Annotated in this window: 335 protein-coding genes and 4 pseudogenes (1 of these 339 only partly in view); 173 read left to right on the forward strand and 166 right to left on the reverse strand. The window is 63.0% G+C overall.

The features are described from left to right. Positions 1 to 146 precede the first annotated feature (146 nt). On the reverse strand, positions 147 to 800 hold the full coding sequence (locus tag HBF25_RS02925; RefSeq protein ID WP_166946458.1) for a TetR/AcrR family transcriptional regulator: 654 nt from the start codon (positions 798 to 800) through the stop codon (positions 147 to 149). Positions 801 to 914: 114 nt separating this feature from the next. Here HBF25_RS02925 and HBF25_RS02930 point away from each other — a divergent pair, with 114 nt between their 5' ends. After that, positions 915 to 2,435, forward strand: coding sequence for an MDR family MFS transporter (locus HBF25_RS02930; RefSeq protein ID WP_208392391.1), 1,521 nt, complete (start codon positions 915 to 917; stop codon positions 2,433 to 2,435). 3 nt (positions 2,436 to 2,438) lie between these two features. Here HBF25_RS02930 and HBF25_RS02935 read toward each other — a convergent pair whose 3' ends face one another. Continuing rightward, complete coding sequence (locus HBF25_RS02935; protein ID WP_166946459.1) at positions 2,439 to 3,140, reverse strand: response regulator transcription factor; 702 nt, start codon at positions 3,138 to 3,140, stop codon at positions 2,439 to 2,441. A gap of 205 nt (positions 3,141 to 3,345) precedes the next feature. Between HBF25_RS02935 and HBF25_RS02940 the strand changes: the two genes are divergently transcribed. From HBF25_RS02940 to HBF25_RS03000, 13 genes and pseudogenes are all read left to right on the forward strand, one after another. Further along, the gene (locus HBF25_RS02940; RefSeq protein WP_166946460.1) at positions 3,346 to 4,590 is read left to right on the forward strand and encodes an efflux RND transporter periplasmic adaptor subunit; all 1,245 of its coding nucleotides are present in this window, start codon (positions 3,346 to 3,348) and stop codon (positions 4,588 to 4,590) included. An 18-nt stretch (positions 4,591 to 4,608) separates the two neighbouring features. Then, positions 4,609 to 5,364 carry an ABC transporter ATP-binding protein gene (locus HBF25_RS02945; RefSeq protein ID WP_166946461.1) on the forward strand — a complete coding sequence of 252 codons (756 nt, stop codon included), beginning with the start codon at positions 4,609 to 4,611 and terminating at the stop codon, positions 5,362 to 5,364. Further along, positions 5,361 to 7,799, forward strand: a complete 2,439-nt coding sequence (locus tag HBF25_RS02950; protein WP_166946462.1) for an ADOP family duplicated permease — start codon at positions 5,361 to 5,363, stop codon at positions 7,797 to 7,799. Before HBF25_RS02945 ends, HBF25_RS02950 begins: the two co-directional genes overlap by 4 nt. 9 nt (positions 7,800 to 7,808) lie before the next feature. Next, positions 7,809 to 9,182, forward strand: a complete 1,374-nt coding sequence (locus HBF25_RS02955) for a sigma-54-dependent transcriptional regulator (RefSeq protein ID WP_166946463.1) — start codon at positions 7,809 to 7,811, stop codon at positions 9,180 to 9,182. 946 nt (positions 9,183 to 10,128) lie between these two features. Then, positions 10,129 to 10,488 (forward strand): annotated as a pseudogene (locus tag HBF25_RS22075) (sensor histidine kinase); the annotation flags it as partial. A 171-nt stretch (positions 10,489 to 10,659) separates the two neighbouring features. Then, complete coding sequence (locus HBF25_RS02965) at positions 10,660 to 12,183, forward strand: CoA-acylating methylmalonate-semialdehyde dehydrogenase (protein ID WP_166946465.1); 1,524 nt, start codon at positions 10,660 to 10,662, stop codon at positions 12,181 to 12,183. A gap of 11 nt (positions 12,184 to 12,194) precedes the next feature. Continuing rightward, positions 12,195 to 13,358, forward strand: coding sequence for an acyl-CoA dehydrogenase family protein (locus HBF25_RS02970; protein ID WP_166946466.1), 1,164 nt, complete (start codon positions 12,195 to 12,197; stop codon positions 13,356 to 13,358). Next, positions 13,355 to 14,149 carry an enoyl-CoA hydratase gene (locus HBF25_RS02975; RefSeq protein ID WP_166946467.1) on the forward strand — a complete coding sequence of 265 codons (795 nt, stop codon included), beginning with the start codon at positions 13,355 to 13,357 and terminating at the stop codon, positions 14,147 to 14,149. Before HBF25_RS02970 ends, HBF25_RS02975 begins: the two co-directional genes overlap by 4 nt. Further along, positions 14,146 to 15,318, forward strand: a complete 1,173-nt coding sequence (locus HBF25_RS02980) for an enoyl-CoA hydratase/isomerase family protein (protein ID WP_166946468.1) — start codon at positions 14,146 to 14,148, stop codon at positions 15,316 to 15,318. The genes HBF25_RS02975 and HBF25_RS02980 overlap by 4 nt, the downstream gene beginning before the upstream one ends. Next, positions 15,315 to 16,205: a 3-hydroxyisobutyrate dehydrogenase gene (mmsB, locus tag HBF25_RS02985; protein ID WP_166946469.1), complete on the forward strand. Its 891-nt coding sequence runs from the start codon at positions 15,315 to 15,317 to the stop codon at positions 16,203 to 16,205. Before HBF25_RS02980 ends, mmsB begins: the two co-directional genes overlap by 4 nt. Beyond that, positions 16,202 to 16,861 (forward strand): epoxyqueuosine reductase QueH, encoded by a 660-nt coding sequence (locus HBF25_RS02990; protein WP_166946470.1) that lies wholly within the window; start codon positions 16,202 to 16,204, stop codon positions 16,859 to 16,861. Before mmsB ends, HBF25_RS02990 begins: the two co-directional genes overlap by 4 nt. Before the next feature lie 241 nt (positions 16,862 to 17,102). Beyond that, positions 17,103 to 18,746 carry a Na/Pi cotransporter family protein gene (locus HBF25_RS02995; RefSeq protein WP_166946471.1) on the forward strand — a complete coding sequence of 548 codons (1,644 nt, stop codon included), beginning with the start codon at positions 17,103 to 17,105 and terminating at the stop codon, positions 18,744 to 18,746. Positions 18,747 to 18,905: 159 nt separating this feature from the next. Next, positions 18,906 to 19,979 (forward strand): sterol desaturase family protein, encoded by a 1,074-nt coding sequence (locus tag HBF25_RS03000; protein WP_166946472.1) that lies wholly within the window; start codon positions 18,906 to 18,908, stop codon positions 19,977 to 19,979. A gap of 7 nt (positions 19,980 to 19,986) precedes the next feature. Here HBF25_RS03000 and HBF25_RS03005 read toward each other — a convergent pair whose 3' ends face one another. The 4 genes from HBF25_RS03005 to HBF25_RS03020 form a co-directional block, all read right to left on the reverse strand. Next, complete coding sequence (locus HBF25_RS03005; RefSeq protein ID WP_166946473.1) at positions 19,987 to 20,931, reverse strand: glycerophosphodiester phosphodiesterase family protein; 945 nt, start codon at positions 20,929 to 20,931, stop codon at positions 19,987 to 19,989. Positions 20,932 to 20,945: 14 nt separating this feature from the next. Continuing rightward, positions 20,946 to 23,735, reverse strand: coding sequence for a TonB-dependent receptor (locus HBF25_RS03010; RefSeq protein ID WP_166946474.1), 2,790 nt, complete (start codon positions 23,733 to 23,735; stop codon positions 20,946 to 20,948). A 97-nt stretch (positions 23,736 to 23,832) separates the two neighbouring features. Beyond that, the gene (locus HBF25_RS03015; protein ID WP_166946475.1) at positions 23,833 to 24,963 is read right to left on the reverse strand and encodes an ROK family transcriptional regulator; all 1,131 of its coding nucleotides are present in this window, start codon (positions 24,961 to 24,963) and stop codon (positions 23,833 to 23,835) included. Continuing rightward, the gene (locus tag HBF25_RS03020) at positions 24,960 to 26,219 is read right to left on the reverse strand and encodes an MFS transporter (RefSeq protein ID WP_166946476.1); all 1,260 of its coding nucleotides are present in this window, start codon (positions 26,217 to 26,219) and stop codon (positions 24,960 to 24,962) included. Before HBF25_RS03020 ends, HBF25_RS03015 begins: the two co-directional genes overlap by 4 nt. Before the next feature lie 282 nt (positions 26,220 to 26,501). Here HBF25_RS03020 and HBF25_RS03025 point away from each other — a divergent pair, with 282 nt between their 5' ends. Together HBF25_RS03025 and HBF25_RS03030 are read left to right on the forward strand one after the other, a co-directional pair. After that, on the forward strand, positions 26,502 to 27,383 hold the full coding sequence (locus HBF25_RS03025) for a glycoside hydrolase family 18 protein (RefSeq protein WP_166946477.1): 882 nt from the start codon (positions 26,502 to 26,504) through the stop codon (positions 27,381 to 27,383). Between the two features lie 328 nt (positions 27,384 to 27,711). Further along, the gene (locus HBF25_RS03030; protein WP_166946478.1) at positions 27,712 to 28,662 is read left to right on the forward strand and encodes a hypothetical protein; all 951 of its coding nucleotides are present in this window, start codon (positions 27,712 to 27,714) and stop codon (positions 28,660 to 28,662) included. 53 nt (positions 28,663 to 28,715) lie between these two features. Here the strand turns inward: HBF25_RS03030 and HBF25_RS03035 are convergent, their stop codons facing one another. Both HBF25_RS03035 and HBF25_RS03040 read right to left on the reverse strand, forming a co-directional pair. Further along, a complete protein-coding gene (locus HBF25_RS03035) occupies positions 28,716 to 30,899 on the reverse strand; it encodes an RICIN domain-containing protein (RefSeq protein WP_166946479.1) in 2,184 nt (727 codons plus the stop codon). Positions 30,900 to 30,997: 98 nt separating this feature from the next. Then, positions 30,998 to 32,557 carry a methyl-accepting chemotaxis protein gene (locus tag HBF25_RS03040; RefSeq protein WP_166946480.1) on the reverse strand — a complete coding sequence of 520 codons (1,560 nt, stop codon included), beginning with the start codon at positions 32,555 to 32,557 and terminating at the stop codon, positions 30,998 to 31,000. A 464-nt stretch (positions 32,558 to 33,021) separates the two neighbouring features. On the opposite strand from HBF25_RS03040, the gene HBF25_RS03045 reads away from it, so the two are divergent. Continuing rightward, a complete protein-coding gene (locus tag HBF25_RS03045; protein ID WP_166946481.1) occupies positions 33,022 to 35,625 on the forward strand; it encodes a TonB-dependent receptor in 2,604 nt (867 codons plus the stop codon). Between the two features lie 150 nt (positions 35,626 to 35,775). After that, positions 35,776 to 38,238 carry a S9 family peptidase gene (locus HBF25_RS03050; protein ID WP_166946482.1) on the forward strand — a complete coding sequence of 821 codons (2,463 nt, stop codon included), beginning with the start codon at positions 35,776 to 35,778 and terminating at the stop codon, positions 38,236 to 38,238. A gap of 127 nt (positions 38,239 to 38,365) precedes the next feature. Here HBF25_RS03050 and HBF25_RS03055 read toward each other — a convergent pair whose 3' ends face one another. Continuing rightward, on the reverse strand, positions 38,366 to 41,353 hold the full coding sequence (locus HBF25_RS03055; protein WP_166946483.1) for an autotransporter domain-containing protein: 2,988 nt from the start codon (positions 41,351 to 41,353) through the stop codon (positions 38,366 to 38,368). Between the two features lie 271 nt (positions 41,354 to 41,624). Continuing rightward, positions 41,625 to 44,462, reverse strand: a complete 2,838-nt coding sequence (locus tag HBF25_RS03060; protein ID WP_166946484.1) for a TonB-dependent receptor plug domain-containing protein — start codon at positions 44,460 to 44,462, stop codon at positions 41,625 to 41,627. A gap of 183 nt (positions 44,463 to 44,645) precedes the next feature. Here HBF25_RS03060 and HBF25_RS03065 point away from each other — a divergent pair, with 183 nt between their 5' ends. Continuing rightward, complete coding sequence (locus HBF25_RS03065) at positions 44,646 to 44,855, forward strand: hypothetical protein (protein ID WP_166946485.1); 210 nt, start codon at positions 44,646 to 44,648, stop codon at positions 44,853 to 44,855. Here HBF25_RS03065 and HBF25_RS03070 read toward each other — a convergent pair. Together HBF25_RS03070 and HBF25_RS03075 are read right to left on the reverse strand one after the other, a co-directional pair. Then, complete coding sequence (locus HBF25_RS03070) at positions 44,837 to 47,677, reverse strand: TonB-dependent receptor plug domain-containing protein (protein ID WP_166946486.1); 2,841 nt, start codon at positions 47,675 to 47,677, stop codon at positions 44,837 to 44,839. The genes HBF25_RS03065 and HBF25_RS03070 overlap by 19 nt on opposite strands. Positions 47,678 to 47,989: 312 nt before the next feature. Next, positions 47,990 to 50,830 (reverse strand): TonB-dependent receptor plug domain-containing protein, encoded by a 2,841-nt coding sequence (locus HBF25_RS03075; RefSeq protein WP_166946487.1) that lies wholly within the window; start codon positions 50,828 to 50,830, stop codon positions 47,990 to 47,992. A 465-nt stretch (positions 50,831 to 51,295) separates the two neighbouring features. Here HBF25_RS03075 and HBF25_RS03080 point away from each other — a divergent pair, with 465 nt between their 5' ends. Next, a complete protein-coding gene (locus HBF25_RS03080) occupies positions 51,296 to 52,207 on the forward strand; it encodes a LysR family transcriptional regulator (protein ID WP_166946488.1) in 912 nt (303 codons plus the stop codon). Positions 52,208 to 52,422: 215 nt separating this feature from the next. Here the strand turns inward: HBF25_RS03080 and HBF25_RS03085 are convergent, their stop codons facing one another. From HBF25_RS03085 to HBF25_RS03105, 5 genes are all read right to left on the reverse strand, one after another. Continuing rightward, complete coding sequence (locus HBF25_RS03085) at positions 52,423 to 53,190, reverse strand: ABC transporter ATP-binding protein (RefSeq protein ID WP_166946489.1); 768 nt, start codon at positions 53,188 to 53,190, stop codon at positions 52,423 to 52,425. Beyond that, a complete protein-coding gene (locus tag HBF25_RS03090; RefSeq protein WP_250877034.1) occupies positions 53,187 to 54,266 on the reverse strand; it encodes a FecCD family ABC transporter permease in 1,080 nt (359 codons plus the stop codon). Before HBF25_RS03090 ends, HBF25_RS03085 begins: the two co-directional genes overlap by 4 nt. Next, positions 54,263 to 55,357: an ABC transporter substrate-binding protein gene (locus HBF25_RS03095; protein ID WP_208392392.1), complete on the reverse strand. Its 1,095-nt coding sequence runs from the start codon at positions 55,355 to 55,357 to the stop codon at positions 54,263 to 54,265. Before HBF25_RS03095 ends, HBF25_RS03090 begins: the two co-directional genes overlap by 4 nt. Before the next feature lie 173 nt (positions 55,358 to 55,530). Further along, entirely contained in the window at positions 55,531 to 56,211 is a 681-nt protein-coding gene (locus HBF25_RS03100) for a Fe2+-dependent dioxygenase (RefSeq protein WP_166946491.1), read from the reverse strand. A 13-nt stretch (positions 56,212 to 56,224) separates the two neighbouring features. Continuing rightward, the gene (locus HBF25_RS03105; protein WP_166946492.1) at positions 56,225 to 58,600 is read right to left on the reverse strand and encodes a TonB-dependent receptor; all 2,376 of its coding nucleotides are present in this window, start codon (positions 58,598 to 58,600) and stop codon (positions 56,225 to 56,227) included. Positions 58,601 to 58,793: 193 nt separating this feature from the next. Here HBF25_RS03105 and HBF25_RS03110 point away from each other — a divergent pair, with 193 nt between their 5' ends. The 8 genes from HBF25_RS03110 to HBF25_RS03145 all read left to right on the forward strand — a co-directional run bounded on the left by HBF25_RS03110 (position 58,794) and on the right by HBF25_RS03145 (position 69,643). Continuing rightward, complete coding sequence (locus HBF25_RS03110; RefSeq protein ID WP_208392393.1) at positions 58,794 to 59,540, forward strand: response regulator; 747 nt, start codon at positions 58,794 to 58,796, stop codon at positions 59,538 to 59,540. Next, positions 59,533 to 60,951 (forward strand): ATP-binding protein, encoded by a 1,419-nt coding sequence (locus HBF25_RS03115; protein ID WP_166946493.1) that lies wholly within the window; start codon positions 59,533 to 59,535, stop codon positions 60,949 to 60,951. Before HBF25_RS03110 ends, HBF25_RS03115 begins: the two co-directional genes overlap by 8 nt. Positions 60,952 to 61,243: 292 nt before the next feature. Next, complete coding sequence (locus HBF25_RS03120) at positions 61,244 to 62,518, forward strand: HlyD family secretion protein (protein ID WP_166946494.1); 1,275 nt, start codon at positions 61,244 to 61,246, stop codon at positions 62,516 to 62,518. Beyond that, complete coding sequence (locus HBF25_RS03125; RefSeq protein ID WP_243853014.1) at positions 62,518 to 64,746, forward strand: peptidase domain-containing ABC transporter; 2,229 nt, start codon at positions 62,518 to 62,520, stop codon at positions 64,744 to 64,746. The genes HBF25_RS03120 and HBF25_RS03125 overlap by 1 nt, the downstream gene beginning before the upstream one ends. Before the next feature lie 92 nt (positions 64,747 to 64,838). Next, the gene (locus tag HBF25_RS03130) at positions 64,839 to 65,429 is read left to right on the forward strand and encodes a hypothetical protein (RefSeq protein ID WP_166946495.1); all 591 of its coding nucleotides are present in this window, start codon (positions 64,839 to 64,841) and stop codon (positions 65,427 to 65,429) included. A 151-nt stretch (positions 65,430 to 65,580) separates the two neighbouring features. Beyond that, complete coding sequence (locus HBF25_RS03135; protein WP_166946496.1) at positions 65,581 to 66,834, forward strand: aspartyl protease family protein; 1,254 nt, start codon at positions 65,581 to 65,583, stop codon at positions 66,832 to 66,834. A gap of 109 nt (positions 66,835 to 66,943) precedes the next feature. After that, entirely contained in the window at positions 66,944 to 68,161 is a 1,218-nt protein-coding gene (locus HBF25_RS03140) for a retroviral-like aspartic protease family protein (RefSeq protein ID WP_166946497.1), read from the forward strand. Positions 68,162 to 68,317: 156 nt separating this feature from the next. Further along, positions 68,318 to 69,643 (forward strand): retropepsin-like aspartic protease, encoded by a 1,326-nt coding sequence (locus HBF25_RS03145; RefSeq protein ID WP_166946498.1) that lies wholly within the window; start codon positions 68,318 to 68,320, stop codon positions 69,641 to 69,643. A gap of 23 nt (positions 69,644 to 69,666) precedes the next feature. Here HBF25_RS03145 and HBF25_RS03150 read toward each other — a convergent pair whose 3' ends face one another. After that, positions 69,667 to 71,190: a hypothetical protein gene (locus HBF25_RS03150; RefSeq protein WP_166946499.1), complete on the reverse strand. Its 1,524-nt coding sequence runs from the start codon at positions 71,188 to 71,190 to the stop codon at positions 69,667 to 69,669. A 36-nt stretch (positions 71,191 to 71,226) separates the two neighbouring features. Beyond that, the gene (gene ilvA / locus HBF25_RS03155) at positions 71,227 to 72,828 is read right to left on the reverse strand and encodes a threonine ammonia-lyase, biosynthetic (protein ID WP_166946500.1); all 1,602 of its coding nucleotides are present in this window, start codon (positions 72,826 to 72,828) and stop codon (positions 71,227 to 71,229) included. Positions 72,829 to 72,864: 36 nt separating this feature from the next. On the opposite strand from ilvA, the gene HBF25_RS03160 reads away from it, so the two are divergent. Next, a complete protein-coding gene (locus HBF25_RS03160) occupies positions 72,865 to 73,050 on the forward strand; it encodes a hypothetical protein (protein ID WP_166946501.1) in 186 nt (61 codons plus the stop codon). A gap of 86 nt (positions 73,051 to 73,136) precedes the next feature. Continuing rightward, positions 73,137 to 75,242, forward strand: a complete 2,106-nt coding sequence (locus HBF25_RS03165; protein ID WP_166946502.1) for a hypothetical protein — start codon at positions 73,137 to 73,139, stop codon at positions 75,240 to 75,242. Positions 75,243 to 75,387: 145 nt separating this feature from the next. On the opposite strand, the gene HBF25_RS03170 is transcribed toward HBF25_RS03165, so the two are convergent. The 6 genes from HBF25_RS03170 to HBF25_RS03195 all read right to left on the reverse strand — a co-directional run bounded on the left by HBF25_RS03170 (position 75,388) and on the right by HBF25_RS03195 (position 79,816). Then, on the reverse strand, positions 75,388 to 76,608 hold the full coding sequence (locus HBF25_RS03170) for an arabinose transporter (RefSeq protein ID WP_166946503.1): 1,221 nt from the start codon (positions 76,606 to 76,608) through the stop codon (positions 75,388 to 75,390). 350 nt (positions 76,609 to 76,958) lie between these two features. Further along, a complete protein-coding gene (locus HBF25_RS03175; RefSeq protein ID WP_166946504.1) occupies positions 76,959 to 77,246 on the reverse strand; it encodes a helix-turn-helix domain-containing protein in 288 nt (95 codons plus the stop codon). Between the two features lie 2 nt (positions 77,247 to 77,248). Then, positions 77,249 to 77,515 (reverse strand): hypothetical protein, encoded by a 267-nt coding sequence (locus HBF25_RS03180; RefSeq protein ID WP_341778025.1) that lies wholly within the window; start codon positions 77,513 to 77,515, stop codon positions 77,249 to 77,251. 180 nt (positions 77,516 to 77,695) lie between these two features. Then, entirely contained in the window at positions 77,696 to 77,995 is a 300-nt protein-coding gene (locus HBF25_RS03185) for a hypothetical protein (protein ID WP_166946505.1), read from the reverse strand. 2 nt (positions 77,996 to 77,997) lie between these two features. Then, positions 77,998 to 78,285: a hypothetical protein gene (locus HBF25_RS03190; RefSeq protein WP_166946506.1), complete on the reverse strand. Its 288-nt coding sequence runs from the start codon at positions 78,283 to 78,285 to the stop codon at positions 77,998 to 78,000. 688 nt (positions 78,286 to 78,973) lie between these two features. Continuing rightward, positions 78,974 to 79,816 (reverse strand): SAM-dependent methyltransferase, encoded by an 843-nt coding sequence (locus tag HBF25_RS03195; RefSeq protein ID WP_166946507.1) that lies wholly within the window; start codon positions 79,814 to 79,816, stop codon positions 78,974 to 78,976. A 390-nt stretch (positions 79,817 to 80,206) separates the two neighbouring features. Between HBF25_RS03195 and HBF25_RS03200 the strand changes: the two genes are divergently transcribed. The 4 genes from HBF25_RS03200 to HBF25_RS03220 all read left to right on the forward strand — a co-directional run bounded on the left by HBF25_RS03200 (position 80,207) and on the right by HBF25_RS03220 (position 88,206). Further along, positions 80,207 to 85,510: an RHS repeat protein gene (locus HBF25_RS03200; protein WP_166946508.1), complete on the forward strand. Its 5,304-nt coding sequence runs from the start codon at positions 80,207 to 80,209 to the stop codon at positions 85,508 to 85,510. A 14-nt stretch (positions 85,511 to 85,524) separates the two neighbouring features. Then, on the forward strand, positions 85,525 to 86,487 hold the full coding sequence (locus HBF25_RS03205) for an RHS repeat-associated core domain-containing protein (RefSeq protein ID WP_166946509.1): 963 nt from the start codon (positions 85,525 to 85,527) through the stop codon (positions 86,485 to 86,487). A gap of 13 nt (positions 86,488 to 86,500) precedes the next feature. After that, positions 86,501 to 87,073: a hypothetical protein gene (locus HBF25_RS03210; protein ID WP_166946510.1), complete on the forward strand. Its 573-nt coding sequence runs from the start codon at positions 86,501 to 86,503 to the stop codon at positions 87,071 to 87,073. Between the two features lie 770 nt (positions 87,074 to 87,843). Further along, positions 87,844 to 88,206: a hypothetical protein gene (locus HBF25_RS03220; RefSeq protein ID WP_166946512.1), complete on the forward strand. Its 363-nt coding sequence runs from the start codon at positions 87,844 to 87,846 to the stop codon at positions 88,204 to 88,206. A 150-nt stretch (positions 88,207 to 88,356) separates the two neighbouring features. On the opposite strand, the gene HBF25_RS03225 is transcribed toward HBF25_RS03220, so the two are convergent. Then, a complete protein-coding gene (locus HBF25_RS03225; RefSeq protein ID WP_166946513.1) occupies positions 88,357 to 89,208 on the reverse strand; it encodes a hypothetical protein in 852 nt (283 codons plus the stop codon). A 241-nt stretch (positions 89,209 to 89,449) separates the two neighbouring features. On the opposite strand from HBF25_RS03225, the gene HBF25_RS03230 reads away from it, so the two are divergent. The 4 genes from HBF25_RS03230 to HBF25_RS03245 all read left to right on the forward strand — a co-directional run bounded on the left by HBF25_RS03230 (position 89,450) and on the right by HBF25_RS03245 (position 92,928). Continuing rightward, positions 89,450 to 89,905, forward strand: coding sequence for a DUF2975 domain-containing protein (locus HBF25_RS03230; protein ID WP_166946514.1), 456 nt, complete (start codon positions 89,450 to 89,452; stop codon positions 89,903 to 89,905). A 4-nt stretch (positions 89,906 to 89,909) separates the two neighbouring features. Beyond that, complete coding sequence (locus HBF25_RS03235; RefSeq protein WP_166946515.1) at positions 89,910 to 90,149, forward strand: helix-turn-helix domain-containing protein; 240 nt, start codon at positions 89,910 to 89,912, stop codon at positions 90,147 to 90,149. 6 nt (positions 90,150 to 90,155) lie between these two features. Beyond that, positions 90,156 to 91,373 (forward strand): hypothetical protein, encoded by a 1,218-nt coding sequence (locus HBF25_RS03240; RefSeq protein WP_166946516.1) that lies wholly within the window; start codon positions 90,156 to 90,158, stop codon positions 91,371 to 91,373. Between the two features lie 139 nt (positions 91,374 to 91,512). Beyond that, entirely contained in the window at positions 91,513 to 92,928 is a 1,416-nt protein-coding gene (locus HBF25_RS03245; protein ID WP_166946517.1) for a trypsin-like serine peptidase, read from the forward strand. A 9-nt stretch (positions 92,929 to 92,937) separates the two neighbouring features. On the opposite strand, the gene HBF25_RS03250 is transcribed toward HBF25_RS03245, so the two are convergent. Continuing rightward, positions 92,938 to 93,870: a LysR family transcriptional regulator gene (locus tag HBF25_RS03250; RefSeq protein WP_166946518.1), complete on the reverse strand. Its 933-nt coding sequence runs from the start codon at positions 93,868 to 93,870 to the stop codon at positions 92,938 to 92,940. A gap of 221 nt (positions 93,871 to 94,091) precedes the next feature. Between HBF25_RS03250 and HBF25_RS03255 the strand changes: the two genes are divergently transcribed. From HBF25_RS03255 to HBF25_RS22505, 7 genes are all read left to right on the forward strand, one after another. After that, positions 94,092 to 94,856 (forward strand): response regulator transcription factor, encoded by a 765-nt coding sequence (locus tag HBF25_RS03255; protein WP_166946908.1) that lies wholly within the window; start codon positions 94,092 to 94,094, stop codon positions 94,854 to 94,856. A 13-nt stretch (positions 94,857 to 94,869) separates the two neighbouring features. Further along, complete coding sequence (locus tag HBF25_RS03260) at positions 94,870 to 98,328, forward strand: hybrid sensor histidine kinase/response regulator (protein WP_166946519.1); 3,459 nt, start codon at positions 94,870 to 94,872, stop codon at positions 98,326 to 98,328. 225 nt (positions 98,329 to 98,553) lie between these two features. After that, positions 98,554 to 109,329 (forward strand): VCBS domain-containing protein, encoded by a 10,776-nt coding sequence (locus HBF25_RS03265; protein WP_166946520.1) that lies wholly within the window; start codon positions 98,554 to 98,556, stop codon positions 109,327 to 109,329. Positions 109,330 to 109,384: 55 nt separating this feature from the next. Further along, complete coding sequence (locus tag HBF25_RS03270; RefSeq protein WP_166946521.1) at positions 109,385 to 111,277, forward strand: TolC family protein; 1,893 nt, start codon at positions 109,385 to 109,387, stop codon at positions 111,275 to 111,277. Positions 111,278 to 111,285: 8 nt separating this feature from the next. Further along, positions 111,286 to 112,017: an efflux RND transporter periplasmic adaptor subunit gene (locus HBF25_RS03275; RefSeq protein ID WP_166946522.1), complete on the forward strand. Its 732-nt coding sequence runs from the start codon at positions 111,286 to 111,288 to the stop codon at positions 112,015 to 112,017. Positions 112,018 to 112,021: 4 nt separating this feature from the next. Next, positions 112,022 to 113,401, forward strand: coding sequence for an efflux RND transporter periplasmic adaptor subunit (locus HBF25_RS03280; protein WP_166946523.1), 1,380 nt, complete (start codon positions 112,022 to 112,024; stop codon positions 113,399 to 113,401). After that, complete coding sequence (locus HBF25_RS22505) at positions 113,398 to 115,515, forward strand: site-2 protease family protein (RefSeq protein WP_341778026.1); 2,118 nt, start codon at positions 113,398 to 113,400, stop codon at positions 115,513 to 115,515. The genes HBF25_RS03280 and HBF25_RS22505 overlap by 4 nt, the downstream gene beginning before the upstream one ends. 4 nt (positions 115,516 to 115,519) lie before the next feature. Here the strand turns inward: HBF25_RS22505 and HBF25_RS03290 are convergent, their stop codons facing one another. From HBF25_RS03290 to gstA, 11 genes are all read right to left on the reverse strand, one after another. Continuing rightward, positions 115,520 to 117,619, reverse strand: coding sequence for a TonB-dependent copper receptor (locus HBF25_RS03290; protein WP_166946524.1), 2,100 nt, complete (start codon positions 117,617 to 117,619; stop codon positions 115,520 to 115,522). 59 nt (positions 117,620 to 117,678) lie between these two features. Next, entirely contained in the window at positions 117,679 to 118,038 is a 360-nt protein-coding gene (locus HBF25_RS03295) for a DUF2946 domain-containing protein (RefSeq protein WP_166946525.1), read from the reverse strand. 231 nt (positions 118,039 to 118,269) lie between these two features. Next, positions 118,270 to 119,169 (reverse strand): patatin-like phospholipase family protein, encoded by a 900-nt coding sequence (locus tag HBF25_RS03300; protein ID WP_208392394.1) that lies wholly within the window; start codon positions 119,167 to 119,169, stop codon positions 118,270 to 118,272. Between the two features lie 64 nt (positions 119,170 to 119,233). Beyond that, positions 119,234 to 121,882 carry a M16 family metallopeptidase gene (locus HBF25_RS03305; RefSeq protein WP_208392420.1) on the reverse strand — a complete coding sequence of 883 codons (2,649 nt, stop codon included), beginning with the start codon at positions 121,880 to 121,882 and terminating at the stop codon, positions 119,234 to 119,236. A 72-nt stretch (positions 121,883 to 121,954) separates the two neighbouring features. Then, on the reverse strand, positions 121,955 to 123,199 hold the full coding sequence (locus HBF25_RS03310; RefSeq protein WP_166946528.1) for a type III PLP-dependent enzyme: 1,245 nt from the start codon (positions 123,197 to 123,199) through the stop codon (positions 121,955 to 121,957). After that, on the reverse strand, positions 123,196 to 124,944 hold the full coding sequence (locus HBF25_RS03315) for an IucA/IucC family protein (RefSeq protein ID WP_166946529.1): 1,749 nt from the start codon (positions 124,942 to 124,944) through the stop codon (positions 123,196 to 123,198). The genes HBF25_RS03310 and HBF25_RS03315 overlap by 4 nt, the downstream gene beginning before the upstream one ends. Further along, positions 124,922 to 126,094 carry an MFS transporter gene (locus HBF25_RS03320; RefSeq protein ID WP_166946530.1) on the reverse strand — a complete coding sequence of 391 codons (1,173 nt, stop codon included), beginning with the start codon at positions 126,092 to 126,094 and terminating at the stop codon, positions 124,922 to 124,924. Before HBF25_RS03320 ends, HBF25_RS03315 begins: the two co-directional genes overlap by 23 nt. Then, positions 126,091 to 127,869, reverse strand: a complete 1,779-nt coding sequence (locus HBF25_RS03325) for an IucA/IucC family protein (protein WP_166946531.1) — start codon at positions 127,867 to 127,869, stop codon at positions 126,091 to 126,093. The genes HBF25_RS03320 and HBF25_RS03325 overlap by 4 nt, the downstream gene beginning before the upstream one ends. Then, positions 127,866 to 129,089 (reverse strand): ATP-grasp domain-containing protein, encoded by a 1,224-nt coding sequence (locus HBF25_RS03330; protein ID WP_166946532.1) that lies wholly within the window; start codon positions 129,087 to 129,089, stop codon positions 127,866 to 127,868. Before HBF25_RS03330 ends, HBF25_RS03325 begins: the two co-directional genes overlap by 4 nt. Positions 129,090 to 129,120: 31 nt before the next feature. Next, positions 129,121 to 129,855 (reverse strand): HpcH/HpaI aldolase family protein, encoded by a 735-nt coding sequence (locus tag HBF25_RS03335; RefSeq protein WP_166946533.1) that lies wholly within the window; start codon positions 129,853 to 129,855, stop codon positions 129,121 to 129,123. A 189-nt stretch (positions 129,856 to 130,044) separates the two neighbouring features. Continuing rightward, positions 130,045 to 130,677 (reverse strand): glutathione transferase GstA, encoded by a 633-nt coding sequence (gene gstA, locus HBF25_RS03340; protein WP_166946534.1) that lies wholly within the window; start codon positions 130,675 to 130,677, stop codon positions 130,045 to 130,047. 127 nt (positions 130,678 to 130,804) lie between these two features. Here gstA and HBF25_RS03345 point away from each other — a divergent pair, with 127 nt between their 5' ends. The 9 genes from HBF25_RS03345 (at position 130,805) to HBF25_RS03385 (ending at position 146,665) form a co-directional block, all read left to right on the forward strand. Continuing rightward, positions 130,805 to 131,143 carry a winged helix-turn-helix transcriptional regulator gene (locus HBF25_RS03345; protein WP_166946535.1) on the forward strand — a complete coding sequence of 113 codons (339 nt, stop codon included), beginning with the start codon at positions 130,805 to 130,807 and terminating at the stop codon, positions 131,141 to 131,143. Positions 131,144 to 131,244: 101 nt separating this feature from the next. Next, a complete protein-coding gene (locus HBF25_RS03350; protein WP_166946536.1) occupies positions 131,245 to 133,356 on the forward strand; it encodes a phosphocholine-specific phospholipase C in 2,112 nt (703 codons plus the stop codon). Positions 133,357 to 133,418: 62 nt separating this feature from the next. After that, a complete protein-coding gene (locus HBF25_RS03355; protein WP_166946537.1) occupies positions 133,419 to 134,348 on the forward strand; it encodes a M14 family metallopeptidase in 930 nt (309 codons plus the stop codon). A gap of 247 nt (positions 134,349 to 134,595) precedes the next feature. Next, positions 134,596 to 137,322 (forward strand): RHS repeat domain-containing protein, encoded by a 2,727-nt coding sequence (locus HBF25_RS03360; protein WP_166946538.1) that lies wholly within the window; start codon positions 134,596 to 134,598, stop codon positions 137,320 to 137,322. Positions 137,323 to 137,454: 132 nt separating this feature from the next. After that, positions 137,455 to 141,213, forward strand: a complete 3,759-nt coding sequence (locus tag HBF25_RS03365; RefSeq protein WP_166946539.1) for an RHS repeat-associated core domain-containing protein — start codon at positions 137,455 to 137,457, stop codon at positions 141,211 to 141,213. Next, on the forward strand, positions 141,210 to 141,848 hold the full coding sequence (locus tag HBF25_RS03370; RefSeq protein WP_166946540.1) for a hypothetical protein: 639 nt from the start codon (positions 141,210 to 141,212) through the stop codon (positions 141,846 to 141,848). The genes HBF25_RS03365 and HBF25_RS03370 overlap by 4 nt, the downstream gene beginning before the upstream one ends. A 271-nt stretch (positions 141,849 to 142,119) precedes the next feature. Continuing rightward, on the forward strand, positions 142,120 to 143,907 hold the full coding sequence (locus HBF25_RS03375; RefSeq protein WP_243853015.1) for a S8 family serine peptidase: 1,788 nt from the start codon (positions 142,120 to 142,122) through the stop codon (positions 143,905 to 143,907). Continuing rightward, positions 143,907 to 144,542, forward strand: coding sequence for a hypothetical protein (locus HBF25_RS03380; RefSeq protein WP_166946541.1), 636 nt, complete (start codon positions 143,907 to 143,909; stop codon positions 144,540 to 144,542). The genes HBF25_RS03375 and HBF25_RS03380 overlap by 1 nt, the downstream gene beginning before the upstream one ends. Positions 144,543 to 144,766: 224 nt before the next feature. Next, positions 144,767 to 146,665: a CocE/NonD family hydrolase gene (locus HBF25_RS03385; protein ID WP_166946911.1), complete on the forward strand. Its 1,899-nt coding sequence runs from the start codon at positions 144,767 to 144,769 to the stop codon at positions 146,663 to 146,665. A gap of 85 nt (positions 146,666 to 146,750) precedes the next feature. On the opposite strand, the gene HBF25_RS03390 is transcribed toward HBF25_RS03385, so the two are convergent. From HBF25_RS03390 to HBF25_RS03425, 8 genes are all read right to left on the reverse strand, one after another. Beyond that, positions 146,751 to 146,915 carry a hypothetical protein gene (locus HBF25_RS03390; protein ID WP_166946542.1) on the reverse strand — a complete coding sequence of 55 codons (165 nt, stop codon included), beginning with the start codon at positions 146,913 to 146,915 and terminating at the stop codon, positions 146,751 to 146,753. Continuing rightward, positions 146,912 to 148,036, reverse strand: coding sequence for a PepSY-associated TM helix domain-containing protein (locus tag HBF25_RS03395; protein ID WP_166946543.1), 1,125 nt, complete (start codon positions 148,034 to 148,036; stop codon positions 146,912 to 146,914). The genes HBF25_RS03390 and HBF25_RS03395 overlap by 4 nt, the downstream gene beginning before the upstream one ends. 7 nt (positions 148,037 to 148,043) lie before the next feature. Next, positions 148,044 to 150,473 carry a TonB-dependent siderophore receptor gene (locus HBF25_RS03400; protein ID WP_166946544.1) on the reverse strand — a complete coding sequence of 810 codons (2,430 nt, stop codon included), beginning with the start codon at positions 150,471 to 150,473 and terminating at the stop codon, positions 148,044 to 148,046. Positions 150,474 to 150,540: 67 nt separating this feature from the next. Continuing rightward, a complete protein-coding gene (locus tag HBF25_RS03405) occupies positions 150,541 to 151,521 on the reverse strand; it encodes a FecR family protein (RefSeq protein ID WP_166946545.1) in 981 nt (326 codons plus the stop codon). Then, positions 151,518 to 152,072, reverse strand: a complete 555-nt coding sequence (locus HBF25_RS03410; RefSeq protein WP_166946546.1) for a sigma-70 family RNA polymerase sigma factor — start codon at positions 152,070 to 152,072, stop codon at positions 151,518 to 151,520. The genes HBF25_RS03405 and HBF25_RS03410 overlap by 4 nt, the downstream gene beginning before the upstream one ends. Before the next feature lie 55 nt (positions 152,073 to 152,127). Next, positions 152,128 to 154,512 carry a TonB-dependent receptor plug domain-containing protein gene (locus HBF25_RS03415; RefSeq protein WP_166946547.1) on the reverse strand — a complete coding sequence of 795 codons (2,385 nt, stop codon included), beginning with the start codon at positions 154,510 to 154,512 and terminating at the stop codon, positions 152,128 to 152,130. Between the two features lie 291 nt (positions 154,513 to 154,803). Then, positions 154,804 to 155,481 (reverse strand): polysaccharide deacetylase family protein, encoded by a 678-nt coding sequence (locus HBF25_RS03420; RefSeq protein WP_166946548.1) that lies wholly within the window; start codon positions 155,479 to 155,481, stop codon positions 154,804 to 154,806. A gap of 6 nt (positions 155,482 to 155,487) precedes the next feature. Beyond that, positions 155,488 to 156,681 carry a glycosyltransferase family 2 protein gene (locus HBF25_RS03425; protein WP_166946549.1) on the reverse strand — a complete coding sequence of 398 codons (1,194 nt, stop codon included), beginning with the start codon at positions 156,679 to 156,681 and terminating at the stop codon, positions 155,488 to 155,490. Positions 156,682 to 157,010: 329 nt separating this feature from the next. Between HBF25_RS03425 and HBF25_RS03430 the strand changes: the two genes are divergently transcribed. Together HBF25_RS03430 and HBF25_RS03435 are read left to right on the forward strand one after the other, a co-directional pair. Then, positions 157,011 to 157,700, forward strand: a complete 690-nt coding sequence (locus HBF25_RS03430; RefSeq protein ID WP_166946550.1) for a class I SAM-dependent methyltransferase — start codon at positions 157,011 to 157,013, stop codon at positions 157,698 to 157,700. 27 nt (positions 157,701 to 157,727) lie between these two features. Next, positions 157,728 to 158,957 (forward strand): MFS transporter, encoded by a 1,230-nt coding sequence (locus tag HBF25_RS03435; protein WP_166946551.1) that lies wholly within the window; start codon positions 157,728 to 157,730, stop codon positions 158,955 to 158,957. 60 nt (positions 158,958 to 159,017) lie between these two features. On the opposite strand, the gene HBF25_RS22000 is transcribed toward HBF25_RS03435, so the two are convergent. Next, positions 159,018 to 159,425 (reverse strand): hypothetical protein, encoded by a 408-nt coding sequence (locus HBF25_RS22000; protein ID WP_208392395.1) that lies wholly within the window; start codon positions 159,423 to 159,425, stop codon positions 159,018 to 159,020. Between the two features lie 201 nt (positions 159,426 to 159,626). Here HBF25_RS22000 and HBF25_RS03445 point away from each other — a divergent pair, with 201 nt between their 5' ends. The 5 genes from HBF25_RS03445 to HBF25_RS03465 all read left to right on the forward strand — a co-directional run bounded on the left by HBF25_RS03445 (position 159,627) and on the right by HBF25_RS03465 (position 169,102). Then, positions 159,627 to 159,956: a hypothetical protein gene (locus HBF25_RS03445; RefSeq protein ID WP_166946552.1), complete on the forward strand. Its 330-nt coding sequence runs from the start codon at positions 159,627 to 159,629 to the stop codon at positions 159,954 to 159,956. Between the two features lie 115 nt (positions 159,957 to 160,071). Then, a complete protein-coding gene (locus HBF25_RS03450; protein WP_166946553.1) occupies positions 160,072 to 161,286 on the forward strand; it encodes an efflux RND transporter periplasmic adaptor subunit in 1,215 nt (404 codons plus the stop codon). Between the two features lie 9 nt (positions 161,287 to 161,295). Beyond that, the gene (locus tag HBF25_RS03455; RefSeq protein WP_166946554.1) at positions 161,296 to 164,400 is read left to right on the forward strand and encodes an efflux RND transporter permease subunit; all 3,105 of its coding nucleotides are present in this window, start codon (positions 161,296 to 161,298) and stop codon (positions 164,398 to 164,400) included. Further along, positions 164,397 to 167,693 (forward strand): efflux RND transporter permease subunit, encoded by a 3,297-nt coding sequence (locus tag HBF25_RS03460; RefSeq protein WP_166946555.1) that lies wholly within the window; start codon positions 164,397 to 164,399, stop codon positions 167,691 to 167,693. The genes HBF25_RS03455 and HBF25_RS03460 overlap by 4 nt, the downstream gene beginning before the upstream one ends. Further along, on the forward strand, positions 167,690 to 169,102 hold the full coding sequence (locus tag HBF25_RS03465) for an efflux transporter outer membrane subunit (protein ID WP_166946556.1): 1,413 nt from the start codon (positions 167,690 to 167,692) through the stop codon (positions 169,100 to 169,102). Before HBF25_RS03460 ends, HBF25_RS03465 begins: the two co-directional genes overlap by 4 nt. Before the next feature lie 47 nt (positions 169,103 to 169,149). Here the strand turns inward: HBF25_RS03465 and HBF25_RS03470 are convergent, their stop codons facing one another. From HBF25_RS03470 to HBF25_RS03480, 3 genes are all read right to left on the reverse strand, one after another. Then, on the reverse strand, positions 169,150 to 171,015 hold the full coding sequence (locus HBF25_RS03470; protein WP_166946557.1) for a beta-ketoacyl-[acyl-carrier-protein] synthase family protein: 1,866 nt from the start codon (positions 171,013 to 171,015) through the stop codon (positions 169,150 to 169,152). Positions 171,016 to 171,214: 199 nt separating this feature from the next. Continuing rightward, a complete protein-coding gene (locus HBF25_RS03475) occupies positions 171,215 to 172,753 on the reverse strand; it encodes a S41 family peptidase (protein WP_166946558.1) in 1,539 nt (512 codons plus the stop codon). Positions 172,754 to 172,841: 88 nt separating this feature from the next. Further along, a complete protein-coding gene (locus HBF25_RS03480) occupies positions 172,842 to 174,596 on the reverse strand; it encodes a M61 metallopeptidase family protein (protein ID WP_166946559.1) in 1,755 nt (584 codons plus the stop codon). Between the two features lie 195 nt (positions 174,597 to 174,791). Between HBF25_RS03480 and HBF25_RS03485 the strand changes: the two genes are divergently transcribed. From HBF25_RS03485 to HBF25_RS03495, 3 genes are all read left to right on the forward strand, one after another. Continuing rightward, positions 174,792 to 175,139, forward strand: coding sequence for a hypothetical protein (locus tag HBF25_RS03485; protein ID WP_166946560.1), 348 nt, complete (start codon positions 174,792 to 174,794; stop codon positions 175,137 to 175,139). Positions 175,140 to 175,147: 8 nt separating this feature from the next. Then, positions 175,148 to 175,549: a hypothetical protein gene (locus HBF25_RS03490; protein WP_166946561.1), complete on the forward strand. Its 402-nt coding sequence runs from the start codon at positions 175,148 to 175,150 to the stop codon at positions 175,547 to 175,549. 71 nt (positions 175,550 to 175,620) lie between these two features. Next, complete coding sequence (locus HBF25_RS03495; protein WP_166946562.1) at positions 175,621 to 176,028, forward strand: hypothetical protein; 408 nt, start codon at positions 175,621 to 175,623, stop codon at positions 176,026 to 176,028. 7 nt (positions 176,029 to 176,035) lie between these two features. Here the strand turns inward: HBF25_RS03495 and HBF25_RS03500 are convergent, their stop codons facing one another. Both HBF25_RS03500 and aceE read right to left on the reverse strand, forming a co-directional pair. After that, positions 176,036 to 177,301, reverse strand: coding sequence for a 2-oxo acid dehydrogenase subunit E2 (locus HBF25_RS03500; RefSeq protein ID WP_166946563.1), 1,266 nt, complete (start codon positions 177,299 to 177,301; stop codon positions 176,036 to 176,038). Between the two features lie 15 nt (positions 177,302 to 177,316). Continuing rightward, positions 177,317 to 179,989: a pyruvate dehydrogenase (acetyl-transferring), homodimeric type gene (aceE, locus tag HBF25_RS03505; RefSeq protein ID WP_166946564.1), complete on the reverse strand. Its 2,673-nt coding sequence runs from the start codon at positions 179,987 to 179,989 to the stop codon at positions 177,317 to 177,319. Positions 179,990 to 180,154: 165 nt separating this feature from the next. On the opposite strand from aceE, the gene HBF25_RS03510 reads away from it, so the two are divergent. From HBF25_RS03510 to HBF25_RS03530, 5 genes and pseudogenes are all read left to right on the forward strand, one after another. Continuing rightward, the gene (locus HBF25_RS03510) at positions 180,155 to 180,604 is read left to right on the forward strand and encodes a MarR family winged helix-turn-helix transcriptional regulator (protein WP_166946565.1); all 450 of its coding nucleotides are present in this window, start codon (positions 180,155 to 180,157) and stop codon (positions 180,602 to 180,604) included. Between the two features lie 150 nt (positions 180,605 to 180,754). Continuing rightward, positions 180,755 to 181,045: pseudogene (locus HBF25_RS22620) on the forward strand (RebB family R body protein); the annotation flags it as partial. Between the two features lie 378 nt (positions 181,046 to 181,423). Beyond that, positions 181,424 to 181,594: a hypothetical protein gene (locus HBF25_RS03520; protein ID WP_166946567.1), complete on the forward strand. Its 171-nt coding sequence runs from the start codon at positions 181,424 to 181,426 to the stop codon at positions 181,592 to 181,594. Between the two features lie 87 nt (positions 181,595 to 181,681). Then, positions 181,682 to 183,259 carry a macrolactam cyclase family protein gene (locus HBF25_RS03525; protein ID WP_208392396.1) on the forward strand — a complete coding sequence of 526 codons (1,578 nt, stop codon included), beginning with the start codon at positions 181,682 to 181,684 and terminating at the stop codon, positions 183,257 to 183,259. Between the two features lie 36 nt (positions 183,260 to 183,295). Further along, positions 183,296 to 184,321: an acyltransferase gene (locus tag HBF25_RS03530; RefSeq protein WP_166946568.1), complete on the forward strand. Its 1,026-nt coding sequence runs from the start codon at positions 183,296 to 183,298 to the stop codon at positions 184,319 to 184,321. A 41-nt stretch (positions 184,322 to 184,362) separates the two neighbouring features. Here the strand turns inward: HBF25_RS03530 and HBF25_RS03535 are convergent, their stop codons facing one another. Further along, a complete protein-coding gene (locus HBF25_RS03535) occupies positions 184,363 to 185,577 on the reverse strand; it encodes an SGNH/GDSL hydrolase family protein (RefSeq protein ID WP_166946569.1) in 1,215 nt (404 codons plus the stop codon). Between the two features lies 1 nt (position 185,578). Then, complete coding sequence (locus tag HBF25_RS03540) at positions 185,579 to 187,969, reverse strand: glycosyl hydrolase family 95 catalytic domain-containing protein (RefSeq protein WP_166946570.1); 2,391 nt, start codon at positions 187,967 to 187,969, stop codon at positions 185,579 to 185,581. A gap of 508 nt (positions 187,970 to 188,477) precedes the next feature. Here HBF25_RS03540 and HBF25_RS03545 point away from each other — a divergent pair. Further along, on the forward strand, positions 188,478 to 190,196 hold the full coding sequence (locus HBF25_RS03545; protein WP_166946571.1) for a beta-1,3-glucanase family protein: 1,719 nt from the start codon (positions 188,478 to 188,480) through the stop codon (positions 190,194 to 190,196). A gap of 143 nt (positions 190,197 to 190,339) precedes the next feature. Here HBF25_RS03545 and HBF25_RS03550 read toward each other — a convergent pair whose 3' ends face one another. Both HBF25_RS03550 and HBF25_RS03555 read right to left on the reverse strand, forming a co-directional pair. Further along, positions 190,340 to 190,996 carry a hypothetical protein gene (locus tag HBF25_RS03550; RefSeq protein WP_166946572.1) on the reverse strand — a complete coding sequence of 219 codons (657 nt, stop codon included), beginning with the start codon at positions 190,994 to 190,996 and terminating at the stop codon, positions 190,340 to 190,342. A gap of 137 nt (positions 190,997 to 191,133) precedes the next feature. Next, positions 191,134 to 192,021 (reverse strand): AraC family transcriptional regulator, encoded by an 888-nt coding sequence (locus HBF25_RS03555; protein ID WP_166946573.1) that lies wholly within the window; start codon positions 192,019 to 192,021, stop codon positions 191,134 to 191,136. Between the two features lie 167 nt (positions 192,022 to 192,188). Between HBF25_RS03555 and HBF25_RS03560 the strand changes: the two genes are divergently transcribed. Beyond that, positions 192,189 to 193,028: an oxidoreductase gene (locus HBF25_RS03560; RefSeq protein ID WP_166946574.1), complete on the forward strand. Its 840-nt coding sequence runs from the start codon at positions 192,189 to 192,191 to the stop codon at positions 193,026 to 193,028. A gap of 111 nt (positions 193,029 to 193,139) precedes the next feature. Here HBF25_RS03560 and HBF25_RS03565 read toward each other — a convergent pair whose 3' ends face one another. Then, on the reverse strand, positions 193,140 to 195,053 hold the full coding sequence (locus HBF25_RS03565; RefSeq protein ID WP_243853018.1) for a glycoside hydrolase family 76 protein: 1,914 nt from the start codon (positions 195,051 to 195,053) through the stop codon (positions 193,140 to 193,142). A 440-nt stretch (positions 195,054 to 195,493) separates the two neighbouring features. Between HBF25_RS03565 and HBF25_RS03570 the strand changes: the two genes are divergently transcribed. Continuing rightward, on the forward strand, positions 195,494 to 197,284 hold the full coding sequence (locus HBF25_RS03570) for a peptide-N4-asparagine amidase (protein ID WP_166946575.1): 1,791 nt from the start codon (positions 195,494 to 195,496) through the stop codon (positions 197,282 to 197,284). 37 nt (positions 197,285 to 197,321) lie between these two features. Here the strand turns inward: HBF25_RS03570 and HBF25_RS03575 are convergent, their stop codons facing one another. The 6 genes from HBF25_RS03575 to HBF25_RS03600 form a co-directional block, all read right to left on the reverse strand. Next, positions 197,322 to 200,237, reverse strand: coding sequence for a beta-galactosidase (locus HBF25_RS03575; RefSeq protein ID WP_166946576.1), 2,916 nt, complete (start codon positions 200,235 to 200,237; stop codon positions 197,322 to 197,324). 249 nt (positions 200,238 to 200,486) lie between these two features. After that, the gene (locus HBF25_RS03580) at positions 200,487 to 202,121 is read right to left on the reverse strand and encodes a S53 family peptidase (protein WP_166946577.1); all 1,635 of its coding nucleotides are present in this window, start codon (positions 202,119 to 202,121) and stop codon (positions 200,487 to 200,489) included. Between the two features lie 227 nt (positions 202,122 to 202,348). Next, the gene (locus HBF25_RS03585) at positions 202,349 to 202,732 is read right to left on the reverse strand and encodes a VOC family protein (protein ID WP_166946578.1); all 384 of its coding nucleotides are present in this window, start codon (positions 202,730 to 202,732) and stop codon (positions 202,349 to 202,351) included. A 218-nt stretch (positions 202,733 to 202,950) separates the two neighbouring features. Next, positions 202,951 to 203,724: a LytR/AlgR family response regulator transcription factor gene (locus tag HBF25_RS03590; protein ID WP_166946579.1), complete on the reverse strand. Its 774-nt coding sequence runs from the start codon at positions 203,722 to 203,724 to the stop codon at positions 202,951 to 202,953. Continuing rightward, positions 203,721 to 204,806: a sensor histidine kinase gene (locus HBF25_RS03595; RefSeq protein WP_341778028.1), complete on the reverse strand. Its 1,086-nt coding sequence runs from the start codon at positions 204,804 to 204,806 to the stop codon at positions 203,721 to 203,723. Before HBF25_RS03595 ends, HBF25_RS03590 begins: the two co-directional genes overlap by 4 nt. Before the next feature lie 51 nt (positions 204,807 to 204,857). Beyond that, a complete protein-coding gene (locus tag HBF25_RS03600) occupies positions 204,858 to 205,709 on the reverse strand; it encodes a DUF2306 domain-containing protein (protein ID WP_208392398.1) in 852 nt (283 codons plus the stop codon). Between the two features lie 281 nt (positions 205,710 to 205,990). Here HBF25_RS03600 and HBF25_RS03605 point away from each other — a divergent pair, with 281 nt between their 5' ends. After that, positions 205,991 to 207,718: a M61 family metallopeptidase gene (locus tag HBF25_RS03605; protein WP_166946580.1), complete on the forward strand. Its 1,728-nt coding sequence runs from the start codon at positions 205,991 to 205,993 to the stop codon at positions 207,716 to 207,718. 59 nt (positions 207,719 to 207,777) lie between these two features. On the opposite strand, the gene HBF25_RS03610 is transcribed toward HBF25_RS03605, so the two are convergent. Next, complete coding sequence (locus tag HBF25_RS03610; protein ID WP_166946581.1) at positions 207,778 to 207,930, reverse strand: hypothetical protein; 153 nt, start codon at positions 207,928 to 207,930, stop codon at positions 207,778 to 207,780. Here HBF25_RS03610 and HBF25_RS03615 point away from each other — a divergent pair, their 5' ends adjacent. From HBF25_RS03615 to HBF25_RS03625, 3 genes are all read left to right on the forward strand, one after another. Continuing rightward, on the forward strand, positions 207,931 to 208,467 hold the full coding sequence (locus tag HBF25_RS03615; protein ID WP_166946582.1) for a helix-turn-helix domain-containing protein: 537 nt from the start codon (positions 207,931 to 207,933) through the stop codon (positions 208,465 to 208,467). It abuts the gene before it with no gap. A gap of 124 nt (positions 208,468 to 208,591) precedes the next feature. Then, positions 208,592 to 210,427 (forward strand): aspartyl protease family protein, encoded by a 1,836-nt coding sequence (locus tag HBF25_RS03620; protein WP_166946583.1) that lies wholly within the window; start codon positions 208,592 to 208,594, stop codon positions 210,425 to 210,427. Between the two features lie 105 nt (positions 210,428 to 210,532). Then, complete coding sequence (locus HBF25_RS03625; protein WP_166946584.1) at positions 210,533 to 211,318, forward strand: DUF899 domain-containing protein; 786 nt, start codon at positions 210,533 to 210,535, stop codon at positions 211,316 to 211,318. Positions 211,319 to 211,322: 4 nt separating this feature from the next. Here HBF25_RS03625 and HBF25_RS03630 read toward each other — a convergent pair whose 3' ends face one another. Continuing rightward, positions 211,323 to 212,039 (reverse strand): SDR family oxidoreductase, encoded by a 717-nt coding sequence (locus HBF25_RS03630; RefSeq protein WP_166946585.1) that lies wholly within the window; start codon positions 212,037 to 212,039, stop codon positions 211,323 to 211,325. Positions 212,040 to 212,149: 110 nt separating this feature from the next. Here HBF25_RS03630 and HBF25_RS03635 point away from each other — a divergent pair, with 110 nt between their 5' ends. After that, complete coding sequence (locus HBF25_RS03635) at positions 212,150 to 212,992, forward strand: helix-turn-helix transcriptional regulator (protein WP_166946586.1); 843 nt, start codon at positions 212,150 to 212,152, stop codon at positions 212,990 to 212,992. Positions 212,993 to 213,354: 362 nt separating this feature from the next. Continuing rightward, on the forward strand, positions 213,355 to 214,680 hold the full coding sequence (locus tag HBF25_RS03640) for a ComEC/Rec2 family competence protein (protein ID WP_166946587.1): 1,326 nt from the start codon (positions 213,355 to 213,357) through the stop codon (positions 214,678 to 214,680). A gap of 388 nt (positions 214,681 to 215,068) precedes the next feature. Here HBF25_RS03640 and HBF25_RS03645 read toward each other — a convergent pair whose 3' ends face one another. The 5 genes and pseudogenes from HBF25_RS03645 to HBF25_RS03665 all read right to left on the reverse strand — a co-directional run bounded on the left by HBF25_RS03645 (position 215,069) and on the right by HBF25_RS03665 (position 222,133). Then, positions 215,069 to 216,532, reverse strand: coding sequence for an argonaute/piwi family protein (locus HBF25_RS03645; protein WP_166946588.1), 1,464 nt, complete (start codon positions 216,530 to 216,532; stop codon positions 215,069 to 215,071). A 7-nt stretch (positions 216,533 to 216,539) separates the two neighbouring features. Next, positions 216,540 to 218,399, reverse strand: a complete 1,860-nt coding sequence (locus HBF25_RS03650; protein WP_166946589.1) for an SIR2 family protein — start codon at positions 218,397 to 218,399, stop codon at positions 216,540 to 216,542. 87 nt (positions 218,400 to 218,486) lie between these two features. Beyond that, entirely contained in the window at positions 218,487 to 219,572 is a 1,086-nt protein-coding gene (locus HBF25_RS03655; RefSeq protein WP_166946590.1) for a hypothetical protein, read from the reverse strand. Between the two features lie 4 nt (positions 219,573 to 219,576). Further along, positions 219,577 to 220,749: a hypothetical protein gene (locus HBF25_RS03660; protein WP_166946591.1), complete on the reverse strand. Its 1,173-nt coding sequence runs from the start codon at positions 220,747 to 220,749 to the stop codon at positions 219,577 to 219,579. A 302-nt stretch (positions 220,750 to 221,051) separates the two neighbouring features. Next, positions 221,052 to 222,133 (reverse strand): annotated as a pseudogene (locus HBF25_RS03665) (site-specific integrase). On the opposite strand from HBF25_RS03665, the gene HBF25_RS22625 reads away from it, so the two are divergent. Both HBF25_RS22625 and HBF25_RS03675 read left to right on the forward strand, forming a co-directional pair. After that, positions 222,132 to 222,380, forward strand: coding sequence for a DNA-binding protein (locus HBF25_RS22625; RefSeq protein ID WP_166946592.1), 249 nt, complete (start codon positions 222,132 to 222,134; stop codon positions 222,378 to 222,380). The pseudogene HBF25_RS03665 and the gene HBF25_RS22625 overlap by 2 nt on opposite strands. Continuing rightward, positions 222,329 to 222,904, forward strand: a complete 576-nt coding sequence (locus HBF25_RS03675; protein WP_166946593.1) for a hypothetical protein — start codon at positions 222,329 to 222,331, stop codon at positions 222,902 to 222,904. The genes HBF25_RS22625 and HBF25_RS03675 overlap by 52 nt, the downstream gene beginning before the upstream one ends. A 348-nt stretch (positions 222,905 to 223,252) precedes the next feature. Here HBF25_RS03675 and HBF25_RS03680 read toward each other — a convergent pair whose 3' ends face one another. Next, the gene (locus tag HBF25_RS03680; RefSeq protein ID WP_166946594.1) at positions 223,253 to 223,606 is read right to left on the reverse strand and encodes a hypothetical protein; all 354 of its coding nucleotides are present in this window, start codon (positions 223,604 to 223,606) and stop codon (positions 223,253 to 223,255) included. Positions 223,607 to 223,765: 159 nt separating this feature from the next. Here HBF25_RS03680 and HBF25_RS03685 point away from each other — a divergent pair, with 159 nt between their 5' ends. The 12 genes from HBF25_RS03685 (at position 223,766) to HBF25_RS03740 (ending at position 235,768) form a co-directional block, all read left to right on the forward strand. Then, positions 223,766 to 224,743 (forward strand): glycosyltransferase family 9 protein, encoded by a 978-nt coding sequence (locus HBF25_RS03685; RefSeq protein WP_166946595.1) that lies wholly within the window; start codon positions 223,766 to 223,768, stop codon positions 224,741 to 224,743. 408 nt (positions 224,744 to 225,151) lie between these two features. Next, positions 225,152 to 226,042: a prolyl hydroxylase family protein gene (locus HBF25_RS03690; RefSeq protein WP_166946596.1), complete on the forward strand. Its 891-nt coding sequence runs from the start codon at positions 225,152 to 225,154 to the stop codon at positions 226,040 to 226,042. A gap of 25 nt (positions 226,043 to 226,067) precedes the next feature. Then, positions 226,068 to 227,270, forward strand: a complete 1,203-nt coding sequence (locus HBF25_RS03695; RefSeq protein WP_166946597.1) for an HEXXH motif-containing putative peptide modification protein — start codon at positions 226,068 to 226,070, stop codon at positions 227,268 to 227,270. 16 nt (positions 227,271 to 227,286) lie between these two features. After that, positions 227,287 to 227,481 (forward strand): hypothetical protein, encoded by a 195-nt coding sequence (locus tag HBF25_RS03700; RefSeq protein WP_166946598.1) that lies wholly within the window; start codon positions 227,287 to 227,289, stop codon positions 227,479 to 227,481. A gap of 74 nt (positions 227,482 to 227,555) precedes the next feature. Next, positions 227,556 to 228,728, forward strand: coding sequence for a radical SAM protein (locus HBF25_RS03705; protein WP_166946599.1), 1,173 nt, complete (start codon positions 227,556 to 227,558; stop codon positions 228,726 to 228,728). After that, positions 228,725 to 229,219, forward strand: a complete 495-nt coding sequence (locus tag HBF25_RS03710) for a hypothetical protein (RefSeq protein ID WP_166946600.1) — start codon at positions 228,725 to 228,727, stop codon at positions 229,217 to 229,219. The genes HBF25_RS03705 and HBF25_RS03710 overlap by 4 nt, the downstream gene beginning before the upstream one ends. Continuing rightward, positions 229,216 to 231,381 carry a peptidase domain-containing ABC transporter gene (locus HBF25_RS03715; protein ID WP_166946601.1) on the forward strand — a complete coding sequence of 722 codons (2,166 nt, stop codon included), beginning with the start codon at positions 229,216 to 229,218 and terminating at the stop codon, positions 231,379 to 231,381. Before HBF25_RS03710 ends, HBF25_RS03715 begins: the two co-directional genes overlap by 4 nt. Further along, a complete protein-coding gene (locus tag HBF25_RS03720; RefSeq protein ID WP_166946602.1) occupies positions 231,378 to 231,977 on the forward strand; it encodes a 2OG-Fe(II) oxygenase in 600 nt (199 codons plus the stop codon). Before HBF25_RS03715 ends, HBF25_RS03720 begins: the two co-directional genes overlap by 4 nt. Then, positions 231,974 to 232,534, forward strand: coding sequence for a DUF6817 domain-containing protein (locus tag HBF25_RS03725; protein WP_166946603.1), 561 nt, complete (start codon positions 231,974 to 231,976; stop codon positions 232,532 to 232,534). The genes HBF25_RS03720 and HBF25_RS03725 overlap by 4 nt, the downstream gene beginning before the upstream one ends. After that, on the forward strand, positions 232,531 to 233,148 hold the full coding sequence (locus tag HBF25_RS03730) for a hypothetical protein (RefSeq protein ID WP_166946604.1): 618 nt from the start codon (positions 232,531 to 232,533) through the stop codon (positions 233,146 to 233,148). Before HBF25_RS03725 ends, HBF25_RS03730 begins: the two co-directional genes overlap by 4 nt. A gap of 48 nt (positions 233,149 to 233,196) precedes the next feature. Further along, positions 233,197 to 234,528 (forward strand): ABC transporter permease, encoded by a 1,332-nt coding sequence (locus tag HBF25_RS03735; protein ID WP_341778029.1) that lies wholly within the window; start codon positions 233,197 to 233,199, stop codon positions 234,526 to 234,528. 7 nt (positions 234,529 to 234,535) lie between these two features. Then, positions 234,536 to 235,768, forward strand: a complete 1,233-nt coding sequence (locus HBF25_RS03740) for an FtsX-like permease family protein (RefSeq protein WP_166946605.1) — start codon at positions 234,536 to 234,538, stop codon at positions 235,766 to 235,768. A gap of 216 nt (positions 235,769 to 235,984) precedes the next feature. Here the strand turns inward: HBF25_RS03740 and HBF25_RS03745 are convergent, their stop codons facing one another. After that, the gene (locus tag HBF25_RS03745; protein WP_341778030.1) at positions 235,985 to 244,387 is read right to left on the reverse strand and encodes a glycoside hydrolase family 94 protein; all 8,403 of its coding nucleotides are present in this window, start codon (positions 244,385 to 244,387) and stop codon (positions 235,985 to 235,987) included. A gap of 469 nt (positions 244,388 to 244,856) precedes the next feature. On the opposite strand from HBF25_RS03745, the gene HBF25_RS03750 reads away from it, so the two are divergent. Next, entirely contained in the window at positions 244,857 to 245,063 is a 207-nt protein-coding gene (locus HBF25_RS03750; RefSeq protein ID WP_166946606.1) for a DUF3606 domain-containing protein, read from the forward strand. A gap of 294 nt (positions 245,064 to 245,357) precedes the next feature. Here HBF25_RS03750 and HBF25_RS03755 read toward each other — a convergent pair whose 3' ends face one another. Continuing rightward, positions 245,358 to 245,780 carry a hypothetical protein gene (locus HBF25_RS03755; protein ID WP_166946607.1) on the reverse strand — a complete coding sequence of 141 codons (423 nt, stop codon included), beginning with the start codon at positions 245,778 to 245,780 and terminating at the stop codon, positions 245,358 to 245,360. Positions 245,781 to 246,041: 261 nt separating this feature from the next. Between HBF25_RS03755 and HBF25_RS03760 the strand changes: the two genes are divergently transcribed. Continuing rightward, on the forward strand, positions 246,042 to 247,163 hold the full coding sequence (locus HBF25_RS03760) for an acyltransferase family protein (protein WP_166946608.1): 1,122 nt from the start codon (positions 246,042 to 246,044) through the stop codon (positions 247,161 to 247,163). Here the strand turns inward: HBF25_RS03760 and HBF25_RS03765 are convergent. Next, positions 247,160 to 248,104, reverse strand: coding sequence for an alpha/beta hydrolase (locus HBF25_RS03765; protein ID WP_208392399.1), 945 nt, complete (start codon positions 248,102 to 248,104; stop codon positions 247,160 to 247,162). The genes HBF25_RS03760 and HBF25_RS03765 overlap by 4 nt on opposite strands. A 297-nt stretch (positions 248,105 to 248,401) precedes the next feature. Between HBF25_RS03765 and HBF25_RS03770 the strand changes: the two genes are divergently transcribed. Together HBF25_RS03770 and HBF25_RS03775 are read left to right on the forward strand one after the other, a co-directional pair. Continuing rightward, positions 248,402 to 249,340 carry a GlxA family transcriptional regulator gene (locus HBF25_RS03770; protein WP_166946609.1) on the forward strand — a complete coding sequence of 313 codons (939 nt, stop codon included), beginning with the start codon at positions 248,402 to 248,404 and terminating at the stop codon, positions 249,338 to 249,340. A 93-nt stretch (positions 249,341 to 249,433) separates the two neighbouring features. Next, positions 249,434 to 250,432, forward strand: a complete 999-nt coding sequence (locus tag HBF25_RS03775) for a VOC family protein (protein WP_166946610.1) — start codon at positions 249,434 to 249,436, stop codon at positions 250,430 to 250,432. A 57-nt stretch (positions 250,433 to 250,489) separates the two neighbouring features. Here the strand turns inward: HBF25_RS03775 and HBF25_RS03780 are convergent, their stop codons facing one another. Continuing rightward, on the reverse strand, positions 250,490 to 251,230 hold the full coding sequence (locus HBF25_RS03780) for a hypothetical protein (protein WP_341778031.1): 741 nt from the start codon (positions 251,228 to 251,230) through the stop codon (positions 250,490 to 250,492). A gap of 399 nt (positions 251,231 to 251,629) precedes the next feature. Here HBF25_RS03780 and HBF25_RS03785 point away from each other — a divergent pair, with 399 nt between their 5' ends. The 10 genes from HBF25_RS03785 to HBF25_RS03830 all read left to right on the forward strand — a co-directional run bounded on the left by HBF25_RS03785 (position 251,630) and on the right by HBF25_RS03830 (position 258,592). Continuing rightward, positions 251,630 to 251,941 carry an FAD-binding monooxygenase gene (locus HBF25_RS03785; RefSeq protein ID WP_166946611.1) on the forward strand — a complete coding sequence of 104 codons (312 nt, stop codon included), beginning with the start codon at positions 251,630 to 251,632 and terminating at the stop codon, positions 251,939 to 251,941. Positions 251,942 to 252,106: 165 nt separating this feature from the next. Then, the gene (locus HBF25_RS03790) at positions 252,107 to 252,421 is read left to right on the forward strand and encodes a RebB family R body protein (protein ID WP_166946612.1); all 315 of its coding nucleotides are present in this window, start codon (positions 252,107 to 252,109) and stop codon (positions 252,419 to 252,421) included. A gap of 35 nt (positions 252,422 to 252,456) precedes the next feature. After that, on the forward strand, positions 252,457 to 252,957 hold the full coding sequence (locus HBF25_RS03795) for a RebB family R body protein (RefSeq protein WP_166946613.1): 501 nt from the start codon (positions 252,457 to 252,459) through the stop codon (positions 252,955 to 252,957). A gap of 65 nt (positions 252,958 to 253,022) precedes the next feature. Further along, complete coding sequence (locus tag HBF25_RS03800; protein ID WP_166946614.1) at positions 253,023 to 253,370, forward strand: hypothetical protein; 348 nt, start codon at positions 253,023 to 253,025, stop codon at positions 253,368 to 253,370. Further along, positions 253,367 to 253,678 carry a hypothetical protein gene (locus HBF25_RS03805; RefSeq protein WP_166946615.1) on the forward strand — a complete coding sequence of 104 codons (312 nt, stop codon included), beginning with the start codon at positions 253,367 to 253,369 and terminating at the stop codon, positions 253,676 to 253,678. Before HBF25_RS03800 ends, HBF25_RS03805 begins: the two co-directional genes overlap by 4 nt. Then, on the forward strand, positions 253,678 to 253,881 hold the full coding sequence (locus tag HBF25_RS03810) for a Ras family protein (protein ID WP_166946920.1): 204 nt from the start codon (positions 253,678 to 253,680) through the stop codon (positions 253,879 to 253,881). Before HBF25_RS03805 ends, HBF25_RS03810 begins: the two co-directional genes overlap by 1 nt. Positions 253,882 to 253,884: 3 nt before the next feature. Next, entirely contained in the window at positions 253,885 to 254,106 is a 222-nt protein-coding gene (locus HBF25_RS03815; RefSeq protein WP_166946616.1) for a hypothetical protein, read from the forward strand. Between the two features lie 4 nt (positions 254,107 to 254,110). Further along, positions 254,111 to 254,806, forward strand: coding sequence for a hypothetical protein (locus tag HBF25_RS03820; protein WP_166946617.1), 696 nt, complete (start codon positions 254,111 to 254,113; stop codon positions 254,804 to 254,806). A 96-nt stretch (positions 254,807 to 254,902) separates the two neighbouring features. Next, on the forward strand, positions 254,903 to 255,973 hold the full coding sequence (locus HBF25_RS03825) for a hypothetical protein (RefSeq protein WP_166946618.1): 1,071 nt from the start codon (positions 254,903 to 254,905) through the stop codon (positions 255,971 to 255,973). A gap of 222 nt (positions 255,974 to 256,195) precedes the next feature. Continuing rightward, on the forward strand, positions 256,196 to 258,592 hold the full coding sequence (locus HBF25_RS03830; RefSeq protein ID WP_166946619.1) for a di-heme oxidoreductase family protein: 2,397 nt from the start codon (positions 256,196 to 256,198) through the stop codon (positions 258,590 to 258,592). A 46-nt stretch (positions 258,593 to 258,638) separates the two neighbouring features. Here HBF25_RS03830 and HBF25_RS03835 read toward each other — a convergent pair whose 3' ends face one another. The 4 genes from HBF25_RS03835 to HBF25_RS03850 form a co-directional block, all read right to left on the reverse strand. Then, entirely contained in the window at positions 258,639 to 260,138 is a 1,500-nt protein-coding gene (locus HBF25_RS03835; RefSeq protein WP_166946620.1) for a serine hydrolase domain-containing protein, read from the reverse strand. Between the two features lie 55 nt (positions 260,139 to 260,193). Continuing rightward, positions 260,194 to 261,768 carry a M56 family metallopeptidase gene (locus tag HBF25_RS03840; protein ID WP_166946621.1) on the reverse strand — a complete coding sequence of 525 codons (1,575 nt, stop codon included), beginning with the start codon at positions 261,766 to 261,768 and terminating at the stop codon, positions 260,194 to 260,196. Further along, positions 261,768 to 262,142 carry a BlaI/MecI/CopY family transcriptional regulator gene (locus tag HBF25_RS03845; protein ID WP_166946622.1) on the reverse strand — a complete coding sequence of 125 codons (375 nt, stop codon included), beginning with the start codon at positions 262,140 to 262,142 and terminating at the stop codon, positions 261,768 to 261,770. Before HBF25_RS03845 ends, HBF25_RS03840 begins: the two co-directional genes overlap by 1 nt. Before the next feature lie 163 nt (positions 262,143 to 262,305). Then, entirely contained in the window at positions 262,306 to 262,770 is a 465-nt protein-coding gene (locus HBF25_RS03850; protein WP_166946623.1) for an Lrp/AsnC family transcriptional regulator, read from the reverse strand. 129 nt (positions 262,771 to 262,899) lie between these two features. Between HBF25_RS03850 and HBF25_RS03855 the strand changes: the two genes are divergently transcribed. Beyond that, positions 262,900 to 264,570 carry a thiamine pyrophosphate-binding protein gene (locus HBF25_RS03855; RefSeq protein WP_166946624.1) on the forward strand — a complete coding sequence of 557 codons (1,671 nt, stop codon included), beginning with the start codon at positions 262,900 to 262,902 and terminating at the stop codon, positions 264,568 to 264,570. A gap of 8 nt (positions 264,571 to 264,578) precedes the next feature. Here HBF25_RS03855 and HBF25_RS03860 read toward each other — a convergent pair whose 3' ends face one another. Next, positions 264,579 to 265,415 (reverse strand): enoyl-CoA hydratase/isomerase family protein, encoded by an 837-nt coding sequence (locus HBF25_RS03860; RefSeq protein ID WP_166946625.1) that lies wholly within the window; start codon positions 265,413 to 265,415, stop codon positions 264,579 to 264,581. A gap of 127 nt (positions 265,416 to 265,542) precedes the next feature. On the opposite strand from HBF25_RS03860, the gene HBF25_RS03865 reads away from it, so the two are divergent. Continuing rightward, positions 265,543 to 265,929 (forward strand): winged helix-turn-helix transcriptional regulator, encoded by a 387-nt coding sequence (locus HBF25_RS03865; RefSeq protein ID WP_166946626.1) that lies wholly within the window; start codon positions 265,543 to 265,545, stop codon positions 265,927 to 265,929. Positions 265,930 to 265,941: 12 nt separating this feature from the next. Here the strand turns inward: HBF25_RS03865 and HBF25_RS03870 are convergent, their stop codons facing one another. Genes HBF25_RS03870 through HBF25_RS03880 form a run of 3 tightly spaced genes read right to left on the reverse strand, consistent with a single transcriptional unit; the run spans position 265,942 to position 270,967 of the window. After that, the gene (locus HBF25_RS03870) at positions 265,942 to 269,055 is read right to left on the reverse strand and encodes an efflux RND transporter permease subunit (protein ID WP_166946627.1); all 3,114 of its coding nucleotides are present in this window, start codon (positions 269,053 to 269,055) and stop codon (positions 265,942 to 265,944) included. Positions 269,056 to 269,058: 3 nt separating this feature from the next. Next, positions 269,059 to 270,186 (reverse strand): efflux RND transporter periplasmic adaptor subunit, encoded by a 1,128-nt coding sequence (locus HBF25_RS03875; protein ID WP_166946628.1) that lies wholly within the window; start codon positions 270,184 to 270,186, stop codon positions 269,059 to 269,061. Between the two features lie 4 nt (positions 270,187 to 270,190). After that, the gene (locus HBF25_RS03880; RefSeq protein WP_166946629.1) at positions 270,191 to 270,967 is read right to left on the reverse strand and encodes a class I SAM-dependent methyltransferase; all 777 of its coding nucleotides are present in this window, start codon (positions 270,965 to 270,967) and stop codon (positions 270,191 to 270,193) included. A gap of 103 nt (positions 270,968 to 271,070) precedes the next feature. On the opposite strand from HBF25_RS03880, the gene HBF25_RS03885 reads away from it, so the two are divergent. Then, positions 271,071 to 271,928: a LysR family transcriptional regulator gene (locus tag HBF25_RS03885; protein ID WP_166946630.1), complete on the forward strand. Its 858-nt coding sequence runs from the start codon at positions 271,071 to 271,073 to the stop codon at positions 271,926 to 271,928. 31 nt (positions 271,929 to 271,959) lie between these two features. On the opposite strand, the gene HBF25_RS03890 is transcribed toward HBF25_RS03885, so the two are convergent. Further along, positions 271,960 to 272,697: an SDR family oxidoreductase gene (locus HBF25_RS03890; protein ID WP_166946631.1), complete on the reverse strand. Its 738-nt coding sequence runs from the start codon at positions 272,695 to 272,697 to the stop codon at positions 271,960 to 271,962. A 192-nt stretch (positions 272,698 to 272,889) separates the two neighbouring features. On the opposite strand from HBF25_RS03890, the gene HBF25_RS03895 reads away from it, so the two are divergent. Further along, positions 272,890 to 273,828: an AraC family transcriptional regulator gene (locus HBF25_RS03895; RefSeq protein ID WP_208392400.1), complete on the forward strand. Its 939-nt coding sequence runs from the start codon at positions 272,890 to 272,892 to the stop codon at positions 273,826 to 273,828. Positions 273,829 to 273,914: 86 nt separating this feature from the next. Here HBF25_RS03895 and HBF25_RS03900 read toward each other — a convergent pair whose 3' ends face one another. Further along, complete coding sequence (locus tag HBF25_RS03900; protein WP_166946632.1) at positions 273,915 to 276,755, reverse strand: TonB-dependent receptor domain-containing protein; 2,841 nt, start codon at positions 276,753 to 276,755, stop codon at positions 273,915 to 273,917. A 546-nt stretch (positions 276,756 to 277,301) separates the two neighbouring features. Here HBF25_RS03900 and HBF25_RS03905 point away from each other — a divergent pair. Next, positions 277,302 to 277,958: a GTP cyclohydrolase II gene (locus HBF25_RS03905; protein WP_166946633.1), complete on the forward strand. Its 657-nt coding sequence runs from the start codon at positions 277,302 to 277,304 to the stop codon at positions 277,956 to 277,958. Here the strand turns inward: HBF25_RS03905 and HBF25_RS03910 are convergent. From HBF25_RS03910 to HBF25_RS03920, 3 genes are read right to left on the reverse strand one after another with little or no spacing between them, the layout of a single operon-like run. Further along, positions 277,919 to 280,960, reverse strand: coding sequence for an efflux RND transporter permease subunit (locus HBF25_RS03910; RefSeq protein ID WP_243853022.1), 3,042 nt, complete (start codon positions 280,958 to 280,960; stop codon positions 277,919 to 277,921). The genes HBF25_RS03905 and HBF25_RS03910 overlap by 40 nt on opposite strands. 5 nt (positions 280,961 to 280,965) lie before the next feature. Further along, positions 280,966 to 282,006 (reverse strand): efflux RND transporter periplasmic adaptor subunit, encoded by a 1,041-nt coding sequence (locus HBF25_RS03915; protein WP_166946635.1) that lies wholly within the window; start codon positions 282,004 to 282,006, stop codon positions 280,966 to 280,968. Beyond that, positions 282,006 to 283,337, reverse strand: coding sequence for a TolC family protein (locus HBF25_RS03920; protein ID WP_166946636.1), 1,332 nt, complete (start codon positions 283,335 to 283,337; stop codon positions 282,006 to 282,008). The genes HBF25_RS03915 and HBF25_RS03920 overlap by 1 nt, the downstream gene beginning before the upstream one ends. A gap of 280 nt (positions 283,338 to 283,617) precedes the next feature. Here HBF25_RS03920 and HBF25_RS03925 point away from each other — a divergent pair, with 280 nt between their 5' ends. The 3 genes from HBF25_RS03925 to HBF25_RS03935 are packed head-to-tail and all read left to right on the forward strand — an operon-like array spanning position 283,618 to position 287,343. Further along, the gene (locus HBF25_RS03925; protein ID WP_243853024.1) at positions 283,618 to 285,894 is read left to right on the forward strand and encodes a TonB-dependent receptor; all 2,277 of its coding nucleotides are present in this window, start codon (positions 283,618 to 283,620) and stop codon (positions 285,892 to 285,894) included. 43 nt (positions 285,895 to 285,937) lie between these two features. After that, the gene (locus tag HBF25_RS03930; protein WP_166946638.1) at positions 285,938 to 286,624 is read left to right on the forward strand and encodes a Fe2+-dependent dioxygenase; all 687 of its coding nucleotides are present in this window, start codon (positions 285,938 to 285,940) and stop codon (positions 286,622 to 286,624) included. Beyond that, the gene (locus HBF25_RS03935) at positions 286,621 to 287,343 is read left to right on the forward strand and encodes a tetratricopeptide repeat protein (protein WP_341778032.1); all 723 of its coding nucleotides are present in this window, start codon (positions 286,621 to 286,623) and stop codon (positions 287,341 to 287,343) included. Before HBF25_RS03930 ends, HBF25_RS03935 begins: the two co-directional genes overlap by 4 nt. 18 nt (positions 287,344 to 287,361) lie before the next feature. Here HBF25_RS03935 and HBF25_RS03940 read toward each other — a convergent pair whose 3' ends face one another. Further along, positions 287,362 to 287,601: a hypothetical protein gene (locus HBF25_RS03940; RefSeq protein ID WP_166946640.1), complete on the reverse strand. Its 240-nt coding sequence runs from the start codon at positions 287,599 to 287,601 to the stop codon at positions 287,362 to 287,364. Between the two features lie 14 nt (positions 287,602 to 287,615). Further along, positions 287,616 to 287,804, reverse strand: coding sequence for a DUF3606 domain-containing protein (locus HBF25_RS03945; RefSeq protein WP_166946641.1), 189 nt, complete (start codon positions 287,802 to 287,804; stop codon positions 287,616 to 287,618). 151 nt (positions 287,805 to 287,955) lie between these two features. Here HBF25_RS03945 and HBF25_RS03950 point away from each other — a divergent pair, with 151 nt between their 5' ends. Beyond that, on the forward strand, positions 287,956 to 288,291 hold the full coding sequence (locus HBF25_RS03950; RefSeq protein WP_166946642.1) for a hypothetical protein: 336 nt from the start codon (positions 287,956 to 287,958) through the stop codon (positions 288,289 to 288,291). Between the two features lie 10 nt (positions 288,292 to 288,301). Here the strand turns inward: HBF25_RS03950 and HBF25_RS03955 are convergent, their stop codons facing one another. Then, a complete protein-coding gene (locus HBF25_RS03955) occupies positions 288,302 to 289,867 on the reverse strand; it encodes a PAS domain-containing sensor histidine kinase (protein WP_166946643.1) in 1,566 nt (521 codons plus the stop codon). Positions 289,868 to 290,076: 209 nt separating this feature from the next. On the opposite strand from HBF25_RS03955, the gene HBF25_RS03960 reads away from it, so the two are divergent. The 5 genes from HBF25_RS03960 to HBF25_RS03980 all read left to right on the forward strand — a co-directional run bounded on the left by HBF25_RS03960 (position 290,077) and on the right by HBF25_RS03980 (position 295,708). Continuing rightward, positions 290,077 to 290,535, forward strand: coding sequence for a MarR family winged helix-turn-helix transcriptional regulator (locus tag HBF25_RS03960; RefSeq protein WP_166946644.1), 459 nt, complete (start codon positions 290,077 to 290,079; stop codon positions 290,533 to 290,535). Beyond that, positions 290,532 to 290,852, forward strand: coding sequence for a hypothetical protein (locus tag HBF25_RS03965; RefSeq protein ID WP_166946645.1), 321 nt, complete (start codon positions 290,532 to 290,534; stop codon positions 290,850 to 290,852). The genes HBF25_RS03960 and HBF25_RS03965 overlap by 4 nt, the downstream gene beginning before the upstream one ends. A 283-nt stretch (positions 290,853 to 291,135) precedes the next feature. After that, on the forward strand, positions 291,136 to 292,263 hold the full coding sequence (locus HBF25_RS03970; RefSeq protein WP_208392425.1) for a phosphatidylinositol-specific phospholipase C1-like protein: 1,128 nt from the start codon (positions 291,136 to 291,138) through the stop codon (positions 292,261 to 292,263). A gap of 51 nt (positions 292,264 to 292,314) precedes the next feature. Continuing rightward, on the forward strand, positions 292,315 to 295,047 hold the full coding sequence (locus HBF25_RS03975) for a TonB-dependent receptor (RefSeq protein WP_166946647.1): 2,733 nt from the start codon (positions 292,315 to 292,317) through the stop codon (positions 295,045 to 295,047). Positions 295,048 to 295,171: 124 nt separating this feature from the next. After that, on the forward strand, positions 295,172 to 295,708 hold the full coding sequence (locus HBF25_RS03980) for a YaeQ family protein (RefSeq protein WP_166946648.1): 537 nt from the start codon (positions 295,172 to 295,174) through the stop codon (positions 295,706 to 295,708). Here HBF25_RS03980 and HBF25_RS03985 read toward each other — a convergent pair. Next, positions 295,639 to 297,360, reverse strand: coding sequence for an ATP-binding cassette domain-containing protein (locus tag HBF25_RS03985; protein WP_243853027.1), 1,722 nt, complete (start codon positions 297,358 to 297,360; stop codon positions 295,639 to 295,641). The two genes, HBF25_RS03980 and HBF25_RS03985, sit on opposite strands and share 70 nt — an antisense overlap. A 10-nt stretch (positions 297,361 to 297,370) precedes the next feature. Then, positions 297,371 to 298,399: a serine kinase gene (locus tag HBF25_RS03990; RefSeq protein ID WP_166946650.1), complete on the reverse strand. Its 1,029-nt coding sequence runs from the start codon at positions 298,397 to 298,399 to the stop codon at positions 297,371 to 297,373. A 198-nt stretch (positions 298,400 to 298,597) separates the two neighbouring features. On the opposite strand from HBF25_RS03990, the gene HBF25_RS03995 reads away from it, so the two are divergent. Continuing rightward, positions 298,598 to 300,070, forward strand: a complete 1,473-nt coding sequence (locus HBF25_RS03995) for a B12-binding domain-containing radical SAM protein (RefSeq protein ID WP_166946922.1) — start codon at positions 298,598 to 298,600, stop codon at positions 300,068 to 300,070. Between the two features lie 38 nt (positions 300,071 to 300,108). Next, positions 300,109 to 301,326, forward strand: a complete 1,218-nt coding sequence (locus tag HBF25_RS04000; protein WP_166946651.1) for a nucleotidyltransferase family protein — start codon at positions 300,109 to 300,111, stop codon at positions 301,324 to 301,326. Here HBF25_RS04000 and HBF25_RS04005 read toward each other — a convergent pair. From HBF25_RS04005 to HBF25_RS04075, 15 genes are all read right to left on the reverse strand, one after another. Next, positions 301,323 to 302,426, reverse strand: coding sequence for a glycosyltransferase family 4 protein (locus HBF25_RS04005; RefSeq protein WP_166946652.1), 1,104 nt, complete (start codon positions 302,424 to 302,426; stop codon positions 301,323 to 301,325). The genes HBF25_RS04000 and HBF25_RS04005 overlap by 4 nt on opposite strands. Further along, complete coding sequence (locus tag HBF25_RS04010; protein WP_208392401.1) at positions 302,423 to 303,550, reverse strand: glycosyltransferase family 4 protein; 1,128 nt, start codon at positions 303,548 to 303,550, stop codon at positions 302,423 to 302,425. Before HBF25_RS04010 ends, HBF25_RS04005 begins: the two co-directional genes overlap by 4 nt. Beyond that, a complete protein-coding gene (locus HBF25_RS04015) occupies positions 303,547 to 305,049 on the reverse strand; it encodes a B12-binding domain-containing radical SAM protein (protein WP_166946653.1) in 1,503 nt (500 codons plus the stop codon). Before HBF25_RS04015 ends, HBF25_RS04010 begins: the two co-directional genes overlap by 4 nt. 14 nt (positions 305,050 to 305,063) lie before the next feature. Beyond that, positions 305,064 to 305,762 carry a methyltransferase domain-containing protein gene (locus HBF25_RS04020; RefSeq protein ID WP_166946654.1) on the reverse strand — a complete coding sequence of 233 codons (699 nt, stop codon included), beginning with the start codon at positions 305,760 to 305,762 and terminating at the stop codon, positions 305,064 to 305,066. After that, entirely contained in the window at positions 305,759 to 306,901 is a 1,143-nt protein-coding gene (locus HBF25_RS04025; protein ID WP_243853071.1) for an amidohydrolase family protein, read from the reverse strand. Before HBF25_RS04025 ends, HBF25_RS04020 begins: the two co-directional genes overlap by 4 nt. Positions 306,902 to 306,964: 63 nt before the next feature. Continuing rightward, on the reverse strand, positions 306,965 to 307,831 hold the full coding sequence (locus HBF25_RS04030) for a class I SAM-dependent methyltransferase (RefSeq protein ID WP_166946656.1): 867 nt from the start codon (positions 307,829 to 307,831) through the stop codon (positions 306,965 to 306,967). Between the two features lie 24 nt (positions 307,832 to 307,855). Then, positions 307,856 to 308,713, reverse strand: coding sequence for a Wzz/FepE/Etk N-terminal domain-containing protein (locus HBF25_RS04035; protein ID WP_166946657.1), 858 nt, complete (start codon positions 308,711 to 308,713; stop codon positions 307,856 to 307,858). A 2-nt stretch (positions 308,714 to 308,715) separates the two neighbouring features. Then, complete coding sequence (locus HBF25_RS04040; protein WP_166946658.1) at positions 308,716 to 309,861, reverse strand: hypothetical protein; 1,146 nt, start codon at positions 309,859 to 309,861, stop codon at positions 308,716 to 308,718. Next, the gene (locus tag HBF25_RS04045) at positions 309,858 to 310,787 is read right to left on the reverse strand and encodes a glycosyltransferase (protein ID WP_166946659.1); all 930 of its coding nucleotides are present in this window, start codon (positions 310,785 to 310,787) and stop codon (positions 309,858 to 309,860) included. The genes HBF25_RS04040 and HBF25_RS04045 overlap by 4 nt, the downstream gene beginning before the upstream one ends. Then, positions 310,784 to 312,040: an O-antigen translocase gene (locus tag HBF25_RS04050; RefSeq protein ID WP_166946660.1), complete on the reverse strand. Its 1,257-nt coding sequence runs from the start codon at positions 312,038 to 312,040 to the stop codon at positions 310,784 to 310,786. Before HBF25_RS04050 ends, HBF25_RS04045 begins: the two co-directional genes overlap by 4 nt. Further along, positions 312,031 to 313,149, reverse strand: a complete 1,119-nt coding sequence (locus HBF25_RS04055) for a DegT/DnrJ/EryC1/StrS family aminotransferase (protein ID WP_166946661.1) — start codon at positions 313,147 to 313,149, stop codon at positions 312,031 to 312,033. The genes HBF25_RS04050 and HBF25_RS04055 overlap by 10 nt, the downstream gene beginning before the upstream one ends. Then, the gene (locus HBF25_RS04060) at positions 313,146 to 314,081 is read right to left on the reverse strand and encodes a GNAT family N-acetyltransferase (RefSeq protein ID WP_166946662.1); all 936 of its coding nucleotides are present in this window, start codon (positions 314,079 to 314,081) and stop codon (positions 313,146 to 313,148) included. The genes HBF25_RS04055 and HBF25_RS04060 overlap by 4 nt, the downstream gene beginning before the upstream one ends. Next, a complete protein-coding gene (locus HBF25_RS04065; protein WP_166946663.1) occupies positions 314,068 to 315,030 on the reverse strand; it encodes a glycoside hydrolase family protein in 963 nt (320 codons plus the stop codon). Before HBF25_RS04065 ends, HBF25_RS04060 begins: the two co-directional genes overlap by 14 nt. Next, positions 315,030 to 315,695 carry an acetyltransferase gene (locus HBF25_RS04070; protein ID WP_166946664.1) on the reverse strand — a complete coding sequence of 222 codons (666 nt, stop codon included), beginning with the start codon at positions 315,693 to 315,695 and terminating at the stop codon, positions 315,030 to 315,032. Before HBF25_RS04070 ends, HBF25_RS04065 begins: the two co-directional genes overlap by 1 nt. Further along, complete coding sequence (locus HBF25_RS04075) at positions 315,692 to 316,117, reverse strand: sugar 3,4-ketoisomerase (protein ID WP_166946665.1); 426 nt, start codon at positions 316,115 to 316,117, stop codon at positions 315,692 to 315,694. The genes HBF25_RS04070 and HBF25_RS04075 overlap by 4 nt, the downstream gene beginning before the upstream one ends. Positions 316,118 to 316,294: 177 nt before the next feature. On the opposite strand from HBF25_RS04075, the gene HBF25_RS22080 reads away from it, so the two are divergent. From HBF25_RS22080 to HBF25_RS04110, 7 genes are all read left to right on the forward strand, one after another. Further along, on the forward strand, positions 316,295 to 316,861 hold the full coding sequence (locus HBF25_RS22080; RefSeq protein ID WP_341778033.1) for a cytochrome b: 567 nt from the start codon (positions 316,295 to 316,297) through the stop codon (positions 316,859 to 316,861). A gap of 37 nt (positions 316,862 to 316,898) precedes the next feature. Next, the gene (locus tag HBF25_RS04085; RefSeq protein ID WP_166946667.1) at positions 316,899 to 318,233 is read left to right on the forward strand and encodes a cytochrome C; all 1,335 of its coding nucleotides are present in this window, start codon (positions 316,899 to 316,901) and stop codon (positions 318,231 to 318,233) included. 35 nt (positions 318,234 to 318,268) lie between these two features. Further along, on the forward strand, positions 318,269 to 318,655 hold the full coding sequence (locus HBF25_RS04090) for a c-type cytochrome (RefSeq protein WP_166946668.1): 387 nt from the start codon (positions 318,269 to 318,271) through the stop codon (positions 318,653 to 318,655). Positions 318,656 to 318,711: 56 nt separating this feature from the next. Beyond that, positions 318,712 to 319,419 (forward strand): hypothetical protein, encoded by a 708-nt coding sequence (locus HBF25_RS04095; RefSeq protein ID WP_166946669.1) that lies wholly within the window; start codon positions 318,712 to 318,714, stop codon positions 319,417 to 319,419. 72 nt (positions 319,420 to 319,491) lie between these two features. After that, the gene (locus tag HBF25_RS04100) at positions 319,492 to 320,076 is read left to right on the forward strand and encodes an RNA polymerase sigma factor (RefSeq protein WP_166946670.1); all 585 of its coding nucleotides are present in this window, start codon (positions 319,492 to 319,494) and stop codon (positions 320,074 to 320,076) included. Beyond that, positions 320,073 to 320,729 (forward strand): zf-HC2 domain-containing protein, encoded by a 657-nt coding sequence (locus tag HBF25_RS04105; RefSeq protein WP_166946671.1) that lies wholly within the window; start codon positions 320,073 to 320,075, stop codon positions 320,727 to 320,729. The genes HBF25_RS04100 and HBF25_RS04105 overlap by 4 nt, the downstream gene beginning before the upstream one ends. Beyond that, positions 320,726 to 322,030 carry a S8 family serine peptidase gene (locus tag HBF25_RS04110; protein WP_166946672.1) on the forward strand — a complete coding sequence of 435 codons (1,305 nt, stop codon included), beginning with the start codon at positions 320,726 to 320,728 and terminating at the stop codon, positions 322,028 to 322,030. Before HBF25_RS04105 ends, HBF25_RS04110 begins: the two co-directional genes overlap by 4 nt. Positions 322,031 to 322,045: 15 nt before the next feature. On the opposite strand, the gene HBF25_RS04115 is transcribed toward HBF25_RS04110, so the two are convergent. Further along, the gene (locus tag HBF25_RS04115; RefSeq protein ID WP_166946673.1) at positions 322,046 to 323,449 is read right to left on the reverse strand and encodes an aminotransferase-like domain-containing protein; all 1,404 of its coding nucleotides are present in this window, start codon (positions 323,447 to 323,449) and stop codon (positions 322,046 to 322,048) included. Between the two features lie 95 nt (positions 323,450 to 323,544). On the opposite strand from HBF25_RS04115, the gene HBF25_RS04120 reads away from it, so the two are divergent. Further along, a complete protein-coding gene (locus tag HBF25_RS04120) occupies positions 323,545 to 324,453 on the forward strand; it encodes a DMT family transporter (protein WP_166946674.1) in 909 nt (302 codons plus the stop codon). Between the two features lie 38 nt (positions 324,454 to 324,491). Here HBF25_RS04120 and HBF25_RS04125 read toward each other — a convergent pair whose 3' ends face one another. Genes HBF25_RS04125 through HBF25_RS04155 form a run of 7 tightly spaced genes read right to left on the reverse strand, consistent with a single transcriptional unit; the run spans position 324,492 to position 328,250 of the window. Next, positions 324,492 to 325,385 (reverse strand): Fic family protein, encoded by an 894-nt coding sequence (locus tag HBF25_RS04125; protein WP_166946675.1) that lies wholly within the window; start codon positions 325,383 to 325,385, stop codon positions 324,492 to 324,494. Continuing rightward, entirely contained in the window at positions 325,378 to 325,608 is a 231-nt protein-coding gene (locus tag HBF25_RS04130; protein WP_166946676.1) for a hypothetical protein, read from the reverse strand. Before HBF25_RS04130 ends, HBF25_RS04125 begins: the two co-directional genes overlap by 8 nt. Then, positions 325,592 to 326,245, reverse strand: coding sequence for a DUF6817 domain-containing protein (locus HBF25_RS04135; protein WP_166946677.1), 654 nt, complete (start codon positions 326,243 to 326,245; stop codon positions 325,592 to 325,594). Before HBF25_RS04135 ends, HBF25_RS04130 begins: the two co-directional genes overlap by 17 nt. Continuing rightward, the gene (locus tag HBF25_RS04140) at positions 326,190 to 326,957 is read right to left on the reverse strand and encodes a hypothetical protein (protein ID WP_166946678.1); all 768 of its coding nucleotides are present in this window, start codon (positions 326,955 to 326,957) and stop codon (positions 326,190 to 326,192) included. Before HBF25_RS04140 ends, HBF25_RS04135 begins: the two co-directional genes overlap by 56 nt. Before the next feature lie 9 nt (positions 326,958 to 326,966). After that, positions 326,967 to 327,221: a hypothetical protein gene (locus HBF25_RS04145; protein ID WP_166946679.1), complete on the reverse strand. Its 255-nt coding sequence runs from the start codon at positions 327,219 to 327,221 to the stop codon at positions 326,967 to 326,969. Then, positions 327,218 to 327,823, reverse strand: coding sequence for a 2OG-Fe(II) oxygenase (locus tag HBF25_RS22630; RefSeq protein ID WP_425483431.1), 606 nt, complete (start codon positions 327,821 to 327,823; stop codon positions 327,218 to 327,220). Before HBF25_RS22630 ends, HBF25_RS04145 begins: the two co-directional genes overlap by 4 nt. Beyond that, positions 327,810 to 328,250 (reverse strand): hypothetical protein, encoded by a 441-nt coding sequence (locus tag HBF25_RS04155; RefSeq protein WP_166946681.1) that lies wholly within the window; start codon positions 328,248 to 328,250, stop codon positions 327,810 to 327,812. The genes HBF25_RS22630 and HBF25_RS04155 overlap by 14 nt, the downstream gene beginning before the upstream one ends. Before the next feature lie 569 nt (positions 328,251 to 328,819). Between HBF25_RS04155 and HBF25_RS04160 the strand changes: the two genes are divergently transcribed. Next, the gene (locus tag HBF25_RS04160) at positions 328,820 to 331,213 is read left to right on the forward strand and encodes a TonB-dependent receptor (RefSeq protein ID WP_166946682.1); all 2,394 of its coding nucleotides are present in this window, start codon (positions 328,820 to 328,822) and stop codon (positions 331,211 to 331,213) included. 49 nt (positions 331,214 to 331,262) lie between these two features. Here HBF25_RS04160 and HBF25_RS04165 read toward each other — a convergent pair whose 3' ends face one another. The 3 genes from HBF25_RS04165 to HBF25_RS04175 form a co-directional block, all read right to left on the reverse strand. Continuing rightward, positions 331,263 to 331,706 carry a PACE efflux transporter gene (locus tag HBF25_RS04165; protein ID WP_166946683.1) on the reverse strand — a complete coding sequence of 148 codons (444 nt, stop codon included), beginning with the start codon at positions 331,704 to 331,706 and terminating at the stop codon, positions 331,263 to 331,265. 158 nt (positions 331,707 to 331,864) lie between these two features. Continuing rightward, entirely contained in the window at positions 331,865 to 341,386 is a 9,522-nt protein-coding gene (locus HBF25_RS04170; RefSeq protein WP_243853031.1) for an autotransporter-associated beta strand repeat-containing protein, read from the reverse strand. A 474-nt stretch (positions 341,387 to 341,860) separates the two neighbouring features. Beyond that, complete coding sequence (locus HBF25_RS04175) at positions 341,861 to 342,760, reverse strand: glycoside hydrolase family 19 protein (protein WP_166946685.1); 900 nt, start codon at positions 342,758 to 342,760, stop codon at positions 341,861 to 341,863. Between the two features lie 443 nt (positions 342,761 to 343,203). Here HBF25_RS04175 and HBF25_RS04180 point away from each other — a divergent pair, with 443 nt between their 5' ends. Together HBF25_RS04180 and phnX are read left to right on the forward strand one after the other, a co-directional pair. Continuing rightward, complete coding sequence (locus HBF25_RS04180) at positions 343,204 to 343,827, forward strand: hypothetical protein (protein WP_166946686.1); 624 nt, start codon at positions 343,204 to 343,206, stop codon at positions 343,825 to 343,827. 100 nt (positions 343,828 to 343,927) lie between these two features. After that, positions 343,928 to 344,761 (forward strand): phosphonoacetaldehyde hydrolase, encoded by an 834-nt coding sequence (gene phnX, locus HBF25_RS04185; RefSeq protein ID WP_166946687.1) that lies wholly within the window; start codon positions 343,928 to 343,930, stop codon positions 344,759 to 344,761. Between the two features lies 1 nt (position 344,762). On the opposite strand, the gene HBF25_RS04190 is transcribed toward phnX, so the two are convergent. The 5 genes from HBF25_RS04190 to copC form a co-directional block, all read right to left on the reverse strand. Continuing rightward, positions 344,763 to 346,133: an amino acid permease gene (locus HBF25_RS04190; protein WP_166946688.1), complete on the reverse strand. Its 1,371-nt coding sequence runs from the start codon at positions 346,131 to 346,133 to the stop codon at positions 344,763 to 344,765. A gap of 100 nt (positions 346,134 to 346,233) precedes the next feature. Beyond that, positions 346,234 to 347,046 (reverse strand): copper resistance protein B, encoded by an 813-nt coding sequence (locus HBF25_RS04195; RefSeq protein ID WP_243853033.1) that lies wholly within the window; start codon positions 347,044 to 347,046, stop codon positions 346,234 to 346,236. Beyond that, entirely contained in the window at positions 347,043 to 348,842 is a 1,800-nt protein-coding gene (locus HBF25_RS04200; RefSeq protein WP_166946689.1) for a copper resistance system multicopper oxidase, read from the reverse strand. The genes HBF25_RS04195 and HBF25_RS04200 overlap by 4 nt, the downstream gene beginning before the upstream one ends. Before the next feature lie 18 nt (positions 348,843 to 348,860). Further along, positions 348,861 to 349,760 (reverse strand): copper homeostasis membrane protein CopD, encoded by a 900-nt coding sequence (gene copD / locus HBF25_RS04205; protein ID WP_166946690.1) that lies wholly within the window; start codon positions 349,758 to 349,760, stop codon positions 348,861 to 348,863. Between the two features lie 4 nt (positions 349,761 to 349,764). Next, entirely contained in the window at positions 349,765 to 350,151 is a 387-nt protein-coding gene (copC, locus tag HBF25_RS04210; protein ID WP_166946691.1) for a copper homeostasis periplasmic binding protein CopC, read from the reverse strand. Between the two features lie 223 nt (positions 350,152 to 350,374). Between copC and HBF25_RS04215 the strand changes: the two genes are divergently transcribed. Together HBF25_RS04215 and HBF25_RS04220 are read left to right on the forward strand one after the other, a co-directional pair. Continuing rightward, positions 350,375 to 351,061 (forward strand): heavy metal response regulator transcription factor, encoded by a 687-nt coding sequence (locus tag HBF25_RS04215; protein WP_166946692.1) that lies wholly within the window; start codon positions 350,375 to 350,377, stop codon positions 351,059 to 351,061. Continuing rightward, on the forward strand, positions 351,061 to 352,398 hold the full coding sequence (locus HBF25_RS04220; protein ID WP_166946693.1) for a heavy metal sensor histidine kinase: 1,338 nt from the start codon (positions 351,061 to 351,063) through the stop codon (positions 352,396 to 352,398). The genes HBF25_RS04215 and HBF25_RS04220 overlap by 1 nt, the downstream gene beginning before the upstream one ends. A gap of 9 nt (positions 352,399 to 352,407) precedes the next feature. Here the strand turns inward: HBF25_RS04220 and HBF25_RS04225 are convergent, their stop codons facing one another. The 3 genes from HBF25_RS04225 to HBF25_RS04235 are packed head-to-tail and all read right to left on the reverse strand — an operon-like array spanning position 352,408 to position 358,818. After that, on the reverse strand, positions 352,408 to 354,543 hold the full coding sequence (locus tag HBF25_RS04225) for a TonB-dependent receptor (RefSeq protein ID WP_166946694.1): 2,136 nt from the start codon (positions 354,541 to 354,543) through the stop codon (positions 352,408 to 352,410). A 40-nt stretch (positions 354,544 to 354,583) separates the two neighbouring features. Further along, entirely contained in the window at positions 354,584 to 357,937 is a 3,354-nt protein-coding gene (locus HBF25_RS04230) for an ABC transporter permease family protein (protein WP_166946695.1), read from the reverse strand. Next, entirely contained in the window at positions 357,934 to 358,818 is an 885-nt protein-coding gene (locus tag HBF25_RS04235) for an ABC transporter ATP-binding protein (protein WP_166946696.1), read from the reverse strand. The genes HBF25_RS04230 and HBF25_RS04235 overlap by 4 nt, the downstream gene beginning before the upstream one ends. Positions 358,819 to 359,060: 242 nt before the next feature. Between HBF25_RS04235 and HBF25_RS04240 the strand changes: the two genes are divergently transcribed. From HBF25_RS04240 to HBF25_RS04310, 15 genes are read left to right on the forward strand one after another with little or no spacing between them, the layout of a single operon-like run. After that, positions 359,061 to 365,570 carry a non-ribosomal peptide synthetase gene (locus HBF25_RS04240; RefSeq protein WP_166946697.1) on the forward strand — a complete coding sequence of 2,170 codons (6,510 nt, stop codon included), beginning with the start codon at positions 359,061 to 359,063 and terminating at the stop codon, positions 365,568 to 365,570. 47 nt (positions 365,571 to 365,617) lie between these two features. Continuing rightward, complete coding sequence (locus tag HBF25_RS04245) at positions 365,618 to 371,083, forward strand: non-ribosomal peptide synthetase (protein WP_166946698.1); 5,466 nt, start codon at positions 365,618 to 365,620, stop codon at positions 371,081 to 371,083. Continuing rightward, positions 371,080 to 372,837 carry an ABC transporter ATP-binding protein gene (locus HBF25_RS04250; protein WP_166946699.1) on the forward strand — a complete coding sequence of 586 codons (1,758 nt, stop codon included), beginning with the start codon at positions 371,080 to 371,082 and terminating at the stop codon, positions 372,835 to 372,837. Before HBF25_RS04245 ends, HBF25_RS04250 begins: the two co-directional genes overlap by 4 nt. After that, positions 372,837 to 374,579 (forward strand): ABC transporter ATP-binding protein, encoded by a 1,743-nt coding sequence (locus HBF25_RS04255; RefSeq protein WP_166946700.1) that lies wholly within the window; start codon positions 372,837 to 372,839, stop codon positions 374,577 to 374,579. Before HBF25_RS04250 ends, HBF25_RS04255 begins: the two co-directional genes overlap by 1 nt. After that, complete coding sequence (locus HBF25_RS04260; RefSeq protein WP_166946701.1) at positions 374,576 to 375,697, forward strand: saccharopine dehydrogenase NADP-binding domain-containing protein; 1,122 nt, start codon at positions 374,576 to 374,578, stop codon at positions 375,695 to 375,697. The genes HBF25_RS04255 and HBF25_RS04260 overlap by 4 nt, the downstream gene beginning before the upstream one ends. Further along, entirely contained in the window at positions 375,694 to 376,830 is a 1,137-nt protein-coding gene (locus HBF25_RS22510) for a methyltransferase (protein WP_166946702.1), read from the forward strand. Before HBF25_RS04260 ends, HBF25_RS22510 begins: the two co-directional genes overlap by 4 nt. Beyond that, a complete protein-coding gene (locus HBF25_RS04270; RefSeq protein WP_166946703.1) occupies positions 376,827 to 378,257 on the forward strand; it encodes a class I SAM-dependent methyltransferase in 1,431 nt (476 codons plus the stop codon). The genes HBF25_RS22510 and HBF25_RS04270 overlap by 4 nt, the downstream gene beginning before the upstream one ends. 8 nt (positions 378,258 to 378,265) lie before the next feature. Continuing rightward, complete coding sequence (locus HBF25_RS04275) at positions 378,266 to 379,453, forward strand: cytochrome P450 (RefSeq protein WP_166946704.1); 1,188 nt, start codon at positions 378,266 to 378,268, stop codon at positions 379,451 to 379,453. Further along, entirely contained in the window at positions 379,450 to 380,556 is a 1,107-nt protein-coding gene (locus tag HBF25_RS04280; protein WP_208392403.1) for a Gfo/Idh/MocA family oxidoreductase, read from the forward strand. Before HBF25_RS04275 ends, HBF25_RS04280 begins: the two co-directional genes overlap by 4 nt. Before the next feature lie 2 nt (positions 380,557 to 380,558). Beyond that, complete coding sequence (locus HBF25_RS04285) at positions 380,559 to 381,281, forward strand: VOC family protein (protein WP_166946705.1); 723 nt, start codon at positions 380,559 to 380,561, stop codon at positions 381,279 to 381,281. Further along, positions 381,271 to 382,878 carry a (2,3-dihydroxybenzoyl)adenylate synthase gene (locus HBF25_RS04290; protein WP_166946706.1) on the forward strand — a complete coding sequence of 536 codons (1,608 nt, stop codon included), beginning with the start codon at positions 381,271 to 381,273 and terminating at the stop codon, positions 382,876 to 382,878. Before HBF25_RS04285 ends, HBF25_RS04290 begins: the two co-directional genes overlap by 11 nt. Further along, on the forward strand, positions 382,875 to 383,615 hold the full coding sequence (locus tag HBF25_RS04295) for a thioesterase II family protein (RefSeq protein WP_166946707.1): 741 nt from the start codon (positions 382,875 to 382,877) through the stop codon (positions 383,613 to 383,615). The genes HBF25_RS04290 and HBF25_RS04295 overlap by 4 nt, the downstream gene beginning before the upstream one ends. A 4-nt stretch (positions 383,616 to 383,619) precedes the next feature. Next, positions 383,620 to 383,934: an isochorismate lyase gene (locus tag HBF25_RS04300; RefSeq protein WP_284732851.1), complete on the forward strand. Its 315-nt coding sequence runs from the start codon at positions 383,620 to 383,622 to the stop codon at positions 383,932 to 383,934. Further along, the gene (locus tag HBF25_RS04305) at positions 383,931 to 385,343 is read left to right on the forward strand and encodes an isochorismate synthase (protein ID WP_166946708.1); all 1,413 of its coding nucleotides are present in this window, start codon (positions 383,931 to 383,933) and stop codon (positions 385,341 to 385,343) included. Before HBF25_RS04300 ends, HBF25_RS04305 begins: the two co-directional genes overlap by 4 nt. 60 nt (positions 385,344 to 385,403) lie before the next feature. Next, complete coding sequence (locus tag HBF25_RS04310; RefSeq protein ID WP_166946709.1) at positions 385,404 to 387,509, forward strand: gluconolaconase; 2,106 nt, start codon at positions 385,404 to 385,406, stop codon at positions 387,507 to 387,509. A 144-nt stretch (positions 387,510 to 387,653) separates the two neighbouring features. Here the strand turns inward: HBF25_RS04310 and HBF25_RS04315 are convergent, their stop codons facing one another. Further along, positions 387,654 to 388,820, reverse strand: coding sequence for an acyltransferase family protein (locus HBF25_RS04315; RefSeq protein ID WP_166946710.1), 1,167 nt, complete (start codon positions 388,818 to 388,820; stop codon positions 387,654 to 387,656). A gap of 61 nt (positions 388,821 to 388,881) precedes the next feature. Between HBF25_RS04315 and HBF25_RS04320 the strand changes: the two genes are divergently transcribed. The 4 genes from HBF25_RS04320 to HBF25_RS04335 all read left to right on the forward strand — a co-directional run bounded on the left by HBF25_RS04320 (position 388,882) and on the right by HBF25_RS04335 (position 394,195). Beyond that, complete coding sequence (locus HBF25_RS04320; RefSeq protein WP_166946711.1) at positions 388,882 to 389,607, forward strand: 4'-phosphopantetheinyl transferase family protein; 726 nt, start codon at positions 388,882 to 388,884, stop codon at positions 389,605 to 389,607. Positions 389,608 to 389,689: 82 nt separating this feature from the next. Beyond that, positions 389,690 to 390,598 carry an NAD(P)/FAD-dependent oxidoreductase gene (locus tag HBF25_RS04325; RefSeq protein WP_166946712.1) on the forward strand — a complete coding sequence of 303 codons (909 nt, stop codon included), beginning with the start codon at positions 389,690 to 389,692 and terminating at the stop codon, positions 390,596 to 390,598. Between the two features lie 17 nt (positions 390,599 to 390,615). After that, positions 390,616 to 391,047 (forward strand): Rrf2 family transcriptional regulator, encoded by a 432-nt coding sequence (locus HBF25_RS04330; RefSeq protein ID WP_166946713.1) that lies wholly within the window; start codon positions 390,616 to 390,618, stop codon positions 391,045 to 391,047. Between the two features lie 73 nt (positions 391,048 to 391,120). Next, a complete protein-coding gene (locus HBF25_RS04335; protein ID WP_166946714.1) occupies positions 391,121 to 394,195 on the forward strand; it encodes a sensor histidine kinase in 3,075 nt (1,024 codons plus the stop codon). A gap of 15 nt (positions 394,196 to 394,210) precedes the next feature. Here HBF25_RS04335 and soxR read toward each other — a convergent pair whose 3' ends face one another. Further along, positions 394,211 to 394,672: a redox-sensitive transcriptional activator SoxR gene (gene soxR / locus HBF25_RS04340; protein ID WP_166946715.1), complete on the reverse strand. Its 462-nt coding sequence runs from the start codon at positions 394,670 to 394,672 to the stop codon at positions 394,211 to 394,213. A 134-nt stretch (positions 394,673 to 394,806) separates the two neighbouring features. On the opposite strand from soxR, the gene HBF25_RS04345 reads away from it, so the two are divergent. Continuing rightward, the gene (locus HBF25_RS04345) at positions 394,807 to 395,961 is read left to right on the forward strand and encodes an efflux RND transporter periplasmic adaptor subunit (protein WP_166946716.1); all 1,155 of its coding nucleotides are present in this window, start codon (positions 394,807 to 394,809) and stop codon (positions 395,959 to 395,961) included. A 10-nt stretch (positions 395,962 to 395,971) separates the two neighbouring features. Then, positions 395,972 to 399,115: an efflux RND transporter permease subunit gene (locus tag HBF25_RS04350; RefSeq protein WP_166946717.1), complete on the forward strand. Its 3,144-nt coding sequence runs from the start codon at positions 395,972 to 395,974 to the stop codon at positions 399,113 to 399,115. Between the two features lie 96 nt (positions 399,116 to 399,211). Here HBF25_RS04350 and HBF25_RS04355 read toward each other — a convergent pair whose 3' ends face one another. The 9 genes from HBF25_RS04355 to HBF25_RS04395 form a co-directional block, all read right to left on the reverse strand. Continuing rightward, entirely contained in the window at positions 399,212 to 400,612 is a 1,401-nt protein-coding gene (locus tag HBF25_RS04355; RefSeq protein ID WP_166946718.1) for a sugar porter family MFS transporter, read from the reverse strand. Positions 400,613 to 400,670: 58 nt separating this feature from the next. Then, positions 400,671 to 401,306, reverse strand: coding sequence for a nucleoside/nucleotide kinase family protein (locus HBF25_RS04360; RefSeq protein ID WP_166946719.1), 636 nt, complete (start codon positions 401,304 to 401,306; stop codon positions 400,671 to 400,673). Positions 401,307 to 401,391: 85 nt separating this feature from the next. Continuing rightward, the gene (locus tag HBF25_RS04365; protein ID WP_166946720.1) at positions 401,392 to 402,489 is read right to left on the reverse strand and encodes an alpha/beta hydrolase family protein; all 1,098 of its coding nucleotides are present in this window, start codon (positions 402,487 to 402,489) and stop codon (positions 401,392 to 401,394) included. Between the two features lie 132 nt (positions 402,490 to 402,621). Beyond that, positions 402,622 to 404,031: a family 4 glycosyl hydrolase gene (locus HBF25_RS04370; RefSeq protein ID WP_166946721.1), complete on the reverse strand. Its 1,410-nt coding sequence runs from the start codon at positions 404,029 to 404,031 to the stop codon at positions 402,622 to 402,624. Further along, on the reverse strand, positions 404,009 to 404,956 hold the full coding sequence (locus tag HBF25_RS04375) for a carbohydrate kinase family protein (protein WP_243853035.1): 948 nt from the start codon (positions 404,954 to 404,956) through the stop codon (positions 404,009 to 404,011). The genes HBF25_RS04370 and HBF25_RS04375 overlap by 23 nt, the downstream gene beginning before the upstream one ends. Next, the gene (locus HBF25_RS04380) at positions 404,935 to 406,287 is read right to left on the reverse strand and encodes an APC family permease (protein ID WP_166946722.1); all 1,353 of its coding nucleotides are present in this window, start codon (positions 406,285 to 406,287) and stop codon (positions 404,935 to 404,937) included. Before HBF25_RS04380 ends, HBF25_RS04375 begins: the two co-directional genes overlap by 22 nt. Then, positions 406,284 to 408,158, reverse strand: coding sequence for a beta-galactosidase (locus HBF25_RS04385; protein ID WP_166946723.1), 1,875 nt, complete (start codon positions 408,156 to 408,158; stop codon positions 406,284 to 406,286). Before HBF25_RS04385 ends, HBF25_RS04380 begins: the two co-directional genes overlap by 4 nt. A gap of 2 nt (positions 408,159 to 408,160) precedes the next feature. Further along, positions 408,161 to 410,929, reverse strand: a complete 2,769-nt coding sequence (locus tag HBF25_RS04390; RefSeq protein ID WP_243853083.1) for a TonB-dependent receptor — start codon at positions 410,927 to 410,929, stop codon at positions 408,161 to 408,163. Between the two features lie 202 nt (positions 410,930 to 411,131). Beyond that, positions 411,132 to 411,302, reverse strand: coding sequence for a hypothetical protein (locus tag HBF25_RS04395; protein ID WP_166946725.1), 171 nt, complete (start codon positions 411,300 to 411,302; stop codon positions 411,132 to 411,134). Positions 411,303 to 411,740: 438 nt separating this feature from the next. Between HBF25_RS04395 and HBF25_RS04400 the strand changes: the two genes are divergently transcribed. Next, on the forward strand, positions 411,741 to 414,638 hold the full coding sequence (locus tag HBF25_RS04400; protein ID WP_166946726.1) for a TonB-dependent receptor: 2,898 nt from the start codon (positions 411,741 to 411,743) through the stop codon (positions 414,636 to 414,638). A gap of 178 nt (positions 414,639 to 414,816) precedes the next feature. Here the strand turns inward: HBF25_RS04400 and HBF25_RS04405 are convergent, their stop codons facing one another. After that, complete coding sequence (locus tag HBF25_RS04405; protein WP_166946727.1) at positions 414,817 to 415,743, reverse strand: alpha/beta fold hydrolase; 927 nt, start codon at positions 415,741 to 415,743, stop codon at positions 414,817 to 414,819. A gap of 292 nt (positions 415,744 to 416,035) precedes the next feature. Here HBF25_RS04405 and HBF25_RS04410 point away from each other — a divergent pair, with 292 nt between their 5' ends. Continuing rightward, a complete protein-coding gene (locus tag HBF25_RS04410; RefSeq protein WP_166946728.1) occupies positions 416,036 to 416,803 on the forward strand; it encodes an SDR family oxidoreductase in 768 nt (255 codons plus the stop codon). An 80-nt stretch (positions 416,804 to 416,883) separates the two neighbouring features. Here the strand turns inward: HBF25_RS04410 and HBF25_RS04415 are convergent, their stop codons facing one another. The 4 genes from HBF25_RS04415 to HBF25_RS04430 form a co-directional block, all read right to left on the reverse strand. Next, on the reverse strand, positions 416,884 to 417,525 hold the full coding sequence (locus HBF25_RS04415; protein WP_166946729.1) for a glutathione S-transferase family protein: 642 nt from the start codon (positions 417,523 to 417,525) through the stop codon (positions 416,884 to 416,886). Between the two features lie 242 nt (positions 417,526 to 417,767). Next, complete coding sequence (locus tag HBF25_RS22090; RefSeq protein WP_341778035.1) at positions 417,768 to 418,760, reverse strand: HNH endonuclease; 993 nt, start codon at positions 418,758 to 418,760, stop codon at positions 417,768 to 417,770. Positions 418,761 to 418,763: 3 nt separating this feature from the next. After that, complete coding sequence (locus HBF25_RS04425; RefSeq protein ID WP_166946730.1) at positions 418,764 to 419,138, reverse strand: nucleotide pyrophosphohydrolase; 375 nt, start codon at positions 419,136 to 419,138, stop codon at positions 418,764 to 418,766. A 131-nt stretch (positions 419,139 to 419,269) separates the two neighbouring features. After that, the gene (locus HBF25_RS04430) at positions 419,270 to 419,968 is read right to left on the reverse strand and encodes an O-methyltransferase (RefSeq protein ID WP_166946731.1); all 699 of its coding nucleotides are present in this window, start codon (positions 419,966 to 419,968) and stop codon (positions 419,270 to 419,272) included. Between the two features lie 138 nt (positions 419,969 to 420,106). On the opposite strand from HBF25_RS04430, the gene HBF25_RS04435 reads away from it, so the two are divergent. Then, complete coding sequence (locus tag HBF25_RS04435; RefSeq protein WP_166946732.1) at positions 420,107 to 420,916, forward strand: AraC family transcriptional regulator; 810 nt, start codon at positions 420,107 to 420,109, stop codon at positions 420,914 to 420,916. Positions 420,917 to 420,933: 17 nt separating this feature from the next. Here HBF25_RS04435 and HBF25_RS04440 read toward each other — a convergent pair whose 3' ends face one another. After that, positions 420,934 to 421,980 carry an SDR family oxidoreductase gene (locus tag HBF25_RS04440; RefSeq protein ID WP_208392405.1) on the reverse strand — a complete coding sequence of 349 codons (1,047 nt, stop codon included), beginning with the start codon at positions 421,978 to 421,980 and terminating at the stop codon, positions 420,934 to 420,936. Positions 421,981 to 422,074: 94 nt separating this feature from the next. On the opposite strand from HBF25_RS04440, the gene HBF25_RS04445 reads away from it, so the two are divergent. Next, positions 422,075 to 422,998, forward strand: a complete 924-nt coding sequence (locus HBF25_RS04445) for an AraC family transcriptional regulator (protein WP_208392406.1) — start codon at positions 422,075 to 422,077, stop codon at positions 422,996 to 422,998. A 61-nt stretch (positions 422,999 to 423,059) separates the two neighbouring features. Here HBF25_RS04445 and HBF25_RS04450 read toward each other — a convergent pair whose 3' ends face one another. Then, a complete protein-coding gene (locus tag HBF25_RS04450; protein WP_166946734.1) occupies positions 423,060 to 424,829 on the reverse strand; it encodes an oleate hydratase in 1,770 nt (589 codons plus the stop codon). Between the two features lie 254 nt (positions 424,830 to 425,083). Beyond that, positions 425,084 to 426,838 (reverse strand): CocE/NonD family hydrolase, encoded by a 1,755-nt coding sequence (locus tag HBF25_RS04455; protein WP_208392407.1) that lies wholly within the window; start codon positions 426,836 to 426,838, stop codon positions 425,084 to 425,086. 121 nt (positions 426,839 to 426,959) lie between these two features. On the opposite strand from HBF25_RS04455, the gene HBF25_RS04460 reads away from it, so the two are divergent. Next, on the forward strand, positions 426,960 to 427,844 hold the full coding sequence (locus HBF25_RS04460) for a LysR family transcriptional regulator (protein WP_166946735.1): 885 nt from the start codon (positions 426,960 to 426,962) through the stop codon (positions 427,842 to 427,844). Between the two features lie 131 nt (positions 427,845 to 427,975). Here the strand turns inward: HBF25_RS04460 and HBF25_RS04465 are convergent, their stop codons facing one another. The 4 genes from HBF25_RS04465 to HBF25_RS04480 all read right to left on the reverse strand — a co-directional run bounded on the left by HBF25_RS04465 (position 427,976) and on the right by HBF25_RS04480 (position 431,511). Beyond that, positions 427,976 to 428,884, reverse strand: coding sequence for an alpha/beta fold hydrolase (locus HBF25_RS04465; RefSeq protein ID WP_166946736.1), 909 nt, complete (start codon positions 428,882 to 428,884; stop codon positions 427,976 to 427,978). Beyond that, on the reverse strand, positions 428,881 to 430,020 hold the full coding sequence (locus HBF25_RS04470; protein WP_166946737.1) for an epoxide hydrolase family protein: 1,140 nt from the start codon (positions 430,018 to 430,020) through the stop codon (positions 428,881 to 428,883). Before HBF25_RS04470 ends, HBF25_RS04465 begins: the two co-directional genes overlap by 4 nt. Positions 430,021 to 430,181: 161 nt before the next feature. Next, positions 430,182 to 431,144, reverse strand: a complete 963-nt coding sequence (locus HBF25_RS04475) for a zinc-dependent alcohol dehydrogenase family protein (protein WP_166946738.1) — start codon at positions 431,142 to 431,144, stop codon at positions 430,182 to 430,184. Between the two features lie 64 nt (positions 431,145 to 431,208). Continuing rightward, positions 431,209 to 431,511, reverse strand: a complete 303-nt coding sequence (locus HBF25_RS04480; RefSeq protein WP_166946739.1) for an ArsR/SmtB family transcription factor — start codon at positions 431,509 to 431,511, stop codon at positions 431,209 to 431,211. A gap of 169 nt (positions 431,512 to 431,680) precedes the next feature. Between HBF25_RS04480 and HBF25_RS04485 the strand changes: the two genes are divergently transcribed. Beyond that, positions 431,681 to 433,663, forward strand: a complete 1,983-nt coding sequence (locus HBF25_RS04485; RefSeq protein WP_243853037.1) for a beta-L-arabinofuranosidase domain-containing protein — start codon at positions 431,681 to 431,683, stop codon at positions 433,661 to 433,663. 49 nt (positions 433,664 to 433,712) lie between these two features. Here the strand turns inward: HBF25_RS04485 and HBF25_RS04490 are convergent, their stop codons facing one another. Then, positions 433,713 to 434,861 carry an aldose epimerase family protein gene (locus HBF25_RS04490; RefSeq protein ID WP_341778036.1) on the reverse strand — a complete coding sequence of 383 codons (1,149 nt, stop codon included), beginning with the start codon at positions 434,859 to 434,861 and terminating at the stop codon, positions 433,713 to 433,715. 132 nt (positions 434,862 to 434,993) lie between these two features. Continuing rightward, entirely contained in the window at positions 434,994 to 435,734 is a 741-nt protein-coding gene (locus HBF25_RS04495) for an SDR family oxidoreductase (protein ID WP_166946741.1), read from the reverse strand. 205 nt (positions 435,735 to 435,939) lie between these two features. Between HBF25_RS04495 and HBF25_RS04500 the strand changes: the two genes are divergently transcribed. Further along, the gene (locus HBF25_RS04500; RefSeq protein WP_208392409.1) at positions 435,940 to 436,749 is read left to right on the forward strand and encodes an AraC family transcriptional regulator; all 810 of its coding nucleotides are present in this window, start codon (positions 435,940 to 435,942) and stop codon (positions 436,747 to 436,749) included. 102 nt (positions 436,750 to 436,851) lie between these two features. On the opposite strand, the gene HBF25_RS04505 is transcribed toward HBF25_RS04500, so the two are convergent. Beyond that, positions 436,852 to 438,579 carry a right-handed parallel beta-helix repeat-containing protein gene (locus tag HBF25_RS04505; RefSeq protein ID WP_166946742.1) on the reverse strand — a complete coding sequence of 576 codons (1,728 nt, stop codon included), beginning with the start codon at positions 438,577 to 438,579 and terminating at the stop codon, positions 436,852 to 436,854. 180 nt (positions 438,580 to 438,759) lie between these two features. Next, the gene (locus tag HBF25_RS04510) at positions 438,760 to 439,179 is read right to left on the reverse strand and encodes a MerR family transcriptional regulator (protein WP_166946743.1); all 420 of its coding nucleotides are present in this window, start codon (positions 439,177 to 439,179) and stop codon (positions 438,760 to 438,762) included. An 89-nt stretch (positions 439,180 to 439,268) separates the two neighbouring features. On the opposite strand from HBF25_RS04510, the gene HBF25_RS04515 reads away from it, so the two are divergent. The 3 genes from HBF25_RS04515 (at position 439,269) to HBF25_RS04525 (ending at position 441,070) form a co-directional block, all read left to right on the forward strand. Beyond that, the gene (locus HBF25_RS04515; RefSeq protein ID WP_166946744.1) at positions 439,269 to 440,186 is read left to right on the forward strand and encodes an alpha/beta fold hydrolase; all 918 of its coding nucleotides are present in this window, start codon (positions 439,269 to 439,271) and stop codon (positions 440,184 to 440,186) included. A gap of 66 nt (positions 440,187 to 440,252) precedes the next feature. After that, on the forward strand, positions 440,253 to 440,783 hold the full coding sequence (locus HBF25_RS22095) for an isopentenyl transferase family protein (RefSeq protein WP_166946745.1): 531 nt from the start codon (positions 440,253 to 440,255) through the stop codon (positions 440,781 to 440,783). A 29-nt stretch (positions 440,784 to 440,812) separates the two neighbouring features. Continuing rightward, positions 440,813 to 441,070 (forward strand): hypothetical protein, encoded by a 258-nt coding sequence (locus tag HBF25_RS04525; RefSeq protein WP_166946746.1) that lies wholly within the window; start codon positions 440,813 to 440,815, stop codon positions 441,068 to 441,070. A 93-nt stretch (positions 441,071 to 441,163) separates the two neighbouring features. Here the strand turns inward: HBF25_RS04525 and HBF25_RS04530 are convergent, their stop codons facing one another. Together HBF25_RS04530 and HBF25_RS04535 are read right to left on the reverse strand one after the other, a co-directional pair. Beyond that, complete coding sequence (locus HBF25_RS04530; RefSeq protein WP_166946747.1) at positions 441,164 to 442,933, reverse strand: hypothetical protein; 1,770 nt, start codon at positions 442,931 to 442,933, stop codon at positions 441,164 to 441,166. 18 nt (positions 442,934 to 442,951) lie between these two features. Next, positions 442,952 to 443,989, reverse strand: coding sequence for a hypothetical protein (locus HBF25_RS04535; RefSeq protein ID WP_208392410.1), 1,038 nt, complete (start codon positions 443,987 to 443,989; stop codon positions 442,952 to 442,954). A 242-nt stretch (positions 443,990 to 444,231) separates the two neighbouring features. Between HBF25_RS04535 and HBF25_RS04540 the strand changes: the two genes are divergently transcribed. From HBF25_RS04540 to HBF25_RS04560, 5 genes are read left to right on the forward strand one after another with little or no spacing between them, the layout of a single operon-like run. Next, the gene (locus HBF25_RS04540) at positions 444,232 to 445,149 is read left to right on the forward strand and encodes a hypothetical protein (RefSeq protein WP_166946748.1); all 918 of its coding nucleotides are present in this window, start codon (positions 444,232 to 444,234) and stop codon (positions 445,147 to 445,149) included. A 51-nt stretch (positions 445,150 to 445,200) separates the two neighbouring features. Further along, positions 445,201 to 446,616, forward strand: coding sequence for a hypothetical protein (locus HBF25_RS04545; RefSeq protein WP_166946749.1), 1,416 nt, complete (start codon positions 445,201 to 445,203; stop codon positions 446,614 to 446,616). Then, positions 446,613 to 447,587: a phage exclusion protein Lit family protein gene (locus tag HBF25_RS04550; protein ID WP_166946750.1), complete on the forward strand. Its 975-nt coding sequence runs from the start codon at positions 446,613 to 446,615 to the stop codon at positions 447,585 to 447,587. The genes HBF25_RS04545 and HBF25_RS04550 overlap by 4 nt, the downstream gene beginning before the upstream one ends. A gap of 18 nt (positions 447,588 to 447,605) precedes the next feature. Further along, complete coding sequence (locus tag HBF25_RS04555) at positions 447,606 to 448,109, forward strand: GIY-YIG nuclease family protein (RefSeq protein WP_166946751.1); 504 nt, start codon at positions 447,606 to 447,608, stop codon at positions 448,107 to 448,109. Between the two features lie 3 nt (positions 448,110 to 448,112). Then, the gene (locus tag HBF25_RS04560; RefSeq protein WP_166946752.1) at positions 448,113 to 448,631 is read left to right on the forward strand and encodes a hypothetical protein; all 519 of its coding nucleotides are present in this window, start codon (positions 448,113 to 448,115) and stop codon (positions 448,629 to 448,631) included. Positions 448,632 to 448,797: 166 nt separating this feature from the next. On the opposite strand, the gene HBF25_RS04565 is transcribed toward HBF25_RS04560, so the two are convergent. The 3 genes and pseudogenes from HBF25_RS04565 to HBF25_RS04575 all read right to left on the reverse strand — a co-directional run. Beyond that, on the reverse strand, positions 448,798 to 449,019 hold the full coding sequence (locus HBF25_RS04565) for a DUF2274 domain-containing protein (protein WP_166946753.1): 222 nt from the start codon (positions 449,017 to 449,019) through the stop codon (positions 448,798 to 448,800). After that, positions 449,016 to 450,293, reverse strand: a complete 1,278-nt coding sequence (locus tag HBF25_RS04570; RefSeq protein ID WP_166946754.1) for a TraB/TrbI/VirB10 family type IV secretion system protein — start codon at positions 450,291 to 450,293, stop codon at positions 449,016 to 449,018. The genes HBF25_RS04565 and HBF25_RS04570 overlap by 4 nt, the downstream gene beginning before the upstream one ends. A 2-nt stretch (positions 450,294 to 450,295) precedes the next feature. Beyond that, a pseudogene (locus HBF25_RS04575) lies at positions 450,296 to 450,655 on the reverse strand (TrbG/VirB9 family P-type conjugative transfer protein); the annotation flags it as partial. Positions 450,656 to 450,915: 260 nt separating this feature from the next. Between HBF25_RS04575 and HBF25_RS04580 the strand changes: the two are divergent. Continuing rightward, a complete protein-coding gene (locus tag HBF25_RS04580) occupies positions 450,916 to 452,034 on the forward strand; it encodes a hypothetical protein (protein ID WP_166946755.1) in 1,119 nt (372 codons plus the stop codon). 224 nt (positions 452,035 to 452,258) lie between these two features. Here the strand turns inward: HBF25_RS04580 and HBF25_RS04585 are convergent, their stop codons facing one another. From HBF25_RS04585 to folD, 6 genes are all read right to left on the reverse strand, one after another. Then, the gene (locus HBF25_RS04585) at positions 452,259 to 453,137 is read right to left on the reverse strand and encodes a PDDEXK family nuclease (protein WP_166946756.1); all 879 of its coding nucleotides are present in this window, start codon (positions 453,135 to 453,137) and stop codon (positions 452,259 to 452,261) included. A 16-nt stretch (positions 453,138 to 453,153) separates the two neighbouring features. Continuing rightward, entirely contained in the window at positions 453,154 to 454,026 is an 873-nt protein-coding gene (locus HBF25_RS04590) for a phage exclusion protein Lit family protein (RefSeq protein ID WP_166946757.1), read from the reverse strand. A 16-nt stretch (positions 454,027 to 454,042) separates the two neighbouring features. Then, positions 454,043 to 454,963, reverse strand: a complete 921-nt coding sequence (locus tag HBF25_RS04595; RefSeq protein WP_166946758.1) for a hypothetical protein — start codon at positions 454,961 to 454,963, stop codon at positions 454,043 to 454,045. A gap of 624 nt (positions 454,964 to 455,587) precedes the next feature. Next, complete coding sequence (guaA, locus tag HBF25_RS04600; RefSeq protein ID WP_166946759.1) at positions 455,588 to 457,144, reverse strand: glutamine-hydrolyzing GMP synthase; 1,557 nt, start codon at positions 457,142 to 457,144, stop codon at positions 455,588 to 455,590. Positions 457,145 to 457,264: 120 nt separating this feature from the next. Continuing rightward, positions 457,265 to 458,719, reverse strand: a complete 1,455-nt coding sequence (gene guaB, locus HBF25_RS04605) for an IMP dehydrogenase (protein ID WP_166946760.1) — start codon at positions 458,717 to 458,719, stop codon at positions 457,265 to 457,267. Positions 458,720 to 458,916: 197 nt separating this feature from the next. Beyond that, positions 458,917 to 459,765, reverse strand: coding sequence for a bifunctional methylenetetrahydrofolate dehydrogenase/methenyltetrahydrofolate cyclohydrolase FolD (gene folD, locus HBF25_RS04610; RefSeq protein ID WP_166946761.1), 849 nt, complete (start codon positions 459,763 to 459,765; stop codon positions 458,917 to 458,919). On the opposite strand from folD, the gene HBF25_RS04615 reads away from it, so the two are divergent. Continuing rightward, a complete protein-coding gene (locus tag HBF25_RS04615) occupies positions 459,764 to 460,477 on the forward strand; it encodes a GNAT family N-acetyltransferase (protein WP_166946762.1) in 714 nt (237 codons plus the stop codon). The genes folD and HBF25_RS04615 overlap by 2 nt on opposite strands. On the opposite strand, the gene moeB is transcribed toward HBF25_RS04615, so the two are convergent. Further along, positions 460,438 to 461,373: the 3' portion of a molybdopterin-synthase adenylyltransferase MoeB gene (gene moeB / locus HBF25_RS04620; protein ID WP_166946763.1), read on the reverse strand. 234 nt of this gene lie beyond the right edge of the window; only the last 936 of its 1,170 coding nucleotides appear in the window; its start codon lies off the right edge, out of view; it ends in the stop codon at positions 460,438 to 460,440. The two genes, HBF25_RS04615 and moeB, sit on opposite strands and share 40 nt — an antisense overlap.

Consider the following 461,373-nt stretch of genomic DNA (forward strand, 5'->3'; position numbering starts at 1 on the left):
ATCGATGACCAGTCGCACGGCCTCGACCTTGATGGCCGCGGATATTTTTCTATGACCCATGAATCACCTCGTAGGAGAAGTTTGCTCCTATCGGTGGTCCTGAAAAACCCGGCCACTACAGGCGCGCTCCTACAGGGAGCGTCGTGTCATGGGGCCAGGCCATGCCCCAGCAGCGCCACCGCATGCCGGGTGATGTCCTCGGGGGTTATGTGCTGGCGTAGCGGGTCGTCCTTCCAGCGGCGCATCGCGGTCATCGGAAGAATCGTGAGGCTCAGGATGCTGGTCATGATCAGCGTGGGGTCGAGGCCTGCGTTGAGCTTGCCTTCGGCCTGCCATGCCTGGATGTGGCCGAGCAGGCGGGCATGCCGGCTGCTGTCCATGCGCTGCTTCATGTGCTTCTTGAACATGTCGTTTTCGCTCAGCAGGTCGCCGAAGAACACCGGGCCGATCCAGGGCTTCTCCGCCGCCAGCTCCACGAAACGCTCGGCCAGCCGGGTGAAGGCGAGGGCCGGGTCGTTAGCGTTGGTCTGGAAGACCTCGTCGATGCTCTGGCGCATCGGCGCGATGTACTCGTCGAAGACGATGTCGAACAGCTGCTCGCGGGTCTTGAAGTAGTAGTGCACGGCAGCCGGCGTCATGCCGGCTTCGCGGGCGATGGCCGCCAGCGTGGTGGCCTCGTAACCCTTGCGGCCATAGAGCTCCAGGGCGAGGTTGACCAGGCGTTCGCGCTGGTCCGGGCCATCGGGTTGGGCCGGGGGGCGGCCGGGGCGGCGCCCGCGGCGGGGAGTCGTACTGACCACAGGGTCTCCGTCGGAACTTAACAGGGGGATGGATACCACGAGAGGCCTCCCATTGACGATGGCCACGATCGGCCCATATATTAACTAACCACTTAATTAATTATCGGTACTCCCGTGTCCGCGACCTCGACGCCCTCGCTCCGCGTGTTATTCCCCGCGCTCATGCTGGTCATGCTGCTGGCGGCGCTCGACCAGACCATCGTCTCCACGGCCCTGCCTACCATCGTCGGCGACCTGGGCGGCTTCGACCGCCTGTCGTGGGTGGTCACGGCCTACCTGCTGACCTCGACGGTGGTGGTGCCGCTGTACGGCAAGTTCGGCGACCTCTACGGGCGCAAGGTGGTGCTCCAGGTCGCCATCGGCATCTTCCTGGCCGGCTCGGTGCTTTGCGGACTGGCCCAGGACATGACCCAACTGGTGCTCATGCGAGCCTTGCAGGGGCTGGGTGGCGGCGGCCTGCTGGTGATCACCATGGCGGCCATCGGTGACGTGATCCCGCCTGCGGAGCGCGGCCGCTTCCAGGGGCTGTTCGGCGGTGTCTACGGCCTGGCCACGGTCATCGGCCCCCTGATCGGTGGCTTCATGGTCGATCACCTTTCATGGCGCTGGATCTTCTACGTGAACCTGCCGCTGGGCGTGCTCGCGCTGCTGGTGATCGCGGTGGCGTTCCATCCGCACGCGCGGCACGTGAAGCACCGTATCGACTACTGGGGTGCCGCCTGGCTGACCCTCGCGCTGGGGAGCCTCGTCATGTTCACCACCGAGGGTGGCAACGTGCTGCCCTGGTCCTCGGCGGAGCTGTGGTTCATCCTCGCGTTCGCCGTGATCGGCGTGGTGGGCTTCATCTACGAAGAGCGCATGGCGGAGGAGCCGATCATCCCGCTGCACCTGTTCCGTCACCGCACCTTCTTGCTGAGCTGCCTCATCGGTCTTTTCGTGGGTGCCGCGCTATTCGGTTCCACCACGTTCCTGCCGCTGTACCTGCAGGTGGTGAAGGGCGTGTCGCCCACCGCCGCCGGCATGCAGCTGCTGCCGCTCATGGGTGGCCTGCTGGTAACGTCCATCATCTGCGGGCGCCTCATCAGCCGCATCGGGCGTTATCGCATGTTCCCCATCGTGGGCACCTTCCTGTCCACCGTGGCCCTGGTTTTGATGGGAACGTTCCGCGAGGACATGCCGCTGGAAATCCTCTACGGATATTCCGCGCTGCTGGGTGCAGGACTTGGCATGGTGCTGCAGGTGCTGATCCTCGCCACGCAGAACAGCGTCGACATGAAGCTGCTGGGCGTGGCGACTTCCGGCGTAACCATGTTCCGCTCCATCGGCGGCTCGATCGGCGTGTCGGTGTTCGGGGCTATCTTCACCCACGGCCTGCAATCGCGCGTGGCCGAACTGGCACTGCCCATGCCGGTATCAACCCACGGCCTTGGCCCGGAAGCCTTGCGCAAGCTGCCGCCCGCAGCACACGAGGCGTATATCCACGCCTTCGGCTCGTCGCTGCACACCGTTTACCACGTGGCCGCCTGCGTACTCGCCGCCGCATTCTGCCTGGCCTGGCTGCTGCGCGACGTGCCGCTGCGCAAGATACATCCGGCGCCGAAACCCACGGAGACCCCGGAGCCTGCCGCCGGCTGATACTCAGGGTGGCAGCAGGCCCATGGAGCGGGCTTCGAAAACGGCGGCGGTGCGCGAGCGCACCGCCAGCTTGCGGTAGATCGTCTTCGTATAGCCTTCGACGGTGAAGTGCGACAGGCCGCTCAGGCCGGCGATCTCGCGATTGCTGAAGCCCTGCGCGACCAGTCGCAGCACGTCGATCTCGCGCGATGACAGCAAGGACTGTCCTGTGGCTGATTCCTGCGCAGGCGCCGGGTCCGCAGGGGCACTGACGGGAATATCCATGCCGCGCAACAGGCGACGCGCAACGAATGGATCGATGGGCACGCCCCCACGCCTGACGCTGCGCAGGGCCATCACCAGTTCCACGTCGTCGCGTTCCTTGAGCAGGCAGCCGTGTGCGCCGGCACGCATGGCCCGCACGAGGTCGTCATCGTCACCGCCGGTCGCCACGGCGATGGTCATGGCATCGGGTCGCTGTGCGGTCATCCAGGTAATCAGCTCGCAGGCCTGTCCACGCGGCAGTCCCGCATCAACCAGCACCACGGAGACATCGCGAAAGGCAATGCCGGCCAGTGCATCGGCGAGACCGTCGGCCACGCGAACGATGGACGGCTCGTAGCCGGCGTGGCGCAGCAGCTGCCGCAGGCGCACCTGGGCCGAAAGGTCGCGTTCGACGATGAGCACGTCGCCGGTAACGGCGCATGCTTCCTGTTCCCTCATCATGGACTTACCCCGGCCCCGCCCCCTGTGGTCGCGCATTCTACGGCATACCTGCGGACGTAGCATGCTGCACCCGCGCCCGTGCTTTCACATTCGTGTGCACGTACGCCAGCGGACGCGGGTTGTCCGCTGGCGTACAGCAAGCGCCTTTCGATGGCGCCTTCAGGCGGCTTTCCCGGTGTGGCACGGCTCATGCACTGCGTCCGGCATGGACATTCCGAAGCCCTCCCATTCCATCCGTTACTTTCCCCTGTGGATGCTCGCCGCCTGCGTGGGAGGCGTCGCGCTCATTGGCCTTTCCGCTACGCGAGGCAAGGCCTCTCCCAGCGTGGCCCGCACAGAGCTGTGGATCGGTACGGCACAGCGAGGGCAGATGAACATGGAAATCCGCGCCGGCGGCACGCTGGTGCCACGACGGTTGCGCTGGATTACGGCGGGCACCACGGCCACCGTGCAGGAGGTACTGGTGGAGCCGGGTGCTCGCGTAGAGGCCAGCACGGTCATCGTGCGGATGACCAACCCGGAGTTGCAAGCCAACCTGCAGAAACAGCAGGCGGCACTGGCCGGTGCGCAGGCCAGCGTATCCGCCGTGCGGACCTCGCTCGATTCGCAACTGCTCGATCTGCAGGCAACCGTCGTGCAGGCAGAGGCCGACCTGCATATGGCCGAGGTGAAGAAGCGGGCAAACGAGGGCGCTTTCCGCTCGGGCGCCACCACGGCCATCGAGGTGGAGCAAAGCCGCATCACGGTAGCGCAGGATGAGCGCAAGCTGGCCATACAGCGGCAGCGGGTGAGCGCGCTGCGCGCGAACATGGTGGCCCAGCAGCGATCTTCGGAGGCCCTGCGCGACCAGGCGGCCAGCGCACTGGAGATCGCAAGGCAGCAGGTGGACGCGATGACGGTACGCGCAGGCATCGACGGCATCCTCCAGCAGGTGGACGTGGAGCCCGGCCAGCAGATCGCAGCGGGGGCGAAGCTGGCCCGTGTGGCGCGCCCGGATGACCTGATGGCCCGCCTGCAGGTACCTGAAACGCTCGCCGCCGCGCTCATGCTCGACCTGCCGGTGGATGTGGACACGCGCAATGGCGTGGCACGGGGCAGCGTCATCCGTGTGGATCCGTCGGTGCGCAACGGCAGCGTCACCGTCGATGCCGCCTTCGACGCTCCCTTGCCGAAGGGCGCACGTCCCGACCTGTCGGTGGATGGTCGCATCGTGCTGGGTACGCTGCCTGACGTGGTGAATATCGGCCGGCCCTATGCCTCCGCGCCCGACACGACCGCCACCGTGTTCGTGATCCATCCGGGTGAAAGCATGGCGCGTCGTGTGCCGGTACGCTTCGGCAAGATGTCGAGCGATCGCACGGCGGTCAGCGAAGGCCTACGCGTCGGGGACCAGGTGATTCTTTCCGATACGAGCCGCTGGAGCGGCTACGACACTTTGCAGCTGCGCTGAAATGAGAGGATTTGCGCCATGAACATCACCACCGGGCCACTCATCCGCCTAGAAGGACTGGGCAAGGTCTTTCATACCGACGAGGTGGAAACCCATGCGTTGTCCGACGTGGCCCTGGATATCGCCGCAGGCGACTTCGTCGCGATCACCGGCCCGTCGGGCTGTGGCAAGTCCACGCTGCTTTCCCTGCTTGGACTGCTGGACACGCCCACGAGCGGGCGCCTCCTGCTCGACGGCGCCGATGTGGCCGCACTCGATCTGCGGAGCCAGGCCCGCGTTCGCAATGCCAAGATCGGTTTCATCTTCCAGGCATTCAACCTCATCGCTGACCTCACCGTGGAAGAGAACGTAGCCCTTCCACTCACTTTCCGCGATGACTACCGTCGCGATATCGCGCAACGCCGCGTGCGCGAGGTACTCGACCAGGTAGGCATGAGCCATCGCCAGCGGCATTATCCCGGACAGCTGTCGGGTGGACAGCAGCAGCGTGTGGCGGTGGCACGTGCACTGGTGGGTGAGCCGCGCATCCTGCTCGCGGACGAACCGTCGGGCAACCTGGATTCGCGCAATGGCGAGGCCGTGATGCAGTTGCTCGAACAGCTCAACCGGGATGGCGCCACCTTGTGCATGGTAACCCACGATCCTGCTTTTGCCCGTCGGGCGGGACGTATCGTACATATGCTCGATGGTCGGATCGTGGATGAGGACGCGCTCGAACGCCTGCGCGGTGCGGATGACATGCCGCTGCCGGTACTACGGGAGGCGTCAACGTGATCGCCGCTTCCGTTGCGCTGGGCGAGGGCATGCAGGCATGGCGCGGCCTGCTGCGCCGTCCCGGGTTCCTCACCCTGGCCGTATTCACGCTCGCGCTGGGCATTGCCACGGTTACCGCCGTGTTCGCCATGATCGACCAGGCCCTGCTGAAGCCCTTGCCATTCCCGGACGCGGGGCGACTGGTCACGCTGGGCTCGGTCGATGACGTCAACGAGAACATCGCCGCACCGGGCTATTACGCCCCGTTGAAGCGGCTGCCCGGGATCGAATCGGCAGGCATGCTGATGAACTCGGTCATCAACGTGAACATCGCACCGGGAGGTCATCCGGAGGTTGCGCTGGCGCTGCGGGCCGATGGCGGTTTCTTCCGCACCCTGGGTATGCCCATGGCGCTGGGCCGAAATTTCGATGAGGCAGAGGATCTGCCGCACGGCCCTCGCGCCGTCATCCTCTCCGATGCGTTCTGGCGTTCGCGTTTCCGTGCGGATCCGGCCGTTGTGGGTGGCAGCCTTCAGGTAGAAGGTCGTCCGGCACAGATCGTGGGCGTGTTGCCGAAGGACTTCGCGTGGCCGCGACCCTTCGACCTGGCCATGTCGCTGCAACCGGATCTCAATGATACGGACCTGTCGGTGAACCAGCTTATCGTGGGACGCCTGCGGCCGGACACGACGGTCTCCAGCATGTCGGCACAGGTTGCGGCCACGCTTACGCCCCTGCTGCTCGCAGGCCGCCGCGATGTCGACCGCGTACGCGGTTACCTTGCGGCGTTTCCGCCAAACGCATTGCCACTGATGACCAGCGTCTTTGCGGCCAGCACCGGCAAGACGGTCTGGTTGTTCATGGGTGCCGCCGTGTGTGTACTGCTGATAGCGGGGATCAATCTGGCGAGCCTCATCCTGCTGCGCTCTCTGTCGCGGACCCATGCCACGGCGGTACGCGCCGCACTAGGTTCCTCGCCAGGGCGCCTGAGCCTGCCCGCGCTTGCCGAAGGACTGCTGATCGGCACGCTCGGCGCGGTGGGCGGCCTGCTGCTGGCATGGATGGGGCTGCGCATGCTCGAAGGTGTCATCCCGCCGGAATGGCTACGCGGGGCAACGATACGCCTGGGCGCCACCAGCATTGCTTTTGCATTCCTGGCCGGACTCGTCGCTGCCCTCGCGGCTACCCTGCTGGCGATACTGCGCGCACGCCGCCGTGACTGGCGAGGGGAACTGGTCAGTGGCGGGCGCACGGGAATGAGCAGGGAAGACAGCCGCACCGGTCGCGCGCTTGTCGTGGCCCAGGTAGCGGTAGCGGTTGTCCTGCTGATGGGCGCGGCGCTGTTCACCCGCACTGTGCAGAAGCTCGAATCGGTGCCCATGGGATTCACCAGTCATGCCGTCGGCACCTTCACCTTGTCGCCGGTCCGTGAGCGCTATGTCAGCGTGGCCGATGCCACGACCCTGGCCAGGCGCGTGGTGGAACGATTGCAGGCGCTGCCGGGTGTGGTGCAGGCCGGCTTGTCCACCAACCTGCCGACGGGCAACCAGCTCAACTATTCACTGACGATGCCGGACGGACGCAACTTTTCCGCCCAGTACCGGCTGGTGAGCCCTGGATTCCTGGATACGGTGGGCGTGCCCCTGCTGGCCGGACGTGGCATCGTGGATACCGACGCGGGAAGCGCCGATCCCGTATGCGTGGTGAGCATGACGTTCGCCCGCAGGTACCTCGGCGACGAACCGCTGGGCAAGCGGGTGTCCATCCCGACCGGCGACGACACGATGATGGCAATGCGGGTGGTGGGCATCGTGGGTGACGTGCGCCAGTACGGGCCGGCCGAGGAAGCGCCGGGCATCCTTTACGCACCGGTGGCGCAGATGCCGGCGTCGATCTGGTCCGTGCTGCGCGAGTTCGGCCCCTTCAGTTTCGCGGTCCGGCGCCAGCCTGGGGTGCCGATGGACGAGACGGCACTGCGTGACGCCGTGGCCGCGGTAGACAACAGCCAACCCATCGCCAATGTGCGCTCCCTGGATGCCGTGGTGGCGGGCACCACGAGTGCCCAGCGGCTCAACCTGCTGCTGGTCGGCTTGTTTGCCGGGCTGGCCTTGCTGCTGGCGTCGGTGGGGTTGTACGCGGTGATGTCCGTGGTGGTCGCCTCGCACCGTCATGAATATGGCGTGCGTGCCGCGCTGGGGGCCACGCGATCGCGGCTACTGCAGACCGTGCTGCGCGCAGCATCGATTCAATTGGGTCTCGGCCTTGCGATCGGCCTCGGTGCCGCACTCGCCTTGTCGCGCCTGCTGGAGAGTTTCCTGTTCGGCATCGCAGCGGTCGATCCACTGGCCATCGCTGCGGTGCTGCTGGTACTCGGCGTGTCCGGCGTGCTTGCGAGCCTGCCGCCCGCATGGCGTGCCGCGCGCGTCCGGCCGATGCAAGCATTGCGCATGGACTAGACTCCCGTCATGGCCGAAACCTCCCCCCACATCCTCGTGGTCGACGACCAGCCTGCGGTGCACGACGCCTTGCGCCTGTTGCTGAAGCACTCCGGATACCGCACGAGCGGGGCGGAGTCGCCGGCCCAGGCGCTGGCCATGTTGTCCGGCGACGAATACGCGGCGGTGTTCGTCGACATGAACTACGCCACCGATACCACCTCTGGCGAGGAGGGCCTGGCCCTGATCCGCGAACTGGCATCGCGTTGGCCGGAGCTTCCGGTCATAGCGATGACGGCCTGGGCCAGCATCGGGCTTGCCGTCGAAGCCATGCGCGAGGGGGCGGTGGATTTCGTCGAAAAGCCCTGGCAGAACGCGCGCCTGCTGAGCGTGCTGGAGGCACGCGTATCCTTGCAGCGTAGCGAGAAGGACAACCGCAGGCTGCGGGCTGCCCAGGCGATCCTTCTCGATGACGCTGACTCGGGCTTTGTCGCCGAATCGCCTGCCATGCGTCGCCTGATGGACGACGTGAACCGCGTGGCCATGAGCGACGCCTCGGTCTTGCTGCTGGGCGCCAACGGCACGGGCAAGAGTGTGCTCGCTCGACGCATCCACCAGTTGTCCCCACGTCGCGCCCGCGCCTTTGTCAAAGTGGATATCGGCGGACTGGCGCCGACGCTGTTCGAGTCCGAACTGTTCGGGCACGTCAGGGGGGCGTTCACGGATGCGCGTCAGGACCGGGCAGGGCGTTTCGAAGTAGCCGACGGGGGCACGCTGTTCCTCGACGAGATAGGCAACCTGCCATCCGCGCAGCAGCCCAAGCTGCTGCGCGTGCTGGAAGACGGCGAGTTCGAGCGACTGGGTGCGTCGCGCACGCAGCGCGTGGACGTGCGTGTGATCGCCGCCACCAATGCCGATCTGGACGCCGAAGTAGCGGCGGGCCGCTTCCGCGAAGACCTACTCTACCGGCTCGGGGTCTTCCCGCTGCGCGTGCCGGACTTGCGCGAACGCCGCGACGACATCCTGCCGCTTGCAAGGCATTACCTTGCCGGGGCCAGCCGCCGCTATCGGCGCGAGGCTCCTGCCCTGGAGTCCTCCGTCGAGCGGGCGCTGCTCGACTATGCGTGGCCAGGCAACGTGCGTGAGCTGGCCCATGCGATGGAGCGTGCCGCTTTGCTGGGTGGCAGTCGCGTCGATGTGGCCGATCTTCGTCTGCGTCCGGCCGCGAAGACGCGTGACGTGCAGGACATGACGCTGGACGACGCGGAGGCCATGATGCTGCGTGGTGCATTGGATCGACACGAAGGCAACCTCGTACGCGCGGCCGAACATCTCGGCATCACCCGGCAGAGCCTGTATCGGCGCATGGAAAAGTACGGCCTGCAACGCGATGATGCGGATTAAAACCTTTCCCGGTCACATGTTGCTCGTGGCGCTGCCCTCGCTGGCAGCCCTGGCCAGCGTGCTTGTCGCTGGTACGCCGGCACCGGCCGAAGCCTGTGGCCTGCTGCTGCTGGTCGCGCTGCTCACGCTGGCCGCGTTGCGTTTTGCAGGAGAGCGTCCTTCGCGCATGCGTACGGTAGCCAACCTCATCGAAGCGCTGCGCGAGGGCGACTACGGCGTGAGAGCGGTGGAGGTCGCACATGATCCGCTGTTTGCCGATCTTGCGCACCGTTTCAACGAACTTGCGCAACGACTACAGGACGAACAACGCAGCGTGCAGGAAAACCTGCAATTGCTGAGCAAGACGCTGGCGGCGCTGGATGGCGCCGTATTCGCCTTCGAGCAGGGCGATCGCCTGCGCCTGGTCAACCCGGCGGCCGAGCGGTTGCTCGGCAGGGATGCCGGCGAACTGCTGGGTAACGACGTGGCATCGCTGGGGCTCGACGCGTTATTTGACGTGCCTTCCGGCGACATCGTAGCGCATGGCTTTCCCATGGCATCCGGACGCTGGCAGATCGTGCACGGTAATTTGCGCAGCCGCAGCCAGGAGGGACGCCTGCTTGTCGTCCAGCCTATGGAACGCGCATTGCGTGAGGAGGAAGCGCAGGCCTTCCGTCGCCTGCTACGCGTGCTCAGTCACGAGATCAACAATTCCATGGGGCCCATCGCCTCGCTGGTAGATACCTTGCAGGGCGTGCTTCCGCCCCCGGGCCTGCCGCTGGGCGATGAGTTGCACGACGATCTGCGGCATGGGTTGCAGGTTATCGCCCGGCGCAGCGATGCGTTGCAGCGCTTCATCGGCGGTTATGCGCGGCTCGCGCGCCTGCCCCCACCACAAAGTACGCCCGTGGACGTGGAGACGTTGTGCCATCGAGTCGCTGCATTGTTCGACGACAGGCGGATCTTTCTGGCGGGTGGCCCGGCGCTGCAGTTGAACGGCGACGCCGATCAGCTCGAACAGGTACTTATCAACGTGTTGCGCAATGCCATCGAAGCGGGCGGCGATGCTGAGGTGAGGCTTGCCTGGTCATGCCAGGCACGGCGCGCGTGCATCGTGGTGAGTGACGGGGGGCCGGGTCTTCCGGCGAGCGGCAGTCTTTTCGTGCCTTTCTTCACCACCAAGCCCCATGGCGCTGGTATCGGACTGGCCTTGTCGCGGCAGATCGTGGAAGCCCAGGGCGGCAGCCTGGAGCTGATTTCGCGCGAGGATGCGCAAGGCGCGGTAGCCCGCATCACACTGCCATTGTGGCCTGCGACGCCGGATTGATACCGCAGTGCAGCTTGAGGGTCACGGGCGCGGCGCTACACTGGGAAGATCACAGGTTCCCGGGCGTCGCGGAGGCACCTGGCGAGCTGATCCGTCATGGCTCCGGCTGTCTCGATCGTCTTGTCCGTTCCGCACGCCCATTTCGCGGGTAAGCGTTTCGGAGGCTGCACAATGAACAAGCTGGACACCGTGGCGACTGGCGTCAAGACAGTCAAACTCCTGATCGACGGCGAGTTCGTCGAATCCACCACCACCCAATGGCGCGACGTGGTCAACCCGGCCACCCAGGCGGTCCTCGCCCGCGTGCCGTTCGCCACGCCCGCCGAAGTCGATGCCGCCGTGGCGGCGGCGAAAACCGCCTTCCGCACCTGGCGCAAGACGCCCATCGGCACCCGCGCGCGCATTTTCCTGAAGTACCAGCAGCTCATCCGCGAAAACATGACGGAGCTGGCCGCCATCCTGAGCGCGGAGCAGGGCAAGACCCTGCCGGACGCCGAGGGCGATGTCTTCCGTGGCCTGGAAGTGGTGGAGCATGCCGCCGCCATCGGCAACCTCCAGCTGGGCGAACTGGCCAATAACGTGGCCACGGGCGTCGATACCTTCACCCTGCTGCAGCCGCTGGGCGTGTGCGCGGGCATCACGCCGTTCAATTTCCCGGCGATGATTCCGCTGTGGATGTTTCCGATGGCCATTGCCACCGGCAACACCTTCGTGCTGAAGCCGTCCGAGCAGGACCCGATGGTGACCATGCGCCTCGTGGAACTGGCCATCGAGGCCGGCATCCCGAAGGGCGTGCTCAACGTGGTGCACGGCGGCGAAGAGGTGGTGAACGCCATCTGCGATCACAACGACATCAAGGCTGTATCCTTCGTGGGCTCCACCAGGGTCGGCACGCACGTGTATAACCGCGCCTCGCTGGCCGGCAAGCGCGTGCAGTGCATGATGGGCGCAAAGAACCACGCCGTGGTGCTGCCCGATGCCAATCGCGAGCAGACCCTCAACGCACTCGTGGGCGCGGCGTTCGGCGCCGCGGGCCAGCGTTGCATGGCCGCTTCCACCGCCGTGCTCGTGGGTGAGGCGCGCGAGTGGATTCCCGATCTCGTCGCCAAGGCGAAGACACTGCGCGTCAATGCCGGCAACGAAGCCGGCACGGACGTCGGTCCGCTGATTTCCTGCGCCGCGCGCGAACGTGTCGAGGGCTTCATCGCCTCGGGCGTGGAGCAGGGTGCCACGCTGGATCTCGATGGCCGCAAGCCGAACGTGCCCGGTTATGAGGACGGCAACTTCGTCGGCCCCACGATCTTCTCGAACGTGAAGCCGGGCATGCGCATCTACGACGAGGAAATCTTCGGCCCGGTGCTGGTGATCCTGGGCGCCGAATCGCTCGACGAAGCCATCGACATGGTCAATGCCAACCCCAACGGCAACGGTACGGCGGTGTTCACCCAGTCGGGTGCCGCAGCCCGCCGCTTCCAGGAAGACATCGACGTGGGCCAGGTGGGCATCAACGTGCCGATCCCGGTGCCGGTGCCGCTGTTCTCGTTCACCGGTTCGCGCGCGTCGAAGCTCGGCGACCTGGGCCCTTACGGCAAGCAGGTGGTGATGTTCTACACGCAGACCAAGACGGTGACCCAGCGCTGGTTCGATGACGACACCCTGCATGTCGGCGTGAACACCACCATCAGCCTTAAGTGACGGACGCTGCCATGGATATCCAGGCACACGACCTGACGGAAACCCAGGCCGCCATCCGCGAGGCCGCGCGCGATTTCGCGCTGGCCGAGATGGCGCCATACGCGGCTCACTGGGATGCAGAAGGCGAGTTCCCGCGCGAGGCGATCCGCAAGGCCGGCGAACTCGGCTTCTGCGGCTTGTACATCGGCGAAGACGTCGGTGGCTCGGGCCTCACCCGCCACGACGCCACCATCGTGTTCGAGGAACTGGCGGCGGTGGATCCTTCCACTGCCGCCTATATCAGCATCCACAACATGGCGAGCTGGATGCTCGCCACCTTCGGCACACCGGCCATCCGCGAGCAGTGGGCCAGCGAGCTGGCCAGTGGCGGCAAGCTGGCGTCGTATTGCCTGACCGAACCCGGTGCGGGTTCGGATGCCGCGTCGCTGAAGACGCGGGCCGAACGCGATGGCGATCACTACGTGCTCCACGGCGCCAAGGCATTCATTTCCGGTGCCGGTGCCACCGACATGCTGGTGGTGATGGCCCGCACGGGTGGCGAAGGCGCGCGTGGCATCAGTGCGTTCGCCGTGCCGGCGAATGCCGAAGGCGTGGGCTATGGCCGCAACGAGGAAAAACTCGGCTGGCATAGCCAGCCCACGCGGGCGGTCACCTTCGATGGCGTGCGCGTGCCTGTCGATCATCGCCTGGGCGAGGAAGGCGAGGGCTTCCGTATCGCCATGAAAGGCCTGGATGGCGGCCGCCTGAACATTGCCGCCTGCTCGCTGGGTGCCGCACAGGGCGCGCTCGATGCGGCGCGTCGTTACATGGGCGAACGCACCCAGTTCGGCCGCAAGCTGGCCGACTTCCAGGCTTTGCAGTTCAAGCTGGCCGACATGGCCACCGAACTCGTGGCCGCACGGCAGATGGTGCATACGGCGGCGCGCAAGCTCGATGCCGGTCGTGGCGATGCCACGGTCTGGTGCGCCATGGCCAAGCGCTTCGCCACCGATGCCGGCTTCTCGATCTGCAACGACGCGTTGCAGATCCATGGCGGCTACGGCTACATCCGCGAATACCCCGTCGAGCGGTTGCTGCGTGACGCACGCGTGCACCAGATCCTCGAAGGCACCAACGAAATCATGCGCGTGATCGTGGCGCGCCACCTGCTGAACACGGAAGAGGAATTGCGATGAGCCTTGCCGGCAAGACGTACACCGGCCTGAAGCTGGAAGTGGACGGTCATACTGCGATCGTCACCCTCAACAACCCACCGGCGCATACCTGGACACGCGACAGCCTTTCGGCCCTGCGCGACCTGGTGCGCGATCTCGATGCGCAGCGCGACGTGTACGCGCTGGTCATCGTGGGCGACGGCGAGAAGTTCTTCTCGGCCGGCGCCGACCTCAAGCAGTTCGCCGATGGCGACAAGGCGCTGGCCCGCGAGGCGGCGCGTCGCTTCGGTGAAGCCTTCGAAACGCTGTCCGCGTTCCGGGGCGTGAGCATCGCCGCGATCAACGGCTACGCCATGGGCGGCGGCCTGGAATGCGCGCTCGCCTGCGACCTGCGCATTGCAGAGGAACACGCGCAGATGGCATTGCCCGAGGCCAGCGTCGGCCTGCTTCCGTGTGCCGGTGGCACGCAGAACCTGGCACGCCTGGTCGGTGAGGGCTGGGCCAAGCGCATGGTGCTGCTCGGCGAGCGTGTCGACGCTGCCACCGCACAGCGCATCGGCCTGGTCGAAGAGGTGGTGCCGAAGGGCGAGGGCAGGGCGAAGGCCATCGCCTGGGCCAAGCAGGTCGAAAAACAGAGCCCGACCAGCGTGGCGGCCAGCAAGCGCCTGATCCAGTCCACCCGCAGCCAGACCCATGTGGCGTCGCTGGTGGCCGAGCGCGAGGCCTTCGTCGATCTGTTCGACAGCCAGGACCAGCGCGAAGGCGTAGCCGCCTTCCTCGAAAAGCGCGCTCCGGTATGGAAGAACGCATGAACGCGCCCGGGGCCATCGAATCGCCGGTTCTTTTCGAGGAACGCACGGCGAACAACGGCAAGCGCATCGGCATCGCCACGCTCAATGCACCGAAGACGCTCAATGGCCTGTCACTGGACATGGCCCTGCTGCTGACCGAACGCTTCGATGCGTGGGCAGCGGATGAGGACATTGCATTGGTGGTGTTGCAGGGCGCGGGCGAGAAAGCTTTTTGTGCAGGTGGCGACCTGCATGGCCTGTATCGCTCGATGCGCGATTACCGGGAAAGCGGTGCCAGCGACGTCAGCAGCAATGCCTATGCCGCGCAGTTCTTCGAGGTGGAATACCGCCTCGACCATCGCATCCACACCTATCCCAAGCCGGTTCTCTGCTGGGGGCATGGCATCGTCATGGGTGGTGGCATCGGGCTGATGTCCGGCGCCAGCCATCGCGTGGTCACCGAGCGCTCGAAGCTGGCGTTCCCGGAGATCACCGTGGGCCTGTATCCGGATGTCGGCGGCAGCGGCCTGCTGAGCCGGTTGCCGGATCATGGCGGCCTGTTCCTGGGTCTTACCGGTGCCCTGCTCAACGCGTCGGATGCCATCGCCGCGAAGCTGGCGGACTGGCAGCTTGCCGAAGCCGACAGGGATACGGTGTATGCCGAACTGCTGTCCACCGCATGGAAGGACGACGAGGCCGTCAATGCGACCCTGCTGGCCGACTTGCTCGGCGGCCGCGCGGTTGCAGGTGAACCGGGTCCGTTCCAGCGCCATGCCGGGCACATCGCCACGCTGTGTTCCGGGAACGATCTCGACACGATCGTCGCAACCATCCGCGCCGACACCAGCGACGATCCCTGGCTCAAGACCGCACGTGACACATTGGCGGCCGGCTCGCCGGGCTCCGCGCGACTGGCCTTCGAACTCCAGCAGCGTGCACGCCAGATGCCGCTTGCCGACGTCTTCCGCATGGAATACATCGTGTCGCTGCATTGCGCGGCCCATGGCGATTTCCAGGAAGGCATCCGCGCCCTGTTGATCGACAAGGATCGCAGCCCGCACTGGAACCCCTCCGCACAGAAAGAGGCCGACGCTCGCTGGAGCGAGGGCTTCTTCAAGGCACCCTGGGCCGACGGCACGCATCCGCTCGCCGACCTGACTGACACGGTTACCCAAAGGACATTCGCATGAGCCATATCGCTTTCATCGGCCTGGGCAACATGGGCGGCCCGATGGCCGCCAACCTCGCCAGGGCCGGTCACTCTGTCCGCGTCTTCGACCTGGTGCCCGCCGCCGTCGCCCATGCCGTCGAGGCTGGGGCCGTAGCCGCGAAGGATGCCGTCGACACACTCGCCGGTGCGGAGGTCGTCATCACGATGCTGCCGGCCAGCCGCCATGTGGAGGGCCTGTTCCTGGGCGAGCAGGGCATCCTGTCGCATATACCGGCAGGCGCTCTCGTGATCGATTGCAGCACCATCGCCCCGGCCAGCGCCCGCAAGGTGGCCGAGGCGGCGGCTGCGCGAGGCCTGTCGATGATCGATGCGCCGGTGTCCGGTGGCACGGCCGGTGCTGCCGCCGGCACGCTCACCTTCATCGTCGGTGGCGACGATGCCTCGTTCGACCGTGCGAAGCCCGTGCTGTCGGCCATGGGCAAGAACCTGTTCCATGTCGGTGCCAGTGGCGCCGGGCAGGTGGCCAAGCTGTGCAACAACATGGCGCTGGGCGCCATCATGGCCGTCACCGGTGAGGCCATTGCCCTCGGCGTGGCCCATGGCCTCGACCCCAGGGTGCTCTCGCAGATGATGGCCGTGAGCACCAGCCGCAGCTGGGCCACCGAGGTGTGCAACCCGTGGCCGGGCGTGCTGGAAAACGCCCCGGCATCGCGCGGCTACACGGGTGGCTTTGGCAACGATCTCATGCTGAAGGACCTCGGCCTCGCCGCCGAAGCGGCGATGAGCGTGGGCGCTTCCATTCCGCTGGGCGAGCTGTCGCGCAATCTCTACGCCATGAACAGCAAGGCGGGCAATGGTAAACTGGACTTTTCCAGCGTGGTCAAGCTGTTGTCCGGAGAGAAATGAGTTCAGCCGTACGCGAAAAACTGGAACTGCCCAACGGCGGCCACAAGCTGTTGATGCACTCGTGCTGCGCGCCGTGTTCGGGGGAGGTCATGGAGGCCTTCCTCGAATCCGGCATCGATTACACCGTGTTCTTCTACAACCCCAATATCCATCCGGTGAAGGAGTACCTCCTGCGCAAGGAGGAAAACATCCGCTTCGCCGAGAAGCACGGGGTGCCCTTCATCGATGCGGACTACGACACCGACAACTGGTTCGCCCGCGCCAAGGGCATGGAGAACGAACCGGAGCGCGGCATCCGCTGCACGATGTGCTTCGACATGCGTTTCGAGCGTACGGCGCTGTATGCCCATGAGCACGGCTTCCCCGTGATCACCAGCTCGCTTGGCATCTCGCGCTGGAAGAACATGGCGCAGATCAACGACTGCGGCCACCGCGCCGCCGCACCCTACGACGGCCTGGCCTACTGGGACTACAACTGGCGCAAGGGCGGCGGTAGCCAGCGCATGATCGAGATCAGCAAGCGCGAGAACTTCTACCAGCAGGAGTACTGCGGCTGCGTCTACTCCCTGCGCGACACCAACCGGCACCGCCGGGCCCAGGGCCGCGACCGCATCCATATCGGCGTGAAGTTCTACGGCGACGACGACGCGGGTTGACGCGTTTCCCCCGCAGGACGAGAATGCGCCGGCCCGTGGCGCATTCCGTGCCGCGGTATTCCTGTCCGATTCCACCGAGGCATATGGACGTTCACCCTTGCGGTGACGCCGGCCCCAGGCCGATGTCGCCCTTTACATCGATAGCCTTCGGCGCACGCGCCGGACAGGTCGCCGTAGCCCGCTAGGCACGGCCGGCCCGCTCCGCGTGGCCGCCGCTGGCGCCGCAATAAGGAGATGGGCCATGAAGGGCACCTTCGCACTGCTCGACATCGCCGGCTACGTGGCCCTGCTGCTGTGGGGCACACATATGGTCACCAGTGGCGTATTGCGCGGCTACGGCAGCGCGCTGCGTCGCTGGCTGGGGCGTTACCTCGCACACCGGCCGGCGGCATTCGCCTTCGGCGTATGCCTCACCGCGATCCTGCAAAGCAGTACCGCCACCGGCCTCATGGCTACCTCGTTTGCCGCCAGCGGCTTCCTGGGTCTCGCGCCCGGGCTGGCCGTGATGCTGGGCGCCAACGTGGGTACGACGCTGATCGTGCAGGTGATGTCATTCGACATCTCGATCATCGCCCCGGTGCTGGTGTTGCTGGGCTTTGCCATTCATCGGCGCAGCGACGATGCGCGCTTTGAAAACCTTGGCCGCGTGTGCATTGGCCTGGGCCTGATGCTGCTGGCCCTGCACCTGCTGGTGGTGTCGCTGGCCCCCGTGGAGAACGCGCAGGCCCTGCGTGCGGTGCTCAACGCGCTGGAGAGCGAGCCGGTGCTGGCCCTGCTGTCGGCCGCCTTGCTGACCTGGCTGTTCCATTCCAGCGTGGCGATGGTGCTGCTGGTGACCTCACTCGCCACGGCCGGTGTCATCGATGCCCCCGGGTCGCTCGCACTGGTGCTGGGCGCCAACCTGGGCGGTACGTTCCCGGCGCTGCTCGAAGCCCATACGCCGGTGGCACGCCGCCTGCCGCTGGGCAACCTGCTCGTGCGCCTGGCCGGTTGCATCGTCTGCCTGCCGCTGCTGCCCTACATGGCTCACTGGCTGGCACCGCTGGGTGATTCGCCGGCACGCATCGCGGTGAATTTCCATACGGCCTTCAATCTCGCCCTTGCCTTGATCTTCCTGCTGCCGGTGGAGCGCATGGCGCAGCTGCTGGTGCGCTTGCTACCTGATCCGCCGCGCCCGGACGACCCGGGCGTGCCGCAGTACCTCGACGAAGGCGCGCTCGACGCCGCCAACGTGGCGCTGGCCAATGCGGCGCGCGAAGCGATGCGCATGGCCGACATGGTGGAAGGCATGCTCAAGGGACTGGTGGAGGTATTCGGCAAGGACGACCGCGTTCGTGCGGCCGCCATCAGCCGTGTCGACCCCTGGCTCGACCGCCTGGGCATGGCCATCCGTGAATACCTCACGGAGCTGGGCAATGAAGCCCTGAACGAGGAAGACGGCGAGCGCAGCCAGGAGATCCTGGCCTTCGTGATCAACATCGAGCACATCGGCGACATCACGGCGAACAACCTGATGGAATTCGCTGCGAAAAAGGCGGAGCGCGGCCAGGATTTCTCGGCCGAGGACATCCAGGATCTCGCTGCAATGCATACCCTCGTGATGGAAAGCCTGCGCCTGGGTCTCACCGTGTTCCTGCGTGGCGACCTGCGTGCGGCCCAGCAGCTGGTGTCGCGCAAGGAAACCCTGTGGCGGCTGGAAAATGAGGCCTCCGAGCGGCACATCCGTGGCATCCGCGAGCGCCGCGACGGCAGTGGCGATGTGTACCTGCGGATCCTGCGCGACCTGAAGCGCATCCACTCGCACCTGGCAGCGCTGGCTTACCTGCCGCTGGAGCGGGCCGGACTGCTCCAGGATCGCCTGATCCGAGAGCACGCCGCACCCTGACGGGTGGGCACCACGCCGGCCTGCATCCATGCGGCCGGCGTGGTATGAACACGAGCAGGACGATAGACGGCGGCGTTGCCCGGAGACGACCGCGCTGAAAGGTTGGCGAAGGTCTTCGGGCATAGATTCCCGATTTTTCGTAGTACGACCTGATCGACCATGCACGCACTGGAAGCCCTTTGGTTCACCACGGTGAACTGGCTATCCGCCCACCTGATTGCGCCGGCCCTGGCGTCGGTGCATCTCACGAAACTGGTGGACGATCCGCAGGAAATTGCGCAGTACTTCCTGTTGACAGGCATCCAGGTGGCGATCATCGCCTTCGTGTTCCGGCCCATGGAAACCCTCTGGCCGCTGGAAGCATGGAGCGAGCGCAAGGGCACACGCATTGATCGCGCCTATACGCTCATCAAGCTGTTCGGCCTGCTGCCGCTGGTGACTTACCTGGTGATCTCGCCGCTGGGCCACCTGTTTGGTGGCGGTGGTGACGATGACCCCACGGGGCTGTTCAGCCTGCAAGGTGCGTTTCCCTGGCTGGGCCATCACCCGGTGGTGTTGTTCCTGATCTATTACGCGATCTACGACTTCGTGTATTACGTCGTGCATCGCCTGCAGCACAAGATTCCCTGGTGGTGGGCGCTGCACAGCCTGCATCACAGCCAGAAGCAGCTGAACTGCTGGTCGAACGACCGCGATCATTACCTCGACGACCTGCTCGAAGTGGTGTGCGTATCCACGGTGTCGGTGCTGATTGGCGTATCGCCCACGGAGTACGCGTTGCTCGTGCTGATCGGCGAGCTGTTGCAGAACTTCGACCACGCGAACATCCGCGTGCGCTTCGGACCGGTGCTGGACAAGATCCTGGTCGATCCGCGCTACCACCGCCTGCACCACATGATCGTGGACCCGGATCGTCCGGGCCTGCACGACTGCAATTATTCGTTTGTCTTCCCCATCTGGGACATCCTGTTCGGCACCGCTCTGTATGGTGAACCGGCACGCGCCACGGGTGTGGGCGACCCTACGGTAAACGCGGACAATGATCGCGGCATCGTGGGGCAGCAGCTCGGCGTGATGAAGCGCTTCTGGGCGTCCGTGCGCTGCAAGGCGGGATGGCGGCCGGGCGATGTCGCTTTCGATGAAAACCATCGCCCGGTATCCGTCGACGAATTCGACCTGCACGCACTGGAGGCGAGCCAGACACCACTCGCCGCCGTGCGCGAGCCGCACTGAACAAGGCTTACTTCGCCATGCCGGCGAAGTAAGCGGCCAGTGCCTCGGGCTCATCGGTCTGGAAGACCGTCACGCCGTCCTTGTACAGCCGCCCCCACACTGCGGACGGATCGCGCAGTGCTTCCGCATCGCCGCCATAGCCATTCACGAAGCCCTGGCCCAGCGTGTTCACCCACAGGCGCCCGTGCGCCTGCTTGGCCGCCGCCGAGAGTTCACCGAACACGTCCGGGTCCATCACCGGTAGTTCGTATCCCCATGGACGCCGCTTGCCGCTGGCCTGGGTTTTCAGCACCTGCGGGAGGTCCTTGCCGTCGGGCGTAGTGGCCGAAAGGATGGGCATGAAGGGTACGCGGTCGTAAGGGGCCATCGCGGCCAGCGGTGGTGTGCCTGCACCGGCCACGGTTTTCACGATCACGCGATGGGTGGCACCAAGCCGCTCCACGGCAGCAATCACTTCCGGATAGATCGCTTCCTTGATATCCAGGTTGACCATGATGCGGTTGCCCGCATGGGTGAGCAGCTCATCCATCGTGGAGACCGTCTGCTCCGTGAGAGGTGCGGACGGGCCACCCTGATTGGCACGCAGGTGCAGGGCCTTCAGCTGGGCCAGCGTCAGGTCGGCGACGGCGCCGTGGCCATCGGTCATCCGGTCCACGGTGGCATCGTGCATGATCACCAGATAGCCGTCGCGGCTGCGGCGGATATCGGTCTCCATGACGTCGACGCCCAGGGTGACGCAATGATCTAGTGCGGCGAGGGAGTTCTCCGGCGCGGCGGGCAGGGCATGCGTGGGAGCGGCGTTGTGGCAACCGCGGTGCGCTACGACGACGATGCCAGCATCGGGGTTGGCCAGGCGCGTGGCGATGGCCGTGGCGCGGTCGGCGGCGACGACGTGGGAACAGGCAAGTGCGCTGGCAAGCATCGTCAGGGTAAGGACGAGGGTTCTCTTCATGGGGACGCGATCCTTCAGAACTTCGGCGTGAAGCGCACGCCGAACCAGTAGGTGGTGGGTACGGAGTAGCTGTCTTTGAGCAGGTTGAGCCCGGGACCGGTGACCGTGGTGATACGGCTGTGGCCGACGTTGCTGACCTGGCCGATGAGGGCAAGGTCACGACTGATCTGGTATGTGGCGGACAGGTCCACCTGCGAGCGCGGAGCCCAGTAGAGGTCCTGCCAGCTTACGTCGCTGACGACGGAACGTAATGCACGTCCCTGCTTGTTGTAGGCGGCTCGCAGCTCCAGGCCGTTGTGGTTGTAGAACACGGTGGCGTTGACGATGTAATCGGGCTGGCCCACCAGGCGGTCCACGGCGCGCGTACCTCCGGCGGACAGCGGCACGGCAAGCCGTCCGTCCAGGAACGACACATTGGCGCTGGCGCCGAACGAGCGCAGCCACGGTGCGATGCTTCCGAAGGAATTCACGATGCCGCTCAGCTCCGCGCCACGAATGCGTGCGCTGGAGGCATTTACCGGCGTGCTGACGATGGCGTTCTTGTAGAAGACACCGCTGGATGGATCGGTAAAGCCGAGATCGGAGACGGTGAAGATCTCATCGTGGATCTGCTTGTCGAACAGCGCTACGGATACGAGGCCGCCGGTCTGTTCGGGCAGGCGCCAGTCGAACGAGAGATCGTAGTTGTCGGATACACGCGGCTTGATGGCCGGGTTGCCGATGGTGACCGACACACCCGTGGCGTTCGGGTTGCCCACATCGCTGCTGTTGACGAAATTGATCGAGCTGCGCGCGGCATACGAATCATACGGTGGGCGACCCAGCGTGCGGCTGTAGCCGGCGCGGATGTCGAAATCGTCGGTGAGGTTGTACCGGCCGAGCAGCGACGGCAGAAGGTGACGGTAGTCCGATGAGGTGCGGACGGGGCGATAGACCTTGTCGGTACCGCGGATATACCCCACGGTGGACTGCAGGGCGCCGTCGTAATGCAGGCCGCCCTGGAGGTAGAGCTGGTCCGTGGCGTAGGTGACGAGGCCGTAACCACCGAAGATGCGTTCCTTGTGCTCGAAATTGTCCTGGTTATTGAAGTCGTTCTGGCTGGTGCTGTTGAAATCGCTTTTCGGCAGGCTGTCCAGAAACGCCTTCACCTTCGACGGATCGATCGTGAGCAGGTTCAGTCCGGGGTTGTACGGCAGGCTCGCGCCCAGGGGGCCGGCAAAGTCGGCGAGGTTGATCGGTGGCGCCGAGGTGTTGGGATCGTATTCGTCACGATGCACGCTGTACGACGGGCGGTCGTCGGTATACATGGCGCCCGTGGCAAAGCCGAAACCCCGGTCCATCTCGCCCTGGTTGAAGCGATAGTCCAGCCGTGCGGTACGGATCGAGTCGGCGGCATTGCGGCCGTAGTCGGGGCGCCAGTAGAACAGGCCGTAATTGTTGAGGTTGTAGTACGACGACGGATCGATGGGAAACGCCGCATTGAAACGACTGGTGTCATAGGTGAAGCCGAACGGAGCAGACGGCGTGACCGTAGCGCCGCTGGACCCGGGCGCCGGCCGCGTGGCGCCCGCGATGAACTTCACCATGTAGATCGGTTCGTCGTACGTCGCATCGGAATACGACGCACGCGCCGACAGCTCCTGCCGGTCGTCCGGATGCCAGTTGAAGCCGGCCTGTCCCACCTTGGTACGCGTGGTGATCTGCTGGTTGGAGTACCCCACCTCGACGTCGCCCACCGGATAGGTACCCGAGGTGGCCCCCTGGTTGACCACCGGCCCGTTGCGCCCGTCGATGATGTTCTCGTTGCGGGTCATGTTGTCTTTGAAATAGTAATAACCACCAAGCAGGTAGGCGTCGAAGGTGTCGGACGGACGTGCCTCGAACTTGCCGGTGATGCCGTAGCGGTCGCGCTTGTCTTCCACATACCAGCTCTTGTCGTTCTGCGGCACGGGCAGGCCGTTGCCCAGGTTGTTGCCCGACTGCAACTGGCCGGCCGCGTTGTAGAAGTTGTAGAAGACCGTGTCCGAGGTCATGTGTGTGTACGTGTAGCTGCTCAGCGTCTGGTAGTTCGCCGAAACCACGACGCCATACTGATGATCGCTGCCGAAGGTGGTGCTGCCCGTACCGCTCACACGGTAGCCCGGGTCCATCTGCGACGAAGGTTCGCCGTTGTCGCTGGCGTGGCCCAGCGAGGCTTCCATGGTGAAGAACGGCTTGTTGCCGTTGTCGAAGGCACTGCGCGTGCGCAGGTCGATGGCGCCGCCGACGGCATTGGGGTCCTGGTCGGCGGTGAAGGTTTTCACCACGCCGATCTCGCTGATCATCGACGAGGGCAGGATATCCAGGCGCACGCCACGGGTGACCGAGCCCAGGTTGCCGTTCGGCGTGCCCGGCGAGGCCACGGTAAGGCCGTCGATGGTGACATTGTTGTAGCTGGAGCCCAGGCCGCGGATCACCGGCGTGGAGGCCTCGTCACGCGGATGCTCGTTGTCGATGGCCGGCAGCACCGAGAGGCCGGGCACGCGGCGAAGGGCTTCCACGATGGTCAGGTCGGGCAGGGCGCGCGCATCGGTGGCGCTCACCACGTCGCTGATGGTGTTGGCGGCCAGCTTGCTCTCGATGGCGGCCTCGTTCGCGCGACGGATGCCGGTAACCTGCACCGAGTCGAGGGTGGTGGGTTTGTTGTCGCCATCCGTGGTCTGCGTGGCAGGCTTTTCCTGCGGCGTGTCCGCCGATTGCGCGGTGGCGGTGCTGGACAGGGCCGCGGTTGCCAACGCGGTCCCCAGCGCCAGGAGCTTCTTCATGTGACGGTTTCCCCAGATCGCCGGCGTGAGTGCCGGAGCCGGCGCAACGTTAGGCAGAGGGGGTGACGGATTTATTTATTTCAGCGGAAATAAATCGTCATTCCGTTGAGGCCGACAGAATCTCGTGGATGGGCAGCAGGGCCGCGCCCACCGCAGCGGCCGAAGCGCCGAGGCGCGACACGTACAGGGTCGGCAAGGGCAGCCAGGACAACTCGCTCATCCATGGGGACTGGCGCAGGCGTTCGCCAAGCGCATCCAGGATGGGCTGCGGCAGCGGCCCGGAAAGAATCACGGCACCCGGGTCCAGCCAGGCGACGCCGCTGTGGGCCGCCACGGCCAGCTGGTCACCTGCGCGCACCACCCATGCATCGATCACGGAGCGGTGGCTGGCGAGGCAGGATTCCACGTTGAAGAGCGACGGGATGTCCGCGCCGGCAGCCTGAAGGCAGGCGAGCAGGTCGATGCCCGATGGCCTCGGGTCCTCGGCGGGGAACATACGCCCGATGTCGCCGGAGTTGCCGAACTCCCCGCGAAGGATCTCGCGCTGATGGATCACACCGCCGCCCACGCCATGACCCACGAAGAACACGATGGCCGAGGTGCAGCTCATGATCAGGCCGCTGTCGTAGAACTCGGCCAATGCCGCCAGCGTGGCGTCGTTCTCGATATACACGGGAAAACCGAAGTAATCGGCGAAATAGTGGTCGTAGTCGATGTCCCGCCATGCCTTCAGCCAGTTCACGGTGCGCCGCCGTGACGGAGTGCCGGCCACGATGGGGCCCGGCACCGCAATGCCAAGGCCCAGGAAGCGCGAACGCATCAGGTTGTGCTCCAGCGCCAGCTCCCTGAGGCGACGATCCACTTGTTCGGCAAAGTCGCGAGGCTCCGGGCTGGAGAACGCCACCACATCCGTCACGATGGTTTCGCCGGTGAAATCGACCAGGGCAATTTCAAGCCACCCCGGATGCACGATGGCACCCGCTGCATAGCCTGCGCGGCCAGACAGCGCAAGCGGCACCGTGGGCCGGCCGCGCGCCACGCTCTGTGTCTGTTCTCGTTCTTCCACGACGCCGAGCATGAGCAGTTCGCGGATGAGCCGGGTCAGGGCGCCATTGTGGAACCCCAGCCGGTTCGCCAGTTCGATGCGTGCGGTGGGGCCGGTCGTGCGCAGATGCCAGACGATCCGCCGATGCTCGGCGGAGAGTTCGATCTCGGGGCGTCGCTTCATCGCACGGCCTCTTGCTTGCCCACGAGGGTGAAGCGATCAGATAGCAGCACGAGGATATAGACGAGGCCGCCGCATGCGGCGATAACGGCCAGTCCCGCGAGTGTGTCGGGTTGCCGCATGCGGAAGCCGTCCAGGTAATGACCCAGGAGGATGTTGGATAGCGCGATGGTCATCTTGATCGTCATGGTGAGCAAGGCAAAGCAGGTGAGATCGGTACGCTGCCCGGTACGTGCCGCGTGGTCGCGCACCACGCCCGCCACGTCATTCCACACCACCACACTGGTGCCGCCGAGGCCCACGCCGTAAAGAAGGGCCATGGTCAGCTGAAGCGGAAATACCGGTATGGCCATGAGCAGCATCGCGGTGCCGATGGATAATCCCCCGAGCATGACGATGGCGCGCTGGCGTCCCGTCCGCACCATGTGAGTCGCCACGAAGGGGCCCGCCACGGAACCGAGCACCATGGCGAAGGTGAGCATCGCACCTGCGCAATACCCGGGCACCGTATCCGCGGTGAACGGCAGAAAGCGCCCCGGCAACGCCAGCAGGCAGGTAGCCACCGTCGCGATCAGCAGGGGCGACATCCGGGCAGCGGGAAATTCGGATAGCCGTCGTACCGCCCGCTCACGCGCATCGGGGGCAGGTCGTTGACGCCCCAGGAGCCACGCGCTCATCACGATCATGATGCCGATGGCAATCGCGGCCGTGGTCTCGTGGCCCCAGGTCCGTGACGCGGGTTCACCGATGAGCAGGAAACCGAAGCCCGCCATGCACAGGCGCGCTGCCGGCGCGACGATGGCCCGCAGGGCGGCAAATCGGGTCAGTTCCGCCGCATTCCTCGGAAGCAGGGAAATGAGTGCGTTCTGCGAGAGGTCGTAAAGCGCGTAGCTGGTACGGAACAGTACCGACGTGACGATCATCCAGGCCAGGGCATGCGACAGGCCCCCGGGTACAGGAAGGAACAGAAGCACGCCACTGATGGCGGTCGCGACACCTCCCGCCAGCTGCAACCGTGGCACCCGTCGGTGCTGTGCCGTCATGCGTACGAAGGCAAAGGCGAGCACCAGGTCGAGCACGCTGCTGTAGGCCAGGGAAGTGGAGAGCAGGATGCCGGTATCCCAGGCACTGAGGCCCAGGCGAATGTGTGCGTAGTAGCCCAGCAGCAGGTCACTGAAAGACCAGATCAGGCTCCGGGAAAAGTGCCCGAAGCCGAAGGCTGGCAACGAAGCGGACGCACGCAGGTAAGGCAGCCCCATGATGACGGTGTTCGGTGCGGTGGACGGACCTCTATACCGCGTCCAATGACAGCCTTGATGACAGCGGGCCGCATTATGTTGCGACGCCGCGTGCGCCAGGGAAGTCACGCGGTAAATAATTCATCCGGGGAAATTAGATCGATCTAAATCGTCTTGATCCGTTGCTTCATGGAGGACACCGGGATGGTCGCTTCGAAATGGCCGGAAGCGGCATCAGTCGTACGCTGGTACTCGGGCAAATGCACCGAGGCAGTTATCCAAAACCATCATGGAGATTATCCGATGTCCTGCAAATCCATTTCCCTTGCGCTGTGCCTGGGCGCCTGCCTTGCAAGCGGGGCGGCTTCGGCCGCGAACAATGTCGTGTTTCTCAATAATCCTTCACTGCAGGATGTGAAGGACGTGGGCAACTTCACGGTGCACGGAACGGGCAAGCCGTTCTTCAACGAACTGGTGCTGTTTGCCGCCAACATCAACGGTGCCAGCGCCGATAAGCCGGTGCTCTACTACAACACCGAGATGAGCAACATCCTGAGCAAGAACATCGACACCGTGAAGGCGTTGCAGAAGAAGGGGATCAAGGTCCAGATCGCCTACCTTGGCAATCACCAGAACGCCGGCTGGTCGTGCAACATGAGCAAGACGGTAGCGACCGGTCTTGCCGACCTCATGGTGGCCGATGTGGTGAAGTATGGCCTCGACGGCATCGACGTCGATGACGAATATTCCTCGTGCAGTGGCAATACCACGGCTTTTTACAATGTCCTGAGCGCGATCAAGAGCAATCCGGACTTCGACGGCAAGATACTCAGCAAGGCCCTGTGGTCGGATAGCGCCTACTTCAAGTCGACCACGAACGTCGCGAAGCTGCTGACGGAAGGCTATGAAATGACGTACAACGAGAACGTCACGAACCTTGCGTTCTATAACACGGCCGGCATGGGGAAGAACCAGTTGCTTCTGGGTATCGATCCGGGTAACACACCGTCTTCCAGGGTATATGACGTCGCCAAGAGCGTTGCCAGCGGTGGTTATGCGGGTGTGATGATCTGGGCGCCCAACGGCCGGCTTTCCACGTCCAGTGCTGCCACGTATTACACCAACATCCTCAAGGCGCAGACCGGTAGTACCGACTCGGCCGTGGACTACGTGTCTTCTCCGTAAGCGGCAAGACGATTGCTTCATTGATCCATGGACATGCTGTCCGCTGCGGTAACCAGCTTCGCAACAAACGAGCAGAGCCTTTCGCAAGATATGACGTTTTGCGTCGCAGCGTGCTTTGCGAACGGTCGTCATATAACGTTTGCGTGGTTGGAGTTGGATCGATCTAAATAACGGTAAAGCGGAGCTTTCCTTTAGGTCGGCCTGGCCAGCGGGAAACGACGCGCCCATCGTTCGGCGCCGGGGCGAATGCTTCGATATCGAACGAAGGTGGGGGCACCCTGGGCGTCACGTCGGTACACATACAGCAGCATCCATCGGAGCAGGATTCATGAACCAGCTGTCCCGTTTCAACCGCACGCGCACGCGTCTTGCGGCCGCCTTGCTTTGCTCGGTCATCGGCATGGCCGCCTCGTCGGCTTCGTTCGCCGCGACCACCGGCTACACCGGTATCTTTGGTGGCGGCCCGATCTACAAGAAACTCAACAACAACATCAAGGAACTCAGCCAGTCGGGCTTCACCGAAGTGATCGTGTGGAGCGTCGAGGTGAAGTCCAACGGCGACCTGAACCTCAATGGCGAATTTCCCATCGTGTCCAACGGTGCCTATGTCGGTAACCAGACGTACCCCGATTTTGCATCCAACCTCGCCAGCCTCAAGGCGGCGGGCGTAAAGCGCATCACCTTCAGTATCGGCTCGTCGAACGTGGGCGACTTCCAGGACATCAAGGCCCTGGTCAACAGCACCGGTACGGGTGGCGGTACCGGCACCACGAGCACGCTGTACAAGAATTTCCAGGCACTGAAGAATGCGATTCCGTCCATCGATGCCATCGATCTCGACGACGAGAACGGCTACGACGCAGCCTCCACCGTGAAGTTCTCGGTGATGCTCGGCAAGCTCGGCTATCACGTGATGCCGGACGCCTACACCAATGCGTCGTACTGGACGTCCGTCACCCAGCAGGTCAACCAGCAACGTCCCGGTACCGTGGACGGTGTGCACCTTCAGGTCTATTCCGGTGGCTCGGGCAACAACCCCTGCTCGGGCTGGAACTTCGGTGGCGTGCCGGTGTATCCGGGCATCGCCGATACCACGGTCGGTGGCGGCGTGTCCGTGCCGGCGGCACAGAGCACCGTGGCGAACTGGGCGGGTAGCTGCGGTATCACCGGTGCCTTCCTGTGGCTGTACGACGACGTGGCCGGCAAGACCTACAACGGCAAGACGCTCACGGCAGCCTATGCCGGTGCGATCGATGCCGGCCTGACGCCGACCAACTGACGACATGCGATGAAGCCGTCCGGGATGCAGACACCCCGGACGGCTTCTACGTGTCAGGGGATACCCAGGCCGCTATTGCCGCGCGACACGATGCTGAAGGTCTTCGGCGATCCGTTGCTGAAGGCCGCCTGGCCGGCGCCGGGCTGGTCCAGGGTGTTGTAGAGCAGGGTGGCGTTGCCCTGTGTATTCGTCGGCACCACGTAGCCGTTGAGACCCGGGGACAGCATGGTGGTGTTCTCGATGACGCCATTGGTCTGCGACGAGATGCGCATGCCATCGAACATGGCGCTCACCACGGTGTTGCCGCGGAAGGTGATGCTGGCGACGGTAGTCGGTGTGCCGGAGATGCCCAGGCCGATGGCCGCGTGGCGGCTGCCGTAACCGAAGCTACCGCCGCGGATCACGGTATTGCCCTCGATCGTGGCCGAGCCCAGCGGACCGAAGTTGCCGAACACGCCGGCACTCAGGCCGTATTCCTTGCCCGAGTCGTGGGCGAGGTTGTTGGCCACGATATCGTTGTTGCCGCCATAGATGCCGATGTTGTTCGCCCACCACGGCGCTACGGAGGTGTTCTGGATCACGGTGATGTCGTGCATCGGCTGGGTGCCGTTGCCACCGTCGTTGATCGCAAGGCCGTCGTCACCGGTGCCGCGCACGAAGTTGTTGCGGGCAGTCAGGCGGTTGCCGGTGTCGTTGCCGGGTACCGTGTTGCCATTGTTGAGGTTGATGCCGTCGGCCCAACTGTTGTTGATGCGGCAGTTTTCCACCAGGCCATCCTGGCCGTTGGCCCATACGGCCGCACCTTCATGCTGGATCCACAGGCTGTCGATGATCCAGTTGCTGCCCTTGATGTTGATGCCGCTGCGATTGCCGCCCTGCGGCGTGCGGTCGATCGCATTGCCGTCGATGGCGAAGTTGCGCAGCACGGTGGACGTGGGCTGGATCACCGCATCGGTGGCGGTCGTGCCCAGCGGCACATTGGAATAGAGGGTGCTGTACCACATGCCCGCGCCCTGGATCGTCACGCTGTTCGCCGTGAGGCCATGGGTGGTGTAGAAGGTGCCCTGCGGAATCCACACCACCTTGTTCTGCGCACGCCCCTTGTTGAAGCACGACTGGATCGCCGCCGTGCTGTCCACCGAACGGTCGTTGGGCACCGCACCGCAATCGGCGGTGAGCGAGAGCGAGCCGGCGGGCTGCGCCAGCGGGGCAGGCGGCGCTTCGAGTTCGATCAGGTCGATGTCGTACCAGGCGGCCGTGTTGCCTGCATCCTTGCGCACGGTCACCACGTCACCGGGCTGGATGGGCGCGCCACTGACGAAGGCATGCACCTCGTCCCAGAACACGTGTGGCTGTCCCGTGGACGGGTCCTGCGACATGCCGTTGTAGTTGGCCTGGGTCTCATAGATCCAGGTCTGGCGCGATGTTACGGGTACGACCTGGCGCAGTACGCCGTTGACGTAGAGATCGATGCCCGAGTCGATGCCACCGCCCTGTGGCGCATCGGGAATCGAATAGCGCAGGTTGATCGCCGTCATCGGCTTGCCGGTCGTATTGGACCAGCTCACCTGCTGGCTGTTGGCCGCAAGGTGGACGTAGGCGTGGCCGGAGGCTTCCAGTGCTGCGCTGGAGAACAGCGTGGTGGGTGGTGCGGTCAGCGCAACGATGGACGCGCCGCCCAGCAAGGATCCCTGTTCGGCCTCGAAGGTGGTAAAGGGCGTGAGTGCGCCGATCTGCACGGGCGTCACTGCCCATAGCTGGTTGGGGTTACCGGCAATCACGTCCCATTGCTTGACCGTGTCGCCGGGCGTGCTGCTGCCGCCATTGTCCAGGGCCTTGTCGCTGGCCACGTTGATCACCTGCGAATAACCACCGCCCGCATCCACGATGCGCCACTGCTGGCCGGCATCCGAGATCGACGGCAACGCCTGCGTGAGGAGCGCGCCGGTGGCGGTGGAATCGCCATTGCTCAGGGCAAGGCCACTGGTGAGGCTGACGAGCAGGTAGGCACCGTTGCCGGCATCCACGGGGCGCCATTGCTGGTTGGTGTTGCCGTCGTTGCGCGACCACTGGCCGATCTGGCCGGCGTCGGTCAGTCCACGGTTGTCGAGTACCTGGCCACCGGCCTTGACGGTGAACAGGTAAGGCTGACCTGTCGCGACATCCGCATGAGCGGCAGCCGTGGCGAGCAGGGAGGTCAGGGCGAGGGCAAGCGGACGAAGGCCGGGACGGCGCATGGCGGTGCCTTTGGCAAGGGAAGGGGAAAGAGCCGGAGCGCCGCCATGCTAGAAAGATCCCGCCGCATACTCTTGGACGTATGCGGGCGGGATGACCCTCAGGATGTGACCTGGCTCACACCCGTGAAAACACCGGCCGTATCGCGCAGCACGCGCGCCTGCCCGTGCAAGGTGCCGACGGCTTCGGCGGCCTGGTCAACCATCTGCGCGTAATGCTGCGTATCGCTGTCGAGACTGGCCATGGCCTGGTTGATCTGCTCCGTGCCACGACCCTGCTCGCGTGCAAGCTGGCCAATGGCCGTGACCTGCTGCGCCACGCGGGCCACCGACGCCTGGAGGGTGAGGTTGCTGTCCTCGATGGCGGTGGCCTGTTCCACGCCGTTCTCGATGGCCTCGACCGAGCGCTCGATCAGATCCTTGATATCACGGGCCGATGTCGCCGAATGCTGGGCGAGCGCGCGCACTTCGCCGGCCACCACGGCAAAGCCCCTGCCGTGGCTGCCGGCACGCGCCGCTTCCACGGCGGCATTGAGTGCAAGGATATTGGTCTGGAAGGCGATGCTTTCGATGGCGCTGGTGACGTCGCGGATACGGTGGGCATGCGCGGCGATCTCCTGCATGACGCTGCCCATGTATTCCACGGCACGACCACTGCGGCGGGCTTCCTCGGCCATGGCACCGGCAACGGTCGTGGCATCCACGGCGCGCTCTGCCGTGTGCCGGGCGGCTTCGGTCAGCTCCGCCACGCTGGCCGAGGTTTCCTCAAGCGCCGCGGCCTGGCGCATCGTGCGTTCGGAGATGTCGCGGTTGCGATCCACGATATGGCTGGCGACGGAGTGCACGGTGTCGCTGGACGACTGCACCGTGCGCACGGTGTCGGCGATGCGGCCCAGCAGGGTGTTCAGGGCTTCGGCTGTCAGGCCGATCTCGTCGTGGCGGCCGATCTCGGCGCGCAGCGACAGGTCGAGCGTGGCGCTGACCGATTGCAGGGTGCCCTGGAGCTTTCCCAGGCCGCCCTTGATCAGGCGGTAGAGCCGGCCACCGAACCAGCCCATGCCCAGGGCAGCTGCCACGATGGCGAGCACGGTAAGGATCAGCGAGGTGCGGTAGGCGGCGGCATTGAGCTCGGCCTGTGCATCGGCCTGGGTCACCACATAAGCCAGGTGGTCGTGCAGGCCATGGTTGAGATCCAGGGCGGCGTCATGCACCTGCCCATGGTTGTGCAGCATGCCCAGGGCGCTGTCGCGCTGGTTGCCGTCGTAGCGCCTGAAGAAGGTGTCCCGGGCGGCCAGGTAGGCTGCCATGTGGGCGCGGTCAGCGGCGAGCATGGTCGTGTCTTTGGTATCTCCGGCGGCATGGGCCTGGTAGGCGGCCATGTGGCGTACGAAGCCGGCATCCAGTGCGTCGATCTCCTGGCGCATCCCGTGGCGGGCGGTCTCGTCGATGCCGTCGACGACATAACGGTACAGGGCCAGGCGAAGGGCGCCGACATCGTCCTGGGCTTCGCTCAGGGCCTGTAGTCCGGGAAGGGTGGTAGTTTCAAGCCGGCGGATGCGGGCCTGGGATGCGTCGAGCTGGAATAGTCCGTAGCCGCCGACGGCGAGAAGGGCGATCAGTCCGGCGATCAGGACCACGGCGAGGCGTCGCACGAGGGTCATCGTAAGTTCCATATGGAGCGGGGCGGGTATCGTTCGCGCGCGCGACCGGGCTGTCTAGGCGGTTTCTATCGCGGCCATCGCCGAAAACAGTTGACATGATCCTGCGTCAGGCGTTAGAAATTGCGCATTGCAACAAGCCGAGTCCTTCGGTTTGTCCTTCTAGGGGTATAGACGCTTGGACTTCCAAACGGCCAGGAATCACATCAACGGCACCATGCATCGCCCGATGGCGATGTGTTGTTGTCGCTGATTCCCGCCGCGTCCAGCCCCCCCCCGCGCCTGATCCGTCATGTCGCCCCGGCTTCCGGGGCGAGCATGCCTGTCGCGTCACCGCTGAATCGCCTTCGCGACTTTCCAACGCCGTAGCGGGCTTTCCCCGGCCCCTGCGGACACACCCACGGCATTCCCCCGCTCCGCGTCCTGCGCGGTGGCGTTGCCGCATCCACCCACATCGAAAAACACCCATGCATACCCGCTCACTACTCGCCGTGGCCATCGGCGCATCCCTGGCCGCTTCCGTGATCCAGGCGCAATCCGCGCCCACCGACACGTCTCCCGCCTCGCTCGACGCGGTGGTCGTGACAGGGTCCAACATCAAGACCACCGACAGCGAAGGACCCAGCCCTGTCCAGGTCATCTCGTCGCAGCAGATCATCGCCAGCGGCAAGACCAACCTTCCCGACGTGCTGCGTTCGATCTCCGCCAACAGCGGCAACAGCTTCAACGAGCAGTACACCGGGAGTTTCTCCGCCGGCACGTCCAGCATGTCGTTGCGCGGCCTCGGTGCAAAGAACACCCTGGTCCTCGTCGATGGCAAGCGCGTGGCGAACTACGCCACCGCCAATGATCTCCAGGACACCTTCGTCGACCTGAACTCGCTGCCACTGGTGGCCGTGGATCGCATCGAGGTGCTGAAGGATGGCGCATCGGCCGTGTATGGTTCCGACGCCATCGCAGGCGTGGTCAACATCATCCTCAAGCAGAACTACCAGGGCGTGGAAGCGGGCGCCGGTTACGGCCAGAGCACCGAAGGCACGGGCCAGACGGAGCGCACCTTCAGCTTCCAGGCGGGCCATGGCGACCTGAAGAAGGATCGCTACAACGTCTACTTCGCCGTTGACGGACAACAGCGCGATCGCCTCCAGCAGGATGACGTGAGCTGGATGCGCAACAGCGACTTCCGCAACAAGCAGGGTGGCACGCTCGCCTGGTCGCCTACGGACTATTACAACAACAAGGCCACGGATCGCTTCGCGCAGGGCGTCGGCCCGGTAGAGCTACAGCCTTATGGCGCCATCAGCCCGGGCAAGACAGGTGATGTGTGGGCCTACAATCCTGCGCAATACACCACGCTGGTGCCCAAGATCGAGCGCTATCACAGCGTGCTGCGAGGCACGTTCCAGCTCACCGACAACGTGCAGGCGTTTGGCGAATGGATCTACACGCGTAGTACCACCAGCTTCACCTTCGGGCCGCCGTTGTCCATCGCCACGGGCCTGCGTGCGTGGAACGACGCCACGCAGTCGCTGACCAATATCGACAGCACCCTGCCTGTCGGTAACCCGGCGAACCCAAATGGCAAGCCCACGCCCGTCACCACGAACCTGTGGCAGGTCGGGCCGCGCAACAAGCGTGACCGTCAGATCTTCGATCGCATCCTGTTCGGGCTGCGCGGCCAGGTGGCCGGCTGGGACTGGGAAGCATCGGCCCTGCACTCGGAGAGCCGTCTCAGCGAGCGCGTGACCAACTTCGGCAATCGCTACGCCTTCCAGTCGCTGCTGGCAAACGGCGGATACAACCTGGCATCCACGTCAAACCCGGAGTCTGCCGTGGATGCCCTGCGACTGGCGACGCTGCGTCCGGCCGTGTCCAAGCTCGATAGCGTGGACCTGACCGCCAGCCGTTCGCTGTTCGACCTGCCCGCTGGCACGGTCGGCTTTGCCGCAGGCGCGCAGTTCCGTCGTGAGTCCATCGATTCGCAGACCTCCGATGCCGTGCTTTCCGGCACCGAGCTGCGTCCGGCGCTGGACATCATCCACGGCTCGCGCCATGTCACCGCCGGTTACGCGGAATTCAACGTGCCGCTGCTGACGACCCTGGAAGCCAACGTTGCGGGCCGCATGGATCACTACAGCGACTTCGGCAATGCCTTTGCACCGAAGTTCAGCCTGCGCTGGCAGCCGCTGGACTGGTTGCTGGTGCGTGGTTCGTTCTCGCGTGGCTTCCGTGCGCCGTCGCTGCCGGAGGTCACCAATAGCACGGCCGTGAGCTACAGCTCGGTCATCGATCCGAAGGACCCGATCACGGCCGGTAGCCTGCGCAGCGTCACCAACATCTACAGTGCCAATCCGAAGTTGAAGCCGGAGCGCTCGAAGAACTACAACGTGGGTTTTGTCGTGGCGCCGACGCCGGATACCAGCATCGGCGTGGATTACTTCCATATCGTGCAGAACGGCCTGATCGGTCCGGACAACCTGACCTATATCGTGGCCCATCCGGAGATCTACGGCAGCCGCATCGTGCGTGACAACACGGGTGCGTTGCAGACCGTATACAACCAGTACCTCAACCAGCAGGGCCGCACCACGTCGGGCGTGGATGTCGATGCCAGCCATACGCTGCATACGGATGGCTACGGCAGCTTCACGCTCGCGGCAAGCTGGAGCCGCCTGTTGCAGTACCGCCAGGCCCAGGTGGCCGGTGAGGCGAGCGTCAACGCGGCAGGCACCAACATCTTCGGCGCGCTGCCCAAGTGGCGTGGCTCGACGAGCCTGCGCTGGGCGCTGGCGGATTTCGACAGCACCATCACCTGGTACCACACCGGGGGCTACCGGCAGAATCCGGACAATATCCCGTCCAACCGTGACTTCCCGAAGAAGGTGGATGCCTGGAATACGGTCGACCTGAGCGTGGCTTACCGCGGCATTCCGAAAACCACGCTGACGCTGGCCGCACAGAACGTGCTGAATCGCCGCCCGCCGTGGGACCCGGCCAACACGTACTACGACACCACGCTGGCGAACCCGCTGGGTCGCATCGTATCGCTGAAGGCCGACTACCGCTTCTGACCGGATGCGTCGCAAGGTGTAGGTGGAAAGGGCGGGGCAGGCCGGGAGGGGCCTGTCCCGTCGTTTCTTTTCATGAAACGTGACTTTCAGCAGGGGGTGCGATGAAGTCCTCATCGTAATGTCCTGTTGTCCATCCACAGGAAGATACCGATGCGTTCTCCCGCCCTGAAGCGGCTGTCCCTGGCCTGCGCCCTGTCCCTGTCGCTGCCCTTCGTTGCGCAGGCGGGCTATGACAAACCTCCCGAACCGCTGCTCAGCGTCATGCATGCGCCGCTGCCTGCCATACCGGTGCTCGACCCGACCCGGCAACGCATGCTGCTGGTCGAGCGGGCGCAGTATCCGTCGATCACCCGTGTAGCCGAGCCTTACGTGAAACTCGCCGGCCTCCGTATCGAGCCGGCGAACCACAGCCGCCATGATGCTTCCAACGGCTATGGCATTCGCAGCTGCCTGAAGAGCTTCGCGATCGAAGACGTGACCAGCCACAAGCAGCTGCCGGTGACGCTGCCGGCCGATGCCTGCCCGGGTGTGCCGCAGTGGTCGCCGGATGGCCGCCGCTTCGTCTTCACCAATACCACGCGTGAGCGTACGGAGCTGTGGCTGGGCGATGCATTGACCGGCCAGGTTCATCGCGTGGAAGGCGCCTCGGTGAATCCGGTGCTCGAAGACGACGTGCAGTGGCTGCACGACAGCGATTCGCTGCTGGTGAAGCTGGTACCTGCCAATCTCGGCGCGGCGCCGTCATCCGGAGTCGAGGCAGGTCCCGAAATCAAGGAATCCATCGGCGGCAAGGGCGAGAGCAGCACCTACGAGGACCGCGATACGTTGTCCAGCCCGCAGGACGAAGCCTTGTTCGATTACTACGCCACTTCGCAGCTGGCCGTGGTGGATGCCGCCAGCGGCAAGGTGCGTCCGGTCGGCAAGCCGGCGGTCTACTCGTTCGTCAGCGGTGCACCCGATGGTGTGCACGTGCTGGTGGAGGCGCTGAAGAAACCGTATTCGTACGTTACGACCTATGAGCGCTTTGCCCATGACGTCTCCGTGCTGGATACGGGCACGGGCAAGTACACCGCGATCGCCTCCCTGCCGGTTGCCGATCGCGTTCCCGTGCATGGTGTGCCCGAAGGCCCGCGCAGCTTCGACTGGCGGGCCACGGCGCCTGCCACCCTGGTCTGGGCCGAAGCGCTCGACCACGGCGACTGGAAGGTCACGGTACCGCAGCGCGACAAGGTGATGATGTCGAGCGCGCCGTTCACGGACAAGCCGAAGGAAATCGCCCGCACCACCCAGCGTTTCAGCGGCCTGCGCTGGTTGGCCGATGGCAACGAACCTTTCATGTACGAGTTCGATGCGAATCGCCACTGGATCCACGTGAGCCGGGTAGATGTCGGCAATCCGTCGAAGGCGGCCCGCACCGTATGGGACTACTCGGCGGACGAGAAGTATCGCGATCCGGGTACGCTGGTGATGGAGCGTCTGCCGAATGGTTCGCTCGTCGTGCGTCAGGATGGCGATGCCGCCTATCTCGTGGGCGTGGGTGGCAGCCCGGCGGGTGACCGTCCGTTCCTGGATCGTTACTCGCTGTCCACGGGGCGCACCGAGCGTCTGTTCCGCAGCGATGCCGCGCATTACGAGTCACCGGCGGCGGTGCTGCCGGGTGGCCAGCGCTTCATCACGGCGCAGCAGTCGCCGACCGAGCCACCGAACCTGTTCCTGCGCACGCTGGGTGCTGCCGACGCTGGGGCGAAGGAGGGCGAGGCGGCGTTTGCCTCCACCAGCGAGCCGATCACGCATATCGCTGACCCGACGCCCCAGGTGCGCGGCATCGGAAAGCGCCTGGTGACCTACAAGCGCAAGGATGGCGTGGAGCTCTCGTTCACGCTGTACACCCCACCGGGCTACAAGGAAGGCACGCGCCTGCCGGCCGTACTCTATGCCTATCCGCTGGATTACGCCGATCCGGCGCAGGCCGGGCAGGTGAGCGGATCGCAGCAGCGCTTCGACATCCTGCGTGGCTACCGCCTGTTGCTGCTCTCGGGTTACGCGATCATCGACAACGCGTCGTTCCCGATCGTCGGCGATCCGCGCTCGGCTTATGACACCTATATCGACCAGCTCGTGATGGATGCACAGGCGGCCGTGGACAAGGCCGTTGAACTGGGCGTGGTGGATCGCGACCGCATCGGTGTTACCGGCCATAGCCACGGCGCACTCATGACCGCCAACCTGCTTGCGCACACCAACCTGTTCAAGGCGGGCGTGGCGACCAGCGGCAGCTACAACAAGACATTGACTCCGTTCGGCTTCCAGAGCGAGCGCCGTTCGCTGTGGCAGGCGCCGAAGGTGTACGAGGATGCCTCGGCCTTCTTCCACGCCGACCAGATCAAGACACCGTTGCTGCTGATGCACGGCATGGACGACGCAAACCCCGGTACGGAGCCCATCCAGTCGCCGAAGCTGTTCCAGGCCATTCGTGGCCTGGGCGGCACCACGCGCCTGGTGATGCTGCCGCACGAGCCGCACTGGTATTCGGCGATGGAGTCGAACGAGCAGGAGGTCTATGAAATGCTGACCTGGTTCGACCGCTATGTGAAAAACGCACCGAAGAAGTGAGGCCGTGACAGCCACGGCAACGGCATGATGTCCTGTAGGAGCGCGCCTTGCGCGCGACCGGATAGGTAGAATCCCTCAAAGGCTCTATTCCAGCCGGTCGCGCGCAGGCGCGCTCCTACAAAGGCTTTTACCAGCGGTAGTTGGCGCCCAGCATCACGCCTTGCTCCCGGTGGCGGCTGGCGAAGTCGCCTACGTAATCCACCGTAAATGCCACGTGCTGGCTACGCTTTGCGCTCAGGCCCACGTTCACCACGGCATGGTTCAGCCCTTCGCTGGGCCCGGTGACCTGGAAGATGCCTTCCGGATAACCCTGCAGGTTGCCCAGGAACGCATTCTCGTGGCTATTGAAGCGATGCTGGAACAGCACCCGCGCATGCGGCGTCCACGTGCCGGTAGCGCCCCACGCGAATACCTTGTAGACCTGCACGCCCACGCCCAGCCGTGTATCGGTGGCGGACTTCGCACGCACGTCGAGGCCGGCCGCACCCAGTCCCTTGTCGCTGAAACGGCTTTCGGGCAGGCGCGTCATGTCCAGGCTGGGCAGGATCGGCTGCCAGACGATGTCGTGGCGATCACGCAGGGTCAGGCCGTGTTCGAGATGCAGCGACCAGGCATTGCCGTTGTCGTTTGAATGGCCACGCGCGGCAAACAGGGGCAGGTCGATGCCGCGATTAACGGTCTGGCGTAACCGCGTGTAGCCGAGCGAGGCATCGAGATAGCCGCCGTCGTAGCGGTAGTCGGCATAGAAGCGCGCATCCAGAGCACGCACGCGACCCTGGAAGGCACTCCCGCTGTCATTGGCGCGCAGCTTGCCGTAGCCAAGCGATCCGCCGATGACGACGTTGTCTTTCAGCGGCACATCCACGCCCAACATGGCGCCCGTGGTGCGCTCACGCAGGCCGGCAGCATCGCCCTGCGAATCAAGGCGGCCATGCGTTCCCAGCAGGCGGCCCCACACGGCGGTATGCCCGGCGTTGTCGGCACCAGCGACCTCATCCGGCGCCACGAGGTAGCGCATCATCGAGGCGACATCGGTACCGCGACGTGTGCCGTCGAGGCCCATGCCGGCAGCACCGTTCATGAAGGCAGCGGTAGCGCCATCGTCGGAGCCCGGGGAGACGGCGCGCACATGTTGGTCAAGCGTGCCACTGAAGTCGCTCAGCAGGCCGAGTGTCGCCGTGCGCAAGGCGGCATAGCCCTCGCCACGGATCTGGCCGGCCGCGTGGGATGCCTGGGCGACAGTGGAGAACTGCAAGGCGCCGAGCAAGGGAGTCAGCGGCGTATCGGGTCGCGTGGATGCGACGCTCAGCGCATCGCCCAGGCCGCAGCCATCGCGTCCGCAGAAGGCAGACTGGCCCTTGAACGCGTCATTGGCCTGGAGCCAGATGCCGTTGTCCTTCTGGATGAGGCTGTAGCCGATGAGGGTGCCATCGAACGGGCGGAACACCGCCTTGGATGCGTCGGTCGACGTAGGGTCGATGTCGTATCCCGCGATGGGGTGGCCATCGGCGTCGCTGCGGACCAGGTGGGTGAATCGACGGATGATGATGTCCGTGTCATCGGGGGTATTGCCGGCGGCCTTGGCTGCGGCAAGCTGCTTGTCGATGTCCGCCGAGTATCCGACGAGGGCGACCGTGTTACCCGCGGGATAGAAGCCAGGGGTGATGTTCAGGCCAAGCTGGGCTGTAGGACTGCTGATGGTCAGCCCGCTCATGCTGGTGTAGCTTCCCCCGTTGTACAGGCCGAAGCGGAGCAGGGCAGGCTGGCCGGCCTGTCCGGGGGCTATATCAAATGAGAGCGCCGCGTGACCCTCGAGTCGCGGATTGCCTGTCCAGTCGATGCCGCGCCCACCGGGGTGCAGAACGGCATTGTCCAGGAAACGTATCCTCGACCAGAGCGTCGTTTCGCCGAGCTGGCCTTCACCCGACAACGTGCTGCGGCCATTCACCTGCGCGTCGGTGATGTCGACGATGCCGCCGCGCAGGCGCATGTCGCTATCGGTGAGCAGCAATGCACCGGTCGCAGCCCGTTCGCCCGTCGACAGGGTCCATGAGGAATTCACCAGTCGCACGATGCCCCAGGCATCCCCGATCGAAATGGCTCGCGTATCGACAAGGGGGTTGCCGCTATCCTGGTTGATCATGGCGAGGTACTTCGCCGTGGCCGCTTTCGAGAAGCCCTGCGCCAGGATGATGTTCGTCAGCGCGGTCTTGCGATCCGCCGGCGACAGGGCGTTGTAGGCGGCCAGCTCAAGGTCGACGAATTCAGACGTGGAAGAAAGTGCGCCGGTGGGGGGATTGTCCAGCAGGATCGGCCCCAGGAGCGCATTGTAGAGACGGTTGGTGATGCCGACCTGTCCCGTGGCGGGATCGTACTTGTTGTAGTAGTTCGGATTGATGTTGCCGGACACGGATCGCCCCTGGATCGTCAAGGTGTCCGTGGCCATCTCGGGCGTGTGCTGGGTAACGAAGCCGGTGTTGTACACATCGTCACCGGCAAAGACCTGGTAAGCCTTGGTACCCGCGGTACCCCAGTAGACGGAGGGGTTCTTGCCGAGGGCGGGGTCCCATAGCAGGGCCAGGGTGGTGCTGCTGAACGCCTTGTCCAGGAGCGCGGCATCCGTCTTGCTCAGGTCGCCATTGGCGATGGCATCCACGAAGTGCTTGTAGAACTCCGTACCCCGGGTCGAATCGACATATTTGCCGCCGTTGCTCTGGCCATGGATCTGGATGTTCTGCTGGCCCACGACATCCTTGTTCGGGCCGCCATCGAAGGCGCGCTCGGCACCTCCGACGAACATCATCGAGCAGGCTGAAATGCAGTAGCCCGACGCAACCGTCTTCAGGTGCTGGCGTCGGGCGAGTTCCGCGATGTCATAGCCACCAACGACGGAGCCGCCGTTGGAGTTGCGCATCACGAGGGTGTCGATGGTGCGCCCCTGGGCCTGGAGTCGGGAAAGCAGGTCCGCGAGGACAAAACCATCCGCGCGCGTCACATCGCCGGACAGGATGATCTGATGCCCGTTGACGTGGAAATCCATGGCTTGCGCGGACGGTGTCGCTCCCAGTGTGCCTAGCGCCGAGGCCGTCATCGCGGCCAGCAGTTTCAACTTCATTTGGTCACCCTTCGATTGGTCATGGTGCGTGGTCGAAGGGGTGCCTTTTCCCGGGCACAGCCGCCCCCGTGGCCGTCGACGTGCATCGCGGCCCTTCTTTCGGTAACGGATGGAGATTGCGTTCCTGACCCTCCCCCTTGTCATAAGAACGCAATGCAATGGAAGTCCCCTACCAGGACTTTCGGCATGTCTAAACGGCAAAAAACAACGGCCGCCGGAGCGGCCGTTGTTCAGGCTCGGATGAGCAGGCCGGCCGAAGCCGGCCGATGGATCAGAACTTCTGGTCGTAGCTGACGTAGAAGAAGCGATCCGCGTCGAAGCCCGAGTAGTACGGCGGGACACCGGCGGTGGCCGCGTCGTAGTAGAACGGACCCTTGCGATTGAAGATGTTGTTCACACCAAGGGCGAAGGTGCCGTTCCACGGTGCGCGGTAACGCACCTGGGCATCGTTGAACGTGACCGAGCCCTTCTTGGCGATGCCCGGCGTGCCGGTATCGTTGTTGATGGCGGTCGGGTTCGAGCACTCGAAGCTGTCGACGCAGACGTCCTTCAGGCCCGAGTAGTAGCGCATGGTCCAGCTGGCACCGAAGGCCTCGTAATCCCAGTTCACCGACAGGTTCGAACGAACGCGGAACTCGCCTTCGGTCGAATTGGTGGCAACGGCCTGGTTGACCATGTAGCCCGCGAGGTGACGCACCGACGAACCCGGGCCGGCCGTTTCGTCGTACTGCTTCAGGTAGGTGCTGTCCGAAGCGATCGCGAAGGTACCGATCGAGGTTTCCGGCAGGCGGTAATGGATGCCGAAGTCGTAGCCCTGGGTCTGCAGCTTGCCGATGTTGGCCGGGCTTTCGACCAGGCCCGTGATCGTGCCGGCACCATTGCGGGTGATGCGCGAGCAGAACGACGGGATGTTCTGCACGTAGCAGAAGTTCAGCACGCCGTTGGCGGTGAGGTTGGTGATCGCGTTGTCCACCTCGACCTTGTAGTAGTCGAGGGTGAAGTCGAGGCCCGGCACATAGTGCGGGCTGTAGACCAGGCCCGCGGTGCGGGTGATCGACTTCTCGGGCTTCACGTTCACGTTGCCGCTCTGGGTAAACGGCTGCTGGCCGGAATCACCGTTGGCGCTGGTGATCGGCGTACCGTTCTGGTTGACCTGGCGGAAATTGGCCGGTACGCCCTGCGCGGCGCAGGCGCCACGGGCCGAGGCGGAGCCGAACACGGCGTCGCACGGATCGAGGTAGTTGTCGAAGGTCTGCGCCGAACCCTGGAAGAGATCCTGGATGCTCGGGGCGCGGAAGCCTTCGGCGTACGTACCGCGGACAAGCAGGTCGTCGAACGGACGGTAGCGGAAGCTGTACTTGTTGTTGGTGGTGCTGCCGAAGTTGCTGTAGTGCGAGTAACGGCTGGCGACGTTGACACCCAGCTCCTTCGCACCCGGCAGGTCACGCAGCAGGGGCACGTCGAGTTCGAGGTAGGCCTCGTTCACGATGTAGCCGCCGTTGGTCGGCTGGGTGGCCGGGTTGGTGGTGAGCTGCTGGGCATCGATGGCGTCGGGCGTGAAGCTGCCTTCTTCCTTGCGATGCTCGATACCGCCCGCGATGCTGACCGTGCCGCCCGGCAGGTCGAACAGGCCGCCGCCGACGTTGGCGCTGAAGTCATTCGTCTTCGACGTGGAGCGATCCGTGGCAAGGTAGCCCAGGTAGTTCCACAGGGCCGGGCTCATGGCCGACGGGCCACCGGCGATGTTCCACGGCAGGCAGCCGGCTGCGCGGTCGGCGGCGTTGGCGCAGGCCACCTGGCCGTTGATCACGCTGGTCGGGCCCAGTGCGGCCTTGGCGTTCGGCAGGTAGACGTTGTTGTTATAGACCTGCTTCACCTTCGACTCGGAATAGGTGTAGGTCGCGTCCCAGTTCCAGTCGTGGTTGAGGAAGGTGAAGAAGCCTTCCGCGCCCACGTCGAGGTGGGCCATCTTGTCCTTGTTGTACGTCTCACGCGGGAACTCGGTGAGGCGACGGGCGAAGTCGACATCCTGGCCCGGGAACGGGTTGTAGGCGTTCTGGCCCGAGAGCTGCAGACCGGTGGCACTGGTGCTGAACGGATAGCCGGACACCTGCGAATCGGAATCGCGCACGCTGTAGCTGCCCGTGGCGTGCAGGATCACGTTGTCGGTCAGGTTGTAGCGGTCGGTGACGAACAGGTTGCGAAGCTTGGTACCCGTGCGGAACGTGGTGTCCTTCTGGGTGTTGTAGCCCGGTGCGTCGCCCTGCGTGTAGTCGGCAAGGCTGGCGGCGTTGCCACCCGGACGCAGCACGTAGGTGTTGCCGTCCGGGCCAGTGACCGTGCCCTTGTTGGTGAGACCCAGGCGGCTGGTCGGATGACGCGGACCCTGCGGATACGTGGTGAAGTTGCGCTCGTCGCTCATCATCGGGTCGGTCTGCTGCTGCGTCGCCGACAGGATGATGGAGTTGTTCTTCGTGCTGTGGCCCCAGGTGAACTCGGCGTTCTTCTGCTTGCCGTCGCCCTTGCCGTTCTGGCCGTAGTAGACGTTGGCTTCGGCGCCGTCGAACTTCTGCTTGGTGACGATGTTGACCACGCCGCCGATGGCGTCGGAGCCGTAGATGGACGACGCGCCGTCCTTCAGGACGTCGATGCGATCGATGATGGAGACCGGGATCGTGGAGATGTCGGTCAGGCCGGAGAGGTTGGTGCTCCAGCGACGGCCATTGACCAGCACCAGGGTGCGCTTCGAGCCGAGGTTGCGGATGTTGACGCAGTTGCCGCCGACACCGTCACCGTTGGCGAGCGGGTTCTGGTTGGTGATGTCCGGGGTGCCGGCCGAGGGAAGGCGGGCGAGGATTTCGTTGACGTTGGTGAGGCCGGTGGCCTTGATCGCCTGCTGATCCATGGTGAAGACAGGCTGTGCCGTCTCGACGTCCACGGAGCGGATGCGCGAGCCGGTGACGGTCACGGTTTCCAGGTTTTGCGTCTTGGCCGGTGCGGCTGCCGGAGCGGCATCCTGGGCGTAGGCCGCCGCCGAAAGAAGACACGCGCTCAGCGCAACGACAAGTGCGGTGCGCTTGGGAGCGCTCCGGAAGGAATGCGAATTCATGCTGGTTCTCCGCGTCCCGCCTCGCGACGGAACGGCAACTTCGGAAGACGGCGCCTTGGGCCGTCGGTGGGGTAACGCGGGGAAGGGTGGGGAAACCCGGGCCGTCCATTCCCCCTGACATGACGGCGTAACAACAACATAACGCGCGCGTCACTTGTCCTACAAGATGGTTTTGTCCAATTTGTGAAGTTTCGCAAGTTCTTGGAAGGGCGCGCCTTGCGTGCGACCGGTCATATCGCGGAAATCGGTCGCGCGCAGGCGCGCTCCTGCAAAAAAATGCGAGGCATAAAAAAACGCACCGCACCCGTTTCCGGATGCGATGCGCAAAAGAACCCGGCATGGAATGGCGCCATGGCGACGCCATCCCGGCAGGATCAGAACTTCTGGTCGTAGCTCATGTAGACGTAACGATCCACGTCGAAGCCCGGGTAGTACGGCGGCACGCCACCGGTTATCACGTCGTTGTAGAACGGCCCCTTGCGGTTGAAGAGGTTGTTTACGCCGACGGTGAAGGTGCCCTTCCAAGGTGCCGTGTAGTGCACCTGAGCATCGTTGAACGTCACCGAGCCACGGTTGATCACGCCCGCGTTGCCCGAATCGTTGTTGATTTCGCTCGGGTTGGAGCACTCGAAATCATCAACGCAGGTGTCCTTCAGGCGCGAGAAGTAACGCATGGTCCAGCTGGCACCGAACGCACCCTTCTCCCAGGAAAGCGTGAGGTTGGAACGCACGCGGAACTCACCCTGCACGGAGCTGGTGGCAACCGCCTGGTTGACCACGTAGCCCGCCAGGTGACGCACGGCGGCGCCCGGACCGGCCGTTTCGTCGTACTGCTTCAGGTAGGTGCTGTCCGAAGCGATCGAGAACGTACCGATCGAGGTTTCCGGCAGGCGGTAATGCACGCCAAAGTCGTAACCCTGCGTCTGGATCTTGCCGACGTTGGCCGGGCTCTCGATGACATTGGTGACCGTGCCGGCCGCGTCACGCGTGATGAACTGGCAGAACTGCGGCAGGTTCTGGATGTAGCAGTAGTTCAGGATGCCGGCGGCGCCCTGCGAGGTGATGGCGTTGTTCACCTCGATCTTGTAGTAGTCGAGCGTGAAATCCAGGCCCGGCACGAAGTGCGGGCTGTAGACGAAGCCGGCCGTGCGGGTGATGGAGGTTTCCGGCTTCACGTTCGGGTTACCCTGCTGCGTGAAGGGTTGCGTCGTCGGCGCACCCGCGGCGTTCGTGATCGGTACACCCGTCGCGTCTGCCTGGCGGTAGTTAGCCGGCACGCCCTGTGCTGCGCACAACGGCTTGGCCGAAGCTGCGCCGAACACGGCATCGCACGGGTCGAGGTAGGTATCGAAACTTTGCGCCGAACCCTGGTACAGGTCGGCGATGCTCGGGGCGCGGAAGCCCTGGGCGTAGGTGCCGCGAATGAACAGGTCTTCGAACGGACGATAGCGGAAGCTGTACTTGCTGTTGGTGGTGCTGCCGAAGTTGCTGTAGTGCGAATAACGGCTGGCGACGTTGACGCCCAGCTCCTTTGCGAACGGCAGGTCACGCAGCAGCGGTACGTCGAGTTCGACGTAGCCTTCGTTCACGATGTAGCCACCGCTCGTCGGCGACGAGGCATTGTTGCTGGTGAGGCCTGCCGCGTCGTTGGCGTCGGGCGTGAAGCTGCCCTGTTCCTTCCGATGCTCGTAGCCGGTAGCGATGCTGACCGTGCCGCCCGGCAGGTCGAACAGGCCCCCGCTGACATTGGCGGAGAAATCATTGGTTTTAGCGTGGGTGTACGAGACCGAATCGTAGCCGATGTACTTCCACAGGGCCGGTGTCATGCCGGCATTGCCCGCTGCGAAGTTCCAGGGCGTGCAGCCTGCAGCGCGGTCGACGGCATTGGCACAGGCGATCTGGCCGTTGATCATCGTCGTCGGGCCAAGAGCCGCCTGTGCGCGCGGCAGGAAGATGTTGCCGGCGTTGGTCTGGCGAACGTTCGAGTCGGAATAGGTGTAGGTCGCGTCCCAGTTCCAGTCGTGGTTGAGGAAGGTGAAGAAGCCTTCCGCGCCCACGTCGAGGTGGGCCATCTTGTCCTTGAAGTAGCTGTCACGCGGCTCGTCGATCAGGCGGCGCGAGATGTCCACGTCCTGGCCCGGGAACGGGTTGTAGCCGTTCTGGCCAGACAGGTCGAGACCGGTGTTGCCGGTGGTCACCGGGAAGCCGGCCACCTGCGAATCAGAATCGCGCACGCTATAGGTGCCAGTGGCGTGCAGGATGATGTTGTCGGTCAGGTTGTAGCGGTCACTGACGAACAGGTTGCGCAGCTTGGTACCCGTGCGGAACATGGTGTCCTGCTGGGTGTTGTAGCCGGCCGGGTTGCCCACCGAGTAATCGGCGAGGTTGGCGGCGTTGCCGCCCGGGTTCAGCTGCAGCTTGTCGCCGTTGTTCGGATTGATGATCGAAGCAACGCCCGACAGGCCAAGGCCGGTGCCCTGGTGACGTGGGCCGTTCTGGAAGCTGGTCAGGTAGCGGTCACGGCTCATTAGCGGATCGGTCTGCTGCTGCGTGGCCGACAGGATGAGCGAGTTGTTGGCGGTGCTGTGACCCCAGGTGAAATCGGCGTTCTTCTGCTTGCCGTCGGCCTTGCCGTTCTCACCGAAGTACACATTGGCTTCGGCGCCGTCGAACTTCTGCTTGGTGATGATGTTGACCACGCCACCGATGGCATCGGAGCCGTAGATCGAGGACGCGCCGTCCTTGAGGACGTCGATGCGATCGATGATCGATACGGGGATGGTCGAAAGATCGGTCAGGCCATTGATGGACGTGCTCCAGCGGCGGCCGTTCACCAGCACGAGGGTGCGGGCGGCGCCGAGGTTGCGCAGGCTGACGAAGTTGCCGCCGACGTCCGAACCTTCAGCAAGCGGGTTCTGGTTGGTGATGTCCGGGGTGCCGGCCGAAGGCAGGCGGGCGAGCACGTCGTTGACGTTGGTCAGGCCGGTGGCCTTGATGGCCTGCTTGTCCATGGTGAACACGGGCTGCGAGGTCTCGATGTCCACCGAACGGATGCGCGAACCGGTGACCGTGACGGTTTCCAGGTTCTGCGTCTTCGAGGCGTCGGCCTTGTCGCCGTTGTCATCGGCAAATGCTGCGGTCGAGAGCAAACACGCACTCAGGGCGACAACAAGCGCGGTGCGCTTCGGCGCGCTCCGGAAATTGAACGAATTCATGCTGGATCTCCATGCCCGGCCTGGCTACAGGACGAACGACTACTTAAGCGGCGCTTGTGGCGCCACCGATGTGAGGTTGGTTTGGCGGGGAGGGCGGGGAAACCCGGGCCGTCGATTCCCCCTCGACATGACGGCGTAACACGAACATAACGCTCGCGTCACAGGCCCTACAAGGCTGTTGCGTCTACTAAATGACGATTCGAAAGAGATTGTGGCAGCAACGTCTATCCGGCGATATTTTCGTCCAAAAAAAACCGGGGCCGGACTTGCGAATCGCAAGGATTCGCGAGCCCGGCCCCGGCTTCAGGACGATCAGAACTTCTGGTCGTAGCTCACGTAGAAGAAGCGATCGATGTCAAAGCCCGAGTAGTACGGCGGAATACCGGAGCTGGCAGCGCGGTAGTAGAACGGACCCTTGCGGTTGAAGACGTTGTTCACGCCGACCGAGAAGGTTGCGTTCCACGGTGCGCGGTAACGGAACTGCGCATCGTTGAAGGTGACCGAACCCTTCTTCGCCACGCCCAGCTGACCGCTGTCGTTGTTGACTTCCGTCGGGTTGGAGCACTCGAAGGAGTCATAGCAGCTGTCCTTCAGGCCCGAGAAGTAGCGCATGGTCCAGCTCGCGCCGAACGACTGGTAATCCCAGTTCAGCGAAAGATTGGAACGCACGCGGAACTGGCCTTCCACGCCACCGGTGGCTACCGACTGCTTGACCATGTAGCCGGCGAGGTGGCGCACGGCCGAACCCGGTCCCGGGGTTTCGTCGTACTGCTTCAGGTAGCTGCTGTCGGAGTAGACGGCGAACGTACCGATCGAGGTTTCCGGCAGGCGGTAGTGCACGCCGAAGTCGTAACCCTGCGTCTGGATCTTGCCGACGTTGGCCGGCGATTCCACCAGGTTGCTGATGGCACCGGTCTTGTCGCGGCTGACGTACTGGCAGAACTGCGGCAGGTTCTGGATGTAGCAGAAATTGAGGATGCTGTCGGAGCTGAGCGTGGTGATCGCGTTGTTGATCTGGACCTTGTAGAAGTCCAGGGTGAAGTCCAGGCCCTGCACGTAGTGCGGGCTGTAGACGATGCCCGCGGTGCGGGTGATCGACTTCTCGGGCTTCACGTTGCGATTGCCGGCGATGGTGAACGGCGTGGCGCCCGCATCACCGTTGGCACTGCTGACCGGCTGGCCGTTCTGGTTGATCTGGCGGAAGTTGGCCGGCACGCCCTGGGCGGCGCAGGCACCACGACCGGCGGACACGCCGAACTTGCTGTCGCAGGGATCGAGATAGCTCTCGAAGGTCTGCTCGGCACCCTGGTAGAGGTCGGCGATGCTGGGGGCGCGGAAGCCTTCGGCATAGGTACCGCGGATCAGCACGTCTTCGATCGGACGGTAGCGGAAGCTGTACTTGTTGTTGGTGGTGCTGCCGAAGTTGCTGTAGTGCGAGTAGCGGCTGGCCACGTTCACGCCCAGCTCCTGCGCACCCGGCAGGTCACGCAGCAGGGGCACGTCGAGTTCGAGGTAGGCCTCGTTCACGATGTAGCTGCCCTTGGTCGGATCGGACGACGGGTTGGTGGTGAGCTGCAGCACGTCGTTGGCGTCGGGCGAGTAGCTGCCCGATTCCTTGCGGTGCTCGACACCGCCGGCGATGCTGACCGTGCCGCCCGGCAGGTCGAACAGGCCGCCGCCGACGTTGGCGCTGAAGTCGTTGGTCTTCTGCTGCGAACGGTCGGTGGCCTGGTAGCCCAGGTAGTTCCACAAGGCCGGGCTCATGGCCGACGGACCGGCCAGGATATTCCACGGCAGGCAGCCGGCCGCACGGTCGGCGGCGTTGGCGCAGGCCACCTGGCCATTGATCACGCTCGTCGGGCCCAACGCCTTGCGGGCGTTCGGCAGGAAGACGTTATTGGTGGCGACCTGCTTGAACTTGGACTGCGAGTAGGTATACGTCGCGTCCCAGTTCCAGTCGTGGCTGAGGAAGGTGAAGAAGCCTTCTGCGCCCACGTCGAAGTGCGCCACCTTGTTCTGGAACTTGGTCTCGCGCGGGAATTCGGTCAGGCGACGCGCAAAGCCCACGTCGTTACCCGGGAACGGGTTGTAGGCATTCTGGCCCGACAGGGCCAGGCCGGGGGCCGAGTTCGAACCGAACGGATAGCCGGCCACGACCGAACGGCTGTCGCGCACGCTGTAGTTGCCCGTGGCGTGCAGCGTGATGTTGTCGGTGAGGTTGTAGCGATCGGAAACGAACAGGTTGCGCAGCTTGGTGCCGCCGCGGAAGGTCGAATCCATCTGCGTGTTGTAGCCCGGTGCGCCGCCCGCGGTGTAGTCGGCGAGGTTCGCGGCGTTGCCGCCCGGGTTCAGGGTGTACGGCTTGCCGGCCGGGCTGGTGACCACGCCCAGGCCGCTGCGGCCGTAGCCGTCGTTCGGATGGCGCGGGCCCTGCGGATAGCGGGTCAGCGCGCGGGTGCTGCTGGCCATCGGGTCGGTTTCCTGCTGCGAGGCAGCCAGGATCAGCGAGTTGTTCTTGGTGCTGTGACCCCAGGTGAACTGGGCATTCTTCTGCTTGCCGTCGCTCTTGCCGTTCTCCCCGAAGTACAGGTTGATGTCGGCGCCGTCGTACTTGTGCTTGGTGATGATGTTCACCACGCCGCCGATGGCGTCGGAGCCGTAGATCGACGAGGCGCCGTCCTTCAGGACGTCGATGCGCTCGATGATGGCGACCGGGATGGTCGACAGATCGGTCAGGCCGCCCAGGGTGGAGCTCCAGCGGCGTCCGTCCACCAGCACGAGGGTGCGCTTGGAACCCAGGTTGCGGATGTTGACGTAGGTGCCGCCAGCGCCGTCACCGTTGCTGAGCGGGCTCTGGTTGGTAAGGTCCGGGGTGCCGGTGGACGGCAGGCGGGCCAGGATCTCGTTGACGTTGGTCAGGCCGGTGGCCTTGATGGCCTTCTGGTCCAGCGTGAACACCGGCTGGGCCGTCTCGACATCCACCGAACGGATGCGCGAGCCGGTGACCGTGACGGTCTCGAGGTTCTGGGTCTTGGCGGGGTCGGCCGCCGGAGCGGCGTCCTGGGCGTAGGCCGCCGCCGAAAGCAGACAGGAGCCCAGGGCAATAGCAAGAGCGGTGCGCTGGAAGGCGCCCCGATGGTTGAACGTATTCATGGTTGATCTCCGCGCCCTGCCTCCCGGCAGGCCGTGCAACGACTACGACAGTGCGTTGGCACCGTCACGTGGGTTGTGGTGCGGGGAAGGGGTGGGGACCCCACGCCGTCGATCCCCCTCGACATAGCGGCGTAACCGCAACATAACGCTCACGTCACGCTCTGCACAAGATCTTCCGCTAAGAAAATCCTCATTTCGTCCTAAGTTGCGCTTTATTTGGACAAAACGTGCAAATTTGATGCTTTGCACAAAAAAGAGCGAGATATCGCGACATTTTCTGACGATTTACTGCTTAGATGAGCTTCACCGATGAATTATGCTCAGTGGCATGGTGAGTGCGAATCAGTCTATTACCATTTAAAATCAGTCAATTGCAATCTATCTTTCATGTCGATTCCTTGTTCATCAAATGAAGGATACTCAGCGGAAGCCATCCGCCCAGACGACTAACGAGGCAATCCCCGCATGGCAGGTTTTTCACGCTCCGATCTCGCCGATCTGAACGTCTTCCTCACCATCGCCCGGCGCGGAAGCTTTCGCCAGGCGGCGACGGAGCTGGGGCTTACGGCATCGGCCTTGAGCCATACGATGAAAAAACTCGAGGATCGCCTCGAGGTGCGCCTGCTCAACCGGACGAGCCGGTCGGTGTCGCTGACACCGGCCGGCACCGATCTGGCCGACGCCCTGTCCGAAGGACTGGAAACCATCAGTAACGGCCTGAGTGCACTGGAGGCCTATCGCGATCACGCGGTGGGTCGCCTGCGGATCAACGTGCCGCACGATGCGGCACGACTGCTGGTGTCACCGGTGCTGCCGCAGTTTTTCGAGGCGTTTCCACAGGTGCATCTCGACCTTGCGGTGGAGGATCGCCTGATCGACGTCGTGGCCGAAGGGTATGAAGCGGGTATTCGTTACGGTGCGTCTACGCCAAAGGACATGGTCGCGGTACCGCTCACGCCGCCGCTGCGCTGGGTCATCGTAGGCTCGCCGGCTTATCTTGCACGGCATGGGCGTCCGTCACGTCCTGACGATCTTCTTCAGCACTCGTGCGTGCAGATGCGTCTTGGCGACCAGACGGCGTATGCGTGGGAGCTTGGCGACGGCGATGCCATGGTACGCATCGATTGCCCGGGCAGCATCCGGGTGAACGAAAGCGCAGCCGCCATCGAAGCCGCACTCAACGGCATCGGCCTGGCCTATTGCCTCGAGTGGCGTGTGCGCGATGAGCTGGCTTCTGGGCGCCTGGAACTGGTAATGCCCGAATGGTCGTCCATGGGCCCGCCTTTCGTCATGTACTACCCCAGCCGCCGCCAGTCGCCCCCCGGCCTGCGCCAGCTGGTAGAAATGATCCGCCACCACACCGAAACCACCCTGTAGGAGCGTGCTTGCCCGCGACCGCCCTGTGCGAGGCCCTGTCGCGCGCGAGGCGCGCTCCTACAAAAGCCCACCCCTGTAGGAGCGTGCTTGCGCGCGACCGCCCTGTGCGAGGCCCTGTCGCGCGCGAGGCGCGCTCCTACAAAAGCCCACCCTTGTAGGAGCGTGCTTGCGCGCGACCGCTCTTCGCGAAACCCGGGTCGCGCGCAGGCGCGCTCCTACATGCCGGATAGTGCGTTATCGACGATGAGCTGGGGGCGGCCTTGGGAGCAGGGTTCCAGGCGTGCGGTGACGCGGTAGACGCGCTCTACCGTGGCGGGAGAGATCACATCACGCGTGTGACCAGCCGCTTCGATGCGGCCGCCGCGTAACATCGCCGTCTCGTCGCAGAAACGCAGCGCGGTGTTGAGATCGTGCAGCACGACGACCGTAACCATTGCACGCGCCCGTGTCTCCTCGACCACCATGCGCATCACCTGCAACTGATGATTAAGATCCAGCGCACTCAGCGGCTCATCGAGAAGCAGCACCGAAGGGCGTCGCACAAGCGCCTGGGCGAGCCCTGCCAATTGCCGCTGGCCTCCCGACAGCTGATCGAGAAAATGCATCGCAAGCGGATCAATGCCAAGACTCGCCAGCAACGCCATGGCTTCTTCCGGACTTGTTTTACGCCCCGATCCTGCCTGCGCCGCGGCAATCACGGACTCAAGCACACGCAGATGTACACCGGCGGGCAACGCCTGCGGCAGATAAACGGTATCGCTGCGCGCCGCTCGCCCGGAAACCACGGCAGATCCGAGCTGGATATGCCCGTGCATCGGCACCAGCCCGGCAAGCGCCCTCAGCAAGGTGGACTTGCCACTACCGTTCGGCCCGAGCAACGCGGTGACCTCGCCAGCCTGCCACGGACCGACATCCAGCCCATGCAGGATGTCACGGCCACCCAGGCGCACCTGCAAGCCACGGGCAAGCAACCCCTGGCTCATGACATCCTCCCGCTCGCCCGTACGACGATCACGAGAAAGAACGGAATACCCACCAGCGCCGTCACGATACCCACGGGAATGATGACGCCCGGCAGGATGCCCTTGGAGGCGATGGAGGCCAGCGACATCACCAACGCACCGACGGTGACGCAGCCAGGCAGGTAGAACCGGTGGTCTTCACCGAACAGCGCCCGCGCGATATGCGGCGAGATCAGGCCGATAAACCCGATCGTTCCGACGAAGGACACCGTCAGCGCGGACAGTGCCGAGACGCGAAGCAGCGTACCCAGGCGCAGTCGTTTCACATCCACGCCGAAGCTCGCCGCACGATCTTCACCAAGGCGCAGCGCCGTCATGGCCCATGACTGACGCAAGGCCAGGATCAACCCGAACAACAGGGCAATGGCGAGCACGGCCAGCTTGGTCCAGTCCGCGCGCACGAGACTGCCGAGTGTCCAGAACACCAGCCCCTGCAAGGCGTCTTCCGTCGCCACGAATTGCAACAGCGACACCAGTGCGTGGAACACGAAGACCAGCGCGATACCCATCAGCACCACGCCCGCCGTGGGCAGGGCACGCCAGCGCGCCACGCCATCGAGGATCAACGCGCTGGCAAGCGCAAACGCGAATGCATTGATCGGTACCTGCCACGACACCGGCACGCCGGGGATGTGCATGTCGAGCACGATGGCCAGTGCCGCACCGAAGGCTGCTGCTGCGGAAACACCCAGCGTATAGGGGCTTGCCAGCGGATTATTGAGGATGGTCTGCATCTCGCCGCCGGCCAGGCCGAGGCAGGCGCCCACCAGCACGGCCATCAACGCATAGGGCAGGCGCACCTGCCAGACGATGACGCCGACCTCCGGCGAGACCTTGCCGGGCGACACCAGGGCGCGCCACAGGTCACCCAGCGCGAGCGGTGACGGCCCGTGAGTGAAGTCCATCGCCACGGCGATGACGATCAGGGCCACGATGCCGAGCAGGCCCAGCACGCGCAACGCATTGAGCCGGCGATAGCGCCGGCTCGCGTCCGCATGCACCGGATCGAGCCCTTCGGAGGGAACCGGGCGCGTCACGGCTTGTCTCCGTCCACCCAGTATGTTCCGCCTGGCGGCACGGCAAGGAAGCGCTTGTACAGCTCGGCCTGCGTGGCGGCGGGATCGATGCCGGGGAAGCGCCCCGGATAGAACCAGCTCAGGAAGGCTTCGACGGCGACGATGTTGTACGGCGAGTCGTAGTAGTTGTGCCACAGGCCGTGGACATGCCCCTCGCGAATGGCCTTGATCGCCGTCAGCCCCGGGCGGGTAAGCAGTGCATCGAGCGAGCGCCGCGACTCGTCCACCGGGGTCTGCGCGCCGATGTGAAGCGCCGGGCGATCACCCTCGCGACGGCTGCCGGTGGCGACATATACCTCAGGTGCGGATGCGATTACCTGTTCCAGGTTGAGATCGCCGATCACGCCCGGCAGCAGGTCCGCCGCGATGTTGACACCTCCCGCTGCCTGCACCAGTTCACCCAGGTTGCCCTTGCCGACCGTATGGCAGCATCCGCCCCATACCCCGGCCAGCAGTTCGACGAACACCCTGGGATGCTCGCTGGCTGGCACGGATGCGACGGCGGCCTGCACGCGCGCCATGTGCTGCCGGTAGAAATCGATATAGGCCTGCGCCTGCGTCTGTCGCTGCAAGGCCTTGCCCATCAGTTCGATGCTGGGCAGCGTGTCCTTCAGCGGACTCTGGCGGAAATCCACGAACACGACCGGCACACCTGCCGCCTCGAACCGCTGCACCAGCGCGTTGTGACGACTTGGCCCATGGCCGCCGACACTGAAGATCGCCAGGTCCGGCTTCAGCGAGAGCGCCTTCTCGACACTCACGGTCGCTTCGGATGACTTGCCGATGAGCGGAATGCGGTCGATACCGGGAAAGGCCTTCTGGTAAGTAGCCCAGGTCTGCGGATCGAGCGCTTGCAGGTCACCCTGCCAGCCGACGATACGGTGCAGGGGATCCTTGCCTTCCAGCAGCGCCATTGCATATAGCAGGCGGCCTTCGCCCAGCAGCACGCGATCGACATGATCGGGCAGCGTGACGCGACGCCCCGCCATGTCGGTCACCGTCTCGCCGGCATGGGCAAGCGGGGAGACGAGGGCGAGCAGGAGGAAAGGCATGGCGCAAAGCAGGCGCCGCAGGGTGGATCGAAGGGATAGGGAGGGGATCATCGGTAGTCACTCGCGGGAGCAGGGGATTGAAAACCCCCGTGTCAGCCGCCCATTGTGTGGCGGCAACGTATTGCTGCGGTGTCGTGGATGCACGACGGCGTGTCGTGGTGTATCGGCACGTATCACACGTCGGCCCATTGCCTGAGCAGGTTGTGGTAAACGCCGGTGAGTTCCAGCAACGAGGCCTTGTCGGCCTGTTGCGCGGTGAGTCGCTGGATGGCCACGTCCATGTCGAACAGCATGCTGCGCCAGGCGTCCTGCCTGACCAGGCTCTCCACCCAGAAGAAGCTGGCCCAGCGCTCGCCTCGCGTTACCGGTTCCACCCTGTGCACGCTGCTGCCAGGGTAGACCACCATGTCGCCCGCGCCGAGCTTTACCGGATGCGTGCCGTAGGTGTCGCGGATGACCAGCTCGCCACCGTCGTAACTGTCGGCATCCGCAAGAAACAACGTACACGAGACATCGGTGCGCACGCGTTCTCGCACGCCCTTGATGCCGCGCACGGCGTTGTCCACATGAAAACCGAAGGATTCGCCATTCGCATAACGATTGAACAACGGCGGATAGATGCGGCGAGGCAGCGTGGCCGACATGAAAACGGCATTGGCCGTGAGGCGACGCATGATCTCGTCGCCCAGTGAGCGGCCGACCGGGTCGTCCTCATGTACCTGGCGGTTCTCCTTGACCGCCATGGACTGCATGCCGGCCGTGGCCTTGCCGTCGCCCCACGCAGCCCCGGCAAGGCGTTCACGCATCTGCGCTGCTTCTTCGGGGGTGAATACACCGGGGATCGTGAGCATCATGGTTGGCGATTCCTCAGAACGACAGGTCCGCGCTGACTACCGTGGTGCGTCCTGCACCGGGTACGCCATAAAGCTGGAAGCCATCCAGCGAGGCGCCGATGCGCGCGTAGTAGAAGGTGTTGAAGAGGTTGTTCACACTGAGGTTCAGGTGAAGATGGTCGTTCACGCGGTAGCGCGCGGCGAGGCTGTGCACCCAGTACGACGGCGCCTTGTCCGTATCGAGCACATAGATCGGATACACACCCGATGGCCCCACGGCATAGCTGCTGTTGTTGTTCTGGCCACCGACATAGCGGTTATCGCTGAAGCGCTGCTTGCCGACGTACTGTGCGCCGTAGCTCAGCGACAGGTCCGGGGTGACGGCATACGTCGTCCACAGGTTGCCTGACCATCCCGGCACGTTCTTGGCAGCGAGGCCTTCATTGGCTCCCTTGGTCTGGCGGCTGATGAGGCGCGACAACCCCGCGAAAATCGACCACCGATCGCTGAGCTGGCCTTGTGCGCCCAGCTCGAAGCCATCGACCCGCTTGGCCGGCAATGCGCGAACGGGCGAGGTTTCACCCTCCTGGTATTCCCACGAGTTGCTCAGCTGCGTGCGGAACACGGCGCCGGTAAGGCCCAGTTGTCCGTCGAGAAGATCCCACTTGCTGCCCAGTTCCCAGGTGCTGGACTTGGCCGGGGTGTAGGCATTGGTGCTGACCGAGCCGTAGATGAGGTTGTTGGTGGTGGCGCCCAGCGCGGACGGCTCGGCGGCCTGGCTGTAGGACACATAGATGCTGCCCGGCTCCACTGGTTTGTAGACCACGCCAGCGCGCCCGCTCCAGGCGCCATCGTCGCTGCGCGTGGGCTTGGTACCGACCTGGGTGGTGCGTGCCTGCCAGTAGTCGTAGCGCAGCGAGGCGAGGGCCTGCCACTGCGGTGCGAGCGTGATGGTGTCCGATACGTAAGCCGCAGCATCCGTCACCGTGGAACGCGGCTGGCCGAGGCCCTTGCGCGTCCAGGTGCCCGGAAAATCATGCGACGGGTCGGAGAGGTTGAACCACAGGTCGCCGGCGGGTACGTAGGCGTTACGTGCGAGGCCGCCGTAGCTTTCGCGATAGAGCTCGATACCCGTCACCAGATCGTGTTTCCACGTACCCGTGTTGAAATGCAGGGTCACGTCGCTCTGGTTGTCCAGCATCGTGTAGCGCGTGGACGTACCGAAGTCGTTGCCGCGCAGGATGCCGTAGTCCTGGTTATCGAGATTGGCAAAGCCGGTATATGACGGCACGCCCGAGGCATTGGATAGCGGGCCCACGCCGATGTAACCGAGCGTTGCGCAGCGTGGCCCGGTACAGGTCTTCTTGCCGTTCGCGCCGGCCGAGAAGAAGCGGGCAGGCGACAGCGCCGAGAAGTTATCCGTGCGCTGCCAGCGCGTCTGGTTGCGCAGGTGTACGTCATCGCTGGCTTCGTGCTCGATCTTCAGCGTGAGCGAATCGCTGGCGGTCTGCTGCGTATAGATGCCGGCCGCGCCATACCATGCCGATCGCGGTACGCCCGGCATCGGATCACCGTGGGTGCCGCGCTGGATGGGTATGCCGCCATCGGGCACGTTGCGGTCGCGCTGGTGAAAGCCATCGATATAGACGTGGGTCGGGCCATCCAGCCCGAAGCCCAGTGATGCCGCCACGCCGCGCCGGTCGTAATCGGTCGTGTCTCGATCGACCACGCCGTTGCGATGGCCCATGACATTGATGCGCAGGGCGGTGCCGTCGCCCAGCTTGTGGTTGATGTCGGCGGTGAGGCGGCGGTATTCCGCGGACCCGGCACCGATGGACACATGGTTGAAGTCGGCAAGCTTTGCTTCCTTGCTCACCAGGTTCACGCTGCCGCCGACGGCTGCCACGCCGGATTCGACCGAGCCGGTGCCCTTGTAGACCTCGACCTGATCGAGGTCGAACGTGTCAGTGCGGCTGGACATGCCGCCGTCGCGCACGCCGTCCACGGTGAGACTCTGCTCCGACGAAAAGCCACGAATGGTGAACAGGTCACCCCAGCCCAGGTTGCCTTCGCCCGACATGAAGGTGATGCCCGGCACGTTGCGCAGCACATCCTGCAAGGTCTGCGCGTTCTGCTCGTCGAGCACGGCCTTGGGCACGATGGTGATGCTCTGCGGGGTATCGCGCAGCGGCTGGGTGAACCTGGGCGACGACACCTCGTCGATCTTGTAAGGTGTGGCCGCCTGTGCATCCACCTGGATCGACGGCAGGTTCGACGTCTGCTTTTTCGGCGTATCCGCATCGTTTTCCGCGGCATGCGCCCCAGGGGCAAACGTGGCCAGCGCCCCGAAGGCAAGGCCGAGGGCGAGGGAGGCGGAGAGGTTGGGGCGGTCGGCGTGCGGCTGGAACATGGGGTCTCCCTGTGGCGAGCGATTGCGTCACGAAGCTCGCTTCCACAGGTGGTGGTGCTGGCTTGGAACAATTCTCATTTCGATGTGGATAGACTAGGTCCCGGATGTTTTGCACGATTGTCGGAACCGACATGACTCGTATCGATATGTATTGGAATGTATTGACGCCAGCCTTTCCCGGGAGGTGCCTGTGATGCAGATGCGCGCCCGCTCACTGCTCGTGGTCGACGACGACCCCGACATCCGCGCACTGCTGGGCGAATACCTCGCCGACGCCGGCTTCCGGGTAAGTGCCGCCGCCGATGGTCCGTCCATGTGGGCGGCGATGCGCGAGGAGATGCCGGATGCGGTGATCCTGGACCTCATGCTGCCGGGGGAGGACGGCCTCAGCCTCTGTCGCACGTTGCGTGCCACCACCCAGGTGGGCATCGTGATGCTTACGGCGCGCGGCACCTTGCTCGATCGCATCGTGGGGCTTGAGGTCGGTGCGGACGATTACCTGCCCAAGCCGTTCGACCCGCGCGAACTGCTTGCGCGCGTGAAGGCGGTATTGCGCCGCCATGATGCCGTGCAGGGCGAAGGTATCGCGCGTCCGGCCGAACCATCCACCGAGGCGCCATTCCTCGTTTTTGCGGACTGGCGGCTTGATGTCGTGGCCCGGCAGTTGCTATCGCCCGAGGGCAAGGCAATCAGCCTGGGCGGCTCGGATTTCCGCACGATGAAAACCCTGCTGGATCATCCGCGCCGACCTCTGTCGCGCGACTTCCTGCTCGATCATGTGTTCGGTCGCAACGCGGCGCCGAATGATCGTGCCATCGATGTCTGCGTGAGTCGTCTTCGCCAGCACTTCGACGGCCGCACGCGTGGCGCGGAGATCATCCGCACCGTGCGCAACGAGGGTTACATGCTCAACGCGGAAGTCACGCGCGCCCATGCCTAGGCTCTGGCCGCAGTCACTGTCCGGGCGCATCGCGATCATCCTCGTGGTGGGCATGATCGTGTCACAGCTGATCACGGGCACGGTCTGGTACGACGCGCGCTACGGTAGCCTTGCCGATGTGCCGGTGCGCAGTGGCGCGGCCCATGTTGCCGATGTTGTACACCTGCTCGATGCGATGCCTGTTGATTCACGCGCCACCTGGGCCGCCCAGCTCATCGAGGGCGGCGTCGAGGTGCATCCCATCACGGCGCCTGGCGAGGCCATGGCCCGCAAGCACCCGCATCCGGCCGACGGCCTTCTGGCCGATATGCTTCGTTCGCAGCTGGGGCATCGCGCACTCGTGGTGCGCCCGGTGGATCTGCGCGGCGACGACGACCACCCCCTTGGCCCGGTATCCGTCTTCTTCGCGCGCATGCCCGTTGCACGGCTGGACGTGGACGCGCAGCTACGTGACGGCTCCTGGGTGAATATCCGTCTTTCGGCCGGACAGGAGGGCAGGGACGTGCGCTCGGGCCTCGCTGCGGCCGACTATTTCCTGCGCATCTACCTGCTTCGCCTGCTGGCGGTGGTGTTGCTTTCCTTCCTTGCCGTGCGCCTCGCCGTGCGCCCGCTGGAAATCCTTTCGGCGGCTGCCGAGCGCCTGGGGCGCAACCTCAACGCGGCGCCGCTGGAACCGAAGGGGCCTCGGGAGGTGCGCCAGGCGGCTCAGGTCTTCAACCTCATGCAGCAGCGCCTGCTGGATGGCATCCGCGAGCGTGCGCGCTTTCTTGCCGCCGTCTCGCATGACTTGCGTTCACCCATCACGCGCCTGCGCCTGCGTGCGGAGCGTATCGAGCCGGTTGAACTGCGCGAGAAGTTCCGCCATGAACTGGCCGAGATGGAAGCCATGATCGCAGCGACACTGGACGTGGTCAGCGGCGCGAACGTGGAAGAGGATCGCCGGCAGGTGGATGTCGATACGCTCGTGCATGCCGTTGCCGAAGATGCGATCGAAGCCGGCGGTGTCGTGGAAATCCATGGCACGACCACGGCGGAAATCTGGGGCTACCCGCGCTCGCTCCGGCGTTGCCTGCAAAACCTGATCGAGAACGCGATGCGCTATGCCGGTGGTGCCTGCACGGTATCTGTGGGTCAGGAAGAACGACATGGCCTGCAAGGAATCGCCATTATCGTCGCCGACCACGGCCCGGGGATTCCCGAGGCTTCGTTGCCCATGGTCTTCGAGCCGTTCTATCGCGTGGAAAGCTCGCGCAATCGCGAAACCGGTGGAACAGGGCTAGGCCTGGCCATCGCCCGCACCATCGCCCAGGCCCATCAAGGTGAACTCGACCTGCGCAATCGCGAAACAGGTGGGCTGGAAGCCCTGCTGTGGCTTCCGCTATCGGCTATGAACGACGTCAGCTTACCTTGATCGCGACATCGTTATTACAAGTAAACGCCTGTCACCCATTGTTTATCGCATCCTTGGCGTCGTCGTCGATCAAGGCGGCCACCTCGACGGCTGGAAATCCTACCTTCGTTGAATAGGCCACAAGTCATGTGGGGGGCGGATCGTCCCTGACGTTTATCAGGAATCAGACGTTCTCTTTCTGATCATCACGGCGGGCAACGCCTATCGTGATCATGAGTGCGCTCTGAGATTTCGCAAGAAACAATACAAGGATCGCAAGAAACTGCGATTTATCCATTAACTAAGGATGGTCATGGCGTCGTCAGAAACACTGTTCCGCGAAGGCGTGGCGCAGGCCCGTCGTGTCTCATTGAAAGGTAGCGTACGTCTTGCTTCCCCGGTCTCGCATGCTGCCTGGACGCTCGCGTCCCTGCTCGTCGGTGGCACCATCATCGGATGGTTGCTAGCTGGCCACTATACCCGGCGTGAACATGTCACCGGCACCCTGGTCCCACAGGCCGGGCTCATTGACGTGTATGCACGTGCCGCGGGACAGGTGACTCATGTCGCCGCACGCGAAGGCATGACCGTAAAGGCGGGCGATCCCTTGATCGTGTTGTCTGGCGAACGCAGCAGTGAAGCCCTGGGGGACACCTCGGCACAGATCAGCACGTTGCTGCAGGGACAACGTGAGCGCCTTCAGATCGATATCAAGGATGCCCAGCACCTGTCTGATGAGCAGGCGGCGGGTTTTCGCAACCAGCAGCGTCTCCTACAAGACCAGGTGGCACAAATCGATGCGCAGCTGGCCATTCAGCACCGGCAGGTAAGCAGTCAGCTTGCATTGCTCGAAAAGATTCGCCCACTGCTGGTCAAAGGCTACATTTCCTCCCTGCAAGTCCAGCAGCAGGAATCCCAGGAGCTGGATGCGGAAGCGCAGGTGAAAGCATTGACCCGTCAACGCTACGAGACATCACTGCAGATCGACAGCGTGATCCACCAGCTTGCCCAGCTCCCCCTTACCAGTGAAGCCAAGCTCAATGAGCTGCACCGCCAGATGGCCCAAGGGGATCAATCCCTCGCGCAAAACGAAGCAGAACGATCCGTTGTCTTGCGTGCACCATACGATGGAACGGTTTCCTCGGTCCTGATCAAGCCGGGGCAAGCTGTAAGCGCCGGGCAAGCGCTGTTGTCGCTGGTACCACGAGGGTCAGCATTGCAAGCGCAATTACTGGTACCCAGTCGGGCGATAGGCTTTGTCCATGACGGGACCGATGTGGCGCTGCATTACCAGGCTTTTCCTTACCAGAAATTTGGAGTGCATCACGGCAGGGTGACCGGTGTCTCGCGTAGCGCATTGACACCCGCCGAAGTCACTACCTTACTGGGCCAGCAGGCCACCAATGAGCCCATGTATCGCGTACAGGTGGCCTTGTCCGCGCAGAGCATCGATGCCTACGGCAAAGGCGAAGCACTCAAGCCGGGCATGGCACTGGACGCCGATTTGCTCCTGGATCGTCGGCGCCTCATTGAGTGGGTATTCGAACCGCTGTATGGCATGCGTCGTCGTGCCGAGGGCACCCGTTGATGCGCCGCCTGTCTGAATCTGCGAACGATGTGCCCACGACCGGGACCGGAGAAGGTGTCGACATGGAGTGCTCGGCCTCCGTGGACGCGAAAGCACGCCTGCATTTTGGCAGCGGCCGGCGGTTACCGCTGATACGCCAGGTCGAATCTGCGGAATGCGGCCTGGCCTGCCTTGCGATGATTGCAGGCTACTACGGTCACCATACCGACTTGCCTGCTTTACGCCGGCGTTTCTCGCTTTCCCTCAAGGGCGTCACGTTGGCGCGCCTCGTGGACATGTCGCAGTCACTTGGACTCACCGCCCGCCAGCTCCGGCTGGAGATGGACGAGCTTGGCCAGCTCCAGACGCCGTGCATCCTACATTGGGACCTGGATCATTTCGTGGTACTGCGTGAGGTCCGACGCAAGCATGTAGTGATTCATGACCCTGCGGTGGGTGAACGGGTGATATCGCTGGCCGATGTCGACCGTCACTTCACCGGAGTGGCCCTGGAACTCAGCAAGGGGCCGGATTTTCAGCGTAAGCGACCCGAACCGCCCGTGTCGCTGCGCCTCCTGGCAGGTTCCATTCAAGGACTGGGGCGAAGCCTTGCGCAGATTTTCGCGCTGGCCTTGGTGCTGGAGTTATTCGCCCTCGCAGCGCCGCAGTTCATGCAGATGGTGGTCGATCAGGTGCTCGCTGATGGTGACCGGGATTTACTGTCTTTCCTGGGGCTGAGCTTTTTATTGCTCCTGGTGCTGCAGACTACTGTATCAGCGCTGCGCACCTGGATAGTGATGTGGCTGGGGACACATATCAGCCTGAACTGGACAGGTAACGTATTCCAGCATTTGCTTCGACTTCCGCAGGCGTATTTCCTGAAGCGACATCTGGGTGACATCGTTTCGCGCTTTGGTGCCATCGATACGATTCAGCACACACTGACCACGCAGTTCATCGGCGTCATCCTTGATGGACTGATGGCCGGATTCACCTTGGTCGTGATGCTTCTCTACAGCTCCTTGCTCGCCGGACTTACAGCACTGGCATTACTTGTCTACGCGGCTTCACGAGTACTGTATTTCAGGGTTTATCAGGCATCCAACCTCAGCCAGATCGTGGTGAGCGCCAGGCAACAGAGTTGCTTCATGGAAACGGTTCGCGGAGTCCAGACCGTCCGCCTTCATAATCAGGGCCCTGCACAAGCCTCCCGGTATCTCAATGCCACGGCGGACACGCTCAACACCTCCATCGCAGTGCAGCGGCTCAACTTGTGGTTTGGATCACTCAACAGCCTGACCAGTGGCGGGCAGCGGGTAGGAATTCTGTGGCTTGGTGCATGGCTTGCCCTGAAAGGAGAGTTCAGTGCGGGCATGTTGATGGCTTTCGTGGCCTACGCAGATCAGTTCACCAGTCGCTCGGCCAGCCTGATCGACTACCTCATTCAGCTTCGGCTGATGCGCCTGCAGGGCGAGCGGCTGGCCGATATCGTACTGACCCCAGCCGAGCCCTTTACTGAGGGGAGCTACGTCGGCCCCTCACCCGAGCCTTCGATCCATTTTGAGAACGTCAGTTTTCGCTATGCAGAGGGAGAGCCATGGGTGTTGAAGGATTGTTCCTTCAGCATCGGCCCGGGCGAGTCAGTGGCCATCGTGGGGCCCTCGGGATGTGGCAAAAGCACGTTGGCCCGACTGATGCTGGGACTACTGGATCCCCAGGCCGGCACGATCCGTATCGGAAACCTCGATCTCAGGCAGCTCGGAAAGCGAAGCTATCGCGAGATGGTGGGTAGTGTAATGCAGGACGATCACCTGTTTGCGGGCTCGATCGCCGAAAACATCAGTTTCTTCGATGAGGCTGCAACACCTGAGCGCATCGAAGACGCCGCACGCCAGGCCCAGCTGCACGACGACATCATCGCCATGCCCATGGGCTACCACAGCCTGGTTGGTGATATGGGATCCAGTTTGTCCGGAGGACAGCAACAGCGCCTGCTGTTGGCTCGCGCCATCTACCGGACCCCTCGGATCCTGGTGCTCGACGAAGCCACCAGCCATCTTGATATTCCTCGAGAACGGGCGATCAGCGCCACGCTTGAGCGCATGGCCATCACGCGCGTGATGATCGCTCACCGTCCGGAGACCATTGCCAGTGCGGAGCGCGTTCTGGTGGTGCACTCGGCTCAGGTGATGGAGGCGCGACCCGCCGCTAAGCCCCTGCATTCCAGCGAGACCCATCTCCCCGACTGACACACCCAAGGAGAACGTAAGCACGACCGAACCTGAAGATAGTGTTCTGACATCAGTACAGGCTTTCCCACTGACCACAAAGGAATAGGATCATGCGATTGATTACACGAGAAGAAGCCAATCAGGTAGGCGGCGGTATCACCAAGATACCCGTGACGACCCTTCCGCCGACCGGCGTGACGGGTTACTACACCGCACCGCTGAACCCTGGTGAGATCATCGTGGGAAATTACCACCAGCCGGGTATCGGCGGTTCGATGACCGGTAGAAGTAGCAGCCCGTTTGGTTCTACCAATCCCGAGTCTGCCAAGCTCTATCTGCCTTATCATTCACCGGACGGATTGACTTATAACCCAGATGTCTTTTCGGGACTAACCATCAGTGCAGATATGAGCGGCACAAATCTTGTGGCGTCGGCGTCTTTGAGTTCAAGCATTTCAACTCATGCCTTCAATGTTACCTTGAGCGGGACTCTTGATCCAGCATCGGGCAGTGTAAGCACGGCTATCAATGGTAGCTATACACATAATGGCGTCGAAGCTACGTTTCACTTTGACCAGGCTGTTTTGAAGGGTGCTACGCAGTTTACGTTTGGGCCGCATAACGAGTATTACCTTGGCTTGCTGATCGAGAAGAAGGCAGACAAGGGGTGGGATGGAATGTTGACGCTGGGTGCCAAGTAAGCGGCATCCCAATACAATCAGCAAAGCGCGGGTGGTTGTGCTGCCCGTGCTTTGTTCTCTGTAGGTTGAAGCGGAAAAGATCATGAGGCGACTAGGAATTCTATTGCTGGGAGTATCGTTGTCGTCTGCTGCCACGACATCCGTGCCCCATATGAATCTTCACGACGGAGCCGGGAGTCTCGATGCCATGCGCGCAGGCGACCTGGAAAAAATCGAAACCATTCGAAGGGCCGCGCATGGCCCTGATTTCTATATTTCAGATGTCATTTATTCGCGAATGACAGGTGACCTGGAGGCGTCGGATAGTAAAGCGCGGGAGTGTGTACGCCAAGCTGAGTTGCAGGACGGACCATCAACGGCGTTCATTTGCAAGGCCTTGATGGCGGGTAACAATCTAATGCACGGTAATATCGCCGAATGGGCGACGAAGCTTGCTCAATTAAAGTCATCCAGTGGCGAGTTTATTGAAGGTACGCGCTTGCCTGTGCGTAGCGTTCTAGATGATGTGGATGATTTTTCCAGGTGGACGCATATTCCTGTTGCATCTATCCTGAATTCGCCGAAAAGGCCTTATCGACTCCCGTTCAAGCACGTCTTTTCACCTGGTGGCATGGATGATATATCCGGCGTTTTCCTGGACATTCAGATGAACGGGCATCCCGTTACTCTGAGCTTTGACACCGGTTCATTTTCCACGATTATTTCCACGGCCGATGCTCGCGCGGCAAAGATTCCGCTTCAGCAGGGATGGGTTGTCGTGCAGGGAACCACTGGCGCGAATACCTCTTCATCCTTGGGTATCGCAAAGCAGGTTCATATTGGAGACATTGCTCTCAGCCAATGGCCCGTTGTCAGTCTTCCTGATGCGCGGCTTGGCGCGATAGGTCTGGACGTTATGTCGCATCTCGGACCTATGTTGATTACATATGACGGCGTTCAATTGCTGTCCCGCGACGAGATGGAGGCTATTTCATGTCAAAAGCCTATCGCGTTGTCTTCGTTGCTTACCGGGTGGGTCGGAGGCCTTCGTTTTCCGGTCACTATCGATGGTGCGCCGCACATGGCCCTTTTAGATACGGGATCATCGAGCTACCTGACGAAAATGGGTGGCCAGACGGACGAGATGTCACCGGCCAGACAGAAAGATATCCAGACAGCGAATGGAAGATTTACAACGAACTACTCAGAAAAAAAGGTGTCGCTTATCGCGGGGCCCATTCGTACTTCCGTGACTGCCGAGATACTACCAGTCCCCAAACTCGACTATGAGTACTCGCTGGGCTCAGGTTTTTTGAAGGACGCAAATGTCTTCATTGATTTCTCTTCCCGCAGGGCTTGTATCCTGTCAAAGGATATAACAAAGTCAGATGTCTCGGTGATCCGCCCTGACGCTCCGCAAGGCTGATAAGGCGATGATCCTTAGGTTTTTACTGCTTGGGGTTTCGTTATCGTCTGTGGTGACAACGCCTCGGCATCACGTAACTTTGCGCGACCCTGCCGGTGCCCTGGAGGCGATGCGTTACGGCGACCTGGTAAAAGTGAATGCAATTCGTCAAAACTCACAGGGGGGCGAGCATTATGTAGCCGACGTCATTTATTCGCGTATGGTCTATGATTTGGATGCTTCGGACCAGAAAAGCCAGGAATGCATTCGGCAGGCAGAGTTGCAAAATGGTCCTACAGTGGCTTTTATTTGCAGAGCGCTGGCCGCCGGCAATGATTTATTGCGCGGTAATATCTCGGGCTGGGCGAGCAAGCTCGCGCAGTTGAAATCATCCAGTGGTGAATTCATAGCGGGAACGTCCCTGCCTGTGAGTGATGTTCTGGATGATGTAGAAGACTATGCCAGGTGGTCGCATATATCCGGTACGTCAACGCTAAGTCTGCCGCATGGATCCTATCGCCTTCCTTTCAAGCATGTATTTATGCCCAATCGGACATCTGAAGTCGCGGGTGTCTTTGTAGACGCCAAAGTCAATGGGCGCCCCATCTCACTTTTTTTTGATACGGGGGCCGCCTCGACATATCTGTACGAGCCCGATGCGCGCGCAGCCAAGGTGCTGCTCCAATCGGGCTGGACGCCTGTAACGGGAACCACGGGTGCGGATTCCGCATCTTCCCTTGGCATTGCAAATCAGATTCAGCTAGGTGACATAACTCTACGCCATTGGCCCATCGTCGCCTTAAAAGGCGCACGGCTAGGTGCCATTGGCTTAGATGTCATGTCTCGCTTGGGCCCCATGCTTATCACCCATGATGGTGTGCAATTGCTATCTGCAGATGCATCGGCCATACCATGCGAGCAGCCTATTGTTCTAGCTTCGCCGCTAACCGGGTTTGGTGGAGGGCTTCGTTTTCCCGTAACCATTGACGGTCAACCTGAATTTGCAGCTCTGGATACAGGGGCATCCAACTATCTGATGAAAGTAGGGGCGGCAGAAGGGGAGATGGAATCGAGCAAGAAGAAAGATATCCAGACGGCAAACGGGGTGACCACCGTTACCTATGCTGAGAAACGCGTATCCCTCATCGCAGGCCCCATTCGTTCTGCGGTCACTGCCCAGATATTTGCGGGACATAAGCTCGACTTCATGTACTCGCTCGGCTCAGACTTTCTGAAAGACGCCAATGTCTTCATTGACTTCTCTTCCCACAGGGCCTGCATTCTACCCAAGGAAGGAGGGGCGGCGGATGCCTCGACAAACCACCGTGACGTTTCGCAATCGAAGTGATTCGGGAGGCGTATCAAATCCATAAAACCGCCAACTAGGAAGGGAAGGTATATTAACGTCAGCGGCCAGGTAAGCACGGGTTTCAGATAATGTGCCGGACTCAGGTGGGTCGACTTCATGAGCTCTGCTCTCTAAATAAATGAAGATAGCAATATAATGAAGCGGTTTGGATTTCTCTTGCTCGGCGCCCCACTCATATCACTGGCTGCCGCGCCAGCAGAAAGGATCACGCTGCACGATGGGGCAGGGAGCCTGGATGCGATGGCCTCCGGTGACCTAAAAAAGGCTGAGGACGCGCTTAGATTCAGCCAAGGTGCCAATCACTACATTGCAGATGTCGTTTACTCGCGGATGACATACGACCTGGATGCCTCGGACCGAAAGTCCGAAGAATGCGTCAGGCAGGCTGGATTGCATGATGATCCGTCAACCGTGTTCATCTGCAGGGCGCTGGCGGCCGGCAATGATTTGATGCGAGGTGATATCGCGGGTTGGGCGAACAAGCTCGCTCAATTGAAGGCGTCGAGTGGCAAGTTGGTTCCAGGAACGTCGTTTGCGACACGCAATGTACTTGCCGACGTCGAAGACTATACAAGCTGGGTTCGCACACCCCATTCATCAGTACTGGATCCGTTGAAACGAAGCTACAACCTTCCGCTAAAGCATGCCTTCGGGCCTGCCTCGGCATCTGAACTGCCTGGTGTTTTCGTCAACGTACTGGTGAACGGGCATCCGCTCACCTTGAGTTTTGATACAGGGTCATTCATGTCCATCCTGTCTGAATCCAGCGCCAGTGCTGCCAACATCTCGATTCAATCCGGATGGTTCACGATTCGAAGCACTAACGGCGCAGAGGCATCATCTTCCCTTGGTATTGCCAGGAAGATCAGTATCGGAGGGATAACTCTCAATCAATGGTCTATGGCCGTTCTTCCGGGAGCGCGGTTCGGCGCAGTTGGACTGGACGCGATTTCGCGCCTGGGACCCATGCTTATTACCTATGATGGCGTGCGACTTCTTTCTCGGGAAGCGACGGCAGCGATACCGTGTCAACAGGCCATCATTTTGTCCTCCCTCCTTACTGGCACGGTGGGTGGCCTCCGCTTTCCTATCACGATCGATGGACAGCCGCATATCGCCATGCTGGATACAGGATCGTCTGGTTATTTGACCAGAGTAGGTGGCGAGGCAGATGAGGTGACAGATGCCAGACTAAAAGATATCCAGACAGTGAATGGTAGATTCACGGTGAGCTACGCGGAGAAGAGGGTTTCGTTGATTGCAGGCCCTATCCATACCTCCGTGACTGCCGAGATACGACCGGGCCCCAAGCTCGACTATGAGTACGCGCTGGGCTCCGGTTTTCTTAAAGACGCCAATGTCTTCATCGACTTCTCTTCCCACAGGGCCTGCATCCTGCCGAAAGAAGCGGGTAAGTCAGATGCTTCGGCTACCTCCCCTGATCCCTCGCAATCGAAGTGACTCAGGATGGCCGATAACGAGCGTCAGTTCGCCTTGATGGCGCCCACACTGGAAACAAGCCCGGTCATCGCGTGAACGCGATCCAACGTAGCCTGCGATACCGCGGGCGGCTGCGCATCGTCGCCCTTCTTGCGTGGTGGATCGAGCAGGCTGAGCAGGTCTTCCGTATGGCTGCGCTGCGCCGGCGAGGTGGTTTCGCTGACCATCTGTCCCATGATGTATTTCTTGTCATGGGTGGCCTGGTTTGCCGACTGGGTGACGCTTGCAGCCACCAGGCGTCCCTTGACGTAGGCCATATGGGTGTTGGTGGTGGCCGAGTCGTCGATCTGCCGGTAGATGTAGTTCTGCAGCTCCGGCTTCCCGCCCATCTGCATCGAAGCGCCCGGTGATGGCGCCGTGTGATAGCTCGCCTTCAGGTGTGACGACTGCTGCTGGTCGATGGTGCGGTCGTTTGCGCCGATGCCGCCGAGCCGGGTCTGCTGCGAGAGCTGGTACGAGAACGTATCCAGCTCCTCGGGGTGCATGGGATTGGGCGCGCTGCTGGCCTGGCCGATCGTGGCCGTGAAGTCGGCCAGCCCGGTCAACACGGCATGATCTTTCGCGTTGAGGTTGCGTACGCCATCGCTGGGCGTCGTGGCCGCTGCGGGCGGATACGAGGCATTGAGCTGGCTGAAGGCATCCTTGAACAGGCCCGCCAGCTTCTTGTCGCCCTGGCCACGACTGGTCGCCGCGTCGATCTGGTCGAGGTAGTTCGAGATGGCGGCCTTGCGCTGGTTCTGGTTGCCCCAGAGGGCGGTGTTGCGCATGTCCATGGCAACATCGATCTTGCCGCCGGGGCCATCGACCTTCACGCTGCGTGTGTCGGTGCCCGCATGGAAGTCGATGGTCTGCGCCGCACCGCCCAGGGTGGGCACATTGGCCTTGAAGTCCACGGAAGCGATCCGCGAATCGCCTTCGGTCAGGCCTTGCAGCGATAGCTTCGGCGGCGTGGAGCTCATGCCGTCCAGCATGTCCTGGAAGGCACCGCCAAGCCTGGCGACCGACTGGCGATCTTCCGCGCTCAGGGACTGGCTGCTGCTCATATCGATGGACAGGCCATCCTCGCCTGAGTGCAGCGTGATCTTGACGCTCGCACCACTGGTCAGCTTGACCGACAGCGAGGTATCGCTCGGCGGCGTATCCACGGGTGGTGCGACAAGGCCGGTCTGCGTCGTCGCGGTCGGTGCGGCGGACGTGAGCTTCACGTCCGAGCCGTCCGCACCCAGGCGCGAGAGAAGGGCCTTGCCGAGGCCGGCGAACAGGCCCGACGCCGATGCCGCGCCTGCGTTGCGCTCAAGCATCGCGCCCAGGGCACTGTTCGAATAGCGTTCGGCCGCACTTTGCCCACCCGGCGCATAGGTGTCGTCGGTGGCCGTGGACGCGCCAAGCGTGACCTGCACCGACGGCTGCGCCGCAGCGGCTGCCTTTCGCGAGGAAAGGGCCATGAGGCGATCCTGCCAGCCAGTGCTGGCGGCTGCGTTCGTACCGGTCAGGCTCAGTGGATTCATGCGTCGGTGTCCTTGGGAACGGCTCCTTCGACGTCTTTAGCGGCCGACCTCGCAATTACTTGAGTCCTGTTCACGAAGGAAAAGCCGGTACGCAGGATTGGCCGTTTCCTCGCGACAGGGGTAGCCCAGTCCATCGAGGAACCGGTCCAGTGCCGGGCCGTCTGTCGCGGGCACCTGGATGCCGACCAGCGTGGAACTGTAATCCGCTCCCTGGTTGCGGTAATGGAACAGACTGATATTCCACTCCGGTGCCATGGAACGCAGGAAGGCCATGAGCGCACCGGGTCGCTCGGGGAACTCGAAACGGAACAGGCGCTCGTCGTTGGCGGCCAGCGAACGGCCGCCCACCATGTGCCGGATGTGCTCGCGCGACAGTTCGTCGCCACTGAGGTCCACGGTAGGAAAGCCCGCGCCTTCGAACACGGCCTTCAGCTCTCCGGCCTCACGACGATCCTCGATCTGCAAGCCCACGAACAGGCGCGCACGATCGTCGCTACCCATGCGGTAATTGAACTCGGTGACGCTGCGCTGGCCGATCAGCTGGCAGAAATGCAGGAAACTGCCTCGCTCCTCGGGAATGCTCACGGCAAACAAGGCCTCCCGCGCACCGCCAGCTTCGGCGCGCTCGGCGATGAAGCGGATGCGATCGATATTGAGGTTGGCGCCCGAGGTGATGGCGACAAAGGTGCCTCCCTGCGAAGCAAGCCGCTTCGCATATTGCTTCGCACCGGCCACGGCCAGCGCGCCGGCAGGCTCCATCAACGTACGCGTGTCCTGGTAGATATCGTGGATCGCCATGCAGACCTCATCGGTATCCACCAGCAGCATATCGTCGAGATACGCCTGGCAGAGTCGGAAGGTTTCCTCGCCTACCAGTTTCACGGCGGTGCCGTCGGAGAACAGCCCCACCTCGGAGAGCGTCACGCGGTGCCCCGCATCGATCGAGCGAGCCATGGCACAGGAGTCACGGGTCTGCACACCGATGACCTTCACCTGCGGACGCACCGCCTTTACATAGCTGGCGATACCGGCCGCGAGACTGCCGCCGCCGATGGGCACGAAGATCGCATCGAGATCGCCCTGGTGCTGGCCCAGGATCTCCATGGCTACCGTGCCCTGGCCTGCGATGACGTCGGGATCATCAAAGGCCGGCACATACGTCATGCCCAGCCGGCGTTGCAGCTCCAGGGCATGGGCATGCGCATCGGTATAGGACTCCCCGGCCAGCACCACGTCCACCGTCGGGCCGCCGAAGCGCCGCGTGGCATCCACCTTCACCCGGGGCGCCGTCTGCGGCAGCACGATGGTGGCCCGCACACCCAGCCGGGCAGCCGACCAGGCCACGCCCTGGGCATGATTGCCCGCTGAGGCGGTGATGACACCGCGCTCCAGTGACGCCGCATCGAGCTGGCTGATCCGGTTATAGGCACCCCGCAGCTTGAACGAGGCCACCGGCTGGGTGTCCTCGCGCTTCAGGAAAAGGCGGTGACCGAGCTGGTCCGAGAGGGAGGTGGCCTCCTGCAGGGCGGTTCGCGTGGCGACGTCGTAAACCCGGGCCGTGAGAATCCGGCGCAGATAGTCCTGGAGATCGGGCGAGGGCAGTGCGGGACTGGCGTGACGCAGGGCGGTGGACGGCATGGACACTTCTCTCCGTGAGGTTCTGGGAGGAGGGCCATGAAAAAACCCGCCTCCTGGGGCGGGTTTCGGTCACCTGACGTGCGCGATCAACCCACCATCGTTGGGATGGGGGTAATAATCGAGACGATGCGGGCGGTGATGATGTTCACGGCGCTGATGCTCGTGCCCGGAGCGGCGGTTGTCAAGACTGCCCACGGCACCTATCGTAGCCAATACTGTTAAATGCCGCCGGGGGAGGCGCGCACGGCTAGTATGGTGATGAGCCTCGCAGTTGGACGTACGTCGCAATCCCAGGGAGCAAGTAGCCAATGATGAAGAAAGGAATGCTCCGGGCTCGTTCGCTGAGCCCGCGCCTAATGTCCGTGCTCTATATAGGCGCAGGGCTTATCGTTTTTGGCGGAAAAGCCTGTGCCGCAAGCGTTATATCTCTTGCAGCGGGTGAATGCATGCCTGCTCGCATATCGGATGGCAATTCGACTCCCATGCTTCCGTTGTACCAGCCGCCGGTACTGCCCGAAGGCCTAGACCAGGTGGTTAAAAGCCCTCCCAATTTACCGCAAGATCGTGTGCTTAGCGTATGGGATGCCTGGGATAGCGGCGAGCCTCCTATCGTGCCAATTAATAGCTGGTGGTTAGGGGAGTTCACCGGAGTAACGAGCACCATTGCACTGGGTTCTTATCAGCGAGGCCATACCGATCAATACGGGTATAGCGGTGTACAGGTTGCAGGAACCACGGTGGGTCTCTGGCTAAACTCAATGGACCCGGGCGCTAAGCTTTACTATGATTCGAACGCGCTGGGTATGGGCTGCTGGTATGAGGCATCGCCGCGCCCAAGCCTGTTTCCGTCCATGGCACATCAGCTTGATATTTCGTTCATCACGGGTGTCAAGTACGACGAATCGATAGCCGCGGCAACTGCCCAGGCGTATTTCGAGTTTGTTGCCATCGACGGAACCGGCGGATGCGTGGTGAACGATCAGAAGTGCGGATTGACATTTCAGGTCGGCTACTACAGTCGCAACCGGTCATATTCTCGTATAGAGCTTGCTCACAGCGATATCACGGGCACTACTCCACATCCCATTGTGCAAGCCGCCATAGAATCACCCAACTGGCTGCATCGAGTTCCAGGTGATGGGTCGCTTGATTTTCAATCCGAAGTGTTTTCACCAGGTCTGATACATTTCCGGGTCAGCCCAGAGGAATTTATCAAGGCCATTGAAGCAGTCAGAATGCTCAAGGTGAAATCATCCCAGAATGATGGCGAGTATACCTATCCATATGCGGGTATCTCGATCAATCCCTTGGACTATGAATTCTCGTTAATTGGCGCTGATGGAGAGATTTATGCTCCGCAGGGCAGTCATGGTCAGCTTGGGATGTCAATTTCCAATCTGAGGGTTACGTCTACCATCCCCCACCACGTGTCTGGTGAGATCGCTGGCTTCAATGAACCGCTGCCCGGTGTGGTCTTTCGTGATGGTATGGATATCAAGCTACTCATTAGTAACCTCGATGGTAAACCGAACAGACTGCTGAACCTGGCGTCGGGTTCAGCGGAGGGCGATCCGGTGGGCTACTATGCGGGAAATGCAGCCCGTGTGATTTACCGCGATTCAAGCCACCATCTCAGGGAGATTTTCGAGAGTCAGACTGGCTGGGCTGAGTGGGATATGACAAGCACGCTGGGCCTGCCTGTGCTGGGTGCCGATCCTCGACCATTCGTTGGCGTTGATGGCTCCGCGAACGTGGTTTACCGCGATGAGGCCGGTGACGTGCATCTTCTATCGTTGGATGCCTCTGGGTGGCATGACACGAATGTTTCAGCCGCCAGCCTGCCAAGAGGAAGTGCTGCACTTGGGTCACCCGAGGGGTACATTGCCAACGGCGTGAAACGCATTATTTATAGGGACACAAACGCCGGGATTGTCGAGCTCTATTATTTCAATGGTGCCTGGAATCAATGGCAGATGACGAGTATTACGGGCTCGGCCCCAGCTTTCTCCGACCCCACTGGCTACGTTGATTCGTCTCAGCGTCCACATGTGATCTATAGAGACAGCGCCGGTGATATCCATGAATTTCGCCTGGATTCTGATGGCTGGACTCATACGGATGTGACGGCGGCGACAGGCGCACCTTCCGCACAGGGTAAGGCCTCAGGAATATTGGCAGGCGACGCTCCCAGAGCCATATATCGTGGAGTCGATAACCATCTTCATGAGCTCGTGTGGTGGATGAACTCGTGGTCCCACAACGACCTGAGCCAGACACGTGGCGCCGTTCTTCTGGCTGGCGATCCCCGTGAATTTGTGGGATCAGACGGCGTGGCGCGCATCGATTACATGGGTGTTGACAATCAGGTCCATGAACTTTTCTACGGTAATGGTTGGATCCATCGTGACATGTGAGTCATCGCCTGCGAGGCAGTGACGGTCGCATGACTATTTCTGAGAGTACATAGCTGCCCAAATGAGTGATCCGTTCGCCCTGACCCATGACAACTACTGTCCCAGGATGATTAGTGTCCTTCGGCGCAACTTCGCTCGCTGGATTTCATCGAGGTGGCTCGGTGAGCATCAACCGTAGCGCGACGACCATCGCCAGGCCAACGGCGACGGCCCCGGCCAGATAGACCGATGCAATGCCGCGCACTTCTGCGAGGCCACCTGCCAACGGGCTGGTGATCCCCAGGGCAATGTCGAGAAAGGCGACATAGGCACCCATCGCGAGACTCCGCGTCTGGGGCGGCGCGCGTCGTACGGCTTCAACACCAAAGCCAGGAAAAGCCAGCGAATAACCGAACCCGGTGAATGCCGCGCCCAGGCAGGCGGCGTCGGCGGTATCCGCGCTCCAGACCAGCAACAGGCCAAGGCACTCGATGGCCACGCTCACCAAAGCAACCTTTGCGCCACCGATCTTGTCCGGCAGATGCCCGAAGAAGATGCGTGCCGCAATGAAGGCAAAACCGAACGCCACGAACGCAAGCGATGCATTGCCCCAGGCCTTGGTGGTGAAGAGCAGAGCGATAAATGCGGTGATCAGGCCAAAGCCCGTGCTCGACAACGCCAGTCCCAGGCCCGGACCCATCACCACGCCAAGCACTTTGTAAAAGGGTGTCTTGCGTGTCGCTGAGGGCGCCACGGCACGCAGGCGGGATATCACCGCCATGGCTGGAAACGGAATGAGCACGATGACTGAAGCGATGCCCGTAAAGCCCCAATGATTGTTTACCAGTACACCCAGCGGTGCACCAAGCGCATATGCGGCGAACATGGCGATACCAATCCAAGCCATGCCCTTGCCCGCATTCTGCGGACCAACCAGCGCTATGGACCAGCCGAACGCACCGGTAACGATCAGGCTTTCGCCCAGTGCCAGCATGATGCGTCCAAGCAGGACCAGCCAGGTTGATGCTCCGGCGTTGGCGACGAAAGCGGTGGATAACAGATAGACAAGGCCAGAGCTGCCGGCAAAGAGCAGGCCCGCAACAACGGCGCGCTTGGCGCCGCGCATGTCGGCGAAGTTACCCGCCCAGGATCGCGAAAGCAGGGCAGCGAGGAATTGCGCGCCGATCACTATGCCGACAATCAGCGTACTCATACCGAGTGTTTCGTGGAGGTACACCGGCAGCACCGGCATTTGCAGGCCGATGGCGAGAAAGCTGATGAAGACGGCAAGGGTGATTGGCAGTAGCGTGAGGAATACTTTGCTGCTCGATGGCAGGGATGTCGGCGTGCCAGGGGATGATCCTGTGAGATCTGGATGCTTTGACATAGAGAGAAATAGTTATGGAAAGGCCTGAGCCATGGACTCTCGCGCACCCGGAGCTTGCCCATGAAAGGCAGCGGAAGGCGAAGAGGTATGGAGTATTTGGAATCGGGGCGGTATTGAGTAACCGACCTTAAGCAAATGTCGGATTACGTTGACCGGAATGATAGGGTCAATTGACCGGATCGACTATTCGCATTGGAGATCGCATTTTCCGCGCCTCCCGGATATCGTCAGGATTCGGTAAATAAGGCCTGAAATAGACGAAAGCCGGATGTGGCCGGCTTGTTCCGTGACGTCAAGTTCAGGTTTTTATTCAAGGAAACGCCTGGTAATGACGTCATCCGGAGAGGGTTTCAGGCCAGTGCCTTCAGCACATTCACAGGATCATTCCGGATAGCGCGCAGTAGCGCTCGTGCAGGGCCGGTAGGCTCACGGCGACCTTGTTCCCAGTTGCGGAGCGTTCCCACATCGACGGAAAGCATCTGCGCGAATTTTGGCTGCGACAGACCGGTAGCCTGCCTGATTTCCCTGATACCCGCCGGGTCTACATGAAACTCCCGGGAAGGCTTGCGCTTGCCCCGGACGATCTCGTCCATCTGACTGACGCTTTCCATCAGTTCTGCGAAAAGCTGCTTATCCATGGCTATCTCCAGGTGTCGATCAGATGTTTCAGGGATTTCTTCTGAGATTCAGTCAGATCGCCCATGGCGTTCTTTGGATAGACCAGGAGCATGGCGATATGGGATCTTCTGACGAAGTGGTAGTAAATGACCCTGGCCCCGCTGCGTTTTCCCTGACCACCGCAAGCCAGGCGGATTTTGCGCAGACCGCCCGTATTCTGTATGACGTCGCCGGCCTCCGGATGCTGGGCCAGCCATTGTTGAAAGGCCGCATAGTTGTCGTGGCCCACCAGTTCAGTGATAAGCCGGGTGAAAACTGGCGTCTCGCGCAGTACTTGGCTTTGCGCACAGAAAGTCTCCGACTTTGGCTGGGCCGGTTACATTAGCTTGATCCGGATAGTGGCGTCAGTCGCCAGGCTGAAAAAGGCCGCTGCATAGGAAGGTCAATCGTCACTGCCTAGCTTCTTGCCTCAGGAATCCAGCCGTGCGGCCACACAAAATCCCATTGCCGACGCCGTTGATATCGCCAGACCGCCGCCCGCGCTTTTGAGTATGGCCAGTGCCAGGCTTTCTTTCGGATCAACCCAGACCTGTGTAGTCAGGTCAAGCAAAGCGGCGCTCGCCACCAGGAAGAACCCGAACGACACCGCGCAGAAATCGCGTGCGCTACGGCATGCACGTGTCCGCCCATGCATGCGATCGATGTAAACGAGGATATTGGCGGCCAGTAACGCCATGCCACCGGCGAGGATGAAGTAGGTCGGAAGCACGCTCAGCCACCTCCCAACATGGCGTGCGCATCCCACATCCGCCGCACCTTCGCTTGCTGGATGCACTGGCCCACCATGCGACTCATCACGGAAAGATTGCCGATAAGTCCTATCAGCTGGCGACGGTTCAACAGATCGGTGTCGGCTGCCATTTCTGCCAGCATCTCGACGATGGTCTCGGCGTAGGCGTGGTATTCGCCAGCGTCGTCGATCAGCGTATCGAGGCTGGTTTCCGGATCGAGCACATAGCTGCCTTCGCCGATGCGGCACGGATCGTGTGGTTTATTCATTGCGGTTTCTCCCATGGCGCCCTTCCTGCCGAGCGGGGTACGCCTCTCGACGCACCCCTCGTCACTCGACCGGCGAGGCGCATTGCCCCACGCCTCCCCTCGATGGGGTGGCGGACGTTTTGTTAGCGCGATGAATCGGCGTCAGTCGGCCTCATCCGGGCCACACGGCAACGCGCCGGGTGAAAACGGCAGGGCAAAAGGCATGAGATCGACGGATGCCGAGTGGCTTCAGTCGCGTCCGGTGTGGTACCGGAACGCCCGGGTATCGTCGGGGGGAATGCCGCGTCCAAGCGGTGGACGGGGGAATGCCGTAAACTTCGACATAGCTTCAGCCTTCTTTAGCGAGGTTGAGGTCAGTGGAGAGGGCAAGGGCTGCAACCCGAACCCTCTCTGCGCTTTCACCATGATGGTGAGTAACGGTTGCCGGTGCTTCTTCTTCGCATCCGATCCATCGGCAACTGGCGGAAAACGTATCAGATCGTCTCCGGATTGTCTGTAGTCCTGAGCATGCGTTGCGACATTTGGTTGCGATGTTTCTTGCATCAGCACCGCATCACGCCTGTCAATGGCGAACCCTCTCATTCCCCATGTAGGAGCGCGCCTTGCGCGCGACCCCTGCAACGCGCTCACTTCACTGTACATCACGGCTCTGCACAGGTCGCGCGCGAGGCGCGCTCCTACATGGGGGTTAGCGTTTTTGGGCGTAGACGCCGTCGAGGGCCGGTTCGGCCTTGAAGCCTGATTTTTCCAGGCGCTTTGCCACTTCGCGTGGCACATCGCGGCCGCTGGTGAGTTTGTTGGGGCTGCCGGTGTAGTGGAACAGCCTGCCACCGCGACGCAGTACGCGTGCGATCTGGTCGTAGAACGACTGTGCGTAGAGCTCGCCTGCGATGCCGAAGCGTGGCGGATCGTGCAGCACGGCGTCCACCGATGCATCCGGCAGGGCGCGTATCGCTGCGGAGACGTCCGCATTGCTGAAATCGAGCCGGCCACCACTGGAGGCCGCGTCCGGGTCGGGCGACCAGGGATTGATCGTGCGCAGCCACATCACGTCAGGATTCTTCTCGAACGAGATGATGCGCGCAGCCCCTGCGTCAAGACAGCAGGTCGCGAAGTAACCCATGCCCCCGCAGGTATCGAGCACGACCTTCCCCGACGGCTGCACAAGCGCAACCTTGCGCCGGGCGTCGTCCAGCGGTGACTCCTTCGAAGTGGGCAGCATCTTGATGCCGTCGATTTCGAAGGTGGGCACGCCCCACTCGGTGGGCACGAGCTTGATCAGCGAGCCGGAGAAACGGGCGGCGCGGTCGTAGCCCTCGCCATCCCAGTAGTAGATGGTGCGGTCCTTCAGCCCCTCGGGGTAGGGATAGCTTTTGTCGTGCCAGCGCCAGGCATCCGCTGCGAGCGTGGCCACGCCCGTGCCGCGGCCCAGGTCCAGCGAGCCGGTCCACGTCGTTTCACCGGCATCGCGTGCGGCGAGCAGCGCGGTGGCGGTGTCCGAGGTAAGGAGGGGGCCGGAATAATGGGGCACGGGGAAGGGCTCTTGAGGCGGGTGGACCGCCGATTATCCCTTACTTGGCGCAATGCGGTGCTCACGGCTTGTGCGGGGGCACGCATAGCCATCCGGAAATAACGGGGATACTGAAAAAAAAAATGCCATCAATATATTGCGAACAGACGACTCAGCTTCCGCCGGCTCATTGCCGTTATTTATAGCGAATTTGAAGCGTCAATTTCACCCCGGCCCCGATCAGGCCTGCCGGAAGTACCGAAAGTCGCAATATATTGCCGCTACGTCTTCACGACCGTTTAAGCAATGCCTTCCGATGCTCCGCCTGTCGGTCGCCATGATCGGCCAGGGGCAGGCGGATTGCCTTCGATGGACCGCCTGGACAATACGAGCAGGACCAGGGGACGAGGGATGTCGAACGTCGAAGTGCGTGGCTGGGCAGCGCGGTCTGCGCTTGCCCTGGTGGTGGCGTGCATGAGCGGCCAGCTACTGGCCCAGTCCTCGGCAGTCACGCCTGAGAGTGAATTCCAGAAGCGCATCAAGGTATCGGAAGAAATCCAGCCGGTTGGCGAGCATCCGTTTGGCGAGAGCATCAGTCTCTATAACGGTGCGTTATCGTTCGAAGAGAACGACATCAAGTTGACGGGGCAGGGGCCGGACATCGAGCTGACACGTTCATTTCACTCCGCCGATGCCCCGGCACAGTCGGTCTACTACGACTTTATCGACAATGCGTTCGTCGATTGGTCACTGGAGACGCCGCGCATCGAGACCCTTTCGGCCGCGAGTGGCACCGCCAATGTCGATCCCCCGGCCACGGCGCGATGGTTTTTCATCTCCGACGCGCAGCGTTGCAGCTCTTCCGGGGGCGCCCCGGACGAGTTCGTGAGCTTCAAGGGTACCGTGATTACCTACAAGGCCGATGACTGGTGGCATGGTTACCAGCTCGTCGTTCCCGGTAGCGGAAGCCAGGATCTGCTGACCCGTGACGCTGGCAATGCTCAGGTACCCGCCATGACGGGCTCCGATGGCAATCCCGTGACGTTTCCCCTGGTGACGAAAGCGCGCTGGGCCGTGGGCTGTACACCGGCCACGTCCAATGGACAGCCCGGCGAGGGATTTGTCGCCGTATCGCCGGACGGCACGAAGTACTACATGGACGTGCTGCTCTATAAGAAGACCGACTACATGGCCACGGGCGGCGGCGGCGCGCTGCATCGCCGGCTGGCGACGATGAATGTATCGCGCGTGGTGGATCGTTTCGGCAACTCGCTGACCTACTCGTACGACGGCAACGGCAACCTCACCGAAATCGATGGCAGCGATGGACGGAAAGTGACGCTGGCCTATGAAACATGGCAGAACCCGGCCAAGGATCCGTTCGGCAACTACTACGACCCGGTGGCTTATCGCGTCCACAGCATCATCGTGCAACCCTCCAGCGCGGCACCGCGTACCTGGACCTATAGCTACGACACGAATCCCGTGATTCCGAGACTGAATCGCGTCCAGTTGCCCGATGGCAGCGCCTGGACGTTCAACCTCGGTGGCTTCGCGCCGTTGCCCGCCGACGGGGCGCTTATCGTCAACCAGGGCTGCACCTATCAGCTGCGTCCCCAGGATGCGGTGACGTCGACCGGTTCGATCACGCACCCGGCAGGCGTCACAGGTACGTTTACCTTGCAGACCACGATTCGCGGCCGTTCCTACGTGCCTGCCGTATGCCTGCGAGTGAACGGCGCCGACGAGAATCGTTTTCAAGCCGTGTACAAGCAGAATTCGCTGATCCAGCGGACGCTGAGCGGTGCGGGCATCGGTACGCAGAGCTGGACCTACAGCTATTCGTCGCCCAATGACAGCTGGTCGACCTGCACCACGGGTTGCCCCACGACGGTCACCACGGAAATGGTCGACCCGTCCAATCGAACCACCCGTTATACCTTCAGCAATCGCTTCGATGCATCGGAAAGCCTGCTGCTGCAAAGCGATTACTTCTCGGCCGGCGATACGTCCGCCATCGTGCGCTCGGAAGCATCGGCGTATGCATTGCCGGCGGCGGATGGTTCATCGCCCTGGCCCTGGCCGGCGATGCTGGGCCGCTCGCAGATACTGGCCGTCAATGCCGACCAGATGGGCAGGTTGACCCCTGTAACGACGCGGACGACAGTACAGGATGGCGACACCTATACCTGGGCCGCTCAGTCGTTCGATGCCTTTGCCAATCCGGCGCAGGTGACACGGTCGAACAATGTCGCCGGCCAGACTGCTATTGTCGAGTCCACCAGTTACCTCAACGATGCGGCGCTCTGGGTGCTTGGATTGCCCGTGCAGGTGACCAATGTTTCCACGGGTGAAACGGAGTCGGTTAACGGTTATACCGCGCAGGACCAGCTTCAGAGCCGCGCCCGTTTCGGCCAAACCCTCATGACCTATACCTATGACGGGGCGGGACAGCTGGCCAGCTATACCGACGGCAACGGGCATGCCACGTCTCTTGCGGGATATCAGCGGGGCCTGCCGACGACGGTGACCTATCCGGACCAGACGACCGAGCATATCGGCGTCGATGATTTCGGCCAGGTGGCTTCGGTAACGGACCAGGCTGGCAATACGACGAGCTTTGCGTATGACGCGGTAGGTCGTCTCGCGCAGATATCCTACCCGGGCGGCGATTCGGTGGCGTGGGCACCGCGGGTTTTTTCGTATGCCTTCGTCGCTGCCGCCGAGCGCGGCATCGATGCCAATCACTGGCGCCGCACGGTAACGCAGGGAAGCCGGACAGACACGACTTACTTCGACGCCCTGTTGAGGCCCATGCTGACCGGGCGCTATCGCAGCGGCGACGGCGCCTTGCAGACCACGACGGTGACGACGCACGACTGGCATGGCAATACCGTGTTCCAGTCCTATGCCGTGGATGGCGCGCCGAACTACGGCGACGTCACCGGCGGCATCACGACGAACTACGATGCCCTGTCGCGTGCCATACAGACCATCCAGCCGTCGGAAACCGGCGCCGCGCTGACGACCACCACCTCCTATCTGTCCGGCGCCCGCAAGCAGGTGACCGACCCCAGGGGCAACACGACCACCACGTCCTATCAGGTATTCGACGAGCCGACGCTGGATCATCCGGTACTGGTGCAGGCGCCTGAAGGCGTCGTCCAGTCGATCGCACGCGACCTGTATGGCAATCCGACGCAGATAGCCCAGGGCGGCGTCACGAAGACCCTGGTGTATGACGCCTTCCACCGCCTGTGCCGCTCTACCGAGCCGGAGACGGCCAGCACGGTCACGGCCTACGACGCCGCCAACAACGTGATCTGGAGCGCGAAGGGCCTGTCCCTCGGTGGAACAGGGTGCGCGTCGGACCAGGTGCCGGCCGCGGCGCAGGTATCACGCAGTTACGATGCGCTCAACCGAGTGACGCAGGTCACGTATCCGGGGACCACGCCAGCCAGCAGCTTCACGTATACCCCGACCGGCAAGCTCCTGACCGAATCGACGGACGGGATCGTCTGGACCTTCGTGTACAACAAGCGCGACCTGCCCACGGGGCAGAGCCTCTCCGTGGACGGGCACATCTGGCCGGTAGGCTTTGGTTACGACACCAATGGTGCTTTGGGTGCGGTGAGCTATCCGGACGGCAAAGCCCTGGTGTTGTCACCCGATGCCCTGGGGCGCCCGACCCAGGCAGGAGCCTATGCCACCGGTGCCACGTACTTCCCGGACGATCAGCTGCAGCATGCCACGCTGGGCAACGGGGTCGATTACCTGGGGCAGCGCAATGCGCGGAACCTGCTTTCCAACGTCTCGTACGCCCATGCCGGCGCGCTACAGCTGAGCGAAGACTTCATCTACGACAACAACGGCAACATTACCGCGATCAATGACCTGACCAGTGGTGCAACGCGCTCGAAGTCGTTCCAGTATGACGGGCTCGACCGGTTGCGCTCGTCATCATCGGCGTTATGGGGAACGGAAACCTACGGGTACGACACGCTCAACAATATTGTGAGCATGGCCACCGGCGGCACCACCAACACATACAACTACGATGCGAGCAATCTTTTGCGCAGCATTTCTGGCGGAAGCCTCGCACGCAGTTTCAACTACGATGCACGAGGCAATGTCGTCCAGAACGGCAGTGCGCAGTACACGTTCGACCAGGCTGACAGGCTGGTGGCTGTCGTGGGTGCCGACACCTACCGGTACGATGCCGAAGGTCGCCGGGTGAAGGCGGTGACCACGGCAGGAGCCACTACCTATTCGCTTTACAGCCACGATGGTCAGCTCCTGTGGCAGTTCGATCCGGCGACCAACAGCGGTACGGATTACATCTACCTGGGCAAGAAGCTGGTGGCGCGTACGAACAACGTGCTCGTTCCCAGCGCCGCTCCAGTGCTCACTGCCCCCGCTTCGGCACAGGCCAGCAGTGCCTATATCGTATCGTGGACATCCACCGCCGCCACGACGGGTTACGAACTCCAGGAGCAGCCCGATGGAGGCGCCTGGAGCGATATAGCAAATACGGCACAGCTTTCCCAGTCGATCACGCACCCGGCAGCAGGAACGTTTCATTACCAGGTGCGTTCGTGCAATGCAGGGGGATGCGGACCCTGGAGCGGCATCGCCACGACCGTGGTGTCGCCTCCGCCCTCGGCACCGAACCCGCCTGCGGCCGTCACGACGACGCTGGCCGGCGATCTCTCATCCATTGGCATCACATGGTCGGCCTCGGCGACCGCCACGTCGTACGGCTTGCAGCAATCCGTGAACGGCGGGGCATGGACCGACCTTTACTCGGGTAGTGGCACGTCGTCGAGCGTGGCCAACCCGGGCGACGGCACGTATGCCTATCAGGCGCATGCCTGCAATGCGAACGGATGCAGCGCCTGGGTGGCGGGCAATACCGTCAGGGTCGCGCACATCCCTCCGGCACCTGCCTCGATCAGCGTACCCGGCAGCAGTACGGGAGTGGTCGGCGTCAGCTGGTCCGCTACGGCGTATGCCACCAGCTACAGCCTCGAACAAAGCGTCAATGGCGGCGGCTGGGGTGCGATCTACAACGGCGGCGCCACGTCGTTCAGTCTTCAGGCCGGCGCCTCGGGGAGCTATAGCTACCGGGTGAAGGCCTGCAATGCCAATGGCTGTGGCGGCTACGCCACCAGCGGGGCCGTAGCCGTGACGCTGCCGCCTTCGGGTGCGCCGTCCATCAGCGCGCCAGGCAGCAGCAACAATGGCGCCTGGACCGTCAGCTGGACCGGCGTGGCCGGTGCCACCAGCTACCTGTTGAGTGAAAGCGTCAACGGTGGCGGCTGGACGGTGGTGCAGTCCAACGGCTCGGGAAGCTGGAGCACGAGTGGCCGGGGCGATGGCAGCTACACCTATGTGGTTGCTGCCTGCAACGTGGCCGGCTGCGGCCCTAACAGCAGTGCGGTGACCGTGAGCGCCGCGAGTATTCCTCCGGTACCGGCCAATCCTCGTTATACGAAGACCTATCCCAACCGCAAATTCGAGAATCTGATCTTCCTGTGGGATGCCTCGCCGGGGGCCTCCCGATACGAGGTCCGCGGTCTGGACACGCCCGACACGTGGACGATTCTTCCGCCGACCACGTCAGTCAATGTTTTGCTTTCTCCGTTTGGTGAGACGCCGCCTTATCGCTACCAGGTACGGGCTTGCAACGCTGTTGGCTGCTCGGCATGGATATGAGGGGAGGTATCGTTATGAAGCATCGTACGCTTGTGCGTGACCTGTTCCGATTCGTCGTGATGGTGTTGGCCCTCGGATGGGGCCTTGCCGCATCGGCAGCGGGCGCCGAAACGGTTACCTATTACTACACCAGCCCACAAGGCACGGTGCTTGCGACGGCGGATGCGGCAGGCAATCTGCTGACGACGACGGACTATCGGCCCTATGGTGCGCAGGCGCTGGGAAGTCCGGCGCCTGGGCCGGGCTATACCGGGCATGTCGGCGACCCGGATTCGGGGCTGGTGTACATGCAGGCGCGGTACTACGAGCCTGCCGTGGGACGCTTCTTGAGTACGGATCCCGCAGGCGCAGGCCCAGGAGACATTCTGGCGTTCAATTCCTTCGCCTACGCGCACAACAACCCTGTCGGTAACGTCGATCCGGACGGTCGCCAGACGGTGCCAGGATCGATCAACTGGCAAGCGCCCGGGATGATGGAAGCGTGGAAGACCACCGGTCGGAACGTCACGCTGCCGGTGCTACTGGACACGGTCGTGCCCGGGGGCGGTCTGATCAACTGCGCCTCGCAGGGGTGCAGCGGGGGTGAATGGGCCATGGCGGCCCTACCCATGGTGGGCGAGGTGCGCGGGGCGGGTCGCGTCGCTATCGCCGGGGAACGCATGGCGCAGGCAGCTGCGAAGGGGGCTCGGGGAGAAGCCGCCGTCAAAGAGACTTACAATATCGGCGAACGCCTCCGGTTCGAGATTAACGGTTCAAGGCGCATATCTGACGGCTTTAGGCAAGATGTCTCTATTAGCGAGATTAAAAATGTCAGTCTCCAAGGACTGACGTCGCAAATCAAGGATTACATGCAATTTGCGCAGAAGAGCGATTTACGATTCGATCTGTATACGAACGAAAGCACAAAGCTATCCGCGCCGCTGCAGCAGGCTGTCGATGCGGGAGCAATTAACCATATACGCGTCCCCATGCAATGATCACGAGGTTGCTATGTTGACACCTGAAGGGCGGGCCCGGCGTGAAGCCCAGGATGAGCGGATCAAAAAGCGTATAGAAGGCTTTAGAGTGGAGCAGCGCGAATTGCTCGATGAACTCGCGGCTGCAGGCGTGTCGCTAGAGATAGTGAACGACTTGCCTAATTGGCCTTCGTCGGACTACGTCCACACCTTACCCATCCTGGCACGGCACCTTCATCGTCCCTATTCGCAGGGGACGCTCGCATCGCTGGCCCGAAGTATGGGGATGAAAGAAGCCGCGCCGTACTGGGACGAGTTGGTGACGCTTTACCGTCAGCAACCGGAGAAGAGTGATCCCGATGTGAGCGATTTTGGTATGGGCTTGGCGGTTGCCATCTCCGCCAGCGTGCCACCTAGCCGTCTCGACGAGTTGGTCGAGTTAATCAAGACTCCTGGGCTACCCAACCGCGTGCTGCTTCTTGGGCCCATCCAGCGACGACGGTCGCGTAACCGCAAGTATGCCGAGTTGATCGAAGAACTCCGGCACGATCCGGTGTTTTCCCGGGAAATACAGCGCTGGAAAGGTATGAGGCGCAAATCGCATTGAGTGCGTCGACGAGTCTGGAAAAGAGCACATGGACTCACAGAGCATGAATGGGGACGCGGGAACGATGAGCCATATACGGATCCCCATGTAATGATCGAAAAGTTGCTATGTTGACACCTGGAGGGCGGGCCCGTCGCGAGGCGCAGGATGAGCGGATCAAAAAGCGCGTTGAAGGCTTCAAAATCGAGCAGTGCGAACTACTAGATGAGCTGAAGGCGGGGGCGTGGATGTCGAGTACGTCAACGGGGTGCCCATGCGGCCTGCGTCGGCGTATGCCCACACACTGCCTATTCTGGCGAGGCATATTCATCTGCGGTCACGGAAACCACGGAAGGAACTCGCGTAGTCTCATCGAGCGAAGGAGTTTTACGCCCTGCGGCGTGAGCCGTACTCGTGGACGGCGAAACTGCCGTTAGGGGGCAGTTGGAACTCATGCCGAAATCAACGGTATATAAGGGGCGCGCGATTTAGGACTGACTCGACAGCCCCAGGAATTTGAGTAACCGCCTGGTTTCGAGTACGACATACCCATCCGGGAAACCCACCCAGGGAAAGCAGTGCCGTCCTACGGGCAAGCCCCACGGAAACATTCCTCGCCCTAATGTAAATGAATGGGAACCAAATATTGCGCCAGATGGAAAAGGGCATGGCGGAGCGGGCAAGGTCAGGCCACCCCGGGCCGATGAAATTCCATCTTGCCCACCGCAGGCGCCGCCGCCACAAAAAACTGAAGAGGGCTGAGCGTGGAGATTTTCCGACTGGTCTATTGGATGAAATACGTTGTTCCGACATTGCAGAATGTGGACGGATATATCTTCTTTGACAAAGATGACATCGGATCCGAAAGAATAAGGGCAGAAGCTCTGCAAGGATATGCTTCTCTGCGGGAGGCGCAGTCTTGGATGAACATCATTCTGCTTGATGAGTTCATTTCCGAGGTGGCTGGCGATGACTGGGACGTCGATGAACCCCTGATCAATCAGTTGCTATCGATCTTCCAGGAGACTTGGTCATTTCAGATAAAAGCCAGATTCCCAGGGGTAGACTTCAGCATTGAGAAGGTCGTTGATAACGAGTACGGGGATATTGGCTTACGTATTGCCCAGCCAGCCCCTCCACTGCCAATGGAATGAATGGTCGAAGATTCTTATCCAAGCTCCGTATGAGTCATGAACAATCAATATCAACTGGTATTGCAATGGAGAGCGGAAGCGCAGCCTCCTCGTGATAATTTAATCGACTTAGAGGACGCGCTAATCTTCGGTCGCGCGCGAGGCGCGCTCCTACAAGGGGTGGGGTGTTGGGTGTATGGACCATCGCCAGCTGGCGATCACGCCGCTGACCAGCACGACGCTTTCCAGGGTGAACTGGAACAGGCTCATGAAGGCGGAAGGCCACGGCAGCGGCTCGAAGAAGCTCCATAGCAGCGGACTGACGATTCGCCCAATGAGAAAGGCGTAGATGACGACGAGGGCGACAAGCGCTTTCCTGGGTGCTGCGGTCACGCCCATCAGCCAGCAAAGCAGCACCGTGCCGATCACGGGCTCAAGGTAGGTGATGAATGCCCATGTCAGTACATGCGCCCCATAAGGCTGCCGATAGACTTCTTCATGGCTGGGAAGGCCGAGCGCCTGGATCCATGCCTCAAAAGGGGCTGTCACCAGCGGCTGCCATGCGAACTGGGCTATGGCAGCGATTGCCACCACACCAATGATCAGTGCCGGCGGATGCCGGAGCAGCTTCACGGCAAGGCCGGTCAGCCCGCACATCGCAAGGCTTGTGGCTATCTTCGGCAGGGCGAGCATCAGGTAGATAGCATAGGTCTCCGTGACCACGCCCGACATGATGGCGCTGCGCAGGGTTTCCTTGACCAGCACATAGACAAGGCCAGTGAGCAGCCAGCTGGCCAGCCACGAACGCTGCGGTGATCGGCGCCGGATGACCATCCAGATGGCGGCCATGGCACCCCATACACCGCACTGATTGATGAACATGGCCCACGATGGAACGAGATGTACATCGGGGTAATGAACGCCGAGTACTTGTTGCAGTACCACGTGTGTCCCCAGGCCCAGTGCACCCGCCACAAGCACCCCGATGGCCAGCCTGGCTGGACTTGCCGCGATCTTCGACATGTTCATTTCCATATCTCCGTTGTACTCATCGGTTTCCCGTACGCGGCACGCCTCATCGTACGAGGCGAAGCTTGCAAAGCACGGGAATCTCCGACACTGTGGGCCCAACAAGACTCTAGCGGAGAAAGTTTACTGTTTAACAGTAAACTTTGATCACTTGACAATGATTATTGATTATTCTAGGGCCAAGAAAAAAGCCCGTTGGCTCCGCTACGGCATTGCCTGCGCGATGGTTTTCATCGTGCTCAACGGCCTTCTGCTGGCCCTGCCGGACGGCGTTGTTCCGGGTGGTCCCATGTTCGATTTCCGGCAACGCCCGCCCGTGGCGCTTGCCGATCATCCCCACCTGTTCCTGATCGCCAATTCCCTCATCGCGCTCATCTACCTGGCCGGCCTGTTCCGGTTGATCAAGCTGATGCGGCTGTTCGAGGAAGGGGAGTTCTTCAGTGCGCGAGGCGTTCGCCACCTTCGCGCATTCGCACTGTCCCTGCTGCTTGCCTCGATAGCCGGCTGCGTACTGCCGCCACTGCTGCTCATGGGGGCTCGCATGCTGGGTGTCGATCACGTGACGGTGTTGAGGGTCGGCTTCGAGAATTCGGACATGTGGCAGGGCTTCATCAGCGCCGTGTTCTTCGTCGTCGCGATGATTCTCGGCGAAGCCAGGCAGCTGGCCGAAGACAACCAGCTCATCGTGTAACGCCGTGCCCATCATCATCAACCTCGACATCATGCTCGCACGCCGCAAGGTGAAGTCGCGCGCACTCGCCGCTTACGTCGGCATTACCGAGCAGAATCTCTCCTTGCTCAAATCCAGCAAGGTCCGGGGCATCCGCTTTGCCACGCTGGAGCGCATCTGCGAGTACCTCCAGTGCCAGCCCGGCGATCTTCTCGAATACGTTCCGGGGGAATCGTCACCGGATGACGGCCATGACATGGATTGACAAGACATGATGCTTAAACAAGTGTTCCTGGCCGCGTTAAGCCTGGCGTCCGGCATGGCAATGGCAACCTCGGCGCAGGCTGGCGAACCGATCGCCTGGGTAAGTGCCGGGTTGCCTGAGGCGGCCGCTATCAATGATGCGTTTTCCCGCATCATGAACGCCGATCCGGATATTGGCCGGGCGGTAGATGATATGGAGCGGAGCACGCGTGCGGCGGGGATGCCCTGGGAGGCTGCGCAACTACTTGCTACCGCATATGAGGTCGTAGGCAGGTATGCCGATGCGCGGGCGATTCGTGACGCCCACCGGAAGCGGATTCCACAATGTGTTTTTCCGGGAGAGCCCTGGCCGCAGGGCTTGCAAAAACTGTCGAAAGCAGTGTCGGTGCTCTTGATCAACGAAGACCACCTGGACGCTACAACGCGCGCAAACGTTGTCGAGGCCCTTCCGTTATTGCGGTCGATGGGCTTTACCGAGCTGGCGATGGAAGCGTTGCCTGATGCTTCCGTTGAAAAGAATGTTTCCGGCGGCCAGGTTCCCGACGATGCGTCCAGTGGCGCCTATTTGCGTGATCCCGTGGCGGCAGCCCTGGTGCGATATGCCGTCGAGCTCGGATTTCACCTGCACGCGTATGACTCTCCGGAAGACTATGGTGTCCGCGAGCAGGCGCAAGCACGCAAGCTTACCGACATCGCCAGAAAATCGACCGGTCGCTTGATGGTTCTTGCCGGTCCCGGACATGTACAGCTGGAAGGGCAATGGATGGGGCAGTTTCTAGCTCAGGACCTGGGCAGGAAGCTCTACACGATCGATCAGGCAAGTGGGGCCGGAGCCGATTGCGAAGGGCCTGGCGACAGGCGCCTTGTCATTCGTGATCGCGATCGACCAGGGCACGTTCTTGGAATGAAGACCGATGCTGCGCTGATCAGCCCAGCCGTTGCACTGAAACCCGATGAGCGCGCAACGGCGGAGTCTTGGCTCAGGCTGGGATCGCTCCGGAAGCCTGTCCTGATCACCTCGGCGCAAGTGTGTCCTGATCGTCCGATGCGCTGCCTTATTTCTGCGCGACGAAAAGACAGTGCACCTGCCAGCGTGCCGGAAGATCGGTATCTCGCCCGGGGAATCTGGCGGGGCTATCTCTTTGTACGATCCGGAACGTACGAGGTTGAGGGATTCGATGACATGGGGCGGAAGCATTTTATCAGCGTGGTGGTGAAGCCTTAACAGACAGTGTGAACCCCATCATGTCTTGAAAGTCATGCCGATTTTGTAGGGTGGGATTGCGGAAGGTATCGCGTTGCATTTGAAGCGGGTAGGGGAAAAGGGCCCGCATCCTCTTCAATGAACGCCATGGGGTAAACCAATGCGTAAGAAGACGTTCCTCAGTATGTGCCTGAGCCTCGCGCTGGGCCTTGGTGCCGGCGCGGCTGTCGCGCAGTCCGGACCGCAGCGTACCGGGTCCGCACCCACCGAGATGGCTGGCGATGTCGCCATCGAACAGGCCAGCCCGGCCAGTGTCGGTCAGGCCCGCCTCGCCAATCCACGCGCCTTGCCATCCTCGGTAAGGCTCCAGCTTGCCGCGCCTGATACGCGCACGCTGGCCGCCGCGCGCACGGCCTCGGTCCAGCGCGAGCCCGGGGCGCCGCTCCAGGTTGCCCTGGGTCTGAAGACCGCGCGCCCGGATATCGATCTGGCCGGCCTCAACTGGGTGGACCTGCCCGACGGCCGGCATGTGGCGCAGTTCCCTGTCGCCGCCACCGGGGCCGCCGGCCTGCGTGCCGCCATCCACCTGGAGACGAACGCGGGTCGCGTGCCCGACGGGGTCGTGCTGCACTTCGTGGGTGCGGGTGCCAATGTCTTCGAGGCGACGGGCAAGGATGTCACGGCGGATACGCTCTACTGGACGCCGGCGGTGGAGGGCGACACGCTCACGATCGAGCTGGTGTTGCCGCGTGACAGCCATTCGGGCGACTTCCACCTGAGCGTGCCGCAGGTGTCGTACTTCGGTGGGTCGCCGTACAAGGCCGGCTATAGCGATGGCTTCGGCAACAGCGGCAGCTGCGAGAACGACGTGGTGTGCAGTGCCAACTCGGGCAAGGCCGCCTACGACAACGCCACGCTGGCCGTCGCCAAGATGCTGTTCACCGACTCGTCGGATGGCAACAGCTACATCTGCACGGGTACGCTGCTCAACAACAGCAATTCGCCCAAGCGCCAGCTGTTCTGGTCCGCGGCCCATTGCATTGCCGACCAGACCACGGCCAGCAGCCTGCAGACGATCTGGTTCTATAACACCACGCAGTGCCATGGCTCGGTGTCGAGCATCAACAGCAATGTCACCGTACTCACCGGTGGCGCGACCCTGCTGCATCGTGACGCCTCGCGCGACACCCTGCTGCTGGAGCTGAAGAAGACGCCGCCGGCCGGCGTGTTCTACCAGGGCTGGAATTCCACCTCCATCGCGAACAACTCGTCGACCACGGATATCCACCATCCGGCAGGCGATGCGAAGAAGTACTCGCTGGGTACGGTGGGCGCGGTCAACGTGAACTACAGCAGCCGCACCCATATGACCAAGGTCAACTGGACTTCGAGCGTCACGGAAGGCGGTTCGTCCGGTTCGGGCCTGCTGACCATCGCCACCGACGGCAGCTACCAGCTGCGCGGCGGCCTGTTCGGTGGCCCGTCGAGCTGCAGCGCGTCCAGCGCCAACAAGAACGACTACTTCTCCGATTTCGGCGGCGTTTATTCGCAGATTGCGTCGTATTTCGGCCCCTGAGCAGGATGCTCAGGCACGGCGTGCCACGTCGTGGTCCGGCACGCTCTGCCTCGCCAGCGAGGCAAAGCGTTGCTGGACGAAGCGGATGAGGTGGAGGGTCGCCTCGGTAACGACGCGACCCGACATCGTCAATGCATGCAATGAGAGCGGTGCCGCCTCGTGCGTCTCCAGCAAGGTGCGCAGGCGGCCTTCGGCCAGGTCGTCCTGGCACAGCGGCAACGGCATCTGCGCGATGCCCAGGCCCGAACGCACGGCGGACAACAAGGCGGCCGTGTCGCCGCAGGTCATCCGCGCACGCGGACGCCATGTCGGGCGCCCGGAGAAACTCCACGGCACCGTCGCTTCGTGCGTCGCCAGCGCAAGGCACTGGCCATCCTGCAATTGCCAGGGATCGGCAGGCGCGCCATGGCGCTCCAGGTAATCCACGGAGGCCACCGTCACCATACGCATCTCGCCTAGGTCGCGCGCCACGATATCGGTGCTGTCGGGCAAGGTCATGCGCTCGGCCAGCACCACATCCAGCTGTTGGCGGAGCAGGGCGCTCACGTCCGTGCGTCCGGAGCCGATGCGCAGGCGGATACGCGGGTGGGTGGTGGCGAAATCCGGGAGCCAGCCGGACACGATGGCTGCGAGCCAGCCCTGTGCCTCGATGCGAACCAGGCCGTTGGGCGAACCGGCGGCGGTAGCGGCCTGTTCGGCGGCCATGGCGGCGGCGCACATCAGCGCGGCATGCCGGTATACCTCTTCGCCCACGGCGGTGATGGCGAACTGGCGTGCATTGCGATGGAGCAGGCGAACGCCCAGGCGTTTCTCCAGGCCGATGATGCGGCGGCTGAGCAGCGAGCGCGTGGTGTTCATGCGCCCGGCCGCGGCGGAAAAGCCGCCGGCATCCACCACCTGCACAAACAGGAAGAAGTCGCTGAGATTGTTGATCCTGTCCATGCCCCTGCCTGCATCGGTGACGCACCGTGCGAGACGCTTCGTCATGCTTGGCATGACATGGGCGATGGGGTGCGGCCGGCAGTCTAGCCCTGCGCTCGGGAAGCGGCCTTTGCACGGGGGGATGTTACTTTTGTCGCAGGGGAATGGCGGCAGGATCGTCCTATACTCGCCCGCTTCGGCCTGAGCAGGCAGGCCGCGCAAGGGGGAATACCGTGTCCGTGATGGACTCGCCGCACATCCTGGTGATTGACGATGCGCCGGAGGATATCCGGACGTTGCTCAATGCGCTGCACGCCGAGCGTTGGCGCGTGAGCCTGGCTACCAGTGGGCGCCAGGGCTACGAGCGTGCGCAGCTGCTCGCGCCCGATCTGATCCTGCTGGATGTACGCATGCCCGGCATGGATGGCTTCGCCTTGTGTCGCCTGCTTCGGGAGCTGCCGGCGGAACGGCAGTGCCCGATCCTCTTTCTTACCTCGGCCGATTCCCCGGACGAACGGCTGGAAGGGCTGACCCACGGCGGTGTGGACTACATCCTGAAAAGCTGCGCACCGGAAGAGCTGTTGGCGCGCGTACGGATCCATCTGCGTCTTGCGCGGGGCCACGACACGCAGGCAAAAAGTGCGGAAGATGCCATGGCGGTGTCACCCGACGAAGTGGTGCTGCGCGCTGCCATGCGGCTGATCGGACGCAGGCTGGGTGAGTCCTTCTCGCTGGAGGAGATCGCTGCCGACGTCGGCACGTACGACAAGCGCCTGTCCGCGATTTTCCGCCAGCACATGGGCACCACGGTGTTTGCGTGGATACGCGAGGAGCGCCTGCGCCGCGGCCGTGAGCTGCTGGCCGACACGGGCCTGGGCATGCAGGAGATCGCCGAGCATGTCGGTTTCCGCAGCGCCTGCAATTTCACCACGGCGTTCCGCGAACGCGTCGGTGTCACGCCCAGCCAGTACCGCAAGGCCGCCCAGCAAGGTGTTCATGAGCCCTGAGCGATGGGCTCGCATGCTAGTCATCGGCCTGGTTGTCCTGTGGACGGCCATCGCCGGGAGGGTGCATGCCTCCGTGCAGCTGCCGCTGACGGCTTACGACCAGGGCAACGGGCTGGCCACGTTGTCGGTCGTGCGCATGACGCAGGACCGCGCCGGCTTTGTGTGGGCAGGCACGGAGAAAGGCCTGTATCGCTTCGATGGCATCGGCTTCGTGTCGGTGGGCAGCGAGCAGGGCTTTCAGACCTCCGAAGTGATCAGCTTCGCCGAGGATGCCAGCGGGCATCTGTGGGTCGGCTCGCGCGCTGGTGTGCAGCGGCGGGATGACACGGGCCATTTCGAGTGGGTGCGGCCGCGTGGCCGGGTGCTCGTGCTCGATCGCGGGCAGACGCTTGCCGGTGATGAAAGCGGGGGCATGTTCGCGTTGAGCGGACATCAGCTGTTGCACCTGTCCCTCGATGCAGGCGGCGAATGGCAGATGGTGCCGGTGTTCGACGCGGCGCAGATCCGGAAGATGCCGGGGCTCGCGCAGATCAGCGCCGTGTTCCATCGTGGAGGCGATACCTGGTTCGGTTGTGGGGAGGCCTTGTGCCGCCTCAGCGGTGGACAGCTCACGCGTCATGGCGCGGAGCAGGGCGTGCCGGCCGATCGTTGGCTGGGTTTTCTCGGGGCGAGGGACGGCAGTCTCTGGGCACGCGGCATCCATGGCATCCGTCGCCTCGTACCGGGTGCCGTCCGCTTCGAGGCCAGGGATATTCCCGATGGTCATGCACGGGTGGCAGCGTCCAGTCTCGACATCGTGGAGGACCGGGCAGGGCGCGTCCTTACCCGCAGCGATGAAGGCATTGCGCGCTGGGATGGCACGCAATGGGAGTTGTTCGGCACCGGCAACGGCCTGCCGGGTGTCGGCATTTCCGCCTTGCTGGCCGATCGCGACGGTATGGTCTGGATGGGCACCTTCGGCCGGGGGGTGATGTACTGGAACAGCAACGACGCCGTCGAAAACTGGACTGTCGCGCAAGGCCTCAACGACAGCCTCATCTGGTCGATCACCCGTGCCGACCCGAACACACTGTGGATTGCCGGTGAGAACGGCGGCCAGGTGATCGCACCGGGCGAAAGCCGCGCACGCCCCTGGCCGCTCGCGATCACTGCGCCGCACCAGACCCATGCCGTCGTGGTCGATGCGCGTGGCCGCATCTGGTACTTCATGTTCGATGGCCGGGTCGTGCGCTACGAGCCCGACACGCACCGGACCACGGTGATGGCGACCTTGCCGCACCTGGTCCGTGGCGCGCTGATCGACCGCCACGGCGGCCTGTGGGCCTACACGCTGGGCGGCCTCTATGGCGTCGATGCCAACACCGGCGAAGCCTCGCGCATTGCGCCGGACCTGATTCCGCCCAGTATGTGTTCGGATCTCGACGAGGATGCAGCGGGTCGCCTGTGGCTGGCGTGCAGCACGGGCCTGTATCGCCGCAACGAGCACGGCTGGGCTCGCGTGAGCGTTCAACCGGAAGCCCTGGGTGGCTACGAGAACGTCACCACCACGCCGGATGGCAGGTTATGGCTCAGTGCGCTGCAACCGGGCCTGCTCGTCGGGAAGGTCGTCGACGGCGACAGCCTTGCGGTGACGACGGTCACCGATCCGCTACTGGCCGACACGCGCTTCTACTTCCTCCGGCCCGACCGCGACGGTCGTCTGTGGGCCGGCGGGGGCAATGGCGTCGATGTGCTCGACAACGGTCGCTGGACGCGCCTCTCTGATCGCGATGGCCTGCTGTGGAACGAAACCAACCACGGTGCCTTCCATGCCGACGACGATGGCAGTGTCTGGATCGGAGCACCGGTAGGGCTTACGCACATCCTTAAACCCGCCAGGCTGCTGGCACCGCGCCGAATCGAGCCGCTGATCGTGTCCGCGCAATATGCCGGGCACGAGCTATCGCCTGGCGCCCCGGCGCAGCACTTTGAAAACGGTGCGGCGCTGGTCTTCCGCTTTGGCGTCATCGACAACGGGGCAGGCCACCCGGTTCACTTCCGTTACCGGTTGTCGGGCGTGGACAAGGACTGGGTGGAGATCGCACAGCCCGAGGTGCGCTACGCCTCGCTGCCTTCGGGCGCCTATCGCTTCGAGTTGCAGGCTATCGACGTGCATCGACGTGCGGTGTCCGAGGCCATCGTGCGCGAATGGCATATCGCACCCCCGTGGTGGCTGAGCCCATGGATTGCCCTGCTTGCCGCTGCCGCGGTGGTTGGGGGCATCGTGCTGGCCTGGCGCTGGCGGATGGCGGTGCTGATCAGGCATGCGCGGATACTGGAAGACATGGTGAGCGAGCGCACGGCCGAGCTGCAGCAGTCGCTGCGCTCGCGAAGCATGCTGCTCGCCCATATCGGCCATGACCTGCGCTCGCCGCTGGTTGGCATCCTGGACAGCCTTCGCCAATGGCGTGCGGGCTCCATGGAGCGTCATCCTCCCGAGCGCATCGAGCGTCATGTCCGACAGCAGATGTCGCTGATCGACGAGCTGCTTGAATTCTCGCGCGGCGAGCTTGTTGAGCTGCAACCCGAACCGGTGCCGGGCTACCTCTACGGTTTTCTGCACGAGGTGGCCGATAGCGCCGCGCTGCTCGCGGAGCGCCGGCACAACCGGCTGGTCTGTCGCTTCGCCGACGACCTGCCTCCGGTGGTCAGCGCCGACTTCCGGCGTCTGCGCCAGGTGCTGCTGAACCTGCTGGGCAATGCGGCAAAGTTCACGGCCGACGGCACGCTGGTGTTTCGCGTCGATGCGCTGCCGCTTCGCGGGCATATCGTCCGGCTGAGGATGACCATCCAGGACGATGGCATCGGGCTGGGAGTGGAAACGGCCGAGGGGCTTTCACAGCCTTTCGTTCGTGGACACAACGCGGCCGGCGAACAAGGCCATGGACTGGGGCTGTCCATCGTCTTCCAGTTATTGCAGCGAATGGAGACCTCGCTGGCATCGCGCGCTGCACCCGGCGGCGGCACGGTGTTTTCGTTCGATCTTGCATTGCCACTTGCCGAAGAGCACGAGGTGGACTCGCTTTTCACCGGAGGCGAACCCGTCGGCGCTTACGACGGCGCAGGTTGCACGGTCATCGTGGCAGAAGGCGATCCGGACAAACGCGCCATGCTGTGCGACCTGCTCGATGGCTATGGCTATGTCACGTTGTCGCACCCGGCTGTCCACGATGCGGCGGTTCCGGGACGTCCCGACCTGATCATCCTCGGCCCGGGCAGCGATGGCCGCGAAGCACTCTCTGCCTGGCGCAGAGCGTGGCCGGATGCCCCCCTCGTATGGCTCATCTGCGGCCCGGCACCGGCTGAAACGCCGCTATGGCCGCGCGATGCCGATGCCATCCTCGCCAAGCCCGTGGATGCTAATGCCCTTCTGAGCACGGTTTCCGCCTTGCTGACCGGCTCCGTCGTGGCAAAGGCCGATCCCACCTTCTGAGCCTTCCTGCCGCTGGCAGGGCTTTGCCTGCGCGCACGCATGTCATGCCCGGCGTGACGCAAGTTCTCGCGTGGCTATCTTCTCCTGCACGTTTCCTACACATAGCATCCGCGGCGCTGTTGTGACGCATGTCACAACTATGAAACACCGTCGCCCGCGCTGACCCTGTGGATGATCCACGGGGCCGTGGGCCATCGCTTTACGCCGATAGCAGGGGGCGCTCCCATGACCGGGACAAAGTATCCGCACGTCTTCCGTCCACGTTCGCATCGCTATGCGCTCGAACCGCGCCAGATGTACGACGGCGCGGCGCTGACCGAAGCCAGCACGCATCACGCCGATCCCGGCGAGGGCAGCCACGATGGCGCGGCATTCCGCAGCGCAGCGACGGAGCAGCCCGGTCATGCGGTACAGACCGCCATGCTGGCCGCGCCACGTGTAGCGCTGGCGGCAGCGGGTGGCATGGATATCACCACGTCGAGCAAGGGCCTTACCGTATCCGAGCCCAGCACCCTGAATGCGACCGGCGCGGATCGCGGCACGCTCAGCGGATGGTCCATCGACGGCAGTGGCACGGTGACCGTGACGGCGGTGGTGTCGGATACCTCCAAGGGACTGCTTGGCACGACGACGGCGGCTACCTCGGTGGCCGGCGGCTATCGCTTCACCGGCAGCGTGGCCGATGCCACGGCATGGCTGAACCAGCTCACCTTCACCGCCGCCGATGTGGAACTGGGCAATACCGCCGCGCGCACCACCATCGAGGTCAGCGTCACCGACAGCCAGTCGCATTCGGCGAACCACTCGCTGGATGTGACGGTAACGCCATCCAATGACCCGGTTTCCGTGGCCGACGCCACGAAGACGGTGGACGAGGTGAGTTCCACCGGTGGTCCCAGCATCAGCGTCATTGGCACCGACACGCTGGTGGCGATCGATCCTGAGGTAGCTGTCGGCACACAGACGCCGGAACAGATCGTCTACAGCGTGACCGACCTGCCCAAGTACGGCTATCTCGCGCTGGAGGGCAATCGGCTGGGCGCCGGCTCGGTGTTTACCCAGCAGGACGTGATCGACGGCAAGCTCACCTACGTGCACACCGCCACGGGCGCCGACCAGGACACCACCGATGGCTTCATCGCGCGGGTCAACGACGGTGCCACGCCGGCCGATCGCTCGGACACGGTACACGTGACCCTCGCCATCCGCCCCATGAACCAGGCGCCGACCATCGGCGGCACCGGTGTCGTCTACGAAGGCCAGCCGGCCAATGCCGTGGATACCGGCAATGTCGGCAAGTACATCGTGGCGGATTCGGGCGGCGACCCGCAGGACACGGCGCTGCGCGTGACCATCACCGGGCTGCCCCAGCACGGCACGCTGTATTTCGATGGCATGGCCGTCGTGGTCGGCCAGTCGTTCGATTATGCCGACCGTGCCCGCCTGGCCTACGCCAACGATGGCGTGGACGGCATCAGCCAGGACAGCTTCGGCGTGCGCGTCACCGACATGGGCGGCGGTACGGGCGTGCCTGCAAGCACGGATGGCACGGTGCACCTCGACGTGCATGCGGTGGACGACGACCCGGCCCTCGATCCTGCCAGCACGCGTCACGCCACGGTAACGGCAGGCGGTGACGGCAGCGCGGGTGCGTATTCCGTGGTGCTGACGCCAACGATGATCGGCGCCACCGACGTCGATTCGCCGGACCAGAACATCAGCTTCGTGACGGGGCAGGCGGGTCTGACGCATGGCTACCTATTGCTCAACGGCGAGCGCCTGAAGGATGGCGCCACCTTCACCATGGCCGACGTGCGCGCGGGCCGCGTGCAATACGTGCAGACCGCGGGTGCCACGGCCGGGCAGCAGGACACCTTCCATTTCCAGGTGGTAGACAACACCACCGCGCTGCGCTGGAACCCGGACGGCAGCACCTTCACGCGTATCGGCGGTGACTACACGGGTGGTACGCCGGCAGACACGCTGCGCGACTACACCTTCACCATCGACCTTGCGCCGACGGCGGCCGGCAACGACGGTGCGTTCCCGATCCACGACGTCACCACCGTCGAGCACCAGTCGACGTATGCCGGCATGGACCCGTCCGGCAACAAGATCGGCAGCGTGCTTGAAGGGGGCAGCATCGTGCTGCACGGCACGACCACCAACGGCCAGCCGACCGATTTCAGCACCACGCCGGGGCTCAGCTACACCGCGCAGGGTGTCGATCCTTCGCAGGTGGTCTATACCTTCCTGGGCTTCACCAGCGACGGCGCGGGCACGGGCAATGCCGGCACGTTGCAGAAGCAGGTGGGCAGCGCATGGGTGGATATCTCCGCCTTTGGCACCTTCACCCAGGCCGATCTCGACGCGGGTCGCATCCGCTTCCAGCACGACGGCGACAGCGAGGATTTCCACACCACGGCACGCTTCTCGGTGTCGGCAGGTCTCGTGGATGTCGTCAACGGCCAGCCCACGGTGGACAACTGGCAGCCGTCGTTCGACATCTATGTCACGCCAACGAACGATCTGCCGGTGGTCACCGGCTCGTCGGGCACGGTGATTCCGGAAGGGGGCACCGGCTATATCACGCGCGGGCAACTGGGCATCAGCGATCCGGACGATGCGCGCAGCGAGCCCTGGCTGGAGGGCTCGCCGACGCTGCCCAACGGCGATCCCAACTATGCGTACAACAACGATGCGAGCGGCACTGGCGCGTTGAAGTTCATGGTCAACAACCTGCCGGCAGGCGGCACGCTGCAATATTCCACGGACGGCGGCCACACCTGGCAGAACGTCACCGCAGGTACCTTGCTGGATGCATCCATCATCACGGACGACAGCACCACCACCGGCCTGCGCTTCGTCAGCAATGGCTCGGAGGTACGCAATGCCAGCTTCACCGTGACGGCAGTCGATCGGTGGGGCGCACACTCGGCCACCGATGGCACGGTGTCCATCCAGATCACCAACGTCAACGATGCGCCGCAGATCGCGAAGGATCCCACCCAGGCCAATCCGACGGTGCCTTCGGATTCGCCGAACAATATCGGTGGCGCCCCCGCGAACAATCCGCTGACCGTGGTCGAAGGCGGCGCAGGTCGCATCACCGACGCCATGCTCCAGGCCTACGATCCGGACAGCTCGGCGCGGCAGGTGCAATACACCATCACGTCGGCGCCGGCCCATGGCCGCATCGCGTATTCCACCGATGGCGTTAACTTCCAGTACCTGGGTGTCGGTTCGTCGTTCACCCAGGCCGATGTCTCTGCCGGGCGCATCTACTATCTCAACGATGGCACCGAGCCTGCCGGCACGGCATTCCCCAATACGCCGGACGACCGCTTCGGATTCACTGTGTCCGATGGCGACAAGGAGCAGGCGGGTAACCAGTTCTGGATCTACACCTCGCCCGCAAACGATCCGCCGACCGTCACCGCACCGAATGGCCCTATCGACCTGGACAGCGCCGATCCGCGCTACAACCCGGTGCCGGGCTTCAGCGTGGCCGACCCCGACCTCACCACGGTGGGCCCGGGCGACGTCGATTACCTGCGCGTCACCGTACGCCTGCTGCACAGCGATGGCACGGCCTTCAGCGCAGCGGAATACGCGGCGGCCGGTGGTGTCAGCATCGGTTACGGCACCGGCGGTGCCTCGGTGGATGCGGCCCATGGCGGCAGCAACGATTACCTGGTGCTCAGCGGCACGCGTGCACAGGTCAACGCCGCACTGGCTGGCCTGACCGTCACCTTCGGCAGTGACCGCAATGCGATCTACCAGGTGCAGGTGATTGCCGACGACCGCCTGCGCGACACCAGCGGCCAGCTCACGGGCAGTGCCAATGGCGGCGCCGTCAACCAGTCGGCCACGCCGGGCACCGGCACGGCCACCACGGCGGTGGATGCGACCGAATACGACTGGTACAGCGCCGGCGTGCCCGTGAAGAACGGCAATATCGGTGCATCGTCCGTATCCGTACGGGCTTCCAGCGTGAACGAACCCGGCACGATCAGTGGCCCGTCGGGTTCCACCGTCTACGAAGACCAGGCAACCTTCATCGGTGGCAGCTTCGTGGTGAGCGATCCGGAATCCGCCGCCTTCGATACGCCGGTCACGGTGCGCCTGAGCGTGCCTTCGGGCGTACTCGGCATCGGTGGCAACGGTGCCCAGGGTAGTGCCACCGCGAGTGCGGCAGGCAGCCGTGCCGTGACCATCTCGGGCGACAACACGGGCACACTGGTGCTGACGGGACGTGCAAGCGATATCCAGGCCCTGCTCAACGATGCTGCGCTGGGTCTGACGTATCTCAGCGCGCCCAACGTCAATCACGACATGAATGGCGCTGCGCCCGGCGATGTGACCCTGACGGTGCATTTCGACGACACCGGTTCGGCGATCGGCAGCGATACGGGCGCCGGCAGCGTGCCGAACAACCCGGCCGATCTGCAGATCGGCATCGACATCGTCGCGGTAAACGATCCGCCGACCGTGAACGCAGGCAGCGGCACCATCTATCTCAACGGCAGCACGCCAGTGGGCGGCTTCTCCGTGGACGATGTGGATTACACCGATCAGGGCGGCATCACCACGGGCGAGCATGATTTCATGCAGGTGACGGTGCGCATCTCCGATGCGGCCGGCAACGCGCTTCCGCGCTCGGCCTACGGCGATATCGTGCTGGGCTCGTCGGCGAGCGGCACCTCCGGCGCGACCGTGGACGGCACGTCCAACGGTAACGGCATTGCCCTGGTCATCCGCGGCACGCGGCAGCAGGTCAACGATTACCTCGCCGGCCTCAAGGTATCCATCGGTGGCAACCTGGCGAACGTCGACCAGGCTTATCGCGTGGACGTGATCGCCGACGACCGCTTGCGCGATGTCACCACGGGCGCACTCGATGGTTCGGGTGCTGCCAACGGAGGCGAGAATGCCGCGACGGGCGGCGGTGTGCAGGCCGTGCCTGTCACCGATGTCGATCCGTACGGCAAGCTGCCGGCCGGCCTGGGCCAGAACGTGGCGCTCGGGTCGCGTACGGTATTCCCGTCGTCGATCAACAACCCCACGGCCATCGGCGTGACGGCGCCCAATGTCACCGACGAAAGCGCAGCCGGTATCTATACGCTGAGTCACGTCACGCTGGCCGATCCCGATGCGGGTACGGCCGATATCACGGCGACCGTGACCCTGCCGTCGGGTTTTGGCGTGCATGACATCGGTGGTTCGCCGGATAGAACCGGCAGCTTCGGCACGGCGACCTATGTGATCGGGCAGGACGCCCAGGGACGTACCACGGTCACGATCACCGGCTCCATCGACAAGGTACAGGCAGCCATCAATGCCGTGGGCGTGAAGCTGCCGCCATCGGCCAGTGGCGACAATAACGCCTACTGGAACGGCACCTTCCAGGTGATGATTTCGGTCAACGACGGCGGCAATCACGGCGACCGCCCGGATCGTGGCACGCTCGATGGCGACGCGGCCGACAACGCTGCCCATGATCCGAGCACCGTCGGCGACGAATACGGCTACGCCGACGGCGAGAACGGCAGCTCGAATGCGCTGGTGACCACGCGTGTCTTCAACGTCACCGTGAACAGCGCGACCAAGGTCAGCGAATCGGGCCTGGTAGACCACGATGGCAAGGACGGCGTGGACGGTGCGCAGGCATTCGCGCTGTTCAATCCCCTGGACAGCGTGACCCTTGGCAATCCGGCCGACGGCCCGGGTCACTCCGTGACGCTGACGCTCGCGCAGCTGCAGGATCTCGCCAGCGTTCCGCTGGCCGATCGCACGATGACCACGGCAGCCGGCACCCTCGTGGTCACCGGTTACGTGCCGGGCGCAGACAGCGCCCACGGCACACTGCTTTACCACTACACGCTCAATGGCGCGCAGTCGCAGCCGGGCGCTGCCAGCAGCATGGAAACCGTTGCCATCGCGATGCGTGACAGCGCCGGCTTCACCGACAGCGGCCGGATCAACGTCACCATCGTGAACGACACGCCCACCGCACGCCCCGATACGGGCACGGTGAATGAAGACGGCGCACCGCTTACAGGCAATGTGGTGACCGGTGGCCCGGGCGCGGATCGTGTCGGCGCGGATGCCAATCCCAATCCAGTGACCGGCGTTGTATACGGTACGTCGGGTGGTCACGTCAGCGGCCATGTCGGGGCGGGTGTTACCGGCACCTACGGCACGCTCACGCTGAATGCCGATGGCAGCTACACCTATGTGCTGGACAACACCAACCCGACGGTCAACGCACTGAAGGACGGCCAGTCGCTCACCGAGGTCTATACCTACACCATCACCGATGGCGACGGTGACCGCAGCACCACCACGCTGACCATCACCATCGCCGGCCACACGGATGGCGCACCGGCCATCGTGCCGCACGACGGCAACGGGGCGGCGGATGGTCACACCACCGTATGGGAATCGGGCCTGACGCCCGATGGCCCCTCGGGCCAGCTGAAGACGGCGACGGATACGGTAGACATCTCCGCAGCCGATGGGCTGACATCCATCACCGTGGGTGGCACGACGTTGACGGCGGGCCAGCTCGCAGGGCTCAGCGCGGGCACGCCACGACAGATCACCACGTCGCGCGGCACGTTGTGGCTCACCGGTTTCCAGGTGACGGCTTCGGTCGGTGGCGTGCCCACGGCCGGCACCCTGTCTTACACCTATACGCTGGGCGGTTCGATCAACCAGCCTGGCCTGGATCACAGTACCGACACCATTGCGCTGGCGGTCAACGATGCCGGTGGCGGCACGGCCAGCGGCAGCCTTGTCGTGAACATCGTCAACGACGTACCCACGGCCCGTCCGGATACGGCCGATGTGAATGAAGACGGCGCACCGGTCAGCGGTAACGTGGTGACGGGCGGCGCTGGTGCGGACCGTATCGGCGCGGATGCGAACGGCAGCCCGGTGGTAGGCGTCGCGCCCGGCAATACGGGTGTTCCGGCCACCGGCAACCTTGGCACGGGCGTGGCGGGAAGCTACGGCACGCTCACCCTCAACGCGAACGGCAGCTACACCTATGTGTTGGACAACACCAACCCGGCAGTCAATGCACTGAAGGACGGTCAGACGCTGACCGAAACCTACACGTACACCATCGCCGATGGTGACGGCGATCGCAGCACCACCACGCTGACCATCACCATCAACGGCCATACCGACGGTGTGCCGTCGATCGTGCCAGTGGATGGCAACGGTGCGGCGACGGGGCATGCAACGGTTATCGAAGCTGGCCTGGCAAACCACGACGGCACGCAGACGACCGGTGGCAGCATCGACCTGACGGCGGCCGATGGCCTTGCCGGTGTGACGGTCGGCGGTACCACGCTGACGCTTGCGCAGCTGGACGCACTGAACAACGGCCAGGCGGTCACGATCCACACGCCGGACGGCACGCTGGTGCTCACGGGTTTCAACCCGACGACATCGGTGGGTGGCGTACCCACGGCAGGCACGCTGACCTACACGTACACGCTTGACCATTCCGTACCGCGCCAGGGTGGCGGTACCGATGCCATCGACCTGAAGGTCGTCGACGCCGGTGGCGGCACGGCCAATGGCACGCTCGTGATCAACATCGTGGACGACACGCCCACGGCACGTCCCGACACGGCCGATATCGATGAAGACGGCCCGTCCATCGCAGGGAACGTGGTGACGGGTGGACCGGGTGCCGACCGGATCGGCGCAGATACCAACCCGTTGCCGGTCACCGGTGTGGTGTACGGAAACACGGGCGGCCCGGTCAGCGGCCATGTCGGCACGGGTGTCACGGGCACCTACGGCACGCTTACGCTGAATGCCGATGGCAGCTACAGCTACGTGCTGGACAACGCCAATCCCACGGTCAACGCGCTCAAGGATGGCGACACGCTGACCGAGGTCTACACGTACACCATCGTCGATGGCGATGGCGACACCAGTACCACGACGCTGACCATTACCATCCACGGCCACACGGACGGTGGTCCGTCGATGAAGCCGCACGAAGGCAATGGCACCAACGCGGCCGGCGAGAACACGGTATGGGAGTCGGGCCTGACCAGCGATGGTCCGGATCACCAGGGTCGCACCACGACCGGATCGATCGACATCACCGCGCCCGATGGCCTGGCCTCGATCAGCGTGGACGGCGTGGTGCTGAACACGGCGCAGCTCGCGGCGCTGGGCAATGGCAGCCCGGTCACGGTCATGACGCCCTATGGCACGCTCACGCTCGCCGGCTTCCAGCCGACGCGGACCGTGGGTGGCATCACGGTCGAAGGCTCGCTGAACTACACCTACGAGTTGAACGGTGCCGTGACCCAGCCGGGCATCGATCGCACCGCCGATGCCATCGCACTCACGGTGACGGATGCGGGTGGCGGTTCGTCCACGGGACGGCTCACGATCAACATCGTCAACGATGCACCCACGGCCCGTCCGGACGCGGCGGACGTGAATGAAGACGGCGCACCCGTGAGCGGCAATGTCGTCACGGGCGGTGCCGGTGCGGACCGTATCGGTGCCGATGCCAACGCGCTGCCGGTGGCCGGCGTGGTGCATGGCACCGCGAGCGGTCCGGTGAGCGGCAATGTCGGCAGTGGTGTGGCCGGCACGTACGGCACGCTCACGTTGAATGCCGATGGCAGCTATACCTATGCCGTCGACAACGCCAATCCGACGGTCAATGCGCTGAAGGATGGCCAGACACTTACGGAAACCTATAGCTACACCATTGTCGATGCCGACGGCGACAGCAGCACCACGACGCTGACCATCACCATCCATGGCCATACCGATGGCACGCCGTCCATCGTGCCGGTGGATGGCAACGGTGCGGCGACGGGGCATGCAACGGTTATCGAAGCAGGCCTGGCAAACCACGACGGCACGCAGACGACCGGTGGCAGCATCGACCTGACGGCGGCCGATGGCCTTGCCGGGGTGACGATCGGCGGCACCTCGCTGACGCTCGCGCAGCTGGATGCACTGAACAACGGCCAGCCGGTCACGATCCACACGCCGGATGGCACGCTGATGCTCACGGGTTTCAACCCGACGACATCCGTGGGTGGCGTACCCACGGCAGGCACGCTGACCTACACGTACACGCTCGATCATTCCGTGCCGCGCCAGGGTGGCGGCACGGACACCATCGCACTGCAGGTCATCGATGCCGGCGGTGGCACGGCGAGCGGCGCGCTCGTGGTGAACATCGTGGACGACGTGCCCACGGCACGCCCGGATACGGCGACGGTGCATGAGGACGGTGCGCCGGTCACGGGTAACGTGATCACGGGCGGTGCCGGTGCGGATCGTATCGGCGCCGACGCTAATCCATTGCCTGTGGCCGGGGTGGTCCACGGTGCGTCGAATGGTCCGGTCAGCGGCAACGTCGGCAGTGGCGTGGCCGGTACCTATGGCACGCTCACGCTGAATGCCGACGGCAGCTACACCTATGCACTGGACAACGCCAATCCCAGGGTCAATGCACTCAAGGACGGCGACACGCTGACCGAGGTCTACACGTACACCATCGTCGATGGTGACGGGGACAGCAGCACCACCACGCTGACCATCACCATCGCCGGTCATACCGACGGTACGCCTGCCATCGTCCCTCACGACGGCAACGGCGAAGGCAACGGACCGCTCACCACCGGCCACACCACCGTATGGGAATCGGGCCTGACCAGCGATGGTCCGGCCGGGCAGGGTAAGAGCGCCTCCGACACCATCGTCGTCTCCGCGCCGGATGGCCTGACGTCGATCACGGTCGGTGGCGTCACGCTCACGGCGGATCAGCTGACGACGCTGGGCAACGGAAAGACGGTGACGGTCGTGACCGGCAACGGCACGCTGGTGCTCACCGGCTTCGAGCCGACGGCCACCGTGGGTGGTGTCGTGACGCAGGGCACGCTGTCGTACACCTATACGCTGGGTGGCGCGGTGGGCCAGCCCGGTACCGATCACAGCACCGACACCATCGCGTTGTCCGTGAACGACGCCGGTGGCGGCAAGGCCACGGGTAGCCTGGTCATCGATATCGTCAACGACGTGCCGACGGCGCACGACGATGCGGCATCGATCGATCGCGATGCCGCGCAGGGCAGTGCCTCGGGCAATGTGTTCACCGGGGGCCCATCGCATACGGGAGCTGACCGCATCGGTGCGGATGGTCCTGCAAAGGGCGGCCCGGTGACGGGCGTCACCTCCGATAATCTCGGCCAGCGTGGCAGCATCGGCAATGCAAGCCCGGGGCAGTACGGCACGCTCGTGCTCAACGCCGATGGCAGCTACACATACGTGGTGGACCCGCGCAATCCGCAGGTCAGCGCCCTGGATGCCAGCCGGACGCTGAGCGAAGTGTTCGTCTACACGATTACCGATGCGGACGGCGATACCAGCGAGGCACGCCTGGTCATCACCATCCGTGGTGCCACGCCGCCGATCCAGGCGCGTTGGGGCGACCAGATCTTCCCGCTGTCCCACGAGTGGCCCGGCCGCGATATCCGCCAGGGCTACGATCCCGGCCTGTTCATCCTGCCCACCGTCGATGGCGTGCAGCGGGATACCCAGGCCTGGCAGCTCGGCAGGATGACCGGTGCCATTCATGGACTGGAAGCGGGCACGACGGATCTCGATCCGGACAACGTGCAGTACGTGCTGCGTGACGGCGTGGCCTTCTCGCGGCAGCTGCTCGTGGAAGTGCGCAGCCAGTCGCGTGTGGCCAGCCGCGACGCGGGCCTGGGCTCGCGCGTGCTGTGGGACGACTTCTCGCCCTTTGCCTCGCAACGCATCGAGCAGACCCTCCGCCACGATCAGGACGAACGCGGCAAGGCAGACAAGGCTCAGCCTTCGCACACCGTCAGGCTGCCGCGCGCGGACGCGCCTCCGGCCGGCGCGCCGTCCCTGTCCACCCGTCTCGCCCGGCTGGCCCACGGCGCTCCCGCGCCGGTCGCCGCTCCGAAGCTGCCCCATCACTAATCGCGCCCCGGTGGCGGCGAACGCCACCGGAACCGTATACGAGGAACGAACCGACATGTCTCATCTCCATGCCCTGAAGCCGCTCTCACTGGTGACCGCTCTCGCCGCCGCCGTCTTCCTCGCCGGTTGCGGCGCGGTGAAGCCGCGCCCGCTCACCCATGACGACGTGAGCAACCGTGCGCGCAGCGACCAGCAGGCGATGTACAAGGACCAGGAGCCGGTCACCGGCCCCATCACGCTGTCCGATGCGATGGCGCGTTCGCTGAAGTACAACCTCGACCATCGCCTGAAGCTGATGGAAACCTCGCTCTCGCGTGGCCTGCTCGACGTATCCCAGCTCGACATGCTGCCGAAGCTGATGGCCGATGCCGGCTACCGCTGGCGCAGCAACGATTCGGGCGGTACCAGCATCGGCATCCAGGACCGCATCGTCAGCCTGCGCCCTTCTACCTCGGAAGAGCGCGTGCATTACCTGGCCGACGCCACGCTGTCGTGGGACGTGCTCGACTTCGGCCTCAGCTATTACCGCGCGAAGCAGCAGGCCGATGACGTCAACATCACCGACGAGCGTCGTCGCAAGGTGTTGCAGAACATCGTGCAAGACGTGCGCGATGCGTACTGGCGCGCCCTGGGTGCGCAGCGCCTGCTGGGCGAGACCGAGACCCTGGCCGAAGGCATCCAGTCCGCACTGGAAAAGAGCCGCGAGGCCGAGCGGGCCGGCGTGCTGCCGCCCGTGGAAGGCCTGGAATACCAGCGTGCGCTGCTCGATGCGATGACCCTGGTGAACCAGAAGCGCCAGGAGATGGAATTCGCCCGTCGCGAACTCGCCGCGCTGATGAACCTGCCGCCTGGCACGGTGTTCACGCTGGCCGACGTGAGCGAGACGACCCTGACCCAGGTGCCGGGCAATGTGGAGCAACTGGAACAGCTGGCCCTGGAGCAGCGCCCCGAACTGCGCGAGGAAGACTACAAGACGCGCATCGACGCCATCGAGACGAAAAAGCAGATTGCCGCGCTGTTCCCGAACCTCAACCTGTTCGTGGGTGCGGGTCACGACTCCAACAAGTACCTCTATAACGAGAGCTGGTCGCAGGGTGGCGTCAGCATGTCGATGAACCTCATGCGCCTTGCGGGCCTGCCGGCCATCCGGCGCACCAACGACGCCCGCATGAAGGTGGACGATGCGCGCCGCATGGCGTTGAGCATGGCCGTGCTGACCCAGGTGCGCGTTTCAGTGGAACGCTACAAGCTGGCGGTGTATGACCACCAGCTCGCCGAGCAGTCCGCACAGGTGGACCAGCGCCTGGCCAGCGTGGCGAAGGCGGGCTCGGGCAACCAGCTCACCAGCGAACTGGAAACACTGCGCACGCAGGCCCGCGCGATGGTGTCGCGTTTCCAGGAAGCCTCGTCGTATGCCGCCGCGCAGTCGGCATACGGCCGCGTGCTGAACTCGGTAGGTATCGACCTCATGCCCGAAGAGGTCGCCGGCAGCGATATCCCCGCACTGTCCAAAGCGATCCAGGCAAGCCTCGTCGAGGGCGAGAAGCAGGTGTTCACCGAGATGGCCGATGCGGTGCAGGTGGAGCGTCCGTTGCACCTCAGCGTGAGCGGCCTGCCGGCAAAGGTCGATGGCGAGGCAGTGCGTGGCGCACTGACCCACGTGATGACCGGCAACCATATCGCCATGGGCGAGGGTGCCGATGGCCTGGCCATGGCACTGCGTTTCAGCTCCGCGCCCGGTCGCTCGTCCACGAAGGCCCAGTGGGACATGACGGTGCAGGATGCCAGCGGCAAACGCCTGCTGGAGCGCAGCTACCTCAGCTTCGTGCCCAACGAGGTCACCACGCGGGCGGTCGCCGCGCTGGCCGAAGCCGCCGCGCTGTCGATCCTTGCCGATATCCGTCGCCTGGCCGCCGCGCCTGAAACCGCGGATGCGTCGAAGCCGTGAAGCTCGCCATGATCAGACATACGCTTGCCTTTGCCGCGTTCGTCGCAGCGTTTCCCGTCATCGCGCAGCAGGCGCCGGTACGCTTTCTCGTGGTGGCCAATCGCGAGAGCCCGTTATCGGCCGTGGTGCCGGGCCGTATCGCGCGGATCAACGTGCAGCTTGGCGACAGCGTAGCGGCAGGCAAGGTACTGGCATCGCTGGATTGCAGCGACCTGGAAGCACGCCGGGCCAGCGCGAATGCCGAATACAACGCGGCGCAGCTGCGCTATGAGGCCAAGGCCAAGCTTCAGGGCCTGCAATCGGCTGCCGCGCTCGAAGTCGAACTGACCGCGGCCGATGTCGATCGCACCCGCAGCCAGGTGCGTATTTTCGATGCGCAGCTGGCCCAGTGCCGTTTCGTCGCACCGTTCGAGGGCCGTGTTGCACGCGTGCATGTCAAGGAGGGGCAGGGTGTGGCGGCCGGTGCGCCCGTGATCGACCTGGTGGGCACGGGCGTGCCCAAGGCACGTCTCAACGTACCGTCGAACTGGATCAGCTGGCTGAAGCCGGGCGCGCATCTTGACGCCGTGGTGGACGAAACCGGTGCTCACTACACGCTCGCCGTGACCCGTATCAGCGGTCGCGTGGATGCGGTGAGCCAGACCGTGGAAATCGAGGCGGATTTCCAGGGTGATACCGCGCAGGTATGGCCGGGCATGAGTGGCCGCGCGCAGGCCCCGAAGCCGGCAGCGCAGGGCTGAGACGATGACCGCGCACGCTTCCGCTCCTCCTTCCGCGTCCGCGCGGTTCTATGCCGTGGCCGCCCGGGTGGAAGCGGCCACGCGTGCCGCGGAACTCGGCTTCACCATCTGCAACGAAACGCGCACGCTCGTCGATTACCGCCAGGCGGCTCTGGTCGAACTGTCGCCGGGCCGCCCGGCTCGACTGGTTGCGCATTCGGGGCTGGCAGAGACCGATGCCAACACGCCCTACGCCTTGTGGTTGTCGGCTGCTGCCGCGCGCATCGCGAAGCGCTGCGAAACGCTGCCGCCCACGGCGCGCGTGCTTCCGCTGTCGCCCGCTGCGCTCGGCGAGGAACTGGCGGCCGGCTGGGATGAATGGCTGCCGGCGCATGTCTGGGTGCTGCCACTGGTGGCGCCCGATGGCACGGTGAATGCCTTGCTCTTCCTTGCGCGAGAGCAGGCGTGGCCGGAAACCTTGTCGATGGACAGCGCGGAGTTTGCCCTGTTGCAACTGGTGAACCTCTACGGGTTCGCGTGGTGGTCGCTGGTGGCCCGGCCTTCGCTGTGGCGGCGCGGCTGGAAGGCGGCCTTCACCGGGCGACGGTTGCGCTACGCCCTGGTGGGGCTGCTGCTCATCATGCTGTTGCCGATCCGCGAATACACGCTGGTGCCGGCGGAAGTGATTTCCACCGAAAGCCAGGTCATCGCATCGCCCCGCGAAGGGGTGGTGCATCGCATGGTGGTGTTACCCAATACACCGGTGAAAGCCGGCGACGTGCTCGCGGAACTGGACGACACCACGCTGCGTAACCGCCTCGCCGTGGCGCAGGCGGAGCTGGCGACGGCCGCGGTGGAAATGCACCAGGCCTCCCAGCAGGCCATCGAAAACCAGAACGCCAAGGCGGACCTCGGGCTGGCCGAAGGCAAGTGGCGTGAGCGCCAGGTCGATGCGGCCTCGCTTCAGCGCGAGGTGGACAAGCTCGCCATCCGTGCACCGGCCGACGGTGTGTTCGTCTATGGCGACCCCGATGAATGGGCCGGCAAGCCGGTGCAGACCGGTGAGCGCATCGGTCTGCTCGCCGATCCGCATGCATTGGGCGTGCGCGCCTGGGCCCCGGTGGGCGAGGCGACCAACCTGGCACAGGGGGCCGCCATGAAGGTGTTCCTGAAGGTGGCGCCGCTCAGCCCCTTCGATGCCACGCTGGACTATGCCGGCTACCAGCCGGTGGAAGCGCCCAATGGCGTGGCGAGCTACATGCTGCGCGGCACGGTGGACGGCACGCCCGCCGATGCACGTATCGGCCTGCAGGGGACAGCTCGGGTATCGGGCCAGTGGAGCGTGCTCGGCTATCTGCTGCTGCGCCGTCCGCTGGCGACCATGCGGGCGTGGTGTGGCCTGTGAGCGAGCCGGCACTTGCCATGCCGGCCATGGCCGCCGTGTGGCCGGCCCTGCGTGAAGAACTCGACGTGCATGTCGCCGGACGCAACCGCGACGGTTCGCCGGCATGGCATCTGGCCGATCCGGTGCGCAACCAGTTCTTCCGCATTGGCTGGCTTGAATTCGAGATGCTGCGACGCTGGGACCTTGGCGATCCGCAACGCATCGCCGATGCGGTCGCTGCCGACACTACGTTGATGCCCGGGCCGGACGACGTGCAGGGCTTCGCGCGTTTCCTGCAACAACAGCAACTGACCCGCGACACCAGCCTGCGACCACCGACCTCGGTCGCCCACTGGCTGTTGCACAACTACCTGTTCATCCGCATTCCGTTGATCCGCCCGGAACGCCTGCTGCGCAGGGCACTGCCTTTCGTCGAGCCGATGTTCGGCATGCGCTTCCTGCTGGTGACCCTGCTGGCCGCTATCGTGGGCGTGCTGTTTGCCGTACGCCAGTGGGACACGGTGCTGGCCAACCTGCGTGGTGCGATGAGCTGGGATGGCGTCATCGCCTTCGCCGGTGCATTGATCCTGTCCAAATGCTGGCATGAGCTGGGCCATGCATTCATGGCGACGCGTTACGGCGTGAAGGTGGGACACATGGGCATCGCGCTGCTGGTGATGTGGCCCATGGCCTATACCGATACCGGCGAAAGCTGGAAGCTGGAACGTTCCCGGCGTCGTCTGGCCATCGCCTCGGCCGGCGTGCTGGCCGAACTGGTGCTGGCAGCATGGTGCACCTTGCTCTGGTCGTTCGCGCCGGACGGCAACTTCCGCAACGCGCTGTTCTTCCTGGGTACCACGGCCTGGGTGCTGACCCTGCTGGTGAACGTCAGCCCGTTCATGCGCTTCGACGGCTATTTCATCCTTGCCGATGCGCTGGATTACCCTGGCCTGCACGAGCGCGCGGGGCGTTGGGCCAAGCGGTGGATGCGTCGCGTCCTGCTCGGCCTGGACGATCCGAAACCCGATGCGGTGTCGCCGCGATTTGCCGCCTTTCTCACCGTGTTCGCTTTCGCGACATGGGTGTATCGCCTCAGCCTGTTCATCGGCATCGCCGTCGTCGTCTACCACGCCTTCTTCAAGGCGCTGGGCCTGATCCTGTTTCTTGTGGAAATCGTGACCTTCGTGATGAAGCCCGTATTCAATGAAACCCGCGTGTGGTGGGCCCGGCGCGACGAGATCCGCTGGTCCGCGCTAAGGGTGCGCCTTATCGTGCCGGCCATGCTCGCGCTGGTGCTGTTCGTGCCGTGGTCGTCGCGGATTACTGCCGATGGCGTGGTGGAAGCCGGTTACCGGCAGGCGGTGTTCACGCCCTTCGGCGCGCGTTTGGATGCGATCAACACCCGCGACGGCGACGTGGTGCCGGCGGGCAAGGTGCTGTTCGAACTGAGCGCACCGGCACCGCAGGACGACGGCGACAAGGCGAGCGTACTGCGCGATGCCTACGAATCGGCGGCGCGTGGCGCGGTGGCGCTCGACCGCAACGGCGTGGCGAAGCAGGTGGTGGCCGAGCGCATGGCCGAACGCTATACCGCGCAACGCGACGCGAGCATGGCCGAGAAGGGGCGCCTGCAACTGATCGCCAGTGAACAGGGTGTCGTCCGCGATGTGGACCCGACGCTACGCAAGGGCAACTGGGTGTCACCCGGCACGCGCATCGCCACCGTGGTGGGCAGCACGCGCTGGCGGGCGGAAGTGCTGGTGCAGGAAGCCGACCGCGCCCGGCTGTCGTCCGGTGCGGCCGTCACCGTCTATCCGCATGGTGGGTTGCAACCCCTGCGCGGCAAAATATCCATGCTCGATAGTGGTGCGGTTGACCACCTGCCCAGTCTCGTACTGGCAAAGCCCCACGGCGGCCCCATCGCGCTCAACCCGACCCGCCCGGCAAAGGAACTGCGCCCGGCGGGCGTGTGGTATCGCGTGGTGGTGGAAGGCGATGGACTCAAAGAGCCACTGCCGGCCGAACTGCTGGCCGACGTACGCATCGAAGGCGAGCGACAGAGCCTCGCCCGGCGCTGGGTCGACAGTGCATTGCTGACGATCCTCCAGCAGACCGGGCTGGGCAAGGAAGGCTGACGCCTTACATGTTCAGTTGCAGCTTCATCCAGGCCGTGCGGCCCGGCTCGTTGACGCGCAGCGTATCGGCATAGCCGACCAGGCCCACGGTCGATGCATTCACATGCTCGGCGTAGGTCTTGTTCAGCAGGTTGTCGAAGCCTGCACTGAGGGTGAGCTGCTTCGTGAGGCGATAGCCGCCATTGAGCGAGAAGACGCCAAAGCCCGCCGTCGGCCCGAGATCCAGTCCGACGATATTGCCATCGCCCACCGAGACGCGATGCTGGGCGGCCGCGACGCGCCACAAGCCACCCACGGACCATGTGCCCGTGTCGTAGGTGAGGCCCAGGCGGGTTTCCAGTGGCGGAATCTGTGGCAGGGGACGTCCGTCACTGCGGTTTTCGCCCCAGGCATAGGCCAGCGTGCCATCAAGCTTCCAGCGGGGTGACAAGGCTACGACGGCGCCGGCCTCGCCACCGGCGATGCGTGCATCGATATTGCTGGCCCGGCCCATGGCCATCATGCCGCGGCCACCGCGCAACAGGATGAAATCGTCCACGACACCGGCGTATGCCGATACCCATGCCTGCCAGCCTTCGCCACGGAACTGGGCGCCGATGTCGAGCTGGGTGGTGCGTTCGGGACGTGTGCGGCGAAAGCTGTCGAGGCTCTTCTGCGTATAACGGCCGAACAGCTCCCAGTAATCGGGAAAGCGTTCGACGTGGCCGATACCGGCATACAACGTGGCCGGCATCGTCGTCAGGTCGCGCTCGTAGCGCATGAAGCCGGACTTCAGCCAGGACGAGCGGCTTGCATCGATCGTGCTTCCATTGCCGGGCATGGCCATCGCGCCCATGTCCCCCTGCGATATGGACGACAGGCCATAACCGCGGGCCTGCGCACGGTCGAGGCGTAGGCCGCCCAGCAGCCTTTCGCGCTGGGCGACATGCCAGGTGGCTTCGGCGAAGGCGCCCACGATGGCCATGCGCTCGTCGCGATCACGCGGCAACGCCCGGTAATAAGGCAGCATGCCGTCGCGGGGACCACCGTTGCGCGCCGTATGCGTATTGCGCGAACCATCGATGCCGGTGACGAGATTGAACGACTGTGCCCAATCGAAGGTGGCGGCCACGCGACCGCCCACGGTACGGCGGGCGACGTCGCTGGCCATCGCCATGGGCATCATCGAGGCCGGGTCGGGATGGCGCAGCGTGTAGTTGTCCATCACATGGTCGGCATAGTTCACATAGGCCTGTGCTTCCAGCTTCGTGAAGTGCTCGCTCATGTGCTCGCGAACGAATTTCAGTCCGGCGCTTTCGCGGAGGAACTGCGATCCGTCCATGCCGCTGAACGCATAGGCCGCCTTGCCGTCACCGCGACCGACAGTCAGTTCGACGCGGGTATCGTCATCGGGCGTCCAGCCGATCGTCGCATCGGCATTCCAGCGGTCGTAATAGGAATGCACGCGACGGCCGTCGCCGTCTTCATAGTCCTGCGAGCGGGTGTGATTGGCCGTGATGCCGAGGTAACCGGTGGCATCGCCGCCGCGAAGGTCCAGCGACTGGTCGTTGCGCCCCCACGAGCCCCCCAGCATGCTGCCATCCAGCGAGACGGTGGGCCGGGTGTAACGGGTGAACTCCCTGTCGAAGAGCACGGTGCCGGCGGAGTTGCCCGGGCCATGGATCACGGTTTGCGGCCCCTTGATGATGGTGACCTTGTCGAAACTCTGCGGCGATATGTATGAGGTGGGTGGGTCCATGCGCGAGGGACAACCGCCGCCGATCTGGCCGCCATCGACCAGGATATTCAGTCGCGAACCGCTCATGCCGCGCAGCATCGGATCACCGTTCGTGCCGCCCTTGCGGATGGTGGCGAAGCCGGGGATGGACTTCAGGAAGTCCGCGCCGTCGCTTGCCGGCACGGGCTGGCGTGGCGCTTTCGGGTCGGTAACCACGGTGAGGGGCGCCGTCTGCATCGGCGCGGTCACGACGATGGGTGTCAACGACGATGGCGGTGGCTCGTCGTTTGCCACGGCGACGGGAGAAAGCACGAGTGCAAGCGTGGCGGGCAGGATGCGGTGGCGGACGCGCACGGAGGCGCGCACCGCGAGGATGCGATGAGACATGGTGATTCCCTGAAAGGCCTGGCGAAAGGCACGCGCCCGATGGCGCGTGCACGCGAAACTCAGCTCAGGGCACAGGGAGGTCCGCGCGGTGCGATATCACGCAGCCATGGCAGCAGCGGTCGCGGCGAAACGGGCAGGGGGCCCGGCGCACGGATATCGGTGGCCGGCGGCCGCATGAGTGCGACGGCAAGCCCAGGCAGGAGCGGGTGGTGAGCAAGGAACGAGCAGTATCCGCAGGCATCGAGCAGGCCGGCGTGATGCCTGTCGCCGTGATGATCCGGCTCGCACCAGGCGCCATCCACCACCTCGTCGATGGTGGCGGCCCGCAGCTCGGATACGACCGGGGCGATCGACAGCAGCCCGGCTGCCACGAAGGCCAGCCAGCCGAACCATGATCGCCATGTGCGCTTCCCTGACACGTTCCCCGGGAGTTCCTCGATTCCGATGCCCGGATGATGCCAGCGCCTTGCGCCGCCCGAGGGCGGCACATTGCCGCGCCCTATGTGAAAACCGCTACGGGCGGGCCGTCAGGCGCAGGGGAAGCCGCTCCTCCGGCCGCAGTGAGATGGTGAAGACCGGCCGGGGCCCGGGCGAATTATCTGGGATGGAGATATCGAAGCGTTGCAGCGGTCGCGGCGGACGCTCCATCGTCAACGGAACGTCAGCTGTGTCGCTTCTCGCTTACCCTGTACGAAACCGGCCTGGGCAGAGGGCGCACGGGTTGCCAGGTCCATCTGATTCGTACCCATGGCGACGCGGGACTCGGCGTCCGGGGAGATCACGACGACGTGACTGCCCTGGCTGCGCAACGATTCAACCTGACTTGCCAGGTCGTTTCCCCATTCCGGAGATCTACGCAAGCCCTCGAACTGTCCCGGTGGTAGTGGACCGCTTCGTTCACTGAACGGCGTGAGCACCACGACGTTTGCATAGCTTGAGGCGAGATCGGCATTGTCGGTAGAGCGCACGCCGCCGTTGATGTAGTGAACCCCGTGGATCGTGTGCGTGGGGCCGCCGGGCAAAGCCGTACTCGCGGTCACCGCGTCCACCAGCTCGACTCCGGAATGGCGGTCGAACAAGGCTGGTTCTCCGGTATGGGCGTTGACAGCCACCAGGACCATCGGTTTTTCCGGCCATTCCAGATTTGGCAGCCGTGAGGCAACCAGTGCGCGCCGTCGTTGAGCTGCCGAGCCATCGAGCATGGAGTTGCATTCCAACCCGAACGCACCCATCGCACGACATAGATCGGCGGCCGAGGTGGCAGCCGCGCCGATCGCTCTCATCCGTTCGAAAACCGCGTCCATTGGCATGGGCGGGGACCCTTGCGGGCGCTGCCCGACCGGCTGCGTTACTTCAGACAAAATGCCAGACAACAACATAGCGGGGGTCCGGCCGCTTCGCAGGTGCGCTGCCGCAGTGGCACCGGACGAGGTGCCGATCACCAGGTCGGCAGCCTCGGTCATATCGATTCCCGCATCGGCCAGCCCGGCGATAACGCCGATCATCCAGGCATTTCCCGCAGCCCCACCACCACCGAGAACCAGGGCCATATGTTTTTCAGTCATCTGCCGCTGCCCCGGATAGCCTGTTCAATGCGCCTATGCTAATACGCAATCAGGGTCCCTTGACGGCCTTCACCATGGCATCCGGCCGCACGTACTTCGCGAAGGCCTGCTGCACTTCCGGGGCGGTGAGCGCCAGGTAGTGCTGTGCGGCGACAGTCACGGCGTCCAGGGGCTTGTCTTCCTGCGACATCGACAGCAGCTGGCCACCGATGGCCCCGAAACTGGACTCGCCCAACGGAATGCGACGTAGCAGGATGCCTTTGGCCTGCCTGAGTTCGGCATCGGTCACGGGTTCCTGCTGCATGCGCTTCAGGTTCTGCACCACCAGTGCACTGGCCGTGCCGACCTTGTCGGGATCGGAGCCGAACTCCACCCGGTAGACACTGCGATGCTTATGCGCATCGAAGGCCATGCCCACGGAGTAGACCAGGCCCTGCTTCTCGCGCAGGTCGCGGGTGAGGCGCGAGGCGTAGAAGCCACCGCCCAGCACCTGGTTGCCCAGGTTGATGGCATAGCGCGCCGGGTCGTCATAGGTGATGTCGATGGTCTGCGCGATCTCCACCTCGTCCTGCGTGGCGCTTTTATCAGGTACGTGCAGTTGCCCGGCGGGGTTGGCAGGCACGGCGGCGTATTCGGTCTGCGGCTTGGGCCCCGTGGCCTTCCAGTCACCGAAGGCCTGCTCGATCACCTGCCTTGCCTGCGCAGGATCGACCTTGCCCACGATGACGATGGTGGTCAGGTCGGGGCGGAACGTCTGGTTGTAGTACGCCTTGACCTTGTCCAGCGTGAGTGCCGATACGGACTGCGGCGTGGCATGGCGAAGTTCGGCATCGCCGGCCGGAAGCAAGGCCTTGTTCAATCCGTAGCGAAACAGGAAGCCGGGTGACTGCAGCACCCCCGTGACTTCGCTGAGCACCTGGCGCTGCATGACGGCGAAGCCTTCGGCAGGCAGGGCCGGATGCAGTTCGTTGTCGGCCAGTAGTTTCACGCCATCGACAAAATGGGCAGAAGGTACCGATAGCGAGAAGCGGTAGCCGGCGCGCACGCGTGCGCTGATGGCGTCCTGTGCTTCCTGCCACTGCAGGCGGTTCATGCTGGTGGTGCCATAGGGGAACAGGCCGGCAAGAAGGCCGGAAATACCCTCTTCACCCGGGGCAGCCAGCGTATCCTCGTTGGTCTTGATGCTGCCGAAGAGCTCCACCGTGTCGCTGATGGTTTCCGGCTGCACGATCAGTTTCAGGCCGTTGGGCAGCACATAGGACACCGGGTGCATCGATGACGCCGGCACGTCCAGCTTCGCAAACGCCTGCTCGGCCCAGTCGGGTAGCTGTACGGGTTTGTCGGGCGTGGAGGAGAAGCTCTCTGCTCCTCCGAAGCCCTTGCCTTCGCCCGGCTTGCCCGAGCTTTCCGGCGTAAGGATGGCGGTGATGGCGTGCGCCGGGTCCAGGCTTTTCTTCGCCAGCGCGTTCACCGCTTCCGGTGTCACCGCCTCGATGGCCGCCTTGAGCGCTTCGGGCGATTCGGCACCCTGGAAAGCCAGCGCATCCGACCACGTATTGGCCAGGCCGCCGACCGAGTTCTTGCTGAATTCCATGGATGCGATGGCATTGCGCTTGGCGGCTTCGACCAGGGCTGGATCGATACCCTTGTTCGCCGCATCGGCGAGAATGCCCCGCATCTTCGCCAGTACGGGCTGCGGATTGCCACCCTTCGGGAAGATTCCGATCGCCATGCCGATGCCCGCCTGGGGCATGGCTTCTGCGCTGAAGCCACCGAACAGGGCCGTACCGTCGAAACGCATGCCGGCCAGCGCGGCGCGCTGCGAACCCAGTGCGATGCCCAGCACCATGGCGGTGGCGTGATCCTTCGAGGTGAGTCCGGGCAGGCGATAACCGAGGTACACCGAGCCGTAGGGCGCATCGGTGGTTACCTGCATGGTTTTTGCCGCCACCGGTTTGAAATCGAAGGCAGGACGGGCGGGCAGGGTCTTGCGCGGTATGTCGCCGAACTGCTGCCTGACCATCGCCAGTGTTGCGGCAGGATCGACGTCGCCGGAAACCACCAGGATCGCGTTGTTCGGCGCATACCAGGTATCGACGAACTGCTTCAGCATGGGCGCCGTGGTCTTGTCGAACGAGTCACGGGTGCCGAGCGGTGTATGCGCGTAGGGCGTGCCGGCAAACATCTGCTCCAGCATCTGTGTATAGAACTTGAAGTTCGGGCTGGAGAGATCACGCGAGACCTCCTGCTCGATCGCACCGCGCTCTTTGTCCCATTCCTTCGGGTCCATGTCTACGCCACGCATGCGCATGCTTTCCAGACGCAGCGCGACTTCGAGATCCTGCGAGGGTGCCACGAAGTAGTACTGCGTCACGCCCTGGGTGGTGTCCGCGTTGAACGCGCCGCCCATGTTGGCGGCAATGGCCGAAAGCTGATCCTTGCTCAGGCCGGGGCTGCCCCGGAACATCATGTGTTCCACGGCATGCGCGGTGCCGGGGAAGCCATCCGGCACTTCGTCGGAGCCGGCGAGGTAGTTGATCTCGGTCGTAATCACGGGAGCCAGCGTATCGCGCACGATCACGACGCGAAGGCCGTTGTCGAGCGTGGCACGGGTCACCTCGGCATCGCCGGTCACGGCCAGGGCGCTGCCGGAAGCCAGCGCCAGGCTGATGGCGGCGGCCAGTCTCAGGGTGAACATCTTCACTGCGCAATCCTTATATAGCGTCTGAGTTCCGTTTCGTGTGCAGTCTTGTTACGACGCCCGGGCAAGTCAACGAGCAAGATTTTGCGCGACAGGTGCATAGTCATCGGACTCGATCGCACCTTGTGGCAGGTAGAGCATGGCCGGTGGCTTATGCATCAGGAAGTTCTGGTGGGAGATGTTCCATGCGTAGGCGCCTGCCAGCGGAAAGGCCAGGCAGTCTCCCACCGCCAGCGCGGTCATGGGTTGCGCCCGGGCGAGCACGTCCTTCGGCGTGCATAGCTGACCGACCAGTGTCACCTGGCTGTTCGTGATCGTTGGTGGCTCGCTACCCCGGATCACGACAAACGGGTGGTCGTGACCTTGTGCCGGCGGGGTGCGGAAGTGATGCGTACCACCCCGGGCTACCGCGAAGTACTCGCCGTGACTGCGCTTGATGTCCAGCACTTCCATCACGTACCAGCCGCAGGCCACGCTGACGTAACGGCCGGGCTCGAAGCGAAGGCGCAGGGTTTCCCGTCGCCTGGAGAGCAGGGTGCGCAGGCCGGTGCAGAAGCCGCTCCAGTCGAAGGACTGTGAGGCATCGGCATAGTCCACGCCGAAGCCACCGCCCGCGTTCACGGTGCGGACCTGGATGCCATACGTGTCCTGCCACCGGTGCACCGTGTCGAGATAGGCGTTCACCAGGTGCAGCTGCACGTGGGCGTCGCGCTGGTGGGACATGAGGTGGAAGTGGAAGCCTTCCAGGTCCAGCGTGTCCGCATGATCCCGCACCAGGGCCAGGGCTTCTTCAAGATCCGCTTCATCCATGCCGAATGGCGTGGGCTTGCCACCCATCATGAGACGGGTGCCGGCCACACCGTCGATGCCGATATTCATGCGCAGGAAGATCGTGGCACGCCGGCCCGTCGCCTTGGCAAGTCGAGTCAGGCGGCGCAGTTCGCCGAGGCTTTCAACATGCAGCGTGCAACCGGGTTCGACGAGGGCTTCGGCCAGCTCGTCGTCGAGTTTGCCCGGACCACCGAAGAGCAGCGGTTTGCCGGGCTGGCAAAGCCTCAGCCAGCGCAGTTCGCCGCCGGAGGCGGCTTCGAAACCATCCACCCACGGGGCGAGGGTACGCAACACCGGCTCATCGGCATTGGCCTTGGCGGCGTAGTAAAGCTCGCACCCTTCGGGCAGTTGCTCGCGCATCCAGCGCGCATGGCCCGCCAGTGCATCCAGGTCGTAGACATAGGCGCATACGGGGCCTTCGCCGTTGTTTCGCAAACCGGCCACGGCCTCGCGAACCCGCGGCAGCGAGGCATCCACGTTCATGCAGCCACCTTTGCACGGGCCGGAGCGTTGATGGGGCTCGGAAGCAGGGTGTAATCCGAATCGCGGTCGGCGCGCTTGAATAGCCGGGTGCGCAGGTTGTTCTTGCTGGGCAGTGCTTCACCCTCGATCAGTCCTTCAAGCAAGGGCTGCCTGCCGTGCCGCTGCTGCCAGCGTTCCGCGATCTGTGCGATGGACTGCCACATGCGCTGTTCAAGGGCCTCGTCGGTGCCGCACAGGTGGAAGATCGCCTCGGCAAGGTTGTTCACCAGCGCACAGTAAGCCACGCGCTTCCAGCCCAGTTCGGCCGGATACAGCACCGAGGCGCGGGCGCGGGGCGTGAGCGCGTCGAGGCGGTCGTCGCTCCACAGGTGTTCGACGAGCTTGGTGCCTTCCAGATCGCGGATCCATACCTTGGCCGGCATGCCACGGTCGAATCCCACCACGGTGTTCTGCAGGTGCGGTTCGAGGATGGCGCCGTGCTGGAAGAAAGCCATCCAGTTGCCTTCCAGCAGGATCGACGCATAGGCCTCGAACCAGCACAGGGCCATGTGATCGTAGGGGCCGCCGAGCTGTTCGACCATCCGGCGGCAGACGCTGCGGCCGTCACGGTCGGTGGTGAAGAGGGCGCCGGCCACCTGCGGCTGGTAACGCTTGCGATGCAGGGCGGAAAGGTTCTCCCGATAAAGCATGCCAAACCCTTCGGTCAGCTCGCGCAGTTCGTCGGCATCGTCGGAGAACGGGCTGAAATCGAGTGTCGTCGCGGCCGGCTCCACCATGACGTCGAAACCCGGCACATGGCGGGCGATGTCCTGCCATGCCGGCGCCAGTAACGCCGTGAGTGCCACGGCGCTTTCCAGTTCGTACCAGGCGTTCTTGCGCACGCAGTTGGTCAGGCGCACGTGGATCGACAGCTTGAGGAAGTAGTCGAGGTCCGGGTGGTACATGGTGCGCACCGACGAGGTCGGATACATGTTGCGGCCGCGAGGCCCCAGCGGTTCGATCCAGCCCTGGGCGATGGCCTTGCGCATCGCCGGGCTCTGCAGCAGGCGCGAGGCTTCCCACGGGTGGCAGGGATAAAGGTCCGGGCCTTGCGCGGCATCTTCCAGCGTCGCACGGACATCGCGTCCCTGCGCACGGAACAGGCGCGGATCGATACGGAACCAGTACAACGGCAGGCTGGCCCGTACTTCGGGCGACGCATCGAGCACGGCGGGAATGGGCAGGCCTTCGCGGCTCTTCGGCGTCGGATGTAGCGCGTGACCCCAGAGCATGCCCTGTTCGGCATCAAGCAGGGCATCGCCATGCAGCGGCGCACCGAGCGAGCGGGTCAGGATCTCCCGGGCGATCTCTACGCTGTTCATCGTCTGCCCGAGCAGTTCGGCGTTGAAGCCGCACTCAGGCGCGAGGCGTTCGAGCAGGTAATGCACGGTCATCGCGGCATCGGCACAGCGCCAGGGCTCGCCGGGCGATTTCAGGTACGGTGCCGAGGCATAGTCGCAACGACCCAGACGACTGCTGCGCGAGATGCGCACGCACAGTGCATGGCCCGCGTCGGCGAAACCGATGCGCAGCAGGCGTCCTTCACCCTGCAGCAGGCCCGCCGGTACATCGTGGCCGCGATAATCCAGGTCGGCCTGCCCACGCGGCAGGGCGAATTCACGCACATAGCAGTTGAGCCAGCAGGCGATCGCCTGCGATTCGGCCTGGGCCTGGTGCCACTGTTCACGTATCGCTTGCGGGGACATGGAGCTGCCTCTTCTGGGGACGGAAGACATAGGCGGCGACCGCGACGGCAACCAGGCCGGCGGTCGAGGCTGCGAGGAAGGGTGCGGCGAGGCCAAGACGGGAGACCAGCGCGCCGGCCACAACGCCACCGACGGCACCGGCCCACTTGCCACAGGCATCGAACAGACCGAAGACATGGCCGGCGCGACCGCCACTGGCACGTGCGCCCAGGGCACGGTTGATGCCTCCGATGGCCAGCAACATGCCTGCGCCGTACATACAGCGCGATGGAATGAGCCAGGCCGGGGAATCGATGGAGGCCTGGATCACGCAGGCCAGGGAAAACAGGGCAAGACCAAGCAGCAGGGGCCGCTCCGGTGCCGTCGCGCGGCTGCGCCACCATGGCAGTGCAACGAGGTACACCAGGTGCGGCAGGCTGTAGAGCAGGCCGGCGGCGCTGTCGTGGGTCACTCCCAGTTTTTCGGTGTACGGCACGAAGTAGGGAAAGGTCACCACCATCGCGAAGCAGAACAGGAACTGCACGCTGAGCAGGCCGCTCCAGTCGCGCCATGCGGCTCGTGGCGAAGCCGCTTTTGCTTCGGCAGGCGCGCTGACCTCGTCCTTCGGCAGGCACAGGGTGACGGCGAATGCAGCCAGCGGAAGCACCGCCAGATAGCGGTAAAGCTCCTGTGCGCTACCCCACGCCATCGCCACGCCAAGCAGTGCCGGTGCGCTCACCATGGCCAGCCGGGCCGAAAACTGTGTCCAGTCCAGGGCCCGGGCGAGCGAGCCCCGGCCGGGTTCTTTCGCGAACTGCGTGGACAGGTACGCATTGGCCGCGGCCAGCGAACCACCGCAGCTGCCCTGGATGACCAGGGCAACGACGAACCACGCAATGTCTGGCGCGAAGCCGGCCAGCGTAAAGCCCAGGGCCAGCCCCATCTGCGCACGCAGCAGGGAAAGCCGCCGGCCATAGCGGTCGGCGAGGCGTCCCCATGTCGTGGCAGTCAGCGCCGTGCACAGCGTAGGTAATACATAGAGCACACCGGCCAGCCAGGTCGGTGCCCCCGGCGCCAGTTCCGCCAGCACGCGAGGCATGAAGACCGGCATGCCCAGCGCGGTAAAGGCCGCGAGATAGTGCGCGACCAGCACCGGGCCGATGACCCTCATCGAGGAACCCCGCGCAGCGCCGGATCCCGCATGAAGTTCGGGCCACTCTCGCCGTAGAACTTGTTGATGTCGGACGCGCCGGTGGCCTGCTTGCTGAGCAGGCTGCCCGCACTGAGCAGGTATTTGACCGGCAGCGCGTCGGCATCGAGCAGGACGCGTGCCGGCGCGATGTCGATGCCTTCGTCCGCGAGGGATGCGAGCGTGGCCTCAATGGTGTGGACCAGTGTCGTGTAGAAGGCACTGCGCTCATCGGGCAGGTGTTCGGCCACGCCTTCAAGCACGGCCAGCAGGCACAGTTGCAGGGTGATGGTGCAGAACATGCGGCCGAGTGCGGCATCGTTGTCGACCACGATGCGCGCATCCTGCGGCTCACCGAGCGCCTTCAGTTCGGGCAAGCGGGCATACAGGCGGCCCGGCAGCACGCGTGCCGCGTCGTTGTCCTTCATGAGCAGCGTCGGTGCGGCGCCCGGTCGATAGGACAGCACGGCATTCTGCTGGTTGGATTCCAGCGCGATGCCGTAGCGCAACCACAGGCGCAGGTGGATCTCGCACATCAGCGATACATAGCCGCGCCACCACGCATGCACGTCGCCACCGTGAAAGCGGTCGGCGACATGCAGGGCGAGCGGCCTGCCATCCGGCATCGGCGCGCAGAATGCCGCCGCCGGCAGCAGGGTTTCATCGGCGGGCACCGGATACGCCCGCACGATGTAGGCCAGGTGACGCGCTTGCGCTACATGAGCCCCGTGGGATTCATCCACGTGGACGTAACGCCCACGAAGCCGGTCATCGCTCGTTTCGATGGTGCGCAATACGCGTTCGAACCAGTGGCCATCGTAGATGGTGGACGGCTTGATCAGGCGCAGGTTCAGCGCGCCCAGGGTGCGCATCACCAGTGGCAGCTTGATGTGGTGGCGGGGGTGGGCCAGCGGCACGACCGTGCGTACGGAAAGCGTGGGGCGAACCGCCATGAAACGCTGTGGTGCACGCACGACGCCTTCGGGTAATCCGAAGGTATCGAGGCGCTGCCAGGTGAGCGGATGGACGGGCAGGGCGTCATGCGTGTCCTGCATGGCTGTCGGCAGGCCCAGGTCCGTCATCGCCGGCCAGAAATCCGGCACCGGCGACGTGCGGGTGACGGCCGCACGAGGTACGGCCAGCCAGTGCAGTTCGAACGTGGGGGCGAACTCGGGCGCGAACGCCCGCAGGTCGGTCTCGCTGAAACCGGACTTGGCCCGTGCCGTCGGGTAATAAGGATGGTCGCGATGACTGGCCACCTGATCGCACAACAAGGCACGTTCGGCCGCGTCGCCGTGGGTCAGCGCACGGGCAAGCCGCAATGCGTTGGCGCCGTAGCCCTCTCGCGCGAGACGGCGATGTTCCGTCGCGCATGCCGCCTCTTCGGCGTAGTCGCGGTGCAACGTCACCGTCTCGTCGTCGAGGCCTTCCCCCAGCAGGGCCAGCCAGCGGGCAGCTTCGTCCTCATAATGCGGCGTGCCCTCTACCTCGCGAATCCATCCGTGCCCGGATACCCCGATGGACTGCATGTAATCGCGCGATTCCACCGGTAGCCAGAGTCGTCCACCGGGAAGATGATCCACCCTCCACCAGTGCTCCGGTGCCGCATGCGGCCATGCGCGCAGTACATCGGCCGCGGGCGCGGCAAAGCCGCCCTGCGACACCAGGCCACGGAGGTTTTCACGCAGGCAGCAATCCACGATGCGGCGGACGATATAGGCCTCATCGCCCGCGTCGAACGAGGGACGGGCAGTCATGCGGCCACTCCTGGCAACTGGTCCGCCACGTCCCAGTGCAGCGGGGCATGAGCGGTTGCCAGCGCGTCCTCCAGCGAGGCGTCGTCGTCAGCCACGATATTGAGGATGCCGAGGTAATCCTTGTTGGAATGAGACAACCGGATCTCGTCACCCTGGAGACGCAGCGCGCGGTAATCGGCATGCCAGCGCTCACCCGTGGTCGGCCCGCTCTGCGGTGCCGCCACCAGCCAGCCCTCACGGGACGCCACCACATAGCGCACCAGTGCATGTGGACGTACGCGTTCCGGCAGGGCGAGGCGTTCGCCGAAATGGGGGCGGAGCAGGGTCTCGAACCAGTGGCCGCCATGCATGCGGTCGAGCATGAATTCACGCCCGTCGCCGATGCTGCGGTAATTGATTTCCACCAGCACCGGGCCTTGCGGCGTAAGGATGAATTCGCTGTGGCAGATACCGAAGGTGGCACCGAACGCCTTCACCTGCGCGAAGGCGGCATCGCGACCCTGCGTTACCGCCGGCCCGTTCCAGCGCGCTTCCAGTTCGATGAAGTGCGGCGGCTCGGACAAGGTGACGTCGAAGCCGCCGATGGCTTCCATCGCGTGCCCGTCGCCGAGGGTTTCCAGCGTGAACAACGGGCCTTCCATGAAGGCTTCCAGCAGCACGGTGCGACCGGGATGGCGCTGCCAGAAGGCTTTCAGGTAGCGATCCAGCGCCGCCGCGTCGGCACACAGGGCAACATCCATGCTGGCAACGCCTTCGCGCGGCTTGGCCACCACGGGCCAGGGCGTATCGAGCGGTGCCTGGGCGCCGGGCACCAGGCTGTGGAACCACGGCGTGGGCAGGCCCAGTTCGCGCAGGCGTTCGCGCGTGGCTGCCTTGTTCTTCGCCGCATAGCAGACCCGCCAGTCCTTGCCCGGCAGGCCGAAGCCTTCGGCTACCAGCGCCGTGGAGGTCTGCAGGTGGTCGCTGTTGGAGAACACGGCGGCCGGGCGGATGCCGGCGCTGCGCAAGGCATCGATGGCGGCCAGCGGATTGAACACATCGCATTCGATGATGCGTGCGGGCATGTGTTCCGGATGATCATGGAACCAGCGCAGATGGTCGTGACGATGATCCGTGAGAATCACCACGGGGTGCCCCATCCGCCGTGCGGCGGGCAGGAAGCCATCGGTGACGGCGGGGTGGCGCACATGCGCGAGGATGACGAGCGGGGACGTATCCATGACCACTTTCACCTAGGGGGAAGAATTCGTTTCAGGACGCGGTGCTGTCCAGTTCGCGACGGCGCGCGCGCAGCGCGCCGAGCAGAAGGCCGCGGTCTTCGCCGGCAAGCACCCAGCGCGGCGAGCGTGCGAACCAGTGATCGCGCTGCTGGGATGTGCGGGGATTGGGACAGAACGGTATGCCGGCGGCGTCGCAAAGCGCCGCCATGGCAAGCAGCCGGGTCCAGACGTCGGGATGCATGGCTTGTGGCCCGAGGCCCAAGTCGAGGGCGAGATCGAGCGCCCCCTCCATGATGGCGCTCACGCCCGGCACGGCGAGGATGCCGGGCAGGGCATCGATACCGGCTAGGCTTTCGATCATCGGTACCACACGGATGCCGTCGCGTGTGCTGGCGATGTAATCGTCCAGCGAAGTCCGCCCGAAACCGGTGACGCGGCCTCCGGTGATGCCGCGACGGCCCAGCGGCGGGAAGTGCGCGGCCTCGACAGCCCGGCGCGCTTCGTCTGCCGTTTCCAGCCGGGAGATCACGATGCCTTTCGCACCGGCATCGAGCACCCGGCCGATCAGCTTGGCGTCCACCTCCGGCACACGTACCCAGGGCTCGCAACCGCCCAGTTCGCAGGCACGGATGGCGTGTTGCAGATCGTCGGGAGAGACGAGCTGATGTTCGAGGTCCAGCACCACGAAATCGAATCCGGCGGCACCGAACATCTCGCAAAGCAGGGGGGATGGCACGGAATTGAGCAGGCCGATCAGGCTGCGCATGGTCACGAACCGCTGGCTTTGGGGGTGGGCAGTATATCTAAATGAAAATCGTTATCAATTACGTGACCCGTCACCCAAAACCCGTAGGAGCCGACCTTGTCGGCGACCGTCTGGAACGCATACCCACCCAGCCGCCGCCACGGCCAGCCCCTAAAATAAGGATTAACTATGATTTATAATCTATTAATATCAAAAGATTAGTCCCTCGGATTCAATCGCCCGACGCACAGCCGACCTCTCCTTCATCCGCCCATACCACGCAGCCAGGCGAGACAAATCATCCAGCCGCAGATCCGTCTTCACATACGTCGTCAGCCACGACGCCTGCGCCCAACCGATAAGCGAAAACAGATACGCATCGGCCACGGTGAACCGCTCGCCCATCAGCCAGTCTTTTCCATCCAGTTCCCCGTCGATCCACTCAAAACGCGCGCGCAACTTCGGCCGCGCCGTATCGACGTAGTCCCCTGCCAGCCTGGCGTAAAGCAGGGGAATGAATCCCTTGTGGATCTCGGTGGAAAGAAAGCCCAGCCATTCGACCAGCCGATAACGGGCCAGCGTGCCGTGGGCCGGTACCAGCTGCGTGTCGGGCTTCAGATCGCCCAGGTATTGCAGGATGGCGGTACCTTCCCGAAGCCGGGTTCCATCTTCGAGCTCGATAAGAGGAACATAGCCCAAGGGATTGATAGAAAAGTAATCTTCGTCTTCGGCTGTCCGGTGCGTCTTCGGGACCATCCGCACCAGCGTGAAGTCGAGAGCCAGTTCATGCGCCACGATGTTCGGCGCCAGCGAGCATGCCGCGGGGATGTAGTAAAGCTTCATCCGGTATTCCTGTCGTCGTCCGGTCAAGCACCGGCGACGTGGCATTCTAGGCACGCGGGCTAAATAAGGAAGAAGGCACTAAAATGTCGTGCAGGTACATTTTTTATACCGCCGCCAGGGAATTCCCATGAAAGACAGCGTGACGGGATGTTCCGTCGAGGAGTCGATGCGCCTGCTCGGTGGTCGCTGGCGATTGCTCATCGTGTCTTTCCTTCTCGACGGTCCGCGTCGCTTCAACGAATTGCGCAGGATGCTGCCCGGCATCTCGCAACGTATGCTCACGCTCGATCTGCGCGCCCTTGAAGAGGCAGGGCTCATCAGTCGTACGGTGTTCGCGACCGTGCCGGCGCGCGTCGATTACCAGCTGACGGAAGACGGCCTGCGCCTGCTGCCGGTGGTCGATGCCATGAAGGGGTTTGGCATGTGGCTCAAACAACGCAACGCGGATGAATCAGTCAATCCGTGAACCATGCACGGGTCGCTGAATACGTTTGTCATGGACGCTCAGCACAATGAGCCGCGCTCCAGGCCAGGTGGCCTGACCCCAGACCTTCATCAAGGACTCTCATGGCCGAGAACGGTCGTCGTCACTTCCTCAAGCTGTCCCTGGGTGCCACCGCCGCGGCCATGACCGCCGGCGTAATTCCCCCGTCCATCAGCAAGGCGCTCGCAGTGCCCGCTGCACGACGCACGGGCACGCTCGCCGATATCGAGCACGTGGTGATCCTCATGCAGGAAAACCGCTCGTTCGATCATTACTTCGGCAGCCTGCGAGGCGTGCGCGGCTTCGGCGACCCCCGGCCCTTCATGCTTTCCGCCGATCGCAGCGTATGGCAGCAGCCCACGGCGCCGGGACACGACGACTACCTGATGCCGTTCCGTCCCGTGGCGGATGACCTGGGCCTCCAGTTCATCGTGGACCTCCCGCACGGCTGGAACGACACCCACGCCGCCTGGAACCAGGGCCGCTACGACGGATGGGTGCCCAGCAAGGGCACCACGACGATGGCCTACCTCACGCGCGAGGACATCCCGTTCCATTACGCGCTGGCGGACGCCTTCACCATCTGCGATGCCTACCATTGCTCGCTGCTGTCCTCCACGGACCCCAACCGCTACTACATGTGGACCGGTTACGTGGGCAACGACGGCAAGGGCGCAGGTCCCGTGCTCGACAACGCCGAGAAAGGCTATTCGTGGACCACCTATCCCGAGCGGCTGGAACAGGCCGGCATTTCCTGGAAGATCTACCAGGACGTGGGGCAGGGCCTGGATGCCGCCGGTCACTGGGGCTGGACGTCCGACCCGTACATCGGCAACTACGGCGACAACTCGTTGCTGTATTTCGACAACTATCGCAACGCGCAGCCGGGTAGTGCGCTGTATGAAAAGGCACGCACCGGCACGAAGACCTCGGCGGGCCAGTCGCTGTTCGAACTGCTGAAGAACGACGTGCAGTCAGGCAAGCTGCCGCAGGTCTCGTGGATCTGCTCACCGGAAGCCTATACGGAGCATCCCAGCTGGCCGGCCAATTACGGCGCCTGGTACATCGACCAGGTGCTGGAAGCACTCACCTCCAATCCGGAGGTCTGGAGCAAGACGGCCCTGTTCATCACCTACGATGAAAACGACGGTTTCTTCGACCACATGGTACCTGCCTATCCGCCGGCGGCCCGCTCGCAGGGCCTGTCCACCGTGGCCACCGACGGCGAGATCTATCCGGGCGGCGGCGGCTTCGTTTCCGGTGCCTACGGACTTGGCGTGCGCGTGCCGATGCTGGTGGTGTCGCCATGGAGCAAGGGCGGCTGGGCCTGCTCGGAGGTGTTCGACCATACCTCGATCGTCCGTTTCCTCGAGCAGCGCTTCGGCGTGCACGAGCCGAATATCTCGGCGTGGCGCCGCGCCATCTGCGGCGACCTGACCAGTGCCTTCGATTTCAGTCATCCGGATGCGGGTGCGGTGCACCTGCCGGGAACGAAGGCCTATGTTCCCGATCGCCAGCAGCACAAGGATTTCGTACCCACGCCGCCGACGACGCAGCATCTGCCCGACCAGGAGGCCGGTCGCCGGCGTACGCGTCCGCTGCCTTATCAGCCTGGCCTGTCCGGTCGCCTGGACATCGACAACGGCAAGTACTGGCTCGACTTCGGCAACGGTGGCCGTACCGGGGCCTTCTTCCATGTGTCCTCGACCTCCCGCTCGGATGGCCCGTGGGCGTATACCGTGGAAGCCGGCAAAGCCTTGTCCGACTACTGGACCAGCCTCTATAGCGGCAACGCCTACGATCTCACCGTTCACGGCCCGAACGCCTTCTATCGCCAGTTCAGCGGCAGCCAGCCCGATGCCGCAGCGGACCGCGCGACACTGGCCCTGCCCGAAGTGACCGTGGTGCAGGGCAGCCGCCCCGGCGAACTGAAGCTTCTTCTGGTGAACAGCGGCGAGCGTGCCTGCACCGTGACCCTGGCGGCCAATCACTACGCCGACGCCACGCCCACCCATCACCCGCTGGCGCCCGGCGCGCACGTGGAAGTGGTCCGCGATGTGTCCGCCAGCGACCACTGGTATGACCTCACGGCCACCTGCGACACCGATCCGCGCTTCCTGCGGCGCATGGCAGGGCACCTGGAAACAGGGCGTCCTTCGTTGAGCGATCCTGCCCTGGCGCCACGCAACGGCTGAAGTCGGGCAGGGAGGGGTGCTACATTGTGGGGTTCCATCCCTCCCACGAAGCCGACGACGCCATGACCGCGACCGCAGCCACGCCTTTCCCCATCGGTACACCCGGCACACCCTGGGGGACGGCGGAAGTCGCGCAGTGGCGTGCCTCGCTGATGCAGAAGCGCCTTTACAGGAACGAAGTGCTGCCCAAGATCGAAGCGCTGCGTTCGCGCTTCGATGTGCACAGCTACGGCCACCTGGAATACCACCACGACAGCTACGACATGTTCGCCATCCGCAGCCGCCACTGGCGCGATGAGCTGCCTTGCGTGCTGGTCACCGGTGGCGTGCACGGCTACGAGACCAGCGGCGTGCACGGCGCACTGCGCTTCGTGGAGACCTATGCGGAAGCGTTTGCCGGCAAGGTGAACCTGCTCGTGGCGCCGTGCGTCAGCCCCTGGGCCTACGAGCGCATCCAGCGCTGGAACTACGACGCCATCGATCCGAACCGTTCGTTCCGTGAGGGCAGCCCTGCCAACGAGTCCGCTTCGCTGATGGCGCTGGTGAGGCCGTTCCTCGGCCGCTTCCTGCTGCACATCGACCTGCACGAGACCACCGACTCCGACGAAAGCGAGTTCCGCCCGGCCCTGGCCGCGCGCGACGGCAAGCCCTTCGTGCCGGGCGGCATTCCCGATGGTTTCTATCTCGTCGACGATACGGCAAACCGCCAGCCGGACTTCCAGAAGGCCGTGATCGACGAAGTGGAGAAGGTCACCCATATCGCCCCCGCCGACGAGCAGGGCGAAATCATCGGCTCGCCCGTCGTGGCCCATGGCGTCATCGAATACGCGCTGCGCGACCTTGGCTTGTGCGCAGGCATCACGGGCGCCCGCTTCACCACCACCACCGAGGTCTATCCGGACAGTCCCCGGGCCACGCCGGAGCAGTGCAACGAAGCACAGGCCGTCGCCGTGCGTGCGGCCGTTGCTTACGCACTCGCGCAAAGGAATTGAGGGCCGGTCGAGAGCCTGAGAATCATCCGCAATGTCCCAGTGACGGCATGGCTATCAACTGACTATTGACTGTCGATAAATCCTGCATCAGGATCTTGCGGCGCGCCTCGCATCATGCGTAGGCCACAGGGGATCGACAATGTCGCATGCGCCACAGGGACGGTGGTCCCGTTTTTGCGTGTCTGTATTTCGGCTCTGGTTTGTTACGTTGCCGCTACTTTCCATCGGGTTACTTCCGACGGCTTCAATGGCTCAGGTGAAAACCTATGCGGAAGAATACGATAAGCGCATCAAAGCCGCGGAGACGATTAAGGCAGAGACCTCCGAGTTATTCGGTGACAAGACGAACCTGGCTACGGGTGAGACAGAGTTCCTGGTCACCGATGTCAGTATTCCGGGAAACAATGCGTTGCCAGTCGCTATCGAGCGACATTTCAGCGTGGAAGCAAGGGGCGGCCGCTGGAACGAATACCTTTTCGGAGACTGGGATATCGGCATCCCCTACATCGGGGGTGTTTTCGCGCAAATGGGTTGGCAGGGATTGTCGACCACGCCTCCTTATGTTTACAACAATAACCGATGCTCGCAGGGAGCTGCGCCACCGACGTTTCGACCGCAGGGCGCCAGTCTCGATGTAGAGGCGTGGGAGTACTGGCACGGATACCATCTCGTTACTCCAGACGGCAGCCAGGAAATGCTGCAATCTACGAGTTATACTCGGCCTCAACCGACCGACGGCAAGGTCCATCCCTGGGTGACCAGCCAGTACTGGTATTTCTCCTGCTTGCCCACACTCAAAAGTGGAGATCCGGGTGAAGGCTTCATTGCGCAGTCGCCCGATGGCACCAGGTACTATTTCGATTGGATGGTGAGGCTCCCTTACGCATCCATACTGAAGCCTTCGAAGACCCTGGTTACATCGTCTCATAACGGTGATCCGAGGCTGACCCTGACCAATACGCCAGTCCCAAGGCAAGAAATTCGCATATACCCAACGCGCATCGAGGATGCCCGTGGCAATTGGGTGCAATATGCCTGGGACGGTGGAAAGCTCATGCAAATCACCGCCAGCGACGGCCGGGCCTTGACCTTGACTTATCGAACGGTCGCGGGACAGGACAAGGTGGGCACCGCCAGTGACGGCTCGCGGACATGGACTTATGCGTATGACCCGGATGGAAGCTTGATTTCGGTAACCTTGCCGGATCAAAGCGCCTGGAGTATCAATTTTAAACCCCTGGATCGCCAGGGCCTGGGATATGACGACACGTATCAACAAGGTACGGTGCATCCCGTGTACGATAAATCGCTCAACTGCTCGTGGATGCGCGTACTCAAGAGTAACGATTCCATCGGTACCATCCAGCACCCTTCTGGCGCCGTAGGCACATTTGAATTCGATGCCGTTCGCCATGGACGCACTTTTGTTCGCCCCAATTGCCACACTCCGCAGGCTGGTGATGGAGGCAATGCCGATATAGATCTTGACTTTGAAGATCTTCAAATGGGCTCATCCTCTTCCATACCTGCACGCTTTGATGTCATGGCAATCAAGTCCAAGAGCATCTCAGGTCCAGGACTCCCAACCTACGCCTGGAATTTCAGTTATGCCACGCCCATAGGATGCTTTGTCGACTACTGCAAAGCCAACAGCGAGACGACAAAGACCACTACGACGATCGACCCGGAAGGGGTGCGTACGATATATACCTATGGGGTGCAGTTCGAAGTAAACGATGGCCAGCTCCTGAAAAAAGAAGTCTACAAAGATGGCGTGCTCCTGCAGGTAAGTGCAAACACTTATCTCGCCAACGCAGACGCCGGGCATCAATCGTTCGCGGAACCTGTTGGTCAATCACCCGAAGGTGAGAACAGCTATTTTTCGGAAAGAAATCGACCGCAAATCATCCGATCGCTAACACAAGACGGCATCACCTCCACATCGACAGTGAACGGATTCGATGCCTTCGCAAAAGCAACCAGTGTTACCAAGAGCAACCTCTGGTATCACCGCACGGATATCACCTCCTATTACGATGACACGGCGAAGTGGGTGATTGGACAGGTCGCCAAAGTGACCAACGTCGACACCAACAAGGTGGTCTCGCAAACGGATTATGAAGCAACCACGGCATTGCCTTCCCGCACATATAGCTTCGGGAAGCTGCAGGCGTCGATGACCTATTACAGCGACGGCACACTCCAGACTGCAACAGACGGCAATCAAAAGACGACGACGCTTTCCAGCTGGAAACGCGGCCTTCCTCAGATCATTACCTTCGCCGACAACACCACAAAGTCTTCGGTGATCGACGATCTCGGCCTTATTCGTTCGCTGACCGATGAAAATGGCTTTGTCACCACTTATGATTATGACGCCATGGGTCGAATGACGGCACTTACTCCACCTCAAGGCAATGTCATACACCAGGCCTTTGTGCAGGTGCAGGGCGTGGAAAATGGCCTCGCTCCTGGTCATTGGCGGCAGACGATAACGAGCGGATCAGGCAAGAAAACGAGCTATTTTGATGCACTTTGGCGACCAGTGGCCACCCAGGAAGAAGATGTACAAAATTCCCAGGCCACCTCCCGAGGAACAGTCACGCGTTACGACAGCAACGGCCGCACCATATTCGCCTCCTATCCACGCAACCCTCAGACAGATGGTGGGCTGGACTATGGCGCAGCGATGCCTGGCACCACGACCATCTACGATGGACTCGGCCGGGTCAGAAGCATCACGCAGGATTCCGAGCTTGGCCCCTTGGTTACCACTACCGAGTACTTATCCGGCGTACAGACCAGGGTGACGAATCCACGCAAGTTCACGACGACGACCGGCTACTTCTTTCTGGAAGAGCCTCGTTACGACCAGCCAGTATGGATCGTTGCGCCAGAAGGCATGCGTACGGATATTGGCCGAGATGTTTTTGGCGCGCCATTAAGCGTCACGCGTGGGATGAGCGCGAACTAGCGACCTGAGGGACGCAGTCGCTGCTTTTCAACCGGACAGGCTCGAAGAAGCAACGCCTGTCCTGAATCAGGGATTTGTCATGAAAAGCCTGAAAGGGTTTTTCGGCAACGAACGGAATTACAGGGGTTGTCTATGTACCGCGAAGCCAGGCACAGATTCGGTGCTCGATGGTGGTTGGGATGTATTCTGTTTATTCTGGCGTGTGTCGCGTCGGGTAGTGCGCTGGCGGCAGGAGCGGCTAACTGCCAGATCGTCGTCAACTCACCATCTGCAGGCGGTGTCTACAAGACCTCCGATTCCTTGTCTATTCAAGGGACAGTGAAGTGTTCGCCCCGCATCCTGTTCATCCTGCAGGTGGCTCTCGACGGCCACCCCATCGATGTCAATGGAGACGAGGCTTTCTCCGCACCGCTGCCTCATCTCTCCGCAGGAAATCATCTGGTGACCGTTACCGCCACCGGTGACGGCGCACCGGGCGGCGGAAGCAAGCAGTTTTCATTCAATGTTATTGATGTCGCCTCCGGGAGCATTTCGGCAGCACCCGTCATATGCAATATTCCCGTAAATAGTGCGACCTGCAGCACGACCATCAGTTGGAATTCCAACCGCTATGGTGATCTTTCCCAGAATTCCGTCATCGTTACCGATCTGAACAATAACGGAGCCCAGACTTTTTATGGGTGGAACGGAAATCAGTCAAATTCAGCGCAGGCTTCGTGGATCAGCAGCACTGGATTTCGATTTCATTTGCGAGGCAACAGGGAAGATAACGACCTTGCCACAGTTGACGTCAGAGGGAATCTGCCGCCGTCGGTTACGCTGACCGCACCGGGCAATGGAAGCGTCTATTACGATGCTTCCTCGTCCATCGTAACGACGGCCGTCGCCAGCGATCCCGACGGCAGTATTGATCGGGTTGAGTTCTATGGCGACGGCAACTTACTCGGGGCGGTTCGTGGCCAACCTTACCAGCTGGCCTGGACGCCGGGCGCAGGCTCTCACCGCATTGATGTTCTCGCCGTTGACAATCTCGGCAATACGGCCTGGAGCAATCGATCGAACCTGGTTGTTTACAACTCGACGGTCGTAGGAAATATCGATGGTGTAACCCCGGATGGCATCGTCACCGGCTGGGCGTGCTCAACCTACTGGTCTTCATCGATCAACGTAGACCTCTATCTGGGAGGCGCCTTCGGCAGTGGCACAGGTATCGGCCGGTACGTAGCCAACCAGGCCAGTGATGCTTCCGTAGCTGGTGCCTGCAACGTAGCAGGTGGAAGTTATCGCTTCAGCATCCAGCTCACCGAAGCCCAGCGCATCCAGTACGCCGGTGCCGGCATCTATATCCATGGCATATCGCCGACGGGAAAAAGCAACAATCTGCTCAATGGCTCGGGCAATCTCGCCGTGCCGGCAGCTGTGCCCAATGCTCAATTCGTGGGGCAGTCTGTCGCTGGCTCGATGACCACGGGCACCACCCAGACCGTCACGATTCAATTGAAGAATTCCGGCAGCCGGACCTGGACCAGTGCCGCAAATTTCCGACTGGGTTCGCAGAACCCCGGCGACAACCACATTTGGGGGCTCGGCCGGGCGGTACTGTCCGGCGATGTCGCGCCTGGTCAGATAGCTACATTCACCTTCCCCATCACCGCTCCTGCCGCCCCCGGAACGTACAACTTCCAATGGCGCATGGTGCAGGAAGGCGTGACCTGGTTTGGGGATCTCACTCCCAATCTCGCGATCAACGTCAGCGTACCGCCACCACCACCGCCGCCACCGGTAAACCCCCAGACGCGCCGCTACGTATACAACGAAAATCACGAGGTATGCAAAGTCATCGAGCCGGAAACCGGCGCCACAGTGATGGAGTACGACGCGGCGGGCAACCTGTCATGGTCAGCCAGTGGCTTGAACCTGCCCGATCCTAACAGCTGCAACTATCAGGAGGCATTCGCTTCGCAGCGCGTCGTGGGCCGCATGTATGATGAACGGAACAGACTCAAGACACTGAGCTTTCCCGATCACAATGGTGACCAGGACTGGACCTACTGGCCCGATGGCCGCCCCAGGACTATCACCACGCAGAACGAAGGCGGCACGAAAACCGCCATCAATAGTTATGAGTACGATCCACGACGTCTGCTGACCAAAGAAACACTCAGTGAACCCGATGGTCGCAACTGGAGCATCAGCTACGACATTGATGCGTATGGGCACCAGGCGGGAATAACCAGCCCCGACAGCTTTCACACGAGCTATGCGCCTAATGCACTTGGTCAGCCCAGCGTCGTCAACAGTAGCTGGGGAACGCTTGCCAGTGCGATCAGTTATTACCCCAATGGCGCCATCAAGTCGTTTGTCTACGGCAATGGCATCCAGCACACCATGGTGCAAGATCTTCGCCAGCTACCTGAGCGAAGCATCGACGGCAACGTACTGGATCTGGAAACCAGCTTTGACGCCGATGGCAATGTCGACCACATTTACGACAACATCCAAGGCAGTAACTACAACCGGCAGATGGCCTACGACGGCCTGGATCGGATGTATCGCGCCTGTTCACCCATGTTTGGTGGCACGGACGGATGCCATCGCTATACGTACGATGCGCTGGACAATCTGAGGGCATGGCAGCTGAGCGGCGTAAAGGACTATGCCACGTACTACTACGATGCCACCAATCGACTCAGTAACATTCAAAACAGTGGCGGTGGCACTATCGTTGGCCTGTCGTATGACGTGCAAGGCAACCTTGCCAACAAGAATGGCCAAACGTATCAATTCGACTATGGCAATCGGCTGCGCGCCGCACCAGGACGTGAAGGCTATCGTTACGACGGTTATGGCAGACGCATTGCTGCGGAGGCTCCTGATGGGGCGATTCTGTCGCAATACAGCCTGGATGGACGATTGATCTATGAACAAGACAATCGCCGCAAGCTTAACAAGCCGCATTTCTATCTTGGAGCGCACTTGCTGGCGGTCATCGAATGGAATACCGCCACACAGTCCTGGATAACGAAGTATCAGCATACCGATGCTTTAGGTAGCCCGGTAGCTGTGACCGACAGCGCAGGTCAGGTCATTGAGCGAACCAACTATGAGCCCTATGGCCAGCCGACCGGCAAGCCCTCTTATCAGGGCGTAGGTTACGCAGGGCATGTGATGGACGAGGCAACCGGCCTCAGTTACATGCAGCAACGCTACTATGATCCAGGCATAGGACGATTCCTGTCTCGCGACCCGGTCACAGCCGATGCAAATACTGGTGCGAACTTCAATGCCTACTGGTATGCCAATAATAACCCCTATCGGTTTACCGACCCTGATGGAAGGGAAAGCGTTGGCGAATTAATCAATTCAGGTGCGGAAGGGTGTGGTCCTGTCTCCTGCGCTGGCTGGGCGACGTTACATGCGGCATGGATGGTTTTTGGCGCGGAAAGCGTCAGCCAGATTTCCAGCAATGGTTGGTCTAATGCGAACCAAAGTGATATGGCTGGCGCGAGCATGGAACTTGCATCCGCCTTGCCGCCAGTAAAATTTGGCCGCGCTGCTGTACCATTATTGCGCGGCGGATCAAAAATGGTCCGGTTGGGGCAAGAAGGCGAACATGCTGTCCGAGCCGCGTTTGATATTGGCAAAAAAGAAGAAATCGTAGTTAACGGCGTCAAGCGGATTCCCGATGGAATTACCGATACGACGATCAACGAGGTAAAAAATGTGGCATCCTTGAGCTATACATCACAGCTTCGCGACTATGCGCAGTTCGCCAAGGACACCGGGCGCGAGTTCAATCTATTCGTTAGGCCAGGCGCCAAGCTTACTGGCACCCTCGAAAAGGCAGCCGCTGCCGGTGACATAAATATTCACGAGATTCCTTTCAAATGAGCGATCAAGAAAAAAGTGGCCGTAGAACGCTTGCTGAATTTCATGCCGCACTCAAAGCCGAAGGCAAGTGGGATGAGTTTCAAGCAATGCGTAAAGCGAAAAGCGAGGAGTTGGCGAAACGCAAAGCCGAATTGGATGCAGCACAAGCTCCCCTCGTTGAGGCGCTAAGAGCGACGGGACTTGATGTGAATTCCGTTTGGAACCTGGTAAACACTGCCGAGCCATATCCTGAGGCGATTCCTGTCTTGTTCGAACATTTGTACAAGCCTTACCCGGAACGAATCGTTGAAGGCATTTTGCGTGCACTGGCGGTTCCAGATTCTCGACCTCGATGGCCTGAATTACTTGATTTGTTTGAGAAATACCCATCCCAGGCCACGAGCGGCCTCCGGTGGGCTGCCGGGTGCGCTTTGAGTGCTTCTGCAGACGACGGGGTGATCGGTGAGGTGATGCGTATCGTTGCCGATCCGCGTTACGGCTTTGAGCGCCTAGCTTTTCTTGATGTCCTTGCAAGATCCAATAACGCGCGAGCCAAAATGATGCTGCATGAGCTCCGCGACGATCCCGTTTTGGGGAAAGAGATTAAGAAACAACGGCGGATGAATCGTCTTTCCAAGAAAAAGCCATCGCCGTAGGCGGGCTTTGTCAACGCCCCCCCAAAAAATCTGCGTGGGACCTGGTAAATACCGCCGAGCCATATCTAGAGACAATCCCTGTCTTGTCTCAACATTTGCACGATCCTTATATCGGGCGACCCATTCCTCGACTTGCCTCAACCGCGAACCCCGTCACATTTCAAGGGGAGGGTAGGGCAACACACATCACGTTCTAAAAGGGACGGGACAGGCATGCCGCCTCGTCCCAAGGTGAGGTGTACCTACCCGACCAACCCTCGAGGGGAACGCGATGCATATACGGAAACGATCGGTATGGCTGCTTGCCATGGCAGCCGCCGGCATGGTCAGTGTCCATGCTCATGCTACGGAACAGGTGGTAGCGGCGAAAAAAGCCGCGGTGGTGAAGGGCGATCCGCTATACCGATATCAGTGGCACCTGAGCAATCAAGGACAGAAAGTCATCGCGGATACCCGCCCCGTGGCGGGTGTCGACCTCGACATAGGCACCCTGCACGATGCGAAGGTGCGTGGTAACGGCGTCATCGTGGCCGTCGTCGACGACGGTCTTGAGATCCGGCATCCGGACCTGCTCGACAACGTCGTCATTGGCGGATCGAAGAACTTCGTCGACGGCTCCAACGATCCCACGCCCACCAACCCGAACAGCGAGCACGGCACGTCGGTAGCCGGCATCGTTGCCGAGGTGGGCTGGAACGGCATCGGTGGCCGTGGCGTGGCGCCGGAAGCAAAGCTGAAAGGTTTCAACTTTCTGTCCGAGGATGCCGATGGCATCGAGACCGACCAGGACACCAATATCCGTTATTCATGGGGCAATGGTCCGGAAGCCCGTGATGCCGATGCATTCAACAACAGCTGGGGTATCACTACCAGTGCTTATCCTGCGGTAAGCCAGGCGGAAACGAAGTCCTGGGAAAAGCTGATGTCGTCCACCCGCAACGGCAAGGGCGGCATCTACCTCAAGGCATCGGGCAATAACTTCAGCAGCCTGCTCGTGAGTTTCCTCGGCTTCCGCTTCAACCTCTGCCAGGACGACAGCCTGCAGCTCAACGTCGGCTGCTCGTCGGCGAATACGGACCCCACGAACAATTACATCACCACCACGGTAGTGGCCTCGGTGAATGCCAGCGGTGTGCGCGCTTCCTATTCGTCGCCCGGTTCTTCCGTCTGGGTCGCGGGTATCGGCGGCGAGTTCGGCTTCCAGAAGAAGTACTACCCCGACCTGTCGAACATCGGCGCATGGGCCAAGGCGACGTTCTATGACCCGGCGATCGTCACTACGGATCTCACCGGATGCGCAGCGGGTTCCAATGCCGATCGCGCCGATGGAGAAGTCGACAATGCGCTGGACACCAGCCAGTCCACCATCGACAAGAGCTGCAACTACTGGGCAGGCATGAACGGCACGTCAGCTGCGACACCGACTGTATCGGGCGTGGTGGCGCTGGTGCTGGGCGTGAATCCGAAACTGTCGGGACGCGACGTGAAGTACATCCTTGCCACGACGGCACGGCAGATCGATCCGCTGCAACCGAAGGCCATCTATCAGGGCACGGTGCAGGACCCGGGCTGGATCACCAACGCCGCCGGCCATCACTTCAGCAACTGGTATGGTTTCGGCCTGGTGGATGCCAGCGCGGCCGTGGAGAAGGCCCGCAACTTCAAGAGCCTTCCTGTTTTGCAGGACAGCGGCTGGCTCGCCAGCAAGGACGCCCCGGTGGCCATCGAGGGCATCGGCAGCCAGAAGAGCAAGCTGACCGTTGCGGTAAGCAAGAAGGTAAAGGTCGAGGCCGTGCAGCTCAGCTTCCAGACCAACCACAAGACACCGCGCAACCTGCGTGCGATCCTGACCTCGCCCAGCGGCACGAAGAGCTATGTGCTGCCTGCATTTACCACGCTGTCGGCCACCTCGGGCGGCTTCGCGGTGGATCTGACCTCCAGCAACGCCTTCCTCGATGAGACCTCGGCGGGCAACTGGACACTCCAGCTGCTCGACATGAGCGATTCGTCCGGCAGCGCGCAGCTGCAGTCCTTCAACCTTCGCGTAGTGGGGCACTAATGATGAAGAAGACAGCCATCAGCCTCGCTTTGGCCTTGTTCGCCGTGACGGCGGCGCATGCACAGAGCGACTATTCCGAGGCCCTGGGCAAGGCCGCCACCGGCCCGCAGTTCAGCGTGGGCAGCACGACGTTCCGCATCATTCCCGATGCGGGCATCCAGCGCGCCGACCCGACCGCCACGACGCCGCCTGCGGCTTCTGCACGTACCAGCCGTACGACGAACGGCAGCCAGGGGCAGAACGTCGATGCCCTGGGCAGTGTCGGTCCGTTCCTTATCGTGCCGCGTACGCCAGGTGTCGCCAGCCAGAAGGCCGTGAGCTCGCGCAGCGCTTCCGCCGTGGCTCCCGGTAACGCGAACCTCGATACGTTCGGTGTCGCGGTGAATCTTCGTTCGGGACAACCCGTGGTGGTCGCCCCCCGCGTGAAGCTGTTCGCCAAGGATGCGGCCACGGCCCGTGCGTTGGCGAAGAAGACCGGTGGCGACATCGTGCAGGTCTCCGACGTGGATGGCAGCGCGCTGATCCGCTATGCCTCCGTCGGTGATGCACAGACGGCACTGGGTAGCATCAAGGGAGCGAAGGGCGTGGAAGATGCGCAGCTGGACGTGATCGAGAACTTCCGCGAAAAGCAGTAAGCGTTGCCCGGAAGAGGCGGGAAGCATCCCGCCTCTTTCGCAAGAAATAGCGATTGGTTTGACGATATCCGCATCATGTGGACGATTCATGCATGTGCTTCGTCAGTAGTTACGCAAGTCTTGTCGTCGCGTTGATTGTTATATTATAACCGAGTGGCATCGGGGCCTTCCCCATTCCACAGGGCACTGCTTTGAATCCGTCCACGTTGTTCCGCCGCCGCCTGATGGTGGCCGCGCTTTCCGTCGTCCTCGCATCCCCCGTTTTCGCGGCACCCCCGGTCAAGGGCGCCTACGCCGACCTGCCCAGCGAAACGCCCGCGCATTTCACGCCCACGCATGACGGCTACGAGTACGACGTTCGCGACGTCATGATCCCCATGCGCGATGGTGTGAAGCTGCATACCGTTATCGTCGTGCCCAGGGGCGCGAAGAACGCAGGCATCCTGTTCACCCGTACGCCGTACAACGCCAGCGCGATGACCAGCGGCGTGGCGAGCGGTCATCTCGACGCCGCGCTCAGCCACGACGACCTTGCCACGCATGTGCTGATCGAAGACGGCTATATCCGCGTGGTGCAGGACATCCGCGGCAAGTATGGTTCCGAAGGCGATTACGTGATGAATCGCCCGCTTCACGGGCCACCGAACCCGACGCCGGTGGACGATTCCACCGATGCCTACGACACGATCGACTGGCTGGTGAAGCACGTGCCCGAGTCCAACGGGCGCGTGGCCATCATGGGTATCTCCTACGACGGTTTCGAGCCGCTGATGGCGATCGTGCATCCGCATCCGGCACTGAAGGCCTCGGTGCCAATGAACCCCATGGTCGATGGCTGGCGGGGTGACGACTGGTTTCACAACGGCGCCTTCCGCCAGCAGAACCTGATGTACATCTACCAGCAGTCGGCATCACGCAAGAACGGCGAATCGTGGTGGACGAACTACGCCGACGATTACCAGATGTTCCTCGATGCCGGTTCGGCCGGTGCGCTGGCGAAGCGCTATGGGATGGAACAGCTGGGCTTCTGGAACAAGATCGTGCAGCACCCGGCGTACGACAGTTTCTGGTCGCAGCAGGCCGTGGACAAGATCCTCGCGCATGAACCGGTCAGCGTGCCCACGATGCTGGTGGCGAGCCTGTGGGACCAGGAAGACATCTATGGCGCCTTTGCCGTCTACAACGCAATGAAGGACCACGATACGGATCATCGCCTGTTCCTCACGGCAGGCCCGTGGTTTCACGGTCAGGAGATCCGCGACGGCAGCAGCCTGGGTGCCGTGCGCTTCGGCAGCGATACCAGCCTGTACTTCCGCGAGCACATCCTGCGGCCGTTCCTGGCGCATTACCTGAAGGATGCACCGGCAACGGTGGCCCAGGTCAATGCTTTCGTCACCGGCGACAATCGCTGGGAGAGTGGTTCGACCTGGCCGCTGGCTGCCACGACGCCGGTTCGCCTGCTGCCCGACGCCGGTGGTCATCTCGATATCGGCGGTGGTCCGGCTGCCACCGGTTCCGACAGCTATGTGTCCGATCCCGCGCACCCGGTGCCTTACCGGCAGCGTCCCGTGGGTCCGATCCAGGGGCCGTCGTGGCAGCACTGGCTTACCGATGACCAGCGCGAGGCTTCGTCGCGGCCTGATGTGCTTACCTATACGAGCCCGGTACTGCACGAGCCGTTGCGCATCAACGGCGCACCTAAAGTGCACCTGGTCGCGAGTACCAGCGGCACGGACAGCGACTGGGTGGTGAAGCTCATCGACGTGTACCCGGACCAGGTAGGCGAGCAGCCGGAGATGGGCAGTTATCAGCTGGGCATCGGCATGGATATCTTCCGTGGTCGTTATCGCACGGGCTTCGACAAGCCGCAGCCGCTGGCATCCGGCGTGGCATTGCCGTACGACTTCAGCCTGCCGAACGTGAACCACGTCTTCCTGCCCGGTCACCGCATCATGGTGCAGGTCCAGTCGAGCTGGTTCCCGCTGTACGACCGCAATCCGCAGAAGTTCGTGCCGAACATCTTCCTGGCCAGCCCCGGCGATTACCAGTCCGCCACGCAACAGGTATTCCGCGGCGGCGAAGATCCCACCTACATCGAAATCCCCACAATCAAAACGCAATAACCCTGTAGGAGCGCGCCTTGCGCGCGACCGGTTGTCGCGAACATCATCATCGTTTCGACACTACCTGTCGCGCGCAGGCGCGCTCCTACAATGGGGGGCGGCGGAGGAGGTGGCGGATGATGAGGATCAGGGGGACTGCCACGAGCAGCACGGCGGGCAGGCGCAGTATTTCGGGGCCGAGCAGGGCCACGCCCAGCCCCGTGAGCGTCGTGACGGCGCACCAGGCGGGTCCGCCTCTCAGAGGGCTCATGCGCTGATCTCCTTGCGGCCGCGGCGCTTGCCGATCCAGATGACCAGGCCGCTGACCAGCACCATGATGGTCACCAGGTCCATCAGGGCCCAGAGCACCTTCAGCGTCAGCCCGCCGTAGTTGCCAAAATGGAAGGGACGCGAGAGCTCAAGCGTGCGCAGATACCAGGGCAGTTCGGCGCGGGCATCAATGGTGCAGGTATCGGCGCTGACCAGTACGGCGCTGAGCAGCTCTTTCGTCACCAGCGTATCGCCATGCGACCACACCAGGTAATGAAAGGGATGATGCGCTCGCTCGCTCGGGAATAACACGCTGGTGCGGCGGCCAGCAGGGGTGCCGGCATCCGCCACCGCCAGCGCACGTTCCGGTGTGCAGGCATTGCCCTGGGTCACCGAGCGACCCGTGCCGGCCAGCATGGCCTGCAGGTCGCGCGCCTGCCAGACCGCAAAGAGTGGGCGCTCCAGGGTGTTGATCACGCCGGTTATACCGACCACCGCCATCCAGGCCAGTGTGGCGATGCCGAGCAGGTTATGCAGGTCGAGCCATCCGGCACGCCGGTTGCGCGCCATGCGTACGGTGCCAAACGCGAGCCGGTGCATGAAGGGCACATACAACACCACGCCCGTCACGAGGGCCGCCACGAACAACAATCCCATGACGGTCAGCACGAAGGTGCCGGGCAAACCCGCAACAAGGCTGTTGTGGATGGTGAGCATCACATCAAGAAATTCGACGCGGCGCCGGCCGTGCTCCATCGGATCATCCAGCAGGACGCCGGTAACCGGATGGAACTTAAGCCAGTGATTGCTCTCCTGTGCCGTTCCCGGATGAGCCAGCATGCCGACCGTGACGACGGCCTCGTCGTCGGGAAAGCTCAGGAACGAAAAGCCGTCGTCCGGGTAGCGGGCTTTCGCCTGCTCCAGGATCGCCGTGATCGGTACCGCCGGGGCGACATTGTCGACCCCGGCAGCGACTGGCGATGGGTGCAGCCAGTCGTCCAGTTCGTCGTGGAAGACGAGGGGCAGGCCCGTGATGCACAGGATCAGCAGGAACAGCGTGCACACGAGGCTGGACCACGTGTGCACCCATTGCCAGCGCCTGAGGGAGCGTCCGTTGGCCATGGTCAGGTCAGAGCGTCTTGCGCAGCGTGAGCATCGTGCTGCGCGGATCGCCATAGATGCCGAAGTAAGAGGCCGGCACGCGGGCGAAGTAGCTCTTGTCGAAGACATTGTTCACAGTGAGCGTGAGCAGCCACGACGGATTGAACTGGTAGCCCACCTGCGCGTCGAACACCGAGTACCCCTGCTGCGTGATCGTGCCACGCGACGTGCTGCTGACGGCGCGCGCACCACCACCGACACGGAAACCGTCCAGTGCGCCACCGGTGAAGCGGTAGGTGGTCCACAGCTTGAAGGTCTTCTTGGGTTCTTCCGTGTCGAGGATGCTGGCGATGCCGTTGGTGTTGTCCTTCACCGTGGTCAGCAGGTAGGTGTATCCGGCATAGATGTCCCAGCCCGGCAGGGGGCGGCCGTTGATCTCCGCTTCCCAGCCCTGGCTCTGCGCGCGACCGGCCGAAATGAAGTAGGTGATGTGCTCGGGATCATTGACCGCCCGGTTCTCGTCACGCACGCGGAACGCGGCGATCGAGCCGGTGAACATGCCATCGAGGAAGGCACCCTTCAGGCCCACTTCGTACTGCTTGCCCGTACGGGGTTTCAACGTGCCGCCGCCATAACGCAGGTTGTTCTGCGGCACGAAGATGCTCGTGTAGCTGGCATAGGCCGACAGGTTCTTGTTGATGTCGTAAACCAGGCCCAGGTAGGGGGCTGCCTTGTGATCCACGCCGGGATCGTTCTGCCAGCTGCCAAGGTAGGGGTAACCGCCCTGGTTGCGGTTGCGATACCAGGTGAAGTGGCTGCCTACCAGTACGCTGAGGTCTTCAACCGGATGAAGACGGACTTCGCCATAGGCGCCGTACTGCTTGGTCAACGACTTGTCGTGCGAGTCATAGGCGATGTCGGGACGCGGAATGTCCGGGAGATTCAGCACATCAACGCGTGTGGGCAGCGTTTCATTGCCGCTGTAGCCGTCCTGGCGCTTCTGCGCGTAGTCGAGGCCGAAGGTGGTATCGGTCGGCATGCCGAACAGGTCGAACTGACCGGAGACGCTGGCGTCTACGCCGGTCCAGTCGAGATTCGTCTCCTGCCGCTGCAGCAGGTAATTGCCCATGTTGCCGTTGGGCAGGATCAGGCCACTGATGTAGCCATAGAGCGAATGATCACTGCTGGAACGGCGGTCGATAGCCACCTTGGCCTGCCACGTATCGGAAAACGCATGGCGCAGTTCCGCGTACAGGTCATTCATGTGCGGCTCGTCCGTGCTCCAGTTCGTGCCATAGAACTGGGAACGGGGCGCGTCCAGCGCCTTGCCGTGCGGGGGCACCGCGAGCACGGACTGGCCCCAGTCCAGCGGGCTGTGGTCTTCACGCTGCGCGGCCGCCGACAGCGTGAGCACCGTATCCGGCGACAGGTCGAAGTCGACGATGCCGTAGAGCATCTGGTGCGAGGAATGGGCCTTGTCGTAGAAGTAATCGGTGTCCTGTGCCGACACTACGGCGCGACCACGGATCGAGCCGGATTCATTGAGGCGGTCCGTGATGTCCAGGTTGCCCATGAAATTGTTCCACGAGCCGGCCGAGATGGAACCCAGCAGCGAGTACGTGTCGCCGGGACGCTTGCGCAACAGGTTCACCGTGCCGCCCGGGCTGCCCTGGCCTTGCAGGATGCCGGCCGGCCCGCGGAAGATTTCGATGGCCTCGTACATGTTGAGGTCGAACTGCGACTGGTACTGAAGACCGTTGTTCGCGGGAATGCCATCGAACTGCACATCGGGCTGGTAACCGCGCGCCTGGAAATACGAGGTGCCCATGCCGTAGGGCACGGCGGTGATGCCCGTGGAACGGTTCAGCGCCTCGGCCACGGTCACCATGTTCTGGTCGTCCATGCGTTGGCGGGTCACGACGGACACCGAACTGGGGATTTCGCGCGGATCGGTCGGCAGCTTGCCGAACTGGATCTGCTGCGCGGCATAGCCGGAAGACGTGGCGCGCACGTCCACGGCATCGAGGTTCTCGACGCGGCCGTGTGCGGTACCGCGCTGGCGGACCGGTACCTGGGTGGGGGCTGCGGCCGGCGCCCCCAGGGTGGTGCCGCGCTCGATGCGGACCGAGCCGTCGGATTCCACGCGGGCGACCAGCGGCGAACCGGCCAGCAGGCGGTCGAGAGCCTGCGACGGCTCATAGCTGCCGTCGAGTGCGGGTGCCTGGAGCGAGCGGGTCAGCGACGCGTCGTAAAGCAGGTTGAGGTTGCTCTGCTCGGCAAAGCGGTTGAGGGCCTGGGTCATCGTGCCGGCGGGGATATGGAACTCGGCGGTGCGCTGGGCAGCCCCTGCGGCACAGACACCGTTTGCGCCCAGGGCCAGGGCGGCGGCAATGGCCAGGCTCATGCCGCGGCGGAAAAGAGGCGAGGCAAGGGGGTGTCGACGGGACGAAACGGGCATTCGGAGGGATCCGGGAAGTGAGACTCATTCCTATGACGGGCGAGCCATCGAAAAGAGGATGTCCCGGTTACACGTCGATGGTGACGATGTCTCCGGGCCACTGATGCAGCCGCAAGTGGAGGCTGCGCTCGATGGCGCGCAGGGCGTCCATGGGCCTTGAGGCATCGAAGACGCCGCTGACCCGGCGACGGCCGGCACCGGCATCGACGATGACGATGCGGCCGGGGTAATAACGCTGGAGTTCGTCCACGACGTCGGTCAGGGGCAGGTCTTCGAAGATGAGGCGCCCGCGCGTCCAGGCCGTAAGCGAGTCGATATCGGCCGTGGAGGCCCGGCTGGGCAGGCCGTCGGCGTCGATGACCAGGCTTTCCCCGGCGCTGGCCGTACTGGTCTGGCCGGCACTGCTGACGCTGACGCTGCCCTGGCTCACGCTGACTTCGGTTTCGTCACTACGCGAGTCCACCTGGAAGACGGTGCCGATATCCACCACCTCGGCCCCGTGGACGCGCAGATGGAACGGCCGGGGATCGGCATGGCCGACGTCGACCTGGACCCGGCCTCTGAGCAGCTCGACCACCCGGTGGCCCGCGTCGTCATGAAAGGCCACGGCGGTGCGTGCATCCAGCTTCAGCGTGCTGCCGCCGGCCAGGTTCACGGAGCGGCTTTCGCCCGTGCCCGTATGCATATCGGCCCGGAGCCAGATACCCAGATCCTGGCGGAATACCACACCCGTGCCGAAGACGAAGGCGATGGCTGCCGCCGCGGCAGCAGCCAGCAGCTGCCTGCGACGGTGACGGCCACGCGTACGCAGCGCCGCATGCGCCTTTCCACGCCGCCGCACGCCTGCCACGGTGGCGGCGCCATCCAGCTCCGACCACAGCAACAGCGCCCGCTGAAGGGCGGCAGCGTGGGCTGGGTCAGCCGCGAGCCATGCGTCGAGCCGGGCGTTCTCCGCATCGGTCAGGTCGTTGACGTCGATCCGGATGGCCCATTCGGCCGCCACTTCACGCAGGGTTTCCGCGGCATCCTTGCGGCGCGCGTGCATCATCTTTCCAGTTCTTCCAGGCGGGCCTGACAGTGTACCAGCGCCTTGCGTAGATGCTTCTCGACCATGTTGCGGCTGATACCGAGGTGCCCGGCGATATCGTCCGGGTGCAGGAGGTCGACCTTGCGCAGCAGGAAGACTTCCCGGCATCGCGGCGGCAACTCGTCGACGATGGACGCCAGCAGGGCCAGTCGCTGCTGGCCCATCACCCGCCGCTCGCCACCGGGAGAGGCATCGGCCACCTGCTCGGGCAACTGGCCACTATCGACGTGACGCTCGCGGACCTCGCGTTCGCGCAGCAGATCGATGGACAGGTTCCGCGTCATCCGGTGCAGGAAGGCGAGGGGATTGGCCACGCTCCCCGTATCGCCCATGGCGACCACCTTCAGGTAGGCGTCCTGCACGACGTCGGCCGCGCAGTCACGCGAACGGAGCACCCGGGCGGCGGCCACGAGCAGCGAGTGGTAATGCGTCTGGAGCGCATCGACCAGCGGCGACCGGTGCGGAGATGTCGGAAGGTGGCTCATCGCCGGCACGAAGGAAAGAGGCGTCATTAACGCGAATCATTCGCATTGTAGGGTCGAAGACCCTTTGCCTCAAGGCCAGGGATCACCAGCGATAAGCCACCCTCGTATACAGATAGCGGCCGCTGTAGCCGAATGGCGAGTAATCCGGATAAGGCCACGTGCCGCCTACGGCACCATCGCTGCCGGCGCGGTACTTCTGCGGATACACGTTGGTGAGGTTGTCCACGCCTGCCGTGAACGACCAGCCTGCCACCGCATAGCTCGCCGACAGGTCGAGCAGCCAGCGTGCCGGGAAGATCTGGTCGTAGCCGGGATTGCTTACCGGATCCTGGTTGACCCGGAACTGGCCGTAACGCGTGAGCCCGCCATGAAGGCTCCAGCCGGCCACCCCGTAGTCGGCTCCAAGCACGATCTTGTCCCTGGGCGCGCCGTCGGTGATGTAGCCCTGTGCGATGTGGCCGACGCGCACCAGCTCCAGGCCGTTCTGCGCCAGCTGCGGCGGATTGGCGGCGACCGAGAGGATCGACGTATGGTTCCGGCTGTACGCGGCACTCAGCTGGAGGTTGCCTGCGCTGCCGAAGTCGAAACGATAGCCGCTGCTGAGATCGACACCGCGGGTGCGGGTCTTCAGCGCGTTGGTGAAGTAGCTGCCGCCCTGGATGCCGGGGAAGCCGTGGTTGTCGAGATACGCTCGCACATCGTCGCCCACCAGGTTTTCCGATGGGACGATGCGGTTACCGATGGTGATCTGGTAGATATCGAGCGATACCGTCCAGGCGCCGGGGGCATACACGGCTCCCAGGGTGTAGTTGTGCGATTTCTCAGCCTTCAGCGGCTCCGCGCCGAGCGCCTGCGCCACCGGGTTGTTCACCGCGAAGTTGCGTATCTGCGTCGGCACGCCGCCGATGACATTGGTCGAGGTGGTCGAATAGAACTGCTGGGGCAGGGAAGGGGCACGGAAGCCGGTGGCCGCAGTACCACGCAAGGCAAAGGTATCGGTGAAGTCATATCTCGCGGAGAGCGTGCCCGAAGTGGTCTTGCCGAAATCCGTATAGTCCTCGTGGCGTATCGCGAGCGAACCGCTCAACTTTTCGGTGATCTGATTTTCCAGGCTGATGTACTCGGCCACGTCATGCCGGCCGTGATAACCCGCGTCACCCGGCTGGAACCCCGGAAAACCCTGCGATCCCGTGCCGACATACGAGGCCGGCTCGCCTGCCGCGATGCGATAACCCTGGTAGAGGTATTCCACGCCGAAGGCGAGGGTCAACGGGTTCGTGAGCCAGCTGACGGAAAGGTCCTTTGCAATATCGACATCGACGGCCTTCTGCGTTGCCACGAGGCGGCCCGCATCGAAGCGCGTGGGGCTGCCGGCGCCCAGGTCCACATTGAGCGTGTGCGTGGGGTCGATGCTCACGCGGCTGCGTCCGTAGTTACCGCTTATATCCCAGCGCCAACCGCCATCGGTGGTACCGCGCAGGCCGGCAACCACCGCACTATCGATGGAACGCACGTCATTGAGGGGCAGGTAGCCATCGGGGTAGATGGAGGGAATGTTGCGGCTGCTGTTGTACGTGCGGAACAGCGCAGGCGACGTGCCCTCGCGACTGCTGGTGCTGGCGAAGGCGTAGAAGTCGACGTTGTGTGCCACGGCGTACTGCACGTTGAGCAGTGCCTGATGGGTACGGATATCCGGTTCGCCGATGCGCTGCGTCTTCTGCCCATAGACCGGCGATGTGGGGTCCCGGTCATCGCGGCCGCCGCGATCGGTGGTATCCGCGTGCCCCTGCACCACGCTCAGCCTTGCCCAGCCCTTGTCGCCACCCAGTGGCACGCCGATGCTCGCATCGCCCTGCCACTGCCTGCCATCGCCCGCGCTGTAGCGGCCGGCGGTGATGCTGGCCTCGTTGCTGCCCTGCGTAGCTGCGCCTTTCAAAACAATATTGATCACGCCGGCGATGGCATCGGAGCCGTACTGGGCCGAGGCGCCGTCGCGCAGCACTTCGATATGGTCGATGGCCGACACGGGAATCGCATTGAGATCGGCTGGCGCGGAACCACGACCCAGCGCACCTTGAAGATTCAGCAGGGCGCCGGTGTGCCAGCGCTTGCCATTGACCAGCACGAGGGTTTCATCGGGCGAGAGCCCGCGCAGCGCGGCAGGCCGCACGATGCCCGAACCGTCGTTACCGGGTGCACGGGGAAAGTTAAGCGAGGGCACGAGGCGCGACAGGACGGCCCCCAGCTGGGTATCGCCCGATGACTGGAGGTCCTGGGCAGTCACGATGTCGATGGGCGAGAGCGAACTGCTCTGGCTGCGGTTGACCGAGCGCGTACCGGTCACCACGACCGTCTGCAGGCGGGTCGGATCCTTGTCGGGCGCCTCGTCGGCATGGCTTGCGCCTGCCGCGAGTGCAATCAGGATCGAAACGACGAGGCGGGAACGCCCCGCGTGAGAGGTCCTCATGGGCAATATCCTTGGCAACAGGGGAGCGTTCGCGACCGGAGGCCGCGTTGCGCGAAAGAAAGGCGTGGGCCGGGCAGGTGCCGGCCGGAAACTCAGTGCATCAGCGACGACAACAGCACGATGCACCGCTGGCGAGAGCGATGGATGCGTGCAGTGCGGGGGCGTGCTGAAGACTCATCGAGGGAGGTGGTCCATGTGAACATAAGGACGTATGGACGTCCGAACGCCATGCTGGTGCATGAAGCGCTTCGTGTCAAATTGCGCCTGTCCGATGCGGGCGCCCGGATACGCTCAGGTGGTCATGGCCACGCCGCGACGGCGCAGCATGTGGCCTGCCTTCACGAAGGTGTAGCCCTTGTGGCGCAAGGGATGCACCAGTTCGTTCAGGATCTCCACGATGGATGCCCGGCTGGTATCGCCATCGTCGCCGTCATGCAGCAGGACGATGGCCCCCGGATGCAGCTTTCGTGTGATTTCACCGACCACGCGGGAAACATGGCCCGGCGCCTCGGGGTCGGCCCAGTCCTGCGGATCGACCGACCACCCGACCAGCGTAAGCCCCTCGCTGGCCAGCCACTCCACCTGCGCAGGCGATATCTCGCCATATGGCGGCCGGAACAACGTTACTTCCGATCCCGTGATGTCTTCGAGCGCGCGGATCGATGGCAATACCTGGGTGCGTGCGAAAACCTCCGCCGAGAGCTGGCGCAGGTCGAGATGCGAATGCCCATGGCTGCCCACCTCATGCCCTCCCGCCACGATGGCGCGCACCATGTCCGGGCGGTGCAGGGCGGCCTCGCCCAGGCAGAAGAACGTTGCGGTGACGCCAAGCTGGTCCAGCGCTTCCAGTACGGCGGGCGTCACCACGCCAGGGCCGTCGTCGAAGGTCAGGCACAGATGCGGATCATCTGCGAGACCGCGCCCCAGATAGACCTGAGGCCATGCGGCAAGGAAGGCGTGGTAGTCCATGGATGCTTATCGTGTCAGCCAGGATTTGCGGTGCCCGGTGATTTCGTCGAACAGGCCGATAAGATTGGCCGGCAGCAGCAGCGTGTCGATGCAGGTGTTGTATATCGATACCAGTACGATATCGAACCAGCGCAATTGCAGGCGATCGCGTGCCTGCACGCAGGCTACCCCATTCAGCACGGCCATGAGCAGCCAGTTGGCAAAAGCCAGGTCCAGCAGCAGCGGGCTGCGGTAGATCCATGCCCCCGCGATGCTGAGCAGCAGGGTAGGCAGCAAGGCCGATTGTGCCCACAACAGCCACCAGGGCAGCATCTTCACGGTGTTGGACCAGGAGATGCCCCAGGCCACGCGGAACGACTCCAGCCGCCCGCGCGCCCAGCGACGGCGCTGACGGAACAAGCCGAACAGCGTGGACGGACAGACCGTATACGCGATGGCCTCCGGCGCATATCCGATGGTGTAGCCGTGAGCGAGTGCGCGCCAGGTCCAGGAGATGTCCTCCACCAACCACTCGCCCCAGCCGCCCAGCTCGCGGATAACCGACGTCTTGTGCAACGAGAATGCACCGGCCACCACGTTGACCATGCCGACGCGGCTTTGCACGTAGCGGATGATCGCCAGCGCGCCCACGTGCTCGTAAAACTGGAGACGGTGCAGCCAGGAGGTGTCCCGCCCGTCGGGCACGATAAGCCCGCAGGCAGCGGCATGCGTCGGCGAGGAGTACAGCTCTTCCACCGCGATACGCAGTGCGTGGGGCATGATCACCGTATCGCTGTCGATCACCGTGACCACGTCGGAATCCGGCGATAGCCGGGGCAGCGCGGCATCCAGCGCCAGCCCCTTCGCGCCGCCGTTCTTCTCCAGTGTCACCAGCACATAGTGCTTGTCGCGCGTACATCGAAGCCATTCGGTGAGCATTGTCGGCGTCGAATTGCTCGAACCGTCGTCGATCAGGATCACTTCGAGCCGGCCGGGGTAATCCGCCGCCTCGATGGCTTCCAGGGTGCGCAGGAAGGACGGCTCGGGCTCGTTATAGAAGGGCACGAGGATGGAAACGAACGGATACTCGGCCAGCCGCGTCTCGGCTCGCGTGGGCCGCAGTCGCCTCGCCAGGTAAAGCCCCAGCATGACGACCGTGCACAGGAACAGCAGCAACGTCGAGAAACCGATCAATCCGAGCAACACCGGCAAGCTGATCATAAAGCCCCTCATACCCAGCCACAGTCCGGTCGTGGATACCGGATGGCATTTCCATGGAGCGGGCGCACGCCGGTGGCTGGCGTGTCCATGGCCCGCGAAGCGATGACAACGATGTCAAAGCGCGTGCAACGGGGTCGGATATTCGGGGTCCAGACCTTCGGAAACTGTGAAAGCGGACACGTTTTTGTCGGACAGGGTGCATTCTTGCCGAAATTGCACTTTCAGCGACTCAGCGCGCCCTACAGTACGAAACGGCGTCCTCCAACGGTTCGCGGCCCTTGCATGGATGCATGTTTCCCATCCCGCCCCTCGCCGCGGAGGCATCTACCGTGAACGAATCGCACGCTGCATCGACGCCCATCCCGGGCACCGTTTTCAGGCCACGTTTTGACATCGGTGTCAGTACCACGGACTGCGGCCAGGAACCGGGCGTGGAGCGCTACGACGCTGCGGCGGACGCCATCTCCTGGCCTCTGGTGGATTACTCGGCCTGTGAGCCGACCCTCGACCAAGAGGCCATCAACCGCTGGCTCGATGGGGCGGAACTGCGTGGCAAATCGATCCTGCATATCGGAGCGGGCAATTCCTCCGTGGCACAACTGGTCGCCGGACGGGCAGCACGCATCGTGGGTGTAACGGTAGCGGTCAATGAACTGCTGCACGGCGAACGCCTCGATCTTCCCGGCTACACACTGCAACTGCTCAACAAACATGGCGCGCCGTTCGCCGACGCTTTCCGTACCAGCCGTTTCGACTACGTCATCGACAACAACCTCGCCAGCTTCGCCTGTTGCCAGAGGCACTTCGAGCGCTATTTCGAGACGATTGCCGGCCTGCTCGCCGAGGATGGCCTCGTGATTACGCATTGGACGGGCATGCAATGGGTGCTCGATGTAGGGGTCGATGATGTCGAGACCGCATGGCGTCTGGACGAAGCCAAGCTGACCACGATTGCCGCATCCTTCGGGTTGGATGTGATCCGCCAGGGTGACCTGTACTTCCTGCGTCGCAGCGCATAAGACGTGGCCCGGGGCAGGGGCGGCTCAATGGCAGGCCGCAGCATCGTGCGCGGCCTGCGCCTGCTTCGCATCGGGTATCGCGAGCCCCGGCTCGGCTTGCTGATGCTCGATAACCTGGTGACCACGCTCGGCGCAAGTTTCACCTTGCTGGCACTGCCATTCCTTGTCATGCGCCTGAGCGGACGCGCCCTGGACCTGGGTGTCACCGCTGCGATCGAGGCTGTGCCCAGCCTCTGCCTGCTGTTGTTCTTTCCGCACCTCCTGGACCGGCTTCAGCCCCTGCGCGTGCTACTGACCTGCAGGCTTCTCTTCGTGGCCAGCAATGCCATGGTGTGCGTGCTGACCTTCATGGGGATGATGTCCATCGGCATGATCTATGTCACGGCGCTGCTTGGAGGCATCGTCTGGGCCGTGGCGTATCCTGCGGGCCGCGCAGTCTTTCCGATGTATGTGCATCGCACCCTCGTGCCTGCCGGAAACGCGGTACTGGCGCTGATATCGGGCGTAGCCACCGTCATGCTGCCGTTGCTGGCAGGTTCCGTCGTATTGGGTTCCCAGGGTACGCAGGGGCTTTCCGTAGCCTTTGGCATCGATGCACTGTGCGTGGCCTTGTCGATCCCCATGCTCGTCGCGGTAGGACGACGCGGCGCGATCCGGTTACCGGCTCCGCAACAAGCGCCATCGCTGGACACTGGCGGAACCCGCATTCCTCGCCGCTTCTATGCGTACGTTCTGGTCAGCTCGGTACTGGTGTTCGGCCCGGTGCAGGTGTTGCTGCCGATCATGCTCGTGGAACGGAATGATCCGCGCTACCTGTTGGTGTACGTTGCGCAGTTCGCGGGCATCGGCCTCGCTTCGATGCTTTCAACTGCCACTCACGCGGATATGCGCGGTGTCATCCGTCGCATTATCGGCTGTTGGACCGTAGCGGTATCGGGCTACGTATTGTTGTTCGCCGGCACGGGCCTGGCCACCGTGCTGCCTGCTTTCTTTCTGCTGGCTGCCGCATCGAATGTCTATGGCATCCAGTCGCAGTCGTGGTTGCAGATGACGGCTGCATCGCAACACATCGGGCAGGAAATGACCTGGCTCTCGGCCGTGACGCTGGGCGCCGTTCCCATCGCCGCGTTATGCACCGGAGCGCTGGTGGATACACTGCAACCTGCCATGGCGGCAGGCGCGATTGCATTGGCGATTCTTATGGCAATTGTGTTGAGTGGACTGCGGCGCTCCGTCCAGGTGCGCCCACTGGCCTGACTTATGCCAACGCGGGAACCGCAAGCGGTTCCCACGACATAAGGCTTTCACCTTGATGGATCAGCGTTCGCGACCGCCACCGCCGTGGCCGTCACGCCACTCACCACCGCGGAAGTTGGGCATCCGGTCGAAACGCTCCTCCGGTCGCGGGCGGTCGCGCGGACCGGGCAACGGTCCGTGATAGCCGCGACGGGGATCGAAGCGCGGATCGATGTGTCCGCGGAAGCCGGCCGGCCCGTGGAACCAGGGTCCCGCACCGATGAACACGCCGCCCAGGAACCATTCCGGACCGTAATAGCCGTAAGGCGCGCACGGGTAGGGTGCGTAGTCGTAATAGCCGTAGGGGCAGATGGGCGCCGGACCGATATTGACGCCGGCATCCACATAGACCTGCGCGTGCGCTGCTGCCGTGCCTGCCGAGCAGGCGACGAAGGCGGCGGTCAGAGCGATCGAACGAAGCATGTTCATGGCATCACCCGCGAAATCGTGCGAATTGGCTGGCTGCCAGGCTGGCACGAGCGGCCTGGTACCTGGACGCAAAAACGGCTGCGGGCGCCCCTGGGTTTACGAGCGTGCCGCTTTACGGTCAGCCACCGTATGGAATCGGCAGGTCAACCAGCCGGCGAAGCGCGTCGTTGTAGCGGCGACCCCGCACGAAAGGTAACGATCATGCCGAATCGATCCATCAACCCTCTCGCCGAGGGCACCTGCCGGATGATATGCACCATTTCGGCGGCGATGGTGGGTGTCTGCCTCACGGGTATCAGCCTGCTGCGTGTCGTGATTTCGTATACGCGCACCGACACCATCACCGACGATCTGCTGGCGTTCGACGCCATTCTCTTTCTTATCGCTACGTTGGCCGCCTATTTTGCAATGCGCGTGGATTCGGATATCCGGTTGCACCGTCTTGAGCGCATTGCCGATGTGGCCTTCATCCTCGCCATGGTGATGCTGACCCTGGTGTGCTTTCTCATCACCTACATGGTCACCCTGTGATTTCTTGCGAAAAGAATGAGCGTACAGTGAACACGAAATGTCACGAATAAACGCATGACCGTCTCGTGCGTTCCTTCTGCGTAGCCGGATCGGCCCAACCGAAGGAGTACGACAGATGAGCTACGCGACCGATTCAGTGCGCAGGCCCCGCCGGAAGTGGCACTGGATCCTCGCCATCGTGGTCATCGCCGTGCTCGCGCTCGTGCTGTTTCACCTGTTCGCCAACAGCGGCAAGGGCAGGCAGGGCACGCCCGCCCAGCTGGTGAGCACGGCGAAAGTCTCCGTGGCCGACATGCCCGAGATCCTCAATGAGCTGGGCACCGTCACGCCCGTGGCCACGGTGAACGTATTGCCCCAGCTCAGCGGCTATCTCACCGACGTGGGCTACAAGGAAGGACAGGATGTCGAGAAGGGCCAGTTCCTCGCCCAGATCGACCCGCGCCAGTACCAGATCCAGAAGCAGCAGGCCGAAGCCCAGCTTGCCAAGGACCAGGCCAGTCTCGGCCAGGCGCGCTCGGACCTTGCCCGTTTCACGCAGCTGTTCCAGCAGAAATCCATCGCCGAGCAGACCTACGTGGACCAGAAGTTCACGGTGCAGCAGGACGAGGCTGCCGTGAAGGCGGATCAGGCAGCCATCGCGCAGGACGACCTGGACCTGGCTTACTGCCATATCGTGGCGCCCGTGGCGGGCAGGGTGGGTCTTCGTCTCGTCGACCCGGGCAACTACGTCACCCAGTCGACCTCACCGGGCATCGTCACCATCACCACGATGAAGCCCACCACCGTGCAGTTCACGGTGCCGCAGAACGAACTGGGCAAGGTGCTTCGCCGCTTCGGCACGAGCGATTCGCTTCCCGTGACGGTCTTCGACAGCGACAACAGCCACCAGATCGCCACGGGCAAGCTCTATGCACTGGGCAACCAGGTGCAGACCAGCACGGGCACCATCAATCTCCGCGCCATGTTCGACAATGACGACGAGGCGCTCTATCCCAACGAGTTCGTCAACGTACGGCTGCTGGTGGATACGCTGAAGCAGGCGGTGGTGGTGCCCACGCCGGCGATCCAGAGCGGTGCCCCTGGCGACTTCGTCTATCTGGTCAATGCCGACCAGACCGTATCGGTGCACAAGGTGACCCTGGGACCGGGCGATGGCACCAACACGGTCATCACCTCCGGGCTTTCAGTGGGACAGCAAGTGGTGACCGACGGCATGGACCGCCTCACGGACGGCGCGAAGATCCGCGTTGCCGGCACCAGTGCGCATGCCGGTAGTGCGGGAGGCACGGCCCCCGCGCATAGTGGCAGTTCACGGCGGCATGCTTCGTAAGCGCCGCTCATGAACATCTCCCGCCTCTTTATCCTGCGGCCGGTGGCCACGGCGTTGCTGATGCTCGCCCTGGTACTGGTGGGCCTGGTGGCCGTGCGCTTCCTGCCGGTGTCGTCATTGCCGGATGTGGATTACCCGGTGATCCAGGTGCAGACGTTCTATCCCGGCGCCAGCCCGTCGGTGATGGCCAATACCGTCACGGCGCCACTGGAGGTGCAGCTGGGCGAGATTCCCGGCCTGCAGCAGATGACCTCGACCAGTTCGGCCGGCGCGTCGGTGATCACCTTGCAGTTCGACCTGTCACTCAGCCTCGACGTGGCCGAGCAGAACGTGCAGGAGGCCATCAATGCCGCGTCCAGCCTGCTGCCCAGCGGCCTGCCTGCGCCCCCGACCTATGCCAAGGTCAACCCCGCCGATCGTCCGATCCTCACCCTGGCGGTGACGTCGGCGTCGATGTCACTGAACCAGATCGAGGACGTGGCCAACAACCGGCTGGGTTCGAAGATTGCCGAGGTGCCGGGCGTGGGCCTCGTGGTGCCTGCCGGCGGCAACGTGCCGGCCATTCGTGTCGAGGCCGATCCGAAGAAGCTTGCAGCCTATGGCCTCAACATCGATGACCTGCGTTCGCTGCTGGCCAACGTCAACGTCAGCCAGCCCAAGGGCAATTTCGACGGCCCGAAGCTCGACTACACCATCAACGGCAACGACCAGATTCGCGATCCCAAGGATTACCTTGCCACGGTGATCTCGTACCAGAACGGTGCGCCGGTCTACCTGCGCGACGTGGCGAATGTGACCCAGTCGGCGCAGAACACCGAGCTGGGCGCATGGTACGGACACCAGCAAGCCATCGTACTCAACGTGCAGCGGCAGCCCGGCGCCAACGTGATCGCCACGGTGGACCAGATCAAGAAAGAACTGCCTGCGCTGGAATCCACCCTGCCGGCCGGCATGAAGGTGGACATCGTCTCGGACAGCACGGGCGTGATCCGTTCGTCGGTCTCCGACGCTGCGTTCGAACTCGCACTGGCCGTGGTGCTGGTGGTGCTGGTGATCTTCGTCTTCCTGCGCAACCTGCCGGCCACCATCATCCCCAGCATCTCGGTGCCGGTGTCACTGATCGGCACGCTGGCCGCGATGTACGAGCTGGGCTATTCCATCGACAACCTGTCGTTGATGGCGCTGATCATCGCCACCGGCTTCGTGGTGGACGACTCCATCGTGATGATCGAGAACATCGTCCGCTACCTGGAGGAAGGCAAGACCCCCATGGAAGCCGCGCTGGAAGGCGCAGGGCAGATCGGCTTCACCATCGTGTCGCTGACTGTGTCACTGATCGCCGTGCTGATCCCGCTGCTCTTCATGGGCGGCGTGATCGGCCGCCTGTTCAAGGAGTTCGCGGTCACCCTGGCGGTCACCATCGTGATTTCCGGCATCGTGTCGCTCACCCTGGTGCCCATGCTGTGTGCCCGTATCCTCCGTGCTCAGGCGCAACGGCAACCCAGCCGCTTCGAACGCATCAGCGAATCTCTGTTCGACCGTCTGTTGGGTTCCTACGAGCGCGGCCTGCGTTTCGTCATGGCGCGGCAGACACTGACCCTGCTGGTCTTCCTGGGGACCGTCGCAATCACGCTGGTCCTCTACGTGGTGATCCCCAAGGGCCTGTTCCCCGTGCAGGACGTGGGCGTGATCGAAGGCATCAGCGTGGCCGACAACTCGGTGTCGTATGCCGCGATGGTAGAGCGACAAGCCGCGCTGGCCGATGTGCTGGTGAAAGACCCCGACGTGGCCGGTATCACGTCGTACGTGGGTATCGACGGCACCAACAAGACGCTCAACAATGGTCGTTTCCTCATTGATCTCAAGCCCATCGGGGATCGCTCCGGTACCGCCGCCAGCATTGCGCGACGCCTGCAGAAAGACACCGCCAACGTCGCCGGCATCAGGCTTTTCCTGCAACCGGAGCAGGACCTGACCCTCGACACCACCGTATCGCCCAACCAGTACCAGTTCGTGCTGCGCGGTTCGTCACAGGACGAGCTGGCGAAATACGTACCCGGACTGGTGAACCGGATGAAGGGCATCGCCTCGATTACCGACGTGACCAGTGACCTGGCCAACGATGGCCCGGCCGTAGACGTCGAGGTGAACCGCCAGCTGGCGGCGCGCTACGGCATCACGGCCGCCACCATCGACAATGCGCTCTACGATGCCCTGGGCCAGCGCATCGTCTCCACCATCTTCGAGCAGTCCGGACAGTACCGGGTGATCCTCGTGGCGAAGCCCGAGAGCCTGCCCACGGTCGATTCACTGGGCGACATCTACCTGCCGAGCCAGACCGGAAGCAGCGGACAGGTGCCGCTGAAGGGTATTGCGTCCATCCGCATCGTGAAGTCACCCCTGGCGATCAGCCATCTGGCCCAGTTTCCGGCCGTCACGCTTTCGTTCAACCTCGCCCAGGGCGCCTCGCTCAGTACGGCCGTCGCCGATATCGCCAGCGCCGAGAAGGCCGCAAACCTGCCACCGTCGGTGACATCGTCCTTCCAGGGTGCGGCGCAGGCCTTCCAGGATTCGTTGTCCAGCGAGGTGTATCTTCTGCTCGCCGCACTGGTAGCGGTCTATATCGTGCTGGGCGTGCTCTACGAGAGCTTCATCCATCCGGTCACGATCCTGTCGACATTGCCATCCGCCGGTATCGGCGCGCTGCTGTCCCTGATGGTCGCCGGTCACGATCTCGACGTGATCGGCATCATCGGCATCGTGCTGCTGATCGGCATCGTGAAGAAAAACGCGATCATGATCGTGGACTTCGCCCTGGAGGGTGAGCGCACGCACGGGAAGACGCCGGCCGATGCCGTATTCGAAGCATCGCTGCTGCGTTTCCGCCCCATCCTGATGACCACGCTGGCGGCCATGCTCGGTGCCTTGCCCATGTTGCTGGGCACGGGCACGGGTTCGGAACTGCGCCGGCCGCTGGGACTGGCCATCATCGGTGGCCTGGCCCTCAGCCAGGTACTGACTCTGTTCACCACACCGGTGGTGTACCTGTTCTTTGATCGCCTGGCTTCGCGCAGGCGCAAGGCACCGCAGCCGGCGATCGGGCCGCAGCCATGAACATCCCGGGGCTATTCATCCGGCGCCCCGTAGCGACCACGCTGCTGGCCGTCGCCATCCTGCTGTCGGGTGCCCTGGCGTATTTCAACCTGCCGGTGGCACCGTTGCCCAATGTCACCTTCCCGGTGATCGTGGTGCAGGCGAGCATGGCCGGTGCCAGTCCGGACATCATGGCCTCGACGGTGGCCGCACCGCTGGAACGCAGGCTGGGCTCCATCGCCGATGTGAGTGAACTTACCTCGACCAGCTCCGTGGGCTCGGCCATGATCGTGATCCAGTTTGGTCTGGATCGCGACATCAACGGCGCCGCGCGCGATGTGCAGGCGGCCATCCAGGCAGCGCGCGCCGACCTGCCGTCCACCTTGCGCAACAACCCCACCTACCGGCAGTACAACCCGTCCGATACGCCGATCATGGTGCTTGCGCTGACCTCGTCCACGCTCACGCGCGCCCAGCTTTACGACTCGGCCAATTCCATCCTCCAGCAGCAGCTGTCGCAGGTGGACGGGGTAGGCCAGATCACCCTGGGTGGCAGCGCGTTGCCCTCCGTACGCGTGGAGCTGCATCCGGACCAGCTCAGCAGCTACGGTATCGGCCTGGAAGACGTGCGCGCCGCGCTGGGCTCGGCCAACGCCAACAGCGCCAAAGGACATATAGACCAGGGTGACCAGCGCTTCGAGATCCTGTCCAACGACCAGATTCCGAAGGCCGCGCCGTATCGCGACCTGGTGATCGCCTATCGCAACAATGCGCCGGTGTTCCTGCGTGACGTGGCCGATGTGGTGGATTCGGCCGAGAACCTGCGCAATGCTGGCCTGTACAACGGCAGGGATGCGGTGCTGGTAATCGTGTATCCGCTGCCTGGCAGCAATATCGTCAGAACCGTGGGGCAGATCCGCAGGGTCCTGCCCTCCGTGGAAGCATCGCTGCCGCACGATGTCCACATCGGCATCGCCGTGGACCGTTCGCAGTCCGTGAGCGCCGCCGTGGACGATACCGAGCGCACGCTATGCATCGCTGTGGTGCTGGTGATCGGGGTGGTGTTCGTCTTCCTGCAATCACCACGTGCCGTGCTGGTGCCCGCCGCCGCGCTGCCGCTGTCCATCATTGGCACGTTCGGCCCCATGTACCTGCTGGGCTACAGCCTCGACAACCTGTCGTTGATGGCGCTGACCATTGGTACGGGCTTCGTCGTGGACGATGCCGTGGTGGTGCTTGAAAACATCGCACGCCATGTGGAAGAGGGCATGGAGGTGCATGAGGCGGCCCTGCGCGGCAGCGCGGAAGTCAGCTTCACCGTGATCTCGATGAGCCTGTCGCTGATCGCGGTGTTCCTGCCCATCCTGCTGATGCCCGGCATCGTGGGCCTCTTGTTCCACGAGTTTGCCGTGACGCTGTCCATCGCGATCCTCATCTCGCTCGTGGTCTCGCTGACGGTCACCCCGACCATGACGGCCTATGTGCTGCGGCGCCAACAGAAGGCTTCTTCCGGAGGGCGCTGGGCAAGCTGGGCCGGGCGCCAGTTCGACCGCTTTCGCGATGGCTACGACCGCTCGCTCGGCAAGGCACTGGAGCACCGTACGCTGGTGACCGTGATCTTCCTGGTGCTGATCGTGCTCAACGTCGTGCTGGTGCGCTTCCTGCCATCCACCTTCTTTCCCGAGCAGGACAACGGCATCCTCACCGGCCAGATCATCGCGGACCAGAGTATTTCCTTCCAGGCGATGCAGCAGAAACTGGCTCAGTTGCAAGGCATCGTGCAGCGCGATCCCGCCGTGGCATCCGTGGCCGGGTTCACGGGGGGCAGGGCGCTCAATACCGCCAATGTCTTCATCGAACTGAAGCCGCTGGCCGAGCGGAAGATCTCGGCCGCCGAAGTCGTGGACCGCTTGCGTCCCAGGCTCAACGCGGTATCCGGTGCACGCCTGTTGTTGCAGGCCGCGCAGGATCTGCGCATCGGCGGCCGCCAGTCTGCTGCGGAATACCAGTACACCTTGACCAGTGACGACGCGAATTCGCTGTTCGACTGGGTACCACGCCTGGTCGACGCACTGGGAAAGCAGCGCAGCCAGCTATCGGACGTGAATTCCGATCTTCAGCAGCATGGCCTGCAGATCTACATCAACTTCAATCGCGCTACCGCCGCGCGGTATGGTTTCGCGCCCAACCAGCTCGACAGCGTGCTCTACGACGCATTCGGGCAGCGCACGGTGTCCACCATCTACAACCAGCTGAACCAGTACTACGTGGTGATGGAGGTAGCGCCGCAGTACTGGCAATACCCGCAGATGCTCGACCGCATGCGTTTCAGCACGGCGGCAGGCAATGCCAGCGGTACCCAGCAGACGCAGATGTCGTCGGCGCTGGTGAAGGGCGTGACCCAGGCCGGGAGCACGGCGGGCAGCACGAACTCGCGCAACGCCGACGCCGAGGCCAACCAGCTCAACAACGCCATCGCCAACTCCAAGGGCGGCAGTTCGAGCGGCAGCGCGGACAGCACGGCCTCGGAAACCCTGGTGCCATTCCCCGCCATGGCGAGTTACGTGGGCAACCACACCGCCACGCAGGTGAGCCACCAGGATGGCCTGGTGGCCGCCACCATCTCGTTCAACCTGCCGCCCGGCGGATCGCTGAGCGCAGCGGCCGCCACCATCGACCAGGTATCGCGGCAGATCGGCATGCCGGCATCGATTCACGGCAGCTTCGCCGGTGCGGCGCAGGTGTACGGGCAGTCGATGTCCACCATGCCCTGGCTGATCCTCGCCGCACTGGCGGCGGTGTACATCGTGCTGGGCATTCTCTACGAGAACACCGTGCATCCGTTGACCATCCTTTCGACGCTGCCCTCGGCAGGCATCGGCGCAACCCTGGCCCTGCTTATCTTTGGCATCCCGTTCTCGGTGATCGCCATGATCGGCATCATCCTGCTCATCGGCATCGTGAAGAAGAACGCGATCATGATGATCGACGTAGCCATACACCTTCAGCGCGACGAGGCACTGGACGCACGCACGGCGATCCATCGCGCGGCGGTCATCCGGTTGCGGCCGATCATGATGACCACGGCGGCGGCCGTGCTCGGTGCCGTGCCCTTGGCCATCGGTCTGGGGCAGGGCGCCTCCCTGAGGCAGCCGTTGGGCATCACCGTCATGGGCGGCCTCGTGCTCAGCCAGATCGTCACCCTGTACACCACCCCGGTGATCTATATCCATCTCGACGGCCTGCGGGCCAGGCTGGCGGTCTGGTCCGCCCGCCTGCCGTGGAACCGCGCAGACGCGAGCGTACGGACATGAAGACATCCCACAAGACCCTCGTCGTCGCCATCGCGTGGCTGCTGCATGGCTGCATGGTCGGCCCCGACTACACCAGGCCCAGTGTCGCGATGCCTGCCAGCTACGCAACCCAGCCCGGCTGGAACGTCGCGCAGCCGGCGGACGACGCGCCCAAGGGCGAATGGTGGAAGGCCTTCCACGATCCGCTGCTGGATCAGCTGGAGCCCCAGGTCTCGGTCTCCAACCAGACCGTGCAGCAGAACTATGCCAACTACCAGGAAGCCCTGGCCGAAGTGCAGGAGGCCCGGGCCGGCCTGTTTCCCACCATTGGCATCAGCGGCTCGGCGACGCGCTCGCGTACCACCGCCGGCAGCCAGGCCGTGAATCCGGGCATCCGCACCTCGGGCTCGCTGGAAGGCAATGTCAGCTGGGCACCGGATCTGTGGGGCAAGGTGCGTCGTGGCGTGGAACAGAGCAAGGCCACGGCCGAAGCCAGTGCCGCCACGCTGGCAAATGCCACGCTGACGGAACAGGTCGCGCTGGCCAATGCGGTGATCGACCTGCGCGTCACCGATGCCAATATCGACCTGCTCACACAGACCGTGAATGCCTACAAGGAATACCTGCGCGTCGTGGCCAACCAGGGTGACGCCGGTATCAAGCCACCGTCGGACGTGATCACCGCACGGACGCAGCTCGAGAACGCACAGTCGAGCCTGATCGCGCTGGGCGTTTCACGCGCGAAGTATGAGCACGCCATCGCCGTGCTGGTCGGCAAGACACCGGAGGAACTCGCCATACCCCATGGCACCACGCTGCCCGAACTGCCTGCGGTGCCAGCTGGCGTGCCGTCGACCCTGCTGCAACGCCGGCCGGATATCTCGGTGGCCGAACGACAGATGGCTGCGCAGAATGCCGCCATCGGCGTGGCAATCGCCGCCTACTATCCGGACATTACGCTCTCGGGCGCGGATGGCTTCTCGCAGTCGCCGCTGGCTGGCCTGTTGCATATCGCCAACCATGTCTGGTCGCTGGGTGCGGACGTGAGCGAGACGATCTTCGATGGCGGCGCACGCAAGGGGCAGGTCGCTGCCGCGAAGGCCTCGTACGAGGCCTCGGTAGCGAACTATCGCGAGACTGTGCTCACGGCCCTGCAGAACGTAGAGGATGACCTGTCTGGCATCAGCATCCTGGCGCAGCAGGCGGCCGTGCTGGACAGCGCCGTGGCCGATGCGCGACGCGGTTCCGAAATTGCCTTCAACGAATACCAGGCGGGCACGGTCGACTACACCACGGCCGTCACGGCGCAGACCACCTTGCTGAGCACGGAGCAGACGGCGCTGAGCGTAAAGGAACAGCGCCTGCTCGATAGCGTGTCACTCATCGGCGATCTCGGCGGTGATGCCAGTCCGCCAAAGACGGGACACTGAGCTGAAAACGAGAAGCCCGGCGCTCAGGCCGGGCTTCTGCGGGTGGATCAGTCCAGGCCGGTCCAGCGATGCTTCTCTGCCATCGCCAGCGCGAGCTTCGGACTGCGGCGTGCGATGCGCTCGTTCTTCTCGCGCTCCGCACGGATCGCGGGCCACTCGGCCAGATAGGCATCGAGCGTGGCCTTGTCGGACACATAGCGCGAGATGGCCTCGGGCGTGGCCGAACGTAGCGCGACGGCGCCGTTGTAGCCACCGAAGCCCTGCGTGGCGCAGACCGCGCCACCGTTGGCATTGCCCTCCGATGGCGCCGCCTGGAGATCGAAGTGGCTGGCGACTTCGGCCAGATCCGGATCGAGACGGCGCAGGGTGGGCACGCCCGGCGCCTTACGACCCAGCACGAACTGCAAGGCCTGCGACACGGCCTTCAGGCCCGTCTCGCCCATGGTGTGGCCATCGCCGACGGCCTTGGGCGTGCCGACGAACAGTTTCGGGAGGTTGGCCTCGGCCACGCCCTGGCGCTGTCCCGCGCCACGCAGCGCCGCCAGCGCGGTACCGAGGTCGGTCTTGGAGTTGGTGCGGGTGCCTGTGGCATGCGCGGCGAGGTACTGGAAGTCGCGCACGCCGTAGCCGTGGCCTTCAAAGGCCATGTCCAGTGCCTGGACCAGAGCATTCTCGCCACCAAAACCCACGCCGGCGAAATGCGCCTTGCCGCCGGCTTCGGAGCTCTGGCCCCAGCCGACGATGATCGAGGTGACGTCGAGCTTGTTGCGCAGCGCGAAATCGAGGGTGGTGACCAGCAGGCCGGAACCGCCGTGGCCGACGACCGTGCCGTCGGCGTCGATGTCGAACGGGGCCAGCGAATCGTGCACGGTGCGTTCTTCGTCACCATGCGCGGCGTTTTTCGTGGCGAGCTTGTCGCCGGTCATGAGCGCGCCGCCGCCGAAGGCTTCCAGGATGCCGAAACGCGGCTGCAGCGCGGCATCGGCGGCCGTCAGCAGCACCATCTCGGGCTTCTGGTAGCCCGGGTAGTCAAACAGCAGCTGCGGCGCGACGTCCGCCAGTGCGATCAGGCTGGATGCGCAGGCGCCGACGGCCGTCATCGGTGCCTGGGGCACACGCATGAAGCCCACGTCGTCGGAGCGCAGCGACTCGCGCAGCTCGGGGTTCTTCAGCACGCGGCTGATGCTGTATGCCGGCGCAAGCATGGTCGAGACCAGCGCAGGCCCGTGCGAACCGAGTGAATGAGCCAGACGAACGGCGAAGGTATCCTTCGGGAAACCGCCTTCGGGCAACGGCGCGTCGGGACGCAGCCACTGGCCAAGGGCTTCCTGGCCACCGAAGGCCGTAGCCGCCGCCACACGAAAACCGAACGGCCGGGACACCAGCTCCGAGAGCGGACGCGGCAGGCCAGCCAGCGCACCGAGCGCGCCATAGGCAAACAGCTGAGCCTGGAGCGACGGGCTGAGCAACGGATCGTCCTGGAACAGGCCGTGCATATCCTTCAGCTTCGAGCCGCGGATGTCTTCGTAACGCAGGCCGGCCAGGCGACGCAGGCCCACGGTTTCCAGATCGTGCGGCAGCGGGGCCGCGATGTCGGTGACCACGCGCGGGGCGAGGTCACGCACGTTGGGCACGTGGCGGATGCCGCTGTTGCTGCGCAGGGTGCGGCCGTGCAGGCGCTCCAGCTCGTCGAGCGTGACCGGTTCGCCGGCCTGTTCGCCCGTGGCCCAGCGCATGCCGTCGGCCGCGTTGTCCGCCGCAGGGTCGAGCTCGACAAGGCCTGCATCGAAGGCCGCCAGGGGCAGGAATTCCGCGGACTGGGCCACGCGCGCCTGGTAGGTTTCCGTGGAACCCACCGCCGAGATGGAACAGGCGGTACCGACGGTGACGAGGACTTGGTCGCTTCTCAACATGTTCGGGTAATGACCGGTAAGACTAAACAATCAGTATAGAAGTATGAGCACCCTCGCGGGACCCACCAGCCAATTTAACCCGTCAGCGCGAACGCATCTTGTCTATCTCGTTGATTTGGCGATCTTTGGCTTGGGAGCAAAAAAGCCGCACCCCGGTGACGTCACCGGGATGCGGCCGCTCGGGAACCGTCGTGCCCGCTCAGCGGGCCGGCTTTGCCAGCACGACGTCGCGCACCCAGGCCTGCGCTGCGGCCGTGTCGCCGATGTCGCCTTCGAATTCCATGGCGGGCTTCTGGGGCTCGTTGTCGTTACGCTCGCGGCCATCGCGGGTCATGCTGGGTACGCTGATCGAACCGTTGCCACTGGGCAGTCGGGCGGCCACCGCTGTGCCGGTGCGCGAGTCCACGAAGGTCTCGGTACCTACCTGGGTCACGCCCGGGATACGCTTGAGTTCGTCCACGAAGCCGATACACGCACTACCGCAGCCATAGTCGGTGAGCACGATCACCCTGGCGTGGACGAGGCTGGCCGGTGCCGAGGAAGGCCTTGGCACATCGTGCCGGTTGGGCAGGTGGATGAAGCTTGCGCCACGCGCCTTTGCGGCATCCAGCAACCGGTCTTCGCTACCGTCGTCCGGCAGGCCGTCGAGAGGCGCCTTCGATGGTGCATCCGCCCCGGTCTCCGGCGGCGCGGGGTCTAGCTCCTTGCCCTTTGAAATCCGGTAAACAGGCGATATCTGCATACGTGCCCGCGCGTAGTAATCGACGTCTTCCGGCCCATAGAGCGAGCGAAGTACGCCCATGAACCATTCGTAGGGGCCGCCGCCATTGCCGCGCACGTCGAAGACGATCACCGATTTGTCACGGAGCGCAGGCGCCATCTTGTAAAGCGCTTCGAATTCGTCGGACTGCTTGCGATTGGCTGGCGAGAAATTGCCCAGCCGTACCCAGGCGCCGTTGTCGCCAAACGAAGAGACTGATACGCCGTCGTCGAGCTTTGGCTGCATGCGCGTGGTGACCTGGGTCATCTCGCCGGACGAGATGCTGCGCCAGTCCAGCTCCACGGTCTTGCCGCCGATCAGGCAATGGACCGGCCGGCTTACGAAGGGACTGTCCGCGTCACGGAAGATCAGGGGAGCTGCACGTGCACGGGTGGAGCCGAGTCCGGGAATGATCCGTTCGTACGGCGCGATTCGTTCGGCCCAGTCGGCCATCGGCACGCCATCACACGAGGTGATCTCCGTACCATCCGGCAACGATGCCACTTCCGACTGCGCCACCAGGAAACGGTGCCCCTGATAGTTGGCGAGGAACCCCGGCCATTTGAACGACGTCTGCGTCAAACGGATGCTCACGTAGGCATGGGCATCGTCGAACACCGCGAAGAAGTGCTTCAGTGTCTGCCGGTAGCCTTCGAAGCTGTCGACATGGCGCAGGTCGTCATTGGCCTGCCGCCGGGCCTTGTCGAGCGTGCGGGAGAACGCCGCAGGATCAGGGTATACCGCGAGGATCGAGTGTCCCTTGAACCACTGGATGGCGAAGTCGACATCCCTGTCGGCCATGATGGCCCAGGCGTTGCGCGCTGCTGCCTCCGGTGCCTTGGCGGCACAAGCGGAAGAGACCAGCGGCAAGGTTGTGAGCAGCGCGGCGGCAAGACGGGAAAGCAGGGGATTGGGCATGATGAAGGCACGGCTTTCCTCGGAAGATGATGCCTCTTCGCAAATACCGTGCCACGCCATGGCGACGCCGTACGGCGCGTTTCAGCGGGTCTCGACTGTCCGCGGACGTCCGCTGTCGGTTCCGCCCTCCGTCAGCGCCCTGTCGACGTCACCCTGACTTCGCCGGCCCGGTATCTGCACACGGATGATCTCTGTTCCCCGAGGCCGGCAACCATGTCATGCCAGGGACGCTATCCCGATGAGGATCGTATTGAATGGTCAGCGGCTTGCCTGCGCGCATGACCGACAGCTTCGCCGGCGTGTCCAGGCTCATGAACAAAGAGTAGATATCGACCGAGGTGTTGAGTACGTCGCCATCCTGAAGCCCTGCGCGGGCGGCGGGAGATCCTGCCTTCACCCCTGAAATCACGCCACCTGCGTCGAGACGCACTGGCTTGTCGAACCCAAGGTCGAACAAGCCGACCTGTTTTCGGGTACCCACCACGCATGCACCGAAGGTGTCTGCGGGAGGCAGGATGAGCCGGCCCGCCATCATCGCATGCCAGTCGTCGAGGGCCCAGGGAGCCACCTTATCCTTGAGAACGCCTTCCCAGATCTTGTCGTTCGAGGCAGCACCGGCACGAATGCGTCGGCTGGCCTCGTTGGTCAGGTCCAGCACCGTCACAGAGGCATGATGGGCCCGCAGCGAGGCTTCCAGGTTGGCCAGATACATGAAGCCACGGTTGTACGGCACGATCCAGGCGTTGCGCCCCGTCCACATGACGGATGGAATACGCTCATCAGGCACGTTACGCAGCGCATTGGAATAATAGGAAGCCGACATCTCGTTGATGGTGGCGAGGTAGTCACGCGCGCTGTACAGTCCCGCGTCGTTGGGCAGCTTCACCGAGAAATACTCGGCGGCGCCTTCGGTGTACCACAGCCCTCCATCGGCCGGCACATCGTCGAAACTGGCGATGAGGCTATGGACCATCTCATGCGCTACGAGAAAGTGAAGCGACGCCTTGGACGTGTCGTAACCTGACGGCAGGTAGAGCATGAAGGCGCCTTCGCTGGCCCGCCCGCTGTCCTGGCCGCCGCCCTTATACGAACGCACGAGGAAGTTGTAAGGCTTGTCGGCAGGCACCTTGAATGCCTTGCGCTCCACTTCATATGCCTTCGCTGTCCATGTGGCCAATGCATCGAGCTGTGATGGCTCCATGCCGAGCGCATAGACGGCGAAGTTTTTCGAACCGTCGTTGAGGATAGGCTTCTGCAAGGAGCCGGCGAGAAACACGACGAAGTTCAGCTTGTCGAAGCTGATTCTCGTGTTCGCATCCCCGTTGCCAAGGCTGGATACGGCCTGATGCCCTGCCGGGAGCTGCCAGTGCAGACTCAGCTGAACGTCCTTTGCCTTTATCTCGGGCAACAGCATGAAGCCGACAAAGGCGCCGGAAAGTCCGCCTCCGGCTGCCTGAAGATCAAGATGCGGCCCACGCTTCGGAGTGAGGGCGCGCGCAACCGGCACTGTATAGGCAACATGGACGACACCCACCGTGGGGCGGCTTGTCGACCAGACCTGATGCTCGGCATCCGTATCCTTGCGGATCACGGGTGCGGCCAGCGGAACCGGGCCCTTTTCGTCGGTAACGGCCAAGGCCGTGACCTGGTCGTCCACACGCAACAGGGAAGGGGACAGCGTGTCGAACACGAACGACGTCGGCGGGGCCTCACCGGGTGCGACGGATACGCTGTAAGTCACCCCGATGGCGCGGGCCTGCCCGTTCTGTCCACTCACCTCGGCCAGTTGCATGTCGATTCTTGGCGGGGATGATGGCGTAGCCGCCATACCAGTGCCCATGCCAGCCATGCTCAGTAAGATGGCGCAGGTGAACCATGCAGCACCCGACGATAGTTTGCTCATCACATTCCCAGGGAATATCTTGGCGTGACGCCATTCTGTCAGGTTATGCGACATCCTGAGTCAAGGGATTTGTTCACTATTGACTGGTGATGACGCCTGTATCAGCATCTTACGATGCGCATGGTATCAAACGTAGGGCGCAGGGGAAGCGTTGTCGCAGTTCGCAGACGAGATCAGCCGGAGAGCTAAGCCGTCGTGAGAGCATTAGTTGCCATTTCATTGCTGATATCTCTGGCGCTCTACCTGGTCCAGGTTATCGTCTACACGACGGATCAGGAAGCCCTCATTTATAGCGCGTTCGGCAGCTTATGGTTCCTTGCCATGTACCTCAATGCATTCAGTGCCCACGTCAGGACCAAAAACACGGGCATCTTTATTCTTTCGGGTCTGGCCGCGCTCGGCCTGGGGTTCGTTCCCCATCGCCTGCGCCTTGGTCCAGAGTTCGATATCTACATAACCCTGTTTCCGATGATCCATTTCCTGTCGACGTTCGCCTTCTTGTTGGGCAGGAGGGAGATGGTGACGGCGCGACTTGCCAGATGATTTAGTCAATGAATAGTATGTCGAGAATATTAATAACCTTGACCTGCCTATTTATGCTTGTCGCCTGCTCTTCATCAGGACTGGTTAAAAATGACTTTCCTGCTGATCAACGGTTCCTTGATGTGGCAGAGAATCCGAAAAAATTTGAAGGACATGAAGTGACTCTCAGGGCGTGGATCACCCTTCGCCATGAAGACAGGAATCTCTGGGCGACAATGAAAGATCATGAGTCCTGGAAACCAGTGCGCTGTTTATCTCTGGTCAATTACGACGCGCTGGCTAACCTTGAGCCTGATCTGGATGGGCATTTCGTAGAGGTAACGGGCACTGTAATTAATGACGCTTCCAACAACGGAACGGTGATCCGGCTGGGAGCTTGCAGGGATTCCCCTCAGCAGTCAGACTCATGACCCAGTGAAGAGGGGCGCATGTCGGATTTGCTTCTTTTGTCATAAGCCGCACAGTTATGGAAGATGCATTGATGACGTCACATAAGAGAACCTGGGTCAGAGTCCCGGCTGGAGGACTGGCAGTGGTGCTGTTGATCCTTCCCTCTATAGTGACGGCGATCGTGTGGACCACGATCAATTTTTATATCACCGTCTTTTTTACTGCATCGACTATCGCTGTGGCGTATGTTCTGCCAAAAGCAAAGTGGTTTTTTGCTGTGATAACGGCCGCCCTCGTTGCCCTCCCGCCTTATCCAAACTGGGTGTATTGGAGCAGTCATGATGGCTGGTTCTTCTGGAGGGGCGAGTCACTGCGAAATCTCAACCTTGGCGCTAACGCGATCCTATTTACGGTAGCGTTTCTACTTTTTGTCGTCGTCTTTTGGGCATTCGGTGCCAAAGCAAGTGGCGCGAAAGAAGCGTCGCGGGATCCGCGGTAATGATGTTTCACAGCAACGCCCGCCTGAAGTCCTCAAGCATCCGCACCAGTGCGGCCACGAAGCGTGCGGCGGCGGCTCCATCGATGACGCGGTGATCGTACGAGAGTGATAGCGGAAGCACCAGCCGGGGCCGGAAGGCTTCGCCATCCCATACCGGCTTCATGGCTGCGCGCGACACCCCGAGGATGGCAACTTCCGGAGCATTCACGATAGGGGTGAATGCCGAGCCACCGATGCCGCCCAGTGAGCTGATCGAGAAGCAGCCGCCCTGCATGTCGGCAGGGCCCAGGCGTCCCTCCCGGGCTTTCGCGGCGAGGTGGGCGGCTTCCCCGGCGATCTGCACGATACCCTTGCCGTCGACCTGCCGGATCACCGGCACGACCAGGCCCTCGGGGGTATCCGCCGCGAAACCGATGTTGACGTATTTCTTCAGGATGAGCACATCACCACGTGCATCCAGCGAGGCGTTGAAGACCGGAAACTTCGCCAGAAGTACGCCGACGGCTTTCACGAGGAAGGCGAGCAAGGTCACCTTGATGTCTCCGCTTTCCTGGGATGTCAACTTGCGGAAGCGTTCCAGTTCGGTGATATCGGCCTCGTCGTGATGGGTGACATGAGGTATCAGCGCCCAGTTGCGGGCGAGGTTTGCCGCGGACATCTTGCGTATGCGGCTGAAGGCTTCTTCTTCGGCATCACCAAAGCGTGCGTGGTCCACCTGGGGCCATGGGAGTAATCCCGGAGCGGGCGCCGAGCTACCGGTGCCCATCTGCGACACGGCAACATCCGTATCGCGCTCTGCGTCCAGATCTTGGGGACGAATACGACCACCACGTCCCGATCCCGAGACACGATGAATATCCAGGCCAAGTGATCGTGCCATCCTGCGCACATGAGGACTGGCATAAGGCACGCGGCCGTTTGATGGAATCGTCACCGCGGCAGAGACAACCGGCATCGGTAACGGGGATTCAGGCACGTGTTCGGGCATCGGTTGCACGGCGGCCGGTGGATTGTCTTGCACCGGCTTCTCCGAGATGACGCCGAGCAGGGCGATCACGTCACCTTCGGAAACAACATCGCCAATGGATGCTCTCAGTTCGCGCACGATGCCTGCGGCGGGCGAGGGCACTTCCATCGTGGCCTTGTCCGACTCCAGGGTGGCGATTTCCTGTTCGCTCACAATGCTGTCGCCCACCGCCACCAGCCACTCGATCAGGGGAACGTTCTTTGCGCCGCCCAGATCGGGAATACGCAGTTCTACCAGGGTTTCCATAGTGGTCGTATCGCCTCAGATGCCTGCCGGGTCCGGCTTGTCCGAATGGATGCCGAATCGCGTCATGGCATCGGTCACCATGGAACGCGCAAGCACGCCTTCGTCGGCCAGCGCCTTCAATGCGGCCACGACCACGAAATGGCGATCGACCTCGAAGAAGGTCCTGAGCGATGCACGCGTATCCGAGCGCCCGAACCCATCCGTGCCCAGGGCGACGAAACGACGGTCGTGCACATAGGGGCGGATCTGGTCGGCGACGATCTTCATGTAATCGGTAGCCACCACGACCGGGCCGATACGCTCCGAGAGGCAGGCCTGGACATACGGTGTCCGTGGATCGGCCTCGGGATGAAGCAGATTCCAGCGCTCGACGGCCATGCCTTCACGCCGCAGCTCGGTAAGACTGGTGGCGCTCCATACATCGGCCGCTACGCCGAATTGCTCTTCGAGCAGTGTCGCCGCCGCAATCACCTCGTTGAGGATGGCGCCGCTACCCATAAGCTGCACGCGCGATGCGTCTTTTACGGCCATGGCGCTTTCGCGCAGCAGATAAAGCCCGCGCACGATACCCTCGGCCGAGCCCTCCGGCATCGGCGGCTGCGGATAATTCTCGTTGAGCAGCGTGATGTAGTAGTAAACGTCTTCCTGCTCGGCGAACATCCGGCGCATGCCATCCTGCACGATGGTGGCCAGCTCGTAACCGAAGGTGGGGTCGTACGACACGCAGCTGGGAATGACCGAGGCCAGTACATGGCTGTGTCCGTCATCGTGCTGAAGCCCTTCACCCATGAGCGTGGTCCGCCCTGACGTTGCGCCCAGCAGGAAGCCGCGTGTGCGCGCATCTGCGGCAGCCCAGGCCAGGTCGCCTACGCGTTGCAGGCCGAACATGGAGTAGAAGATGTAGAACGGCACCATGGACAGCGCATGATTGCTGTACGACGTGCCGGCGGCGATCCAGGACGAAATGGCGCCCGATTCGTTGATGCCCTCCTGCAGGATCTGACCGTCCGTGGCTTCTTTGTAGTAACTCAGCTGGCCGGCGTCCTGCGGCGTATACAGCTGGCCGAGATAGGAATGGATGCCGATCTGGCGGAACAGGCCTTCCATGCCGAAGGTACGCGACTCGTCCGGCACGATGGGCACCACGCGCTTGCCCAGTTCCTTGTCCTTGAGCAGGGTGGAGAGGATGCGCACGAAGGCCATCGTCGTGGACTGCGGGCGCTCGCCGCTGCCTTCCAGCAGGGCACTGAACGCCGTCATCGGCGGGGCGGGCAGCGCATCCGCCTTCTGCAACCGGTACGGGATGTAGCCACCCAGCGCCTGCCGGCGTGCCGCGAGATAGGTGGCTTCGGCGCTGCCAGGCTCCGGGCGCAGGTAGGGCATGTCGTCCAGCTCGTCGTCGCGCACGGGCAGATGGAAGCGGTCGCGGAAGGCCCGCACGGCATCCGCGCTCATCTTCTTCAGCTGGTGGTTTATGTTCTGGCCTTCGCCGGCTTCTCCCATGCCGAAGCCCTTCACTGTCTTGGCCAGGATCACCGTGGGCCGGCCGGTTTCCTTCACGGCTTCCGCATAGGCGGCATACACCTTCTCCGGGTCGTGACCGCCACGGCTGAGGTTCCAGATGTCCTCGTCGGACATGCCTGCCACCAGTTCGAGCAGCTCCGAGTACTTACCGAAGAAATGCTCGCGTACGTAGGCGCCGTTCTGCGACTTGAACGTCTGGTAGTCGCCGTCCACGCATTCCATCATCCGCTGCATCAGCAGGCCGGACGTGTCGCGGGCCAGAAGATCGTCCCAGCCGCGCCCCCAGATCACCTTGATCACATGCCATCCCGCCGCACGGAAGGTGCCTTCCAGTTCCTGGATTACCTTGCTGTTGCCGCGGACCGGGCCGTCGAGCCGCTGGAGATTGCAGTTAACGACGAAGATCAGGTTGTCCAGCCGCTCCCGGCCACCGACGGCAATGGCCGCCAGCGATTCGGGCTGGTCCATCTCTCCGTCACCGAGGAAGGCCCACACCTTGCGCCCCTGGTGCTGCTTCAGCCCGCGATATTCGAGGTAGCGCATGAAGCGCGCCTGGTAGGCTGCCATCAGGGGACCGAGACCCATGGATACGGTGGGGAACTGCCAGAAGCCCGGCATCAGGCGCGGATGCGGATACGACGACAGGCCATCGCGATCCGTCTCGCGACGGAAGTTCTCCATTACGGGCTCTTCGATCCGCCCCTCGACATAAGCCCGTCCATAGATGCCCGGGGCCGAATGGCCCTGGATGAACACCATGTCGCCATCGAAGCTATCCGTACGACCACGGAAGAAATGTTCGAAGCCCACGTCATACAACACGGCCGCCGACTGATAGGTCGCGATATGTCCGCCCACGTTGGAGTGCCTGCCTGCACGCAACACCATCACCATCGCATTCCAGCGGACGAAGCCGTTCAGTCGCCGCTCGATGGCGAGGTCGCCGGGGTAGGCCGGCTGCCGCTCGGGGCGGATCGTGTTGACGTAGTCGGTGGTCACGCGGCCATGCATGTCACCGAAGCGCTGGGCATCGGCCGTGCCCAGCCTGTCCATGAGGTAGTGGGCACGTGGACGGCCATCGGCGGCCGTCACCGCTTCCAGCGCTTCCAGCCACTCCCGGGTTTCTTCGGGATCGAGGTCGGGCTGCGCATCGAGATGAGTCATGGAAAATCTCCAGGCGAAAGGCATCGGCCGCTCGCAGGGGTTTGCGACGGCATGCAGAGTAGGGAATAGGGCACGGCCCTAACGATTGCAGTTGCAATCGTCATGAGAGGCATCATGCCGCGATAGAATTGCGATTGCAACTCACCATTCAGCGGAACAGAAAGCGTGGCCCAGAAAGAGCCTGACCTGTGGTTTTCCTATGTACGTTCCCACCGGGCGCTGATCCGCGAGATCGAGCGCAGGCTCGCCGAGGCTGACCTGCCCACCTACGCCTGGTACGACATCCTGTGGGGCGTGGAGAGCGGGGAAGGCGGTAGCCGACGCATGCACGAGCTGGCCGATGCACTAGTGATCGAGCGCTACAACCTCACGCGTATCGTTGACCGCATGGAGCGGGATGGGCTGGTGATCCGCTCACGCTCGGCAACTGACGGCCGTGCGGCCTTTGTCGCGATTACCCCGCAAGGCCGCGACCTGCGCAAGCGCATGTGGCGGATCTACAAGACGGCCATCGACGAGCTGTTCCTGGCCCAGTTCACCGATATGGATCACGCAGGCATGGCGGCTGCCCTGGACCAGGCCGCCCTGGCGGCCAATGAAGGCGGGGCGACGTAAGTCCGCTCAAGGCGGGGATGCGCAAATACGGCATTTAACGATCGACATTACTTGCGATACGACCCTGCCGGTTTGGCATAGCGGCCGTCCGTTGCGCTGATGAGAATCCGATAGAGTGCACGCACTGTGCCCCATCGAGAGAGAATGGTTATGGCATACCCGGAATCAGTGAACGGCCAGATCACGGATGCCGTCACACAGACCAATGTGCGTGTGCTCGACGGTCAAGTACAAGCCAGCAGCGTCGATGCATTGGCCACGTTCTATCAGGAAACCGCACACGCGATGGCCACGCTTTCGCAGAACGCGGTCAACCTGCAACAGCAGCAGGACATCCTGCAGCAGGCGGCGACCAACCAGGGCATCATGCAGATCTACTCCATGGATACCGCACTTGGTGCGGCACAAACGGAGGCTGGCGAAGACATCGCCGATTCGCTGAAGGTGCAGGGCAGCAGGCTCGCAACCGATAGCGCCACGTCGTCGGCCATCGATGCACTGCGGCGTGCCGAGACGGATGGCGACAGTGCCTGGGCAAAGGAAATACGCAGTGCGATGCACGCCGTCGCGGATTCCCTACGGCATCTCCAGGCCGTGGCCAATGACACAAGTCTCACCCTGCTGAAGCAGGCGGCCATTGGGGCGATCCTCGCCAGGCTGGTTGCCGCACCCGATCAGCTGGAGTCCTTCAGGGGTGTGCTGAAATTGATCGAAGAGCTCTGAACCATACCTCTCTTCAACGTTGTGGTTTTGTCCGGAAAGCCATGCTAGGTTCCGAAAGCCGCTATGTCGCGGCCTATCACCCAGTGGAGCGTTCTCATGGACAAGCTAGACCTGGCTAAGCATGACGAAAGCATGGCCAATCCGTTCGGTATCCAGATGGAAGGACCGCTGCAGCGCACGACCGCAGCGATGAAGCATGAGCCCAAGATTGCGGACAGCGGCGACATCGGCCGCTTTGGTTCGCTTGGCGGTGGCGACTGGGGTTGATTTCGCTTGACCATCCGTCCTGATAACCAGTGACGAATGTTTCGGGGCCGCCTCCTCAAGGAGGCGGCTTTCTTTTTAGGGAGATCGATGGTGATCAAGGCAGATGTCGCGCTGGCTGACCTTTCGCTGGAGCCGGTATGGCAGGAGGGGACGCTCGCTATCGGGGACAGCCGCATCACCCCCTATGCGCATCGCATGCTGGAAACCGTACTGGTCCACGCCACGGACCGATGGTTCATCACCGTCAGGGAGCGACTGGCATCGCGCCCTTCATCGGCCGCCTTCATCCGGCATGAGGCCGACGACGCCTCATATGCCCGGCTGTACGAAGAGTGCATGCTCTGGCCGCTCGACTACCTGGTGATCGAGGTGGCGCGTGCCGGTCATCGCCTGCGCGTGCGTGCCGGCGTCCTCGGCTCAGTCCCCGTGTATTGCCGGGTGGCGGACGATCGGGTGGTCATCTCCTGGAACTCCGCCGATTTCGGCACCGGACCCATGGCGATCGACGCCGAGGTCGCCAGCCATTGGCTGGCCATGCATACGATGTATTCGGCCCGACAGCTATATATCGGCGTCAGCCTGCTCACCGAGCGCGCATCGCTGCATGTAGAGCCGGGCAGGGCGTCTTATCGCTATCCCGACCCCATGGCGCCGACCATTCCATCGGAAGGCGTGCCGGGGCAGGACGTCATCGCTGCCTTTGGCGACGCGCTGCAGCGGGCTATTTCCCTGCGCCCGCTCGAGGCTGCATCCACATCGATCGAACTCAGTGGCGGCATGGATTCCGCGAGTGTCGCCACGGCCCTCGCAGCGCAGGTACGAGGCATCGCCAGCAAGGGCATTCTCCTGGGCGGTGACGTCCGCGTTCCCCAGGTGCAGCGTCGGGCCATTATTGTGGAACGACTGGGCCTGCTCGACGATACGGTGGACATTGACGCCTGGCCGCCCGACCTGGGCTTGTCGCCGTCCCGGCCAGGGGCGTACGGTTTCTATCGCGATTTCTACCTCGAAGCCTGTGCCGCCCTGTGGGAATCTGCGCGGCAACAGGGACGCGATGTGCTCTTCACCGGCATAGGTGGTGATGAACTGTTTCCCACCTATGCCAACGAAATCGCACAGGGCCGGAAGAGCGAAGCCCCCTGGGCATCCGAGGCCCGTCGTTATGCCGAAGGACTGCTCACGCCATCGGCCATGAGTGCCGCACGCAGTCTGCGAACCTTCGACGCCCCGGCCAGCCCCGTACCCGCCACGTCACTGATGGCCCAGGCCTGCCGTGCACCCGACCTGCTGCGGCGCGGCCAGTGGCCGGTGAATCCGCTGAGTGATCCTTACCTGGTCTTGTTCTGCCATCGCCTTCCCGCGGAAAACCGCCGTGGACGCGAGACCATCCGACAATATCTTCAGGCCCATCTCGGCGATGACGTCTTTCCACGTGGCTACGTCAAGGAAACCTTCGCCGGGGTATTGCCACCCCTGATCTCGCAGCACGAAAAAACACTCGCCTCGCAGCTGAAGGAATGCGCCCTGGCAGACCTGGGGCTTGTCGACCACCATGCCGTGCTTGCATTATTGACGACGATCGTCGAAACGCGAACGCATGCGGCCACGTCGGCATTTACCTCGTTCCTCTCTCTGGAACGCTGCGCCCGGCAGGCCTCGTCCTGATCGCATCGACCGCAGGGCACAGCCAGGGAGAAAGCCATGCAGGATGCCCGCAAGAACGACCGTTCCCTGGCATGGGATGTCACACGGTCGGTGGCATGCGCCATGGTAGTGATGGTGCATGTGTGTGCCATCGATTTCTATGCGTTCGGTCCGTTATGGGCACCGTCGGTCGTATATGACGCGATGTGCCGCGTTGCCGTGCCGCTGTTCTTCATGCTTTCGGGGGCATTGATCCTGCGCAAGGACGAACCCGTCCTGCCGTTCTATCGCAAGCGTATTCCCCGGCTACTGATGCCGCTGGTGTTCTGGACCATCGTGTATGTCTACCTGTTTGGCGACAGGTCGATACCGCCAATGCAGCAGCTGGCGCATTACCTGATGCTGCCCTTCGAACACCTGTGGTATCTGTATACCGCATTAGGGCTTTACCTGGCGGCGCCTTATATCGGCCGGATGTTTCGCGCCTCTACGGATGCCGAAATCAGGATATTCATTGCCCTGTGGCTTTTAGTCGCCTGCGTTTTGAACCAGATAAGCCTCTTCTTCGCTGAATCCTGGAACCCACCTGACCTTTGGGGCGCACAATTCTTTTCAGGATTCATGGGCTATTTCGTCCTGGGCGCCTACCTGGAACGCTGCAGGCCCGCCACGTCGGGTATCGGTCGCTGGACATGCGCACTCGTCTTCCTGGCGTCATCGTCCGTCATCGTGCTGGGCACCTGTCTGTACTCGACCCATATCAGTGAGCCGAACGAATTCTTCTTCTCTTATCTGACGCCCCTGGTCGCGATATCGTCCGTGGCGGCTTATATGTTCCTGACCAGCATCACGAGCTTGCCTGCACGCAGCATCACGCTTGTCAGGTTGATATCTGACAGTTCCCTTGGCATCTATTGCCTGCATCCGATGCTCATCTGGCTGTATGTGAAACACTGGCACCTTGATGACGGACTGGGCCTGATATGGCTTCGCATTCCCGTCATATGGAGTGCGATCTTTGTCTCCACGGCCGCTTTGGTCTATCTGGCAAGGAAGCTTCCGCCCCTCAGGCGAATTACATAAAGGAATCTCATGAGCCACATCCGACGAACAGGTGGTCGTCCTCAGAGCCCCGGAAGGTGCAGGTCGATGGATTCGCCCATGGCCTGCATGCCGGCGGCATTGGGGTGAAGATGGTCTCCCGCATCGTAAAGTGGGAGCAATCGCCGGGGATGCTGCGGATCACGCACTGCCTTGTCGAAATCCACCACGCCGTCAAATGCCCCTGAAGTGCGTATCCAGGTATTCGCCGCCTGGCGGGTGGCCTCGCGGGTCTCGCTGAAGTACCCGCTGCCTTCGCTGGGCAGGATCGTAGCGCCGATGATCCGGACGCCCGCCCGGCGGGCCTGCCGGATCAGCTGCCTGTATCCATCGATAAGGTCGGCGGCGGTGAGCACGCGTCCATCGGGTCCCGCATCGGCGCCGATATCGTTGATGCCTTCCAGCAGGATCACGGTGCGCACGTTGGGCAACGACAGCACGTCATGATCGAAACGATGCAGGGCGCTGATGCCTCGCGCCGGATCGGGCCCATCGGTGAGCAGGCGGTTTCCCCCGATACCGACATTGGCGACCGCGACAGGCTTGCCGGCGGCGACAAGACGACGCGACAGGACATCGGGCCAGCGTGCGTTGGCGCTCACCGGTGTCTTGTAGCCGTCGGTGATCGAATCGCCGAATGCCACCACCGTTCTGCTGCCGGTGGCCTCCACGGTCATCGCGGATACGTAGTACCACGACGTGCCAATTGGCTTGAATGCGTCATCGTTGATGTCGGTGGCATGATCGCCTGCACCAGGCATCGTGGCATAGGTGGTCTCGAATGCGTCCTGGTGCCAGGTGGAAGCAGCGGTCGTTTCAGGCAGATAAAGGCTGACCGCCAGATTCTGTCCGGCGGCCACCCGCATCGGGACCGGATCGGTCCATATCTCGCTCCCGGCAGGAATGGTGAAGCTGGTCTTACCGCCCACCGTGAGGGCATGCAGGCTCCCGGGCTGTAGGGTCGCCGCCTTGGACTGAACGGACAGCGTGGCGTGCGCGATGTTGAGCGGCCCCGTGGAATACAGGTTGGACAACCTCAGCCGGGGCGCCCTGCCACTTGCGGATGGGTGCACCACCATGCGCACCGTCTGAGCCTGGAACGAACGACCACCGGCGGCGGCACCGATCGCCCAGGTCGCCACGCGCGTGTTTTTGTCGTCTGCCGCGCTTACGGCCGCGGCAGCCAACGCGAGCCAGCTCATCGCAAGGAAGGTCACCACGAACGCACGCTTTGCCATCTCAGTTCACCAGTGTCCGGCGTTCGCCGGGGTTCAATGCCACGGAAAAGGATCGGCCATTCGATACAACCACGGTCTTGCCTCCGGCCTTGCTGTACAGGCTCAAAGCGGTGACCTTGCCATCACGCCAGTTCATGTCGACCTGAAAGCCACCCCGTGCCCCCAGGCCCCGGATGCTGCCCGTGCGCCAGGCCGAGGGCAGGGCAGGCAGCAGTTCGATGTGCCCCGGTCGCGAGTAGAGCAGCATTTCGAGGATGGCGACAGGCGTACCGAAATTGGCATCGATCTGGAAGGCATCCGAACTGGCGTCCAACTGGTAGAAGTCAAAGAAGTTCGCCGTCGTACCGTTGCTGTGATTCATCGCCGGCAGCAGGTTGGTCAACAGCAGCTGATAGGCATTGTCCGCGTGCTTCAGCCGCGCCCAGCAGATGGCGCGCCATGCGCAACCCCAGCCATATCCGGTCATGCCGCGGGCCGTCAGCAGTTGCTTCACGCCTTCGATCAGCTCGGCGGGGCTGTCTTCCAGGCGGATCCGGTCACCCGGGAAGAAGCCGATCAATGGCGACAGGTGCCGATGAGTGACTTCACCCAGGTTTTCCGGCGACATCCACTCTTCCAGCCAGCCCGTCGTTTCACTCACGCGCGGCAGGTACAGCCTGTCGCGCAAGGCCATGAAACGGGCTGCCGCCTCCTTGTCGAGCTGCAGCAATTCGCTCGATTGCTGGAAATGGCCGAACAGGTCCCACGCAAGCTCCTGCGCATAGGTGATGCCCCGCCTATCCTGAGGCCCTTGCTCAGGTGACCAGTCTGCGTCGTCGACAAGCACTTCCCTGGATTGACCGGTAGCCGGGTCTGTCACGGTGGTACTTACCAGTCGTGCCTCCCAGAACTCGCAGGCGCCCTTGAGCAGCGGGTGGATACGTGCAAGATGCTGCCGATCCTGCGTGTACTCATAGTGCTGCCACAGGCTATTGCACAGCCAGGCGTTGGACGCCGGATGCCACCACCAGCCGTTGCCGCCGTAGATGTTCGTGGAAAAGGCCACCGTCCATCCGGCGACCTTGCCCGAGCTGTTGCGGAAATGGTTGCGCGGATCGTTGAACAGGTCGCGGGTGATCGCCGTCCAGGACTCGACCTGAGCAAGGCAATAGTCGGTCAGGGCGTCAAAGCACGAGGACAACCCGGCGCGGTCCGGCAGCCAGTAGTTCATCTGGATGTTGATGTCGGTGTGGTAATCGCCCATCCAGGGCGGCGAGTTGTCCGCCATCCAGAGTCCCTGCAAGCCCGTGGGCAGATTGTCGCGCGAACCGGCAATCGTCAGGTAGCGACCGAACTGGAGGTAGCTGGCCTCCAGTTCCGGGTCGGGCAGGGAGTTTTCTTTTGCCCGCAGCTGAAGACGGGTCCAGGTGTCTAGTGAGCGCTGCGTCACGGATGACGCACCCAGGTCGATATCCATCGTGCCGAACAAACGTCCGTGGTCGGCCACATGCGTGTGTCGCAAGGTGTCTGCCGATACGCCAAGCGCAGCGGCGATTTTCTCCTGCGCCCGAACCAGTGGATCAAGGGTGGCATCCAGATAGTTGCGCTTGAGATCGGGCACGTAACTCGTGCCTCCGCAGAAGACGACGGTGACGGAGTCGCAACCATCGAAATGGATACCATCAGCTTCACTGCGTATCCGGCCGCCCGACGCGGAAACACGCACGGCGGCGCCATAGCGCAATCCGTTGTCGAAGTGGCCCTGGAGTACGCGAGCCTCGCCGTCCGCGCGTGGCGTTTCACCATGGGCCCCTTGCAGGTCCAGTACCCCGTTATAACTACCGCCACCTGACTGGGTCAGGTGCATGACGATGACGTCGTCGGGATGGCTGGCATATACCTCCCGCCGGTACGTCACACCGTCTTTGCGATAGGACATCCTGACCACGCCCTGCGCCATGTCCAGTTCGCGGCGAAAATCCTGCAGCGCTGCCATATCATGTCCGGCGATGTGCAGGTAAAGCTTTGCCATCATGACCAGGCTGCCGAAGTCGCTGGTCTCGTAACCGAACTGGCCGTCGTTGCCCAGCGACGCATTACGACCGCCCAGCCACATCGATCCATCGGTGATGTAGAGAAAATCCCGCATGGGATCACCACCTACAAGAGCACCGATGCGGCCGTTGCCGATGGGAAGACCCTCGCGAAGAACATTCGCTTCGCCGGCCGGTGACGGATACCAGAGCGTGAGCCTGCGTGGGCCTGCGGGAGAGGCGGGCAGGGCACTGGATCGTTCGACGGCAGCGCAGGCATTGAAGGCCGGCATCCCTACCAGAGGCAGCAGCCCCATCATGCCGCCCATCTTCAGAAAACGACGGCGTGCCGCCGACGTTGAATCGTCCTCATGCCCCATGGGCGCTCCCCTGATTGATCAACTCCGATTCCCGCCGCGGACGGACTCACTCCAGACCCAGTCCATCATTTGTACTACAAATAGCAAGCTAAGCGGCGACCCCGGTCATGTCAAGGGAACGTCTTGCATCAAGCTATCGCACGGCATGGAATACGTGATCGCGTCACAAATGCGGCATCGCAACAAACATATCTCGACGTTTTATCCGATTGACGATTGTGATCATCCGTTCAGGTATGGATGATCCGTTCCGTGGACAGCGTATGGACGTCCAATCGACATCGCACAGGGGCTAGCGTCGACCTGTCCGGATTGGACGATCCACCCACGTAAACGAATCGAAGCACATAGCTGGCGACTACATTGCTGGCAGGGGATTCGTGTGCGTGGAAAACGCTTCCTGACAGCGACATCAACCTGGGAGTCTATCCGAATGAAGCTTTATTCCGCAGTTACTGCAAACAGGATCGGGCGACGGGCAGTCGCATCTGCCGTCACCATGGCCCTGATGACCATGACCGCAACGGCATACGCCGCCACGTTTGCGCCTTCAAGTACCACCTCGGGCATTTCGGCCTCGGACAGCGCGCAGCAGCCGGCTGCTGGCACCAACCTGGCACTCAACCAGTCTGTTACGGCTTCGGATGTCGAAAATCCGATCGCTTTCAAGGCTAACAACGTCAACGACGGCGACACCACCACCCGCTGGTCGTCGGGGTTCACGGATGACCAGTGGATCGCTGTCGATCTGGGCTCGGTGCAGTCGGTGGGCAAGGTGGTACTCAACTGGGAAAACGCCTATGCCACCGACTACCTGATCGAAGTATCGATCGATGGCCAGACATGGCAGACAGCCGATGAAAACCCGGCTGGTGCGGGCGGTATCGAAACCCGCGTCTTTCCAGCCGTGTCGGCCCGCTATGTGCGCATGCATGGCGTGAAGCGCGCGACAGGCTACGGCTATTCCCTGTGGGAAATGGGCGTCTATGCACCGGATGCCACGGGCACCGCGCCTCCGGGCTCAGGCAGCAACGACCCGTCCGAAGGCTTCAACTACCAGGTATACTCTGGCTTCATCGGTACGCAGCTGCGTAACGTCACCAATGGGCAGTGGCGCGACGACCAGATCTATGTCGAAATCCTCGCCCGCGATCCGAACAAGAAGGACGCGGCCAATCAGGATGCGATGTCGTACATCACACCCGATGGCACGCTGGTCGCGCTCAAGGAAGAAGACAACAACGGCCCGGGCCACCTGACCAAGAACGGCCAGAACTATCCGAACTATGCCTTCACGCTGGCCCAGGCCAAGCTGCTGAAGCTTCCCGAGTCGGAATCGGGCCGCATCTTCGTGTCCTTCGGCGAACCGATGTACATGAGCGTGGTCAAGGGTGCGGATGGCAGCATCGGCTTTGCCGGGCCCAATCCGCTCAACGGCACCGACCCGAACGTGGGCCTTTACTACGACTGGTACGAATACACCTGGAACGACAACGCCCTGTTCATCAACACGACACAGGTCGACCAGTTCTCGATTCCGCTCGCGCTCGATGTCTACGGTGGCAACAAGACGCGCCACCTGAACTCGGGCATCACCCAGACACGCGCACAGGTATTGCAGGAGTACAACACGGAGGTACCGGTGGAATTCCAGCTCGCCGACACGAACCCCGTGCGCATCCTCGCTCCGGGCAAGGACGCCTTCGACACCGGCAAGCCGCAGGAGCATTACTTCGACGCATACATCGACGAGGCCTGGACCTATTACCAGACCCACACGCTGACCATCAATCGCGGTGCCGAGCAGTATGTGGGTACGGTGGTCAACAATGTCCTGGTATTCCAGCACGTCAACTGGGCCCAGACCCCGAACGCCGGTGAACCCGAGGGCTTCCAGTTCCAGGTATTCAAACCGACCACTCAGGACGTCCTGGAAGGCAAGGGCAACCTGGCCCGAGCCAGCGATGGCGATGTGTGGGGTGTCACGCCGCAGCTGGAAGCGCAGATCTGCGCGGCGTTCAACCGTCACGTCATGGAAGACACCACGTTGTGGAAAAACGCCTCGGCGTTTTACCAGCAGGCTCCGGCCAACTATTACTCCCGCTTCTGGCATGTCCACGGCGTGAATGGGAAGGCCTATGGCTTTGCTTACGACGATGTGTCCGACCAGAGCTCGACGCTGATCGAGAGCCAGCCGGAGCATCTTGAGCTGGGCATCGGCTGGTAAACACCAGGGCTCCCACCCCGATGGTAGTGATGCCGCTACCGGAGGGGTGTGGGCCAACGATGTGGTGGTCGCGCGCAAGGCGCGCTCCTACAGAGGCTTGTAGGAGCGCGCCTTGCGCGCGACCACCACATGCAGGAACACCACTACTCAGCGTCAACCGCACTCAAATTGGCCGACCCCGCCACCACCAGCCGCGACGCCAATGAAAAATGCCTGAAAATAAAAAACAACGCCCGCACATTCACGTCTACCGACACATCGGTAGCCACCATTCCCGTCCCATCCACCGCAGGCGCAAATCCATAAGCGATATCCATCGTCTTGACCCGGCCGATCAACGGACCCGCCGCGTGCCGCATATGCAGCTGCAGATGGCTGATGTACGGAGCGTCCTGCGCATCGCGAATGACTTCGGCCGTCCCTTCAAATTCCATATCTTCCTTGTCGCCAATCTTCACGCCCTTCGGCGTGGCGGTGTCGTCAGGCACGCGGTGCGTACGAAAACGATAGATCGACCGACCACCCTCGGATGAAATAAGTTTCGCCTTCGTCCCGATCACATCCTTGAGCGTGCCATACGAAGCCAGCACCTCATCAGGCTTCTTCTTCAGATCGACTGTCTCGTGCTCGATCTCAGGCTCATCGCCTCCGGTCATCGTATGGGTGGTGATGACGATCCCGTTAGCTGCACTCCGGGGCTGGGCCTGCCGGGCGAGGGCCTGGTCCAACAGCGCATCATTGGCCAGAAGCTGCGCCGAAGGGCACGCCAGAAGCAACACGACAAACAGGCGGTAGCGCATGATCTCTCCCCATGGCATGCACGGCTCCCCCGTGCCACGGGAAAAACTATCCCTACGGCCGAGCCGGTGCGCGGGCCATAGGTCACGGCCTGGTCCGGAAGCCCTGTTGCCGATGTTCGCGCCCCCAATGCTTCGTTCTAGCCCAACGCACCAACGGCCCTGGCGACATCCGCCGCAGGCGGCGCGCCGAACATCCGCTTGTAGTCCCTGGTGAACTGGGACTGGCTGTCGTATCCCACGGTGGCGGCGACGGCACCTGCCGAACGAGGCTCGGCCAGCAGCAGTTTGCGCGCCTCCTGAAGGCGAAGCCGCGTGCGGTATTGCACGGGTGTCATCAGCGTTACCGCCTTGAAGTGACGATGGAACGACGTGACGCTCATGCTGGCCATGTCGGCCAGTGTATCGATGGACATCGCATCCGCGTAATGGGACTGGATCCATTGCACCGCGCGGCCTACCTGCGCCACATGCGACCCATTCTGGGCCAGTTGCCGCAATACGCCACCCAGCGGACCACAAAACACCCGGTAATAGATTTCCTGGACGACCAGGGGCGATACAAACGGGATATCGTCCGGGCGATCCAGCAGACCCAGCAGGCGGGCGAAGGGCTCCAGCAGATCCGGCGTCATCCGGGCGGTTGCTACGCCGGCCGATGATGTCGGCGCCGGGCCATGTTTCATGGGCAGCCGCGCCATGGCTTCGGCGAGCACGGCTCTGTCTATGTCCAGCGTCAATGCCAGATGAGAGCGACCTTCGGCATCGAGAAATACCTGCGTGCACACGGGAAGCTCCACCGTCACCAGCAGGAAGGTCGAGGTATCGGCCCGGAACGGCGCATCGCCGGCTGCCACCGTTTTGCTCCCCCTAAGAATGACTACCATGCGCGGACGGTAGAAGACATGCAGGGGATGGACCGACTGGGCGATGCGATAGAGGCTGAGACCGGGCACCGCCGTTACTTCCCGGGGGTGGGCCGCGTGGCGCTCCACAGTCTCGCACATGGATTCAAGCAGGATGTCCATGGGCTGAGTATGGACCTTCCCGGCGGGAAAGATGAACAGGGTGACGACCTGTCTGGCAGGATCGTGCAAAACACTGGCAGCATCCCGATAGTGGCCGGGACCTTCCGGGGCCATTCTTTACAGGTACCAGCCCCCACGGCTGGCCCACCCTTGAAGAGGAAATCCCGATGACTCATCCGACCGTCTGGCTCATTACCGGCTGTTCCACCGGCTTCGGCCGCGAACTTGCCGGGCAGGTCCTCGCACAGGGAGATCGCGTGGTGCTGACCGCCCGCAAGCCCGAACAGGTGCAGGACATCGCAGCCCGCTATCCCGGATCGGCCCACGTACTGAGCCTCGATGTGACGAACGAAGAGGCCATCCGCAAGGCGGTAGCCGACGCCGAGGCACATTTCGGTCGTATCGACGTGTTGGTGAACAATGCCGGCTATGGTTACTTCTCTGCCATCGAAGAGGGCGAAGACGCCGAAATCCGTCGTCAGTTCGAAACCAATGTATTCGGGCTCATGTCGCTGACCCGCCACGTGCTTCCTGGGATGCGCTCGCGTCGAAGCGGCCACATCATCAACATTTCATCCATTGGCGGCCTGCTGGCGTTTCCGGCCACCGGTTACTACCACGCCACGAAGTGGGCCGTGGAAGGTTTCTCGGAGTCGCTGTCCAGGGAGGTCGCGCCACTGGGCATCAAGGTCACCATCGTCGAGCCCGGTGCCTTCCGCACCGACTGGTCCGGCCGCTCGGTGATCGAATCGAAGACGCTCATCGACGACTACGATGCGACGGCAGGCCTGCGCCGTCGACAGGCCAGGACCAACTCGGGCAAGCAGCCTGGTAATCCGGCCCTCGGGGCCGCCGCCATCATCAAGGCGGTGGCCATGGAACAGCCGCCGCTCCGCCTGCCTCTGGGATCGGATGCACACAGGCTGCTTACTGCCCGGGCAGACGAGCTGCGTGCGAGTTTCGAAGCGGTGAAGGCCCTGTCGATCAGCACCGATTTCACGGACTGAAAACAGCCGCGGCACGTTGATGACGCCCGCAACCGCAGGCTTCGATGAAGCCTGCGGTTGCGATGCCATGCGAAGGTCATCACGTCGGAAGGAATACACCCTCAGCCGTCTTCACTCGGCAATCGTCGCGGACAGGTGATACACGCGCCCGCCCCAACCGTCATTGGGGAAAGCATCCGAGACTTTCAGGTAGACCGGGCGTGCGCCATTGGCAACGGCACCGATATAGGGCGTGAGGTCGATCACGATATCGCCTTTGTTGGATCCATCCGTGACCGGTCGCGTTTCCTGGGCCACCGTCGTCCAGTGCGTGTTGTCGGTGCTGACCTGTACCAGGAATTCATTGTCGATAGTCAGCGTGACATGCGCCGCGGTGGTATCGGCGGGGAAGGGGAATCGATAGGTAAAGTGGGCATTGCCATCGGCGAAGCGATTCTGCACACCGTTGCTCTGCGAATGATCCGCGTCGAACAGCCACGGCGTCTCCGCTACGGTTCCCGTGTCGAAATCGATCTTGTGTGCCACCAGCACATCCGCCTGCGCAGTGAAACGCAGGCCGGCGGCAAACATATTCGCGGTAAGGGTGTGGTGGCCATCCGCCGCCGTGCCCGGCACGCTGACCGTCAATGGAAGCGTGGCCCTGGCGGGAACGGCATTGCCCCTGGGTTGCAACCGCATCAGGGAGACCCGTGGCGAAACACTCCAGCCAGACGGCGCGTCGACGGAAGCCAGCGCCTGCAATGGAAAATAGCCGGTCGCCGATGCACCGAGATCGATGGCAATCGATGTAGTGCCAGACGCAGACGGCATGATCACGGGCTGGGCCGGAGACATCGTGGCAGCCAGCGATTCCAGCGGCGTGAATACCGGGATATCGCCGATCAACGCACTGAGCGCACTGGCCTGGGTGCGCCAGTCGAAGACGTTGGGATGATCATCACTCGTGGCTCCCGCCCAGCGGGTGCCCAGGCGACCGGCCGCATCGCGATCCTTCTTCCACAGACCATCGGCCTGCTGCTCAAGGAAGGCCGCATAACGACGGTCATGGGTGGTGTCTACCAGGTCGGTCCAGTAGCGCATGAAGATGCCCTTGAACTGCTTGGCATTATCGTCACAGGTCTGGTCGCTGGCATCGCAGCTTTCGGTGAGCACACCGTTGGTGACCAGGGCATTCGGCCCGATGGCTGCGTCGGCCAGCCTGCGTACATCTGCCAGCACATGCGGATCCCGGGTGGCACGCCACAGTTCCAGGCCACCGCCGATCGCCAGTCCCTGGTTGTAGGTCCACACGTTCTGGCCGTTATTCGTGCATGCATTGGTCAGGCCGTCATTGACCAGGCCATTGGCGTTGATCATGCCGCTGCCCTGGAACCATGCCCACGCCGTACGTGACCGCGCCAGCCACATGCTGTCTCCCGGAATCCTGTTGTGCAGGGCCGCGGTGAGACGTATCCACAGGCCATTGGTGATGGCGTTTTTGTACGTGCGCTCCGCATCCCACCACACGCCACCGCCGCAGCTGCCGGTATCCCAGTAGCCGTTCACGTAATTGGCGATGGTCACCGCCATGTCCAGGTACTTGGGATTGCGGGTCAGGTCGTAGGCCTGCAACCAGGTCAGGCCCCACCATTCGGAATCATCGATGGCGCGGCTGGTGAAGTTGCCGAGCAACGGATCCCCGGACAATACGCCGGCGGGGAATACGCCCTTGTCCTTCTCGAAGGTGTTGTCCAGTTGCACCAGATACCGGCGGTCGCCGGTACGTTGCATGTAGTCGCCAATGGTCTGCAAGGCCACCGCGGAGTTCCACCAGCTCGATGGAAACCACGCCTTGTCCGGATCATAGGAATCCATCAGCACATCCGCTGCCACACGCGCCCGGGCCATGGATGTCGGCCCGTCAATGTATGAGGGATGGGCGTAAGACTGCTCTGCTGCAAGAGAAGGCAGGGCCGCGGACAGCCCCGTCAGGCCGGCTACTGCCAGAAATACCTTTGATCGCACGCGCATTGCTTGGAGGCTCATGATCGCAAACACTCCTTCCGGATACCCACGGTCCATCTCTCCCGGGTCGGACCGTGGGCGTTCGTCCGATGGAGAAGCGCGCACGCCTGGCCGTCTGGACGGCCCCAGTCATGCGTCATGCCTTTGATCCCCTGATGACCCACCGATGCGAAAGCGCAACGAATTACGTCTTAGATCGCTGTTTACAACCGTATCTAAATCGATCTAAATTCGAGATTCAAAAAAAGGCGCCGACGCGTGGATCCGTGATCCGGATGCTTGTTGATCGATGCCAGGGGCGACTCTAACCCGGCGATCCGGTGCGACGCTCGCTGCGGCGCAATAAAGCCGATTGGTATGACACGGTTCGAGGTACCAAGGTGTGATGCGGACAGCTCCCTGTCGGCGATTCCCTATGCTACGTTTTGCCGACAGGGGGCATCACGTGGGGAGAACGGGCAATGGCGTTTATCAACGTCTCGGGCCGCAAAGGCCTGTGGGCAGGTTTGTTCGGTAGTATCGCGATGTGCTCGGCACCCGTCGGGCTGGCAGCGACATCGCCCGGATTCAACGTGGGATCGGCGAATGTCGCCATTGCCGACCCGTCCGTGCCACGGCCGCCGGGCAAGGCTTGCACGGTTGAGCTGTTCAACGGTTTCACGTTCCGTGATTTCTCCAACCATCCCTATACCTATGCACCCCCGACCGGCTGCGGGACGTCATGGTCGAAGGTGGTACTCGAGGCCGACTTCGCGGTAACGGCGGGGCGCCAGTTCGACCGCACCGCATCGCTTTGGCTGGGCGGCGCCAATATCTACTTCGGCACGACGCAAGAACCTTCGGCCGCCGTATCTCCCAGCTGGCATGTCGAGCGCGATGTCAGCGACTTCGCGAGCCTTCTGAGCCAGCCTCAGACAGGCCAGGCGATCCTTGGCAACATCGTCGACAACACCTATACCGGCATCATCAGCGGCTCGGCCCGCCTGGTCTTCTATCCGGCCAATATCCTTGCACCGAAACCGGACGCCCCCGATGCGGTCTTCCCGCTGTCGGACGGTACGGCGGGCGGTACCGTTGCCCTCAACACCGGTAGCGATGTTCTGTCGCGTACGCTCACGCTGCCTACGAACGTGGAGCGCGCTTATCTGGATGTGTTCGCCCAAGGGCAGGGCGGTGACGAGTTCTGGTACACCTGTGTGCCGGATGCGCAGGCCAACCAGGTGCAAAGCTGCGGTGGCGGTGCATACCGCGAGGTGCAGGTATCGATCGACGGACAGCCGGCTGGCGTAGCACCCGTGTATCCATGGATATTCACCGGCGGCATCGATCCCTACATGTGGCGACCCACGCCTGGCGTGCAGACGCTCAACTTCCTGCCATATCGTGTCGATCTCACACCGTTTGCCTCCCTGCTCAACGACGGCAAACCGCATGCGCTGGCCATCGGCGTGACCGGGGCCAACGGCAACTTCGCCGTCACGGGCAACCTGTTCGTGCATCTCGACCACGGTCGCAAGGTGGTCAGCGGCGCAGTGACCACCAACACCTTGCAGGGACAGCCGGCAGCCGCCACCGTGGACAACCAGGTCACCGATACCGGGGGTGTCATCGGAGGCTCCATCGCCACGCATGCATCGCGCCGTTTTCGCGTGGCAGGCTATGTCGATACGTCGCACGGGCGCATCGTCACCGACGTGAACCAGACCGTGAGCTTTCGCAACACACAGACCTTCGCCATCGATCCGGCCCACTACCAGCAGGGCATCGACCAGCTGACGACCGTCGACAGCACGACAAGGACCCGACAAGGCTTGCTCGGCATCGCGGTGACCACCGAGACGCACGTCGACTATCCACTGGTCGCCAGCTTTGGCAACACCTTCGATGCGGCGGGCAATACGCTCAGTGCGCCCAGTTCGGTAACCCAGGGATTCTCGCGCCAGTTCAGCAAGCGGCTGGGCAACCTGCTGATCTACCGCAGCGATGTGGATAACAGCATCGATACGGCCGATACGCTCACCTACGCCAACGGCGCCGTCAGCGGTCATACGGGGCAGCGCAGCGCGCAGCAGTTCCGCTCCAGGGACAACCTCGGCAGCTGCTATGGCCGCGACGTCAGCACGGCGGCCGGCCTGCTGACCGCCGCAACGGATGGTGGCGATTGCCCGCTTGCCTGGAACCGACTGTCGTGGTTCACCCATCCGGATGGCTCGCCCGATACCTCCAGAACGGAGAATCCGGGGATCTTCTAAGCAATGCCCCCCGGCCTGATGACCGGGGGGCATTCACTCAGTGGGCCTGTGCCTTACCGGCCTTGCCGGCTCCCTTCAGCACCTCGTATCCAGGCGCGGGCACATCCGCAGGACGAATGCTCGTCCGGTAATTGCCCTGTGCCACCAGGGAAACGTCGCCCAGGCCACCGTCGTACGCCGTGCTCCACGATGCGATGGCAATCGTGTTGTCGCCATGGGTATGCAGCACGCCTGGCGGTAGCTCGAAGTCGGTCTGCGGGCCGACATCGCTGATGTAGCGACCAACCTGCCAGCCGTTGACGAAGACAAGGGCGCGGTAGTGGCGTGGCACGGCGTCATGGATGCGCAATGCGATGGGCACGTCCTGGTCGGCAGGAATATCCAGGTGGACGTTCGTGCGATACCAGTCGACGCCGGGCAGGGCGGTGGCACGCGGAAGCGTCGTGGATGCCCAGCGACCGTCCACGAAGCCCGGAAGCTGCCAGCCCATGCGCTCGCCATAGAGCCCCCCGGCATTGAATGGCCCGCGAACCGTATCGGGCAGCTGCTCGCCGCCTTCGTTGCCCTGGATCTTCCAGTGGATGCTCGTAGGCGCGCCGGCAAAGGTCGCCGAGATCAGGCCGCGCGGTTCACGGAACGCACCGCTGTGCTCCTCCTGAAGATGCCCCGTGTTGTCGACGAGCACGGAGACAACGTTGTCGCCACCGATCTTCAGCCAGGAGGGATCGATGGCGAACTGCCTTGCTCCGCTGGGGTTGTTGCCAAGGAAATGCCCATTGAGCCAGGCCGTGAAAATGCCGTGGTTGCCCAGGTGCACACCCGTGTTGGCCGAGAGAACAATCCCCATCTCCTTACCCGTGGCCTTGAAGTGGCCGCGATACCATACGTTGCCGTGGTGATAGCCGTAGCTGTCGCTATCGAGGATGGGGAGCTGGTGTTCCCAGTAGGGGTTGGGTGAAGACGTGCGATCCGTGGCGAGCCATCCCTTGTCATCGAAGCCGGCCGCCACCTCCGGCGCGCCGTTGGCAACCCGCCATGTCGTCAATGCGGGCAGCGCTACCGGTACGGGGCCCTCGACCTGGCCCAACAGACTTGTCGATGTCGTCGGGTTGGCCACGACGGGCTTGCCGTTCCAGGAAAATGCCCGCACGTCCGGAGAGGCGAAAAGCTCGATATCGCTTACCTTGTCGGTATCGCCACTTAGCGCAATGTTCTCACCATTACGGATCGCTTCGCGGGCGAGATAAGGGCCCCGCAGAAGAACCGGACCTGCCGCCGTATCCAACTGCCAGAACTGCCTGGCGGCCGCACCGTCGCCGATCAGCAGCAGAAGCGATCCGGCGCCCTGGCCGATGGCTACCCGGGCGAGACCATGGTGCCGGTAGTCAAGACGCAGCGTATGCGCGGCTTCGTCCCAGTGCATGGCCACATCACCCTCGATCATCTGCACGGCAGGGTGGTTTGGATAGCGCAGGACGGTCTCCCCGTCTTCGCCATCGCGCCCATACAGGACGGCCACGTCGCGAGGCCCCAGCGGAAGCCAGGTCATCAGCTCCGAGGTGGAATAGGCGAGGTCCTGGCGACCGAATCGATAGTCGGCAAGGAAGATTTTCGAATCGCGGCCGTCGATATGGATCGCCGTGCCGGCCTGCTGGGGAATAGTCACGCCCTTCGCATCACGCTGGGCGATATGCAGGTGGGTCGCATCATTGCTGGTGTCGAGGGCGTCCGCGTGCCGGAGGATATAGAACCGCGTGCCGTCATCCGGATTAACCCGGGCATCGACACGCAGGCGGCCGTTGTCGGGTACCGAGGCAGCCACCGCGTCCGTCCGCGCCAGGGGGCTGACTGCACGGACCATATATCCGATGAGCTTCTGCTGGTCGTACTTGTCGGTCAGCTGGCGACTGGCCTTGATCGCCGCGCCGTAGTCGTACGACGTATACACGCCCGGAGAGGACAGCCAGCCCCAGTTGATGCCCCCATAGGTCATGTAGAAGTTCTGCATCGTGGAACCGGCCGCGATGATGGCCTCGTAGAACACCCGTTCGAAATCCGGGCCAGTGAGCTTGCGGCAGGCCTCGTAGCCCGGGCCACCCCACACGTCAAAGGCGCCGCCCTGGAATTCAGGGAAGAACAAGGGAGAACGCGTCAGCTCCCGTCGCTCGCGGCTGAAGTCGTAGACGGCATTCCAGCGTTCGGGGCGCGAGCAGTCGAAGTCCAGCGGGTAGGAGTCCTGCCCGGGAAGCTCGACGGCACCGGGTCCTTTGATGAAATCGCTGTTGTGATTGCCTGAAAACGGTACGGTGATGCCATCGGCACGTGCCTTGTCCTCGATGGCCTGCATGTAGCGCTGGCCATCCGGGGAGTCGTCGTAGAACTCGTTCTCCACCTGATACATCAGGACCGTACCACGCCCGTCAGTCACCTGGTGACGGGCAAGGATGCGATCGATCTGCCCCATCCATTCCTGGTAGGCGGCGGTGTATTCCGGATCGGGCGAGCGAGGCTTGCCACCGGTATCCACCAGCCAGCCGGGAAACCCACCCGCATCCGTCTCTGCGTTGATATACGGTCCGGGCCGGGCGATGACATAGATACCTGCATCACGCGCCATGTCGAGAAGCCGGTCGACGTCGCGAATCCCCGTGAAGTCGTAGACACCGCGGCGCGGCGAGTGGTATCCCCAGTCGAAATAGATTTCCACCGCATTGAATCCGGCAGCCTTCATTTTCTGGAGAACATCCGACCAGAGGTCGGGGCTGGGCAGGCGCCAGTAATGGAACGAGCCCGACCACAGATAGATGGGTTTGCCATCGATCATCAGCGAGTAGCGGTCGTAGGTGACCTTGTGTGCCGTCTCTGCCTGGGCGGCGCCCAGCAGACCCAGCGCGGTGAGCATCGCCATGGATACGCCGAGGCGACGGTTTCCCGGCTTGTGAAAAACAGGCATTCCCAACTCCTACCACGATCCACAGCACGAAGACGCGTTGCCCGGATGGCGCAGGGGAGGTGGGTCCTGTCGACGCAGTCATCCTGGCTCTCCGGAGCGAAGTGGCCAGCATTTACTACAGCCTGATCAGGATGTCATCCGACATTTAAACCCGGGGCCTTGGCTTCAGCGGAAAGATACCAGGGCGCGTGTGCCAGAAAGACGCCACGCATCAGCGTGGCGTCTGTCGTTTCACTGAGCCGGATACGATCAGAACGAGCCGATGTTTCCGTTGACCGTACCGAGGTTGAAGCTGCCACGCCCCGTAACGTCGTCGTAGCCTGGGCCCGCGCTGAAGCCGCCGTTATTGCCACTGGTCACATCGTGATAGTCGCCAGCTGGCAGCTTGTAGATGTGAGGACCGGCAAAGCCCAGTGAGGTGTGCGCGGCAAGCAGGCGTGCCCACGAACCCGTGAACAATGGTGCAGCGAGGCTCGTGCCGCCGATCTGCTCGTTGCGGCCGTTGACGATCACCAGTGCGCCGGAGTTCGGGTCGGCATCGAAGGCAACATCGGGGACGACCCGGAAGCTGCCCGTCACCGCCGTCTGCCACGTCGGTCGCGGCTCGACCAGGCTCGGGCTGCCGCCACTGCCACTCCAGGCGGTTTCACTGGTGTAAGTACTGCCGCTGGTGTTGAGCGTGGTGCCGCCCACGGCGATGACGTAGGGCGAGCTTGCCGGATAGCTGGGCGTCGTGCCACCGTCGCCGCATTCGTCGGCACCCGAGTCACCGGACGAAATAGAGAAGGTTTGTCCTTGCGCCTCGGCGGTCTTGAACAGCTGATCGTCGGCCGCCATGGAGCCGTCCTGCGTGGTATCGGTCTCGCACTCGCCCAGGGAAACGTTGATCACCTTGGCGGCATTGGCCGAGACGGCGGTGTTGATGATGCTGGTCAGCGCTGAATTGCTCAGTGACGTGGCATCGTAGAAGATCAGCTTGCCGACCTTGCCGCCGGCCATGCCGACGATATCCTGGCTATCCAGGTTCCATTCCTCGAGGCCGCTGGTGTCGCTGCTTCCGGAGCCCACGATTTGTGTGCTCACCGTGCTCAAGCCATTGTTGGAAGTGAACTTGTTCAGATCCGTGATCGTCTGGGTGAGCCGACCTTCGGCAATGATGCCCACGGTTACCGTGGATGCCGTGGGCACGCCGCTGCCGCCATAGATCGCGGAGAACGTCGTCGGGTTATGGCCGGTGACCGATTGCGGGCGCAGTGCGGAGGTTGCATCCGCGCGTACGTTCATCGTGTGCATCCGATGAACGTCCTGGAGGCCCACAACGGAAAGCACGGCATTCTGCAGAGAAGCCGGGATCACGGCGTCCTTGTCGTTCGCATACGACTGGCGCCCATCGCGCGTTACGTTGACGAACGTCGTCTGGAAGGCCTGCTGGGCCGCGTCGACGTTGCCGTCTGCCGTAACCAGAAGACGATTGGGTTCGACCTGGACATTAGTGAAGCCGGCCTTGCTCAGGTATGCCGCTACCGCCTGCGCGTCGTCGGTGGTGGGGGCATGACGATCAAGAAAGGTCTGCGCCGTCATCGGGGCATCGAGCTGCGCACCCGTGGCAGCCAGTTGCCGGCGAGCGGCAATAAACGCGTTCAGTTGATCAGGATTACGAAGTTTCAAGGCAACCGCGATGTGCAGCGGTTGATCGATGGACGTCAGGCCCGTGACTTGTTCCTGGGGGCGCAGGGCCACGGCATGGGTCTGCGTTTGCACCCACCCGGATGTCGGCGCGGTTGTCGCGGCAACGGCCGCCCCCTGCGATAAGACCATGATGCACGAGGTTGCGAGAACCTTACGAGCCATCGCCAGCCCTGCCCAGTTCGATGTATTCGTCATGTGCTTTTCCTGTACTCATTAGGAGGTCCGCGGCAAATGCCGACGGAGGTGAGTCGCCTCCACCCGATCCTTCGATGAAGGATCCCCCTGAGCCAGGCATCGCGACCGGTAAAGACGCTAACAGGGACACCGGTCGCGACTTGCTCGTATTCGGCCTCGAACTATCGCAAATTATTGATGTTAATCAGCAACATATTGCGAACAAGCGATCCTTTTCCCGGGGCCGGTCAGGCGCCGTGGAAGACCGCCTCGATGTTGTGCCCATCCGGATCGAGTACGAAACCGCCGTAATAGCCCTCGTGATAATGAGAGCGAGGACCGGGCGGCCCATTGTCGCGACCCCCGGCGGCCAGCGCCGCGTCGTGAAACGCCTGGACCAGCTGACGAGACGACACCCGAAACGCTACATGCACCGGCGGCCGGTTTGGCTCGCCCTTATAGATCCAGAAATCGGGCTTGCCGCCTTCGCCGAACCCGGCGACATCCGTGCGCCCCGTGACCGAGGCCGGAAAAATGGCAAGGAGTTCATAGCCTATGGCACTAAGTGTCGCCCGGTAAAACTCCTTGCTTAGCTCGAAATCGCTGACGACAACGCCGGTGTGATCGATCATTCGCCCTTCCTCGAAATGGTGGACCGTGGGTGACTTGCGTGCATGCGAATCGTATCGAGGTGCGGTGCCCCCGAGCAATTCAAAGTTTGTCCCATAGGCCTCGTCACGTTGTATGAAGTGACATGGCAGCGCAGGGCGGTTTGTTTGTGCGTCACCGATGTAGCAAATGTGAATCTGATTTTGCCCGGCATCCCTCGGACATGCGGCCCCAGGCTCGCCTACATCTGCCGGAACAGATGCAGGTAGCTGCGACTGACCGGCAAGGATTCTTTTCGATCCTTGAGGTGTACGACAGCGGTTTCGTTATCGCCGCGAATGATATGACTGACGGCGCGCAGATTTACCACCGCCGAACGGTGCACCTGGATGAACTGCGTATCATCGAGTTGTGCCACCAGCTCCTTGAGCGTGGTACCGATCAAGGCTTCGCAAGGCTGCCTTGCCTCATTGCGCCAGGCCACCAGTGTGTATTTCGCCTCCGAACGGAGGTAGTCGATATCGTCTACGGGAATCAGACGCAATGTCTGCCCGACCTGTGCTCGTATCCAGCGCAAGGGAGCGGGCGACGTCGGGCGATCAAGCCGCGAGGCGAGCTCGCGTAGCAGGTGCTCGGTATTCGTCGCCGGCTGGGACATACGCAGGCGCTCCTGGACGCGGCCCACCGTATCGGCAAGCCGGGCCGGTTCAACGGGCTTCACCAGATAGTCGAGCGCCCCCTGCGAGAAAGCCTGGACGGCGTAGGTGTCGAACGCGGTAACGAATACAACATGCGCCCGCCGGCCGATGTGATGGGCGACATCTACGCCCGAAAGACCTGGCATATGAACGTCGAGGAAGCAGACATCTGGCTGCACGTCGTCGTACATCCGGATCGCTTCGCGCCCGTTACGGGCCTGTGCGACGACCTTCAGTTCAGGCCAGGCCTGGGCAAGCATCTGGGCCAGAACGCCACGCAGGAGGGGCTCGTCGTCGGCGATCAGCGCGGTCGTCATGCGTGGCCTGCTTCCTGGGCTGGGAAAATCGCTTCGGCGACCACGCCCCGGGGCAGCCGGGCGGCAATATCCAGTGTTGCGTCGCCACCAAATGCCATGGCCATGCGTTCACGCAAGGTGGCTATCCCTGTACCAAGCCCTTTGCGATTCGCCCGCAGACCAACGCCGGTATCGATAACCCGCACCACGCAGCGATCACCGCGCCTCTCTACATGCACGTCGATACGGCCGCCATCCTCGCTCGGATCGATGCCATGGCGCACGGCATTCTCGACCAGCGTCAGCAGGGTGAGGGGAGGGCACCTCAATGAGCGAGCCGCTTCATCGACGTGCAGGCCGAACTGGAGCCGGTCGGGGATACGTATATGCATCAGCTCCAGATAGGCCTGCGCCAGTTCCAGTTCGTCGGCCAGCGTGGTGGCCGGCGCATCGAGCCGGGGTACCGCCGCGCGAAGATAGGCCACCAGGTTGCGAAGCACCATCGAAGCCTGCGGCGAACCCTCGTCCACCAGTACCTGCACGTTGGCCAGCGTGTTGAACAGGAAATGCGGGGTGACCTGGGCCTGCAACAGGCGCAGGCGCGCATCCAATGCCTGGCGTTCGAGTTCGCTGCGCTCGAGATCGAAGACCAGCGCCTGATGGCGGGCGAGGGCGTCCTTTTGCCTGACCAGCGCACCGAGTGCAATCCATGGTGCAACCAGCAGGCCAAGGACGCTCAACGATACGAAGCCTTCAAGGCGGTCCTTATCTTCCCAGAACGGCGGCGCGCCGGGCATGGTGCTGTAGAGGTAGATGAGCCAGGTCACCAGCGGTATCGACACGGCCACGCCCACCACCTGTAGCACCCAGCGTGCCAGCCACGCAGGCAGCCGTGCCGGCCATTGCTCGAAGATGCCGAAGGCCAGCATTGCGGCCAGCCCCAGCGTCCCGGTGCGCAGCATCAGTGCGAACCAGCCCGAGTCCCAGCCGGGCAGCAGGATCAAGCCCAGCACGACCGACGCACACAGGGTGAATAGCAGGCGACGCCAGCCCAGAAGCAGGGCAACGCCATGTGGCTTGATGAGGGCGGGAAGGGTAGACACATCCGGAGCATAGTCAGGTCGGCATGCGCCTGCCAATCGTCTTCGCGAATCTTAAAGATGCGGCAGCCACAGGCCAGCGAAGGCGGCCACGATACCGACAGCCATCATCAAGGTCAGCAACGTGAGCGCGCTGGCCATCGCCACCTTGCCCGGCACGTTCTGGCACTTCTGCGACCAGAAGTAGAGCTCCAGGACGGCCAGCGGGAGCAGGTACTCGGCAAAACCCAGGAAGGTGAGAAACGGACCGGTGAAAGTGTCCGGATCGAAGCCCACCGGGGCCTGATTCACGGCAAGCCAGAACATGAGCCCCACCCGGAAAAACCACACACCACTCACTGCCAGGAACAGCCTCAGCGCCCAGCGCCGATGAGCACCAAAGCGTCCGGCGCGTGCCTCGCGCAGCGCGAGTGAGGCGAAACCCAGGATCAACAATGCATCCAGGCTCATGCTCAGGCGGCCAACGAGCTGATCGCCGGCGATGTGACGAGTCCAGATCATGAAGACTCCCCCCACGCTGGCAATCATTGACGAGGTGAGGAACAGGCGTCCGTTCCAGCGATGGAAGCGTGGCCAGTGTCGCCGCACCACCGGGACCAGTTGTGCAGCGCCACTGAGCATCACCACCACCGCAAACAACAGATGCAGGGCAAGCACCGTGTTGCCGGCAGTGTCACCTGGGATGTGACCGGCAACCAGTACCTTGTTCCACGCCTTCCAGTCGCCTTGAATCGCAGTGCGCCCATAAAAGTCGGCCACGTAGAACGCGAAAAGCAACTGACCCAGGATCGCAACGCCCAGCCACAGGGCTGCGGCTCCCTGGAGAAACAGGGCCGCCTTGCGCGTCCGCCACGGGATAACGAAGTGGAGCTCTGCTGAGGATGCGGTGATGACGGGTCGGTACATAAAGGCCTCCTGGGTTGATCCGGAGTCTTGCCCAGTGGCGCCCTCAAAAAGAGGGGGCACCCGACGAACGACGCCATGGAAGGTACGAGTGGCGGTCCATTTCCTGGACAATCACACCACCTGCAGGAGCGCGCCTTGCGCGCAAACGCTCAAGGCGATAACCATTCACGCGCTCAAGTGATAGCCTGCGGTTCCGGCCACCTATCTGCCATGCCTTAGATCCGGCGCACATGTGGCCATGCAAGCCCGCACTCGTGCAGCCAGAAAAACAAGGAGCCGCCATGCTCAAGTGGTCCATCGTCTTCGCGTTTGTTCTGTTGCCGCTGTCGACGGCGCAAGGGACATCAGGCGCTGCGCGGGTCGACTATGAGCTGGCACCCACCATGGCCGGTGACGAGCTACGGGAATTCATGGTGTCCGTGCGCTTCCCCGCGAACGCCTCCGGAACCACAGGCTTCGGATGGCTGGGCAGTTGGCGCGGAGACACCCATCTCAGCCGATATGTACGTGACTTCATGGTGGACGGGGCGGCACACGTGGCCCAGGATGCGCCGGGCCACTGGCGCATCGACGCCGTCGGAGGCAAGCCGCTGACCGTGCGATACCGCATCGTCGCCGGTGCCGATCCCGACCCGAATCCCGGCCGGTTTGACCGTAGCGCGCCGGTCATCCACGGCAATGTCTTTTCGGCACTGGGCATGGTGGTGTTCGGGCGGCCCGATGGAAGCGACAAGAGCCCGGCAACCTTTGTCTGGCAGGCTGGCCCGGCTCACGTGCCCCTGGTATCGGACCTTCAGCACTTGCCCGCTCCGGGCCAGTCCAGCGCACGTCCAGGTACCACCGAAGACATCTTGATGAGCACCCTGGTGGGCGGCGCAGGCATGACCGGCGCCACAACCGTGGCAAACGAGAGTGAGCCACGGGTAGGCATGCTGCCAGGCAGCGTGGCCGGGCCGGAAGAATTCGTCGCCTCGGTACGGCACATCGTGGCGGCAGAGCGCAGCTTCTGGAACGAGCGCAAGCCGGGGCCATACACGGTGACCGCGACGCCAGTACCGTCGAGCTACAACGGTTTTATCTCTGGCGCGGGCTTCGACGACAGCTTTGCTCTCTGGGTCAACACCCATTCAAACAACAGCGATCTCACCTTCTTCATCGCGCACGAAGATTTCCATAGCTGGAATCCCGGCCTGCTGGGTAAACCCTATGCCGATCCCGGGGCAGAGCAGCGCGCTGCCTGGTTCAATGAAGGTTTTACCGATTACTTTGGTCAGGCGCTCAGCCTGCGCTCCGGGGCCGTGACGGTGGAGGCTTTCCGCGACATCTGGAACAGCGCGCTACTGGAATACGCCAATTCACCCTGGCGGAATACACCCAATGCCACGCTCGCGCCGGCCTTTTTCAAGGATCAGGACGCGAAACGGATGCCCTATCTACGCGGGGCGATGCTGGCGGCGCGCTGGAACGCGAAGCTGCGTCAGCAGGGAGTCGATGCCCATGCAGCGCCTGTTGAGCTGCGCACCGTGTTGCTTGACCAGCGCAGGATGGCTTCGACGTCAACGGCAGAGCCTCCCGCTCTCTTTGTCACAGCCGCCGCCCGGCACGGGCTCGACGTAAAGGACGACCTGGCGCGCTTCATCGAGAAGGGCGAAAGCCTGACCCTCGCACCCGACACATTCGGCCCGTGCGCGCGCGTGGTCACCCAGCAGCGACCCGGCTACGACACCGGCTACACCTCCGAGGATCATCGCGTGACCACGGTCAAGCCCGGAGGCAACGCCTACCTGGCGGGCCTGCGCGCCGGTATGGTCATCGAGAAGAAAGTCTCAGGCACCAGCGGCGACTCGCTCAAGCCACTCGAACTGGCCGTACTCGAAGGGAGCACGCGTCGGACCATTGCGTTTCTTCCTCAAGGCCCCGGCCAGATTACCGTACAGCAGCTTCAACTGACGTCCCCGGCACCTGCGGACTGCGCCTCCAGCCTGACAGGTATTCGTCAGCTGCCGTAGCAGCCTGATCCGGAGTTTCCCATGTATCAACCAGCTTTCGACGTCACATCCTCATGATGTCATTCGCAAAGACGGATATGGGTCATCAATGCCATGGCGCTTGCCAGCGACTCGGCCGGCATTGTCACGATACGGCGTTTGCCACGGTGGTACTTCGTGGCGGCTATATGGAGGCAGGCGATGAAGGGCGCCGCACGGTGGAAGCGGGTCACGTGCTGATCCATCATGCTTATGAGTCTCACCTGGACTGTTTTTCACAGAAAGGTGCTGAATTACTTGTCCTTCCGGTTCCGACAGACAACGGACTCCCACTGTTTGGAACGACGACGGATCCCGAAGGACTCTTGCGTACCGCACGATCTTCGTTACCGGATGCATGGCATCACCTCACGGAAACATGGAGCTCGTCTGAGCAACGGCATCAGGACTGGCCCGATCTTCTTGCCGAATGCCTTCGGCAGGATGCCGATCTCTCCTTGCGCCAATGGGCCGAAAACATGGGGTTGCGACCGGAGTCGGTCAGTCGTGGTTTCCAGCGTGCCTACGGCAGCTCGCCCAAGGCGTTTCGTGCCAGCTCACGGGCGCGTCTGGCCATGCAGCGCCTGTGCGGTACGCGGCAATCCTTTTGCGATATCGCCGCCTCGCTCGGATTTGCCGACCAGGCGCATATGAGCAGGGCCGTCGTGACGTTGACGGGATCTACGCCAAGTCATTGGCGGCAGTCGGCCTCGTCTTCGCCTGCCTCCTGAATTGCCGTATGCCAGGTTACCGGTCAACTGGATTCAAGACGTGCCCTCGGCGTTCACCTAGTCTCCATTGAGGCGCCGCAAGCCGGCCGCGGCCGAAAGTTTCGTCTCTCAATGGGGATCACCTATGCGCCATGCACTCCTGGCAAGCGTTCTCGTCATCGCAGCTGGTACAAGCAACGCTGACAACATCGATGCGCTTCTCGCCGCCAATCGCAAGGCAATGGGTGCGGACGCCTGGTCTGGAAAGGAAACACTGGATAGCCAGTTCTCGTATGCAGGCCAGGGGCTCACCGGTACGACGTCATCCGTCATCGATCTCCGTCGATGCGCCTTCGTGGATACCTACCAGATAGGGCCTGGAGGCGGCGCCACGGGTTTCGACGGTACGAAGGCATGGGAGAAAGAACCCTCCGGCACGGCAACCGAAGAGGCCGGAGGTGATGTCAGGGAACTGGCCGTCAACGAGGCTTATCGCGGGTGCAACCTCTGGTGGCGCAGTGACCGGGCCGGCGCACGTATCGAGAGCAATGGCCAGAAGACTGTCGATGGGAAAATCTTCGATGTACTCACCGCCACACCAGAGAAAGGCAAGCCTTTCGAAGCATGGTTCGACACGGCCACCCATCGTCTGGCACGAACCGTAGAGGTCCAGAGTATCCAGGTGATCACGACGTGGTACTCGGATTACACCGATGTGGATGGTGTTCCCATCGCACATACGATCGTTGTGGATGATGGTAGCGGCGCGGCCAACCGCCAGACTAGCCGCCTGACTTCCGCGCGGTTCGGACCGACACGACCGCCAGCCTTTTATGAGAAGCCGGCCACCGCAGTCAACGACTATGCGCTGGCCGGTGATACGCACCAGATTACAGTGCCGTTTCAACTGGTGAACAACCATATTTACGTGCAGGCATCGGTCAACGGAAGCAAACCGCTGACGTTCATCGTCGACACCGGTGGTCACGACATTCTTACGCCGATGACCGCAAGGATGCTCGGCGTTCAGACACAGGGAAGCCGGACCGCAGGAGGCTCCGGCAATGACTTCGCGCAGAGTGGGCTGGCAAGGGTTAGTTCGATCTCCGTCGGCGGTGCCACGCTCACCAATCAAACGGTTACCGTGCTGAAATTCTCCAACGCGGCGGAGGGCATCGACGAGCAGGGGATGATTGGCTATGAGTTCTTTGCACGCTTCGTGACCCGCATTGACTACGGTAAAAAACAGATCACCTTTATCGACAAGAAGCACTTCGATCCCACGTCAGCCGGCACGCCCGTGCACTTTCGTTTTTACCAGCAGTTTCCGGAAGTACCAGGAACGTACGACGGCATTCCCGGACGCTTCGGCATTGATACAGGCGCGCGGAACGCGCTATCGCTGACTCGCCCCTTCGCCGAGAAGAACCACCTGCGCGACCGGGAGAGGGCAGGGGTTGAAGCCCTTACGGGATGGGGGGTGGGCGGCCCGACGCGCGGCTTCGTGTTTCATGGCAAGAACCTGGAACTCGACGGCTTAACGATACGCGCGCCCCTTGCCGAGTTCAGCCTGGACAAAGCGGGCACGGGCGGCATGGATGCGTTTCCGAACAACGTCGGTGGCGGCCTCCTGAAGCGCTTTGTCGTTACCTTCGATTACGATCACCAGATCATGTATCTCAAACCTGTTGCCGGACCGGTCGATGACCTGGATACATTCGATCGTTCGGGCATGTGGATCAACGTCAACGGCAGGGGCTTCGAGATCGTGGATATAGGCCCTGGAACACCGGCCGCAGTCGCGGGGCTATGGGTAGGCGACATCGTCACGAAGGTGAATGGCAGGTCGATCCAGTCCATCAAGCTTTACGATTTTCGCCGGATGCTGCGTAACGAAGCACCCGGAACTAAAATCCACCTGACATTCGACCGGCGCGGTGCCATACACCAGACAGATCTTGTGCTGCGGGACTTGATCTAAGCTATCGATACAGCGTTTCCATACTGCCCTCAGTGAGGCATCTGTTCCCGGATTACCGCGGCATGGGAGCCGTTAGCATCCATTGCCCTGAACAGGAGTATCGCCATGTCCCATCCAGTTGTATCACGCAAGGAATGGCTCGATGCCCGTCTCGAACTGCTGGCGGAAGAGAAAGAGCTGACCCGGCGCAGCGACGCACTGGCCCGACGACGCCAGGCGTTGCCATGGGTGCGAGTCGACAAGCCCTATCAATTCGCTACGGATGAGGGCACCCTCTCACTGGCGGAGCTGTTCAAGGGACGCTCCCAGCTGATCATCTACCACTTCATGTATGGCCCTGACTACACGGCCGGATGCCCCTCATGCTCGTCGATCGCCGACGGATTCGACGGCATCGTGACCCATCTCGAAAACCACGACGTCGCATTCCATGTGGTATCGCGCGCTCCCCTGGCGACACTGCAGGCATTCAAACGGCGTATGGGCTGGACCTTTCCCTGGGCGTCGTCCGGTGACACCGACTTCAATACAGACTTCAACGTCTGGTTCAGTGAAGACCAGCAGCGCGCGGGAAGCATCGAATATAACTACCAACACGAACCGCCATTGGCCGGCCCGTCCACCGACGAGGAGGTCCAATGGCAGAGCCGCAAAGACAACGGTCCGGTCGCGCAGATCGCCGCCATGACCGGCACCGACGTCGCCACGTATGCGCGCGACCGCCCCGGCATCAGCACGTTTACCCTCGAAGACGGTGTCGTCCATCATGCGTATTCCGCTTATTCTCGCGGCTTGGATGCGCTTTGGTGCCTTTACCAATGGCTCGACCGGGCGCCGCTGGGACGTAACGAGAAGGGCATCTGGATGCGGAGGCACGACGAGTACCCGTGAGGCATCAGGCCGTATGACGAAGGCCGCCGTCGCAGGTGAGCATATGGCCGCTCATGAAGCGGTTGCTGATCAGGAAGGCAATCGCCTGGGCGACGTCCTGAGCGAGGCCGATTCGCCCAACGGGCGTCTTGTCCGCATATTCGGCAAACAAGGCCTGCTTATGCTCGTCGGGAACGGCCTCCCACCATGGTGTATCGACGACACCGGGCGACACGCCGTTGACCCGTATCGGCGCAAGTTCCACGGCAAGCACCGGCACCAGTGCCGCGACCGCCGCGTTGGCAGCCGCAATACCGGCCGTTCCCGGTGTAGCGGTCTGTGCCGCCAGCCCTGAAACGAAGATCAGGCTGCCATCCGTACTGATAAACGGTAGAGCCGCTTGCGCACAGGCAATGTGCGCATACACCTTCTCCTCGAAACCCGCCTTGACGTTCGAAAGGGCAATGGTGCCGAAAGGGCCGACGCCTTTGCTACTGCCGAGGGCGAGCACCATGTGGTCGATGGGTTCAAGTCGAGCGAAGCAGTCGGGCAGTGCGGCTTCGTCGGTTGCATCCATCTGCACGGCTGAAGCCCTACCACCCGTGACACCCAGCGCGACGTCCAGCCGTGCCTTGCTTCGCCCGGCAATAGTGACCTTATGACCGGTATCAAGCAGGAGCCTGGCAGTCTCCAGCCCGATACCAGATGAGCCGCCGACGATTACGATATGTTGCAATGACATGGATATAGTTCCTCAGGCGGGGCAGAGCGCCCTGACCCGAGTTTCCCGTCTACCATTCAGGGCAAACAGTTCCTGGTGGATCCTGGTATCCAAAGTACTACGTTAAAGTCATGACCACGCTCAGCATCCCCAGCAACACCGTCCGACAACGCGAAGCGGGAGCCTTTCTGCGATCCAGGCGCGAGCGCCTCACACCGCAAGACGTCGGCTTGCCGGCAGGCATCCGGCGGCGGACGCCCGGCTTGCGACGCGAAGAGTTGGCGATGCTCGCCGGTGTCGGAACCACTTGGTACACCTGGCTCGAACAAGGTCGTGACGTCAATCCATCAGGGGATGTGCTGTCGGCGATCGCCAGAGCACTTCAGCTGGACGCCGCCGAGCGAGAACATCTTTTCGTCCTTTTCCGCGTCTCCCCGGATGCCAGCCAGGCGGTCGAGCCCGAGTGGGTAGGGGAGCCCATTCGCCGAATGCTCGCCAGCCTCCAGGACCAGCCGGCATTCGTTCGCGGCCGTCGGTGGGACATCCTCGCCTGGAATCGTGCTGCCGATGTGGTTTTTGGTCCCTACGAGCAACTGGAGGGCGACCAGCGGAACTCGCTGCATCTGCTTTTTGCCAACCCGGGGCATCGAGCCATGCTCGCGGACTGGGAAACCGTCGCCCGATCAGCGCTGGCTATGTTCCGGGCGGATTTTGCACGCCACGCAGGGGACGTGTCTTTCACCCGGCTTATCGAGGATCTATCGCTCGTGAGTAAGGAATTTGCACTGTGGTGGGAACAACAAGAGGTGCTGCGCCCTCAGTCGGGGGAAAAGCGCATCAACCATCCCGTCGCCGGGACGATGTCATTCGAGTACTCCAGCCTTGGGATCGACGATTCGTCAGACGTGAAGTTGATTGTTCTAACGCCGTCGCAAACGGATGGTACTTTGGATGCGCTTCGGAGGTTGCTTTGAGGGTGGTGAGTGCTGGGTTTCCGGGCAGTGCGCACATGCGCCACCTATTTGAGCGTCAATTTATTGACGAGCAACAATGCAGCTTTTCCACCCGATGACGTGATTCCAGGTTTAGAATTTGATCTGGGGATGCCATCGGCTCAGGGTGATTAGGGATGGTTATCGGGGGTAGGGCAATTCATGCCGAGGGCACGCAGCGGTTGGCCTCGCCTGATGCCTTTGCGAAGCAGTTGAAGTTAAACTGCTGGCCTGGATCGTGTCGTACCTGAGGAAGGGTGGGACACGCTCATCAGATGCCTGTTGCCCAAGCCAGGCAACACTGAGGCACTGTAGCCGAGACAACAGAAAAGGAAGGATCCGACATGCCAGCGAACGTGACAGGCTACCGCGAGCTTTTTGGCGAACCATTCTGGCAAGGCGAAGAGTCGATGGACATCCACGCCTTCGTGTCCGACGGCTCGGTTGAGGGCGACCGCGTGGCATTGCGTGTTGAGGTCGCCCTAGCAGGCTCCGGTTGGGCCCGAGCGAGTCGCGGCGAGCAAGAACGCCGCGCATTCTTCGCGGATGTTCCGTCTTCTTACGCCTATCAAGTCGTTGACACCCAGGTCGCGCTCGCTTTGTGGGGTGTCGACTCGATCGAAGGACTTGAGGGCGCGGAGCGGATCTTCTCAGTTGATCGCGACGCTTCTTCTGGTCAGCCCATCCAACTGATGCGTGATTTGGCGGATGCCGAAGGGGTTACCTATCGGGTGCGTGACACTCATGCGACGCCCAGACCCGTGGTGGCGGCATTGGAGCAACCGATGGGAGACGTGGCAACAGAGCAGCTCATCGCCGAAGTGCTAGCTCCATCAGGGGAGCGGGACCTTCGGGTTGCCGTACTTGACGTGGGGCAGGGCGCTGCGGCCTTCATTGGGTCGCCTTGTGGCCTACCGCATCTTTACTTTGACATAGGTGGTGGGGAGTCTAACAACCAGCACACGTGGCCTAACGGTGGTGTGCGGTGGTGCTTCACCCAGTCTCCTCCGATCATCTTGTCACATTGGCACCGTGATCACTACGCGGGGGCAACCTATGGATCTGCAGTCGACGTGCGCTGCGTGCTCGAGCAAACCTGGATTGCCCCAGACCAAAAGGTCGGTGCAAAGACCAAACAGCTTCAGGCACGGATTCTAGCTGGGGGCGGTCGCCTAATCTTATGGCCAAGTACGCTTAAGACAGTGCACACAAGCAATATAAGTGTTGGGCGAGCATCCGGAACCGCCCACAACGACAGTGGCCTCGTCCTGCTGCTCAGATCAGCCGACGGGCGCTTTTCTTTGCTGCCTGGCGATGCCGCCTATCAGTATGTCGATCCCTCTATTGTCGCCAAGTACCAGTCGCAAGGATTGAAGACGCTAGTCGTGGCGCATCACGGCGGCTTGCTCGATCGTAAGGCACCGGCGAACGTGCCCTGTTCAGACGGGAAGAGGAACTCCGTGGCTGTCTATTCGGCTGGAAGCTCAAATAGCTACAATCATCCGTCCCACCTTGCGTCATATACGAAGGCCGGGTGGGCTTCGATTGTCGGCACTGATAGCAGGATGAGTGGCGCCCCCGCCAAGCACCTTGGTGAGCCTGGATGGGGGAGTAGCTGCCATCATCAGCCCTGCCTTGGCAACCAATGCTCGTTGTCGATATGGCGATGAGGCGCGCAGTGCCATCTAACGAGTGATTCGGGACTGAAATTTTATTTGACTCGCATCAAAGAATTTGGCTTGAACAACTGCGAGTGGCCGAAAGCTGACATTATTGAAGCGCGATTTGCCTGTGTTATCGGGGGTAGGGCCGCAGAGCAAAGTGCCGAGAGAGATGTCGCCCCAGGGCGTTGGCGCCTCTCCTTTGACTGCGGGAGCGGGCGTCATGACGCAGGCATACTGGCGATGCCAACCGGCGAACCATCGCGTGTCCGCCTCCGCGGGTCGAAACTCTTAGTCGATGGGCGGCCCGCCCAACGGTATACCCTTATATTCAGATTATGACGTAACCGACCACAAATCGCGCCAAGCTTGTTTTGGCCGATTGTCGCGTTCCTGCCTACATGAACAGTCGATACGGATAGCTGGTGCCCGGTAAGTCCGGGACGTTTGCAATAGCGCGCGCTAGACGCCGCGAGTAGCCGATGGTCACCGGCACCGGGTCGTAGAGCGCATCGTTGTTCCAGTCCATTTTGGTGAGCGCGAGGATCTCTTCGCCGATTAGCCCAAAGTCGCCGCTGCCGGCTTGACGCGTTACCAGCAAGGGCCTGGGAATACCTTTGCCGCCTTGGAAATAGCCCCCTCGTGAACTGGCGCTTGGCGCGTTGCCGGCTACCCAAAGCAAGAACGAGGTTTCGGACTTGGCTTGGAGCACTCCCCGAGGCACTGGATAGCCGTCGGGCTTGACAGGTTTTGCGCCGGATTTTGCACCATACTGGTCACGAATCATCCACACGCCGCGCCATCCGGCCTGTTCGCCCACGGACATGCATTCAACCTCGACGACGCCCGAAGTGGCGTCGCGCAACCCGCTCAGCTCGTCCGTTGAGAACGGTGTGGTCTTGTGGACGACTAGTCGGGTAGGCAGCGCACCGCCATTGCGCTGGCGGTATAAAGCGAGACTTCGGGCCATGACTGCCCGCATGTCGGCGCGGCTCAGAAACGGGTTATGGCGAGCGGCCGCAGCGTCGTTGACCGGGTCGCGGGCCTCGAACGCGACAAACTGCATGCCGCCTCCGTCCATGTCGAACACTTGCGAGCAACAGGTCACGAAATGGGTTTTATCGTTGACGGTGCGCAGCGCATACGCGAGCCCGACGTAAGCGGTGCCCTCGGGTACCCCGGCCATTGGCGCAAGCTTCCATGGAATGCCGCCCGCCTTCACATACAAAGCGATTGAGATGCGCCAGGCCACCGCCGCCGGCGCCGATCGGGCATAACTGAACACCCGATCGTTTAGTACCTGCGTCGGGATTCCCGCCCGTGCTCCCATGGCTTTGAACACGTCGTGCGCGTTGAATGTGTCGCTGTTGGACACGGCGAGCCAGTGGTCCGGAATGTGGACCACCGCGACATCGAATTGCTCGCGGATCAGATCAAGTCTTGCCAACGCGTCCTGGAAAGCATGCACGAGCTTGTCCTGCTCACGCCCTTCGCCGTTCATGGCGCCCAGTTGTTCTGGCCAAGCAATGTAATGCGCCTTGTGTGTCGACTTCAACGCGATCTTGAACACTCGCTCAAATCCCGGGAAGTCGGGCACGTACCCTGCGGTCCCGGTAGCAGGCTGCTGCCCGTGCAGGTTCCTGAGTAGCGATACCACTTGTGCTTGCCCACCTTCTGGCCCAATGAGGACAATGCGCAATTCGGGGGTGTAGGTCGCCAGCACATCGGTCGAATAGGGACCGAACCGCAATAGGCCCTTCAATGGATGAATGTCGACGTCGGATCCCACACCTGGTGCAAAGGAGAGCATAGGTTCGTCTAGCAGCTGAAACGGCGAAAGCTTGGCGTCCAACGGTTTCATGCGCGTCCTAGCGGAATGAGGGATGAGTGTGGGACGGGCGGCTCCAAGCCGTCTTAAAGCCGATGTCGAGCGTGGGATTAATGCCGTCGCCGTCCGATAAGTGGAAGGGCTGGCACCGCCCCGTTGGACCTGCCAGGAGCGACGACCATGCATCGAGCATCGGACCCCATTGCTTGTTGTAACGCCTGACCCACCGCTCGCGGCGCCAGTTAGCGGCTTTTTCGCGATCGGCTGGAGCCATGACCCGATGCGTGCCGTTTCCATCGTGTCGTGGGACCTCGTAAACCGGAACCTCGAGATGTGTCATGGGGTCAAACACGCACCACCACCGTCCATCCGCCTGATCCAAACGGACTTCAATGCCTTCCGCGAAGTCCCATTTCAGACCTGGATCGCGGCCCGACACTGCCGAGCCGTAGGCCTCTGATAGCGGAGCTAACGCCTGTTTGCGCCTTGCAACGACCTCGGCGGAATCTTCGGGGCGTCCGGCATGGACCAAGATTGAATGCCCGTTTCGATGCAGGCGGCGCATCAGAGGCCGCCGGTTGCACAGTGCATAGATCAAGGCGTCGTATATCAGACCACGAGCCCACGAGTCCCCTTGGGGATTCAGGGCCACTGTGCCCACTAATTCGGGGCCGTAGGCGGCCAACGCTGCCAGAAGGTCGGCGTCCGAGCCTATGGCCGCATAATCCCGCGCAGCACGGGCAACGATGACGCGGGCGCGCGCTGCGCGCAACGCCTTTCGTATCTCCGTAAGACTGATCTCAGTGGCGAGCCGAAAGCAGCGGGCTTCGGCGGGCAGGGCCCCCAACGGTAACGCTGTGCAGCGCAACACCGGCGTCTCCCGTGCTTCGGACCTCGGCATCGGCATCGGCATCGCGTGCGGGGCCGATGCCGAGGTCGGAGCCCCGACAAAATCAGCCAAAGCGTCCGAAAACGTCACCACCTCGTTGAGGTCGCCCGCGAACTCGTCGAATGTGGCTGCCTCAATCACATGCACCGTGACGCCCGCGGCGGCCGCCCGCTTCAAAAAGGCGCTCACCGCCGGTAGTAGCTGGCTGGGGAAGGGCGTGCACCAGTAGATTCCGGCAGGATAAGGATGCGCCTCCTCGAGCACGGACTCTAAGGCAGCCATGACCGACGCATCGCGACCGCTATAACCCATCACGATGAGACCGAACCGTTGTGCGCAATCGACGAGGACATTACGCAGTGCTGCATCCTGCCGAGCCAATTCTGCTTCGGTATTCTTGAGTTCCACCGAACGAAAGTCACCGTGGAGCTTGACCAACAGCGGCCAAGTGCCTTCTTCGACAACGCGTAAAGCTCGGTCGCGGTCATCGATGGCAGACACCGTCAAATCCTTACCGTTGTTGGCATCACCGTGATGGCGCGCGAGCGTAGCGGCGGTTTCGATGACGCTGTCGAAATTGGTGGTGAAAACGCATGGAGTTTTCCCCGATACTAGCAATGCGCCCAGGACCTTGTGTGCGAACGAAGGCCGACCCAGACTGACCTTGTCGTCAATGTAACGGCGCCGATCAGCTTCGGTGGGTAGATATACTTCGAAGGCACGGGCGTATTCGCTCGGGTCTCCTGGAGGTGGAAGAATGTTCTGAGTTGCGAAGAATCGTGCGATGCGCTGCGCCCAAAGCGGATCCGTCGCATCGATCTGCTTGGGTGATAGTTTGTTTTCTCGGCAGAAGATTCGTGCCTTGAAATCCGTGATCATGTCGTAACCGGTGGGAATGCCAGAACTAGCCGAGGCACCGGCACCGAGCAACCAGGCATATCGCTCCGGTTGGAGAGCAAACACATCTGAAAACGTTCTTGCCTTCATCCGATGGCTCTTCTCAACGTTCAATCGTTCTTCGTCAATTCTTCTACATGGCGACGGCCGCGTCTACGGCTCGCCCCCGTGCCGTCGTTCTTCCTCGCCCATCGAGCGACTTTAGAGCAGCGAAATAAGCTTGTTCGTGATCTTCTCGGAGAATTCCGGGGGGAGCTTGGCCGACTTGAGCAAGTACGACACGATCAGGACAGCAAAACGACCGGCCTGGGGCGACTCCTGACAGAGTTGCTTCGCAAAGCTAAGATCATTCGAATCTAGAAGGCATGCAAAACCGAGCTCGCGGATGATCAAAGGGGACTGGGCAACCGCAACCGGCGCATCAAGTAGTTGCCTTAATAGCTTAATGTAAGCAGCCCAATCCGGGAGCGCGAGGTCTACATTACCAGTCTCTACGCCAGCCTTCTCCTTCAGAAGACGATAGAGATGATTTCTATGCTCATAGGCGTCTCGTCCGCCGTAGAGCATTACCTTTGCAGCCTCGTCCAAACGCTCCTGATGCTTGGGGTGTAGGTACGCTCGGAAGAGTCGTGCGCTGAATACTGCGAGCGACCGCGCAAAGATTGAACAGAAGTCTGCAACCATTGCTACATGTCCCGTTTTTTCTGGGTCAAATTCGTTGCGCACCTCGTGCAGTGCGGCGACCGTTTTTCGGCACGCCGCACCAGGATCATCCTGCATCCAGTATGTCGATCGCAGATAGACAAGAGCAGACTCTAGCGCAGGAAAGCGGTTAGCTACAGCGAACAGCTGCTCCCAATTGTCGATATTTGCGGTATGACCAAGCGCATCACCGTAATGGGCGGACGTGGCGGTGGCAAATATGTCGAATTCGTCTTCTGCTAACAGGAAGACACCGATCTGATCGGCGACGAGTCGGTGGTCCGCTTCAATAGAAGCCTTTTTCAAGATGCAAAAGCCGTGCTCGGCTTTCAATCTGTCGAGCACGCCTCTAAGCCACATGGAACGGTTGATCGGGGATTCACGTGAAAGCGTCTTGCAATCAAAAACCGCCTGGCGATAGCCACCAAAGTCATCCGGAATGGACGCAAATACATCCAAGTCCGTCATCAAGACCGCCTTTCGCGCCACGCCTTGCAGCGAATGTACATCGACCTCAAGCTGCGGGTACCAGCGCTTAGACACGCAGTAGCGCAAGGCGTTGTGCTTTTGATCTCTGTCTTTCATGGATTCACTTAATGAAGAAAAGGTCAAGCTGCTCTTGCTGCTCGTCGCTCAGTGCAATTTTTTTAGTCTTCTGTAACTTCGTCGTCGCGATGAGTGATTCTACGAAGGTCTGGTCTTGCTGGATCGCAAATCGAGCGGAGTCATCGACCTCAATTCCTTGTGCAACGCCTCCGTTTACGAGATCGTACGCAATGTCGAGAGCCTCGATATTCTCTGGCGTATTGATGATCTGCAGCTGCTTGAATCCGCCTCCCACATCGTCGAGGCGAGCAATCCTAAGATGGGTTAGATTCTGGTACTGTTGCGCGGCCTCGGTTGTCGCGCGCCCAAGCTTAAGGTCGCGCTTCAGAACGTAGAGAAGAGCGGCAGGATTATTGATCTTGTATTTGTTTGACAGAAATTGACCCTGCCGCACCGCCGCAACTGTCGCCATTGCCTTTTCGTATATGTCTCGCTTTGTTGGCGCGAGAGCCGCGCCACCGGGTGTCGGCGTGAACAGAAAAAAATTCTCGCCGGCGTGAGAGGTTGTGATGCTTGGCGGCTTGACGAGTCCATCCTGGGCAAGTCGGATCGCCAAGTCTGACTCGCCCTTCGTCAGGTTCGTATTGCCAAGTTTTCCAGTCTTCTGGATAAGCGAAAGAGGTACGCCCTGCATAGATCGAATTGCATCAAAAACTTTCTGAATGTCTCTCGCGCCCCCCTTGGCCGCAATGTCAGCGAAGAGTTCCGGATTCTCCGCAAAGTGGGTAGGAGTCAGGAGAATGTCGCGGCCGCGCGCACGCACTTGCTTCAAGTATGAGCCGTCCACGCCTACGGCCACAGCACGCGTGAATAACTTATTCTCAGCCCCAAGTTTCGCCCTCAGCGCCTCTAGATTCTCCGGGGTTTTTGAAAGCCGGTGGACTAGCGCTACGCTAAGTTGCTCCGCTTCGTTCAATTTTTCGTCGATCGCGTACTGCCCAAGTTGGGCGTACATGTCTTCGTAATAAGGAACATCCGGGACAACGGTCTTGATCCGAGTGCCTTCCGTACCAAGCCTCACGAATTCGATCTCCGCCAACAGTCGTACGATCTGCTCTGCGAGCATCGGAGGAATCGAGAGAAAGTGATGGCCGACGAGCTTTAGTACATCAAACGGAATGGGGGGCAGGCCGCGAATATGCAGCGCGAGGCGCACACACATTCCGATTTTTGTCAGAAGGTCGAATTCAGGAACCGTAGAATCGGAGAGCCCTACTTGGATCTCGTGACACCTTGCTGCCAAATCGGCCGCACCTGGCAAGACTGTTGTAGCTGACATTGCATCCATTCCGCAGCTGTGATGCCATCATCATTACGCGACTTCGGGGTCGTGTCCAGTCTGCGCGGGCGGCGACTAAGCCCAACTCCGAGGCCGACGGGCAGGGCTGGAGTCGTGCTAGGGTCAAAGGCAGGTCGCCGCTGCTACTACGAGTGGGCAACTAAATGCAACTCAGCAATTTATTTGAGTAACCTTGCTGCAGGGTTGTCCTCTGCTGCTCCGGCTTGAAAATACCCGATCACGCTGGCCACCGAGCGGTGCTCCGTCATGGCCATCACCGCCGTCAGCGGGACGCCTTGCTTGCCGGCCTCGGTCACGAACCCCGACCGCAGGCTGTGCGCCCCAAAGTTCCCCTCCAGGCCGGCCAGCGCAGCCCGTCGCTTGACGATGGTCGCCACCGAGCCTGGAAGCAGGGCAGGACCGATTCGATCCTTCCAGATGCGCCGGAGATCGCCCCTTCACGAATCCCTGCCGTCTCCAGCCAAGCGGCGAGTGCTTCGGCGCTGCGCCCTAGGATGGGCTTATCTGGCGTCGAATCCGCTTTTACGCCGGCCTGCTGGGTCTTCGAATACTCCAACCGATAGATGTAGCTCTCGTCACCGGTCTTGCGCAGGTCACGCAGATCGGCGGCGGCAATCTCGCTGCGCCGACGCCCGCCGCTGGCGAAGCCAAAGCAGAGCAGGGCGCGATCGCGGAGCCCTTCCAGCGAGTGGTCGCAGGTGGCCAACATGGCCTCGAGCTCGGGGCGGGTGATCGCGGTCTTCTTGGTCGGCCGCTCGCCACGTTTCACCGCAGAACGCTGGGACCGACTGAGCAAGGTGCGGATGCTGGCCAGCTCGCAGGGATTAGGCAGCCGCTTCAGCTTGTGCGCCGTCGACAGTACGGCGGCGCGCTGGGTCACCGTCGAGAGTTTGAGCGGCTTGAGCTTGGCCTTGAGGCCCGCGGCCACTAGCGCCTGATCGGTCGCTGGCGGCAACTCGCTGACCAAGTCGGCCTTGTTTTTGCGTCGAATTTGGTCGACTAGGAACTGGATCACCACAGCCTCCGTCACCGGCAGCGCTAGCTCGATGCCAAAGCGCGACTGGTGCCAGCCGGCCCAGTAGCGCAGCGCTGCGGCGTAGCTGCGCGTGGTGTTCGCGGCGGCCGCTTCGGCGAGCAGTTCACGTACCGCATCGGCCGCTTGCTGCGTCAGCTGTTCCGGCAAGACCAAGCTGGATGCGGGTGTAACGAGGTCTACGGATCCGAACACCGTCACGCGCATGCTCGAAGCCTGGCGTAACAGGCTCGGTGAGCGATTACGCGAGATGAGCACCGTTCCGGATGTTCCTGGTTCGGTAGGACAGGCGATGGTCGAGTTATGGCGGTTGGCCGTTGATCATGCCAACCGAGAAGTCATAGCAAACCTCAAAAACGAAAGCGCCGAATTGGCTCGAGAAAGGGGGGGTGGGAGACCCGATTGCTGGCAGCCGACGCCGAGACCACCCGGGCCAAAGCGGCTCTGGAGCTGACCGAACGCGCTCGTCAGACGCTGGACACCCGGCTACAGGACAACGAGGCGCTTCGTGCCGACCTTGTGCAGCAGCGCGACCGCCTTCAGGCTATTGGCGATCAGCAAGCTCTAGAGATCAAAGAGCTTCGCGCGCTACTCGACGAACGAGATGGCGAACTCCGAAGGGATCGAGAGCAGAAAGAAACCTATCTACGGAATGTTGAAGACCGAGCGCACCAAGAGATCGATCGAGCTCGATTAGACGCCAAGCAGTGGCAACACCGTTACGAAACCTCGGAGCGAGCGCATCAGAACGCACTGGTTACGGTTCAGACCGAGCGCGACCTATTGCGGGATCAATTGCGGAAAGCGGATAACGAGGCGGCTCGTTCCAAGGGTGTTGCATTGGCGTTAGAGAAGGTCCTGGCAAAAGGCCGGGCTGTCACACCACAACGCTCAAAAGCGAAGGCCGCCGCTGTTGTCGACGGAGCTGCAAAACGCAGCCGGAAATCGCCAGCTCGTTCTACAAGAAAGGCACCTTAGGGTATCCGCAGCCATGGCCTCGCCAGATGTCGCTAACCATGTCGCCTAATGATGATTGACGGCGTCGTTAATGACTGTGACGACGGGTCTGCGCTGGTCGGCAGCTTAACTGAGTCCGCAAACGGGAGATACATGACCGATAAATCAATAACTTATGCATTTCAAGCAACTAGGAATGACAAGGTATGAGGGTTACGACGAGGTCAATGACCAAATGACATCGAATGCGACCGACGACAGAAGAGTCGCGGCATGCGCCAACCGGATAGGCGGCGCTGTCACATTTTCTATTTTACATAATATACATTATGCGGTATTCGTGGATGACTAAGGCGCACAGAGCGCCGCCTATGGCACGATGAAGCTACCCGAACACCGCTCGCCGGTCTGCGTGTAAGAGCTACCGTCCACTAAGATCACCACTCCGCTCGCGCAACGCTGATTACTAGCCAGCCGACGCGGGCGTTTTGCTTGGGCCGCCTCAGAGGCAATGCGTGGATCGGGTGAAAAATACGGCATTGACGGCGACGAAACAGAGGGAGCCGCCATCGTGGTAATCGACTTCACCAAAGCATTGATCTGCTGCGTTTCACGGTAGCTTTGGATCGCCGAAAAGATGGCAAATGCCAATGCACATAATGCCGTTGCGGCAATATTCGCCCAAAAAACGCCCCAAAAAACCTCTGAACGATCCGTCGACATGCCCTGCTCCACCCCTGAAAGATCGCAGAATAGCGCAGCCTTCGTCCAGGTGGACGGGCGCGGCCACGTCCGCTGCCTGAGGTATAAACGGACCCCATGACGCGGCCAGGCCAAGCCTGGCTCCCCGTGCTCCATTCGACATCAGGAAGGTGCCAACGCATGATGACCGACGATATCCAGGCCTGGCGCAGGGCCCGGCGACCGATCGCCTTTTTCTTCGGCGCGTTCGGCGACCACCTCCTTGCCCGTCCCGGCATTCTCGCCCTGCAACGGATCTTCGAAGGACGCCTGTCGTTCGCCGGTACACCGGACGCGTGGGAGCGCTTCTATCCGGACGCCGGTTTCCGGTCGGTGCATGCGATCCACATGGGCGCGACAAACAACGCGTTCGCCTTCGATCCCGCCCAGTTCGAGACATTCGCTTCCGACTTCGATGCTTTCATCAACCTCAACTGGTGGGAGTCCGACGACAACCTGGATATCGTCCGCCGGTTTCCCGACATACCCCACCTGAGAATCGCCAGCCATGGCGGCCGTCTGGCCCCGCTCACCGATACAGCGCACATGGCCGACAGTGCGTTCGTCATCGCGCGATACCTGGACGATCGCCTGCACATCGACGATTTCGCCACCCTGCCGCCACCCTCTACGCGCTCGATCGCCCTTTGCCGGCAGCTTCGCGATCGATTGCCTGCCCACGCCCGCCTGCTTGTCGTGCACACGCATACGAAATCCGACAAGGAATGGGACGCCGTTCGCTTTCGTTCCGTCCTCGAACGCTTTCTTGACTCGCATGACGACCATGTCGCCGTCGTCATCGACCCGGACGACCGAGGGCTCGACTTCGGCCGTCACGAGCGCCGGGTATTCAGCATCGAGGGCATGGATCTGGCGGCCACCACGGCACTGGTCGCCACGGCGGACCTTTTCCTCGGCGTGGACTCGTATTTCCTCCACGTCGCCGACTTCGCGCGCGTGCCGACCGTCGGTCTCTTCGGCCCGACGTCACCGGCGCTGTGGGGATGTCGCTTCACGCGCGCTCGTCATGTGGCCGCAAAGTCGATGAGCGACATTGGCGTGGATGCCGTCCTCGATCACCTCCATGCCCTGGCTCGCATCGAGCGCGTAAGCGCCTGACCTGGTGGATTCGAAAGAAATTGCGCGATGCGTCGCCATCGATGCAGTTAACGCGTAGGCGTGAACTGAATTACTTGTAGGACTATTCCTACAAGTAATTCAGTCGGGGAGTGTAATCAATCGCTTGCATGCAGTCATCACCGACACGATTCTGCGTTTTCACAAATCACCCTTCCATGAAGCATTGACCCGATCAACTCGGCGACCGTAGGCTCAGGCCTCGCTCGTATCGCTGCTAAAGCACGCCGATACGACAGTTGGGGAAAACGGAACAGAAGTTCGTCGCGGCTTTACGAAAGCATCGCGACACTCGCTAGCGAATTCGACCCCAGGACATGACGTTCGTCGCCTTGGCGTACCGTCGTGCCCCAGGTGACTAAAACGCAGTATCCGCAGGGAACGCACCCGATGAAGGTCATCCTGGATTCCGTAGGGCCGTGTCCGACCGCCATCGACGCCCATGTCGTCGACGAAACGCTGGCCCGCCGCCGCTTCGTCAGCCTGCTTCGCTCCCACGGCCATGATGCCAAGGCCATCCGCGGCGAACTGATGTCCATCGGCTGGCACGAGAAGGCCGCCGAAAACGCCATCGCGGAGATCTTCGACAGCAAGAGCATCTCACCGCAGTTGCACGGTCGACGCGTCGGCCCCGACCTTACGCGGCTCCCGTCCCGCCTCGACCTGGGCGATCGCGGGGCCAGCGTACAGGTGCGAGTGCATCATCCCGACCTGTGCCTGGTCGGCGATTTCCTTTCCGCCGACGAATGCGAACGCCTCATCGCGGACGCCACGCCCTTGTTGAGGCGATCCCTCATCATTCGCGCGGATGGCGTCGTCGACGAGAACGGCGAGGAAGCCTACAGCCGCACGAGCGACCAGGCCAATTTCCTTCCCGGCGCGAGCGAACTGGTGGATGCCATCCAGCAACGCGTGTCGCGCTTTACGGGGTGGCCCGCGACGCATATGGAAAACACCCAGGTCGTCAGGTACCGGCCCGGCGCGGACTTCGGCCCGCATCACGACTTCTTCGACCCGGAAGCCCATCGCGGCCTGATCGACCGCGAGGGGCAGCGTATCGCCACGCTCATCCTGTATCTCAACACCCCGCCGGACGGGGGCGTGACGACGTTCACGGATATCGAGCTGGAAATCTATCCGCAACGCGGCTCGGCCGTGTATTTCGCCTACCCGCAGCAGTCGCCGGCATCGCTGACCATGCATTCCGGCGCTCCGCTGGGTAGTGGCGAAAAATGGATCGCGACGTATTTCCTTCGCGACCGGGCCATATCGCAGCACTGATCTGCAGCAACCCTTGGGGGACTTCATGGAATCGATTGCCCGGGCCTTCGCCTCGCCCTACGAGGCCGAATCCGCGACCTTGCCTGCGTTGGTGGCCCTGCGCGTCTTCGAGCGCACGCGAAAGACCGTGTTGTCAGCCATCGACCCGCAGGCGAGCGACGCCGCAGGGATCATGATCGCCGCCATCGCCCCGCCGGCATCGGGTACGTGGAAGCCTGAACTGGGCGTGGTGTCCCATGCGCTGGAGCAGCAGCCTATGCTGGCGGCGCTCCAATTCATCCTCGCCTTTCACCACGATCCGTTCGAGTTCACCTGCACGCTGGAGCGGGAGGGCTCGATCTTCCTGGATGGTCACGTCGTTTCCGTGGCTGGCGATGTCCATGTGCTGGCGACAGAGGGCATGCTCACCCTCCGTTCGCAAGCCGGCGACGCGTCGTTCGGAACACGGCATGGGCGGAAGGTCCTCGCGGACAGCCTGGCGTTCCTGTTGCCACCTGGCGCCGATGGCCAGGGCTTCTACATGATGGCGCCGGGTCCGCCCGCCCGGCCCGCCATCTTCCCCGATCCACTGGCGCCTGCTCATTCGCTGCCCGGCGATATGACGACGTCCACGACCCTTGTCCAGGCCTTCGCCGCGCTCGACGCGACACGCGGCGCCTACGGCACGTGGGTACGCGGTGCCTTGGCCGGCGCGTGCATGGTACCCAAGGGCAACGATGTCGCGGCAACGAGCCCACGCTTTCCCGGACTCGTCGCGCTGCCCTGTGGCCTGGATCGCCTCGACTACATCGAGGTACTGGTGGTCGCGGCATGTCACCAGCGCCTGTGCCAGCTCGCCCTGGTCATGAACCTCGGTGCCGCCGGTCGCGAGGAGGTGCAATACGTGCCCGCACGCCGCTCCTACCTGACCTCCCGTCGCGCGCTGACCGCAGCTCACGAACATATCAATGTCCTGCTGGCCCTGGAATCCGTGGAAGCGGAAGGCGCGGAACGGCGCGATCTCGAACGCCGCATCGAGCGCCGACGACTCATGCTCGCAACCGATTGCCTACCCATTCTGGACACGTCCGACATCCTTAGCGAAGGCGGCGCCGAACTGTGGCGACGCCTTAAAACCTGCCTGGAAGATCATGGCGACGATCGCGTGCACGACGTGATTTCCCTGGTCGAACCGGCAGGAAACGAATCTGTGGGCCCGCAGATACTTGTTGCCGGTGTGGCAACTTGATTACGGAGACTTGAAGATGAGCATTGAAGCAAAGAAGGACGATCTCGCCAGGGCCGCGGCCGAACTGGTGCTGCGCGAACTGGACGAGATCGAAGCAAGGGACATCTTTGGGGGTGATGGTGGCTGGGTGAAGGTCGGACCGGTCCAGCCGGTGCCGCCGGGCAAGCCGGGCGGCCCGGTGACCAGCCAGCCCAAAGCACCGGGCGCCTGACAGCCAAGCCACCAGGACGGGGCGGTTCAACACCGCCTCGTCTTCCGGAGTCCCGGCCCGAAGGAACGCCCGCCATGCGCATCAACGCCCTGTACGTCATCGTCAAGCTCGTCGAACGCTGCAATCTCAAGTGTAGCTATTGCTATTACTACACCGCCGACAACGCCGAGGTCTACGAGCGGCCCGCGCTCATGGCGTCCGGCCATCTCGACGATCTGCTGACGTTCGTCGAGCAGGCCAGGCGTGATACCCCGTTTCCTCGCGTGGTATTCGGTTTCCATGGCGGCGAGCCGACGCTGGCTAAGGCGGCCCATGTCCGTCGTTTCTGCCTGGAAGCGCGCCGCCGGCTGGAGCCGGAACTGTCGGTAGGTTTCTCGCTGCAGACGAACGGGGTCCATCTGTCGGACGATTGGCTCGCCCTGCTCGCCGAACAACGCATGGGCGTCGGCATCAGCATCGATGGCCCGAAAGACATTCACGATCGCTATCGGATGGATCATCGCGATCGCGGTTCCCACGACCGCGTACGCCACACGCTTTCCAGGCTGCTTCCACTCGACGAGGGCGGGCTCATCCATCTCACGGCGCTGGCGGTCATGGGGGACGATTTCTCCGGTGTGCCGTCGTACCTCCATCTCGTCGAGGACCTCGGCGTCCGGCGGATCAAGCTGCTCTTCGTCGACCGTACCGCCGACGAACCATGGTACGGTGCCGACCAGGATCGACTTGCCTCTTTCCTGTGCGACACGTTCGACTACTGGTTGACTCATCATCGCGACTCGGTGGAAGTCGTCTTCTTCGAGACCGTGATCCGCGGCCTGCTCGCGGCGCGCCACGGGATTCGCGGGGATCGTTCTCGCATCACCCTGGGGTTTGCCCTGCTGAGCGACGGTCGCATCCGCATCCAGGACGATTTCATGGTCGCCACCGACTGGTTCTGGTCGCAACGCGACCTCGCGGTAGCCCATGCAACGCTGGACGATTACCTCGGACAACCCCACCTGGAAGCGCTGGTCGGTTCGCTGATCGAGGCGCCCGCGGCCTGCGCCGGTTGCGCGTATGCAGATTCGTGCGCTGGCGGCGAGGTGGCCCATCGATACACCCGTGCACGAGGATTCGAGAACCGCTCGGTGTATTGCCAGGCACTCACCGCCTTCTATCGCCATGTCGACGAGCGGCTCCTGGGCGGCGAGGCCCGCCTGCGTGAAGATCGAGCCGACGTCGACGACGGGGTGCTCGTGGCATGAACGACACGATCGCCGACGATCGCGACGAACTGCCACCGCTGCTCCGCCGCGAAGTGTTCGATCACCCCGGCGGGGTGGACTGGCTGCGAACGCAGAGCGCGGCACCCCTGCGCGGAATGCACGTCGTCGCCACCGCATGCCTGCTCCTTGTCGCGCTCCTGCTGGTCGGAGGACTCGCCATCCACGTGCAGGAACGACGCATCGGCCAGGTCGAAGTCGCTCCCGCCGACGATTGCGGCGCAGGCCTTGCATCGTGCGTTTCGTTCCGCAGGCCAAACGGTAGCGAGGCTCCGCTGCATGTCGGGGCGGAGGTCAGGCTCGGCGACATTTACGGAACGATCCTCCGTGCGCCGACCTCGGCACGGGACGGCAGGATAGCGATCCGGGGCGCCTGGACGCGCGGGCCTGGCGATACGCCACTGAGCGTCACGACACGTTCAAGCCTGCTCAGCTGGGTCTTCGGCCACCCAGCCAGGGATGCGAGTCGATGACCCGGGCGCGCTTCAGCCGTCGTCGAGCCGTCCCCCTCGTCCTGCAGGCAGAGATGCTCGAATGCGCCCATGCCTGCCTGGCCATGGTCGCGAACTTCCATGGCCAGCGCTGGACGCTGGAGCAGCTTAGAGAACGCTTCATTCCGTCTACGCGCGGGACCAGCGTCAGCGCCCTCACGAACATGGCGCAAAGCATCGGCCTGGACACGCGTATCTTCCGCGCCGAACCTGTCCATCTCGGGCGGCTACAGCTTCCCTGTGTCCTGCATTGGGACATCGTCCACTTCGTCGTCCTGGAGTCGATGGCAGACGGCCGTTTCACGGTACTCGACCCCGCGCTCGGCCGCGCCACGATCGATGCCGCCGAATTCGATAAACGCTTCACCGGCATCGCCATCGAGTGCTCTCCCGGAACCACGTTCCATCCGAGCGCGGCCTCCGGTGGAACGAGCGCCTTGCGCCTGCTGGTCGAGGGCCTGCGACACCAGGCCTCCCGATTGGCCGCGGTGGGCGGCCTTGCCCTGGCGCTCGAAATCCTGGCCCTGATCTCGCCACTGTTCGTCCAGGCTGCCACCGACGCGATCATCCCCGCGGCGGACACGTCACTGTTGATCAAGTTAACCTGCGGCTTCATCGCGGTAGCCAGCCTCCACGCGCTGCTTTCGCTTTGCCGGTCGAATCTGCTGATGACCCTGGGTGAACGCCTGTCGGTCAGCTGGAATGCGGCAGTATGCGCCCGGCTCCTGCGCCTTCCGTACACGTTCTTCATCAAGCGGTCGATCAGCGATATCCATTCGCGCTTCGCCTCCATCGAGGAAATCAAGCGCGTCGTCACGCACCGTTTCGTCGAAGGTGCGCTCGACGGCCTCACCGCCGTCCTTTCGCTGGTCATCATCTGCTTCTATTCGCCGATGCTGGTGGCGCTCACGCTGGCTTTCACGCTGGTCTACGGCATCCTGCGCGCCGTCACCCTGCCGCATTATCTCCAGGCCGTGGAGCGCAACATCCATGCGCAATCCTCCCAGCAGGGCCTGCTGCTGGAGATGCTGCATGGTATCCACTCGATCAAGGCCACGGGCGCCGAACCGATCAAGCTCGCCCGATACACCCGTCGCACCAGCGACGCGGCGCGCTCGACCGTGGTGGTCCAGCGCTGGTCGATGATCGTCGATGACATAGGCCAGCTCATTCTCCGCCTGCACTGGATCTGTGCGATCGCCGCCGCCTCGCTGCTGGTCATGCGTGGCCAGCTCAGCCCAGGCATGCTCATCGCGTACCTGACCTATGCGTCGCAGTTCTCGATCCGCTCCACGCATCTGGTGGACCTGGCCTCCGAATGGCGCACCCTTCGACTGCACAACGCGCGCCTTGGCGATATCGTCGCCCACGACGGCGGGAATCCGGGGGCAGGCACCATTCCGGCCGGAGACAATTACCGGATCGACGTGTGCGACCTGTCGTTTCGCTACGATGCCGACGGCCCGTGGATCCTCGACGGTGTCGATCTCGACGTCGGCGATGGCGAGTGCGTCGCGATCAAGGGCCCGTCGGGGACGGGCAAGTCCACGCTGGCGAAACTGCTCCTCGGTCTCCTGGTGCCCGCTCGCGGTGGAGTGTCCATCAATGGCGTCGCGCTCGATGCCATCGACAATGACCACTTCCGGCGATCGGTGGCATGCGTCCTCCAGGACGACCAGCTGTTCAACGGCACGATCGCGGAGAACATCGCATTCTTCGAACCGAATTTCTCCCGCGCGGACGTGGTCCGTGCGGGCAGGCTCGCGCAGATCCACGAGGAAGTCATGCGCATGCCGCTGCGCTACGACACGCGCATCGTGGATCTCGGTGCGTCGCTGTCCGGTGGGCAGCGCCAGCGGCTGATCCTCGCCAGGGCGCTCTATCGACGGCCACGCGTGCTGATCCTCGACGAAGCAAGCAGCCATCTCGACCTCGAGAACGAGCGGCTGGTCAACGAGGCGATCCGCGGTCTCAGCGTGACGCGCATCATCATCGCCCACCGCCCGCAGACGCTGGCCATCGCCGACCGGATCTACGAACTCGCGGGGGGAAAACTGCGTGTTGCGGAGACCCAGTCCGCCGCGGCAGGCGATGGCGTCTCGCGCCCCCTATCGACGGAACCTGAGAAGGAGCTTTCCGCATGAGCGTACTCGACGACGATGTCATCGCACGACCGCCGATCGGCCAGGTCGATATCCACGACCACCTGGTGCCCGAAGCGTTGCGACGCTCGCTCATGGCGCTGATGCGTCGCCCTATCTGGGCCTATGGATGGAAGTCGGTGCGCGAACGGGACCGCTACGGTTTCTGGCACGCCCATTTCGCAGGAGGCGAGGAAAACGAGACGTCCAGTTGCGAAGACGCACTCGCGCGCCTCGGTCCGGAACATCCCGTGTTCGCCCTGTGGAGCCTGCTGTCGGAAGGCCCGCTCAGGGGTCATCGCCCGATCCGGGTCTATGCCAACGGCCATACCTACGGCACCGAGGGCTACATCCACACGGATAACCAGGATCCCAGGTGCTACACCGCGATCTACTATGCGCACGGCGCATGGGACGCGGACTGGTCCGGCGAGACGTCGTTCCTTTCCGCCGAGACCGGCGACATCCTCCACGCCGTGCTCCCCGTGCCCGGTCGCCTGGTGCTTTTCAATGGGGCGACTCCGCACGTGGCGCGCGGTGTGAGCCGCGAGTGTCCCGAGTTGCGGATATCGCTCGTCGTCAAGACCTTCGTGCCATGACGACGATCGAGGCCCACGCCGAGCGGGAAACCCTGCTGGGCCGTCTGTTCGTCTTGGGTGCGCAGGCGCAGGCGCATGGCTCGCGCACGCTCGACGCGCACCTCGCGGGCACGTACGACATCCTGTTGCGCTGGGGTGCCGCACCATCGACATGCGTGGCCGGCATGTTCCACAGCGTCTATGGCACGAATGCCTTTCGCCACCGCTGCCTGTCCGGGGACGAACGCGGGACATTGGAAGGCTTCATCGGCACGGACGCCGAGCGCCTGGTTTACCTGTTCAGCGTCTCGGACCGCCCGGCGGCACTGATACAGGCGCTTTCGTACGACGGAGACGCGCCGACGCTCGTCCATCGCGTGACCGGCGAGGCGATCGCCGTCACTCGCGACGAACTACACGAGCTGCTCGCCATCGAATGCGCGAACCTGCTCGAACAACGCGCCACCGCGGGCTTTCTGGAAAAGATCGTCGGCCTTTCCGACGAACAGCGTATCGCCCTCGTCGGCCGCGCCGCGGCCCGCGATCTCGTCAGCCATGTCCGCCCGGAGGCGCCATGATCGTCACCGCAATGCCGCTCAGCACGACGCAGGAAGACCGATCCGATTTCGCGCGTCGCAAGTACGCCCGCCTCCCCGGCCTGTTTGCCCCCGACGTCCTCGACATCGCCTTCCGTTATTACCTTTCCTACGTGGCTGTCGAAGGATACTTCCATACCCATCCGCGCTATCACGCCCTGGATCGCTATGCGGATGCACTGGGCGAGGCGATGATGCCCCTGGTGCAGAAACGCGTGGAAGACCATGTGGGATCCCCGCTTCTACCTACCTACTCGTTCGCGAGGATCTACACGACGGAGTCCATCCTGAAGAAGCACGTCGATCGTGGCGCCTGCGAATACAGCGTCACCCTGACCGTGGGCTATCGCAATACGAATGGACTATGGCCGATCTTCGTCGAATCGGAAGGCGAAACGCTTTCGGTGGAACTGGATGTCGGCGACGCGATGGTTTACAAAGGGATGGAGGTGCCGCACTGGCGCGAGTCGTTGCCTCAGGGGATCTGGTGCCAGCTGTTCTTTCATTTCGTCGCCGCCGACGGCCCCCTGGCCGGGCACGTATACGACGACAGGGAGCATCTCGGCCCCACGTTCGACGTGTCGCTTCTCGCATGAGCAGGCGACGCGGTGCATAGACAGCAAGCGAATGGAGAGTCGTACACCGTGCGGACCGATCTTGCGACCTATTACCTGGGGCTGGCCTTCCGACGCTGCGTCAGGAACCTGCCCATGGTGATCCTGCTCACCGGCACGATGGCCGTCGGCATCGCTTCGTGCATGACGGCCCTGACTATCTTCGCCGCCCTGTCGGGCACCCCCATCCCCGGGGTCAGCGAGCAGTTGTACGTCGCCACCATGGATACCCGGACCGCCTCCAGTTCCGACAACGCCAACTACACGCGCCCCAACAGTTACTTTTCGCTGGGCGATGCCAAGGCGCTGGTGGACATTCACCGCGCCCCTCACCAAGCCGCCTTTTCCAGCACCTTTCCCCAGGTCGGCACCGCCGACGGTGCGCGCTCGGACCAGGTCGCGGGGTTGATGGCCTACGGCCAGGCGGCGGAGCTGTTGCAACTCGGCCTCGTCCATGGTCGGGCCTGGAGCCCCCAGGAAGAACGCGATCGCCTGCCGGTCGTACTGATCGACACGAACCTCGCACAGCGCATGTTCGGTACGGACAACGCCGTGGGGCGCGACCTCAGGATGGGGCAGCGGCTCTTTCATGTCATCGGCGTCTACGCGCCATGGAAGCCGCGCACCAAGTTCATGGATCTTCCACATAACGACGGCCAGGTGCTGGAACAGGCCCAGCAGGTGGTGGTGCCGCTGGAAGCGGCACTGGACGGTGGCGTGGGCCCGTTGGCGCTGGGCGATTGCGGCGACGACTCCGCGAAGGTCACCTTCCAGTCCACCAAGGTGGAAGGCTGCCGCTGGCTCGAGGTATGGGCGGCATTGCCCTCGGCCACCCATGTGTCCTCGTTCCGCGACACCCTGCTCGCCTTCGCCGACACCCAGCACCAGGCCGGACGTTTCCGTTATCCGCCCCAGGCGCGTCTGTACGGCACGTCGGCATGGATGGCGGCCAATCACGTGGTACCCGACGACGTGAACCTCAACGCCATGCTCGCGGGGGCATTCCTGTTGCTGTGCATGGTCAATGTGGCCGGCATCCTGGCTGCGTACTTCCTGCGCAGGAAGGCCGACACGATCGTGCGCCGCGCGCTCGGTGCCACCCGGCGCGCGCTCTTCGAGCAGCACATGCTGGAAGCCGGCCTGCTCGGCGTGGTCGGCGGGCTTCTGGCCCTGCCCCTGACCTATCTCGGCCTCCATATCGTGCGGATGCAGCCGGTAGCGTATGCGGAGGCGGCAAGGATGGACCTTCGGGCGTTCGCCTCGCTTCTCCTGCTCTCCCTGGTCGTGGGCGTCGTCGTCGGCATCCTTCCGGCGTGGCAGGCCTGCAAGCTGTCTCCCGCATTACAGATCAAGCAGGCCTGATCCTCCCATGCGCCATATCGTCACGCCCCTGCTCAGGCACTACTTCATGCCCGCCCTCGTGGTGGCCCAGGTCGCGCTTGCCTGCGCGATCATCTGCAATGTGATGTTCCTCATCCAGCAGCGTCTCACGCCGATCATGGCGCCCGATGGCGTCAGCGCACCGGGCCAGCTGGTGGTCGCCTGGCAGGTCACCGCCAGGGGCACGCCCTGGCCCCCGTCGCGCCTGCTCGAGGTCGAATCGGCGCTTGCCCATATCCCCGGCGTCACCGCCACCAGCATCGCCGGCTCCATTCCCATGGAAACGCTGGTGCAGATGAACGGCGATCTCTACGCCGACAACGGCACCAAGACAAACGGCGCGATGTACATCGGCAACGGGCTTCCCGCCGCCCTCGGCCTGAGGATCGTCGCCGGCCGGGATTTCTCCGTGGAGGAGCGCAATCGCCAATACACGGATATCGGTATCAACGCGAGTGGCCCCGCGCTGATCACCCGCGCACTGGCCGAGCGGCTGTTCCCCCATGGCGACGCGCTCGGCAAGGTGATCCGCATCGGCGCCGATGCGAGCGCCGGACGACGCACTGTGGTCGGCATCGTCGAACACCTGATGCGTAACGAGATCACCGACGACAGCAAGATCGATATCGACTACAGCATGGTCGCTCCGGGCATCCCGGGCGCCTGGGCCCTCCCGACCTTCCTCGTCAGGGGCCGTGGCGACGCCGACATGTCCCGCCTGGTCGATGCCGTCAAGGCCACCGTTACGCGTGAACTCGGCAACGAGCTGGTGCCCGGCATCGAACCCCACTTCGAAACCTATGCCAGCTTGCGCGACCAGGCGCTCGCCCGCTCTCGCGCCTCGGTATGGCTACTGACCTCGGTGAGCGTGGTGGTACTGCTGGTCGCCCTCGCCGGAATCTTCGGCCTGACCGGCTATTGGGTACAGCAACGCACGCGCCAGATCGGCGTGCGCCGGGCATTGGGGGCGCGGCGTCGGGATATCTTCCAGTGGCTCCAGCTGGAAAACGGACTGCTGGTCTGCACCGGCGTGATCATCGGCATGACCCTGGCCTACGCCATCAACCTCTGGCTGATGCAACGGTTCGCGATCCCGCACCTTCCGGTGTCGTACCTGCCCCTGGGTGCGTTGACGATGCTCGTGCTGGGTCAGCTGGCCATCCTGTCACCCGCTCGCCGCGCTTCGCGCATCGAGCCCTCCGTCGCCATACGTACCGTCTAGCGCCGCGCCCGATCTCCATCGGGATGTCGTCATGCTTGTATGTGTAGTGCAGTCGGTTGATGAGGTCATCGTAGAACCGTGCCGATGAGGTCACGATGATCCGGCGCGTTTCGTCAACGGCGCCTAAGGTCGGGTGGAACTGAAATGCCATGCTCAGGCTTCCCCTCAAGACTCACTTTCCAGATGGCGAGTACTCATCCCCGGTGTGCCAGCCCATCATCTGGCTGACGCATATACGACCTCCACCCGATGTTCCCGGCCGTCATCCGCTAGGGTGATCAGGCCGGTTTCAATGCCCTGTCCATCGAGGGATAGCGTGACTACATCGTGCTCTCCCGCTGGCCGCAATTGAAACACATACGTCGCCGTCCCATGCCGATACGTCACCTCATACGCTTTCCATGTCGAGGGAACGCACGGTGCGATGCGGATCTTGCCGCCTTCGAGGCTGAAACCCAGCAAGGACTCGATCACCAGGCGGTACATCCAGCCCGCCGAGCCGGTGTACCAGCTCCAGCCGCCCCTGCCTGTATGAGGTGCGACCGAATAGACATCCGCGGCGATCACGTAAGGTTCCACTTTGTAGCGCGCCATGGCCTCGGCGTTTTTCGTATGACTGCCGGGATGGATCATGCGGGCGAGTTCCCACGCCTGGTCCTGCCGCCCCATGCCGGCGAAGGCCATGGCCGCCCAGACAGCGGCGTGGGTGTATTGGCCACCGTTTTCGCGCACGCCAGGCACATAACCCTTGATGTAGCCGGGGTCCATGGCCGACTGGTCGAAGGGCGGATCGAGCAGCCGGATCAGGTCGTTATCCCTATCCACGAGGTGGTGATACAGGGCATCCATGGCCTGTCTCTGTCGCTCGCCCGGCGCTACACCGGAGAGAACCGACCAGCTCTGGGCGATCGCGTCGATACGGCATTCGTCATTGCTGGCAGAGCCCAGCGGCGTACCGTCGTCAAACCAGGCGCGCCGGTACCATTCGCCGTCCCAGGCGTGGGTTTCCAGTGCGGTGGACAGCTTGCGGGCTTCCGAATGGCAGTGTTCGGCAAATGCCTCGTCGCCCTGCTGTCTGGCCACGGGGATAAATGCGTGGAGAACATGAACCAGGAAGAATCCGAGCCAGACACTCTCCCCTTGTCCGCCCTCGCCCACCCTGTTCATGCCATCGTTCCAGTCGCCGCTACCCATCAAGGGAAGGCCATGCCGTCCCCGCCCGGCGGCGTGCTGGATGGCGCGAACGCAATGATCGTAAAGGGTGGCGCGGACCCCCGAGGGGCGAGGCAGATCGTAGTACGACTCCTCACCGGCTCGGAGCACCCTGCCTTCGATGTACTCGATGCCTTCGACCAGTACGGCGTTGTCACCGGTTGTTTGCACGTAACGGCTGGTCGCCAGGGGCAGCCAGAGGTAGTCGTCGGAGCAGGCCGTGCGCACACCGCGCCCTCCGGGCGGATGCCACCAGTGCAGCACGTCGCCCTCCACAAACTGGTGGGAAGCGCATACCAGCAGCTGTTTTCGCGCCAACGCGGGTGCCGCATGCACGGTGGCCATGGAGTCCTGTAGCTGGTCTCGGAAGCCGATCGCACCGCCCGACTGGTAGTAACCGCTTCGCGCCCATATCCGGCTGGCAATCGTCTGGTAGAGCAGCCAGCCGTTGGCGAGCGTATCCATCGACGGATCCGGTGTGCGTACCTGGACAGTGCCCAGCAGGTCACGCCAGTAACGGCGTATGTCGGCAGATGCGCTCGCGGCAGCGCCATCGATGCGGAATCGCTGTACCAACGCACGTGCATCTGCTTCGGTGGTGCCCATGCCGAGCCTGATGATGACATCGCGTGACTCGCCCGGAGCCAGCAGCACGCCCGCGCGTAGCGCGCCGCATGGATCGAGGCCGGCACCGGCTTTGTTGAGCCAGTTCCGGCGCCGCATGGCTAGCGGCGACGAAAGATGCCCATTGCGCCCGAGGAATTCGCTGCGGTCTCCGCCGAGGTCACGTTCTGGATCGCCGATGTCGAAGAAGGCGACCCGTCCTGGGAACTCGTTGTTATAGGCGTTTCGTGCGAACAGCGCGCCAGTCATGGGGTCGATCTCCGTCACCACGTGCATCGCGCTTTTCTCTCGCACATCGCCCAGCACCCATTCCACATAGGCGGTCACTGAGAGCTGCCGGCTTTCGCTTCCGTGATTGGACAGCGTGAGTACCTGAAACTTTACGGGAGCGTCGAGTGCGACAAAGGTTTCCAGCCGGCTCTGGATCGAACCTTCCGCGTGTTCGAATACGGAATAACCGAACCCATGACGAATGGTGTAACTACCCTCCCCTCGCATGGGCCATGGTGTGGGCGACCAGGCATGCCCGCTGATATCGTCCCGCAGGTAAAGGGCTTCGCCCGAGGCGTCCTCCACCGGATCGTTCTGCCAGGGGGTAAGGCGGCAGGCATGGGCGTTCTCGGCCCAGGTATAGGCGCTGCCACTGTCGGACACCACGCTTCCGAACTCGGGATTGGCCAATACGTTGCACCAGGGGGCCGGTGTCGTCGCCCCGGGGTCCAGCTCTATGACGTATTCGGTGCCATCGGTGGAGAAGCCGCCTATGGGCGATATGGCGGCAGGCATATCGCCACGGGGACGGACTGGCCACACTGAAGGCTCGGCAGGCGCCGGTCGCGAGCCCAGTCGATGACGCTCCATCTGTTCTTGCAAGGAGCCCAGGCTGTCCACCACGACGATGCACGCACTGGCCTCCATGACGAGCCGGTCCTCGTGGGACAGGGGCTGGGCGGCGCGGATGAAGACACCGCCGGGACGGTCGAGCAGGCTGGCTTCCGCACCTGAGGCCAGCAAGCCGGTCAGCGCATCATGCAGAGCCTGGCGGTAGCCGGTGCTGTCTTCGTTCCAGATCACCAGGTCGACGGCTACACCGCGCAGGCGCCAATAAGCCGCCGCGCGAATCAGTTGCTCGGCGATGGCCAGTCGGGCGATATCGCTGATTCGCAGCAGCACGATCGGGAGGTCGCCCGATACAGCCTGTCCCCACAGGCCAGACTGTCCTCGCTGGTTGGCGGCGATCACGCCCGGTTCCGAGCGCAGCGCAAGGTTGGGATAAAGGATGGAGGTGGCCATGTGCTCGTAGAGCTGGGCATCCGCCAGGGTGGCATTGGCCTGCCGCAACGACACCTGGCTATGTGTCCAGGCAAGGTCGAACACACGATCTGACAGGTGGCGATCCCTGTACTTCTCGATGAGCCGCATGCCGCCCTCCCGGGCATCGGCAATGCCTGTCACGAAATCCAGGGTGGCGGTCTGCTCTGGCTCCAGGGTGATGCGGATGCGTATCGCCACCATGGGATCAAGCACGGCGCCTGCCGTATTGGACAGTCGTTCGACCTCAGGATCCAGCGCGGCGGGTTGCGCCGTCGTGCGGCCGCGGCCAATGAAGCGCGCCCGGTCGGTTTCATAGGAAATGGCGTCGATGTCGGCATCGTGAACCGCCACCAGATGACACATCCACGGGGGTGCCTCGTCGGAGGAACGTGGCCGCCTCGTGCATAGCAAAGCCTGCATTTCGGCCACGATTTCCGTGGTGACGAAAAGCTTGCTGAAGGCCGGGTGTGCGGTATCGCCATTGGGGGCGGCCAGCACCACCTCGGCATAGCTGGTCAGTTCGACCACGCGTCGTGTCCGGCCGCGGTTAGTGATACGCGTGCGGCGAAGCTCGATATCGTCCTCGGGCGACACGACGATTTCCGTATGCGTTTCGAATCCTCGGTGACGGACGCGGAACTCGGCCCGGGATTCGGCGAAGATCGCCTCGAAACGTTCGGTTTCCCGCTTTACGGGCTGGTAGGCCGTGCTCCATACATCACCCGACTCGGGGTCGCGCACATAGCAGAACATGCCATAGTTATCGCGCGTGATGTCTTCACGCCATCGCGTCACGGCCATGCCGTTCTGGCGGCTGTAGCCGCCACCGGCGCTGCTGACCATCACGTGGTAACGGCCGTTGGAAAGCAATTGCACCGCAGGTCGGGGCCGATTCGGATCGGTAAAAAGCCTGAGCCGGGGTTCGGTGGCTACCGTCGTCGGCATGCCCTCGCCCAGACCTCCCACATGCAGGTATTCGTTTGCCGAGCGCGGAACGCGCTCCTGCAGCAGGAGGCTAGTTGCCATGATGTGCGGGTTGGATTCGAATCGCCGCCTCATGGGTTGCCCGAGCAATACATGACCAATGGCCAGTAAGGACATACCCTGATGGTGGGCCATGTACGAGCGCACGATGACGTGGTCGGCTCCTGGTGGCAGTCGGGACGGCGTGTAGTCGATGGCTTCGTAGAGACCGAAGCGGCCGGCAAGCCCCGCATTGGCGAGCCTGCGCAGGTTGTCCGTGGCCGCCGCTGGCGACACCATCAATGCCAGCACCGTGGCGTAGGGCGCCACGACCAGGTCGTCTCCCAGGCCACGCTTGAGCCCTAGTCCGGGCACGCCAAACGCCCGGTACTGATAGGTCAGCTGTGCATCAACGGCGTTATAGCCGGACTCCGATACACCCCAGGGAACGCCGCGTTGCCGCCCATATTCGATCTGGCGGCTTACGGCGGCCCGGCAGGTTTCGTCGAGGAGACTTCCCTCGTATGAAGGCATCACGAGCATCGGCATCAGGTACTCGAACATGGATCCGGTCCATGAAAGCAGCACCGGGGAGCCGCTCGTGGTCGTAAGCACGCGGCCTAGCGAGAACCAGCTTTCCTGGGGAACCAGGCCCTGCGCGATGGCCACGAAGGTGGTCAGGCGGGACTCGGACGCCAGCAGGTCGTAAAACGATGCATCGGCCGCGTGCCTTTCGACGTCGTAGCCGATGGAGAAGAGATGTCTCTTCTCGTCATAGAGAAAGCGCTGATCCATGACTGCCAGCTCCCCTGCCAGGGCAGCGGTATGGGCCAGGAGCGCGAGGCGGGATGATGCACTGCCCGCTCTAATCGGATCGATCGTCAGCGAAGAGAGAGTGCTGAGTGACAAGATGGCGTCATGACCGTCATCCACATCCTGCCACTGGGCCGCCTCGCCAAGCAGGTCGTCACACTGTGCCGTGATGCGATCGAGCCAGAATGCTGCATCTTCGGAAAGGCGCTGCGTGAGCACCTTGCGTACGTGTCCGGCTCTTTCCTGCTGCGCCATCGCGAAGGCCAATACGGCCCGCATGGACGTCGGCGGTTCATTCACGTCCTGCGCAAGCTTGTCTGCCCAGGCCATCACTTCTTTCCTTGCAGCATCCTCGACATGGCTGGACAGAATCGCCACGGCGTCGCGGAGACCCTCGATCGACGACACCCTGAATACGGGTTCGTCCATCAGGCCCAGCAAACCGCGTTGCAGCGTCAGCAGGTGGCCCGCGAGATTGCCGCTGTCTACGCTCGACACGTAGAGAGGGCGCAACGGGTGCAATGTTTCGGTGTCATACCAGTTGAAGAAGTGCCCGCGATGACGCTCAAGCGCCACCATGGTCGCCAGGGAGGCCGATGTGCGCTCGAGCAGTCGGCCGAGCCCCAGGTAGCCGAAGTCGTAGGCGGCCAGCCCGGAGAGAAGCCCCAGGCCCATATTGGTGGGAGATGTACGACGGGCCAGGCGCGACTCGGGATTGAGCTGGAGGTTGTCGGGTGGGAGCCAGTGATTGTCTGCTCCTGCATGCGTCTCGAAAAAAGCCCAGGTACGGCGGGCCAGCTGGCGAAGCAAGGCATGCTCGGATAGGTTGGGAGCGAACCGGCGCACGATATGTGGCCGGCTGACCCACCATGCAAATACCGGAGAGGCTGCCCACAAAACCAGAAAAGGCAGTGCCACGGGCAGTACTTCCGGTCTGTGGAGTGCGAGCACACAGACAAGGAAGGCCGCCAACGCGGGGCCACTCCAGAGCACCCGCCAGGGAACGCCTTGCACGCCCCGCCCCTGCCGCTGGACTTCGCCGGAGGATCGCCATTCGAGGAGATGCCGGTGGCTTACGGTGACACGCCATATCGATCGCAGGATGGCATCAAGGCTGATCCTGGCTTCGTGAGGCAGCCACGCGATGAACAGCGCGAAGCGCAACACATGTTGCCCGGTCCCCGCCAGGGCGACGCGGCCGTGCTGGCCCCAGGCCGTGTCGTCCGGCTTGCGGACGGCATCTACCATGGCCTGTAGCAACGAGGGAATGATCGCGATCGACAGCAGGGCCAGGGTCCAGGTGACGGCCGGATCGATCAGGAGCCAGCCAGACACCAGGAGAAGCAAGGTGGCGAGCGGCACGAGACTGCGACGGAGGTTGTCGAAAATCTTCCAGCGAGACAGGCCGCCGAGGTCATTGCGATGCCAGCCTGATGCCGTGGGCACGATGGGAAGCAACCAGGGCATGAGCTGCCAGTCCCCCCGTATCCATCGCTGGTGACGAAGGCTGTCATCGACGTATCGCTCCGGGATTTCCTCGAACACCAGTACATCGCTGAGCAAGGCAGAGCGGGCAAAGCAGCCCTCGATGAGATCATGGCTGAGCACCCGTTCGGGCCTCAGTCGTCCGGCCATCGCCTTCTCAAAGGCATCGATGTCGTAGATGCCCTTGCCGATGAAAGAGCCTTCGTGGAACAGGTCCTGATAGACATCCGACACGGCACGCGTATACGGATCGATGCCGGCGTCAGCGCCATACAAGCGGGCATAACGTGAGCGCGCCTGGGCGGGGAGCGCGATTGCCACGCGTGGTTGCATGATGCCGTAGCCCTCGGTCACACGCTTCCTCGCGTCGTCGAAAACGGGGCGATTGAGTGGGTGATCCATGGCAGCGATGAGTTGGCGTGCCGTATCGCGTGGCAGAAGGGTGTCGGTATCCAGCGTGATCACATAGCGCACGGGCGGCAGGCTGCCCAGGTCGCCTGCGACCAGTTCGAACAAATGGTTGCCCTCGCCACGCAGCAACGCATTTACCGCGGCAAGCTTTCCTCGTTTCCTGTCGGCGCCGATCCAGCGCTGCTCGGTGGCGCTCCATTCACGCGGTCGGTGAAACAGGTAGAAACGACCCGCAGACGGCTCCGGGTAACGAGCATTCAGTGCGGCAATGGCCTCCTTCGCTTTTTCGATGATCGAGGCATCGCCTGATGTGGTCTGTTGATCAGCATCCAGATAGTCGGTGAGCAAGGCGAAATGCAGATTGTCGTCGCGGTTGGCAAGAAAGCGGACCTCCAGCGCATCGACCACATCATCGACATCGGAAGGTTTTCCGAGCAGCGTAGGCACGACGACCATGGTGCGTGCCTGGGTTGGAATACCCTTGGTGTAGTCCATGCGTGCCAGCGCATCCGGCGTGGCTGCCCAGGAGGCAAACACATTGAGCAAGGTCAGGGCCAGTTGGCTGGTAACCACCAGTATTCCGCAGGCCAGCAAGCCGGCTATCCATGCGGAATGCGCCGGCAGCGCAGCGGTAGTCAGCAGGCCAAGGCCAAGGGATATGCTCAGTACGACGAACAAACCCAGCGAAATACCGACAGGTGCCCTGTCGAAAAGGCGCCTACAGCGCGAGGCCACCTGACGTCTGACGTCAAGCTGCCTTTCAAGGTCGACGCGACCGGCACCCAGCAGGTGATAACCCACATGACTCGCCAGCCCATTACCGGATCGAGAGACTTCAATCGCCCTGCGAGCGGTAGCGAGTTCATCACTACTGCCGGTGCGTGCCAGGCGCTCGATGATATGCCGGTACTGATCGCGACTGGCAAAGTCCATGCGGGCATAGATACCAGCCGGGTCTTCGCGCAGGCATGCCTCGACGAGGCTTGCCGTTTCGACGAAATCCCTCCAGTCGATCGTCGACAATGCACGCAGGCTTCCGATGCTGTTTCCCACGGACACCTGTTGGGCGGCCTGCTGCTGGGACTCGATCTGGATCAGGTAATCGATGCTTCGCCCGGATTCCGCCAGCCGCTGCTCCACCCAACCTAGCGGCATGGCCAGTGCAGGCCCCTGCCCTTGCAGGCGCCGCACGAGTTCGGCAACGAACGGGGCGCTCATGACCGGTGACGAGCGCGCCATGTCCGCCACGACGAGCACGACGTTCTTCGGGTCAGCAGCCGCCATCCGGGTCATGCTGTCGGCCCAGCGGGTGGCCCGGCGTCGCCGGGCCCTGTCCAGCACAATGCGCACGGCAATGCGCCTGAGGTTTTCGAGCAGAGCCAGCCTCAGCATGATCGGCACGGCCCATAATTCGCCCAGGCTCAGGGGGTGGACGCGCTGGTACGCATCGAGGAACCGCGCCAGGCCGGGTGCATCGATACGACCATCGCCATGGGAAATGACCTCCATGGCGATGTCATAGACGCGAGGCAGGCCCTGCGAGGGGCCGTCATCCAACTGGGGCAGCTCTCGGCTGTAACCCTTAGGGAGATCCTTGTTGGCGCTACGGATCTGTTCCTCGATGAGGTAAAGGTTATCAAGAAGCCACTCGCCGGCGGGCGGCAGCCCTTCACCCTGGCCGCCTGCTGCCATCAGGCTACGGCAGGATTCCAGGATGATGCGCTCATTATCCGCCAGGCGCGGGAGTAGCCATTCCGGCGAACGCTTCGCAGCCAGCGCATGCCTACGCGCAAGCACCTGCCCATGCGCTTCCAGCTGTTCGGTATTGAAGAGCTCGGCGCGTAACGCGGGCTCACGTTCGATGCGGGTGGAGTTCCGCGTGTTCCGTCGCCAGAACAGGGCTATACCCTCAGGGTAGAGCGGAAAGGAGCAAGCATGGTTTGACTCCAGGCAAAGAACGCCAGTCGACGAGGAAGACGGAGCGGCAGGACCGTCGATGCAGATCGAAGTCCTGAGGCTAAAGAGACAGAAATTTCCCGGCGGGTGAGCCGATGGCAGGCCTGTGGCTGGGAAAGCGGGAGGCGCTAGGCGAGAAGCCTGATCCTAGTTATGTGAGTGCCGTGAGACGACCGTGCCGGGCCTGGGAACTCAAGCGAGCTCGCATGCGTAACGGGAAACTACGATTTTCATCACGTCCATGCGATCACTGTTGTATGCCATAAGGAATTCATGACATGAGACCTATCCGACGAAGCGCCCGACGCCGATGAGCGCCGCTCCTCCTTTGGTTCCTTCGCGGCTTGCAGCGCGCATTGATACCTCGCAAGTATCGGACATTCGTTACTGGACCAGAACGCTTGGCGTTACGCCGAACGATCTTTGCCTTGCAGTTGCTGCGGTCGGAGATATTCCTGCGGACGTAAGAGCCGAAATTCGTCGACGTAGACGCCTTTTTGCGCCGGGTCGCATCTGATCCCACGGGCCGGGCTCGTCCATGAGTCGCTACTCCATCGGGAACCGGGATGACAATTCCACGGCACGCGGGGCGTTTCTGGGTATGGGTGGTTACCCTGCCGGTCTCGCGTGACACAGGGGAGTGGTACGGGCTGTGGTCGGTCTACGAACAACGCCCCGACCTTGAAAAAAATGCCGCCTCTCAACCGTTGATCAGCGGCCGAACCGATGCCTTCTCAGATGAACGGGCCGCCTAGCCAGTTGTTGCCATCCCCGGCCCGGTCGAGCTGTGAAATGCCACAGGCCCCTCCCCTCATCTGGCTTGATTCAGATTGAAGTAACCAAGTGGCGTGCTCCCCTCAAGCCCCAGGCTGAAATAGGCACCTTCAACCGACGCCCCGATGAGCGGTCCTTTCAGCCACAGATACGCATCGCATATTTCGTTGCGCCCAATCGTCAGCTTCCCGTTTTCTATTCGATATGAAAGTGGATCGGATACGGGAAAAAAATGCTTGTCCTGGGTTGTCAACGAAATGATCTTCAATGCCTTCCACTCGCCACCCATGCAGGATGTGGCTTTCCTGTCCGTAAACTCCACTTTGAGAGTGGTAACGACCTTGTGATCAGGATTTTCGACGGATAGATTCCAGCGTCCGGGAAGATCGCTGGCAAACACTGCACTACAAAACAGGAGACTGGCTACAACGATGCTGGCTGCAAGGGGTAATTTCGTCATGAAGTCCAACTCCTGATAAGGCCCGCTTCAGGCCTGTTACTGATCCGTACGGCACGTTGAAAGTTTAATTCTCAACAATCTTCGATCCACATTTTGCGGCATCCCCCATGCAATCAAGCCATGGATTCGTCATAGAATCAGCCAGCGGCCCTGTACGTCCTGGCGAACAACGTGCGCCTATCGGGCCCCGAATTGAAATCGTACACCCTATCGTTCACGCCTGGCGGTGCGGACGGGGTCCTTTCACTGATCGAGAACCGCATGCGGGCACCCGTGGAAAAACCTGGAACAAAGACACACTTTCTCGCGCTGGATGGATTGCGCGGCGTTGCCGCGCTGCTGGTCGTGATCTACCACGTATTCGAAGCCTATTTCCCGGATCAGCCGCTGACCCAACCGGTCAATCACGGTTACCTGGCCGTCGACTTCTTTTTCCTTCTGTCAGGCTTCGTAATTGCCTACGCCTATGACGATCGGTGGACCACGCTCTCGACGACGGATTTTTTCAAGCGCCGGCTGATCCGCCTGCAGCCCATGGTCATCGCTGGAAGTATCGTCGGGGCGATATTTTTCTATCCGCAAGCCAGTGATCTCTACCCGCTCATCGCAGGCACGCCCCTCTGGCAGCTTCTACTGGTGATGGTCGTGGGATGTACGCTCATACCGCTCACCCCAGGGCTGGATATCCGCGGATGGTCTGAAATGCATCCGCTGAACGGTCCCGCCTGGTCCCTGTTCTTCGAATATGTCGCCAACATCCTCTACGCACTCGTCTTGCGCCGTCTTTCACGAACTTTCCTTGCCATTCTGACCCTCCTCGCTGCGGCTCTCCTTGTTCAGGTCGCTGTGTTTGGCGAGAGCGGTACCGTCATCGGCGGCTGGTCGCTCGACGCCACCCAACTGCATATTGGTTTCGCACGACTGTTATTTCCCTTCCTGGCCGGGATGCTTCTGATGCGCACTGGCTGGCACGTGCGCCTGCCGGCCGCATTCGGCCTGAGCAGTATGCTGCTGGTCATTGCCCTTGCCATGCCCCGGCTGGGTGGCAGCGAGCATCCATGGGTAAACGGGGCCTATGAAGCCTTATGCATCATGCTTGTGTTCCCGCTTGTGATCGCCATTGGCGCCGGCACGAGGGAACCTGGAAAGGCATCGCTGCGGATCGCGTCCACGCTTGGTCGCCTCTCCTACCCTATCTACATTACGCATTACCCGCTTATCTACCTATACCGCGCCTGGGCCCACCGGACCCAGCCGTCTGCCATGATCGGGGCCAGCGTTGGTGCAGGACTGCTGCTGGCGGCCATTGCAATCGCCTGGTCGCTGACCGTTTTCTACGACGAACCGGTGCGACGCTGGCTGGCCCGAAAGGTACTGCGCTAACGAGACAGTGTCGCCATGAGCTTTTTGTCCTGTAGCCAGCCACGTATTGCAACGATGAGTTCAGCCTTGCATTCAACCGGCAGCCAATGGGCTCCGGGCAGGCGGGCAACCGTGAGATCCGCGCAGGAGTCGTGCATCGGATTGCCCATGTGGTTGCCAAGGATGGTGTTCATCTGGTCATAGTCTCCATTGACGAACAACACAGGCAAGGACAGCCGCCCTCCGTTTGGTGCTCTACCTGCGTAGGCGAGGTTGGCATCGTCGTTCAGGTACCACGAACAGGGACCACGGAAACCGTGGGCTTCGAACGACCGTACCAGGGCATCAAAATCTGCCGACGGCCAGAGTTTCCGATCAGGGCTGATAGACGGAGCGCGGTGCTCAGCACCGAAGCGCCCTCCCTTCCGGGTGACTGTCGCGTTCGAGGCGGGCAACCCGATGTTGTCCGGATCGCCCGAGCGATAGATCGATGCCAGGGACGCCGCCTTGTCGGCATCCAGATCTCCCACCGCTGACGCAAAGTGGGTGTTGTAGTAGCGATAGTAGTCCCATTGACCATCCGGATACGGGTCACGCGGGTATATGGTGCGGTTGATCAGCGGAATCAGGGTCTGCAACGCGTGCCCGGCAGGAAAATACGGCACCGAGATAAAGACGGCACCACGGCTTCGGGCGGGTTCGTGCGATACGAGCGATCCAACGGTGACGCTGCCCCAGTCATGGCCGATCCAGATCGCGGGTCGACCACCCAGATGATCATGGAGGGCCGCCATATCCGCGACAACCTGCTCCTGGGTATAGGCGCTGCTTGCCAACGGAATCGAAGAATCGCCATAACCACGCATGTCAGGCGCAATGCAACGCCAGCCGTCGGCAGCAAATGCTTCAATCTGCGCGCGCCAGATCAGGCCAAGTTCGGGCCATCCGTGCAGAAAGATCATGAGCGGCCCATCTGTAGGGCCTGCTTCAAGGTAATGGGTCGTATGGCGAGCGGTACGAAACGAACGGGAGGCAAAGGTAAGCAAGGCGTTCCCCGTGCGGTTATGAGTCGAGGCGCAGGCCACAACGCCTGGAAAGTACATGTATGCAGGCTCTCTGCGGCGATCTGCCTTATCGATCATGAGGTTGCAAACGTCACTTGCAGGTGAATCCATGCAGCGAATCTCCACCTTCGGACTTGACGTGCGCCCGCCAGTTACGCCAATTTCCCGGCCAGAGTCCTCCCGTGGCAGGCCATCATGCGACGCGATATCGCCATCGTCGTTTTTCCGGGCTTCCAGTTGCTCGACGCAGCTGGCCCGGTGGCTGTTTTCGAGATGGCCGAGCGCTTTCGGCCCGGCAGCTACACGGTCGAGATGCTGGCACCCGGCGGCGGCATCGTGCGCAGCTCATCGGGTGTCTGCCTGGCCGCCATGCCGATCGAGATGAGGCGATTTGACACCGTCATCGTATCCGGCGGCAATCTGGCACAGGTCGAGGATGATCAGGCTGAGATCGTCGGCTGGCTCGGCGGCGGCGACGCGTGGCGCAGGGTGGCCGGCGTGTGTTCAGGCGCATTCTTCCTTGCCAAGGCAGGCTTGCTGGATGGGCGTCGTGCTACCACCCATTGGGCCGCCGCCGAGCGCTTTCGTTCGCTGTATCCACAAGTGCGGCTGGATGCCGATCGCATGTTCGTCAGGGACGGCGACCTGTGGACCTCGGCGGGCATTTCGGCCGGCATCGATCTGGCGCTGGCCCTGGTCGAAGATGACCTGGGTCCCGGTATCGCACGCCGTACAGCGCAGCAGCTGGTGGTTCACCAGCGACGCCACGTCGGCCAGTCGCAGTACTCCGTGATCGTGGAGCAAGGCGGCAAGACGGGCCGTTTCGGTGAACTGGTGAACTGGATGCGTGCCCGCATCGGCGAGCCGATGACGATCGAGCGACTGGCCGAGCGTGCGGCCATGAGCCCCAGGAACTTTGCCCGGGCCTTTGTCGCGGAGATCGGTACGACGCCCGCGAAGGTCGTCGAAGGCCTGCGACTGGAGGCCGCCCGGCTGGCCGTGGAGACCAGCCACCTTCACCTGGACCATATCGCGGTCTCCACCGGATTCGGGGATTCGACCCGCATGCGACGAGCTTTTGTCCGTGCCTTCGGCGTACCACCCCAGTCCCTGCGGCGAAGCGCCGGCGCCTGATTCCGCGCTGGCCGTTTTTGTCCGGAAATTGTCCTTGTGCGGTCCAGCCTCCCCGCCCTAAAAACGGCCACACCCTTCCAGGAGAGCAGGCGTATGCGTCCGGTCATGTTCGTTTCGGCGTGGTTGTTGTGCATGGGTGCGATACAGGCATCGGCGTCCCCTTCCCTGCCCCAGGACCCTGGCACGCGTCTGGACCATGTCCTTCTGTGGGGTCGCGGCATCGATGACGTCACATCGGTGATGGCGGTCAAGCTGGGCTTTCAGGTACGTCCCGGGCGCGATCCTTCCGGCGTGGCCAACCGCTATATACGCCTTGCGGACAGCAGCTTCATCGAGCTCTTGAGTATCACGCGCCCGAATCCCACCTTCGACCCGGGCATGCAGGCCGACCAGGAGGCGCTCAAGAGTGGCCCGGGTGCACGCACCTTCGGCTTCCGGACATCCTCGCTCGACACGATCTACGCCGCGCTCAAAGCATCAAACCATGCCGTCACGCCCTTCTTTTCCGGCCCGGATGCCTCAAAGCCGGGGTGGCGCCTGTTCGCCTTCGACAAGGCGCCGTTGTCGAGCAATACGTTTTTCATCGACTACAAGGCCGGCTACGCCCCCGACCAGTACGATCCGGGCAATGCCGATGACTACAGGGTGACACGCGAGCATCCCAATGGCGCCCGTGCGCTGTCGTCCATCTGGCTCGTGTCGGCCCATGCCGATGCCGACCGACGTGCACTGGAAAACATGGGTTTCGGCCACGCCGTAGCCGTCAAGGTGCCTGCTGCCGGAGCGGCGGGCTATTGCGTGCCTGTGGGGCCTACGGCGTTGCTGGCCCTGCAACCTGACGGCAACGGACTGGCGCAACGCATACTCACCACCGGCGGTCCGCGCATCCTGGCTGTCAGCTATGCCGTGGATGACCTCGGTCGAGCGCAACGCTGGGTAGAGCGCGGTTATGAGCGTCGATTGACCACGTATTCCGGCTTGTCCGGTGAATCCTTCCTTGCACCGACGCAGGACGACCTGGGCCTCTCCATCGAATTCCACGCCATACGTCGAAATGAAAACACCCCATGCCCGGCTGCGGGACAGTCCTGAGTCGATTACTGCCCCGGTCAGACATGCGTTTCGCATCACGGGCATCTTGCGATGGGGTCATATCGAGACCACATCACGCAGTGCATGGCATATCGACGCCGCCAGTTCCTCCTGCTCACGTATGCCGAACTGCACGGAACGATCGAAGTTCTGCGCCCAGGTTATGCGCCGCAAGGAGTAGTCAACGAGTCGTATCGATGTACGTATCCGCTCAGCGTCCACCCTCATGCTGCCTTCGATAAGGCGCCGGGGCGTACCGGGAGAGGTAGCATCCGAGGCTGCTTCCTGCCTCACGAACACATCGCCGAATGACGAGAAGAGCTGATTGATCAGCTCTTCGTACAGGCCGTTAGCGAATGCCCTGCCCTCAGAGCGATCCGCCAGATACTTGATGGGCTGGACAAGCAGGCGATCGTCCTGACCCACCGGCTCGCGTGGCCGGACGACACGGCGGAATACGGGCGTCAAGCGCCCCACCGGTATGCTGATCTCCACATCGCCCGATACCGCGTACTCGGTGTAGTGGGCGGCCAGGCGATGACGCAGCCGTCCTATCTGCACCCTGATGGCAGGGTCCTCGGAAATGAAGTCCTCCGGCCGCCGGTCAAACACCTCGATGCCGATGGTGTATTCGCTGACGTTGCCCGAACAGCCTTCCAGCGCCTGATCCATCAGATATCGGAAAAGGCGGCGCATGCGATGCGCCTTCAGGAAGGTCTCGCTGGACAACACGGACTCGTAAGCGACCCGTATCTCCCCATCGCCGACCTCCTCAATCACTTCGTTACCCTTCTTCACCACGTCCCCCCGCCAGGCCTGGAATCCCACTCCGTCCTAGGTGGCACGCGCCCGGCCCGGGGGCGTGTCGTGTCGGCGCACGGGCCAGATGCGAGGATGTCCGATACGCGCCGGCCTGCGTCCTGGGTTCCAGCCCCTTTTCACGGGAACTGATGCCGGCGTCAAGGAAACGGCATCAGCCGGTTTGCCGACGGCAGGACATGGGTGGCGCGTGGATGGAGTCGACTGAATCTTGCGTCTCCGACAATAACGCCGGAGTCGTTGCAGTCAGGGATTGTTACCGCAACACGGCATCCGCGGTTACGGTAACGATACTTGTATCCGGCAGCTTCGATCCTAGGATCACTTCATCGAAACGGGCGAGCGCCACCATGCCGCCCTTGAATCCAAGGGGGACTCATGGCTGGCCAACTTCCCGACGACATCGTTCAGGCAATCGCGATTTCCAACGCGAAATCCATCGGCGAGCAACCCGCCATCCTGGCGAACCTTGCACTCGCCCAGCAGATCTTCAACCAGAACATGCAGCAGCAGATCAGCCTGAGCCAGCAGCAGGCGATGAACCAGGTGCAGATGGCCGCCACGGCCAAATGCGTGGCGATGATCGACAGCGCCGGCTGCAAGAACCAGTCCTCCATCGACCAGATGAGCAAGGACATCGAGAAGATCGTGAAGGACATGGAGCGCCTCCTCAAGACCGGGGAGCAGTAGCGCCGTATCCAGGACGAAACACGACGGGTGTTCTGTGGACCGGGCCACCCGCACAGCGAATTCATGCGCATTCATCGCAAGTGAATGCGGTGGATACCTCCGTCAGGAGGCTCTCATCAGGCAAGTCGGATCCATCAACCATCACCTTTGAACAGGAGAATCCGTATGGCTACCCTTCCCGAAGACGTCGTGAGCGCCGTTGCGATCGGCAATCTGAAATCCATCTCCGAACAGCCGGCGATGCTGTCCAACCTGGCCTATTCCAACACCGTGGCCAGCACCAACCTGTCGCAGCAGAACGCCGTGGCCAACCAGCAAGCCATGAACGAACTCGGCATTTCCATCGTGGCCAAGGCGTCCAACACCATCAGCAACCTCGGCCCCCTGGAGGCCCGTTCGGCCGTCGACATCCTGACCAACAACGAACTGGCCCAGACCATCGCCGACCTCAAGGCAACGCTGCAGGCGTTCCCCAAGTAAGTCGATAGGCCTGCCGTCAACCAGGAGGGCGGAACATGTTAGATGAACAGATAGTCAGTGCGGTGGCCACGGGCAACCTCAAGGCAATCTCGGAACAACCGGCCTTGTTGTCCAACCTGGCTTACTCGAACGTGGTGTCCACCAACAACCTGGGGCAGCAGAACGCCGTTGCCAACCAGCAGGCGGGCAACCAGATCAGCGCACCGATCGTGGCCAAAGCCGTCAACACGGTGTCCGATATCGGCCCGATGGACAGTCGTTCAGCGGTGGATGTGCTCACCAACGACGAACTCGCCCAGACGATTGCCGACCTCAAGGCCTCCGTCGAAGCCTTTGCGGCTTCGCAAAAAGGCGGAAAGCATTTGCGGCTACGCGATCTCGACCTGCTGATCAACGAGCAGGGGCAGCTGGTGGTCGTCGTGCCCGATGGCAGGGCACTGGAAGTATTCATCCCTGGGAAGTTTTCCAAGGATGACGTGGAAGTGGCCGTCGACACGGGTCGCGGCATCGTCCTCAGGGTGAAGCGTTCGCGGTAATCGCCTTGCGGCAATGACGCCGGGATGGCCATGCGGCCATCCCGGCTTTCCAGAGGGTCGAATGCATGGAAACGATCGACGTAAGCATATCCATCGAAGAAGTCGACGGCAGCGCCGGCCCCAAGGGAGCGGTTTCCGTAGCCGGTGCGACCATTGCCGAACTTCCCGGCGCCCTGAGTGACCTTGCCTTTTCCAACCAGGTCGGAAGCACCGGCATGGCGGCGCGATCGCAGGTTGCCAACCAGGATGCGATGTACCGGTTAAGGCAGATGATTCTCGCCGACGCGGTAAGCACCGTACAGACGACTTCGCCCAGGACGGCGCGATCCGCCGTCAACGTCTTCACGTCCAACGAACTCGCGCGGGAGATCGCCGGGCTCAAGGCATCCATCGAGGCATTCGCAACGCCATGACGACTGACACCCCCATGGAGGATTACAACCGGATGCTGATCGAGCAGATCACCTCGCGTGCGCAGCAGGGATTCCAGGCGAACCTCACCGTGCCGCACTACGCCGTCGTGCACACGGGCGAAGACAGGATCCTCACCATCGTGCCGGCCAGTTCGCTTCCGGACGACCAGGCCCCGGCGTTTGGACCCCGGCCGTTCGCGGACTGCATCCAGTACGTCAACCGGAAGCTCGTCGTCGATCCCGGGAAACCACGGCATCCGTTGCTGGAAACGCGCGAGGAAAACTCACATTCCGCGAGGTCAAGATGATGAACGAGCACGAATCCATCGCAGAGCTGGGCCACGCCGTGGAACAAATCGCCCAATCGATGACCAAGGTGGCAACGAACATCGCGCTGCTGGGCGTCGAGGGCGATGCGGACGAGCAGATGCGCATCATCACCGAAGAGAACAACAAGGTGCTCGATCGCATCCGCAAGCTCTACAACATTCCACCCGCACCAGGGGGATGAACCATGGCGGCCACCGGACGTATCGTTACCGCCCCGCTCGCCGCAGCCGACGCACTCAATGCCACGGCGATACCCAGTGCGGAGGCTGGCTATACCTTCATGATGCAGATCCTCGGTAACGAGGCTACGCCGCTCATCTTCGGCTCGTTGGCCCTGAGCAGCGCAGCCATCGTGGAGGGATTGCTCGCCTATGAGGCCGTGACGATCCTGGCCGGAAGGGGCTGAACCCATGGCGCGAGGACCCTATAAACCTCGACCGCTTCCCGAACAGGTGGTCGTCGTTGCGTTTCCCGATGCCTGGAACCAGACATCATGGCCCTCCGGTTCGCCGCCGCCCGACGGGGATTTCATCGTCGTGCAGGCACCAAGCCAGGACGTATCGCTCCCCCGCCCTGTCATCGACTGGCTGACGCTGCATACGCCCACGTCACTGGGCGACGACATGAGTCGTGTCGAGTACGTTGCGCAAACCAATGTCCAGGGCAAGCGCAGCCTCGTCGCCCCCGTGATCGTCAAGGGAATGTCCTATGCAGTGACCTTTAACCAGCAGCCCGGCGACCTGATCCAGGACGAGCTGGTACGGACATTGAACTGTCCCCTGAACCTCGATTGCCAGATTGCCATAGGTTTCGTCGCGGACCTGATCCAGAAAATTCCGGTGCCACCGATCAAGTACATCGTGCTGTTGCTGGTGATGCTCGCCATTCTGGCACTGGGGGCCATCGTCATGGCGCTGCGCCATGCCTTCGCCAGCGTGCCCGAGCCGCGACCTTTGTCTACTGATATCCACGGCGTGCCGATCGTCATCGTACCCGGGGTGCCCGTGCCTTTCGCCGTACCGACGATGGCCATCGCCGCGGAAGACCAGACCATCGGGTTACAGGTGGCACGCGCCATCTACTGGCTGGCGAAGCTGGCGCTTTGAAGGCCGGTAAATAGTCCGGTCCCGGAGCGCCCCGGTATCAGGATCAGAGCGTGACACAGGGCGTAACCGTCTTTCCCATCACAGGAGTACCGCATCATGCCGACACCTCGATATCGCTCCGTACTGCCCATCAGCTACATGGTGCCCACGTTCTATCCCGCAGCGTCCGGAACGGTGCAACCCCAGGGCAATGCGCCGTTGATCCAGCTTGCCGACCCGGATCTGCAGGCCCGGGCGCAGCGACTGGTCAACGTCCTGTACTGGACGGCCACTACCTACAAGGACCACGATGGCATGACCGACAGCGACACGCTGAAGGTGTTCATCGCCCCCGAGTTCTACTTCCGCAAGGCGTCCGAGGACGAAGCACGGCGTGGCGGCTTCGTCCCCGGAACGAGTTTCGGCTCGTATCCGGAGGAGTCGCGCTACATGCTCGCCGAAGCCCTGTACGGAGCTATCGTTCAGTCCACCTTGTTCAAGGATTGGACCATCGTCGCCGGCACCATCTGTTCGGCGTTGCCCCCGCGTCACGATGGCCGGCTGAACCTGCTAAACACCGCCATCATGCTGCGTGGCCGCCGGCCGGAGCTGGATGCCAGCGTGCCCTATGCGCTGATGGAAAAGCATTACATCTCCAACATCGACGGTCCTGACCCGCAGTTACACGCCAACCTGGATCCCACCACCACCTACAGCTTCCACCTCAACCCCGACCAGCACCTGGATAACCTGATCTTCTGGGACAACATGAGCGTGGGCCTTGAGGTCTGCCTGGATCACAGCATGCAGGTGGTGAAGAACGCGGTGAACGTCGTCAGGCAGTCGATTGGCCCTGGCGCCGTCAACCTCGACATCCAGCTGGTGACCTCCTGCGGCATGTCCGTCGTGGACCAGGCAGTGGCCGTGCGCGACGGTTCGCTTGTGATGCTGACCGATGGCATGTCCTACGCGGGCGACCTGTTTCCGGAGCCGATCTTCCAGGTGGGCCGTTACAACGCCCGCACCGGACGCGTCGACGTCATCGACCCCGACAATTTCCTGTTCACCGAACTTCCGGGCAATTCCAACTATCAGGTCCTGCAGTACGCACAGGGACGCTATGTCGAGCTGGGTCGCCGCCAGGGCGTATGGATAAGCAACGATCGCCTGCCGATGGTTGTCAGCTGACGATGTCGAAGCGGTGGAGGCTTTCGCTTCTACCGCTTCGCATTTCCGGCAGTAATGCCATGCGGAAGACGGGCTTCGTTACATATCGCAAAAACGTGCTTGAATCGACAAAAACCTGCTCCTTCGAGTCAATAAGATCGTGACATATGGCAGCACGCCATCGATGCGCCAGGGGAGCACGTCTTGAATCCGAAATCGCCTGATAGCCTGCGGCTATCCAGAATGACCGCCAGCGCCCTGGCATTGCTCATCGGTACGACCTTGCTGGCTGCCTACGGCGGCGAGTCACGTGCCGACAATGCCATGTCGGCTTCGCCATCCACGCCCTTGCCCCTCCTGGCCACGTCGCCATTTCCCTATCCACACGATGGCACGGGCATGGTGCCTTTGTGGCCTGCGTGGCAGCCGCCCATCGAGACGACGCAATTCACCTTGCCGGACGGCACGCTCGTCACCCGCTTCGGCCTGGTGGGAAGGAATCGCCATGCACGCGAGCGAGGTGAAACCTGGAACGAGATCGGCTACGGGCCGAACGACACGGTGGACGCTGCCGGCAATCCCGTGGACAAGGGACCGGGCCACTACCTCGATTTCGTAAAGAATTATTTCAAGAACCGCACGTGGGGCGTCGAGATCATCGACAACAGCCATGTCGCGGGCGTGATCAATCCCACCCTGCGCATCAACAATTACTTCCAGGAAGCGCAGCGGGCGGGTGGACGCTCTTTCTTCCACCGCTTCGACAGCCAGGGTGTCACGGGATTCGGCTGGATGTCGCCGGGTAAACTGGTGAATCCCAAGCTGTATGGCGTGGATTCGGCCAATTGCCCCGTGGTGCCCATGCCACCCAACGGCGCCCTGCTGCATCCCGATACCGTCCTCAATGACGGTTGCAGCGCCACGGTGGACAGCTTTCCGAGCCACTCCGCGCTCAGCTACGACACCAACGGGGTACTCATACCCAGTAAAAGCGTACCCGGCGCCACCCGGTTCTACGATTACGCCATCACGAACGGCGTGACGGGCACCTTCGTGCCTGGAACAAATGTCCCCAGTCGCCCGCTGAAGCCCGGGGATTCGGTGGAGTTCACGCAGGCATTCTTCTCCACGCCCGAAGCCATGCAGGCCGTGGGGGATAACGGAGCTTTCCACTACTACACCACCGAAGTGACCTATGTGGTGGGTGTCGGGCTACGTCCCTGGTACGGCGTGCAGCCACGGTTGAACAATGCCCCTCTGCCGGACGAGACCTTGCAGGGAGGCACCGGTTCGGTGTCGTATGACTACAGCGATGGAAGCACTTTCATCTTCCAGCAGCAGCAGAACAACATCGGCATGCAGGACATGCAGCGGTTCGTCGAAGGCCGCCGCCTGGTCCATAGCAATATGACCACGGGTGACCACAATGAGCCCGGCAACGACCGCAATACGGCCGTCGTGGGTTTGCAGGGTCCGGTCTTCAACCAGTCGTCCTGCTTCGCCTGCCACGTCAACAACGGACGCAGCCCCGCGCCGGCCACGCTGAATCAGCGCCTGGACCAGATGGCCATACGAGCGGGAGCCATCGATGCACAGGGCCAGCAGCTGCCGGATCCGAACTACGGCGTCACCGTGCAGATGAACGGCTACGACGCCAAGGGCAAGCTGGTAGACCTTGGCCATAGCGTGCGGGTGGCAGGCTTCGATGCACACACCGTGTACCTGGGTGACGGCACGCCGGTCGAGCTGCGCAAGCCCCGGTTGTCTTTCAGTGGTACCACCCCGCAAATCGTCTCGTTGCGCGCCGCCCAGCCCATCATCGGCATGGGCTTGCTAGAGGCTATCCCCGAGGCAGACATCCTGGCCCGCGTACGTACCACGCCGGATGACGATGGTGTCGTCGGCCAGGCCAACTACGTGTTCGATCCGGATACCGATGCGGTGCGGCTTGGCCGCTTCGGCTGGAAGGCCGGCAAGTTCAGCCTGCGCCATCAGGCCGCATCCGCACTGCTTGAAGACATGTCGGTAACCACGTCCATGTTCCCGAGCCGGGATTGCCTGTCTGGTCCGGCCACCTGCAAAACGGCTCCTGCCGACAAGGGGCTTACCGACGCGGATCTGTTGTCGATCTCCCGTTACCTTGCACTCGTGGCCGTACCCGCGCAACGCAGCCTCGAAAGTGGCTTTCCGAAGGGCGTCTCACCGCTGGGCTATCTCGATGTCGATCCGGCGAAGGTCGCCGCTGGTGCCAACGTCTTCAATACGCTGCACTGCGCGAGCTGCCACACAGCCAAGATGAAAACGGGCTCCGGGCACGAATTCCAGGAAGTGCGCGAGCAGACGATCAGGCCCTATACGGACTTGTTGTTGCACGACATGGGCCCGGATCTGGCCGACAACTATGCGGAAGGCCTCGCCGCCGGAAAAATGTGGCGCACACAGCCACTGTGGGGCATCGGTTACACCGAGCGCGTCATGGGCACCGGTGGCAGTGTCGGCTACCTGCACGACGGACGGGCGCGTACGCTGACCGAAGCCGTGATGTGGCACGGAGGCGAGGCCGAGCGCTCCCGGCAGCGCTTCGCCGCCCTTTCAGCAACCGACCGTCAGGCACTTCTGGCCTTCCTCCAGTCGCTCTGACCTTCGTCCTTGACCGCAAGTCGTACCGGCTCATGGCCGGTACGACTTATCTGCTTCCGGCACTCGTCACCGCCTCGGAGCGCACCAGCTTCATCGGTGGCCCTCCCTCGATAAACGTGAGGCTGGAGAAATCGGGAGCGAACTCGGCGGTGACGCCCAGGGATTCGGACCGGAAGCGCGTGGCGGACAGTGCGATAAGGCGCTCGGGAACGGGAGCGCCGGCACTTGCATACAATCCGTCCGGACGCGCGTCCATGACGACATCGAGCCCGCCGCCCACGAAGCGACCGTTCGCCCTGGCAAGCTCGGCGAGCGACAGTTTCTTCTCTTCGGTCGCCGGGGCCGCGATGTCCGGCCAGCCATAGTCGGTGGCGACGGCGCGGACAACTTCATCCATCAGCCGGCGCCCCTGGCCTCCGTTGGTCAGTGCCACGATGCCGTCGCCCTTGCCCACGTAGGCAATCATGAACGACTGGAATCCCTCGTTCACGCCGTCATGGCCAAAGCGCGCCAGTCCGGTTGTGTACAGAGCAACGCCGAGACCCCAGTTGTCCTTGACCGGCGTCAGCATCTGCCGGGCCATGGCTGGCGACAAGCGATGGCCTTTCCTGCCTGCGGCGGAAGCCTGGATATCGATCAACAATCGCGCGAGGTCACCCGAGGTTGTCCATAATCCCGCGGGACCGAGTTCCGGATATACGTGGTATCCGCCCGGAATGGGAACACCATTGGCGTGACCCGATGCCATGTTGGCGCGGATGGCTGCCGTGGGCGGCTGGGCAAAGGCGCTTCGCGTCATGCCCAGTGGCCCCAGCACCTCGCGCTGTGCCAGCTCCGCGAAGGGCATGCTGCTCACATCGGAAAGCGCAAGCTGCGTCACCACGTAGCCACCGCCGGAATATTCAAACCGGGCACCCGCCGGCAGTATGCTGCGCACGGGACTGCTATTGGCAGGGGGCACGCCATCCAGGATCTGCACGGGTGTCGGCAACGATGCATCAGGCAGGTAGCCGGCAAAACCGTGGACACCGAGTCCGGCCGTATGACTCAGCAGCTGGCGAAGGGAGACGCCATCGGGAGCGAGCCCTGGATCACGGGGCAGTTTCCAGGAGCGCAGCGCATCGTTGATGTTCCGGTCCAGTCCCATCCTGCCCTGCTCAACCAGCCGCAGAGCCAGCATGGCGGTCGCCACCTTGCTGATCGAGGCGGCCTGGAAAGCCGTGTCGGGTGTAACGGGCTGGCAAGTCGCTGTATCGCGAACTCCCCAGCCACGCGCCCACGCGATCCTGCCGTTGTGAATCACGGCAACACTGAGGCCCGGCACGTCATACTGCCGCATGCGTTCGGCCAGGGTGAAAGGCTTATCCCCGGTCTTGATGACGGGCGGCCGCAGATTCATCTCGACGTTGCGGGTATGAACGTTACTGGTACCGCCCGCTGCCTCGTCAGGTGAAGGACAGCGAGCCTGCTGCGCACAGACGGGAGTGGCCAGCAGCCCGGCCAGAACGGCTGAGCCATGCAAGGCGAGCTTTCGGATCCTTTGCATTATCGGTTCCTCATGCGTCGTTGGATGTTCTATCGGCATGCCCATCCCGGTGGGCTCACTGACGGCGCATGACGGAGTTCGCGAGCAAGCCGTTCCTGTCCAGCTGGATAAAGATCTGCTGCGCGCCATGCTCGTGTTGCACGTCGTAGATATCCCAGCCATAGTCCGAGACACCTTCGAACCGGTAGGACTCGACAGGACCGAGCATGGCGAAATATTTCGCTATCGATTCATGTTGCCGGGCGGCGTTTTGCGCTGACAATGCAGTCATGCCCTCGCCGCCCTGCGCGTTGCTCAATATCAGCTGGAGCGCCTTCTCACTGTTGGGATAGGGTTTCTGATCCCTGACCCTGGCTGCCAGCGCGTCACGAATCCGATTCGCGGTCGCCTCATCGACACGGGGAGCATGCATGGCGACAACCCCATGCTCACGCACCGTCATGGACTTGATCTCACCCTCGCCGCCCTTGATGAAATCGAGCGTGACATCGATGCTCGGCACCAGGAACTCGTGCTCGCTGATCGTGGAGAGATCGATGGTGCCTTGCGCCAGAAACTGGCCGATTGGGGTGACGGTCAGCCCGTTCCCCTTGCGCGCCACCGTTGCCAGGGAATAATCACTGAGCGCATAGAATCCTGCGTAGGCATCCAGAGTGCCCGGGCTAACGGCAATCGTGCCGACAGCAGATGTGTCAGCCTCAGCAGGCGGCGTCACCTGAGCCGCGAAGACCGCCATGCCAAGGGCAACACTGACCAGGGCAAACGCCGACGCACGTGCCCATTTTTTAGGCTTCGACAGCATGATCATGATCCTCCGCTCAAGAAAAGATTTCGATTCCGACATCGCCGTGACTGCGCCGATGTACTCCGACTGGTTCTGGCCCACCTGGATCAATGTTTCGCAATACCCTGCAATCTCTCCACCCTCGCCCAGCACGCGGGCATCACAGTCGACTTCGATCGCACAGCGGAGCCGATGGAACTGCCACCAGAGCAACGGGTTCCATGGCATGCACACCATGAGCGACATGGCCATGGCAACAAGCAGCGGATCGTGCGCATTCAAGTGCGATTGCTCGTGTGCCATGACATATCGCTGTTGTTCGGGCGCCTCTCTCATGACCCAGGCAGGCACGACGATGCGTGACCGTATCAATCCGACGACCGCGGGCCCTACGTTTTCAGAAACAAACACGGGGATACCGGCTAGCGTTCCCGGCGTCCATTTCCGTTTCCGGCCATGAAACAGGGCCGTGCCCAATCCCAGGAACAGCACCAGGGTGAATGAGCTGGCAAGCCAGATATCTTCCAGAATCCTGTTGACTGGCGTTGATGACACGTAAGATGTCGTTCCGCTCCAGTCGATCACTTTCGATGCCAGCGGAATGGACGTCGTGTCGCGAAGAGCAAGAGATGCAGCCGGAGCCGTCAATGCATCGGGCCTTGAAGATGCCAGCCTCGGAATGGACACGGTGGCTATGGCAACCGGCAACGCCACAGACGCGACCATGGCAATGATCCAGGGCCACCGGGTGGGATTCCTCCGGTGCCTTGCCGCACTTTCGGCGATCAGGGCCGCCCCGCCGAGCACGGCGGTCACAAGAGAGGCGTAGATCATCCAGGCAAGCATCACGGCTTCTCCTTGTCAGACCGCTCGGAAAGCAGCTTGCGCATACGGCTGATCTGCTCGGGGCTGAGCTTCTGGTCGGAAACCAGGTGCGAAAACAGCAGCTCCGATGAGCCCCTGAACAGTTTGTCCGTTAGGTGCTGTAGCGCATTCTTGCGAGCGGCCTGCTGCTTGACGCTGGCAAAGTAGCGGTGCCCGCGCCCTTCCTCTTCATAGCCCACGTATCCCTTGGCCTGCAGCGTACGCAACACGGTCAGCACCGTGGTGTAGGCCAGCTTGTCGGGCAGATGCTCGCGAACCTCCGCCACCAGGGAGGGGCCCTGCTCCCACAGCACCTGCATGACGTCGGCCTCGCGGTCAGTGAGCGAGATCTTCATGACTGCTTCCCCGTGTGCCCATCTACTAGAGTGTTAGTAGATATATGCCTGCGGAGTGCACCTGTCAACTATATCTATAGTTACCTGGGGGCCGACATCGCATCGGTCATGTAGGTTTCCAGAGGAAACACCAACTACGGCAAGAAAAAAGTACCGATGAACTTCAGATCGGCAACTCGGTTGACTGCTTCACCTTCTGCATCGGTATGTCGGTTTTCACTGTCTGCACGCCGTTCGCCCGGGTGAGATGGGTGCTCTGGAACTGCCGGTAGGCGTCGATATCGGCGGCAACAACTCTCAGTAGGGCATCGCACTCACCGGCCATGATGTAGCACTCCACCACCTGCGGGAACTGTCGCACCGCCTCGGCGAAGCGCTCCACGGTTTCCGCATCCTGGGATACCAGCGATATGCGCGCGAACACCGTAAGCCCCAGCCCCATCGCAGCGGGATTGAGCAGCGCCACGTAGCGCTCGACGGCTCCCGCCTCTTCCAGCCGCCGGACCCGCCGGAGGCAAGGTGAAGGCGAAAGGCCGACTTCCTCCGCAAGCTGAAGGTTCTGCAAGCGCCCGTCACGCTGGAGTGCGCGAAGGATGCGGATATCCATGGCGTCGAGATGAAGGGGCATGGGATTGCCTGGAAATCGAGAAAGGAGAAATCCTTGGCCAATCCTAGCGACACTTCCGGCAATTTCGCAATCGCCTGCTCCGCCGGCCTCACTAGAATGCCCACAGATCCGGCATTCGGAATTGCAGGCATGTCATTGAATAAAGACCAGCGTGGAGCGGATCTCTTCGTGGATGTACTTGAGAGCCAGGGCGTGGCATACGTCTTCGGCAACCCAGGTACGACCGAGTTACCGCTTCTCGATGCACTGACCGATCGTTCCACGATCAGCTACATCCTTGGCTTGCAGGAGGCATCCGTCGTTGCCATGGCCGATGGCTATGCCCAGGCATCGGGGCGCCCGGGGTTCGTCAATCTTCACACGGCCGGCGGCCTGGGCAACGCCATCGGTGCCATCCTCAATGCAAGGATGGCAAATACTCCGCTCGTCATCACGGCGGGGCAGCAGGACACGCGGCACGGTCCGTCGGATCCTCTGTTGCATGGCGACCTGGTCGGCATTGCCCGGCCAAACGTCAAGTGGGCCGAAGAGATCCATCATCCCGAGCAGATACCGATGCTGCTGCGCCGTGCCTTTCAGGACTGCGAAGCAGGCCCTTCGGGCCCCGTGTTCCTTTCGTTGCCGATCAACATCATGGAAGGTGTGACGCGCATGGGCGCCGGGCAGCCATCGCAGATACGCCGCCTCAGCATGGCCACGTCGCTTGAGGATCTGGCAAACGCATTGGCTGACGTTTCACCGGGCAAGGTAGCCATCGTCGTAGGGGAAGAGGTTTTCTCCGCGCATGCCGACAGGGAGGCGATAGCTGTCGCGGAGACGCTTGGGGCGCCCGTCTTTGGCGCCTCCTGGCCGGGACATATCCCGTTTCCGACGTCGCACGCGTTGTGGCGGGGAGCCCTCCCACCGAAAGCTTCGGCAATGAGGGAGGCGCTGGCTTCTTTCGATGTATTGCTGATACTGGGAGGCCATTCGCTGATCAGCTACCTGTATTCCGACGGGCCGGCCCTGCCCTCCCACTGCCGGTTGCTGCAACTGACGCGTGATGGTCATCAGCCAGGCCGTATCCACGAAACGGCACTGGGCCTCGTGGGGGATATCAAACCATCCCTTGCTGCGCTATTGCCGTTGCTTTCAGAGCGGCTGCTTCCACACAAAACCGCCATTGCCCGTCTGCTCGAACGGGCGACTCTTGAGCGCGAAGCCCGGCGGACTGAAAACACGGATCGCTGGATACGGGAGCGCGGCGCGGCGGTGACCACCCCCTTCGTGGCAGCGCATGAACTGGTGCGTGCCATCGGACCGGATATCCCCATCGTGGACGAAGCACCTGTCACGATTCCCCACATACGCGCCTGTCTCGACTCCCATTGGGCCGGCCAATACCTGTTTACCCGCAGCGCCATCCTTGGCTGGGGCATGCCGGCAGCAGTCGGTACATCACTGGGCCGGGATCGCAGTCCCGTCGTCTGCCTGGTCGGGGACGGTTCCGCGATGTACTCGCCGCAGGCGCTGTGGACGGCGGCCCATGAGCGGCTACCGGTGACCTTCGTCGTTCTGAACAATGGCGAATACAACATCCTCAAGAACTATGCCCGTGCACAGGATCATTACCGGGCCAACGGGACAAACCGCTTCCTCGGCATGGACCTGATCGATCCGATGATCGACTTCGTGGCACTTGCCTCGTCCATGGGCATTGCTGCGAGGCGCATCGAGAGGGCCGGCGATATTGCCGAGGCCGTGGAAGCCGGTATCCGCTCGGGTCTGCCCAATCTTGTCGACGTCGTCATATCGAGCTAGGGCGAAGCTCACCCCGGATGGGCGATGAGACTGCGCAACAACTTCTCCAGGTCTTGCTCCCCATCCCTGGTTTGCGCTCCCGATTGCAATCCGCCGCGAATCAGCCTTTCGGCGGCGGGTTTCGCAAACAGCCCCGCCCATGCTTCGTGTTCGACCCTGAAACCATCGCTGGTACCTGCGCCACGCACTGCTGTCTTGGCGGCTGCGATGACGCCATCCGGCAGCGCGGCGATGTTGCGAGCCAGGCGCCGGACAAAGGTGTCCAGCTCATCCGCGTGAATCGCCCGGTTCACCCAGCCATAGCGTTCGGCCGTGTGGGCATCGGCCAGGTCGGCGCCGAGGATGACTTCGAGTGTGCGTCCTCGGGTCATCCGTTGTGACAGGTACTGTGTTGCTCCGCCGCCGGGAATGATGCCCATCAAGGCTTCGCACTGGCCTAGTCCGGCCCGACCGATGGCAGCAAATGCCATATCGGCCGCAGCGACAAATTCCGCACCACCACCGCGTGCCATGCCTTCGAGCTTCACGATTGTCACCTGTGGCTGCGCGCGGATCAGTTCACCCAGTGCCTGGAAGGGGTTAAGGCCATCCGGCACGTCTTGGGCAATCGTGTCGAAGGCATGCGGTTCGTCGATCAGGGTCATGTCGACATGCGCGATGAAGTAGCCCGGATCGGCGCTCTGGAACACGATGACACGGGTCAGCGGGTCATCGTGTACGGAGGCGAGAAACCGGCGGATGTCGTTCATCAGGGCGACATCGAGCACGTTGACGGGAGGGTTGTCGATGGTGACTGTCGCCACCCCGTCTTCGCGCTCGATGCGGAGCGTTGAATACGCTTTCATTTCGATGGGTACCTGCTATGGGAAGGCATGCACGGGGTGATTCCCGTACTGCCCGACCCATGGTATTTATCGGATACCTGGCGTCAATTACGCATCTTTACCATCCCAAGTATCCGGAAACATACCGATGAATCCTGCCTCCGACCCAGTCTATCGGGCCGACTGTCCGAGCCGGGCGATCCTCGACCAGATTGCGGACAAGTGGTCCATGCTGGTCCTGATGGTTCTGTGCGAGCCTCGTCGCTTCAACGCCATCAAGCGCCGACTCGACGGCATTACCCAGCGCGTGCTGACGCAGACACTGCGCAAGCTGGAACGCAATGGCATGGTGACCCGCACGGTGATGACCGGTCGCACACTCGGCGTGGAATATGCCCTGACACCGCTTGGCCACTCGCTTCAATCGCCGTTTGCCGTGCTCTATGAGTGGACGGTTGAAAACATGGATGTCATTCAGGCTTGCCAGGCCAGCTATGACGAAGGCGAGAGCCTGCCATCGGGCACGGATAAATGATGGATGCCGCCGTCAGCCCTGATGGCGCGCCAGGGCACGGGAACCGCCGGCTAAAGAAGCCAGGCCACGCGTGAGCCGTGCGCCGCACCGGTCCAGGCAGACGTAGATCACAGGAGTGAGGTAAAGCGTCAGTAACTGGGAGACGAGCAGGCCCCCCACCACGGCGAGCCCCAGGGGGCGACGTACTTCTGAGCCCGCACCGGCACCGAGCGCGATGGGCAACGCCCCTGCCAGGGCCGCCATGGTGGTCATCATGATCGGCCGGAAGCGGACATCGCAGGCGTCGAGAATCGCCTCCAGGGGTGTCATGCCACCCTCGCGCTGCCGCATCAGGGCAAAGTCGATCATCATGATCGCGTTCTTCTTCACGATGCCGATCAACATCACGATACCGACAAAGCCAAACAGATCCAGCGGCATCTGGCATAGCCGCAACGTAAGCAAGGCGCCGACCGCGGCGGCCGGCAATCCGGAGAGAATCGTCAATGGATGGATAAAACTTTCATACAGGACGCCAAGCACCCCATAGATCACCAGCACGGCCAGCAACAGCAGCACACCGGTGCCCTGCATTGATGCCTGGAAAGCCTGTGCCGTGCCCTGCATGCCACCGCTGATGGTCGCAGGCAAGCCCATCTTTGCCAGCGCACCGTGGATATCCGACAACGCATCGCCCAGGCTTACGCCCGGCGCAAGCCCGAACGATACGGTCACCGCCGGGAGTTGTCCCTGGTGGTTCACCGTCAGCACCTGCGGTCTGCGCACGAAGCCTGCCACCGTATCCAGGGGGATCAGCTTTCCCGAGTCCGAGGTCACGTACAGTTTCGACAATACGGCCGGATCCTGCTGGAGTTTTCGCCGCACCTCCATCACCACCCAGTACTGGGTGGCAGACCCATAGATGGTCGAAAGCTGGTTCTGCCCGAACGACGCCCCGAGCGCCGATTGCACTTGCGCCATGGTCAACCCCAGCGGGCCGAGCTTGTTCCTGTCCACCTCCACCACGATGGAGGGGCTGTTGAGGCTCAGGTCGTTGGTGACGTCCTGGAATCCGGGCAGCGCCGCGAATGCCTGGGTCACCCTGCCCGCCCAGTCGTATAAAGCCTTTGTGTCCAGCGACTGAAGCGTGAACTGGTACTGCGCCTTGGATCGCAGGCCACCGATCTGGATCAAGGGTGGGTTGCGGACATAGGCGCGCATGCCGACCACACTGGCGAACTTCACCCGCAGTTCCTGGGCCACCTCGTCCACGCTCAGCTGGCGTTGGTTCGCGGGTTTCAGCTTGAGCAGCATCTCGCCATCGTTGATGGTGGAGCCGCCGGCCTCGATCGAGGACATCCATGCCTCGATGTTCGGGTCATGGGAGACGATATCTGCCAGCTGTTGTTGCCGGGCCACCATGCCGCCATAGGAGACATCCTGCGGCCCTTCGGTGATGACCTGCAATCGCCCGCTGTCGCCGGCCGGGATGAAATCGCGTGGTGTCGTATAGAACAGCCAGCCGGTGACGACCAGGCTGATCCCAAACGTGGCGAGCACGGCGTTCGGTCGCGCCATGCATCCTTGCAGGCTACGCACATAGGCATGATGCACCCGCTCGAATCCCCGGTTGAACATCCTCACCACGCCATTTGCCCGTAACGGGTCCGCCACCCTTATGAACCGGCTGCATAGCATCGGAGTAAGCGTGATGGAGACGAAGCCGGACACCAGGATCGCGATGCTCAGGGTCACAACGAATTCGTGAAACAACCGGCCGACGATGCCGCCCATGAACATCACGGGGATGAAGACCGCAATCAACGACACTGTCATGGAAAGAATGGTGAAGCCTACCTCTTCCGCGCCCCGCAGCGACGCATCGAGGGGACTCAGGCCGCGTTCCACATGACGGATGATGTTTTCCAGCATCACGATGGCATCGTCGACCACGAAGCCGACAGCCAGGGTCATTGCCAGCAGGGAGAGATTGTCCAGGCCGTAACCCAGCACATACATGGCGCCGAAGGTGCCGGCAATCGATAGCGGAAGGGCCGCGGCCGGAATCAGCGTGGCAGAAAGATTGCCAAGGAACAGATACACCACCGTGACCACAAGCACACCGGCCAGCAGCAGTGAAAACTGCACGTCGGCCACCGAATCGCGGATCGACTGCGAACGGTCGTACAGTACGTCGAGTTTCACCGACGGCGGCAGACCGGCCACGAAGCCTGGCAGGATCGCCTTGACGCGGTCGATGAGTGCCACCGTATTGGTACCCGGTTGTCGCTGGATGGCCAGCAACACCGAGCGATCGTGCTTGTACCAGCTGGCGAGCTGGTCGTTCTGCACGCTGTCGTACGCCATGCCTACGTCGCCGAGGTGGACCGGAGCGCCGTTGCGCCATGCCACCACGATATCGTTGTACGGCGCCGCGCGAAGCAACTGGCCCTGGTTGCGCACCTGGAACTGCTGCGATGCCCCATACAGCGTGCCGGTCGCCTGATTGACATTGGCCGCCGTCACCGCCTTCTGCACCTGGTCGATACCCATGCCCGCCACGGCGAGTCGGTCCGGGTCTATGCTGATGCGAACGGCGTACTTCGCCGCGCCATACGCGTAGACCTGGGCCACGCCCTCCACCGTGGACAGGCGCTGCGCAAGCTGGGTCTCTGCGTATTCATCCAGCTGGGATACCGGCAACGTCGGCGATGTCATGGCCAGCAACAGCACGGGTGCATCGGCCGGATTGATCTTGCGCAGGATGGGCGGCGTGGGCATGTCGGGCGGCAACTGGCGTTGCGCCGCTGCGATGGCTGTCTGTACGTCCTGAGCCGCAGCGTCGATGTTCCGGTCCAGTGCAAAGCTCAGGACGATGCTTGTGCCGCCCGGGGAGCTCGACGAATTGATCGAATCAATACCGGGGATCGTGGTCAGCTGCGCCTCGAGCGGCGCGGCTACGGCGGTCGCCATCACTTCGGGTGAGGCGCCCGGTAGCGCAGCAAAAACACGTATGGTCGGATAATCGACATTCGGTAGTTCATTCACGGCCAGCTTCGGATACGCGGCGACACCCACCACCAGCAAGGCAAGGCTGACCAGCGTGGTCATCACGGGACGACGGATGCACAGCCCGGGAAGATTCATGGCTCAGGCCTTGTCCGCGATATGCACCGGGCTGCCCTCGCCCAGCAAAAGCTGGCCGTCGGTGACGATGCGTTCACCACCTTGCAGTCCGCGCTCGACCACGATGCGCCCGGCTGTCGTGGGCCCGATGCCTACGAAGCGCTGATGCGCCTTGCTATCGCTGCCAATCACGAAGACGAAGTCACCCTTGTCCGAGCTTTGCAGCGCTTCCGCCGGCATGCTCACCACGTTTGCCAGATGGACGGTGGGCAGTCTTACCTCAAGGAACTGCCCTGGCGTGAGGCGGCCATCCACGTTCTCGAAACGGCCTTTGAGCACGATGGTGCTCGTGGTGACATCCACGGTGTTGTCGATGAATTCCAGCCGGCCGCTCAGCATCACCCCCTTTTCGCCTGGCACGCTTGCCTGCACGATCACCGGTCCTCGTGACTGCGCCGCCCGCACGGCATCCAGGCTGGCTTCGGGAATGCTGAAGCTCACCCGGATCGGCTGAACCTGGTTGAGCACCACGATGTCCGTTTCGTTGGCCGTTACCTGTGCGCCCGGCCACGCCAGGGGCGTTCCTGCCACCCCATCGAAGGGCGCTACAACGCGTGTATAGCCCAGCTGGAGTCGCGCTACCGCCTCTGCGGCCTGGCTGGTCTGCAAGCCCGCACGCGCCACTTCCACCGTGGTCCGGTAGGCATCGAAACTGGCCTTCGAGATAAAGCCCTTGTCGAGCACCTGGCTGAAACGGACCAGATCCGCCTGTGCCTTGTCCAGCTGTGCCCGCGCGCTGGCGGCATTGCCTCGCGCCTGATCGAGTTGTGCCTTGAATGGCAACGGGTCCAGTTGCACCAGCAGGTCTCCCTTGTGCACTCGTGCACCGGGCTCGAAACCCAGCGATTCGATCTGGCCCGAACTGCGTGCGCGCACGGATACCGTGGACCATGGCTCCGTGCGCGCCACCACGTTTAGCGAAAGCTCGACGTTCCCGCGTGTCGTCAACGCACTCCTGACCGGCACGGCATGGTCGGCGACCAGCTCAGTGGCGTGGCTCCGTGCGGGGCCGCCACTCATCACGTAGGCCGCGCTGGCGACCGCAACCAGGATGAGAGCGACGGCGACGAACTTGCTTCGCGGGGCAGTCATGGCGTTAACGCGGCTTGCGGAACCGGAGGGCAAACTTGTCCGTGTGCCCCTTGATCTCCGCAGCGAACACGGATTTGTCGTGGGCATCCTGCGGGTTGGCGAGCACATCGCTACGCGCGTCGAGGACGAAGCCCACGGCCTGCGCCTGGGCAATCACCGTGGCCGGATCGATACGATGCAGCGTGTTTGCATCCTGCGCCGTCGCTCCGGCTTTCGCCGTGTGATCGACCACCACGTAGACGCCACCCGGCTTGAGCGCCTTGAACGCGGCGGCATCGAGTGCGGCGGCTTCTTCGACGCCGGTATGGCCTTCGACCGCGAACACACTGACGGCACCATAGACGTCGTGGTAATTCTGCGAGGTCCACACCACATCAAGCGACGCCGGTGCGGCAAGCATGTCGTAGGGAACGGTGGTCACACCAACGTTCGCGAAGGCAGGTTCGGCGGCCATTGCCTTGAGCGGATCGAGCGCCTGCGGGCGTGCCTTGGCGATGCTTTCCGGAACCACGGCGTAGACATGCCCGTCCTTACCCACCACCTTGCTGAACAGGCGGGTGAAATAGCCGCCGCCCGGCATCACATCGGCGACCTTGTCGCCCGGCTTGACACCTGCGAAGGCCAGCAGCGCCGCCGGTTTGCGATCTGCATCGCGTTGCGTGTCCGCGGCAGGCCGCGCGGTGTCGGAAACGGCCGCCGTGACATAGGCAGGCGGCGTCATGTCCGCATGTGCGGTCGACATGGCGCCGAGCAGGATCAGGCCGAGCAGGTGTTTCTTCATGGTGTTCCCCTCCGATGGATGGGAAGAAGGCTAACGCGCTACCATGTATTTCGAGAATGCGTAGATGCTTATTTCAGTCATTAACTTTTGAAATGATTGGACCATGAAATCCCTCGACCTCGACGCCGTCAAAGCCTTCGTGCTCATTGCCCAGTTCCAGAGCTTCACGCGAGCCGCGGAAGCCCTGGACAGCACCCAGTCGGCGATCAGTCTCAAACTGCGCCGGCTGGAGGATCAGCTGGGCAAACGCCTGCTCGAACGAACACCGCGCCAGGTGCGCCTTTCGGCGGAAGGCGCTGCCTTCATCGAGGCGGCACGTGAACTGGTGGGCGCCCATGAGCGCGCGGTGAGTGCCTTCGACACGAAGCGACGACGCATGGTGATCGGCATCAGCCACCAACTCGTCGGCGCTGAGTTGCCGGGCCTGTTGCGCTGGATGAACGAGCACGATCCGAACCTGGTGATCGAACTGCGCTCGGCAGGCTCCATCGAGGTGCTCAAGTCTTACGAAGACGGTGTGCTCGACGCGGCCCTCGTACTTCAGCCGGAAGACCGCAAGCACAACGGTGAAGTGCTGTTCCAGGAATCGTTCGCCTGGATCGCCGCCGCCCACTGGGAGCCTCGTCCCGGCCAGCCCATTCCGCTGTCCACGCAAGGCGAGTCCTGCAGTATCCGCGCGGCCGCCGTCCGCGCATTGAACGATGCGGGCATTCCGTGGACTGAGGTCTTCATCGGCAAGGGCGCTGCCATCGTGGGCGCCGCTGCCGCCATTGGCCTGGCCGTCGCGGTGCTGGCGAAGCGCGCCGCGCCATCGGGTACGATCGATATCGGCGAATCGATGTCACTGCCCGCGTTGCCCGCACAACAGGCCGTGCTTTATTCGGCTCTGCACGATGGTCGCTCGCGGCAGGCCCTCAAGACGCTGGCAACGGCGTTCCGGAGCCTGTCCCGGACAGATTGATTCGTACGGCTCCGGAAGGCGGCACGAACCCTCAGTAAGGGCTTGCCGTGGGTCGCACGATCAATTCGCTCACGTCGACATCGTCCGGCTGTTCGATGGCGTAATCCACCGCCCGGGCAATGGCGTCCGGTGTAATGGCGATGCGACGGAAGTCCTTCATGGCCTCACGGCTGCCTTCGTCGGTGATCGAATCCGCCAGTTCGGATTCCACCGTGCCGGGGCTCACCACGGTCACGCGGATAACATCGGTCTCCTTGCGAAAGCTATCCGAAATGGCACGTACGGCGAATTTCGTTCCGCAGTAGACCGCCGCCGTGGGAAAGGATGCATGTCCGCCAATGGACGACACGTTGATGATCTGGCCACGGCCTCGCGCCTCCATGCCCGGGAGCACTGCGGCGATACCGTGCAGAACGCCACGGATGTTGACGTCGATCATCCGGTTCCACTCGTCGACCTTGAGTGCGTTCAGTGGTGACAGCGGCATCACGCCTGCGTTGTTGATGATCACGTCGACCGGTCCGAACGTGGATTCGGCAAAGGCAACGAAGGCCTGCATGCTGTCTAACCGGGTGACGTCAAGTGTCAGGAATGCCGCGTGGAATCCACGTTCGTTCAGCTCGGCCGCCACGACCTGCAAACGGTCCGTGCGGCGTGCGCCCAGCACCACACGATGCCCGCGGGCCGCCAGATGGCGCGCGATCGCTTCGCCGATACCGCTGCTGGCGCCCGTCACCAGAACGACCTTGCTTTGGGATGAGAGGTTCATTGCATGTCTCCGTCAGGGGAATGACCGTGGCGCCACGAAAGGCGCCGCCGTTGAGAGACATGCTAGATATCCCCTCCCCGTCCCATAAGGCACGTTCGGCTGCCATCCTTGCCCAATCCTATGAAGAACCCTGTCGCCGGATAGGAACTATGGTTTGATACCTCCCTGTTTCCCACGCTACCGGGCAGCCCCATGAGCCAGGACACCATCGCTTCGGCCACCCAGCAGGCCCGCATGATCGAGCTGCTGAAGCGGCTGGCACCCACCGAGGGCTATACCCGGTCACTACTCGATGGCGTGACGTTCATGCGGGCCAACCAGCCTCTGGCCCACAGCCCGGCGCTGTACGAGCCCTCGATCGTGATCGTGGCCCAGGGCAGGAAGCGCGGGGTCCATGGCGGCAATGTCCATGTCTACGATGCGCAGCACTATCTCGTGCTCTCCGTGCCGCTGCCCTTCAGCATCGAAACCGAGGCGAGCGAGGAAGAACCCATGCTGGGGGTCGCCCTGCGCATCGATGCCGTCATGACGGCCGAGCTGGCGCTGGACGTGGACGAGGCGTCTCCTGCCGCTTCCTCAAAGCCTGCAACCATGTACGCCACGCGCATGGATGCGCGCCTCAGCGATGCGACCGGGCGCCTGCTCGAAGCCCTGCATTCACCCACCGAGGCCCGGCTGCTCGGGCCTTCCATCGTCCGGGAGATCACCTATCGGGTGCTCACGGGCGACCAGGGAGGCAGCCTGCGGGCCGCCCTGATCCAGGGCGGTCATTTCGGACGTATCGCCAGGGTGCTGCGACGCATCCACGCCCAGTTCGACCAGGATCTGGACGTACCGGTGCTCGCAGGGGAAGCCAATATGAGCGTCCCGGCGTTCCACACGCACTTCAAGGCGGTTACCACCACCTCGCCCATCCAGTACATCAAGGCGATACGACTGCACCAGGCGCGCCTGCTGATGATCCGCAGCGGCGAAAACGCCGCGACGGCCGCGGAACGCGTGGGCTATGAGAGCCCCTCCCAGTTCAGCCGCGAGTTCAAGCGCCTGTTCGGCCGCAGTCCGACCGACGAGACGCGTTACCTCAAACATCTGCTCGCACTCTCCCCACCGGCCGCCCATCCGCAGCCATGACCGCCACCGTGGTTTCCCGGCGCGGGCCATGAAAAAAGGGAGCGGCCAGGCCGCTCCCTTTTTTTCCGTTGCATCGTACCTGTGGATCAGAACTGGTAGTTCAGGCCCAGGTAGTACGCACGACCAACGTTGTCATAGTTGCCCGAAGCACCGCCCGTTCCGAAGAAGTTCACCGGCGGATCGCGGTCAAAGACGTTGGTGATACCACCGTAGACCTGCAGGCGAGCCTTGGTGAAGTCATAGCTCACCCGGACGTCGTTGAAGAAGCCCGACGATGCGTAGATCGGCGTGGTCTGGGTCGGGTTCGCCTTGTAGCTCTCGTTGGTGACCCGGAGCATGCGCGAGAAGAAGCGCGTGTTCCAGTTGAACACCCAGTTGTTGAGAGTGTAGGTCGTACGCAGCGAGGCCTTCCACTTCGGCCATGCACCGGCGGTCGTGGCCGTGCCGTTATCTTGCTGGGTGGTGGTCGGATCGTCCTGGAACGGGTATTCCGTGTATGCGATGACCTTGGTCAGATCGAGGTTAAGCTGCAGCTTGCCGCGGCCCAGTTCGTGGGTGTAATACGCGCCAAGGTCGATGCCGGAGGTGTTGAGCTGCGCAATGTTCTCGTTCACCGCCACGATGTTCGAGATTTCGTGATCGGGGCCACGGGTCACATTGGCGCAGTAGACATTGTTGATGCCATTGCTGGAATCGACGCAATGCTGGGCCACCGTCGCGAAGTCAAGCTGGGTAATCGCATTGGTCAGCTTGATGTTCCAGTAGTCCACGTTCATGCCGAAGCCTTCGATGAAGGTCGGGGTGAACACGAAACCGGCCGTCCAGGTACGACCCAGCTCGGGCTTCAGGTTCGGGTTGCTACCCGACAGGCCCTTGTAGGAACTGGCCTGTGCCGAGTCGAAACCAACCGGAACGCCGAGAGCGCGACAGTTCGCGACGCGCGAGCTGGAGCCGTTGTTGATCTCGGTGATCGAGCACGGATCCTTGAAGTTCGCGAAGTTCTGCGACTGGCCGCTATAAAGCTCACCGATATTCGGCGCACGCACGGCGGACGACATGGTGCCACGCAGGCGGACGTTGTCGTCGATGGCCCAGTCGAGGCCCCAGCGCCAAGTCTTGGTGTGACCGATCGAGTCGTAGTCCGAGAAGCGGGCTGCGCTATCGAAGGTCAGGTTCTTGACCAGGGTGTGGTCGGCGAGCAGCGGAGCGACGAACTCAAGGTAGCCTTCCTTGACGTTATAGGCACCGCTGGAGTTCGGGATGGCATTGAGGAAGGTCTCGCCGGCGCGGTCTAGCGGATCGTTGATCTGCTTGCTGCTCTCGCGACGGAACTCGACGCCGGCCACCATACTGGCAGAGCCTGCATCGCCCGGCATAGCGAACAGATTATTGTTGGTGATGGAGCCGCCACCGACAAACTGGGTCAGGCGGCTGGTGGTGGTCGTGGTGGTGTTGAACCAGCGTGCAGCGCGCGGATCGATCGCACCCTCACCGAAGATGCTGGTCGGGATGCAACCTGCAACGCCCGAGCGGCAGACGATGTTGCCGGACGGATCGCGCACGGCATCGATGGAATCGTTGAAGCGATCGACGATGCGGTTGTTGAGGTTGTGACGGGTCTCGTCCATGGTGCCGTACACCACGGAGGCGTCATATTCCCAATCGCCCGAGATCACACCATTGGCACCGAGGACGAGGCGCGCGACATCACGACGGGTATCTTCACCGCGGCGACCGGCGTCTACGTCAAAACGACCGATGGTGATCGACTGGGCCTTGTTGGCGTCCATCAGCGCGGCAAGGTCCGGCGTGATGTAGGCGTTGTCACGGTTGATCGTGTAGCTACCGAACGCCGGCTGGCTGAACGTCTTGACGTTCACACGGCTGTAGTTGCCTTCCGCATAGAGGCGGTGTTCCGGCGAGATGTCGAACGAGCCAAGCGCGGTAACCGTGGTGCGGCCGTAACGCGGCTGAAGCTGCGACACCTGGTTCGCATCGAGGCGGTCGCAGTCGACGCAACCGCTGGAATCGTGGAACGTGCCGAGGTTCTGCGGACGCACGCTGTGGTCGGAGTTGAAAACGTAGCGGTTGCCACCCAGAGCAAACGTGCCCGCATTGATGGTCTTGTAGCCACCCGCGTTCGAGAACAGAGCCGTGTCCGTCGGACCATTCGGCGTCTGGATCGCACGGTAGGCCTGGTGGCCGAAGCGATCCGGGAACTCAAGCGAGCCCTGAGTGCTGTGCTCCACCGACACCGCGACGTTGCCGCGGTTCTGGGCGAAGTTCATGCCTCCGGTGAACGAGACGAAGCCCTGGTTATATCCGCCGTGCTCCGAGCTACCGTACTGCACGTGCACGGCAGCGCCCTGGTAGTTCTTCTTCAGGATGAAGTTGACCACACCCGATACTGCGTCGGCGCCGTAGACGGCCGAAGCGCCACCCGTAATGACTTCCACGCGCTCGATGAAGTCAGCCGGAATGAGGTTGACGTCTACGTCGGTGCTACCGGCAGACGAACCGACGAAGCGGCGGCCGTTGACCAGCACCAGCGTGCGACTGGTACCAAGGTTACGAAGATCGATGGGCTGCACGCCGGCCGTTCCGATGAAGCGGGTGGAATTGCCCATCGTGAACGTGGAGGCCAGCTGCGGCAGTCGGGTCATGATGTCGCCGACGTTGGTGGCGCCGGTTGCCTTGATGTCGTCGGCGGTCATCACGCTGATCGGCGTCGGCGAAATGGCATTGGGGTTCGAGATGCGCGAACCCGTGACCGTGACGGCCTCCAGGCGCTTGGCATCGGCCTCTTTGGCCTGACCCGAACTGCTGTCCTGAGCCATCGCCGGCGCGGCGCTGAGCGCAGCGGCACAAGCGATGGCAAGCAAACACGGCGCCATCCCGAGCCGCGTCAGAATCGAACCCTTAGTCATATGTAAACCCCTTGATCAATTTCAAATCTGTCAAAGACAGCAAGTCGTAAAATTCTTCAGGACGCACTGACCCCGCCTCGCCCCAATTAAGGAGAGAGGATTCAGTGGTGGCTGAAGGGTGTATCCCCAGAAAAAGCTACGAGCCCCGCGCCTTTAATATCATAACTTGTTACTCATGTGTGAATCACTTGTGAAAAATTATTGCGGCCTTTATTTTCAATGAGTTGGAGCGTCAAAAAATAGGCGGCGCAATGAACTTGCGCGATATACGGCAGCGAATGGAAGCCGCAGTTGGAGGTATTGGCCGAATTTCGCAATAACATACGATGCCCAATTGCGAAAAGAGGGCATCGGCCCAGGTTGCCTGGCCCTATTCCTTTCGATCTGCCGCGTCAGGCCGCCCGCCCTTGTCTTCATCGTCGCAACCCCCATTCCACGATGGCGCACTCAATGCATGTACCTGCGCCCAGCCCGTCCACGGGCAGGCGTTGGGGAATCGCCAATCGCGGATAGCGCTTTTAGCAACAACATCAATGAGCTTGATCGATGACCGCCCCCTCCCTGAAGCCCCTGTCCTCTGCCTTGCAGCCGCATATCCGTTCCGTTGCCCGACTCCCGGTCCGGCTGGCAGACGGTCGCGAGGCATCCAGCACAATCCATAGCTTCAACGGGCTTGCGGATGGGAAGGAGCATGTCGCCCTGCGTTTCGGCGACCACGACGCCGATGCGCCACTGGTCCGTGTGCACTCGGAATGCCTGACGGGGGATGCCCTCGGCTCAGCCCGGTGCGATTGCGGTCCGCAGCTGGAAGAGTCGTTGCGCCGGCTGGATGAAGAAGGCGGTTACCTGCTCTACCTGCGCCAGGAAGGTCGCGGCATCGGCCTTTACGCAAAGCTCGATGCCTATCGGTTGCAGGAACAGGGATACGATACCTACGCGGCCAACCGTGCCCTGGGACATGCCGACGACGAGCGCGACTACACCGTGGCCGCCGAGATGTTGCGCGCCATGGGCGTCAGCCGGATCACCCTGCTGACGAACAATCCCGACAAAAAGGCCCAGCTCGAAGCGCTGGGTATCGAGGTGGTCGGTGTGCGCCCTACCGGCGTATTCCAGGGTACCCACAACCTTCCCTACCTCGAAGCCAAGGTGCGCCACACGCATCACACGATCGATCTGCCAGGTCGTCGGCGCGACGACTGACCGATCGCCACAGGCAGTACGACAAGCACCATCGGAAACTGCAGCAGCAAGCCAGCCACGATCGCGATGGCCAGGGGCTGTTGCAGGTCGGAGCCCTGGCCCAGGGCCATGACCAGAGGCAGCAAGGTCAGGATCGCCGCCAGAGTGGTCATCGTGATCGGGCGGACCCTGTTGCGCACCGCACGGTGAATGGCCGATCGCCAGCCCGTACGTGCACCGATGGCCTGGTATTCGGAAGCCAGGAAAATAGCCATCTCGGTGCCGATGCCCAGCACCATGGTCAATCCCATCATCGCGGTGACATTCAGGTCGACGCCTGCCAGCCATAACCCCGTGAACACGGCCGACGTCGAGAGCAACGACGTCAGCATGACGAGAAAGGCCAGCCACGCACGGCGATACAGAAACATCAACAGCACGAACTCGGCTGCCAGGGCTGCGCCGAACACCTTCTGCAATCCGGCGAAGGCCACCTGCTGCTGTTGATAGAGGCCGCCCAGTTCGTAACGCACGCCCGTCGGAAGCATGCCCGGCCGGTCGAGCAGTGCACGCACGCGCTGGACCGCGGCCCCGATACCGCCTTCGTCGATACGTGCCGTTACCGGAACCATGTTCTGCAGGTCTTCGCGGGTTATCTGGGGCTGCCCCGCCACCTTGTGAAGAGTGGCCACGCGGGAGAGCGGAAACACATGGCCATCGGCGGAACGCACGGGCAGCGCGTCGAGATTCTCGATTCGCCATGTCCGTGAACCGGGCATGGCCACGCGTACACCGAGGGCTTTCGTGGCACCGGGCAACGCGGTGGCGATCGTTCCCGAAAGCGCGGCCGACACTGCCTGCGATACGGCATCCACGGTCGTGCCTTCCGCCGCAACCGCTGCATCGTGGAATTCGATATCGATGGCATCACCGGCAACCTGTGCACCGTTCTTGACATCGACCAGCCCCGGAATATGGCCCAGTGCTCCAGCTACCTTGTCCGCCAGCGGAATCAGGGCTTTTTCGTCATCACCATAAAGCTTCACTTCCACCGGTTGTGGCACGGCCGTCAGGTCGCCAATGAGGTCTTCCATCAGCTGCGCTACTTCCACCTGGACGCCGGGAACGGCGTGAAGCACGTTCTCCCGTACATCATTCATCACATCCGCCGTAGCCAGCGGATGTCCGGGCTTCAGCCTGACGAAGAAATCGCCGTGATACGACTGCCCGAGATCGCCGCCGAGCCCGGTACCCAGGCGACGCGAAAACGTTTCGACATTGCGATTCATCCGCAGGATCTGCTCTACCTGGGCGATCTCCCGATCCGTTTCCGTCAGGGACGTTCCTGGCGCCGAGTAGTAGTCGAGCACGAATCCACCTTCATCTGCCTCGGGCATGAATCCCGTGGGCACATGAAGATACGCCGCGACACCGGCCACCACGACGAGGATCACCGCCGCAGCGGCAACGAGAGGACGGCGATACGTCGGTGCAAATACGCGGCCGTGCCAGCGGTGCATGGCCTCGTCCAGCCAAGAGACCCGGTGCTGCCAATGATGAGGCCTGACCAGTCGCGTAACGACGGCCGGCACCACTATCGCCGTCATGGCCCAGGACACCAGCAAGGCCGAACCCATGGTGATCGAGAGCGCGCGCGAGAACGCGCCCGTCACACCCTGGAGAAATGCCAGCGGTACAAAGACGATAAGGGTTGCGAGACTTGAGCCGGAGAGCGGGACGATAAACTCCCTTGCGGCCCTGAAAACCACGTTGGCCATGCTGCCGGCATGTTCGTCCTGCGCTTCCAGCGACCGGCGGGCGATGTGTTCGATCATGACCATCACGTCGTCGATGACCAGACCCACCGCCGCGGCCATGCCACCCAGGGTCATGATGTTGAAGCTGAGCCCCAGCAGCTTCAGGCAAAGCACGGTGACGGCAAGGATGGCCGGTACGACGATCATCGTGACCATGACCAGGCGCCCATTGCGCAGGAAGAGGAAAAGAACACCCCCGGCAAGCAACAGGCCGATCGCAATCGCATCCCGCACACTGGCCGCCGACGCCGTAACCAGCTCGCTCTGGTCGTACCAGTTGGTCAGCGTCACCCCGGGAGGCAGTGGCAAGGACGCCAGTCGCTGGCGCACGGCGGCAGCGATCTGCACGGCGTTGCCGTCAGGCTGTTCGTAGACATTGAACAGGACGGCAGGACGGCCATCTTCCGTCACGCGAATCCACTGGGGAGCGAAGCCGTTGCTCACCTTCGCGACGTCACCCACGCTCATGCGGCCGCCACCTGCGTTGACGAGCGGCACGGACGCGATATCCCGGGCGTCTTTCAAGGGGTGGTTGGCAACCACCAGGTAGAGCTTGTTGTGGTCCTGCAGTCGTCCCACGGCCTGGATCTGGTTGGCAGCGGCAATGGCCGAGACCAGGTCGGCCTGTGTCAATCCTCGCGACGCCAGGACATGCGCATCCGCTTCCACCTGGATCTCCGCCGTCTCCCCACCCTGCACGTCTACATGGGCCAGGCCCGGAATCGCGGCAAGCAGCGGGGCGATCCTGTATTGCGCAAAATCCCTCAAGGCCACAGGTGACAGCGCGTCACTGCGCAATGCATAGGAGATGATCGGGAAGACCGTCGGATCCATGCGGCGGACGTCATACCCGGTGCCCGGCGGAAGCCCGGGAAGTACCTTCGCTACCGCCGCATCCACCAGAAGGGTCGCGGCCACCATGTCACGGCCCCAGCCGAAATCGATGGAAACCTGGGCCTCGCCCCGGGATGTCTCCGAGCGGACGCTGTCCACGCCAGGCACCGCCCGGATGGCATCTTCCAATGGCCGTGTCACGAGCAGTGCCGTGGCATCGGCCGGACGATCGCCGGCATGGATATCCACGACGATCCGTGGAAAGGACACCTGCGGAAAGAGGCCCACCGGCAATCCGAACGCGGCTACCGCACCCGCGATCGCCAGCAGCACGGCTACCAGAATGAAGGTATGGGAATGTCGGGCCAGCATGCCTGTCATTGCGCCGGGCCGCTTACGGCCACATTCATGCCATCGGCCAGTTGGGGATTGCCGCTCACCACCATGGGACGGTCAGGTGCCACGGCACCTTGAAGCAGGACCTCGCCATCGCGCTCCAGCAACACCTGCACCTTGACCCGATAGGCGCGGCCCCCGGCAAGCTGGTAAAGCCATTGCTGGTCGCCATCCTCGGTCAAGGCATCCGCCGGTGCACGCCACCCTTCCACGTCATCGAGCGTGATATCCGCACGCCAGGCGCTTCCGATCACCAGGGATTGCGCAGGCCGGATCTGCACAGGAACCAGCCGGGTGCCGTTGTCGATCGCGCCGCCGGCACGAACGACGGTGCCCGTGATGGCATCGCCACCTGCGACTGGCGTCATGCGAACCATCATCCCGGGCTTTATCCGTGCGGCGTCTCGTGGCTCGGCGCCTGCCAGAAGAACCTGATCCGTGTCTGGGGTTACGGTAAGCAAGGTCGTATTGGCCGCTACAAGCTGGCCGACGCTTGCCGCGAGTACAACGATATGGCCGCTGGCAGGCGCCCGTATGCTGACACGCCCGTCGTGGCCCATCGCCAGCGGATACGCCGTAAGCGCCGCCTGCGCATCCGAGAGGGCTTTATTGGCCTGCGCCACCTGCTCATCGGTTGCCAGATGGTCATCGCGCAAGCGCTGCAGCCTGCTCAACGACTGGCTGGCGACATCCATCGCCGAGCGGGCCTGTCGCCACGCAATGACAGATGCAGGCGTGAACTGGAATGTGCCCAGGTCCTGTCCTTGCCGGACCATCTCGCCCTGCACCGCTGACAGGGACGTCACGCGGCCTTCCGTGCCAAAACTGACCGTCTGCTGCGAGGACGGACCGGCGGCGATGTCGCCGTAGGCGACAGCGATGCGGGCCATCGTTGCCCGCGAGGGCATCGCCACCTTGACCGAGGCGGTTACCGCCTCCTGTGGGGTGCCGGACGATGTCCCCTGGCAGGCGACCAGAGATGCCGACAACATGGCTGTCAGCAGAAGAGTGGACAGGCGCATCAGGGGGTTCCGGCAAGAAGATGAATTTCAGGCATGCCCGTACCAAGCAGTGTGTCCATGGCCGCGCGCTGCTCACGCATCACGATCTGCAACCGGATCAACGTGACCTGGCGCGACAGCCTGGCAACGGCAATATCGGTGTAGGTCGCCTGATCGACATCGCCCCTGTGCAAAGCGCTGGAAGCCGTTGCCAGTGAATCCGTGTCGCCGGCTGCGACCTGATCCAGGCGCATCCATTGCGCACGGCTTCGCTGACAGGCAGCGAGCAAGGCGCGCGCCTCGTCGGTCGCATCTGCGATGCGGTAGCCATATTCATCGTGCAGTCGCTGGCGCGTGGCGGCTTCGGCATCCACCCGGGCCCTGCCTCGGTCGAATACCGGCAGGTCGAATACCAGTGCCGGCCCGCCATTGGTGACGCGGCTGTTGTCCTGGGACGCGTTGTAGCCAATGGTCAGGGGTGGAAATTGCGAAAGAATCGCTTGGCGGAAACGGGCGTCCTCGGCGTCGTAGCCCATCCTCAGGGCAACGAGATCCGGTCGATGCGCGGCCATGCTGTCGATGGCGGCGTCAACCGCGCCCGGGTCCGGCGCCTGGAGCGGAAGCAAGGGCGCGAAGGTCACATCTGCATCGAACGCCAGCCCCATGAGGCTGGCGAGTTCTCTTCGCTTATCGGCCAGGGCACGCTCCGTGTCCGCAACGTTCGCGCGTGCCTCGGCCGCCGCCAGGGCCACGGGTCCACTTACGGTCGCATCGATGTCCCCACGCGCTTTTGCCCTGGCCAATGCTTCCGACTGCCGCCCCAGTGCATCGGCCAGATCGACCTGCACCCTGAGAAGCTCTTTTTCGAGCACGACGTCGGCGACCAGCACCCGGGCCTTGCCCACGTCCTGCCACGCCTGCCAGGCCAGGGAGGCATCGACTTCCCGGAGAGATGCTTTCGCCTCGTCCCGGCGGGCTTTCAGGGTGATCCATCCATTGACGCCCTGGGCCAGCCCTGCCGTCCATGCCGTGGCATTGCCCGCGCCCGAGAGCAGGTAACCCAGGCTGCCCGAGAATGAGGGATTCGGTAGCAACGCACCGCCACGTCCCTGCGCTTCCGTCTCACGATGCTGGATGGCGGCCAGATGGAGCGACGGATTGTTCTGCAAGACGAGCTGCACGACCTCGGCCTCTGTGAGCGGCGTTGAAGCGCTGGCATCTCCATGGAGTCCGTTGACCGAGGACGCGAAGCGCGCGGATGGATTCAAGGGCAGTGGTGCGTAGTGCGCACACCCCGCCAGTCCCATGGCAGCAAGGCTGGCGATAAGAGACAGGGCTTTGGTGGAAGGCATGCAGAGCCGTGGCTGGAAACGATGGATACCCACGTTAACGAGGCTCGCTTAGTGGAATCTGTGGCGTGAGTGCCCGCGCTTTCGCTAAGCAATTTGTAAGGTGGCCTTTCACCCGCTTGCGACTCGCAAATATTTATTGCGAATCATTATCAAATGCGATAACGTTTCGACCCGCAATTATTTGCGCCCCAAGCAAGCCCCGCCTGGCTCCTTCCTCGCGAATGAGCCATGGGCTTCGTTTTGCCCGGCTCCCGCAGGAGCCGCATACACCGGAATGCTCATGCCTTCGTACATCGCCTCGAAATCCCTTCCGCCCCGCCGCCTCGTCACCAGCGCCCTTGGCCTCGTGATCGCCAGCTCCGCTGCCCATGCGGGTGAAGTCGCCGATACCGACATCCAGGACAAGGGCAAGGATTCAAGGACGGAAAACCTCGAAGGCATGCGCGTCCAGTCCACCGTGGTCAACAGCACGTCGCCCAAGTTCACGGCGCCCCTGCTCGATACGCCGCGCTCGGTCACCGTGGTACCGCAGGAAATCATCCAGCAGACCAATGCCATCTCGCTGCTCGACGTGCTCCGCACCGTTCCGGGCATCACCTTCGGCGCCGGCGAAGGCGGCAACCCGAATGGCGACCGGCCCGTGATCCGCGGCTTCGATTCGGAGAGCTCGATCTTCGTCGACGGTGTGCGCAGCTCGGGTTCGCAGCAGCGCGAAATCTTCGACATCGAGCAGGTCGAGGTGACCAAGGGCCCGAGTTCGGCCTACACCGGCCGCGGTTCGGTGGGTGGCAGCATCAACCTCGTCACCAAGGCCCCGACCGCGCGCGATTTCATCGCGGGAAGCGTCGGCATCGGTACGGACAACTATCGCCGCGGCACCGTCGACTGGAACAAGACCTTTGGCAACGATGCGGCATTCCGCCTCAATGTCATGGGCCACGAAGCCGACATTCCGGGCCGCAACGGCCCCGACCAGGGACGCTGGGGCGTGGCACCCTCGGTCACCTTCGGCCTGCACGCCGATACCAGCGTCACGCTCAGCTACTACCACCTGCAGACCGACGATACGCCGGACAGCGGTATTCCGTACAACAACCCGAACAATGCCCCCACCCGCAGCGGCGGTCCGATCCACGTGCCGCGCGATACCTATTACGGCCTGCTGGATCGCGACTTCCAGAAGCAGAAGAACGATATCGGCCAGATCGTCGTCCGTCACAACTTCGGTGACGGCTGGCAGCTGCGCAATACGTCCGTGTATGCGCGCTCGACCAATGATTACGTGTGGACCCAGCCCGACGACAGCCAGGGCAATTTCCTGGTCAATGGTGGTGTCTGGCGCCGCAACAACAATCGCGACAGCTCCACCCAGTCGCTCACCAACCAGACGGACCTGACCGGCAGCTTCACCACCGGCTCGATCAAGCACACCGTTGCCACGGGCATCGAAATCTCCAACGAAAAGACCAATCGCACCTCCTATCTGGTCGATCCGGCGACGGGGCCTTCCGATACCCATAACAGCGGTTCCATTGCCAATGGCGCCTGTTCCGCAAGGTACGGTATCGGTGCGCGCTCGGGATACTGGTGCGCTCCGGTCATCGGCGCCAACCCGCATGATCCCTGGACCGGCGCACTCATCGGCGGTCAGAACCCGAACCGCATCCGCACCAACACCCGCTCGGCCTGGGCGTTCGACACGATGGACTTCAACGAGATGTGGTCGTTGAACCTCGGTGCCCGCTACGACCATTTCGAAACGAAGTCGACGGCCGTCACCACCACCACCCAGGCCGTGACGAACGTCAGGAACAACTCGTCGTTCTGGAACTGGCAGGCGGGCCTGGTCTTCAAGCCGGCGCCCAATGGCAGCATCTATGCATCCTGGGGCACCTCGTCCAACCCGCCGGGCGTGGATGCGGGTGACGGCGCCGATGGCGTCGCCGCGACCAATGCATCGCTCAAGCCCGAAAGCAGCCGTAATCTTGAACTGGGCACCAAGTGGGACCTGCTCGAACAGCGTATTTCGCTGACCGGCGCCGTGTTCCGCAGCGAGAAGAGCAATGCCCGTGTCGCCACCGGCGGCCGTGGCAGCGTGATGGTCAACGCTGGCAAGCAGCGCGTGGACGGCGTGGAAATCGGTATCAATGGCCGCGTCACCGAAGCGTGGAACGTGTTTGCCGGCTACACGTGGCTCGATAGCGACCTGGTGAAGCCTGCGCCGGCCGATGCCGCCAGCAAGGGCAACCAGTTCCCGAACACGCCCAGGAACAGCTTCACGCTGTGGACCACCTATGCGGTCACCCCTCGCCTGACGGTCGGTGGCGGCGCCTTCTCCATGGATCGCGTCTACGGCAATACGGCGAACACCAAGTGGGTGCCCGGCTATACGCGCTACGACTTCATGGCGTCCTACGTGCTGAACCCGAACGTGACCCTGCAGCTCAACGTGCAGAACCTCACGAACAAGTACTACTTCGACAAGGCATACGCCGCTCACTACGCGAATGTTGCGCCGGGCCGCGTGGGCATTCTCAGCGCCAACTTCCGTTTCTGACCCCGAGGGCCGGGCCGCTCATGGCGGCCCGGCATCCAAGACGATGCTGCTGCATATTCCCGACCTGCTTTCCCCCACCGACCTGTCCGCACTTCGCGAACGGCTTGCCGCCGCGCGATGGGAAGACGGCCGCAGCACGGCGGGCTACCGCTCGGCAGCGGCAAAGCACAACGAGCAGGTAGCCGAAGATGACCCCGTGGCACGCACCCTGGGCGATATCCTGACCGAGCGCCTGCTCGCGCATCCCACGTTTTTTTCCGCAGCGATTCCCCTGCGGATCTATCCCCCCCTGTTCAATCGCTATCAGGGTGGACAGGCATTCGGCATGCATGTGGACAATGCGGTCCGCTACGACCGGCGCACATCCCCTCCCGTCGCAGTGCGCACCGATATCTCCGCCACGCTGTTCCTCAGTGAGCCCGGGGAGTACGACGGTGGCGAGCTGGTCGTCGAAGACACCTACGGCACCCACGATATCAAGCTGCCGGCCGGCCATCTGGCGCTCTATCCGGCCAACAGCCTGCACCGGGTAAACCCGGTCACCCGTGGCGTGCGCATGGCTTCGTTCTTCTGGGTGCAGAGCATGGTGGCGGATACGACGCGGCGGCGGCTTCTGTTCGACATGGACCTGTCCATCCAGGAGCTCACGGCCAGCGGCGCGGATTCCGGTGCGTTGCTCCGGCTCACGGGCATTTATCACAACCTGCTTCGCGAATGGTCGCAGACGTGAGTGGCTTCGACGCTTCGGTATTTGCACAACGCCTGGCTGATGGCGATATAGGTGCATTCGACTATGTCATGTCCCTGGCCCATGCAGGGGATGCAGCAGCCCAGACCATCGGTGGCCAGATGCTGCTGGATGGCCAGGGCTGTGTCGCGCAGCCTGCCGAAGGGGTGTACTGGTTCATGCAGGCGGCCCACCAGCACTCGCCCATGGCGATGAACATGCTCGGTCGCTGCCATGAGAATGGCTGGGGTACCGTGGTCGATTACCCGCTGGCCGCCGTCTGGTTTCGCCGGGCGGCCGAGCATGGCCTCGACTGGGGCATGTACAACTACGCACACATGCTTGAGCGAGGGCGTGGTATCGGCAGCGATCGAGGCGCGGCGTTCCTCTGGTTCGGCCGGGCAGCGGCCCTGGGACATGCCCGCGCCATGAACTTCCTGGCGCGTTACTACGAGCACGGCTGGGAGACGGATCAGGACACGATCATGGCCCGCTCCCTCTATGAACGCTCGGCACTGGCCGGTGACTACCGCGGCGAATGCAGCTGGGCATCCGTACTCGTTGCCGAAGAACGGTTCGACGATGCAGCGATCTATCTGGAGCGAGGGCTGTCGAAGGCGCCTGCCGCCTTCATCGAAGCCATGCGCGAAACGCTGGGCTCCAGCGGGAATCCCCGCGTGCGGGAGCTGTTGAGCACCTGTCTGCCCGCCTCCGGCACCTGAGCGGGCAACTCAGAGCCTTCAGCCGCCCAGGGGCAACTGGGTAGAGGACACCGGAATGGGAAGCTGAACCCAGTGGCCGGCCAGGCTCTCCTTGAATACCTTGACCGCCCGCCCCCGCCTTTTCAGCGTTTCAGCGGACGACATGGCAAAGGCCACCGCTTGCCCTTCCTTGGCGAATTCGGTTTTCTTGCCGCCGGATACCAGCACCCGCCAGCTTCGTCCGTTGATTTCCGGATAGAAAATGAAGATCGGTGACACGCCAAGTTGAATGTTCACTGCGTGCGACGACGCCGGACTTCAACGCGGACGTTCCATGAGCTGTCGCCGACAGCCTCAACCGCGCTGAGCAATTCAAGCTCGGACACGCCGAGAACGCGAGTCCAGTAGTTGAGATCCGCGGGAAGGGAAATATCCACCCTGGCAAGGTCAGCCGGTCTCAATGTCACCAATTTAACCGTCATGCGCGTGGCCGTGGGTGCAAAGAACTCTTGTCTCACCACCGGGGTTACGCGGATGTTACGCAAAAACGAACGCGGCCCGTTCCACGGGATGGCACATTGTCTGCTTCTCTCATAAGGCGTATACCTGAGACCCGATCTTCCGGCTATTACCATGTTCACGCAGAAGGCCGATCCTCAGCATCCGGCCGTCGTAGGGTTTGAAATTCCGCAACTGGAAGCAAAGGTCAGCCATGTGACCGACCTGCCCGTCATCGCCCTGCTCAATTGCGAGCCAAGCACAAAGTGGGTGCAACTGTTTCGCCGGGAAGTAGACGACATACGAGGCAAGCTCGGGCTTGCCGACGTGAAGGTGCGGGGCAATCAAGTGGAATTCTTCGGGTCCATCTCAGACACCCGGGCGCTGACCGAACAGCTCAAGTCGCTGATCGACGACGTTGGCCACAAGCTTCGCCAGAGCGGCAAGGAGCATCCCTGGCGCTCTGCCTAGGGGCCCATGCTTAACGTCGTGCCGGAAACTCCAGATGGAACGTGGCGCCGTGCACCGGGTTGTTCGACACACCGATGCTGCCGCCGTGGTGATCCATGATGGTGCGGCATATCGCCAGCCCCATACCCATGCCATCGGCCTTCGTGGTGAAAAAGGGCGTGAACAGGTGGCTGGCGTCCGTGTCACCGATGCCTGGCCCGGTATCGGCGATGTCGAGGATGACCGAGGCTGCGCCATCGACCCTCGTACCGATGCTTATCTGGCGAAGCGCCGACTTCCCGCCGTTCATCGCCTGGATCGCGTTGTTGACGATATTGATCAACAACTGCTGGATCTGGATGCGGTCGCCCATCACCTCGGGCAGGTCGGGAGCCAGATCAAGGCGAAGCGCTACTTCCGACCGTTGAAGCTCCGCGTGCACGAAGCGAACGGCCTCGTCGATCACCTCATTGAGATCCAGGGCAACCCGCGCCGGTGGTTCGCGGCGGGCAAAGGTGTGCAGGTTGTTGACGACGGAGGTCGCCCACTCCGTGCACGCAATGATGCGTTCGATGGCCGCCTGGGCCTTCTCCACGTCGATCGGCTCGCTCTTGAGCCATTGCATGGTGCTGCTGCAGTTGATGAGGATGCCAGCCAGGGGCTGGGTCACTTCGTGGGCGATGGATGCCGCCAGTTGTCCCATCGTCGCAATCCGGGACACATGGGCCAGATGTGACCGGGCTTCGTCCAGATCGGACGAGGCTTTTCTGCTTTCGGTTTCATCGATGATCGCCCCGACATATTCCGTACCGTCAGGAGTGGCAATGACCTGAGCGACCAGACGTACGTGACGAATCGATCCGTCGGGGCGCACCAGCCGGTATTCGAGCGCGACGCCATCCGATGGCTTGGACATGGACAGGGCATCGCGAAGTCGCTGCCTGTCATCGGGATGGGCGGCATCAAGAAACGATGCCAGGCTCGGCTCAACCGCCCGCTCATAGCCGCAGATCCGATAGGTTTCGTCAGACCAGTACGCCCTGCCGCTCGGCAGGTGGATACCAAAACTACCCGTCTGGCTGAGCCGCTGCGCCTGGCTGAGATAGGCTTCGCTCGTGCGCAGCGCATCCTCCGCCCGGTGCCGGTCTTCGATATCGAAGCGCACGCCGTACCAGCGGAGCACCTTGCCTTCGGCGTCACGATGGGCCGTAGCGCGGGATACGACCCAGCGATACCCCTTCTCGGGATGGCTCAACCGGTACTCGTACTGGCCATCCTGTTCGTTGTCGATCAAGCCGCTCCAGTAAGCGACCAGTCCGTCGATATCATCCGGATGCACCGCTGCCCGCCAGTTCCAGCCGGAGGCTTCTTCGAAACTGAGGCCGGTATGTTCGAGCCAGCGGTTATTCGCATAGTCCAGATGACCGTCCGCTCGCGTGCTCCAGATCATGGCCGGCAGGCGATCGAGCAGTTCGGCACTGACGCCCCTGGGTTCGGGAGCGGGATCGGCCTCGGGCACCGGAACGTCCGGCGTGGCAATACCTTGCGAGGACGGCGGGCGATCGCCATCCATGCGAGACGAGGGATGTTTCCGCATGCGGCTTTCCTGGGGCGAACTGATCGGTGATTAACGCTTGGGGCTATCCTGGTGCTTCACCGCCCCACCCGGTTCCAATCCGATCTAGCGTGCCAGGTTACCTGCGTCAATGGTCGCCATTTGGGTGGCCTGGCATCTTGCTCAAAACAGGCTCGCTTGATCATCAGCTTAACTTGTAAGTTAAACTGATGATATGGCATGCTCGCGCCATGAACAGGCCCAAAGATCCCCCGGTTACCCCTGAAGCCGTGGTTCCTGCGCTGACCCAGGCCATGGGACGCATCCTTCGCCGCCTCCGTGTGGAGGCCAATCCGGGCGGATTGAGCATTTCACAATCTGCCGTTCTCGCTTCCCTGGCGGAAACCGACGGGCTCAGCAATGCGGAACTGGCCCGCTTACAAGCGATGAAGCCGCAATCGATGAGTACGCTGCTTTCCGGTCTCGAGGGCGAAGGACTGGTGAAACGGCACTCCCACCCCAGCGACGGTCGCCAGTTCATCTTCACCCTGACCCCGCTGGGCTTGCGCACCAGGCACATGGCAACCGAAGCAAAACATGCATGGTTACTTGCCGCCATGGGAAGACTCAGCGCCGAGCAGAGAAAAACCCTGCTCGCCGCTGCCGCGCTTATCGATGACCTTGCTGCTGTGAAAGGAGAGCCGTCATGACCTGGCTGCATGAACTTGCCTATTTTTTCGCTGGCGTGGTGCTTGCCAACGCCATCCCTCATTACGTCAGCGGCGTCATGGGCAGGCCATTCCAGACGCCCTTTGCCACACCACCAGGGAAAGGGCTTTCCTCATCCGCGGTGAATGTGGCGTGGGGATGCTTCAATCTTCTGGTGGCCTACCTGCTGGTATGTCGCGTCGGTGAGTTCGACGCCCGGTCATGGCCCGATATCGCAAGTCTCGGCGCCGGCCTGCTGCTCATGGGAATCTGGATGGCGCGAAATTTCGGCCAGTTCCACGGTGGAAATGAGCACTGAACCGATCCGGTTCGCCACGCCGTTTCAGGCATGGCAATCACGATGCCCAGGGTCGTGAAGTGGTCTATGCGCGGGAGCACGCCCATACCGTGATGCCGGTCACACCGGGGCGCCGCAATAAGATACGGGTGTCACACAACCGGTAACAAAGCCGCCAAAGCTGTCATCCGTACATCGTCTTTCAGTCAAAATCCGCCGATAACGTGCCAGATGGATCGATTTAAATTTCTTAAATCCTTACTTCGGCGGTGGCTACATGAGCGGAAACGATCTTCGGCCGGCAATGGGAGAGTCTCCGGCTCGCGCCCTTCACGCCTTGCGACTGGCCTGCGCCACCGTACTGCTCATGCCGGTCATCGCCCAGGCCGCGCAGGTTACGCGCATCAACGAGCTGCAATACATAGGCAGCCATAACAGCTATCACGCCGGACTCGCGGCTGGTGAGGCCGCCATCTGGCGCAAGGTCGATCCGGCGACGTATTCCATCCTGACTTACTCCCATCCGTCGCTGACCCGTCAGTTGGACGATGGGGTGCGCCAGGTAGAACTGGATGTGTATGGCGACGTGCATGGCGGTCGCTATGCCAGGCCTGCGGTGATCGCCCAGGTGGCGGCCGCAGGCCTCCCGGCCGATCCGCCTTTTGCCGATCCTGCCGTGATGGCGGTGCCGGGTTTCAAGGTGATGCACATCCAGGACATGGACCAGCGCAGCACGTGCCAGCCGTTGAAGGCCTGCCTGCGCGAGCTTCGTGCCTGGTCGGTGGCCCATCCACGTCACTTGCCGATCTTCATCCTGTTCGAGACCGAAGAAACTCCGCTGAAAATGCCCTTTGCCACCGTGGCGCCCGAGCCGTTCGATGCCGATGCGATGAACCGGCTTGAAGCCGAAGTCACGGACGTGTTTCCCCGTGCGTCCTACATCGCTCCGGACGACGTGCGTGGCAAGCACGCCACGCTCAACGACGCGGTACGCCACGGCCAATGGCCGTCACTCGACGCGGCACGGGGTCATGTCGTTTTCCTGCTGGACCAGCACTCGGTCGGCAAGGCTTATCTCCAGGGACACCCGTCGCTTCGGGGGCGCGCCATGTTCACCAATGCGACGCCGGGCGAAGAGGATGCGGCTTTCATCGAACTGAACGATGGGCCGCGCGACGACATATCCCGGCGCGTGCGCGAGGGCTATCTCGTGCGCACGCGTACGGATGCCAACCTGAAGGAAGCGGCGGCCAACGACGTGCAGCGCCGCGATGCCATGCTTGCCAGCGGCGCACAGATCCTGAGTACCGACTTCCCCGCACACGAGCCGGCCACCACCGGCTATGTCGTGAGCTTTCCCAAAGAGGCCGTAGCCCGCTGCAATCCGCTGCTGGCCAACGACAGCTGCGCGCGACTCGACCTCTCCCACTAATCACCCTGCCGTCCCTTCGGCTCTCCCCACGCCCCTGTCCCAGAGGTTCCCATGCGCACGTCCCTGTCACCGGCCCTGCTATCGCTGGCCATCGCTGCCGCCCTCTTCCATGCGCCCACGGTACGTGCGAACGACGCGGACACGGATACCAAGGCAGATAAGAAAGTCACGGCACTGAACGGCCTGAACGTGGATGCGCAGGCACCGGCCGCAGGTTCGGTCGACGAGCAGCGGCTGTCCGTGGGCGTCACCACGGTCATGAGCAAGCAACAGATCGACGCGGTGCCGACGGCGAACATCGCCGACGTCCTCTCGCATCTTCCGGGCCTTTCGTCCTATAGCGACATGCATCTGGGCCAGGCGGCCACCGGCGAGAGCGAGTACGTCACCATCCGCGGCCTGGACTCCAGCTACAACTCCTACACGCTCAACGGCTTTGCACTGCCGGAAACGGATTCGTCCACGCGCGCCATCTCCCTCAACATGCTTGCGCCTTTCGGCATCCAGTCGGTCAAGGTATCCAAGACGCCGACACCGGACATGCCGGGGGATTCGATTGGTGGCGCCATCGACATGCGCACGCCCACGGCGTTCGATTTCGCCGGCGACACCTATGCCAAGACGACAGTCCAGGGACGGATGAACGATCTTGCCGAGCATCGTGACGTGCCGGACAAGGGTGGCGTGTTCCAGCAGGAGCTGGCCCATCGCTTCGGTGATTCGAAGCAGTTCGGTATCTATGCGGCCGGCTACTACGGCAAGTACGACAACGCAGCAGAGGCGGTAGCGCCCAACTCGCAGTACACGCCCATCGACCCGGCCAAGGCCTCGGCCACCGACCTGTCCCAGGCAGGCCCGCTGCAAAGCTCGCAGTACAAGTACAGCGTCTACACCAACCAGATCAAGCGTTACGGCGGCAATGTCTCGCTGGACTGGAACGGGGAAAGCACATCCCTCTTCGCCCGTGCCATCTATGGTGTCTACGACGTCCAGGGTGAACAGAACCAGATGTCCGCACGTAACCAGGGCGGTAACCAGGTGCTTCGCGGCGGGTACTTCAACACGCGCGACATCAAGGAAAAAACCGCCGCCCTGCAACTGGGTGGCAGCAGCACACTCGACGCGCTCACGCTCGACTATGGCACTTCGTACGGCATCGGCACCCGCAACGTGCCCGACTACGTGGAAGCCAGCCTGTACGGCCCGCAGGCGCCAGGACAGTTCCAGTTCAACCTGAGCAATCCGACCTTTCCCAGCCTGGCTGGCAACTCCGCCGCGCTGCGCAACTACGCGTACAACCTGTCCACCGACAGCTTCTGGAAAACCCAGGGCAGCGATGCGGGTAGCCGGGATACGCGTATCAATGCGCATATCGATGGAACCTATGCTTTCTCCGATTCCTCGCTGGAAAACCTGAAGTTCGGTATCGCAGCCGATACCTCCAAGCGCAATGCCTACGATCATCCCTTCAGCCACGACGACAACAATTTCATCTATGGCGGACCGTTCTTCGGTGGCCCCAGTTATTCATCGACGGCCCCGGGTGGTCCGTCGCTGGCCGATCTGCCGGGGCGACTGGTCACCAACCCGTTCGGCGGGCGCTATGCCGGGCCCTTCAAGCTGATCAACCGCCAGTGGGTGCTCGATCAGGCGGTACCGTACAAGTACCTCAATGACCCCAACGGAACCGGCAACTACACGGCCAACGACTACAACGCCAATACGACGTCCAGCCGCGAGAACATCTACGCCGGCTACTTCATGGCCACGTTCCGTGCTGACAATCTCACGATCACCCCGGGCGTTCGCTATGAACTGACGGATTACTCCGCCACCTCATGGCGCTCCAACGGTGATGACGCCACGGGTGCCTTCGTCAACCAGGGGCGGCGCTATGGTGAGGTGCTGCCGGGCATCAATCTCAACTACCGGCCGGATGAATTCACGGTCTACAGGGCATCGCTGCGACGCAGCTTCAGCCGGCCAGCCTTCGGGCTCATCTCCGGTCAGACCACGTATTCGATCGACGATGTCACCGGCCAGGTGGTGGGCATTTCCAAGCCGAACCCGAACCTGCGCCCGACCACGGCCGACAACCTCGATCTTTCAGCCGAGTTCTACGATAGCACCGGCGGCCTGCTCACGGCGTCGGCCTACTACAAGCGCATCAACGACTTCATCTACACGTCGCAGTCGGCCACGGGCAACGACACCTCGCTGGGTGGCAACGTGCCCACCGGCACGGTGATCACCAATGGCGTGCCGGTCAGCACGCCCGAGAATGGTGGCTCGGCGAAGATCTATGGCGCCGAACTGGCCCTGCGCAAGCAGTTCGTCACCCTGCCCGGCATATGGAGTCATTTCGGTGTCGGCGGCAACATGACGGTGCAGCACAGCACGGCCCATAGCGACAGGCCGGATCATCCGGGCAGCTCGTGGCTGCCGCGTGCGCCGGAACGCATGTACAACGCCGACCTGTTCTATCACGACGACAAGCTGCGCGCGGACCTGATCTATAACTATACGGGCCTGCAGCTTATCGGGCTGAATGGCAATGGCCTGGATTACTACCTGCAGCCCGTCAAGACGCTTGATTTCTCCGCCACCTACGACCTGCCCTACGGACTGGGGGTTGGCGTCTCGGTGAAGAACCTGCTCGATCGTGCCACGTTCTATGAAACCTCGGGCAAGTCGAAACGTTATCTCGCCTACGACCCGGGTGCCGATGGCGCGTATGTCGAAACGGGGCGGGTATACATGGTCAATCTCAGCTACACGTTCTGATCCCTGGAAACGGCCGCCTGTCGCCCTGCTCCGGGCGTGGGCGGCCCGCACCGGCAAGGAAACACACGGCCGCCGGCATGCTCCTGTAAGCTTGGCGGCCGATCTCGACATCCAGCAGCGCCCCATGGCACTCAAATCCACGGTCTACAAGGCCGACCTGCAGGTCAGCGACATGGACCGGCATTACTACCAGAACCACGCCCTCACCATTGCGCAGCACCCGTCGGAAACCGACGAGCGCATGATGGTGCGGGTACTGGCCTTTGCACTTAATGCCGATGACGCACTGGCCTTCGGCAAGGGACTCAGCTCGGACGACGAACCCGACCTGTGGCGAAAGGAGCTCACCGGTGAGGTCGATCTGTGGATCGAACTGGGCCAGCCCGACGAGCAGCGCATCCGCCGCGCCGCAGGACGCGCCCGACGTGTGATCGTCTACACGTACAGCGGCCGCGGTGCCGAAGTCTGGTGGAAGAAGATGTCGCAGGCCGTTGGACGCACGAAAAACGTATCCGTGGTTGACGTCGATCCGGTCACGGTCGAGGCACTGGCCGCGCTTACGCAGCGCACCATGCAACTTCAGTTCATGGTTCAGGATGGCGAGGCACAGGTGATCAGCGGCGATGCCATCGTCCCGATCGTGCTGACTCCGCTGGCCTGATCCTCCGGGTGGCATATCGTCAGGCAGTGATCTGCCAGCGAAGCCAGGCCCGGCCGGTGCGATACCACCAGCAATACGGTATCCGGAAGGCGGCGTTTGAGCATCCGCAGCACGTCCTGTTCCGCAGCGGCATCCAGGGCGCCGGTGGCTTCATCGAGCACCGCAAGGAATGGCCTGCGTAGCAGTACCTGCGCCAGAAGCAGTCGTTGCAACTCGCCCCCGGACAGTTGGCTGGATTCGCCGCGAAGCGGCGTATCCAGCCCCATGCCGCCCGCCAGCAGGCGAGCGTCCAGTCCGACATCGGCGAGGACCGCTCGCATCGCAGCCTCCGTCGCCATCGGATCGGCCCAGGCAAGGCTTTCACGCACGGTGTCCTGCCAGGGACGGATATGCTGGCTGACATAGGCCCCACGCGTCACCCGTGTGCGATAGGCATCGAAATCGATCGGATGCCCCATCGCGTGTGCCACGAATGACTCCGGGACAACGAGCCCCGACAGCACATCCGCCAGGCTGCTTTTACCCGCTCCCGAGTCACCGGTGATCAAGGTCAGCTCTCCCGGAGCCAACGACAGGTCATGGACTTCGAAGGCGTGCAAGGCAGAAGTGATCCTGATCCTTCGCACATGAATGGCGGAGCGAGATATCACGTCGCTGCAGGGCGGAACGGACACATCCGTGTCCAGGTCCACGTATCGTCGCCACAGGTCGAAGGCCGCCACCGCTGAACGTAGCTGCCGGAAGCTCTGGCGGGTCGAGACCATGTACGGCAGCAGGCGTCCCAGCAAAAGGCTCACTGCGATAAGCGATGCCCGTGCTTCGCCTTGCGTGCGATGGGCCAGCAGGAACATCAGGGCAATCGCGGCAGCGGCGACCGTTTCCAGCATAAGCCGCCCGGACGACTGCATGTCGATCTGCCGCTGGTAACCGGCGGCAAGCCGCCCGGCCATCGCGTCATAGACCGCACGCTCGGCGTCTCCCCGACCAAAGGCACGGATGTGACGCAATCGCCGTGGAAAGTCTTCGCTGAGCCAGAAAAGCCGCGTCATGTCGGCGACGTAGGCGCGACTCACCGCGGCCTGCTCCTGTCCCCGCGCCCGTGCCATGGCGATGACCAGTGCAGCCAGGAAAGGCACGCCGAGCAGCAGCCAGGGGGAGAGGTAGAAGGCGAACCCCAGGCTTGCTGCACAGGTCAGCCCGGCGATCCACAGCTGGAGCAGTCCATTGAAACCCTGCACCATGATTTCGACGTTATAGGTGAGGACGTTGGCGATCTCGGCGGACGGGGTGGCCGCCAGCGCCGCAACAGGCGCATGGATCAGTCGGTCGTGCACCTTGCGGCGCAGATCCGCCCCGTAGGCACTCACCAGTTGTGATGCCACCCTGGACGCCGCCCAGCGCATGGTAGCCAGTACCGCTGCCATGCCGATGAAGGCCACGGCCTGGATCTCCAGTCCATGCCGCAGGTCGAAGAACGTGCCGGCCTGTCCGTTATCCGGCGACACCAACGGCACCATCAACATGGCCGTTGCGCTTCCCGTCAACGCAGAACCGACCGAAAGCACCGCATAAACGACAATGCGCGAAGCAAGGGCTTGCTCAATGGTACCGGCAAAGATATCCGGCAATACCCAGCGCAGACCTGACCCCATGACCATGCCCTCAGCCCAGCAAGGCCGACAGCGCACTGACGCCATCGTCCGGGTGGCGTCCTCGCTCCAGGCGATACATACCCAGCCGCTGACACGCATAGGTAAAATGTGTCCAGCCTTCCTGCGCCGTGGCATAGGGCTGGTCAGCGGCCAGCAAGGCGGGAATGTCTTCTGTCGGCAGAGGCTTCAGCAGGCGGGAGGGGTCGCTCGCCGTACGGGACGATACCAGGACGATGCCGGTCAGGGTCAATGGTGACGCAGCAAGACGGCCCGGCCCATGCCTGAGATCCGCTTCGTATTTGCGTACGCCACTACGACGACGAATGGTCGGGGATTCCCGGATCCACGCGCGTGTGCGTTCATCGTGGACAAAACGGCAGGCCTCGTCACGCAGGTGAAGGAAATTGCCGACGCCGGTGGCGAGAAGATCGTCCGGCCTCACGAACACGGCATCCTCTGCCAGGAAGTCCAGTCCCTGCAACCAGCCATGCAAGGAAAGAGTGGATTTTCCGGCGCCACTTTCGCCCAGCAACAGCACTCCCCGCCGGCCGCGCCCGACGCATGCCCCGTGTAAGGGCACAAGCGACAGCACGCGTGACGTCAGCAGGAAGACGGCAAACTCGATGAGCTCGTACCGTACGTGATACGGGTGCTGCTCCAGCATGTCCGAGGACACCACCACGAGTGCCTTGCGCTGCGCCGGCACCACCACGGCATAATTACAGGCATCCATCATGCCGCACAGCAGGCCTGCGCCGGAATGTGTCTGCACTGGCGGCGGCTCGTCGGCCGCGATGCCTTCACTACGGGAAATCACGCGCAGGTCGATACGCAGCCAGGGAGCATCGGGCGAAAACCGATGTTCCGGAAGATCCCCGTAGGCCAGCTCTACGAGCTTCATCAAGCCCCGGGAATCGCTCTCGAAAACGATATCCGCACCCAGGATGCTCCGGCGCATGCGTGCCCTGGGAGCATTGTGCTCGCGGAAAGGATCGCCACGCAGATCGTCGGTACGCTGGATCGGTTCCGGGCGGGTCAAGAAGATACTCCGTGGTCGGCCGGCGATGCCTACAGCAACGCCCTGATGTCGATAAGTGCCTTTTCCCCGGGCAAAGGTTGCATGTGACAGGTACGAGGACGGCGCAACCGAACTCCTCTCGCCGGGCACTTACGTTGAGGTGACAACGAAGTGACGGCCGTCGATGGCCGTGGCATGGCGAAGACACAGGCCCACATGATGCTAAGAATCCAGGTCAGCCACTCGTACTTTCTGCGCTATGACCCGAAGCAGTGGGAGCGGGCAAAGCCGTATCCACCGCTGGCCACGCTGCAGGTAGCGTCCCTGCTTCGCGACATGGGACATGCGGTGAGCCTGTTCGACGCCATGCTGGCGGAAGGTGTCGAGGACTACGCCCATGCGCTGGTCACAGACAAACCGCAGCTCGTGATCATCTACGAAGACAACTTCAACTATCTCACCAAGATGTGTCTGAGCCGCATGCGCGAGGCGGCCTGCCGGATGATTACCGAAGCCCGCGCCTGCGGCGCCCGCGTCATCGTGGCCGGCTCCGACGCATCGGACCACCCGGAGGCGTTCCTGGCAGCCGGCGCGGAAGCCGTGCTGGCAGGTGAAGGCATCGCTGCCATCGCCGGGCTCGTCAAGCGCCTGGAGAACGCGCCGGACACTGCGGTGGCCGACTGGGTGGCCGGCGTGCCCGACGTCGCCTCCTGGAGCGGTAACCCGCAGCGCCTGCCTCGCATCGGCGCCCAGCCACCGGATCCCCGGCTGGGCGGCCAGTCAGCCTGGGACCTGGTCGATATCGAACGCTATCGCACGATGTGGCGTGAGCGGCATGGGTACTTCAGTCTCAACATGGCCGCTTCGCGCGGCTGTCCCTTCCGCTGTCACTGGTGCGCCAAGCCGATCTGGGGTAATCACTACAAACAGCGCAATCCTGCGGATATCGCAGCGGAAATGGCGCACCTGAAGCGTGCATTCCAGCCGGATCATATCTGGATGGCCGATGACATCTTCGGTTTCCACGTGCCCTGGGTGGAAGATTTCGCCCGCCATCTTCGCGACCTCGACGGATCGGTGCCTTTCACCATCCAGACCCGCGCGGACCTCACCAGCGAACGCATGGTCGCGGCACTGGCCAGCGCCGGCTGCAAGGAAGCATGGATCGGTGCGGAGAGCGGTAGTCAGCAAATACTGGACCGCATGAACAAAGGGACAAGCGTCGCCGAACTGATCGAGGCGCGCGAGCGACTGGGACGCCACGGCATACGGGTAGGCTTTTTCGTGCAGCTGGGCTATCTGGGCGAGGCACTCGAAGACATCGAGGCGACCTGGGCGCTGGTTGCCCGCGCCGCGCCAGACGACATCGGCGTCAGCGTGTCCTATCCCCTGCCCGGCACGAAGTTCTACGAACAGGTGAAAGCCCAGCTGGGGCAGAAGACGCATTGGCAGGACAGCGCCGACCTGGCAATGATGTTCAGGGGCGCTTATGAGTCTTCCTTCTACAGGCAGGTGCGCGATCTCCTCCACCGCCTGGTGGTGCTTCAGGCTGCAGGCGACGCCCAGGGGCTCGCCGCGCTGGATACGCAATGGCAATCGCTGAAAGCCGCGGAGCGTCGCTATCGGCATAGCGATGCCACGCCGGCCGGCGACATGATCTGCGTGCCACATGCCGCCGTCGGCATGGCCTGATATCCATCCATCACATCGTTGCCCTGTCGAGAACACCCATGCCATCCGACCACCTCCCACCCCTGAAGACCATCCGTCACGGGCTGCGCAACGCCACCGAAGCGCTGGCCGAGGAACTGGCACTGGTCCGTCCCGGTGGCGTGCTGCCGGCGTGGAACACGATGGAATGGCAGCTCGCCTCCGCCGTAGTGGCCGCACATGGCGTAGGCCCCTTGCTGGATCGATTCTCCACCTGGCAGCACGTGCCCTGGCGACATTTTCTCCGTGAACAACGCCAGCATGTGGCCGATCGCCATCAGCGTATCGAGGCACTTCTGGGCCGCATCGATGCAGCCGCGCGCGAGGTGCGCCTGCCATTGATGGCATTGAAGGGTGCTGCCCTGCACGCCCTCGGCCTCTATGCACCGGGCGATCGCCCGATGGCGGACATCGATCTGCTGGTACGGGGTTCAGATATCGAACGCGTGGGCGACCTGTTGAGGCGCCTGGGTTACGAATGCACCTACGTCGTATGGAAGCATCGCGTATTCAAGCCCGTGACGGGTGCGCCCGTTGCCGGACTCGGCGAGCACCGCGACACACCCATCAACATCGAGGTGCATACCCGCATCCATGAACGCCTGCCGGTATCGATCGTGGATGTCACGCAGGCGATCTTCCCAGCCAGACCGCATCCGGGCCTCAATGCCTATCCTTCGCACGGCGCGCTGATGATCCATCTGTTGCTGCATACCGCCGGCAATATCAGCGGCCGCTCGCTGCGCCTGCTCCAGCTCAACGACATCGCCCTGCTCGCCACGCGCATGAGCGTGATGGACTGGGAGGTCTTGTGGGATCAACGCAAGCCCTGGTGGTCATGGCCCGTCCTGCGGCTCGTGGCGAAGTACTACCGCAACGCGATTCCCGCCACGGTACTGGAACGTGCAAGGAAGGATTGCCCCCGGTGGCTCAGGCTGGTCTCGAGTCGCCAGACGTTGACCCATGTGTCATGTTCGCACCTGTGGCTGCAGGCCATGCCCGGCATCGAATGGTCCCGCACAGCCGGCGAAGTGCTGCGTTATCTGAAGCGTCGTTTCCGTCCGGATGGGGAAACCCGACGGGAGCGGGTGGAGATGGTGCGGACCCAGTTATGGCTACAGGGGCAGAGCTGGGTGACGATGTCGCATGGCCGTCGGCTGGTGCGGCGCCTGCGGCGTGCCGTGCCGCGTATGGATACGCTTTACGTGGTGCGCGCCGCCCTTGCCACCAAGGATTAAATCCGCTTCGAGATATGCATGTACATGGCTTCAAGGCGCCGTGTGGTGTAGATCGCATCCTCCTGCAATGCACGGCGCTGCGCCTCTGCTGCAAGGCGAAGACGCAGGTCTTCGTCCTCGATCACCCTGCGGATGACCTCCGCCAGTGCCTTGTGATCACCAGGGGCCACGGCCAGTGCAGCCACGGGCGCCCATTCGGTCAGGTGTCCCACGGCCGTGCCCACCGTGGGCACCCCGGCGACGGCCGCTTCCAGCAAGACCAGCGGACCGGCTTCGTGCAGCGAGGACATCACCAGCAGATCGGCCTGCTGCATCACGGGCCGCAGTTCGCGCTGTGTCCTGAAGCCGAGGAAGCGAACCTTGCCATCGAGGCCCAACTGGTGGGATAGGCACGGCATTTCGCCTTCCAGCGTGTCCACCCCGATGATGTCCAGGCGAAAATCGATGCCCATGGCATGCAGGGTTGCCAGGGCGCGCAACAGTGTCGGCTGATCTTTCACACGATTCTGGCTGGCCACATGGAGAAGCCTTGCCACGGGACCTTCCCGGCGGCGTGGCGGCGCGGGTGGCCATGCGTCCAGATCGACGCCCAACGGCAATCGATGCGCCTCGATGCCGAGCGCACGCAGGGATGCAAGGATGGGCTCGCTTGCGGCCGTCACCGCAGCGGCGGCCCGCAGTGTGATGGCTTCACGCAGCCGCCCTCGCCAGAACCGCCGACCGCCATAACCTATGGCTGGCAATGAGACGAGTTCGCCGCCAGCGATATGCACGCATGCCGGGCGGCGCAGCCACCATGCCGCGGTCACCGCCACCAGGCTGCAATAGCCGGAGAAAATGGCCTGGATCACATCGAAGGGAGCCTGGCGGTGTTCCCTGACGATGGCCGCCACTGCACGTGTCCGCTGCCATCCGTCGCCGATATTGTGAATGGTCGCGCCGGCCAGTTGCCATTGCCCCGGCCTGGGCTCCTGCCGCAATACGAACACATGCACTTCGTTCTCGCGTGCCAGCCCACCGATCAGGGCCAGGAAGACGGGGATCACACGCTCCTCGCCGCCGCGATCCACGCCGCCGGGCAACACGATGGCGATCTTCATGCGACAGTAGCCGTGTCATGCAGGATCGCCTCATAGGCACTGGCCCACCGACGACCCAGTGCGGCGAAGGAGAGCTCTTCGTCGAAATGCGAGCGCACCTGTTCACGTGTCGGCCCCTGCCCGGTCATTGCAACGATGGCATCAGCCAGTCCACCGGCATCCCCGGGCTTCCATAGGGCACCAAGGCGGCCATTGGCCGTCAGGGTGCGGAAAGCAGGTATATCCGTAAGCACTGGCGTGGCGCCGCAGGCCATCGCTTCGAGTGCGGCATAACCACAACTCTCTGCACGAGAGGCCGACACGAAGATGTCTGCGGCCCGCAGAAGCAACTGTACGTGATCATGCGATACCGGTCCCAGCAGATGCACGCGCGAAGCCAGTGCCGGGTCGAGCCCGATCATCGATCGCACCTCGTCCAGCAACGGGGCGTTGCCGTATGCGCACCACAGGCGCAGGGCTGGCAGATGCACTATCGCCTTCCGCAATCCCTCAAGCATGGTCAGCGGATCCTTGTTGGCATCCAGATGCCCCACCCATACGACACAGGGATTGCCGCGCAAGCCCGTCTCCGCGCGTGCCAGTGCCTTGTTGCCCGGCGTAAAGCGGCAACTGGACTCCGGAATGGCGAACACGCGTGTTTCCCGTGCGAACAGCCTTGCATCGACAAAGGGCCGGGCCAGCGCCGTCGAGGTAAATGTCACTGCCGAGGCCGAGGCATACCAGCGCCGCCAGTGCGGGCGTCGCCACCACCGAGGCGGCCGGTTGGCGTGGTCCTGGAGGACGATGGGCACACCCGGAAGTCGCGCCTTCAGCGAACAGGCGTAACGCGCCTGGTCGATACCGTGCACATGCAGGACATCGGCGCCCAGGCGGGCGACTTCGCCCGCAAGCCGCCGGCCGGTACGGTGCCCATCCAGTGGAAGAAAACGATAGGTCACGCCGTTACGCTCGATCCGTGCGTCATAGGATGACGACTGGATCACCGATACCCTCACGCCCTTTCCGGAAGCGGCTTCGGCGATGTTCGCCAGGGAGGGCCAATGCTGGAACAGGTCTTCGGGAGCCATCCCCTCCGGTGCGCGGATGAGGTTCAGCTGCACGACATGCAGCGGCGCAGTGCTCATAAGCCCGACACCTGCGGCATCCGCAGCTTGACCCAGCGATTGGCGAGGTCCAGTTCCCATGGGCGGTCGTAGCGCCGGTAACGATAACGCCAAGAGGCCATGCCGCGCAGCCCGCGCTTCGCCCAGCCAGGCGTACGCAGATCCTGCACGGTGGGATAGCGACAACGCAGCACGGTCACGAAATCGCGGATACGGCGACGCAGGTCGTCGCTCACCCAGGGCGCGTCGGCATGACAGGCGTAATCGACCCAGCGGGGCTCAGCCCATTGTTCAGGCGTGGAAGGAAAGACCACCGGAGCGCCGTTGAGATCACGCAGCGGCATCGATGAACGCTTGCCCTTGTCCTTCTCATGGCGACTGCTTTCCGGCAGCGGCGTGTAGACGTACACGATGATTTCGGACTGGGGATTGATCCGTTTCAGTTCACGGATGAACTCGAACGTATGCTCGGTTTCTTCTTCGGTGTTTTCCGGTGGGGCCACCATGAAGGACAGCTCGGGAATCACGCCCTGCCGACGGCACAGCTCCGCCACGGCGAGGGTCTGATCGGGGCGAGTGCCCTTGCGGATCTCCTTCAGCATCTTTCCGCTGGGCGATTCAGCGCCGATGTAGGCCATTTTCAGCCGGCTCTTGCGTACCAGTTCCCAGGTGCTTTCCGACAGGTTCAGCAGCGCATCGGCACGGGCATAGCACCACCACGGCATCTCCAGCTTTGCCATCACTTCGAGCAGGGGAATCATGTCCGCCTCGCGGTCGAAGAAGTTGTGGTCGAAGAACTGTACCGAATCCGCGCCCAGCTCGTATTTGAGGTAGCTCAGCTCACGCTCCAGTCGCTGCGCCGTCGGCAGATAAGTCGCACCACCGAACAGTGCGGCGACACCGCAGAACGTGCAGCGGAAGCGACACCCTAGCGCCGCCTGATGCGCCACCGTGCGTTCGCCGAGAAAGGTACGGGCAAGGTAGCGACGGGGATCTCCCAGCTTCTCGTACGGCAGGCGCCGCACCGGATCATCTGGCGCAATGGGGCGACTGGGGTTGTGCACCACGCTGCCGTCGCGCTTCCAGGACACGCCGCCGATGTGCTCCAGCGGCAGCCCCTGCCCCGTCAGTGACGTCACCAACTCGACAAGGCTTTTCTCTCCCTGCCCTCGCACGGCATAGTCCACATAGGGTGCAGCTAGCGCGGCATCTGCATACAGCGTGGGAAAGTAGCCGCCCCAGACGATAGGCAGATCGGGCCGCCGCTCACGGATCGCCTGTGATACGGCGATGGAAGGCCCGAGCTGCGGGCCACCCATGACGCTGAGGCCAACCATGTCGAAAGATTCCTCGTCGAGTGCGCGCAGCGTGGCCGCTACCACGTCGCGATCGACGTTGCCGTCCAGGATGCGGCTCTCGCCTTGCAGGTCCAGCGCGGATGACAGATGCAGCAGCGACAGCGGAAAGCGGGCGCTGTTGCGCGAGGTGATGGTGGGGTTGATCAGCAGGGTGCGGGGCATGGGATCACGGCGCCTCAGAAGGCGCGTCGCAGGCGGAAGGCCAGGGCTACGGGCACGGACAGGGCCGCGGGATCGAAATGGGCGCCGGCCGGAATATCTGCCGGGTCGAGCATGGGCTCATGGACTTCTTCGATGACCAGCCCTGCCGCAACGCAGGCCTGGTGCCAATGGCTGTAGAGATGCGGAAAATGACGGGCCGCATAGCGATGGCCGTCCAGCCTGAAGTCGCGTAGCCAGCCCAGTGCGTGCCCGATGGGGTGGAAGTCGCTGCAAAGAATGTAGCCGCCCGGACGCGTTGCACGAGCAAGCTCCCCAAGTGCCCGCGCAAGACCCGGCACATGCCCTAGCACCAGGCCGCATATCGTGATGTCGGACACGGCATCGGCCACTGGCAAATCCATGACACTGCCGGCCACCAGGCGCAACCCGGTGGCGTCGCCGATGTGCGCCAGTTCCGTGGCCGCACGACCCAGCATCGCCTGCGACGCATCTATGCCGGTCAGGCGGGAAGCACCTCGCCGTTGCGCATGAAGGAGATATCTGCCGCTACCGCAACCGGCATCCAGTATCGACTGTCCATGCAGATCCCCGGGCAGCATCGCCAGCATGACCCGTTCCTCTGCCTGCATCACGGGGTTGTGCGCACGCGCGGGATAGTTTGCGGCCCACAAGGCATAGGCTGCCTCGGCGTCGAGCACGGTAGCGTGGGTCACAGGCCTGCTCCGATGGCTGGATCATGGGGACCGAAGTCGCCTTGAAGGCACAGGCCCGGCTCCATGGCCAGCAGCTCCGGCGTGGCTAGCTCGCGGTCCATCAGCTTGGGCCGTCCGTCGAGCCAGACAGGAACGGCTTCGATGCTGGCCGCTGCAAACCAGTCAGCGAAATCAGGGTCCGCAATGCGCGGCGCGCCATCGCGCACCACGGCGCGCAACTCGCTACGCCCCAGACCGGCCAGGCTTTCGGCAGGCTGGCCGCCGCGATTCGTGACGATGACCAGATCGGCCGGCGTGCCCGCCATGAGCCTGCCGTGCATGGGTAGCCGCAAAATGTCCGCCGCCGCGATCGTCACGAGCGACAGCAGCGTGGCGGCATCGAAGTGGCTCTCGGCCCCCGCTACCTTCAGCTCATCAAGCAGGTCACGCGATCCACTCAGCCGCGAGTCACTGCCGAGGGTCAGGCGCCCCGCGGCTTGCAGCCGGTGTGGATCAAGCGTGCATCCCAGCAGCGTGAGATTGCTGGAGGGGCACCACACGACGGCCGAGCCTGCGCCGATGACGCGACTTATGTCGCCAGGGCTCATGCCAACGCCGTGCACCAGCACGGTGTTTGGGCCCAGGCATTTCAGCTGATCCAGTTGCGTCAACTCGGAGGCCGCCACGTCATCGGTGCCCTCTGCCAGATGGATCATCCAGGGCCTTTCCGGCGGGGTCGCCTCGAAACTTCCGCGTACCGGTGGCCCGAAGTCAGGCCAGCCCAGCGCGTAAGCCCAGCCATGGTCACGGGACAATGCAATCGGAAAACCCGGGTCATCCAGTGCCGGGTGCCATGGATCGTGGTGGACGACACACGTGACGCCCGCCAGGAGGTTTTTCAGTGCACCATGGCGCAGACGAATGGATTTGGGGATGCCCAGCGCAGCCGCGACGTCCGGATGCTGAAAATGATCATCAAAAGCTGCCATCCATGCATAGCTGTTGGGAAACGGGGCGACTGAAGGTAGCGGTGGCACGGCATTGACGTGCAGATGCTCGTGGGCGTTGATCAGGCCGGGAAACACCAGGTGATCACGCAGGTCGATGCGGAAGCCCTTTCCTGTCGTCGCGTGCATGAGACATCCATCGCGCACGACCATCGATGTCGACGATGCCCCCTCGGGCAGCATCCAGGTGGCGCCATGCAGCATCGTGTCCATGGATCAGCGCCGGCGCATCACGATAAGGAAGTGATCGCCCATGTCGCGCAGCAGTGGCCACGCACCCAGCGCATCGTCAAGCCGTCCCAGGCGTTCATAGCGTTCCGGGCGTCGGCGGTATCGATCCACGAGGTAAGGCGGGGGCATGAACAGGCTGAGTGCGCGATAGTCGTCGAGAGCGAAGGCCCCGGCAAAGGCGCGGTAGAACTCCCGTGGCAGGTAGTAGCGTGTCCAGATCGTGTGCTTGTTCATTCCCACGGGGGTCGCACCACGCGCGGCGCGCACCATGGCCCGGCGGAAGCGGCCACGACGTACGTAGTGCGCCACTTCCCACGGGCAGATGCGCCCGATCACCGAGAACACCAGCACGCCGCCCGGTCGCACCAGCCGCGCGCATTGCGCGGCGACGGCAGGCAGGTCCAGGGCGCAATTGAGCGGGCCGAAATTGGAATACATGCCGTCGAACGAACCTTCAAGGCGTGCCAGTTCCTGGACGCCGAGATGCTCGACATCGACCTTGTCCGCCAGCTCCGACGTCCGGGCGCGCTCGCGTGTGCGCGCGATCATCCCTGGCGACCAGTCGGTGGCCAGCACGCGATAGCCGCGCCGCGCAAACTCCACGGCATCGAGCCCCGTGCCGCAGCCCAGGTCGACGATATGCGAGCCCGTCGGAAGCAGGTTCTGCACGGTGTTCCACAACGTCACCCGCATGCGCTGGATCAATTCATTGTTGCCGCGAGGGCCGTCGTAATCGGGAGCCACGCTGTCGAACGCCCTCTGGGTATCGAGCAGGCGCGCCTGGTCGCGGGTGCCGTCCGGATCACGGGCCAGTGCATCCGTCGAAAGGTCCTGCGTGCTCGATTCCAGCATGGATGCTCCTGAGGCAATGGTGGTCTATCGCGTGAGTGCGCCTGCAGCAGCCATCGGTTGCACCACGTCGCGTCGGCGTGCGCTGCTGGCAACGGCAGCGACAAGGCCCAGGGCCACGCCACCCAGCATGCCAAGGCCGATGATCAATATCTGGTTGGGCGATACCGGTCGATCAGGCTGGTAGACCGGCCACGCAGTGGACGTGCCGAAGGTGTAGTTTCTGGCCATCCGGGAGATCAGCTCGTCACGACTCTGCTCCAGCTCACGGATGCTGGTGTCCGTGGTGGCCAACAGCAGATTCCCGGCAAGAGTCGCGTCACTGTCGCCGGCTGCATGTTGATTCCCTGCGACAGCATGCAGCGTGTCGCGCATGGCCTTCGCCTGGGACAGCTCGGCCTCCACACGCGCCAGCCTGTCGCGTGCCAACGCCAGAGGAGCTGCCATGAGGCGCTGATGGATCAGGTGCAACTGATCGACGGTCGCCTGTGCAAGTCGCCGCGCCAGTGAAGGCGATGTGGCCCGCACGCTCACCTTGATCAAGCCCGAATAAGGCGACGGGTCGACCTTCAGGCTGCCACGGTAAAGGCCCGCCTCGGGGGACGTCAGCGGCATGCCAAGGCCTTGCAATACCTGTTGCTGGAAATCCACTGTCTGCAAACGCTCGACCACGCGCTGGAAGGGTTCCGGACGCGGATCCTGTCCAGCCGGCTGGGTGGCGACCTGCCCCACCTGTATCCAGGCCTGTGCTTCCCATTTTGGCGTGGCCAGGGTGGCATAGGCCACCGCCACGGCGAGCACGACCACCATGGCGGAAAAAAAACTACGCCATTCCCGGGTCAGTATCCGCCACAGATCGAGCAGGTAGATTTCATCGCGTTGCATCGTCAGGGACTCATCGGGGTATCGGAAAGGAGGGAGGCGGCCAGCCGGTTCGGCAGGCAGGCCGCGAACCATTGCATCGACAGGCACAAGGCGATGAACGCCGCGCTCATGAAAGTGAACGCCTGCGGCGCGAATGGCGCCATGGCGGCGACATAGGCCATGCGCAGGAAGATCAGCAACGAGAAAAGCGATGCCGATGCACGCACGCGGCGTACGCTCCACACGAGCCCCCCATAGAGCGCAATGATCGAAGCGAATGCGCCCGCCGGTCCCATGGCCATCAGGAAGGGAAAGAACTCCGTTCCCACGTTGATGGTGGGAGAGTCCAGGGGAATGTTCGTGCCGGCCGTGGCAATAGAGCCGCGCAATGGCACCACCTGGTTAAGCAGGAAATCAGCGTTGCCGTAGTGCTTGGCAAGGATCGAAGCGAAGTTGTAAGGCCCCGCGCTGACATAGAGAAGCAACCACCGGATGCCTGGCGGCGACGCCAGGTATACCGGACCGAATGGCAGCGTCACGCCTTCCAGGGGTCCCGACCTGAGGATGCCCAGCACGGCAAACAGGCTCATACCCGCCACGGCGAGAAGCGCCACGACCAGCCATGGCAACCGCCTGCCCGGCTCCCGCCTCATGACCAGCACCAGTCCCATCGCGAACAGCGATGCGAAAATACGATTCCTGTCGATCACCAGGATGGGGAAAAGAATGCCCGCCAGCAGCATCGCGTGGCGCACCCAGCGGCGTCGCACACACAGCAGGGCAACGGGGGGAAAGACCCAGCACCAGGCGGAAATATGGCGTATATGTTCGCGGCCGCCGTCCATGTCGGCATAGGCTGAGGGTTTGTCCCATAGCGGCACGGAAAAGAGCGCAAGGTCGAGCACGCAGAAGACCCCGACCAGCGCACAAAATGCCAGTGCAACAAAGGCTTCACGAGTACCTGCATACTCCCCCGCCAGCCGGATGCCCTGAGGTAACCGTGGGCCGGTGATCAGATCGAGCGCCATCACCAGCAAGGCAGCAAGTGAGAGCAGTCCGATGCCCTCCATGTAACCGGCAGGCATATCGTAGGTGAGCCAGGCCGCGGCACATGCGAACAGCAGGGGCAGACTCAGGTAAGTGGAAGCAAGACGCAGCAGGCCGGTCATGCACGCGTCGCCACCGGTGACAGCGCCAGCCTGCGCATCGCCGACATCCCCCGCAGCGCCGCATAAGCCAGCAGGTGCGCACCCAGCGAAACCGGCTCCCTGCCTAGGTAAGCGATCTTTGCCGCAATGTAGTGGGCCTGTGCCTGGAGAAGCTGGCGATCGGCACCGTCGAACAAGGCGAGCCGACGTTCTGCCACGCCCTGCGATTCTTTCAGGTGCGCGATGCGGGTGGCGAGATGACGCGTCTTGCTCTGGTTCGCATCGTGCAGGCGATAGGCGCACACAGGTACATCGGCGAAGCCCAGCGCGTCGCGAGCGACAAGGCGCAGGAAGAAATCCCAGTCGTCGATGCGCAGATCCTCGGTCCAGCCCGCCACCTGGGCGGGTACATGTCGGCGCAGCAGCGTCACGGGTCCACCGATGGCCCATCGGGAAATCACGGCGCGCCGGATGCCCTGATCCGTGGCATAGACGTGCTTTTCCGCGCCGTGAAGCTCGCACATGCCGCTGGCATACAGGCGGTTGTCGTAGCGATCCACGACGACGGAATCGCCGATCACGGCCGACTTCCATGGATGAGACTGTAGATAGCGCACGAGTTTCTCCGTTCCGCCGGGCAGCAGGTAGTCGTCGCTGGCACCCAGCCGGAGAAACTCCCCGCGGGCCAGCGAGGCCAGTTCGTTCAGCGTCGCAGCCACGCCCCGGTTCTCACGTTTCAGGAACGTGATGGGCAAGGCGTTCCGATGGCGTTCCACCCAGCTGGCGATCCTGGCTGGCGTACCGTCGACGGAACCATCATCTATGATCACCAGCTCCTTGGCCGGGTAGGCGTCTTCAAGCACGCTGTCCAGGCAGCGCTGAACGAAGCGTTCGTGGTTACGCGCAGGGATGAGGATGGAAACCAGCGGATCAGTCCGTTCGCTCATGACGGAAGCCTCTGCAGGTAGCGCCGGGCCACCAGGAGATTGAAAACGAGATAGCCCACGTAGTTCACGGTGAACGCATATACCGCACCGATGAGGCCAAACCATCCGGTAAATGCGAATACGAGCACGACGTAGCTTGCGGCAAAGACAAACTCCGATATGACGAACAGGCCCGTCATCGCCTTGGCCAGCATCAGGTAGGAGAGGACGAAAGCCGCGATCTTGATCACGTCGCCGGCCAGCTGCACGCCATATAGGGCATTTGCCGGCGCGAAATCGTCGCTGAAGAGTAGTCGGGTAACCCATGTACGGGCCACGTAGACGAGCCATGCAAGCAACGCCGCTGCCGGCAGAAGCTGCCGCCAGGCCTGTCCAATTTCCCTGCGCAGCGCTTCGCGTCCGGGAATCGCGGCCAGTCTCGGCAGGTAATGCACATTGATCGCCGTGGTCAGGAACAGAAGGTAGGCATCGGAAACCCGGCTGACAGCCTGCCAGTAGCCCACCTGCTCCCAACCCAGTTGCGCGGCGAGATGATCGCGTACCGCCATGCCGACCAGCGGTGAACACAATGCGGAACTCAGCGTCATCACGGAGAATGTCGCCAGCCTTAGCATCATGTCCCGATCAAAACCGGCCCTCAGCATGTCAAGTCGGAAATACGGGCTGCGCCACCAGGCGGGTATGCCAACGACCAGCCAGAGCAATTGCGCAAGGACCAGGGCCAGCAGCGCCCCATAAAGCCCCAGCCGCCACGACAGCCACACCGCAAGCACCATGCTCAATGCCGAGCCGACCACCTGGATGAAGACCAGCCGGCGTACATCCATGAAGCCGTTGACTACAGCCAGCAGGTAGTTCCCCGCCGCAATCCCGGCTTGTGCAAAAGCGAGCACTCGCAACAGGCTTTCATAGCGCACGTCATCCAGCAGCCACGAGGCCAGCGGGCGACTGAAGAACCATGTGACGCACCCCATCACCAGCGATGCGCAAAGCGCATAGGCCAGCGCCGCACTAAGCAGGCGTGCCAGGCGCTCGGGTTGATCCCTGTACTCGGCAACGTATTTCACGATGGCGGCGCTGATCCCACCTCCTGCAAGTACGGTAAGCAGCGACATCAGGCTCATGAACTGGCCGAACTTCCCTACCCCGTCCGGTCCGGCGGTCCACGCGACCAGCTTGATCAGTACGAGGCCGGCCACCAGTCTGGCTGCCGTGCCTACGGCACTGTAGAGGCCATGGCGGGCTATCGACATGCGCCGCCCTCGAAGGCCCGGCAGGCTACGATGACCTGCCGTATCGCTTCCGTATCGAGGGTCGGCGAAAGCGGGAGGCTGAGCACTTCAGCGTGCAGGCGCTCCGCCAGGGGCATCCGGGGACGCCCTGCCGATGCATACGCAGGCTGGCAATGGGATGGCACCGGGTAATGGACCTGGGTGTGGATACCCCGTGCATACAGATGCTCCTGCAGCGCATCACGATGTTCGCAGCGCACCACGAACAGATGCCAGGCATGCCCTTCCTCCCTCGCAGCGGATGGCAGCACGATGCCGGGATGCACGATCCCTTGGCGATACTGTCGCGCCACCTCGCGCCGCCGGGCAATGTCCTCGTCCAGCCATGCCAGCTTGACCCTCAACAGGGCAGCCTGCATCTCGTCCAGCCGCGAATTCACGCCCTGTATCCGGTGGTGATACTTCGTTTCGGAACCATAGTTACGCAAGGCAACGATCTGGCGCGCAAGATCGCCATCGTCCGTGGTGACGGCACCGGCATCACCCAGCGCACCAAGGTTCTTGGTCGGAAAGAAGCTGAAGGCGGCGGCATCCGCAAGCGAGCCTGCCTTATGCTCTCCCAGGCGGGCTCCATGCGCCTGGGCCGCGTCCTCGATCAGCAACAGGCCATGATGGCGGGCCAGCGCCTTGAGCGCTGGCATATCGGCAAGCTGCCCATAGAGGTGTACGGCGACCACGGCCCGTGTTCGTGGGCCAATCGAGGATTCGACATGCCCGGGATCGAGGTTGAACGTCGTACCATCGGGCTCGACCGGCACTGGAACCAGGCCGCTCAGGCTCACCGCCAGAAAGGTTGCAATAAAGGTATTGGCGGGTACCAGGACCTCATCGCCATCCTTGAGCAGCCCCAGTTCCTTGTAGCCGCGGAAGATAAGCGTCAGCGCATCCAGGCCGTTACCCGTACCCAACGCATGACGTACGCCACAATAAGTGGCAAATTCCTGTTCGAATGCCGCCAGTTCGTCACCCAAAACATACCAGCCGGAGTCGATCACCCGCGCGGCCGCCGCTTTCAGCGCCTCGTTGTAACGCGCATTGACCTTTCCAAGATCAAAGAACGGAACCGTCATGCGATATCCCAGGTATAGAAGTCGTGGACCACGGAACGGGCGCCGAAGCGTTCCTTCTGTTCCACCAGGCCGTTGTTCAGAACCATGCCGGCCTGCTCGGTGGAAATGCCGAAGCTGAAATGGCGTTTATGGGCATAGACGACCTCGATCAGGTCCCCCAGCAAAAGACTGAGGGCCTGACGCCTTCGCCCCTCGTCCGAAGCCGCCAGGTATTGCGTATGCACGGCAGGCCCCAGGTCGTAGACGAGTGCGGCCGCGAGCAGCTCGTCGTTATCACGAACCTCGTGCAGCACGATGTGGCCGGGAAACCGCGACTTGAGAAGGCGCAGTTCGTCGAGGCTATGGGTGGGCGCGGCATCGTGAGCGGCCAGCACATGGGAGAGCAAGGCATGGAAAGCCGCGAGGTCACCACCCGAGGTCATGGTCAGGCCGCTCCGCCTGGCCCGCTGGATTGCACGGCGGCGCTCTTCGGTAAAATGAAATACCCCTTGCAGGGCAATGACCGACGACAGGTCGCGCCGATGCAGCCTGGCACCAAGGCGATGCAGTGCGTACAGGTCCTCTTCCGCGGGATAGGCCTGGAAAACATGGGGTACCGCCTTGTAGATCAATCGCGTGACGCCCTGCGCACGGAAGTGGGCCCCTATCCGTTCGAACACCTCCAGCGTGGCCACGGCGCGAAGCGCGCGCGTACTGATCAGGCCGGCGTAGGTAAGGCCACCATGACTCGTGACATATGCGCCATCGATGTTCACCGGCAGCACGGCAACCATTTCCCCGGCCTTCTCGATCACCAGTGAGGCATCCGTGAAGCGGTCTGCGTGGTAGTCCATGTAGCCGCGGCGGTGCAGAAGGTTGCCATTGCGGGAGCGCTCCACCACGGCATCCCATGCGGGGGCATCGGCAGCGACGTAAGGCCTAACCGAAAGCATGCGACACCTTCGTCTTCATAACGGTGTCCGGGGACGACTCGGCAACACCGAAACCCTCGCGCCCCATGTCGTTGCCGTTGTAGAACATCCACGTCCGTCCGCCGTCGGCCGCCAACGCCGGATAGCAAAGCGCCTGTGCGTCCCAGCCCGATGACGATGGCGCGATGCCGAGGGCATCGTCGCGGCGCTCCCAGGTCACGCCGTCGTGGCTGAAACCCATGCCGAGCTGGTAGCGGCCGGCGCGGTCGCCCCAGGTGAAATACATCGCATAGCCTTCACCATGGCGGTATACGCGTGGACGACCGATGCGGTACTCATCGCCCCGTGGTCGCAGGCATTCGCGGTCATGGCGCGAGATGTTCCGCAGATCATTCGTCTGCGTGCAACGGATGTGATAACGAGGAAATGGCTGGCCGCCGATCCACTCCCAGTCGTCGCCGCTGGCATACCACAGTCGCCACAATCCGTTTTCGTAGTGCGCGCTGTGGATCGCCGCAATGGTGCTGCGTCCCGGTGCGCGGTCGAGAATGGGGGTTTCCTGCACACGCTGGAAATGCTCGCCACCATCGATGGAAACCGCCAGCCCGGTAAACGCGAGGAACTTTGCACAGGCAACGCGCTGGAAGCCGACATAGAACAGGTGCAATCCACCTGGCGCATCGACCACGTCTCCCAGGATCATGCCACTGTCGTCGAAACAACCGCCACGGCCGATATCCAGCACGGGCACCGGGCTGACACGCAGGACGGTCGACGGGTCCTTCGCCAGCAGGTCGACATAGCCGATCCGACCCACGCCATCCGCATCGCGGAACGAGGCGAACACCCGGATCGTTCCATCCCCACGGACCCATGGTGTCGGCGTCAGCGCGGCATGATTCATCCAACCACCCACGCCGTGCTTCGCCACGTCGAACACCAGTCCCCGTTTACGCCATACCCGGGGCATCAGAACACCACTTCCAGGCTGCTCCGGTCAACAAGCGCACGGGCTGGCGAGCCCACGTAGACCTTGCCAGGCTCCGTGTTCCGAACTACCAGCGCCCCTGAACCAATGACATTATCCTCGGCGATCACCACGCGATCGTTGAGGGTGGCATTCACGCCGACGAAGCTGTTGCGGCCGATATCGCAGTAACCGGATATCACGGCGTGCGAAGCGATGAAGACGTGATCGTGAACAACGGTGCGATGACCGAGATGGTTGCCGCTCCACAGGATGCAGTTGTTTCCCACCGTCACGAACGGCTGGATCACATTACCTTCGAAGACAAAGGTGTTTTCGCCTATGCATGCATTGCGCCATACGAAGGCCCGGCTGCTGACATAGCTGGCAAACCGGTATCCTCTTCGCTTGCCATCATCGTAAAGCCTTGCGCGTAGCCGATTGAGACCCGTGGCGGGAATGGCGACGAACAGTTCCACGTCGGAAGGGGAGTGCACGGCGTCCAGGTCTTCATAAGGAATGACCGGGCGCCCTTCAAGCACGGGCTGCGTGATGAAAGCGCGCTCGATGCTGAAAGCGATCACCTCGTAGTCGCTATCGTGCTCGAAGTACTCCAGGGCGATCAGCGCAAACTCCCCTGCACCCACCAGGACCAGCGGCCTGCTCATGCGGCAACGCCCTCTACGACCTGGCCAGCCCGCACCTCGCGCAGGAAGGCTTCGTAATCCGTGATGTAGTCCGCAGGGTTGTAGAGCTGATCGGCCAGCACCATCAGCACACAGTCTTCGCTGAACTCATAGAGTTCGCGCCAGATCATGTCGCCAAGCAGAAGCCCCTGGGAAGGATCGTTCAGCACGAACCGCACCGGGCCGGCGCCCTGATCGACCAGCACCGTGACCGATCCACGTACGGCGACCAGTATCTGGCGAAGATGCCTGTGTGCGTGATTGCCACGACGCACGTCTGCCTGTGTGGCATAGATGTAGTAAACGCGCCGGATCTCGAACGGCACGTTGCGTTCCTGCTCCAGCGAAACCAGCATCCCGCCGTGGTCGCCGTGTTTCTGGAATTGAATGCATTCGATGTCCATGGGATGCCCGGCCCTCTTCGCTGGAGTACAGCTGTTCCGATGAGTGCCGGGGCCGCCCCCAAAGGTTGTGTCGTCATCAGCACAACCTTTCACCCGCACCGCGTCACTCACCGGACAACTACTGCTTTGCGTCCGGGGGAACGGGATGAATGGCCATCGCTGCACGAGGAGCGTCACGTGACGCCAACATCTGAAGACGCCACCGGAGTTGTCACGGAAGTCCATCGCCCTCGCGGGTTACGCTGGCTTCACTGGATCACCGTTGCCTGCCTGATCGCCGTGGCGGCACTGGCGCTTGTGCGGGACCAGGTGGCGGGACGCCTGGTTCGCCAGTGGCTGCTGGAAGGGCATCGTCATACGGGGTTGCTGATCCTTCTGCTGGCGTGCCTGCGCATTGGCCTGCGCCTGCGGCTCGGTCGCCTTCCTCCGGTGGTGCACTCGCCACTGGTTCGCGTGGCCTCGACACTCACCCACGCGGCGCTCTATGTGCTGCTGCTGGCCCTGCCCTTGATCGGCTGGGCGCTCAGCGACGCCGAAGGCAAACCGGTTCACCTGTTCGGATGGACCTTGCCCGCGCTGGTGGCAGACGACGAAGACCTCGCCGACCAGTTGCTGGCCTGGCACCAGAACATCGCTTGGGCACTGCTTGCCCTGGTCCTGCTGCATATCGGTGCGGCGCTCTGGCACCACTTCGTCAAGCGTGACGGCGTGCTGCGGTCCATGTGGCCCGCTGGCAAACGCTGATCGTCATCGCATCGACATGGATACCCAAGGAGATCCCATGCTTTATACGCAGCGCCGTTCCCGACGCCGCCCCGCCGCCCTGCCCGTACTGTGTGGCATCGGTGTCGCCCTTTCTTTCGCCAGCAATGTCGCGCAGGCCATCCCGGCCTATGCCCGGCAGACCGGTGCATCGTGCGCCGACTGCCATGCGGGTGCCTATGGTCCCGCACTCACGCCATATGGCATGCGCTTCAAGCTCAACGGCTATACCGATACCGACGGCAAGGGATTCAAGCTGCCAGTGGCCGCCCAGCTCGTGGGTACGCGATCGGTGCCTGCCCGCGGCGACAGCACCAATCAGCTGACCGAGGCCGACGTGTACATCGCCGGACGCCTCACCGACCAGATCGGCGGCTACGTGAAGGTGGAAAACGATAACCGGGGGCATAACAAGTTCGATACCAAACTCAGCAACATCGACCTTCGCTTTGTCGCCAAGGAACTTAAGCTCGGCGGCAAGGACCTCACCCTGGGCGTCAGCGTCAACAACAGCCCCGGCTTCCAGGATCCGATCGGCTCCATGTTCGCCGCTTCCACCCTGGGGCCCGCTGGCGTGACCGGCACCCTGCTGAACCTCTCCAGCCCCAATGCACCCGCCGACCGCGTGATCGGCGCTACCGTCTATGGCCTGTACGATTCCCACTGGTACGGCGAAGTGGGCACCTATCACTCGCTGCAACCCTCGACGCAGGATCGCCTGGGCTACAACATCAGCGGCGATCCGGGCCGGTTGCACGACACCGGTTATGCGCGCTTTGCCTATATGCGCGACATGCGCCGCCAGTTTTTCTCCGCCGGCCTCGTGGCACTCACCACGGAGCGCGAACTGCCTCGCGGCGGCCCGCGCGACGACCTGACGGATCTCGGCTACGACGTCACCTACCAGTTCCTCGGCAACCGCGAACACATCGTCCAGCTGAGCTACGTCAACATCCTGGAGCGTCGCAAGTACGGCACCACGCCAGCCAGCCCGGTCAATCCCGGCGTGTTCGCCAAGCCGCGCGGCACGGTGCACGACGAAACCTTCAGTGCCACCTATACCTTCAAACAGAGCTATTCACTGCAATACGCCCACCTGGTGAGCACCGGCTCGGATGACGCGGCACGATTCATTCCCTATGGATCGCCCGATACCACCGCCAACCTGATCAGCCTGTCCTGGGCACCTTTCGGCAAGGACGACTCGTTCACCTCGTTTGCCAACCTGAAGCTGGCCGCCACCTGGTTCCGCTTCCGTCGCTTCAACGGCAGCCGCACGGACGTCTTCGGCGCCCCGGGCACGAATGCCGGCGACCTCAACGCCTTCTCCCTGTCCGCGAGCGTGGCTTTCTGACCACGCTCCAGGACCCGACCACCTGGATCCCACCCATGCGCTACAACCTGCGGAACACGATGGCCCTGGCATTTGTCCTGGCCCGGGTCGCTACCCTGCCGGCAATGGCCGGGGACGCACAGGCCGGCAACGACGTCTTCAAGACCGAGTGCGCGGAGTGCCACAGCGTCAAGGAAGGACGCAACAAGAAAGGCCCGAGCCTGTTCGGCGTGGTCGGGCGCAAGGCGGCCACCCTGCCTGACTATGACTACTCCGATGCCCTGCGTGGTCAAACCACATGGGTATGGACGCCGGAACAACTTCACACTTACCTTTCCCAGCCGGCCAGCCATGCCAATCCCGGCACCCGGATGAAATACGATGGCCTGAGCGATCCGAAACAGCTCGACGACCTCATTTCCTACCTGGGCACCCTTCACTGACGGCGACCGCCATGTTCCTACGATCCGGCCCGACCCGCACAGGCGGCGGACGGCCCATGCCGCTTCGAGGCGGGTCGGTTTGCGCGCTCGCCCTGGCCGCCTGCGCCGCCTGGCCGGCCCATGCCGGCCAGGGCAGCTTCAGCGGCGGCGTGGCCCTGAGCACGCAGCTGGTCGATCGTGGTCAGGCCGTCTCGCCCGCCACGCCCATCCTGCAAGGCAGTGTGGCCTGGGTGGCAAACGGATGGATGCTGGGGCTGTCAGGCAGCGCCCGGTTCAATGCGCCAGCGGGGCATTTCGTGGAAGCCACGGCGCAGGCCGCGCGCTACTGGACGCTATCCAGCGACTGGAGCATGCAGGCGGGTGCGCTCTACTACCGGTATCCACCCCATCTCAAATATCCGGCACGCCAGCGCTATTTCGACCGGATGGAAGTCGGCGTGCACTGGACCTGGCGCGACGTCCTTACCTTCGGCGTGTCTTCCATGTCCACCGTGCACCAGCAGCGCCAGCATTGGCGGGAAGCCGTGGACGCGACCTTCCGCTGGCCGCTCACCCGCTACCTGTCGCTGTCCGTCGGCGCAGGCGTGGCCCATGCCCTGACACCTTCCTACCAGCGGTATAGTTACGGCCAGGCAGGACTGGCCTGGACCCAGGGCGCGTGGCGCTTCGAAGTGGTCCGCCTCGCCTCGGACCAGAAGCCCGGCTGGAATCCGGCCTACCCGAAGGCGGAGCCATGGGTTGCCACCCTCCTGTGGTCGTTCTGAACGACAAGGCAACCTTTTCGCGTCGAACCGGCACGTATGACGACACCTTCCGTCCCGCCGCTGACTGCCCCCATGAACGACGCCGACATCGAAACCGACGCCGCCGACCGCATGCTGCTCCAGCGCATGGCGGCAGGCGATCGCGTAGCCCTCGCCACGCTCTACCGGGGTTATCACGGCCGCCTGTGCCGTTTCCTGTCCCGACTGACCCGGCGCGCAGACGTCATAGAAGAAGTCATCAACGACTGTTTCTGGATCGCCTGGCAGAAGGCCGCCACCTTCCAGGGCGACTCGCGGGTCTCCACCTGGATCATGGGCATTGCCTACCGCTGCGGCCTCAAGGCGCTGCGCCAGCATGGCGACGAGCCCATCCAGGACGAGGCACTCTACGGCGACCTGGCACCCAGCCACGATCCGGGCGAAGACCGCGAACTGCGTGACTGGCTCGGCAAGGCGCTCGAACGCCTCAGCGTGGACCAGCGGGCCGTCCTCGAACTGGTCTACGGTGTAGGGCATTCACTCAACGACGTCGCGGTCATCATGCAGTGCCCCGTGGGCACCGTGAAGGCCCGGCTTTTCCATGCACGCGTCAAGCTGCGCAATGTCCTGCCCGACCTGGCAGGTGACCCATCCATGCAGCTAGGGAGTACGCCATGAATTCTCCAACCCCCGCAGGGCGGGACTGCGCCCGGGCATGGGAAGCCATGCCCTGGGTCCTGCAACACAGTGCCTCCGCCGCACAGGCCGAATGGCTGGAAGGCCACCTGGCCGGATGTGCATCCTGCCGCAACGAGTATGAGCAGCAGCGCCTTCTGCAAAAAGCCATGCAGCTGCCTTCCGACGTTCCGGTAGACGTCAATGCCGGCCTGAAACACCTGCTGGATCGCCTGGACGTGCACGACGCCGAGGCCGCAGCGGCGCCGGTGGCACGGCCGTCACGCCTGCGTGGCAACCAGTGGATCCTCCGGGGACTCGTTGCGGCGGTCTTCGTACAGGCCGTGGGTATCGGCATCCTCGGCCTGAAACTCAGGCAGCAGGATGCCAGCCCGGCTTATCACACCTACAGCCAGACGACGGGCGTCACCGTGCCGCCCGGTGCGATGCATGTCGTACCCGATGCCGGCATGAAGGTGGCTGACTGGAACGCGGTCGTGAACTCCTTGCACCTGCAAGTGATAGGCGGTCCCAATGCGGTAGGTGCCTATACCGTGCTTGCCGCCGGAGGAGCCTCCGCACGGGAGAATGTGCTGCGTCGCCTGCGCGCAACGCACGGTATCCGCATGGCCGAACCGGTCAGCGAGGCACCATGAGGCTTCTGCGCGTCGGTATCGCCCTTGCGTCGCTTGCCCTGGCGGCGTGCAGCGCCTCGCACTCCGTGGCGAGAGCGCAAGGCGATATCGGACCCGCAGCGAGTGCGAGCAGCATGGACGGTGATCGCGACATCGTGCTCGCCGTTGCCAACCCCCTTGAGCCGCCTGCCACCCACGCCGGCTCCACCCTGATCGGATACACCCCGCCCGCCAGCTATGGCGCAGGCCAGCGCGCGCTGGCTGTTCTTTCGGATATTGAAAAGCAATATGGCTTGCGCGAGCGCACCGGCTGGCCCATCAAGGCTTTAAGCGTTTACTGCGTGGTGGTGGAAACGCCACCTGGCGTATCCCGCGATGCCCTGCTGAAAACCCTCGCTGCCGACCAGCGCGTGAGCCTTGCGCAACCGTTGCAGGACTACACCGTCTATTCGGATAGCACGGCGTCCGCGTCACAGGGCAACCCGCGCTACAACGATCCCTATGTCGACCTTCAGCGCGGTTTTGTGGAAACCGACGCCACAAAAGCGCATCAGGTCAGCCAGGGGCATGGTGTGCACGTGGCCGTCATCGACACCGGCGTCGACCCTGCGCATCCCGACCTGCAAGGCCAGATCAGCGAGCAGCGCGACATGGTGGGCAACGATGTCGCCAGCGCCGACGGCTATCACGACGCCCATGGCACCGAAGTCGCGGGCATCATCGCCGCCGTGGGCAACAACCACCAGGGCATCGTCGGCATCGCTCCCGCCTCTACCGTGTCCATCTACCGCGCATGCTGGTACACGAACGACCGGCGCAGCGGTGCTCGCTGCAATTCGTTCACCCTGGCCAAGGCCATGGCAGCCGTGCTGGATACCAACACGCGCATCGTCAACATGAGCCTCGGCGGACCTGCGGATCCCCTGCTCGGCAAGCTGCTGGCCGAACTGCTGAAACAGGGGCGCATCGTCGTGGCAGCGTTGCCTCCCGACGGTTCGATGGCGGGGTTTCCCGATAACACCCCCGGCGTGATCGTCGTGCGCTCCGGCTCGGCCACCCAAGCGCCGCCCGATGTGCTCAGTGCCCCTGGTGATGACATCCTCACGACCCAGCCCGGCGGTGGGTACGACTTCACGTCGGGTTCGTCCATGGCCACGGCCCACGTCAGCGGCATCCTTGCCTTGATGCTTTCCGTATCGCACGGGCTCGATGCCGCTTCCGCGGAACAGGTGCTCGAATCCACCAGTACGGTGGTCAACGGCATGCGCCAGGTCAATGCCGCCGCGGCCCTGCACGCATTGCAGCAGACACCGCACCGCTAGAAGCGCGTCGTTGAGTCAGCAGACATGCCGTGCCAGCAGGCCAAGCTGCTTCACCGCACGATCGAGGCGATCGTCCCACGGCAAGCCGCAGCTAATCCGCAGGCAATCCGCGTGATCGCCGTTGCGCGAGAACAGCACGCCCGGCGAGGTGCCGATTCCTTTTTCCAGCGCAGCCTCGAACAAGGCCACGCCACCGCCCGGCGAGGGCAGCTGTAACCACAGCGACAGCCCACCCCGGGGATCGCTGACCCGGGTGCCCGGGGGCCACTGGCGATAGATGGCGTCGCGCAGGCGATGTGCGTTGTCTGCCACCGTCTTCCGCAACCGGCGCAAATGCCGTTCAAGATCGTGCTGCCTGAGGTAATCGGCGATGGCCAGCTGCGGCAGGCTGGCACTGCTCACGGTCGAGAAATATTTGGCGCGGGTCAGCTCGTCGGTCCAGGCCCCGCCGGCCATCCAGCCCACGCGCAGCCCGGGTGCCAGGATCTTGGAGAACGAACCGCAGCTGATCACGATACCGTCGGTGTCCCATCGACGAAGCGGCGAAGGACGCTGTCCGGACCATGCCATCTCGCCGTAGATGTCGTCTTCGATGACGATGGTTCCATGTCGCGCGCAATGCTTCAGGAGAGCCTGCTTGTCGGCATCGCTCGTGAGACTGCCCAGCGGATTGTTGAAGTTCGGCACAAGGACGGCGGCTTTAACCGCATTCTGTGCGAGCAGTTGCCCCAGTCGCTCGACATCGATGCCCTGCCCCGGCCGGTTCGGCGTTTCCACGACTTTCAGCTTCAGCGCCGCAAGCGTCTGAAGAATGCCGTGGTACGTCGGCGTTTCCACGAGCACGACGTCACCGGGGACGGTGACCGTACGCAAGGCGAGATGAATCGCTTCCATCGTGCCTGCCGTGATGACGATTTCATCGGGCGACACCGTGGCCCCGACATGCGCATAACGCTGGGCAATCTGCCTGCGCAGCACCTCATGCCCCTGCGGAGGCGCGTAGTCGAAAGATGCCGTACGTGCATGGCGCATGCAGCGCCCGAGTGATGCCGCCAGGGCAGCCTGCGGCAGCAACGACGGACCAGGCGTTCCGCTGTGCAAAGGAAAAACGTCCTCACGGGCGAGCATGGCCAGCACATGCTGGAGGGCCGGATTCCTTACCGGACCCGGCGCACGCTTCGGTGGCGCCTTGATCGTTGGCGACGGCGAAGAGGGGGCGTGGACGAAATATCCGGATCGCGCACGTGCCACCACGATGCCTTCCCGTTCCAGCTGCAGATAGGCCTCCACGGCGGTGGCCGCGCTGACCCCGTGTCCCTGTGCCAGTTGCCGGATCGACGGCAATCGCTCACCGGCGCGCAGGGTACCGTGGGCAATCTGGGCCCGGATATCGTCCGCCAGTCGTTCGTACCGGAGCATGGTCGCCCTATCTGTACTGGTCAAATTTCATTCTATCTGAATCTGTATTGGCGACCAGCCCCCGTCTAACCTGACGGAAACGACAGGAACCCCACATGCACACCACACCAGCCGGTGACGATTCCCGGCGCGCGCTCTTGCAGCTTCTCCTGGGCGAACTGTTGATCGGTTCGGTCGGGGTCTTCGTCCACGAGAGTGGCCAGGACGCGATCACGGCCGTGTTCTACCGCTGCCTGTTCGGCGGCCTGTTCCTGCTGGGCTGGGGAGCCTTCCGGGGCTACCTGCGCGGACTACTGGATGACCGGGCCTTGCTGCGTGGTGCGCTACTGAGCGGTGTGCTGCTGGTGCTCAACTGGGTTGCCCTCTTCCTGGGCATGGAGCGGTCGTCAATCGGCGTGGCAACGCTGGTGTACCACGTCTTTCCCTTCGTGATGCTCATCCTTGCGGCGCTGTTTCAGGGCGAACGCACGCGCCCGGTCGATCTTGCCTGGACCCTCATCGGTTTTATCGGCGTGGCCTGCTCGGCGGACCCGGGGCGCCTGTGGCATGGCGCCGATGCCTCGTACCTCGCAGGCATCGGCCTGACCCTGGTGGCGGCTGTGCTCTGCGGTACGTCGTTGCTGCTGTCACGCAAGGTCGGCAAGCAGAAGCCTTTCGCCCTTGTCATGATCCAGTGCTGGATCGGCGTGGCGATGCTGGCCGGCTTCAGCAGTACCTCGGTATTCCATATGGGCACGCACTGGGGTTGGCTGGTCGGGCTGGGCGTCATCCACAGCGGCATCGTCTACGTGTTGTTCTACTCCGCCTATTCGCGACTTCCCGTCGTCACGATCGCGGTGGTTTCCTTCGTGTATCCGCTGGTCGCACTGCTGCTCGATTACCTCATCTACGGCCATGCGCTCGTACCGGTGCAGATGGCCGGACTCGTATTGATCGTCCTTGGGACCCTGGGAGTCAATCTCAAATGGCGCATTGCAGGATGGAACAAGCGCAGGCCCGCATAACTGCGTCAGGGCAGCGAAAACCGCAGTACGACGGCCCGCTATGACGTGTAAATATCCCGATAAGTCAAAGCCAGGGCGAGGACCTCCTGAAACATAAGCTTATCGTCAACCAGCGTCTCTTTGTGATGCTTGCGTTCGAGCATCAGGCAGAGGCCCCGACTCAATCGTTCGGCGTAATGGGTCATGCGACTCCAAAGCGCGATCAATGCCGACACATCGCCTCCCATCGCATCCTTCTGATAAGCGCAAAGCCGCTTACGATAAAAGACGGTCATGAGCACGAGCGCACAGGCGTCCAGTAACGTGCCGCCAGCCCGCACGATCAGTGCCCCCATCAGGAGCCGGGCAATGCGACCATTTCCATCGAGAAAGGGATGAATGGCAGTCAGCTGGAAATGCGCGGCGCAAAGAAACCCGCGATCAGGATCACCTTGCGCCTGGCAGGCCTGGAAAAAATTATCCAGGTACAGGGATATGGACGCTGCGGGGGGATACAGCCATTCTGCATCATGAATGGAATGAAAGGGGCCATGCCATACGGCACGGTCTCTTATTCCCCGCATGGATGCAGGAACAAGACCGGCGTGAGCCAGAACCAGCGATTCAATACTCATATCCCCGTCGAGCGATGAAAGTGCGCGCAGGCATGCCAACTGCTCGACGAGATAGTGATCCGACAGCCTCTTTTTCCGAAGGGGCCACCTTAGCAGGCTTTTCGGATCTGCCCGCCAAGCACAGATGACATATAGAAGGTACCGGGCCGCCAATGGCCTCGTGTCAATGCCTTTACCGGATTGCACCAGGCGAGTCTCGACAGCGGGTTTCGATGCCTGCGTACGTAAAAGGCCTGGAACGAAGTAGCGCAGATCCGAGTGCAGCCCACGATGCCTGTAGCCGACGTAGGTTCCGTCACTGGAGAAGTGCTCACGCATGGAAGGTCATGGCAATCTCCCGCAGTTCAGTCATGATCGCCTGTGCATCGGCGTCGTTCCCGCCGAACCGAAGCAAATAATCGACACGTCGCCGCTCACTCACCGGCATGAGTATCGGATAGATACCCATGCCTCCGACCCGAAAAAGGTAGACAACGGCGGAACGAACGGAGCAAGCCTGTTTCAGGCCCATGAGAACCTCGGCATCATGCAGCGCATGCATTCGTTGTCGGTCCCGGATAGCACGTTTCGGAACGAAACAATTCACCAGACAAGGAAAACGGTTCGGAGAAGCAGGTCTTGCATGCCGCGATAAGACGGGTAACCTCAGCAAGCCCCTTGCCCTGATCCAGCAGATTCGCGCACTGAACCGCAGCCAGAATCTCCATATGAAAAGGCGACACGGGAACGAACGTGACACCACAAACGGAATGACCGGCTTGTGTCCGATAGAGCAAGGATCCTGATCTCACCGCCTCCAGGAAGGCTTTCCCCTTCATGGACCGGCTGAACATGAACACCAGGGCGGTCGCCTCGGCACCGATCAGCGAAACGATTTCGTCCACGTCGTCGGCGCCGGCAATGGCCCGTCCGAAATAGGGTGTTCCGAAGACGCTATGCATCAGTCCAACATGCTGCGCCATGGCGCTTGCACCCCAGCGTCGCAGGAGGTCATGTGTTCCGACCAGATGATCCATGAGCGTACGATCCGAATGCAGGATGACCGTCGCCCCGCGCTTGCGTAGAAACGCAAGCAGGTCATGCCGGAGTGGCGCCCCGCCCTCATGGTCGCAGGCGACCGGATCACCCTTGAGTGATGGCCGCCGCATCGCCGTCGCCGTCAGCGGAATCACCGTCATCGCCGGTATCACCGTCGCCCTCATCCGGATCGCCAGCCCCGCCGCCGTCAGCGTCACCATCGCCACCCTCGCCGTCTTCACCCTCGGACACGTCCGACGCAGGTGCGATTGGCTGGTCGCCAATAGCCTGGATAGCTGTGTCGCCCGTGCTGGGCGTCACTACCATTCCGGCATACTGCAGGCCGTTGGCAGCAATGTAGTCCGCCGTATGAAATGCGTTGTCGGTGGCGAGAAACAATTCGGTAAGCGTGTTGGAAATCGGCGTTGTCGGCCAGTACTCCTGAGCAAGGTTGCCGAACCAGCCTCCGATAGCGCTGATATTGTCACCCGTCAGCACACCGGCGAGACTCAGCCCCGCACCGATCGCTATCAGCGGCGCCGCTACTTCAGCGGATGCAGCAAGCACGGTGATATTCGCGGCAATCCCCACAATATTGCCCGCAAGGCTGATGACATCGCCCGCACTTATATCGTGCCCTTCAGTGATATCAGTAACAATCTTGAGTGCCGTAATCGTTCCCGCAAAAGCGTTCGCTGGAATATTGAGGCCTATCTCCTGGGTAATATTGAATATCCCGGAAACTACCGCAATGGTCTGACCGGCGTTATTGAGTACGTCCAGCTTGTTACCATTATTCTTGAAATCGGTAGCAATCTGGTCAGGCGCCCCCACCTTGCCGACCCAGCCGACAACGATATCCTTGCTAGCCATGGATCATCCTTAAAGATCAAATAATTTGATTGCGAAATAAATAACCAACAGGAACAGGCACATGATTCCGAGCACGTCGGACACAGCCACGATGACGGCGGCGCGGTCCCCGTTTCTCGCAGCGCGCCAGAAATACCCGGTATTGCCTGCCTGATATTTTCCGGCGCTGATATAACGCATGACGATTATTTTTGACACTGCACCAAAAATAATGGCGATAACCACAAAGGCCGCTAACCAGCCCGGCAACGATTGCAAGTTCATTGAGCTGTCGACCTGATCTTGAATACCAAGGATGTGCGCAAGTAGGGGCAATCCCGTGTCGGGGCCTTTGCCGCATGAGGGATGGAGCCGTGGAACACGACGAGTCGCCCCGGTGAAGGTATGACGCACTGGGTGATCCGGGACATATCGTCCGTAAAGAATTGCGTCTCCCCGCCCCAGGCGCTGAACCAGGTTTCATTTACATAGACGACTGCGGTGTATTCGTCCGCCTCGCGAAGATTGTCCCTGTGAATGCCACCATCAAGACCGAAAGTGTGCCCATTTGCATATACCCGAAGAAGTTCGCCCTCCGGAAAAAGCATTTCTCGAAGCTGTATCCACACCTCATGAATCTCAGGGTAGCGAACGGCAAAAACCTGCTTTCTTTCACTTTGCGTCACAACATCCTTGCACCTGGACATCCTGAAGTCACCAAACCTCACATGCCAGAAAGACCGATGATCCATTCCCGGGTTTGACATCCACCCGAAAGACCAGACTGGCTTTCGCAGAATCTGCGCGATGGGCTTCAATTGCTCCGTCGATAGGAAATCGTCCTGGACATGGAGCATTTCTGCTGTCACGTTATCAGCCGACTCCATTGACGAGCCTCAGTTTGCGGGGCCTCGTCGTGACGGGGCGTTCAAGAATACCTAATCGACGGCCTTCCACGAAGGCGGACGGTGGAATCGATGCGGCACTACCGATCACATAGCCATAGTAATAATGGCTCCGCTTTCCATTAACGGAAACTCTTGATCGCAGGGTATAAGACCTGTCCCGTCGGACAAGGAAATCGTGCTTTGCTATGACCCTGGTGAGTTTGCGATCGGCCGCAATCACCATGGTAATGGGAATATCGCCCTGGAAATAGGGATCATCAGGCGATAAACGACACCAGAAATTCCAACTGTCTGGCGACGCTCTTTCCCAGCGAACCTTGTAATTAATCTTGTTCTTCACAGGCTTTTCTGCCGACACGGCAGCATTGACCACGGAAAAAACAGACATCGCCATCGGGGCGCTCACAAGGGCCGCCCTCATAAACCCACGCCTATTCATAAGATTCCTTTTATCCCTGAATACGAAGCTAATCCATCCACCCTGCTCACGTGTCACGCGATGCATTTTTATCCGACACCAGCGAAACCGTCTACAGCAATATATTTCGATTACATGCAGATCATCGTGAGAACCTGATTGCCGTGACGCAGAACGGAAATTAGAAGGTCATTGCATTGAAATAAAAGGCCGCTCACAAAAGGATGAATCAATCGTCTTTACTAAACCAGCCAATGATTATGCATTCCTTTCATGACCATCCATGATCAAGACAGGTGCGCGGTTGTATATCGAGAATTCCTGCGCGCTCCTTATGGCGACGCTATAGGGCTTCGCGCTCATGCGATCAGGCCCATTCCTTGCGCGTTCAATAAAATACCCATTTTGCCCAATGTCCACAAATTGACACACTGCATCGGCATGCTTCATCGCGCTGGTCGAATGGCGCAATCCAATAATCAGAACGGTGGCATGCCGTCACGCCCTGCGTCCTGCACAACGTCTGCTCCCACACCGATACGCAAGGAACGAGAAAGATGAAGTTCATCCATCGTGGACATGTTGGCGTGCTCCTGCTCGCCGTCGCCACGCCCGGTCTCGCATGGCCCGTGGAAACCCCACAGGGCAGCAACACCCCCGCCACTGCGAGTGACGACACCGGCAATGGACAGCCCAACCCCACTCCTGCGAAGGACAAGAAGACCACCAGCGACCTCGATTCGGTCCAGGTCACCGGCAAGGCCGTGGGCTTCACCAATACGGTTATCCCGAAGGACGAACTGAAGTTCGAACCGCCGCTCAGCAGCGTCACCGATGCCGTGAACATGGCGCCGGGCGTGAACATCACCCAGGGCGGTGTCTTCGACAGCGACGATTACTCCACCGGCATCACCCTGCGCGGCTTCACGCAGGACCAGCTCGGCTTCACCATCGACGGCCTGCCCAATGGCTCGGCCGGTTATGCCGGCGGCTCCAAGCCAAACCGTTTCCTCGACAGCGAAAACCTCGCCTCGGCCACCGTGTCGCAGGGCACCGCCGACATCGGTTCACCGTCGTTGCAGGCCCTGGGTGGCACGCTGAGCTATCAGTCGAACGATCCGAAGAGCGAAGCCGGCGTGCGCGTCGACCAGTCGATTGGCCAGTGGGATGCCAAGCGCACCTTCATCCGCCTGGATACCGGCAGCTTCTTCAACAACACCACGACGGCTTACATCAGCTACTCCACCACCCATAACGATCGCTGGATCGGTTTCGGCCACCCGGACAACGGCCACACCAGCCGCGACCACGTGGATCTCAAGCTGATCAGCAACGTCACCGACAAGCTCACGATCACCTCGCGCTTCTCGTGGGACAATGCCTACGAAAACAACTACAACGACGTCACCAAGGCACAGTTCCAGCAGGATCCGAACTACGACTTCCTCACCACGAAGTGGACCGGCGATCCGAACACGGACCAGCAATACGTCAATGCGTGGAACACCAAGCGCAAGAACGCACTGGCGGGCGTGAAGTTCGACTACCAGGTGAGCGACGACGCGGACATCAGCTTCTATCCGTACTACCACTTCCAGGAAGGCTATGGCGGCTGGATGCCCCCGTACCAGCTCTATGCCACCGACAAGGGCGGCAACCTGGTGAACAACTACCCGGCGGCAGGTGCCGGCTTCGTCCAGGCCTATTACCGTTCGCCCAACGGCGTGGCGCTGGCCCAGCCCAATGGCTGTGCCAATCCGTTCGATGCCAGCTGCTATCCGGCCGGCTCGTCGCCGATCAACAGCTTCCGCGGCAGCACGTACAAGAACAACCGCTACGGTTTCATGCTCGATGGCCACTGGGACATCGCCGGCAACCACCTCTACGCAGGTACCTGGTTCGAAGACCAGGATCGCAACGCCGGACGCAACTGGTATGAGGTGCTCGACACCGCCACGTCGTGGAAGTACGACCGCGACGCGTACTACCTGCAGTTCCTGGACAAGCTCAAGACCGACACGCGCAAGCTGTTCCTCCAGGACAACGTCACCTTCGGTCCCGTGGACGTATCGCTGGGCGTGAGCAAGTACCTGGTGAACATCTCCGGACAGGATCTCATTGCCGGCAACCGTTTTGCCGACAAGGATTTCAACTCCGACATCCTGCCGTCGGTGGGCGCCGTATGGCATCTCACCCCGGAATCGCAGATCTACGCCAGCTACACGAAGAACTTCTCGCCCCCGTCCGACAGCGTCGTGCAGGCGGCCGACAGCGGCACCGATATCAGCCAGGTGAAGCCGGAGACGTCTTCCAACATCGACCTCGGCTACCGCTACCAGACCCGCGACTTCCAGGCCAGCGTGGCGCTGTACCACGTGCGCTTCGCCAACCAGATCAACGAGATCACCCCCACCTCGCAGTACACCCACATCAACTACACCGTGGGCACCGAGGGCACCTACATCAACGTGGGCGGTATCGAGTCGAAGGGTATCGAGGGCCTCGTGGACTGGACCGTGATCCCGACGCTGGATCTGTACGCTTCGGCCACGCTCAACGATTCCACCTACCTGCAGAACCTGGACGGCATCACGAAGGGCAACAAGGTGACGGGGCAGCCGGGTCGCATGCTCGCGGTGGGCATCAACTGGCACAAGGACGACTTCCGTGCCGGCCTGTCCGCCAAGTACGTGGGCGATCGTTACGGCACCCGCGACAACACCGAGAAGATGAACCCGTACACGGTGTTCGATGCCAACGTCGGCTATCACGTCGATCTGGCAGGCGGCAAGGCGGCCACGCCCTGGATCAAGTCGCTCGACTTCACGCTATCGGTGACCAACCTGGCCAACCGTCGTTACCTGGCCACCCTGGGTGACGATTCGACTCCCGGCTATTACTACATCGGTGCGCCGCGCACCTTTGTGCTGACGGCCTCCGCGCAGTTCTGATGTTGAAAGGCCCGGGCGATCGTTGCGATCGCCCGGGCCTTCCGGTGATTCAGGACGCCTTGTGCTGCGGCACCGGCTCACCCCGCGAGGGCAGCCCGAAGATGCGATCGAATGCCCATGTGTACACGAAGGTGTAGATCGGGAAGAAGATGAGCAGCACCGCCTCCATGCTCGCTGCCTTCAGCAGCGATACGTCCATCCACCAGGAAATCAGCGGAATCAGCATGCACACCAGCGAGAGCTGGAAGCCGGCGGCGTGAAGCACGCGGCGAAGCATGCTGCGGCCCTTGTCGGCGCGCGTACGCTCCCAGGCCTCGAACAAGGTGTTGTACAGCACGTTCCAGGTGGCGGCGGTGGTGGAAATCACGACCGCGAGCGGGCCGGTGACCGAGGCGTGACTGCCGCCCATGATCGCAAGACAGGCCGCCGAAACGACCACGCCGATCAGTTCGTAGCCCACCACGTACACCAGTTTTCGCTTCAGACCCTGCACTGCCGTGTCACCTATATATCGATACGGCAGATTGTCAGGCAGTTTCCCTGATAGCAAAAGTAAACGCCTATCAAATTATCTGATAGGCGTCGTATTTGGCTTCAAGTGGGGGCAAACCGCCCGGGCGACTCGTGAAAGTCACCCGGGCCTGTCCGTCGTCAGAAGTTCCAGCGGAACCCCAGGTTGACGGAATCGCTGGACGAATGGTCCGCGCGGTCCGCGTTGTAGTACACGAAGGTGCTGGCGGCCGGGGTGATGTCGAAGCTCATGCCCACGCCCGCCTGCCAGTGATTGCGCACCGGCCGCGAACCCTGCACGACGAAGCTGTCGGTCGGCACGCCCGCGAAGGCGTTGTTCACCGACACCGTACCGTCCTTGGTGTTGTGCAGGTAACGCACCATCACGATCGGGTGCAGCTTCGTGCCGGCCACGCCCAGGTCAACATCGCCGACCAGTCGCAGGCCTGCGCCGTACTGCATGCTGCTGGCGTTGGCCTTGCCCACGCGCAGGTCTGCATCGCCTGCGCCCTTCTCGGTGAACGCGTCGTACTTCACCTTCGTGTAGTACGCACCGACGAACGGCTCCAGGTGCAGGCCCTTGCCCACTTCGAAGCGATAGCCGCCTTCCAGCGCCGCGTTGATCGTCTTGCCGTCGTAGCTGCCCGTGGCCTGCGGTGTATACGGACCGACCGCGATACGACGAGCGCTGTCGGCACTCTGCCAGCCATACGAGGCCAGGCCTTCCGCCCACCACTGCTGCTGGTTGAAGTACAGCGCGTGGATACCGATGGCGGCCTGGTCCACGTCGGTGTAATCACCGCGGCGATCCACTTCCGTCCGCGAGTTGGCGAAGTTGGCATGCACACCCAGGCGCAGGTCCGGGGTGACCGAGGTATCCGCGCCGATGATGAGGCCATGGATGCGGTAGTCGGTCTTGGCGACATCGGTGCTGCGATCGAAATCACTGCTCGAGGTGTATGGCTCGGCCCAGACGGCCGGGCCCTGCTCACCCGTGTCGCGGGCCAGCTTCAGGCGATAGAACAGCGTGTCCTGGTACTGGCTCTGGCCGCTGAGTTCCGCGTTCGCTGCCGAGGCATAGGTTTCACCCGTGAGCGAATCGAACGAGCGGATCACCTGGTCGGAGGTCAGGCCACGTGCATAGCCCAGCAGGGTCGGCAGCGGGTTGCCGCCCGAGGTCGCGATGGTCTGCAACGCCGTCGCCATGCGGTACTGGTTGCCGTTGAGGCCGGCGAACTGGTTGAACGGCTTGCCACCCGTGCCTTGCCCGCCACCGGCCTGGCTCAGCGTCAGGATCAGCTGGTTGCCCTGCTGCGTGACGCTGGCATTGAGGAACGGCAAGGTGTTCTGCACCACGCTGGCATAGGCACCCGAGATGCCGCCGCTCGCATTGATGATCGTGTAGTTGGTGATCGGTGCGTAGGTGCCGGCCGAGGGCAGTGCCACCAGCTGGCCGCCGAGCGAAGCACTGCCATTGACGTTGATGCTGTCGCTGGCGCCGCCTGCGTTGGTGCGCACCTGGGTCGTGGAACCGGCGCCCAGGGCCAGGCCGCCCGTGGTGAGCGTCGAGCCCGGCGTACCTGTGCCAGCCGCCGCGCCGGTCGCACCATTCGTGCCGCTCGGCGCCACCGTGCCGCCGTTGCCGACCGTGACCGGACCGCTGATCGTGCCGCCACCGATGAGGCCGCCACCGGCATTGACGGTGACCGGACCGGTCAGGCTGCCGTTGACCACCAGGTTGCCACCCACCGTCGTACCGCCGGTGAAGCTTGCCGATGTGCCGCTGGCGACCGAGAGCGTGCCTGCGCCGACGTTGAGGTTGCTGATGTTGGTGAACGACGCACCCGGCAGGTTCGCCTCACCCGTGCCCGTGATGTTGAGCGTGCTGCCCGGAGCGGTGCCGTTGACCGTACCCGTGATGCCCGGCAGGTTGCCGTAGCTCACGTTGATCGTGCTGCCACCGCCGAGGTTCAGCGCGCCGCCCAGCGGACCGCTGGCCGTGACGTTGTTGCCGCTGCCGTTGAGGCTGGCCGTCGCGCCCGCGCCCACCGTGATGTTGCCGGTGTACGGATTGCTGGCATTGAGGACGCCGCCGTTCACCGTGACGCCACCGGTGAGGCCAGCGAGCGAGCCACCCAGGTTCAACGTGCCCGTGCCCTGCTTCAGCAGGCCACCGGAACCCGACACGCTGCCGTTGATACCCAGGTCCTGCGTGCCCTGCACGGTCAGGCCGTTCGTTCCCACGTTCACGTTATTGGCGATCGTGACCGCCGTGGCACCGGACTGCAGGCTGCCGCCGTTGATCGACAGGTCACCCGTACCCAGCGCCGTGTTGCTGCCCAGGGTGAGTGAGCCGCCGTTGACCGTGGTGCCACCGCTGTAGCTGCTGTTGCCGTTGAGCGTGAGCGACGCATTGCCGTTCTTGACGAGGCTGCCTGCGCCGGAGATGGCTCCATTGAGCGTGAGGGCCTGGTTGCCCGGCAGGGTCAGCGCTGCATTGAGCACAACCGCGTTGGCCAGTGTCGTGGCCGCCGACGAGTCGAGGGTGGCTGCACCGCCGACGGTCAGCGCACCCGTGCCCAGCGCGGCATCGTTGCCGGTGAGCAAGGTGCCTGCGTTCAAGGTGACGCCACCGCTGAAGGTGTTGGCGCCGCCGAGGTTCAGCGTGCCTGCGCCGTTCTTGACGAGGCTGCCGGTGCCGGCCACCGTGCCGTTGAACACGCTGTCGCCCGCACCCGCCAGCGTGAGCGCGTTGGCGCCCAGCGCCACCGTGCTGCCGGCCACGCCGCCGAGAGTACCGATGCTCTGGTTGCCTCCGGCGGATATGTCGAACGTGCCGGTGCCGGCGAGATTCACCGCACCCGAAGACGACAGGCTGCCGCCCGCACCGATGGCGAGCGTGCCAGCGTTGATCGTCGTGCCGCCGGTATAGGTATTCGCGCCGGTCAGGGTCAGCGTCGATGCACCGTCCTTGATGACGCCACCCGCACCCGACACCACGCCGCCGATCGTCAGCGGGTTGCTGCCCAGTACATCGAGGCTGGCACCCGTGGCGATGCCGACATTGTTGGCGATGGTGACTGGCGCATTCGTATCCAGCGAAGCGTTCGCGGTCACGCTGAGGGCGCCCGTGCCGAGTGCATCGTTGCTGCCGAGCACCAGGCCGCCTTGATTGAGCGTGACACCACCGGTGAAGGTGTTCGCGCCGCCGAGCGTCTGGATACCCGCACCGTTCTTCACGAGGCTGCCCGCACCAGCGATCACGCCGTTGAACGCGGTATTGCCTACGCCGCCCAGCGTCAGCGCATTGGCGCCCAGTGTCACCGTGCTACCGGTCACACCGGCCAGCGAGCCGATGGTCTGGTTGCCGCCTGCGGAGATGTCGAAACCGGTACCGGCATTGGCAAGGTTCACCGCACCGCTCGCGGCGAGGCTGCCGCCTGCACCGATCGCCAGGATGCCTTCGTTGATCGTCGTGCCACCGGTATAGGTATTGGCACCCGTCAGGGTTTCCGTGCCGGTACCGATCTTGGTCAGACCGCCGGTGCCGGCGATCGAACCGCTATAGGTACCATCGGCGGCGCCGCCTACCGTCAGCGAGTTGCCACCGAGGTTCACGGTGCCGCCGCCGACCAGCGTACCGAACACCTGGGTGCCGTTACCCGCCGAGAGGTCGAAGGTGGCGCCGGTGGCAAGGTTCACGATGCCGTTGGCGTAAAGGCTGGCGCCTGCGCCGAGGGCTAGCGTGCCGGCGTTGATATTGGTGCCGCCGGTATAGGTGTTGTTGCCATTCAAGGTCAGCGTCGCGTTGCCGTTCTTGGTCAGGCTGCCGGCACCCGAGATATCGCCGTTGAGGGTCAGGTCGTTGGTACCGAGCACCGTGAGGCCGGCGTTGAGCGTGATGGCATTGACGAGCGTGGTCGGGCCACTGGAATCCAGCGTCGCACCGCCCGTGCCACCCACGGTGAGCGTGCCGCTGCCCAGCGCACCATTGCTGCCGACGATCAGGCCACCGCCATTGAGCGCGACACCACCGCTGAAGGTGTTCACGCCGTTGAGGGTCTGCACGCCCGCGCCGTCCTTCACGAGGCCGCCGCTACCGCTGATGACGCCGCTGTAGGTGCCGTCGGTCGCGCCACCGAGCGTAAGCGTGTTGCCACCCAGTGCCACCGAGCTGCCCGCCACGCCGCCCAGCGATCCGATGGTCTGGTTGCCGCCACCGGAGATGTCGAACGTGCCGGTACCCGTGAGGTTCACGGCGCCGGTCGATGCCAGGCTTCCACCTGCACCGATCGCCAGCGTGCCGCTGTTGATCGTGGTGCCGCCGGTATAGGTGTTGGCACCCGTCAGCGTCAGCACCGAGGCGCCGTCCTTGGTCAGGCCACCGGCACCGGAGATGACGCCACCCAGCGTGAGCGCATTGCTGCCCAGCACGGTGAGGTTGCCGCTCGCCGCGAGGTCCACGGCATTGGTGACGTTCAGCGGGCTGGTGTTGTCGAGCGTGGCATTGCCACCGACCGAGAGCGCACCCGTGCCCAGGGCGTCGTTGTTGCCGAGCACCAGGCCACCGGCATTCAGTGTCACGCCGCCGCTGAAGGTGCTGGCACCACCCAGCGTCTGGATGCCTGCGCCGTTCTTGATCAGGCTGCCGGTTCCCGTCAGGGCACCGTCGAAGGCGGAGTTGCCGACGCCTCCGAGCGTGAGTGCATTCGCACCCAGCGCCACCGTACTGCCAGCCACGCCAGCCAGCGAACCGATGCTCTGGTTGCCGCCCGCGCTGATGTCGAACGTCGTGCCGTTGTTGGCGAGGGTCACCGCACCTGTATCGGCGAGGCTGCCGCCTGCACCGATGGCGAGCGTGCCGGCGTTGATCGTCGTGCCACCGGTAAAGGTGTTGGCACCGGTCAGGGTTTCCGTGCCCGAGCCTTCCTTGATCAGGCCGCCCGTGCCGGCGATGGCGCCGCTGTAGGTGCCGTTGGCCGTGCCGCCCAGGGTGAGCGAATTGGCGCCGATATTGACGGTGCCGCTGCCATTGAGCGTACCGAACACCTGGGAGCCGTTGCCTGCGGAGAGGTCGAACGTGGCGCCGCCGGCCAGGTTGACCGTGCCGTTGGTGTTCAGGCTGGCACCTGCACCCAGGGCAAGCGTACCGGCATTGATGTTGGTGTCGCCGGTGTACGTGTTGAGACCATTGAGGGTCAGCGTTGCAGTGCCATCCTTGGTCAGGCTGCCCGTGCCGGAAAGCACGCCGTTGAGCGTCAGCGCGTTGCTGCCAAGTACGGTAAGTCCGGCATTGAGCGTGATGTTGTTCGCGAGCGTGATCGGTCCTGACGAATCGAGGGTGGTCACACCGCCGACCGTCAATGCACCCGTGCCCAGCGCGGCGTTGTCGCCAACGATCAGGCCGCCGGCATTGAGTGTTACGCCGCCGCTGAAGGTATTTGCGCCGCCGAGTGTTTCCACGCCGGTCCCGGTCTTCACCAGGCGACCGCTACCCGTGATCAGGCCATCGAACGTCCGGTCGCTCGCGTCGCCGAAGGTGAGCGCGTTGCCACCCAGCGTCAGGTTGGTTCCCGTCACACCCGTGAGGAAGCCCACGGACTGATCGCCGGTCGCACCGGAGATGTCAAAGGTGGCACCCGCCGTGCTGAGCGCCAGGCCGCTGTTCGCCGCGAGGCTGCCGCCGGCACCGAGTGCCAACGTGCCTTCGTTGATCGTGGTACCGCCGGTGAACGTGTTCGCACCGGTCAGCGTGAGGGTTGATGCACCATTCTTCGAGATACCACCCGAGCCGGACAGGACGCCACCGAGGGTCAGCGGATTGCTGCCGAGCACGTTAAGGCCCGCGCCGGCACCCAGCGCGATGTTGTTGCCGACGTTCAGCGAGGCATTCGCATCGAGCACCGAGTTGCCGGTGACATTGAGCGCACCCGTGCCAAGCGCGGCGTTATTGCCGAGCACGAGCGTGCCGCCGGCCAGGTTGAGGCCGCTGCTGAAGGTGTTCGCGCCATTGAGGGTGAGGGACGACGCGCCGCTCTTGGTGATGCCGCCCGTACCGGAGACGACGCCAGCGAGGGTGAGATCCTGGCTGCCCAGGACGTTCAGCGCGCCACCCGCACCGAGCGTGACGTTGTTCCCGAGGCTCAACGCCGAGCTGGTATCCAGCGTGCCGTTGCCGATGACATTCAGCGCACCGGTGCCGAGCGCGCTGTCGTTGCCGAGCAGCAGGCCGCCCGCGTTGAGGTTCAGGCCGCCACTGAAGGTATTGGCCCCGTCGAGTGTCAGCACCGAGGCGCCGTTCTTGACCAGGCTTCCCGTACCGGCGACCACGCCACCGAGGGTGAGCGCCTGAGTGCCTGGCACGGTGAGTGCGGCGGCAAGATTGACGTTGTTGCCGATGTTCAGCGCCGATGTTGCGTCCAGCGATGCCGCACCATTGACGTTGAGCGCACCTGTACCCAGTGCGTTGTTGTTGCCGAGCACGAGGCCGCCGGCATTGAGATTCAGGCCACCACTGAACGAATTTGCGCCATTGAGCGTGAGCGTCGATGCACCGTTCTTGGTCAGGCTGCCTGTACCGGCGACCACGCCGCCAAGGGTGAGGTTCTGCGTTCCCGGCAGGGTGAGCGCCGCGTTGAGGTTGATGGCATTGCCCAGGTTCAGGGCAGCCGCGCCGTCAAGCGTCGCCGCGCCACTGACGTTGAGTGCACCCGTGCCAAGCGCTCCGTTGTTGCCCAGCAGCAGACCACCGGCATTGAGGTTCAGGCCGCCGCTGAAGGTGTTTGCGCCATTGAGCGTGAGCAGTGATGCGCCGTCCTTGATCAGCGCACCCGTGCCCGAGATCACACCGCCCAGGGTCACGGCCTGGCTACCCAGGAGATCCAGATTGGCGTTGAGGTTGACGTTATTGGCCAGGTTGAGCGCGCCGGTGCCGTCGAGCGTGGAAGCACCGCCGACAGTGAGTGCGCCGGTACCCAGGGCGCCGTTGTTGCCGAGCAGCAGCCCACCTGCGTTGAGCGTGAGGCCACCCTGGAAGGTATTTGCCCCGGTCAGCGTCTGCACCCCGGAGCCATTCTTCACGAGCGCACCCGCGCCACTGATGATGCCGCCGTAGGTCTGGTTGGCGATGCCGCCGAAGGTCAGCGTGTTGGCGCCGAGGTTGATCGTGCTGCCCAGCACGCCGGACAGGTCACCGATCGTCTGGTTGCCGCCACCGGAGATATCCAGGTCTGCACCCAGGCCGGACAGGTTCACCGCGCCGGTCGCCGCCAGGCTGCCGCCGGCACCCAGCGCAACCGTACCTGCGGAAATGTTGAGGCCGCCGGTGAAGGTATTCGCACCATCCAGGGTCAGGGTCGATGCGCCGCTCTTGATCAGGCTACCCGCACCGCCGATGGCGCCATTGAAGGTCAGCGGATTGCCGCCGAGCACATTCAGCGAACCACCCAGGGCGAGATTGACGTTGTTGCCGAGCGTCAGTGCAGTGGAGCCGTCGACCGTCGCGGCATTGTTGATGTTCAGGGTGCCGCCACCGAGGGCAGTGTTGTTACCCAGAAGGAGGCCGCCTCCGTTGACGTTCACGCCGCCGCCGAAGGTGTTTGCGCCATTGAGGGTCAGTATCGAAGCACCGCTCTTCACGATGTTGCCGGCACCGATGATGACGCCGTTGAACGTGAGCGGCTGTCCGCCAAGTACATTCAGTGAACCGCCCGCGTTCAGCGACACGGCGTTGTTGAGCGAAATCGCCGCCGTGCCATCGAGCGTGACCTCACCACCCACGCTCAACACGCCCGTTCCGATGGCCGCTCCGCTGCCTAGCAGCAGGCCACCTGCATTCAGGGCAACCCCACCGGTAAAGGTATTGTTGCCGCTGAGCGCCTGCACGCCCGTACCCAGTTTTACAAGGCCGCCGCTGCCGACGATGGTGCCTGCATAACTGGTACTACCCAGGCCATTGAGCGTCAGCGTGTGCGTGCCGAGATTGACGTTGCCGCCGAGGCCGGCCAGCGAGCCAATGGCCTGATTGGCAGCCGCGGAAAGATCCAGCGACGTGCCCACCCCAAGCGTGATCGCCCCCGTCGGCGACAGGCTGCCGCCCGCGCCCAGCGCAAGCGCGCCACCCGTGATCGAGAAGTTGCCGGTCAGCGAATTGCTGCCACCGAGCGTCAGCGTGCCTGTACCGCTCTTGATGAGGTTGCCTGCGCCGGACAATGAACCATTGAGCGAGAGTGCCTGGGTACCCAACAGGTTGAGACTGCCGCCGCCGTTGACGACGATGTTGTTCGCCAGTCCGAATGCACCGGTGGTATCGAGCGTGGCCGAGCCTCCGATGGTCAGGTTGCCGGAACCGAGCGCCCCGGCATTGCCAAGCAGCAGGCCACCCGCGTTGAGGTTTACGCCACCGCTGAAGAGGTTGGCACCGCCCAGGGTCACCACACCCGTATTGCTGACCGTGAGGCCACCCGCACCGGTCAGGATGCCTCCCAGGCCGAATGCATTGGTGCCGCCCAACGTGAGCCGTCCGGTGTTGAGCGCGAAATTGTTCGCCAGGGTCAGCCCTGCATTGGATGCCGCAATCGTGCCGCCGTTGACGTTGAACGTGCCCGTTCCGAACGCGCCGGCGTTGTCGAAGTTGATCAGGCCGTCGTTGAGTGTCGTATCCGTCACTGCCACGGCACCCTGGAGATTCCAGGTACCGCTGTTGACGGTGAGGTGCTGGAAGCGCTGGTAATTCGTGGCGCTGATTGTCGTCGGGGCACCGCCGGTGCCAGACCCAGGGCCCGTCGGTGAATTTTGCAGAACAAGAAAATTGTTCGCGCCGGCGCCGCCGTCCACGACACCGGCGGCGGCGGTATTCACGCCGGTCACTCCGGTCAGCAGGCCGCCAGGAGAAATACCGGTCGAGGACACACTCGATCCGGACACGGCCGTAAAGGTGTTTCCGGTCGGGGTATCGCCCATATAGACGCTGCCGCTGACCGTGCCGGCATTGAGGAAGGTGTTACCGGCGTTGGCGGTACCCGAGCCGGCGAAAGCGATACGGCCCGTGATGTTGCCGGTATTGGTCAGGTTGGTCTGTCCGCCGCCGTACGAGACGATCGCCAGGGCATCGGACAGATTGCCCAGGCCAAGCAGCGACATGCCTACCGTACCGTTGTTGGTGATGTTGGTTACACCTCCCGTCGCATTCTGCGCGGAGATGGCCTGGCCACCGTAGCCGAACAGCGTCGCGATGTTGAAGATGCCCTTGATCGTGCCGCCCGCCTCGTTGTTGACGTTGATCGTGCTGCCGCCGACGGTGTTGTTGCCGAGGATCATGCCGGCAGACGTGAGGCTGAGTCCGCCCTGGTTTGCAGGGTCGATAATGCCCTGGTTGTTCACCGTGATGCCGTTGCCGGTTAACGTCATGGCGTTACCGCCAAGCAGGGCCGGAACGCTGACGATGGCCCCCGTATCCACATTGACGGTGATGCCAGCGGTGGGACTGGCATAGTTCAGTTGAGGGGTGCCGACGGCGCAGGTGACGACTGCCGCCGGAGGCAGCGTGCAAGTCGCCTGGGCGACCTCACTGACAGCCGGCATGATGAGGACGGATGCCAGAGCGGCGTAGATGCTCTTCGTAAGCGAGTTGCGGCGAACAGTTTCAATACGACGCTGGCTCATGATGCTTCCCCGGTCCGAATGATTGCGCTGTGCCATTGATTAATGTGAATCCCATTCGCGCAAAAAGCCGCCCCGACGAAAGGCCGCAAAAGGCCATCCCACTGTCGACATAGGGCAAGTCTCATTAACGCTGATTTAGGATTCCCGGGGCCGAGACTAAGGCACCCCTCCGAGGGGCGAATGCATAAATTTGGCAAGCCACGCCCGGACAGGTGTTTACAAATGCAACTTCAGGGCAGTCACGAGATAATCCCAACAGAATCGGCAAAACATGAAATGAGAATGAAATCAAAAAGGCCGTCGAAAATCCTTTCGACGGCCTTGCTCATTTGCGATTTGTCACGCTCTAAATAACCCGATTACGAAACGGCGAGGATTATTTCGAAAGACTCAATTGCGGCAACAAAAAACCTTTTCCATGCCTATTGAGTGCATGACGGAAGGAACCGGCCTGCAAACCAGGCCGGGGAATCGCTAGCAGCCGAGTGCACCACTACCGGTGGACACGCCAAGCAGGCGGGTGAAGTTCGTATAGATGTTCACCCGATCCTGCATCTCGTCATGCCCCACGCCGGTGGCATTGCACTCGATGCCCCCATTGATCGCGCGGATCGTCGCGCCGAAGCCCTGGCCTCCCGAGATCGCCTGGTGCGGCGTGAGTGCGGTCTGGCCCGACTGGGTCATCCAGAACCACAAGGCGGTCTTCCAGGCCACGGCCGAGTTGGTCGCCACCAGATCCGGGTTGTGCAACAGGTCGAGTCCGAGGGCGTTGCCGGCGGCCGAGTAGTTGTAGTTCCAGCTCAGCTGCAGCGGACCACGACCGTAGTACTGCAGGTTGCCGCAGGAACCCACCGGCTGGCAGTACGAGTTCCAGTTGGCCTGGTTCACTTCGCGGATGTAGACCAGGCCCGAGGTCTCGTGGGAAACGTTGGCGAGGAAGGCGGCGGCTTCCTGGCGCGCGACGGAGGCGTTGCTCTCGGTGGCGAACTGCGGATACGCCGACAATGCAGAGACCAGGCCTGCATAGGTATAGAAGCTGTTGCGGCTGGGGAACATCTGGTTGAACAGCGCTTCGCTGACCACGAAGCTGCCGCCCGACGAGCCACCACCGGAGTTGTCGCACTGCGTAGGCTGCCAGTACCAGGTGCTGATGGTGGGGTCGGTGCCGTCGCTGCCATTGGTGCCGACATTGACCAGCTTGTAGTAATTGCCATTGGGCGCGTAGCGAACCACGGTGCCCAGCGTGTAGTTGATGCCTGCCGACCAGGTCACGGCATTGCAGGTGGCGGCGGCTGCGAACGAGGTGTCCGACTGGGGCGCGGCGCGTACCTCGGGCGATCCCGCCGAAAGCAGTCCGGCAACGGTTACAGCCATACAGATGGAAAGGGTCCTGCCTGTCACGTGTATTTCTCCCATGAATAACGAACGAAGCGAGCACGGTCCGGCCGGCGTCCGGGCATACCGGTGCCGACAAGGCCAGTGACTCATCCAGATCCCGCTTATGTGTCGTCGCTCGATGGCGACGTAGTTCGAAGCGCGCAGCGCCAGGCCGGATGACCCGGCCGTGATTCCCCAATCCATACAGGCGCTACAGCGGGATGAACTATAGGCAAGGCGGCTGCCGCAGCTTCATGAGGATTCGGCAATTTTTCGCGGACCGCTATTTCCGTGAATCGGATCACGGACCCGGGGCAACATCCATGAAACGTCCTATCTTTCTCCCCGGGCACTCTGCACCGGGCCGTTGAACCAAGCGGCGCATGCCCTGTCCAAGCCCCGCTGACGACCAGATGGGCCGTCAACGACAGGGGGCAAGGATGAGGCAGGCCAGCCGGACAACCCGTGAAGCGATCACCCGCGGTGTCGTGATCGGAATGGTCCTGTTCGGGCACCTCATGCTGGTGGCGGTATTGCTGGGGCTCCGGGGAAACGGCATGGCTTCTTCCACCGATGCATCCCGCACGCCGGCATCGGCACTGGAAGTGAGTCTCCACGACACTCAGCGTGTCGCTCCCCCGCCTCCCCCGCTCCCGTCGCTACCAACGCGGCACGCTGCGGTCATCCCCGCGTCGCGGACTGCCAGGATCACTCAGGAGCCTGTGGCACCCGCACCGTCACCACCGGTGACCAACGCCCCCCTGGCGCAGCCTGGAAGCGACATCGTGGCAACACCCGCACCACCTTCGGGGGATTATGGCGATCCGTCCCTGCGACGTGGCCTCGATGCCGCAGGCCGCCACGCCGGGCCGTCACTGCCCGGCTCGACCATTCCGGTGACGGCCGGCATCCATGTGGTGCCGCCGCCCAGCATCAGCGATACGGTGCGCAAGGTAGGCACGTACATGGAATGCAGCAAGATCCGCATGCGCCGCAACCTGCCGGGCGGCACGCTGGACTATCGCGTCATGCAGTCGTACGAAACGCTGGGCTGCAAGAAGTGACGATGCCCTCGACAGTTCCGCCGACTGTCTAGACATCCACCACGGGCGCGACATATCGGCCGCCTAGGCTGTGGCCTTTTCCAGCGACAAGGGTCACGCCATGCACCTCCCCTCTTCCAGCGGCACCTGCCATGGTCCGGTGTCCGCCGTCATTTTCGACTGGGCCGGTACCGTGCTCGATTTCGGTTGCATGGCACCCGTGGGAGCGTTCCGGCAGGTCTTCGATGAGGCGGGCCTGCCCATCGATATTGCTGAAGCGCGGGAACCCATGGGTGCCGCCAAGCGCGAACATATCGCGATGATCCTGGCGATGCCGGCGGTCAAGAAGCGCTGGATTGTTTGCTTTGGCGCGGAACCGGTTGAAGCGGACGTCGACCGCCTCTACACCCGTTTCCTGGAGATCGACCCGGAGCATGTGGAAAAGCACCATGCGCTGATTCCGGGCGCCCTCGATACCATCGCCGCCCTGCGCCGTCGCGATATACGCATCGGCAGCACCACGGGTTACCCCCATGAGGTCATGACCTATCTTGCGCCCATGGCTGCGGCGCGGGGATACGTTCCCGATCACTGCACCACGGTGAGTGACGTACCCCGTGGACGTCCCTGGCCCGACATGTGTCTCGACAATGCGCTTGCACTGCAGGTGCCCGACGTGCGCTCCTGCGTCGTCGTGGACGACAGTCCCAGCGGGCTGGCGGCCGGGCGCGCCGCCGGCATGTGGGCCGTAGGCATCGCCGCCAGTGGCAACGAAGTGGGGCTTTCGCTGGAAGAGTGGCAGGCCACCGGAGCGGATGAGCGTGCGCGTCGCATCGCTGTTGCGCGGAGCCGGCTTGAGAAAGCCGGCGCGCATCTCGTCGTCGACAGCATCGCCGACCTCATGCCAGCCATCGAACGCATCGATGGCTGGCTGGCCGAGGGTAGCAAGCCCTGATTCAGTCCGTGGAAGGCTCGCCTGCCGTATCCACGGCGGGCGGCGGCTTGCGGATCAGGGTGAATACGAACAAGCCCGCGAACAGTCCTGCCACATAGATGAAGGCAGGGCGGAACGTGGCATCCATGGCGAGAATGCCCGTCACGGCGACCAGGAACACCAGCACGAACAGGTTGCCCCAGGGCGACAGCGGCGCGGCATAGGTGAGCGCACCGATGTCCTTCACGCTGCGGCGGAAGCGCAGGTGCACGGCCACGAAGATGGCCCATACGGCCACCACGGCCATGGCGATGCTGTTCATCAGCAGGCCGAACACTTCACCGGGGATGTAGTAATTGAGCGCGATGGCCGCCGAGATGGCGAGCATCGACACGATCACGGCATTGCCCGGCGTGTCGTAGCGGTTGAGCTTGCCGAAGGGTGCCGGCGCGCAGCGTTCGAGAGCCAGCGCGCGCAGCACACGTGCCATGCCGAACATGAGCGAATTGCAGGCCGAAAGCAGCACCGTGATGAGCACGATGCTCATGATGGCACCGGCGGCACGCACGCCCATGCGCTCGAAGATCGCAACGATGGGGCTGCCGTCAGTGGGCACGTCGCGCCAGGGCACCAGGGTCACGATAAGGAAGGTGGTGCCCACGTAGAACAGCAGCAGGCGCACCAGCAACCCGTTGATCGCGCGCGGCAGCGTGCGTTCCGGCTCTACCGTTTCGGCAGCGGCCAGGCAGATCAGCTCCGTGCCGCCGAAGGCGAACGCGGCGATGGGCAGCACGGAAAGGAAGCCGTGCAGGCCGGTGGGGAAGAAACCACCCTGGGTCCAGAGGTTCTTCACCGTGGCCGTGGGCAGGCTCGCCGTGGGGCCGGCAAAAAGCAGGTAGGCGCCCACGACGAGGAACAGGGACAGCGCCAGGATCTTGATCAGCGCCATGCCGAACTCGACTTCGCCGAACACCCGCACGCGCAGCGAGTTGATGCCGCAAAGCACCAGCAGGCCGCCCAAGGCGGGAATCCACTGCGGGATGGACGGCATCCAGCTATGCACCAGCATGCCCACGGCCGTGAGTTCGGCCATGCACACCATCGTGCCGCAGACCCAGTAACCCCAGCCGTGGACGAAGCCCGCGCGCGGCCCCCAGTAACGCTTGGTGTAGCTGACGAAGGAACCGCTGCGGTTGCCGTTCAGGGCCATCTCGCCGAGGCAGCGGGCCACGATGTACATCACGATGCCGGCCACGGCATACGCCAGGATGAGTGCCGGACCGCCGATGCGGATGCCCTGCCCCACGCCCAGGAAGATGCCCGAACCCAGGGCGCCGCCCAGTGCGAAATATTCGACCTGCCGTCCGGTCAGGCCCTGCTTGTTCCCCTTCACTACCACCTCGGTCGTCTGCGTTCCCAGTCGGGAGCCGGTCGATTATCCGGGTTTAGTGCCCCCGGGGACATGGCCCGGGGGTCAGGGGGCCTGGGAGGCGTCAAAACCAGGCCCGGATGCCGGCTACCACCTGCCGGTCGACCACCGGCTGGCCCTCGGCACGGGCCATGTCGGCCGAACGACCGAAGCGGTCGACGAAGCGGATGCCGATGTACGGGGCAAACTCCCGCCGTATCTCGTAGCGCAACCGCAGGCCGAACGAGGCATCCGATAGTCCGGAGCCCGTGCCCTGGCGCCGGTCGGCCTTGCCGTAGGCGTTCACTTCCAGCTCGGGCTGGAGGATCAGCCGCTGGGTGATCAGCAGGTCGTACTCCGCGCGCAAGCGGGCCGCCGTACGACCTCCGGCGGCCGCATAGAAGGTGGCCTCGGTCTCGAACCAGTAAGGCGCCAGGCCCTGGATGCCCACGGCGGCCCAGGTCCGGTTCGGGCCCGTGCCGAAGTCCTGCCGCGCGCCGAGCTGGGTGTTCCAGTAGGTGGATACGGCATGGCTCCACAGCGCCTCCGCGTCGGCCTCCTCCAGCCGTCCACTGCTGCGCTCGCCCTCGGTTCGCACCCACAGGCGGTCGATGTCGCCGCCGTACCAGCCCTGCGCCTCCCAGGATTGTCCGTTGGCGCTGCGACCATGCACGGCTTCGAGCTGGTCGAGCAGCAGCATCCGGTAAGGGCCGCTGTCGTTCATGTCCATGCCGGTCATGTCGCCGTAATCGACGCCATCGGAATAGTCGGGGCTGCGGGCGTCCGCTGGCGCCTTGCCGCCCTGCATCGGGCCCATGATCATTTCCTGGGCCCATACCGGCGACGTGGAAGCCAGCAACAGCGCCGTGGCGACAAGGCGTTTCCGGATCCGCTTCATGACACCACCACTTCGCGGAACATGCCCGCTTCCATGTGGTAGAGCAGATGGCAGTGGTAGGCCCATCGTCCCGGATTGTCGGCCGTGACGGCATAGGTCACCCGCTGCGCGGGCTGCACGTTGATGGTGTGCTTGCGCACCTGGAAAGCACCTTCGGGCGTTTCCAGTTCGCTCCACATGCCATGCAGGTGGATGGGGTGGTTCATCATGCTGTCGTTCACCAGGACGACGCGCACGCGCTCGCCCTTGCGGAAATGCACGGGTTTGGCATCGGAGAACTTCACCCCGTCGAACGACCAGATGAAACGCTCCATGTTGCCCGTGAGATGCAGCTCGATCTCCCTGCCCGGCTCGCGCTCGTCCATGGAGCCACCCACCGTGTGCAGGTCGGCATAGGTGAGTACGCGGCGGCCGTTGTCACGCAGGCCGATGCCGGGGTCGTCGAGGTTGGTGCGTGGCATGTCCACATGCATGTCCACCGCCGGGGAATACTCGGTTTTCGCGTGGCGCACGTTCACCATGCCGCTCATGCCGGCCATGGACCCATGATCCATGGCGCCGTGGTCCATCCCGGACATGTCCATGCCTTCCATGCCCGCCATCGAACCGTGGTCCATACCTGCCATGCCCGGACCCGACGTATCGCCGCCCATGGCGCCCATCATGTCGCGCATGTCCAACCACTGGCGTGGGTCCATGGCGGGCACGTCGGCCTCCATGCCCGGACGCGGACTCAGGGTGCCGCGCGTGTAGCCAGCGCGATCGATCGACTGCGCGAAGACGGTATAGGCGCGGTCTTCCGTGGGTTCGATCAGTACGTCATAGGTTTCGGCCACGGATATGCGGAATTCGTCCACCGGCACCGGCTCCACATCCTGGCCGTCGGCCGAGATCACCGTCATTTTCAGGCCCGGTATGCGTACGTCGAAGATCGTCGACGACGAGCCGTTGATGAAGCGCAGGCGCAGTTTCTCGCCGGGACGGAACAGCCCGTTCCAGTTGCCCGAGGGCGAATAGCCGTTCATCAGATAGGTATAGGCCGCGGCCCCCACGTCACTGAAGTCCGTGGGATTCATGCGCATGCTGTTCCACATGCGGCGCATGGACAGTGCCTCGCCCAGGCCCTTCCTGCGGACGTCGCGGAAGAAATCCACCGCCGTGGGCTTGCCGTAGTTGAAGTAGTCGCTCTGCTGTTTCAGGCGCAGGAACAGTCGCTCCGGGTCCATGTCGGTCCAGTCCGAGAGCATGATCACGTGTTCGCGATCGCTGGGATAGCGCTCGGGGCCGGCCGGGTCGATCACCATGGGCCCATAGACGCCGGTCTGTTCCTGGAAACCCGTATGCGAGTGGTACCAGTACGTGCCCGACTGGCGCACCGGGAAGCGGTAGACAAAGGTTTCCCCCGCGTCGATGCCCTTGTAGCTGAAGCCCGGCACGCCATCCTGGTCGGACGGCAGGATGATGCCGTGCCAGTGGATCGACGTGGACGTGGGCAGCCGGTTGGTGACCCGCAGCGTGGCCGTCGTGCCTTCCTTCAGGCGCAACAACGGGCCGGGAATGCCACCGTTGATCGTGGTGGCGATGCGCGAGGCGCCCGTGTAGTTCACGGTGGAGGTGCCGATCTCAAGCGAGAGATCCGTACCTTTCAACACGGACAGCTGCCCCTGCGAAGGCGATGCCCAGCCCTTGCCGGGCACGAGCAGGCCGAGGCCCGCCGCGACGCCACCCATCGCCAGCCCGGTGACGAAGCGGCGACGCGAGGGCGACGGGAGTTCCGGGAAACCGGAGGAATGCATGCAGAGTTCTCCTTGGGCTCACGCGTCGGGCGCGAGCGTGCCGAGCCAGCCGACCAGTGCAAGCACCGTCAGGCCCAGCGTCAATTCCAGCCACAGGCTGCGGCGCAGGTGCGCGATCGCGACACCCTTCGTATCGCTGTCGAGCGACGATGCCAGCCGTGGGGCAAAGCGATAGCGGTTCGCGGCAGCGAGCATGAGCATCAGCCCGAAGACGGCGAGTTTTGCCAGCAGGACGATGCCCCATGTCGAGCTGACGAGGTCTTTCCACTCAGGACCGGCGATGAACAGGTAATTGGCGATGCCCGTGATGCCAAGCACGATCACGATGAGCGTGCCGGTGGAGGCAAAACCGATGGATGCACTGGCAAGCACGGCCGCACTGCCGGATGGCCTGCCGCTGGCGCGTAGTGCCAGGACGAGCAGCGCAACCAGTGCGCCGATCCATGCCCCTGCCGCGAGCAGGTGTGCGACATCCATCGCCAGATGCAGGGCGCCGCGCCAGCCTTCGTCCATGGCGCCATGCCCGGACCACGCCAGCGTGGCCAGCGCCATGCCCGCGAGCATCGTCGTGGGCCATGCCCAGCGGGCCGCGGCAAACCCCACGATGAGGGCTATCGCAAGCAACGCCTCCCTGGCGACGCCTGCATGCCCCACCGGTGTCTGTACAAGCAGCATCCGCGCGATGGGGGCATTGGCTTCGAAGGATGACGTACCCGTCATGCCGGCCACCATCGCCAGGAACGCGATGATCGAAAACAGCAGGCCAACGATGGCAGCAAGGATGACGATGCGACGGAAGCGGACGTCCAGCACCGTGTCCACCTGGCTCAGGCGCAAGCGGAAACACGCCACGCCGAACACCAGCATCACGGACGCATAAAGCCCACCGCGTGCCGCCATCGTCATCCAGCCGTCCACGTCGTTACTTCACGCTGAAGGTCAGCGTGCCCTTGACCGCATGCGTGTCCGTGGACACCACGTGCCAGTCCACGCGATAGGCCCCCGGGGCGAGCGGACGCAGCGGCGTGACGATGAGGGTCTTCGCATCGTCCGACACGGAAGCCCTGGCGCCGACCTTCATGGCGCCCATGCCCGGCATCCCCGGCATGGAGGTCATCACGACATCCGCACCCGACATCTGCGGCATGAGGGTTTCGGAGAAAGCCAGCTCGACGGTGGCCGGCGCGCTGACTTCAGCCTTGTCGGCCGGGGTGGACGACACCAGCTTCGGATGCGCAAAAGCGGCGGCGCTGGCGAAAAATGCCGGCACGGCCAGCAGTGCGAGGGAAAGCGACCTGAAGGTATGCATGGAGGGTGCCTCAACTAAGGGGGTAAGGATTGATCTGGACCCGGATCGAGGCCGTAAAGTGGCGCCCTCGCGGCGGATCCCGATGACATCAGCATAGGGAAAGCCGCGGAACCGACGCCTGACGCCAACATGACGATTCCGTAATCCTGGAAAGTCATGGGCCGCCGACATGGCACGATGTACATGCACCGGCAGACGATACCGGAAGGACGAAGAGGCAACCATGCGACTGCTCATCGTGGAAGACGAGCCCAAGACAGGACGCTACCTCCAGCAGGGGCTGACGGAGTCCGGCTTTGTCTGCGACCTGGTGGCGGATGGCGTGGACGGCCTGCACATGGCGCTCACCGGTGACTACGACCTCATCGTGCTCGACGTCGCGCTGCCCAAGCTCGATGGCTGGACCGTGGTCCAGACTTTGCGTGCATCGCAATCGACCGTGCCTGTCCTTTTCCTCACCGCACGGGACAGCATCCAGGACCGCGTGCGCGGTCTCGACCTCGGCGCCGACGATTACCTCGTCAAGCCGTTTGCCTTCGCCGAACTGCTTGCCCGCCTGCGCACCCTGCTCCGCCGTGGTGCCAACACGGTGCAGACGGAACGACTGGCCGTGGCGGGGCTGACGCTCGACCTGGTTCGCCGCCGCGCCGTGCGCGACGGCAGGCGCATCGCCCTCACGGCCAAGGAGTTCGCGCTGCTGGAACTGCTCATCCGCCGACGTGGCGAGGTGTTGCCACGTTCACTGATTGCTTCGCAGGTATGGGACATGAACTTCGACAGCGATACCAACGTGATCGATGTCGCCATCCGCCGCCTGCGCTCCAAGATCGACGACGACTTCGAGCCCAAGCTCATCCGCACCGTACGTGGCATGGGCTATGTACTGGAAGATCCCCGGGTGGACGACTGATGCGCAGCCTGTCGCTGACCACCCGGCTCGCCGCCTATTTCGTGCTGTCATCGGTAGCCGTGCTGCTGGGCCTGGGCCTGCTGCTTGCATCTGCCATGGAAGAACACTTCGCCGAAGAGGATTTCGCGGCGCTCTCGCAGGACATCGCCATCGTGCGTCACACGGTGCAGAGCAACCCGGGCGCGGGCATGACCTCGCAGCTGGGCGAGTTCGTGTCGATGCGCCCTCACCTGGATGTCGAGGTGACGCGCGGCGATGGCGCCATCGTCTACCGTTCGCCCAGTCTTCCCGCCCACCTGCCGATGCTTGCTGACGGCCGCACGAACTGGTCAGCCGATGGCATCGTCTACCGCGCGTTGCGCGAACCGGCCGCTTCCGGCGGCCTGACGATCACGCTGGTGATGAATACCTTCATCCACAGCCACTTCCTGCACGCCTACCAGCGCACGCTGGCGATCTACATCGCGCTTGCCGCGCTGGTCACGGGGTTGTTCGGCTGGTGGTCGGCGCGACGCGGTACCCGCCCGCTACGCACCATCGCCGCCCGGGCGCGCGAGGTAACGGCCAGCAATCTCGACGGCCGCATGCCGGTCGATGGCATTCCGGGTGAGATGGCCGATCTCGCCCACACACTCAACGGCATGCTCGACCGCCTGCAGCGCGATTTCGACCGGCTTTCGGCCTTTTCGACCGACCTGGCCCACGAACTGCGCACGCCTATCACCAACCTCATGACCAATACGGAAGTGGTGCTGGGCAAACCCCGCTCCGAGGATGCCTACCGCGAAGCGCTGGTATCCAACGTCGAGGAATTGCAGCGCATGTCGCGGATGGTCTCGGACATGCTCTACCTTGCCAAGGTCGAAAACGAACTGACCCTGCCATCCCGGGAGCCTGTCCGCCTCACGGACGAGATCACGGCGCTGTTCGATTTCTACGATGCCGTGGCCGAAGACAGCGGCGTGCGCCTGTCGATGCATGGCGATGCCGTGATAGATGGCGACCGCCTGATGATCCGCCGCGCGGTGGGCAATGTGCTGTCCAACGCGATCCGGCATACGGACCGGGGCGGCGATATCGTGGTGACCCTGGAAACCACGGGCACCACGGCCGCCATCCACGTGGACAACGATGGCCCGGCCATCCCCGAGGCCATCCTGCCGCACGTGTTCGACCGCTTCACCCGGCTGGACCACGGCGGGCGCCGGCCCGGCCCGGACAATGCCGGGCTGGGCCTCGCCATCACCCGGGCCATCGCCGTCGCCCACGGCGGCGGCATGGCCGTGACCCGGGTCGGGGAGCGCACGCGATTCACGCTGCGACTCCCTTTGTCGTGACCCCCTCGCTCAGAAATCCCAGCGGGCACCCACGCCAAACGTGCGGCCACGCGCCGGCATGCCTGTGCTGACCGTCGGCGAGGAATAGTTGCCGTAGAGGTCGTAGTGGGCGTTGGTCAGGTTGTCGGCCCAGACGTAGAACTCGCTCTGTCCGCTTTGCAGGCCGACGCGCATGTCCACCTTGTTATAGGCGCGCAGGTCGAAATGGTTCTGCGCATCGGCAGGCCGGGCGCCGAAGCGGCGATAATTCAGCTCGATGTTCAGTGCGGGATCGGGGATGCGCCAGAACGAGGCCAGATCGTGGTGCCATGCCACGCCCAGGTTACCGCTCCAGTACGGCACGTCCGGAATCCGGTTGCCGGCATTGACGTCGCCACCGGAGACACCAAAGGCCGGGCTGGTGATCTTCGCGTCGATATACGTGAGCCCCGCATCGAAACGCAGCCCGTAGCCCGGCGACCACGAGCCCTCCACCTCGGCACCCTTGCTGCGCGTATTGGCATTGACCGTGCTGACGGCCAGCGTATTGAAGTCGTAACCCAGCAGGTGGTCGTCCTTCACCTCGTTGACGTACACCGCGCCATTGAGGCTGAGGCGGTGGTCGGCGGACTGGTACTTGATGCCGACTTCATGTGTATCCACCTGGGCCGGTCGATACGGCCTGCTGTCGCTGGGTTGCGTGGAGTAATCGTTGAAGCCACGCGATTTGTGTCCGCGCGCCTCAAGCACATAGAGATGGGTCTGCGCATTCAGCTCGTAGCTCAGGGCCACGCGACCGGTCAGGTAGTTGTCGCTCACGCGCCGGCTGTCCGGCACGGTCTGGCCCGCGGCCGTGTAATGGCCGTCGTAGTCCTTGCGGTCCTGCGTATAGCGTGCGCCTGCGGTGACCTTCCACGACGCGCCCAGCGGGATGGTGGTCTCACCGTACAACGCATAACTGTCGGTCTTGAAGTCACGCTGCTGGAAGTTGCCATTGCTGCGGTAGAGCGAATCGAAGCTGCGGTCCGAATGCGAGACGTTGGCACCGGTCACCCAGAAGGTATCGGCCCCGGGCAGCGACGACCAGCGCAGGTCCTGGCTGGCCACGCGTTCACGTGACGAGTCCGTGACCAGGTATTCCATGGGAAACCCGTAGAGCGCATTGTTGATGGTGCGGTCATAGCCCTTGGTGCCACGGAACGCTGCGTCGGTGTAGCCGGTGATCGAGGTGATCCGGCTGTTTTCCAGGTCGTGGTCCACTTCGATGGAGTTACGGCGCAGGCGCTTGTAGTTGTCGTCGAACACTCCCGGCGTGAAGTCCAGCCGCGCCGTCCTGCCGAAGGGTCGCAGCACTTCCATGCCCGTGTAGTGCTTTGTGTTCTGGCCTTCCAGGATCAGCAGCACGCGGGTATCGCTGCCTGCCTTCCACAACAGGCTGCCACGCACGGCGAGGTCGTTGGGCTCCACCATGGGGCGCCCGTCCTGGGCGTTCTTCACCCAGCTGTCGAAACTGCTGTAGCGCACGGCCACGCGACCGGCCACCTGATCCGACAGCGCACCACCCACGGCGCCCTCGGCCAGCTGCTGGCCATCCTGCCCACCTTCCACGCGAAGATAACCCTCGGTATCCCAGGTGGGACGCCGGCTGGTGACGTTGACGGCGCCGGCTTCGCTGTTGCGACCGAACAACGTGCCCTGCGGGCCCTTCAGCACCTCGATGCTGTCCACGTCGAACGTCGCCAGTGATGCATGCCGCGCGGACATCGCCACGCCGTCCATGTTCAGCGCGACGGAGCCGTCATCCATGCTGACCTGGTTGAGCGAGCCGACACCACGGATGCGGATGTTCGCGTCATTGCCGCCGCCGTAGGAGTTCACATCCACGCCCGGCGTGCGACGAAGCGCGCTTTCGACATCGACAAGCCGGCCATTCTCGATGGACGAGGCATTGATGACGCTCAGTCCGAACGGGATGTCCTGCGGGCGTTCGCTGGACAGGCGTGCATTGACGGTCACCGCCGAGAGGTCGGCGGCCTTTTTCTTGTCATGGGTGGCGCTGTCCGCCGTTGCCTCGTCGGCAAGGGCCTGGAAGGACAGCGAGGCGAGCAAGGCCACCACGAGCGCCCTCGGGCGCAGGTGGAGCGGAGTGTTCGAACGATGGATCATGGACATCCCCTGGATGACTGGAAAACGGTATCAGTCAACGTCATCGCGACGACGAGATCGTGCGCAACGGTGACCGTGGATAGGAAGGAAGGGCATCGACGGGCACGCCATCCTCGTCCGGCGTCACGCCGTCGGGAACACGTTGCACCGCCATCGATTCGCCCCGGCGCACGAGCCACAGGACACCCGGATCGACCGCCGCCAGCGGCACCCAGCCACCATCACGCCATGTCCAGCGCTCTACGGTGATGTGGCGATCCGGTGATGCCGCCCATTCGGTCGCACGCGGCGGACCGAACGCGGCGGAGCGCTCTTCGTCGCTCATTGATGCAGCCATCGCCTGCTCCACGCTTTCACCCGACGCGATGCGGCGATTGGCGTCGGTGAAGTCGGCCGTCGAACGCGCCGATGTCCAGGCCAGTGCCGCCAGCGGACCGTAGGCCGACGCCCAGCCGCCCGGGTCCGCCTGTGCAAGCGGTCCCACGGGCGACGAACTGGCGGCCAGTGCGCGGGAAACGCGCTCGGCGCCGAGTTCCATCGTCTGGCGCATGGCCGTCACGCCATCCGTATCGCCAACGCAAAGCAGTGCGATGGCACCGGGCACGGCGTCGCTCCACCAGGCGCTGCCCGCGCTGTCACGCAGGGCCGATGCATCGACCAGCGCGCGACGTGCAAGCGCGGCGGCGATATGAGCTTTACGTAGCGTGCGACCGGTGCCCTTGTCCGCCACGTCCCAGTCCGGCGCTTCGGGCAGCACCAGCGTGGTGCCGTCCAGCCGTGTTGCAGCAAGGCCGCGCGGCCATTGCACCACCGCGTCCACCTGCGCATCGATGCCCAGGCGACGCGATACACATGCCCGCATGGCAGAGACGTCGGCGATTACATCGACCGCTTCGCCATCACGACTGGCGTCATGAAGCGCCAGGGTATCGCCCGAACGCAGATGGCTGGCCGACGGCGACCAGGCCGCCGCAAACGCCAGCGGTGTATCGGGGCCCGTGGTGGCGGATGCCACGAGCAGATCATCGCGCCTGACCGTCCACTGCCAGGCGCCAGCGGGCGCTGCGGCGTCGGAAGCTACGGACGCACCGGCTGCTGGCAGTACGACATCCGCAGCGAGACCTTGCTCGGCACGGGCGACAGGTGACCGCAGCAGGCGCGAGGGATCCACGCCCAGGCGAGGCATCGCCGCGGTCGCCTGCAACCACAGGCTGCCGTGCCCACGCCATGCCGGCACGCCTTCGGCGGACCAGCCCGGTGCGTGCATGTCCCAGCGCAGCCGCACCATATGCGTCGACGATGCATCGCCCAGCGGCAGGCGAAGGTGATCCGCGGCGATGACAGGCAGTACCGTGCGTCCGTCGACTGTCGCAGACACCGCCATGAGGTCGGGTGGCAGTTCGGCATCCAGTTCGCCATGCTCCGCGTGCACGCCATGAATCGCCCAGTCGCCGTGCAAGGTTCCGCTGGCGGAATTGACATAGATCGACACATGTCCGCCCCGCACCGAGTAGGCGCCCGCGGAATGCAGCCAGCGTCGCTCCCACTCGGCATCTTCGTGGTCACGCGCCGTACGCGGCTGGTAATCGCCCAGCGTCACCAGTTGCGCATGCAGGCGGATACCCAGCCCCGTCATCAACCCCGCGCCCAGCACGGCGACAACGATCACCGGGCCCGCCAGGCGACGACCCACGTCACGCCATCCGGCACTCAGGCGACCTTCGGCGCCACGCTGAACCAGCACCGCTGAAAACGCTGCCAGCAATAGGCACAAACCAAGCTTGTAGCCACCCAGCGCGGAAACATAGCCCGTCCACGGTACCCAGCCCGTGGCTCCGGATAGATGCAGATGCGCAGGAATGCCCACTTCGTACAAGGGATAGTCAACGAGCCCCAGCTCATGATTGAGCACCAGGAAGAACGTCAGCAGCATGGACACCGGATAAGCCACGGCCGCCTGCGAGAACAGGGCATGCACCAGCACCACCAACAGTCCGAGTTCGAGCAGTGCCGGTGCCGTGACCAGGAGCTGATAGAGCAGCGCCGTCAGGGGATCGAGCGCGGAAGGTGCCCCCAGCGCGGTGATCAGCATGCCAGCGATACCCGGCACCAGCGCCAATCCGACGATGATCACGGAAACCGCCAATACCCTGCCGAACGGCCGCAGCCAGGACGGTGCCGGCGCGGCATCGAGCATGGCATCGAACCCTTCCACATGATCGCGTCGCCACACCATGCCGGCCAGCGCCGCCACGACGAAGGCGATCACCAGGAACAACGTGCTGTTGAGCAGGGGCAGCAGCAGTTCCGGTCGAGGACGCATGGGCCCTTCCGCATGCCATACGCCGTGGATGAAACCACCCAGCACGCCCATCGCCAGCAGGATCGCCACGCCGATCCACAAGGCCTTTCCCTTCACCATGTGGAACAGTTGCCAGCGCGTTTCGCTGAGCAATGCGCTGATCCAGCTCACACCGTCGGACTCAACCGGTGGCGGCTGTACTGGTTCGATGACGGCCCCCGCATGCGACGCGCGCGGCTTGCGACGGCGTGGAGGGCGTTCGAGCGCCATGGCCTCCCGACGCACGCCACGCAGCACGAATGCGAGCAGCAACACCGGAAGCACACACCAGATGAAACGGTTGAACAGGAACTCACCCGTCAGCGGCAACAGCGACGTGCGCTTCTGCAACGGTGTCCACGCCTCCACCTTGCCCAGTGCATAGGTGAACAGCGACGGATCGAGTGCCGCCGCCAGCATCGGGCTGATATGGCCGCCCTTCAACACGACGACCGCAAACATCCACAGCAGCATCAGCAACGCCGACAACGCAAAGGCACCGGCAACACTGCGCAGCTTCAACGTCGCGATGTAATACAGCGCGCCGATACCGACACCCACGGGAAACAACAGCCATAACCACGCAAAGGCCAGGGCCACCCAGGGCGGTGAACTGACCGATCCATGGGGCACCAGGGAGAGCCAGTCCAGCAACGGCGTGGCGATGAAGCCGGCAATCAGCGAAGCGCCCAACAGGCCACCGACGAGCGATGCGCCGATGAAACGCCCCCAGAGAATCGCCGGCAACGAGGCCGGCATGGAGAGCATCACCTCGTGCAGGCTCGCCTGCCGGTCACGCAGCAAGGGTTGCGCGAATACCCAGGCCCAGGCGAAGAACAGGAAAAACATGCACCCGGTCGACATGAGATAGACCAGGCTCGGCGCGTTGCGTGGAATATCCGCCGCACCCATCTTCTGCACATAGTCCGCATTCGTGAGCGACATGAGCAGGTAGGCGGCCAGGCCGACGAATACCAGGCCAACGACGCCGCTACGCAGCCCTGCACGAAGCTCCGACCGCGCTTCGTGCAGGGCCAGCCGCAGGGCGCTCATGCGGCCTCCGTCGCGCCGATGCCGGCCAGCGCGGCGTAGTAGACATCTTCCAGGCGAGGCTCGCGGGGTACGAAACGCGCGTCAGGCGCGTGGTCGGCTTCCACGATGACGCGTGTTCCGTCCGGATGCGCCGTCAGGTGCAGATGGGCTGGCACAGCGACGCCGCGTGGCAGCACGCTTTCCCACAATCGCCCGCGATAAGGCGCGACCAGTTCCGCCGGGGTGCCTTCGGCCACGATGCGGCCGCTGGCGAGGATAGCCAGGCGGCGGCACAGGTGCTCCACGTCTTCGACAATATGCGTGGACAGCAGCACGATCGATTCCGCCGCCACATCGGCCAGTACGCGATGAAAACGGTTGCGCTCGGCCGGATCGAGGCCGGCCGTGGGCTCGTCGACGATCACCAGTCGCGGCGAGCCGAGCAAGGCCAGCGCAATGCCGAGCCGCCGCAGCATGCCGCCCGAATACGTCGCCGCCGGACGATCCCCCGCCTCGCTCAGGTTGACCTTCACCAGCAGGCTTTCCACCTCGTCGCGGCGTGTCTTCGTTTCCGTACGCCCTTTCAGCCACGCGAAGCGTTGCAGCAGGTCGCGTCCCGACATGCCGGGATACGACCCGATCTGCTGAGGCAGGTAACCCAGGCGCTGGCGGAGGTGATCGGGATCGGCAAGCACGTCCACACCGTCGAGACGAATGCTTCCCGCATCCGGAGCCTGCAACGTCGCCAGCGTGCGCATCAGGCTGCTCTTGCCTGCCCCGTTGGGCCCGAGCAACCCGTACATGCCCGGTTGCACATGCAGGTTCACGCCATCGAGTGCGCGCACTCCGTTGCGGTAGGTCTTGGCGAGGCCTGCGATTTCGAGGCCACTGGAGGTGGTCATGCATGCGTCCTGTCAGTCGATGGAGAGGGCGGCTGGAGTCGATCGCGCGCGTCGTGACGCACGGCGTTTCCCTGGCGATGGATGGCGTGGCGATCGCACCCTGGAAAGTGCCACGCAGTTCACAAATGATAATAGTTATCATTTGCAATTGATCAAGTGCCGTGGCAGAGTTGCAGAGGATCTCGCGACGGATGTTATAACGTAACATTCGCAAACAGTCATCCCTACCGGACGTCATAGACATGGACACCCGTTCCGCCGGCGACGCACTTGGCAACCTGCTATCCGACCTGCTCGACATGCCGGCCGGCGACATTCCCCCCGAACGCAACCTCATCGAACTGGGCGTGGATTCGATCGCGATGATGCGCATCGCGGGAACGTTCCGACGCCAGGGCATGGCCGTGAACTTCGCGGACCTCGCCGCGATGCCCACGTTTGCCGCGTGGCGTGCACTGGTCGTCGCGACCACGGAAACGGACGACGCCGCGCCAGCCATCGCGAATGACTTCGATGTACGTGCACCCTTCCCCATGGCGCCGATGCAGCACGCCTATTGGCTGGGCCGCGCGACGGGGCAGCGTCTGGGTGGCGTCGCTGCGCACTTCTACAACGAATTCGACGGCACCGGCGTGGAACCTGCACGGCTCGAAACCGCCGTGCGCCGGCTGCTCGAACGCCACGCGATGTTGCGCGCCCGCGTCGTGGACGACAGCTGCATCCAGGTACTCGACACGACGCCGTGGCAGGCGCTGACGGTCCACGACCTGCGCTCCCTTCCCGCCGACGAGGCACGCTCGTCGCTCGACGCGATTCGCTCACGACTGTCCCACCGGCATCTCGACGTCACGGCGGGCGAAGTGTTCGACGTGCAGCTCTCCCTGCTGCCCGATGCGCTCGGAAGCGGTGCCACGCGCCTGCACGTGAACCTCGACATGATCGCCGCGGATGCGCTCAGCCTGCGCATCCTGCTGGCCGATCTTGCGGCGCTCTACCTGTCGCCAGCGGATACCTTGCCGTCCATCGGCTATGGCTACGGCCGTTACCTCGCGGACCGGACCCGGCTGGCCGGCGAGCCACAACGTCTGCGCAAGGCCAGCGCAGATCAGGCCTACTGGGCCGCCCGCCTACCCTCGCTGCCGTCGGCACCGCAGCTGCCGGCTGCCGCATACGACACGAAACTTGACGCTACTCGCGTCGTCCGGCGCCATCGCTGGCTGTCGCCGGAGCGATTCCGGGCCTTCGGTGCATCGGCCGCGGGAAATGGCCTGACGCCCGCCATGGCGCTGGCGGCGATCTTCGCCGAAACGCTGACCGCCTGGTCTGCCGAGCCTGACTTCCTGCTCAACCTCCCCGTATTCGACCGCGAACCGCTGCATGCCGACACGGCGCAGCTGGTCGGCGATTTCACCTCGTCCGTGCTGCTCGCATGGCAGGGATCGTTGCCGGGCGACTTCGCCACTCGCGCCCGCGCGCTCCAGGCCCGTTTCCACGACGACATGCGTCATGCGGGACGAAGCGGGCTGGACGTATTGCGCGACCTGTCCCGCCTGCGCGGCGAACAGGTGCTGGCCCCCGTGGTGTACACCAGTGCCATCGGACTCGGCGAGTTGTTCCCGGCCAGCGTGCGACGCGCGTTCGGCGACGCCTCGTGGATCATCTCGCAGGGACCGCAAGTCTGGCTCGATGCGCAGGTCACGGAGCTCGACGATGGCCTGCTGGTGAACATCGATGCCCGCGAGGATGCCTTCGCCGAAGGCGTACTCGATGCGATGTTCGAGGCGTACGGCTGCCTGCTGGACCGGTTGACCGACGAGCCTGCGGCATGGACGGCTCCACTGCCTCCGTTGTTGCCGCAGACGCAGGTGGCGGTCCGCACGACAGCCAACGATACGGATGCGCTGCTCCCTCGTCGTCGCCTGCACGACGCCTTCTTTGCGCATGTCTTGCGAACGCCGGAAGCGCCAGCATTGCTCTGGGGCGCCGACGGGCGCATGAGCTATGACGAGCTGCGCAGTGCCGCATTGCGACTGGCTGGCTGGTTGCGGACGCATGACGTGACGCCGGGTGCCGTCGTCGCCGTGCAACTGCCCAAGGGACCGGAGCAGGTCATCGCCGTGCTTGGCATCCTCGCGGCCGGCGCCACCTACCTGCCCATCGGTGTCGACCAGCCGGCGCTCCGTCGCCAGCGCATCTGCGACGCTGCCGGCGTGGCCTTGCTGCTGGATGCCTTGCCCGGCGACGCCGTGGCACTCGATGCCCCGGTCACGGGAGACGACGAGGCGCTGGCCTATGTGCTCTACACCTCCGGCTCCACGGGAGAGCCGAAGGGCGTGGAGATTCCGCACGTCGCGGCGATGAACACGATCCTCGACCTGAACCAGCGCCTGGCGCTCGACATCCACGATCGCACGCTCGCCCTGTCGGCTCTGGAATTCGACCTGTCGGTGTACGACATCTTCGCACCGCTGAATGCCGGGGGCGCCATCGTCTGCATCGACGAGGGCGCACGTCGCGACGCGGCCTCATGGCTGCCGCTGATGCGGCGGCATGCGGTGACCGTGCTCAACTGCGTCCCGGCCCTGCTGGACATGGCGCTGGTCGCAGCCAGTGAGGACGGCATCAATCCCCTCCTGCGCGCCGTGCTGCTGGGAGGCGACTGGGTCACGCCCGATCTGCCGCCCCGCCTGCGGGCCTGGGGGCCGCGATGTCGATTCATAGCGCTGGGCGGCACCACCGAAACCGCCATCCATTCCACGTTCCGCGAAGTACATGACGTAGATCCCGCATGGCGCTCCGTCCCATACGGCTATCCGCTCGCCAACGTGAAGCTGCGCGTGGTGGATACGCTGGGTCGCGACTGCCCCGACATGGTTGAAGGCGAGTTGTGGATCGGCGGCACGGGCGTGGCACGCGCCTATCGCGGCGATCCGCTGCGTAGCCGCGCAAAGTTCATCACCCACGATGGCCTGCGCTGGTACCGCACGGGTGACCGTGCGCGGTACTGGCCTGATGGAGAAGTCGAATTCCTCGGTCGCGCCGACTTCCAGGTCAAGCTCCGCGGTCACCGCATCGAGCTGGGCGAAGTCGAAGCGGCCGTGGCGGCATGGCCGGGCGTGGCGCAGGCCATTGCCGTGGCAGGCGCCCACGGTCTCGGCGTCTTCGCCGTGCCCAACGCCGGGATGCCGCAAGCAACACAGGTGGACCTGCGCCAGCCCGACGACGAAAGCCGTGCCCTGCACACCTTCCTGGCCGAGCGACTGCCACCGGCCATGCTGCCGGAAACCCTGTGCTGGAAAACGGCTCTCCCCCTCACGGCCAATGGGAAGATCGATCGCCCGGCGCTGGCACGCGAATTTGCCGCTGCGCTTGCCACATCGTCCGACGACACCGATCTTCCCGCGAACGACATCGAGCGCCGCGTGGCGGATGGCTGGACACAGGTGCTCGGCGTACAGGGCATCGGTCGCGGCCGGAACTTCTTCTCGCTGGGCGGCGACTCGCTCGCGGCGACGCGGTTGATGCCTTTGCTGCGTGACGCCGGGCTCGGTGGTGCGACGCTCGCTGCCCTGTTCGCCACGCCACGTCTGCAGGACTTCGCTGCGCAATTGCATCTGGCCGTGCAAACGAGCGCGCCGGAAACGCTGCTGATCGACCCTGCGAACCGGTACGCAAGCTTCGCACCCACGGACGTGCAACGCGCCTACTGGCTCGGTCGCGATCCGGCCTTCGTGCTCGGCGGCGTGGGGTGCCATTTCTATCGGGAATACGATGCGCCGGATCTCGATCTTCCCCGGCTTCAGTCGGCGCTGAACCGGCTGGTGGCGCGTCACGACATGCTGCGGGCGGTGTTCGATGACGAGGGCAACCAGCGCGTGCTCGCCGGCGTACCCGATTACGTCATCGACCAGGTCGAAGGCGGAAAGAATCCCGACGAAGCGCTGGCAAACCTGCGCGAGACCTCCGCGCATCGAGTCTTCGACCCCACCTGCTGGCCGCTGTTTCACATCGCCGCGGTACGCCATGGACGCCGCACGCGACTGGCGATCGGCCTGGACAACCTGATCCTCGACGCACTCAGCATCCTGCGCTTCTATACGGAGCTGGGCGAGCTCTACGCCGATCCCGACAGCGACACGCCGACGCCGCGACTGAGCTTCCGCAACTATCTCGCCAATGCGGCGCCGTCGCAGGAAACCTTGCATGCCGCGCGTCGCTACTGGGATGTCCAGCTGCCCACGCTTCCCCCTGCCCCGCAGCTGCCTCTGGCCCGCGAGCCTGCGCAGGTGGGCGTGCCGCGCTTCCTTCGCCAGCAAGGCCATGTCGAGGCATCGCGCTGGCAACGCATACAGGCGCAGGCAGCGACCCACGGTCTCACGGTATCGGCAGTGCTGCTGACCGCTTTCGCGGAAACCCTTGGCCGATGGAGTGCGCAGTCCGAGCTGACCCTCAACCTCACCCTGTTCGACCGCCAGCCGGTGCATCCCGATGTGCACCGGATCATGGGCGACTTCACTTCGCTGACCCTGCTTGGCTACCGGCCGCGTGCCACCGACGACTGGATCTCGCGGGTGCGCGGCGTGCAGACCGAACTGGGCCACGCACTGGAACATCGCGCGATTTCCAGCGTGACCCTCATCCGCGATCTCGCACGCCTGCAAGGACGCCCTGAAGTCGCCATGCCCGTGGTCTTCACCAGCGCGCTCGGTGTGCCGGGCGGCACGGCAGCGGCCACTCGCGGCCCCTTCAGCGAACAGGTATGGGGACTGACGCAGACACCCCAGGTCGGCCTGGATCATCAGGTCGTCGAAGCCGATGGCGGCATCTCGTTGAACTGGGACCATGTCGACGGGCTCTACCCGGACGGCATGATCGAGGCCATGTTTGCCGCTTACCTTCGCCTGCTCGACTGGCTGGGTAGTGGTGACTGGAGCGCCCCGCTACCTGACCTGCTGCCCTCGGAACAGGCCGCGGTCCGCCAGCGGGTGAACGACACGGAGGCGATGTATGCCCGTGGCGGCCTGCACGATGGCTTCTTCCGCCATGCCTCGACCGAACCCGCGCGCATCGCGCTGCGCTGGGGTGATACCGATGCCATGGCTTACGGCACGCTCGCCACGCAGTCATTACGCATTGCTGCCGCCCTTCGCGCCCAGGGCGTGGTGCCGGGCGATCTCGTCGCCCTGAGCCTGCCCAAGGGACCCGCCCAGATCGCCGCCGTGCTGGGTGTACTGGCAGCCGGTGCGGCCTATCTTCCCATCGGCATCGACCAGCCTGCTGCCCGCAAGGAGCGCATCCTTCGCAGCGCAGGCGTGCGTCACGTCATCGGTGCCGGAGGCATCTCCTTCGACGCCATGCTCGCGCATGCGCCGCTTGCCTCGGCACACGAGCCGCAAGGCGACGATCTGGCATATGTCATCTTCACCTCGGGCTCCACCGGCGAGCCCAAGGGCGTGGAAATCACCCACACCGCCGCGCTCAACACCTTGCACGACGTGGTGAACCGGTTCGCCCTGGACGCGGACGACCGCGTGCTCGCTGTCTCCGCGCTCGATTTCGACCTGTCCGTCTTCGACGTATTCGCCATGCTGTCGCAGGGTGGCAGCCTCGTCCTTCCTGGCGAAGCGGATCGCCGCGATGCCGATCGCTGGCGACAGCTGGTGCATCGCCATGGCGTCACGGTGTGGAACAGCGTTCCTGCCCTGCTCGACATGCTGCTGACCACCCGGCCCGGCAGCGATGACCTCTGCAGCCTGCGCGTTGCGTTGATCTCCGGCGACTGGATCGGCCTGGACCTGCCGGGGCGGCTTCGTACGCAGGCGGCCCGATGTCGATTCATCGCCCTGGGAGGTGCGACCGAAGCCTCCGTATGGTCGAACTATCACGAAGTCACCGACCTGGCGCCGCAGTGGCGCTCCATTCCCTACGGCGTGCCGCTGGCGAACCAGCGCTTCCGCGTCGTCGATGCCCAGGGCCGTGACTGCCCGGACTGGGTGCCGGGTGAATTGTGGATCGGCGGCGCAGGTGTCGCGCGCGGATATCGTCATGCACCGGACATCACCGCCCGCCAGTTCGTGACCGGTCACGGCATGCGCTGGTATCGCACCGGCGACCTGGGGCGTTACCGGCCGGACGGGCTGCTGGAATTCCTCGGTCGCCACGACCACCAGGTGAAACTGCGTGGGCATCGCATCGAACTGGGCGAAATCGAGAGCGCGCTGCTCGGATTGCCCGGCGTAAGCCAGGCCGTCGCGGCGATCATCATGTCGGCGGCGACCGGACGCCACCTGGCCGCGGCCGTCGTCGCCAGCACGTTCGACGAAGCCCGTGCCCGCGAACTGCTGGGCCAGCAACTTCCCACACACATGATCCCCGAACACATCGCGCCATTCGACGCGCTGCCGCTCACCGCCAATGGCAAGCTGGATCGCAAGGCCATCACCGAAGGCCTTTGTGCCTTGCGCAACGATACCGGCGATATCGACGAGGCACCCCGCGATGCCATCGAACGGCGCATCGCCGAACACTGGCAGGCCCTGTTCGACACCGATGCCATCGGTCGCGATGCCAGCTTCTTCGCGCTCGGTGGCGACAGCCTGCTCGCCACCCGGTTCATCGAACGACTGCGTGCTGCCGATGGCGTGAGCCTGCCACTACGGCGTCTGTTTGCCGCGCCCACGCTGCGCGAGGTCGCCGCCGTCGTGCGCGAATCGCAGGCCGCCGCTGATGCCCTCGAAGAGGGTGTGCTGTGAACGCGTCCGTCTCCCCCTTTCCCTCCGCCCCGCAAGGAAACCACGCCATGTCCGCCGCGCAGATCATCGAGGACCTGACCCAACTGGGCGTCGAGCTATGGGCCGACGCCGGCCAGCTCCGCTTTCGTGCCCCGGCCTCGGTGCTGACCGAGGCGCACAAGGACGCCCTGCGTGCCCACAAGGCGGAGATCCTGTCACTGCTGGACCGCGAGCGTGACGTCACGGTGGTAGCCGACCCGGCGGCACGTCATGAACCGTTCCCGCTGACCGACGTGCAGGCGGCCTATCTCATCGGCCGGCAGGAATCGTTCGGCTACGGCGGCGTGGCCTGCCATGGCTATCTCGAAATGACCTGGCCCGACTTGCCCGCGGATGCGCTGGAGCGCGCATGGAACCTGCTCATTCACCGGCACGACATGTTGCGCGCCGTGATCGAACGGGATGGCTACCAGCACGTGCTGCCCGAGGTGCCGCTGCTGCGCATCGCCAGCACCGACCTGCGCGAAGCAGGCCCCTCCGTGGTCGCGGCACATATGGAAAGCATCCGCGAAGCGATGGATCACCGTGTGTACGACACGACTACCTGGCCACTGTTCGAGCTGCGCCACACGCGTACGCCCGATGGAGACGTGGTGCATTTCTCGCTGGACTCGCTCATCGCCGACTGGGCCAGCGCGGGCATCCTCTTCGACGAACTGGACGTGATCCTGGCCGGACACGAGGCGGAACTGGCTCCGCTGGACATCGGCTTCCGCGACTACCTGCTGGTCGAGCATCGCCTGCGCGATACGGCGCGTTACCGCAACGACCGGCGCTACTGGAGCGAGCGCGTGGACAGCCTCCCGGCCGCGCCGCAGCTGTCGCTCGCCGCCAGCGCCACGCAGGCGCCGGCACGCTTCGTCCGACACCACCTGCACCTGCCCGCAGGTGCGTGGGCCGCGTTCCGCGCCCATGCCGTGAACCACGGTGTGACGCCCACGGCGGGCCTCCTGACCGCATATGCCCGTGTCATCGCACGCTGGTCGCGCCAGCCGCATTTCACGCTCAACCTGACCCTGCTCAACCGCCTCCCGCTGCATCCACAGACTGATCGCCTCGTGGGCGATTTCACCTCGGTCAGCCTGCTCGAAGTGCGCCCGCCAACGGAGGAAGGCTTTGCGGCACAGGCAAGAGCCGTGGCGACGCAGTTGTTCGAGGATATGGACCACCGCCTGTTCTCCGGTGTGGAAACCGTCCGCGAGATCGCCCGTCGCCGTGGCCGCGAGGCGGCACTGATGCCCGTGGTGTTCACGGGCGCCATCGGCCTGCATGCCACCACGGCACCCGCCAGCGGACGCCGGCCCGGTCATGGCATCACGCAGACTCCGCAAGTCTTGCTCGACTGCCAGGCCGGCGATGGTCCGGACGGCCTGCGGGTGAGCTGGGATGTACGCGAACAGGCGTTCCCGGCCGGCATGGTCGAGGATATGTTCGAAGCCTTCAGCGTGCTCGTGGCACGCCTTGCAGACGATGCCAACGCATGGACCGCAGCCCTGGAGATCGCGTTGCCGACGTGGCAGCGCGAAGAACGCGATACGGTGAACGCTACAACGGTGCAACGCCGTCACCACCTGCTGCACGACGACATCCTGGTTCAGGTGAGCCGCCATCCCGACAAGGTGGCCGTCACCGATGCGCATGGCTCGCTCACCTTCGGTCAGCTCGCAGGCCGTGCGCACGGGCTTGCGTGCCAGCTGCGCGAACATGGCCTCACCAGCGGTGAACCGGTGGCCGTCGCCATGGAGAAATCATGCGGGCAGATCATCGCCGTGCTCGGCGTACTGCTTGCCGGCGGCGCCTATGTGCCTGTGGACCCCGCCCAGCCGCGCCAGCGGCGCGAACGCATCGTAGGCCAGGCGGGCATTCGTCTCGCCATCGCCCATGCGCCTGACGCCACCGTCGACTGGCCTGAATCGCTCGACTGGCTGTTCGTCAAGGATGCCGCCGAATCCGCAGCGGTGAAACCCAGCGTCGTCGCTCCGGATACGCTGGCCTATGTGATCTTCACCTCGGGCTCCACCGGCGAACCCAAGGGCGTGATGATCAGCCACGCCGCCGCACGCAACACCATTGACGATATCGACCGTCGCTTCGGCGTCGGCGAGAACGATCGCGTGCTCGGTCTCGCGCAGCTGGGTTTCGATCTTTCGGTCTACGACATCTTCGGCGTGCTCGGACGCGGCGGTACGCTCATCCTTCCCGACCCCGCACGCGGAGCCGATCCCTCGCACTGGGCGGAGCGCGTGGAGAACGCAGGCGTCACGCTGTGGAATTCGGTGCCGGCACAGATGCAGATGCTGGCCGATTTCCTCGACAGCGATCCGCGTGCGTTGCCCACCCTGCGCCTGGCGTTGTTGTCCGGCGACTGGATTGCGCTGAACCTACCCTTGCAGCTACGCCGGCATATACCCGACATCACCCTGATCGGCCTGGGAGGCGCCACCGAAGCTTCGATCTGGTCCAACTATCATCGCATCGACCACGTCGATCCTCGCTGGACCAGCATCCCCTACGGCGTGCCGCTGGCAAACCAGTGGTTCCGCGTGCTCGACGCCCGGATGCGCGACGTGCCCACCTGGGTGCCCGGCGACCTGTATATCGGCGGCGACGGCCTGGCGATGGGCTACCTGGGCGACGAAGCGCTCACCGCCTCGCGTTTCCTCGTGCATCCCCACGACGGAACCCGCCTGTATCGCACCGGTGATCTGGCACGTTATCTGCCCGGTGGCGAGCTGGAATTCCTCGGTCGTGAAGACGGCCAGGTAAAGCTGCGCGGACACCGCATCGAACTGGGCGAGATCGAATCCGCCCTGTGGTCGCATCCGGACGTGTCGGCCGCCGCCGTGGTGGTGTCGGAAGGCGATGGTGGCGAACGCACGCTACTGGGCTTCGTCGAAGCCGCGCGATGTACCGTCGATGCCACGGAGGATGTGCCGGGCCTGTCCGGCGTGCTCCGGCATGCCGAATGCGCCGGCTTCTCCGTCGCCCATGGCGCCTATGTGCGTGCCGTCCATGATGCCGCCCGTGAATCCATGCTGCATGCGCTGAGCCAGCGCGAGGCATGGCCTGTCGACGAGGCCGTTGATGCCGATACCCTGCTGGAGCGCACCCGCATCCACGAGCGGCATCGCTGGCTCGTACGCCTGTGGCTCGACGACCTGAGAGCCGCAGGCTGGCTCCATGTCGACGCACAGGAACGTCTGCGTCCCGTCCGCCCTGTCGATGCCGTCAGCGTCACCACGGCATGGCATCATGCCGCTTCGCAGGCGGCCGATGCCGGCACGCCCCTGGCCGTGATCGATTACCTGCGCGTGAACGCGGCGCGGCTGGATGCCCTGCTCGACGATGCCTGCAATCCGTTCGAGCTGCTGTTCCCCCAGGGTGGCAATGATCTTGCCCTGGCGCTTTACGGCGAAGAGCCGGCATCGCGCTACAACAACCATGCACTGGCAGCCCTTCTGCGCCAGATCGCCGCCCGGCGCGAGAGCGGCCAGCCTCTGCGCGTACTGGAAATCGGCGCAGGCACGGGCGCCACGACGAACGTTATCGCCCCCCTGCTCGACGGGCTCGACGTCGATTACCTGTTCACCGACCTGGGCAGTTTCTTCCTGCCCGAGTCACGCCAGCGTTTCGCCGTGTATCCGTGGCTGCGGCACAGCCTGTTCGACGTGGACCGCGACCATCGCGAACAGGGACTCGCGCCGGGTTCGTTCGATGTGGTGATCTGTGCCGGCGTGCTCGGCAGTGTCCGCGACCCGGATGCCGCGCTCACCCGTATCGGTGAGCTGCTGTCCTCCGATGGCTGGCTGCTGTTCACCGAGCCTACGCAGGACCATCCGCATATCCTTCTCAGCCAGGGGTTCATGATGTCGCCCGCCGGTGGCGACCGGGACCGTGGACGCAGCCCGTTCCTGTCCGCACCAGGCTGGCAGGACGCTATCCGCCGCAACGGGGGTGAGCTGGTCCTGGTGCTTCCCGGGGAAGACCACGCCCTGGCGCCGGGCGGCATGCGTTTCTTCGCCGCGCGCTACAAGCGCGACCGTCGCCCGCTTGCCGCCGCATCGCTGAACCGCCACCTCGGCGAACGCCTGCCCGCGCATATGGTGCCCGGCCAGTTGCAGGTGGTGGATCGCCTGCCGCTGACCGCGAACGGCAAGATCGATCGCAAGACGCTGGCCGCATGGCGTATTCGCACCGTCACCAGCGAGGGTGCAGACACGGCCGTCGAGGCCGACCCGCTGGAACGCCGCCTGTGCGCCATCTGGGCCGAGGCGCTCGGTGTGCCATCCCTGCGTCGCGACGACAACGTCTACGACCACGGGGCCGATTCGCTGATCCTGGCGCGCGTGGCCGGCCGCGTACGCGAGGAAGTGCCGGGCGCCGACGTGCACGCCTACGACACGATCCTGCGGCAGATGCTTAACGAGCCCAATGTCGCCGCACTGGCGCGCCTGCTACGGGGTGACGAAGCCCACGACAGCACGCCGACAACAACGACGACAACGAGCTCCGGCACGCGCGAGGGCAGCAATGCCCTGCTGGTGCCCTTCGGAGGTGGCGAAGGCGTGACCCGCGTCATGTTCCACGCCGCGCTGGGCACGCTCGATTACTTCCAGCACCTGGGCAAGTCGCTGGCCGCCCAGCAACAGGGGCCCGTCATCGGCGTGGCCGTCGCGGATACGGAGCGCTATCTCGCCATCGAGCCGCGCCGGCTCATCGAGACGGTGGCCGACGATTATGCGGAGCGCCTGCTGGCCGAAGGCCATACGCGCTTCCAGCTCGTCGGCTATTGCCTTGGCGGCCTGCTGGCGACGGAGGTGGCGCGACGACTGCACGCACGCGGCGTCGACGTGATGGACCTCTCGCTGGTGGACAGCATCCCCATGTTCATCGACACCGACGAGGAACTGGCCTTCGAAGCCATCTTTGTTCCCAACCTCAATCTCGATCCGGTCAAGGCCGTGTTCGGACCCGGCGTGGAGGACATGGACGTGTACCGCGCCATCGACCGTCTCATGCATGAACATGATCGCAAGGTACCCGCCGGCGCCATGGCGGCCTTGTCCGGCGACGCCGGGCTGGATGCCGTCGCGAAGGCCGCACGCCTGCGCGCTGCGATCCCGCAGGACGAACGCCTTGCCGCATACGCTGCCGCAGCATCCGCGCAGGCCGGCCTGCCGGTGTCGCCGGAGCTGGTGCCGGCTCTCTTCCGCGTCTGTCGCCACAGCATGCGCGCCGCGCGCTTCGATCCACCGCCCTACGTCGGCGACATGACCTATCTGCGCTGCGAGGAACAGCAGTCCTTCGGGGTAACCGGTGGCGTGGGCCATCTCGCTGCACCGTTCTGGGAAAACACCTGCCTGGGCGACTTCCGCCTGATCGACGTACCTGGCAACCACTTCAGCGTCATCGAACCTCCGCACGTCGCCATCGTGACGGAACACCTTTTGAACGCCCTCAGGAGCAAGGCATGAGTGATGCGGCACGGACGCAGGCACTTCCCACGCTACGCAGGCCGGTGGCCGGCCTCGTGCGTGCCGGCGTGCTGCTGGGCGGCATCGGTGCCCTCACGGCGCTGCTGCCCTTCGTGGGCCTGACCGAGCTGGCGAGAGCCCTGCTCACGCCGTCACCCGACACGTTATACGTCGTGCGCATCGCCATCGTCGTGGTGCTCGGCCTCGTGCTCGGCTGGGTGTGCACGGGCCTCGCGCTGTGGCTGACCCATGTCGCCGATCATCGGCTGCAGGCGTCGCTGCGCCGTGCGCTCGTCGGCCGGCTGGGTGCCGTGCCGCTGGGCTGGTATTCCGACAAGACCTCCGGCCAGGTCCGCAAGGCGGTGCAGGACGACCTCACCGAACTGCACCATCTCACCGCACATCACGATGTCGAGCTGGCGGGAGCCATCGCACTGCCGGTGGCTGGCCTCGCTTACCTGTGCTGGATCGACTGGCGCCTCGCGCTGCTGGCCGTGCTCACCTGGCCTATCTACGCCGTGGCCTACGCATGGATGATGCGCGGCTTCGGCGAGAAGATGGCGCAGCTGGACGAAAGCTTCGGCAAGGTCAGCGCCGCCATCGTGGAGTTCGTGCACGGCATCGCCGTGGTCAAGGCGTTCGGCCAGGGGCAGCGGGCACACAAGGCGTACGACGAAGCCGTGAGCGGCTTCGGTCGCCGTTATGCCGGATGGGTACGCCCCCTGCTCCGTCTCGAAGCGCTTACCTCCATGGCACTGTCCGTTCCGGTGATCCTGGTGGTCAGCCTCACGGGCGGCATCGCGATGATCGGGCGCGGATGGATCACGCCTCTCGACCTGTTCGCCGAAGTGCTGGTCGCCGTCGCCATGCCGCAGACCCTCCAGGCGATCAACCAGAGCCTCACGGCGCAGAAGCGCGCGCAGGCCGCCGCGGGGCGCATCGAAGACCTGCTTGGCGTGGTGTCCCTGCCGCGTCCTGCGCATCCGGAGGCACCCGTGGATGCCAGCATTGCCTTCGAGAATGTCAGCTTCGCATATGACGGCGAACACGGCGTGCTCGCCGATATCGATCTGTTCTGCCATCCCGGCACGCTGACCGCGCTGGTGGGCGCCTCCGGTGCCGGCAAATCCACGCTGGCCCGGCTGGTGCCACGCTTCTACGACGTCACGAAGGGACGCGTACGCATCGGCGGCGTGGATGTGCGCCAGATCGATCCGCGCCAACTTTATCGCCATGTCGGTTTCGTGCTCCAGGACGTGCAGCTCGTGCACGGCAGCGTGGCGGACAACCTTCGCCTGGGCAGGCCGGAGGCGACCGACGACGAAATGTCCGATGCCGCCCGCGCCGCGCGTATCCACGAACGCATCCTTGCCCTGCCGCGCGGCTACGCCAGCGTGATCGGCGAAGACGCCGTGCTCTCCGGCGGCGAGGCACAGCGTCTGTCCATCGCCCGCATGCTGCTCGCCGACACGCCGATCCTCGTGCTCGACGAAGCCACGGCCCATGCCGATCCGGAATCCGAGGCGCAAATCCAGGATGCCCTGTCCACGCTGGCGAAGGATCGCACCGTCATCGTCATCGCCCATCGGCTGGCCAGCGTGGTCGGCGCCGATCGCATCGTCGTGCTGGACCAGGGCCGCATCGCACAAAGCGGGCGCCACGAAGCGCTGCTGGCCATCGACGGTCCTTACCGGCGCCTGTGGCTTGCCGGCCAGCCGGTGCCCATCCCCACGAACGACAAGGAGGCCGTCTGATGCTGGCCGAACTCAGGCAGGTCCTCGGACCGTCGCAAGACACCCGCCTCTATCGCTACCTGGGCTGGCTCTGCGCATGGAGCGTGCTGGAAGCGCTCACGGTCGTCATGCTGGTGCCCTTGCTGGGCGCGCTGTTTCATGGCGACACCACCGACGCATGGCGCTGGTTGCTCGCCATGGCCGTCATGGCGCTGCTGACCTGCGTTGCCCGCTACGTGCAGTCGATGCGTGGCTTCGCGCTCGCGCTGGTCATCCTCGAAACCCTGCACAGTCGCCTGGGCGATCACGTGGCGCGCCTGCCGCTGGGATGGTTCTCGTCCGAGAAGGTCGGCCGGCTGTCGCGTAGCGCCACCGCCGGCACGATGATGGTGACGAACCTCTTCGCCCATCTGCTGGCGCCGGTGGTATCCGGTGTCCTGGTCCCGGGCGTGATCGCGCTGGCGATGCTCTGGCTGGACTGGCGCCTGGGCCTTACCGCCCTGCTCTGCACGCCACTGGTCTACGTGACGCATCGCTGGTCGGCGGATGCCATCGCCCGCAATGACGACGTGGTGGACGGCGCCGCCACCGTAGCAAGCAATCGCGTGGTGGAATTCGCGCGCAACCAGCACACGTTGCGCGCCTTCGGGCGCACCGAACAAGGCTACGCTCCGCTGGAAGATGCCATTGCCGCGCAGCGCGATGCGGGTGGCTCCATGGTCTCGCAGACCTTTCCACGCATCCTTGCCGGTGGACTTTCGGTCCAGCTCGCCTTCGCGGCACTCGTGGCCGTGGGCCTGTGGCTGGTGCTGCACGGCCAGGTGGAACCCGTGCGGCTGGTGGCGTTGCTAGCGCTGGCGGCGCGTTTCGTCGGTCCGCTGGCCGAAGCGGCGGCACGCAGCGGCCTGCTGCGCATGGCGGAAAACGACCTGCGCCGCCTTGCCGACATCCTCGCCACGCCGCCTTTGCCAGAACCCGCACATCCACGTGAAGCGACGGAACCCGGCCTGGTCGAACTCGACGACGTGCGTTTCGGCTACCGCGACGATGCGCCCGTGCTCAACGGCATCCGCCTGCGCATGCCCCCTCGCAGCATGACAGCCATCGTGGGTGCCTCCGGTTCCGGCAAGAGCACCCTGCTGAAACTGGTGATGCGTTTCTTCGACACGGGAAGCGGCCAGGTGCGCGTGGGTGGCGTCGATGTACGCGAGCAGGATGGCGCCGCCCTCATGGCGCAGCTGGCACCGGTCACCCAGGACGTCTACCTCTTCGACGACACGCTGGAAGCGAACATCCGCATCGGCCACCCCGATGCCAGCGACGCGCAATGGCATGAGGCGGCACGGCTGGCCGGCGTGGACGAGATCGCTTCACGGCTGGCCGATGGCTGGTCCACTCGCGTCGGCGAAGGTGGCAGTTCGCTTTCCGGTGGCGAACGCCAGCGTGTGTCACTGGCCCGTGCCCTGCTCAAGCAGGCGCCCGTCGTGCTGCTCGACGAAGCCACGGCCGCGCTGGATGCCGAGAACGAACGCTTTGTGCAGGAGGCGGTGATCCGCCTGCGCCGCGAAGCCACCCTGATCGTCGTGGCCCACCAGTTGCCCACGGTGATGGCCGCCGACCGCATCGTCGTACTCGACCAGGGCCGCATCGCCGAATCCGGCACGCACGACGAACTGCTGGCCCGCAACGGCCATTACGCCGCGTTCTGGCACGAACGCCAGCGCGCGAAGGGATGGCGCCTCACCAACGGAACCAACGCATGACGGTCGATCTAGCCATCGTCGGCGGTTATGGCGATGTCGGCCGCCAGGCCGCGCGCCACTGGCTTGCCCTGCACAAGGATGCATCGCCCACCCTGCGCATCGGCGGCCGTGATGCTGCGGCAGCGGCCGGCATGGTGGCATGGCTCCGGGATCTGTATCCGGCACTGGCCCATGGCATCTCGTCCGTCGCGGTCGATGTCTTCGACAAGGCTTCGCTCCATGATTTCGTGGATGACGCCGATGTCGTGCTCAACTGCGCAGGGCCGTCTTACCACATCGGCGATCGCGTGGCCCGCGCAGCCTTGCGCGCCCACGTCGACTATGTGGATGCCGCGGGTGACGACAACCTCGCCGCCATGATTCGCTCAGGCGCGCCGGTGGGTCGTCGCATGGTGTTGTCCGCCGGCATGCGACCGGGCCTCAGCGGCCTGCTCCCGCGCTGGCTCGCCGCCGATATGCCCAACCCCCGGCGCATGACCAGCCATATCGGCGTGCTCGATCGTTTCACCCGGGCCGCCGCGCAGGATTTCCTGCATGCGGGAAACGGCGGCGACAGCGTGCCGCTGTCCGCCTGGCGCGGTGGCGTGCGCCATCGCCTGCTGCGTCGGCTGGACGACCAGATCGTTCCCGGATTCCGTCAGCGGGTCGCGTTGCTGCCTTATCTGGATCGCGAAGCAGAGCGGCTGGCCCGCGCGCTGCGGCTGGAGGAAGGCGACTGGTATACGGCCGTCGAGGGAGAGAAGGTGCTGGCCGTCTTCGACCGCACCCATGCGCTGCCTCGCGATGAAGCCGCCGACGCGCTCCGCCTGGCCAGCACGGTAGATCTTGCCAGCCGCGAACCGCGCGTGACGATGCTCGTGCAGATGGATGCGGATGACGAAAGCCGGAGCATCCTGGTGCAGGCCGATGGCAACGCCACCCTGAGCGGCGCCTTTGCCGCCGTCACCTGTGCTGCCGTCGGGCAGGGTCGCATGCGCACCGGCATCCATCACGCCGCCGACGTACTGGACCCTGTTGCCACGATGACGGCGTTGCAGGGTCTGGGTGCCTTCGGCACCTTCGTCGTGCTCGACGGTCCCGCGACCCTGCTGTGGGAAGCCGAGGAAGGTGCGCTGTGACGATCGACGCCGCACGCGCGCACGAAGCGGGGCTGCATGCCCTGGACCAGCACCTGCCTGGCGGCCTGGCGGCGTTGCCTGCCTCAGCGGCTCCGCTCCGGCGCCTTGAACGCCGGAGCCTTGCCGCCCAAGGTGATCTGCTTCGCCGGCATGCCGGGCTCGATAACACGAGCGGCCTGTCCCGTGACGTGATCCACGAACGCCTCGGGGTGGCATCGCGCCATCGCTGGCTGCTGGATCGCTGGCTCGTGGCGCTGGAAGCCAACGGCATCATCGAACACAAAGGCGGTCACTGGCGCGAGCGCAACGAGCATGGCCTCGTCGTGGAAGGCGATCTCTTCGACGACTACGCATCGCTCGGCTTCCCCCCGCGCCTGGCCACCCTGCACCATGCATCGCTGGGCCACCTGCACGCCTTGTTGCGCGACGAACTCTCGCTGCCGTCGCTGCTTTTCCCTGACGGGCGCATCGTCGAATCGCTGGCCGCCTATCAACGCAATCCGTTCACGGCCTACGTCAATGCGGCCTGCGGCGAATGGCTGCGCCAGCATCCGGGACGCGGTTCCGCCCTGCGCGTGCTGGAACTGGGCGGCGGTCCCGGGCTCACCACGGCAGCGGCACTGGACGCCTTGCAGGATCGGCCGGTGGATTACCTGTTCACCGACGTGTCGCGGCTGTTTACCCAGGCCATGCAACGCCCCGGTCTTCGCCATGCCCTGCTCGACATCGATGGCAATTTTGTCACGCAGGACATACCCCGCGGCCGCTTCGACGTGGTCGTGGCGGGCAACGTGCTGCACAACGCGAAGGACATCGACTGCACGCTCGCGTCCATCCGGGCCGCACTCGCGCCCGGCGGCTGGCTGGTCTTTACCGAGGCCGTGGCCGACAACCTGATCCTGCTCACCTGCATGCAGTTCCTGCTGTCGGCCGGTCCCGGCCAGCTGCGGGCTGGCAGCGGCGACATACGAGCCGAAACGGGTGAAGTGTTTCTCGATGAGGTGCGTTGGCGCGAACGGCTGGCAGCGAACGGCTTCACGACGCTTGCCGTGTTGCCGGATCGCGCGACGCCAGCCCTCGAACGCGGCGGCCAGTACGTCTTCCTCGCCAGCGCCACGGAGAGCCATCCATGAGCCCGCGTCCCGTCTTCGTCATCGCCGTGCCGCTGGATGAACCCTGCGCGGACCTGCTCGCAGGGCACGGCGACGCCGACGTGCATCGTCTCGATGTCGTCGCCCCTGGCAAGCTGCTCGTGGGCCTCGAACGTCTTCGGGCAACGCACGCCGTGCTGAGCACTGCACAGTTCGATGCCCTCCGGCTTCATCCGGCTTTCGCTCTCGCTGACCTGGATACACTCGGCAAGATCTATCTTGCCGGCGATGCGCCGCTTCCCGTCGTGGCAGGATTCGATGTGCAACGACTGGCAACGACCAGCCGCGACCCGGCCCTGGCCGTGGATGGGGAGATCGTTGCTGCCGATACCGACAAGCGCCTGGCCGGTGCGGATTACACCGCAGGCCGCATCGCCACCGAAGCCCTCTCGGTGGCCGCACTGCACAGCATGCTCGATGGCCTGCGCCGTGCCGGTGCCTTCATCGATGCCGATGACGTACTGAACGCCACTGACCTGCTTGAGCGTGTGCGAGCCGATCCCCATCAACGCACGCTCCTGCGGCGCTGGTTGCGCGTGCTGACGGCCGAAGGCCTGCTTCGCCACCATGAAGGGCGCTTCCGCCTCGCCAGCGGGCACGCTACCGAAGCGACACCCGACTGGGACCACGTGGAGCGCTTATGGCTCGCGGCGGGTGACACGGCGCACACGCTGCGTTTCGCGAGGGACGCCGCCTCGGCACTTCCCGAGCTGATCGACGGCAGCCTGAAAGCCGTGCACCTGCTGTTTCCACAAGGCGACCTTGCGCTCGCCCATGCGCTGTACCGCGAGAGCATCGCGGCCCGCTACCAGCACGCTGCCGTCGCCAGTTGCCTGTCACGCATTGCGCAAAGCAGGCAGGGTGCCCGGTTGCGCATCCTCGAAGCCGGTGGTGGCACCGGTGCCACCACGGACCAGGCATGGCCGGCCCTGCGTGACCACGACGTCGATTACCTGTTCACCGATGTCTCGCGTTTCTTCCTTCAGCAGGTCGAGGCCCGCCATCCCGGCCTGCGCACGGGCCTGTACGACATCGACCGTTCGCCATCCGGGCAAGGCCATGCCGTGGGCAGCATCGACGTCATCGTCGCCGGTGGCGTACTCAATGCCGCACGCAACACCGATGCGTCGCTGCGCTGGCTCGCCAGCCTGCTCGCGCCCGGCGGCTGGCTCGTGCTGAGCGAGCCCACGGTCGAGGAATACTGGGTGATGGCCTCCCAGGCCTTCATGCTCGCCGAGCCCGACGACGAGCGCGCGGCCAGCCAGTCCACCTTCCTCTCCCACGCGCAATGGCTCGATGCCCTCGCCGGCGCCGGCCTGCAAACCCTCGTCGACCTGCCTCCCCCCGGTCACGCCCTTGCCTCCCTCGGTCACCGCGTCTTCGCGACGCAGGTCGCCCCAACGCCCTGAATGCCGCCATGTCGATCGAACTCATGCCCCTCGCCTACCCGTTCAATGGTTTCGAAGACCTGCGCCTTGCCGACGATTACCGGCACGCGCAGACCCAGGCCGGCCTCATCCGCATCCGTCTACCTTTTGGTGAACCGGCGTGGCTCGCCACGCGATACGACGATGTCCGCCTGGTGCTGTCCGACAAGCGCTTCAGCCGCTCGGAAGCCACGCGACGCGAGGATGTCCCGCGCGCGTTCGCGCGCGTCGCCGGTGGCATCGTGATGATGGACCCGCCGGACCTGACCCGCATACGCAAACTGGTCACCCAGGCCTTCACCCAGCGTCGCGTGGAGCAACTGCGCCCGCATGTCCATGCGCTGTCGCACAGCCTGATCGAGCGCATGCTCGCCAGGGGTGCGCCTGCCGATCTCGTCGAGGATTACGCGCTGCCGATTCCCATCGCCGTGATCTGCGAACTGCTTGGCGTACCGGAAGAAGACCAGGCGAAGTTCCGCATCTGGAACGACTCGCTGCTGTCCACCGACACCTCCACGGCCGCGCAGACCCAGCGCCACCTGGGCGAACTGGCGCAATACATCATGGGCCTGGTCGCAGCCCGCCGTGCCGCGCCGCGCGATGACCTGATGACGGCGCTGCTGGCCGCGCACGACGATGGCGACCGGCTGAGCGAACAGGAACTGGTGCCCCTGTGCATCGCCATCCTCGTCGCAGGCTACGAAGGCACGTCCTCGCAGATCCCCAACTTCGTGCATACCCTGCTGGAGCATCCCGAGGCCTATGCACGGTTGCGCCACGATCCGGCGGGTATCGAAGGCGCGGTCGAGGAACTGCTGCGCTTCGTACCGCTGGCTTCCGCAGCGATGTTCGTGCATTACGCCATGGAAGACGTGCAGGTCGGCGAGACGCTGGTGCAGGCCGGCGAGCCGGTGTTCGCCTCCATCGGTGCGGCCAATCGCGATCCGCGGCGATTCGATCTGCCCGAGGAACTGGACCTGGACCGCGATGCACGCGGCCACTTCGCCTTCGGCTGCGGCATGCACGCCTGCGTCGGTGCGACCCTGGCCCGCGTGGAATTGCAGGAAGCGCTGCGCGCCCTGCTGGAGCGCCTGCCCACGCTACGCCTTGCCGGGCCGGTGAGCTGGAAGACGCAGAGCTTCTTCCGTGGCCCCACCCGCATGCCGGTGACCTGGTGAGCACGACGCGCGCCCTCGATGTCGTCGTGGCAGGTACCGGCTTCGGCAGGATCTACCTGGATGCCCTGGCAAAAGGCGACCCGGCGTTCCGGCTGGCAGGCATCCTCGCGCGTGGCGGAACGACGTCGCGCGCGCTTGCGGAGGAGGCCGGGGTGCCGCTGTATACGCGGATCGACGATGTACCCGACAGCACGGACATCGTGTGTGTGGTCGTCCGCTCCGGCGCGACAGGCGGGCCCGGCACCGAACTGGCCCGGCACTTCCTGCAACGCGGCATCCATGTCCTGCAGGAACACCCCGTACACCACAGCGACATTGCCGCCTGCCTGCAGTCTGCACGCCAGGGCCATGCGGCCTATGCGGTGAATACCCTGCATCCGAACCTCGCTCCGGTGCGCCGCTTCCTGGCCGCCGCGAGTGTGTTGAGGGACAGGCAGACGCCGCATTACATCGACATCACCTGCAATAGCCAGATGCTGTATCCGCTGCTGGATCTCGCCGGCCGCGCCGTCGGCGGCATGCGGCCATGGAGTTTCGGCGAGCCGGCGTCCGCGCCGGCACATCCGATCACCACGCTGCATGGTCACCTGCGCGGCATACCGCTCTGCCTGCGCGTGCAGAACGCGGTGCATCCGGAAGACCCGGACAACCACTCCCTGCTGCTCGGCCAGGTCGGCATGGGCTTCGATGGCGGGGTGCTTGCCCTGCCCGAACTGCACGGCCCGGTGCTCTGGCATGCACGGTTGCACGCACCGCGTTCGGACGATGGTCGCCTGCGCATGGCCGGCCCCGGCACCGGACGACTCGCCACGGCATCCACGACGGTTCTCGGGCCGCCACCCGGCGACACCTGGCACCACGCCTTCGCCGAGACCTGGCCACGTGCCGTGCTCGTGGCCCTGCACGGCTTGCGCGAATCCATCCAAACCCCGGTGTTACGACGGACCGCCGCCGCGTGGGCCATCGACGTCTCGCAAGCCTGGAACGACGCCAGCCAGCGACTGGGCATGCCTGCACTGATCCGTCCCGACGAACCGCAAGCCGTTCCCGTCGAACTGCTGCACGCCGCCACCGGTGCCATTGCCTCCATGGAGCCCGCCTGACCATGACCTTCCCATGCAGCCATGTCCTGCTCTGGGTATCCGACCTCCACCAGGCCGTCGCGGATTTTCGCCAGCTGGGGTTTCGTGTCGATTACGCCACGTCGCCCGAGCGCGCCAAGCACGCGCACATCTGGTTCACCCATGGTCCGGTGATCGAACTGCTCACCACGCCTGCCAACGCGCACTGGTTCAAATGGCCGATCGAGCTGATGGCCGGGCGCGGTTCCAGCGCCCGCATGTTGCGCTGGCCCCGGGGCGGTGAGGGTTTCTGCGATGTCGCCCTGCAGGTCGATGCGCTGGATCTGCGCAGCACCGTGGAGGCGTTGAGAGCCGATGGCATGCCCATGGGCCGCGCCGTGCGCTGGGAGCGCAAGCGCCCGGACGGTCAACGCATCCGCTTCCAGTTCGCGTATCCACGTAACGACCGGCTGCCTTTTCTGGTGTCCGCGTACGATCCGCCGCAGCACCCTGCCGTAGCCGATCACGCCAACGGCGCCACCGGCCTGCATCGCGTGCATATGAGCGTGCGGGACACCGACGAAGCGGCCATCCGCCGCCTTATCGGCGATGACCCGGGCTTTGCCCTGCAACCCGGCGCGATCACCGCCGTGCGAGCCATCGAACTCACTGGCCTGCGCCTGCCCTGCGCCGCTGCGCTGAGCCACGGTGCCGATATCCGGCCCATCCCCGTCACGATCCCCACCGGAACCACCCATGTCGCCTGATTTCACTCCCTGGCCCGACGAACTGGCGGCCCGCTATCGCCAACACGGTTACTGGCAGGGCCGTACGCTCGACGACCTGCTGCGCGATGCCGTGCTGCACCGTCATGGACATACCGCCATCGTCGATGGCGAACGACGCTGGAGCTACACCGAACTGGACCGCCGGGTAGCACGCATGGCGACGGCCATCCACCACCTGGGCCTGTTGCCGGGCGATCGGGTGCTGGTGCAGTTGCCGAACATCGCCGAGTTCGCCCAACTGTTCTTTGCCTTGCAGCGCTGCGGTGTCATTCCGGTACTGGCGCTGCCCGCACACCGGGAGAACGAGATCGTGCACCTGGCTGCCTTGTCGCAGGCCAAGGCCTATGCCATCGCCGAACGCCACCAGGGCTTCGATTACCGGACGCTCGCACGGACCGTGCGCGAACGCGTTCCCGGGATAGAGCACGTCTTCGTCGTAGGCGATGCCGCGGAATTCACGTCATTTGCCACGCTGGACGACGAGCCCGTCGAACTGCCCCGTCCGGCGCCGGGCGATGTGGCCGTGCTTCTGCTATCCGGAGGCACCACTGGCCTGCCCAAGCTGATTCCCCGCACACACGACGATTACCACTACAACGCACGAGAAAGCGCCCGTGTCGCCGGCCTGGGCGAAGACAGCCGCTATCTCGCCGTGTTGCCCGTGGCGCACAACTTCCCGCTGGCCTGTCCCGGGTTGCTGGGCACGCTGCATGCCGGCGGCACCGTGGTCATGTGCGCCGATAGTGCCCCGGATACCGCACTCGACCTCGTCGAACGCGAACGCATTACCGATACCGCGCTGATTCCGCCCTTCGTGCTGCTGTGGCTCGAAGCCCGCACGTGGAACGATGCGGACCTGGGCTCGCTGCGCTGGTTACAGGTCGGCGGTGCGCGCCTGAATCCCGAGGTGGCTGCGCGCGTGAAGCCCACGCTGGGCTGCGGGCTCCAGCAGGTGTATGGCATGGCCGAAGGGCTGCTCTGCTACACCCGCCACGATGATGACGACGAGCGCGTCGTCAACACACAAGGCCGCCCCTTGAGTCCCGACGACGAGCTGCGCATCGTTGACGAGAACGACCAGGAAGTGGCGCAAGGCGAAACCGGCGAACTCCAGGTACGCGGCCCCTATACCCTGCGTGGCTACTGGCGGGCCGAGGAATACAACCGGCGTGCCTTCACCGCCGACGGCTACTACCGCAGCGGCGATGTCGTACGTCGTCTTCCCACGGGCGAGGTGATCGTCGAAGGCCGCAACAAGGACGTGGTGAATCGTGGCGGCGAGAAAGTGCCGGTGGAGGAAGTGGAAAATCTCCTGCTCTCGCATCCGGCCGTGCTCGACGTGGCGATCGTGGGGATCCCCGATGACGTGCTCGGCGAGCGCACCTGCGCCTGCGTACTCGCGCGCGGCAACGCGCCCACGCTGCCCGAACTGAAGGCCCATCTCAACACGCTCGGTGTCGCGGCCTTCAAGCTCCCCGACCGCCTGGTCGTGCTCGAATCCTTCCCCAGCACGAAGTTCGGCAAGGTGAACCGTCGCGCGCTCGCGCAACACATCAGCGAGCGCGCCAGCGCATGAAGCCGAACGATGCATGGCTGCGCCGCTTCCGGCATGGCGCCGGAGCACGCGCACGACTGGTGTGCCTGCCGCATGCCGGTGGCAGCGCCAGTGCGTTCCGGCGCTGGCTGGACCATCTTCCCGACGATATCGACCTGCTTGCCGTGCAATACCCGGGGCGCGAGGACCGTTACACCGAGGCCTTCGCCACCGATATCGCCCCGCTGGCCGACACCCTGGCCGAGGCCATCGCGCCCTACACCGACCGGCCGCTGTACCTCTTCGGCCATAGCATGGGCGCCAGCATCGCCTACGAACTGGCGTTGCGCATGGAACGAAAGGGCATGGCACCGGCGGGCGTCTTCGCATCCGCACATCCGCCGCCGCACCGCCAGCGCGAAAGCGCGCTGCACCTGGAAGATGACGACGGCCTGATTGCCGACGTACGGCGCATGGCAGGCCCGTCGCCCACACTGCTCGACGACCCCGAGGTGCGCGCGCTGTTCCTGCCCATGCTGCGCGCCGATTACCGCCTGATCGAAACCTACCGCCGGCCCATCGCCGTTGCCCTGGCAACGCCCATCGAGGTGCTGTTGCCCGTCGACGACGGGGAAATCACCCGCGACGAGGCGCTGGCCTGGCAGGACCTCACCCTTCAGCCGCTCACCCTGCACGAGGTGGACGGCGGCCATTTCTACCTGCAACGGCAACCGGAAGCGCTGATGGCGCGCCTGCTGCCCCGACTCCGCACAAGGTGACCTCGTGACCGACATCAAGCCCCCCGAGCAGGCTACGTGCCTGGACGATATCCGCGTGGCGATCGACAGCATCGATCACGACATCATCCGTGCGCTGGCCCTGCGCATGCGCTACGTCGAACGTGCGTCGTACTTCAAGGCCAGCGAAGCCGACATACCCGCGCCGGAACGCGTGGCCGTGATGCTGCCGGAGCGTCGCCAGTGGGCCGAAGACGCCGGCTTCGACGGCGACTTCGCCATCGAGCTCTACGAACGCATCATCCCCTGGTACATCAGCCGCCAGATCGCCTACTGGAGGAAGCAGCGGGGGCTCGCATGAGCCCGCCACCACGTCGCCATGCCCTGCGCGAAGCCTTCACCGAGGCCGTGAAGCATGCGGCGAGTCGCGACCGCGCCGTGCTTGCCACGGTCACGTTCCCGATCGATACCGCTCCTTCCGTAGAATTGTTTGCCCGCTGGCACGACCATCACGCGGACGCCTTCTACTGGAGGGCGCGCGAACCGCACCTGGTGCTCTGTGGCCATGGGCGCGTGGCGAGCCTGGAGGCGACGGGGGCACAGCGCTTCGCCGATATGGCTGCACACTGGCAGGCACTCATCGACGGTGCAGTGATCCACGGCAACCAGGCTCCCCTGGCGATAGGCGGCTGCCGTTTCGACGCCGTGACGCCGGCCGATGCGCACTGGCGTGACTTCGGCTGCGCCGACCTCACCGTGCCGTCGCTGATCCTTGCCAGCGACGGTCGGCAACACCGGCTGATCGTGCAGCGCCTGCTGCAGCCCGGCGCAGATGCCGACAGCGAAGCCGCAGCCTGCATGACCTGGCTGGAGGTCTCGGAGCTGGCACCATCGACGGCCCATCCCCTGCCCGCACCCCTGCACTCCATCGAACTGCCCGCCGAGCACTGGCAGCGCAAGGTCGTGCATGCCCTGGCGGCCATCGACGAGGGGCGCTTCTCCAAGGTGGTGCTCGCACGCGAAGCCTGCCAGCGCCATGCCGGCCACCTGCCGGTGGCCACCCTCGTGCAGCGTCTGAGCGACCGCGCCCACAACGCCCATGTGTTCGCTTTCGCCCGGGGCCATGCCTGCTTCCTCGGCGCAACACCCGAGCGCCTCGTCCGCGTGGACGCCGGCCGCCTACAGACCCACGCACTGGCCGGTTCCATCCGCAGGGAAGAATCCGAGTCCGCGGACCTCGCCCTGGCACGCGCACTCATCGACAGCGCGAAAGACCGCCACGAACACAAACTGGTGGTAAGAGCCATCGTCGATGCGCTCACGCCGCTCACGACGACGCTGGATGTGCCCGCCATGCCCGAAGTGAAGCGGCTTCCGCGTATCCAGCACCTGTGCACACCCATCCATGGCCAGCTGCGCGACGGCACGAGCCTCTTCGACCTGCTCGATGCCCTGCATCCGACACCCGCCGTGGCCGGCCTGCCGCGCCCCGAGGCGATGCAGCACATCCGCGAACACGAGGGATTTGACCGCGGCTGGTACGCCGCGCCTGTCGGCTGGCTCGATGGCAGCGGTCATGGCGATTTCCTCGTGGCGCTGCGTTCGGCGCTGGTCAGCGACGATTGCTGCCGCATGTTCGCCGGGTGCGGCATCGTGCAGGGCTCGGACCCGGCCGCCGAATACATGGAGACCTGCCTGAAACTCAGCCAGATGCGCGAGACGTTGGCGCATGGCCCGGCTCGCGGAGTGCCTGCCGTCCGCCTCATCTGAGCCATCCCGTCGCCCGCCCCTTCCGGTTATGCTCCCACGGATCATTCGGAAGGACTCTCGATGGTGAGGCACACCAAGTCGCTGCTGCTCGTTATCTGTGTACTCGCCATCGCCGTCGGCGGGGGCTATCTCGTGGAGCATTACCGCCAGATACCCGTTGCCGACGTTTCCGCACCCACGTCGCCCGTGCGTGCCGGTGCTCCCGAACCCCGTTTCCGCACGCTTCCCGCACGACTCAGCCTGCTTGCCGGCGATGGTGTCGCCGGATTCCGCGAAGGCCACGCGGCGCGCTTTGCCGATCCCTGGGGCGTGGTCGTTGCGCCCGATGGCCGCATCATCGTGGCGGATGCCGGCAGCAACGACCGCATCCGCAGCATCGATGCACAAGGCAACGTGAGCGTGCTCGCCGGTGCCGGCAGCGGCTACGCGGATGGCCCGGCGAACGTCGCGCGTTTCGATACGCCCTCCGGCCTGGCCATCGACGACGCCGGACGCATCTACGTCGCCGACACCGGTAATCACGCAATCCGCCGCATCGCCACCGATGGCACGGTAACGACGCTGGCCGGTGGCAAGGGCTCCGGTGATGAAGACGGCCCCGTGGCGAATGCGCGCTTCAACGGCCCTGTCGGCGTGGCGGTCGATGCGCAAGGCAACGTGTATGTCGCCGATACCTACAACCATCGCATCCGCCGCATCGGCACCGACGGCATGGTCACCACCGTCGCCGGCAGCGTGCCCGGTTTCCAGGACGGCACGGCCACGCAGGCACGCTTCGACACTCCTTGCGCGGTCGCCATCGATCCGGATGGATCGCTATGGGTAGCCGATACCGTGAACTTTGCCATCCGTCATATTGCAGGCGACGGCGGCGTCACCACCCTGGTGCGCTCGGACCCGAAGGACCGGGATGCGCCCTTGCGTCATCCACTCGGCATCGTGGCGGACAAGGATGCCCTCTACGTCACCGAGGCCTCTCACGGCGCCCTGCTTCGTTACGCCCACGATGGCGGACTCACGGTCGTGACCGGAAGCAGCGATGCCCAGCGCATGTCGCGCCCTGCCGGCGTGGCCCTGGCCAGTCCGGGGCTCATCGTTGCCGACGCGGCCGCCGCCCGCGTCTACCGTGTCGACGATAGTCCCGGCGTGCCGGCACCGGTGGGTCCCGCTCCCGATGGCCCACTGCCGGTCACGCATGGCCGCTGGCCCGAAGCACCGCAGGACGGCTGGCATGAAATCGTTGGCGTGGCCGGCGAAGTCCGTGGCAACGACAAGGGCGAAAGCCGCGATCATCTGCACCTGGGCGTGGACGTGCGCGCCGACGTGGGCGCCAGGGTGCTCGCCATCGCGGACGGCAAGGTCAGCGACCCGCTGCCGACCTGGGGCTACGGCAAGCTTCACGAGGGACTGGCCCTCGATGGCCTCGACTACATCCACATGCGCGTGGGTCGCGATGCCAGCGGCCGCGTCGTCGATGCATCCCGCTTCCGGCTGCTGCCCGGCGACGATGGCAAGCCCGGTCGTGTGGAGGTGCGTCGCGGTACGCGTTTACGTGCCGGCGACGTGCTGGGCACCGTGAACGCCATGGCGCACACCCACCTGCAACTCGACGGCAACCTCGCCAGCCGCAATCCCATCGACCTGGGCTTCACCGGCTTTACCGATCACATCGCTCCCGTGATCGACCGCGTGGAATTGCGCGACCCTGCGGGCAAGGCACTCAAACGCGGTAAGGAAGGCATCACCATCGCCCGCACCGCAGGCCCCATCGACATCGTCGTCGAAGCCTGGGACCACGTGGACGACAACCTGCCGCGCCGTCGCCTGGGCCTGTATGCCCTCGGCTACCAGCTGCTGGACGACCACGGCAAACCGTTGCCGGGTTTCGAGAAACCTCGGATGAACCTGGTATTCGACCGCCTGCCTGCCGACGATGAAGCCACCCGCGTCATCTACGCGCCCGACAGCGGCGAAACCGTGCACGGCGCCGCGCGCACGCGCTTCCTGTACATGGTTACCAACGTGTTGCGCGAGGGCGTGGCGCGCGAAGGCCACTGGGATGTGTCGGCCCTGTCGCCCGGTCGCTACACGCTGCACATCGTCGCAGCCGACCGGACCGGCAACCAGGCCACGCGCAACGCGAACGTTCCACTGATCGTGCAATAAGCGCTGCCGACAGACCCGCAGCCATAAATCCTGGCAACCCCCTGTAGGAGCGCGCCTCGCGCGCGACAGGTCTATGCGAACGAGCCGCCCATTCACGCTACCCGGGTCGCGCGCAAGGCGCGCTCCTACAGGGCATCGTGGAAATCAGGCCGGGTTACCCGGTTCCGTGAGCACGGGCTGTCGGATTGTCTTTCGCGACGCGAAACGGCCCCGCAGCCAGCGATTGAGCGGATCGCCGTAGTACCTCGCCACCACCCAGGCCATGAGCGAGGACACCAGCAGGAAACCCAGCAGCATCGGCAGCTTCATGCCGGGGCTCATACCGGTGCGGGGAATGACTTCACGCAACAGCCCGAGCACCAGGATATGGAACAGGTACAGCTCGTAACTGTGCGCCCCCAGCCATGCCAGCGGCCTGCCCAGGCCATCGATGATGCGATTGGCAGGCAACGTCGCCACGGCGGTAAGGAACACGGCCGCACCGATGCCCATCAGCGTCGCACCGAAGGCCTCGTTGCCCGGGATGCCGTCCATGTACACACGCCCCATGAAAACGAGCGACAACACCGCCAGCACGTAGCGCTGCATGGGCGTCCACTTCACGCGCGCAGCCGCAATGGCCGCCGCGCAGCCGTAGACCAGCATGTCCACGCAGGCGAGATTGCCGTAGAGGTAAAGCACTTCATCGTCGCTATGGATGCTGCGGTAATACGGCCCGACGACCATCGCCACGCAGGCCAGCACGAAGAGCATCCAGCTGCGTCGCGCCATTACCAGCACCAGCGGATAGAGCAGGTAGAACACCTCCTCGACCGATAGCGACCAGTAGATGTTCATGGCGTAGTTGAAGTACCCCACCTTCGCCATGAGGATGTTGTGCCAGAACGTGAGCACCGACAGATCGGCGACCACGAAGAAACCGTTGCCCAGGTCCTGTCCCTGCTTCACGTTGGCAAAGCTGCCCAGCCCGGCCACGCCCAGCACCGTGATAGCCAGCAGCGCCAGCACCACCGAGGGATACAGGCGGAACAGGCGCAGCTTGTAGAAGTGCAGCACGTCCGTGCCCGCGAGCGAGCCATACCGCCTGACGATGTTCGCGGTGATGAGGAAACCCGAGATCACGAAGAAGATCGAGACGCCGTAATTGCCGTTGAGGAAGATGGCCCGGAGCGTCGGTACCGACGCCAGCTGCTGCAACGGACTGAACTGCAGCCGGTAGGTGAGCGAGTAATGCAACAGCATCACGAGCAGGATCGAGATGCCGCGAAGCATGTCGACATAAACGTTGCGCGGCGAAGCGGCGACCGTCATCAATGGTATCCCTTTCCCTTTGGCCGCTTATCTTCCCACAGGCTCGGCTATGCTGGCGCGCATGGACCCTGTGACGCGCCACGACACGCCGGCATTCACCCGTATCAGGCTGGGAGGCCACGCGTTTGCGCTGCCCGATGCCTTCGCGCTTGCATTCGATACCGCCAGTTTCAGCGAGGCCGACTTCGTACGCCATGGCATCGTGCGTCCCGCATCGATCGTACGCAGCGTACCCAAGCGGCAGGCAGAATTCCTCGCCGGTCGCCGTGCGGCGCTCGCCGCCTTGCGCGAGGTGGGTGGCAGGGTCGACGACCTGCCCATCGGGGCCGACCGCGCGCCCATATGGCCCACGGGATTCATCGGCAGCCTGTCGCATGCGCGTGATATCGCCATCGCCGTTGCACTGCCGGACGCTTCCGGTGTGCGCGGCATCGGCATCGACGTGGAGCGCATCGTATTGCCGGAACACATGGCATCGATCCGCAGCGTAGCCATCGACGACGACGAAAACGCCGTCCTCGCGGCACTGGCCGCCACGCACGGCTGGCCGTACGCGCTGACCCTGGCCTTCTCGGCGAAGGAAAGCTTCTACAAGGCCACGGCCGCCACGGTCGGGCACTTCTTCGACTTCGCTGCCCTGCGCATCGTGGGCTGCGATGCCGCCACAGCCACTATGGAAACCCGGGTAGCCGTGACCCTCGCGCCGTCGTTGCCGGCAGGCCAGAGCCATGCGCTGCACTGGGTGGATATCGGCCCGGACGCCGTGCTCACGAGCTGCGCCTGGTAGCACGCTCCATTCGTAACTTCATTTGACACGACATCGTTTCCGTGATTTCGTATCTTCAGTTGTTTCAATATGAGGATCGACCATGGACCATGACGTTATCGTGCTGGGCGGCAGCTATGCCGGCCTGTCTGCCGCCCTGCAACTGGCCCGGGCCCGCCGCCGCGTGCTCGTGGTGGACAGCGGCCAGCGCCGCAACGCTCCGGCGGCACACGCCCACGGCTTTCTGACCCGGGACGGCGAGTCGCCCGCAAGGATCGCGGAACTGGGCAAGGAGCAATTGCTTCGCTATCCCACCGTCACCTGGCTGGACGCCGAGGCCACATCGGCCACGCGTACCGACGACGGTTTTGCCATCGAGGTGAGGGATCACTCCCCCCTGCACGCCTCGCGCCTCGTGCTGGCGATGGGTATCCGTGACCAGCTGCCCGCCCTGCCGGGCCTGCGCGAGCGCTGGGGGCGTCATGTGTTCCACTGTCCCTACTGTCACGGCTACGAACTGCACGGCGGCCCCATCGGCCTGCTGGCGACCTCGCCGCTGGCCTTCCACCTGGCGGCGCTGCTGCCCGACTGGGGTCCCACCACCATCTTCCTCCAGGAAGGCGTGGAGCCGGACGAGGAGCAGGCAAGACTGCTCGATGCACGCGGCGTACGCGTCGAGAGAATGCCGGTAGAGGGTTTCGCGCAGTCGGACAGCGCCGACCTGCGTCTCGCCGATGGCCGTATCGTCACGCTGGACGGCCTCTTCGCGCCAACCCGGGGCGTCCAGTCCAGCCCCATTCCCGGCATGCTGGGCTGCGCTTTCGATGACACGCCCGTGGGCGACATCATCAGGGTGGATATGATGGGCGCCACGTCGGTGCCCGGCGTCTTCGCCGGTGGCGATGCGGCGCGTGCCGGCGGATCGCTGGCCTTTGCCGTCGCCGACGGCGTCCGGGCCGGCGTCGCGGCGCACCGTTCCCTCATCTTCGGGATGGAGGGCGCCACCTCCTGACTCCATGGGTAGTTTCCTTGAGACACGACAGCCGTCTATCGCGCATGCTCCACGTCCTCATCCATATGGCGAGCGAGGACACCGCCATCACCTCCGAGCAGATCGGTCGCATGCTCGGCACCAATGCGGCCGTGGTGCGGCGGACGATGGCGGGCATGCGCGAGGCCGGCCTCGTGGTCTCGGGGCGCGGCCCCGGTGGCGGCTGGCGGCTGAACCGTCCGCTGGCGGAGATCACCCTGGCCCAGGTCTACGAGGCGATCGATTCGCCCGCCCTGTTCGCACTGGGTTTTTCCAACGCCGAACCCGAGTGCCTGGTGGAACAGGAGGTCAACCAGGCCCTGGAACGCACCCTGGCCGAGGCCCGCGAACGACTGCTACGACGCTTCGCCGAGATCCGCCTCTCCGACATCCTGGAAGGCTTCGACAAGCGCGTGGCGGCGCTGCGCTGAAACCAGGGTTTCGCACCATCCAGGCTACGGAAACGTACAAGCCGCAGGTAGACGCCTGTGGGATCATTGCGCAATGAAGGAAGCACGACCAGACGGCGAACGCGGCATCGCCTCGCGTCGGCGCGTGTTCGCGCACGCGCTCTGGCGGTCGGCCGCCTGCCTGCTTCTGCTCCTGTTTCCTTTCGCGCCGGCCTTCGCGCTCGACCCGAGCCGGCCCGTGGATACCCTGCTGCACACCGCCTTTCACCGCGCGCAGGGAGCACCCGTCGGCGTTGCCGCCATCGCGCAGACCGAAGACGGGCAGATCTGGTTCAGCACGCGAAGCGGCCTGTACCGCTACGACGGTTTCGACTTCACCCGCATCGAACTGCTCCCGCAGGGCGCCGCGCAGACCTCGGCCACCTGGGCACTTTACGCGGCGGCAGGCGGCGACCTCTGGGTGTCGCTGGCCAACGGCGGCGCCATTCGTCTGCGCGAAGGCGACATCACGCGCTACGGTGCTTCCGCCGGCCTGCCCGCCGGACTTGCCATCGATGCCTTCGCGACGGATGGCGAAGGCGGCCTGTGGGCGAACGGTCGGGGCATCCTGCGCCGCTTCGACGGCACCCGCTGGAACACGCCCGATGCATCGTGGGGCGTGCCGGCGCGTGTAGATGGCCTGTTCGAAGACGACCGCGGCGATGTATGGATCGGCGCGGACGAACGTATCTATGTGCTGCGCGCCGGCGGTCACCGCTTCGAGCAGCTGGCCATGGGTTACACCCGGGCCTTCCAGTTGCTGGTGGGTGCCGATGGCCGGCTGTGGCTGTCCGACGAACGTGGCGTGGCCGCCATGCCGGGCGAATGGGGCGAGCCCCGCACACGTGCGCGCGCACGGCGTGCCAACGGACTGGACACGCTGATCGATCGCGACGGCGCCCTGTGGACCATCGACTGCCACGCCGGCCTGTGCCGCGACGCCACCTTCGGCCAGCGTGGCACCACCCTGCTTCCCCGTTCCGTGCTGCGTGCGCAAGCCGCGGGCACGACGCTGGGCATGTCGTCCGACCTGACCATGACGGCCATGGTCGATCGTGACGGCAATCTCTGGGTCGGCACCAAGGGCGGTGTCGACCTGTTCCGCGACAGCCTGTTCTCCCCGGTGCGCTTTCCCGACCCGAACGTGTTCTTCGCCCTGGCCGAAGACACCGCCGGCCATGTCTGGGTGGGCACCGACAACAACAGTGACACGCCCGACCGCCTGTGGCGCATCGACGGCCCGGGCCTGCCGCCGCGCCCACTCGAAGGCTTCAACGCGCCCGTCTCCTCCGCGTGGACGGATCGCGACGGATCAATCTGGTTCGGTGGTCACGGCCAGCTCTGGCACATGAGCGACGGCAATCCCCTCCCCGACACGTTCCCGGCCTCCGGCAGCGGCATGCCGGGCGCCGTGCATGCCATGGCCCGCGACGGCAGCGGCCGCTTCTGGCTGGGTATATCGGGACAGGGGCTTTATTTCCGGGACGGTGGCAAGACGTGGACATCGGCGTCTGCCATTCCCGGCCTGCCGTCCGGCAGTCCCTCCGCCATGCAGGTGATGGGCGACGGCTATGTGTGGCTGGGCTATCCCGATGGCAGCCTCGTGCATGTGCGCGGCGACCATATCTCGGCCTATGTGCATCCGGGCAAGGCGGCCGTGGGTCCGATCACGACCCTGGCGCCACTGGACGATGGATTGCTGGTCGCCTCGGAACGCGCCTTCGCGGTGCTTCGGGACGACCGTGCCGTATTCCTGTCCACCGCGCCGGCCCACGCACTCGAAGCGGCCACCGGTATCGTCCGTGGCGCCGACGGCACGCTGTGGATCAATACGGAAAGTGGCGTGGCCCACGTCGGTGTCGATGCCCTGCGCGAAGCCACCGGCGATCCGGCGCAGCACCTCGACCTGGAACTGCTCACGGAAGACGACGGCCTTCCCGGTGGTGCGCAGCGTGTACGCCCCATGCCTACCGCGCTGGCAACGCGCGCGGGCATCATCTGGTTCGCCGCGGAGGAAGGTCTCGCCGCGCTGGACCCGAAACGCGTCGGCGTCGCACCGCTGCCGCCGCCTGCCGTGATCCGCGACATCGTCGCGGGCGATGTGTCCTTTCCCGTGCACGATGCCCAGCTCGATCCCGAGCACCGGGAAATCAGCGTGCGCTATGCGGCGATTGCGCCCGCGCGCCCCGATGGCGTGCATTTCCGTTACCGCATGACGCCGGGCCAGGCGCACTGGCGCTCGCTGGAGGGCCAGCGCGAACTGCGCTATTCGCAGATGCATCCAGGCACCTATGTGCTCGACGTGCAGGCCTCGTACAACGGTCGCGACTGGGGCGATCCGGCCGAAGTCACCCTGGTGGTGATACCTACCTTCTTCGAAGGCCCGTGGTTCAAGCTGCTGGCGGCGGCCCTCACCCTGCTCGGCGGATGGGTGGTTCACCGGCTGCGCGTGCGCTGGCTGACCGGTCAGCTGCGCATCCGTCTGCGCGAACGCTACGACGAACGCGAACGCATCGCCCGCGAACTGCACGATACGCTGCTCCAGGGCGCGCAAGGCCTGATCCTGCGTTTCCAGACCATCGTGGACCGCCTGCCCGACGACGACCCCGGTCGCCGCTCGCTGGAACAGGCGATCGATCGCGCGGAAAACCTGGTGATCGAAGGACGCGATCGCGTACAGCACCTGCGTGAGCGCCATGGTCACGCCGGCACGCTGGCGCAGCGGCTGCAACGTTACGCGGCGGAACTGGAAGAGTCCGGCGTCAACGTGGCGATGCATACGCATGGCGACGCGCTACCGCTGGACCCCTTCGCCGAAGACGAGTTCTATTGCATCGGCCGCGAAGCGCTGCTCAACGTTCAGCGCCACGCCAATGCGCGCAGCGTGTATGTGGAGATGATCTTCGGCCCGTCCCGCTTCACCATGGTGATCAGCGACGACGGCAAGGGCATGGAACAGGCCGATGGCGAAACCACCCGGCACTGGGGCCTCATCGGCATCAAGGAGCGCGCACGCCGCCTGAGCGGCCGGGCCAGCATCAAGACGCGCGCGGGCCGCGGCACCGAACTGCTGGTGGAGGCGCCGGCGGAAAACGTCTATCGCCGTGGTCACCGTCCGCGCGGCCGCTGAGGCGCCTGCGAATCCTCACTCCGCTTCCATTTCGCCGGTCCACCGGCGCGCACCCGCGCCATGGCCGCCGCCGCGATCGCCCGGATTGGAAAGCATGCAACGCTCGATCGACAGGCAGCCGCAGCCGATGCACTGGTCCAGGCCGATATTGAGGCGCTGCAGTTCCTCGATGCGCTGCTGCACACGAGCCTTCCATTCACCGGTGAGCGCCCGCCAGTCCTCGCCCGTGGGCACGTGATCGGTGGGCAGGCGCGCGAGCTGGGTGGCGATCTCGTCCAGCGTGAAGCCCACCTTCTGGGCAAACACGATGAAGGCGATCCGCCGCAGCGTGGAACGCGGGAAACGGCGATGTCCCGAGTCCGCCCGTACCGAGGAAATGAGCCCCCGTGTCTCGTAGAAGCGCAGGGCCGACGCCTGTACGCCGCTGCGCTGGGCTACGTGCCCGATGGTCAGCAGAGGGTCGTTGGGGAAACGCATCGTTCCGTCCATAAAGCTTGACTTAAAGTTAGCTTTAACACCTACGCTATCGGCAAGCAACCCATCCCAAGCCAACGCCAGCGGGTCACACGCCCCGTCGGTGCGTGCCCGCTTGCCAGAAGGATCTTCCCGCCATGCGCCCCATCGCCCCTGTTCTCCCGCCCCTACGGGTGGGTCTGGCCACGACGTTCGCCGTGCTGCTGGCCGCCTGCACCTCCCATGCCGACACCTCCCAGGCCCCGCCGCCGCCCGAGGTGGGGGTCGCCCCGGTCGTCGCCCGGCACGTGAAGACATGGGACGAGTTCAATGGCCGCATCTCGGCCATCGAGACCGTCTCGATCCGCCCGCGCGTCACCGGGTACATCGACCGCATCGCCTACCGCGAAGGCGACGAGGTGAAGCCGGGCGACGTGCTTTTCGTCATCGACCAGCGGCCCTATCGCGATGCACTGAACAGCGCACAGGCGCAGCTCGAACGTGCGCGCGCCGCCGCCACCCTGTCGCAGGCGCAGGACGAACGCGCACAGAAGCTGATCGCGGCACATGCCATCTCGCGCGATGAATACGACAGCCGCCACGCCGATCTCGCCCAGACCGCCGCCGACGTGCGCGCCGCGCAGGCAGCCGTCGCCACGGCACAGCTCAACCTCGGCTTTACGGAAGTCCGCGCACCCGTCGCCGGCCGTGCCGGTCGCGCGATGCTCACCATGGGCAACCTCGCGCAGGCCGACCAGAGCGAGCTGACCACCGTGGTCTCGCAAGACCCGGTGTTCGTCTATTTCGATTGCGACGAACAGAGCTATCTGCGCTTCATGGAAGGCGCACGCGGTGGCCGCCAACAGAACGCCGTGCGTGTGGGCCTTGCCAATGAAAAGGGTTTTCCGCGCACCGGCAAGGTCGATTTCCTCGACAACCGCGTGGATTCGGCCACCGGCACCATCCGTGCCCGCGCACTGCTCTCCAACGCCGATCGCGTGCTCACCCCGGGCCTCTACGCCCGCGTACAGATGGAAGGCAGCCACGAATTCGAGGCCATGCTCATCGACGACAAGGCCGTGCTCACCGACCAGGACCGCAAGTACGTCTATGTGGTCGGTCCCGACGACAAGGCCCTGCGCAAGGACGTGACCCTGGGCCGCCTCGTGGATGGCCTGCGCGTGGTGCAGACAGGACTTGCAGCCGGCGACAAGGTGATCGTCACCGGCACGCAGAAGATCTACTTCCCCGGCATGGCGGTGAAACCGCAGCCCATGGACCACGGCGCCGCCGTCGCCCAGGCCGCGAAGTAAGGAGCCGGCGATGGATTTCTCCAAGTTCTTCATCGACCGACCGATCTTCGCGATCGTGCTGTCGATCATCATCTTCGCCATCGGCCTCATCGCCATTCCGATTCTTCCCGTGGGCGAGTACCCGGAGGTGGTACCCCCGAGCGTCGTCGTGCGTGCCACCTACCCTGGCGCCAATCCGCGCGAAATCGCCGAATCCGTGGCCGAGCCGCTGGAAGAGGCGATCAACGGCGTCGAAGGCATCATGTACATGAAGTCGGTGGCCGGCTCGAACGGCAGCCTGGCCGTGACGGTGACCTTCCTTCCCGAAGTGGACGCCGACACCGCCGCCGTGCGCGTGCAGAACCGCGTCAGCCAGGCACTGAGCCGACTGCCCGACGAGGTGCGCCAGTACGGCGTCACCACGCAGAAGCAGTCGCCCACGCCGCTGATGTACCTGATGCTGACCTCGCCGGACAACCGCTACGACTCGGTCTACCTGCGCAATTACCTCAACCTGCATGTGAAGGACGAGCTGTCGCGCATCCCCGGTATCGGCGACGTGGGCCTGTACGGCAGCGGTGACTACGCCATGCGCATCTGGCTGGACCCGGGCAAACTCGCGTCGCGTGGGCTGACCGCCGCCGATGCCGTCAACGCCATCCGCGAGCAGAACGTGCAGGTATCCGCCGGCCAGCTCGGTGCCGAGCCGACGCCGAAGAACACCGATTACCTGGTGTCCATCAACGTGCGCGGCCGCCTGCGCACCGAACAGGAATTCGGCGATGTGGTGATCAAGGCCGGCGATGATGGGCAGGTGACCCGCCTCTCCGACGTGGCCCGGATCGAACTGGGCTCGGGCGACTACACGCTGCGCTCGCTCAATGACCTCGCCAACGGTGCCGCCGTAGGCATCTTCCTGTCACCTGGCGCCAACGCCATCGGCGTGGCCGATGCCGTCTACGCCAAGCTCGACGAGCTGTCGAAAAGCTTCCCCGCGGGCGTGGCCTATCGGCCGGTGTGGGACCCGACCGTGTTCGTGCGTGACTCGATCAAGGCCGTGCAGCACACACTGCTGGAAGCCGTGGTGCTGGTCGTGCTCGTGGTGATCCTGTTCCTGCAGACCTGGCGGGCATCGATCATCCCGCTGGTCGCGGTGCCCGTCTCCGTTGTCGGCACCTTCGCGTGGCTGTACCTGCTGGGTTATTCCATCAACACGCTGACCCTGTTCGGCCTGGTACTCGCGATCGGCATCGTAGTGGATGATGCAATCGTGGTGGTCGAGAATGTCGAGCGCAACATCGAGCAGGGGCTCAGCCCACGCGATGCCGCGCATCAGGCAATGAAGGAGGTCTCCGGCCCCATCGTGGCCATCGCGCTGGTGCTGTGTGCCGTGTTCGTGCCCATGGCATTTCTTTCAGGCGTTACCGGCCAGTTCTACAAGCAGTTTGCGGTGACCATCGCCATCTCCACGGTGATCTCGGCCATCAACTCGCTCACGCTCTCCCCTGCCCTCGCCGCTAAACTGCTGCGCGGTCACGATGCACCGAAGGACGGCTTGTCCCGCGTGCTGGATCGCAGCCTCGGCTGGCTGTTCCGCCCGTTCAACCGTTTCTTCCAGCGTAATTCCGAGCGCTACGGCAGCACGGTATCGCGCTCGCTGGGGCGGCGTGGCGTGGTCTTCGGCGTGTATGCCGTCTTGCTGGCGGGTACCGCCTTGCTGTTCAACCACGTGCCGGCCGGATTCATCCCCACGCAGGACAAGCTGTATCTGTTCGCCGGTGCGAAGCTCCCCGAAGGCGCGTCGCTGTCGCGCACCGATGCCGTCACGCGGCAGATGGTGGAACTGGCTCACCAGGTGGAAGGCGTGGATACGCTCGCGGCCTTCCCCGGCCTCAATGCCTTGCAGCAGACCAATACACCCAACCTGACGGCGTCATACGTCATCCTGAAACCGTTCGCGGAGCGCCACCGTGGCGCGGCGGACATCGCCGCCGAACTCAGCGGCAAGTATGCGTCGATCAAGGACGGCTATGCCTATGCATTGATGCCACCTCCCATCCAGGGTCTCGGCAACGGTTCGGGCTATTCGCTTTACCTGGAGGATCGTGCGGGGCTCGGCTACGGCGCCTTGCAGAATGCACTGGATGCCTTCCGTGGCGAGATTTCGCGCACGCCGGGCATGGGCTTCCCAGTCAGTTCCTACCAGGCCAACATCCCGCAGCTGGAAGTGAAGGTCGATCGCGTGAAGGCCAAGGCACAGGGCGTGGCACTCACCGACCTGTTCAATACCTTGCAGACCTATCTCGGCTCGGTCTACGTCAACGACTTCAACCTGTTCGGCCGCGTCTACCGTGTGATGGCCCAGGCCGATACGGAACACCGCCAGACGGCGGAGGATATCGGCAACCTCTATACCCGCAACAATCGTGGCGCCATGGTGCCGGTGGGTTCGATGGTGGATGTCACCTCCACCTACGGTCCCGACCCGGTCATTCGCTACAACGGCTACCCCGCCGCCGACCTCATCGGCGATGCAGACGCGCGGGTACTGTCCTCCGGGCAGACACTGGCGAAACTCCAGGAAATCGCCGGCAAGGTGCTCCCGCGCGGCATCACGCTGGAATGGAGCGACCTGAGCTACCAGCAGGTGAGCCAGAGCAACTCGGCGATCATCGTGTTTCCGCTCGCCGTCATGCTGGCCTTCCTGGTGCTCGCGGCGCTCTATGAAAGCTGGACGCTGCCGCTGGCGGTGATCCTGATCGTGCCGGTGTGCATGTTCGCAGCGCTGGTGGGCGTGTGGCTGTCAGGTGGCGACAACAACGTGTTCGTCCAGGTAGGCCTGGTGGTGCTGATGGGCCTGGCCTGCAAGAACGCCATCCTCATCGTGGAGTTTGCCCGCGAACTGGAAATCCAGGGCATGGATACGATCCCTGCTGCCCTGGAAGCCTGTCGCCTTCGCCTGCGCCCCATCGTGATGACGTCGGTCGCCTTCATCGCTGGCTCGGTGCCCCTCCTGCTCGGCCATGGCGCCGGCAGCGAGGTACGTGCGGCCACGGGCATCACGGTGTTCTCCGGCATGCTGGGCGTCACCCTGTTCGGCCTCTTCCTCACCCCGGTGTTCTACGTGGCCCTGCGCCGCTTCGGCCGCCATCCCGCCTGGAAACACACCCACTAACCTTCTTTTGTAGGAGCGCGCCTCGCGCGCGACCGGTGATCGCGATGAACTCATGGTTTCGCGAAAACCGGTCGCGCGCGAGGCGCGCTCCTACATTCAGTGTTTCCGCTGGAAGGGATAGAAACGATTTTCGCGCAGCTCGTGTTCGATGCGTTCCAGGCTCTTTCCCTTGGTTTCCGGCACCAGGTAGTAAATGAACACCAGCGCCACCAGCGAGATCACCGCATACAGCCAGAACGTCTTCGACGCCCCCAGCGCGGTCACCAGCGACAAGGTGGTCAGCGTCACGATCAGGTCGAAGAACCAATGGCTGAAAGAACCCAGACTGGCACCCTTGCCACGCACGAAGAGCGGATACACCTCGGCGTTTACCAGCCAGATACACACACCGAAGCCACCGCAATTGAGCATGAGATAGGCGGCAAGGCAGCCTACGACCAGCCAGCGGCTGAAATCCGTGCTCGGCCCGGCACCCTGGAACAGGTATCCCATGATGACCAGCGCCACGATGGAGCCCGGGATCATCCACAGCAGGTAGGTACGCCGACCGATGCGATCGACGAGGAAACTGCCGATCACCGTCATGATCACAACCAGGACCGTGCTCGCGCCCGTGCCGAGGATAGCCGCCTCATCGGAAAAACCGGCCTTGGTGAGAATCGTCGGCGCGTAATAGATCAAGGCGTTGTTGCCGGTGATCTGCGAGAACATCGAAATGCCCGCACCCACCACCACCGCCGGGCGAATCCACGGACGTGCCAGGTCGCGCCAAGTACCCGCCGAATCGTCCGCCGTCACGGATTCGATATCGCGCACCTCGGCTTCGGCCAGCGCCATGTCTCCGCGTATGCGCGTCAGCACGCCCAGTGCCGCCTCACGATGACCACGTACCACCAGCCAGCGCGGGCTTTCGGGCAACACCAGCATGCCGGCCAGCAGGATCACGGCAGGCACCACGCCAAGGCCGAACATCCAGCGCCAGTGATCGCCGAGCACGAAACCGGTGAAATAGGCCACCGTGATGCCGAACACCACCATGAACTGGAACAGCACCACCATCTTGCCGCGATGGCGTGGCGGAGCGACTTCGGCGATATAGACCGGAATGATCTGGGTGGAGCTGCCGGCCGACAGGCCGAGCAGGAAGCGCGACGCTACGAGGGCGCCGACACTGGGCGACATCGCCGAGGCCACCGAGCCCAGCGCGAACAGCACGCCCACGAAGATCACCATCCGTCGTCGTCCGTAACGGTCCGACAGCGGGCCGGTGCCGAGGCAGCCGAACAGCGCACCGAAGATGATGGCGCCGGTCACCAGCTGCTTGGTGGTGTCGTCGAGGGCGAACTGCCGCCCGAGACCCAGCAAGGCCACGCCGATGACGCCCGTGTCGTAGCCGAACAGCAGGCCGCCCAGGGCAGCCACTACCGCGATACCGACCACCAGTCCCGTGGACTGGCTGCCGCCTTCGACGGCAGCCTCCTCACTTACCGATTGCATGCATGCCTCCAGGAAACGATGGAACGGCCCTCGCCCCCGCGAAAGCTGCCTGCCGGCCTCACGCCGGCTCGCCGAGCGTCACGCGAACGCGCAGGTCGGCGTGCGGCGCCGTGGCCTGGATGCGTCGCGCGTTGGGTTCATCGGTATGTTCGATCCACGCCAGGGCCGCTTCACGGCTGCGGCCGTAGCGCATATGCCGTTCGAGCAGCTGCGCCTTGCGCTGGTCTTCATCCACGTCGACCCACCAGGTTTCATCCAGCAGGTCGCGCACTCCGCGCCATGGCGCATCGTCGAACAGCAGGTAATTGCCTTCGGTGATCACCACGCGCACGTCATGCGGCACGACGATCTCACCCGCGATGGGTTCCTCGATCTCGCGATGGAAGGCCGGGGCGTATACCGTTTCTCCCAGTACAGGTTCGCGCAGGCGACGCAGCAGGGCGACATAGCCCCAGGCATCGAACGTATCCGGCGCACCTTTGCGCCCTGCCCGGCCAAGTCGGGCGAGTTCGGCATTGGCCAGATGGAACCCGTCCATCGGCACGTTGACCGCCACACCGCCCAGATGGGCCAGCAGTTGCGCGGAGAGCGTGGACTTGCCGGCGCCGGGTGATCCGACGATGCCGAGCAGGATGCGGGGTTTGCCTGAGGCGAGCAGCCCGTCGATGCGGGCCAGGGTCTGGTGATCGATCATGCGCAGGAGGACATAGGAAACATCCGCACCATAATGGCGCGGATGTTATCGGCATGCGAAAGCTGAGCCTGCAAGGATTGCCTTCTTAGCGCACCTGGGTACGCTTGCCCGTCGAAGAATCGAACAGTTCGGTGCCCGACACAAAGGGCGTCGCACCGAAGATGACATTGAGTAACTGGCTACGCGCTTCCTTCATCACCGGGCCAACAGGATCATTGGCGTCTTCATGCCCCGGCAGGGAATTACAGCCGGAGGCATTGAGTCCAAGCACGCCACACAGCACGGTGACCAGTGAAAAATCGCTGCTACCCGCAGGCGCCGGCTTGGTCACGATGGTGAGATGGGACGGGCTCCCGGACAGGCCAAGGTTGGTGTTGAGCTTGATGGCCTGATCCGGCGTGACTTCCGCATCGAAGGCGCCTGCGATGATCGTGGTCCTCCCCGTCAGGGACTTGCCGATCGCAGCCGCATTCCAGAACGGCGATCGGCGCCACAATGCGCTGAAGCTGGGATTGGCCTGCCCAGTATCCTGTTGAATCCCACTCGTCGCTGCACCGAAACCCAGGGAGGGTGCAACGAGGTTGGCCAACACTGCGTAGCTGTAGGTCTCGAATACATCCGTCACAGGTTCCGCGAGCACCCAGTCGCTGATGGGCGCCCCACCCGCCCTGGTATTCTCACTGAGCGCCGTCCCTGAGACCGCACCGCCCATCGACACCCCGAAATAGACAACGCGCTGGATACCGGCAAAACGTGGATCGGCCAGAATCTGCGCTCTTAGCTGATTGCTGGCCTGTGCGCCGGCCAGCGCCGGAAAACCCTGGTCATTCGGATATTCAAAGGCAACGGTCACGACCTGATTCCCTGCGTCCGCCGCACGAATGTCGTGCATCACGGTGTTCGGGTCGTCCTTGCTGCACCCCGCCGGCCCGGTCGTGGTGGTGGCGCCGAGCTGGTTAGCGGTACTCCAGTAGTCCTGGAAGCCATGGTGGTAAAGCACAAGAATACGCGGTGCATTCCCGGCTGCCGGGGTATCCATGCAGTATTCCAGCGCCTGGGTACCTGCCACGGTGGTGGTAGCGATGTAGGTGCCGAACACCCGGGCTGCCCACGCGTCGGTGCAGGTGGCAGTAGCCAGGAGCATAGTGGCGGCGCAAACGCCCATGCGTCTGAATCCCTTCATGATGTTCTCCCTGATGGCACGGCGGTATGCCGGCCGTGGCGCGTATATGCACCGCACATCGTCAAAACCACGTGAACGTGTAAAGGCCCTGAATCGCAAAATATGGCGATCCAGGGCATCCGGGAGCATTCTTCAGCGATGCGTCCGCCCGTGGCAGAGGCACTCGCCATCGTCATCCGCATGACCCAGAAGCGACTGCAAAAGGGTCTCCGATGGCGTCCATTCGCCAATCGCCGGATGGATCAACATGGCCTTGCGTGCTTCAAGCCGTTCGTTCTTCAGCACCGACTGGATGGCCGCACGTTCATACGCCTTCACCGAGCGGACCAGGCCGTTGACGGCATCCGGCAATGCTGTGACCGGACGGGGAATGATCGAATCCATGCCGATATCGGAGGCGATTTCCACGATGTCGTTGTCCGGAAGATCCGGGATGGCACCGCGGTTGCGCGTGTTCACCACAATGCGGGCAGGTTTGGCGCCGGTGAGCGCACTCATCACGTCGATGGCTATGCGGTGGTAGCCGGTGGCGACGCGGAACGGGTCGCCCTGAAGGCTCACGCCTTGCTCGAAGGCCGATCCGCCCTCGGCTTCCAGCTTCATGTACGAACCCGAGCGCTGGTTGAGATATGCCGCGTAGATGTCCACGGCGGCATCGCCTTCGCCTGCGTCCAGACGTGCCGTCAGCGCGGCCAACAGGTCATCGTTGAGGCGCTGGATCTCGGCACCGCGGCTGCCGCCCTGCCTGCGCTGGTTGGACAGTGCGCGCGAACGCTCGTAGTAAAAGAACAGGTATTCCGTGGGAATGAGCCGCAGCGTGCGGATCATGTGATAGTCGAACAACGGTGCGAGGTAGAGCTGGCGCAGCAGGCTTTCGTCATCCAGCAGGGTGTCGATCACCTCCTTGCCGCGCACCTTGACGCTGCGGACCCAGCCCAGGTGGTTCAGGCCCACGTAATCGCATTCCACCTCGTGCGCCGGCTCGCCGAGCGCGCGGGCAATATTGTGGAACAGCTCGGTCGGCGTGTCGCAGATACCAACGATGCGCGCCTTGCTGTGATCGCTCACGGCCTGGGTGATGAGGCCGGCAGGGTTGGTGAAGTTGACCAGCCACGCATCGGGGCTCAGCCGCTCGACGAGGCGGGCCTGTTCGATGGCGACGGGGATCGTACGCAAGCCCATGGCGATGCCGGCCGGGCCGGTCGTTTCCTGGCCCGGGTAGCCGTGCTCGATCGCCACGCGCTCGTCGGCGGCACGGCCGACGATGCCGCCGATGCGGATGCTGTTGAGCACGAAATCCGCACCCTCGATGGTGTCCTCCAGCGAGGTGGCGCCGCGCAGGCGCAGATTGCCACCGAAACGGGAAACCACGGCCTTGCCCAGGTCGACCATGATCCGCAGGCGTGCCGGGTCCGGGTCGTAGAGCACCATTTCCGAGGCGCCCAGGTCTTCAAGCGCTTCGTTCACACCGAACACCACCAGCGGCGAGCGCACACCACCGCCGCCGATCAATGCGATCTTACGATCCGTACGTTTGTTCATGTAGCGTCCTCAATCGGGAAGAATCAGGGAGCCCGTGCAGCGCACCGGCCACGGTCGTGCACAGCGCGCCGGTAATACAGGCGCGCTCGACGCAGCGATCCAGCGGGTCGTCGTCCAGCAGGGCATCGATGAGACCGGCGTTGAAGGCATCGCCGGCCCCGGTGGTATCCAGTGCATCCACGACGGGTGCGGGGATCCTGCGCACGCCATCGCCATCCAGAAGCAGCGCACCCTCGCCTCCCAGCTTCAGCACGCCGCGAGTAAGCCCTTCTGCCCAGGCCCACGCGGCATAGGCTTCGGGATCGTCCTCGCCGCAGAGCAGGCCGGCCTCCTTGCGGTTGGGCAGCATGAAATCCACCTCGCGGCAGGTGGCGAGGTTTTCGCTATCGGTCAGCCACACCGGCGAATAACCCACGTCGAGCGATGTGGTACAGCCGGCCTGCCGCAACTGCGGAAGCACCAGCGTGGCGAGCGAACGCGGCAGCGGCATGGCGAAATGCACATGGCGCGCCGCCATGAGGTCGGCGAGCACGGCCGGCACTTCAAGCAGGTCGACCAGGCCACGGTTGGCCCCGTGCCAGCTGAAGAACGTGCGATCGTCGCGCATCGACACGCTGACCGTCGTGCCCGTTCCTTCCGCCCCCAGGCGGATGCCGCCCATGCCTACGCCGAACTCGGAAAGGCGCCCTTCGAACCAGTCGAAGTCCGCATCGCCGATCAGGCCGACAAGACGCACGCGGCGCCCGAGACGCGCCAGTCCACAGGCGGTATTGACGCTGCCGCCACCCAGTTCCCGGGTATAGCGCTGGGCGTAGACCTCTTCGCCGGGCTCAGGCCAGCGGGGAAAGCCTCCGAAGATGTGGTCCGCGTAGATCTCGCCGACCACCGCGACGTCCCAGGATGTCATTCGTTGCGGAAGGGCCATGACCGCGTACTCCGTGCCTGCCAAAGAAAAATAAGTGTGCCGACGACGACGGCGCCGACCGCGACGGACATCGCCCGCCAGCCGCTGGTCGCGACGAGGTAAAGCCAGCCGATGACACTGACCACGATGGGCAGCGGATAAAGCGGCATGCGGAACACGTCGGCATCCGGCCGCCGGCGTCTCAGCGCCACCACCGCGAAACATTGCGCGATGTACTGGAACAGGATCTGCACCACCATCAGCATGGCGATGAGGCTTTCCAGCGACAGAAAACAGGCCGCCGCCGAGGCAACGCCCACGACCACCAGCGACACCGTGGGAAAGCCATCGCGTGGATGCAGTCGCGCAAAGGATCGAAAGAACTGCCCATCGACAGCAGCCGCATACGGCACGCGCGAATAGCCCAGCAAGACCACCAGCGCGGACCCCCAGCTGGCGAGCAGGATCAGGCAGACCGCGATGGTGCCGCCGGTGGAACCATGGATCGCCTGCATGAAGTCGGCGACCACCGCCTTGGAATGCGCGGCCTGCTCCCAGGGCAGCACACCGAGGATGGACAGGTTAAGGCCAAGATAAAGCACCGCCACCAGCGGTATCGACAGCAGCACGGCCAGCGGAATCGTCCGCCGTGGATGGCGTACCTCGCCACCCAGCATGCAGACGTTGTTGTAGCCACCGTAGTCGTACACGGCGATCAGCGCGACGGCGCCGAGGCCCAGCCAGAACCCATGCGAGCCATCGCTGCGCGCATGCATGAAGTGCTCGGCGGTGGCCACATTGAAATGCGCGATGCCGCTACCAACGATCCACACGCAGGCCACGGCCACGATCACCGTGATGCCCAGCGACAGGCGCTGGATGTCGCCTACCTTGCGATAGAGCACCGCCGTGTTGATCAGGCACAGGCCGGCCGCCACCATCACGCGGCCCCCGTCGCCCAGCGACGGCACGAGGTAACCGAAGTACTGCGCAAAGCCCACCGCCGCCGAGCCGATCGACAACGGTGCGGTGAGCAGCGTCTGCCACAGGTACAGAAAACCGAACAGCCGGCCCATGCGCTCACGGCCATAGGCCTCGCGCAGGTAGTGATACGGACCACCGGATTCCGGAATGGTCGAACCCAGCTCGGCCCAGACCATGCCATCGCACAGGCAGAGCAACGCGCCCGCGATCCAGCCGAGGAACACCGACGGCCCGGCCAGTGCCGACAACGCGAGCGGAATGGTCACGAAGGGACCGATCCCGATCATGTTCAGCACGTTCGCCGACAGTCCACCCCAGAGCCCGATGGCCCGTGGTGGCGATGCCGGCCTGCTCGCGACCTCCCTCATGCCTTCTCCCGGTGCAGATGGGCCGCGGCACGCAAGCGCCCCGCGACATGGCGGTGCAGGTCAAGGACCCGCACCTCGTTGTCGCCTGCCCTGAGCCAGGGCCCGGGACAGTAAAGCCGTTGCTGCGGACCGATATGCCAGTAACGTCCCAGCAAACGGCCATTGACCCAGAGATAGCCCTTGTCCCAGTCCGACATGTCCAGATAGACATCGCCAGGGACATCGACATGGATGCTGCCACGGAAGAACACGCCGCCACGCATTGGTTTGTCCGCGAGCGGTTGCAGGTGCGACAGCCATTCGCCGTCGAGCGGAAGCGCCAGGGCTTCGAAATCCTCCAGCGGCCGCCCATCGAGGGACACCGGGCCGGTGAGACCCTTGTGGTCGCCCACGCGCGGGCCGAAGTTGATATGGCCGAAGGTATCCACCAGCACGTCGAGCCTGCGTTCACCGGCCGATGCATCCGGCAGGCTCACGCGTGTCTTTGACGATACCGAGGGATGCTCCACCCGCGATACGACGCCGGCTTCGTGTCCGTCGACATACGCAATCGCGTAGTCACGGGCGGCCTCGATCGTCAGCGATGTTCCGGCAGGGATCGTCTTGCGCCAAAGGACAAGCCCCTGGTCCTGTCCGAACAGGATTTCGTTCGACACCGGATGCGGCACCTGCACCGGCGTGGGCAGGTTGTCCCAGAGCGAGGCGAAGGGTTCGAGTGAGGTTTCCGCGAAACTTGCGCGAGGCGGTGAGGCGGGAAGCTCAGGGGGCTTGCGCCCGGTCACCGAGGTGATGACGTCGCGCAGCTTCTGGTACTGCGCCGTCGGCTGCCCCGTTTCGTCGATGGGCGCGCCGTAGTCGTAGCTGGTGATGACCGGTTGGAACTGCGAGCCGTCATCCTCGGCGTTGGAGCCCGCGGTGAGGCCGAAATTCGTGCCTCCGTGAACCACGTAGAGGTTGAAGGAGTATCCCGCCTTCATCACGCTGCGCAGCGTCTCCACGTAGTCCCTTTCGGCGAACACCGGTTCGCCCCAGTGGGTAAGCCACCCCGGATACCCCTCGCCCACCCAGACCGGCGCCTCATGCGCGAATGCCCTGCCCTGTACCAGCGTCGGCACATCGGCGCCGTCCAGGCCCAGCGCCGATCCTGGCGGATAGGCCCGGCGTCGCAGCAGGTCTTTCCAGCCGTCCGACACCGAGAACGGTCCTTCGATGCCGTTCTCGCGCCAGATGTCTTCGATGGCCTTCAGATAGGCGACATCGTCGCCCTGCATCGAGTACTCGTTCTCCACCTGGATCATCAGCACGGGGCCGCCGTTCTTCGCCAGCAGCGGCCGCACTCGCGGCGCGATGGCCGCGATGTAACGGCGCACGGCTGCCATGTAGACCGGGTCGTCGCGTGTGCGCAACCGTACATCCGGATCGCGCAACAGCCATGCAGGCAGGCCCCCCAGGGTCCATTCACCACAGACATAGGGGCCAGGACGCAGGTACACCCACATGCCCTCCTCCTGGCACAGCCGGATGAACGCAGCGAAATCGCGGTTGTCCCCATCCAGGTGGAACACGCCCGGCTCGGGTTCGAGCTGGTTCCACATGACGTACAGCGCGACGGTGTTCAGCCCCATCGCCTTCGCCATGCGGATGCGATGCCACCAGTGTTCGCGCGGTATCCGTGCCGGATGCATCTCGCCGCTATGAATGGAAAAGGCATGGCCGTCGAGCAGGAACTGCCGGTGACCGAACGCGAAGGCATGAGGCTTGCCGTCGGGTATCGGCAGGAGCGCCGCCGGTGAAGGCGACGCTGCCCATCCACGCCCCGCGAAAGCCAGCGGGGCGAGGACCGACACGACGAGGAAGTCGCGCCGGCGCATGCTCAGAACGAGTACTTGACGGTGAGCAGCGTGGTCATGCCGGCATCGACGATGTCGGAATTGGCCAGGCTGTTCTTGCCGATATGCGACCAGTACGAGTACTGCTTGGTGAGGTTGGAGATCTGCAGGTCGAATTGCAGGCCGTTGTCCATCTGGTAACCGGCATGCAGGTCCACGCGGCGGGTCGGGCGGATCCACAGGTCATCCCACGGCTGTCCCTGGTTGAGGAAGTCGTAGGTGGACAGGTACGAGCCCACGTAGTGGTAGCTGAGGTTGAGCGAGAAACCGTACTTCTCGTAGAACAGCTCGGCATTGGCCATCGTCTTCGGAGCCGACTGCAGGCGCTCGTCGCCGAAGCCCGGACGGCCCAGGTCTACGCTGGAGTTCTGCTTCGTGGCATTGAGGCTGAAGCCCAGGCCGTTGATCGGGTCCGGCAGGTCCTGGAACTTCTGGCGTAGGGTCATTTCCAGGCCCGACACCCGACCGTCGCCACCGTTGGTCGGCGTCTTGATCAGCACGGCGCCCTGACCCTGGGTGTTCGGGTTGGCCTGGCCGCCACCGCTATCGTAGATGTAATCCTGCAGCTTCTTGTAGAAGCCCGAGAACGAGAAGTAGCCACCGTGATCGGTCGTCCACTCAGCCGCCAGGTCGAGGTTGGTGGACTTGATCGGGTTCAGGTTCGGGTTGCCCTGGGTGATCGTGGTGACGCCGTTGGACACGTTGATCTGCGAACCGCCACCCAGCTGGATGAAGGCTGGGCGGGTGTAGCTCTGCCACAGGCCGAAGCGGAACACGGCATTGCCGGCCGGACGATAGTTGATGAACAGGCTGCCCAGCGGCTCGTTGTATACCGTGTGGTTGTTGCTGAAGTAGCCCGGCAGTTCGTTGCCATTGGCATCCTGCGGCGTGGTCCAGAACGTGTTGCGGATCGAGGTGTGCTCGAAGCGCACGCCCGGAATGATCTCGAAGTCGCCTTCCTGGATGGTCGCCATGGCGTACGCGGCGCTCACGGCCTCGGTGCCACGCATGGTGTTGCAGTTGTAATTGTTGATGTAGAGCTGGCTGCAGGTATCCAGGTCCGAATCGGTGAGGTTCTGGTTGATGAGGTTGGCTACGGCCGCGCGGCTCACCTTCGGCGTCACCCAGGGATACTTGCCCGGAAAGATCGACGAGTAATAGCCGTTGAAGATACCCAGATCACCCAGCGTCGTCGTGCCGTCGTTGATGCCTGCGGTGGACCAGTCACGATTGGTGAAATTGCGCGAGCTGTCGCTGTACTTCACGCCGAACTTGATCGACTGGACCGGGCCATCCTCGAAGTCGTAGCGCAGATCCAGCTTGGCACCGCCACGCTTCTGCCCGGAACGGATACGGGTGACCTCGCCGTTGTCGTTCGCATACATGTTCTGGATGTTGTTCACCGAATTCAGCAGCGCTGGCGTCAGCTGCGGATACGGGAAGTGGCTGCCGCCGTAGCCCAGCAGCGAGGGCTGGTTGTAGGCGAAATTGTTCTGCGAGTACTTGTCCTCGCGACCGTCGATTTCCACGTGGTCTGGGCGGTCGTTGTCGCCGAAACTCCAGAACACGTTCGGCGAGATCGTCCAGCCGCCGGCCGTCTTGTCGGCGCCGAACTGGAAGGTAGCCAGGTCCGCGCGTTCCGGATTGGTCTCGAACCAGAAGCGGTTGGCGATGCGGCCGATGTTCGGTGCATACACGCCCGGCGTGCCGGTGGGCACATAGGTCACATTGGCCGGCAGCAGCTGCGTATACGTAGTGTTCTGCTCGGTCAGCGCATAGGCGTACGTCATCTTCGCGTAGGCGCGCAGCGTCGGGTCCACGTTCCAGTCGAACGACACGTTGCCACCGTAACGACGCTCGAAGCCCGAGGCGATACCCACGTTGGCGCCGATACTGGTCAGGTTGCGGGCCGGATCGTAGCCCGGCGCATTCTGGCCGTCGGCCGTGGCGTGGGCAAAGGCCCATGATCCATCGTTGGATGCGCTTTCGGCCGCACCGATTTCACTGTTGGCGATGTTGCGGTAGTCGTAGTAGCCGCTGACGTAGACGCCAAACTGCTTTTCTTCGCCGAACTTCGTCTGCATCTCGGCGGCCAGGCCGCCGCCAAGCCCGCTGTCGCCGTAATCGCGCGCACGGCTCTCCACACGGCCGCTGGCCGTGACGCTGCCGCTGAAATCCTTCTTGAAATCGAAGGCGCTGGGCGTACGGAAGTCGATCGTGCCACCGATGGCGTCGCCATCCATCTCGGCCGTCGAGGTCTTGTTGAGCACGATGGTCTGCAGGCCCGACGGCGGCAGCAGGCTCAGCTGCACGCTGCGGCTGTACGGCATGCCCTGGGCGACGTTGGCGCCGTTGATCAGGTTGACGTTGTATTCCGACGGCAGGCCACGCACGGAAGCAAACATGCCTTCGCCGCGCGCTGCACCGTCGATACCACCGAAATAGCCGCTACCCGTCGTGGTCACGTTCACGCCAGACATCAGACCCAGCGCCTCGGCCACGTTATGCACCGCCGTATGCTGGAGATCCGCCGCCGACAGCACGTCCACCGTGTTGGTGGAATCCATGCGCATGTTGGTGGCGTCGTAACGGTTGGCGACCACGCTCATCGCCTTCATCTGCACGGCCTTGTCTTTCTGTGCCGGCTTGTCGTCCTGCTTTGCGGGCGGATTGGGCGGCGCCGTCTGCGCCTGCACCTGCATCCCCAGCCCCAGGGCGGTACACACCGCCACCACCATCGCCTTCTTCGCCATCGTATTGTTGAGCACAGCCGAACCCTCACCCCGAAAGTGTCCTGGAACAGGCACGTCTACGGCCCCTACGCCGCATCGATGCACATGTGACTGACCAGCGAAATTCCGGGAATGCCGTGTACAGGGCCCGGCCACGCAGGCCATGCCTGGGCGGTCGCAGACCCGTCCGAAGCCGGACGTGCCGATCAGTGGAAAACGGAAATCAGCGGAGGGAAGACGGCGGCGAATAGCCAGCCAGGGACTTGCCGCGGGCACGCAGCGCACTCAGCTTGGCGCGTGCGAGGATGGGCAGCCCGTTGGATTTCACGTGCGCGAGCGGAACCCGCACATCGGCGCAGCCGGCGATAACGCTGTTGGATTGGGCACGACGCATGACGCTGTCCCGGAATCGCGGCTGCTGAGGAAACCGGTCATGCCCCAGGGATGACCGGCGGGTAACGCGAATGGACGTCCATTCATTGCGGACGTTCCGTTTGCGTGGGAAAAGATATACCGCACCCCCAACGTGCCGGTCAACGGCCAATTCTGCTGTACTTTTTTGTTGCTGCACAGCAACATGGGTGATTCGGCGCGACGGATCGCCAGCCGGAAATTAAATCCGTCATATATAGACGGCCTTCACACGGCGTTCGCGCGAATGTGTCCGCGGACACATTTGTATCGAGCCAATACGTGCAGCCCACGCCGGGCCTGAACGATTCTGTCCAATCTGCTGCGTTGCAGGATGACAGAACGATGTCGCTCCCTCATCCTCCGCCGCCAGCGCTTTGGGGAGCGTGGTTTCTTACGATCATTCAACGCAGGGACTCCAATGAATCGTCGCCGTCTGACGCGGGCTGATGCCGCGTGCACTCTTCGTCCGCGTCCGCTTGCGGTGGCCTGTCTCGGCGCATGGCTGGCCATGGCCAGTGGCGTGCATGCGCAGGATGCCGCGCCGCCGGTCAAGAAACCTGCCACGAAAGACAAGGTGGCCAACGAAACAGACAAGCGCGCGGCGAATCCGGACAGCGCAAGCAACCTCGATGCCGTGGTGGTCACCGGCATCCAGGCGAGTATCCAGAACTCGCTGAAGGCGAAGCAGAACTCCGACAACATCATCGAGGCGATCTCTGCCGAGGACATCGGCAAGCTGCCCGACAGCAGCATCGCAGAGAGCCTTTCGCGCGTATCCGGCCTTGCCACCCAGCGCGTGGATGGCCGGGCCAACCAGATCTCCATCCGCGGCCTGTCACCGGACTTCACCGGTACCACGCTCAACGGACGCGAACAGGCCACGATCGGCGAGAACCGCGGCGTGGACTTCGACCAGTACCCGTCCGAGCTCATCAGTGGCGCCGCCATCTACAAGACGCCGGATGCCAGCCTCATCGGCCAGGGCCTGTCAGGCACGGTAGACCTGCACACCATCAAGCCGCTGGACCTGCCCAAGCGCACCATCGCGGCCAACCTGCGCGGGGAAACCACCTCGAACGGCAGCCTCAACCACGGCACCGGCGTGGGTGACATGGGTCACCGTGCTAGCTTTTCGTATATCGACCAGTTCATGGATCACACGCTGGGCCTGGCCGTAGGCTTTGCGCAGCTCGACTCGCCCATCCAGGAAAAGCAGTCGCAAGCCTGGTGGTGGAGCATGAACAACGGACCGGGCAGCGCCGAGAACATCTGGGGATCACCTCATACCGTGGGCCTGCCCGACAACGTGCTCTCGCAGGAAGGCATGCAGGTTCGCGCCAAGTCGGAAAACCAGCTGCGCAACGGCCTCATGACCGTGCTGGAATGGGCTCCGGACGACCACTACCACTCCACGCTGGACCTGTACTACTCCACCTTCAACCAGAAAACTTTCCTCAACGGCGCACAGTGGTCGAGCAGCCCCGACGACCATATCGCCTATTCCAACCTCGGCATCACGCCGTCGCAGCCCTATCCGATCGTTACCAGCGGCCATATGGATGGCCTGCTGCCGATCCTGCAGAACGAATACAGCCGCGAACACGACAAGCTGTTCTCGGTGGGCTGGAACAACCAGTACGACTTCGGCAACGGCTGGGTCGCCACCGCCGACCTTTCCTATTCCAGCGCGAAAAAGCGACTGCATGATGCCTACCTGTTCTCTGGCCTGCCGGGGCTGCAAACGGCATCGGCCGATTTCGACACCCTCGTGGGTTATGGCTTCCCGCACTTCTATCCGGGCGTAGACCTGTCCGATCCATCTGTCGTGCAGTTCACCGATCCGAAGGACTACGGCTACAACGGCCGCGAGGAGCGTGACCGCCAGCGCGACACGATCAAGGCCTTCCGCTTCGAGATCAGCCATCCGGTGGGCTGGATCTTCAGCGACGTGAACATCGGCGTGAACTACTCCGAGCGCAAGAAGGACAAGCAGGCTGACGTCAATTTCGCCACGCTCAACGGCAACGGCAACACGAACAGCACCTACCTTCCCGGTTTCGGTTCGCCCATCGATGCCGGCTCACTGCGCGGCATCACCGACCTGGGTTACGGCGGCATCGGCCCCATCCTCAACTACGACGTGCTGCGTGCGCTCTATAGTCAGTTCTACCTGACCCAGCGCAACGGGCAGGCCGACTGGAGCCGCAACTACACCGTGCGCGAACGCGTGCCGGTCGCGTACGTGAAGTTCAACATCGATACCCATCTGGGCGATATCCCCCTGCGCGGCAACATGGGTGTGCAGGTGGTACGCACCGACCAGTCGTCACAGGCCCTGCAGACCAATGGCGACACATTGGTCGGGCGCCTTTCGGGCGGCACCAAGTACACCAAGGTACTGCCCAGTCTCAACCTGGCCGCTGAGATCGCAGACAAGCAATACCTGCGCTTCGGCTTTGCCAAGACCCTGGCACGCGGTCGCATCGACGACGAAAAGGTAGCCAGTTCCGCCGATGTGGCTCGCGTGGATCAAGGCCCGGCCGCCGGCCAGGTGCTGTGGTCGGGAAGCGGCGGCAATCCGAAGCTGAAGCCTTATGTAGCCGTCGGCACGGATCTGTCGTGGGAGAAGTACTTCGGCACGGCCAGCTACGTCGCCGTGGCCGTGTTCAATAAGAACCTGTTGAACTACATCTACAACGATACGCAGCTGGACTACGACTTCTCCGGCTATACCAATGACAATCCGTCGCTGGTACCCACCAGCACACGGGGCACCTTCACCCACCCGGAAAACGGCACCGGCGGGCGCATGCAGGGCCTGGAACTCTCCGGCGCCTTCGAAGGTGCACTGGTATCGCGTGCGTTGGATGGCTTCGGCGTACAGGCCAACTTCTCGCTCACCAACAGCAACCTGCCTACCAGTGCCGTTTCGACCATCCCGGGTGCACCTGCCACCCTGCCCGGCCTGTCGCGTAAAGTGGCCAACCTTGCCCTCTACTACGAGAAATACGGCTGGTCGGTGCGCATCGCCGAACGCTACCGCTCATCGTTCACCGGCGAAACCATTCCCCTGTTCGACCAGCTCGGCTACACCAAGGTCCTCGCCGACAAGCAGACCGACTTCCAGTTGGGCTACGCCTTTGACAAGGGCCCCTGGAACGGCCTGTCTCTGCTGCTCCAGGTGAACAACCTCACCAACTCGCCGGTAAAGACCGAGCAGGTCGCCGGCCTGCCTAACGGCGTAAAAGTAGCCCGCCCCCTGGAGTACGATACCTTCGGCAGAACCATCATGTTCGGCGCCAACTACAAACTCTGATCCGCTCATCCCTGTAGGAGCGGACCTAGTCCGCGACCCCTGAAGGCGTCCACGCCGAATGAACCAATGCGTGAATCAGGCCGGCATTTAAACGCCCGCCTGATTCACGCATTGCTTCATTCGCTCAAGCGACGTTGAGGGGTCGCGGACAAGGTCCGCTCCTACAAAATCCGGTAGCTCAGGTGACCGACGCCATCAGGAAGTCCCGCACCCGTGCAACGATCCGTCCTGGTGCATCTTCCAAGCAGTAATGCCCCACGCCCTCCATCCGCTCGACCTCACCCAGCGGAAATACCGCCTGGAACAGCGGCAAGAACAGTTCACCTAACAACGTCCGATCCGCCATCCCCCATATCGCCAGCGCAGGCCGACCTCGCATCGCCGCTATGGCGCCCTGCGTCGGCACCTCGAACTGGTGCACCTGAAGCGCAAACCCCTTGGCCCAGGCAATCGCACCCACACACTCCGCAGGCGTCATGAACGGCGCAGCATACGCCGCCAGCCAATGCTCATCGATCACCGCATGGTTCTCGAAACCATTGAGCTTCAACGTGCTCAGGATGTTGTAGCCAAGTTCCCCCAGCACCGTCTCAAGGCGCCCCTCGGCCTGCGCACGGACGATCCACTGAAACCAAGGCGCCTGCTCCGCACTCGCCAGCAAGCGTTCCAGTTCCCCTGGTTGCCCGAATGGCGTGGGTCCGTTGGTCGATACGATACGACGGATACGGTCAGGATGACGCGCCGCCAGCCCCATGCCGACCGGTCCGCCAAAGTCGTGCATGACAAGGGTGATGTCACGCAGGTCCAGCGACAACACGAATCGCTCGATATTGTCGATGTGGTCCTGTAGCCAATAGGTTCGCGAGGCGGGCGTCTCGCTTTTACCAAAGCCCATATGATCCGGAACGACGATGCGGAAGGTATCGGAAAGCCCGGAAACCAGATGCCGATACAGGTAGCCCCATGTGGGCTCGCCATGGAGGCAAAGCACCACCTCGCCATCACGGGGGCCTTCGTCCACATAGTGCATGCGAAAGCCGGCGGCCTCGTTGAAATGCGGGGCGAACGGATACGTGCCACCAAAGGTAGCCTCGGCGAAAATCATGGAAAACGCCTCTCATGAATTAATATGATTAACGTTATTCCATGCAGTTTCATTATGCAACCACTCATCCAGCCCTGTAGGAGCGCGCCTCGCGCGCGACCGGCAATACCAGGCGCCCAGGCAAAACCGGTCGCGCGCAAGGCGCGCTCCTACAAGTTGACAATCCGCCAGATGGACCATTAGCCTGCGCACGCAGCCCGACCGGCGCTGTCGTAGGCGTTACCGTCAACCAACGCATCCTTCCGTCGAGGGGATCCCAGCAGGGAGTTCTCGACCCATAAGGAGCGCCCTCATGACGACCACCCGTACACGCCTTTCCGACAACACCATCCTCATCACCGGCGGCAGCAGCGGCATCGGCCGCGCCCTTGCCGAAGCTTTCCATGACCTGGGCAACCAGGTCATCGTCACCGGACGACGGCAACCGCTGCTCGATGAAATGATGGCAAAACGCCCCGGCCTGACCGGCATCACAGCCGACGTCACCGATACCGCATCGCTTGCACGCGCGGCAGAAGAAATACACAGCCGATTTCCCGGCCTGAACATGCTCATCGCCAACGCAGGTATTTCTGCATCGGAAGACATGACATCGGGCGACTGGAACGCATCCGCCGCCGAAGCGCTGGTGCAAACGAACATCATGGGCGTGATCCGCTCGGTCGCCGCCTTCCTGCCCGTCATCCGCGAGCAACCCGGCGCTACGATCATGGCGACAAGCTCCAACCTCGCCTTCATCCCTCGCGCGGATTTCCCGACCTATTGCGCCACGAAGGCCTTCCTGCACTCCTGGGTGCAATCGTTGCGCCACCAGCTACGCCATGTCCCCGTGGAGGTACTGGAGCTGTCACCCCCCTATGTGCAGACCGCTCTCACCGGCACGCAACAGATGTCCGATCCGAGGGCCATGCCGCTGGATGACTACGTGACGGAAGTGATGCAGCTGCTGCGCTCCGGAAATCACCCACGCGGCGAACTCCTTGTAGCCCGCGACCAGGCCCGGCGCTGGGCCGAACGCGAAGGCCGCTACGACGACCTCTACGCCACCATCAACCCCTGACCCATAAATGTAGGAGCGCGCCTTGCGCGCGACCGGGACGAAGCCGGGTATTGCGGCCCCAGCCGCGCGCAAGCGCGCTCCTACACATCGGCTGCCCTGAAATGCGCCAGCTGATCCGCCAGTGCCTTCACAAAAGCGGGCCGACGCGTAGCACGCCCGGTGTATTCACGACATGCCGGATATCCATCCAATCCATCGAACCGATCAACCACGCGAAAACCATCGGCCATAAGGATATCCGCCACCGAAAACTCATCGGCCAGCCACTCCCGCCCGGCCAGCACGGTCTCCATGTGCCCCAGTCGCAGATGAAGGAAGTCGTCCAGCTGATCCATCGCCGGCGTACCGCCGGCCACCCCCGAAAACTTCAGGATCACCCATGGCAACCCAGCCATCTCGACGGAATTCAGTGCGGCAAAGACCCATTCCATCACCTTGAGCCGCCCCTGCGGATCGCGCGGCATCAGCGCCTCGCTCAACTCCCCCAGGTACATGAGGATCGCACCACTTTCGAACAGGGAGATATCCCCGTGGGTAAGCCACGGCACCTGCCCGAACGGCTGGTGGATGAAGTGTGCCGCGTCTCGCGGGGCAAACGGCACGCTCTCCACGCGATACGGCAGCCCGGCCTCCTCCAGCGCCCAGCGCACCCGGATGTCCCGGACAAACCCCCGGGGCATCTCCGGCACCCAGTCGAAAGTGGTCAGCGTCAAACCGGCCATCTCACGTCTCCTAGCGGCAGTCGAGCCCCGAGTCTATGCCATACTTTTGACCAACCACCTCACCTACAATTATTTCAAAGGAAGCAAGTGCCAACCCAATGCGCCTCGGGACACGGCCAAACCTCTAAAGTTGAGCTAGGAGCCGAACGGGATGGAATGTCGATGGCAATCAGGCAAGCGTGACGCGATCTTCTACAGGGCAACATTAAGTTGCCAAGGGCGTCGCCGATACCTGCATGACTCTAAAGACCCATAGAGAACTTGAGCTGTAGGGCAGCTTGGCTTGGATGAAGCAGAGGATTAGACGGAAGCCGGATGTATACGTTGCGATACTGCGCATAAATACTTCCTTGGATCTCATCATGGATTTCTACACATCCAGATGGTGCGATCTTCAACTTCCCCAAATCGAAAAGAGTGTGAATGTCAGCACGGAGAAGTAATCCGTTACTGACAGAGTTGGACTCGGCTCCGAAATACGGCGCTATATGAGCTGCCTCAAGCACTAGCTCAACATCGCAACCTGTCACCGCACAGCGTCGTTCATAGGCATCGAGTAATTGCCTACGAAATGTGGGCTGTCCCTGTCGCCGCACGATCTCTCGCAACACCTTCTGCCGACCATCAACCATGTTCAACGGATCAAAAGCCGCCCCGAAGTCATGGCGCTCTAACTCCGCCAGCTCGCGATCAATATGCGTTGCAGGAATTTCGCACCCGATGATTGAAGTAAAGAAATGCTCAAGAGTGCCGAAATCACTCAGTATGGATTGAACTTTTTCGTCCGAAATCCTGCTAAACCCCCTATAGCCTTTGTTGAGATAATTCACTACGGGCGTGGAAAGCACATCAACGTTAATTTGCTGCGGCTCACTCAGCAGATACATGTACTCCCACGTATCGCCACCGTCGGTATATCCCCATACGCTGCCTGCCAACGCCTGATTTCTGATCTTGGCGACAACAGAGGAGAAGAAATGATAGCCATTATCGTAGACAGTCAGAACGAGGTCACCCATATTCATGGAGCCCCACGTCTTATCATTTTTTGGCCCAGAAACGGCACCCCAAGCGTAAAAACCCGTCTTTAGATGCGACAGAGACTGGTAATAGAAAGTCTCCTCATGACCCAGACATTCTTCCATGAGGTCAAACGACACCGGTTTTAGAATGGAGTCGCGCAGATGAGCCCGAGCATTCTTGTCGCCAGCGGTAAAGACAAATATTTGGCGCACTGCTTAGTACTCCGAATACTTGTCGGATCTACCCTTTACAATTTCAGCAGGGTACTTGGCATCATTCAGCGATATTTTTTCTTCTGCTGCAATGACGGGATCAATACCCGTTACCGAACAGAATCGCATGAGGTATATGAAAACATCAGCGACCTCATGTGCGACTGCTGATCTTTTGCACTCGTCAAGGTCAGCGAATTGCTCGTTGCCGTCCCGCCACTGAAAAATCTCCATAAGCTCGGCCGCTTCAATGTTCAGTGCCATGCTCAGATTTTTGGGAGTGTGATACTTGCCCCAGTCTCGGACCTCGGAAAAGTGGTCAATTTTTTGACGGATGGCCACCAATGGATCTGCTGTCCGCTTAGACTCATCACTCATTTTTTACCCCCGTACGGAAACTACCGTACCCGGACGTTAAGCAGGGGTACCTGCCAGTACCCATTCAGATGGTATCTTATATGCCAGATGGTCAGTACGTAAGTGCGTACAGATTAATCATTTCCCGCTAGTCATCGCATTAGGACCGTGAATTCATTCCCCCTGCCCTCACTGATGGGAAGCGGCTGCGACAGGTAGCCATTCGTCGGATCGCGTACGTAAGCGAGATAGTCATTGTCGAAGTCGAAAGCATTCTCCGCCAGCACCGGCGTGCCCGTGGTCATCCAGGGCTCAAGCAGCTTCAGCACCGGCAGATAAAGGCTGAATGCACCATCGAGCAACACCATGTCGACATCCGCATCCAGGTTCGCCAGCGTCTCCCGCGCATCACCCACGCGTATCTCAACCAGATCCGCCAGCCCGGCCGCTTCCAGGTTGGCGCGCGCCTTGACTGCCTTGCTTTCCTCCAGTTCGGTACCGATAACCCGTCCGCCGCCCATATCACGCATGGCCGCTGCCAGGTAAATGGTGGATACGCCCATCGACGTGCCGAACTCCACCACACGTCGCGCACCGCGTGCCCGGGCGCACTGGTAAAGGAAGCGGCCGTATTCCTCCTGTACGTTGAGGAAGTTGTCGGCATAGCCACGGTAGTAGGCCCGGATATCCCGGCGTTCCTCGACCAGCATGTCTGCGATGACGTCACCCAGGGACTGGCCCGATTCCGTCAACCCGGCTGCCTGGGCCATCAGCTCCCCGTCGGCCTGCTCTGCTTCCTTGAACAACCGCTCAAGGGTCTGGGCCACTCGCCCCGTCTTCAATGAATTCATGGACCTGCACTCCGAAACATGCGGCTTCGGGAGATTCCGCGCCGCGTTGCAGGCCATCGTAGGCAGCCGAGGCATTGGCAGCATCGGGATATCAAGCCAAGATATGCTGAAATCCTGCCAACACGATCCGTACGCATCATGCCCACCGTGACCGAGCGCCTGCCACCCGACGAGTGGACGCATCCAGACATCATTCCGCGGCCCGTGGTGACCGTCGGCGCCGTCAATGTCGATACGGCCAACTTGTCGCCCGAGGAAAAGGAAACCGACTTCCACACCCACCGCAAGGCCCAGCTCGTGCTCACCCTGCGCGGGGTGCTTACCTGCGAGGTGGATGGGGGCATGTGGATCGTTCCGCCGCAGAACGCCATCTGGGTGCCCGGTGATCTCATGCACCGGATCAAGGCCTCGGGCACCGTCGATTGCTACGTGTCCTTCATTGAACCTGCCGTTGCGTCTGCCCTGCCAGGAATCTGCTGCGCCCTCACCGCAACGCCCTTGCTACGCGAACTGCTGATCCGCTCCGCAAGCTTTCCCATGCTCTACCCCGAGGGAGGCGTCGAATCCCATCTGGTTACGCTTCTGCTCGACGAACTGGCCACGGCCCCCGTCGGCAACCTGCACCTGCCGATGCCCAACGATCCGCGACTTCGTCGCATCGCCGAAAAGCTCATGAGCGACCCCGCCGAACGCGGCACGATCCAGACCTGGGCAAAGCGCGTCGGCACCAGCGAACGCACGCTTGCCCGGCTGCTTACACAGGAGACCGGCATGAGCTTCGGTCGATGGCGCCAGCAGTTGCAGATCATGCTCGCCGTGAAGTGGCTGGGCAGCGGCATGTCCGTGCAACAGGTCGCGGGGGATCTCGGATACGAAAGCGCCGGCAGCTTCGTCACCATGTTCCGCAAGGCACTGGGTACATCACCGGGTAGATATCTGCCCGGCTGAGGATGTGAAACAGAGCCTCAGGACACCGTCCTGGCGTCGTCAATCAGGCCAAGGTGGATAAGGCTTTGCGCCGAGGAGACGATGGCATCCTCGCGAGAACGCGGCGACCAACCGAGCAGCCTCTCGGCTTTCTGGCTCGTGGAATTCATGCTTCGCCCCACCAGGGTTGCCACGCCTTTCAGGGCCGGGTTTCGCCGGGCGGCGAGGCGTACCATCCAGTTGGGCATCTGCCACATCGGTACCTTGCGCGCCGCCGCACCCAGGCGCTTGCGCAACACCTTCGCAATATCGATTAGCCACAGGCTGTCGCCTGAGGTCGCCAGGAAACGCTCGCCATTCGCGGCTGGATTCGTCATTGCCAGTACGTGCAGGTCGGCCAGATCCCGCACATCGACCATGCCGCAATTCACCTTGGGACACGTGCGCTGGCCCTTCAGCATGTTTGTGATCAGCCGCACAGAGTGCGAGTAGTCAGCGCCCAGCACAGGACCAAGCACGGCGGTGGGGTTGATCACCGACAACTCCAGTCCGTTTCCTTCACGCGCAATGAAATCCCACGCAGCACGCTCCGAAAGCGTCTTCGACTTCTGGTAAGGCCAGATATCGGCCGCCTCCAGGTTGCTCCAGTCGGTTTCATTGAAGGGACGGGTCATTGAAGGATGGCCCGCACAGATCGCACCGAAGGCAGAAGTGAGCACCACGCGTTTCACGCCAGCATCGCGGGCTGCACGAAGCACCCGCAGGTTGCCGTCCACCGCAGGCCTGACCCAGTCTTCCTCGCGCACCTGGTTGCCCGATGGCGTGGGCGACGCACCGTGCATCACATAGGCACAGCCAGCCACGGCCTCGGCCCAGCCATGATCGTCACCCAGATCGGCGATGACGAAGGACAGCCGATCTCCAGGCTCGGCCCCTCCCGACTTCAGATGTCGACGTACCTCCATCTCCCTGCCCGGCGTACGGATCGTGGTGCGCACGCGATAACCCTCGCGCAACAGGGCCAGGATGCAATACTGGGCGATAAACCCCGTGCCCCCGGTGACGAGTACCAGCTTGTCGTTCATGTCGATATCCCGATTAACCTGGTACATAGGTTAGGCAGGAGCATCCGGACTTTGAATAATTGAAAGTGCGGATTACTTTCGCGATAGTACGGCCATGAGCAGCGACCCTTTTTCCGACATCCTGAAGCTCACCAGTGCCCAATCGCTGGTCACGGGAGGCTTCACGGCCGGTGGCCCTTGGTCCCTGCAGTTTCCCGCCCCGGACAAGATCAAGTTCTTCGCCGTGGTCAAAGGAGCCTGCTGGGTCCGCATCGACGGCGAACCGGCACCCGTTCTTTTCAACACCGGCGATGTCGGCCTGCTGTCCGCCAAACGGACCTTCGTGCTTTCCAGCGATTCCGACCTGCCGCCCGTCGATGCGATGAGCGTGTTTTCAGGAGCCGGCAAATCGAGGGTGACGATAGGCGACGGCGCCGACTTCGCCCATATCGGCGGCCACGTACTGCTCGACCCGGCAAGCTCGCAGCTGTTGGCCGATGTACTGCCACCCTGGATCCACGAGCCGGCCGCATCCCCGCAGGCCACAGCCTTCCGCTGGCTGCTCGACCAGCTTGTCCAGGAGCGCGCCAGCGATCAGCCCGGCACGCAGCTGGCCTCGGCACAGCTGGCGCAGCTGCTCTTTATCCAGATCCTTCGCGCGCACCTGCAAACCGCCGCACCGATGCCGGCCGGATGGTTGCGTGCGCTGGGCGATCCCCGCATTGCCCCCGCGTTACGGATGATGCACGGCGAGCCGGCACGCGCATGGCAGCTCGACGAACTGGCCAGCGCGTGCGCGATGTCGCGCACAACCTTTGCCCTGCATTTCCGTACGAATGTGGGCGTGACGCCACTGGCCTATCTTACGGAATGGCGCATGCGCCTGGCGGAAAGGGCCCTGCGCGAGGGCAAGAGCCAGATTGCCGTGCTGGCCCAGTCGCTGGGCTATGCGTCGGAAAGCGCTTTCAGCAGTGCGTTCAAGCGCGTTACGGGAAGCTCGCCCAGGGCGTACCGGCTGGCCACGACTGCGACTGACTGATTCACATGCGCCTGCCATCTGCACAAGTTTGTGCAGATGGCAGAATGATGCGCGGAACGCTTCAGTCGTCCGTCACCAGCCTGAACTCACGCAATAACGCGCCGATCTGCGTCTTGTCCAGCTTGTTCATCAGCAGGTTGCGCAAGAACGCAGGCCCCGGAATATCAAGCTCCTTGCCATCGCGCAAGCGACCCGTGGCTGCCAGCAGGGTGCGTACGTCGTACGTGGAATTGAATACCTCAGGTACGCCGCGCTCCACATTCAACAGCGTATAGACCGACTCCATCCCCGTGCGCACCGAATACTCGGTGGTGAAGATGCAATCGCGCTGCTTCGACTCGGCGAACTGGCCGATGAAGGCGAAATTGACGGCTCCCTCGGGCACCACGTCGGGACGATCGCCCGCCTGGCGCGGCATGAAGAAAGCGGTGACGTAAGGCATCATCACCGGGACTGTCCTGGCACCCGTCGCAGCTAGTTCGTCGATCTGTTCCACCGGCACGCCGAGGTGGTAGAGCCATTCGCGGGTGATTTCTTCGCCCGTGCATTCCTGCATCGGCTTCTTCACGTAATTGCCCGGCCTGTCCACGAACAGCGAGTAGACCCAGACCACGATCTGGTCCTTAGGCTGGTTCCTGAAATGCGGCTGGCGGTTCACCGTCCAGCTAAGCAGCCAGCTGGAATCCTTCACGCTGACGATGCCGCCCGTGACGACCTTGCCACTGAAAGGATCGCGCCTGGCAATAGACTGGATGTACTGCGGGATGCGTGCATCCAGCGTCGTGACCGTGGCGGATTCCCATTTTGTCTCGGGAATATGTGAGCCGAATACATCCGGCCTGCCGAAGGCGGGGTCATGGTCGGCAATGCGACGCCACAGATCCCATGCCGGTGCCGGGCCTTCGTTAAGCTTTGCCGGCGTGGCGTGGTCGCCGTTGTCGGAATTCTCGGTGAGCGAGCCGATGGTCATGAACAGCAGATCATCCGGACCGAGGTCGACACCGCCCTGTGCCCCGTCGCGCAACCAATGGATGCGCGTGGCCTGCTTGCGGCCGGTCTGGATGTCGAAGTCCACGTCGATGACTTCCGTGCTGTACTGGAACGTCACGCCATGGTCCTGGAGATACTTCACCAGCGGCTGGACCAGCGATTCGTACTGGTTGTACTTCGTGAACTTCAGGGCGGAAAAATCCGGAAGACCGCCGATGTGATGGATGAAGCGATGCAGGTAAAGCTTCATCTCCAGCGCCGAATGCCATTCCTCGAAGGCAAACATGGTGCGCCAGTACAGCCAGAAGTTGCTGGCGAGAAAATCGCTGCCCAGCACCTCGTTGATCCGCTTGTTTTCCATATCCTCGCGCGTGGCGAGGAACAGCTTGATGATGTCCTTCTGCGCCTGCTCGGTCAGCGTGAACAAACCATCGGTGTGCGCATCCTGGCCCTGCCGGACGGTCGCCCGCTGCAAGGAATAATTCGGGTCATCCTTGTTGAGCCAGTAGAACTCGTCCAGCACGCTGGCACCTTCCACGTCCAGGGAAGGAATCGAGCGATAAAGATCCCACAGGCATTCGAAGTGATCTTCCATCTCACGGCCACCGCGGATGACAAAACCCTTCTCCGGCACGTCCAGGCCATCGAGCGCACCACCCGGCAGGTGCTGCTGCTCCAGGATGGTGATGCGTTCGCCCTGCATATGCCCGTCGCGGATGAGGAAGGCCGCGCCGGCCAGCGATGCCAGGCCCGAGCCCACGAACCAGGCGGTCTTGTTGTCCACGCCCTCGGGTTTGCGCGGACGTGCAAAGGCTTCGTAATTACCGCTGCTGTAATACATGCGTCGTTCCTTGTCCTGGAAGAGTCAGTGCGGGGAGCTGACGCCAGCGGGAATGCGGCAGGAAGTGCCTTGCCGCCAGGGAATCCCCCTCTGGCATACCAGGTCCATCCTACCGATTTGAGACGCCATGGATATGGCAGAAGCGGTAAAACCTGATCGCCGGCAATTTTTCCGGTACCCAGATGGGTGATCGAAAGCCGTGGCCGCGCCAGGGTGGCGCGGCCGGCTTTCGATCGCCAGATGCAGGAGCAGCATTACCCGGCCGGCGGAATGATCGGCAGCAGGATGTAGGGCTCCCGGCCTTCCTCGAAATACAGCACGTTCTTTCCGCCGAAGATCTCCGCCGGACGATCCTTCGGCTCGGCATGAAGGAACGGACCCGCGCCCGTCATCGTGTAGATTTCGTCCGGGCCCCGCGCATCGCCCAGGCCATGCTCGTAATCCTTGCCGCGCACGTTCAGTTCGAGGCGATAGCCGGCCGGCACCACGATGCAGGTCGGCAGGACTTCGATCATCAATTCCACGGGCTCGCCGGGCACCAGGGGCTGCACCTCGTCATGCGTATGGTAGGGGCGATAAGGCAGGCTGCGCTGTGGATCGAGCTTGCGATGTGAGGCGCGCAGCCAGCCCAGGGCGATACACATGCGCGGATCGTTGGCGCCGATGAACAGCACTTCCTTGCCTTGCGGATCGTACAGGCGCAAGGCAAGGAAGATATCCGCATCCGTCGTGTCCGATGACACGAACAGGCGTACGGCGATGGGGCCTGTGATCTCCACCTCGTGATTCGACACCGGCAGCGAGAAGATCAATCCATCGCCCATGGTGTCGTAGCCCACCGGGGCGGATGGCTCCGGTGTGAGCGACAGGCTGCGGGTTTCAGGATCGAGGTAGTAGCGTGTCCACTGTGTGCGCGCCAGCGGCCATTCCTGCTCTGCGCGGGTCATGAAATGCTCGCCCGGACGACGCACGGCCAGTTGCACCGGTGGCTGGCGATCCCAGCCTGTGTCCTCGCCCTTAAGGAAGTGACCGAAGAAGCGCTTCTGCAACTCCACACCCGAGTTACGGTAGAACGGGGCGAAGTGGGTGTTTCCATGCACTTCGAGCCACTTCTGGCTGGAGCCGGCGGCGAGATAGCCTTCGAAATTGCCACGCAGGTGACAGCCCATGCCACCCCAGTTGGCGGCAGAGAGCAGCGGGACCTGGATCTTCGAATGATCCGCCGTGCGCTCTCGGTAATAAGGTCCATCAAGCGGTCGTTGCAGCTCTTCGTCGTAGCAATAGACGATGTTCCCGGCCAGCACTTCGGGCGAAAGGGTCTCAGGTCCGGTCACGAGTTCGCCATTGAGGCGGCTTCTCGCGCCACGCTCGCCCAGGCCATGCTGCTGCGAAGCCACCTGGCCCTTGAACCATACCTGGTCGAACTGGCTCAGGATGCCGCCGTGCCGGGACCAGTCGCGATACCAGTCGGTGGCGCCTTCCCATACGCAGATGGCGGCCAGGTGGGGCGGCTGCATCGCAGCGACCAGCCACTGGTTGATGGCGTAATAGGAAATGCCGTTGATGCCGATCTTGCCGTTGCTCCACGGCTGGTCGGCTGCCCACTCGATGCAGTCGTAGAAGTCCTTGATCTCGCGCTTCGACATCAGCTCGATCTTGCCGGGGCTGCGACCGGAACCACGACCATCGATGCGCACGCAGGCGAAGCCATCGGGTACCCACTTTTCGGGGTCCACCAGCTCCCACACCTGGAACGAGGAGGTTGTGCCTTCGACGATTTCGGGGAAGGACTCGATCATGCGCTCCCAGCTGCCCTTGTAGCCATCCTGGAACGCCAGGCCCTTGCCGTACGGGCCCGAGGTGATGATCACCGGATAGTGGCCCTCGGCCTCCGGCAGGAAGATGTCGGCGCGCAGCACCACGCCATCGTCCATCGGGATGGGGGCATCCCAGATCACCCGCATGCCGTGCGTGGTTTCGGTCCGGCCCATATCGCGTGCTTGGTCCATGGCGTTCTCCTCGATCAATTGACGTTTGGTTACCCGCACCGCCATTCAAACGCCGGAACTGTTATCTTTCAAATACATAATTAAGATACTCAGTATCTCAACATGAGATAGGACGGCTGCCATGGACCTTCGCCAGATCCGTTACTTCGTCGCCGTGGCGGAACGCGGGGGCTTCAGCTCCGCAGCCAGTGCGCTGAACATCGCGCAATCGGCGCTGAGCCGGCATGTGAAAGACCTGGAGGATGAACTGGGTGGCGCACTGCTGGAACGTACCGCCCGCGGCGTGGTTCCCACCGAGTCCGGCAAGCTGCTGCTGGAGCGCGGCCGCTGGCTTCTGGGCATGCTGGACGACATCAAGGAAGAGGTGCGCACGGACAACCGCGAGCCCACCGGCACCGTTCGGCTGGGCGCCCCCGCCAGCCTCGCCGAGCTTTTCTACGCGCCGCTGGTGAAAATGTTCTCCGAGCGCTTTCCCCGTGTACGACTGGAACTGAGCGAAGGCCTGACGGAGGTCATGAGCGACCGGCTGATCCGTGGCGATATCGACCTCGCCATCGTGACCTCGCCACAGCCCAACAAGCATCTGGTCTACGACACACTGGTCACCGAGCAGGTCTTCGTATTCGGGCCACCAGGCGATCCGTTGCTTGCACGTGGCAAGCTCACGCGCAAGGAGTTCGGTAACCTGCCGCGTGCCGTCGTACCTTTCGGCCGCCATCTTTTCGGGCCGGGCGTGCCGTCTTCCGTGAAGGTGGAGAGCAGCACGCCGCTGAAGCAGATTGCGGCCATGGGGCTGGGTTACGGCACATTGCCATTCTCAGGCATTCATCACGAGGTACGCGAAGGGAAGCTATCCGCCGCTGCGCTGCCGTGGATACGTTCGGATCGCGTGCTTGCAATGGCGAGAGGCCGCCATATGACCCGGGCCACGAGAGAAGCCACGGGCGTGCTGAAAGAGCTATGCCAAGATCTCATACAGGCAGGCAAGATCCTCCCCACGCCCTGACACCCCCTGTAGGAGCGCGCCTGCGCGCGACCGGTCATGCAGAAAGGCATCGCATACCCGGGCGGCCCGTATTTCTGAAAGCTGTCGCGCGCGAGGCGCGCTCCTACAAGGCTGCGTTGTCCTTTAAGGGTTTACATCGGAGCGCTCATCATCTCGTGCACCCGCATGACCGCCCGCACGAAGGCCTCGGGAACCTCCTGCGGCACGTTATGACCCGCCTCGACGACATGGTGCTCATACGCTCCTGCAAACAACGACGCATGCCCCGCCGTCCCGCCCGGCTTGAGCGGATCCTTCCTGCCATCGAGCGTCACCGAAGGCACCGTGATGACGGGCTTCTTCGCCAACCGGTCTTCCAGCGCCTGTAATGCCGGCTCTCCCTTTACCAGCCCGAACATATGGCGATAGGAATGAATCACCACGTCCACGAAATCCGGGTTGTCGAAGGCGATCGCCGTCCGCTCGAACATCGACGGGTCGAATCGCCATCCAGGAGACCACTCCTGCCAGAGCAGGAGGCACAACTCACGCCGATGCGCCGTCAGGCATTCACGGCCGCGTTCGGTCTGGAAAAGATGCTGATACCAGCACACACGTTCCAGCGATGGCACAGACGCATGACGCTGCGCGGCCACATCGATGATGTCGTACCCGGCATACGACACCAGCCCGCCGACCTTCTCAGGCCACAGCGCGGCAGCCACGCAGGACGCATTGCCACCCCAGTCGAAGCCTGCAAGGATCGGGCGCCCCATGCCCAGGGCGTCAACCAGTTCGACGATGTCGAGGCCACGCACCGCCTGCTGCCCGTTACGCATGGCTGCATCGGATGTAAAACGTGTCGGGCCAAAACCGCGCGTATAAGGCAGCACGACACGGGCGCCCGCGGAGGCCAGCGCCGGAGCGACATCGTCGAAGGCGTGCACGTCATAGGGAAAACCATGCGAGAGCACTACAGGCCAGCCATCGGAGGGCCCTTGCTCCAGATACGCGATTCTCAGCGTGCTGGTTTCCGCGTGGCGGATGGCATGCGCATTCATGCCTTCACCCTCGAAACCTGGGCAATGAAGGCCCGGAAATCCGCCAGCATCCGTTCCGGTTGCTCCCAGGCGGCGAAGTGGCCGCCTTCAGGCATATCCGTCCAGTGCACGACGTTATAGGTCTTTTCCGCGAACGAGCGCGGCGGCGGTATGAATACCGGGTCTGGAAACGCGGCCACGCCCGTGGGCACCGCGACATGCGTACCTGCCGGAAAGATCCCCGATCCTTCCAGGCGCTTACCGTGATACATCCAGGTAGCCGTCACCATCGAGGATGGCCCCAGGTACAGCATGATGTGGTTGAGCAGTTCTTCTTCGGAATACTTGCTCCAGATATCGGGGCTGCCATCCGCCGTCTTCGGCAGGTCGGACCATTTGCCAAACTTTTCGAGTATCCAGCCGGCCGCCCCTACGGGACTGTCGGCCAGGGCAACGCCCAGCGTCTGCGGGCGTGTTTCCTGCTCGTGGTTGTAACCACTCTCCCAGTCCGTGAGCTTGTCGCGCCGGGCCACGAAGTCCTTTTCCTCGGGCGTGACGGGCCGCGCATCGCTGGCATGGAGGTTCACCATGTTCATATGAATGCCCAGCACGGCATCGGGCCGGTCATGCGCCGCCCAGGCCGCGATGCCGTGCCCCCAGTCGCCGCCCTGGATGATGTAGCGCGATGAACCGAACAGCTGCGTCATCAGCCCATGCATGAGCGCGGCAGCCCGGCGCGGCCCGGTGACGCCGGCAATAGGCCGGGAAAACGCAAAGCCCGGCAACGAAGGAATGATGACGTCGTGACCATCCGCCGCCAGCGGCCCCCACAGGCGCTCGAATTCAAGATACGAACCCGGCCAGCCGTGAAGCAGCAGCAGAGGTGGTTTCGATCCGTCACCCTTCACGTGAACGAAATGGAGATGGTTACCGTCGATGTCGGCGATGAAGTTAGGGTGCTGGTTAAGACGGGCCTCGACTTCACGCCAGTCGTACGTATGCAGCCAGTAAGTGACCAGGCGTTTCAGGTCGTTGATACCGACACCGGCCTCCCAGCCACCGGCATCCGGAAGCTGGCGCCAGTCATACGTACTGACTTTCGCCTTGATGGCGGCGAGGCGATCATCGGCAACATGAATCGTATACGGTGAAATCATGACGTCCTCCGGGGAATGCCGCGCCGTTACAGCGCAGGCATGGAAAACTTCCCGGCAGACTAGACGTCAACCTGATCACTGGATGTGAACCCCGCGCCGCATATCGAACCACATGCTTTACACAGGATGCCTTGCGCTCGCTGCAAGCCTCCCAGCCAGGCTTACGCGCAAACTGCTATGGCTATCTTCCCTTGAAGCCCATTATTCGGCGTTTCCAGGAGCGCATGCGCAAGTGGAATATCTGCCAGCGAGTAGACGGCCCCCACATGCGGCCGCAACTGGCCCCGCATCACCAGGGCGCTCAATTCATCGAGCTTGCCGCGGTTCTGCCGGGTAAAGACGAAGTGATAGCTCGCGTTCTTGCCCCACGCATGGATAAGGTTCTGCGGCTTCGCAATGTCCACGATCGATACCACGCGCCCCAGTTGGGCAAGCGCATCCGGGCTGTGCGACAAGGTGCTGCCACCGATGGTGTCGAACACCACATCGACGCCATGGCCATCCGTTTCACGCAGGATGGCTTCGACGTAATCCTGCTTCTCATAGTCGATGACCCCATCGGCGCCCATCCGTTTCACGAATTCCGCATTGGCTTCCCGCACGGTCGTGAAGACCCTGGCACCGATGGCCTTCGCCAGCTGTATGGCCACATGACCAACGCCTCCGGCACCACCATGGACGAGAATGCTTTCACCCACGCGCAATCCGGCACGCACGACAAGGGCCTCCCATGCCGTGCCGCCCACCAGGCTCAGGCTGGCGGCCTCCAGATGGCTCAATGCGGCGGGTTTCTTCCCCACGATACCTTCGGCAGCCACGTGATACTCCGCGTAGCTTCCCTGCCCTTCGAATATCTGCGGCGTGTACCAGACCTCGTCTCCCGGGGAAAACGCCGTCACGCCGGGGCCGATGTCTTCAACCACGCCGGATACGTCATGCCCGGTAATCGCCGGCAAGGGCACGAGGTCTGGATAGTCGCCACGGCGCACCTGGTAATCCAGCGGATTGATGGAGGTGGCATGTACGCGCACCAGAATCTCGCCCGCCTGCGGCATGGGCCGGGCGACGTCGCAAAGCTCGAATGAATCCGGCCCGCCAAAGGATGTCAGTACCAGCGCCTGCATGGTGTTTCCTCGTTTCGTTAAAAAGGGATATCGGGAATTATCGATATATAGGAGCAGAACGAAACTACAGTTCCTTGCCGATGATCCGGGCAAGTGCACTGATGGTGGCTTCGTTCCGCTTGTAGTACGTCCACTGACCGATGCGCCTGACTTCAACCAGCCCCGCCCGTTGCAACGTGGCAAGGTAATCGGACACCGTCGATTGCGAGAGCCCCACGCCCTCCTGGATGCTGCTGACGCAGACACCCACGGTATGAACGTCACCTTCGTCCTGAGGTGGGAAGTTCTTCGCTGGATCCTTCAGCCCCTTCAGGATGTCGAGGCGGGTCCGGTTTGAGAGGGCTTTGAATATCTCGAGCAGTTCCATGGCGCGATAATATCGGGATTTACCGATATGTCAATGCGCGTCCTCCGCGCGAGCGTATTAAGGCAAGTAGGCGCCGCTCACGCGGGGCGCTTTCATAACCGTCAAATAGTCGTACATTTCGCTTTCAGGGTATGAAGCGAGAGGGTTTTCCCGAATGCACGATCCGAGCATGTCCGGTCGCAGGGGCTTTCTGAAAGCCTCCGTCATGGGCGCAGTGACGTCGCTGCTGCCGCCAGGCGCAGTGGGTGCAACAGTGGCCCCGAAGGCCGCCGCGACCTTTCCACCAGCACCTCTCGCTCCCCAGCCCTTCCAGCTGCTACCGGCAGGATCGATTCGCCCTTCGGGCTGGTTGCGCCGTCAGCTGGAAATCCAGGCGGCGGGCCTCGGCGGTCGGGTGGATGAAACATGGCCGGATCTCGGTCCCAATAGCGGCTGGCTGGGTGGCACCGGGGAATCGTGGGAACGCGGACCGTACTACCTCGATGGCCTGCTACCCCTTGCATGGCAGCTCGACTCGCCCACCTTGAAGGCGAAAGCGCAGCGCTTCGTCGACTGGACGCTGGACCATCCCTGGGCCAACGGCATGTTCGGCCCGAAGAGCAATGACGACTGGTGGCCGCGCATGGTCATGCTCAAGGCATTGACGCAGTACCAGGAATTGACCGGCGATGCGCGCGTCATACCGTTCATGACCCGCTATTTTCACTACCAGCTCGAAGCCCTGCCTGAGCGCCCGTTGCGCGACTGGGGCCGGATGCGCTGGCAGGATGAAGTGGCCTGCCTTCTCTGGCTTTACACGCGCACGCAGGACCCGAAGCTGCTGGACCTTGCCGCGCTACTGAAAAAACAGGGCTACGACTGGCAAGGCATGTTCGCCGTGTTTCCCTTCCGGGAAAAAACCGATGCGAAGACGGTAGAAGCCAAGGGCGGCAAGAACGCCTTCATGGAAGACGACGGTTTGCAGGTGCATGGCGTGAATATCGCCCAGGCACTTAAGGCCTCTCCCGTCTGGTCGCTGATATCGCGCGATGCAAATGATCGTGCCGCCATACATCACCAGCTTGCCCAGCTCGACCAGTACCACGGTCTGGCCAATGGCATGTATTCCGCCGACGAGCATCTGGCCGGCCGCAATCCATCGCAAGGCGTCGAGTTGTGTACGGTGGTGGAAGCCATGTATTCGCTGGAAGTGGCGCTGGCGATTACCGGTGATGCGGCACTGGGCGACCGCATCGAACGCATCGCCTACAACGCCTTGCCGGGCGCATTCACCGACGACATGTGGGCGCACCAGTACGACCAGCAACCCAACCAGGTGGAATGCAGCCTGCATCGCAGGCCATGGACCACCAATGGCCCCGAGGCCAACCTGTTCGGCCTCGATCCTCATTTCGGCTGCTGCACGGCGAACTTCCACCAGGGCTGGCCGAAGCTGACGGCGAGCCTGTGGATGGCCTGCGCCGATGGAGGCCTTGCCGCCACGGTATACGCACCCTGCTGCGTCAACGCGGTGGCTCGCGGCGTACCCGTGCAGATCGAGCAGGAAACCGATTACCCCTTCCGCGACGACATCGCGATAACCCTCAAGCCCGACTCGCCAGTGGAGTTTCCCATTCGCCTGCGCATACCTGCATGGTGTCGTTCGCCGTCGATACGCATCAACGGAGAATCCGTGCAGGTGAGTCTACGGGAGGGTTTCGTCACCATCGAGCGTCGGTGGTCCACGGGGGACACGATCCGACTCTCCTTTCCCGCCGATGTGATCGCGGAAAAGGGATACAACGATTCGATCAGTTTCACGCGGGGCGCCCTGGTGTTTTCCTTGCCCGTGGGTGAGGCCTGGGTCAAGTGGCGCAAACGCGGGCTCACCAACGACTGGCAGGTGTATCCCACTTCGGCCTGGAATTACGCCGTGGCGACTGACGCCACCGCGCAACACCATGACGTCGGCAAGCGCCCTTTTGCAGGCGCCACACCCGCCGTGACACTTCAGGTGAAGGGGCGACTGGCCTCATGGAAGGCGGAAGAAGGCGCCGCCGAACCCGTGCCCGCCACGCCAGCGATGGAAGACGAACCGGTCACCACCTTGCGACTGGTGCCTTATGCCGGCGCCAAGCTTCGCATCACGTCGTTTCCCGTCATGCCAGCCTGAAGCAATCTAACGAACGAGCGCCCTCCCCGGCGCTCGTTCGCCAGTGATCTCAGTGCCTGCTTCCTTCAGCTGTCGTGCCGAATTCATACACGATGGTGTGGCTGTACTGCTGACCCGGTGCCAGTCGTGCGGAACCGAAAGACGGATGGTTCGGCGTATCCGGATGGAGCTGCGGTTCCAGTACGAAGGCATCACCCTGGCGATACATATGGCCTCCCGTGCCGACGCTGGTCGCATCGAGGAAGTTGCCCGAGTAGAACTGCAAGCCGGGCATGGTTGATTTCAAGGTCATGGTGCGGCCCGACACCGGATCTTCCACCTTCGCTACCAAACGCGGCTCCCTGGCGATGTCCTTCGCGATGACAAAATCGTGATCGTAGCCGCGACCATTGAGAAGCTGCTGCTCGGACTCACGCACGTTCTGGCCGATCGGCTTGCCCTTGCGGAAATCGAACGGGGTACCCGCCACGGGCTTGATGTCACCCAGCGGAATCGCCGTGGCGTCCACCGGTATGTACTGATCGGCCGGGATCGTCAGCCGCTGGTCCATGACCGAACCACTGCCCTCGCCCGCCAGGTTCCAGTAAGCATGGTTGGTGAGGTTGACGATGGTCGGCTTGTCGGTGGTGGCGCCGTAGACAAGGGTCAGTCGGTTGTGCGCGTCCAGCGTGTACGTAGCAGTGGCCGTGAGCTTGCCCGGATAGCCCATGTCGCCATCGGGGCTGACGTAGGTGAACGTGACGCTGGCACTGTCCGCACTGCTCTTCACGTCACCCATCGTCCACAGCACCTTGTCGAAACCCTTGGTACCACCGTGAAGCGAGTTGGGGCCGTTATTGACCGGCAAGGTGTAGTCATGGCCGTCTAGCGTGAAGTGACCCTTGGCGATGCGGTTGGCATAACGACCCACCGTGGCGCCAAAATACTGCGGGTTTTTCACGTAATCATCGAACCTGGCGTAACCAAGCAGGATATTGGCGGCATGACCCTGCCGGTCGGGTGTGATGACTTCCTGCAAGCCCGCGCCATAGGCCATGACGCGGATCTTCACGCCATGGCCGCTGTCGAGCGCCACGGCATCCACCCTGGTTCCATCGGGCAGCGTGCCGAAGCTTTCACGCTTTGCTTCGGCCGCGTGCGTCGAGGCGGTTATCGCCATCGCCGCGCATAAGGCACCAACCAGCACTATACGTTGCACGTCCGGCACTCCTTCCATAGCCCTTATCGGGATGCCGCATGCAAGCATATTGTATGATTAATGCGCAAGTATCTTTTTATGCGGCACTTTTCGTTGCGCGTCGCAGCATGGCGACGGATGGGCCCTTCCCCATCACCAGCCATGCCGTGATTGCTGCGCATGGCCATCATGGAAGAAACCGCCGGTAGGCCCCATGGGGCTGAGTGTCGCCAGCTCCACGGCGGCAACCGCTGCATCTTCCACACGGCGATAGCCGCTGTGCCCGTTGAGGTCGGTTGCTGCGTAACCGGGATTGATGGCATTGACCTTGATGCCTTCGTCAAGCAGCTCTTTGGCGAGCTTCACGGTCAGCATGTTCAATGCGCTCTTGGATGCGCTGTAGCCAGGATAACCCACGGTCCAGATAAGGCCGCTCATGTCGGCCGTCTCACTGATGGAGCCGAGCGAACTGCTGACCATGACGATGCGTGCGCCCTCCGCTCGACGCAGCAACGGCAGGAAGGCCTGGGTGACTCGCATCGGCCCCAGCGTGTTCACGTCGAACATGAGGCGCATGTCGTCAATGGATTCTTCACTGGCCCGCGTTGTCGTCCCAATGCTGATGCCTGCATTGTTCACAAGCGCGTCCAGGGCAGTGACCTCGCTCTCAAGTCGCGTACGGGCGGCTGCCACGCTCTGGGCGTCCGCTACGTCGAGCGTGATGGCATGCGCATCGAGGCCGGCGCTACGCAGTTCGGCGGCAGCTTTCTCGCCGCGCCCTGCATCACGGCATCCCAGCCAGACGGAATAGCCGCGTTCACCCAGCTGGCGTGCGATGGCGAAGCCAATGCCCTTGTTGGCGCCAGTGATGAGGGCAACAGGTTTACTCGACATGAAAGCATCCTTTGACGTGTGGTGGCGATGGTCTATTTTTCGCCCGCGAACGCCGGACGAGCATCCCTCATCACGCCAGAGACTTGCCTGATCCTGCCAATTTGATTAGCTTCGAGATCGGCTGGCATACATCACCCGGTAAGGAGACGCCCCTTTGCTCGCCCATCTGATCGCGATAGCGAACCGTCATAGAGCAGGTCTCCGCGTGCAGACCGCCGTGCCCCGGCTGGTCATCTGGTCGGCCGAAGCGCCGACCGAGCCGATTCCGGCGTTGTTCGAGCCGACGTTCTACATAATGCTTCAAGGCAGAAAACGACTCACCTTCGCCGGAAAGACATCCGACTTCTGCGCAGGCTCATGCTGCATCGCCTCGGTCGGGCTGCCGTTTCTTTCCCAGGTGACCGACGCGACGCCGGAGGCACCCTATATCGGCGTCAACGTGATGCTCGACGCGGGCGTGATTGCCAGCCTGATGATGGACATGCCTGATCGAAGCGACGAGCCAGTGGGTGCCATCTCGACGGGCAAGGCGGAAGAAAGCATCCTGGAACCCCTGGGCCGCCTGCTCGGCCTGCTGGATACGCCCGCCGACATCCCGGTGCTGGCACCCCAGTTCGAACGGGAGCTTTTCTATCGCCTGTTGCAGGGCCCCATGGGCCCGAGGCTCCGCCAGATGGGCCATAACGGCGCGCGCTTCAGCCAGATCAAGATCGCGGCGGACTGGATCTGCGAGCATGCCGACCAGCCCATGAGCGTGACAAAGCTCGCCGAATCGATTGGCATGAGCGTCACCTCGTTTCATCGACACTTCAAGGCCATTACCGGGCATTCGCCGCTGGCCTATCAGCGGTATATCCGCCTGCTGGATGCGCGTGGCCGGCTCGCTTCAGGGGCAGGCAACGTGACTTCCGTGGCCTTTGCGACCGGCTATGCCAGTGCTTCCCAGTTCAGTCGTGAGTACAAGAAGGCGTTTGGCGTTCCACCGGTGGTGGATGCGGCGTTGCTACGGCAGTGATGTGATCGAAGACTCCGGCATCGCGAACGATCGCGATGCCGGAGTCTTCAGATGTACCGATGATCGTAAAAGGGGCTGGACGACAACCCCCTTTTTTCGCGATCAGTGCTGAAGTGCGCCCACATCCAGGCTACCATCCTGCGACAGGCGTGATGCTCCCGACTGATCCTGCGGACCTTCGAGCACCAGTCCCTTATTGAGACCGTAGGCCACGGCACGCGAATTCGCTGAAATACGCAGCGGGTATTTTCCCGTGTTGACGAAGAGCGGATCAGCCATCAAACCGCGGACAGCCCCACTCTTGTTCTGGAAGTCTTCCAGCGAGCGAGAGTTCACGTTATGCCACTTCCACGTCGCCTTCGACGTGCCACCCGTGGTGAAGTAAACATTGTTCTCGAACCGGGCCGGCGTCGGGCCATTCGGATCGATGCTGTTGAGGAACAGCCCCTGCTTGTTCGCATAGAAGATATTGTTCGCCACCAGGTTGTCCTCGGCGTGGAACTGGATCTGGAATTCTCCCGAGCCTGACATCGACGTATCGTTGTTGACGAAAGTGTTGTTGATCACGGACGAATAGGTGGTGCCCCCCGCCTTGAGCTTATAGCCACCGATCGACATGCCCGTCACGATGTTGTCCCGCAGGACATTGTTCCGGGCAACGATGTTGCTGGTGATCTTCCCGTCACGCTCGCTCGCCAGCTCGATCCCGATATCCGACGTGCGGATGCTGTTGCGCTCGATCGTAATGAACGCCCCGCCGTCCACGTAGATGCCGCCGGCAGCCGGCTGGAAGTCGTAGGCCGGGTTCTTCGTGGAGGTGATGTCGTAAACCTCGTTATCGGCGATCCAGCCATTGCGTGCCTGGTCGTCGACCGGCGCGGTCTTTTCACGGCCGATGGCATCGATACCGATATTGTTGTTGCCATGAATGGTGTTATGCGTAACCTGCCAGTTGGTCACATTGCCGTTGACCGACAGCGATTCGCTGTAACCCAGCGTGAGGTCATGCAGTTTGTTGCCGTCGATGATCACGTTGCTGATGGGTTTGGCTGTCGTGCCATAGATCGCCAGGCCAAACGCGTTGCCGTCGGAGGTATCCAGCGTGGTCTTGATGTCGTGGATATCGTTGTCACGAATCTCGATATGGTCGCCGCTGCCTTCCATGTAGATACCAGCGGGAACATTGTCGGCCACGCCCGACTCAAGCCCCTTCAGCTCCAGGTTCTTGATCCGCACGTAACTCACGCTGCCCAGGGTGATGATTCCCTGGTTTCCCGATGCCTCAAGCCCACTGCCATCGAGAATCGCCTTCTGTCCGTCGGCGGAGGTGATCGTGATATATCCCGCCGAGGCTGAGCCTGAGGCTGACACGGTCACCAGCTCGTTATAGGTGCCTGCGGCCAGCTGGATGGTCGCGCCGGCAGACACATTGTCGACAGCATGCTGGACCGTCTGCCATGGCGTCGCGGCGCTGCCGTCAGCGCCATCGTCGCCATTCGGCGCGACATAGTAGGTTTTCCCTGCCGTCACCGGCGCAGCCACCGATGCCGAGGTGGCGTCCGACGACAAGGGATCGTCCTTCGATACCGCGGCGATGGACACCTGGACGCGCCCCGCTTCACCGGCCGGTGCCTGATACAGGCCATCGGCACTGATGGTACCCAGGCTGGGTGCGCCGCCCGGCACGCCATTCACCAGCCAGGTCACGTCACGCGTGGTCCCGCCCGTGACATTCGCGACGAACCGCTGCTGGCCATTGGCCGCAAGCGACGCGTCCCTGGGGGAAACCGTGACACTGACCCGGGCCATGGCGACATGACTGAAGGCCATGGCGAGTCCGGCGCACGCAAACAATGAGGTGCGGTTAATAAATTGTTTTTTCACGGTTTTCAGCTCGGCGGGGAGGGGTCGCAAGAACTTATTCCTGCCGCCTTCGCCGCGAAAGCCCGCCAATCGTCTAAGTGACGGAAAGCACCTTATGGTGATTGGCGATTGAAATGGTCAAGACAATCAAGTTTTCGACTTTCGTAAGCGACGCGAGGCGGCGACCGGCTCCGGAGGCGCAGCCTCGGCCAGCATCGAACGCAGACGGTTCCGTCTGCGCTCCAGATCCGCCATCTGACGCTCGATAGCCGCAAGCCGGGCATGTTGTAGGGGCGCCGTCTCGGGGCACGCCGCCGCACCTTCGACCATGAGCATGCAGCCAGGGAACGAACGGATTTCAGCAATGCTGAACCCCGCGCCGATCAGTCGTTGGACCTGCCTGACCTGGGTAATGGCGGCGACGGGGAAAAGGCGATAGCCGTTACCGGCCCGTGCCGAGGCGAGCAACCCGTGCTCGTCGTAATGCCGTATCGAACGAAGACTGGCGCCTGTTTCGTGGGCCAGTTCACCGATGGTCAACAGATCTTTGGGGGATGGCGACTTCATGCGGGAGAAAGATAGCGTGTTCGCTTGACTCTCACATCAGTGTGAGGGTTGAGACTGCGCGGATCGTAATGATCCAGGACCTCCAACCCATGCACGCTCGAATGCTCCGCCGCGCTTTTTGCCTGCTTCTCGTAACCATCACCATGATGTCCGCCCTGCCCGCCGCGCTGGCTGCCACCCGCGAATACACGGCCGTTGCCCCTGATGGCGTCACCCTGGCCGTCCAGGAATCAGGCAACCCCGAGGGCCCTCCGATCGTCTTCGTCCACGGACTGCTCGGCAGTCGCCTGAATTGGGATGCTCAGGTAAGCAGCCCCCTTCTCCAGCACTATCGGCTCATCACATACGACCTTCGCGGCCATGGCATGTCGAGCAAGCCGGCCGGGACAGAAGCCTATACGGATGGGCGCCGCTGGGCAGACGATCTCGCGGCGGTCATCAAGACCACGCACGCTCGCAAGCCGGTGCTGGTGGGTTGGTCACTGGGTGCTGCCGTTATCACCCATTACCTTGCTGCCTATGGCGATGGCGACATTAAGGGAGTGATCTACGTCGATGGGGTCATCGAACTGACGCCCGACCAGATCGTTGCCCACCCGGAGGTCTATCGGGACATGACCGCTCCGGACCTGAAGACGCATCTGGATGGCGAGCGTACCTTCCTCGCACTATGCTTTAAGAAGCAACCGGATCGCCCAGTCTTTGAGCGTCTGCTCGCCAATGCAGCGCTGGCGTCATGGGATATGCAAAGGGCCGTTCCTTCGATGACGATCCCGCTGGTGAAGGGCCTGGGGCGGACTACCGTGCCGATGGTACTGATCTATGGTTCGGACGATGCGCTGGTAAAGGTTGGGCCATCGCTGGCGAGGGCCAAGGGTGTGAATGCACGAATTCGAAACATGCTGTATGACGGAGCGGGACATGCGCCTTTCCAGGAGCAGCCGGAGCGATTCAACCGCGACGTGGTGGATTTCATCAACGACATCGACGGCCATTCGAAACCTTAGATTCGGCATCGATCTCATCCAAGTCGGACCGAGCGAGCTGCGCCTCTTGAAGGAAGACCATACCCAATGACCTGCCTCGACGACCTGGGCCAGCGCATCTGCGTGATGGGGCCCTCCAACAGCGGCAAGTCCACCTTGGCCAATGCTATCGCGCGTAAGCGAGGCTTGCCCGTTGTGCACCTCGACCGCTTGTTCCACGAGCCCAATACCGACTGGCAACCGCGACCGGAAGCCGAATTTTTATGTCTCCATGACGCAGCGATAAAGGGAGAAAGCTGGGTTATGGAAGGAAACTACACTCAATGCATCACACAGCGCCTGGCACGCGCTACGGGACTCATACTGCTTGACGTTTCCTCGACGACCAGCCTTCTTCGGTACTTCCGTCGTACGTGGTTCGAACGTCATCGGCCCGGTGCGCTGGAAGGCAGCGTCGATAGCATCAAATGGCAAATGATCCACCACATTGCCGTCGCGACCCCAGCAAACCGGCGACGATATGCGGAGATGTTTGAGAGCATCGATTTGCCAAAGTTGAAGCTGGGGCAGCCGGACGCAATCAATCGCTTCTGCCAATTGGAACGGCTCGGTATCTGAGTCGCCCAGGCCGGATGTGAGTCATTCGCATGCCGCTCATCGCGCTACTGGCAACGCAGCACCAGACCATGTGTAAAAAAGCCCGCATTTACGCGGGCTCTGGTGATCTTCAATACTTTTTACTACCGAGCCACATCGGGCAACGGATCACTCCCCACTCGATCATCAACAGGTCTCGTAAACCCGCGTGGTTAAAGGGTTTTGCGATGATCGACATGGGCCATTACCGTCGCCTTTACCGTCATCCGACGAGAGCTTTCTCTGCCGCGGAAGATGGAAAAGTTTGAGGGGCGACGACTCTAGCGACGACATCATCGATCACCTCGCAAGATACAGGAGACAGCGAGTTCTGTCCCCTCTCCCATCTTCTATTGGTCTGCCTACGCTGGCCTTAGCAGTTTCTCGATAGCTGTGGCCACTGTCCTTAAGGCATTGATAACGCCGTCCAAGACGAAATCGAGTGCCCGTCCGTAGCCTGAGTTGACGTTTGCTATGTCGAAGCCAAGCCGCTGCAGAGTCGTCAAGCACCGCTCAACGGCCTCGTGCGCATCGGCGATTCTTAGATCGTTGTTCAAGAACAAGGGGGCCGTGGATTCATTGCGATCGTTCCAACCCTCTGGTTCTTTAGCTGAGGCAAAGGCATCGCTTGCCTCCTCGTGAGCATTCAGCCCTTCGATGACGTTCAAGAGTGCTTGCAGCAACCGAAGACTTCCTAGCTCCTTGACAGCTCCCTTCGGACATCCAGCCCGCTCCAACAATAACTTGAGGTATCCGTTTGGAAGGCGCTGCCACACCTCGTGCAAGCCTTTGCAGCGAGCGAGGAACATCTGCTGCGTCATGTTCAACGGCGCAACCTGGGCCAACCGACCGAGAGCCGGATAGGCGAGCCAACCATTGGCTGCCACCTCTGCACGATCAAAGCCGGTCAGCTCTACTGCCGACTTGTTCAATCCCACGGTTGCACCTAGGGCGGAAAGTCCATCGCCCAATCGTAGAAGCACATCCAGCAGCCGCTGCACCTTGGCGACCACATGCTCTTCTTCCAGGTCCACGTGCGCCAAGCCGGCCGGATCAATCGCAAAGGATCTGGCGTGCACTATTTCACGATCTGGTTTTGGCTTATACAACTCGCGCATCGGCACCTGGATTAGATTTCGTCCGACTCGCTGGCATTCAGTAAAACTCCACTGGCCCCGGTACGATGGGCTACAGGACCACTTATCCCAAACATGAGCTGGCGTCGAGTCGTAGAAAACGCTCTGTTCGTACTTCTCCAAAAACCGATCGTCGAGATAAACCGTATCGTGTCCCACCAAGGCGTTCGCACGTGCGTGAGTCATGGGTTCAGCATCACCAGGCCACTGAATGCCTTCAGCGGTCTGCTCCGGACAAAGATCTGGCATCACCGCCTCAACTGAAGCCCACAGTTGGAGGAGAAGTCCGCCTCTATGCTCGCGAATGTCGAGCTCATACCAAGCGACCCCCTCAGCGGGCTTACGGACTAGATGGGGCTCTCCTCCCATGATTGCGCGGACTTCCGGGCCATCCGGTAGCAAGGCTGAGTAGTAGAAGACGCGCACGCCTCGGGCTCCTCGCAACCAAAGGTAGCGACGGAGGTACTCATTCGACATGCGCCAACTGACCGATCTCTTCAAGCTCCAGTGATAGTCACTGGAAACCTCTCCCTCTGCCACACCAATCTCTGGGAGACCCAAGTCGTCGTAGACCAAACGCTGCTGATCGTTCCCGACACAACGGGGTGTCAGTCCAAGCGTCATCCAGACTTTCTCGGCTAGATTGAAGGTGTAGAAAGAGCCATTACCCCATGCCGCAACAATATAGTCATACCCCGATATTGACGGAACGAAACTGGCGGAGCAGCCACGCTCATCACCCGCAGGTACGGAATACTCAACCACACCATTGCCGGCTTCAGAAGGAACTTCTATGCCCCCTTCATCCAGCCCAGGAACCACGGCCATTAGCAGATGTAGGTGCTCGGCCTGCCCCCCATGTAGATCGGATTCGTGCATGGAGGCGACCTCCACGACTTGTTCTGGCGACAAGCCGACAGGCTCCAACAGGCCGCGCAGCCTTGGTGGCAGGACGTGAGCTGGGATGGGAAATGCTGCCAGGTAATCAAACGGCATAATTCTTCTCGTAAGGTTTCAAGAGTGATCACCCGGCTCCGATGCACCTTCCGGTGCTTGGACCAATAAGTTAAGGATCTGCTCATACTCATCGGGCCCTTGCTCTGTCGCTCCTTCCATATGGCTCGGCGTGACCCGACGCTTGGCCGCGAGGTCGGTCAGAAGTTCTTCCAGCTTGACACTAACCTCAATCCGACTCTCGTAGGCATCTCCCTTTTGTTCATGCCTCACGGCCTTTGCCTCAAAGCACTTGAACACACCGACGAGTCCATCGTCGTCGGTGAGGAACTCCGAGCGCATGTAGCTGCCACCTTGTCGCCCGACGTGCTCGACCTCCAACTTGAGGCTCGCAAATCTTGATATCGCCATGATGTCAGCCAACGCATTCTCGGCATTGAATTTTTGCGGGTCTGCCTTGAATTTCATAAGCTTCCTCGCTGCTTGGTTTCCGTAGAGACAAGCGAGCGTTAGCAGAACTACTGGATGCTGCCTTGCTACTGATAACGCATCTGCCTCCCTCAATATCTCTGCGGCTTTCTGGAACCTGAGCGCAGGCGACACCGGGTCCTTGAGCCCGGATTGATTGTTGATAGTTTCGAGGAAGCTCAAATAGCTAGGCCTCGCGAGCTCGTGCGGGGCGCGCCTCAAATCTCGAAGGTAGTTGATCACGAAATCATCAGGCTCATACACACGGGCATTCTTGAAAAACGCCCGTAACGCGGCCATGTCATTCAAGACTTGCTCTTCCAGCTCAGCATCGGAGGCGCTTCCCCGCGTGTCGCTTACTTTCTCAATCAGCGCACAAAGGTACGAGAAGCAATGCTGGGGCCTATCCAGGCTTTGCAGGCGTGTGACGTAGCTTGCCTTGCGCGTGTCATTCTGCAGGGCGGCCGCAGAGAGCTTCGTTGCATTGACGACGCAAATATCTAGGAAGTGCAAGGTGGGAATGCTCGCCGACCATTCCTTCATGGCAGCATATTGCTCAGGAGTCAGCTGCATCTGAACCGTCATTTGCGGCCCGCGATAGAACTCTTTATTGATGTTGTCTTGGGACACGCGTTATCTCTTAGAAATTAGTGTTGTTGAAATGCCACTCGCACCGCCAAACTGCCATTAGGATATCAGGCGCATGAGGCTCCAGAGCGCGCTGCACCTCTTCCAGATCGAATTCGGCCCCCTATTGATCTTAGAGATGTCGTCAGCGTCGTCCGCTTCGTCCGCTTCGTCCTTGAGACGCGCCCGCAACTAGTAATATGCTCACAGGAAAAGGACAATATTCATCTAGAAACAATCAGACAATGAGTGATCTATTCGACGTTGACGGCGCCAATCTCGATCTAGGGTTCGAGAACCTGAAGGCCGCCGAACTTCCGATTGAGCAGCAACTTCGCGCCATGCTGCAAGAGATGTGGGGGCGCTACGAGCCCTATGCGGATCCAGACTTCCGCCAGGGCTTCGCACGTGACGTCGATGGGCGCTTCTGGGAAATGTATCTGGGTTGCACGCTTCTTGGGATGGGACGCACGTTATTGCCCGTCACCGACCGTCAGCGCGAAGGCGGCCAGCCCGACCTATGCGTCCTCGAAGAGGATCGCCGCATCTGGATTGAGGCTATCACTCCAGACGAAGGCGCTCCGGGGCCCGACCAGATCGTGCGCCCTGTGCCGATCAATGAGGGCGGCGGCCTTGTCGCCGCACCGATCCGTCAAGCGCAGCTTCGGACCTCCGGGGCATTCTGGACGAAGACACGGAAGATCAGCCGCTACATCGAACAGGGCGTGATCGGGCCGGAAGACACCCGCATCATCGCGATCAACGCCAGCCGCTTCGGCGTGTATGTCCCCGAACACCCCTTACCTCTCATCATGACGACGTTGTTCCCCATCGGCGGAGCTTTCCTCACCATTTGCCGAGATACAGGTGATGTCCTCGAAGAAGGCCTTCACGCCGCTCCCTTGATCCATCGAGAACGAAATCCAATCCCGCGCACGGCCTTCCTCGATGAGCGCTTCGCCGACATCTCGGGCGTGATCTGGTCACGGGTTGGCCTTGGCAACCTCTCGCGCCAGGTTCGACCGATCACCTATGTTCACAATCCCCTGGCACAGGCTCCTCTGCCCGTGAATTGGGGCGTCTGGGACCGTGAGTTCGTGACAACCCGCCAAGGCGATGGATGGGAATCCAACGATATCCTCGCCACAGAGGAGTTGTTGTGACGATGAAGTTGCGTTCGAGCACCTACCGCAGACGGAGCTACGAGGCCGGCCATGTCCCCAACCGATGAGACGCGACTTATCACCCCAATCAGCCAGCGCCAATTCGAGCTCTACGCCCTGTCGCTCGAACGCGGTCCCAATTTCGACCCCGCACATATCTTCAGCGCCTACCAGGCCGGAAATGGTGGCGTAACCGGCTGCATTCTTCTTGATCCAACGAAAGGGGCTTTCACCAGTCTGGCCATGCGCCGACGCATCGACCACAGTTGGATCAAAGTCGATGAAAGCGGCCCCTACCCCACGCCCGAGACCACACTAGACCGACTCAGCATTGCCATGCGTGCCGGCGATCCAGCGGAACCCTTGCCGCCGGGGGCCAAGCGTCGCCCACTATTGCTGAAACCTGGGCCGCGTGGGACGTCCCCAGAGTTCGATCTGCTAATAAGCACGATCAGCCATCTGCCAGCGCTCATGGCAATCGGCGAATGCTACTTCGCGCTACCCAATCCCGACGCCAATTTCGTCTCGGATTTTCAAACCGGCAACTTCGCCTCCCGACTGTTCGAACTCTACCTTCTCAGTTGTTTCCGTGAGCAGGGCCTGAGCGTCCGACAAGACCACGTCTCTCCCGACTTCCTGATCGAGAAGGACGACAATGCGTGCTGGATTGAGGCGGTTACGGCAAACTCCGAGCTCCCACGCGCCGGCGGCATCGGGAAATGGGTCCATGCCCCAAAGGATCGAATTGAACGGCTGACAGGCAACCCCGCCGAGCGCTTCGCAAAGACGCTGCGCGGCAAGCTCCAGCGCAACTATCATGAACTGGAGCATGTAAAGGGGCTGCCTTTCGCCTTAGCGATCGCCGACTTTCATGTTTCCGGCTCCATGGTCTGGAGCCGGGAGGCGCTTCCCACCTACCTTTACGGCCTACGCGCGGATGTCGCTGGGGATGGCGCCGAGCGCCGTGCAATTGGAGTGCCGATTGCCAATCTGACAGGCCAACACAGCATCCCTGCAGGGCTCTTTCGCGACCCCGATTTCGCCCACCTCTCGGCCGTCGTCTTCAGCAATTCGGCAACGCTCGCCAAGTTCAACCGTATGGGTTTCCTGGCAGGATGGCGACCGCCCGGGCTGACGATGACCAGGCGCGGCATTCTCTTCGACCGAACTCCGGGCGCATTGGAGCCTATCGATTTCAACCTTGCCGTCGACAGCGCCGAATACCAGGCGCTCTGGCCGTGGGGCGAAGCTTGGTGTCAGGAGCTCGAGGTGTTTCACAACCCACTGGCAACACATCCCATTCCCTTCGATCTCATCCCTGGTGCGACCCACTGGTTCGAACGCGACGGCGACATAGAGTGCAGCACCATGTGGGCGAATTCAGTCATCTCATCGATCACCCATCTGCAGATGGGCGGCGAACCCTCTGCGACGAGCGAGGTGCGGGACCAAAGCGGACCGCCGTGACCGTCGCCATCCACCCGGCACCCATGAACACAGAAGAGACACCGACCATGACGAATGAGCCATCTGACCGGACGACCGTCCTCCACCTCCTGCGCGGCGCCGTGCCCGAGCGAGCCGACGACATCAGCGGGCTTTGGCGCCAATACGGCCATGCCGTCGAGGTCGCGCCAAGCAGCAAGGGCGTGACGATGAACGCCGACGCAAAGCGTATCCAGTTCGACACTAAGACGATCGACTTGTTCTGGCTGCTTGGCTTCAGCTCGTGGCGTGCGATCGAAGTGTACGCACCGGCTTTGGTTGTCGCGACATCCAGCGGGATGCCGCTCGACCAAGCCCTCAGTGTCGATGCAGAACGCGGTCAATATGAATTCGACTACAAGCAGCGCATCGCCACCGCCCAGTCGCTCATCACAGCAGAACAGACCTCCGAAATCTCCTGGCCGGCGGACATCCCCCAGCCGAGCGCCGACCGTGATGGTCTGGGCGACGTCCAGCACATGGCGGCATTTGACCTTGTTGCGCTCGCCTTGGCCTTCGCGCTGCTACACGAATTCCAGCACGTCATGTTCTGCGCCGATGAAAGCGCGCCCTCCACGCTACCTGAAGAGGAGATCGCCTGTGACGCCTATGCCCGCACTTTCATGACAAGCGGGCTCGCTGCCTACGCAAAAAAACACGAACACGATTTCGCCCAGGTCCAGCAGAAGCGTGCAATGGGCATCACGCTCGCCGCCGTAATCATTCATGCGATGACGCCGAGCCATGCACATTGGGGCAATCGCCAATACCCACCGATCGCCGAACGGCTGACTGCGATGATCAGCGGCTACACTCTGCCAGCCGATTCATCATTCTGGGCCTTCACGGCCTGTCTCCTGATCGCGCTGATACGGCAGGAAAACCGTCCGCTCGACATTGTCGCCCACTCGAACAAGGAGATGGTCGAGATGCTGCTCGACCGGCTCTGTTGAAAGCGCAGGGGAAACAACGTGCCGGTCTATTTCATTGGCGAAGATGAAAACGGATGCTCTCCTATCAAGATCGGGGTGGCGAAGAACATCGAGGAGCGTAAGCGCAATCTCCAGACCGGCAACCCTCTTGATCTGAAACTGCTCGGATGGATCGAGGTAGCCAATGCCTTTCAGCTTGAACGCCTGCTTCATCAGCATTTCGAATCGGCCCATGTGCGCGGCGAGTGGTTCGCAATCGAGCCTGCAGAGATCTTGCCCATTCTCATGCGCGCTGGCCGAGACGGATTTGTCGCCAAAAACGCTGACGCTTTCCAAATCGTTGGCTATGACCGTGATGCAGTGCCGGAGTATCTTGGGGTATGGGAATGGGGCGACCTTGAAATCGAAGAATGCTGCCCCTTCTGCGGGTGCCTATGCGGCATGCACTTTCAAGATACGTCACAGATGTATTACTGCCTGAACTGCGACACGCTAACCGACTTCTCGGAAGTGGACCCACGCAACGAAGACCTGGACGACTGAGCCATGAATGAAAAGGAACTTAGTGCAAGCGAACAATGGCTCGAAGCGCGGGCACCCGGTTTCCTGAACCTGCCAGATCCTGATCGCCGCGCCATATTTGACTTCGCCTTTCTCTGGAGTCTTTTCGAGGCACAGATCATGGCGAACTTCGCCCGTGCTGACCGCATCCGGGAACGAATCGATGCCTGGGCTTTGGACGGTACGCTTGAAGCTGAGATCTACGACGCAGAGCTTGCCTATTTTCGAAATCGCTATTTCGCCGACGGTGCACTGACCTATCACTTCCCTCACCTGAACCTTCGGCCCTCAGACCACCCCGATCTCGTTCAGGCGGTTATCGAGGGCACGAACGAGAACCCCCGCGACCGGATGTTGGCTCTTCTGATGATCGTCTGGCGCCTACGCAACAATCTTTTCCACGGCGCAAAATGGGCCTACGAGCTTCGCGACCAGCGCGAAAATTTCAGGCATGCGAACGGCGTCTTGATGCGAATACTCGAACGCCATGGGCAGCTCGGCTAAGAATGCAACTTCCCTTTAGGAGCGTTTCTTAGCCAAGTTCAACCGTTTCACCATGCTCGATGGAAGTAACAGCAAATCCCGGAGCAAAGAGCGCACATCGGGGGGCATGTTCAAAAACGCAGTACCAGCGAGAAGTCGTATCGTCAGCCTGGCTTCGGCGACGCGGCTATGCTCGGTTGCCCTTCCTGAATCCCCTGTCCCCTGCCATAAAGGCTTCGAGCATGTATGGAATCAGCGTTGCCGCTTCGACGGTCTCACCATACGTTTGGGCGTGCAATGCCGCATAGCGGTCCAGGTCGGCTTTCAAACTGGCCGGGCACGTGAAAGTCAGCTTGATGCTCTCGATCTTGGGCAACGGCCCCAGCCGCAGCTTGCGCGATGTGCTCATTGTGAAGCTCCCCGGTTGAAAAACAGCGGCTGGTATGGTCGTAGCACCAAGTCGCGGTTGACGATGATGCGCACCGGCAGGCCCGGCCGCTCGGTCAAGGTAGGCTGGATGTTGAGGTTGCGCCGGGTTATCTCCTGGCCGGCCTGGTTCACGCTGTCCTGCAAGCTGTCGCGGCCAGCGATGATGACGCGATCACCGTTGCGGCTCTCCGGCGCGGCCAGCTCGGCGCCGACGCCCAGCAGCGTCGTCAGCGCCGCGCCGGCAACGATGCGATCCCAATGCCAATCGACGCCATCCTCCAGGCCGGCGTAGCCGGCCGGGTCGGTGCCGGCAAGGTTGTCCAGCGTCAAGGAAGACGTGTCCGACAGGATGATTCGATTCCACACCACTTGCACGCGGCTTTGCCCGTAGGCGACCTGGCTGTTGTATTTGCCAAAGATGCGCGACCCCTGCGGGATCAGCAGATTGCGGCCGGTTGCGGTGTCGTACACCGGCTCCGTCACGGTGCCAATCACGTCGCCCGGCAAGTCCGACTTGATGCCTGTCACTAGCGCCGCCGCGATCACTGTCCCCGCCATCACCTGATACGGCGAGGCCGGCATTTGCAGGTTGCCGGAATTACGGGTTTCCGTGGCTCCGGCTTTCTGGAACGCCTCTTTCTGGTCTTGCCGGTTCTGCACGGCGGTTGGGTCGGCAGGCTGCGCCGCTGTCGAGGCCGGCCCCGCGGCCTGTGGATCGAAGCCCGCCAAGCCAGATGTCGGACCGGCAGCAGCCACCTGCGCCGGTGCGGTTGCGGCGTGCTGGTTGCTGGAGCGGAAGAACACCGTCGATCCCGCAGCCGCTTCCGCCTCCTTGCGCCGTGCGTCACGCTCGGCTGCGCCGGGGTCCTGGCCGGGCGGCGTGTAGCTGGCCACCGCCGGTTGTGATTTCACGATTGCCGGCCCCAGGTCGCCGGGCAACGGCGGCCCCAGCTCTGGCACCTTGGCCGGTAGCTTGGAGTAATCGGCGGGAAGCTGGTCCAGTCCTTCGGAGCGCGAGACGCGATCCACGTTGTAAAGCTCGGCCGGTTCGTTGCCGCCGCGCCGATGCGCCGGCTGCAACGACCACATCGTTGCGCCCAACACGGCGACGCCGAGGCCGCCGGTCAGCAGCGCCAGCGTGCGACGATTGAGCCGCGTTACCGGGCGCGGCTGCGCACGCAGCGCCACGTTCTCAGGCGCGACCTTTGGCGCAGCGTCGGGATTGGGCACGTCCGGGGTGTCGTCCTGGCTCATGGTCATTTCCCCTTCGTACCGTCCGTGCGCTCGATGCGCACCACGTCGCCCTTGTCGCCGCCCAAGCGCAGTTCGGCTGCCCCGAACAGCCGGTCCACGATGTAGTACGGGGCGCGGAAGCGGTAGTTCACCAGTTGCCCATCACCCTGCGCGCCGATGACGAACAGCGGAGGCAGCTCGCCTTGCGCGATGCCAGGAGGGAACTGGATATAGACCTTCTCGCCGTCATCGAAAGCGCGCAGCGGCTTCCAAGGCGGATTGCTGCCGCTGACCGCGTAGCGAAAGCGGATCTTCTCCAGCGATAGGCCCGTATCGACCGGCGCTGCCGCTTGCGCGGTCTGATCCTGACGCTGCAAGGCAAGCGGTGTTCGTCAGTGATGAGTGTGCTCATGACGATCTCCGGTTGCAAGGGCGGAATTGCCCGGAACCGTCGCCAGCACGGCGCAGCGCAAGCAGTCAAGGGGCGAGGACGGCCGAACGCCCGCGAGCGTGCTAGCACGCGCAGCCCTTGATGGCGAGAACGCCGTGATACGGTGAAGGGAACAGCAAGATTGCCCTCCACCCTCCGTAGTAAGCTCCATTAAAATATATCGACGCAAGAAACAACAACTACGGGTGCCCCATGCCTTTAACTGCGTATTCGATCTCGGAAGAAAAAGAACTTGATGTCGAGCAAGTACTGCTCGCACTGTCTCGGAAAAGCGGACAACAAGCGCCCGGGGCAACCGATCAAATACCGGATTCATGGCGAGAAATTCTGCGCACTGATCTCGAATGCCCGTGCTGCTTTGTGACAGGTGCGGATGTCGTCAAGGAAGCGATTTCTCGAACCTCAAAAAAGGCAATACGACAAGCATGCTTCCGTTTTGTGTCGCCAGGCCATCGCCCGCAGTGCGACTATGCAGCAAACGAGTCAGCCGGCTTCACACCCGAAAATCTGGTCGAATTCGGGGCTACCAACTCGAATTTGACGAAGGCTGTCCGCGAACTCGTTTGCAGCGGAATACACACGGGTGCGTTCAGCCAAAAGACGATCCGCGATATGCGCGAGTGGTTTTTTGAGGAGAAGGTCAAGACATCTTTTCAGGTAACGCTTAACTCCCAAATGCCTAGATGGCTTGACACGCTATGGCGCATAGCCAGCCCCTCGCTGGGCCAACTGCCGCAAGGAGTACCTCTCACGCGCGAAATTGCGGCCATGCCCGGTTTCGATTGGTCGATAGAGGCAGCTCGCGTCCTTGGGGAGCGTTATCAGACAGCCCTGGATATTCTTCGCGAAAAACGCCTATGGCTACACCAGGTAGTTGATCGTATCGAGTCGCTGACGAAGCGCTATCACGGTGAAACCGTGTTTGATCCGACGATCCTTCAACCCAAGTACGAGCAAAGCCTTGCGCTTGCGCAATTTATTTCTGAGAACTACGGCCCGATCAAAAAGGCCAACAGAAGTAAGTATAGGGATGTGGCAACCTGTGTGCTGGCACTAGCGGCACTTCTTCTGTTCGTGAACAACTGGAATCTCGGCCAGGCCATCGTCACCTTCGCTCGCATATCGGCATCAGTGGGTCAGGCCAATCAAAGTCTTGGTAACGTGATGGGGCTCAATCCGTTTCACGACTACGAAGCGTGGAGCAAACTCAGGCAGATTCAAGATCTGGGGTTCACCCTACCCGAGAGTACGGATCTGCGAGCAGAACGACAGCACATCGAAGCGGATCTAAGGGCACGCTTCCAAGAGTAGGAATAATCCCCTCTTACTCGCCGTTATTCATAAGTGCGTTTAGAGTTCCTGCCGATCTTCGATCACCGGCTTCTACGGCACGAGCGAGAGGGTCATGTCACCATCAAGCACCGCTTAGCAGCCACTGGGGAGCATGACCGAATGCTGGCACCCGACCAGCCTGCCGCCGCGTGTACTGTTGAGGGAACGATTGCAGCAGGCTGCACGTCGAGCAGAATCGCAGATCAAACAAGGGAAAGCATAGAACGTGAAAATCCCCCCAAGATTTTGTTGAGGGAGTTGAAATCGTCATCAGACAAACTCTGTGGTGCGACTACTCTTGTCCTGGATGCCATAAACAGAGTGCCGTCTCGTGTCCAAATCGGAGCCTGCCCAATTAGGCAGACTCCAAGCGAACACTCGGAAAATCGTTCGGCCAACCGTTCTATTTTTGATGCGTTTCTCGCCACGAATGCATCAAGGCTTTCGTGAATTGCCCGCTGTGCTGCTTCGGCATTAGGAAGATCCATCTTTGGAATCCCGTCAAGACAACTGGACACGTCCAAGAAGACCAAACCATAGACCCTGTGGGACATCCCTGCGGCTTGGGCGGTAATTTGCTTACCAGCCTTCTTGAAGTTTTCCTCAAACTTCCTCTCGGAAGACAGTCGCTTGCACTCGCCGAAAACAAGGAACTCATCGTCTTCGGCGACAACATCCGTGACTTGGTTGAAGTCGATCCTATAGCCGGACAACTCCATTCGTGCCGCAATCAGCAGTTCGAACAGAAAGTCTCGTGATGACCCTGCCGAATTGGCATCAGGGTGATCTTGCCCGTCTGCGACCTTGCTTAGTCTATCGACAAAGCCTTGACTCGTTTCGTCTCGAAATGCCCGGTGAATCAGAACAATGTTCAAGCACTCGATATACGAGTTGGTCAGTTTGTCAAATTTGGTCCGGCCGTCAACAGAAGTCGGATCGTCGCACGAGAAAAATTGATCGATGTCTCTCTCGTATCTTGAGTACCGTGAGTTTAGTGCGTTGAGTCCCTTTCCCTTGAGCCACTCAAGAACCCGCGACATTTCCTTGAGGATTGGTTCAGCCGAGAAATCTTTCTTGTGCATAGGGTAGTCTACGTTTTCAGGGGGTAGAAACAATACCCGGAGAACCGGGCATCAACTCATGAAGCGTTGCAAATGCCACGCTTGCGATAGCCTCGGCGACTTCATCGCGTTGAATGCCCATCAAGGCGCGTACTGCGTCGATCCTCGCCTGAATAGACGGATGAGTTTGGGAGGCCCCCCACTTGTCGCGCGCCATCAAGGTCATCGCAAATAGAGCGAAATAGATTCCGAGTTCTCTCTTTCTGCGAACAAGGTTTGGGCTTACATTTTCCTGTTCGGCATAAGCATCAAGCTGGTCAAGCAGAAATTTCGTAGCGAAGGCGTCACATGACAGTTCCTCGTTTCTGCGCTGGGTTGGGTCTTCCTCGTAGGGGTCTGCTGCATCACCGTCCTGTTGATGTTTCAGATGCCGAACCTCGTGTAAGAGCCCCCAACCAACGCCCAGCGTTGCAAGCTCCCCTGGCGCGCGAAGCTGTGGGTTGTCATCGTAGTGACCCGGCTCGGGAACATTTTTGGGTAATGCTTCCAGCTCCGGGACATCGCTTTCCAAGACGCACTCAAACGCATCAATCAGCTCCGTCAGGCGCCTGAGGTCAAGTGGCTCTAGCTCGGGCGTTTCCGCTACAACGCGATACGCCTCCCAAGCTGCAAAGCCTGCGATCCAGAATGCACGCACTACGCGATGGTTAAAACGGACGAAGCGATACATTCCCGCTTCCATGACCAATCGCGCACCATCGTGCGTGTCGGCAGTCAGTTGAAAACGAGGTTCAAGCAAGCTCCACAAGGAGGCCAATTCGCTTTCGCGTTCCGGCGCAGAACCTAGCAAAACGTTCCGAACTGCGGTTTTTACTTGTTCATCCTCGCGCGGAGGCATGGTTGAGTCCATTTTCGCCTATTTCCTCTTACTTTAGTTGTTCTTCGAGATGCGCTGCCATGTCCTCGAACCCACTGACTACTGTGCAGTTCGAAAACCTGTTCAGTCCAATCCTTTTATCGGACAGAAGATTGGCGAGTTTTCTGTCCGTATAAAGAGCGTCAGCTACCGGAAGTGCGGATGCCGCAACCATGAAGTCACTTGGATCTCCGTTCTGATATCGGCGTTGCGGATCGAAACGCATCAAGCCATACAATGAACTCAACACTCTCAGCGTCGGCAGTGCCCGTGAGGTTGGTGTCTCATGCCAGTGGTATTGGGCCTCAAGTGCGTATCGCTCAATTTCTGGTTGAGAAAGGATTATCCCTTCCTCTCTAAACCACGCGGCGATGCAGCCCGTCAATTCAACAAAAATGCCGGTATTTAGGCTCACTATTTCCGACTGATGCTCGGCCTTTCCCTTGTTGAGGTCTGCAATGCCTCGAGAGTTATCCCACTTTGCCCCAGGAAACGTACCGGCAACCTCCAACTGAAAGGAAAATGGAAGTTCTGACAAGGCATCAAAGAATGCCTTGTTGAAAGTTTCTTTATCTACATGCGATTCAAGAAACCCGAGCGTAGAAATCGTCGGTATTCCCATCAGTTCGATGGGGCTGCATAAGAAATCTTCTAACCTCTCCGGCTCGTCCAGTTTCCCCATACGCAGCTTGCGCAACTCAGACCCGACGCGATCGGAAAAGGGGGCGATGCAGAATCCTTGGGATAGCTCATCAACCAGTCGATTAAGCGTTTCTCTTGTCGCCGGATCAGTCATCGAATCCAGCTCGAAGTACGTCGGAACGCCGATGGGAAATGCAAATCGTCCCGTCTGAACAGTCCGTTCAATGCTTGCCCCAAACGCCTTCATTGCGGGCGTGAGACTCGTCTTGTTCCGCCGAAAGTCCGACATGCACTTCCAAGCGTTCGTATCGAGATAAATCAGTTTAAGTGAACTCGCCCGGGCGGCTCTCTCGCTGCGTCGCCTTTTTATGTGGTCGTGGTGAGACACCTGGGAATGGCCCCGATGTACCTCAATGTAATGGCTGATCCGATTAGCGGATGCGAGGACGGCTGAATCCAGGGATGGCGACATGGGATGTTCAAGTAAGCCCTTGATCAAGTTTGGAAATGTGATTTACAGCCTAGTGTGATGGGTTAAATAATCTGCTTCCATAGGGTACAAGAAGTTTATTGGCAAACGGGTAGGAGCAAGGGGAGTTTTGTGCGTCTCCGCCCCTGTGGATCACGTCGCGCCAGGTTTGCTATCTGCTCATCCCTGACGGGACTGGCGTTCCCCACTCGGAACCTGATGGCACGCATGGAGGCCGACCTGGGTACCGTCAAAGACGGGTTTGGTCTGGATAGTGAACGGGACGGTCTTAATCCGGCCCTTGGTTCTTACCGCCAGTTCCACCGCCACCCTGTTCTGCTGGCCGGCGATAGCCACCGATAGCTTCCGTGACGTATATTCTTTTAAATCAATACGTTACGATAGATTTCCGATAACTGGCGATAGTCCCCGAAGGACCTGATTTCACTCCCACTCAATCGTAGCCGGCGGCTTTCCCGAAATGTCATAAACCACCCGCGAAATCCCCCGCAGCTCATTAATAATCCGCGTCGAGCACTTATCAAGAAAGTCATACGGCAGATGCGCCCAATGCGCCGTCATGAAATCAATCGTCTCCACGGCACGCAGCGCAATCACCCACTCATAAGCACGCCCGTCGCCAACGACGCCCACCGAACGCACGGGCAGGAACACCGCAAACGCCTGGCTCACGCGGTCATACAGCCCGTGCGCGCGCAGCTCTTCGATAAAGATTGCATCGGCACGCTGCAGGATATCCACGTATTCGGCCTTCACCTCGCCGAGCACGCGCACACCCAGGCCCGGACCCGGGAACGGATGACGGTAGACCATCTCGCGCGGCAGGCCCAGTTCGACGCCGATGCGGCGCACTTCATCCTTGAACAGCTCGCGCAGAGGCTCGACCAGCTTGAGCTTCATATGCTCCGGCAGGCCGCCCACGTTGTGGTGGCTCTTGATGACGTGGGCCTTGCCGGTCTTGCTGCCGGCGGACTCGATGACGTCGGGGTAGATGGTGCCCTGGGCGAGCCACTTCACGCCTTCAAGCTTGGCGGATTCTTCGTCGAAGATCTCGACGAACAGGCGGCCGATGATCTTGCGCTTGGCTTCCGGGTCTTCCACGCCGGCCAGTTCGTCGAAGTAGCGCTGCTTCGCGTCCACGCGGATGACGTTGACGCCCATGTTCTGGGCCATGGTGGCCATGACCTGGTCGCCTTCCTGGTAGCGCAACAGGCCCGTGTCGACGAAGACGCAGGTGAGCTGGTCGCCGATGGCGCGCTCAAGCAGGGCTGCCACCACGGAGGAATCCACGCCGCCGCTGAGGCCCAACAGCACGCGGTCACTGCCCACCTGCTCGCGGATGCGGGCTACGGCGTCTTCGATGATGTGGGCGGCGTCCCAGAGGGTGGCCGAGCCGCAGAGGTCGACGACGAAGCGGCGGAGGATTTCCAGGCCGCGCGTGGTGTGGGTGACTTCCGGGTGGAACTGCAGGCCGTAGAAGCGGCGCGCATCGTCGGCCATGGCGGCCAGCGGCAGGCTCGGGGTGGAGGCCGTGGAGCGGAAGCCTTCCGGCAGGGTCACTACGCGGTCGCCGTGGGACATCCACACGCCGAGGGATTCGCCGTCCTTCAGTACTTCGTCGAACAGGCCGCAGCTGGCGAAGCTGACGGTGGCCGGGCCGAACTCGCGGTGGTGACCGGATTCGACCTTGCCGCCAAGCTGTTCGGCCATGGTCTGCATGCCGTAGCAGATGCCCAGCACGGGCACGCCCAACTCGAACACCACCTGCGGCGCGCGAGGCGAGTTTTCTTCGGTGACCGACTCGGGGCCGCCGGAAAGGATGACACCGCGCGGGGCGAAGCCGCGGATGTCCTCGGGCGCGTGATCCCAGGCCCACACTTCGCAATAGACACCGATCTCGCGCACGCGGCGCGCGATGAGCTGCGTGTACTGCGAGCCGAAGTCGAGGATAAGGATCTTGTCGCTGTGGATGTCGGTCATCGTGGCGGCCTGCATGGGGAATACGGAGGGCTTCGCGCGCTGCGCGTCAGCCGTTCAAAAAGCAGAACGCCCACTTGGCGCGGGCGTCCTGGGTCACCTGGAATCACATGCCCGGAGGCATCAGTCCAGGCGGTAGTTGGGCGCTTCCTTCGTGATCTGGATGTCGTGCGGATGCGCTTCGAGCACACCGGCGCCGGTCACCTTCACGAACTGAGCCTTCTCGTGGATCTCGCCGATGTTGGCGGTGCCCATGTAACCCATGGAGGCGCGCAGGCCACCCATCAGCTGATGGATGATGTTGCGCAGCTGGCCACGGTACGGGACACGGCCTTCGATGCCTTCCGGCACCAGCTTGTCGGCGTCGGCTTCGTCCTGGAAGTAGCGATCCTTGGAGCCGAGCTGCATGGCGCCGATGGAGCCCATGCCGCGGTAGCTCTTGTAGGAACGACCCTGGAACAGCTCGACCTCGCCCGGGGATTCCTCGGTGCCGGCGAACATGGAACCGAGCATCACGGAGGATGCGCCGGCAGCCAGTGCCTTCGGGATGTCGCCCGAGTAACGGATGCCACCGTCGGCGATGAGCGGGATCTCGCCCTTGAGCGCCGTGGCGACCAGGTCGATGGAGGTGATCTGCGGCACGCCGATACCGGTGACGATACGGGTGGTGCAGATGGAGCCCGGACCCACGCCCACCTTGACGGCATCGACGCCCGCATCAAGCAACGCGCGGGCAGCTTCGCCCGTGACGATGTTGCCGGCGATGACCTGCACGTGCGGGTAGCGCTTCTTCACCCAGGCCGCGCGATCGATCACGCCCTGCGAGTGGCCGTGAGCCGTGTCGACCACGAGAACGTCGACGCCTGCCTCGACCAGCGCTTCGACGCGCTGCTCGGTGTCGCCACCCACGCCCACGGCTGCACCCACCACGAGACGCTCGAGGTGATCCTTGGCGGCGTAGGGGTTGTCGCTGGCCTTCTGGATGTCCTTGACCGTGATCAGGCCGCGGAGCTGGAAGTTGTCGTTGACGACCAGCACCTTCTCGATGCGGTTACGGTGCAGGAGCTGCAGCACTTCGTCGTGCGAGGCGCCTTCCTTCACCGTGATCAGGCGATCTTCGCGGGTCATGATGTTGCGGACCGGGTCGTCGTGCTTGCGCTCGAAGCGCATGTCGCGACCGGTCACGATGCCGACGAGCTTTTCGCCGTCGACCACCGGAACGCCGGAGATGTTGTGCGCGCGGGTGAGCTGGAGCACTTCGCCGATGGAAGTGTCGGGGCGCACGGTGATGGGGTTGCGAATGACGCCGGCTTCGAACTTCTTCACCAGGCGCACTTCGGCGGCCTGCTGCTCGAACGTCATGTTCTTGTGGATGATACCGATGCCGCCGTTCTGGGCCATGGTGATGGCGAGCCGGGCTTCGGTAACGGTGTCCATGGCAGCGGACACGATAGGGATATTCAGGCGGAGACCGCGGGTGAACCGCGTGGACGTATCCACATCGCGCGGCAGGACCGTGGAGTGGCCGGGAACCAGAAACACGTCGTCGTAAGTGAGTGCCTCGGCAAGGATGCGCATATGCATTAGTCCCGCGAGTAAATCACGCCATTGTAACAGGTGATCTGATCCCAGTGAAGCACGTTATGTAGGAGCGCGCCTTGCGCGCGACCGGGGGAACGACAGGCCTGCCGGTTTATCGACAGGCATGGTGACTAGGTGGCGTGGCTTTTGGGGTGTTGCTTTGCGCTTTGGACGGTCGCGCGCGAGGCGCGCTCCTACAGGGCTTCGGCGGCTTCCAGGGTGTTTTCCATCAGGGTGGCTACCGTCATGGGGCCTACGCCGCCGGGGACGGGGGTGATCCAGGAGGCACGTTCCGCTGCGGGTTCGAATTCCACATCGCCCACGAGGCGGCCGTCGTCGAGGCGGTTGATGCCTACGTCGATCACCACGGCACCCGGCTTCACCCACTCGCCCTTGACCAGGCCCGGCTTGCCGGCGGCCACGACGAGGATGTCGGCCTGACCCACGAAGCCCTTAAGATCCTGCGTGAACTTATGACAGCAAGTCACTGTACATCCTGCAATAAGCAGCTCAAGCGCGAGCGGACGGCCCACATGGTTGGACACGCCCACGATCACTGCGTGGCGGCCGCGAACGGGGCTGTCGGTGTGGCCCAGAAGGGTCATCACGCCCTTGGGCGTGCACGGGCGCAGGCCGAAGCGGCGCAGCGCGAGGCGGCCGACGTTCACGGCCTGGAAGCCGTCCACGTCTTTACGGGCGTCGATGCGGTCGACCAGGGCATCCTCGTCGATATGATCGGGCAGCGGCGACTGCACCAGGATGCCGTGCACGGCCGGGTCGGCGTTGAGATTGTCGATCAGGGCAAACAGCTCTTCCTGCGTGGTTTCGGCAGGAAGGTCGTAGCCGAACGACTCGAAGCCCACCTGCTGGCAGGCCTTGCGCTTGTTGCGCACGTACACGGCCGAGGCGGGGTCTTCGCCCACCAGCACCACGGCAAGGCCGGGCTTGCGATGGCCGTCGGCCACGCGTTTCGCCACGCGGCGGCCGATGTGGTCGAGGAGTTCCTGGGCGATGCGCTTGCCGTCGAGGATGCGTGCGGTCATGGGAGGGTCGCCCTGCGAAAAGCGGTGGATTATCCGTGATTTGGCGAGAATCCGCGATAGCGGCATGATCATGCCGGCTTCTGCAATATCTTGCCCGGGGCATACTGGTGCGATGACCATCGATACCGTTCCCTATCCACAGGACCTCACGGATGGCGTGGTGCGCCTGCGCGCCTATCGCGACGACGATGCCGAGGCATTGGCTGAAGCCATCCGCGAATCATCCACCTCGGCCGGACGCTGGATACCCTGGGCCCATGCCGGTTACGACGCCACCACCGCGCTCGACTGGATCCACCAGTGCAAGCAGGACTGGCTTATGGGCGTCGGCTACGAAATGGTGATTGTGGACGCTTCGAACGACCGCATCCTGGGCGGCATGGGCGTGAACCAGCGCCACCGCGAGCATGGCTTTGCCAACCTCGGCTACTGGCTGCGCGTGTCCGCGCGCGGCAAGGGGCATGTCACACGGGCGGGCAAGCTCGCCCTCACCTTCGCCTTTGGCCCGGCCGCCCTGAGCCGCATCGAGATCGTGGCGGCGCACGACAACTGGCCCAGCCGGAAAGCCGCCAAGCGCATCGGAGGTATTTTCGAAGGTTTGTTGCGTAATCGACTGATTATCAACAAGACGCCTGTTGACGCCGCGATGTATTCCGTGGTGCCGGGCGATCTTCAGATCGCGGCCGCGCACATCCTTTCCAGGTCCGAGTAACCCTCGAAGTGCGCATGTGTGCCGCAGCCCGGGCAGCCGGAATCGCGGCGCAGCTTCAGCTCGCGGAAGCGCATGCCCAGCGCGTCGTAAGTGAGCAGGCGACCGACCAGCGGCTGGCCGATATCGAGCACCAGCTTGATGGCCTCGGTGGCCTGCACGAGCCCAAGCGTGCCCGGCAGCACACCAAGCACGCCGGCTTCGGCGCAGTTCGGCGCATCGGCCGCCGACGGCGGCTCGGGAAACAGGCAGCGGTAGCACGGGGAATCCTCGCGGCGCGGATCGAACACGCTCACCTGCCCCGTAAACCGCTCGATGGCGGCATAGACCATCGGCAGGCGCAGGCGCCGGGTGGCCGCTGCCAGCAGGTAGCGCGTGGCGAAATTGTCGGCACCGTCGATCACCACGTCGTGATCGCGGATGAGCGCCTCGACGTTGTCGGCGCGCAGGCGATCCGCAACCACCTTGACGCTGATGCGCGGATTGAGCGCCATCATGGTCATGCGGGCGGATTCCGCCTTGCCCATGCCCGCGCGCGCATCGTTATGCACGACCTGTCGGTGCAGATTGGAACGCTCGACGCGATCATCGTCGATAAGCGTGATGCGACCTACGCCAGCGGCGGCTAGATAAAGCAGTGCGGGCGAGCCAAGGCCGCCCGCACCAAGAACAACGATCCGGGCCTCGGCCAGCCTGGCCTGCCCGGCTTCGCCCACCTGGGGCAGCAGAATCTGGCGGGAATAGCGTTCGGCGGCGTCGGTATCCAGTGCGCCCGCCGTCACCGGCAGGCCTGCCGTCTTCCACGCGCCCATGCCACCGGCCACGGAAGACACCCTTGCATACCCCATGCGCTGAAGCGCTTCGGCCGCCAGCAGCGAGCGCTGGCCGCTGCCACACAG

The organism is Luteibacter anthropi (genome assembly GCF_011759365.1).
Taxonomy (GTDB): Bacteria; Pseudomonadota; Gammaproteobacteria; order Xanthomonadales; family Rhodanobacteraceae; genus Luteibacter; species Luteibacter anthropi.

Coding starts and splice junctions, on each gene's coding strand:
- HBF25_RS02935 (WP_166946459.1), bottom strand. CDS start 3,140: ATGATGAGGGAACAGGAAGCATGCGCCGTTACCGGCGACGTGCTCATC.
- HBF25_RS02940 (WP_166946460.1), top strand. CDS start 3,346: ATGGACATTCCGAAGCCCTCCCATTCCATCCGTTACTTTCCCCTGTGG.
- HBF25_RS02945 (WP_166946461.1), top strand. CDS start 4,609: ATGAACATCACCACCGGGCCACTCATCCGCCTAGAAGGACTGGGCAAG.
- HBF25_RS02955 (WP_166946463.1), top strand. CDS start 7,809: ATGGCCGAAACCTCCCCCCACATCCTCGTGGTCGACGACCAGCCTGCG.
- HBF25_RS02965 (WP_166946465.1), top strand. CDS start 10,660: ATGAACAAGCTGGACACCGTGGCGACTGGCGTCAAGACAGTCAAACTC.
- HBF25_RS02970 (WP_166946466.1), top strand. CDS start 12,195: ATGGATATCCAGGCACACGACCTGACGGAAACCCAGGCCGCCATCCGC.
- HBF25_RS02975 (WP_166946467.1), top strand. CDS start 13,355: ATGAGCCTTGCCGGCAAGACGTACACCGGCCTGAAGCTGGAAGTGGAC.
- HBF25_RS02980 (WP_166946468.1), top strand. CDS start 14,146: ATGAACGCGCCCGGGGCCATCGAATCGCCGGTTCTTTTCGAGGAACGC.
- mmsB (WP_166946469.1), top strand. CDS start 15,315: ATGAGCCATATCGCTTTCATCGGCCTGGGCAACATGGGCGGCCCGATG.
- HBF25_RS02990 (WP_166946470.1), top strand. CDS start 16,202: ATGAGTTCAGCCGTACGCGAAAAACTGGAACTGCCCAACGGCGGCCAC.
- HBF25_RS02995 (WP_166946471.1), top strand. CDS start 17,103: ATGAAGGGCACCTTCGCACTGCTCGACATCGCCGGCTACGTGGCCCTG.
- HBF25_RS03000 (WP_166946472.1), top strand. CDS start 18,906: ATGCACGCACTGGAAGCCCTTTGGTTCACCACGGTGAACTGGCTATCC.
- HBF25_RS03005 (WP_166946473.1), bottom strand. CDS start 20,931: ATGAAGAGAACCCTCGTCCTTACCCTGACGATGCTTGCCAGCGCACTT.
- HBF25_RS03010 (WP_166946474.1), bottom strand. CDS start 23,735: ATGAAGAAGCTCCTGGCGCTGGGGACCGCGTTGGCAACCGCGGCCCTG.
- HBF25_RS03015 (WP_166946475.1), bottom strand. CDS start 24,963: ATGAAGCGACGCCCCGAGATCGAACTCTCCGCCGAGCATCGGCGGATC.
- HBF25_RS03020 (WP_166946476.1), bottom strand. CDS start 26,219: ATGGGGCTGCCTTACCTGCGTGCGTCCGCTTCGTTGCCAGCCTTCGGC.
- HBF25_RS03025 (WP_166946477.1), top strand. CDS start 26,502: ATGTCCTGCAAATCCATTTCCCTTGCGCTGTGCCTGGGCGCCTGCCTT.
- HBF25_RS03030 (WP_166946478.1), top strand. CDS start 27,712: ATGAACCAGCTGTCCCGTTTCAACCGCACGCGCACGCGTCTTGCGGCC.
- HBF25_RS03035 (WP_166946479.1), bottom strand. CDS start 30,899: ATGCGCCGTCCCGGCCTTCGTCCGCTTGCCCTCGCCCTGACCTCCCTG.
- HBF25_RS03040 (WP_166946480.1), bottom strand. CDS start 32,557: ATGACCCTCGTGCGACGCCTCGCCGTGGTCCTGATCGCCGGACTGATC.
- HBF25_RS03045 (WP_166946481.1), top strand. CDS start 33,022: ATGCATACCCGCTCACTACTCGCCGTGGCCATCGGCGCATCCCTGGCC.
- HBF25_RS03050 (WP_166946482.1), top strand. CDS start 35,776: ATGCGTTCTCCCGCCCTGAAGCGGCTGTCCCTGGCCTGCGCCCTGTCC.
- HBF25_RS03055 (WP_166946483.1), bottom strand. CDS start 41,353: ATGAAGTTGAAACTGCTGGCCGCGATGACGGCCTCGGCGCTAGGCACA.
- HBF25_RS03060 (WP_166946484.1), bottom strand. CDS start 44,462: ATGAATTCGCATTCCTTCCGGAGCGCTCCCAAGCGCACCGCACTTGTC.
- HBF25_RS03070 (WP_166946486.1), bottom strand. CDS start 47,677: ATGAATTCGTTCAATTTCCGGAGCGCGCCGAAGCGCACCGCGCTTGTT.
- HBF25_RS03075 (WP_166946487.1), bottom strand. CDS start 50,830: ATGAATACGTTCAACCATCGGGGCGCCTTCCAGCGCACCGCTCTTGCT.
- HBF25_RS03080 (WP_166946488.1), top strand. CDS start 51,296: ATGGCAGGTTTTTCACGCTCCGATCTCGCCGATCTGAACGTCTTCCTC.
- HBF25_RS03085 (WP_166946489.1), bottom strand. CDS start 53,190: ATGAGCCAGGGGTTGCTTGCCCGTGGCTTGCAGGTGCGCCTGGGTGGC.
- HBF25_RS03095 (WP_208392392.1), bottom strand. CDS start 55,357: ATGCCTTTCCTCCTGCTCGCCCTCGTCTCCCCGCTTGCCCATGCCGGC.
- HBF25_RS03100 (WP_166946491.1), bottom strand. CDS start 56,211: ATGATGCTCACGATCCCCGGTGTATTCACCCCCGAAGAAGCAGCGCAG.
- HBF25_RS03105 (WP_166946492.1), bottom strand. CDS start 58,600: ATGTTCCAGCCGCACGCCGACCGCCCCAACCTCTCCGCCTCCCTCGCC.
- HBF25_RS03110 (WP_208392393.1), top strand. CDS start 58,794: ATGCAGATGCGCGCCCGCTCACTGCTCGTGGTCGACGACGACCCCGAC.
- HBF25_RS03115 (WP_166946493.1), top strand. CDS start 59,533: ATGCCTAGGCTCTGGCCGCAGTCACTGTCCGGGCGCATCGCGATCATC.
- HBF25_RS03120 (WP_166946494.1), top strand. CDS start 61,244: ATGGCGTCGTCAGAAACACTGTTCCGCGAAGGCGTGGCGCAGGCCCGT.
- HBF25_RS03125 (WP_243853014.1), top strand. CDS start 62,518: ATGCGCCGCCTGTCTGAATCTGCGAACGATGTGCCCACGACCGGGACC.
- HBF25_RS03130 (WP_166946495.1), top strand. CDS start 64,839: ATGCGATTGATTACACGAGAAGAAGCCAATCAGGTAGGCGGCGGTATC.
- HBF25_RS03135 (WP_166946496.1), top strand. CDS start 65,581: ATGAATCTTCACGACGGAGCCGGGAGTCTCGATGCCATGCGCGCAGGC.
- HBF25_RS03140 (WP_166946497.1), top strand. CDS start 66,944: ATGCGTTACGGCGACCTGGTAAAAGTGAATGCAATTCGTCAAAACTCA.
- HBF25_RS03145 (WP_166946498.1), top strand. CDS start 68,318: ATGAAGCGGTTTGGATTTCTCTTGCTCGGCGCCCCACTCATATCACTG.
- HBF25_RS03150 (WP_166946499.1), bottom strand. CDS start 71,190: ATGAATCCACTGAGCCTGACCGGTACGAACGCAGCCGCCAGCACTGGC.
- ilvA (WP_166946500.1), bottom strand. CDS start 72,828: ATGCCGTCCACCGCCCTGCGTCACGCCAGTCCCGCACTGCCCTCGCCC.
- HBF25_RS03160 (WP_166946501.1), top strand. CDS start 72,865: ATGAAAAAACCCGCCTCCTGGGGCGGGTTTCGGTCACCTGACGTGCGC.
- HBF25_RS03165 (WP_166946502.1), top strand. CDS start 73,137: ATGATGAAGAAAGGAATGCTCCGGGCTCGTTCGCTGAGCCCGCGCCTA.
- HBF25_RS03170 (WP_166946503.1), bottom strand. CDS start 76,608: ATGTCAAAGCATCCAGATCTCACAGGATCATCCCCTGGCACGCCGACA.
- HBF25_RS03175 (WP_166946504.1), bottom strand. CDS start 77,246: ATGGATAAGCAGCTTTTCGCAGAACTGATGGAAAGCGTCAGTCAGATG.
- HBF25_RS03190 (WP_166946506.1), bottom strand. CDS start 78,285: ATGAATAAACCACACGATCCGTGCCGCATCGGCGAAGGCAGCTATGTG.
- HBF25_RS03200 (WP_166946508.1), top strand. CDS start 80,207: ATGTCGAACGTCGAAGTGCGTGGCTGGGCAGCGCGGTCTGCGCTTGCC.
- HBF25_RS03205 (WP_166946509.1), top strand. CDS start 85,525: ATGAAGCATCGTACGCTTGTGCGTGACCTGTTCCGATTCGTCGTGATG.
- HBF25_RS03210 (WP_166946510.1), top strand. CDS start 86,501: ATGTTGACACCTGAAGGGCGGGCCCGGCGTGAAGCCCAGGATGAGCGG.
- HBF25_RS03220 (WP_166946512.1), top strand. CDS start 87,844: ATGAAATACGTTGTTCCGACATTGCAGAATGTGGACGGATATATCTTC.
- HBF25_RS03225 (WP_166946513.1), bottom strand. CDS start 89,208: ATGTCGAAGATCGCGGCAAGTCCAGCCAGGCTGGCCATCGGGGTGCTT.
- HBF25_RS03240 (WP_166946516.1), top strand. CDS start 90,156: ATGATGCTTAAACAAGTGTTCCTGGCCGCGTTAAGCCTGGCGTCCGGC.
- HBF25_RS03245 (WP_166946517.1), top strand. CDS start 91,513: ATGCGTAAGAAGACGTTCCTCAGTATGTGCCTGAGCCTCGCGCTGGGC.
- HBF25_RS03250 (WP_166946518.1), bottom strand. CDS start 93,870: ATGGACAGGATCAACAATCTCAGCGACTTCTTCCTGTTTGTGCAGGTG.
- HBF25_RS03255 (WP_166946908.1), top strand. CDS start 94,092: ATGGACTCGCCGCACATCCTGGTGATTGACGATGCGCCGGAGGATATC.
- HBF25_RS03260 (WP_166946519.1), top strand. CDS start 94,870: ATGCTAGTCATCGGCCTGGTTGTCCTGTGGACGGCCATCGCCGGGAGG.
- HBF25_RS03265 (WP_166946520.1), top strand. CDS start 98,554: ATGACCGGGACAAAGTATCCGCACGTCTTCCGTCCACGTTCGCATCGC.
- HBF25_RS03270 (WP_166946521.1), top strand. CDS start 109,385: ATGTCTCATCTCCATGCCCTGAAGCCGCTCTCACTGGTGACCGCTCTC.
- HBF25_RS03275 (WP_166946522.1), top strand. CDS start 111,286: ATGATCAGACATACGCTTGCCTTTGCCGCGTTCGTCGCAGCGTTTCCC.
- HBF25_RS03280 (WP_166946523.1), top strand. CDS start 112,022: ATGACCGCGCACGCTTCCGCTCCTCCTTCCGCGTCCGCGCGGTTCTAT.
- HBF25_RS03290 (WP_166946524.1), bottom strand. CDS start 117,619: ATGTCTCATCGCATCCTCGCGGTGCGCGCCTCCGTGCGCGTCCGCCAC.
- HBF25_RS03300 (WP_208392394.1), bottom strand. CDS start 119,169: ATGGCCCTGGTTCTCGGTGGTGGTGGGGCTGCGGGAAATGCCTGGATG.
- HBF25_RS03305 (WP_208392420.1), bottom strand. CDS start 121,882: ATGTTCACCCTGAGACTGGCCGCCGCCATCAGCCTGGCGCTGGCTTCC.
- HBF25_RS03310 (WP_166946528.1), bottom strand. CDS start 123,199: ATGAACGTGGATGCCTCGCTGCCGCGGGTTCGCGAGGCCGTGGCCGGT.
- HBF25_RS03315 (WP_166946529.1), bottom strand. CDS start 124,944: ATGTCCCCGCAAGCGATACGTGAACAGTGGCACCAGGCCCAGGCCGAA.
- HBF25_RS03320 (WP_166946530.1), bottom strand. CDS start 126,094: ATGAGGGTCATCGGCCCGGTGCTGGTCGCGCACTATCTCGCGGCCTTT.
- HBF25_RS03325 (WP_166946531.1), bottom strand. CDS start 127,869: ATGACTGCCCGTCCCTCGTTCGACGCGGGCGATGAGGCCTATATCGTC.
- HBF25_RS03330 (WP_166946532.1), bottom strand. CDS start 129,089: ATGGATACGTCCCCGCTCGTCATCCTCGCGCATGTGCGCCACCCCGCC.
- HBF25_RS03335 (WP_166946533.1), bottom strand. CDS start 129,855: ATGCGCAGCCTGATCGGCCTGCTCAATTCCGTGCCATCCCCCCTGCTT.
- gstA (WP_166946534.1), bottom strand. CDS start 130,677: ATGAAGCTTTACTACATCCCCGCGGCATGCTCGCTGGCGCCGAACATC.
- HBF25_RS03345 (WP_166946535.1), top strand. CDS start 130,805: ATGAAAGACAGCGTGACGGGATGTTCCGTCGAGGAGTCGATGCGCCTG.
- HBF25_RS03350 (WP_166946536.1), top strand. CDS start 131,245: ATGGCCGAGAACGGTCGTCGTCACTTCCTCAAGCTGTCCCTGGGTGCC.
- HBF25_RS03355 (WP_166946537.1), top strand. CDS start 133,419: ATGACCGCGACCGCAGCCACGCCTTTCCCCATCGGTACACCCGGCACA.
- HBF25_RS03360 (WP_166946538.1), top strand. CDS start 134,596: ATGGCTCAGGTGAAAACCTATGCGGAAGAATACGATAAGCGCATCAAA.
- HBF25_RS03365 (WP_166946539.1), top strand. CDS start 137,455: ATGTACCGCGAAGCCAGGCACAGATTCGGTGCTCGATGGTGGTTGGGA.
- HBF25_RS03370 (WP_166946540.1), top strand. CDS start 141,210: ATGAGCGATCAAGAAAAAAGTGGCCGTAGAACGCTTGCTGAATTTCAT.
- HBF25_RS03375 (WP_243853015.1), top strand. CDS start 142,120: ATGCATATACGGAAACGATCGGTATGGCTGCTTGCCATGGCAGCCGCC.
- HBF25_RS03380 (WP_166946541.1), top strand. CDS start 143,907: ATGATGAAGAAGACAGCCATCAGCCTCGCTTTGGCCTTGTTCGCCGTG.
- HBF25_RS03385 (WP_166946911.1), top strand. CDS start 144,767: ATGGTGGCCGCGCTTTCCGTCGTCCTCGCATCCCCCGTTTTCGCGGCA.
- HBF25_RS03390 (WP_166946542.1), bottom strand. CDS start 146,915: ATGAGCCCTCTGAGAGGCGGACCCGCCTGGTGCGCCGTCACGACGCTC.
- HBF25_RS03395 (WP_166946543.1), bottom strand. CDS start 148,036: ATGGCCAACGGACGCTCCCTCAGGCGCTGGCAATGGGTGCACACGTGG.
- HBF25_RS03400 (WP_166946544.1), bottom strand. CDS start 150,473: ATGCCCGTTTCGTCCCGTCGACACCCCCTTGCCTCGCCTCTTTTCCGC.
- HBF25_RS03405 (WP_166946545.1), bottom strand. CDS start 151,521: ATGATGCACGCGCGCCGCAAGGATGCCGCGGAAACCCTGCGTGAAGTG.
- HBF25_RS03410 (WP_166946546.1), bottom strand. CDS start 152,072: ATGACGCCTCTTTCCTTCGTGCCGGCGATGAGCCACCTTCCGACATCT.
- HBF25_RS03415 (WP_166946547.1), bottom strand. CDS start 154,512: ATGAGGACCTCTCACGCGGGGCGTTCCCGCCTCGTCGTTTCGATCCTG.
- HBF25_RS03420 (WP_166946548.1), bottom strand. CDS start 155,481: ATGGACTACCACGCCTTCCTTGCCGCATGGCCTCAGGTCTATCTGGGG.
- HBF25_RS03425 (WP_166946549.1), bottom strand. CDS start 156,681: ATGATCAGCTTGCCGGTGTTGCTCGGATTGATCGGTTTCTCGACGTTG.
- HBF25_RS03435 (WP_166946551.1), top strand. CDS start 157,728: ATGGCAGGCCGCAGCATCGTGCGCGGCCTGCGCCTGCTTCGCATCGGG.
- HBF25_RS22000 (WP_208392395.1), bottom strand. CDS start 159,425: ATGAACATGCTTCGTTCGATCGCTCTGACCGCCGCCTTCGTCGCCTGC.
- HBF25_RS03445 (WP_166946552.1), top strand. CDS start 159,627: ATGCCGAATCGATCCATCAACCCTCTCGCCGAGGGCACCTGCCGGATG.
- HBF25_RS03450 (WP_166946553.1), top strand. CDS start 160,072: ATGAGCTACGCGACCGATTCAGTGCGCAGGCCCCGCCGGAAGTGGCAC.
- HBF25_RS03455 (WP_166946554.1), top strand. CDS start 161,296: ATGAACATCTCCCGCCTCTTTATCCTGCGGCCGGTGGCCACGGCGTTG.
- HBF25_RS03460 (WP_166946555.1), top strand. CDS start 164,397: ATGAACATCCCGGGGCTATTCATCCGGCGCCCCGTAGCGACCACGCTG.
- HBF25_RS03465 (WP_166946556.1), top strand. CDS start 167,690: ATGAAGACATCCCACAAGACCCTCGTCGTCGCCATCGCGTGGCTGCTG.
- HBF25_RS03470 (WP_166946557.1), bottom strand. CDS start 171,015: ATGTTGAGAAGCGACCAAGTCCTCGTCACCGTCGGTACCGCCTGTTCC.
- HBF25_RS03475 (WP_166946558.1), bottom strand. CDS start 172,753: ATGGCGTGGCACGGTATTTGCGAAGAGGCATCATCTTCCGAGGAAAGC.
- HBF25_RS03480 (WP_166946559.1), bottom strand. CDS start 174,596: ATGAGCAAACTATCGTCGGGTGCTGCATGGTTCACCTGCGCCATCTTA.
- HBF25_RS03490 (WP_166946561.1), top strand. CDS start 175,148: ATGAATAGTATGTCGAGAATATTAATAACCTTGACCTGCCTATTTATG.
- HBF25_RS03495 (WP_166946562.1), top strand. CDS start 175,621: ATGACGTCACATAAGAGAACCTGGGTCAGAGTCCCGGCTGGAGGACTG.
- HBF25_RS03500 (WP_166946563.1), bottom strand. CDS start 177,301: ATGGAAACCCTGGTAGAACTGCGTATTCCCGATCTGGGCGGCGCAAAG.
- aceE (WP_166946564.1), bottom strand. CDS start 179,989: ATGACTCATCTCGATGCGCAGCCCGACCTCGATCCCGAAGAAACCCGG.
- HBF25_RS03520 (WP_166946567.1), top strand. CDS start 181,424: ATGGACAAGCTAGACCTGGCTAAGCATGACGAAAGCATGGCCAATCCG.
- HBF25_RS03525 (WP_208392396.1), top strand. CDS start 181,682: ATGGTGATCAAGGCAGATGTCGCGCTGGCTGACCTTTCGCTGGAGCCG.
- HBF25_RS03530 (WP_166946568.1), top strand. CDS start 183,296: ATGCAGGATGCCCGCAAGAACGACCGTTCCCTGGCATGGGATGTCACA.
- HBF25_RS03535 (WP_166946569.1), bottom strand. CDS start 185,577: ATGGCAAAGCGTGCGTTCGTGGTGACCTTCCTTGCGATGAGCTGGCTC.
- HBF25_RS03540 (WP_166946570.1), bottom strand. CDS start 187,969: ATGGGGCATGAGGACGATTCAACGTCGGCGGCACGCCGTCGTTTTCTG.
- HBF25_RS03545 (WP_166946571.1), top strand. CDS start 188,478: ATGACCATGACCGCAACGGCATACGCCGCCACGTTTGCGCCTTCAAGT.
- HBF25_RS03550 (WP_166946572.1), bottom strand. CDS start 190,996: ATGCGCTACCGCCTGTTTGTCGTGTTGCTTCTGGCGTGCCCTTCGGCG.
- HBF25_RS03555 (WP_166946573.1), bottom strand. CDS start 192,021: ATGGACATCCTGCTTGAATCCATGTGCGAGACTGTGGAGCGCCACGCG.
- HBF25_RS03560 (WP_166946574.1), top strand. CDS start 192,189: ATGACTCATCCGACCGTCTGGCTCATTACCGGCTGTTCCACCGGCTTC.
- HBF25_RS03565 (WP_243853018.1), bottom strand. CDS start 195,053: ATGAGCCTCCAAGCAATGCGCGTGCGATCAAAGGTATTTCTGGCAGTA.
- HBF25_RS03570 (WP_166946575.1), top strand. CDS start 195,494: ATGGCGTTTATCAACGTCTCGGGCCGCAAAGGCCTGTGGGCAGGTTTG.
- HBF25_RS03575 (WP_166946576.1), bottom strand. CDS start 200,237: ATGCCTGTTTTTCACAAGCCGGGAAACCGTCGCCTCGGCGTATCCATG.
- HBF25_RS03580 (WP_166946577.1), bottom strand. CDS start 202,121: ATGACGAATACATCGAACTGGGCAGGGCTGGCGATGGCTCGTAAGGTT.
- HBF25_RS03585 (WP_166946578.1), bottom strand. CDS start 202,732: ATGATCGATCACACCGGCGTTGTCGTCAGCGATTTCGAGCTAAGCAAG.
- HBF25_RS03590 (WP_166946579.1), bottom strand. CDS start 203,724: ATGACGACCGCGCTGATCGCCGACGACGAGCCCCTCCTGCGTGGCGTT.
- HBF25_RS03600 (WP_208392398.1), bottom strand. CDS start 205,709: ATGTACCGACCCGTCATCACCGCATCCTCAGCAGAGCTCCACTTCGTT.
- HBF25_RS03605 (WP_166946580.1), top strand. CDS start 205,991: ATGCTCAAGTGGTCCATCGTCTTCGCGTTTGTTCTGTTGCCGCTGTCG.
- HBF25_RS03620 (WP_166946583.1), top strand. CDS start 208,592: ATGCGCCATGCACTCCTGGCAAGCGTTCTCGTCATCGCAGCTGGTACA.
- HBF25_RS03625 (WP_166946584.1), top strand. CDS start 210,533: ATGTCCCATCCAGTTGTATCACGCAAGGAATGGCTCGATGCCCGTCTC.
- HBF25_RS03630 (WP_166946585.1), bottom strand. CDS start 212,039: ATGTCATTGCAACATATCGTAATCGTCGGCGGCTCATCTGGTATCGGG.
- HBF25_RS03635 (WP_166946586.1), top strand. CDS start 212,150: ATGACCACGCTCAGCATCCCCAGCAACACCGTCCGACAACGCGAAGCG.
- HBF25_RS03640 (WP_166946587.1), top strand. CDS start 213,355: ATGCCAGCGAACGTGACAGGCTACCGCGAGCTTTTTGGCGAACCATTC.
- HBF25_RS03645 (WP_166946588.1), bottom strand. CDS start 216,532: ATGAAACCGTTGGACGCCAAGCTTTCGCCGTTTCAGCTGCTAGACGAA.
- HBF25_RS03655 (WP_166946590.1), bottom strand. CDS start 219,572: ATGAAAGACAGAGATCAAAAGCACAACGCCTTGCGCTACTGCGTGTCT.
- HBF25_RS22625 (WP_166946592.1), top strand. CDS start 222,132: ATGCTCGAAGCCTGGCGTAACAGGCTCGGTGAGCGATTACGCGAGATG.
- HBF25_RS03680 (WP_166946594.1), bottom strand. CDS start 223,606: ATGTCGACGGATCGTTCAGAGGTTTTTTGGGGCGTTTTTTGGGCGAAT.
- HBF25_RS03685 (WP_166946595.1), top strand. CDS start 223,766: ATGATGACCGACGATATCCAGGCCTGGCGCAGGGCCCGGCGACCGATC.
- HBF25_RS03690 (WP_166946596.1), top strand. CDS start 225,152: ATGAAGGTCATCCTGGATTCCGTAGGGCCGTGTCCGACCGCCATCGAC.
- HBF25_RS03695 (WP_166946597.1), top strand. CDS start 226,068: ATGGAATCGATTGCCCGGGCCTTCGCCTCGCCCTACGAGGCCGAATCC.
- HBF25_RS03700 (WP_166946598.1), top strand. CDS start 227,287: ATGAGCATTGAAGCAAAGAAGGACGATCTCGCCAGGGCCGCGGCCGAA.
- HBF25_RS03705 (WP_166946599.1), top strand. CDS start 227,556: ATGCGCATCAACGCCCTGTACGTCATCGTCAAGCTCGTCGAACGCTGC.
- HBF25_RS03710 (WP_166946600.1), top strand. CDS start 228,725: ATGAACGACACGATCGCCGACGATCGCGACGAACTGCCACCGCTGCTC.
- HBF25_RS03715 (WP_166946601.1), top strand. CDS start 229,216: ATGACCCGGGCGCGCTTCAGCCGTCGTCGAGCCGTCCCCCTCGTCCTG.
- HBF25_RS03720 (WP_166946602.1), top strand. CDS start 231,378: ATGAGCGTACTCGACGACGATGTCATCGCACGACCGCCGATCGGCCAG.
- HBF25_RS03725 (WP_166946603.1), top strand. CDS start 231,974: ATGACGACGATCGAGGCCCACGCCGAGCGGGAAACCCTGCTGGGCCGT.
- HBF25_RS03730 (WP_166946604.1), top strand. CDS start 232,531: ATGATCGTCACCGCAATGCCGCTCAGCACGACGCAGGAAGACCGATCC.
- HBF25_RS03740 (WP_166946605.1), top strand. CDS start 234,536: ATGCGCCATATCGTCACGCCCCTGCTCAGGCACTACTTCATGCCCGCC.
- HBF25_RS03750 (WP_166946606.1), top strand. CDS start 244,857: ATGAGCGCCGCTCCTCCTTTGGTTCCTTCGCGGCTTGCAGCGCGCATT.
- HBF25_RS03755 (WP_166946607.1), bottom strand. CDS start 245,780: ATGACGAAATTACCCCTTGCAGCCAGCATCGTTGTAGCCAGTCTCCTG.
- HBF25_RS03760 (WP_166946608.1), top strand. CDS start 246,042: ATGCGGGCACCCGTGGAAAAACCTGGAACAAAGACACACTTTCTCGCG.
- HBF25_RS03765 (WP_208392399.1), bottom strand. CDS start 248,104: ATGATCTTTCTGCACGGATGGCCCGAACTTGGCCTGATCTGGCGCGCG.
- HBF25_RS03770 (WP_166946609.1), top strand. CDS start 248,402: ATGCGACGCGATATCGCCATCGTCGTTTTTCCGGGCTTCCAGTTGCTC.
- HBF25_RS03775 (WP_166946610.1), top strand. CDS start 249,434: ATGCGTCCGGTCATGTTCGTTTCGGCGTGGTTGTTGTGCATGGGTGCG.
- HBF25_RS03785 (WP_166946611.1), top strand. CDS start 251,630: ATGGCTGGCCAACTTCCCGACGACATCGTTCAGGCAATCGCGATTTCC.
- HBF25_RS03790 (WP_166946612.1), top strand. CDS start 252,107: ATGGCTACCCTTCCCGAAGACGTCGTGAGCGCCGTTGCGATCGGCAAT.
- HBF25_RS03795 (WP_166946613.1), top strand. CDS start 252,457: ATGTTAGATGAACAGATAGTCAGTGCGGTGGCCACGGGCAACCTCAAG.
- HBF25_RS03800 (WP_166946614.1), top strand. CDS start 253,023: ATGGAAACGATCGACGTAAGCATATCCATCGAAGAAGTCGACGGCAGC.
- HBF25_RS03805 (WP_166946615.1), top strand. CDS start 253,367: ATGACGACTGACACCCCCATGGAGGATTACAACCGGATGCTGATCGAG.
- HBF25_RS03810 (WP_166946920.1), top strand. CDS start 253,678: ATGAACGAGCACGAATCCATCGCAGAGCTGGGCCACGCCGTGGAACAA.
- HBF25_RS03815 (WP_166946616.1), top strand. CDS start 253,885: ATGGCGGCCACCGGACGTATCGTTACCGCCCCGCTCGCCGCAGCCGAC.
- HBF25_RS03820 (WP_166946617.1), top strand. CDS start 254,111: ATGGCGCGAGGACCCTATAAACCTCGACCGCTTCCCGAACAGGTGGTC.
- HBF25_RS03825 (WP_166946618.1), top strand. CDS start 254,903: ATGCCGACACCTCGATATCGCTCCGTACTGCCCATCAGCTACATGGTG.
- HBF25_RS03830 (WP_166946619.1), top strand. CDS start 256,196: ATGACCGCCAGCGCCCTGGCATTGCTCATCGGTACGACCTTGCTGGCT.
- HBF25_RS03835 (WP_166946620.1), bottom strand. CDS start 260,138: ATGCAAAGGATCCGAAAGCTCGCCTTGCATGGCTCAGCCGTTCTGGCC.
- HBF25_RS03840 (WP_166946621.1), bottom strand. CDS start 261,768: ATGCTTGCCTGGATGATCTACGCCTCTCTTGTGACCGCCGTGCTCGGC.
- HBF25_RS03845 (WP_166946622.1), bottom strand. CDS start 262,142: ATGAAGATCTCGCTCACTGACCGCGAGGCCGACGTCATGCAGGTGCTG.
- HBF25_RS03850 (WP_166946623.1), bottom strand. CDS start 262,770: ATGCCCCTTCATCTCGACGCCATGGATATCCGCATCCTTCGCGCACTC.
- HBF25_RS03855 (WP_166946624.1), top strand. CDS start 262,900: ATGTCATTGAATAAAGACCAGCGTGGAGCGGATCTCTTCGTGGATGTA.
- HBF25_RS03860 (WP_166946625.1), bottom strand. CDS start 265,415: ATGAAAGCGTATTCAACGCTCCGCATCGAGCGCGAAGACGGGGTGGCG.
- HBF25_RS03865 (WP_166946626.1), top strand. CDS start 265,543: ATGAATCCTGCCTCCGACCCAGTCTATCGGGCCGACTGTCCGAGCCGG.
- HBF25_RS03870 (WP_166946627.1), bottom strand. CDS start 269,055: ATGAATCTTCCCGGGCTGTGCATCCGTCGTCCCGTGATGACCACGCTG.
- HBF25_RS03875 (WP_166946628.1), bottom strand. CDS start 270,186: ATGACTGCCCCGCGAAGCAAGTTCGTCGCCGTCGCTCTCATCCTGGTT.
- HBF25_RS03880 (WP_166946629.1), bottom strand. CDS start 270,967: ATGAAGAAACACCTGCTCGGCCTGATCCTGCTCGGCGCCATGTCGACC.
- HBF25_RS03885 (WP_166946630.1), top strand. CDS start 271,071: ATGAAATCCCTCGACCTCGACGCCGTCAAAGCCTTCGTGCTCATTGCC.
- HBF25_RS03890 (WP_166946631.1), bottom strand. CDS start 272,697: ATGAACCTCTCATCCCAAAGCAAGGTCGTTCTGGTGACGGGCGCCAGC.
- HBF25_RS03895 (WP_208392400.1), top strand. CDS start 272,890: ATGAGCCAGGACACCATCGCTTCGGCCACCCAGCAGGCCCGCATGATC.
- HBF25_RS03900 (WP_166946632.1), bottom strand. CDS start 276,755: ATGACTAAGGGTTCGATTCTGACGCGGCTCGGGATGGCGCCGTGTTTG.
- HBF25_RS03905 (WP_166946633.1), top strand. CDS start 277,302: ATGACCGCCCCCTCCCTGAAGCCCCTGTCCTCTGCCTTGCAGCCGCAT.
- HBF25_RS03910 (WP_243853022.1), bottom strand. CDS start 280,960: ATGCTGGCCCGACATTCCCATACCTTCATTCTGGTAGCCGTGCTGCTG.
- HBF25_RS03915 (WP_166946635.1), bottom strand. CDS start 282,006: ATGCGCCTGTCCACTCTTCTGCTGACAGCCATGTTGTCGGCATCTCTG.
- HBF25_RS03920 (WP_166946636.1), bottom strand. CDS start 283,337: ATGCCTTCCACCAAAGCCCTGTCTCTTATCGCCAGCCTTGCTGCCATG.
- HBF25_RS03925 (WP_243853024.1), top strand. CDS start 283,618: ATGCCTTCGTACATCGCCTCGAAATCCCTTCCGCCCCGCCGCCTCGTC.
- HBF25_RS03930 (WP_166946638.1), top strand. CDS start 285,938: ATGCTGCTGCATATTCCCGACCTGCTTTCCCCCACCGACCTGTCCGCA.
- HBF25_RS03945 (WP_166946641.1), bottom strand. CDS start 287,804: ATGACGGTTAAATTGGTGACATTGAGACCGGCTGACCTTGCCAGGGTG.
- HBF25_RS03950 (WP_166946642.1), top strand. CDS start 287,956: ATGTTCACGCAGAAGGCCGATCCTCAGCATCCGGCCGTCGTAGGGTTT.
- HBF25_RS03955 (WP_166946643.1), bottom strand. CDS start 289,867: ATGCGGAAACATCCCTCGTCTCGCATGGATGGCGATCGCCCGCCGTCC.
- HBF25_RS03960 (WP_166946644.1), top strand. CDS start 290,077: ATGAACAGGCCCAAAGATCCCCCGGTTACCCCTGAAGCCGTGGTTCCT.
- HBF25_RS03965 (WP_166946645.1), top strand. CDS start 290,532: ATGACCTGGCTGCATGAACTTGCCTATTTTTTCGCTGGCGTGGTGCTT.
- HBF25_RS03970 (WP_208392425.1), top strand. CDS start 291,136: ATGGGAGAGTCTCCGGCTCGCGCCCTTCACGCCTTGCGACTGGCCTGC.
- HBF25_RS03975 (WP_166946647.1), top strand. CDS start 292,315: ATGCGCACGTCCCTGTCACCGGCCCTGCTATCGCTGGCCATCGCTGCC.
- HBF25_RS03980 (WP_166946648.1), top strand. CDS start 295,172: ATGGCACTCAAATCCACGGTCTACAAGGCCGACCTGCAGGTCAGCGAC.
- HBF25_RS03985 (WP_243853027.1), bottom strand. CDS start 297,360: ATGGGGTCAGGTCTGCGCTGGGTATTGCCGGATATCTTTGCCGGTACC.
- HBF25_RS03995 (WP_166946922.1), top strand. CDS start 298,598: ATGCTAAGAATCCAGGTCAGCCACTCGTACTTTCTGCGCTATGACCCG.
- HBF25_RS04000 (WP_166946651.1), top strand. CDS start 300,109: ATGCCATCCGACCACCTCCCACCCCTGAAGACCATCCGTCACGGGCTG.
- HBF25_RS04005 (WP_166946652.1), bottom strand. CDS start 302,426: ATGAAGATCGCCATCGTGTTGCCCGGCGGCGTGGATCGCGGCGGCGAG.
- HBF25_RS04010 (WP_208392401.1), bottom strand. CDS start 303,550: ATGAGCACTGCGCCGCTGCATGTCGTGCAGCTGAACCTCATCCGCGCA.
- HBF25_RS04015 (WP_166946653.1), bottom strand. CDS start 305,049: ATGCCCCGCACCCTGCTGATCAACCCCACCATCACCTCGCGCAACAGC.
- HBF25_RS04025 (WP_243853071.1), bottom strand. CDS start 306,901: ATGGTCGTGCGCGATGGATGTCTCATGCACGCGACGACAGGAAAGGGC.
- HBF25_RS04030 (WP_166946656.1), bottom strand. CDS start 307,831: ATGCTGGAATCGAGCACGCAGGACCTTTCGACGGATGCACTGGCCCGT.
- HBF25_RS04035 (WP_166946657.1), bottom strand. CDS start 308,713: ATGCAACGCGATGAAATCTACCTGCTCGATCTGTGGCGGATACTGACC.
- HBF25_RS04040 (WP_166946658.1), bottom strand. CDS start 309,861: ATGACCGGCCTGCTGCGTCTTGCTTCCACTTACCTGAGTCTGCCCCTG.
- HBF25_RS04045 (WP_166946659.1), bottom strand. CDS start 310,787: ATGAGCGAACGGACTGATCCGCTGGTTTCCATCCTCATCCCTGCGCGT.
- HBF25_RS04050 (WP_166946660.1), bottom strand. CDS start 312,040: ATGTCGATAGCCCGCCATGGCCTCTACAGTGCCGTAGGCACGGCAGCC.
- HBF25_RS04055 (WP_166946661.1), bottom strand. CDS start 313,149: ATGACGGTTCCGTTCTTTGATCTTGGAAAGGTCAATGCGCGTTACAAC.
- HBF25_RS04060 (WP_166946662.1), bottom strand. CDS start 314,081: ATGCTTTCGGTTAGGCCTTACGTCGCTGCCGATGCCCCCGCATGGGAT.
- HBF25_RS04065 (WP_166946663.1), bottom strand. CDS start 315,030: ATGCCCCGGGTATGGCGTAAACGGGGACTGGTGTTCGACGTGGCGAAG.
- HBF25_RS04070 (WP_166946664.1), bottom strand. CDS start 315,695: ATGAGCAGGCCGCTGGTCCTGGTGGGTGCAGGGGAGTTTGCGCTGATC.
- HBF25_RS04075 (WP_166946665.1), bottom strand. CDS start 316,117: ATGGACATCGAATGCATTCAATTCCAGAAACACGGCGACCACGGCGGG.
- HBF25_RS04085 (WP_166946667.1), top strand. CDS start 316,899: ATGCTTTATACGCAGCGCCGTTCCCGACGCCGCCCCGCCGCCCTGCCC.
- HBF25_RS04090 (WP_166946668.1), top strand. CDS start 318,269: ATGCGCTACAACCTGCGGAACACGATGGCCCTGGCATTTGTCCTGGCC.
- HBF25_RS04095 (WP_166946669.1), top strand. CDS start 318,712: ATGCCGCTTCGAGGCGGGTCGGTTTGCGCGCTCGCCCTGGCCGCCTGC.
- HBF25_RS04100 (WP_166946670.1), top strand. CDS start 319,492: ATGAACGACGCCGACATCGAAACCGACGCCGCCGACCGCATGCTGCTC.
- HBF25_RS04105 (WP_166946671.1), top strand. CDS start 320,073: ATGAATTCTCCAACCCCCGCAGGGCGGGACTGCGCCCGGGCATGGGAA.
- HBF25_RS04110 (WP_166946672.1), top strand. CDS start 320,726: ATGAGGCTTCTGCGCGTCGGTATCGCCCTTGCGTCGCTTGCCCTGGCG.
- HBF25_RS04115 (WP_166946673.1), bottom strand. CDS start 323,449: ATGCTCCGGTACGAACGACTGGCGGACGATATCCGGGCCCAGATTGCC.
- HBF25_RS04120 (WP_166946674.1), top strand. CDS start 323,545: ATGCACACCACACCAGCCGGTGACGATTCCCGGCGCGCGCTCTTGCAG.
- HBF25_RS04125 (WP_166946675.1), bottom strand. CDS start 325,385: ATGCGTGAGCACTTCTCCAGTGACGGAACCTACGTCGGCTACAGGCAT.
- HBF25_RS04130 (WP_166946676.1), bottom strand. CDS start 325,608: ATGCATGCGCTGCATGATGCCGAGGTTCTCATGGGCCTGAAACAGGCT.
- HBF25_RS04135 (WP_166946677.1), bottom strand. CDS start 326,245: ATGACGGTGATTCCGCTGACGGCGACGGCGATGCGGCGGCCATCACTC.
- HBF25_RS04140 (WP_166946678.1), bottom strand. CDS start 326,957: ATGGCTAGCAAGGATATCGTTGTCGGCTGGGTCGGCAAGGTGGGGGCG.
- HBF25_RS04145 (WP_166946679.1), bottom strand. CDS start 327,221: ATGAACTTGCAATCGTTGCCGGGCTGGTTAGCGGCCTTTGTGGTTATC.
- HBF25_RS22630 (WP_425483431.1), bottom strand. CDS start 327,823: ATGGAGTCGGCTGATAACGTGACAGCAGAAATGCTCCATGTCCAGGAC.
- HBF25_RS04160 (WP_166946682.1), top strand. CDS start 328,820: ATGAAGTTCATCCATCGTGGACATGTTGGCGTGCTCCTGCTCGCCGTC.
- HBF25_RS04170 (WP_243853031.1), bottom strand. CDS start 341,386: ATGAGCCAGCGTCGTATTGAAACTGTTCGCCGCAACTCGCTTACGAAG.
- HBF25_RS04175 (WP_166946685.1), bottom strand. CDS start 342,760: ATGGCTGTAACCGTTGCCGGACTGCTTTCGGCGGGATCGCCCGAGGTA.
- HBF25_RS04180 (WP_166946686.1), top strand. CDS start 343,204: ATGAGGCAGGCCAGCCGGACAACCCGTGAAGCGATCACCCGCGGTGTC.
- phnX (WP_166946687.1), top strand. CDS start 343,928: ATGCACCTCCCCTCTTCCAGCGGCACCTGCCATGGTCCGGTGTCCGCC.
- HBF25_RS04195 (WP_243853033.1), bottom strand. CDS start 347,046: ATGAAGCGGATCCGGAAACGCCTTGTCGCCACGGCGCTGTTGCTGGCT.
- HBF25_RS04200 (WP_166946689.1), bottom strand. CDS start 348,842: ATGCATTCCTCCGGTTTCCCGGAACTCCCGTCGCCCTCGCGTCGCCGC.
- copC (WP_166946691.1), bottom strand. CDS start 350,151: ATGCATACCTTCAGGTCGCTTTCCCTCGCACTGCTGGCCGTGCCGGCA.
- HBF25_RS04215 (WP_166946692.1), top strand. CDS start 350,375: ATGCGACTGCTCATCGTGGAAGACGAGCCCAAGACAGGACGCTACCTC.
- HBF25_RS04220 (WP_166946693.1), top strand. CDS start 351,061: ATGCGCAGCCTGTCGCTGACCACCCGGCTCGCCGCCTATTTCGTGCTG.
- HBF25_RS04225 (WP_166946694.1), bottom strand. CDS start 354,543: ATGATCCATCGTTCGAACACTCCGCTCCACCTGCGCCCGAGGGCGCTC.
- HBF25_RS04230 (WP_166946695.1), bottom strand. CDS start 357,937: ATGAGCGCCCTGCGGCTGGCCCTGCACGAAGCGCGGTCGGAGCTTCGT.
- HBF25_RS04235 (WP_166946696.1), bottom strand. CDS start 358,818: ATGACCACCTCCAGTGGCCTCGAAATCGCAGGCCTCGCCAAGACCTAC.
- HBF25_RS04240 (WP_166946697.1), top strand. CDS start 359,061: ATGGACACCCGTTCCGCCGGCGACGCACTTGGCAACCTGCTATCCGAC.
- HBF25_RS04245 (WP_166946698.1), top strand. CDS start 365,618: ATGTCCGCCGCGCAGATCATCGAGGACCTGACCCAACTGGGCGTCGAG.
- HBF25_RS04250 (WP_166946699.1), top strand. CDS start 371,080: ATGAGTGATGCGGCACGGACGCAGGCACTTCCCACGCTACGCAGGCCG.
- HBF25_RS04255 (WP_166946700.1), top strand. CDS start 372,837: ATGCTGGCCGAACTCAGGCAGGTCCTCGGACCGTCGCAAGACACCCGC.
- HBF25_RS04260 (WP_166946701.1), top strand. CDS start 374,576: ATGACGGTCGATCTAGCCATCGTCGGCGGTTATGGCGATGTCGGCCGC.
- HBF25_RS04270 (WP_166946703.1), top strand. CDS start 376,827: ATGAGCCCGCGTCCCGTCTTCGTCATCGCCGTGCCGCTGGATGAACCC.
- HBF25_RS04275 (WP_166946704.1), top strand. CDS start 378,266: ATGTCGATCGAACTCATGCCCCTCGCCTACCCGTTCAATGGTTTCGAA.
- HBF25_RS04285 (WP_166946705.1), top strand. CDS start 380,559: ATGACCTTCCCATGCAGCCATGTCCTGCTCTGGGTATCCGACCTCCAC.
- HBF25_RS04290 (WP_166946706.1), top strand. CDS start 381,271: ATGTCGCCTGATTTCACTCCCTGGCCCGACGAACTGGCGGCCCGCTAT.
- HBF25_RS04295 (WP_166946707.1), top strand. CDS start 382,875: ATGAAGCCGAACGATGCATGGCTGCGCCGCTTCCGGCATGGCGCCGGA.
- HBF25_RS04305 (WP_166946708.1), top strand. CDS start 383,931: ATGAGCCCGCCACCACGTCGCCATGCCCTGCGCGAAGCCTTCACCGAG.
- HBF25_RS04310 (WP_166946709.1), top strand. CDS start 385,404: ATGGTGAGGCACACCAAGTCGCTGCTGCTCGTTATCTGTGTACTCGCC.
- HBF25_RS04315 (WP_166946710.1), bottom strand. CDS start 388,820: ATGACGGTCGCCGCTTCGCCGCGCAACGTTTATGTCGACATGCTTCGC.
- HBF25_RS04320 (WP_166946711.1), top strand. CDS start 388,882: ATGGACCCTGTGACGCGCCACGACACGCCGGCATTCACCCGTATCAGG.
- HBF25_RS04325 (WP_166946712.1), top strand. CDS start 389,690: ATGGACCATGACGTTATCGTGCTGGGCGGCAGCTATGCCGGCCTGTCT.
- HBF25_RS04335 (WP_166946714.1), top strand. CDS start 391,121: ATGAAGGAAGCACGACCAGACGGCGAACGCGGCATCGCCTCGCGTCGG.
- soxR (WP_166946715.1), bottom strand. CDS start 394,672: ATGCGTTTCCCCAACGACCCTCTGCTGACCATCGGGCACGTAGCCCAG.
- HBF25_RS04345 (WP_166946716.1), top strand. CDS start 394,807: ATGCGCCCCATCGCCCCTGTTCTCCCGCCCCTACGGGTGGGTCTGGCC.
- HBF25_RS04350 (WP_166946717.1), top strand. CDS start 395,972: ATGGATTTCTCCAAGTTCTTCATCGACCGACCGATCTTCGCGATCGTG.
- HBF25_RS04355 (WP_166946718.1), bottom strand. CDS start 400,612: ATGCAATCGGTAAGTGAGGAGGCTGCCGTCGAAGGCGGCAGCCAGTCC.
- HBF25_RS04360 (WP_166946719.1), bottom strand. CDS start 401,306: ATGATCGATCACCAGACCCTGGCCCGCATCGACGGGCTGCTCGCCTCA.
- HBF25_RS04365 (WP_166946720.1), bottom strand. CDS start 402,489: ATGAAGGGATTCAGACGCATGGGCGTTTGCGCCGCCACTATGCTCCTG.
- HBF25_RS04370 (WP_166946721.1), bottom strand. CDS start 404,031: ATGAACAAACGTACGGATCGTAAGATCGCATTGATCGGCGGCGGTGGT.
- HBF25_RS04375 (WP_243853035.1), bottom strand. CDS start 404,956: ATGGCCCTTCCGCAACGAATGACATCCTGGGACGTCGCGGTGGTCGGC.
- HBF25_RS04380 (WP_166946722.1), bottom strand. CDS start 406,287: ATGAGGGAGGTCGCGAGCAGGCCGGCATCGCCACCACGGGCCATCGGG.
- HBF25_RS04385 (WP_166946723.1), bottom strand. CDS start 408,158: ATGCGCCGGCGCGACTTCCTCGTCGTGTCGGTCCTCGCCCCGCTGGCT.
- HBF25_RS04390 (WP_243853083.1), bottom strand. CDS start 410,929: ATGGCGAAGAAGGCGATGGTGGTGGCGGTGTGTACCGCCCTGGGGCTG.
- HBF25_RS04395 (WP_166946725.1), bottom strand. CDS start 411,302: ATGCGTCGTGCCCAATCCAACAGCGTTATCGCCGGCTGCGCCGATGTG.
- HBF25_RS04400 (WP_166946726.1), top strand. CDS start 411,741: ATGAATCGTCGCCGTCTGACGCGGGCTGATGCCGCGTGCACTCTTCGT.
- HBF25_RS04405 (WP_166946727.1), bottom strand. CDS start 415,743: ATGATTTTCGCCGAGGCTACCTTTGGTGGCACGTATCCGTTCGCCCCG.
- HBF25_RS04410 (WP_166946728.1), top strand. CDS start 416,036: ATGACGACCACCCGTACACGCCTTTCCGACAACACCATCCTCATCACC.
- HBF25_RS04415 (WP_166946729.1), bottom strand. CDS start 417,525: ATGGCCGGTTTGACGCTGACCACTTTCGACTGGGTGCCGGAGATGCCC.
- HBF25_RS04425 (WP_166946730.1), bottom strand. CDS start 419,138: ATGAGTGATGAGTCTAAGCGGACAGCAGATCCATTGGTGGCCATCCGT.
- HBF25_RS04430 (WP_166946731.1), bottom strand. CDS start 419,968: ATGAATTCATTGAAGACGGGGCGAGTGGCCCAGACCCTTGAGCGGTTG.
- HBF25_RS04435 (WP_166946732.1), top strand. CDS start 420,107: ATGCCCACCGTGACCGAGCGCCTGCCACCCGACGAGTGGACGCATCCA.
- HBF25_RS04440 (WP_208392405.1), bottom strand. CDS start 421,980: ATGAACGACAAGCTGGTACTCGTCACCGGGGGCACGGGGTTTATCGCC.
- HBF25_RS04445 (WP_208392406.1), top strand. CDS start 422,075: ATGAGCAGCGACCCTTTTTCCGACATCCTGAAGCTCACCAGTGCCCAA.
- HBF25_RS04450 (WP_166946734.1), bottom strand. CDS start 424,829: ATGTATTACAGCAGCGGTAATTACGAAGCCTTTGCACGTCCGCGCAAA.
- HBF25_RS04455 (WP_208392407.1), bottom strand. CDS start 426,838: ATGGACCAAGCACGCGATATGGGCCGGACCGAAACCACGCACGGCATG.
- HBF25_RS04460 (WP_166946735.1), top strand. CDS start 426,960: ATGGACCTTCGCCAGATCCGTTACTTCGTCGCCGTGGCGGAACGCGGG.
- HBF25_RS04465 (WP_166946736.1), bottom strand. CDS start 428,884: ATGAATGCGCATGCCATCCGCCACGCGGAAACCAGCACGCTGAGAATC.
- HBF25_RS04470 (WP_166946737.1), bottom strand. CDS start 430,020: ATGATTTCACCGTATACGATTCATGTTGCCGATGATCGCCTCGCCGCC.
- HBF25_RS04475 (WP_166946738.1), bottom strand. CDS start 431,144: ATGCAGGCGCTGGTACTGACATCCTTTGGCGGGCCGGATTCATTCGAG.
- HBF25_RS04480 (WP_166946739.1), bottom strand. CDS start 431,511: ATGGAACTGCTCGAGATATTCAAAGCCCTCTCAAACCGGACCCGCCTC.
- HBF25_RS04485 (WP_243853037.1), top strand. CDS start 431,681: ATGTCCGGTCGCAGGGGCTTTCTGAAAGCCTCCGTCATGGGCGCAGTG.
- HBF25_RS04495 (WP_166946741.1), bottom strand. CDS start 435,734: ATGTCGAGTAAACCTGTTGCCCTCATCACTGGCGCCAACAAGGGCATT.
- HBF25_RS04505 (WP_166946742.1), bottom strand. CDS start 438,579: ATGGCCTTCAGTCATGTCGCCATGGCCCGGGTCAGTGTCACGGTTTCC.
- HBF25_RS04510 (WP_166946743.1), bottom strand. CDS start 439,179: ATGAAGTCGCCATCCCCCAAAGATCTGTTGACCATCGGTGAACTGGCC.
- HBF25_RS04515 (WP_166946744.1), top strand. CDS start 439,269: ATGCACGCTCGAATGCTCCGCCGCGCTTTTTGCCTGCTTCTCGTAACC.
- HBF25_RS22095 (WP_166946745.1), top strand. CDS start 440,253: ATGACCTGCCTCGACGACCTGGGCCAGCGCATCTGCGTGATGGGGCCC.
- HBF25_RS04525 (WP_166946746.1), top strand. CDS start 440,813: ATGCCGCTCATCGCGCTACTGGCAACGCAGCACCAGACCATGTGTAAA.
- HBF25_RS04530 (WP_166946747.1), bottom strand. CDS start 442,933: ATGCCGTTTGATTACCTGGCAGCATTTCCCATCCCAGCTCACGTCCTG.
- HBF25_RS04540 (WP_166946748.1), top strand. CDS start 444,232: ATGAGTGATCTATTCGACGTTGACGGCGCCAATCTCGATCTAGGGTTC.
- HBF25_RS04545 (WP_166946749.1), top strand. CDS start 445,201: ATGTCCCCAACCGATGAGACGCGACTTATCACCCCAATCAGCCAGCGC.
- HBF25_RS04560 (WP_166946752.1), top strand. CDS start 448,113: ATGAATGAAAAGGAACTTAGTGCAAGCGAACAATGGCTCGAAGCGCGG.
- HBF25_RS04565 (WP_166946753.1), bottom strand. CDS start 449,019: ATGAGCACATCGCGCAAGCTGCGGCTGGGGCCGTTGCCCAAGATCGAG.
- HBF25_RS04570 (WP_166946754.1), bottom strand. CDS start 450,293: ATGAGCCAGGACGACACCCCGGACGTGCCCAATCCCGACGCTGCGCCA.
- HBF25_RS04580 (WP_166946755.1), top strand. CDS start 450,916: ATGCCTTTAACTGCGTATTCGATCTCGGAAGAAAAAGAACTTGATGTC.
- HBF25_RS04585 (WP_166946756.1), bottom strand. CDS start 453,137: ATGCACAAGAAAGATTTCTCGGCTGAACCAATCCTCAAGGAAATGTCG.
- HBF25_RS04590 (WP_166946757.1), bottom strand. CDS start 454,026: ATGGACTCAACCATGCCTCCGCGCGAGGATGAACAAGTAAAAACCGCA.
- HBF25_RS04595 (WP_166946758.1), bottom strand. CDS start 454,963: ATGTCGGACTTTCGGCGGAACAAGACGAGTCTCACGCCCGCAATGAAG.
- guaA (WP_166946759.1), bottom strand. CDS start 457,144: ATGACCGACATCCACAGCGACAAGATCCTTATCCTCGACTTCGGCTCG.
- guaB (WP_166946760.1), bottom strand. CDS start 458,719: ATGCGCATCCTTGCCGAGGCACTCACTTACGACGACGTGTTTCTGGTT.
- HBF25_RS04615 (WP_166946762.1), top strand. CDS start 459,764: ATGGGAGGGTCGCCCTGCGAAAAGCGGTGGATTATCCGTGATTTGGCG.
- folD (WP_166946761.1), bottom strand. CDS start 459,765: ATGACCGCACGCATCCTCGACGGCAAGCGCATCGCCCAGGAACTCCTC.